This is a genomic window from Pyxidicoccus sp. M15 (assembly GCF_056858435.1).
This window is the reverse complement of record NZ_CM166495.1, coordinates 7,965,063-8,300,000: the sequence shown is the minus strand read 5'-3', so window position 1 is coordinate 8,300,000 and position 334,938 is coordinate 7,965,063. Positions and strand designations below refer to the sequence as shown.

240 protein-coding genes, 3 tRNA genes, 2 rRNA genes and 2 pseudogenes (2 of these 247 running past the window's edge) are annotated in these 334,938 nt (G+C 70.5%); 139 read left to right on the top strand and 108 right to left on the bottom strand.

Annotated features, from left to right (window positions below):
• The 5 genes from ACX9TP_RS30555 to ACX9TP_RS30535 form a co-directional block, all read left to right on the top strand.
• A 23S ribosomal RNA gene (locus ACX9TP_RS30555) occupies positions 1–2,802 on the top strand (it extends 162 nt beyond the left edge of the window).
• Positions 2,803–2,968: 166 nt separating this feature from the next.
• Positions 2,969–3,085, top strand: a 5S ribosomal RNA gene (rrf, locus tag ACX9TP_RS30550).
• A gap of 943 nt (positions 3,086–4,028) precedes the next feature.
• The gene (locus tag ACX9TP_RS30545; RefSeq protein WP_482974162.1) at positions 4,029–6,878 is read left to right on the top strand and encodes a protein kinase domain-containing protein; all 2,850 of its coding nucleotides are present in this window, start codon (positions 4,029–4,031) and stop codon (positions 6,876–6,878) included.
• Positions 6,879–6,977: 99 nt separating this feature from the next.
• Positions 6,978–8,348, top strand: coding sequence for a KamA family radical SAM protein (locus ACX9TP_RS30540; RefSeq protein WP_482974161.1), 1,371 nt, complete (start codon positions 6,978–6,980; stop codon positions 8,346–8,348).
• Complete coding sequence (locus ACX9TP_RS30535; protein WP_482974160.1) at positions 8,348–9,592, top strand: KamA family radical SAM protein; 1,245 nt, start codon at positions 8,348–8,350, stop codon at positions 9,590–9,592. The genes ACX9TP_RS30540 and ACX9TP_RS30535 overlap by 1 nt, the downstream gene beginning before the upstream one ends.
• Positions 9,593–9,658: 66 nt before the next feature.
• Here the strand turns inward: ACX9TP_RS30535 and ACX9TP_RS30530 are convergent, their stop codons facing one another.
• The 3 genes from ACX9TP_RS30530 to ACX9TP_RS30520 all read right to left on the bottom strand — a co-directional run bounded on the left by ACX9TP_RS30530 (position 9,659) and on the right by ACX9TP_RS30520 (position 11,354).
• A complete protein-coding gene (locus tag ACX9TP_RS30530; protein ID WP_482974159.1) occupies positions 9,659–10,291 on the bottom strand; it encodes a hypothetical protein in 633 nt (210 codons plus the stop codon).
• Positions 10,292–10,402: 111 nt separating this feature from the next.
• Positions 10,403–10,735, bottom strand: coding sequence for a hypothetical protein (locus tag ACX9TP_RS30525; protein ID WP_482974158.1), 333 nt, complete (start codon positions 10,733–10,735; stop codon positions 10,403–10,405).
• Between the two features lie 67 nt (positions 10,736–10,802).
• Positions 10,803–11,354 (bottom strand): hypothetical protein, encoded by a 552-nt coding sequence (locus ACX9TP_RS30520; protein WP_482974157.1) that lies wholly within the window; start codon positions 11,352–11,354, stop codon positions 10,803–10,805.
• Positions 11,355–11,426: 72 nt separating this feature from the next.
• Here ACX9TP_RS30520 and ACX9TP_RS30515 point away from each other — a divergent pair, with 72 nt between their 5' ends.
• The 6 genes from ACX9TP_RS30515 (at position 11,427) to secF (ending at position 18,343) form a co-directional block, all read left to right on the top strand.
• The gene (locus tag ACX9TP_RS30515) at positions 11,427–12,536 is read left to right on the top strand and encodes a SpoIID/LytB domain-containing protein (protein WP_482974156.1); all 1,110 of its coding nucleotides are present in this window, start codon (positions 11,427–11,429) and stop codon (positions 12,534–12,536) included.
• A 60-nt stretch (positions 12,537–12,596) separates the two neighbouring features.
• On the top strand, positions 12,597–13,682 hold the full coding sequence (queA, locus tag ACX9TP_RS30510) for a tRNA preQ1(34) S-adenosylmethionine ribosyltransferase-isomerase QueA (protein WP_482974155.1): 1,086 nt from the start codon (positions 12,597–12,599) through the stop codon (positions 13,680–13,682).
• Positions 13,683–13,687: 5 nt separating this feature from the next.
• Entirely contained in the window at positions 13,688–14,881 is a 1,194-nt protein-coding gene (gene tgt, locus ACX9TP_RS30505) for a tRNA guanosine(34) transglycosylase Tgt (RefSeq protein WP_482974154.1), read from the top strand.
• Positions 14,882–15,023: 142 nt separating this feature from the next.
• Positions 15,024–15,377 carry a preprotein translocase subunit YajC gene (yajC, locus tag ACX9TP_RS30500; protein ID WP_482974153.1) on the top strand — a complete coding sequence of 118 codons (354 nt, stop codon included), beginning with the start codon at positions 15,024–15,026 and terminating at the stop codon, positions 15,375–15,377.
• Positions 15,377–17,149: a protein translocase subunit SecD gene (gene secD, locus ACX9TP_RS30495; RefSeq protein WP_482974152.1), complete on the top strand. Its 1,773-nt coding sequence runs from the start codon at positions 15,377–15,379 to the stop codon at positions 17,147–17,149. Before yajC ends, secD begins: the two co-directional genes overlap by 1 nt.
• A 27-nt stretch (positions 17,150–17,176) precedes the next feature.
• A complete protein-coding gene (gene secF / locus ACX9TP_RS30490; protein WP_482974151.1) occupies positions 17,177–18,343 on the top strand; it encodes a protein translocase subunit SecF in 1,167 nt (388 codons plus the stop codon).
• A gap of 78 nt (positions 18,344–18,421) precedes the next feature.
• On the opposite strand, the gene ACX9TP_RS30485 is transcribed toward secF, so the two are convergent.
• Positions 18,422–19,015 (bottom strand): outer membrane beta-barrel protein, encoded by a 594-nt coding sequence (locus ACX9TP_RS30485; RefSeq protein ID WP_482974150.1) that lies wholly within the window; start codon positions 19,013–19,015, stop codon positions 18,422–18,424.
• Positions 19,016–19,241: 226 nt separating this feature from the next.
• Between ACX9TP_RS30485 and recJ the strand changes: the two genes are divergently transcribed.
• On the top strand, positions 19,242–20,954 hold the full coding sequence (gene recJ, locus ACX9TP_RS30480; protein ID WP_482974149.1) for a single-stranded-DNA-specific exonuclease RecJ: 1,713 nt from the start codon (positions 19,242–19,244) through the stop codon (positions 20,952–20,954).
• A 43-nt stretch (positions 20,955–20,997) separates the two neighbouring features.
• Here recJ and ACX9TP_RS30475 read toward each other — a convergent pair whose 3' ends face one another.
• From ACX9TP_RS30475 to ACX9TP_RS30460, 4 genes are all read right to left on the bottom strand, one after another.
• On the bottom strand, positions 20,998–21,225 hold the full coding sequence (locus tag ACX9TP_RS30475) for a YHS domain-containing protein (RefSeq protein ID WP_482974148.1): 228 nt from the start codon (positions 21,223–21,225) through the stop codon (positions 20,998–21,000).
• Between the two features lie 182 nt (positions 21,226–21,407).
• Positions 21,408–22,169 carry a hypothetical protein gene (locus ACX9TP_RS30470; protein WP_482974147.1) on the bottom strand — a complete coding sequence of 254 codons (762 nt, stop codon included), beginning with the start codon at positions 22,167–22,169 and terminating at the stop codon, positions 21,408–21,410.
• A gap of 14 nt (positions 22,170–22,183) precedes the next feature.
• Entirely contained in the window at positions 22,184–23,470 is a 1,287-nt protein-coding gene (locus tag ACX9TP_RS30465) for a hypothetical protein (protein WP_482974146.1), read from the bottom strand.
• Between the two features lie 23 nt (positions 23,471–23,493).
• Positions 23,494–24,633 (bottom strand): hypothetical protein, encoded by a 1,140-nt coding sequence (locus tag ACX9TP_RS30460; protein WP_482974145.1) that lies wholly within the window; start codon positions 24,631–24,633, stop codon positions 23,494–23,496.
• A 190-nt stretch (positions 24,634–24,823) separates the two neighbouring features.
• On the opposite strand from ACX9TP_RS30460, the gene aspS reads away from it, so the two are divergent.
• The gene (gene aspS, locus ACX9TP_RS30455; protein ID WP_482974144.1) at positions 24,824–26,641 is read left to right on the top strand and encodes an aspartate--tRNA ligase; all 1,818 of its coding nucleotides are present in this window, start codon (positions 24,824–24,826) and stop codon (positions 26,639–26,641) included.
• A 52-nt stretch (positions 26,642–26,693) separates the two neighbouring features.
• Here aspS and ACX9TP_RS30450 read toward each other — a convergent pair whose 3' ends face one another.
• Positions 26,694–28,097: an aminotransferase-like domain-containing protein gene (locus ACX9TP_RS30450; RefSeq protein ID WP_482974143.1), complete on the bottom strand. Its 1,404-nt coding sequence runs from the start codon at positions 28,095–28,097 to the stop codon at positions 26,694–26,696.
• A 131-nt stretch (positions 28,098–28,228) separates the two neighbouring features.
• Between ACX9TP_RS30450 and ACX9TP_RS30445 the strand changes: the two genes are divergently transcribed.
• The gene (locus tag ACX9TP_RS30445) at positions 28,229–29,116 is read left to right on the top strand and encodes a PhzF family phenazine biosynthesis protein (protein ID WP_482974142.1); all 888 of its coding nucleotides are present in this window, start codon (positions 28,229–28,231) and stop codon (positions 29,114–29,116) included.
• A gap of 113 nt (positions 29,117–29,229) precedes the next feature.
• Here ACX9TP_RS30445 and ACX9TP_RS30440 read toward each other — a convergent pair whose 3' ends face one another.
• On the bottom strand, positions 29,230–30,057 hold the full coding sequence (locus tag ACX9TP_RS30440; RefSeq protein WP_482974141.1) for a PAS domain-containing protein: 828 nt from the start codon (positions 30,055–30,057) through the stop codon (positions 29,230–29,232).
• A gap of 100 nt (positions 30,058–30,157) precedes the next feature.
• On the opposite strand from ACX9TP_RS30440, the gene ACX9TP_RS30435 reads away from it, so the two are divergent.
• Positions 30,158–32,392: a M9 family metallopeptidase gene (locus tag ACX9TP_RS30435; RefSeq protein ID WP_482974140.1), complete on the top strand. Its 2,235-nt coding sequence runs from the start codon at positions 30,158–30,160 to the stop codon at positions 32,390–32,392.
• Positions 32,393–32,442: 50 nt separating this feature from the next.
• Here the strand turns inward: ACX9TP_RS30435 and ACX9TP_RS30430 are convergent, their stop codons facing one another.
• The 6 genes from ACX9TP_RS30430 to ACX9TP_RS30405 are packed head-to-tail and all read right to left on the bottom strand — an operon-like array spanning position 32,443 to position 38,495.
• Positions 32,443–34,011, bottom strand: a complete 1,569-nt coding sequence (locus ACX9TP_RS30430; RefSeq protein WP_482974139.1) for an aldehyde dehydrogenase (NADP(+)) — start codon at positions 34,009–34,011, stop codon at positions 32,443–32,445.
• A gap of 23 nt (positions 34,012–34,034) precedes the next feature.
• Entirely contained in the window at positions 34,035–34,925 is an 891-nt protein-coding gene (locus tag ACX9TP_RS30425) for a dihydrodipicolinate synthase family protein (protein ID WP_482974138.1), read from the bottom strand.
• Positions 34,922–36,199, bottom strand: coding sequence for an FAD-dependent oxidoreductase (locus tag ACX9TP_RS30420; protein WP_482974137.1), 1,278 nt, complete (start codon positions 36,197–36,199; stop codon positions 34,922–34,924). The genes ACX9TP_RS30425 and ACX9TP_RS30420 overlap by 4 nt, the downstream gene beginning before the upstream one ends.
• The gene (locus ACX9TP_RS30415) at positions 36,192–36,452 is read right to left on the bottom strand and encodes a (2Fe-2S)-binding protein (RefSeq protein WP_482974136.1); all 261 of its coding nucleotides are present in this window, start codon (positions 36,450–36,452) and stop codon (positions 36,192–36,194) included. The genes ACX9TP_RS30420 and ACX9TP_RS30415 overlap by 8 nt, the downstream gene beginning before the upstream one ends.
• Complete coding sequence (locus ACX9TP_RS30410; RefSeq protein WP_482974135.1) at positions 36,445–37,563, bottom strand: NAD(P)/FAD-dependent oxidoreductase; 1,119 nt, start codon at positions 37,561–37,563, stop codon at positions 36,445–36,447. Before ACX9TP_RS30410 ends, ACX9TP_RS30415 begins: the two co-directional genes overlap by 8 nt.
• The gene (locus ACX9TP_RS30405) at positions 37,560–38,495 is read right to left on the bottom strand and encodes a 4-hydroxyproline epimerase (protein WP_482974134.1); all 936 of its coding nucleotides are present in this window, start codon (positions 38,493–38,495) and stop codon (positions 37,560–37,562) included. Before ACX9TP_RS30405 ends, ACX9TP_RS30410 begins: the two co-directional genes overlap by 4 nt.
• Positions 38,496–39,158: 663 nt before the next feature.
• Between ACX9TP_RS30405 and ACX9TP_RS30400 the strand changes: the two genes are divergently transcribed.
• On the top strand, positions 39,159–40,409 hold the full coding sequence (locus ACX9TP_RS30400) for a carboxypeptidase-like regulatory domain-containing protein (RefSeq protein ID WP_482974133.1): 1,251 nt from the start codon (positions 39,159–39,161) through the stop codon (positions 40,407–40,409).
• Between the two features lie 152 nt (positions 40,410–40,561).
• Here ACX9TP_RS30400 and ACX9TP_RS30395 read toward each other — a convergent pair whose 3' ends face one another.
• The 7 genes and pseudogenes from ACX9TP_RS30395 to ACX9TP_RS30365 all read right to left on the bottom strand — a co-directional run bounded on the left by ACX9TP_RS30395 (position 40,562) and on the right by ACX9TP_RS30365 (position 47,460).
• Positions 40,562–41,551, bottom strand: a complete 990-nt coding sequence (locus tag ACX9TP_RS30395) for an aldo/keto reductase (protein WP_482982244.1) — start codon at positions 41,549–41,551, stop codon at positions 40,562–40,564.
• Positions 41,552–41,716: 165 nt separating this feature from the next.
• Positions 41,717–41,932, bottom strand: a pseudogene (locus ACX9TP_RS30390) (zinc-binding dehydrogenase); the annotation flags it as partial.
• Between the two features lie 296 nt (positions 41,933–42,228).
• Positions 42,229–43,284, bottom strand: coding sequence for an alpha/beta hydrolase (locus ACX9TP_RS30385; protein WP_482974132.1), 1,056 nt, complete (start codon positions 43,282–43,284; stop codon positions 42,229–42,231).
• Between the two features lie 67 nt (positions 43,285–43,351).
• Positions 43,352–44,437: an alpha/beta hydrolase gene (locus tag ACX9TP_RS30380; protein ID WP_482974131.1), complete on the bottom strand. Its 1,086-nt coding sequence runs from the start codon at positions 44,435–44,437 to the stop codon at positions 43,352–43,354.
• A gap of 48 nt (positions 44,438–44,485) precedes the next feature.
• Positions 44,486–45,361 (bottom strand): (R)-mandelonitrile lyase, encoded by an 876-nt coding sequence (locus ACX9TP_RS30375; RefSeq protein ID WP_482974130.1) that lies wholly within the window; start codon positions 45,359–45,361, stop codon positions 44,486–44,488.
• Positions 45,362–45,389: 28 nt separating this feature from the next.
• Entirely contained in the window at positions 45,390–46,559 is a 1,170-nt protein-coding gene (locus ACX9TP_RS30370) for an aldo/keto reductase (RefSeq protein ID WP_482974129.1), read from the bottom strand.
• A gap of 10 nt (positions 46,560–46,569) precedes the next feature.
• Positions 46,570–47,460: an aldo/keto reductase gene (locus ACX9TP_RS30365; RefSeq protein WP_482974128.1), complete on the bottom strand. Its 891-nt coding sequence runs from the start codon at positions 47,458–47,460 to the stop codon at positions 46,570–46,572.
• 234 nt (positions 47,461–47,694) lie between these two features.
• Between ACX9TP_RS30365 and ACX9TP_RS30360 the strand changes: the two genes are divergently transcribed.
• The gene (locus ACX9TP_RS30360; protein ID WP_482974127.1) at positions 47,695–48,600 is read left to right on the top strand and encodes a LysR family transcriptional regulator; all 906 of its coding nucleotides are present in this window, start codon (positions 47,695–47,697) and stop codon (positions 48,598–48,600) included.
• Between the two features lie 9 nt (positions 48,601–48,609).
• Here the strand turns inward: ACX9TP_RS30360 and ACX9TP_RS30355 are convergent, their stop codons facing one another.
• Genes ACX9TP_RS30355 through ACX9TP_RS30345 form a run of 3 tightly spaced genes read right to left on the bottom strand, consistent with a single transcriptional unit; the run spans position 48,610 to position 50,604 of the window.
• Positions 48,610–49,227, bottom strand: coding sequence for a hypothetical protein (locus ACX9TP_RS30355; protein WP_482974126.1), 618 nt, complete (start codon positions 49,225–49,227; stop codon positions 48,610–48,612).
• A 31-nt stretch (positions 49,228–49,258) separates the two neighbouring features.
• The gene (locus tag ACX9TP_RS30350; RefSeq protein ID WP_482974125.1) at positions 49,259–49,972 is read right to left on the bottom strand and encodes a hypothetical protein; all 714 of its coding nucleotides are present in this window, start codon (positions 49,970–49,972) and stop codon (positions 49,259–49,261) included.
• Positions 49,969–50,604, bottom strand: coding sequence for a Fic family protein (locus tag ACX9TP_RS30345; RefSeq protein WP_482974124.1), 636 nt, complete (start codon positions 50,602–50,604; stop codon positions 49,969–49,971). Before ACX9TP_RS30345 ends, ACX9TP_RS30350 begins: the two co-directional genes overlap by 4 nt.
• A gap of 218 nt (positions 50,605–50,822) precedes the next feature.
• Here ACX9TP_RS30345 and ACX9TP_RS30340 point away from each other — a divergent pair, with 218 nt between their 5' ends.
• The 8 genes from ACX9TP_RS30340 to ACX9TP_RS30305 all read left to right on the top strand — a co-directional run bounded on the left by ACX9TP_RS30340 (position 50,823) and on the right by ACX9TP_RS30305 (position 56,444).
• Positions 50,823–51,746: a diacylglycerol/lipid kinase family protein gene (locus ACX9TP_RS30340; protein ID WP_482974123.1), complete on the top strand. Its 924-nt coding sequence runs from the start codon at positions 50,823–50,825 to the stop codon at positions 51,744–51,746.
• Positions 51,747–51,876: 130 nt separating this feature from the next.
• Positions 51,877–53,034: a sensor histidine kinase gene (locus ACX9TP_RS30335; protein WP_482974122.1), complete on the top strand. Its 1,158-nt coding sequence runs from the start codon at positions 51,877–51,879 to the stop codon at positions 53,032–53,034.
• Between the two features lie 64 nt (positions 53,035–53,098).
• Positions 53,099–53,740 (top strand): response regulator, encoded by a 642-nt coding sequence (locus ACX9TP_RS30330; protein WP_482974121.1) that lies wholly within the window; start codon positions 53,099–53,101, stop codon positions 53,738–53,740.
• 85 nt (positions 53,741–53,825) lie between these two features.
• A complete protein-coding gene (locus ACX9TP_RS30325; protein ID WP_482974120.1) occupies positions 53,826–54,881 on the top strand; it encodes a DUF72 domain-containing protein in 1,056 nt (351 codons plus the stop codon).
• 44 nt (positions 54,882–54,925) lie between these two features.
• Positions 54,926–55,237, top strand: a complete 312-nt coding sequence (locus tag ACX9TP_RS30320) for a hypothetical protein (RefSeq protein ID WP_482974119.1) — start codon at positions 54,926–54,928, stop codon at positions 55,235–55,237.
• Entirely contained in the window at positions 55,158–55,523 is a 366-nt protein-coding gene (locus ACX9TP_RS30315; RefSeq protein ID WP_482974118.1) for a Smr/MutS family protein, read from the top strand. The genes ACX9TP_RS30320 and ACX9TP_RS30315 overlap by 80 nt, the downstream gene beginning before the upstream one ends.
• 35 nt (positions 55,524–55,558) lie before the next feature.
• Positions 55,559–55,954: a hypothetical protein gene (locus tag ACX9TP_RS30310; RefSeq protein ID WP_482974117.1), complete on the top strand. Its 396-nt coding sequence runs from the start codon at positions 55,559–55,561 to the stop codon at positions 55,952–55,954.
• Positions 55,941–56,444 (top strand): hypothetical protein, encoded by a 504-nt coding sequence (locus ACX9TP_RS30305; protein ID WP_482974116.1) that lies wholly within the window; start codon positions 55,941–55,943, stop codon positions 56,442–56,444. Before ACX9TP_RS30310 ends, ACX9TP_RS30305 begins: the two co-directional genes overlap by 14 nt.
• Positions 56,445–56,495: 51 nt before the next feature.
• Here ACX9TP_RS30305 and ACX9TP_RS30300 read toward each other — a convergent pair whose 3' ends face one another.
• The 8 genes from ACX9TP_RS30300 to ACX9TP_RS30265 all read right to left on the bottom strand — a co-directional run bounded on the left by ACX9TP_RS30300 (position 56,496) and on the right by ACX9TP_RS30265 (position 67,675).
• Positions 56,496–58,499, bottom strand: a complete 2,004-nt coding sequence (locus tag ACX9TP_RS30300; protein ID WP_482974115.1) for a hypothetical protein — start codon at positions 58,497–58,499, stop codon at positions 56,496–56,498.
• Between the two features lie 3 nt (positions 58,500–58,502).
• Positions 58,503–60,125 carry a hypothetical protein gene (locus ACX9TP_RS30295; RefSeq protein ID WP_482974114.1) on the bottom strand — a complete coding sequence of 541 codons (1,623 nt, stop codon included), beginning with the start codon at positions 60,123–60,125 and terminating at the stop codon, positions 58,503–58,505.
• Positions 60,126–60,155: 30 nt separating this feature from the next.
• Complete coding sequence (locus tag ACX9TP_RS30290; RefSeq protein WP_482974113.1) at positions 60,156–60,716, bottom strand: DUF4123 domain-containing protein; 561 nt, start codon at positions 60,714–60,716, stop codon at positions 60,156–60,158.
• A complete protein-coding gene (locus ACX9TP_RS30285; protein ID WP_482974112.1) occupies positions 60,713–61,186 on the bottom strand; it encodes a hypothetical protein in 474 nt (157 codons plus the stop codon). The genes ACX9TP_RS30290 and ACX9TP_RS30285 overlap by 4 nt, the downstream gene beginning before the upstream one ends.
• Positions 61,187–61,420: 234 nt before the next feature.
• Entirely contained in the window at positions 61,421–64,189 is a 2,769-nt protein-coding gene (locus tag ACX9TP_RS30280; RefSeq protein WP_482974111.1) for an SNF2-related protein, read from the bottom strand.
• A gap of 201 nt (positions 64,190–64,390) precedes the next feature.
• A complete protein-coding gene (locus tag ACX9TP_RS30275; RefSeq protein WP_482974110.1) occupies positions 64,391–65,737 on the bottom strand; it encodes a DUF58 domain-containing protein in 1,347 nt (448 codons plus the stop codon).
• Positions 65,734–66,669 carry an AAA family ATPase gene (locus tag ACX9TP_RS30270; RefSeq protein ID WP_482974109.1) on the bottom strand — a complete coding sequence of 312 codons (936 nt, stop codon included), beginning with the start codon at positions 66,667–66,669 and terminating at the stop codon, positions 65,734–65,736. The genes ACX9TP_RS30275 and ACX9TP_RS30270 overlap by 4 nt, the downstream gene beginning before the upstream one ends.
• Positions 66,670–66,736: 67 nt before the next feature.
• A complete protein-coding gene (locus ACX9TP_RS30265) occupies positions 66,737–67,675 on the bottom strand; it encodes a hypothetical protein (RefSeq protein ID WP_482974108.1) in 939 nt (312 codons plus the stop codon).
• A 56-nt stretch (positions 67,676–67,731) separates the two neighbouring features.
• On the opposite strand from ACX9TP_RS30265, the gene ACX9TP_RS30260 reads away from it, so the two are divergent.
• Entirely contained in the window at positions 67,732–69,951 is a 2,220-nt protein-coding gene (locus ACX9TP_RS30260) for a peptidylprolyl isomerase (protein WP_482974107.1), read from the top strand.
• A gap of 10 nt (positions 69,952–69,961) precedes the next feature.
• Here the strand turns inward: ACX9TP_RS30260 and ACX9TP_RS30255 are convergent, their stop codons facing one another.
• On the bottom strand, positions 69,962–71,074 hold the full coding sequence (locus tag ACX9TP_RS30255) for an HD domain-containing phosphohydrolase (protein ID WP_482974106.1): 1,113 nt from the start codon (positions 71,072–71,074) through the stop codon (positions 69,962–69,964).
• A 238-nt stretch (positions 71,075–71,312) separates the two neighbouring features.
• On the opposite strand from ACX9TP_RS30255, the gene ACX9TP_RS30250 reads away from it, so the two are divergent.
• From ACX9TP_RS30250 to ACX9TP_RS30235, 4 genes are all read left to right on the top strand, one after another.
• Positions 71,313–72,314 carry an NAD(P)H-dependent amine dehydrogenase family protein gene (locus ACX9TP_RS30250; protein WP_482974105.1) on the top strand — a complete coding sequence of 334 codons (1,002 nt, stop codon included), beginning with the start codon at positions 71,313–71,315 and terminating at the stop codon, positions 72,312–72,314.
• Between the two features lie 15 nt (positions 72,315–72,329).
• Positions 72,330–72,779, top strand: a complete 450-nt coding sequence (locus tag ACX9TP_RS30245; protein WP_163998343.1) for a MaoC family dehydratase N-terminal domain-containing protein — start codon at positions 72,330–72,332, stop codon at positions 72,777–72,779.
• Positions 72,779–73,444: a MaoC family dehydratase gene (locus ACX9TP_RS30240; protein ID WP_482974104.1), complete on the top strand. Its 666-nt coding sequence runs from the start codon at positions 72,779–72,781 to the stop codon at positions 73,442–73,444. The genes ACX9TP_RS30245 and ACX9TP_RS30240 overlap by 1 nt, the downstream gene beginning before the upstream one ends.
• A 168-nt stretch (positions 73,445–73,612) precedes the next feature.
• Positions 73,613–75,457 (top strand): acyl-CoA dehydrogenase, encoded by a 1,845-nt coding sequence (locus ACX9TP_RS30235; protein WP_482974103.1) that lies wholly within the window; start codon positions 73,613–73,615, stop codon positions 75,455–75,457.
• A 104-nt stretch (positions 75,458–75,561) separates the two neighbouring features.
• Here the strand turns inward: ACX9TP_RS30235 and ACX9TP_RS30230 are convergent, their stop codons facing one another.
• Complete coding sequence (locus tag ACX9TP_RS30230) at positions 75,562–76,011, bottom strand: ExbD/TolR family protein (protein ID WP_482974102.1); 450 nt, start codon at positions 76,009–76,011, stop codon at positions 75,562–75,564.
• An 18-nt stretch (positions 76,012–76,029) separates the two neighbouring features.
• The gene (locus ACX9TP_RS30225) at positions 76,030–76,758 is read right to left on the bottom strand and encodes a MotA/TolQ/ExbB proton channel family protein (RefSeq protein WP_482974101.1); all 729 of its coding nucleotides are present in this window, start codon (positions 76,756–76,758) and stop codon (positions 76,030–76,032) included.
• Positions 76,759–76,801: 43 nt separating this feature from the next.
• Here ACX9TP_RS30225 and ACX9TP_RS30220 point away from each other — a divergent pair, with 43 nt between their 5' ends.
• The 28 genes from ACX9TP_RS30220 (at position 76,802) to ACX9TP_RS30085 (ending at position 104,544) form a co-directional block, all read left to right on the top strand.
• Complete coding sequence (locus ACX9TP_RS30220; protein WP_482974100.1) at positions 76,802–77,650, top strand: DUF4292 domain-containing protein; 849 nt, start codon at positions 76,802–76,804, stop codon at positions 77,648–77,650.
• Positions 77,651–77,711: 61 nt separating this feature from the next.
• Positions 77,712–78,488, top strand: coding sequence for a cyclic di-GMP-binding domain-containing protein, MshE-related (locus ACX9TP_RS30215; protein ID WP_482974099.1), 777 nt, complete (start codon positions 77,712–77,714; stop codon positions 78,486–78,488).
• Between the two features lie 9 nt (positions 78,489–78,497).
• Positions 78,498–79,505 (top strand): GspE/PulE/PilB domain-containing protein, encoded by a 1,008-nt coding sequence (locus ACX9TP_RS30210; protein ID WP_482974098.1) that lies wholly within the window; start codon positions 78,498–78,500, stop codon positions 79,503–79,505.
• Positions 79,502–80,530 (top strand): ABC transporter ATP-binding protein, encoded by a 1,029-nt coding sequence (locus ACX9TP_RS30205; protein WP_482974097.1) that lies wholly within the window; start codon positions 79,502–79,504, stop codon positions 80,528–80,530. Before ACX9TP_RS30210 ends, ACX9TP_RS30205 begins: the two co-directional genes overlap by 4 nt.
• Complete coding sequence (locus ACX9TP_RS30200; RefSeq protein WP_482974096.1) at positions 80,527–81,579, top strand: ABC transporter ATP-binding protein; 1,053 nt, start codon at positions 80,527–80,529, stop codon at positions 81,577–81,579. The genes ACX9TP_RS30205 and ACX9TP_RS30200 overlap by 4 nt, the downstream gene beginning before the upstream one ends.
• Positions 81,548–81,955, top strand: a complete 408-nt coding sequence (locus ACX9TP_RS30195) for a DUF2085 domain-containing protein (RefSeq protein WP_482974095.1) — start codon at positions 81,548–81,550, stop codon at positions 81,953–81,955. Before ACX9TP_RS30200 ends, ACX9TP_RS30195 begins: the two co-directional genes overlap by 32 nt.
• Before the next feature lie 114 nt (positions 81,956–82,069).
• Complete coding sequence (locus ACX9TP_RS30190) at positions 82,070–82,669, top strand: RNA polymerase sigma factor (protein WP_482982243.1); 600 nt, start codon at positions 82,070–82,072, stop codon at positions 82,667–82,669.
• Entirely contained in the window at positions 82,666–84,075 is a 1,410-nt protein-coding gene (locus tag ACX9TP_RS30185; RefSeq protein WP_482974094.1) for an anti-sigma factor family protein, read from the top strand. The genes ACX9TP_RS30190 and ACX9TP_RS30185 overlap by 4 nt, the downstream gene beginning before the upstream one ends.
• 103 nt (positions 84,076–84,178) lie before the next feature.
• Positions 84,179–85,171 (top strand): TadE/TadG family type IV pilus assembly protein, encoded by a 993-nt coding sequence (locus ACX9TP_RS30180; RefSeq protein ID WP_482974093.1) that lies wholly within the window; start codon positions 84,179–84,181, stop codon positions 85,169–85,171.
• A 14-nt stretch (positions 85,172–85,185) separates the two neighbouring features.
• Positions 85,186–87,282: a Tad domain-containing protein gene (locus tag ACX9TP_RS30175; RefSeq protein ID WP_482974092.1), complete on the top strand. Its 2,097-nt coding sequence runs from the start codon at positions 85,186–85,188 to the stop codon at positions 87,280–87,282.
• Between the two features lie 15 nt (positions 87,283–87,297).
• A complete protein-coding gene (locus tag ACX9TP_RS30170; RefSeq protein WP_482974091.1) occupies positions 87,298–88,464 on the top strand; it encodes a TadE family protein in 1,167 nt (388 codons plus the stop codon).
• Positions 88,457–89,236: a hypothetical protein gene (locus tag ACX9TP_RS30165; protein ID WP_482974090.1), complete on the top strand. Its 780-nt coding sequence runs from the start codon at positions 88,457–88,459 to the stop codon at positions 89,234–89,236. The genes ACX9TP_RS30170 and ACX9TP_RS30165 overlap by 8 nt, the downstream gene beginning before the upstream one ends.
• Entirely contained in the window at positions 89,233–90,051 is an 819-nt protein-coding gene (locus ACX9TP_RS30160) for a hypothetical protein (protein ID WP_482974089.1), read from the top strand. Before ACX9TP_RS30165 ends, ACX9TP_RS30160 begins: the two co-directional genes overlap by 4 nt.
• Positions 90,048–90,278, top strand: coding sequence for a hypothetical protein (locus tag ACX9TP_RS30155; protein WP_482974088.1), 231 nt, complete (start codon positions 90,048–90,050; stop codon positions 90,276–90,278). The genes ACX9TP_RS30160 and ACX9TP_RS30155 overlap by 4 nt, the downstream gene beginning before the upstream one ends.
• A complete protein-coding gene (locus ACX9TP_RS30150) occupies positions 90,275–91,018 on the top strand; it encodes a hypothetical protein (protein WP_482974087.1) in 744 nt (247 codons plus the stop codon). Before ACX9TP_RS30155 ends, ACX9TP_RS30150 begins: the two co-directional genes overlap by 4 nt.
• Positions 91,019–91,133: 115 nt before the next feature.
• Entirely contained in the window at positions 91,134–91,832 is a 699-nt protein-coding gene (locus ACX9TP_RS30145; protein WP_482974086.1) for a hypothetical protein, read from the top strand.
• A gap of 36 nt (positions 91,833–91,868) precedes the next feature.
• Positions 91,869–92,576, top strand: a complete 708-nt coding sequence (locus ACX9TP_RS30140) for a hypothetical protein (protein ID WP_482974085.1) — start codon at positions 91,869–91,871, stop codon at positions 92,574–92,576.
• A 188-nt stretch (positions 92,577–92,764) separates the two neighbouring features.
• The gene (gene cpaB / locus ACX9TP_RS30135; RefSeq protein ID WP_163998321.1) at positions 92,765–93,580 is read left to right on the top strand and encodes a Flp pilus assembly protein CpaB; all 816 of its coding nucleotides are present in this window, start codon (positions 92,765–92,767) and stop codon (positions 93,578–93,580) included.
• 36 nt (positions 93,581–93,616) lie between these two features.
• Positions 93,617–94,462: a type II secretion system F family protein gene (locus ACX9TP_RS30130; RefSeq protein WP_482974084.1), complete on the top strand. Its 846-nt coding sequence runs from the start codon at positions 93,617–93,619 to the stop codon at positions 94,460–94,462.
• Positions 94,463–94,529: 67 nt separating this feature from the next.
• Positions 94,530–95,357 carry a type II secretion system F family protein gene (locus tag ACX9TP_RS30125; protein ID WP_482982242.1) on the top strand — a complete coding sequence of 276 codons (828 nt, stop codon included), beginning with the start codon at positions 94,530–94,532 and terminating at the stop codon, positions 95,355–95,357.
• A complete protein-coding gene (locus ACX9TP_RS30120; RefSeq protein WP_482974083.1) occupies positions 95,344–96,825 on the top strand; it encodes an FHA domain-containing protein in 1,482 nt (493 codons plus the stop codon). The genes ACX9TP_RS30125 and ACX9TP_RS30120 overlap by 14 nt, the downstream gene beginning before the upstream one ends.
• 37 nt (positions 96,826–96,862) lie before the next feature.
• The gene (locus ACX9TP_RS30115) at positions 96,863–98,632 is read left to right on the top strand and encodes an FHA domain-containing protein (protein WP_482974082.1); all 1,770 of its coding nucleotides are present in this window, start codon (positions 96,863–96,865) and stop codon (positions 98,630–98,632) included.
• A complete protein-coding gene (gene xseA, locus ACX9TP_RS30110) occupies positions 98,629–100,356 on the top strand; it encodes an exodeoxyribonuclease VII large subunit (RefSeq protein ID WP_482974081.1) in 1,728 nt (575 codons plus the stop codon). Before ACX9TP_RS30115 ends, xseA begins: the two co-directional genes overlap by 4 nt.
• A 48-nt stretch (positions 100,357–100,404) precedes the next feature.
• Entirely contained in the window at positions 100,405–100,743 is a 339-nt protein-coding gene (gene xseB / locus ACX9TP_RS30105; protein WP_482974080.1) for an exodeoxyribonuclease VII small subunit, read from the top strand.
• A gap of 24 nt (positions 100,744–100,767) precedes the next feature.
• Positions 100,768–101,148: a response regulator gene (locus tag ACX9TP_RS30100; protein WP_482974079.1), complete on the top strand. Its 381-nt coding sequence runs from the start codon at positions 100,768–100,770 to the stop codon at positions 101,146–101,148.
• 14 nt (positions 101,149–101,162) lie between these two features.
• The gene (locus ACX9TP_RS30095; protein ID WP_482974078.1) at positions 101,163–102,056 is read left to right on the top strand and encodes a polyprenyl synthetase family protein; all 894 of its coding nucleotides are present in this window, start codon (positions 101,163–101,165) and stop codon (positions 102,054–102,056) included.
• Entirely contained in the window at positions 102,056–103,807 is a 1,752-nt protein-coding gene (locus ACX9TP_RS30090; RefSeq protein ID WP_482974077.1) for a 1-deoxy-D-xylulose-5-phosphate synthase, read from the top strand. The genes ACX9TP_RS30095 and ACX9TP_RS30090 overlap by 1 nt, the downstream gene beginning before the upstream one ends.
• Positions 103,804–104,544 carry a TlyA family RNA methyltransferase gene (locus ACX9TP_RS30085; protein WP_482974076.1) on the top strand — a complete coding sequence of 247 codons (741 nt, stop codon included), beginning with the start codon at positions 103,804–103,806 and terminating at the stop codon, positions 104,542–104,544. The genes ACX9TP_RS30090 and ACX9TP_RS30085 overlap by 4 nt, the downstream gene beginning before the upstream one ends.
• A 16-nt stretch (positions 104,545–104,560) precedes the next feature.
• Here ACX9TP_RS30085 and ACX9TP_RS30080 read toward each other — a convergent pair whose 3' ends face one another.
• Positions 104,561–106,168 (bottom strand): hypothetical protein, encoded by a 1,608-nt coding sequence (locus ACX9TP_RS30080; protein ID WP_482974075.1) that lies wholly within the window; start codon positions 106,166–106,168, stop codon positions 104,561–104,563.
• A 476-nt stretch (positions 106,169–106,644) separates the two neighbouring features.
• On the opposite strand from ACX9TP_RS30080, the gene ACX9TP_RS30075 reads away from it, so the two are divergent.
• The 6 genes from ACX9TP_RS30075 to bacP are packed head-to-tail and all read left to right on the top strand — an operon-like array spanning position 106,645 to position 113,406.
• Positions 106,645–109,152, top strand: a complete 2,508-nt coding sequence (locus tag ACX9TP_RS30075; RefSeq protein WP_482982241.1) for an ATP-binding protein — start codon at positions 106,645–106,647, stop codon at positions 109,150–109,152.
• 46 nt (positions 109,153–109,198) lie between these two features.
• The gene (locus ACX9TP_RS30070) at positions 109,199–111,073 is read left to right on the top strand and encodes a tetratricopeptide repeat protein (protein WP_482974074.1); all 1,875 of its coding nucleotides are present in this window, start codon (positions 109,199–109,201) and stop codon (positions 111,071–111,073) included.
• 12 nt (positions 111,074–111,085) lie between these two features.
• A complete protein-coding gene (locus tag ACX9TP_RS30065) occupies positions 111,086–111,925 on the top strand; it encodes a lysophospholipase (protein WP_482974073.1) in 840 nt (279 codons plus the stop codon).
• A 55-nt stretch (positions 111,926–111,980) separates the two neighbouring features.
• On the top strand, positions 111,981–112,322 hold the full coding sequence (bacN, locus tag ACX9TP_RS30060) for a bactofilin BacN (protein ID WP_163998308.1): 342 nt from the start codon (positions 111,981–111,983) through the stop codon (positions 112,320–112,322).
• Positions 112,323–112,377: 55 nt separating this feature from the next.
• A complete protein-coding gene (locus ACX9TP_RS30055; RefSeq protein ID WP_002636698.1) occupies positions 112,378–112,701 on the top strand; it encodes a bactofilin family protein in 324 nt (107 codons plus the stop codon).
• Positions 112,702–112,704: 3 nt separating this feature from the next.
• Positions 112,705–113,406 carry a bactofilin BacP gene (gene bacP, locus ACX9TP_RS30050; RefSeq protein WP_482974072.1) on the top strand — a complete coding sequence of 234 codons (702 nt, stop codon included), beginning with the start codon at positions 112,705–112,707 and terminating at the stop codon, positions 113,404–113,406.
• Here the strand turns inward: bacP and ACX9TP_RS30045 are convergent.
• Positions 113,369–113,926, bottom strand: coding sequence for a hypothetical protein (locus ACX9TP_RS30045; RefSeq protein ID WP_482974071.1), 558 nt, complete (start codon positions 113,924–113,926; stop codon positions 113,369–113,371). The genes bacP and ACX9TP_RS30045 overlap by 38 nt on opposite strands.
• A 12-nt stretch (positions 113,927–113,938) precedes the next feature.
• On the opposite strand from ACX9TP_RS30045, the gene ACX9TP_RS30040 reads away from it, so the two are divergent.
• From ACX9TP_RS30040 to ACX9TP_RS30030, 3 genes are read left to right on the top strand one after another with little or no spacing between them, the layout of a single operon-like run.
• The gene (locus ACX9TP_RS30040) at positions 113,939–114,625 is read left to right on the top strand and encodes a ParB/RepB/Spo0J family partition protein (RefSeq protein WP_482974070.1); all 687 of its coding nucleotides are present in this window, start codon (positions 113,939–113,941) and stop codon (positions 114,623–114,625) included.
• A gap of 3 nt (positions 114,626–114,628) precedes the next feature.
• On the top strand, positions 114,629–115,195 hold the full coding sequence (pyrE, locus tag ACX9TP_RS30035) for an orotate phosphoribosyltransferase (protein ID WP_482974069.1): 567 nt from the start codon (positions 114,629–114,631) through the stop codon (positions 115,193–115,195).
• Complete coding sequence (locus ACX9TP_RS30030) at positions 115,192–115,821, top strand: hypothetical protein (protein ID WP_482974068.1); 630 nt, start codon at positions 115,192–115,194, stop codon at positions 115,819–115,821. The genes pyrE and ACX9TP_RS30030 overlap by 4 nt, the downstream gene beginning before the upstream one ends.
• Before the next feature lie 21 nt (positions 115,822–115,842).
• Here the strand turns inward: ACX9TP_RS30030 and ACX9TP_RS30025 are convergent, their stop codons facing one another.
• Genes ACX9TP_RS30025 through nadB form a run of 3 tightly spaced genes read right to left on the bottom strand, consistent with a single transcriptional unit; the run spans position 115,843 to position 118,795 of the window.
• Positions 115,843–116,436 (bottom strand): LOG family protein, encoded by a 594-nt coding sequence (locus ACX9TP_RS30025; RefSeq protein ID WP_482974067.1) that lies wholly within the window; start codon positions 116,434–116,436, stop codon positions 115,843–115,845.
• A gap of 1 nt (position 116,437) precedes the next feature.
• Complete coding sequence (locus tag ACX9TP_RS30020; RefSeq protein WP_482974066.1) at positions 116,438–117,199, bottom strand: rhomboid family intramembrane serine protease; 762 nt, start codon at positions 117,197–117,199, stop codon at positions 116,438–116,440.
• A 6-nt stretch (positions 117,200–117,205) separates the two neighbouring features.
• Positions 117,206–118,795 carry an L-aspartate oxidase gene (nadB, locus tag ACX9TP_RS30015; protein WP_482974065.1) on the bottom strand — a complete coding sequence of 530 codons (1,590 nt, stop codon included), beginning with the start codon at positions 118,793–118,795 and terminating at the stop codon, positions 117,206–117,208.
• A gap of 89 nt (positions 118,796–118,884) precedes the next feature.
• On the opposite strand from nadB, the gene ACX9TP_RS30010 reads away from it, so the two are divergent.
• From ACX9TP_RS30010 to ACX9TP_RS29960, 11 genes are all read left to right on the top strand, one after another.
• Positions 118,885–119,574, top strand: coding sequence for a transglycosylase SLT domain-containing protein (locus tag ACX9TP_RS30010; RefSeq protein ID WP_482974064.1), 690 nt, complete (start codon positions 118,885–118,887; stop codon positions 119,572–119,574).
• Positions 119,531–121,363: a tetratricopeptide repeat protein gene (locus ACX9TP_RS30005; RefSeq protein ID WP_482974063.1), complete on the top strand. Its 1,833-nt coding sequence runs from the start codon at positions 119,531–119,533 to the stop codon at positions 121,361–121,363. Before ACX9TP_RS30010 ends, ACX9TP_RS30005 begins: the two co-directional genes overlap by 44 nt.
• A 12-nt stretch (positions 121,364–121,375) precedes the next feature.
• Positions 121,376–122,065, top strand: a complete 690-nt coding sequence (gene pgsA / locus ACX9TP_RS30000) for a CDP-diacylglycerol--glycerol-3-phosphate 3-phosphatidyltransferase (protein ID WP_482974062.1) — start codon at positions 121,376–121,378, stop codon at positions 122,063–122,065.
• Positions 122,066–122,152: 87 nt separating this feature from the next.
• Positions 122,153–122,227, top strand: a tRNA-Gly gene (locus ACX9TP_RS29995).
• 15 nt (positions 122,228–122,242) lie between these two features.
• A tRNA-Gly gene (locus ACX9TP_RS29990) sits at positions 122,243–122,317 on the top strand.
• Between the two features lie 191 nt (positions 122,318–122,508).
• On the top strand, positions 122,509–123,288 hold the full coding sequence (locus ACX9TP_RS29985; protein ID WP_482974061.1) for an ABC transporter permease: 780 nt from the start codon (positions 122,509–122,511) through the stop codon (positions 123,286–123,288).
• On the top strand, positions 123,285–124,604 hold the full coding sequence (locus ACX9TP_RS29980; protein WP_482974060.1) for an ABC transporter ATP-binding protein: 1,320 nt from the start codon (positions 123,285–123,287) through the stop codon (positions 124,602–124,604). Before ACX9TP_RS29985 ends, ACX9TP_RS29980 begins: the two co-directional genes overlap by 4 nt.
• Positions 124,601–125,440, top strand: a complete 840-nt coding sequence (locus tag ACX9TP_RS29975) for a glycosyltransferase family 2 protein (protein WP_482974059.1) — start codon at positions 124,601–124,603, stop codon at positions 125,438–125,440. The genes ACX9TP_RS29980 and ACX9TP_RS29975 overlap by 4 nt, the downstream gene beginning before the upstream one ends.
• On the top strand, positions 125,437–127,017 hold the full coding sequence (locus tag ACX9TP_RS29970) for a glycosyltransferase family A protein (RefSeq protein WP_482974058.1): 1,581 nt from the start codon (positions 125,437–125,439) through the stop codon (positions 127,015–127,017). The genes ACX9TP_RS29975 and ACX9TP_RS29970 overlap by 4 nt, the downstream gene beginning before the upstream one ends.
• Complete coding sequence (locus tag ACX9TP_RS29965; protein WP_482974057.1) at positions 127,005–129,257, top strand: glycosyltransferase; 2,253 nt, start codon at positions 127,005–127,007, stop codon at positions 129,255–129,257. The genes ACX9TP_RS29970 and ACX9TP_RS29965 overlap by 13 nt, the downstream gene beginning before the upstream one ends.
• 114 nt (positions 129,258–129,371) lie before the next feature.
• Complete coding sequence (locus ACX9TP_RS29960) at positions 129,372–130,862, top strand: class I SAM-dependent methyltransferase (protein WP_482974056.1); 1,491 nt, start codon at positions 129,372–129,374, stop codon at positions 130,860–130,862.
• 70 nt (positions 130,863–130,932) lie between these two features.
• Here the strand turns inward: ACX9TP_RS29960 and ACX9TP_RS29955 are convergent, their stop codons facing one another.
• The gene (locus ACX9TP_RS29955; RefSeq protein WP_482974055.1) at positions 130,933–132,807 is read right to left on the bottom strand and encodes a glycosyltransferase; all 1,875 of its coding nucleotides are present in this window, start codon (positions 132,805–132,807) and stop codon (positions 130,933–130,935) included.
• A 333-nt stretch (positions 132,808–133,140) separates the two neighbouring features.
• Here ACX9TP_RS29955 and ACX9TP_RS29950 point away from each other — a divergent pair, with 333 nt between their 5' ends.
• The gene (locus ACX9TP_RS29950) at positions 133,141–133,617 is read left to right on the top strand and encodes a hypothetical protein (protein WP_482974054.1); all 477 of its coding nucleotides are present in this window, start codon (positions 133,141–133,143) and stop codon (positions 133,615–133,617) included.
• Positions 133,607–135,691, top strand: a complete 2,085-nt coding sequence (locus ACX9TP_RS29945) for a glycosyltransferase (protein ID WP_482974053.1) — start codon at positions 133,607–133,609, stop codon at positions 135,689–135,691. The genes ACX9TP_RS29950 and ACX9TP_RS29945 overlap by 11 nt, the downstream gene beginning before the upstream one ends.
• 327 nt (positions 135,692–136,018) lie before the next feature.
• Here ACX9TP_RS29945 and ACX9TP_RS29940 read toward each other — a convergent pair whose 3' ends face one another.
• From ACX9TP_RS29940 to ACX9TP_RS29920, 5 genes are all read right to left on the bottom strand, one after another.
• The gene (locus ACX9TP_RS29940) at positions 136,019–138,241 is read right to left on the bottom strand and encodes a DUF7657 domain-containing protein (RefSeq protein WP_482974052.1); all 2,223 of its coding nucleotides are present in this window, start codon (positions 138,239–138,241) and stop codon (positions 136,019–136,021) included.
• A gap of 5 nt (positions 138,242–138,246) precedes the next feature.
• The gene (locus tag ACX9TP_RS29935; RefSeq protein WP_482974051.1) at positions 138,247–138,639 is read right to left on the bottom strand and encodes a DUF2304 domain-containing protein; all 393 of its coding nucleotides are present in this window, start codon (positions 138,637–138,639) and stop codon (positions 138,247–138,249) included.
• Between the two features lie 5 nt (positions 138,640–138,644).
• On the bottom strand, positions 138,645–139,343 hold the full coding sequence (locus ACX9TP_RS29930; protein ID WP_482974050.1) for a glycosyltransferase family 2 protein: 699 nt from the start codon (positions 139,341–139,343) through the stop codon (positions 138,645–138,647).
• A gap of 117 nt (positions 139,344–139,460) precedes the next feature.
• A complete protein-coding gene (locus tag ACX9TP_RS29925) occupies positions 139,461–140,000 on the bottom strand; it encodes a hypothetical protein (RefSeq protein ID WP_482974049.1) in 540 nt (179 codons plus the stop codon).
• Positions 139,990–141,630, bottom strand: a complete 1,641-nt coding sequence (locus ACX9TP_RS29920) for a glycosyltransferase family 4 protein (protein WP_482974048.1) — start codon at positions 141,628–141,630, stop codon at positions 139,990–139,992. The genes ACX9TP_RS29925 and ACX9TP_RS29920 overlap by 11 nt, the downstream gene beginning before the upstream one ends.
• 159 nt (positions 141,631–141,789) lie before the next feature.
• On the opposite strand from ACX9TP_RS29920, the gene rfbB reads away from it, so the two are divergent.
• From rfbB to rfbC, 4 genes are all read left to right on the top strand, one after another.
• The gene (gene rfbB / locus ACX9TP_RS29915) at positions 141,790–142,818 is read left to right on the top strand and encodes a dTDP-glucose 4,6-dehydratase (RefSeq protein ID WP_482974047.1); all 1,029 of its coding nucleotides are present in this window, start codon (positions 141,790–141,792) and stop codon (positions 142,816–142,818) included.
• Positions 142,819–142,825: 7 nt separating this feature from the next.
• Positions 142,826–143,725, top strand: a complete 900-nt coding sequence (locus tag ACX9TP_RS29910; RefSeq protein ID WP_482974046.1) for an SDR family oxidoreductase — start codon at positions 142,826–142,828, stop codon at positions 143,723–143,725.
• Between the two features lie 100 nt (positions 143,726–143,825).
• Positions 143,826–144,707 (top strand): glucose-1-phosphate thymidylyltransferase RfbA, encoded by an 882-nt coding sequence (gene rfbA / locus ACX9TP_RS29905; RefSeq protein ID WP_482974045.1) that lies wholly within the window; start codon positions 143,826–143,828, stop codon positions 144,705–144,707.
• Positions 144,704–145,255: a dTDP-4-dehydrorhamnose 3,5-epimerase gene (gene rfbC / locus ACX9TP_RS29900; RefSeq protein WP_482974044.1), complete on the top strand. Its 552-nt coding sequence runs from the start codon at positions 144,704–144,706 to the stop codon at positions 145,253–145,255. Before rfbA ends, rfbC begins: the two co-directional genes overlap by 4 nt.
• 102 nt (positions 145,256–145,357) lie before the next feature.
• Here the strand turns inward: rfbC and ACX9TP_RS29895 are convergent, their stop codons facing one another.
• From ACX9TP_RS29895 to ACX9TP_RS29880, 4 genes are read right to left on the bottom strand one after another with little or no spacing between them, the layout of a single operon-like run.
• Complete coding sequence (locus ACX9TP_RS29895) at positions 145,358–145,948, bottom strand: DUF4291 domain-containing protein (RefSeq protein WP_482974043.1); 591 nt, start codon at positions 145,946–145,948, stop codon at positions 145,358–145,360.
• An 18-nt stretch (positions 145,949–145,966) separates the two neighbouring features.
• Positions 145,967–147,748 carry a protein kinase domain-containing protein gene (locus ACX9TP_RS29890; RefSeq protein WP_482974042.1) on the bottom strand — a complete coding sequence of 594 codons (1,782 nt, stop codon included), beginning with the start codon at positions 147,746–147,748 and terminating at the stop codon, positions 145,967–145,969.
• A 4-nt stretch (positions 147,749–147,752) separates the two neighbouring features.
• Positions 147,753–148,745, bottom strand: a complete 993-nt coding sequence (locus tag ACX9TP_RS29885) for a tetratricopeptide repeat protein (RefSeq protein ID WP_482974041.1) — start codon at positions 148,743–148,745, stop codon at positions 147,753–147,755.
• Positions 148,735–150,333, bottom strand: a complete 1,599-nt coding sequence (locus ACX9TP_RS29880) for a PEGA domain-containing protein (protein ID WP_482974040.1) — start codon at positions 150,331–150,333, stop codon at positions 148,735–148,737. The genes ACX9TP_RS29885 and ACX9TP_RS29880 overlap by 11 nt, the downstream gene beginning before the upstream one ends.
• Before the next feature lie 216 nt (positions 150,334–150,549).
• Between ACX9TP_RS29880 and ACX9TP_RS29875 the strand changes: the two genes are divergently transcribed.
• From ACX9TP_RS29875 to ACX9TP_RS29865, 3 genes are all read left to right on the top strand, one after another.
• Complete coding sequence (locus ACX9TP_RS29875; RefSeq protein WP_482974039.1) at positions 150,550–151,614, top strand: YihY/virulence factor BrkB family protein; 1,065 nt, start codon at positions 150,550–150,552, stop codon at positions 151,612–151,614.
• A 543-nt stretch (positions 151,615–152,157) separates the two neighbouring features.
• Positions 152,158–156,759: a chitobiase/beta-hexosaminidase C-terminal domain-containing protein gene (locus ACX9TP_RS29870; protein ID WP_482974038.1), complete on the top strand. Its 4,602-nt coding sequence runs from the start codon at positions 152,158–152,160 to the stop codon at positions 156,757–156,759.
• Positions 156,760–157,016: 257 nt separating this feature from the next.
• Entirely contained in the window at positions 157,017–160,562 is a 3,546-nt protein-coding gene (locus ACX9TP_RS29865; protein ID WP_482974037.1) for a chitobiase/beta-hexosaminidase C-terminal domain-containing protein, read from the top strand.
• 108 nt (positions 160,563–160,670) lie between these two features.
• Here ACX9TP_RS29865 and ACX9TP_RS29860 read toward each other — a convergent pair whose 3' ends face one another.
• Positions 160,671–162,269, bottom strand: a complete 1,599-nt coding sequence (locus ACX9TP_RS29860; protein WP_482974036.1) for an ABC-F family ATP-binding cassette domain-containing protein — start codon at positions 162,267–162,269, stop codon at positions 160,671–160,673.
• A 281-nt stretch (positions 162,270–162,550) separates the two neighbouring features.
• On the opposite strand from ACX9TP_RS29860, the gene tgt (ACX9TP_RS29855) reads away from it, so the two are divergent.
• From tgt (ACX9TP_RS29855) to ACX9TP_RS29835, 5 genes are all read left to right on the top strand, one after another.
• A complete protein-coding gene (gene tgt / locus ACX9TP_RS29855) occupies positions 162,551–163,720 on the top strand; it encodes a tRNA guanosine(34) transglycosylase Tgt (protein WP_482974035.1) in 1,170 nt (389 codons plus the stop codon).
• 8 nt (positions 163,721–163,728) lie between these two features.
• Positions 163,729–164,571 (top strand): tRNA (5-methylaminomethyl-2-thiouridine)(34)-methyltransferase MnmD, encoded by an 843-nt coding sequence (locus ACX9TP_RS29850; RefSeq protein ID WP_482982240.1) that lies wholly within the window; start codon positions 163,729–163,731, stop codon positions 164,569–164,571.
• A 64-nt stretch (positions 164,572–164,635) separates the two neighbouring features.
• Positions 164,636–164,953, top strand: a complete 318-nt coding sequence (locus tag ACX9TP_RS29845; RefSeq protein WP_482974034.1) for a hypothetical protein — start codon at positions 164,636–164,638, stop codon at positions 164,951–164,953.
• 103 nt (positions 164,954–165,056) lie between these two features.
• Complete coding sequence (locus ACX9TP_RS29840) at positions 165,057–165,905, top strand: alpha/beta fold hydrolase (protein WP_482974033.1); 849 nt, start codon at positions 165,057–165,059, stop codon at positions 165,903–165,905.
• A gap of 411 nt (positions 165,906–166,316) precedes the next feature.
• Positions 166,317–170,480, top strand: coding sequence for a chemotaxis protein CheB (locus ACX9TP_RS29835; RefSeq protein WP_482974032.1), 4,164 nt, complete (start codon positions 166,317–166,319; stop codon positions 170,478–170,480).
• Positions 170,481–170,532: 52 nt separating this feature from the next.
• Here the strand turns inward: ACX9TP_RS29835 and ACX9TP_RS29830 are convergent, their stop codons facing one another.
• The gene (locus ACX9TP_RS29830) at positions 170,533–171,147 is read right to left on the bottom strand and encodes a DUF2378 family protein (RefSeq protein ID WP_482974031.1); all 615 of its coding nucleotides are present in this window, start codon (positions 171,145–171,147) and stop codon (positions 170,533–170,535) included.
• Positions 171,148–171,227: 80 nt separating this feature from the next.
• Complete coding sequence (locus ACX9TP_RS29825; protein ID WP_482974030.1) at positions 171,228–172,253, bottom strand: LysR family transcriptional regulator; 1,026 nt, start codon at positions 172,251–172,253, stop codon at positions 171,228–171,230.
• Positions 172,254–172,335: 82 nt separating this feature from the next.
• Between ACX9TP_RS29825 and ACX9TP_RS29820 the strand changes: the two genes are divergently transcribed.
• Positions 172,336–173,235, top strand: coding sequence for an NAD(P)H-binding protein (locus tag ACX9TP_RS29820; protein ID WP_482974029.1), 900 nt, complete (start codon positions 172,336–172,338; stop codon positions 173,233–173,235).
• Positions 173,236–173,358: 123 nt separating this feature from the next.
• A complete protein-coding gene (locus ACX9TP_RS29815; RefSeq protein WP_482974028.1) occupies positions 173,359–174,078 on the top strand; it encodes a siderophore-interacting protein in 720 nt (239 codons plus the stop codon).
• Between the two features lie 190 nt (positions 174,079–174,268).
• On the opposite strand, the gene ACX9TP_RS29810 is transcribed toward ACX9TP_RS29815, so the two are convergent.
• Entirely contained in the window at positions 174,269–175,306 is a 1,038-nt protein-coding gene (locus ACX9TP_RS29810) for a hypothetical protein (protein ID WP_482974027.1), read from the bottom strand.
• Positions 175,307–175,542: 236 nt separating this feature from the next.
• Here ACX9TP_RS29810 and ACX9TP_RS29805 point away from each other — a divergent pair, with 236 nt between their 5' ends.
• The 4 genes and pseudogenes from ACX9TP_RS29805 to ACX9TP_RS29790 all read left to right on the top strand — a co-directional run bounded on the left by ACX9TP_RS29805 (position 175,543) and on the right by ACX9TP_RS29790 (position 182,861).
• Complete coding sequence (locus tag ACX9TP_RS29805) at positions 175,543–176,208, top strand: serine aminopeptidase domain-containing protein (RefSeq protein ID WP_482974026.1); 666 nt, start codon at positions 175,543–175,545, stop codon at positions 176,206–176,208.
• Positions 176,209–176,428: 220 nt separating this feature from the next.
• Positions 176,429–176,533, top strand: a pseudogene (locus ACX9TP_RS29800) (hypothetical protein); the annotation flags it as partial.
• 688 nt (positions 176,534–177,221) lie between these two features.
• Positions 177,222–179,951 (top strand): bifunctional acetate--CoA ligase family protein/GNAT family N-acetyltransferase, encoded by a 2,730-nt coding sequence (locus ACX9TP_RS29795; RefSeq protein ID WP_482974025.1) that lies wholly within the window; start codon positions 177,222–177,224, stop codon positions 179,949–179,951.
• Positions 179,952–180,311: 360 nt separating this feature from the next.
• Entirely contained in the window at positions 180,312–182,861 is a 2,550-nt protein-coding gene (locus tag ACX9TP_RS29790; protein ID WP_482974024.1) for a DEAD/DEAH box helicase, read from the top strand.
• Positions 182,862–182,865: 4 nt separating this feature from the next.
• On the opposite strand, the gene ACX9TP_RS29785 is transcribed toward ACX9TP_RS29790, so the two are convergent.
• Positions 182,866–183,372 carry a hypothetical protein gene (locus tag ACX9TP_RS29785; protein ID WP_482974023.1) on the bottom strand — a complete coding sequence of 169 codons (507 nt, stop codon included), beginning with the start codon at positions 183,370–183,372 and terminating at the stop codon, positions 182,866–182,868.
• A 166-nt stretch (positions 183,373–183,538) separates the two neighbouring features.
• Between ACX9TP_RS29785 and ACX9TP_RS29780 the strand changes: the two genes are divergently transcribed.
• From ACX9TP_RS29780 to ACX9TP_RS29770, 3 genes are all read left to right on the top strand, one after another.
• On the top strand, positions 183,539–183,817 hold the full coding sequence (locus tag ACX9TP_RS29780; RefSeq protein ID WP_482974022.1) for a hypothetical protein: 279 nt from the start codon (positions 183,539–183,541) through the stop codon (positions 183,815–183,817).
• An 82-nt stretch (positions 183,818–183,899) separates the two neighbouring features.
• On the top strand, positions 183,900–186,569 hold the full coding sequence (locus tag ACX9TP_RS29775) for a phosphoenolpyruvate carboxylase (RefSeq protein WP_482974021.1): 2,670 nt from the start codon (positions 183,900–183,902) through the stop codon (positions 186,567–186,569).
• Positions 186,570–186,586: 17 nt separating this feature from the next.
• Complete coding sequence (locus ACX9TP_RS29770) at positions 186,587–187,303, top strand: hypothetical protein (RefSeq protein ID WP_482974020.1); 717 nt, start codon at positions 186,587–186,589, stop codon at positions 187,301–187,303.
• A 9-nt stretch (positions 187,304–187,312) separates the two neighbouring features.
• Here ACX9TP_RS29770 and ACX9TP_RS29765 read toward each other — a convergent pair whose 3' ends face one another.
• From ACX9TP_RS29765 to ACX9TP_RS29755, 3 genes are all read right to left on the bottom strand, one after another.
• On the bottom strand, positions 187,313–188,464 hold the full coding sequence (locus ACX9TP_RS29765; protein WP_482974019.1) for an SGNH/GDSL hydrolase family protein: 1,152 nt from the start codon (positions 188,462–188,464) through the stop codon (positions 187,313–187,315).
• A gap of 285 nt (positions 188,465–188,749) precedes the next feature.
• Positions 188,750–191,053 carry a hypothetical protein gene (locus tag ACX9TP_RS29760; protein ID WP_482974018.1) on the bottom strand — a complete coding sequence of 768 codons (2,304 nt, stop codon included), beginning with the start codon at positions 191,051–191,053 and terminating at the stop codon, positions 188,750–188,752.
• 221 nt (positions 191,054–191,274) lie between these two features.
• Entirely contained in the window at positions 191,275–192,156 is an 882-nt protein-coding gene (locus ACX9TP_RS29755; RefSeq protein WP_482974017.1) for a hypothetical protein, read from the bottom strand.
• A gap of 241 nt (positions 192,157–192,397) precedes the next feature.
• Here ACX9TP_RS29755 and ACX9TP_RS29750 point away from each other — a divergent pair, with 241 nt between their 5' ends.
• Complete coding sequence (locus ACX9TP_RS29750) at positions 192,398–192,724, top strand: TIGR02266 family protein (protein ID WP_482974016.1); 327 nt, start codon at positions 192,398–192,400, stop codon at positions 192,722–192,724.
• 60 nt (positions 192,725–192,784) lie between these two features.
• Here ACX9TP_RS29750 and ACX9TP_RS29745 read toward each other — a convergent pair whose 3' ends face one another.
• From ACX9TP_RS29745 to ACX9TP_RS29730, 4 genes are all read right to left on the bottom strand, one after another.
• Positions 192,785–193,186 (bottom strand): GNAT family N-acetyltransferase, encoded by a 402-nt coding sequence (locus ACX9TP_RS29745; protein WP_482974015.1) that lies wholly within the window; start codon positions 193,184–193,186, stop codon positions 192,785–192,787.
• 189 nt (positions 193,187–193,375) lie between these two features.
• On the bottom strand, positions 193,376–194,431 hold the full coding sequence (locus ACX9TP_RS29740; protein ID WP_482974014.1) for an alpha-ketoacid dehydrogenase subunit beta: 1,056 nt from the start codon (positions 194,429–194,431) through the stop codon (positions 193,376–193,378).
• Between the two features lie 3 nt (positions 194,432–194,434).
• Entirely contained in the window at positions 194,435–195,442 is a 1,008-nt protein-coding gene (locus tag ACX9TP_RS29735; protein WP_482974013.1) for a thiamine pyrophosphate-dependent dehydrogenase E1 component subunit alpha, read from the bottom strand.
• A gap of 144 nt (positions 195,443–195,586) precedes the next feature.
• Positions 195,587–196,720, bottom strand: a complete 1,134-nt coding sequence (locus tag ACX9TP_RS29730) for a M50 family metallopeptidase (protein ID WP_482974012.1) — start codon at positions 196,718–196,720, stop codon at positions 195,587–195,589.
• Positions 196,721–196,962: 242 nt separating this feature from the next.
• Here ACX9TP_RS29730 and ACX9TP_RS29725 point away from each other — a divergent pair, with 242 nt between their 5' ends.
• The 13 genes from ACX9TP_RS29725 (at position 196,963) to ACX9TP_RS29665 (ending at position 218,389) form a co-directional block, all read left to right on the top strand.
• On the top strand, positions 196,963–198,750 hold the full coding sequence (locus tag ACX9TP_RS29725; protein WP_482974011.1) for a PP2C family protein-serine/threonine phosphatase: 1,788 nt from the start codon (positions 196,963–196,965) through the stop codon (positions 198,748–198,750).
• 22 nt (positions 198,751–198,772) lie between these two features.
• Positions 198,773–201,292, top strand: a complete 2,520-nt coding sequence (locus tag ACX9TP_RS29720; RefSeq protein ID WP_482974010.1) for a tetratricopeptide repeat protein — start codon at positions 198,773–198,775, stop codon at positions 201,290–201,292.
• On the top strand, positions 201,289–202,209 hold the full coding sequence (locus ACX9TP_RS29715; RefSeq protein ID WP_482974009.1) for a PhnD/SsuA/transferrin family substrate-binding protein: 921 nt from the start codon (positions 201,289–201,291) through the stop codon (positions 202,207–202,209). The genes ACX9TP_RS29720 and ACX9TP_RS29715 overlap by 4 nt, the downstream gene beginning before the upstream one ends.
• Before the next feature lie 226 nt (positions 202,210–202,435).
• Positions 202,436–205,027 (top strand): TonB-dependent receptor plug domain-containing protein, encoded by a 2,592-nt coding sequence (locus tag ACX9TP_RS29710; protein ID WP_482974008.1) that lies wholly within the window; start codon positions 202,436–202,438, stop codon positions 205,025–205,027.
• A 3-nt stretch (positions 205,028–205,030) separates the two neighbouring features.
• Positions 205,031–205,879: a hypothetical protein gene (locus ACX9TP_RS29705; RefSeq protein WP_482974007.1), complete on the top strand. Its 849-nt coding sequence runs from the start codon at positions 205,031–205,033 to the stop codon at positions 205,877–205,879.
• A gap of 11 nt (positions 205,880–205,890) precedes the next feature.
• Positions 205,891–209,103 carry a serine/threonine-protein kinase gene (locus ACX9TP_RS29700; RefSeq protein ID WP_482974006.1) on the top strand — a complete coding sequence of 1,071 codons (3,213 nt, stop codon included), beginning with the start codon at positions 205,891–205,893 and terminating at the stop codon, positions 209,101–209,103.
• A gap of 76 nt (positions 209,104–209,179) precedes the next feature.
• Positions 209,180–211,510 carry a lantibiotic dehydratase family protein gene (locus ACX9TP_RS29695; protein ID WP_482974005.1) on the top strand — a complete coding sequence of 777 codons (2,331 nt, stop codon included), beginning with the start codon at positions 209,180–209,182 and terminating at the stop codon, positions 211,508–211,510.
• A gap of 208 nt (positions 211,511–211,718) precedes the next feature.
• Positions 211,719–213,395: a serine/threonine-protein kinase gene (locus ACX9TP_RS29690; RefSeq protein WP_482974004.1), complete on the top strand. Its 1,677-nt coding sequence runs from the start codon at positions 211,719–211,721 to the stop codon at positions 213,393–213,395.
• Entirely contained in the window at positions 213,392–215,689 is a 2,298-nt protein-coding gene (locus tag ACX9TP_RS29685; protein ID WP_482974003.1) for a lantibiotic dehydratase, read from the top strand. The genes ACX9TP_RS29690 and ACX9TP_RS29685 overlap by 4 nt, the downstream gene beginning before the upstream one ends.
• A gap of 134 nt (positions 215,690–215,823) precedes the next feature.
• On the top strand, positions 215,824–216,282 hold the full coding sequence (locus ACX9TP_RS29680) for a hypothetical protein (protein WP_482974002.1): 459 nt from the start codon (positions 215,824–215,826) through the stop codon (positions 216,280–216,282).
• 195 nt (positions 216,283–216,477) lie between these two features.
• On the top strand, positions 216,478–216,885 hold the full coding sequence (locus tag ACX9TP_RS29675; protein ID WP_482974001.1) for a hypothetical protein: 408 nt from the start codon (positions 216,478–216,480) through the stop codon (positions 216,883–216,885).
• Positions 216,886–216,888: 3 nt separating this feature from the next.
• Positions 216,889–217,290: a hypothetical protein gene (locus tag ACX9TP_RS29670; protein ID WP_482974000.1), complete on the top strand. Its 402-nt coding sequence runs from the start codon at positions 216,889–216,891 to the stop codon at positions 217,288–217,290.
• Between the two features lie 22 nt (positions 217,291–217,312).
• Entirely contained in the window at positions 217,313–218,389 is a 1,077-nt protein-coding gene (locus ACX9TP_RS29665) for an NAD(P)/FAD-dependent oxidoreductase (protein WP_482973999.1), read from the top strand.
• A gap of 103 nt (positions 218,390–218,492) precedes the next feature.
• On the opposite strand, the gene ACX9TP_RS29660 is transcribed toward ACX9TP_RS29665, so the two are convergent.
• The 3 genes from ACX9TP_RS29660 to ACX9TP_RS29650 all read right to left on the bottom strand — a co-directional run bounded on the left by ACX9TP_RS29660 (position 218,493) and on the right by ACX9TP_RS29650 (position 223,849).
• Entirely contained in the window at positions 218,493–220,316 is a 1,824-nt protein-coding gene (locus ACX9TP_RS29660) for a tetratricopeptide repeat protein (protein WP_482973998.1), read from the bottom strand.
• 189 nt (positions 220,317–220,505) lie between these two features.
• Complete coding sequence (locus ACX9TP_RS29655) at positions 220,506–221,270, bottom strand: glycosyltransferase family 32 protein (RefSeq protein ID WP_482973997.1); 765 nt, start codon at positions 221,268–221,270, stop codon at positions 220,506–220,508.
• An 8-nt stretch (positions 221,271–221,278) separates the two neighbouring features.
• Positions 221,279–223,849, bottom strand: coding sequence for a glycosyltransferase (locus ACX9TP_RS29650; RefSeq protein ID WP_482973996.1), 2,571 nt, complete (start codon positions 223,847–223,849; stop codon positions 221,279–221,281).
• Between the two features lie 139 nt (positions 223,850–223,988).
• On the opposite strand from ACX9TP_RS29650, the gene ACX9TP_RS29645 reads away from it, so the two are divergent.
• On the top strand, positions 223,989–224,984 hold the full coding sequence (locus tag ACX9TP_RS29645; RefSeq protein WP_482973995.1) for a hypothetical protein: 996 nt from the start codon (positions 223,989–223,991) through the stop codon (positions 224,982–224,984).
• 11 nt (positions 224,985–224,995) lie between these two features.
• On the opposite strand, the gene ACX9TP_RS29640 is transcribed toward ACX9TP_RS29645, so the two are convergent.
• The 21 genes from ACX9TP_RS29640 to ACX9TP_RS29540 form a co-directional block, all read right to left on the bottom strand.
• Complete coding sequence (locus ACX9TP_RS29640) at positions 224,996–228,094, bottom strand: phage tail protein (protein WP_482973994.1); 3,099 nt, start codon at positions 228,092–228,094, stop codon at positions 224,996–224,998.
• A gap of 12 nt (positions 228,095–228,106) precedes the next feature.
• Complete coding sequence (locus ACX9TP_RS29635) at positions 228,107–230,173, bottom strand: ATP-binding protein (RefSeq protein ID WP_482973993.1); 2,067 nt, start codon at positions 230,171–230,173, stop codon at positions 228,107–228,109.
• Between the two features lie 14 nt (positions 230,174–230,187).
• Positions 230,188–232,377, bottom strand: coding sequence for a hypothetical protein (locus ACX9TP_RS29630; RefSeq protein ID WP_482973992.1), 2,190 nt, complete (start codon positions 232,375–232,377; stop codon positions 230,188–230,190).
• The gene (locus tag ACX9TP_RS29625) at positions 232,370–234,871 is read right to left on the bottom strand and encodes a vWA domain-containing protein (protein ID WP_482973991.1); all 2,502 of its coding nucleotides are present in this window, start codon (positions 234,869–234,871) and stop codon (positions 232,370–232,372) included. The genes ACX9TP_RS29630 and ACX9TP_RS29625 overlap by 8 nt, the downstream gene beginning before the upstream one ends.
• Before the next feature lie 9 nt (positions 234,872–234,880).
• Positions 234,881–235,855: an IPT/TIG domain-containing protein gene (locus ACX9TP_RS29620; protein ID WP_482973990.1), complete on the bottom strand. Its 975-nt coding sequence runs from the start codon at positions 235,853–235,855 to the stop codon at positions 234,881–234,883.
• Positions 235,856–235,901: 46 nt separating this feature from the next.
• Positions 235,902–237,197: a hypothetical protein gene (locus ACX9TP_RS29615; RefSeq protein ID WP_482973989.1), complete on the bottom strand. Its 1,296-nt coding sequence runs from the start codon at positions 237,195–237,197 to the stop codon at positions 235,902–235,904.
• Positions 237,198–237,203: 6 nt separating this feature from the next.
• Positions 237,204–238,886 carry a hypothetical protein gene (locus tag ACX9TP_RS29610; protein ID WP_482973988.1) on the bottom strand — a complete coding sequence of 561 codons (1,683 nt, stop codon included), beginning with the start codon at positions 238,884–238,886 and terminating at the stop codon, positions 237,204–237,206.
• Positions 238,883–241,654 (bottom strand): phage tail protein, encoded by a 2,772-nt coding sequence (locus ACX9TP_RS29605; RefSeq protein WP_482973987.1) that lies wholly within the window; start codon positions 241,652–241,654, stop codon positions 238,883–238,885. The genes ACX9TP_RS29610 and ACX9TP_RS29605 overlap by 4 nt, the downstream gene beginning before the upstream one ends.
• Positions 241,655–243,967 (bottom strand): baseplate J/gp47 family protein, encoded by a 2,313-nt coding sequence (locus ACX9TP_RS29600; protein ID WP_482973986.1) that lies wholly within the window; start codon positions 243,965–243,967, stop codon positions 241,655–241,657.
• 7 nt (positions 243,968–243,974) lie between these two features.
• On the bottom strand, positions 243,975–244,301 hold the full coding sequence (locus tag ACX9TP_RS29595; protein WP_482973985.1) for a GPW/gp25 family protein: 327 nt from the start codon (positions 244,299–244,301) through the stop codon (positions 243,975–243,977).
• Positions 244,302–244,371: 70 nt separating this feature from the next.
• A complete protein-coding gene (locus ACX9TP_RS29590; RefSeq protein ID WP_482973984.1) occupies positions 244,372–245,928 on the bottom strand; it encodes a hypothetical protein in 1,557 nt (518 codons plus the stop codon).
• Positions 245,928–246,647 carry a phage baseplate assembly protein V gene (locus ACX9TP_RS29585; RefSeq protein WP_482973983.1) on the bottom strand — a complete coding sequence of 240 codons (720 nt, stop codon included), beginning with the start codon at positions 246,645–246,647 and terminating at the stop codon, positions 245,928–245,930. Before ACX9TP_RS29585 ends, ACX9TP_RS29590 begins: the two co-directional genes overlap by 1 nt.
• On the bottom strand, positions 246,644–247,729 hold the full coding sequence (locus tag ACX9TP_RS29580) for a phage late control D family protein (RefSeq protein ID WP_482973982.1): 1,086 nt from the start codon (positions 247,727–247,729) through the stop codon (positions 246,644–246,646). The genes ACX9TP_RS29585 and ACX9TP_RS29580 overlap by 4 nt, the downstream gene beginning before the upstream one ends.
• 13 nt (positions 247,730–247,742) lie before the next feature.
• Positions 247,743–247,916 (bottom strand): hypothetical protein, encoded by a 174-nt coding sequence (locus ACX9TP_RS29575; protein WP_482973981.1) that lies wholly within the window; start codon positions 247,914–247,916, stop codon positions 247,743–247,745.
• Between the two features lie 13 nt (positions 247,917–247,929).
• A complete protein-coding gene (locus ACX9TP_RS29570; protein ID WP_482973980.1) occupies positions 247,930–248,682 on the bottom strand; it encodes a CIS tube protein in 753 nt (250 codons plus the stop codon).
• 3 nt (positions 248,683–248,685) lie between these two features.
• A complete protein-coding gene (locus ACX9TP_RS29565; RefSeq protein WP_482973979.1) occupies positions 248,686–249,174 on the bottom strand; it encodes a phage tail protein in 489 nt (162 codons plus the stop codon).
• Between the two features lie 3 nt (positions 249,175–249,177).
• On the bottom strand, positions 249,178–251,970 hold the full coding sequence (locus ACX9TP_RS29560) for a hypothetical protein (protein ID WP_482973978.1): 2,793 nt from the start codon (positions 251,968–251,970) through the stop codon (positions 249,178–249,180).
• Between the two features lies 1 nt (position 251,971).
• Entirely contained in the window at positions 251,972–252,424 is a 453-nt protein-coding gene (locus tag ACX9TP_RS29555) for a phage tail protein (RefSeq protein WP_482973977.1), read from the bottom strand.
• An 18-nt stretch (positions 252,425–252,442) separates the two neighbouring features.
• On the bottom strand, positions 252,443–254,416 hold the full coding sequence (locus ACX9TP_RS29550) for a phage tail sheath family protein (RefSeq protein ID WP_482973976.1): 1,974 nt from the start codon (positions 254,414–254,416) through the stop codon (positions 252,443–252,445).
• A gap of 9 nt (positions 254,417–254,425) precedes the next feature.
• A complete protein-coding gene (locus ACX9TP_RS29545) occupies positions 254,426–255,334 on the bottom strand; it encodes a hypothetical protein (protein ID WP_482973975.1) in 909 nt (302 codons plus the stop codon).
• Positions 255,331–255,924, bottom strand: a complete 594-nt coding sequence (locus ACX9TP_RS29540; RefSeq protein WP_267861579.1) for a Pvc16 family protein — start codon at positions 255,922–255,924, stop codon at positions 255,331–255,333. Before ACX9TP_RS29540 ends, ACX9TP_RS29545 begins: the two co-directional genes overlap by 4 nt.
• Positions 255,925–256,427: 503 nt before the next feature.
• On the opposite strand from ACX9TP_RS29540, the gene ACX9TP_RS29535 reads away from it, so the two are divergent.
• From ACX9TP_RS29535 to ACX9TP_RS29525, 3 genes are all read left to right on the top strand, one after another.
• Positions 256,428–272,882, top strand: a complete 16,455-nt coding sequence (locus ACX9TP_RS29535; protein WP_482973974.1) for a CARDB domain-containing protein — start codon at positions 256,428–256,430, stop codon at positions 272,880–272,882.
• 10 nt (positions 272,883–272,892) lie between these two features.
• Positions 272,893–284,520, top strand: a complete 11,628-nt coding sequence (locus ACX9TP_RS29530) for an RHS repeat-associated core domain-containing protein (protein ID WP_482973973.1) — start codon at positions 272,893–272,895, stop codon at positions 284,518–284,520.
• Positions 284,521–285,654: 1,134 nt separating this feature from the next.
• Positions 285,655–291,372 (top strand): AAA family ATPase, encoded by a 5,718-nt coding sequence (locus ACX9TP_RS29525; RefSeq protein ID WP_482973972.1) that lies wholly within the window; start codon positions 285,655–285,657, stop codon positions 291,370–291,372.
• A 15-nt stretch (positions 291,373–291,387) separates the two neighbouring features.
• Here ACX9TP_RS29525 and ACX9TP_RS29520 read toward each other — a convergent pair whose 3' ends face one another.
• The gene (locus tag ACX9TP_RS29520; RefSeq protein WP_482973971.1) at positions 291,388–292,359 is read right to left on the bottom strand and encodes a sigma 54-interacting transcriptional regulator; all 972 of its coding nucleotides are present in this window, start codon (positions 292,357–292,359) and stop codon (positions 291,388–291,390) included.
• Between the two features lie 197 nt (positions 292,360–292,556).
• Positions 292,557–292,766, bottom strand: a complete 210-nt coding sequence (locus ACX9TP_RS29515) for a hypothetical protein (RefSeq protein ID WP_482973970.1) — start codon at positions 292,764–292,766, stop codon at positions 292,557–292,559.
• Between the two features lie 254 nt (positions 292,767–293,020).
• Here ACX9TP_RS29515 and ACX9TP_RS29510 point away from each other — a divergent pair, with 254 nt between their 5' ends.
• The 3 genes from ACX9TP_RS29510 (at position 293,021) to ACX9TP_RS29500 (ending at position 298,328) form a co-directional block, all read left to right on the top strand.
• A complete protein-coding gene (locus ACX9TP_RS29510) occupies positions 293,021–293,572 on the top strand; it encodes an SLOG cluster 4 domain-containing protein (RefSeq protein ID WP_482982239.1) in 552 nt (183 codons plus the stop codon).
• Between the two features lie 90 nt (positions 293,573–293,662).
• Positions 293,663–294,064, top strand: a complete 402-nt coding sequence (locus tag ACX9TP_RS29505; protein WP_482973969.1) for a hypothetical protein — start codon at positions 293,663–293,665, stop codon at positions 294,062–294,064.
• A 10-nt stretch (positions 294,065–294,074) separates the two neighbouring features.
• On the top strand, positions 294,075–298,328 hold the full coding sequence (locus ACX9TP_RS29500; protein WP_482973968.1) for an AAA family ATPase: 4,254 nt from the start codon (positions 294,075–294,077) through the stop codon (positions 298,326–298,328).
• Positions 298,329–298,334: 6 nt separating this feature from the next.
• On the opposite strand, the gene ACX9TP_RS29495 is transcribed toward ACX9TP_RS29500, so the two are convergent.
• Complete coding sequence (locus ACX9TP_RS29495) at positions 298,335–299,750, bottom strand: B12-binding domain-containing radical SAM protein (protein WP_482973967.1); 1,416 nt, start codon at positions 299,748–299,750, stop codon at positions 298,335–298,337.
• Positions 299,751–299,901: 151 nt separating this feature from the next.
• Between ACX9TP_RS29495 and ACX9TP_RS29490 the strand changes: the two genes are divergently transcribed.
• The 7 genes from ACX9TP_RS29490 (at position 299,902) to ACX9TP_RS29460 (ending at position 307,174) form a co-directional block, all read left to right on the top strand.
• Complete coding sequence (locus ACX9TP_RS29490; RefSeq protein WP_482973966.1) at positions 299,902–300,423, top strand: GNAT family N-acetyltransferase; 522 nt, start codon at positions 299,902–299,904, stop codon at positions 300,421–300,423.
• Between the two features lie 194 nt (positions 300,424–300,617).
• On the top strand, positions 300,618–302,354 hold the full coding sequence (locus ACX9TP_RS29485) for a sigma 54-interacting transcriptional regulator (protein WP_482973965.1): 1,737 nt from the start codon (positions 300,618–300,620) through the stop codon (positions 302,352–302,354).
• A gap of 401 nt (positions 302,355–302,755) precedes the next feature.
• Positions 302,756–303,781: a hypothetical protein gene (locus tag ACX9TP_RS29480; protein ID WP_482973964.1), complete on the top strand. Its 1,026-nt coding sequence runs from the start codon at positions 302,756–302,758 to the stop codon at positions 303,779–303,781.
• 106 nt (positions 303,782–303,887) lie between these two features.
• Positions 303,888–304,256 (top strand): hypothetical protein, encoded by a 369-nt coding sequence (locus ACX9TP_RS29475; protein ID WP_482973963.1) that lies wholly within the window; start codon positions 303,888–303,890, stop codon positions 304,254–304,256.
• Positions 304,253–305,683, top strand: a complete 1,431-nt coding sequence (locus ACX9TP_RS29470) for a hypothetical protein (protein ID WP_482973962.1) — start codon at positions 304,253–304,255, stop codon at positions 305,681–305,683. Before ACX9TP_RS29475 ends, ACX9TP_RS29470 begins: the two co-directional genes overlap by 4 nt.
• A gap of 61 nt (positions 305,684–305,744) precedes the next feature.
• Positions 305,745–306,413 carry a TetR/AcrR family transcriptional regulator gene (locus ACX9TP_RS29465; RefSeq protein ID WP_482973961.1) on the top strand — a complete coding sequence of 223 codons (669 nt, stop codon included), beginning with the start codon at positions 305,745–305,747 and terminating at the stop codon, positions 306,411–306,413.
• Complete coding sequence (locus tag ACX9TP_RS29460) at positions 306,410–307,174, top strand: SDR family NAD(P)-dependent oxidoreductase (RefSeq protein WP_482973960.1); 765 nt, start codon at positions 306,410–306,412, stop codon at positions 307,172–307,174. Before ACX9TP_RS29465 ends, ACX9TP_RS29460 begins: the two co-directional genes overlap by 4 nt.
• 10 nt (positions 307,175–307,184) lie before the next feature.
• Here ACX9TP_RS29460 and ACX9TP_RS29455 read toward each other — a convergent pair whose 3' ends face one another.
• Positions 307,185–308,009, bottom strand: coding sequence for an ATP-grasp domain-containing protein (locus ACX9TP_RS29455; protein ID WP_482973959.1), 825 nt, complete (start codon positions 308,007–308,009; stop codon positions 307,185–307,187).
• A gap of 414 nt (positions 308,010–308,423) precedes the next feature.
• On the opposite strand from ACX9TP_RS29455, the gene ACX9TP_RS29450 reads away from it, so the two are divergent.
• Both ACX9TP_RS29450 and ACX9TP_RS29445 read left to right on the top strand, forming a co-directional pair.
• Positions 308,424–311,486: an ATP-binding protein gene (locus tag ACX9TP_RS29450; protein WP_482973958.1), complete on the top strand. Its 3,063-nt coding sequence runs from the start codon at positions 308,424–308,426 to the stop codon at positions 311,484–311,486.
• 152 nt (positions 311,487–311,638) lie between these two features.
• Positions 311,639–312,178, top strand: a complete 540-nt coding sequence (locus ACX9TP_RS29445; RefSeq protein ID WP_482973957.1) for a YceI family protein — start codon at positions 311,639–311,641, stop codon at positions 312,176–312,178.
• 19 nt (positions 312,179–312,197) lie between these two features.
• Here the strand turns inward: ACX9TP_RS29445 and ACX9TP_RS29440 are convergent, their stop codons facing one another.
• Positions 312,198–313,193: an endonuclease/exonuclease/phosphatase family protein gene (locus ACX9TP_RS29440; RefSeq protein WP_482973956.1), complete on the bottom strand. Its 996-nt coding sequence runs from the start codon at positions 313,191–313,193 to the stop codon at positions 312,198–312,200.
• 246 nt (positions 313,194–313,439) lie between these two features.
• On the opposite strand from ACX9TP_RS29440, the gene ACX9TP_RS29435 reads away from it, so the two are divergent.
• Together ACX9TP_RS29435 and ACX9TP_RS29430 are read left to right on the top strand one after the other, a co-directional pair.
• The gene (locus ACX9TP_RS29435) at positions 313,440–313,592 is read left to right on the top strand and encodes a hypothetical protein (protein ID WP_482973955.1); all 153 of its coding nucleotides are present in this window, start codon (positions 313,440–313,442) and stop codon (positions 313,590–313,592) included.
• A gap of 174 nt (positions 313,593–313,766) precedes the next feature.
• Positions 313,767–315,416 carry a cyclic peptide export ABC transporter gene (locus ACX9TP_RS29430; RefSeq protein WP_482973954.1) on the top strand — a complete coding sequence of 550 codons (1,650 nt, stop codon included), beginning with the start codon at positions 313,767–313,769 and terminating at the stop codon, positions 315,414–315,416.
• Here ACX9TP_RS29430 and ACX9TP_RS29425 read toward each other — a convergent pair.
• The 8 genes from ACX9TP_RS29425 to ACX9TP_RS29390 all read right to left on the bottom strand — a co-directional run bounded on the left by ACX9TP_RS29425 (position 315,394) and on the right by ACX9TP_RS29390 (position 322,410).
• The gene (locus ACX9TP_RS29425; RefSeq protein WP_482973953.1) at positions 315,394–315,777 is read right to left on the bottom strand and encodes a VOC family protein; all 384 of its coding nucleotides are present in this window, start codon (positions 315,775–315,777) and stop codon (positions 315,394–315,396) included. The genes ACX9TP_RS29430 and ACX9TP_RS29425 overlap by 23 nt on opposite strands.
• A 106-nt stretch (positions 315,778–315,883) precedes the next feature.
• Positions 315,884–317,923: an ATP-binding protein gene (locus ACX9TP_RS29420; RefSeq protein ID WP_482982238.1), complete on the bottom strand. Its 2,040-nt coding sequence runs from the start codon at positions 317,921–317,923 to the stop codon at positions 315,884–315,886.
• 187 nt (positions 317,924–318,110) lie between these two features.
• Positions 318,111–319,295: a hypothetical protein gene (locus ACX9TP_RS29415; RefSeq protein WP_482973952.1), complete on the bottom strand. Its 1,185-nt coding sequence runs from the start codon at positions 319,293–319,295 to the stop codon at positions 318,111–318,113.
• A 2-nt stretch (positions 319,296–319,297) separates the two neighbouring features.
• Positions 319,298–319,813 (bottom strand): ImmA/IrrE family metallo-endopeptidase, encoded by a 516-nt coding sequence (locus ACX9TP_RS29410; protein ID WP_482973951.1) that lies wholly within the window; start codon positions 319,811–319,813, stop codon positions 319,298–319,300.
• A 209-nt stretch (positions 319,814–320,022) separates the two neighbouring features.
• Positions 320,023–320,400, bottom strand: coding sequence for a hypothetical protein (locus ACX9TP_RS29405; protein WP_482973950.1), 378 nt, complete (start codon positions 320,398–320,400; stop codon positions 320,023–320,025).
• Positions 320,387–320,992, bottom strand: coding sequence for an RNA polymerase sigma factor (locus tag ACX9TP_RS29400; RefSeq protein WP_482973949.1), 606 nt, complete (start codon positions 320,990–320,992; stop codon positions 320,387–320,389). Before ACX9TP_RS29400 ends, ACX9TP_RS29405 begins: the two co-directional genes overlap by 14 nt.
• A gap of 273 nt (positions 320,993–321,265) precedes the next feature.
• Positions 321,266–321,574, bottom strand: coding sequence for a hypothetical protein (locus ACX9TP_RS29395; protein ID WP_482973948.1), 309 nt, complete (start codon positions 321,572–321,574; stop codon positions 321,266–321,268).
• 485 nt (positions 321,575–322,059) lie between these two features.
• Positions 322,060–322,410 (bottom strand): hypothetical protein, encoded by a 351-nt coding sequence (locus ACX9TP_RS29390; protein WP_482973947.1) that lies wholly within the window; start codon positions 322,408–322,410, stop codon positions 322,060–322,062.
• 47 nt (positions 322,411–322,457) lie between these two features.
• On the opposite strand from ACX9TP_RS29390, the gene ACX9TP_RS29385 reads away from it, so the two are divergent.
• Together ACX9TP_RS29385 and ACX9TP_RS29380 are read left to right on the top strand one after the other, a co-directional pair.
• The gene (locus ACX9TP_RS29385; RefSeq protein WP_482973946.1) at positions 322,458–322,811 is read left to right on the top strand and encodes a VOC family protein; all 354 of its coding nucleotides are present in this window, start codon (positions 322,458–322,460) and stop codon (positions 322,809–322,811) included.
• Positions 322,812–322,879: 68 nt separating this feature from the next.
• Positions 322,880–323,293: an MAPEG family protein gene (locus tag ACX9TP_RS29380; RefSeq protein WP_482973945.1), complete on the top strand. Its 414-nt coding sequence runs from the start codon at positions 322,880–322,882 to the stop codon at positions 323,291–323,293.
• A gap of 70 nt (positions 323,294–323,363) precedes the next feature.
• Here the strand turns inward: ACX9TP_RS29380 and ACX9TP_RS29375 are convergent, their stop codons facing one another.
• From ACX9TP_RS29375 to ACX9TP_RS29360, 4 genes are all read right to left on the bottom strand, one after another.
• Positions 323,364–323,984: an imm11 family protein gene (locus tag ACX9TP_RS29375; protein ID WP_482973944.1), complete on the bottom strand. Its 621-nt coding sequence runs from the start codon at positions 323,982–323,984 to the stop codon at positions 323,364–323,366.
• Between the two features lie 15 nt (positions 323,985–323,999).
• Complete coding sequence (locus ACX9TP_RS29370; protein ID WP_482973943.1) at positions 324,000–325,376, bottom strand: AHH domain-containing protein; 1,377 nt, start codon at positions 325,374–325,376, stop codon at positions 324,000–324,002.
• A 202-nt stretch (positions 325,377–325,578) separates the two neighbouring features.
• Positions 325,579–325,986 carry a hypothetical protein gene (locus ACX9TP_RS29365; protein WP_482973942.1) on the bottom strand — a complete coding sequence of 136 codons (408 nt, stop codon included), beginning with the start codon at positions 325,984–325,986 and terminating at the stop codon, positions 325,579–325,581.
• Positions 325,987–326,211: 225 nt separating this feature from the next.
• Positions 326,212–326,598, bottom strand: a complete 387-nt coding sequence (locus ACX9TP_RS29360) for a hypothetical protein (RefSeq protein WP_482973941.1) — start codon at positions 326,596–326,598, stop codon at positions 326,212–326,214.
• A 431-nt stretch (positions 326,599–327,029) separates the two neighbouring features.
• Between ACX9TP_RS29360 and ACX9TP_RS29355 the strand changes: the two genes are divergently transcribed.
• The 3 genes from ACX9TP_RS29355 (at position 327,030) to ACX9TP_RS29345 (ending at position 332,113) form a co-directional block, all read left to right on the top strand.
• On the top strand, positions 327,030–330,920 hold the full coding sequence (locus tag ACX9TP_RS29355; RefSeq protein ID WP_482973940.1) for a CHAT domain-containing protein: 3,891 nt from the start codon (positions 327,030–327,032) through the stop codon (positions 330,918–330,920).
• Complete coding sequence (locus ACX9TP_RS29350; RefSeq protein WP_482973939.1) at positions 330,917–331,669, top strand: hypothetical protein; 753 nt, start codon at positions 330,917–330,919, stop codon at positions 331,667–331,669. Before ACX9TP_RS29355 ends, ACX9TP_RS29350 begins: the two co-directional genes overlap by 4 nt.
• Before the next feature lie 162 nt (positions 331,670–331,831).
• On the top strand, positions 331,832–332,113 hold the full coding sequence (locus tag ACX9TP_RS29345) for a hypothetical protein (protein WP_482973938.1): 282 nt from the start codon (positions 331,832–331,834) through the stop codon (positions 332,111–332,113).
• A gap of 249 nt (positions 332,114–332,362) precedes the next feature.
• Here ACX9TP_RS29345 and ACX9TP_RS29340 read toward each other — a convergent pair.
• Together ACX9TP_RS29340 and ACX9TP_RS29335 are read right to left on the bottom strand one after the other, a co-directional pair.
• Positions 332,363–332,461: transfer RNA gene (locus tag ACX9TP_RS29340), tRNA-Sec, on the bottom strand.
• Between the two features lie 50 nt (positions 332,462–332,511).
• Positions 332,512–333,150, bottom strand: coding sequence for a TetR/AcrR family transcriptional regulator (locus tag ACX9TP_RS29335; protein ID WP_482973937.1), 639 nt, complete (start codon positions 333,148–333,150; stop codon positions 332,512–332,514).
• A 106-nt stretch (positions 333,151–333,256) separates the two neighbouring features.
• Between ACX9TP_RS29335 and ACX9TP_RS29330 the strand changes: the two genes are divergently transcribed.
• Positions 333,257–334,249 (top strand): NAD-dependent epimerase/dehydratase family protein, encoded by a 993-nt coding sequence (locus ACX9TP_RS29330; RefSeq protein WP_482973936.1) that lies wholly within the window; start codon positions 333,257–333,259, stop codon positions 334,247–334,249.
• Here the strand turns inward: ACX9TP_RS29330 and ACX9TP_RS29325 are convergent.
• On the bottom strand, positions 334,203–334,938 hold the 3' portion of the coding sequence (locus tag ACX9TP_RS29325; protein ID WP_482973935.1) for a metallopeptidase family protein. 338 nt of this gene lie beyond the right edge of the window; only the last 736 of its 1,074 coding nucleotides appear in the window; its start codon lies off the right edge, out of view; it ends in the stop codon at positions 334,203–334,205. The two genes, ACX9TP_RS29330 and ACX9TP_RS29325, sit on opposite strands and share 47 nt — an antisense overlap.

Sequence of the window (334,938 nt, the reverse complement as noted above, 5' to 3'; positions counted from 1 at the left end):
AATAAATAGGTTGGATGGAGCTAACCAGGGGAAGTGAAACATCTCAGTACCCTGAGGAAGAGAAAACAACGAGTGATTCCCAAAGTAGCGGCGAGCGAAATGGGAGAAGCCCAAACCGTTGCCACGCAAGTGGCTGCGGGGTAGTGGGTCCACGGTAGGACTTTGACTTGCTAGCGGAAGCCTCTGGAAAGGGGCACCAAAGAGCGTGATAGTCGCGTACGCGAAAGCGAGTTGGAGCTGAGTGGGGTACCCAAGTAAGACGGGACACGTGCAATCCTGTCTGAATCCGCCGGGACCATCCGGTAAGGCTAAATACTCCTTGGCGACCGATAGTGAACTAGTACCGCGAGGGAAAGGTGAAAAGAACCCCGGTAAGGGGAGTCCAAAGAACCTGAAACCGCATGTCTACAAGCAGTCCGAGCACTACGGCGCAAGCCAGTGCGAGGGCGTACCTTTTGCATCATGATTCGGCGACTTAATATACGTAGCGAGGCTAAGCCGTTAGGTGGAGCCGGAGCGAAAGCGAGTCCTAAAAGGGCGATTCAGTTGCGTGTATTATAACCCGAAGCGGGGTGATCTACACATGGCCAGGTTGAAGTGCGGGTAACACCGCATGGAGGACCGAACTCATGAAAGTTGAAAATTTCTGGGATGAGCTGTGTGTAGGGGTGAAAGGCCAATCAAACTCCGTGATAGCTGGTTCTCCCCGAAAGATATTTAGGTATCGGCTCGGGCAATTCAATGCCGGAGGTAGAGCACTGGAACGGCTAGGGGTCTCACCAGATTACCAAACCGTACCAAACTCCGAATGCCGGCAATTGTTATCCCGGGACGCAGTCAGTGGGTGATAACGTCCATTGGCAAGAGGGGAATAACCCAGACCGACAGCTAAGGCCCCCAAATCTAGTCTAAGTGAACACTAGAAAGGATGTGGCAGGTCATTGACAACCAGGAGGTTGGCTTAGAAGCAGCCATCCTTTAAAGAAAGCGTAATAGCTCACTGGTCAAGACAGGCCGCGCCGAAAATGTAACGGGGCTCAAGACTAGTGCCGAAGCTTCGGGTCATGCGCAAAACGCATGGCGGTAGGGGAGCGTCCCAGTTGCAGCGAAGGTCGACTGTAAAGGCGGCTGGAGCGACTGGGAGTGCTGATGCCGAAATGAGTAGCGATAAAGGGGGTGAGAAACCCCCTCGCCGTAAACCCAAGGTTTCCTGGGTCAAGTTAATCTTCCCAGGGTTAGCCGGAACCTAAGCCGAGGCCGAAAGGCGTAGGTGATGGAAAGCAGGTTAATATTCCTGCGCCATCTTGTGAGCGTTGAACTAAGGGAGGACGGAGAAAGCTAGGCGAGCTGACCGGTGGTTGTGTCAGTCTAAAGGCGTAGGGGTGTCGCGTACGATTAAAGGCGCGGCAGCTATCCCCGAGACCCCATGGCGCCCCGTAAGGGGTAAGTCGCTGATGCTCTGCTTCCAAGAAAAGTCCCGTAGGGAGCTCATAGGGTGTCCGTACCGCAAACCGACACAGGTGGGTGAGGAGAAAATCCTAAGGCGCTTGAGAGAACTCTCCTCCAAGGAACTAGGCAAATTTCCACCGTAACTTCGGAAGAAGGTGGGCCTCTGGTAGGTGTAGGCGTACAGCCGAAGCCGAGAGAGGTTGCAGAGAAATGGCGGTAGCGACTGTTTACCAAAAACACAGGACTCTGCGAAGGCGACAAGCCGACGTATAGGGTCTGACTCCTGCCCGGTGCTGGAAGGTTAAGGGGATTCGTCAGCCGCAAGGTGAAGCGATGATCCGAAGCCCCAGTAAACGGCGGCCGTAACTATAACGGTCCTAAGGTAGCGAAATTCCTTGTCGGGTAAGTTCCGACCTGCACGAATGGAGTAACGACTTCCGCGCTGTCTCGGAGAGGGACTCAGCGAAATTGAAATAGCTGTGCCGATGCAGTTTACCCGCAGCAAGACGGAAAGACCCCGTGAACCTTTACTATAACTTGACAGTGACACTAGGGATTGACTGTGTAGGATAGGTGGGAGCCTTTGAAGCCGGGCCGCTAGGTTCGGTGGAGGCAACGGTGAAATACCACCCTGTTGATTTCTGGTGTCTAACCATGTCCCGTCATCCGGGATTGGGACACTGTCTGGTGGGTAGTTTGACTGGGGCGGTCGCCTCCCAAAAAGTAACGGAGGCGCGCGATGGTTCCCTCAGCCCGATTGGAAACCGGGCGGCGAGTGCAATGGCATAAGGGAGCTTGACTGCGAGAGAGACATCTCGAGCAGGTGCGAAAGCAGGTCATAGTGATCCGGTGGTCCTGAATGGAAGGGCCATCGCTCAACGGATAAAAGGTACTCCGGGGATAACAGGCTTATCTCCCCCAAGAGTTCACATCGACGGGGAGGTTTGGCACCTCGATGTCGGCTCATCGCATCCTGGGGCTGGAGCAGGTCCCAAGGGTTTGGCTGTTCGCCAATTAAAGCGGTACGCGAGCTGGGTTCAAAACGTCGTGAGACAGTTTGGTCCCTATCTGCTGTGGGCGTAGGATACTTGAGAGGCTCTGACCTTAGTACGAGAGGACCGGGTTGGAGGCACCGCTGGTGTACCAGTTATCTCGCCAGAGGTATCGCTGGGTAGCCATGTGCCGATTGGATAACCGCTGAAAGCATCTAAGCGGGAAACCGACCTCAAGACCAGGTATCCCGGGCGCAAGCCCCTGAAGACCCGTCGAAGACTACGACGTTGATAGGCCGGGTGTGTAAGCGTGGTAACACGTTGAGCTAACCGGTACTAATGGGTCGAGCGGCTTACTTTCCCCGTTCTCTTCCATGCCTCCTTTTGGGGCGTAAGGGACTCGGGGCCAAGGCCGAGGCTCGAGTGCGAAAGCACTCGCCCGGAAGACGCTTCTATAAATAGGCACGGCGAGACTTTCTTCTCGCAGAGAATTGAAACTTACCCTTTGTATGCACTGTCGCTTGTTTTCCGGTGGCTATGTCGGAGGGGTCCCACCCGTTCCCATCCCGAACACGGAAGTTAAGCCCTCCAGAGCCGATGGTACTTCGCGGGAAACCGCGCGGGAGAGTAGGTCGCTGCCGGATTCTTTTTGAGAACCCCCGTCGCCCTCGTGGCAACGGGGGTTTTCTTTTTTGTGCGTCTGCCTTTGCGGCCCTCTGCTGGCCGGGCCCGCGGACCTGGCGCGAAGCCCCGTCACCTCGGACAAGGCCTACGGGACGCGCAGCACCACCATGCTCACCGCGCTCCGGCCTCCCGGATGAGCCTGCAAACTGGCGGTGGGCCTGAACCAGGTCCGCAGCTGGCCCGCGTGCACCCACGGCCGACCTTCCGTCAGTTCCCCGGCCACCAGGCCTGACGCGGTCAGGCGCTGAAGTTCCCGCGGCCGACCTTCCGTCAGCTCCTGCCGGCAGGTCTCACTCGGCCGGGCGCTGCAACTCCCGCGGACGCCCATCCATCAGCTCCGGCCACCAGGCATGACTCGGCCGGGCGCTGCAACTCCCGCGGACGCCCATCCATCAGCTCCGGCCGCCAGGCCTGACTCGGCCGGGCGCTGTAGTTCCCGCGGCCGACCTTCCGTCAGCTCCGGCCGCGAGGCCTTACTCGGCCAGGCGCTGCAGTTCCTACGGCTGGCTGGTGCGCAGCTGGCAGGTGCTCTTCTCCGGCCCTTCGCCAGCCCGGCAGGAGTGGGGCGCTCAGTCGGTTGCCGGCGGCATGGGCCTCCGCATGGGCGCCGGGCGGCGTACCCTTCGGCTCTGGCTGCCCCTCGTGCTGAGCGTGTGGGTCGGGGGCGGTCCTTGGGGCTCCACGCATGCCCGGAAGACGTGCTGCTCCGCGTTGAGACCGCGTCACCTTCCTGGCGGTTTCCGGAAGGCTCCAGAAGGGTTCAACCTCGCGGATTTCTTGGGCTTTCAGAGGTGGGTGCGAGTTTGACTCGCCGTCAGGGCTGGGACTAGAGTCCAGTCTTCCGCCCGGTCTGCGCACCGCCTGCCGCGGTGCACACCCCCCGGCGCCGGGCAGCTCCACGAGATGAAGAAGCCGACCATTTTTGGGAAGTACCTGCTCCTCGAGCGCATCAACGTCGGCGGCATGGCGGAGGTGTTCATCGCGAAGGCCTTCGGGGTCGAGGGCTTCGAGCGCATCCTGGCCATCAAGAAGATCCTCCCCACGATGGCCGAGGACGAAGAGTTCATCACGATGTTCATCGACGAGGCGCGGATCAGCGTTCAGCTGAACCACGCCAACGTCGTGCACATCCACGAGCTCGGGAAGCACGACGACACCTACTTCATCGCCATGGAGTACGTCGCCGGGCGCGACGTGCGGACCATCCTGGAGCGCTACCGGCGGCGCAAGGAGATCATGCCCACCGCGCAGGCGGTGTTCATCACCTCCAAGCTCTGTGACGGCCTGGACTACGCCCACCGGAAGAAGGACGCGCGCGGGCAGGACCTGCACATCATCCACCGCGACGTGTCCCCGCAGAACGTCCTCATCTCCTACGAGGGCGAGGTCAAGGTCATCGACTTCGGTATCGCCAAGGCGGCGAACCGCTCGCAGAAGACGCAGGCCGGCATCCTCAAGGGCAAGTTCGGGTACATGAGCCCGGAGCAGGTCCGGGGCATGCCCATCGACCGGCGCAGCGACATCTTCGCGGTGGGCGTGCTGCTCTACGAGATGCTCACCGGCGAGAAGCTCTTCGTCGGCGAGTCCGACTTCTCCACCCTGGAGAAGGTGCGCAACGCCGACGTCCCGCTGCCCCGCGAGTTCAATCCGAACATCCCCCCGGGGCTGGAGAAGGTCGTCCTCAAGGCGCTCACGCGCGAGCCGGAGGAGCGCTACCAGTGGGCGTCCGACCTGGCCGAGGACCTGATGCGGTTCCTCCTGGCCGGCGACGCCATCTACTCGTCGAAACACCTGTCCTCCTACATGAAGGAGGCCTTCGCCGAGGACATGCTCCGTGAGTCGGAGAAGATGGAGCGCTACGCCGGCATCGAGCGCCCGGACCAGATTGACTACTCCGGCGTCACCGTCCCTCCGCCCGCGGCCCCGCGCGGGGCCTCCCAGGCCTCGAAGCGGGCACCTCCGCCGGCCGCCGTGGCCAGCACGCCCGCCGGGCGCGCACCCACCGCGCCCGCCCAGCCCGCGCCGGGGTACATCCCGCCTCCCTCCGAGGAGGAGCTCGCGGAGATGGACGGCGGAGGGGCCGACAAGACGCAGATTGTCGACTCGACGCAGACCTTCCGGGCTCCGGAGACCCGCATCGCCGACAGCAGCGTGGTGGTGGACGACAGCATCACCGGCCGCTCGGAGAACCCCATCCCGCAGGGAAGTGGCACTGCCGCCGCGTACAACTACGCCCGTGAGCCCGAGCCCGCGCCTCGCAAGGGCAAGAGCGGACCCAAGGCCCAGGTCGTCATCAGCAACGAGGAGGGCGAGGCCTACGCGGGTGCCACCATGATTGGCCCCGCGCCGACCGCGCCTCCGTCGCGCTCGCGTCCCGCGCAGGTTCAGGAGGAGGAGCTCACCGGAGACATCCCCGTCCCGGCGGTGAAGGGCCGGAATGGCCGCGCCCAGCCGCGCGCGCCCGAGCCCCAGGAGGAGCCGGCGGGCTACGACGACGGTCAGGACTACAACGGCGCCGGGCAGGACGACTACGGCGACGAAGGGCCCCCGACGTACGACGAGTCGCAGGAGGCGCTGCCGGAAGAGGAAGTCACCGGCTCGCTGCCGGTGGCGCCCGTGGCCCAGAAGGGCGCGAAGGGCGCGAAGGCCGCGCCGCCCGCCAAGGTCAAGCCCAAGACTCCCGCCAAGAGCAAGGGCAAGGCCGTGGTGGGGAAGCAGTTGCCCAAGCCGGTCCTCTTCGCCGCTGCGGCGGGAATCGTGCTCGTGCTGGTCGTCATCGCCGCGGTGGCGCTGCGTCCGCCCGCGACGGGCGAGGTCACCTTCATGGTGTCTCCGTCCGCCGGCGCGCACATCGAGGTGAACGACAAGGAGCTCCCGCTCAACACCCTGCTGTCCCTGCCTCCCGGCCAGTATCGCGTGGTCGCCACCGCTCCCGGGCATCAGCGCCAGGAGAAGATGGTGAGCGTCGTCGCCGGCAAGCAGACGGGAGTCTCCCTCGCGCTCGCCCCCGAGGAGGAGCCGCCCCCCGCGGCGGCTCCGCCGTCCAAGCCCCCCTCCAATCCCGAGGTGGCCGCAGGCGGCACCCCCGACAAGCCGACGACGGCTCCGGAGAACACTCCACCCGCCGGGACGGAACCGCCCCCCGCGGCGAACGCCGGCACGGACGCGCCGGTGGCCCAGAAGCCCCCGGTCGAGGAGCCCCCCGCGCCCCGGAAGGTCGCTGCCGTGTTCGAGGGACTGGACGGCGCGGAAATCTCCATGGAGGGCCGGCGCCTGGGGAAGACGCCGCAGGTCCGGGCGGCGGACCTCGAGGTCGGGAAGACGTACCGCTTCACCGCGAAGCGCGCGGGCTACGAGCCGTACGCGGGAGAGTTCACCGCGGATGGCAGCAAGGACGAGATGCGGGTCTCCTTCCAGCTCGTCAAGGCGCCGGAGCCCGAGCCGGTGAGTGAGCCGGTCGTCCGGGACCCGCCGCCGCGCAAGCCGCCGCCGGCGGTCGTCACCAAGCCGCCCAAGCCGGCGACGAAGGCGGTGGGCAAGTTCGCGTGCAGCACCAAGCCCGCGGGCGCCGACATCCTCGTGGACGGCAAGAAGACGGGCCGCCAGACGCCCGTGCCGCTCAGTGCTCCTTTGATGCTACCCGTCGGAAACCGGAAGGTCTCCTTCAAGCTCAACGGCAAGACGACCAAGCCCGTGGTGGTCAACGTCACCGAGGATGGGGTCGCCAAGCTGCTCAACGTGCCTATCGAGTGAGGGGGCGGGCATCCGACACCCCCTTCGATTGTTGGATGAAGTGGGGCTCCGGCGCGGTATGACGCCCCGCCCGCAACGCGGCACGCAGAGGTGATGTGCATGCAATCGACGCCTATTCGTGGCAAGCCAGAGTCTGGCCCCGCCCAACAGCCTTTCACGTATCCGCTCCGCAAGGAGTTCGTTGAACCCGATTGGCGTCGCATCCCCGGGTACAAGGACATCTCCGCGGCGGAGTGGGAGAGCGCTGTCTGGCAGCGCAAGCACACCGTCAAGAACCTCAAGGAGCTGCGGGCCACCCTCGGCGCGCTCCTGCCCGAGGACCTGGCGGCGAGCATCGAGCGGGACCAGAAGGAGCGGGCGACCATGTCGCTGCTCATCCCCCCGCAGATGCTCAACACGATGAACCTGGACGACCTGTGGAGCGACCCGGTGCGGCGTTACATGCTGCCCGCGTTCGCGGACCGGCTCACGGAGTGGCCCAACCACCCCAAGGCCAGCCGCGACAGCCTCCACGAGGCGGACATGTGGGTCGTGGAGGGCCTCACGCACCGCTACCCCACCAAGGTGCTGGCGGAGATGCTGCCCACCTGCCCGCAGTACTGCGGCCACTGCACGCGCATGGACCTCGTCGGCAACGACGTGCCCCAGGTGCAGAAGCACAAGTTCGGCATCGGCCAGAAGGAGCGGTACGAGCAGATGCTCGACTACCTGCGCCGCACGCCGACGGTGCGCGACGTGGTGGTCTCCGGTGGTGATATCGCCAACCTGCCGATTCAAGCGCTGGAGCCGTTCGTCAGCGCGCTGATGGACATCCCCAACATCCGGGACATCCGTCTGGCCAGCAAGGGGCTGATGGCCATTCCCCAGCACTTCCTCCAGGACCAGGTGCTGGCGGGACTGGACCGCCTGGCGAAGAAGGCGGTGGAGCGGGGCGTGGACCTGGCGCTGCACACCCACGTCAACAACGCCGCGCAGTTGACGCCGCTGGTGGGCAAGGCCGTGCGCAAGCTGCTCGATATGGGCTTCCGCGACGTGCGCAACCAGGGCGTGCTGCTGCGCGGGGTGAATGACAGCGCGCAGGCCCTGCTGGACCTGTGCTTCACGCTGCTCGACCACGCGAAGATCCTGCCGTACTACTTCTACATGTGCGACATGATCCCCAACAGCGAGCACTGGCGGGTGTCGGTGGGGCAGGCGCAGAAGCTCCAGCACGACATCATGGGCTACATGCCGGGCTTCGCCACGCCGCGCATCGTCTGTGACGTGCCCTTCGTCGGCAAGCGCTGGGTGCACCAGATTGCCGAGTATGACCGCGAGCGCGGCATCTCCTACTGGACGAAGAACTACCGGACCGGCATCGAGGCGAATGACGCCGACGCGCTCAACCGGAAGTACGAGTACTTCGACCCCATCGACACGCTGCCGGAAGCCGGCCAGCAGTGGTGGCGGGAGCAGCAGAAGGCCGCGTGATGAACTCCTCGGCGCTTCCGGCGGCTCAGGTGCCGGAGCCTGGCACCTCGCCGCGCCCCTCGCTCAGTGCCGAGGGGCGCCAGCGCCTGTTCCCCGCCGCCACCGACGCGGAGTGGGCGGACTGGCGCTGGCACCAGCGGCACTCGGTGCGAGGCCTGGAGCAGCTCGAGCGGTACGTGCCGCTGACGCCCGACGAGCGCGCCGGCGTGCAGGAGACGTCCGCGCTGTTCCGCATCGGCATCAGCCCGTATTACCTGTCGCTCATCGACCCGGAGCATCCGTTCTGCCCGGTGCGCATGCAGTCCATCCCCGTGAGGGCCGAGGCGCGCATCCGTCCGGGCGAGCTGGCGGATCCGCTCGGTGAGGACAAGACGCGCCCCGAGGAGTGCATCGTCCACAAGTACCCGGACCGCGTGCTCTTCCTCGCGCTCGACACGTGTTCCGTCTACTGCCGGCACTGCACGCGGCGGCGAATCACGCAGGGCGGGGTGGCGGAGCTCTCCAAGGAGCAGCTGCGCCGGGGCATCGACTACGTCCGCCGCCATCCGGAAGTGCGCGACGTGCTCATCTCCGGGGGAGACCCGTTCCTGCTGAGCGAGGCGCGGCTGGAGGAGTTGCTCGCGCCGCTGAGCGAGATTCCCCACGTGGAGATGATTCGCATCGGCACGCGCGTGCCCGTGGTGCTGCCCATGCGCGTCACCGACGCCCTGGCGAGCACCCTGCGCCGCTACGCGCCCGTCTTCGTCGTCACCCACTTCAACCACCCGAAGGAAGTGACGCCCGAGGCGCGCGAGGCGTGCGAGCGGCTGGTCGACCACGGCGTCCCGGTGGAGAACCAGGCCGTGCTGATGCGGCGGATCAACTCCGACGCGCGCATCATCAAGGAACTGTCCCACGTGCTGCTGCGCAGCCGCGTGCGGCCCTACTACCTGCACCAGATGGACGTGGCCGAGGGCTGCGAGCACCTGCGCACGCCCATCGCCAAGGGGCTGGAAATCCTGCAGCAGCTTCGCGGGCACACCACCGGCCTCGCCGTGCCCCACCTCGCGGTGGACCTGCCCGGCGGCGGCGGCAAGGTGACGCTCCAGCCGGACTACGTCGTGGAGCGCGGCGAGCACGAGACGGTGTTCCGCAACTACAAGGGCGAGCGCTACGCCTATCCCGAGCCGGAAGAGACCGACTGCGCCTGTCCCTATGATGACGTGTGGCAGGCCCGCTCGCGGGCGTACGGCGTTCGCAAGTAGGGGCGTGGGGCGGCTCTCCAGGAGCCGCTCCTTCGGGCGTTAGCGCGGCTCCTGCCGCGGCGGGCTTCAGGAGTCGTCGCCCGAGCTGCGCCGCCGCTTCACGGCCTTCTTCTTCACCCCGGACGAGCCGGAGCGCGCGCTGGCCCGCTTCGCGGCGGGCTTCTCCTCCTGCGCACCGCCAAACTCCACCGGTACGGACTCGGCTTCGGCGGCGCCCGGGATGCCGAAGTCGACGACGGGCTCGGCGCCCTCGGCGGCTTCCAGCTCCACCGGGTCCTCTTCGCTGAAGCCCAGCTGCACGCCGACGTCCTCGGCTGGCTTCTCCCCGGCGGGGGCGGTCTGCTTCGCGGCCTGGGCCTGCTCCTCCAGCCGCTTCTCCTCGGCCTTGGCGCGTGCGTTGCCCTCGGGGCCCATCCGCGCCTCGTAGCGCGCGAAGTCCTTCGCCGACACGCCGTGCTTCTCCATCACCGAGGCCGAGGCGGCCTGCTGCTTGTCGATGGCCTGCGCGCGCTCCTCGTTGCTCATCTCGGAGGGCTTGCGGTTGCCGAACTCCTCGTTGACCCGGGTCTGCGCCTGCGCCTCGTCGCGGCGGATCTCCGCCACCTTCTCCGGCGTCAGCTCGGCGCCTTCCTGGGCGCTGGCGAGCCCCGGCAGGACGAGCCACGAAGCGAGCAGGAACAGGGCAGGGCGGGTGGACATGGCGGGGAGCCTCGGTCGAGACCGTGGGTACGTCCTGCATCTAAGCACGGTGGCCCCGGGGGCGCACCGGTGGTGCATGCTCGTGTCCGTCACGAACAAGCGGGCCGCGGCTCATCCTCCGCAGCGTGAGCAGCCATCCTTCGCGCTGGAGCACTGCTCCCGGCCCTGGGCGCACCGCGGCGGCAGGTCATCCCGGTCCGGATGCCGGTCCACCAGCGAGCACAACTCCTCCGCCACCCCGCAGGTCCTCGTGGCCGCGTCGCACGTGTCCGCGCAGGACAGGTCGTCCTGCTGGGCACGCGCGTTCAGCTCCTCCAGCCGCGCCGAGGCCGAGTCGATGGCCGCGTCGTCATCTCCGGCGACCCGGGGGTCCACGTTCTTCGCGCAGCCCGTCAGTGCGAGGCCGGCCAGGAGCAGCAGCAGGGCAGGGAAGGGAGCACGCATTCCCACCCCATACGCGCCCTGGCGCCGGTCCGTCCAGCCCGGCCCGGCGCGATTCCGGGCCCGCGTCTCAGCGCGGAGCCGGCGCGGCGGGAATCGGAGGGCGCGGGCGGCGCGGTGGCTCGTCCGGCCGTGACAGGTACAGGTAGGCCGTCAACGCCAGCAGCGCCGCGACCGCGAGCCGCCGGAGCCACTCCTCCCGACGCCGGTGCGGCGAGGCCGCGTCCTGCCTCGCCGCGGCGTCCATCCCCGCGGCCACTTCCGGCCCCACCCCCCGCAGGCGCCGGCAGACCTCCGCCACGGGCACCAGCGCGGCGGGGAGCCGGGCGTCCTCCCGTGCCAGCGCCTCCGTGAGCATCCTCGCCCAGGCGGCCTCCTCGTCCCCTCCGGCCGGCTCGCGCACCGACAGCCCCGCGCGGCGCGCCAGCGTTCCTCCCGCCCGCAGCAGGAGCACGGAGAGGGCCTCGGAGGAGATGCCGTAGAACGTCGCACACGCCTCCGGCGAGCGCCCCTCCACCAGCCGCCGCATGAGCAGGGCCGAGGGGCGGGGCTCCATCGCTCGCAGGGCCGCGATGAGGGCGGGAGGGGACAGGCGGGAGGCGTCGGGCTCGGGAGACGTCACGGGCGCGCCATCCTCCACCATCCGCCGGGCGTTTTCTTGAGGCTCGTACCCACCCCTCTACACTCCCCGTCCATGTTGCGACCTGTTGCACTCGTCCTGCTGCTGCTCGCCCCACTGCACGCGCTCGCCGTGGAGACCCTGCGCATCGCCATCGAGGATGCGGACGGCGAGGTGCGCGTGAGTGGCCGGGGGCTCGCCTTCGGCCCCGACACCGAGGACGCCACCTTCGCCGCCATCCCCTCCGGCCAGGCCACCATCCGCCGCCGGGGCGCGAGGCTGGAGCTCAATGGCGCGCCGGTGGTGGGTGACTCCGTGCGCTTCCGCGCCGGTGCCGGCGCTCCCGACGACGCCGGCGTCCCCGGCGACGAGCCGCTCAAGGCCGGCGGCGCCCAGGTGCGCGGCGACGTCGTCGTGCGCGCCCACCGCGATGGGCTCCAGCTCATCAACGTCATCCCCCTGGAGGACTACCTCGCCGCGGTGCTCGGCAGCGAGATGCCCGTGTCCTTCCCGCCGGAGGCCCTCAAGGCCCAGGCCGTGGCCGCGCGCACCTACGCCCTCCAGAAGAAGCTGGAGGCGTACAGCAACGCCTTCCACCTGGGCAGCAGCGTGCTCCACCAGGTGTACGGCGGCGTCAACCGCGAGGACCCGCGCACCCGCGCCGCCGTGGAGGCCACGCGCGGCCAGGTGCTCACCCACGAGCTGGCCCCCATCGAGGCCTACTTCCACGCCTCCTGCGGCGGCCGCACCGAGTCCGGCCAGGACGCCCTCCAGCGGGACTTGCCCTACCTCCAGCCCGTCGAGTGCCCCTGCGGCAAGCTGCCCGCCAGCCGATGGAAGGCCTCCATCTCCGACGCGGAGGTGAAGTCGGCGCTCCGTCACCCCGCCCAGGGGCTGCGCGTGTCCGGGCGCACGCCCACCCGCCGGGTGACGAGCGTCACACTCGGGGATGGTGCCTCGATGGGCGGGGTGGAGCTCCGTCGCCGGCTCGGCTACACGCGCCTCAAGAGTCTGGACTTCGAGGTGGAGCGCACCGGCCACGGTTATGTGTTCTCCGGACGCGGCTATGGCCACGGGGCCGGCCTCTGCCAGTGGGGCGCGAAGGCGCTCGCGGACAAGGGCTGGGGCTACCGGGAGATTCTCTCCCACTACTACCCCGGGGCCGAGCTGCAGCAGCTCTACTGAGGCCCCCGGCGTCGGCGCGCTTTCCGCGGCGGCGCGGGGGCTGCTACAAGCGCCAGCCCCGTGTCGTCACGCCTCTCCGACTACGACTTCGAGCTTCCCGAATCCCAAATCGCCCAGGCGCCCCTGGCCGAGCGGGATGCCTCGCGCCTGCTGACCGTGAGCCGCGCCTCCGGCGCCCGGGCACACCGCCGCTTCACCGACCTGCCGGAGCTGCTGCGCGAGGGCGACCTGCTCGTCCTCAACGACGCCCGCGTCATCCCCGCGCGCCTGCTGGGCCAGAAGGCCGGCACCGGCGGCCGCGTGGAGCTGCTCGTGGTGCGCCCCGCCGCCGCCACCCTCACTTCGGCCGCGCTCGGCGGCGCCCCCGAGTCGCTCGAGTGGATCTGCCTGGGCCAGGCCTCCAAGGGGCTCAAGCCCTCCCAGCGGCTGAGCTTCGCGGGCGGCCTGGAGGCGGAGGTGCTGGGCGCGCTCGGAGGCGGGGAGTACCGCGTGCGCTTCCACGCGCCCCCGGGCGCCTCGCTGGCGTCGCTGCTGGATGCGGCCGGGCGCCTGCCGCTGCCGCCCTACATCACCCGGGAGCCCGACGCCGCGGACGCCGAGCGCTACCAGACGGTGTACGCGCGCGCCTCCGGCGCCGTGGCCGCGCCCACCGCGGGCCTGCACTTCACCCAGGGCCTCTTCGCCACCCTGGAGGCGAAGGGCGTGCGGCGCGCGTTGGTGACGCTGGACGTGGGGCCGGGCACCTTCCTGCCGGTGCGCGAGGAGGAGCTCGACAGGCACCACATGCACCCGGAGCGCTTCACCGTGCCCGAGGCCACCGCGCGCGAAGTCAACGCGGCCCATGCGGAGGGCCGGCGCGTGGTGGCGGTGGGCACCACGGTGGTGCGCACGCTGGAGTCCGCCACGGACCCCGAGACGGGCCTGCTGCGCGAGGGCCCCGGCGAGACGACGCTCTTCATCCGCCCCGGCTTCCGCTTCCGCCAGGTGGACGCGCTGCTCACCAACTTCCACCTCCCGCGCTCCACGCTGGTGGTGCTGGTGAGCGCCCTGCTGGGCCGCGAGCGCACCCTGGAGACCTACGCGGAGGCGGTGCGCGAGGGCTACCGGTTCTTCAGTTACGGCGACGCCATGCTGGTGTCGGAGTGAGCACCATGGACGAGCAGCAGGCAGCACAGCGCGGCGAGAAGGGCGACACGCGGGTGGCACCGGGCATGGTGCGCTTCGAGCTGCTCCACGAGGACACCGGCACGAAGGCGCGCCGCGGCCGGCTGCACACGCCGCACGGCCCCGTGGAGACGCCCATCTTCATGCCCGTGGGCACCGTGGGCAGCGTCAAGGGCGTGGGGCCGGATGACCTGCTCACGCTCGACGCGCAGATCATCCTCGGCAACACCTACCACCTGATGCTCCGTCCCGGAGAGGCGCTGGTGGGGGAGCTGGGCGGCCTGCACCGCTTCGTCTCCTGGAACCGGCCCATGCTCACCGACAGCGGCGGCTTCCAGGTCTTCAGCCTGTCGGAGAAGCGCAAAATCACGGAGGAGGGCGCCGCCTTCCAGTCGCACCTGGACGGCGCGCGGCACTTCCTCACGCCCGAGCGCTCCATCGACATCCAGGAGACGCTGGGGGCCGACGTCATCATGGCCTTCGACGAGTGCCCGCCCTCCACCGAGGACCGCGCCTACCTGGAGAAGTCCCTGGCGCGCACCACCCGCTGGCTGCACCGGTGCGTGAAGGCGTGGAGCCGCGAGCGCTCCTCCCTCTTCGGCATCGTCCAGGGCGGGCTCCACGAGGACCTGCGCAAGCGCCACGCCGAGGAGGTGTGCGCGGTGGACCTGCCCGGCTACGCGCTGGGCGGCTACTCCGTGGGCGAGGCCCCCGAGGCCATGCACGCGGGCGTGGCGTACTCGGCGCCGCTGTTGCCCCGCGACAAGCCCCGCTACCTCATGGGCGTGGGCACCCCCGTGGACCTGGTCACCTGCGTGGAGCACGGGGTGGACATGTTCGACTGTGTGCTCCCCACCCGTTGCGCACGCAACGGCCTGCTCTTCACCTCGGAGGGCAAGCTCGTCATCCGCAATGCGTCATACGCGAAGGACCCCAGGCCGGTGGACCCTGCGTGTGCCTGCTACACCTGCCGCAATTTCAGCAGGGCCTACCTCCGCCACCTCTTCGCCGCCGGGGAAATCCTGGCCATGCGGCTCAACACCATCCACAACCTCCACTACTTCCTGGGTTTGATGGCGGACGTGCGGCGGGCCATCGCGGAAGACAGGTTCGCCCCCTTCGCCCGCGAATTCCGCGAGCGTGCCCGGGCCCAGGAAACCGAGCGGACCCGTGGCCGCTGAGCGGGCGGAGGGATTGCCGGGGTTCCCGCGTTCACTTGCTCACATGGGGCCCCCTTGCTAAGAGGGCCCCCTTTCGGATGGGTTCCTCGGGCAGTGTGGGGGGGCGCCCATCCCGAGCCTTCCTCAACCGACGAGGCAGTCTGTGGCTGAGAGCTTTCTGATTCTGGCGCAGGCCGGGGCCGGCGGTAACCCGTTCGGCACCATGGCCTTCCTGGTCGCGCTGGTGGCGATCATGTACTTCATCATGATCCGCCCCCAGCAGAAGCAGCTGAAGGAGCATCGTGCGCTGCTGGGCGCGCTGAAGAAGGGGGATGAGGTCGTCACCTCGGGCGGAATGCTCGGGAAGATCCACCTCGTCGATGAGCGGACCGTGACGCTGGAAGTGGCCAGCGGCGTGCGCATCCGCGTGCTCAAGACGTCCATCAGCGCCAAGGGCGCTGTGGCGGAAGGCGCGCCGGTGGTGGCGGCCGAAGAGAAGAAGAAGGAGGAGAAGTAATGAACCGCGGCTGGTGGTGGAAATTCGGACTCATTGTCGCGGTGACGCTGGGGACCCTCTGGTTCCTCATCCCGACCTATTACTCGCTCGTCGTCATGCCGCGCGATCAGCGCAACAACCTGGCCCTGCTCGAGGAGCGGATGCCGGCGTGGGCGCCTCCCGCGAAGTACCGCCTCAACCTGGGGCTGGACCTGCAGGGCGGCATCCACATGGTGATGCGCGTCGACACCAAGACGGCGCTGCAGAAGCGCACCGAGCGCCGCGGCCAGCAGATTGCCGCCTACGTCAATGACAAGAAGATTGGCGAGGTGACGGCGGATACGGACCCGGAGAAGCTCCAGCTCACCCTGACGGCCAAGGACCCGGCGACGATGGACGCCATCGAGAAGGAGGTCCTGGCCACCTTCACGGACTTCAAGCGCGTCAGCCGCGACGGCGCGACGCTGGTGCTGGAGCCGGACGAGGGCCAGACGAACTTCTTCCGCGAGGACGCGGTCAACCAGGCGATGCTCGTCATCCGCCGCCGCATCGACAAGTGGGGCGTGGCCGAGGTCGACGTGCGCAAGCTGGGCACGGACTCCATCCAGATCTCCCTGCCGGGCCGCAGCAACCCGGAGCAGGCCAAGGAGCTGGTGGGCACCACCGCGCAGCTCGAGTTCCGGATGGTGGACGACACCAACCCGCAGTTCTTCGCGCAGATGTTCCAGACGACGCCCCCGCCGGAGGGCAGCAACATCACCCTGACGCAGGAGGGCGGCTTCCCGCAGCTCGAGTCCCCCTCGCGCGAGGCGCTGCTGACCTACACCAAGGACAAGACGCCGGACAACCGCCAGGTGCTCACCGAGTGCATGCCCAACCCGGTGAAGAAGAACGAGTGCGCTTCGTACCGCAGCTACCTGGTGGAGCAGAACGTGCCGCTGACGGGCGAGAGCCTGGCCGGCGCGGACGCGTCGCTCAACCAGCTCAACGAGCCCGAGGTGAACCTGGCGTTCGACCCGGCGGGCGCGCGTGAGTTCGAGAAGCTGACCGAGGCGGGCGTGGGCCGGCGCATGGCCATCGTCCTGGACGACAACGTCCACACGGCGCCCAACATCAACGAGAAGATTGGGGGCGGCCGGGCCCGCATCACCATGGGCCGCATGGGCGCGCGCTCCTTCGAGGAGTGGCTGGGCGAGGCGCAGACGCTGGCGCTGGTGCTGAAGGCGGGCGCGCTGCCGGCGCCGGTGACGGTCGGCGAAATCCGTCAGGTCGGCGCCAGCCTGGGTGACGAGCTCATCCGCAAGGGCGGCCTGGCGGCGCTGCTGGGCATGAGCCTGGTGCTGCTGTTCATGGGCATCTACTACAAGCGAGCGGGCGTCATCGCGAACATCGCGCTCGTGCTCAACGGCCTGCTCATCCTGGCGGGGCTGGCGTTCTTCAACGCCACGCTGACGCTGCCGGGCATCGCCGGCTTCGTGCTGACGCTGGGCGTGGCGGTGGATGCGAACGTGCTCATCAACGAGCGCATCCGCGAGGAGCTGGGCCACGGCAAGAGCGCCCGGGCCGCGGTGGACCAGGGTTATGACCGCGCGTTCTGGACCATCTTCGACGCGCACGTGACGGCGCTCATCGCCGCGTTCATCCTGTTCTTCACGGGCACCGGTCCGGTGCGGGGCTTCGCCACCACGCTCATCATCGGCCTGCTGGCTTCGCTGTTCACGTCCATCGTGGTGACGCGCACCATCATGACCTACTTCATCCACGGTCGTAACGCGCAGACGGTGTCGGTCTAACCGGCCGCCGCACGGGAACGAACTGCCATGCAGATTCTCAAGAACAAGACGAACATCGACTTCATCGGCAAGCGCAAGCCGGCCGTGTTCCTGTCCACCGTCATCAACCTGCTGATCATCATCGGCATCGCCGCGTTCGGGTTCAACCTGGGCGTGGACTTCGCCGGCGGCACGGTGGTGGAGCTGAAGTACGACCATCCCATCAGCGCGGAGGAGGTCCGCAAGCGCGCCCAGCAGGGCGGCCTCGAGGACGTCAGCGTGCAGAACATCGGCAGCGCGGACGAGAACTCGTTCCTGCTGCGCATGGGCGGCGTCACGCAGCTCAACGAGAAGAACGCGGCCAACGCCCAGACGGCAATCGAGGGCCTGGGCAGCGTGCGCAACGTCTACGCGGACCTGGCCAACGGCATCATCAACTTCCGCTCGTCCACCGCGCTGACCCCGGACGCCATCAAGAAGGCGGTCGAGGGCAGCGGCACCGGCGTGCAGGAGGTCCGCGAGCTGGGTGAGTCCCAGGGCGGCGGCTTCGACTACCAGGTGGTGGCCAGCGGCATGGCCGACAAGGTGACCCAGGCGCTGAGCCAGGGCCTGGAGAAGCCGGACTTCGAGCAACGCCGCGTGGACTACGTGGGCCCGCAGGTGGGCAAGCAGCTGCGCAACCGCGGCATCATGGCGCTGGTGTACTCCATGGTCGCCATCCTCATCTACGTGGCGTTCCGCTTCGACTTCAAGTTCGGTCCGGGCGCGCTGCTGGCCATGGTGCACGACGTCATCATGGTGGCGGGCTACTACCTGGTGAGCCGGCGCGAGTTCAACCTGACGTCGATTGCGGCGCTGCTGACCGTCGTCGGCTACTCGGTGAACGACACCATCGTCATCTACGACCGCATCCGCGAGGACATGGCCAAGTTCCAGGGCAAGCCCTTCGCCGAGGTCATCAACATCGCCATCAACGACACGGTGGGCCGCACCATCCTCACGTCCCTCACCACGGCGCTGTCGCTGGTGGGTCTGCTCATCTTCGGCGTGGGGGAAATCTTCGACTTCGCCATGGCGATGCTCGTCGGCATCTTCGTGGGCGTGTACTCGACCATCTACATCGCCAGCCCGCTGACCATCTGGCTGGACGAGCGCGCCGCAGCGAAGGTCGCCCGGCAGGGTGGCGGCATCGACGGCCACCCGAAGACGGCCTGAGCTTCCACCCGCCATTGGGGTGACACGACGAGGGCCCTCCTCCCGCTGTGGGAGGCAGGGCCCTCGGTGTTTCGCGCGCTAGAAGCGGGCGCCCAGCGTGAAGGAGGCGTCCAGCAGGCCGCCGCTTTCGTCTTCCAGGGGCTGCGCGGCGAAGTCCTCGCTCAGGAGGACGCGGTACGTGGCGCGCACGCCCGCGGTGAGGCCGCCGCTGTTGAACTCGACGCCGGCCGCCAGGGGCACCTCCTGCATCGTGTCCGACTCGTAGAGGTCCGCGCCCGTGCCCCGCACGTCCACGTAGGACATGCCCACGCCCGCGCCCACGAAGGGGCGGATGGACGTGAGGAAGGGCGGGGACACCTTGAGGAGCGCGCTGCCACCCTGGCGCACGAGGGACGGCTCCTCCAGGAGGCGGAGGTCGCTGACGCCGTTCTGCGAGCCCTCGTAGCCCAGTTCGAAGCCGAGGAACGTGGTGGGCTGCACGTTGAGGGTCAGGCCCCACGCGGGGCCGGTGCTCGTCAGCTCACCCAGGTCTCCGGTGAAGTCGCCCACGCCGCCGCGCAGGAACACGTTGACGTCTCCGAGCTTGCCTTCCTTGCGCTCCTGGGCCGCGGCCGTGCCCGCGCTCGCGAGGGCCAGGGCCACCGCACCCGCGATGATGCCTCTTGGAAGCATTCCGTCCTCCTGTCAGGTGTGTGCGGTTCAAGCTGTGCACCGCTCGCCCGGTGCGAAGGGGAGGGGCAGGCAGGAGGGCAGGCGCATGCCTGCACACGCGTTCAGGAAGGGAAAGGTCGTGCCCAAGGTTGACCTTTCCTCGTCAGACGTCTGAGGTACTGTCTGCCTGTCAAGAATTCGTCCCGGTATCCGCCCCGTTGGGGAGGACCGAGGAGGAGCGCAACGCGTGCGGTGGTTGCTTCCAGACGTGGTCGAGGAGGAGGTGGCGTCCCTGGCGGGGGAGCTGTCGCTGCACCCGCTCGCGGCGAAGGTGCTGCTGCACCGTGGCTACCGCACCCCGGAGTCCGCTGCCGCGTTCCTGTCCGACAAGCTGGCGGACCTGCCGGACCCGTTCCGGATGAAGGGCATGCCCGCCGCGGTGGAGCGCCTCACCCGGGCCCTGCGCACGCGGGAGAAGGTGACGCTGTACGGGGACTACGACGTGGATGGGGTGTGCTCCACCTCGCTGCTCTACCTGTTCCTCAAGGAGCTGGGCGCCCCACCGGCCACGTACATCCCCCACCGCCTGGACGAGGGCTACGGCCTCAACCTGGCCGCGGTGGAGCGCATCGCCGCGGACGGCACGCGGGTGCTGGTGACGCTCGACTGCGGCATCACCTCCGTGGCGGAAATCACCCGCGCGAAGGAGCTGGGCCTGGACGTGGTGGTGGTGGACCACCACACGGTGCCGCCCACGCTGCCCCCGGCGGTGGCGGTGCTCAACCCCCACCAGCCCGGCTGTGAGTACCCCACCAAGGCGCTGTGCGCCGCGGGCGTGGCCTTCAACTTCTGCATGGGCCTGCGCAAGCGGCTGCGCGACGACGGCTTCTTCGCCACCCGCAAGGAGCCCAACCTCCGCTCCATGATGGACCTGGTCGCCATGGCCACCGTGGCGGACGTGGTGCCCCTGACGGGCGCCAACCGCATCCTCGTGTCCCACGGCCTCCAGGAGCTGGGCGCCGGCCGCCGCCCGGGCGTGCGCGCCCTCAAGGAAGTGGCGGGCATGGACCCCGACGCCTCCGTCACCGCCGGCCAGGTGGGCTTCCGGCTCGGGCCCCGCATCAACGCCGCGGGCCGGCTGCATGACGCGTCGCTGGGCCTGCAGCTGCTCACCTCGGAGTCGCCGGAGACGGCGCGCTCGCTGGCGGCGGTGCTGGACCGCGCCAACGCGGAGCGCCAGGGAATCGAAAGCCACATCCTCACGCAGGCGCTGGCGCAGGCGGAGTCGCTCAAGCACGCGCGCGGCTTCGTGCTCTACGACGAGGGCTGGCACCCGGGCGTCATCGGCATCGTCGCGTCGCGCGTGGTGGAGCGCTACTACCGGCCCACCGTCATGGTGGGCGTGAAGGACGGGGTGGGGAAGGGCTCGGCGCGCAGCATCGAGGCCTTCCACCTCTACGACGCGCTCAGCGGCTGCTCGGAGCTGATGACGCGCTTCGGCGGCCACAAGCACGCCGCCGGGCTCACCATCGACGCGGACCGGCTGCCGGCCTTCCGGGAGGCCTTCGAGAAGATTGCCTTCCAGCGCCTCACGCCGGAGGACCTCATCCCCCGGTGCAAGGTGGACGCGGTGGTGCACGCGCACGAGCTGGACGCGCACGCCGTGGAGTCGCTCCAGCGCCTGGGGCCCTTCGGCCAGGGCAACCCGGAGCCGGTGCTGGTGCTGCGCCGGCAGGTGGCCCGCCCGCGCGTGCTGCAGCCCAAGTCGGGCATGGGCAGCGGCCACCTCAAGCTCGCCCTCGCGGACGCGCCGGAGCTGGACGCCATCGGCTTCAACATGGCGGACCGCGTGACGCTGGTGGAGGGGCCCGTGGACCTGGCCTTCCAGGCCGGCTTCGACACGTTCCGCGGTCAGCGCAAGCTGTCGCTGCGCCTCAAGGACGTCCGCAGGGCGGCGTGAGTGGGACGCTTCCGGGGCCGCCGTTCCGGGCGGCCTGAAAGGCTCAGGCCAGCCCCCAGCGCACCCGGCCCGGCGTCATCAGCGCGCCGACGCGGGCCAGCTCGTTGAGCCGGAAGCGCTCCGCCTGACGCTCGAAGGCGTGACGGCACCGCTCCGAGCAGAAGAAGTACCGGCGCTTCTTGTACTCCGACGTCGGCCGGCCCTCCGGTGTGTCCAGCTCCTTGCCACACACCGGATCCCAGTGCTGCCCCTGCCCCTGAACGCTTTTCATCACTCGCCTCCCCGCCCCAGGGAGCTCGCGCTCCCACCCGTGAGGATGGATAAGCACGACGCGTGCCGTTGCCCATCTCCTTGGAACGCCAAGAAGGCCGGGCCGGCGGAGGGCCGGGAGGGTGAATAATTTTCCGCAGCCGCTCCCGGCCTCCAGGCAGGGAGCGGCCGGCGGAGTGTTCTTCAGAAGGCGGTGCCGAGGCTGCCGCCGAGGAAGAAGTCGTTCATGTAGCCCCGGCGGAAGGCCATGGCCTCCAGACGGAAGGCGAGGCGCAGGTTGCTGGTGGACGAAATCTTCGGGCGGCCGCGGAAGCCCACGCCGCCCTGGAGCACGGGCTTGATTCCGTTCACCTTCGTCTCCTCCGCGTCCACGGTGATGGAGGTGGCCTGGTAGGCCACGCCGCCGCCGGCCTGGGCGAAGAAGCCGAAGTCCGACTTGCCCAGCTTCAGCTCGTAGGCCGGGGCGACGGTGAAGTAGTGGACGCGGGTGTCACCGGTGATGAACGACGTGCCGTCGCTGATGCTGCCGTACGTCCAGCGGAGGTCCGCCCAGAGGGCCTCGCGCAGGTCCTCGTTGTCGAGGATGCGGCCGTACTCCCAGGTGGCGCGCACGCCGAGCCCCAGGCGCGTCTCGGCGAACTCGCCGCGGGAGCTGTCCAGCAGCAGGGCGCCGGCGAGCAGCTCCACCGCCACGCCCATGTTGGGGTCGTCCAGGCCGGAGAGGGCCTTGAAGTCCCCGTCCTCGCCCTCCTGCTCGGCGACGCGGCGGAAGTCGTCCGTCTCGTCGACATTCTGTTTCTTGCGGCGCTCGTAGTCGTCGTCCGCGTCGTTGGAGCGGGCGGGCTCCTCGTCGGGGTAGGCGTACGGGTCGTCGTCGTCCTGCGCGAGCGCGGGCGTGGAAAGTGCGAGGCCACCCAGGAGGCAGCGTACGAGCCAGGTCTTCACGGAGTGGGTCCTCATCATTCGGGGGGAAGCGGAGGGCAGGTGGTGCCGGGGGCGGAGCTGGCCGGGCACAGGTTGGGGTTGCCGGTGCCCACGAGCAGCTCCCGGGGAATCTGGAGGTGGTCCATCAGCTCGTTGCAGACGGCCTCCTTCAGCTTCAGGTCGGTGACGTGGGTGATGATGGCGCCGGCGGCCACGGCCAGGGTGAACTTGCCCTGGTCGTTGATGTGCGTCTGCGCCAGCTGCCGCAGGCCGGGCGTGCTCAGGTTGGTATCGTCGTAGGCGGCGACAATCGCGCGCAGCAGCACCTCGCGCTGTCCCTGGCCCTCGCCCGCCTGGTAGAGCGCGCTCGCGAGCAGGGTGCCCACCAGGTACTCGTTGCCGCTGAACTCGCCCAGCCCGTCGTTGCGCAGCTTCGCGCGCAGCCCCTCCGTCATGCAGCGGTCCGAGCGGGACAAATCCCTGTCGCGCGCAATCTGGTCATACGGGGCGTCGTGGAAGGACGTGGAGAAGAACTTCGCGTCACACCCCTTGGTGGAGCGGCAGGTGGTGCCGTACGCGTGGTAGTCGGCCAGGCCCTCGTCGAAGGACTTGAGGATGTTGGCGCCCGGGCTGGGGTTGGCGGAGGACCAGAGCGACAGCGCCTGGGGGAAGGGCTGGCCGCCGTAGACCTTCAGGTTGAAGACGCGGTGCGAGTACTCGTGCGCGATGATGCCGGCGTTGATGGCGAGCGGGGCGCGCTGGAGCTGGTCGAACGGCAGCACCAGGAACGCCTCCATCACCGAGAAGTAGAGCGCGTTGTCGAGCAGCGGGTCCTTGTCGGTGTCGGCGAGGATGAACTCGGGGAAGTAGTAGGTGGTGACGGGCTTCTTGAAGTCCGCCGCGGGGATGTTGCCCACCGTCTGGAAGTAGTCGAAGGCGCGCTCGAGGTTGTAGTACGCCGTCACCATGTTCCAGGTGTGGAAGTCCGCCGGCCACAGGACGCCGCCCTGGTTGATGTAGCTGGCGGTGACGTCGTGGCCCTCCTCCTTGAGCAGGGCGTTGACGAACGCCTCCGGCGTGGTGGCGGACTGGAGGTCCTCGTCGCTGGAGTCGAAGACGATGCGGGCGCCGCCACGGAAGTCGGCGACCGTGCCATTGAGGCTGACGATGTCGGTGACCGTCTTGAGCTCGACGTCCTGGGGGACGTACTCGCCGTTGGTGTTGAGCACCAGGGCGCTGACCTTGACGGGGGCGCTCGATTCGGGCGCACAGCCGACGGCCAGTCCCAGCGTGGCGGTGGCGGCAATGACTGTTCGGAGCATGACGCCGTTTTACCCCGGACCGCTCAGAACGTGTATTCCCCCCCGACAGTGAAGAGCCCGGAGCGGACCCGGGAGGGCTCCCCGGGGGCGTCTCCCCCTTGCGAGCCCTCCACGGCCTCCAGGCGGTCCTGCTGCAATGCCACCGAGGCCCACACCCGCGCCACCTCCCCCAGGCGCACCGTCCAGCGGGTGGCCAGCACGTGGGACAGGCCCTCGCCGGACACGTACCGCGTGAGGGCGTAGGACAGCTGCCCCCGGACGGCCCGGCCGGGGCGCCAGGTGACGGAGGGCTTGAAGTCGAAGCGCGAGGGGGCCGTGGGGATGCCCGTGGTGGCGTTGAGGTCCGACACGCGCTGCGCCACCCCGGAGCCCAGGTCGCGGTTGATGCGCGTGCGCAGGCCCAGCAGGGCGCGGCGGGCCTCGAGGGCGTTCTCGAAGCGGCGGGTGAGGTCCGCCGTCTCCTCGTCGGTGAACTGGCCGGCGGTGAGCGGGTCCTCGCTGTAGAGGGTGAGGCCGGCGCGCAGGCCCACCTCCCAGCGCGCCCCCAGCAGCAGCCGGCCGCCCACGGAGGGCCGGGCCACCCAGAGCAGGTCCTCGCGGGCGTAGCGCAGGGTGCCGTTGCGGGTGGGGACGACGATTTCGCGGCTCAGCGGGTAGCGGGTGAGGGACAGGCCCGCGTCCAGGCCGTACTCCACGTCGGAGAAACCCGCCGAGTCGTACGCCGCGGACAACAGCAGCGCCTGGCTGGAGTAGCCGGTGCGCGCGTCCACGGAGGGCAGGTTGAGCCTCGGCCGCTCGGGGGACAGCGCGGTGAGCGTGCTCTTGGGCAGGCCCACGCTCGCCGTGGCGGCCACCAGCCAGTGCCCGGCCAGCACGTGGTCCACGCCCACGGAGAGCTGGTGCGTGGCCGAGGTGCCGGACTCGGGCCGGGCGGCGGTGTAGCCCAGCGTGAGGAAGGTGGTCTCCTCGTGCAGCGCCACGTCGCCCAGCAGACTCCAGGCGCGGTAGTCGCGGCCGGCGCTGACCTCGAGGGAGGCGGTGACGTCCCGTCCTTCCGCGCTCGCGGGCCGCGCCACCAGCACGGAGGCGACGAGCGCGAGCAGGACGAGGCTCCGCCCGGGCCGGCGCGGCGCGTGGGGCTCGGCGGTGGATTCCCCCTGCATGGCAGCAGCAACACGCGGAGGCTCCCGAAGTTGCGGGCCGGCCGGGCGGGCACCGGGAGCGTCAGGAATCGCTCCTGAATCCGACCGTTTGAGAGGAGTCAGGTGTGCGCGGATTCCTTGACGCATCGTTTCCACGCTCCGTATGGTGCCGCGCTTTCCCTCACTACGAAACCAGCAGGCGGTCCTGTCCATGGCGGTCCCGTTCATCTCCGAGGTCAAGCGTACCCACAACTGCGGCCAGCTCACGGCCGCCAACGTCGGCGAGGAGGTCGTCCTCTTCGGCTGGGTGCACAACCGCCGGGACCACGGCGGCGCGGTCTTCATCGACCTGCGAGACCGGGAGGGGCTCACCCAGGTGGTGTTCGAGCCTGACTCCGCCGAGGCCCACGCGCTGGCCGGCAGCCTCCGCCTGGAGTTCTGCATCGGCGTGCGCGGCAAGGTGGTGTCGCGCGGCAAGAACGTGAATCCGAAGATGAAGACGGGTGAAATCGAGGTCAAGGCGACCGACCTCACCATCTTCAACCGCTCGGAGCCCACGCCGTTCCCCATCGAGGACAGCATCGACACCTCGGAGGAGAAGCGGCTGGCGCACCGCTACCTGGACCTGCGCCGCGCGCCCCTGCAGAAGTCGCTGATGACGCGCTCGAAGATGAACGCGCTCACGCGCTCGTTCATGCACCAGAACGGCTTCCTGGAGCTGGAGACGCCGTTCATGGGCAAGTACACGCCCGGCGGTGCGCGCAACTTCCTCGTCCCCAGCCGAATGAATCCGGGCAAGTTCTACGCGCTCGCGGAGAGCCCGCAGCTCTACAAGCAGCTGTTCATGGTGGCCGGCTTCGACCGGTACTTCCAGATCGTCAAGTGCTTCCGCGACGAGGACCTGCGCGTCGACCGGCAGCCGGAGTTCACGCAAATCGACGTGGAGATGAGCTTCGTCACGCAGGACGACATCTTCACCATCATCGAAGGGCTGCTGAAGAAGCTGTGGGGCGAGGTGCTGGGCATCGACATCCCCACGCCCTTCCTGCGCATGGACTTCTACGAGTCCATGGCGAAGTACGGCAACGACAAGCCGGACCTGCGCTTCGGGCTGGAGCACACGGTGCTCACGGACCTGATTCGCGAGCACGGTGAGGCCGGCGGCGTGCCGATGATGTTCGAGGCGGTGCAGAACAAGGGCATCGTCAAGGCGATGGTCATCCCCGTGGCGAAGGCGATGAGCCGCGCGGAGAGCGACAAGCTGGAGGAGTTCGCGAAGCAGGCGGGCGCCAAGGGCCTGGCGCGCGCGAAGGTGGGCGAGGGCGGTGAGTGGACCCAGTCGCCGCTGTCGAAGACGATTTCCCCCGCGCTGCGGACGGCCATCAACCAGGCCGTGGGCGCGAAGACGGGCGACCTCATCCTGTTCCAGTTCGGGAAGGAGGCGCTGGTGCACACGGTGATGGCGAACCTGCGTGTGCACGTGGCGAAGAAGCTCGGGCTGATTCCGGAGTACGGCAGCGGCGGCCAGTGGAACTTCCTGTGGGTGGTGAACCCGCCCCTGTTCGAGTTCGACGAGGAGACGAACACCTGGGCGGCGGCGCACCACGCCTTCACGCGGCCGCACGACGCGGACGTGGACTTCCTGCTCACGGACCCGGGCCGGGTGAAGTGCCACCGCTACGACGTGGTGCTCAACGGCTTCGAGATTGGCGGTGGCTCCATCCGCCTCCATGACCCGAAGGTGCAGGCGCAGGTGTTCAAGGCGCTGGGCATCAGCGACGAGGAGGCCCAGACGAAGTTCGGCTTCCTGCTGGACGCGCTGAAGTACGGCGCGCCCCCGCACGGTGGCATCGCCCTGGGCATGGACCGGCTCGCCTTCCTGCTGACCAACGCCGAGTCCCTGCGCGACGTGATTCCGTTCCCCAAGACGAAGACGGGCACGGACCAGATGACGGGCGCCCCCGGCGAGGTGGACGACCGGCAGCTGAAGGAGCTGCACGTGCGGCCCGTGCCGCCGCCGCAGAAGTAGCAGTCCCGTGGGAGCCGGGCGCGCGTGCGCCCGGCTTCGACGAAGGGTGCCTTCAGACGATGGACGCGAGCGGCTCCGGCCCGCCCTCCATCGTCTCGCGCAGCCTGCGCAGACCCTTCTCCAGCGAGGCGCGGGTGCGCGGTGCTCCCAGGCACACGCGCACCGCGGCTGGCGCGGTGGCCGGGCCCACGTTGAAGACCTCCGCGGGCGTGACGGACACGCCCCGCCGCCGGGCCTGCGCGGTGAAGGACTCCGCGCGCCAGCTGGCGGGAAGCTTCAGCCAGAGGTGGTAGGTGGGCGCTCGCGGCGCTTTCGGCAGCAGGTCCCCGAGCACCTCGCGCGCCAGTTCCATTCGCTCCTGGGTTTCGCGGCGGCGGCGCACCACCAGCTCGTCGGCGGTGCCGTCGTGGACCCAGCGGGCCGCGACTTCCGCCATCAGCGGCGGCGTCATCCTCACGGCCAGGGCCGCTTCCTCCGCGAGCCGCTCCGTGCCCGCTCCGGAAGGTGCCGCGAGGTAGCCGATGCGCAGCCCTGGCGCGAGCAGCTTGGACACGCCGCCGATGAACCAGCCGGACTCCGGCACCAGCGTGCATAGCGGGGGAGGGCGCTTGTCGAGCAGCAGCCCGTAGGCGTCGTCCTCCACCACCGTGAGTCCGTGCTTGCGCACCACCGCGGCGATGCGGCGGCGGCGCTCTTCGGACATCACCGTCCCCGTGGGGTTCTGGAGGTTGGGCACGCAGAAGAGGACCTTCGCGCCGGTGCGGCACGCGGCCTCCAGCGCGTCCGGCTTGAGGCCCTGCTCGTCCAGGGCCACGCCGTGGAGCCGCAGGTGCAGCCGGCTCGCGAGCACCTTCAATCCCGGGTAGGTGAGCGCCTCCGCGAGCACCGTGTCCCCCGGCTGCGTGAGGGCCGTGAGCGCCACCTCCATGGCGTGCTGCCCTCCCGAGCACACCACCACCTGCTCCGGTGACACCTCCAGGCCGAAGCGGGACAGCCACGCCGCGCCGGCCTCGCGATGCGCGAGCAGTCCCGCGTGGGGCTGGTAGTCGAGCAGCTCGGACATGCGCGGGGAGCGCTGCAGGGTGTCCAGCGTCTTGCGCAGCGCCGTGCCCGCCGGGTCTCCCGGAGGCGTGGCCGGCCAGTTGAGGCCCAGCTCAACCAGCGCGTCGTCTCCCGTGTCCGGCGCTGGGGCGGGGAGGTGGCGGGGCGCGTCCCTGTGGCGCACGAAGGTGCCCCGGCCCACCTCACCGCCGATGAGGCCCCGGCGCTCGGCCTCCGCGTAGGCGCGGGTCACCGTACCCACCGTGACGCCGACCTTCTCCGCCAGCTCGCGGTGCGTGGGCAGGCGCGTGCCCGGAGCGAGCCGTCCCTCGTCGATGTCCGCGGCCAGCGCATCCGCGATGACCCGGTACAGCGGGCCGTCCCGGCCCCGGAGCTGCGGCGTCCAGCTTGTCATGGTGACAATTCATACGGTTGACGGACGGCTGCGCGCAATGCATCCATTGTGTCGATTCTTCGCAGGAATTGTATCGGTACAATTCGCGCGCGGCGGAGCTCCGTCCGCCGCGCCAGGGAGAGGTGCACGCCATGCAGTTGACCATCGTCGATGCCTTTACGAAGACGCCGGGGGAGGGCAACCGCGCCGGCGTGGTGCTGGACGCCGCCGCACTGGACGCGGAGGCCATGCAGCACATCGCGGCCGTGGTGGGCGCGTCCGAGACGGCGTTCCTGGTCGCGCCGCCGGTGGAGGGTGTCGTCCGCCTGCGCTACTTCGCGCCCGCGAAGGAGATTCCCTTCTGCGGCCATGCCACCGTCGCCACGTTACATCTGCTAGCCGAGCGCGGACTGCTGAAGTCCCCAGGCACGTACCGGCTGGAGTGCGCGGCGGGCCCCCTGGACATCGAGCTGGAGTCCCTGGAAACGGGTGGGGCACGAGCATGGATTGTCACGCCGATGCCTCCCTGGGCGGAGGGGCCGCTGCCACTGGAGACGGTGATGCGGCTGCTGGGCGGAACGGTGGAGATGGTGGACCGCTCGTTGCCGGTGCTGCGCACGGGGTACCGGTTGGTGGTTCCGATGCGGCGCCGTGAGGACGTATGGAACCTGTCGCCACAGTCCAGGGCGCTGGCGGAGGTGCTGCGACCGCAGGGCCTGAACGGGGTGTACGTGTTCACCCGCGAGACGAAGGACGCCAGCAGCGTGGCGCACTCGCGCTACTTCCCACCGGTGATTGGCGTGGCGGAGGATCCGGTGACGGGTGCAGCGGCCGGGCCGCTCGGGATGTACCTGGCGACGCAGGGGGTGCTGACGCTGCCGGCCGGGGGCGGCACGGTGCGAGCGCGCATCGAGCAAGGGGATGCCATGGGCAAGCCGGGGCGCATCGAGGTGGAGGTGACGGGGCGGGCGGGAGCGCCCGAGCGGGCACGCATCGGCGGCGTGGCGGTGACGGTCTTCGAGGGCACGCTGCGGGCTTGAAGCGGGCAGGCCCCGGGGAAGCGAGCGCCGGATGGATTGTTCCGGGCGCATGAGGCGCGGCAGTCGTTCGGGCTCCAGGGCGCGTGGGTGACCCACGGGCTGGAGCCCGGCCGCTACTCCTTCGAGGACTTCGACCGGCTCTCCGCGTGGGATTGACGCGCGCCCTGGGGTCCTCCGGGGATGGCCATGAGCTGCCGGTACTGGCGGGGGCTCAGGCCCGTCACCTGCTTGAACTGTCGTGACAGCGCGCTCTGGTCGCAGAAGCCCACCGCCAGGGCGATGGCGGCGATGGACTGCTCCGAGTCCACCAGCCGCTCCGCCGCCGCGTCGATGCGCGTCTTCATGATGAACTGCCCGGCGGAGAGCTGGAAGATGCGCCGCATCCTCCGCTCGAACTGCGCGGCGGACATCCCGGACCGCCGCGCCAGCGCGTCGATGCGCAGTCGCTCCCCGTAGTGCGCCTGGATGTGGTCGATGGTCGCCGCGAAGCGCTCGTCCACGCGCCCCGCGCGCCCGGGCTCGTGCACATCCCTGGACAGGCAGGCGAGTCCCATCACCGCCCCCGAGGCGTCGAACAGGGGCACCTTGCTCGTCAGGCACCAGCCCGGCTTCCGGTTGTTGAAGAGCGTCAGGTCCAGGTTGTCCACCAGGGCGCGCCCCGTCCGGAACACCCGCTGGTCCTGCCGCACGTAGCGGTCCGCCATGTGACGGGGGAACAGGTCATGCGCCGTGCGGCCCACTGCCGCCGCCTTGCTGTCCAGGCCGCAGCGCTCCGCGCAGGCCTCGCTGATGCACACGTACCGCCCCCGCGTGTCCTTCACCGAGAAGACGATGTCCGGCACCCGGTCGAACAACGCCTCCGCGAAGAGCGGATTCGCCACCTGCCCCATGAAGTCCGCCCGCCAGTGCTCCAGCTCCGCGCGTGCCTTGGTGGTTTCCATACGCCCTCGCAAGGGAAAGACACAAGAATCACAGTCTTGGTCGCGACTACCTTGATTACCGCGTGAAACCCCACGCGTTCCAGTCGAGGAGCACGAAGCCATGAGTCGTCCAATCACGGATGGGTATCGCTGTCACATCGCCCTCGCAGTCTGTCTCACCCTGTTCGGAGCCGGCGCGTCCGCCCGCCCCGGCGGCCCCGCCCCCGCCGAGGTACTGAAGACACATGGAATCGACCACCCCCACCAGCGCATCCGTACCGACGAGCGCCCGCCGGACGTCTCCCCGGAGCGGCTGCGGGAGTCCCTGGTGCCGCGTGCCCCCGCACGGGCGCAGCTCGCCGCCTGTGACACGGCGGCTTTTGCCTCCGCCAGCGGCAGCGCACTCGTCACCCTGGTGAAGGGCTCCACGCAGGCCTGTGTCAACACGCTGTTCAGTGTCACGGGCACCCTGGCGGCCCAGGTGTTCGTCGAGAGCAAGATGGTCACCATCGCCAACGCGCTCACCACGAACGCGCAGACCTACACGGGAAGCAACACCGGCGGAACACTTCAGCTCATCCTCTTCCTCCGCGCCGGCTATTACGTGCAGTACTACAGCCCGGACGTCGTGGGCAGCTACGGCACGGCCCTGAAGAATGCCATCCGCCCGGCCCTGGCCGCCTTCGTGGCCAACAGCCACTTCACCGACGTCAATGACAACCACGGCAGCGTGCTGCGCGAGTTCGTCACCCTCATCGACAGCGCGGGCGAGAATGCCCTCCACCTGGGCACCTTCCGGGGGCTGCTCGACCGGTTCAACGACACGGCGCTGTCCTATTGGTACATGCGCAGCGCCACCAACAACGTGTTCGTCGGCCTGTTTCGCGGCCACTACAACGCGGACTTCGTGGCGGCGGTAAACCAGGACACGTCCATCGTCGACACGCTGAGCAGCTTCGTGAGCCGGAACGAGCACCTGCTGGGCACCGACAACCAGTTCCTCACCGTCAACGCCGCCCGCGAGCTGTCCCGCTTCCTGCAATACACGGGCGCGCTGCTGGACAAGACCCGGCCCCGGGTGAAGGCACTCATCGCCGGGCACTCCATGACGGGGCCGGGCGCGGGCGTCTGGGTGGGCACTGCGGAGATGGCGGACTACTACGACGGCGCCAACTGCGCGTACTACGGCATCTGCGACTTCCGGCGCGCGTTGGAGCAGGCCGTGCTCACGGTGTCCTACTCCTGCAGCGCCACCCTGCGCATGCGCGCCCAGGACATGACGGCCTCGCAGCTGAGCCAGAGCTGCGGCCAGCTCGCGACGCAGGAGACGTACTTCCACGACACGCTGAAGACGAACCGCGTGCCGGTGGCCGGCGACGGCAACACGGCCCTGGAGATGGTCATCTTCGACAGCAGCATGGACTACCAGACCTATGCCGGGGCCCTGTTCGGCATCGACACCAACAACGGGGGCATGTACCTGGAGGGAGACCCCGCCGCCCCGGGCAACCAGGCCCGGTTCATCGCGTACGAGGCGGAGTGGCTGCGGCCCGCCTTTGAAATCTGGAACCTGCGACACGAGTACGTCCACTACCTGGACGGCCGCTTCGACCTGAAGGGCGACTTCGGCGCCAGCATCAGCCAGCCCACCATCTGGTGGATTGAAGGCCTGGCCGAGTACGTCTCCAAGAAGAACGACAACGCCGACGCCGTGGCGCTCGGCGCGAGCAAGAGCTTCCAGCTCAGCCAGGTCTTCCGCAACGACTACAACAGCGGCACGGAGCGCGTGTACTCCTGGGGCTACCTGGCCGTGCGCTTCATGTTCGAGCGCCACGCGGACCAGGTGGGCGTCATGCTCGGCCACTTCCGCTCGGGCAACTACACCGCCTATCGCCAATACCTGGATGGAATGGGCAGCTCGCGCGACGTGGAGTTCCACCAGTGGATTGACTGCGTGGCCACCGCGACCGACCCGACCACCTGTGTCAATCCCGGTCCTGGCCCTGGCCCAAGCACGCCGCCCTGCACGGACCCCGACGTCCGCATCCTGGGCAACGGCTGCTACCGGGACAACCTGTCCTCCACCTACGAGCTGTACTTCTACCTCTGGGTGCCCTCCGGTGCGCGCAACCTGCGCGTCCAGATGAGCGGGGGCACGGGCAACGCGGACCTGTACACCCGCGCCAACCAGTGGCCGACCCTGACGGTGTACGACGCCCGGCCCTATCTGTCCGGCAACGACGAGACGGCGGTCATCTCCAGCCCGGCGACCGGCACCTGGCACTACCTGATGGTCAAGGCCCGCGCCCCCTACGCGGGCGTGAGGCTGGAGGCCCGCTTCGACACGGGGCCCTGACCCTGGGCAGGAGCGGGGCATCCCGGGAGCCACCGCGCCACCCGGGATGCTCATGCCCGCTTCAGCACGCCATCCACCGTGCGCCAGAGCTCGAGCGGGTTCGCCTCGCGCAGCTCCGCGGGCAGCAGCACCTCGGGGACGTCCTGGAAGCACACCGGCCGGACGAAGCGACGCAGGGCCCCGGTGCCCACGGCCGTGAAGCGGCCATCCGCGCTCGCGGGGTAGGGGCCGCCGTGCACCATGGAGGGACAGACCTCCACCCCCGTGGGGACGCCGTTCACCAGCACGCGGCCCACCCGGTCCGCGAGGACCGGGAGCAGCTCCGACGCCAGCGCGTGGTCTCCCGCCTCCACCATCAACGTCGCGGTGAGCTGGCCCTCCAGGCGCGAGGCCACGCGCGCCAGCTCCCGGGGCTCCCGGGCGCGGGTCAGCACCGCGCAGCTCCCGAACACCTCGTCCGTCAACGCCGCGTCCGTCAGCACCGCGCCCGCGCTCACCTCGAACAGCGCGGGCGCACCCCGGGCCTCGCTGCAATCGCCACGGAGCCACGTGCGGGTGTCCGCGCGCGCGGCGAGCCGGCCCACGCCTTCGCGGAAGCGCTCGGCGATGGCGGGCGTCAGCATGGGCACCGCGGAGACGGCGCCCAGCCGCTCCACGAGGCGGGCCCGGAAGGCCTCGTAGCCCGCGCCGTCGGCGGCTACGAGCAGCCCGGGGGAGGTGCAGAACTGGCCCGCCCCCTGGAGGATGGAAGCGGCCAGCCCGTCCGCCAGCGCCTCGGGCCGCGCGGCCAGGGCCTCGGGCAGGAGGAAGACCGGGTTGATGGAGCCCATCTCCGCGAAGACGGGGATGGGGACGGGCCGCGCGGCGGCCAGGTCCATCAGCGCCCGGCCCCCGGCGCGCGAGCCGGTGAAGCCCACGGCGCGGATGGCCGGGTGTTGCACCAGGGCCCGGCCCACCTGCGTGCCGGCGTCGAACAGGAGCGAGAACACGCCCTCCGGCAGGCCGCACGCGGCCACCGCGGCGCGCACCGCCTCGCCCGCGCGCTCGGACGTGGCCGGGTGGGCGGGGTGGGCCTTGGCGATGACGGGACAGCCCGCCGCCAGCGCGGACGCGGTGTCGCCGCCCGCGACGGAGAAGGCGAGCGGGAAGTTGCTCGCGCCGAACACCGCCACCGGCCCCACCGCGCGCAGCATGGAGCGCAGGTCCGGCCGGGGCAGGGGGCGCCGCTCGGGCAGCGCATGGTCGATGCGCGCGTCCACCCAGCTCCCCTCCTCGAGGAGGCGGGCGAACTGACGGAACTGTCCGGCGGCGCGGCCCAGCTCGCCCTGGATGCGCGCGGGGGGCAGGCCCGTCTCCCGGGGCGTGACGGCCAGGAAGTCGGCTTCGGCCGCCAGGAGCGACTCGGCGATGTGCTCCAGGAAGACGGCGCGCTGGCGCGAGGAGAGGGCCGCGAAGACGGGCGCGGCTTCTTGCGCGAGCTGGCAGGCCCGCTCCACGTCGTGCGGGTGCGCCGGGTAATAGCGGGGCTCCAGGGCCACACCGGCCGCCGGATCCCACCCGGTGAAGGGCGCACCACCGCCGGGCTCACCGCGCCCGGCGCCAATCAAGGACAATCCCATCCATTCCATGCGCGGGTCCTCGCTCAAAGGGTCGGCCGGTTCGCCAGCGCCTCTCGCAGCACGCGCAGGCACTCCTCGCGCTCGGCGCCGACCAGCTCCAGCCGGGGTGCGCGGACGCGCTCGTGGCCCCAGCCCACTTCCTGCTGCACCAGCTTGATGAGCTGGACGAACTTCGTCACGGTGTCCAACCGCAGCAGCGGCAGGAACCAGCGGTACAGCGCGAAGGCGGCGTCCTTCTTGCCGGCCAGGGCCAGCTCGAACAGGCGCACCGATTCCTCCGGGAAGGCATTCACCAGCCCCGCCACCCAGAAGCGCGCGCCCGCCTCCACGCCCTCCACCAGGCAGTCATCCACGCCCACGCCCAGGGTGAGCCTGTCTCCCAGCAGAGCGCGGATGCCGGTGACGCGCCGGGCATCCGTGGAGGACTCCTTCACCGCGGAGGCGTTGTCGAACTCGGCGGCCAGCTCGGCCAGGTGCGCCGGGGTGAAGTCCGTCCGGTAGGCCACGGGGTTGTTGTAGAGCAGGCACGGCAGCTTCGTGGCGCGGAGGACGGCGGCCACGTGGGCCTTCATCTCGCGCCAGTCGCTGGAATAGACATACGGCGGCAGCACCATCAATCCCGCGCAGCCCGCGTCCTCGGCGGCCTTCGCCAGCCGCACGGCCTCCGCGGTGGAGAGGGCGGCGATGCCCGGCACGACGGGGGCCTTCACCGCCTCCGTGCAGGTGCGCATCAGCGCGACCTTCTCCTCGAAGCTCAGCGTCGCGCCCTCGCCCAGCGAGCCGCAGGGGATGATGCCGGTACAGCCCCGCGACACGAGCCAATTCACGTGCGCGCGCACCGCGCCATGGTCGACGGACAGGTCCGCGTTGAAGGGGGTGGTGATGGCGGGAAGGACACCATTCCAGGGGCTCATGACGCTCTCTTCGGGGTGGGTGGGTTTTCAGGAGGAAGGCGGAGGCTGCCGATGCGCGCGGGCAGGCAGGGCGGGCGCACGCCCTCGGCGTCCCAGCCGAAGAGGGCCTCCGCCGCGGCGCCGCAGGTGCGGCCCTGGCAGGCGCCCATGCCCAGCCGCGCGTACAGCCGGGCCTCGCGCAAATCCCGGCAGCCCTCCAGCGCGGAGAGCGGCACGTCCTCGCAGCGGCACAGCAGCGTCTGCGGCGTGGCGAGCCGGCGCAGTTCGGGGCGTGGGGCATCGTGCCGGGCCAGCGCCTCGGCGAAGACGCGCACGCGCCCCCAGGCACTCACCAGCGCGTCCGGGACGGGTTGCTCGGAAGCGGCGAGGCCGGCCATCTCTCCGGTGACGAGGGCCTGGTCCACCCCGCCGATGCCGAGCACCTCGCCCACGGCGTGCACGCGAGGCACACGTGTCTCCAGCCGGTCGTCCACGACGACCGCGCCCCGCGACACCTCGCAGCCCAGCAGCCGCGCCAACTCCAGGTTGGGCACGAGCCCCCAGGCCGCGCCCAGGTAGTCACACGCGAGCGTTTCCTCGCGGCCGCCCACGGACATCCGGACGCTCTCGAGCCGGCGCTCGCCGCGCGCCTCCAGGACCCAGGACTCCGTCGCGGTGCGCACGCCGGCGAGCCCCGCAGACAGCACGGCGCCCTGGAGCAGCTTGTCCGGGTAGCGCCAGAGCTGGAGGGCGAAGCCCCAGTGACGCGCGGCGGGGGCCTGCTCGGCGACGAGGAGGACCTCGCCTCCGTGGGCGTGAATCGTCGCGGCGGCGGCGAGCAGCAGGGGGCCGGTGCCGGCCAGCACCACGCGGCGGCCGCGGATGGGAAGGCCGTCCTTGACGAGGACTTGCATCCCGCTGACGCCCAGCACTCCCGGCAACGTCCAGCCGGGGAAGGGCAGGAAGCGCTCCCGCGCGCCCGTGGCGAGCACCAGCCGGTCGTAGCGCACCGCGAGCGAGGACGGGCCCTCCTCGACGAGGAGCAGTCCCGGCTCGGGCGCGGCGACGACGCGAGCCCCGGGGCGGAAGCGCGCGCCGGAGGCCGCGAAGCGCGACAGCCAGCGGCGGGCGAGCCGGTTCGTGCCCTTGCGTGCCTCGCCGCGCCAGACCTGCCCACCGGGCTCCGGCTGCGCGTCCAGGACGAGCACGTCCAGGCCCGCCTCGGCGGCGCGGCACGCGGCGGCGAGCCCGCCCGGACCCGCGCCGATGACGACGAGGTCGCACACCTCACGCATCGGTGACCACCTCCAGGTCCTCGCGGCAGGGCGTGAGGCACGTCAGCACCCCGGGCACGCCGTCCACGGTGGCGCGGCACTCGTAGCAGACGCCCATGCCGCACAGCGGCCCGCGCGGGCGGCCTCCCAGGTCGCTCCGGCTGACGAAGTCTCCGGCCAGGGCGAGCGCCGCCGCTACCGAGGTGCCCGCGGGCACGGTGAAGGCGCGGCCGTTGATGCGCAAGGTGAGGGCCTTCACCACGGGCTCAGGCATGGAGCACCTCGAAGCGCGAGGGCGCATAGGGCCGGGCATCGATGGCGCTGGCGCGTCCGAGCAGCTGGTCCGCCACCAGCCGCGCGCTGCCCGTGGCGGTGGTGATGCCGAGCCCCTCGTGGCCGCAGGCGAGCCACAGCCAGGGCTTCCGAGGGTGGGGACCGAGCAGCGGCAGGCCATCCGGAGTGGCGGGGCGCAGACCCGTCCAGACGCGCAGGGCGCGCAGCGCATCGAGCCCCGGAAGGAAGTCGGCGGCGCGCTTCAGCATGCGCTCCAGGATGGCGGGCTCGACCTGGCCGCTCCCCACGCCCGGCTGGCGCGAGGAGCCCAGCAGGAGCTGTCCGGTGACTCGCGGCTGGGCGTTGAAGGCGACCGACGCGCCGTCCGAGCCGTGCGCGCTCTTGAGGTAGCCCAGCTCCACGAGCTGGTGACGCACCACCGGCGCACCGCGCTGGGTGATGAGCAGGTGTCCCTTGCGAGGGGAGACGGGCAGGTCCGGGCAGAGCCGGGGGCTGGCCACGCCCGCGGCGAGCACGACGTGGCCCGCGGCCACGACTTCGCCATTCTCCAGCACCACGCCGTCCGGGCGCAGCTCGGCCACGGGACAGCCGGGCATCAGCCGGGCTCCGCGCTGCTGGGCACGGCGCGCGAAGTGGAGCGCGGCGAGCGGCGGGTACACCACCGCATCGTCCGGGACCCGCAGCGCGCCGACGAGGTTGGGGGTGAGCGAGGGCTCCGCCTCCCGGAGCGCGGCGGCGTCCAGCACCTCGGCGCGCACGCCCGCGCCACGGTAGCTCGAGACCTTCGCGGTGATGGCGGCCTGCTCCTCCTCGTCCGCCGCGAGCCAGAGTGTTCCGCACGCGTCGTACTCGACGGCCATCGGCAGGTCGTCCCGCAGCTCGCGCCAGAGCGCCACGGACCAGGCCGTGAGCGCGAGCTCCGCCGCGTTGTCGTCCATGGCCACCAGGTGGCCCATGCCGCAGGCGGTGGTCCCCGCGCCAATGGAGCGGGCCTCCACCAGCGCCACGGACATTCCCTCCGCGCACAGCACGTCCGCGAGCGCCGCGCCGACGATGCCACCGCCGACGATGACGCAGTCGACGGCGCTCATCCGATGCCCCAGGCAAAGGGGTCCGAGTCGTCGACGAGCAGCGTGGCCTCCGCGTTCACCGACGCCGTGCCGGTGATGGTGGGCAGGATGTGGTCTCCGTCGCGCACGTAGCGCGCCTCGAAGCGGCTGCCGATGATGCTTTCCTGCACCCACGTCGCGCCTTCGGCGAGCGCGCCTTCCGCGGCGAGACAGGCCAGCTTGGCGCTCGTTCCGGTGCCGCACGGTGAGCGGTCATAGGCGAGCCCCGGACACAGGACGAAGTTGCGCGCATCCACGCCGGGCGTGGGCGAGGGCGCATACAGCTCCACGTGGTCTATCTCCGCGCCGCCGGTGCCCGTGACGCCCTGGACCGCCAGCGCGTGCTTGATGGCGGACGTGTACGTGGTGAGCGCGGGGATGTGCCGCGGCTCCAGGGGCAGGTGGTGCGCCCGGGAGAGGAAGAACCAGTTGCCACCCCAGGCGATGTCTCCGCGCACCTCGCCGTGGCCGGGGACGGAGAGGGCCACGTCATGGGCCAGCCGGTGACTGGGCACGTTGGCGATGCTCACGCGGCCATCCGGGTGCAGCGTGGCCCGGACCACGCCCACGGGAGTCTCCAGCGCGTGGACTCCGGGCTTGATGCGGCCCAGGTGCTCCAGCGTCTTCACCACGCCGATGGTGCCGTGGCCGCACATGCCCAGGTAGCCGACGTTGTTGAAGAAGATGACGCCCGCGACGCAGGAGGGGAGGGTGGGAGGGCACAGCAGCGCGCCCACCATGACGTCCGAGCCGCGAGGCTCGCAGACGATGGCCTTGCGAAAGGCGTCGAACCGCTCCCGGAAGCGCTCGCGCAGGGTCGCCATGTCGCCCGCTCCCAGCTCCGGCCCCCCGTCGGTGACGACGCGCGTGGGCTCTCCACCGGTATGGCTGTCGATGACAAGAATGCGCCGCATGCGGACCCTCTCTCCAAGCTTCTCGAAGGCTACCCTAGGTACCCTGGGGAGCGGTTTCTTGAGGGTTTCGCGCACGGCGGCGAGGGAATCGCGCAAATGCGTCGCGGCCCGGCAGTCATCGCGGGGACTTCAGGAGCTCAATGGCTCGTGGAGGCACACGGGCATGCGACCGACAGCGTCGGGCCACGGCACGTTCAGCTCACGCCGGGTCCTGCGCCACCTTGTCATGGAGGACCCCCTCCGCCGCAGGGTGGGCATGTGGCGCGCGATGCACGGGGGATGAACTGGAGATCCAGCAGGAGCAGCAGAATCCGTCCCGGGAGCAGCTTCGCGTGGCGGAGTCCACGTGGCAGTCCTGCGCACAAGACAGCCCTCGAGTAGCACTGCGCGCCACAGATTCACGCGAGCCGTAACCCGAGGCGCTACACGCCAGCCGGCACTTCGGGCGCGGCACGTGCGCTCCACAGAGAGAGAGCCGCATCGCGCTGTCGTGGCGCGATGGGTGCATCGCGCGCGGCCGGGTTCGCGGGGGCGTCAGCCCGACCTTGAGGCGCCCAGCGGAGCCAGCCGTGCCGTTCCAATGGCGGTGAGTCTTTGCCGCCGGAACTTCGCTCGTTTCGTCCACGTGGAGTCATCCCCCTCTCCTCGACCTGGAGGTATGTGATGTCGCTGTCCAAGCTTGCAGCAAGGAAGTGGTTGTTGATGTGCGGTGTGCTGGGTGGTTCCGTGGTGCTCGGGAGCGCCTGTGGCGCGCCCGACGCCGAGGTCGCACCGCAAGCGCAGGAGTCGAGCGCGCTCATTGCCTGTAATCACGTCCAGGGTGCCACCACCATCTGTGGCACGGTCACCAACGCGTCGGGCGCGGCCATCGCCGGAGCGCAGGTGAACCTCCAGGGCGTCCAGACGACCACCGCCTCGGACGGCTCGTTCTCCGTTTCATCTGCGTCGCTGACTCCGGGCGGGCCGCTGACCATCTCCGCGGTGGGCTATATGCCGCACGTCGGCGCCGTCACGAAGGACGTCCTCGGTGCCCGCTTCACGTTGCAGACCCTGCACCGGCAGACCTTCTCGGGCGGCAGCGTCCTCGTCACGGACCCCCGCAGCGGCGCGGGCATCCGGGTGGACCTGGAGAGGCTGGCGAGCACCAACGGGAAGGCCATCGTCCGGCCCCTCACGGTGGGCGTGCGCTACATCGACACGCGCCTGCTGGCCATGCCCGGGTCCGACGGTGCGATCAACCTGTCCGGCCAGCCTGTCTTCCTGGAGACGCGCGGCGCCATCTACGCCGAGGTCCGTGACGCGGCGGGGAGCCTGCTCAAGCTCGCCGCCGGGACGACCGCCCAGGCGTTCATCCCCATCGCCGGGAACATGAGCGCGAACTCTCCGGCGAGCATCGCCCTGTGGTCCATGCCGGTGGGCAGCAATCAGTGGCGCCAGCAGCCGGGCGCGGCCTCGAAGACGACCAATCCGAGCCGGTGCTCCATCACCCAGGCCCCCTCGTGCAGCGCGGACCAGTGTGACTCGGGCGCCACGACCCGCTACACGGGCAACACCAACGAGATTGGCTTCATCAACGCGGACATCGAGAAGGTCAACCCCGCCTGCCTCCGGATTGACCTGAACGCCGCCGCGCTGCCGCCCGGCACCCCGCTGCCCGTCTGCCTGGACCTGGAGATTGCCATTCCGGGTGGCGGAAACCAGACGCGCACCGTGTGCGTGGGTGATGGCACGGACATCATGTACAACCTGCCCCCCAACGCCAACATCACCGTGCGCCAGGCGACGGGCTACGGCTGCCCGCCGCCGCCGAGCACCAGCCTGACGGTCAACACGGGCGCTCCGTGGGGCGGCACCGGCGTGCCCACCAGCCCCACGCAGTGCAACGGCGTGCTGTCGCTGCCGCCTCTGCCGTAAGCCTGACCCGTGGGCGGCGCATCCTGGCGCCGCCCATGGGCGGGTCTTGGCGAACATGGGATGCCGGAGCACGGCCGAGCTCGAGCACCGGCGGGGGCGTCACGAAGCGCTTCCGGAATTGGCACTTCGGCACGATGCCACTGCTGGCCAGCTCAGAGTCCGGTCGTCTTCTCCAGGTGCTCGGGATAGCGAGCCCCCTGCACGGTGATCTTCGAGGCGGCGTCATTGATTTCACGGAGGTCGTCAGGCGTCAGCTCGACGGTGGCGGCGCCGATGTTCTCCTCCAGGCGGCTCAACTTCGTGGTCCCCGGGATGGGGACGATCCACGGCTTCTGGGCCAGGAGCCAGGCCAGCGCAATCTGGGCCGGGGTCGCCTTCTTCCGGGCCGCGACCGTGCCAAGCAGCTCGACGAGGGACTGATTCGCCTTGAGTGCCTCGGGCGTGAAGCGGGGAAGGAGGTTGCGGAAGTCCGTCTTGTCGAAGTGGGTCTGCTCGTTCATCTTGCCCGTCAGGAAGCCCTTGCCCAATGGGCTGAAGGGGACGAACCCGATGCCGAGTTCTTCGAGTGTCGGCAACACTTCCGCTTCAGGGCCTCGGGTCCATAGCGAGTATTCGCTCTGGACCGCGGTGACCGGCTGAACCGCGTGCGCGCGACGGATGGTCTTTGCACCCGGCTCGGAAAGGCCGAAGTGCTTGACCTTGCCTTCCCGAATCAGGTCCTTCACCGCGCCCGCGACGTCTTCGATTGGCACGGCCGGATCGACACGGTGCTGGTAGAACAGGTCGATGGTCTCGATCTCGAGCCGCTTGAGTGAGGCCTCGGCGACCTGCTTGATGTGCTCGGGCCGACTATCCAGGCCCGCCTGCTTGCCGTTGGAATCGAGCTTGAACCCGAACTTGGTGGCGATGACCACCTGCTTGCGGAAGGGGGCGAGCGCTTCGCCCACGAGCTCTTCGTTCGTGAATGGGCCGTAGACCTCGGCGGTGTCAAAAAAGGTGACGCCCCGTTCGACGGCCGCCCGTATCAAGGCGATACCCTGCTGTTTGTCCACGGCCGGGCCGTAGCCAAAGCTCAATCCCATGCAGCCGAGCCCGAGGGCGGAGACTTCCAGATTGCTCTTTCCAAGCCTGCGCTTCTGCATTGCTTCTTCTCCTTTGTGTTGCTTCCCGGCTGTCCGAGGTATTGAGCGTCGCTGACCTTCTCCATCCATTCGACGGCCTTGCCGTCGACAGTCTCCTGGATGGCGATCCGAGCCCAACAGCCGCCTGCCGCCGAGGATGAGCGAGAACGGGTGGAGCGGCGTGGCAGCCCCAGGGGCTCCAACGATGGCCATGGTGCCGTGCGGGCGCAGCAGCCCGAGGTATGCGTTGTAGTCGTGCGGCGCGGAAACGGTGTCGATGATGAGGTCGAGCTTGCCCGCCAGTTGCAGGAAGGCCGACCCGTCCTTCGTCATCACGAAGTCGGTGGCGCCGAGCCGGCGGGCGTCGGCCTCCTTCCCTCCGGACGTGCTGAGGACCGTCACCCTGGCCCCATCGACACCGCCAGCTTCACCGCCATGTGGCCCAGCCCGCCAAGGCCGACCACGCCCACGTGGTCGCCGGGCTTGCAACCCACCTGGCGTAGCGGCGAGCAGGTGGTGATTCCGGCGCAGAGGAGCGGGGCTGCGGCCGCCAGGTCGAGACCCGCGCAGAGGGACCTCGCCTCACGCGATGCGCTCCATGCCAGCGGAAAGGCGGCGTCGTGAAGTGAGTAGTGCGCCGCCGCCACCACGGTGGCTGCGATGACGGGGCCAAGGGGCGGCAACAGCTGGGCATGGGTTCAGAGCGTCTTGGCGAAGAACGACGTGAGCTTGTCCATCGCGGCGTTCACATACCTGGGAACCCAGTAGGTCTCGATGTGCGTTGCCCCGTCGATCCTATACAGCTCCTTGTCCTTCGTGCCGGTCGCCTTGGCGAACGCATCCTCGCTCATGTACAGGCTGTCGGCCTTGCTGCCGGCGATCATCAACAGGGGCTGGTTGATGAGCTCGATCTGGTTCGTGGCGTCAAAGCGCATCAGGTCGAGCAAGCTGCTCCTGGTGTACCTGAAGGTCGAGCGGGGGTGGGCGTGCGACCTCCAGTAGTACTCGTAGCCCTGTCGATACAGGTCGAAGGGCTGTGCGGCGATCTGCTCATCGGTCAGCTCGGCATCACCGGCATAGAGAACCTTCCCGTCGGCCGCCTCCTGGGCGCGAGCAGCGGAAGCCTGCTGCAGACGCTCCTGAATCGTCTCCAGCTGCGAGTCCGCATAGCCATTGCGACGCGCCCGGCCGGAGTTGAACATGCTTACCGTTGCAATCGCCTTGAAGCGCTTGTCGGTTTGCGCGGCCGCCAGGGAGTAGCCGCCGCCGCCGCAGATGCCGAGCAGGCCCAGACGCGTGGCATCAACACCCGGGTACCGGGTGATGAAGTCCGCCATGCCGTGAATGTCCTCGATACGGTGCGCGGGCTTATCCACGTTGCGCGGCTGCCCGCCGCTCGCGCCCTGGTACGCGGCATCTGCCGCGATGGTGATGTAGCCTTGCTCCGCCAGCCTCTGAGCGTACAGGCCCGCGACCTGCTCCTTCACCCCGCCGTTGGGGTGAGCCACGACGACCGCGGGATACTTCTTCTTCGGGTCGTACTGCGCCGGGGTGTAGACGTTGGCGGAAATCCTCAAGCCGTTGAGCTTGTAGGTGACCGGACGGATGTGGACCTTGCCCGGCTCATTCCTGGTGATGGCACCTTCGTAGACCAGGGTGAACGGGTTCTTCCTGGAGTCGGCCGCCCCGGCCCCGCCAGCCAGGAGTCCGGTCATCGCCGCCAGAAGAGCGGCCTTCAAAGGGGTGTGTCGCATCTGCAAGCTCCTCTCGCTGGACTGCCTCAGCAACCTCTCTCTCGGGCCGGCCTCCTCTCTCACCGGCTCAGTCCAGGTCCTTGTCGGCGAGGAACTTCGAGAGGAGGTCGGCAATCTGCACGTTGTTGGTGTCGGAGAACGGGAAGTGGGTGTTCCCCCGGATGCCGAGCTCGGGCAGGTGGACGAGGGTGACACTGCCGCCGTGCCGGTTCACCGCGTCGCGCCACAGGCGCGCCATCGCGAGCCGCACGCGCCAGTTGTCCTGGCCGGGGATGGGCGACGGCTCATCCGGGATGTTGTCCCCGAAGTAGAGGACGATGGGAATCCGGGTCAGCGCGAGGAAGCGCTCCATCGGGACGCCCGTGGCCTCGAGCGGGCCGGTGAGGCTGAGCATGGGCGCTGGCACCTCGCCCTCCGGGAAGACGAAGCCGCTGCCCGGCTCGTACGAGACGACCGCCCGCACCTTCGGGTTGCGCATCGCAACAAGCCAGCCGGGGCCACCACCCTGCGAGTGCGTGACGAGGACGCCGGGGCCGATGCGGTCGAAGAGCGCGGAAACGGCGCGCGCGTTCACCTCCGCATCGAAGGGCCCGGTGTTGGGCGTCATCGCGCGAAAGTACTGCTCGAGCGCCGCCGGCCCTCGCGGGAACTGCACACCGGGGAAGTAGTCCGGCCATACGCCGATGCGGAACATGCCGAACCAGGTCTGGTCGTCCGGCGTGGCCGGGCCTGTCGTCGGCACGGTGCTACGACCCGCCTTGCCGCGCCGTGGCTGGTCCACCAGGTAGACCGGAAAGCGGCGACGCAGGAAGAGCGTCTGGAAGCCCTCGCGGCCGTCCGCCGTCGTTTCCCACGTCTTCGAGGACTGACCGGCGCCGTGCCAGAACACGAGCGGCAGCGGGCGGGCATCGGCCGGCACCTGGTAGAAGACGTACGCGTGGTCTCCGTGCAGCGTCGCGCCCTCGGCCGAGGGCCGACGCGGGTCGAAGGTCCCCGGGGTCGTCACGACGGTGCCGCCCACGGCGAAGCTTCCTTGCTCCTTCAGGGTGAGCCCTGACGACGACGCCGACGCGCCGGCCGAAGGGGTCGAGGCGCACGATGTCGCGAGCGCGCTCAGGGCGAGGACGAGGGGGATGCGCTTCTTGAGGTTCATGGCTTCAGCCCTTCTTGGGTCGTGTGGCGGCAAGCGAGCGGCGCAGCGTCACTTCTTGCCGTCGAAGACTTCCTTCGCGACGCCGAGTGCCGTCACCGCGCTCGGCCAGCCCGCGTAGAAGGCCAGGTGGGTGATGGTCTCGATGAGCTCCTCGCGCTTGACGCCGTTCGTGCGCGCGAGGGCGAAATGGCTCCGGAGCTGGTCCGGGCGGTTCATCGCGATGAGGGCGCTGACCGTCACCAGACTGCGGTCCCGCTTGGAGAGCCCCGGCCGCTCCCAGATATCGCCGAAGAGCACGCCGTCCGTGAGCTCCACCATCTTCGGAGAGATGTCGCCGAACAGCTGCTGCGCCCGGGAGGGCTGGCTGGCGGCGCCGGCCTGGGCCGGGGTGGCGGCGGCCGTGGCCGGCGCGCCGTACTCGGCATCGGTCACCTTCTCCATCCAGTCGACGGACTTGCCCTCGAAGTGCTCCGACACGGCGACGTGGGTCATCCGGCTGTCGGGCGCGGCGCCGTGCCAGTGCTTCTGCCCGGGAGGAATCCAGACGACATCCCCCTGGCGAATCTCTTCGACAGGGTCGCCCCAGCGCTGCACCCGGCCCACGCCCTCGGTCACGTAGAGGATCTGGCCCAGCGGGTGGGTGTGCCAGGCGGACCGGGCCCCCGGCTCGAAGGTGACGGCAGCGCCCGAGGCGCGCGCCGGGGCCTTCGCCTGGAAGAGCGGGTCCACGCGCACGGACCCGGTGAAGTTCTCGGCGGGCCCCTCGCGCGAGGGCTGCGAGCCGGCACGGGCAATCTGGAGCGACTGTGCACCGTCGCCCGGAGGCGCCTGCACAACCGGGGCAGCACTCGCCTTGTCCGTGTGGGCGCAGGCCGCGGTCAGGAGGAGCGGGAGAAGCGCTGCGGTGAAGGTCGGTCGATTCATGGGTCGTCCTCGGGATGGGCCATGGGTGCTACCTTCTCGGGGGCGCCTCGACGCCCGAGAAGACCTGCACCTGCGCCGGGAGCCGGGCGCCGCGGACGTCCACGGCCGAGACGTCACGGTTCAGCTCGCCGAGCTCCGCCGGCGTGAAGCGCACGTCCGCCGCGCCGATGTTGTCGAGCATGTGCGCCATCTGCGTCGTCCCGGGGATGGGGACAATCCAGGGCTTCTGCGCCATGAGCCAGGCCAGGGCGACCTGGGCGGGCGTGGCGCGCTTGCGCTCGGCCCAGCGCTTCACCCCGTCGACGAGGGCCAGGTTGTGCGGCAGGTTCTCCGGAGAGAAGCGGGACTCGACGCCGCGAATGTCCCCAGGCGCGAAGCGCGTGTTCGCGTCGATGGCCCCCGTGAGGAACCCCACGCCCAGTGGGCTCCACGGCACGAAGCCGATGCCCAGCTCCTCGCAGAGCGGGAGCACCTCCGCCTCGGGGCCGCGCCACAGCATCGAGTACTCGTTCTGCACGGCGCTCACCGGTAGCGCGGCGTGCGCGCGCCGAAGCGTGCCTGGCCCCATCTCTGACAGGCCCCAGTGCAGGACCTTCCCCTGGGCCATCAGCTCCTGGATTGCCCCGGCGACGTCCTCGATGGGGACAGACGGGTCGACCCGGTGCTGGTAGAGCAGGTCGATGCGGTCGGTGCGCAGGCGCCTGAGCATGCCCTCCACCACCCACTTGACGTGCTCGGGGCGGCTGTTGAGGCCAGGGCGCCGCGCGCCCGTCTCCGGGTCGATGTTCCAGCCGAACTTGGTGGCGATGACGACCTTGTCCCTGAATGGTGCGACGCCCTCGCCCAGGATGCGCTCGACCTCGTGCGGACCGTAGGCCTCGGCCGCGTCGAAGAAGGTGACGCCCCGCTCGAAGGCCGTCCGGATGATGTTGTGCATCTCGGGCCGGTGCGGGACTGTCGTCTGGTACGTGCGGCTCATGTTCTGCACGCCCAGGCCGACGCTGGAGACCTCCAGCTTGCCGAGCCGGCGCCGGCCGAGCTCCGAGGGCGCAGCGGGCCTGCGCGACGTTGCCGCCGCCGCCCCAGAGGCTTCGGAGGCCGCGCAACCCAGCAGGGGAGCCGCCCCCAACGCGCCTGCCGACAGCAGGAAGGAGCGGCGGCCCATCTTGTTCTTACGGTCCTGTGCGTTCGGGTCCATGACTCGGTCCTCAGGCCTCGGGGATGGCACTGCCGTAGGTGGCAAGGGTGATGCTGTCCGGGTCCGGGCCCCCGCGGGCGCCGGTCTCGAGCGCGTCGATGGCGGCCAGCTGCTCGCGCGTGAGCGTGAAGCCGAAGACGTCGAAGTTCTCGGCGATGCGGGCGGGCTTGACGGACTTGGGAATCGCCGAGCGGCCCTGCTGCAGGTGCCAGCGCAGCATCACCTGGGCGGCCGACTTGCCGTGCTCGCGCCCGATGGCGAGCAGCGTCGGGTCGTTGAAGGAGATCCGCTCCTTGCCCCCGAAGTAGGCGGTGATGCCCCCGATGGGTGACCACGCCTGGGTGAGAATCCCGTGCTTCGCGTGCAGGCGCTGAAGCTCCGCCTGTTGGAAGTAGGGGTGCACCTCAATCTGGTTCACGGCGGGCACGACCTTCGCCACGCCCAGCAGGCGCTCGAGGTGCCCGGGCATGAAGTTGCTCACACCGATGGCACGCACCTGGCCGTCTGCGAGCAGTGTCTCGAGCGCGCGGTACGCGTCGAGGGTGCGCTGGAAATCCGACGACAGCGGCTGGTGCAGGAGGAGCAGGTCGAGCCGTTCGACGCCGAGCTTGCGGGCGCTCTTGTCGAAGGCGTGCAGGGTGGCGTCGTAGCCGTAGTCGCTGATCCAGACCTTGGTCTCGATGAAGACGTCGTCGCGGGCGAGGCCGGAGCGGCGGAGGCCCGCGCCCACCTCGCGCTCGTTGCCGTACGCGGCGGCGGTGTCGATGAGGCGGTAGCCAGTCTGGATGGCCGCCTCGACGGCCGCCGCAGTCTCGGCCGGCGGGCTCTGGAAGACGCCCAGGCCGAGGGCCGGTATCTGCACGCCGTTGTTGAGGGTAGGGGAGGGGATCTTGGTGCTCATGGTCCAGCCTTCTCAGCGCGTCCGTGCGCGCGGTGCTTGGCGGGCGCCACTCCGTGGGCCCCAGCCGACGCAAAGAGAAGTAGCGCTGCCCAGTGCGCGCCACTAGACGGCCAATAGGCGAAGGGCCTTGAAGCTGCGATTTAAAATGGCCCCTGCTAAGACTGCGGGATGGCGGCGCCTGAGGCGCCATGCTCCGGTGAAGCATTCGTTCGTGCGCTTGGGAGGACGCTCTCGGTGAAGACCCACCTCCTGCCGCACCTGCAGACGTTCCTCGTCGTGGCCCGACGGCAGAGCTTCAGCGCCGCAGCGCGCGAGCTGGGCATCTCGCCGGCAGCGGTGAGCCAGTCCGTGCGGCACCTAGAGGAGCAGCTGCGGGTGGTGCTCTTCACCCGCACCACCCGCAGCATGGCGCTCACGGAGGCAGGGCGCCGGCTCCTGGAGGGCGCAGGGCCGGGCCTCGGTCAGGCGCTCGCCTCCCTGCAAGAGGTCTCAGCCCGACCGGGTGAGGCAGTGGGGCGGCTGAAGCTGTCGGTGCCGGAGGTCGCCGTGCCCTTCGTCATCACACCGGTGCTGCCGGCCTTCCGCGCACGCCACCCGCGGGTGGAGGTGGAGGTCGTCGCCGAGAACCGCTTCGTGGACATCGTCGCCGAGGGCTACGACGCAGGGGTGCGCCTGCACGAGGCCATCGAGCGCGACATGGTGCAGGTGCGCCTCACCGCCCCCTTCCGATTCGTCGTGGTGGCGGCCCCCTCATATCTCGAGAAGCACGGCACGCCCCTGAAGCCCGAGGACCTGCTGCGCCACGAGTGCTTCACCATCCGCATTCCCTCGAGCGGGGCGCTTTATGCCTGGGAGCTGGAGCGCGGGAAGAGGAACTGGCGGGTGCCGGTGCGCGGCAGCATCCTCACCAACCACCGCGAGCTGACGCACGCCCTGGTGGAGCAGGGCCTGGGGCTGGCGTATGCCGTCGAGCCGGCCGTGAAGGAGCAGCTGCGCACCGGGCGGCTCGTGCGTGTGCTCGAGGAGTACGCGCCCACCGTGCCCGGCTTCTTCCTCTACTACCCCAGTCGCGCACAGCGTTCCGGGCCGCTCCGACTCTTCGTCGAGACGGCCAGGGAGCTGATAACTCTGAAGGGGTGACCCCCACTTTCACCGAGTCCGCGTAACGCTCGGGCTCTGGGAGGACGTCGCCTTCCAGGTGGGTCTCTCGCGGGAGAACCCGGGGATCAGCCTCTTGACGACGTCCTCCGAGCGCAGGTTCTTCATCCGCTGCTCGAAGAGCTTCCCGTCTCTCTCCCACTGGTCGGTGACCTGGAGCACGAGCCCCTTGGGGTCGGAATTGCAGGAGCGACGAACTTGCACCTCGCCGAGGTAGATGGCCTTTCCCGCCTCGACCTCGAAGGGCGCGTATACCTCGTAGGGAAACGGAGAGAGTTGTTCGATTCTGTGGAGCCCGGCAGGGACCTCCTTGATGGAGAGGTACCCGGACGGGTCCTGGAAGTCTTTTTCGCGGAACGGGTCGCTCACGGGAATCGTCCCCATTCGAACGCGCGTGTATGAGTCGTCCACGTATTGAAGGGCCACCACCGTGTGGTCGTACTGCGATCCGCAATCACTGATGAACCGGGTGGAGACGACGATCAGCCCGTTCTGGAGGCGATCCGAGAAGTGAAAGTCACTTCCAACGTTGCTGACGTTGTAGCTGCTGGGTCCACCACAGGCCGTGCAAATCCATACAGTCATTGCCAGGAGCAGTTTGGGGTTCATGTCCTTCTCTCCATGCTGAGCCGTGTGGCTGTCACTGCCTGCCAGGATAGCGCGCGTTGAACCCGGTCTTCACCGCCGCGAGCGCCACCGCGTCTCCGGCGGCCCGGGCTTCGTCCGAAGTAGGACCCACCCAGGACTCGAACTTCCCCAATGTCTGTCTCATCGCCTTGCGCACCTCATGGTTGGTGGGCACGCCTCGCGCCTGGAGCAGCCAGTTCACCGCATCGTACGAATAGCTGTACCAGGCGTCTTCGGTGGCGGTGGCCTCCACGGTGATTTCAATGACCCGAACCACCGCGTCCGAGAGCCCCATCTGCCGGATGCCCGCGTCCTCGTCATCGAGCAGCTCCGCTCCGCGATACGCGGCGTCGAGCGCGGTCAGCCAGCCATGGCCGCGCTCCAGCGCCTTCATGATGAGCTGGACGTTGTGCTCCACGCCCAGGTCTGGGAGGGGTCTGTGATTGAAGAAGCTGTGGCACCAGCAGAAGCCGCCGATGATCTCATTCCCGAGATTCACCCCCGTCTCGTGGTACCAGGGGCCCAGGTTGGCATCGAGGATGGCCTCGACGCCGTCCCTCAATTCCTCGCGCAGCGACTCCTCCAGCTTGCGCACGCCCCGCGGGATTCGCGGGGTCAGGTACTCGCGCAGCAGGGCGGCGATGCGCTCCGGGTGGTAGCTGTCGAGGCTGCGCTGGATGACCTCCCAGCCGGCCTCCTCCCGCTGCTGCCGCTGCTTGCGTCTCATGAGGCCTCCTCGCACCGCGCGCTTCCGGAGATGCTCCGCGCCACGAGCCGGACGAACCGCCCATAACGTTCCGCATCCCCGGGCGGCTTGGGCAACAGCACCCACGGGGCCAGCGGCGGCGTGGGAAGCCCTGCCCGGCGCAGGCAGAACTCGAACCCCAACCTCGCCGCCCTCGCATTCCCGTCCGGGAACGGGTGGAAGAAGGCCAGGTCCAGGTACAACCGCACTGCCTGTGCCACCGGGTGACAGCCGTCCTTCGCGTCCGCCTCCACCTTCCGGATGAACATCTCCTCCAGGTCCGGGGCGTACAGGTAGCGGTGCGCGCCACCGTGCGCGAAGGCCTCTCCCGTCCGAAAGCCCACGGGCTTCCCGAGTACCTCCGCCTGCACCTCCATCAGCCGTGCCCAGGTGAGGGCCGCCCGTGCGTCGGCCAGGGCGCGCACCCGGGCCAGGGCGGACAGGAAGCGGGCCTCTCGCGCGGTGTCCCCATCATGGGCCGGCGTGTCATGCCCGGTGAGGTACTCCTCCTGAGCCCGTGTCTCCTCGAAGGGGCGGGCGCTGGCGGCCTCCAGGTCGGAGCGCAGGTGCGGGCAGGCCCAGTCCACGGCGAGGGTGGCCTTCAGGTGGGGCACGAGCTTCTCGCGGGGCTCCAGGGTAGCCAGGGCGGAGTCCTCCTGGTGCGTACGTTCGTTCTCGGCCCGGTGCGTAGTTTCGTTCCCGGTGCGTACTTTCGTTCGCAGCATGTCATGGCCAGGGGTGGGGGTGGACCCGGCGCGTCATGGACTGGCCATGGAGTGGAGTGCTGACGCGCAACCGCGTAAAGAGGGGCCCAAGGGAGGGGCAGGTGCCGATGAAGACGTTCCTCGTGGTCAATCCGCGCAGCGCCAATGGGCAGACGGGTAAGCGCTGGGCCGAGATTGGCGCGCAGGTGGGCAAGGCGCTCGGTGACTTCGGCCACGGCTTCACGCAGGGCGGCATGGACGCGGCGCGCATCGCCCGCCAGGCCATCGAAGACGGCTACGAGTGCATCGTCGCCGTGGGCGGTGACGGCACGCTCAACGAAGTCACCAACGGCTTCTTCCGCGACGGCAAGGCCATCAACCCCAACGCGGCGCTCGGCCTCATCCCCCGCGGCACCGGCGGCGACTTCCGGCGCACCTTCGGGTGGGAGCTGGACCTGGACTCGTCCCTCTCCCGGCTGCGCTCCGAGAAGACGGAGCCCTTCGACGTGGGCCGGCTCGACTTCATCAACAACGAGGGCCAGCCGGAGACGCGCTACTTCGCCAACATCGCCTCGTTCGGCGTGAGCGCGGTGGTGGCTCGCGAGGTGAACAGCGGCAGCAAGGCCCTGGGCGGCAACTTCAGCTTCGTGTGGGGCACGCTCAAGGGCCTGGTGAAGTACTCGGAGAAGAAGGTCCGCCTGTCCGCCGACGGTGGCCCCGAGGAGACGCTCGACATCACCGCCGTCGCCGTGGCCAATGGCCGCTACTTCGGCAGCGGCATGTTCGTGGCGCCCGAGGCCGTCACCCATGACGGCCTCTTCGACGTCACCATCTGGTCCGGCTACGGCCTGAGCGACTTCGTCCTCAAGTCGAAGGGCGTCTACAACGGCAGCCACGTGACGTGGAAGGGCACGCGCCGGCTGCGCTGCCGCACCCTGCGCGCCGAGCCCATGGAGGGCGAGGACGTGTACCTCGACGTGGACGGCGAGACGCCGGGGCGCCTGCCGTGCACGATGAGCATCGTCCCCGGCGCCATCCGCCTCAAGGTGTAGCCGACGTGCTGCGAGTCCGCGGCGTACGGTTCGGAGCGCCGGGAGGGCCCACCTCTGGCGGAGGTCACACCCGCCGCATGTGACTTCCGGCACATGGCCTGTCCGCCCGGGCCCTCGTAAGTTCTCTTCCATGCACACGGTGTCTGGCGTGGCGAAGACGGCCACCACCCATCGCCTGCTGTTCGTCGCCGGGATGCTGACCTGGGCGGTGGTCGGCTTCCCGAAGCTCGTGGAGCTCGTGCGCGCGCCCGCGCGGTGGGCGGAGCCGGCTTCGCTCGTGTGGACGGCGGCGTTCCTCACGTTCGGCGTGGCCTTCTGGGTCCACGCGCGACAGGAAGGACGGGGCCGGGTGTCGCTGCTCGCCGTGAAGGCGGTGGCGGCGCTGGTGGCGATTGCCACGGGGGACAGCGGCCTGGACGGGGCGCTGTTCGCCATCACCTCCGGGCAGACGCCCGAGGTGCTCTCCCAGCGCCGGGCGCTGGCGTGGGTGGCCATGCAGGTGGTGGGCATGTTCATCGTGTTCGCCGTCATCCACCCGGTGGAGCGGGCGCTGGTGCAGACGCTCATCTACGCGGGCTTCCAGGGCTTCACGCTCGGCACGGCGATGGTGATGGTGCGCGAGGCCGAGGCCCGTCGCGAGCTGGCCCGGGTGAACCTGGAGCTGCAGGCCACGCAGGTGCTGCTCGCCGCCCGCGAGCGCGAGGGCGAGCGGCTGCGCATCGCCCGCGAGCTGCACGACTCGGTGGGCCACCACCTCACCGCGCTCTCCCTCAACCTGGAGGCCGCGGCGCATACCGCGCGGGACACGCCCTCCGCCGAGCACCTGCGCCGCGCCCGGGAGGCCGCCCGCACGCTGCTGTCCGAGGTGCGCGGCACGGTGACGGCGATGCGCGACGCGCCCGTGCCGCTGCTGCCCTCGCTGCGCGCGCTCGCGGAGGGCGCCCCGGGGCTCGCCGTCCACCTGGACGTGCCCGAGTCACTCAGCCTGGAGTCCTCCGAGGCGACGCACTCGCTGTTCCGCTGCGTGCAGGAGGTCCTCACGAACACGCTGCGCCATGCCCAGGCGCGCAACCTGTGGATTGCGATTGTCCCCACGGAGGACGGAGGGGTGCGCGTGCACGCGCGGGACGACGGGCGGGGCACGGAGGCCGTCAGGCCCGGCGCGGGACTCACCGGCATGAGCGAGCGCTTCACCCGGCTGGGCGGCCGCGTGGAGTGGCGCGCGGCGGCGGGGCGGGGCCTGGAGCTGGAGGCGTGGCTGCCTGCCGCGCATGGGGCGGGGACATGAGCGGCGGCCGGGAGGTGCGAGGTGCCGCGGCGGGTGGAAGCGTCGCGGCGCATGGGGGCCTGTCGTGATTCGCCTCGTCCTCGCGGATGACCACGCCCTGGTGCGTCAGGGCCTTCGCGGCCTGCTGGACCTCACCCCGGACCTGCGCGTAGTGGGCGAGGCCGGCGACGGCGAAGAGGCGCTGCGCAAGGTCGCCGAGCTGAATCCGGACGTGGTGCTGATGGACGTGCGCATGCCGCGCATGACGGGCCTGGAGGCCCTCCGCGAGTTGCGCCGCACCGACGCGTCCCGGCGCGTGGTGCTGCTCACCACCTTCGACGAGGACGCCGCCATCATCGAAGCCCTCCGCGCGGGCGTGCAGGGCTTCCTCCTCAAGGATGTCTCGCTGGAGGAGCTCGCGGACGCCATCCGCCGCGTGGCCTCGGGCGAGACGCTGCTGCCGCCCGGTGTCGCGGAGCGCGTGGCCCGCGGCGTGGCCGAGTTGCCCCGCGACTTCCCCCACGCGGACTTGCCGGAAGGGCTCACCCGCCGCGAGGTGGAGGTGCTGCGCCTCATCGCCCGGGGACTGAGCAACCGCGAGATTGCCCAGGCGCTCGGGACGGCGGAGGGGACTGTGAAGAACCAGACCTCCAGCATCCTCTCCAAGCTGGGCGTGAGGGACCGCACCCGGGCCGTCCTCCGGGCCATGGAGCTCGGCTGCCTGTAGGGCGGACATACCACTTGGCAAGTGAGCAGGAAGCGGGGCAACCTCCTGCATCAGGTGACGTCCGGCGTTAGCAGAGAGAGCAGCCATGCCCCAGCCCCGAGGACCCTCCCAGCTCGACCTCTTCACCGGTGCCCCCGTGCAGGCCCCCGCCCGCGGCCGCAAGGCGACCCAGCCGGTAGGGCCCGCCCCGGCGGCGGAGTCGCTGGCCTCGCTGGGCCAGCAGCTGCCCCCGGGCACCTTCCTCGGCACGTCCTCGTGGACCTTCCCCGGGTGGTCCGGAATCCTCTGGGACCACGAGGCCAGCGCCTCGCAGCTCGCGCGCGAGGGCCTGGCCGCGTACGCGAAGCACCCGGTGCTGCGCACGGTGGGCATCGACCGGACCTTCTACGCCCCCATCCCCGCCAGCGCCTTCGCCGAGTACGCCGAGCAGGTGCCGGACGGCTTCCGCTTCCTCGTGAAGGCACACGACGTCTGCACCATGGCCCGCTTCCCCACCCACGAGCGCTACGGCGCGCACCGGGGCCAGGCCAACGACAGGTTCCTCCACGCCGCCTACGCCGCCGAGGCCGTGGTGGCCCCCTTCGTCGAGGGACTCGGCGACAAGGCCGGGCCGCTCGTCTTCCAGTTCCCCCCGCAGGACCCGCAGACGCTCGGGGGCCCCGCGCGCTTCGTGGAGCGGCTTCATGCCTTCTTCGCGGCGCTGCCGAAGGGCCCGCTGTATGCCGTGGAGGTGCGCAACGAGGAGCTCCTCACCGAGGGCTTCGCGCAGGCGCTGTCGGACGTGGGCGTCAGCCCCGTGCTCGCGGTGTGGCGCGACATGCCGCCGGTGGCGCAGCAGGCGAAGCGCACCCGCGCCTTCGAGGCTCGCGCGCTGGTGGTGCGGTGGATGCTCCCGCCGAACCTGGGCTACGAGGAGGCCCGCGCGCGCTACGCCCCCTTCGACAAGCTGGTGGACGAGGACGTGCCCACCCGCGACGTGCTCGCCCGGGTGTGCCTGGCGGCGGAGCGGCGCGGGAAGCCCGCCTTCGTTACCATCAACAACAAGGCAGAGGGCAGCGCCCCCCTGTCCGCCATCCGGCTCGCGGAACGGATTGTCGTGCGCAAGACGGAAGAGGGCAGGCCGCAGGACGGTTCCACCTGAACGCCACTTGCCCCTGAGCACGAGTCTTGCTTACGTGAGATGACATGAAGTCCATGGCCGTAGCCGCGATGATGGTTCAGTTGATGGCCGCCGGAGGCGCGGGCTCGCAAGGCGAGCAGGCGACCGAGCGCCGCGACGCTGCCGCGGATGATGTAGGCAAGCATCTCTCCGCGCTGAAGGGGGAGGTGTCCTCCCTCTCCGAGCAGTTCCGCGTCGCCCGTGAGCGCCGCCGGCTGGAGGCGGAGAAGAAGAAGCGCGAGAACGAGGAGTGGCACATTGGCCCCCAGGCGCCTGCCGCCCCAGCGAGCGAGCGAGCCCCCGCTTCCACCCGAGGGGCCGGAGCCTCCGCCCGCTGAGGACGAGGCAGTAGAAATTCCAATCGACGGGACGCTGGACCTGCACCTCTTCCACCCGCGCGAGGTGAAGGAGCTGGTCGTCGAGTACCTCTGGGCATGCCGCCAGAAGGGACTGCTCGACGTGCGCATCATCCACGGCAAGGGCACCGGGGCGCTGCGCCGCACCGTGCACGCGCTGCTTCCGAAGCTGCCGGAGGTGGAGTCGTTCCGCTCCGCCGGTGAGGGCGATGGAGGTTGGGGCGCGACGTGGGTGCGGCTCAAGCCGGCGGAAACGCCGGGCACGTAGCGCCCGCGCCCTGTCGGTTTCCCGGCACGGGTGTCATGCTTCCCGGCACCATGCGCTGGGTCATCCGCTCCGAGCAGCAGCGCGCCCTGGGAGGGCTCGCCGCAGACCGCTTCGTCGAGGACGCGGCCACACGGCTGCGCCGGCACTGGCCCGTCACGTGCGAGGCCCTGGGAGACGCGGCGCTCGAGGCGCGCATCCGCCACGGCCTGGCCCTGGCGGCCCGACATGACATCCACGCGAAGGCCGCCGTGCTGCGCTACCTCAACGCGATGTTCGCGCTGGGCGACGACTTCGCATCCGACGCGCGCTACCCGTGGGCCGCGGAGCTCCTCGGTCACCCGCGGCTCGACGAGCACGAGCGGATGGAGCGCGTCTCGGCCGAGGTGGCCGCCACGCTGCGCGCAGGGGAGGTGAATCATGGACCCGTTTGAGGGGTGGGACCTGGAGAAGGGCAGCCCGCAGACGCCGAAGCCGCTCCCGATGCCGGAGCCGCCGGCCCCGACGGATGACGCCGTGGAGAGCTTCGAGGCGCTGGACGCCGAGGCCTCGGAGCTGTCGCCCGAGCCCCGCGTGGACTCGCCGGTGTCGACGTGCCCGCTGACGTGGCTGGAGGTCACCGTCTTCGACGAGGACGGAGACCCCGTCACCGGCGCGTCCTTCGAGGCCACGCTGCCGGATGGCTCGACGCACAAGGGCACCCTGGACGGTCAGGGCCGGGCGCGCATCGAGGGGACGGACGTGGAGGCCCAGGACGTGGACGTCCAGGTCTCCCCGCGCCGGGCGGAGGACGGGAGCGCCGCGGGGTACTCGCTGCGCATCCTCCCTCGCGCGTCCCCGTCGCCGCGGAAGACCGAGGATGCCGAGCCCTCGTCGGAGGAGCCGCTGCTGCGTGCCGAATGGGAGCCGCCGGAGCGCGGATGACAGGGCCCGGAGTCTTCCGGGCGGGTGGGCGGTGACGCGCTCGCGCGCCGCTCAAATCGTGACGTGGACCTCCACGGGCAGATGGTCGCTCACGCCCGTGGTCTTCCAGTAGGCGCCGTGGCAGGTCTGGAAGTGGGCCTGGGCCAGCCCCGCGCCGCCGCCCGCCACCACGGCGCCGCCCACCGCGGCGGCGTGGCGCCGGTCCGCCTTCTCCGCGATGACGTCCTTCAGCCGCGCGTGGTGCACGGTGGTGAAGCCCGCCGTGAGGACGTGGTCGTACGCGTGCGAGGTGTGCAAGGCGTAGGTGGCATTGACGCCCGGCTTCTTGAGGCTGGTGCGCGTGGTGATGTGGCTGGCGAAGCCGCCGCCGAAGCCCGTCAACACCGCGCGGTCATTGGCGTGGCCCGGTCCGTTGTTGGAGCACAGGGCGAGCTGGCCGCCCGTCATGGTGCAGCAGTTGAAGTCGCCGATGACGAGCGCGGGCTCGGTGAGGGCTCGCAGCGCGGTGATTTCGCGGATGGTGGCCATCCGCGTCGTCCCCCGCTGCGCATCGAGGTTGTTGGCGGACCCCTTGCCCGACCGCGCGGCCAGCCGCGTCGTCTGGTAGTTGGGCGCGGGCGAGTGCGCCGCGAGCAGCAGGAAGGTGTTGTTGGGGCCCATCGCCGTCAAATCCCGGAAGCGCGCCAGGTAGGGCCGGCGCTGGTAGGCCTGGGGAAAGTAGATCTGCGCGCCGGTCCCCGTCTGGAAGGTGCACTGGCCCACGTAGGCGCTGCCTGGGTGGACGGCGAGGTGCCCGGGCGCACCCGCGGCCACCACGTCCACCGCGGCGCCACCCTGCACGCGCTTGCGCACCCGGTTGCCGTTGGTGTCCACCCACCAGAGGGTGCTGCGGGCCGGGTCCAGGGTGAGGTCCACCGGCACGTCCCCCTGGACGACGGAGGCCGCGTTGTTGCCGTCCATGTCCGACTGCCAGATGTCGTTCGTGGCCGCGTCGACGAAGTACATCGTCTTGCGCGCCATGTGCAGCGTCAATTGCCGCGGCTGCACGCCGCCCTGGTTGAAGCGGTTGCGGACGCCGTTGCCCTGGAGGTCCGACGAATGGATGGTGTTGGTGCCGGTGTCCACCCAGTAGAGCTGCGCGCGGGCGAAGTCGATGGCGAGGCAGTCGGGGCGGTTGAGCCCCACGGGCGGGAAGTTCGAGTTGCCGTTGCCATCCAGGTCGCACCATTGCAGCCGGTGGGCGCCCGCGGCGTTGGACCAGTAGAGGACGTTGAACTCCATGTCCAACGCCAGGTCCACGGGCACCCGCGCCGTGCCCATGGGCAGGGTGGGTGAAATCACCGTGTGGTTGGCGCCGGAGTAGTCCACGCGGCGAATCTGGTTGGAGTTCGTGTCCACCCAGTAGACGCGCTGGTTGACGGTGTCCAGGCGCAGGCGCGAGGCGTAGACGTTGTTCACCGCACCGCCCATGGCGGCCGCGCCACCGCCCACCAGGTTCGAGCTCCACAGCCGGTGCGTGGCGGTGTTCACCCAGAAAATCTTGTTGGCGGCCACGTCCAGGGTGATGGCCGTCGCGTTGGCGCCCGTGCCCTGCGCCGTCACGTTGTTGCCGGCCAGCCCCGCGCGGCGCAGCGTGGTGCCGGTGCCGTCGTACCAGTACGCTCGCCCGTCATCCGCGGTGGCGGAGTTCCAGGGCTGGGTGAGCGACGTGCTCGTGCGGGGGCCCTCGAAGGCGACGGTGGCCGAGTTGTAGAAGATGGCGAGCGTCTCCGCCTTCGCGCCGCTGCACAGCGCCAGGGGCGGCGCCACGCGCCAGCCCGCGTGGCGGTGCTGGAGCTTGGACAGGAGCTTGAAGATGCCCAGCACGCCGTCGCCCGCGGCCAGGTCTCCCGGGTTGAGGCTCTGGACGCAGCCGGGCTCGATGACCACGAGGATGTCGTAGTTGGGGCCGCCCACGGGGTTGACGACCTTGAGGATGCGATTGACGGCCGCGGTCCTCCGCACGAGCTTCGCGCGGAAGTTGTACAGGTTCCAGGAGAGGATGCGGACGGACATGGCTCACCTCATCAAGTTCCAGTGGGCTTCCACGAGCGTGTCGTCTTCCAGCACGGCGGTGGACCGCAGCACCAGCCGGTCCGTCTGCCAGCAGTAGTAGAGGTGCACCTCGTCGTACGCCTCCAGGGGGATGTGCGCGCTCTCGGCGAGCAACCGCAGCCGCTCGCCGGCGGCCTCGGCCACGAGCACCATGGGACTCATGGGCGCCAGCGTGGGAAGGTCCTCGGGCTCGTGCCCCTCGGCGGTCTCCTGCATCGCCTGGTCGAGGGCGATGTCCTGACCGGCGAGGCTGGCGAGGACGATGCGGTCCGTCGGGCGCATCAGCGCATTGAACGTCAGGCCACAGAACGTCAGCGCGGCCTGGATGTGGAACTGGCCCTCTCCCAGCTGATGGCTCCACTCCCACTCGAACTGGACTTCGCGGAACGACAGGACGCCGTCGCGGAAGCTGAAGTCGGGGGCCTGGAAGAGGGCGTGGGCGTCCGTCCGCCGCCCGTCGAGCAGGTCCACGCCCAGGCCCGCCTCCACCAGTCGGGTCCTTCCCTCCGCCGCGTCGAGCAGCGGCTTCAGGCGTCCGACGTCGGTGCGCCAGTCGCTGCCCCCCATGAGCGGGTCCAGCCCGGCCAGCGGCAGCTCCATGGGGGTGCCAAGCTGGCTCTCCCAGCAGAGCACGCCCTCGTCCTCGGGCAGCTCCGTACACACCGGCAGCAGGTGGTCTCCCACCTTCAGCAGGCCGCGCAGCTGCGCGACATAGTCCATGCCACCTTCGTCGCGCGGCTCGCTGTACACGTGCAGGGCGACGTTCTCCACCCGCGAATCCGCCAGCGCGAGCACGAAGGGATAGGACTCGAGCCGGACCTCGGGGAGCTCGTCCTGGCGCGGGAGGAAGCGGCCAATCAGCGTCACGTCGAACAGGGTGGACACGCCGGCCCACAGGTGGGGCCCGAAGCGCACGTCGATGGCGAAGTTGGTGCCGGCGCGGTAGCCCGCGTCCCCCCGAAGTGTGTACTCGTCGTGCGAGCAGAGCACGTAGCGGGGGTTGGAGAAGCGCAGGTCGGTGTTCTCCTCCCAGGCCACCGACTGGAGCTGCGTGCGCAGGACGTCCAGGGGCAGATGGAGGGTGACGTGGTAGCGCACCTCGCCGCCCTTCAACAGGAAGCGCGCATCCACCTGCCAGCCGCGCGTGCGCTCCTTGCCATCGAGGGAGAAGGACTTCAGCGGGTCATGCAGTGACGTGCGGGCCTGGCTGATGCCCTTGCGGCTCTTGGAGATGAGCCTGACCTGGAGCTCGAGCGGCGGGAGGGCGAGCCTGTCTTCCAACGGGAGGCGGTGCATCCTGCGCAGGCGCACGCTCGTGCGCTCCTTCGTCTTCAGCCGCAGCAGGTGATGCTTCTCCTTGGGCCGTATGACGACGGACCGCTTGAAGAGGTCCTGCTTCCGCAGCTCCGTTTCCTGCGGCACGTAGAGTGAGGGCTCGACGAGCTCGAGCGCGCCCAGGTTCAGCAACCCGAGCAGGTCGTCATGGGCGTGGCCCATGTGGCTGCCGAGCGGGACCTGCTTCTCCTGCACCTCGCTCTGCACCGACTCCAGCAGGGCACGGAGCACACGCCGGTTGTACTTCGTCATGGGCGTCCTCCTCGGCGCGACGGCGGGCGTTCAGCTCAAGGGCAGGGGCCGCTCTTCCAGGCCCTCCGGCCCCACCGCGTACTCCACCAGGGCGCCGCCGTCGGGGCTCTCGATGAGGTAGCGCTCCACGGGGCCGAAGAGCGTGCTCAGCTCCCGGTGGGTGCACGTGGGCAGGTACGCGCGGAGCACGCGCGGGTCGTAGTAGCGGAAGTAGAGGCGGCGGCCCTGCTCGTCCTCCACCTGGAGGAACTTGCGGAAGTGGCGGCGCAAATCACCCAGGCTCGCGGGCGTGGCGACGAAGATGCCCCACGACTGGCCCCACGCCTTCGTGAGCAGCTCGCGGGTGGACGCCGCGTCGCGGCGCAGGAGGACCAGGTACGGCGCCACCGCCAGCAGCTCCCGTGGCACCGGCCCCTCGTAGAGGCACACGCAGCCGCGCGCCCACTGCATCAGCGTGCGGGTGACGGCGGGGGAGCGGGCGCCGTCGAGGACGGCGTAGACCTCGCAGGGCGGCTCTCCGAATTCGGGAGGGCGCCAGAGCAGGTCCAGGACGCGGTCCACGTCCAGCGTGGTGGCGGGGGCCGCCGTCACGCCGCCTTCCTCTGGGCCGCCGCGGCCTTGGCGCACTCCTCGCAAAAGGGCACGCCGTCCTTCGCGGCCTGCACGAGCGCGTGGACCTGCGCCGCCGTGTCGACGGGGGCGGGCGCGGGCGCGGAGGCCGGCGCCTCCGCCATGGGCGGCTCCGGCTCCACCTCCGCGGCGGGCTCCGGGAAGGACAGGGGCGCATGGCGCGTGCGCTCGTAGGAGAGCACCACCAGCTCTCCCACGCGGAGGGCGCGCTCCAGCCGCCGGCGCAGCCGCTGCGCTTCCGCCGCGTGTCCCAGCCGCGAGAGTCCCAGCGGCTCCATGCCGCCGAGGGCCTCGAGCAGCGTCCAGGCGCTGCCGGGGGCATTGGCCAGCCACCACTCCAGGTGCCACAGGGCCACCGTCTCCGGGACCCGCGAGGCGTCGTCTTCAGCGTCGACGTCGGTGCCTCGGACGAGGAGGTACTCCGCACTCAAACCACGCAGGAGCCAGGATTTCCGAGGAGCATGTCGAGCAGAGGCGAGCGTGGGGGGCATACGTCATGGGGTAATAGCAACCCCCGAGCCAGGAGCCCATACCCTGGTAAGTCCCGAGAAACATGCCCGCACGGCCACCTTCCCGGGCCCCGGGGGCGCCGGGTGCGTTCCAGGAGGACGCAGGGCCCGTCCCGGGAGGACGCGGCGCCCGTTCCACCCGGGTTTCCGCGGCCCTCAGGAGAGCCAGAAGTAGGCGGAGGCGATGAGGGAGCGCTTCTCCGACACCTTCGCCTTCTGCGCCAGGTCCGCGAGCTGCCGGTCCTTGGCGGCGTAGCGCTTCTCCTCCTCGTTGCGCAGGGAGGACAGCTTGCGCCGGTACTCGCGCTCCATCCGGTCCGAGTGGGCCCGGGCCTTCGCCTTGTCCGCCACGTCCTCGGCGCTCGTCACGGCCTTGCGCGCGTCGAACCAGGTCTGCCGCGCGGCCTCCACGGCCTCGCGCGACTCCATGAGGCAGTCCTCGACGTACCGGTCCGCGCGCTCCTTGGCCTTGTCCAGCTCCAGGGCGTTGCGGCGCTCCGCGGCCCGGACGATTTCCTCCTTGGCCGCCACCAGCGACTGCTCCTGCATGAGCTGCACGGACACCGGGGCGGGCTGGCGCCGCTTCTCCTCCTTCGCCGCCAGCTTCACGAAGTGCGCGCCGTCCTGCAGCGGCAGGGCCCGGAAGCCGCCGTCCCGCTCGCGCACGAGCACCAGGTGGACCAGCTTCTCCTCCGGCTTGATGCCCGTCGTCTCGAACTTGTAGGCGAACCACCAGCCCTCGCAGCCGGCGAGCCGGGCCAGCCGCGACGGCAGCCCGGACGCGTCCAGCTGCAGGTAGGCCACCGCGTCCTGGGTGCGCTCCTTCACCGCGTACGCGGCCTTGGCAATCTCCAGCCGCCCCGAGGTGCGGCTGCCCAGCACGGAGCTGGTGAGCGCGCGCGCCTCCTGCTGCCGCTTGGCGAGGGCTTCCTTCGTCTGGTCCTGCTGCCCGCGCAGCCGCCGCCGCACGTCGCCGTCGAAGCGCTCCAGCACCACCGAGCGCATCTCCGTCATGCGCTTGCTGATGCGGCCCTCCATCTCCTCGCGCAGCTTGTCGAAGGCGACGTTGATCTCCTCCGGCTTCCGGCAGGACTGGTAGATGTCGAGGATGCGCCGCTCGAAGTCGACGCCGCTCTCCAGCGCGCCGAGGATTTCGTCCGACGCTCCGAAGACGCCGTCGAAGAGGTTGAGCTTCTTCTCCAGGAGCTCGAACAGGCGCGCGTCCGCCGCGTTCATCCGGTTGAGGAAGTTGATGACCAGCACGTCCCGCTGCTGGCCGTACCGGTGGCACCGGCCGATGCGCTGCTCCACGCGCTGCGGGTTCCAGGGCAGGTCGTAGTTGACGACCAGGTTGCAGAACTGGAGGTTGAGTCCCTCCGCGCCGGCCTCGGTGCAGATGAGGATCTGCGACTTGTTGCGGAACTCGTCCACCAGCGCGCGGCGCTCCTCCGGCGTGCTGGCCAGGTCACCCGCCAGGAGCGAAATCTTGCCCTTGTAGCCGCTCTCCCCGAGGAGGTTGAAGAGGTACTGCTGCGTGCGCCGGGACTCGGTGAAGATGAGCGCCTTCTCCGGCCAGCCGTGCGCGCGCATCACCCCGAAGGTGCGGTCCAGGCCGCGCACGAGCGCTGCGCCCTTGGCGTTGACCTTGATGGAGTCCGCCAGGTCCGCATACTGCCGCAGCTCCCAGACCTCCTGCTCCAGGACGCGCACGTTGGGCGCCTTGGCCGGGTCGTCGGACCACTCCTCGCCCTCCTCGACGAACTGCCTGGCCTCCTCGGGCTCGAACATGGCCAGCGCCTGCTGGCCCAGCTTCGCCGCCTGGAGGCGCTTCTCGAGGTTCTCCGACAGCCGGCGCAGGGTGGGCGCAATCGCGTACGTCGAGGACGCCAGCAGCTTGCGGTAGCAGAGCGTCAGGAGCGTCTTCTTGCCGGGTTCAATCGCCGCGGCCTCCGAGCGCTGGAGGTACTCGCTGACCTTCTCGTAGAGGTCATGCTCCTCGGGGGAGGGAGTGAAGTCCTCCACGATGGAGCGGCGGTTGGTGTAGCGGACGTACTCGCGCACCTGCCGGCGCAGGGTGCGCTGCACCACGGGGGCCAGCCGTTCCTTGAGCTCGGCGACGGCAGCCTCGGACATGCCGCCGCCCTCGTCCACGCGGTAGCGGCTGCGGAAGGCGTGCTCGGGGCCGAGGATCTGCTCGTCCAGCAGGGACATCAGGCCGAACAGCTCCATGATGTCGTTCTGCAGCGGGGTGGCGGTGAGCAGCAGCTTGGGACGCCCGGCCAGCGCGGCCTTGAGCGCCTGGCCCATCTTGTTGTTGGGGCGGTGGGCGTTGCGCAGGCGGTGGGCCTCGTCGATGACGACCACGTCCCACGGAATCTCCGCCGCCAGGGCACCCTTGTTGGCCGCGAAGGGGTGCGAGCAGATGACGGGGAAGGGCTGGTCGAAGCAGTTTCCGGTGGCCCGCACGGTGCGGCCGTCCACCAGCACGCTGTCCAGGTCGAACTTCTCCCGCAGCTCGCTGTTCCACTGCGCGCGCAGCGTGGCCGGCGAGAGGATGAGGATGCGGTTCTTCCCCTCCGCCATCAGCTGGGCGATGACGAGGCCTGCTTCAATCGTCTTCCCCAGCCCCACCTCGTCGCCCAGCATGCAGCCGCCGCGCGACAGGGAGTCGAGCGCGAACATGGCGCCCTCGACCTGGTGCGGGTTGAGGTCCACCTTCGCTTCCGCGAGCGCGCCGGCCAGCCGCTGCTGCGTGTCTCCGCTCTTCGCCAGCAGCTCCTCGGCCAGCAGCCGCTCGTGGAACGGGGTCAACGTCCGTGTGGGCTCGGACTCCACCCGTGACGCCATCGCCGCCGCCGCCGCTGCCGCGTCGACCTCCACCTCCACCCTCAAGCCCCTCGCGCCCTCCGCCAAGACCGTCTCCATCCGTGATGTTCGAGGTCGCCCGCCAAAGAGGCGGGCGAGAGAGACGCGCCATTTTGTTGACGGAGACGTGTCTGTAAAGGGGGTCGTCTCCGGAGCCTAGAATTCGGCCTCGGCGCGATTGGCATGCTTCTGCGCGAGCGACGCGTGCGCGCGGCTCATGCGCGCTTCATGCAATCTTTCTGCTGGACTTGACGGAAGGACTCAGAGCAGCCCACGCGACTTCACGTCCAGGTACGCGTTGAGCGCGGCCGCGCCGAAGCCGCGCGCGGGGGCCCGCACCACGAGCGCACCGGCGTCGCGCAGGGTGGTGGCGGTGCGCCGGTACTCGGCCTCCAGCCGCGCCGCGGCCTGCCGCGCGTAGGCGTCCCGCGCATCCCGGGGCACACCCGTCGCCGCGGCCTCCACATCCTCGTCCAGCAGCGAGGCGACGACGGGCAGGTGCCGGGGGCGCAGCGCGAGGGTGCGGGTGAGGAGGCTGGCGGAGGCGTCCGGGTCCACCAGGTCCGTGAAGAGCACCACCAGCGCGCGGCGCGTCTGCCGGGCGAAGGCGAAGTCGAAGGCGCGGCCGTAGTCGCTCTCCTCCAGCGCGGCCTCGGTGCGGTAGAGCGACTCGGTGATGAGGCGCAGGTGCTCGCGGCCCTTCCTCGGCGGGAGGAAGGCGCGCACGTCGCTGGCGAAGGCGAGCACCCCCACCACGTCCCCGGCGTCCAGGCCCACGCGCGCCAGGCGCAGCGCCGCGTCCACCGCGTGGTCCAGCTTGCGGCGCCCCTGCACCTGGCCCGCCATGTGGCGCCCGCAGTCCAGCAGCAGCAGCACCGGCTGGTGCTTCTCCGGCTGCCACGTGCGCACCAGCGTGTCGCCGTGCCGCGCGGACGCCTTCCAGTCGATGTGGCGGTAGTCGTCCCCGGGGCGGTACTCGCGCAGCGACTCGAACTCGCGGCCCTCCGCGGCGCGGCGCCGCTGGGTGCGCGCGGAAGGGGACTCCGAGGCCCGCGCCAGCGCCAGCGCCTCGCGCGAGAGCGCCGTCAGGTCCGGGTACACCTTCACGCTCTGCGCGGCCGGCACGCGGACCTGCCGCGCGCACAGCCCCAGCGGCCCCAGCAGGCGCAGGTGGACGTCCCCGAAGCGCGCGTCGCCTCGCGCCGGCGGGGTGATGAAGTAGGTGAGCCGGGGCGGCGTGCCCGGAGGCGGCGCGCCGCCGGGCAGGGTGAGGGCCTGCCGGTGGCCGGTGCTGGCCACGTCCTCCGGGGGCTCGTCGCGCGCCTCCAGGCGCAGGGGGTGGGCGCCGCCGTCGGTGCGCTCGAATTCGAGATGCACGGGGTTGCGCGTGCCGGAGGAGAGGATGGGCTCCACCTGGCGCCGCACCGTCACGGCGTCCGCGCGGGGGGCGCGCAGGAAGTCCACGGCGCACAGCGCGAGCACCGCCACGTCGACCGCCAGCGCCAGCCAGCCGAAGGCCGGGCCCGCCACCGCGAGCGCGGCCGGGACGAGCCCCGCCGCCAGTAGCGCCACGGCGAGGCCCGTGGGGACGGGGCGGCCGGCGCTCACCGGGGCACTCGCACCCGCTCGAGCGTCTGCCGGAGGACGTCGTCCACGGTGACGCCCTCCACCTCGGCCTCGGCCTTGAGGAGGAGGCGGTGGTTGAGGACGCTGAAGGCCACGCCCTTCACGTCATCCGGGGTGACGAAGTCCGTGCCCGAAAGCGCCGCGCGCGCCTTGGCCGCGGCCAGCAGCGCCTGCGCCGAGCGGGGGCTGGCCCCCAGGCGCACCCGCGGGTGGGCGCGCGTGTCGCGCACCACGTTCACGACGTACTGGATGATGGAGTCGTCACACGACACGCGGGCGGCGCGCGCCTGCAATTCCAGCAGGGTGGGGGCGTCCAGCACGCGCTCCGTGGAGGTCGGCCGGCCCTCGCGCTGGTGGAAGGCGCGCAGCATGGTGACTTCCGAGTCCCCGTCCGGGTAGCCCACGCGCACGCGCATGAGGAAGCGGTCCAGTTGCGCCTCGGGCAGCGGGTAGGTGCCCTCCAGCTCCAGCGGGTTCTGCGTGGCCACCACGAAGAAGTGCGGCGGCAGCGCGTGCGAGACGCCGTCGATGGTGACCTGCCGCTCCTCCATGGCCTCCAGCAGCGCGGCCTGCGTCTTGGGCGGGGTGCGGTTGATTTCGTCCGCGACGACGACTTCCGTGAAGATGGGGCCCTTCACCAGGCGGAAGGCGTTGTCCTGCGGCTGGAAGACGTTGGTGCCGAGGATGTCCGCCGGCATCAGGTCCGGAGTGAACTGGACGCGGGTGAAGTGCAGCCCCAGCGCGCCGGCCATGCTGCGCGCGGTGAGCGTCTTGGCCACGCCGGGCACGCCCTCCAGCAGCACGTGTCCGCGCGCGAGGAAGGCCGTCACCAGGTCGGCCAGCACGCGCTGCTGCCCGAAGACGGCCGCGCCGAGCGCGGAGGTGAGGCGGGTGAGGGGAGTGGCGTCGGACATGGTGGCGGAAGACGCTAGCCCGCTGCCGCGGGGCGCGGCAGCGGTTTCGTGAAGGGCCGTGCGCGCCTCAGGCGGACTTGCTCTTCAAGCCCAGCAGCGTGCCGCCCAGCGCCGCGAGCGAGCCCAGCGCCGCGACGAAGACGCCGAAGCTGGGCGACGAGTTCATCATCTCCGCGTTCCCGATGGGCGTGGGCACGCGCGTGGTGTCGGCCGACACCTTGATGAAGATGATGCACCAGACGAGGCACAGGAAGCAGAACAGCAGCTGGGCCATCCACGGCACCACCGGGCCCAGCTTCCCGAACGCGTTCTTCACGCGCATGCCGACGACGGTCATCGTGAGGATGGACAGCACGAAGGCGCCGACGCCCATGCTCATGAGCCCCAGCACGTCGCCGTCCGCCGCCGTCTCCTTCCACGGAAGGAAGCACGAGAACATCACCGCCGCCGCGCTCCAGAAGGCAATCTTGTCCCCGCCCGCGAGCAGGCCGAACAGCTCCTTCGCGTCGCGGATGAGCTCCTCGGGGTCCGCGACGGGGCTGCCGCCGCCCCCGCCTCTGGGAGAGCGGTCCCACGGGTCCGGCCCCGCGTCGACGGGCGCCTCCACCGGCGGAGGCGGCGCGCGGCGGGGAGCGGTCGCGGCGCGGGCGGGCCGGGCGCCGGTACGCGGAGGCGCGGCCCGGGCGATTTCGTCCATGCTGCGGATGTTGGTGGACTCCGAGTCCTGCGGCGGCGCCGCGGCGCGGCTCCCCGTCCTGACCTTGGGACGCGCGGACGCGGCGGGCTTCGCCGGCCGAGGGTCCTGCGCGGCGCCGGTGGCCTCGTCGTCGTTGTCGTCGGCGGGGGGCTCGGCGGACAGGAAGGAGCCGTCGATGATGTAGTCGCAGACGGAACAGATGGAGGTGTTGGCGGCTACCTTCGAGCCGCAGCCAGGGCAGTTCAGGACCAGCGCTCCCGAGGAGAGAAACGAGGATGCATCTTCGGAGCCCCGGCCCGCGCATGTCAAACCCGCAGCGTCCTAACCCCTGGATTTTCGCGGGGAATTGACCTAGGCCCCAGCGCATGAGCCGCCTGCGCACCTCCCGTGCATTGACTGCCTCCCTCGCCGTCCTCGCGCTGTCCTCCGGCTGTGTCCGCTCCGTGCCCTCACAGGAGGGGGAGCCGGTGGACGCTGCGACGCTGGCCCGCATCCAGGACTGGGAGGACCGCCGCTCGCTGGGGGATGGGGCGCTCCTGCAGCAGGCCACGGGCGCGCAGGACGCACGGGTGCGCGCGAGGGCACAGCGGGCGCTGGCCCGCATCCAGGACCCGGCCACGCTGGACACGGTGGTGGCGGGGCTGAAGGACGCGGAGCCCGGCGTGCGCGACGAGGCCGCCTTCGCCGCCGGGGAGCTGGCCCTGGCGTGGGAGCCGCTGACGGAGGCGGAGCGCACGCGGCTGGCGGATGCGCTGCTGGAGGCGGAGGGCGCGGAGCGCGAGGCGCGGGTGCGCACGACGCTGCTGGACGCGCTGGGCCGCACGGGCACGCCGGCGGCGGTGGCGCGGCTGGTGGAGCGGCTCCAGGGCGGGGACGTGGAGGTGGCGGGGCGGGCCGCGCTGTCGCTGGGCGTGGCCGCGCGGCGGGGTGGGGCGGCGGTGGTGGCGGCCGTGCCGCTGGTGCCCGTGGTGGCGCTGCTGGCCGGGGAGCGGCCGGTGGAGGCGCGCTACGGAGGCGCCTATCTGCTGATGACGGCGAAGCGGGTGGAGGCGCTGCCCGCGCTGCGTGGCTGCCTCGGGGATGCGGACGCGGACGTGCGCGGCCTGTGCGCGAAGGCCTTCGGCGACCTGGGCGGGCCGGAGGATGCGCTGGTGCTGGGGCGGTTGCTGGAGGACGCGGTGCCGCGCGTGGCGGCGGAGGCGGCGCGCTCGCTGGCGAAGCTGGCCGCGAAGTGCAGTGGCCCGTGCACGGCGGTAGATGCGCTGGAGGCGCTGGCGCCCCGGGCGAAGCGCGTGGCGCGGGGCCTGGAGGCGCCGGAGGTGACGAACGCCGAGGGCATGGCGCAGGGCTCCGCCGAGCCGAATGGTGGCGCGTCGCGCGGCACGGCCACCGATGGCGCGGACGCGAAGGTGGAGACCCTGGCCCGCTCCTCGGAGGGACACGCGATTCTGGCGCTCGCGCAGCAGGGGCTGCCCGACTTCGCCGCGCCCCTCCTCGTCTCACTGCGCCTCGCGCTGGCGGACGCGGAGCGGGGCGCGGCCTCGGACCTGGCGCGCACGGACCTCGGGTGGCTGGACTGCCGGCTGGCGGCGGCCCTGGACCGGCAGCGCGGCGTGCCCGGGGACTCGCCGGCCTGCGGCTTCGGCCGCGTGCAGGACGAGCGGCGGCTGGCCCTGGGCATCCGCGAGGCGGCGCAGGCACAGGTGAAGGACCCGGCGAGCTTCGCGGTGGGCTACCTGCGCCACCGGGACGCACGCGTGCGCCTCGCGGCGCTGGAGGCCCTGGGCGCCCGCCCCGTGCTCCGGACGGCCACGGCGGTGCGCCCCCTCGTCGAGGGCGATGACCTGGTGGTGGCCGGCGCGGCCGCGGCCACGCTCGGGAAGATTGACGCCAAGGGCTTCGTGGCCGTGGTGGAGCGCCTCGCCGACCGCGTGCCGAAGGAGCCGGGAGACCTGGCCGAGCCGGTGGCCGGCGCGCTCGTCGCCCTCCAGGGCCCTGCCGCGGAGCCGCGCTTCCGCGAGTGGCTGAAGCACCCCCACGCCAACGTGCGCCGCGTGGCCGCCGAGGCCCTCACCCAGCTCACGGGCCAGCCCGTGCGCTCCGAGCGCGTGGAGCTGCCCGCCGACACCTTCCGTCCCGAGCCCGCGCCCGCGCGGGCCGGCCTCGTCTTCCGCACCGCCAAGGGCGACATCACCGTGCGGCTGGACGCGGAGGAGGCGCCGCTCACCTCCGGCAACCTGTACGCGCTGGCGCGCAAGGGCTACTTCAACGGCACCACCTTCCACCGCATCGTCCCGGACTTCGTCGCGCAGGGTGGAGATCCGCGCGGGGACGGGGAGGGCGGCCCCGGCTACTCCATCCGCTGCGAGATGACGCGCCGGCCCTACCTCCGCGGCACCGTGGGCATGGCGCTCGCGGGCAAGGACACGGGCGGCAGCCAGTTCTTCTTCACCCACGCGCCGCAGCCCCACCTGGATGGCCGCTACACGGCCTTCGGCGAGGTGGTGTCCGGAATGGACGTGGTGGACGCGCTCCTCGAGGGGGACATCATCCGCGAGGTGCGCGCGGTGCAGCTGTCTCAGTAGGGCCCGGCGCTCAGGCGCCGCTGGCCCTGGCCATCGACGGAGGGCCGAGCGGGTGGCCATGCCACCGCTGGACCTCCGACTCCTCCATCGCCTCCACCTCCTGGCGGATGCGCTGCCACTCCGTCTCCGGGATGCGCAGGAAGGCCTCCGCCAGCGCCGGGTCGAACTGGGTGCCCGCGCAGCGGCGGATTTCATCCCGCGCCACGCTCATGGGCCGCCCCTTGCGGTAGGGCCGGTCCGACGTAATCGCGTCCACCGTGTCCGCGATGCAGAAGATGCGCGCCCCGAGGACGATGTCCTCGCCCGCCAGGTTCTGCGGGTAGCCCTTGCCGTCCCAGCGCTCCTGGTGCTGCAGCACGATGAGCGCCGCCTCGTGCAGGTAGGGCATCTTCGCCAGCATCCGGTAGCCGAACTCCGGGTGCTTGCGCATCTCCACCCATTCATCCGGCGTCAGCGGGCCGGGCTTGAGCAGGATGGAGTCGCGCACGCCAATCTTGCCGATGTCGTGCAGCAGCGCGCCCTGCTCCACCACGTCCAGCGCGGCCCCCGTCATCCCCACTTCCTGGGCCAGCCGCCGCGAGTAGAGCGACACCCGGCGCGAGTGCCACTGCGTCTCCGTGTCGCGGTAGTCCAGCGCGCTGATGAGCCCGTCCAAAAGGCCCGCCGTGCGCTCCACCACCCGGCGCTCCAGGTCCCGGTTGATGGCCACCAATTCCGCGTTCTTCTCCGCCACCTCGCGCGTCAGCCGCTCGTTGGCGTCCACCAGGCGGTAGTGCTCGAAGGCCTGCCGCACGCTGCTCGTCAGCTCGCTCAGGGACCAGGGCTTGCCCAGCAGGCGGAACACCTCGCCGCGGTTGACGGCCTCGGACGCGGTGCGGAAGTCCGCCGCCGCCGTCAGCATCAGCCGCACCGCCTTCGGGTTGCGCTCGCGCAGCGCCCCCAGCAGCTCGATGCCGTTGAGGTACGGCATCATGAAGTCCGTCAGCACGACGTGGAAGCCCACCTCGCGCGCCGCCAGCGCCGGGTCGCTGTGCGTGATGACCTCGTAACCTTCCGTCTGCAGAATCCGGGAGAGCGCGGCGAGGATGAGCACGTCGTCATCCACCACGAGGATTCGGTCCATGTCTGCGGATTCTCCAGGGAGGCGAGCTTGCTTCCCCTTATACACGCGTCACTCGCCGGCAAAACAGGGGCCCTCCGGCGCTTGTGTGCTCGCAAGCCCCGGAAATCCTTGGAAGTTCTCTCAGTCCGGAAGAGTCGCACATCCAAGTGACGCTTGCCTGCCCGCCAAGGTGTGTTTTATGGTGCCCACGCAGTCCGTGTGGTGTCGCTAACCCCTTGGAATCCTGGAGCAATCTCCGATGGCTAGAGCCCCCGAAGGGCCAGTGCCGGTGGTGGTGATGGGGCTGGGGTTCATCGGTCAGGAGATTGCCAGGGCCGCGATGTCGTCTCCCGAGGTGGAGCTCATCGGCGCCGTGGACACGCAGCCGTCGCTGGTGGGACGCGCCCTGGGAGACGTGCTGGGAGGGCCCGCGCCGCGCGTGAAGGTGGTGGACTCGCTGGAGAAGGCGGTGGCGAAGCGCAAGGGCGCGGTGCTGCTGCACGCCACCGGCTCGAGGCTGCCGCAGGTGATGGAGCAGATTCTGGCGGCGGTGAAGCTGGGGCTGCCGGTGGCCAGCACCTGCGAGGAGCTGGCCTTCCCGTACCTCAAGTACCCGGAGCTGGCGGACAAGCTGGACCAGGCCGCGCAGAAGGCGGGCGTGGCGGTGGTGGGCACCGGCGTCAATCCCGGCTTCGTGCTGGACAGGCTGGTGGCCGTCGCCGGCCAGGTGTGCGGGCCGGTGCGCCGCGCCACCGTGACGCGCGTGGTGGACGCACGCCTGCGGCGCGAGGCCCTGCAGCGCAAGGTGGGCGCGGGCCTGACGGAGGACGAGTTCTTCGAGCTGGTGGACAGCGAGCAGCTGGGCCACGTCGGCCTGGTGGAGTCCGCGGCGCTGGCGGGCCTGGGACTCGGGCTGGATTGCGACGACTACGAAGAAGAAGTAGCCCCCGTGTTCGCCGAGGAGGACATCACCGGCGGCGCATTTCCCGTGAAGAAGGGGCGGGTGGCGGGCATGTTCCAGTCCGTGGTGGGTTTGGAAGAGGGGCAGGAGCGGGTCCGGCTGGAGCTGACCATCGCAGTGGGGGCGGATGACCCCAAGGACCGCATCGAAATCGACGCGGACCCGAAGCTGGTGCTGGAAATCCCGGGGGGAGTGGCGGGCGACCGGGCCACCGCGAACGCGCTGGTGAATGCCGCGCCACGCTTGACGGCCGCCGAGGCGGGGCTCCTCACGGTGCTCGAGCTTCCGGCCGGACGTTAGAATCAGGAGAGGGAAATGCTGGACAAGAACGCGATCGGCCGCGCCTCGCCGCCGACGCTCAACGAGGTCGAGAAGGGCGCCATCCGCCGCTTCGCGGAGGCAATCGGCGACTACAACCCCATCTACTACGACGAGGAGTACGCGCGGGCGTCCGGCTATCCCACCATCATCGCTCCCCCCACGTTCCCCGCGTCCTTCCACTCCGCGGCGGACCTGCGGGAGTTGCTGGGCGTGGGCATCAAGAGCCTGCTGCACGCCGAGCAGGGCTTCGACTACGAGCGGCCCATCTTCGCGGGTGACCGCATCTACGTCTCCACCCGCGTGTCGGATGTGTTCGAGCGCCCCGGCATCTCCGGGCGCATGGACATCGCCGTCATCGAGGACGAGGGCCGTGACGAGGAGGGCAATCTCGTGTTCCGCGCCCGCCGGACGCTGGTGGTCCGCGCCACCAAGGAGACCCCGTGATGCCCGCGCGCAAGCTGTACTTCGAGTCCATCCGCGTCGGTGACGAGCTGCCGGCCCTGGCCAAGGCGCCCGTCGACCGCGTGCAGCTGTCCCGCTACGCCGGCGCCTCCGGTGACTACAACCCCGTCCACGTGGACGAGGTCTACGCCAAGAGCGTGGGCATGCCGAGCGTCTACGCTCCCGGCATGCTCGTCATGGGCATGCTCGGCCAGCTCATCAGCGACTGGGCCCGCGGCGGCCAGATGCGGCGCTACAACGTGCGCTTCATCAAGATGGTGTGGCCGGGCGACACCGTCGTCTGCAAGGGCCGCGTCAGCGACAGGCACGGCACCGGCGGCCGCTACTTCGTCGAAATCGACCTCTGGGCGGAGAACCAGCGCGGCGAGCTGGTGATGAAGGGCACCTCGCAGATCCAGCTCTTCTTCTCCCTCGAGGACGAGAACCGGCAGCGCTCCGGCCAGGCGCCCATCGTCGTGGAAGTCCCCCGGGAGAGCCTGAGCACCGCCGCCCCGGCCGCCACCGCCGCCAGCGGCGAGGGGGCACCCGAGGAGGGCGAGGAGGGGGACGAGCGCCGCACCGGCGCCTCCTCCAAGAAGACCGCTCCCCGCGAGAAGCCCGCCGCCAAGACGGCGTCGCTTCCCGTCGCCAAGAAGGCGAAGAAGTAGGCACTTCCCCCCGCGCTTGACGGGCGGTTCTGACCGCCCCTCAACGCGCGGTGTCATTCAGGGTTGACTCAAAAATCAGTCGCCGCCACACTTCCTGCGTCTTACCTGGGCCACTGACCCCTTTGCCCTCCTGGAGGGCAGGCAGTGAGCCGTCACGCAGGAGTGGCCATGTCCGCCGGCATCAACACCTACAAGACCGACCTCAGAGAAATCTTCTTCACGCTGTTCGAGCAGTTCGGCTTCGGCCAGGTGTCCGGGCAGGCCCCGTACGAGGCCTGGGGCCCGGACGAGGCCAAGGCGGTGCTCACGGAGACGTACCGCTTCGCGCGCGAGGTGCTCGGGCCCCTCAACTCGGTGGGTGACCGCGAGGGCTGCCGGGTGGAGAACGGCTCCGTCTTCACCCCCACCGGCTTCAAGGACGCGTGGAAGAAGCTCTATGAGCAGGGCTTCAAGACGGTGGCCGTGCACCCCGAGCACGGCGGCCAGGGCGCGCCGATGATGCTCCAGGTGACGGTGGAGGAGCTGCTGTCGGGCGCCAACACGGCCTTCAACATGTACCCGGGCCTGGCGTTCGGCGCGGCTGAAGTCATCGCCGAGTGCGGCACGCCCGCCCAGCAGAAGATGTTCGTGGAGCGGATGCTCAACGGCACGTGGGGCGGCACCATGTGCCTCACCGAGCCGCACGCCGGCTCCGACGTGGGCGCGGCCAAGTCCACCGCCCGCCGCAACGGCGACGGCACCTACAACATCCGCGGGACGAAGATCTTCATCTCCGGCGGCGACCACGACATGGCGGACAACATCATCCACCTCGTGCTCGCGCGCATCGACGGCGCGTCGCCGGGCACCAAGGGCCTGTCGCTGTTCATCGTCCCCAAGCTGCGCATCAACGCGGACGGCAGCGCCGGCCAGGCCAACGACGTGGGCGTGGGCTCCATCGAGCACAAGATGGGCATCAACGGCTCGGCCACCTGTGTCCTCAACTTCGGTGAGAACGACGCGTGTGTGGGCGAGCTCGTGGGCACCGTCGAGCACGTCGGCATGAGCCAGATGTTCAAGATGATGAACGGCGCGCGCATCGCCGTGGGCATCCAGGGCCTCGGGCTGGCGTCGGCCGCGTACTACAACGCGCTCGACTACGCGAAGGACCGCAAGCAGGGCTCGCACTTCACCAAGTGGAAGGACCCCACCGCGCCGCGCGCCGCCATCATCGAGCACCCGGACGTGCGCCGCATGCTGCTGGACATCAAGGCGCACGTGGAGGGCATCCGCTCGCTCATCATCAAGCTGGCCATGCACCTGGACAAGGCGCGCCAGCTGTCCGGCAAGGACGACGACGCGGCCACCTACCACAAGGGCCAGGTGGAGCTGCTCACCCCGCTGGTGAAGGCCTACGGCTCCGACCAGGCCTTCCGCCTGTGCGCCCAGGCCATCCAGGTCTACGGCGGCGCCGGCTACATCCAGGACTACCCGGTGGAGCAGTACACGCGCGACTCGAAGATCTTCTCCATCTACGAGGGCACCAACCACATCCAGGCCATGGACCTGGTGGGCCGCAAGCTGGGGCAGGCCGGCGGCACGCACTTCCAGCAGTTCATGGGTGACGTGGGCGCCTTCATCGAGGCCCACCGCGAGCACGCCGTGTACGGCGAGGCCGTGAAGACGCTGGCGTCCGCGCAGGAGGCCGTCATGGCCAGCGCGATGACGGTGTTCGGCTGGTCCCAGGACGGCGCGAAGTTCCCGCTGATTCCGCTCTCCGCCAACCGCTTCCTGCAGATGATGTCCGAGCTGGCGGTGGGCTGGCTCTTGCTGGACGCCGCCCTCATCGCCGACAAGGCCCAGGCCTCCGTGTCCGCGGACCACCCGGACCGCGCCTTCTACGAGGGCAAGAAGTTCAGCGCCCTCTACTACGCGCGCAACGTGCTGCCCGGCGTGGAGCAGGCCGCGCGGATGATTGCCACCGAGGACACCTCGCCCATGGACATCTCGGACGCCGCCTTCGGCTCCGTCTGAGCCACCGCCCCTTCCAAGGGGCGCCTGGAACACCTGAGGCCACCCGGGCGCTTCGCCTGGGTGGCCTCTGTGTTTTCCCGCCGGGCTCCGGGGCCGCGAAGCGGTCAGTCGCCCTCGCGGACTCCGATGGCGAGCTGGCCGAGGCCGGCCTTCTTGGCGAGCTCCATCACCTGCACCACGGTGCCGTGGGGGACGCCCTCGTCCGCCTGGACGATGACGACGGTGTCCGGGTCCTTGAGCTTCGCGTCGTCGAACGTCTTGCGCAGCTCCTCCTCGGAGACGACGTTGCCGGCGAGCACGAAGCGCCCGTCGGCGAGCACCGCCACCGACAGGTCCGTGCTGCGCGCGGTGACGTCCGCCGCGCCGCCCTTGGGCAGGTTCACCTTGAGGCCGGCCTTGGCGCCGCCGCCGGGCCCCTGCTGGACGATGACGGAGCTGGTCACCATGAAGATGATGAGCAGCACCAGGAAGATGTCGGTGAGGGGGGTGATGTTGATTTCCGCGAAGACGCCCTCGTCGCCTTCACTGTCACCCGGAGTTCTGCCCATGGCCATGGTGGAGGTCCTCCGGAATCAAGCCGGCTTCGGGTCGGGGCGTGGGACGGCGGGCGGCTGGGACTCGCGGGTGGGGGCCGGCTCGGGGGGCAGGGGGGCCCCCGAGGCGCGCTCCTTGAGCAGCTCCACGAACTCGTCACCCAGAAGGCGCAGCTCCACCAGCACGCGCGACAGGCGGGCCTGGAAGTAGTTGTAGAAGAGCATGGCCTGCACCGCGACGAGGATGCCCACGGCGGTGGCGACGAGCGCCTCGGAGATGCCCGTCATCACGGCCGCGCTGCCGCCGGTACCGCCGGCCTCCACGTCCAGGCCCAGGTCCTTGAAGGAGCGCATGATGCCCGCCACGGTGCCGAACAGGCCGACGAAGGGGGTAATCGAGCCGATGGTGGCCAGCATCCACAGGTTGCGGCGCAGCTTCAGGCCCACCTGGGCCCGCTCGCGCTCCACGGCGGCCTCCACGCCGGCGCCCCCGTTGGTGCGGGAGCGCTCCAGGCGGTCGAAGCCGGCCAGGAAGATGTCGGCGGCCACCGAGTCGGAGCGCTCGGCGGCGGTGCGGGCCGCGGCCACGTCGCCGCGCAGCAGGTGCTTGTTCACCGTCTCGCCCAGGGTGCGGGAGCGCTCGCTCACCCCCCACAGCGCGATGAGCCGCTCCACGGCGACGACCAGCGCGACGACGGAGGCCAGCAGCAGCAGGGCGAGGGTGACGCCGCCCAGCCGAAGGTAATGAAGGATGTCGTTCAGGCTCATTGGTGGGTGACCGGGCAGGGCGGCATGGCCCAGACTAGGAGATATGAACCGCGCAGCCGCCGCAATCTTCCTGGCAGTCCTCTGTTCCGCGTGCCCCAAGCGAATCGAGTTCGGTCCCGAGGGCGAGCTCACCGACGCGAAGGTCGTCTACCAGCGCGTCCGCGAGAATCAGGACAACATCCTGTCCCTGGAGGGCGACTCCAAGCTGCGCGTCGAGTCGCCCCAGGGCAGCGGCACCCTGAGCATGTTCGTCTCCGTCACCCGGCCGGCCCTGCTGCACCTGGAGACGTTCGACTTCTTCAACCGCCCGCTCGCCTCCCTGGTGTCGGACGGGAAGGGCTTCGGCCTGTACCAGACGGACACGAACACGTACTTCCAGGGCCCCGCGAGCCCGGAGAACGTGTCGCGCTTCCTGCCCGTGGTGCTGCCCAACCAGGAGCTGGTGGCCATCATGCTCGGCCAGGTGCCCCTCATCCCCCCGGAGCGGATGACGCTGGAGCTGGACCGCAAGAAAGGTGTCTACGTGTTGACGCTCCACAGCGGGCCCGCCACCCAGGTGCTCCACGTGCACACGAAGTACCTGCGCGTCATGAAGAGCCAGGTGCGGGGCATCCCCGGGTATGACCTGGGCTTCGACGACTTCCAGGAGAAGGGCTCCCTCATCTTCCCCGGCAAGGTGGAGCTGGTGGCCGAGCAGGCGAAGACGCAGCTGCAGCTGCGCTACCAGCAGATCTCCCTCAACGGGCGGCCGGACCTCACGCTCTACGAGCTGCTCCCCCCGGAGGGGGCCAAGGTGGTGGAGGTGGACGAGCGGGGCCGGGAGCTGCCGGCCGGGGCGCCCTCCCAGCCCCCCGTCTCGTCCGAGCCCGCACCGGCGGTGCCGGGTTCCTGACCGGGCAGGCGCGGAAGAAGGGGCGCTGACCGCCGAGTCGATCTAGAGTGCTTCCCACGACATGGCACAGATCAAGCTCGGAGAACTGCTGATCAAGGCGAATGTGCTCCAGGAGAGCCAGCTCAAGGCCGCGCTCGCCGAACAGGCGAAGTGGGGCGGAAAGCTGGGCGAAATCCTGGTCAGGATGAGCCTCGTCTCCGAGGACATCCTGGTGCGCGCGCTGTCCAAGCAGCTCGGCATGCCGGCGGTGAACCTGGACGCGGTGCAGATGGTGCCGCCGCACGTCAAGGCGAAGATTTCCTCGCAGACGGCGCGCGACTTCTCCGTGCTCCCCCTGCAGCTGCGCGACGACGGCAAGACGCTGGTGGTGGCGATGTCCGACCCGCTCAACGTGCGGATGCTGGACGAGCTGCGCGCCGTCACCAAGTGCCGCATCGTCCCCAACGTGGCGGGTCGCAGCTCCATCGCCCGGGCCTTCTCGCGCATCTACGAGGAGAACGCGGAGCTGGAGGACGCGGACACCAACTTCAAGGTGGTGGACGCCCAGGGCCGCACGGTGGTGAAGAACCTCAAGGACCTGGACCCGGCAGCGGCCGCCGTGGCCGCCGCTCCCGCGGCCCGTCCCCCGCCTCCGCCTCCGCCCGCGCCCGCCGCCACGCGCCCGAGCACGGAGACGCCCACGGTGCGCCCGGCCGCCAGCGGCAGCCCCGCGGAGCTGCTGCGCAGCGTGGAGGACGTGCAGCGCAAGGAGGTCGCCGCCCTCAAGGCGATGGTGGAGTTGCTCATCGAGAAGGGTGTCTTCTCGCGCGAGGAGTACCTCGCCAAGGTCAAGCGGTAGCCCCGGCCCATGCGCAAGAAGATTGGTGAGCTGCTCATCGAGGCGGGTGTGGTGACGGAGGAGCAGGTCCGGGTGGCGCTCGGCCGTCGGGGTGCCCCGGGGCATCAGCGGCTGGGCGAGGTGCTCGTGTCCCAGGGGCTGTGCACGCCCACGGACATCGCGCGCGCCCTGGCGGCCCAGACGGGCCTGCCCTTCATCGAATTGCCGGAGGACATCCCCCAGGCCGTCACCGGGCTGGTGTCCGTGGACTTCCAGGCCGAGCACCGCGTGCTGCCCTTCCGCGTGGAGGTGGAGGGGCGCAGCGAGCGCATCCACATCGCCGTGGAGGACCCGGGGGACCTGACGCTGGTGGACGAGCTGCGCTTCCAGCTCCGCAAGCAGGTGCGCGTCTTCGTCGTCTCCTCGGACGACCTGGACACCGCGCTGGCCCGCGCCCGCGGCGAGCCGCTGGACATCGTGGAGGCCGAGCCGCTGGATGAGGAGCCGGGCACTCCGCCGCCTCCGCCCGTGGGCTCAGGGGCGTCCCTGGAGTGGGACTTCCCGGAGGCCCCGAAGCCCGCGCCCCCGCCCGCGCCGAAGCCGGCCGCCGCCCCCGCGCGGCCCACGCTGCGCGGCTCGCCGCCGCCTCCGCCGCCCGTGGCGACTCCGCCGCCCCCGCCGGGCGCGGACGTGCTGGATGACCTGCTGGGCGTGGAGCCCGCCGCCGCGGCGAAGCCTCCTCCGCCGCCTCCTGCTGATGGCGTCGGGCCCGGTGGCAAGCCCCGCGTGCCGGTGGTGCTGTTCGGTGGCGCGGCGCAGGGCGCCAAGCCCTCCGTGGCCCTCACGCCGACGCCGCAGTTCTCCGACGAGGACCTGGCGGTGCTCGACGACATCGAGCGCATCTCGCGTGGGGAGGAGGCCTCGCTGGACACGGAGAAGGTGAAGCCCGCCCGCATGGTGGCGAGCCTCATCCGCCTGCTCATCCGCAAGGGCCTCATCCAGGAAGGGGAGTTCCTGGAGGAGCTGGCGCGGAAGTGACGGCCGCCGTCCAGCGCCCCGACGCGGAGCGGCCCCTCCTGGACGTGCGCGGCCTCACCGCCGAGCTGTCGTTGGAAGGGGGCCCGGTGCGCGCGGTGGACGGCGTGTCCTTCTCCGTGCCCCCGGGCGGAACGCTCGGGGTGGTGGGGGAGAGCGGCTGCGGCAAGAGCCTCACCGCCCTGTCCGTGCTGGGACTGGCGCCCAACCCGCCGGTGCGCGTGGTGGCGGGCGAGGTCCTCTTCCAGGGCCGTGACCTACTCAAGCTGCCCGAGGCCGAATTGCGCCGCGTGCGCGGCCACCACGCGGCCATGGTCTTCCAGGAGCCGATGACGTCGCTCAACCCCGTCTTCACCGTGGGGGAGCAGATTGCCGAGGGCGTGCGGCTGCACCTGGGGGCCTCGCGCGCGAAGGCGCGTGAGCGGGCGGTGGAGATGCTGCGGCAGGTGGGCATCCCCGCGCCGGCCGAGCGCGTGGACGCGTACCCGCACCAGCTCTCCGGGGGCATGCGGCAGCGGGTGATGCTTGCCATGGCGCTGGCGTGTGACCCCGCGCTGCTCATCGCCGACGAGCCCACCACCGCACTGGACGTCACCATCCAGGCGCAGATCCTGGACCTGCTCAAGCGGCTTCAGGCCGAGCGCGGCATGGCGGTGATGTTGATTACGCACGACCTGGGCGTGGTGGCGGAGAGCTGCGACACCGTCGTGGTGATGTACGCGGGCCGCGTGGTGGAGCGCGCCCCGGTGCGCGAGCTGTTCTCCCGGCCGGCGCACCCGTACACCGCGGGCCTGTTGCGCTCCATTCCCTCGCTCCAGGTGGCGACGGGGGAGGGGGGCGCCGCCTCGCAGCGGAGGTTGAGGGCCATTCCCGGCATGGTGCCGTCGCTGCGGAAGCTGCCCTCCGGCTGCGCGTTCCGGGACAGGTGCGAGCGTGCGCTCGACGTCTGCGCGCGCGTGGTGCCGCCGCTGGAGCCCCAGCGCGACGGGCAGCTCGCCGCCTGCCACAACCCGGTGCCCGCGCCATGAGCTCCGGACCGCTGCTCCAGGTGCGTGACCTGAAGGTCCACTTCCCCGTGCGCGGGGGCCTCCTGGGACGTGTGCGCGGCGCGGTGAAGGCCGTGGACGGCGTGGGCTTCGACGTGGTGCGTGGGGAGACGCTCGGGCTGGTGGGGGAGAGCGGCTGCGGCAAGAGCACGCTGGGACGCGCGCTGCTGCGGCTGGTGGAGCCCACCGCCGGCTCCATCCGCTTCGACGGGCAGGAGCTGACGGGCCAGTCCCAGCGGCGCCTTCGCCCGCTGCGCCGGCGCATGCAGCTCGTCTTCCAGGACCCGTACGCCTCGCTCAACCCGCGGATGACGGTGCGGGAGATTCTCGGCGAGCCCTTCGCCATCCACGGCCTCGCGCGCGAGCGCGGCGAGCGGGAGCGAGAGGTGTCCGCCCTGGTGGACGCCATGGGCCTGCCCCGCGAGGCGCTGGAGCGCTACCCCCACGAGTTCTCCGGCGGGCAGCGCCAGCGCATCGGCATTGCACGCGCCATCGCATTGCGTCCGGACTTGGTCGTGGCCGACGAGCCCATCAGCGCGCTGGACGTGTCCATCCAGGCGCAGATCGTCAACCTCCTGGTGGACCTGCAGCGCGAGCGCGGCCTCACCTACGTCTTCATCGCGCACGACCTGAAAATCGTCGAGTACGTCTCCACCCGCGTGGCCGTCATGTACCTGGGCCGCATCGTGGAGTTGGCGCCCGCCGCGGAGCTGTACCGCCGCCCGCGCCACCCGTACACGCAGGCGCTGCTGTCCGCCGTGCCGGTGCCGGACCCGGGCCGCGCGCGCACCCGCCTGCTCGTGCCGGGCGAGCCGCCGTCGCCGCTCGACCCGCCCTCCGGCTGCGCCTTCCACCCGCGCTGCCCCCACGTCATGGAGCGCTGCCGGCGCGAGTCGCCGCCGCTGTATCCGCTCGGCGGGGGACACACGGCCGCTTGTTTTCTCGCGGAGGGCGAGTCCCGCGAAGTCACTCCCGCCCCCGCCTCCGGAGGTGATGCCGGTGTTCTGGCTCAGCCACCATCACCCGGATGAGTACAACCGGACCTACGTGCTGGGCGGCGTGCGCGTCTGCGCGCGCTGCCTGGGCACGTACCCGGTGCTGCTGGTGACGCTCGTGGGCCTCTTCGCCCTGCGCGCGCCGCGCGAGTGGCGCTGGGACGTGCCCGTGGTGCTGGCCCTCACAGTGCCCGCGCTGGCGGACTGGGCGGTGGGGCGCTTCCGCCCGGCGTCCGGCTCCAACGCGGTGCGTACGCTCACCGGGGTGCTGCTGGGGCTGGCGCTCGGACGCTCGCTCCAGGTGCACGTCCAGCGGCCCCTGCCGGCGGTATTGCTGGCCCAGGCCGCCCTCGTGACAGCGGTGGCGCTCCCTGTCATTCTCGCCACTTACCGGAGGCCACGCCCGGAGTAGACCTTCGCGGCCCGTCGCCCGTTAAGAGGGCACGGGTTGAGGAGGGGTCGGGGTGTCGGGTGCTCCAGGAGAGATGGGGGAGTGTTGGGACCGGAGACCTCAGACGAGCGGCTGATGCTCGCCTTCCAGGCGGGGGACGCGCGCGCGTTCGAGGCGCTGGTGCGCAAGCACCGGACGCCGGTGTTCAACTTCGTCCTTCGATTCGTCGGGCACCGGGCACGGGCGGAGGACGTGCTGCAGGAGACGTGGCTGAAGGTGGTACGGAGCGCCGGCGAGTACACGCCCAAGGCGAAGTTCACGACCTGGCTCTACACGATTGCGAGGAACCTCTGCGTGGACAGCGCGCGCAAAGAGAGCTACCGCCAGGCGTCGTCCCTGGAATCCCCCGCCGCGGGTGCGGATGGGGAAGAGGGACGGCCGCTGGGCGAGGGGCTGCCGGACACGGGGGCCAGCCCCGAGCGCGGCGCGTACAACGCCCGCCTGCGGCCCCTGCTGGAGCGCGCCCTGGCGGCCCTCCCGGAGGAGCAGCGAGAAGTGTTCATCCTGCGTGAGTACAGCGGCATTCCCTTCAAGGACATCGCCGAGGTGACGGGCGTGTCCGAGAACACCGTGAAGAGCCGGATGCGCTACGCGCTCGACGGGTTGCGACGACGCCTGGCGGACATGGGCGTGGACGGCGACCTCGCCGAGGACGGAAGGACGGTGACGGGATGAATCCGCAGAATGCCCACGCGCACGAGGACCGGCTCCTCGACTTCGCCTACGGCGAGCTGCCCACCCCCGAGGCCCGGGCCATGGAGGCGCACCTGTCGGGCTGCGCCCGCTGCACCCAGGCCCTGGACGACATCCGCGGCGTGCGCGCCACCATGTCCCAGCTCTCCACGGAGCCCGCGCCGGACGCCGGGCTCGAGTCGCTCATGGCCTACGCGCAGCAGGCCGCGCGCCGCGCCGCCGCCGGCCCCGCGCCCAAGCCCTCGCGCTGGCGCCGCTGGCTGCTGCCGGTGTTGGGCGTGGCCTCGGTGAGCACCTTCGGCATCTTCATCCTTGAGGCGAACCAGAACGCCCCCCAGACCCTCTCCCCGGCCCAGGTGGCGGCGAAAGCCGACATGGCGAAGGCGAAGGACGCCGCGCCCGCGCGCGGTATGGCCGGGCCCGTTGCCCAGAGTGCGGAGGCCCCCGCGCCAGCGCCTCCGCCCCTCGGGCAGGCCGCGCCCTCCGCGGACGCGCTCCTGGACGAGGGCGCCGCGAAGGAAGTGGCGCGCGCGGACGACTGGCGCAACGCGGGCAGTGGCGGCGGGCTCGACGCCCGCATCGTCCGCGAGGAGGAGATGAAGTCGAAGCGTGAGTACGGCAAGGGCGCCTCGGAGCGCGCGCGGGCCTCGACGAACCGGTCGCCGCTGGCGAAGAGTGCCCCCTCGAAGTCCCCGAAGTTCGCCCTCGCCGAGAAGGACGCCCCCGACGAGGAGGCCCTGCCCGCGCCGAAGCAGGACTCGTTGAAGCTGGGCGGTGCGTCCCCGGCCCCGGCCGAGGTCCAGGCCGCCGACGAGGACGACGACGCGTACGACACCTTCGCGGGCGCCAAGCAGGCCCCCCAGGACGTGGGCTCCGCGTACGCGCCCTCGGCGCCGCCCGCGCCCACGACGGCGGCCCCCGTGGCCCCGTCCGCGGGCCGCGCGGACGTGGCCACCGGCGCCCTCGCGCAGACGGAGGCCCTGGCCGAGCGCCGTGCTCCCGCTCCGTCCCAGGCGCCCTCGAAGAAGGCCCGGCGAAGCGAGCCCGAGAGCCCCGCCGCCGGCATGCCGGCCACTCGCGCCCAGGCGGAGCCGGGGCCGTCCGTGGCGGAGCTCTCGAGGCAGGCCCGGGAGGCGTACCTCGCCGGCGACCGCGCCCTGGAGTCGGGGCTGCTGCGCTCGGCGCTGGACGCCGGGGCCTCCGGCACGGAGCGCCTCGGGCTCCTCAGCCGCCTCTGCGACGCGGAGCTCGCCCTGGGCCGTCAGGCCGCCGGCACCGCCGCCTGCAAGCGCGTCATCGCCGAGGCGCCGGGCTCCAGCGCCGCCCAGGCCGCTCGCCGCAAGCTGGCCCGCGAGGCCGTCCCGGAATCCGCTGATCCCCAGAAATGAGGACCTGCGGTTTCTGAGCAAATAGAAAATGGACGGAAACGTGGGTGTAGGTCTGTCCATTTGACCGATGCGAGTCCGGCGCGCCTCACCGGATAATGGAAGCATGGGACAGGAAGCACAGGATGGTGGGCGGGCGCGGGGGGCGTCTCGCGCGCAGTCGGGTCAGGCCGCCGTGGAAGCGGCGATGATCATGCCGCTGACCGTCTTCATGACGCTGGGAATCATCCAGCTCACGATGATGCAGCACGCGAAGCTGATGACCGAGTACGCCGCGTACCAGGCGGCGCGGGCCGGCATCGTGTGGAACGGCAACAACGAGCGCATGCACGACGCGGCCATCGTCGCGCTCTTGCCGACGATGGGCGCCACGAACGACATCGCGAAGCTGGGGACGACGCTCGCGTTGCACCAGCTCTACGACACCGGCATGAGCGCGTTGAACTTCGGCGGTGGCGTGGTGCCGCGCACGGTCAACGGCTCCAACCTGCTGGGCATGGTGCGGGTGGACACCATCAACCCGGCGTACTTCACGCCCATCAACACCATCTGGAAGCTGCGCAGCGGCGTCAACTGGCAGGAGCTGGACTTCGACGGGGCGGACAGCTTCCCCGAGGTCCCCACGCTGGAGAACCACATCCGCAAGTTCTTCAACCTGCCGGAGCCGGACGAGTCGGAGCTCGTCTTCCGCAAGTCCACGCGGCTCACCATCCGCCTGCGCTACTGGTACCAGCTGCGCGTGCCCTTCGCGAACTGGATCATCTTCACCTCGTGGTTCGCCTCCAACGCGGGCCTGGCGCTGCACGGCGCCATCGACCGGGCCACCGTCACGCCGGGCGCCAACATCATGGCCGACGGCAACCTCAACGGCCTGGCCGCCGCGTCCGTGAAGGGCATCCGGCACGAGAAGGGCTATGACTCCGTGTATCCGCTGGAGATGGCGGTGCTCTGGGGCCTGGCCACTGGCAGCATCCCCCTGGTCTCCAACTTCGCGGGCCGGCGCTACTTCATCCCGCTGACGGCCACGTACACCATGCGCATGCAGTCCAACTTCCACCGGAAGTGGATCATGCACCTCAACCCCGACTGGGGCCTGTAAGAGGACCGCCGACCATGTTCACCCGGACCCTCCGACAGAGCTTCCGCCGCCAGGAAGGCCAGGCGCTGGTGCTGGCCGCGCTGATGGTGCTCGTCATGTCCATCGCCGTGTTGACCACCGTCAACATCGGCCACACCGTCCACGAGCGCATCCGCCTGCAGAACACCGCGGACTCCGCCGCCTACTCCATGGCCGCCATGGAGGCGCGCGCGTTCAACTTCTACGCGTACGCCAACCGCACGCAGGTCTCGCACTACGTCTCCGCGATGCTGTGGCAGTCGCTGCTGTCACTCATCTACTTCGCCGAGGCGTTCCTCGCGGACACCTACGGGTTCATGAAGACGCTGAACCCGTGCGCGGGAGACGATGACGGCTTCTTCTGGAAGATAGCCTGTCCCCTCTTGAAGTTGATTCCGGTGGTGGGGCAGGTGCTCAAGGTCATCGACACCGCGATGGAGGCCTGGAAGACGGTCGTCAGGATCTTCCACCAGCTGCTGGTCACCACCAATCCGGACAAGCTCATCGGCAAGCTCGTCATCCCCACGCACTGGGTGCTCAACAGCGTGATGTTCTTCGCGTCCCAGGCGGTGATGATGTCCACGTCCACGCACGTCCTGCAGACCACGGACACGGTCATCGCGGACAACGACAAGAACATCAACTCGCTCGTCAGCCAGGGCCTCACCGGCGTGCTCAGCCAGTGTCTCTTCGACCAGGCGCACTTCGCCGAGGCGGGAGGCCGTCCCCTGGGCACTCCCGCCAACCCGTTCAAGGCCATTGACCCGGAGGCGACGGCCCATACGTCGAAGGAGGCTCGCGCCAAGCGCTCCATGGGCGGCATCTCCAACGCGACCCGCTACGCGTGTGACACGTCGGGCGGGCTGGGCGTGGGCGGGGTGAACCTGCTCCAGTGCCAGCAGAAGTTCATCACCTCGCGCCGGCTGGGAGACCTCATCCCGCTGCCGAGCTGGCTGGGCATCATCGGCGAGTGGCTCAACAACGAGGTCGACATCCCCGGGGTGATCAGCTTCGGCAAGCTGGGGCAGACCCGCATGCTGACGCACATCAGCCAGTACCGGGACAAGCTCGTCCAGACGCGCAAGACGCGCAACTACATCCGCGACTGGAATGACGGCATCGCCCCGACGCTCGGGATGATGGCCCAGGGCGACAACCTCGGCTCGGACGACCTGTACTGGCTCAAGTTCGGCCCCGCGGGCTTCCCCGGCCTGACGAACCCGATGGCCTGCAAGACGGACGAGAAGGACGTCGGCCGCTGCTGGGGAGATCCACGCAGGGGGCTGGAGGACTCGAGCCGGAAGCTGCTGCCCTACCAGTGGATGTCCAAGACGAGCATCTGGGCGCTGAACGACAAGGCGGGCTCGTACCGCGACGGCGGCGTGCACTGGCGGGTCCACCCCGAGCGGCTGCCCACGGGCGACAGCGGGTGGCGCAACCGCCAGCGTCCCAAGGGCTCCGAGGGCGAGGTGGGCGTCACCAAGAACGAGGTCTGCGTCCTCCCGCTGGGCATCTGTCCGCCCCTCCTGCCCGGAAAGATGGACGTCTACACGGCCAACGTGCACCCCGCGGAGGACGGCAACCACCCGTGGAAGGGCGTCGTCCCGTTCATGCACTTCGAGCCCGGCCAGTTCGAGGGCGTGTGCGGCCGCACCGCCAGCAACGAGGCGGCGCCGCGCTACAAGTTCGACTTCAACCAGCCGTCCACCTGGGTCGCGCTCAACAAGTCCCCGGACGAAATCACCAACCGGGACCTGAAGGACAAGGAGGCGGGCACCAACGCGCCCGCGCTGCTGAACGCGGACGGGAAGATCCGCTTCAACTTCACGGCGGACACGGAGGCGCTGGAGCTGGAGAACAACCGGAAGAAGTTCCTCAGCTTCTCCGAGGGGCTCAACGTCATCACCCGCGGCCAGAGCTACTACCACCGGCCCGGCAACTGGACGGAGCAGCCCAACTTCTTCAACCCGTACTGGCGCCCGCGCCTGGCGTCCGTGTACCAGGGCCGCCACAACCTGCCCCTGGTCGGCAGCCTGACGGACGCCCTGCCAGGCCCGCTGCGCGGCATTGCGCCCAAGATCATCACCCACTAAGCCGGGACACCGCTGATGAGACCGCCAAGACAGCGCAGGGCCCCGCGCCGCGGCGCCGCCACCGTCGAGTTCGCGCTCGCCGTGCCGGTGCTGGTGATGATCCTCATGTTCAGCATGTACCTCACCGAGCTGGTGCGGGCGAAGCTGAAGCTGCTGGAGCTGGCGCGCTACGCCACCTGGGAGATGACGAGCTACGCGCTGTCCGACTTCGGCAGCGAGAACCACGACGGCGCCTTCGAGGACGCGAGGACGGAGGCCCTGGAAGAGGCGCAGGAGCGCTTCAAGGACATGGACTCGGTGGAGACCAACGCTCCGCCCGGCTCCTTCATCGCGCGCTACACCAACGTCCAGTCGGAGCTCGTCAACAAGGAAGTGCCCTTCATCGAGGCGGGCCTGGTGCTGGGCAACAGCGGCGACGGCATGGCCAGCGACGTGATTGGCGCGGTGGGCGGCGGCGCCAACGCGCTCCTGGGCGCCTGGAAGTTCAACACCAAGGGCTGGGTGGAGTCCCGGGTGTCGATGCAGTTCGACAACGTCATCCTCCCGCAGCGCTACCTGGAGCAGAGCACGGGGGACTTCTTCAAGACGAACACCTTCGGAGGCAGGAACCTGGGCAGCCTGCGGCTCAGCGCCCACCACTCCATGTACGCCAACGGGTGGAACATGCCGGACGGCGGCGATGCCGTCATCAACGACCGGCGCGCCGGTGGCCACAACGAGGGCAGTGATCCGCATGGCCTCTACGCGCAGGTCAACCGGATGACCTTCCTGGGCGTCAAGAAGGCCATCGAGGACTCGCCGGTGGGGGGCGTGCTGGACTTCTTCAAGTCCTTCTCGCCCGCCTTCCTCGGCACCTTCGTCATCTCCAAGAACTACGGGTTGGAGGGAGGGGACGCGTCCCAGTGCGCGGGCGTCAACAGCTACCCCGTGGCCGCGGCGCATGGCCTGCAGGACCAGATGACGAACGACCTCGAGCTGCTGGACCATGACCGCCCGCAGTGCTTCGACACGGCCCCGTTCCGGGACAACACCTATGAGGACTCGCAGTACAAGAAGATCTTCGAGGCCCGGGGCGAGCACTTCATGGGCTGCAAGAATCCGCAGGCCGAGGACCCTTCCGCGCCCACCAGCGCCGACGCGACGAAGGGCGACAAGAACGAGGACATCGTCAACTGTGAATAGGTCGCTGGCACCCTTGTGCGCGCTGCTGCTGGCGGTGGGGGCCCTGGCCGCCCACGCCCAGCAGGAGCTGCCCGTCTACCCGGGCACGGTGCACACGCGCATCGGCAATGACCTGGTCATCGCCGGTGAGTACTACCGCATGGCGTACTTCACCACGAAGGACCCGCTGGAGAAGGTGGCGGACTACTTCACGCGCCACTGGCGCTCGCGGGGCTACCCCACCGCGGTGGACGGGGACCTGGAGGAAGAGGCCGTGGTGTCCGCTCTGTACACGCGCGAGGGGCTGCAGCGCGGCGTCGTCCTGCGCCGGCACCTGGGCAAGACGGTGGGCTTCACCGTGCTGAGGGACCTCTGGGTGAGCGCGCCCCGCAAGCCGGCCCCCGGCCTGGTGAGGCTGGAGGGGATGCTCTTCACCCAGGACCTGGCCACACGGGATGCGCCCGGCGGCTCCCAGAACCGCTCGTCGCTCGTGCAGGGCAGCCTGGAGGACGTGCGCAAGCGCGTCACCCAGGAGCTCGAGAAGCAGGGCTACCAGCCGGTGCGCCAGGGCGCGATGAAGCTCGGAGGGGAGACGCAGCTCACCCTGGAGCATGCCCGCAAGGGCGAGCAGGTGCTGACGACGCTCCGCCCCGTGGAGGACGGGCTCACCGCCATGGTACAGATGTGGGTGGGCTCGGACCGTCCCGACGCGATGCCCAACGATGTCGCCGTGCGCGAGAGCCGCCAGGCGCATGAGCGCAGCCAGCGCGCCGCGAAGGAGGGCACGAAGTGAAGGCCGTGGTGACCTGCCTCGCGCTGGCCGTGCTGCTCGCCGCCGTGCCCGTCCGGGCCGCGGCGCCCGGGCCCGCGCCCGCGATGAAGGCCCTGATGGACCACATGTCCCGGGGCGCGCGGGCGTCGCGCGTGGGCGACTGGGTCACCTACCGGATGGATGGCGGCGGCGCGCGCGTGCACTTCTGGCGCATGGCCGTCGTGGGCATGGAGAAGGACCGGTACGCACGGGACGCGGTGTGGATGGAGGTGGAGTTCGGCACGCACCCCGCGATGCGCGCGCCGCTGGGGCAGATGAAGATGCTGGTCGCCCTGGGCGAGTCGGACGGCTCGGGCCGCCACCCCATCACCCGCCTCATCGCCTCCGCGGGCTACGGCAAGCCGCAGGAGTACTCCCAGGAGGCGCTGGAGGACGCGCTGAAGAAGAAGGAGCCGGCCCCGGACGACGCCGCGCGGGCGAAGGGCGCTCCGCAGCCGGCGCTCCCCACCGCGTACCGTCCGGTCGTCCGCTCCGGCAAGGAGGCACGCCTGATGACCCACGCGGGCACCGTCACCGCCGTCCCGGTGGAAGTCGTGCTGCGCTCCACCGTCATCAAGCGCATGTGGATGAGCCGGGAGATTCCCGTCATCAACCTGGCGAAGATCGAGATTCCCGGCATCGGACAGAGCATGGAGGTGGCGGAGTATGGTGTGGATGCGAAGTCCCGCATCCGCATGCCGCAGCCGAACGAGCCGCAAATCCATCTCGAGTACGCCGACCAGAAGTTCGCCAACCTCCCCTGGTTGCAGGAGGAGGAGGAGGAGGAGAGCCCATGAGCTCCACGACGAAGACGCCGCGCCCCCACCGCCGTGCGCGGCGCGGTCAGGCGATGTTGGAGTACTCCCTGCTCAACTGGGTCCTCGTGGTGGCGCTCGTCGTCGGCGCGTCCGTGAAGGTCCGGTGGACCGATGACAGGCAGTCCAACGTCATCGACCTCTTCCTGGAGGCCTACCAGGTCTATTACGACTCGTACTACTTCGTGCTCAACCTGCCGTTCCCATGACGGCGGCGGTCCGGAGCGGGGAAGGGGGCTCGTCCCCCTGGGGCCTGCGGGTGGTGCACGCGGGCGTCTTCCTGGCCCTGGCGGCGGTGCCGCTGGGCGCGTCCCGTTCCGAGTGGCTGCACCTCGTGGAGGCGGTGTCGCGCCCCTTCCACGTGGGCGACCCGCCGCGGGGGCTCCTGCTGCTGGGCTCGGTGGTGGCGGCCGTGGGCCTGGTGCGCCTGCTCGCGGGGCTGGCGAGAGGCCGCTCCGCCCCGCTGTGGGCCTCCCTGGCGGTGCTCGCGGGCGTCGGCGGGACGCTCGCCTCCGGCCGGCAGCCCGTGGACTCGCGCTCGGAGACGCGCGCCAACCTGGCCTTCCTCACCTCCGCGCGGCGCGTCCACCTGGAGATGGTGGGCCAGCTCCAGTCGCGGGCCGAGGTGCCCGTCGAGACGGCCCCGTGGCAGGCCCTCCTCGAGCAGGCCTTCCGCGCCGACGCCCGCGTCCGGGACAGGACCTTCCGCGGCGTGCCGGCGAGGGTGCTGCGGGTGGCGGCGCCGGACGCGGCGGCCGAGCGGCTCGTCCCGGGAGATGTCTGGCTCTTCGTCTCCCGGGACGGCGTCACCTTCTCCCTGCGCGTCGTCGGCCTGGAGCACGGCGTGCCCGCGCTCCTGCGGGACGAGGCCGGCGGGCCCCTGGTCCTCACCGGCCTCTTCAACCCCGACCTGCCTGCCGCGGAGCCCCCCGGTCCATTGCTTCCTTGACGCGTCCCCACTTGCGGGGTTGCCTGGGTAGGCAGGCTCGGCGAGGCTCCGGGTAGACGTTGACCCGGCGGCACCTCCAGACGGGGGCCGCCGGCAGTTCGAGGGAGAGGCGCACATGGCACAGGCGCGGTGGACGTGGCTGCTGGTGGCGGCCGTGGTGGGGCTCGGGGCATGCAAGGACGAGCCGGGCGGGACGGGGACGGACGACGACGATGACGTGGAGGCGGGCGCGCAGCCCGGCTTCGGCAAGGACCGGCGCCAGCCCAAGGGCACGCCGCTGCCGCTGCCCGCGGGCGTGCAGGTGGCCGGAACCATCGTCGGCGCGGACGACGACGGCAACTGCCCGCAGCCGCGGACGCAGGCCGTGGGCAGCGGCCTCTCCGTGCGCGGCTGCCTCCAGCTCACCAACACCAGCGGCGGCCCGGTCCAGGTGACCTTCCCGCCGGGGCTCGTCATCGTCTCCGCCTCGGAGAGCTACCAGAACGGCCTGCTGATAGAGCGCGTCGTCGTGACGGTGCCCCCCACCTCGGGAGGCCCCGGAGGGGTCGACGGCGGCACCACCGCGACGACGGTGAACGTGCCCCTGCACTTCTACTGCATCAACAAGGCGAGCCTGCCCTCGGACCCGTCCGCCCGCTTCGAGCTGGGCCCCGTCACCGACCACCCGCAGATGCAGGAGCTCTACACGCTGATGCAGGGCAAGGACGTCTACGACGACGGCACCAAGGTGGAGATCGTCCAGGAGGCCATCTACAGCATCACCGAGGGCTCGGGACTGACGGCGGCAGACCGCGAGGCCCTGCGGGATTTGTAGTCCCCCCACGTGTCCCGGACGGACAAGGAGCGCGCAATGGCGCATGCGGCCTGGAAGTGGATGGTTGTCGCGGCGGCGGTGGGGGCGGGCGTGCTGGCGTGCAGCGGGGATGACGACGACGACGGGACGGACACCCCCGACGCGGGGACGGGGCAGAACGAGGTCCGCCCCGGCCTGGGGGACGACCCGGGAGAGCCGCTGGGCACCCCGTTCACCCTGCCTCAGGGCGTGACGGTCAGCGGCACGGTGTACGGGGCGAACGACATCACCGACGACTGCGGCAACGGGGCCCCGGGCAACGGCTCGGGGGACTTCGTGAAGGTCTGCGTGCCGCTGCGCAACGCCACGGGCGGCTCGGTCCAGGTGACCTTCCCGCCGGGGCTCGTCATCATCTCCGCCTCGGAGAGCTACCAGCACGGCCTGCTGGTGGAGCGCGTCGTCGTGACGGTGCCGCCCACGTCCGGGGGCCCCGGAGGGCTCGACGGCGGCGTGGACTCCGAGGCGCACGTGGTGCCCCTCTTCACCTACTGCCTCAACGAGTCCCTGCTCCCCAACGACACGGGCACGCCCTACCGGCTGGGGCCCGTCACCAGCGACTCGGCCCTGAAGGAGCTGCTGGGGCTGGTGGACGGCAAGCGAATCTCGGGCGAGGAGGAGGTTGACGTGGTGCAGCACGCCATCTACAGCATCACCGAGGGCAAGGGCCTGACGTCGGGAGACCGCGCCGACCTCGCCGACCTGTAGCGCCCTGGTTTTTGTTCCGGAATGGCGCGGGATGCCGGGCTATCGCGAGAGGTGGTTTTGACACCCGGTGTATCGCACGGCTAACATCCCGCGCCATCCGCGCTTGTTGCGCCTGATTGTACTCGCACACCCCCTCTGGACTTCTTCGCCGCCGAACGGCACCCCCCCGTTTTGGAGGTTCCTGAACCATGCTGAAGGGCAAGACTCCTCTTGTCGTCGCGCTCGTGCTGGGCCTGCTGGCCGGCGTCATCGCCTACTCCGCCATCAAGAAGAAGGAGGCGGACGTCCGCCGCGGCTGGAACCTGGTGCCCGTCGTCGTGGCGGCGCAGGACATCCCGGAAGGCACGGTCATCACCTTCGAGATGATCTCCCAGCGCTCGGTGCCGGAGCAGTTCGTCACCTCGTCGGTGGTGCGTCCGGACTCCGCTTCCTACGTCGTGAACCAGAAGGTGCTCGTGGCGCTGCAGTCGGGTGATCCGCTGCTGTGGAGCCAGTTCGAGACCACGAAGGCGGCCGAGCGTCTGTCCACGAAGGTGCAGCGCAAGGCCCGCGCCATCACCATCGAGGCGAAGAACACCACGTCCGTGGGCGGGTGGATCCGCCCCAACGACAAGGTGGACGTCATCGGCACCTTCCGGGATCCGCAGACGGACGAGAGCGTGGCGGTGACGCTGCTCCAGAACGTCATCGTGGTGGCCACGGGAAAGATCACCGGCACCACGAACGTGAACCTGATTCCGGAGAACCAGCGCGAGTACAGCAACATCTCGCTGATGGTGCTGCCGGAGGAGGCGGAAATCCTGGTGCTGGCGACGGAGCTGGGCGCGCTGACGCTCACCCTGCGCAACGAGGACGACGTGGACCTCATCGAGGAGCGTGGCCGCGCGACCATCAGCACGCTGCTGTCCGGCGAGCGCACCCGCGTGCTGGAGCAGAAGCGCCGGGAGATCATCCAGATCATCAAGGGCGGCGCGGAGAAGGCCGCGGGCGCGGCAGCGCCGTAACGGCGCTCCACGCGGGTCCTCCAGGGAACCACGCCCATGCTCGCCGGAATCGTCCTCCTCCTCGTCACCGGGTCTGTCTTCTTCTTCAGCCTGGTGATCTTCAGCGTCCTGTCGAAGGCGTATGAGCAGTACCAGGAGCGCTACGTCGCCAAGTCGATGAACGACTTGAGCGACATGTTCCTCTTCATCGATGCGCGCCAGATGTTGATCCTCAACATCGCGAGCATGTGCTTGCTGGGGATCCTCTCGTACATCATCTTCAACCCCATCCTCGCGGTGATTGCCACGGTGTTCGGCTTCTTCGTGCCGATGATCCTGGTGAAGCACTACCGCAAGCGGCGCATCAAGAAGTTCAACGTCCAGCTGGTGGACGCGCTGCAGGCCATGGCCAACGCCTTCAAGGCGGGCCTCACCTTCCCGCAGGCCATCGAGCACGTGGCGCGCGAGGCGATGCCGCCCCTGTCGCAGGAGTTCGGCCTGTTCGTGAAGGAAGTGAAGCTGGGCGTGCCCCTGGAAGAGGCGCTCATCAACATGGGGCGCCGGGTGGGCAGCGACGACCTGGAGCTGGTGGTGGTGTCCACGAACATCGCCCGGCAGCTCGGCGGCAACATGGCGGAGATGTTCGAGACCATCTCCACGGTGATCCGCGAGCGCTTCCGCCTGGAAGGCAAGATCGACGCGCTCACCTCGCAGGGCAAGCTGCAGGGGTGGATTGTCGCGGCCATGCCCGGAGTGCTGGGCATGGTGCTCAACTACATGCGGCCCGACCTGATGGAGCCCATGATGAACCACCTGTTCGGGTGGATCCTGGTGGTCATCATCGCCATCATGGAAATCATGGGCATCCTCATCATCCGCCGTATCGTCAACATCGATATCTGAGGGGTGCACCGTGGATGTCCTGACGCAAGTGCTGGTCGGCAGCTCGGCGCTGCTCTTCGCGGGGGCCATGGGGTTCCTCGGCCTGGGCCTGTACCAGACGCTCTTCGAGCGCTTCCTCTCCGAGGTGCGCGACGAGTCGGCCGGCGGCGTGAAGGGCGCGGGGGGCGTGGCCATCCGCCGCCTGGGTTCCATGAACCGCCGCATCATGTGGCCGAGCTACGAGGCCAAGGCGCGCCGCAACCTCATCAAGGCCGGTGAGCCGCAGGGCTACAAGCCCGAGGACATCATGGCGCTGCAGGAGGTGAGCGCCGTGGTGGGCCTGCTGATGGGCCTGTTCATCCTCAACGGCCTGGGCCAGAACCTGGGCTGGTCGCTCGTCTTCGCGCTCTTCGGCATGTACTACCCGCTGATGTGGCTGAACGACCAGGTGAAGAAGCGCCACCTGCAGATCAGCCGCGCGCTGCCCTACAACCTGGACCTGCTGACGCTGTCGGTGGAAGCGGGCCTGGACTTCACCGCGGCGCTGGCGAAGGTGGTGGAGAAGGGCAAGGTGGGCCCGCTGCGCGAGGAGCTGCAGCTGGTGCTCAAGCAGCTGAAGATGGGCAAGACGCGTGAAGAGGCGATGAAGAGCATGATCGTCCGCGTGGACCTGCCGTCGCTGACGACGTTCGTCACCGCGCTCATCCAGGCGGACAAGATGGGCACCAGCCTGGGCAAGGTGCTGCGCATCCAGTCCACGCAGATGCGCATCGACCGCACCCAGCGCGCCGAGAAGCTGGCCGGCGAGGCCCCGGTGAAGATGCTCTTCCCGCTCATCGCCTGCATCTTCCCGACGGTGTTCATGGTGCTGTTCGGGCCCATCGTGTTCCAGTTCTTCTTCGGTGAGCTGGCCTGAGGGTAGTGCCCTGCCTATCCGTCTGACCATCACCAAGGGGCTCCAGGAGGGACGGGAGCTCGTCTTCGAGCAGGCCGAGGTGAAGATCGGCCGCACCTCGGAGAACGACCTGGTGCTGCATGACCACGGCGTCTCCCGTCGGCACGCGCGCATCATCGAGCGCGCGGGGCTGTACTTCGCCGCGGACGTGGGCAGCTCCAACGGCACCTCCCTCAACGGCACGCTGCTGCCGGGTGAGCAGCAGCTGAGGGACGGCGACCGCATCACCGTGGGGCCCGTGGAGTTCACCTTCGTCTGGGTCCCCCCCGACGGGGACGAGGACGCCACCCGCCCCATCCGCCGCACCGCCGCGCTGGGCGGCCCGCTGGACGGCGCGGCCGAGGTGCTGCCCACCGCGAAGCTTCCCGCCATCTCCCCGGTGCGGCCCGCGGACCCACCGCCGCCAGCGGCGGCCCTGGAGAAGGCGGACGCCCGCGCCGTGCCCGCGCGCCCGGCGCCCGCCGCCGCTGCCGCCGAGGCGATGACGGCCGCCGAGCGCGCCCGCCGCCGCCGGGAGCTGGCCGGCAGCGGTGGCGGACAGCTGACGCTGTGGTGGGGCGAGCTGAAGCTCGGGGCCCGGCTGGCGGTGGGCCTGGCCATGGCGCTGGTGCTGGTGGGCGGCCTGGGGGCGCTGGGCTGGGTGTTCTGGCCCCAGGGCGGAAACGCCGGCAGGGGAGGCCCGGAGCCGGTGTCGCTGGGCGTGGTCGCGGTGCCGGACTCGTTCGGCCTGGGCGAGGGCGTGCAGTGGGAGCGCCCGGACCAGAAGTCCTTCGACTTCCAGTTCGTCACGCCCACGCGGGCGGTGGCGGTGCTGCACTACCAGGCCAGCGGCATCTCCAAGGAGGAGGTGGCGCTGGTGCTCAACGGGGCCAACCTCGGGTGGGTGCCGCCGGACACGGCCAGCGCCATGGAGCGGGAGCTGGAGTTCATCCTCCCCATCATCTCGCTGAAGCGAAACGACCTGAACACCCTCGTCTTCGACAACGTGCGCAACCCGCCCGGCAACGAGTCGTGGCGGGTGTGGAACCTGCGCCTGGAAATCATCCCCGTGCCGGAGCTGTCCCGCGAGGAGCTGGTGACGAAGGCGCGCCAGTACGCGGTGGCCGGGGCCCGCTTCTACGAGACGCGGGCCATCGGCTCGGAGAACCTCTTCAAGGCGTGGCAGCAGTACCGCTTCGCGTGGCTCACCCTGGAGGCCCTGGACGAGAAGCCGGACCTGTACCAGGACGTGCGCTTCCAGCTTGGTCAGGTGTCAGCCGAGCTCGACCACAAGTGCAGCCAGCTGATGCTCGATTTCCAACGCAGCGTACAGTTCCGGAACGCGAAGAAGGCCCGGGCGGCCCTGCAGGAGGTCAGCAGGCGCTTCCCTACAACCGAGCATCGCTGCCACAATCGGGCGCTGGAGTTGGCATACGAGCACGAGCTGTAACCCCCGTGCCCCCCTCGTAGGAAGTCGGTGAATTCCCATGTCGAACGGTTCCCCTCCGGCGCGTCGCAGGCCCACTTCCGGAACGCCTTCCGGCGGGTCGCCCTCGGGAGGCACCGGGTCCCGCCCGGCCATGCGCAGGTCGTCCACCGGCGCGGCCCCGAGCCGGCCCGCTCCCGCGTCCGCCGGCTCCCGGCTGGTGTGCGTCGCGGGCCCCAAGGCGGGTGAGGAGTTCTCGCTGGAGGACGGCGAGTACGTCATCGGCCGCGCCACCGACAACCCCATCTGCATCCCCGACACGTCCGTGTCCCGCAAGCACGTCATGGTGCGCAAGCTGGGCACGGGCTGGGCGGTGAGCGATTTGGGCTCCGGCAACGGAACGATGGTCAACGGCGACGTCATCGGCGACGAGACGCCCCTGGCCAACGGCGACGTCATCACCCTGGGCGACACGGAGCTGCGCTTCGAGGACGTGGCCAACTCCACGATGAACATCTCCGCGCCCCCCAGCGGCTCCCGGCCCCGGCCCTCCACCGCCGGCTCGGGGGGCAGGCCCGGAGTGCCGCCCCGCCCGCCGCCGCGCACCGAGGGCGGGCGCGTGCGCAGCTCTCGCGCCACGGCCGCCACGCCGCCCAGTCCCGAGGAGCTGAAGAAGAAGATGCGCATCAAGCTGGCCGCGGCCGGCGTGGTGGTGGTGCTGTTCGCCGGCCTGGGGCTGGTGCGGATGAACGTCAACCGCCAGCAGGCCGCGGAGCTGGCGAAGGCCATGGAGAGCAAGGCCCGCCGCGACGCGCTCGGCGCGCTGTTCCAGGACGCGAAGAACCTGGTGCGCGAGGGCAAGTGGATTGAGGCGCAGGCGAAGCTGGAGGAGCTCCAGGCGCAGGCGCCGGACTACCCGGGCGTGACGGACTACCTCGGGCACGCGGAGCGGGAGATTCCCATCCAGCGCAGCCTGGAGGAGGCGCGGGCGGCGCTCGCGAAGAACGAGCTGGGCAAGGCCTCGGCCGCGCTGGCGAAGACGGGCCGGACGCAGTTCCTCGACGAGCCGGTGCGCCTGCTGAAGCGGGACCTGACGGCCGCCGCCAGCAAGCGCACGGTGGCGGCGCGCGCGGCGCTGGACAGCAGCCAGTACGACGAGGCCAAGGCCATCACCGACGACGTGCTGGTGGCGGTGCCCGACTACCGCGACGCGAAGCTCATCAACGAGGCGGCGGCGCAGTCCATCGCGCAGCGCGACGCGCCGAGGCCCGTCATCCAGGGCCCCGCGCCCAAGCCGTGGGAGCCGGCCGTGGACCGCTTCCGCGACGGTGACACGTCCGGCGCGGTGGCCATCCTCAACGCGTGCATGGCCCGCACGCCCCAGTGCAAGAAGCTGCTCGGGCAGATCAACGAGTTCAGCAACCTCTACAAGAAGCTGGAGGACCTGGACGCCAAGAACCTGACGAAGCTGCTGGCGCTCGACAAGGACATCACCGACGGGCGGCCCAGCAAGATGGCGCGCAACGCGGGCACGCGCGCGGCCACCATCTTCTACAAGGGCGCCACCGCGGCGAAGGCGGCGGCCCAGTGGGGCCGCGCCATGGAGTACGCGCGCCGCGCGCTGCAGGCCGACCCGGGCCATGCCGGCGCCACCAACATCATCAGCGAGATGAAGACCAAGGCGAAGGACCTCTACCTCTCCGCCTACTCCATCAAGGACGCCTCCCCCGAGGAAGCGCTGCCCAAGTTCAAGGACGTGGTGGCCATGACTCCGCCCGACGACGAGTACCACCAGAAGGCGAAGACCTGGGTCGAGAAGCTCTCGCGATGAAGAAGTCCAGGGGCGGCCCGCCGCCGACAGTCTCGCCTCCCGGCCAGGGGGATTTGTTCGGCGCGTCCGCCACGCCTCCGGGCCCGGCCGAGGAGGCCCGGTCCCAGGCGCGCGTGGTGGCCATGCCCCGCAGGCCGCCGCCCCCGCCGGTGGACGCGGACGGCACGGCGCTGCTGGGACCGCTGGAGGGTGCGCCTCCGCCGCCGCCGAAGCCCGAGCGCTCGGTGCTGTCGGTGGGCGAGCTGACGCGGCAATTGAAGCAGACGCTGGAGTCGCGCTTCGCGCGCGTCATCGTGCGCGGCGAGGTGACGGGCTTTCGCGGGCCCAACGCGCGCGGGCACTGGTATTTCTCGCTGAAGGACTCGTCCGCCGCCATCGACACGAAGGTGTGGGCGTCGCTGGCGGGCCGGCTGCGCTTCATGCTCCGCGACGGCATGGAGGTGGTGGCGGAGGGCAGCGTCGACCTCTACGAGCCGCAGGGGCGCTACAGCCTCATCGTCCAGCGGATGGAGCCGGTGGGGGAGGGCGCGCTGGCGCTCGCCTTCGAGCAGCTCAAGGAGCGACTGGCGGCGGAGGGGCTCATCGGCGACCGGCGCGTGCGCGCGCCGCGCCCGCTGCCGTTTCTACCCCGGCGCATCGGCATCGTCACCAGCCGCACCGGCGCGGCGCTCCAGGACTTCCTGCGCGTGCTGCACTCGCGCAACCCGCGGCAGAGCGTGCTGCTGGCGGACGCGCGCGTGCAGGGCGAGGGCTCCGCGGTGGAGGTGGCCCGGGCCATCGAGCGGCTGTCGCGCACGGACGTGGACGTCATCGTGGTGACGCGCGGCGGAGGCTCCGTGGAGGACCTCTGGACGTTCAACGAGGAGCTGGTGGCGCGCGCCATCTTCGCCTCGCCGGTGCCGGTGGTGTCGGCCATCGGCCACGAAATCGACTTCACCATCTCCGACTTCGTGGCGGACCTGCGGGCGCCCACGCCCAGCGCGGCGGCGGAGCGGCTGGCGCCGGTGCTGGCGGACCTGGAGCTGACGCTGGCCACCCAGGCCGGGCGGCTGCGGCGCGCCATGGAGCGGCGGGTGCTGGAGCTGCGCGAGGAGCTGGGCCAGTACTCGGCGCAGCTGGAAGACCCGCGGCGGGCCATCAACCACCAGCGGCTGCACCTGTCCGAGCAGGTAGAGGCGATGATGCGCGTCATGCGGCCCGCGGTGCGCGAGCACCGTGAAGGGCTGCGCGCGCTGTCCGAGCGCCTGCAGCGGGCCCGGCCCCAGGCGCGGGTGGGCGAGCAGCGGGCGAATCTCCTGAAGCTGGCGATGCGGCTGTCGGAGGCGGCGCGCTCGGGGGTGGCGTCCCGGCAGGCGGCGCTGGCGGCGGCGCACCTGGGGCTGGAGCGGGCCTCACCGGCGGCGCGGGTGGCGAAGGAGCGTGCCCGGCTGGCCGCGCACCGGGCGCGGTTGCTGGCGCTCCAGCAGGGGGCCCTGGCGGATGCGCAGAGGCGTTTCCAGCGTCTGGAGGGACGGTTGGACGCGCTCAGTCCGTTGAAGGTCATGTCGCGCGGGTACTCGGTCGTGTTCCGCCAGCGCGACGGCGCGGTGGTGCGCACCAGCACCGACGTGCAGGTGGGAGAGCGGCTGGGCATCAAACTCGCGGTGAACGGGGCGAAGACGCTGGGCGGGTGTGAGGAAGTCGAAGCCACCGTCACCGGCGTGAAAGGGCCGGTGGACTGCTAACGGGCCACCCTCTAGAGTCCCGCGCCCCACACGGGGAGGTGGAAGGCTGTGGCGAAGTCCAAGGCGGACAAGGTGGCGGCGGAGGCCGAGGTTCCCGAGCAGTACGGGGACGTGGTGACGCGACTCGAGGAGACGGTGGGCCGGCTGGAGAGCGGCAACCTGTCCCTGGAGGACTCGCTCAAGGCCTTCGAAGAGGGCATCAAGCTCGTGCGCCGCGGCGAGAAGCTGCTCACCGAGGCGGAGCAGCGAATCGAGCAGCTGTTGCTGGACGAGGACGGCAAGGACGTGGTGGCGCCCCTGTCGGTGGCGGCGCGTCCGCCCCCGGCCACCCGGGCGCCTGCTGCGCCTGCTCCCCGGCCTCCCCCGGAGGATGACGTCCCGTTCTAGGCGGTGCGGGCGCCCACTTCCGGCATGCCGAAGCCGAAGATCACCATCGTCGATGATGACCGCGACACGCGGGAGCTCTTGGCGGCGGCCCTGGAGGACGAGGGCTTCGACGTCACCATGGCGGCCAACGGCCTGCGGCTCATCGCCTCGCTCCAGCTGCACCGGCCGCACGCCATCCTCCTGGACGTGAACATGTCCTGGATTGACGGCTTCGAGCTGTGCCGGGCGGTGAAGAAGAACGAGCACTTCCGGGAAATCCCCGTCATCTTCATCAGTGGACGCGGGGACCCCGAGGACAAGCGGCACGGCATGGAGGTCGGCGCCGCGGACTACTTCGTCAAGCCGCTGGACATGGACAAGCTCGTCAAGCGCATCCACGAGCTCGTGGCCACGCAGGCCCCCTAGAGGAGCACGGACTCTTGGCATCTTTCGACTTGGACTCCTTCCTGGGCGCCCAGCAGGCGCGGGTGGAGGCACTGCTGCGCGAGCGCGCGGACCTTCTCGTGTCGTCCGGCACTCCGCCGAAGCTGGCGGAGGCCATGCGCTACTCGCTGCTGGCCGGGGGCAAGCGCCTGCGCCCGGTGCTGTGCCTGGCCTTCGCGGACGCGGTGGCGCGTGCGAGCAACGCCTCCGCCGTGTCGGGCGACGCGGCGTGTGCGCTGGAGTACGTGCACACGTACTCGCTGGTGCATGACGACCTGCCGGCCATGGACGACGACGACTACCGCCGGGGCCGGCTCACCAACCACAAGGTGTACGGCGAGGCGATGGCGATACTGGCGGGTGACGCGCTCCTGACGGAGGCCTTCACGCTGGTGGCCTCGGGGCCGGAGCCGGTGCGCGCCGCGCTCTGCCGCGAGCTGGCGGTGGCGGCGGGCGCGGCGGGCATGGTGGGCGGGCAGGTGCTGGACATCGCCGAGGACCGGCCGGCCGCGCTGGACTACCTCGTCCGGCTGCACCGCCTGAAGACGGGCGCCCTCATCCGCGCCGCGTGCCGCATGGGCGTGCTGGCCGGCGGAGGGGACGCGGACGCGCTGGCCCGCGCGGACAGCTACGGCGACGCGGTGGGACTGGCCTTCCAGATTGCCGACGACGTGCTGGACGTGACGGCCACGCCGGAGCAGCTGGGCAAGCCGGCGGGCGCGGACGCGGCGGCGGGGCGCTTCACCTTCCCGGCGGTGGTGGGGCTGGAGGCGTCGAAGCGCATGGCGGAGGAGAAGGTGGCGCAGGCGATGGCGGCGGTGCGGCCCCTCGAAGGGGCGGACGGGCCGCTGGCGGCGCTGGCGCGCTACTCCGTGGAGCGGAAGTCCTGATGGCGGGGGTGCTGGCACGCATCGGTTCGCCCTCGGACGTGCGGGCGCTTCCGGAGGCGGAGCTGCCGGCGCTGTGCGAGGAGCTGCGCGAGGACATCATCTCCCTCTGTGGCCGCGTGGGCGGCCACCTGGGCGCGTCCCTGGGGGCGGTGGAGCTCATCGTCGCGTTGCACCGCGTGTTCCACTCGCCGACGGACGCGCTCCTCTTCGACGTGGGCCACCAGGCGTACGCGCACAAGCTGCTCACCGGGCGGCGCGAGCGCATGCACACGCTGCGGCAGGCCGGGGGGCTCGCGCCGTTCCCGGACCCGCGCGAGAGTCCCCACGACGCGCTGCTGGCCGGCCACTCGTGCACGGCGGTGTCCGCGGCCCTGGGGATGCTGGAGGGGCGCCGGGTGCTGGGCAGGCGCGGGCACGTGGTGGCGGTGCTGGGCGACGGCGGGCTCACCGGCGGGCTCACCTTCGAGGGGCTCAACAACGCGGGGGGCAGCCACCTGCCGCTGGTGGTGGTGCTCAACGACAACCAGATGTCCATCAGCGCCAACGTGGGCGCCATTCCGGCGCTGCTGCGCACCCGCGGCGCGCGCGCCTTCTTCGAGGGGCTGGGCTTCACCTACGTGGGGCCGGTGGACGGGCATGACCTGGGGGCGCTGGTGCACGCGCTGCGCGAGGCGAAGGTGTCCTCGCGGCCCGTCGTGGTGCATGCGCTGACGCTCAAGGGGAAGGGCTTCCCGCCGGCGGAGGCGGACGCGCAGACGCGCGGGCACGCCATGGGCCCGTACGAGTGGCGCGACGGCAAGCTGGTGCGCTCGCGCAAGGGACAGCGGACCTTCAGCGAGGCCTTCGCCTCCGTGCTGGAGGACGCCATGGCGAGTGACTCGCGCGTGGTGGCGGTGACGCCGGCGATGCTGGAGGGCTCGGCGCTCAACGAGCTGAAGGCACGCTTCCCGGACCGCGTGCACGACGTGGGCATCGCCGAGCAGCACGCCGTCACCTTCAGCGCGGGGCTGGCCGCCGCGGGCGCGCGCCCGGTGTGCGCCATCTACTCCACGTTCCTCCAGCGCGCGTACGACCAGGTCATCCACGACGTCGTCCTGCCGGGCCTGCCCGTCGTCTTCGCGGTGGACCGCGCGGGGCTGGTGGGCGCGGACGGCGCCACGCACCAGGGCACCTACGACGTGGCGTCGCTGCGCCCGCTGCCCGGCCTGCGGCTGTGGGCGCCCCTGGTGGGCGAGGACCTGGCGCCCATGCTGGCCACCGCGCTGGCGGCGCCGCACCCGTCCGTCCTGCGCTTCCCGCGGGGCACGCTGCCGCCGCTGCCGCCGGACGTGTCCCCCGGCAAGGCACCGCTGGCGGGAGCGCGGTGGCTGCGCCGCGCCGAGCGGCCCCGGCTGACGCTGGTGACGCTGGGCCCGCTGGGAATCGCGGCGCTGGAGGCCGCGCGGAGCGAGCCGGGCTGGAGCGTGCTGGACGCGCGCTGCGCCTTCCCGCTGGACGAGGCCGCGCTGCTGGAGGCCGCCGCGTGCGGCCACGTGGTGGTGGTGGAGGAGGGCACCACGCGCGGCGGGCTGGGCGGCGCGGTGCTGGAGCTCTACGCGGCGCGCGGCGCCACGCCGAGGGTGCGCCTGGTGGGCCTGCCGGACGCCTTCGTCCCGCACGGCGACGCACGGGTGCAGCGCGCGGAGCTGGGCCTGGACGCGGCGGGCCTGCTGAAGGCGGGCCGCGAGCTGCTGGAAGGAGGCGGGCGGTGAAGCCTCGCAAGGAGCGGCTGGACGTGCTGGTGGTGGAGCGCGGGCTGGCGGAGTCGCGCACCAAGGCGCAGGCGCTCATCCTGGCCGGGCAGGTGGTGGTGGATGACCAGCGCGTGGACAAGCCCGGCTCGCTGGTGCCGCAGGAGGCGGAGCTGCGCCTCAAGGGCGAGGTGCTGCCGTACGTGTCTCGCGGCGGGCTGAAGCTGAAGGCGGCCATGGACCGCTTCGGGCTCGACGTGAGCGGCCGGGTGTGCGCGGACATCGGCGCCAGCACCGGCGGCTTCACCGACTGCCTGCTCCAGCACGGCGCCACGCGGGTGCACGCCATCGACGTGGGCTATGGCCAGCTCCACGAGAAGCTGCGCAAGGACCCGCGCGTGCGCTCGCGAGAGCGCGTCAACGCGCGCTACCTCACCGACGAGGACCTGCCGGAGAAGGTGGGCGCCATCGTCATCGACGTGAGCTTCATCTCGCTCACCCAGGTGCTGCCCTCGGTGCTCACCTTCCTGGAGCCGGGCGGCCTGCTGGTGGCGCTGGTGAAGCCCCAGTTCGAGGTGGGCCCGGAGCGGGTGGGCAAGGGCGGCGTGGTGCGTGACGCCGCCGCCCGCCAGGACGCCATCGACACGGTGACGGCCTTCGTGCGCGAGCAGGGCCTCACCGTGCGCGGGGTGATGGACTCGCCGGTGCCCGGGCCCGCCGGCAACGTGGAGGCACTCCTCGTCGCCGACAGGGCCTGAGCGCGGGCCCGGCCGCCTACGGACGCAGGCGGCGGTACTCGCCCGTGCTCAACATCAGGACGAGGTCGGCGCCGTCGCGCATCCACACGCGGCCGTCGGAGTCCACCCCGGCGCCCAGGCTGCCCACCACCTGGTAGCGGAAGAGCTCCCGCGCCTCGCCGCCGGGGGACTGGTCCACGCCGACGATTTCCGCGGGCAGCGTGCCCAGGTTGCCCGTCTTCTGGGGCGCGTTGAGGAAGAAGAGCTCCGAGCCCCGGCCCTTCAGGATGTTCTGCACGTGCAGCGCCCCGTTGGCATCCAGGGAGCGGCTCTCCTTGGTGCGGATGGCGCCGCCGTTGGCGTCGAGGAACCAGACGCGCTGGTTGCTCATCGCCAGGACGCGCGAGGACTCCGGATGGACGTACAGCCTCGCGAGCGGCGCGGGCAGGACCGGGCCCAGCCAGCGGTTGTTGGCCCCCTCGCACTCCTGCGTGGTGCCCGACGGGTTCGCGACGCAGGCGGTGACCTGCGACTGGTTGTTCGCCAACTGGTCGCCCAGGTACAGGATGGTGCCGTCCGCGTTGAAGGCGCCCAGGGGAACGCCTTCATCCACCGGGATGACGCGCAGCTTGTACGAGCGCTCCGCGAGAATCTCGCCCCCTGTGTCAGGCGCGGCGTTGGCATTCAGCTCGCGCACGAAGACGCCCGTCACCAGGGCGCTGGTGTCCGGCACCGGCCCCATGGCGGCAATCTTCACGACGCCCCCCTCGAGGGCCAGCGGCGGGGCGAGCATCTCCCCCAGGGCCTTGAAGAACCACTTCACCGTGGCGACGGTCTGCTCGTTGCCGCCGGGCATGTGCGACACGCGCCGCACCTCGTCGATGCTGTTGACGATGAGGGCATCGCCATCCGGCAGCACCGACAACATGACGGGCCTGAGCTCGGTCGGCGTCCTCGCGGTGATGGTCAGGCTGGAGTCGAAGGCCATGGCGCCCGCCCCCGGCGTCCACAACCAGCGCTTGCCGCTGTTGCCATTGGGCGCGGTGATGACCGTCTCGGCGGTGCAGGCGACGGGCATGTTCTTCTGCGCCGTCACCTTGCCCGTGGCATCCACCTTGTAGAGGATGGAGATGCCCGCGCCGTCGACGCCGCAGCCGATGAAGCTGGCGAGGGAGGTGCTTCCGTCGACGATGAAGGCGTCGGTGACGACCTGCTCGCCGTTGGCCGGGGCCGTCACCACGCGGGTGACGGGAAGGAAGGTGGCCGGCTGGGGCTGGGACTTGTTCTTCCGGCCGTCCTTGCACGTCGCCTCGGCGTTCAGCGACAGGTAGGCGGCCATGCCCGCCGTCGGGAACGGGACGTCCGCGGGCAGCAGCTCCAGAGGGACGTCTCCCGTGGTGTAGGAGAACGACTTGAGGAGCGTGTCCCGGTCGTACACGTTCAGGCTCGTCACGGCGTCGCAGCCGGACACGTTGACGATGAACTTGAAGCTGGTCCCCGCGACCACGGTCCTGGGCACCGTGAGGGCGACCTGGGGCGGATCCGGGGTGGAGGGGGGCTTGGGGTCGCCACAGGCGGCGGCCAGGCTGGCGGCGACGGCGAGGGCGGCGCGCCGCGCGTGCCGCGTCAGGGGTGGATGGGGCATGGCGGAGCACTCTACCGCGTACCCACCGTCCGGGCATCACCGGGGCGGGCGGGAAGGGGCCTGACCCGGGTGGCGGGGGCCCGGGGCGGGCGTTAGGAGGGGTAAACGCCAGGAGATTGCAATTGCAGCCGTGCTGGCGCCTGATCGACGGCGGGCGGGGCGGCCGGCCGGGCATCGCCCCAAAGGAGGCGCGAAGCACTCCTGTACTGACGCGGACCGTGATAGCCAGCCGGGGTGCATGAGGGAGGGCCATTGGCGGGGACGGGGGCGCGAGCCGCACGGACGGTGCGGCCGGGTCGCGCAGCTTCTCTCACATGCCCACCCTCTCACCGATGTCCGCCGCTCTGGCTCCAGGGCGTGTTCGGCGGCATGATCCGGATCCGAACCATGTACCCTTCCGCACGCAGTGATTTGACGCAGCCTCCCCACCCGTCCTTTCCGGACCGGCGGGTCCGAGGTTCACCGTGAGAGTCGAGATGCAGCCGGATCAGCGGGGACGCGTGCTGGTGGTGGCCGCCAAGGAGGCGGGTGACGCGCTCTTGGAGCGGCTCACGGCGAGCGGCTACCAGTGCGCGTCGGCGGAGAAGGAGAGCGGCCTGGCCCAGGTGGCCGAGGCCCTCCAACCCGAGGTGGTGCTGCTGGCGGTGACGGCGAAGCGGGCGGCGGAGATGCTGGACTCGCTGCGCAAGCTGGAGCGGCTGCAGCGGCTGCCGGTGCTGGTGGACCTGGGGCGCACACGCTCCGCGGAGGCCTTCAAGCGTCTGGCAGTGGACGATTGGATTCGCAGCGCGGACGAGGTGGTGCCCAGGCTGGAGGCGGCGCTGCGCGCGGGCCGGCTGCGCGACAGGGAAGAGCGCATCCGGATGCGGATGGGGATGCTGCTGGAAATCACCCAGGCGGCCACCAGCTCGCTGGAGCTGGAGGAAATCCTCCGCATCGCCGTGGACAAGGTGGGCCGCGTCACCGGGACGGACCGCTGCTCGGTGGTGCTGGTGGAGGGCAGCCATGCCCGCACCGCCCGCGTGGTGGCCACGCAGGAGGACCCGAGCCTCGTCGAGCTGGACATCGAGGTGGCCCGCTACCCGGAGCTGCGCCGCGCGCTGGAGACGCGGCAGCCGGTGCTGATTGAGGAGGCCCAGAGAGACCCGCTGATGGCGGAGGTGCGCACCTCCCTCGTCCCGCTGGGCGTGAAGTCCATCCTGGTGCAGCCGCTCATCTGCCAGGACGACCTGCTGGGCGCGCTGTTCCTGCGCGTGTCGCGGGTGGACGCGTCCTTCGGCCGGGACGAGCAGGAGTTCGCCCAGGCGGTGGCGGGCGTGCTCGCCAACTCCATCCGCAACGCGCGCCTGCACACCGCGGTGAAGAAGAAGCGCGAGGACCTGGAGCTGGCGTACGTGCAGCGCTACCAGGAGCTGAACGACGCCAACCGTCGCCTCAAGGAGCTCAACCGCCTCAAGGACGAAATCATCGCCGTCTGCAGCCATGACCTGCGCGCGCCGCTCCAGGTGCTCCTGGGGCACGGCCGGCTGCTCCAGGAGGGCCCGCTGGAGCCCCAGCAGCGGCAGTCCTCCGAGGCGATGATCCGCCAGGGCAAGAAGATCCTCGGGCTCGTCGAGTCGCTGCTGGAGAAGGGCAAGGGCGAGGCGGCGCGGCTGTCCATCGAGCCGCGCGTGCTGGACGTGGCGCAGCTGTGCCGGGACGCGGTCAACGAGCTGGAAATCCTCGCGGCCGACCGCGGCGTGTCCTTGCGCGCCGAGTGCCCCGACAGCCTGATGCTCATCGGCGACGAGGTGAAGCTGCACGAGGTGCTGCAGAACCTCATCACCAACGCCATCCACCATGCCGCGCAGGACGGCGAGGTGGTGGTGAGCACGCAGCGGCTGGCGCGGCCGGACGGCGACGCGGCCAAGGTGTGCGTGCAGGACGACGGCGTGGGCATTCCCCCGGACGAGCTGCACCTGGTCTTCGACCGCTACCGTCACGGCGGCAAGGGCACGGGCCTGGGCCTCGCCATCTGCAAGGAGTTCGTCGAGCTGCACGGCGGCGAAATCTGGGCGGAGAGCCCGAAGGACAAGGGCTGCATCTTCGTCTTCACACTGCCCCTGGCACAGGAGGCCCCGCGCAACCCGAGGCCGCAGCAGCCCGCCGCGACGTCTCCGCAGGAGCAGCCGCGCGTGCTGGTGGTGGAGGACGAGCCGGAAATCGCCGCGGTGCTGTCGGAGGTGCTGCGCTCGAAGTACCGGGTGGAGGTGGCGCGCGACGGCGCGGAGGGCCTGGCCAAGGCGCGCGCGCAGCGGCCGGACCTGGTGGTGATGGACGTGTTCCTGCCCAAGCTGGACGGGCTGGACGCGGCCATGGCGCTCAAGTCCTCGTCGGACACGGCGAACATCCCCGTCATCCTCCTGTCCGCCCACCAGGGCGTGGCGGAGAAGGTCCGCTCGCTCAACCTGGGCGCGGTGGACTACATGAGCAAGCCGTTCAACGCGGTGGAGCTCCTCAACCGCACCGAGCGCGCCCTCAAGCTGCGCCAGGGCGAGCGCGAGCAGCAGGAGAAGGAGCGCTCCAGCCACCTGCAGCGGCGCACCGGCAGCGACCCGGCCACGGGCCTGCATGACCGGCGCGGCCTCTTGCTGCGGCTGGAGCAGGAGGTGGCGCGCAGCCGTCGCTTCCACCGCTCGCTCAGCCTCGCGGTGCTGCGGCCGGACCGGCCCGTGGAGACGCTCCCCGCCAGCATCGCGGACATCATGCGCAAGCGGGTGCGCCACCCGGATGCCATCTCCCACCTGGGCGGGGGCGTCTTCGCCGTCATCCTCCCCGAGTGCCAGGCCGAGCCCGCGCGCAACGTCATCAGCCGCATGCTGCCGGACGTGGAGAAGGCCACCGACACCGAGTACCGCTCGGCGGTGGCCGACGTGAGCCAGGACAGCGACCCGGTGGAGAAGCTGCTGGAGAAGCTGGGCGCGCCGCCGCCGGAAGAGACCTGACGGCCGGCCTGCACGCCGGGCGGGGCCGCGCTAGACTTCCTCTCGCGTGAGCCCCTCCCGCCTCCTCGTCTCCGTCCTGCTGGGCGCCTTCGTGGCGCGGGGGGCCCTCGCGGCCCCTCCGCCCAGGCGCCCGCGCGTGGACCGCGAGGCCATGCGCGAGGCCATGGACGCGGCGGCCTCGGACGACGAGTCCTTCTCGTCCTCCGCCAGCTACGCCAACTACCTCCAGGCGCGGCTGCTGCACCATGCCGGGGACCACCGGGGCGCGGTGGACGCGCTGCGCCTGGCCCTGGCCACGGAGGACGGGCACCCGCTGCTGCTCACCCGGCTGGCCGAGGAGTACGCGCGGCTGGGGGACCTGGACAAGGCCGAGCGCGAATTGCGCCGGGCGGTGGAGCGCGCCCCGGCGTACTACCCGGCCCACGTGCTGCTGGGGCGCGTGCTGCTGGAGTCCGGCCGCTTCACCCGGGCGCGGATGCACCTGCGGCGCGCGGTGGCCCTCAAGCCGCGCGAGCCCGAGGCCTACCTGGTGCTGGCCCAGCTGAACCTGGAGGCCGGCGCGCCCGACGAGGCGGTGAAGGTGGTGGAGGCGCTCGCGGTGGCGCTGCCCGGCGAGGCCTCCGGCTACCGGCGCCTGGGGCTGGCCCTGGCCGAGCGCGGCGACGCCCTGCGCGCCGAGCGCCTGCTGGGCGAGGCCAGCAAGCGAGACCCGGGCGACGTGGAGGTGCTGGCCGCGCTGGCGAAGCTGTACGAGGAGTCCGGCCGTCCCACCGAGGCCGAGGACGCGCTCTCTCGCGCGCTGCAAAGAGACCCGGACAGCCAGGAGGTGCTGCTGGCCGCGGGCCGCGCCGCGCTCAAGGCCGGCTCCGTGGTGCGGGCCCGGGCGTACTTCGACCGGCTGCTGTCGCTGTCCACCGAGCCGGAGACGGTGGTGCGGGTGGCCTTCAGCTTCCTCGCCGCGCGCGAGCCGGCCGCCGCCGCGGAGGTGCTGGACGCGGCCCGGAAGGCGGGCGCGGACGAGCCCCGGCTGGCCTACTACGCGGGCCTGGTGCAGGAGCGGATGCGCCGCTTCCAGGAGGCGGCGGACGCGTTCGCCTCGGTGCCCGCCACCTCCGAGGTCTTCGCCGACGCCCGCCTGCGCCGCGCCCGCTGCCTGTCGCTGGCCGGCGCGCACCCGCGCGCCCTGGCGCTGCTCAAGGCCGCCCTCCAGGACGCGCCGGAGGACGTGGAGGTGCGCACGCAGTACGCCCGCGCGCTGGAGCGGGGTGGGGCGCCCGCGAAGGCGGAGGCCGTGCTGAAGGAGGGGCTGTCCGCCGCGCCCTCGCCCACGCTGTACGACGCGCTGGCCGCCACGCTCCAGCGGCAGGGCCGGGGGGCGGAGGCGCTGTCCCTGCTCCGCGCCGCGGTGGCGAAGAGCCCCCGGGACGAGGAGCTGCTCTACGTGCTGGGCGCGGCCCACGAGCGGCAGGGGGACGTGGACGGCGCGCTGGCGCGGATGCGGGCGGTACTGGAGGTGGCCCCGGACCACGCCGCGGCGCTGAACTTCCTGGGCTACCTGCTGGCCCAGTCCGGAAGGAACCTGGACGAGGCCGAGCGGCGGGTGCTCCGCGCGCTGGAGCTGCACCCGGACACCGGGGCCTTCCTGGACTCGCTGGGGTGGGTGTACTTCCAGCGTGGCGAGTACCAGCGCGCGGTGGAGGCGCTGGAGCGGGCCTCCCTGATTTCCCCGGACGAGCCCGTCATCCTCGAGCACCTGGGGGACGCCTACCAGCGGGCCTCCCGGAGCGAGGAGGCCGTCGGCGCCTGGCGCCGCGCCCTGGACGTGCTGACGCTGGACCCCGAGTCGGCGGAGCCCCCCGGACAGCGCGCGGTGCTGGAGCGCAAGCTCAAGGCGCTACCCACGCGTTCGTCGGGCCGCTAAGTTGATGCGCCTATGGCGCGTCACGACGAGGGCTTCTTCAACGGCAGGGATGGCACCCGGCTCTTCTGGAAGTCCAGCCTCCCGGACGGTGAGCCGCGCGCCCACGTGGCGGTGGTCCACGGCTACGGAGACCACTTCGGCCGCTACGGGTATGTCGCGGACGCGCTGCTCGCGGACGGCTTCGCGGTGCACGGCTTCGACTACCGGGGCCACGGCCGCGCGGACGGGCGCCGGGGCTACTGCGAGGCCTGGCCGCACTTCGTGGACGACCTGGAGACCTTCTGGCAGCGGGTGCGCAAGGACGCGGGCGGCAAGAAGACCTTCATGCTCGCCCACAGCCACGGCGGGCTGATGGCCGTGAAGTGGCTGGGCGAGCACAAGGTGGAGGGGCTGTCCGGAGTGGTGCTGTCGGCCCCCTACCTCAAGCTGGCGATTACGCCCCCGGCCCTGAAGCTCCTGGCCGCGCGCGCGGTGGGCCGGCTGGTGCCGTGGCTGCCCCTGAAGACGGAGCTGACGGTGGAGTCCCTGAGCAGGGACCTGGAGGTGCAGCGCGCCACCCGCGCGGACCCGCTCTACCTCACCGTCGTCACGCCCCGCTGGTTCCTGGAGTCCACCCGGGCCCAGGCCGAGGCAATGCTCCTGGCGCCGAAGATTCAAGCTCCGCTGTTCGTCCTGTGCGGCGCGGAGGACGGCGTGGCCGCTCCGGCGGCGGCGCGAGTCTTCTTCGAAGCGGCGGGGGCGGCGGACAAGAAGTTCAAGGAGTACCCCGGAATGCGCCATGAACCGCTCAACGAGGTGGGGCGGGCCGAGGTGTTCCGGGATATCTCCGGCTGGATCTCCGCGCATCTCTGACATAATCAGGGCGCCCGGCTCCTACGGAGGAGCTGGCGCTGGGTGAGGTCACCGCATGGCAACGGGTGAGACGGGCATCATCGGCAAGGGCATTGTCATCAAGGGCAACCTCACGGGAGGTGGGGACCTCGTCATCGAGGGCCGGGTGGAAGGGCAGATTGCCCTGAAGAACCACCTCACCATCGAGAGCACCGGGAAGGTGCAGGCGGACATCCGGGCCGAGGAGTTGACCATCAACGGCGAGGCGAGCGGCAACATCGACGCCTCGACCCGCGTGGCCATCAACGCTTCGGCCAAGGTGGCTGGCGACATCAAGGCGCCGCGCGTCGTCATCGAAGATGGGGCCGTGTTCAACGGCTCCATCGAGATGGACGTGAAGCTGCCGGACGACATCTGAGACTCACGCCGCGCACCGCACGGCACACACCTTTCGAGAGGGGCGGACAACACTCATGGCGAATACGGTCATTGGCTCGAGCATCGTCATCGACGGGGAAATCTCCGGAGACGAGGACCTGGTCATCCAGGGCACCGTGAAGGGGAAGATCTCCCTCAAGGAAAGCCTCTACGTGGAGGGCAGCGGCGTCGTCGAGGCGGACATCGAGACGCAGAACGTGGAGATTGCCGGCCGGGTGACGGGCAACATCGTCGCCAGCGACAAGGTCGAGCTGAAGACGGACTGCCGCGTGGTGGGCGACATCAAGGCCCCGCGCATCCTCATCGCCGACGGCGCCTCCTTCAAGGGCAACGTCGACATGGACATGAAGGAGCGCTGATTCGTGGCCACCGCGAAGGAGCTCTCGAGCAGCAACAACGTCAACAACACCGTGGTGGGGCCTTCCATCCTCATCAGCGGCCGGTTGACGGGCGACGAGGACCTCACCGTCCGCGGACGGGTCGAGGGTGAGCTGACGCTCAGCCGGACGCTCATCGTTGAGCCCTCCGGCGTGGTGAAGGCGAACGTGGCGGTGAAGAACGCCATCGTCAGCGGCGTGGTGGTGGGCAACATCAACGCCACGGAGAGCGTGGAGCTCACCCGCGAGGGCCGCATGGTGGGCGACATCCACGCCCCGCGCGTCATCATCGTGGACGGCGCCAGCTTCCGCGGCCGCGTGGACATGGGCGACGTGGAGCCGGGCCGGCTGCCGGCGGAGCGCCCCACGGTGGCGCGTCCGACGACGACGGCGCGTCCCACCGCGGCCCCGGCGCGTCCGGCACTGCCGACCGCGCGTCCGACGCCTCCTCCGCCGCCCGCGCGCACGGCGCCGGCTCCGGCCGCCACGCGCCCGAGCGCGGCTCCGGCGGCGCCGGCGACCCGTCCGGGGGCCAAGCCGATGCCTCCGCCTCCGCCGCCCACGCGCGTGGAGGCCCGTCCGGCGCCCGCGCCGGCTGAGCAGGCAGCCAGTGCCGAGCCGCCGACGCCGCCCGTGTTGGGGGCTGGTGCTAAGAAGAAGGTCGTGGTGAAGAAGAAGGCCCGCTAGAGCGCATCACCCGCGCCACCGACTCCGGTGGCGCGGGGGTGGGCAGACCAGGGGTGCCGCCATGGACGCCGAGCACAGGGTTGACGGACAGGAAGGGATGCCGGGGACGGAGGCCGTCGAGGGCCAGTCGCGCTCGGGGGAGGGCGGACACGCGGAAGGTGCGCCCGGAGAGCACCGCGCCGAGGGCGAACAGCACGGCGAGCACCGCCACGGGGCGCCCCAGGACGGTGGCCCCCGTGAGGGTGAGCACCGGGCCGAAGGCGGGCCGCACGGTGAGCACCGGGCCGAGGGTGGCCCGGCGGGTGAGCCGCCCCACGACGAGCACCGGACGGAGGGGAGCCCGGCGGGTGAGCCGCCCCACGGTGAGCATCGGGCCGAGGGTGGTGGTGAGCCGCACGGAGGAGAGCCCTCCGCCGGCGAGCCGCACGCCGAGGGAGGAGAGACCTCCCAGGAGACTTCGCGCGAGGCCGCGCCGGGCGAGGAGCCCGGGGCCGAGGCGCAGGGTGGTTCCGAGCAGCATGAGGAGTCCCAGGTGGCGACGGAGGACGAGTCCGAGCAGGAGACCGACGAGGGTGGGCTGCCGGAAGGGCTGTCCGCGCCGGAGGAGCGCCTGGCGGGGCGGGTGACGCTGGTGCTGATGCCCCTGGAGAAGCTCCAGGAAGACGACACGTTCCGTCTGCGTCCGGAGGGCGACGTGTCCGGGCTGGCCACGGACATCGCGCGGCTGGGACAGCTGTTCCCGGTGGACGTGCGTCCGTCCGGCGAGGACGGCTACCAGCTGGTCTGCGGCTTCCGTCGCGTGGCCGCGCTGCGCTTCCTCAAGCGGGACGCGGTGCAGGCGCGCGTGCACATGCGCCTGACGGACGAGGACGCGCTCCTCATGTCCCTGGCGGAGGCCATCCACGCCACGCCCGTGGAGCCGGAAGTGCTGGAGGCCAAGCGCGAGCAGCTGGAGGCGCAGGGCCGGCTGAGCGCGGCGGTGCGCGACATGCTGGAGAAGGCGCTCGCCACCGAGGACACGCTGGCGCCCGAGGGCGTGGAAGAGGAAATCGACGCCGACGAGCTGGCGTCGGACGTCTCCCAGCGGCTCGGCGCCATCAACCAGGACCTGTCGCTGCTGGCGGACGTGTTCGCCGCGCTGGACGACTCGCGCAAGGCGGAGCTCCTGATGCAGCTGAGGTACTCGTCGCAGCTGGTGGCTTACCTGGAGGGGTTGTAGACCATGGCGGAACCGCTCGCGCGAGACCGTGCCCGGCTGCTGGAGCTGCTCACGGAGCGCTCCTTCGAGCGGCGGCGCGTGGTGCTCTCGTCCGGCAAGGAGTCGGACTTCTACATCGACTGCAAGCGCACGGCGCTGCTCGCCGAGGGGCACTTCCTCATCGGCCGGCTGCTGCTGGAGGCCATCCGCCGCGACGCGCCCCAGGCGCTGGGCGTGGGCGGGCTGACGCTGGGCGCGGACCCGCTGGCGTCGGCGGTGAGCCTCACCGGCTACCTGTCCGGCCACCCGCTCCCCGCCTTCATCGTCCGCAAGGAGCCCAAGGGCCACGGCACCGGCCAGTGGATTGAGGGCCTCAGCGGCATGCCCGCGGGCGCGGCGGTGGCCATCGTCGAGGACGTCGTCACCACGGGCGCCTCCACGCTGAAGGCCATTGAACGGGCCCAGGCGGAAGGTCTCAAGGTCCTGGGCGCCTTCGCGCTGGTGGACCGGCTGGAGGGTGGACGCGAGGCCGTGGAAGCCGCCGGCCACCGGCTGTTCACCCTGTTCACCCGCAAGGACTTCATCCCGTGAGGAAGCCGTTCTCGTTCGTGGCGCTGCTGGCCCTGCTGGCCGGCTGTGTCACCACTCCGCCCACCGTCGGGCCGGCGCCGCCGGCGCTCGAGGACGAGCGGGCCGAGGAGGCCTACCAGACGCTCCTGGCGAAGTACTCGGGCCGGCACGAAATCTACAACGGCTTCGAGACACGCGTCTTCGTGGGCGCCACCCTGCAGACGTTGGCCTTCCGCGAGGCGCGGGTGCGCCGCCGGGCGGCCTTCCAGGTGCTGCCGGCCAACAAGGTGGAGCAGCTGCTCGCGGAGGAGCGCGCCCAGGCCGAGCAGGTCCACGAGTTCTTCCTCGGCGTGCACCTCAATGACTACCGCTACGGCGGCTTCGACCTGAAGACCTCCATCTGGCGCATGGCGCTGGTGACGCCCGCGGGCGAGGTGACGCCCACGCGCATCATCCGCGAGGGCCGGGTCGACCTCGACACGCGCGCCTACTACCCGTACACGGACGTCTTCTGGGTGGGCTGGAAGCTGCAGTTCCCCACCACGCTGTCCAACGGCCAGCCCGTCATCCCCCCGGGGACGCAGCAGGTGACGCTGCGCATGGCTTCCGCGCTCGGGAAGGCGGAGCTGACGGTGTCCGCGCAGTAGCGGCCGGGGCCCCGCGGGGCCTCACGTCTGGGTGTTGCGCCGCAGCCACTTCTCCACGGGCGGCAGGGTGGGGCCGGCGAGCAGTCGGTCCACCACCACCTCGGGCAGGGCGCTCACCGCGAAGGGCAGGGCCTGCGCTTCCGGGACGAAGCCCTCCTGCGCCATGTGCCGGGCCATGGCCACCAGCGGCTGGAAGTAGCCGCGCGTGTCCAGGAGCCCCATGGGCTTGCGGTGCAGGCCGAGCTGCGCCCAGGTGACGATTTCGAAGAGCTCGTCCAGCGTGCCGAAGCCGCCGGGCAGGGCGACGAAGGCGTCCGAGCGCTCCGCCATCAGCGCCTTGCGCTCGTGCATGGAGCCCACCATGTGCAGCTCCGTGAGGCCCGGGTGGGCAAGCTCCTTCGGGCCCATGAAGCCGGGCAGCACGCCCACCACCCGGCCACCGGCGGACAGCGCGCCGTCGGCCACCGCGCCCATGAGGCCCACGCTGGCCCCGCCATAGACGAGCGTCAGGCCGCGCCGGGCCAGCTCGGCGCCCATCCGCGCGGCGGACTCGACGTACTCGGGCCGCGTGCCGGGACGCGAGCCGCAGAACACACAGACGCTCTTCACTTCCATGTCACAGGCCCCCGCGCCGCTCGGGGTGGGCGGCGATGAAGGCCACCACGAGGCTGAGGAAGAGGAGGATGGGCAGGGCGCGCGCGTACACCCGGCGCCCCATCCGCAGGGCCAGCCCGCACGGCAGCCCGAAGAGGAAGCCGCCCAGGTGCCCCGCCCAGCTCACGAAGGGCAGCAGGCTCAAGACGGCCACCTGCGCCAGCCAGATGAACAGCTCCCGCCGACCCTGCTGCGTGGAGATGGGGAGCATGGCGCCCGCCCACCCCAGAATCATCCCCGACGCGCCCACCGTGGGGACGTCGAAGTCGAAGAGGAGCGAGAAGGTGGACGCGCCCAGCGCCCCGACGAGCGACAGCCCCAGGAAGCGCAGGCTGCCGATGCTGCGCTCCAGCGTGAAGCCGAGCGTCACCACCACGGACATGTTGAAGACGAGGTGCAGGAGCCCACCGTGCTCCAGCACCGCGCCCAGCAGCCGCCAGTACTGGCCGGCCTGGACGGCGGGCCCGTACAGCCCCAGCGGGGGCAGCCGCCCCACCCGCACCCCGTCCACGACGATGTACTGGGACAGCGGGAGGAACTGCTCCGCCCCGAAGAGCGCCACCGCGCCCACGAGGAGCGCCTGGCTCACCCACGGCCGGGGCAGGGGCCCGGTGGGCGGAGGAGGCGCGCCCGCGGGCCCGCCCTCGGGAGGCGGAGCGCCGTCCCCGCCGCCAGGGCCAGGGGGGAGCGAGTCGAGCATGCTGCCGCGCTGGGGGGACGCCATGCCGGCTCACAGCCCCCTGGTCAGCACGGTGTCGCGCAGCCAGTGGTGGTCGTCGGTGTGTGGGTAGTCGAGCGTGAAGTGCAGGCCGCGGCTCTCCTTGCGGCGGCTGGCGCAGTCGACGATGAGGTAGGCCACCTCGGCGATGTTGCGCAGCTCGATGACGTCGCGAGTCACCTTGAAGTGCCAGTAGTAGTCGCGAATCTCCTCGCGCAGCAAATCCAGCCGGCGCCGCGCGCGCATCAGCCGCTTGTCCGTGCGGACGATGCCCACGTAGTTCCACATCAGCCGGCGAATCTCGTCCCAGTTGTGGGTGACGACGACGCTCTCGTCCGACTCCACCGCGCTGCCCGCGTCCCAGGCCGGCGGGTCCTCGGTGCGGCCGGGCAGGCCGGCCAGCTCCTCGAAGGCCACCTTCACCGCGCGGTGGCCGAACACCAGCCCCTCCAGCAGCGAGTTGGACGCGAGCCGGTTGGCGCCGTGCAGGCCGGTGCACGCCACCTCGCCAATGGCGTAGAGCCCCGGCACGGTGGTGCGCCCGTCCAGGTCCGTCACCACGCCGCCGCACTGGTAGTGGGCCGCGGGCACCACGGGGATGGGCTGCACGGCCATGTCGATGTTGAAGGCCTTGCAGGTGGCGTAGATGTTGGGGAAGCGCTCGGTGAGAAAGGCGCGGCCCAGGTGCGTCATGTCCAGGTAGACGCACTCGTCACCGGTGCGCTTCATCTCCGCGTCGATGGCGCGCGCCACCACGTCGCGCGGGGCGAGCGCGCCCATGGCGTGGTAGCGCTCCATGAAGGTGGCGCCGCCCTTGAGGCGCAGCTTGCCGCCCTCGCCGCGCAGCGCCTCGCTGATGAGGAAGCTCTTGGCCTCCGGGTGGTACAGGCAGGTGGGGTGGAACTGGTAGAACTCCATGTTCGCCACCCGCGCGCCCGCGCGGTACGCCATGGCCACGCCGTCGCCCGTGGCCACGTCCGGATTGGACGTGTAGAGGTACACCTTGCCCGCGCCGCCGGTGGCCAGCACCGTCACCTTCGCCAGGAAGCGCTCGATGTTGCCGTTCTCCAGCAGCGCGTACGCGCCCAGGCACCGGTGGGCGCTGGGGTTGGGCATGCGCCGGTCCAGGATGAGGTCGATGGCGGCCGTGTGCGGGAAGAAGGCGATGTTGGGCGCCTCGTCACACGCGGCCAGCAGCGCGCGCTGCACCTCGCGGCCGGTGATGTCCCCCGAGTGGATGATGCGGCGGGCGGAGTGGCCGCCCTCGCGCGTGAGGTCGAACTCGCCGGAGAGGTGCTTGTTGAAGTCCGCGCCCAGCTGCACCAGCTCGCGCACGCGCTCCGGGCCTTCCTTCACCGTGACTTCCACCGCGTCCCGGTGGCACAGGCCCGCGCCGGCCACGAGGGTGTCCTCGATGTGGGCGTCGAAGCTGTCGGTGGGCGCCAGCACGCTGGCGATGCCCCCCTGGGCGTAGGCGGTGTTGCTCTCGCCGCGCTCCCGCTTCGTGACGACGGCCACCGTGCCATGCCGGGCCGCCTGGAGGGCGAACGAGAGGCCCGCCACGCCGCTCCCGAGGACGAGAAAGTCGAACCGATGGGGCATGGCGGACAGCCTTAACGACTGTAAGTGCTGGAAACAAGGCGTTTTCTTGAGGACTTTCCTGCGCTTGTCTAAGGTTGAGGGCTGCCGATATGCGTGCCCTCCTTGCGCTCCTCGCAACCGCCCTGCTGGCCCTGCCGCTGACGGCGGGGGCGTCCGAGTCCATCTACCGCTACGTCGAGAAGGACGGGACCATCGTCTATACGAATGTCCCGCCCTCCGGCGCCAAGAAGGCCAAGCAGCTCAAGGGCTCCTTCACGCCCGCGCCGACGAAGAGCGCGCCCGTGGTGGGGCGCAGGAAGACGCCGCCGGAGCTGGACCCGCACATCGCGGCGGCGGCGCAGCGCTACCGCATCCCCACGGCGCTGGTGCGCGCCATCATGCACACCGAGAGCAACTTCAACCCGAACGCGCTGAGCCACAAGGGCGCCAGCGGGCTGATGCAGCTGATGCCGGCCACCGCGTCGGACATGTACGTGAAGGACATCTTCAACGAGCGCGACAACATCGAGGGCGGGGTGCGCTACCTGCGCGTGCTCGCCAACCAGTTCGATGGCGACATGGTGAAGATGATTGCCGCGTACAACGCCGGCCCCGAGGCGGTGAAGCGCTACGGCGGCAAGGTGCCCCCCTACGAGGAAACGCAGGGGTACGTGCGCAAGGTGCTCCAGCTCTACTTCCACTACAAGGAGCGCGAGCGGACCGCCGAGAGCGGCCCCCGCGAGCCCACATCCCAGAATGACGACGCGCGCGAAGGGGCGGGGGGAGACGAGCCCCGCTGACGACGAGTTCCTCCAACAGCTCTACCGCGGTGGCGAGCTGCTGGCCGCCGGGAAGGTCATCGAAGCCAAGGAGTTCCTGGAGCGCGCCCACCAGCTCCAGCCCCGCCAGGAGAAGGCGCAGAACCTGCTGGGCCTCTGCTACTTCAAGCTCGGCATGTTCGACCGGGCGGCGGAGCTGTACGAGATGCTGGTGCGCGACAACCCGGTGGACCCGACACTGCGGGTCAACCTGGGCCTCGTGTACCTGAAGACGAGCGCGCTCCAGCGCGCCGCGCGCGAGTTCGAGACGGCCACCGACCTGGCCCCCGAGCACCAGAAGGCCCAGAACTACCTGGGCCTGACGCTCGCGCAGATGGGCGAGTACGGCCGCGCGCGCGAGCACTTCCTCCTGGCGGGCAGCGACGCCATGGCGGAGAAGATGAGCCGCGCGATTGCCGGCGAGGGCTTCTCCCGGCCCGCCCCCACGCCGCCCGCGAAGGCCCGCGGCATCGCGGAGCTGGAGGGCGGCGAGCCGGTGGCCGCGCCGGCCCCCGCCGAGCCTCCCCGCGCGCCGGGCCGCTCCGGCGGGCTGACGGAAGGGGACTGGGGCGCGCAGTTCGGCCTCGACGCGGGGGCGAAGCCGGCCTCCAGCGCCGCGGCGCTGGCCGCCGCGGCAAGGCAGGAGCCGGAAGAGGAAGAGGAGGAGATTCGCCTCGCCGAGGACGAAGGACCCAGCGCCCTGTCGTCGTCCGGTGGGGAGGAGCTGCCGGTCCTCACCGCCACGCCCGAGGACGCGGAGGAGCTGGCCATGGAGGCGCAGCACGAGCCTCCCGCCGCGCAGCCGTCGCCGGACTCGGAGTTCGAGGAGACCTCCGCCGCGCTCGCCGCCAGCGTGCCGCTCACCCCGGTGCCGCTGACGAAGCTGCAGCTCGCGCGCGTCGTGGCCTCGGGGCCCGCGGGCATGGTGCCCAGGGCGGCGGGCACGGGCCCGGCCGCTCCGTCGGGCCCTGACGCGGTGGCTTCGGGGCGGACCCGTACGGCTCCGGCCGCATCGGCTCCGGCCGCCGCCGCCCCCGGCTCCGACACCGCCACGGCTCCAGAAGCCGACGCCGTCCCGGCCGAGGCCCCGTTCACCCCGGGCGGCGCCGGGGCGCTCACGGGCGCCACCGTGCCGCCGCTGGCCGAGCTGGCGCCCGCCGTGGCGCTGGTGGGCGCGGACGCGGCGCACCCGTTCATGCTGGGGGAGGGGAGCTTCTCGGTGGCGGTGGACGGGGAGCTGCTCACGCGGCTGGACGGGCTGGTGGCCTTCAGCGGCCCGCTCGCATTCCAGCCGGAGATGAAGCGCTTCCGGGGCCGCGCCACGGACAAGTCCTTCGGCGAGGGCCCGGCGCGGATGGTGCGCGCCCGGGGCAGGGGCGTGCTCTACGTGGAGCCCTCCGAGAAGCGCACCTTCCTCGCGGTGGACCTGGGCGACGACTCCGCCTACTTCCGCGACGAGTGCATCTTCGCCTTCGAGGAGCCGGTGATGTTCGAGAACGGACGCGTGCCGTCGGACATCGCCCCGGACCTGGACCTGGTGCACCTGCGCGGGCAGGGCCGGGTGCTCTTGAGCCTGCCGGGGCCGCTGCGCTCGGTGCCGGTGGGGCTGGAGGGCGCGGTGACGGTGCCGCTGACGCACCTGGTGGGCTGGCACGGCAACCTCACGCCCCGCGTCGTGCCCCTGCTCAAGTCCCCCACGGGAGAGGTGCTCCGGACCGCGGTGGAGCTGGGCGGTGAAGGTTTTGCCCTCATCGCCCTCGGTGTCCGCTAGAAGGTGCGTGCCATGGCCTCGGACCGAGCGACCCGGAAGAAGCTGAAGCGAGAGGAGCGGGCGCGCCGCCGCGCGTTGCGACAGCCCAGCGTGCTGGTGCAGGAGTTCTGGAACCTCCCCAACATGCTCACGCTGGGGCGCATCCTCCTCATCCCGCTCTTCGTCTGGCTCACCTACGACGCGGACCCCCTCAACTCGCTGTGGGCGGGGCTCGTCTTCGCCGTGGCCTCCATCACCGACGTGATTGACGGCTACCTGGCGCGCAAGTGGAACCTCATCACCGTCGTCGGCAAGTTCATGGACCCGCTCGCCGACAAGCTCATCGCCATGGCCGCCCTGGTGATGATGGTGCGGCTGGGCCGCATCGCCGCGTGGGTCGTCATCGTCCTGCTGGCGCGCGAGCTCATCGTCAGCGGCCTGCGCACCATCGCCGCCAGCGAGGGCATGGTCATCGCCGCCGGCCAGGAGGGGAAGTGGAAGACGTCCCTCCAGCTCGTGGGCATCATTTCACTCTGCGTTCATTACGTTCACCCGCTGCAGGTCGGCGCCACCGCCGTGCCCGTGGACTACAACCTCGTGGGCAAGGTGCTCGTCTACCTCTCGGGTGCCTTCTCGGTGTGGAGCGCCGTCGTCTACTTCCGTGCGTTCCTCGCCATGCTCGCGAAGCGTGGAGGCGAGCCCACGGGTGCGAAAAGTGTTTGACGGGGCAGACCCGGCTTTGTATACCCCCCTTCGCTTTGGGCCTGCCGCACCCACCGGCCAGAAGTCAGCAGGAAGCAAGTTCAAAAAGCGGGAATAGCTCAGCGGTAGAGCATCGCCTTGCCAAGGCGAGGGTCGAGGGTTCAAATCCCTTTTCCCGCTCCAATTGAACTTCCTGATGCGGGAATAGCTCAGCGGTAGAGCATCGCCTTGCCAAGGCGAGGGTCGAGGGTTCAAATCCCTTTTCCCGCTCCAAACGAAAAGGCCCTCTGGGAAACCAGGGGGCCTTTTTGTTTTTGGCCCCCGGCACTCCACGCAGGGCGGGCCGAGCGTGCAGCGTGCTTGCGCCTGCAACGGTGCCAGCGTGCGGCCAGGCCAGCGGTGGGCCGCGCTACCGGCCCGTATCCTCGCTTCATGCGGCCGGCTTGCTGTATGGATACGCCCGCATGCTTCGCAACCTGCGTGAGCTCTACCAGTATCGGGGGCTCCTGCTCAGCCTGACTCAGCGGGAGCTGAAGGCCCGGTACCGCAACTCGGTGCTCGGCTTCCTGTGGACGTTCCTCAACCCGACGCTGCAGATGGGGGTCTACTCACTCCTCTTCTCCGTCTACATGCGGCAGAACATCGAGAGCTACACGTACTTCGTCTTCGTCGGGCTCCTGCCGTGGCTCTGGTTCTCCACGTCGCTGGGCGGCGGCGCCAGCGCCATCAGTGACCGGCGGGATCTGCTCACCAAGGTGCGCTTCCCGGCGCAGGTACTGCCGGCCACGGTGGTGGCCACCAACCTGGTCAACTACGTGCTGTCCCTGCCGCTGATGGTCGTCCTGGGGCTCATCCAGGGGCACTACCCCAGCTGGCACGTCGTCGCCTTCCCACTGGTGATGCTGACGCAGCTGTGCGTGACGATGGCGCTCGTCTACCTCGTCTCCGCGCTCAACGTGACGTTCCGCGACCTGCAGCAGATCATCGCGAACCTCCTGACGATGTGGTTCTTCGTCACGCCGGTGTTCTACCGGGTGGACAGCCTGCCCGACTCGGTCCAGCACCTGCTGGTGGTGCTCAACCCCATGGCCGTCATGGTGACGTCGTACCAGGCCATCTTCTACGAGCACCGGTTTCCCGACCCCGGGCCACTGGCGGCGTGGATGACCATCTCCCTGGCGCTGCTCTGGGTCGCCTCTGGCATCTTCGAGCGGAGGCGCGAGGAGTTCGCGGAGTTCGTATGAGCAGCGACATCGCGTCGAAGGACGCCATCGTCATCCGCAATGTGGTGAAGCGCTTCAAGAAGAGCACCATCCGGCGCGAGTACACCACGCTGAAGTCCGAGCTGATCCGCCTGTTGCGGGGCAAGCGCGAGGTGGACAGCAAGTCCATGATCGAAGCGCTGCGCGGCGTGGACCTGGTGGTGCCTCGGGGCAAGACGGTGGGCATCATCGGTAGGAATGGCTCGGGCAAGAGCACGCTGCTCAAGCTCATCACCGGCATCTACGCGCCGACCACGGGCACCATCGACATCCACGGGCGCATCAGCGCGCTCCTGGACCTGGGCGCGGGGTTCCACCCGGACTTCTCCGGCCGGGAGAACATCTTCATCAACGGCATCATCCTGGGGATGACGCGCGCGGAGCTGCGCGAGCGGATGGATGAAATCATCGCCTTCAGCGAGCTGGGCGACTTCATCGACGAGCCGGTGCGTACGTACTCCAGCGGCATGTACATGCGGCTGGCCTTCTCCGTGGCCACGCACGTGGACCCGGACATCCTCATCATCGACGAGATTCTCGCCGTGGGCGACGAGCACTTCGGCAAGAAGAGCCTCGCGAAGATGACGGAGTTCAAGCGGGCCGGGAAGACCATCGTCATCGTCACGCACGACCTGGGCACGCTGGAGCGCTGGTGTGACCTGGGCGCGTGGATTGACGCCGGGCGCATCCGCGAGTTCGGCCCGCCCGCGGACGTCATCCGTCACTACCGGCAGGCGCTCGAGCTGGCGGAGAGCCAGGGCCTGGCGATGCACTCACCCGCGCTGTCTCCGGGCGGCGGGGCGCTGCCCGGACTGGAGCCCGCGAAGGGCGCCGAGTCCTCCAGGGCCACGCTGAAGGCGGTGCGGCTGACGGACACCGCGGGCGCGCCCGTCGAGCAGGTGGACACCGAGAGCGGCGTCGTGCTCGAGATGGACTACGAGACCTCCGAGTGCGTGGAGGACGCGGTCTTCTCCGTGGAGCTCCAGCAGTCGGATGGAGCGCTGGTGTACGCGACCAGCACCGAGGTGGAGAAGGTCCAGCTGCCCTCACCGCTGCCGCTGACGGGCTCGCTGCGCTTCGTGGTGGAGCGGCTGGGGTTGCTGTCGGGCGACTACTTCTTCAACGTCGTCGTGCGCTCGGGCGACGGGCAGGTGCATGACACGCGGCGGGAGGTCTGCCGCTTCAGCGTGCGCACCTCCCTCGAGGACGGCGGCCGCATCCGCCCGGCCCACCACTGGTGGGTGAGCCCCGACGCGGCTCCTGCCTCCGAGGCGCCTCCGAGGCGCGTGGGTTTGTGAGCCGCGGACGACAGGAGGGCAGCACCGTGCTCCAGGTGGGTGTCGTCCTGTACGAGAATGACCGGCGGGAGCTCGAGCGGCTGTGTGCCTCGCTCGCGCTCAATCGCGAGACGGCGGACTTCCAGGTCGTGTGGCGGGACAACTCGCCCACGGACGCGCTGCGCGCCGTGGTGGAAGGCCTGTGGCCCGGTGCGGACTACCGCTTCTCCGGCGCCAACCTGGGCTTCGGCGCCGCACACAACCGGGGAATGGCGGAGGCCTTCGCCGCGCCGGCCACCCGCGCGTACGTGTGTGTGAATCCGGACGGGGTGCTGCATCCGCGCTGCCTGACGGAGCTGCTCGCGCAGGTGGACGCCGTCGGTGCGCGCGCGGGGCTGGTGGAGGCGCGGCTCTTCCCGGACGAGCACCCGAAGCCCTATGCGCCGCGCACGCATGAGACGCCGTGGTGCTCGGGCTGTGTGCTGCTCGTGACGCGCGGGCTGTACGCGGCGGTGGGCGGCTTCGACGAGAACTTCTTCATGTACTGCGAGGACGTGGACCTGTCCTGGCGCGCCCGGGCCGCGGGCTTCGGCGTGCACGTGGCACCGCGCGCGCTCGTGCACCACTACACCGTGGACCGCGCCATCACCCCGCGCCGCGAGCGCATGGTGCGCCGGAGCGCCGCGTACCTGGGCCACAAGTACGGCAACGCCGCCTTCACGCGGGAGCGGCTGCGTGAGTACCGCGAGCTTGGAGGCGAGCCGTTCGAGCTGCCCCAGGTGCCGCGTCCCTCCGCGGCCCTGCGCAACGCGTCCGACTTCGAGCACCTGCTCCAGTTCGCGGAGGCCCGGTGGTGAGGCGCCCCGAGGACACCGTGGGCGAACGGGAGGCGCTGGCGTCGCGCCTGCGTGCGTTCGTGCTCGCTCGCGTCACGGCGGCGGGTGGCTGCCGCGTGGCGCTGGTGGGCTCGGATGCGTCGCTTGCGCGCGCGCTGGGCGAGGCGGGCTGCGAGGTGGTGGAGGGCACGGACGCGCTCCTTGCACGCACGCTGGGGGAGAGGGGCGGCGAGGTGGTGAAGGGCTCGGAGACGCCCCTTGCACGCGCGCCGGGGAAGGGCGGCGGCGACGTGGCGAAGGGCGCGGGGGCGGGCCCGACGCACGTCGTTCTGGTGGATGAGCCCGCGGCCTCCTCGCTGGAGGCTGTCCTCGGAGCGTGGGCCACAGCGGCTCCCGGTGCGGAGCTGCTCTTCGGGTTCCGCAATGCAGGGGCGGGGGCCGCGCTGCTGGCAACCCTCCTGGAAGGCGCGCCCGCGCGGCTGGGGCCCGCGGAGGCCATCGTGCGCGGCCGGTTCGCCGCGTGTGGCCTGCGCGTGCTGGCGCGGGAAGCGCACCCGGCCCCGAAGGGACGCGGCCCGCTTCCCGCCGAAGCGGAGCGCTCGCTGCGGGATGTGTTCGCGCAACTGCGCCCGGATGCCGAGGACGACGTCGTGCTGTACGCCCTTGCGCCCGAGGCGAACGCGGACGTGACCTCGGGTACGGCGTCCGCCTCAGGCGTGCCGGCCCAGGCATCGACGGTCCTCGTGCCGGACCTGCTCAGCGTCATCGTCTGGGCCGGCCCGGAGCACCGGAGCTCCCTGGACGAAGCGGTGTTCTCGCTCGCGTGTCAGGACCACCGCCCGCTGGAAGTGCTCGTGGTGGAGTCCTCCGGGGTCGCGTCACCTTCAGACCCCGGCTCGGCGGAGAAGTGCCTGGAGACCTACCGCCGCATCGAGGACTTCTCCTCCCATGTGGTGCGCGGTGGGCCGGGCGGGGGACTCGACGCGGCATTGCGCGTCGCACGGGGCCAGTACCTGGCCTTCCTCGATGCGTCGGGGCTCGTCTACCCGCGCCACTTCGTCAACCTCATCGCCGCGCTGAAGTCAGGTGACGCCGCGTGGGCGGTGTCGCGCGCGTACCGGGACGTGCTTCGCACGAGCGACGGGGAGGCCTACGTCGAGACGAAGGTTCCCTTTCCGCTCGGCGACATCCTGGAGCTGGAGCACCTGCGCCGGCACCCGTGGTTGATGAATGCCGCGGTCATCGACCGGACGCGGCTGGCGGGCATTCCCCTCCACCTCGCGGACCCGGGGACGGAGAGTCCCTCGGCGCTCCTCCTGCGGCTGGCGTCCATCTTCGAGCCCCAGTTCATCAACGGCCTTCCCACCTGCGAGCAGCGGGGCCCCGAGCCCACCGCGCCCGGGCCCGCGCTGGCCGAGGTGCGCGTGCTGCGGCCTTTCGGGGCATGGGAGGCCACGGTGGGCCGGGCCCGGGACGCGGGCCAGTCCGCGAAGGACCTGCGGCATCGTGTGCTCGACACCCTCAACTCGCGGCTGAAGCAGTGGGTGCCCGGTCTCCATGGAAACGTTCGCGCCTGGGTGTCGAAGTGGAGCCGCTGAAGACGCGGCCCCTCGAGCCCGCGTGGTGTGAAGTCCCACGCCGGCTCGCGGACACGCGCGGCCTGGAGATTCCCGACTCGCACCGCCCGGGGTGGAAGGGGCTTGCCGTCACCCGCGCGAAGCGACTCGTGCTCCGTGGGGTGGAGCCGCTGCAGCGCGCACTGCTGGAAGCGCAATGCCAGCTCAACGCCCGGCTGGTGGACGGACTCGCGCACCTGCCCCGGCGCTTCGAGGAGCCCGGGCCACGCGCCGTGCTGGAGTCCCTGCTCCAGGCCGTGGCCGGGCAGTCGGACCTGCCGCCCGGCGTGCCGGGTGGCAGGTGGTTCGAGCGGCAGCGGGCCTGGAACCGGCTCGCGGTCGCCGCGCTGGCGGAGGCCGCCGAGGTGTGGCCCCTGTGGACCCCCTCGCTGGTCCGGCGGTGTGCCGAGCTCGCCACTCGCGCGGAGGTGTCCGAAGGTGACGCGAGGGGCAGGGCGGAGCGGTGGTTGAGACCGTCGTGGCGCGAGTTGTGGCGCCGTCAGGTGGCCTTCCACCATGCCTTCGCGGAGGCGCTCCGGTGGGCGGTGGGGATTGCCCGGCCCCTCATGCACTTTCCAGCGCCGGACGTGTACGAGGCCTGGCGGCGCGTGAGTGAGCCCGTGGAGGTGCGTGCCGCCGCCGAAGCGCTCACGCAGCTGACGGAGCGCCCGCTCATCAGCCTGGTGGTGCCGGCGTGGCGCACGCCCGAGCCGCTGCTGCGCGCGTGCATCGACTCCGTGCTCGCGCAGGTGTACCCCGACTGGGAGCTGTGCATCGTGGATGACGGCTCGCCCGACGAGGGTGTGGCCCGGGTGGTGGGTGAATACGCGCGCCGCGACGCGCGCATCCGCTTCGAGCGGCTGCCTCGCAACGGAGGCATTGCCCGCGCGACGAACGCCGCCATCGCTCAGTGCCGTGGCGCGCTCATCGCCTTCCTCGACCACGACGACGCGCTGGCCCCGCATGCACTCGCCGAGGTGGCCCTCCAGGCCCAGGCCCGGCCGGACGCGGAGGTCTTCTACTCGGACGAGGACAAGATGGACGGAGAGGGCCGCCGGTACGCGCCCTCCCTGAAGCCGGCGCTGTCTCCGGACCTGCTGCGCGCGCTCAACTACGTGTGCCACTTCGTGGCCGTGCGTGCGCCGCTCCTGCGCGAAGTGGGGGGCCTGCGCGAGGGCTTCGACGGCGCGCAGGACCACGAGCTGCTCCTGCGTCTCTGCGAGCGCACGTCCCGCTTCGTCCACATCCCCCGCGTGCTGTACCACTGGCGCTCGCACCCGGGCTCCACGTCGATGGAATCGGGGGCGAAGCCCGCCGCGAGCGAAGCGGGCCGCCGCGCCGTGGTGGAGCACCTCGCGCGACTGGGCACCTCCGCGGAGGTCTCCGTCACGCTCCCGGGCGTCTACCGCGTGCGCTACCCGCTGACCGGGCAGCCGAGCGTGTCCATCATCCTGCACGGCTCCGCTCCGGAGGCATCCGAGGACCTCGCCGAGCGCGCGCTCCTCGCGTCGCTGAAGGACTCGACGCTGGACGTGGAGGTGCTCGCTCCCCTGGACGCTTCCTCCAGCCAGGGCGCGCAGCTGGGCTCCGCCGCCCACGATGCGCGGGGGACGCTGCTGCTCTTCCTGGAGCGGGGCCAGGTGCCGGCGGAGCCGGAATGGCTCGAGGAGCTGGCCTCCCAGGCGCTGCGGCCGGAACTGGGCGCCGTGAGCGGACTGCTGCTGGGCCCGGACGGGACGGTGGATTCGGCCGGACTCGCATTGGGCGGAGCGGCGGGGGTCGCGCCAGCCCTGTCTGGCATTCCGGACCCATCCCTCACGGCCTTCGGCGGCTCACGGTGGCCACACAATCGCTCTGCTGTCTCCGCCACGTGCCTGATGATGCGGAGGGAGCTGTTCGAAAGGCTGGGAGGATTCGACGAAAGCCTTTCCGACGGAGCCGCCGCCGTGGACCTGTGCCTGCGGCTGGTCTCCGAGGGATTCCGAATCCTCGTCACCCCCCACGCCCGCTTCGTTCGCCTCTCCCACGAAGCCCCTGGCGGGCTGGCCCCGGAGGCCCTGTTCGAATTGCAGGCGCGGCTTGGCCAGACGCTCGGGGGATTGGATCCATACACCCACCCCGGCCTCGTCCCGGCCGGCCTGGACAAGTCATTGCAGGGGGGCCTGGCGAGCGTCGCGGAGTCCGACCCACCCCCCTGGGCGCCGGGCCGGCATGTGAGCTAGAGAGAGGCGCATACGCGTTCTCGTGAGGTCGGCATGCAGGCAGACGGCAATTGGGATGTGCTCTTGAGGGAGGCTCGTCGCCGGGCCGAGTCACTGGGGCGGATGTTCCCGCGTGTGGACCGCGCGGTCAGGCCCGCGGTGCGCCTCGCCAGCCGTGCGCTGTCTGCTGCCGCCGCCATGTCCCCGCCGACGGGGAGCAACACCGTGAACGAGGACTCGGCGCGCGTGGCTCCCTTTCCCGCGGACTGGCCCCGCGTCCCGTGGTCGAAGTGCTGCATCGACCACATCAACGCGGTGGCGGTGAATGTCCCGTCCCAGCGCGCGCAGGTCTCCGCGCATCCGGACGGTCTGCTCGGCCTTCAGGGCTGGGCGTTCGACCCGGACGCCGAGGTGCAGGACGGCGAGCTGAAGATCCTCGTGGATGGGGTGCCGTACCGCGCCTATCTCGGCGACGAGCGCCAGGACCTGGTGCGCGTGTTCAATGCCCCCTCCGCGGGCTATTGCGGCTTTCGCGCCGACGTCCCGGTGAGCGGCCTTGGCGCGGGCGAGCACCACATCGCCTTCGAGTGGGTCACCCCCGGGCGCCAGCAGGTGCTGCGCTGCGAGGGCTCGTTCGAGCTGACCCTGGACCCGAAGGGCGCCACCCGCGACGAGGAGCACTACAACCTCTGGGGCCGCACCATCGTCGTGAAGCGCAGCGCGCTGGCCGGAGGCTCCAGCGGCGCCGACCGCCTGAGCCAGCAGTCGCTGCGAGACACCTTCCGTGAGCTCAACTCGCTCTACCTGCTGATGTCGAAGAGCCCGTACCTGCACTCGTCGCCGCGCCACGTGGCCGACGACGGGGCGTATGCGCTCATCTACAAGGCCTTCCTCGCGTCCAACATCCGCGTGGAGGAGTACTCGTGCGACGCGGCGGGCTTCGATGCGTACCTCGCGCACGCCCGGCCGCTGTACGACGCCAAGAACTACGTGGCGCACTATGGCGGGGAGCGGGGCTACTACCTGGAGAAGGCCTTCGAGCACTATCTCTCCTGGGAATACCTGCGGTGGAAGGAGACGGACCGGGTGATGGACCTGGCCTGTTGGATCTCCCCGGCCGCCGAGGTGCTGTCCTCCTGGCGCCGCGCGGACTTCTACGCGCACGACATCACGCTGCAGACCAACCTCGAGAAGCGCACGGTGTCGGGTTATGCCAACGCCATCGAGGCGCCGAACGACTACTTCGACGCGGTGATGGCCCACTGCTCCATCGACAACTTCGAGGGCCGTGCGGACATCGACGTGTTCCACGAGATGGCCCGCATCCTCAAGCCCGGAGGCCGCGCGCTCTTCGTCCCCCTGCACATGGCGGCGCGCGCGGAGAACCTCATCGCGCTGGGCTCGCCGGACATCGAGCTGGATGAGGGCGCGCACCTGGTCATGGGCCCTCCGGGCGGGATGCGCTTCGCCCGGCACTACAGCGTGCAGTCCCTCCAGGACCGCATCCTGCGCAACGTGCCGGAGCTCGACTTCCACGTGGTGCACGTGCGCAACCCGCCCCGTGAGGCGTACCCGCCCACGACCACCGCGCGCTTCATGCTGGTGGCCACGAAGCGGGCGCGCTGAGCAGCAGACGTGTCACGGCGCCTCGAAGGGCGGCCCCTGAAGAGGGAGGCCGCCCCCGAGCGCCCGGGCCTCAGGCCGCGACGGACGGGGCCACGGGGGTGAGCAGGGCGAGGGTGACCAGCTCGAACTCACCCGGCCGGTCCATGGGGTCGAACCGCAGCGCCGAGGGCTGCTTGGGCGGCCAGCGCCCGCGGGTCTGCTCCCCGAGGTCCACCGCGTAGTAGCGCAGCTTCCCATCCGCGAGGACGTCGAAGCACAGGCTGTTCTCCTCGGTGATGGGCTCCCAGAAGAGCTGCGCGCGCACCTTGCCGGCGTGGCTGCTCTGGGCCCTCAAGCCCACGACGAGCTGCCGCGCCCCGGTCATCAGCTCGGGCGAGGGATGGAGCACGAACCAGGGGTCTCCCTGGAGCGCCAGGAAGCGTCCGGGCTGCTCCTTGCCGTCCTCCGTCACGGGCACCAGGTCTCCACACGCGGGATTGCGCTCCGCGGGGCGGGAGGGCCCGACGAGCACTTCGCCCGAGAAGGAGCTGCCCGGGTGCCCCGCCTCCAGCGACGCCAGCGCGTCGAGGCGTGCGTCGCCCGGCAACACCTCCTCCGCCTCCACCGGCCAGGAGCGCTTCGCCTGCACCCAGGCGGGCTCCAGGTTGCCCAGCTCCATCGTGCTGGCGAACCGCAGGCTCTGGCGCGCCACCCGGCGCACGTGCCCGAGCCGCTTCCTCAACGTGGGCCACGGCGCTTCCAGCGGACGCGGAGCCGCGGCCGGCCGTGAGGAACGCCCGGCACGCTCCAGCAGCCGCCAGGCGAGCACGTCCTTCCAGGCCAGGGGCGAGTACTCCTCCAGCGCCAGCCGCCGGGCCGCCCGGCCCATCCGGAGCGCCTCCAGGGGCGAGGTCATCCGCAGCAGGGCCTCCACCCACTCCGCGTGGCTCCGGGCCACCTGTCCGGTGACGCCCGGGACGATGGCCTGCGCGTACTCCGCCATGGGACTGGCGATGGCGGGCACGCCGAAGACGCCGGCCTCGAAGACCTTGAGCGCGCTCTTGGCATGCGTGAAGTCGTTGAGCGTCTCGAGGGGCGCCACCTGGACGCGGCACCGGGCCAGGAGCCAGGGATAGACGAGGTGGTGCTGGTACGAGACGCGGTCGATGCGCGAGGCGAAGGGCCGCAGCGACTCCGGCACGTCCAGGTGCCCGCACAGCAGCAGCCGCAGCTCCCGACGCCGCGCCAGCACGTCCGCGAGCGCGTCCGAGATGGACGCGAGGTCCCCGTCGTGCGTCTTCGAGCCGCTCATGTAGCCCACGTACGGCGTGTGCTGGAGCAGCGGCCGCAGCGGGTAGATGGCGCGCGCCAGGTGCAGGAAGTCGTGTGACAGCAGGTTCGGGTGCACGAGCCCCGGCACGCCCAGCTTCGTGGCATGCCGGGCAATCATGGGCGTGGTGCCGATGCAGAAGTCGGTGGCCCGCAGCGTCCGGTGGAGCGCGGCCATGTGCCTCCGGAAGAACGTCTGCTCGGGGCGCGGGGCCTCCGTGAGGAAGGGCAGCAGGGGCGCCAGGCCCTCGTCGAAGATGAGGTCGTCGATGTCGAACCCCACCGTGGCCCCCGCCTCGCGGGCCCGCTGCACGACCTGTCCCACGCGCTCGTTCCACTCCAGCCGGAAGAGGATGACCAGCGAGTAGCGGGGCAGCTCGTCGAGCAGGTCCGCGGCGTCCACGTGGGCGATGTTGGCGACCACGCCCGAGGCGCGGAGCTGCTCGCAGGCATGCACACAGCGGTAGCGGAACGGGGCATCGTCCCGGGACGTCACATAGAGCACCCGCAACCTGCCGCGTTCACCCGCCGGGAGGGGACCTGCCAACACCGCCCGTTTCCGGGCCTGCTGCACGTCGCGCAGCAGGGAGTCGACCTCGAGGTCGGACCTCCGCGCGCTGTCATCCTGCTTCACCATATCCTCCTCGAATTCCTTCATCCGGCCCCGCCCATGCTTCGTATGTGTCCGCGCTTCCCTGCTTTCCAAGCAGGCGGATCACGGGAGCTCCGACGCACGAAGCCCTTGATTCCTTTACCAAAAAATATGGTGGACCGCGCCAAGGCAGCGCTTTGACACAGGTGGTCGGCGGCTTGACTTGCACCCGCGAACTCTCTATTCCAGCCCTCGCCAGCCCTGGTCGCGGACGAACGGGAACGGGAAGGAAGTTCGTGAGAGGGGGCCACGCTCCGTCCTCTCCCACCAAGGCATCCGCTCAATGCTGCCAAGGCGCAGGAGCGGGGGAGTACTCGCGTGACGAAGCAACTGAGAGGCACGTCAGAGCAGGTTGGCACGGACACGACCGAAGGACTGGCAACACAGGCCGACCTTCCTAGCTCGCTGACAGCCGTCGAAGGCGCAGGTCGTCGCGGCAAGCCGGTGGTGAAGCTGGCGTCCCAGCTCCAGTCCGCCGCGGCGGCGGATGACTCCCGCGAGGCTTCGTGCGAGCGCTGCCGCGAGCTGGATCAGCAGGTGCGTGACTTGCGCGAGCTGCGCGACCGCACGCTGGAGGAGCTGGCCCGGGCCCGTGAGCAGCTGAACGCGCTGCGCCTGCGCGGCGAGTCCTACGTGCCGCCCGCCGAGCCGCCTCCTCCCGGGCCTCCGCCCCTGCGTTACGTCATCGCCGACCGTATCAACGCCCAGCTCAAGCGCTACCTGGGGCCCGTGCACGTGAACACCCGGCGGGTGCTCGATTTCGCGGCGAAGCGCGGGGGACGGCGTGAAGGCTGACGTCGTGAAGGTGCGACGGGCAGACGTCGTCATCCCCATCTATGCAGACGTCGAAGTCACCCGCGCCTGCATCGACTCGGTGCTTCGTCACTCCGGTGACTCGCTGCGGTCGCTGATCCTCGTCAATGATTGTTCTCCCGAGCCGGAGATGTACCCGATGCTCCGGGCGCTGCGCGCTTCGGATCCGCGGGTGGTGCTGCTGGAGAACGACGTCAACCTGGGCTTCGTGGGGACGTCCAACCGGGGCCTCGCGATTCGCGGGGGAGACGTGGTGTTGCTCAACAGCGACACGCGCGTCACCGAGGGCTGGCTGAAGGAATTGCTCGATGTGGCGTACCTGAACGACCGCATCTGCGCCGTGGTGCCCCTCTCCAACAACGCCACCATCTGCTCGGTGCCGGCCTTCTGCATGGAGACGAAGGCGCAGGAGCTGGAGGGCAAGCCGCTGGAGCTGGAGGACTTCTCTCCGCGCTACACCGAGGTGCCCACCGGCGTGGGCTTCAGCCTGCTGCTGAAGCACGTGGCGCTCAACATGCTGGGCGGCCTGGATCCGGCGTATGGCCGTGGCTACAACGAGGAGAACGACTGGTGCCTGCGCGCGCAGCGCCTCGGCCTCCAGGTCGTGCGTGCCAACCGCGCCTTCGTCTACCACCTGGGCTCGATTTCCTTCGGTGAGGAGCGCAACGAGCTGGATCGGCTGAACGCGCGGCGCCTGAATGCCCGCTACCCGCACTATCCGGAGCACGTCGGCAGCTTCGTGCGGACCACCGACGCCCACGTCGCCGCGCACTACGTGCGCAGGCGCCTGGGGGAAGTGTCCGTCTGCCTCGACGGTCGCCACATCGTGGGCCTGCGGGAGAACGGGACGGGCGTCCACGCGGTGGAGCTCGCCAAGGCGCTGGTGAAGCACACCGACGTGAAGATGTCCGTCTGGGTGCGCAGCCCGGAGCAGCGCGCGTTCTTCGAACGGCAGGGCGTGCGCGCCGTCGATGCGCTGGACACGCCGCCGCCCCAGGTATTGCACCGGTCGGCGCAGGTGCTGCGTCCCGAGGAGCTGCGCAGCCTGCTGGATGCGCCCAGCCACTCCGTCATCTCGTACCAGGACCTCATCGCCTACCGGGCGCCGACCACCCATCCGAACTACGGGCTGTTCCGCCGCTACCGCGCGCTGTCCTTCGCATCGCTGCACGCCGCGCAGGCCGTCATCGCCATCTCCGAGCACAACCGCCAGGAGATCATCTCCGAGTTCCAGCTCCCGCCCGAGCGCGTCCACACCGTCCACCTCGGCGTGGACGTGGAGTCCTTCGCGGACCGCGACGAGGCGGCCAACCAGAAGGTGCTGGAGAAACACTCCCTGGTGGGGCCCTTCCTGCTGAGCGCGGGGAGTGACTTCGCGCACAAGAACCTGCGGCTGCTGGTGGAGGGCTACCAGCTGTTCCGCGCGGGCTGGAAGCACCGCACGCCGGTGCCCAAGCTGATCTTCATCGGGCCGCGCACCAAGGGGCGCGGGGCGCTGTATGACGACGGCCAGCTGCCCGAGGGCGTCCGGTATCTGGGCACGGTGGAGCCGGACGAGGTCCGCGCGCTGTTCCAGGAGTCGTCCGCCTATCTGTTCCCCACGGCCTACGAGGGCTTCGGCCTGCCGGTGCTGGAGGCCATGGCGGCGGGCACGCCGGTGGTGTGCTCCAGCCTGACGTCGGTTCCCGAAGTCGCCGGGGACGCCGCGCTCTACCTGGAGTCGTTCTCTCCGGAGGAGATCGCCGCGCACATGCTGACCGTCACCACGGACATGGCCCTGCGCCAGCGCCTGGTGGCCGCGGGACGCAACCAGGTGAAGCGCTTCACCTGGAAGGAGACCGCCCTGCGCACGGAGGCGGTCTACCAGTCCGTCATCGACAGCCCTCCCGCGGTGACGCTGCACCAGAAGCGCGCGCTGGCGGTCCTCTTCGAGCAGTGGGCCGCAGCCGAGGAGCGGGCCCACATCGCCGAGCACCACCTCCGCCACGCGACCGCGCCGGCGCCCGCCACCCCGGGAATCCTGAGCAACCTCCGGAGCCGGTTCGGCCGGCGCTGAAGTCGGGGCAGGGCTTCTGCGCCGAGGCATCCCGGAGCGGGATGCCTCAGCACGCTCCGGAGCCGGTTCGGCAGGTGCTGAAGCCGGGCCGGTGCCCCCGGAGCCGGCAGGGCCATGCGCCCGCCGGAGCCGGTTCGGCCGGCGCTGAAGTCGCGCTGGTGCACCTGGAGTCGGCATGTCCATGCGCCCGCCGGAGCCGGTTCGGCAGGTGCTGAAGTCGCGCCAGTGCACCCGGGGCCGGCACGGCCATGCGCCCGCCGGCGCCGGTTCGGCCGGCGCTGAAGTCGCGCCGGTGCTCCGTGCGTCAGCCCCTCGCTGGGGCTCGCGCTATTGCGGCTGGGGGGTGGCGTGCTCCGCCGGAGGCGGGGCTGACGCGCAGGGCAGCACGTTGTCGGGAGTCTTCAGGCGGGTGGCCACGCCGCGCGCGGCATCCTCGGCGACCACGCACAGGGCCAGGTCGCGCTTCGCCGCCTCCACCTCTTCGGGCGAGAGCTTCAGCTTCGCGGTGAAGCCACTGTCCCGGTAGCGCGCATCCTTCATCGCCGCGGCGACGTCCACGCGGATGACGCCGTCGAGGTCGGTGGACACCACGCGGTGGTTGAGGAGCACGCGCAGCCCCTGCTTGTCGTTGATGCCCACCCACGGCGCCCAGCCCTGGAGAATCAGCGTGTCGCCCTCGAGTCGCGCCGAGTCCACGTGGCCGCTGACCTCCGTGGGCAGGGCCGCGGTGTCGGTGGGCGCCTGAATCCAGCGCTGCTCCGTCTGCGCCGCCACGGCCTGCTGGAAGGCGCGCACCGGTACGACGACCGCATCGTTGCCCTCCACGCGGGGCGTGGCCTCGTCCGTGAGGCGGATATGGGCGTAGCGGTTGAAGGTGGAGTTGATCTGCTCCGCCGGGAGCTCCGGGAGCAGTCGCTGGAATCGCTCCAGCTGGGGCGACGGCAGCACGTGTGTCACCGAGCGGTAACCCCAGCCATTGAGGGTGGCTCCGAAGTAGCCGGGCTCCACCAGCACGCCCCCCGGCGAGGCGGCGGCCAGGGCGTCCAGCCGCTGGCTGACGGGCGTCACGGGGCGGTTGAAGATGGGCCACGCCTTCTGCAGCGGGTTGAACGCGCCGAAGGAGATGGCCGCCACGGCCACGGACGTGCCGAGCAGCGAGGGGTGCACCCGGGACGCGTCGAGGTACCCCAGCCGGTGCGCGGCGAACACGCCCGCGACGGGCACCAGCACCACCACGTCCCGCCACGACGTCACGAACCCCAGGCCGTGCGGCACCTGCTTGGTGAAGTACCACCCGCCGACGATGAGCCCGCCGAAGAGCAGCACCCGCACGAGGCTCAGCACGACGCCGACGTTTTCGGCGAGCAGGAAGACGAGCAGCAGCAGGAACAGGCCGGCGACGAAGGCCATGCGCGACGGCGGCACGTAGTGCCACAGCAGGGGCATGCCCATCCACGGGGGCAGCGGAAGGTGCTGCCAGGCCGCCATGAGCAGCGCCGCGGGTACCAGCACGCGCAGGGGCTTGAGCCGGCCGCTGCGCCACGCCTCGCTCAGCAGGTCGTACCGGAGGAAGCACAGCACCATGAGCAGGTAGACGCTGCCCACCACCGCCAGCTCGCAGATGTTGGCGCCGGGCCCGGTGACGAGCGACTCGTGGTGGTTCAGCTCCGCCAGGGGGAGGAACTGGGCCAGGGTGCGCTCCCACCCGAAATCCCCGCCGCCCATGACGCGCTTGCCCGGATAGAAGGTCTGCAGCGTCGCCTGGAGCCAGCCCCGCAGGTAGTAGACCGCCGTCAGGCAGGCCAGCACCCCGGCAACGCCGAAGGCCAGCAGCGAGGTTGGCTTGCGCAGGAGCGCCGGCGCGTACGCCAGCAGCAGCGCGACGGTGAGGAAGGCCAGGGGGATGAAGATGGGCGGATAGAAGAACGACAGCAGCCAACAGGCGGCCACCCAGTAGAAGGCCAGCGACCGCTGCCACAGCGGGGCGCCGCTCATGAGCAGCAACACCAGCCACGGGTAGTACGCCAGGGGCGGGCCCAGCGTCGTCCACCAGTACTGCGTGAAGGCGGTGAAGAAGAGCGACGCCGACAGCAGCCCCGCATACAGCCAGCGCAGCTGCAGCCGCCGGAAGAGCAGGGCCCAGCCCACCAGGAAGAGGGCGGTGATGCTGAAGTGGTGGAAGGAGAACGCGTACGCCGGGTTGACCACGAGGAACAGCCACATCGTCGGCTTGAAGGCGAGCCCCCAGTCCTTGATGGGCATCGCGTAGACGGTGCGCAAATCCTCTTCGTAGTACGAGCCGGTGTTGTACCGCCCGAGCCCGGCATTCACCGTGGCCTGCGTGAGCGGGGTGATGACGCCCCACTCGTCCCCGCGGATGCGGCGGGGCTTGCCGAACATGACGCCGTCATCCGGCGCTTCGAAGGCGCGCAACGTCAGCGCGTACGACGAGGGCGACAGGGTGTTGCCGACGTAGAAGGACGCGCTGATGACCAGCAGCAGGCCCCAGCACCACGCGGCGCGGGGGATGCGTCGGAAAGCAGTTGTCATGACACTCACTGGGGCCGGGCGGGCGAGTCGTGGCCCGGGGCAGGCGTGGGGGCTCCCGCCTGGGGCGCGGCGGGCGTCGCGGACAGCAGCGCCACCTCCTGCGCGAGTCGCTTGAGCTGCTGGCGCTGGTCCGCCACCTGGAGGCTCAGCCGGTACACCAGCCACAGCAGCGCCGTGCACGCCATGAAGAACAGCGCGGAGGGCGCGTAGTAGATGCCCATCGCCTCGGCAAGCGCGTCGATGCCGTTGCGCCAGAGCGACAGCACGGCGATGAACACCGCGACGAGCAGCCAGGCGAACGTGTGCCGCTCACTGGTGCGCCGCCGCCGGGCGGACAGCAGCACGGTGAGCGCGAAGGCGGCCGCGAAGGCCAGGCCGATGAGACTGGAGCGAATCATGAAAATCAGACCGGGCGCGCCCGCTCCATGAGCAGGGCGAAGGAGACCTTCGCCATGTAGAAGGCGGACTTCCAGGCGGTGAGCGAGCTGGTGCCGGTGAGGCGCGGCCGCATGCGCACGGGCATCTCGGTAATCTTGAAGCCCTGCCGGGCCGCCATCAGCACGCTCTCCGGTTCCGGATAGTCGTGCGGGTGGGTGCGCGCGAAGAAGCGGATGGCCTGCGGGCCGAAGCCGCGGAAGCCAGAGGTCGGGTCGGTGATGCGCTGCTTGCACAGCGACGACAGCAGCCACGCCAGGAAGCGGTTGCCGAAGCGGCGCAGCAGGGTGGAGCGGAAGCTGGTGATGCCCGCGAAGCGGCTGCCGATGGCGAGCTCCGCGCCCGCGTCCAGCGCCTCCAGCAGCGAGGCCACGGAGGCCGGGTCATGCTGGCCGTCGCCGTCCATCCGGACGACGCGCCCGTAGCCGAAGCGCGCCGCGTAGAGCAGCCCGCTGGCCTCGCCCGCGGCGACGCCCAGGTTGAAGGGATGGGAGAGCACCTGCGCACCCGCGGAGCGGGCCTGCACCGCCGTCTTGTCCGCGGAGCCGTCGTCGACGACGAGCACGTCCATCGCGGGCAGAGCCTTGCGCAGCTCCGCCACCGTGGAAGCGATGCACTCCTCTTCGTTATAGGCGAGCAGCACAATCAGGCCGCGCGGGGTGTCCATGCCTCCCCCTTTGTGGGTCGGCGTCCTTCTACCCGTTTCCGGCGTTGGGGAAAAGGCAACATCCGGCTGGCCGCCTGGAGGGTAGGGCGGCCTTCCTGGTGCGGGCTCCCGGCACCTCTAGCCGCGCTTGTTGCCGCGACCGGTGGGCCGGGCCCGAGGGGCCGGCTTCGCGGGCCCTCCGGCGGCCGGCTTCGCGGGCCCTTCCGTGCGGGCCGGTTCCGAGGGCGCCTGGGAGAGCTTCGCCAGGCGTTCCTCCACTTCCTGCCGCCAGCGGGCCTGGGTGTGTGCCTGCACGCGCTGGTGCTCATGGATGAGTGCGAGTGCGTCCAGGATGGCCTCGTTGAACTCCACCTGCCGGCGCAGCGCCTCGTTGATGAAGGGCTGGAAGGCGAGCCGGAAGGCGCGCTTGGCCATCACCAGTACGGGCCCCACCACCGGCCGGTGCGACGAGGGCGCGTCCGCGTAGCGCGTGTCCCGCTTGAGGCGCGCCGTCTGGAGGATGGCGGGCCACTCCACGCCGGGGGTGGGCGCCTGCACGGTGTCGAGCTTCTCGCGCAGCGCCTCGACGTCCTCCGGGGCCGGTGTAGGCAGCTTGCGCAGGGCATCCGCCACCGCCTCGGCGGTGGGGCGGGTGGTGATGAGGTCCTCAGCGCGCATGGGTTGCTCCTCCTGACTCCAGGGCCCGGGCCAGCTCGCCGGCCAGTGGCGTCACGTCCGCCTCCGCTCCCAGCTCCCGCAGGCGGGGTCCCAGCAACTGCCGCACCGCCGCGTCCGGCGCGCGGCCGGCCTCCCACACGCCCCAGGCCCGGCCCTGGACGTGTGGCATCGCCCCCTGCGCCACCGGCTCGGCGGCGCCCGCGAAGAGCACCGGCCCGCGCGTGCGGCGCACCCCCATCTCCAGCGAGGAGGAGGGCGGGGCACCGGAATCACCGTCGGAAGACGGCTCGTCCGCGGTGAAGCGCCACAGCGTCGTGCCGCCGAGCCGCTCCTCGCGCGGCGCCGCCTGCACCGGCAGGACGTCGCGCCGCACCGTCCACAGGCTCGCGCCGGGCAGCCGCTCGGCCACGGCGCGCGCCAGCCGGGACATGGGCGCGTCCGGGGCGGCGTCGAAGCCGGGGCACACCACGGTGGCGGTGTCGGTGTCGCCCGGGGTGGCGGACGCGCGGGGCGGCGCGCGGCCCTCCAGGAAGGGCGTGAGGGCCTCGCGCACCCGCGTGGCGACGGTCTCCTGGTCCAGGTCCGCCAGCCGCTCGCGCTGCGCGGCGACGACCTGGGCGCGGAGGGCCTTGTCGCGCTCGAGCACCGCGAGCAGCCCGGCCACCTCGACGGGGTCATCCCTCCGCGTGCCGAGGCCGGCGCCGCCCATCGTCTCCGGCACCGCCGCGGCGCCGTATGCCACCACCGGCACGCCCCGGTACATGGCCTCCAGCAGGGGCACGCCGAAGCCCTCGTGTCGGCTCATGGAGAGGTACGCCGTCGCCGAGGCGAAGCAGGCGGACAGCTGCGCCGCGCCCACCCGCCCGAGGAAGAGGACGCGCTCGGCGCCCAGCAGCTCGCGCAGCGCCATCACCGTGGCGCCGTACGTCGTATCGCGGTTGAGGTAGCCCGCCACCAGCAGCCGGCTGCGCGGCTGGTACAGCCGCTGGTAGGCCGCGAAGACCTTCAGCACGTCCTCCACGCGCTTGCTGGGCACGGCGCGGCCCACGAAGAGGATGTTGGCGCAGCCGTCGTCCAGCTCGGCGCGCAGCGACGGGTCCGGCGGCACGTCGAAGCCGCGCCAGTCCACCGCGAAGGGCAGCACCGCCACGCCCGGGAAGCCCGCCGCGGACAGCTCCTCCGCGCTGAAGTGCGAGTACGCCCAGGCGTGTTCCACGAGGGGCCGCAGGGCCAGCAATTCGTCACGCGCCGCGGCGCACGCGGCCGCCACCTTGCGGTCCAGCCCCGCGAAGAGCCTCGCCGGAGTGACGTTGTGGTACACGAGCGCCTTGCGCCCGGGCGCTCGGGCCACCAGCGGGACGAGCCGTGATTCGAAGCTGTGGTGGACGAGCAGCGCGCTGTCCGCATCCGCCTCGTGGGGATAGTCGTCCGCCGGGCGCACGTCGTCCCGGCACTCGTCGTCCCACTGCGGCGCGTAGATTTCGGAGGCGTAGCCCCACCCGCGCAGCAGCGAGCGCAGGTAGCGCACCTGGTTACCCACGGCGTCGCCCCACGCCAGTCGGGACACGAGCTGGTGGACCGCTCGGGCGGGCGATGCCGTGGCCCCTCGCTTGCTCTTCCGGAAGTTCACGCTGCCGGTAGCCTCTAGACCCGGGCGGACCGGCACACAAGCGGGAGTGTCGTCAGACGACTGTTGCCTTACCTTGACGCCCCCTCCCAGGCTCCGATACGGAGGGCCCTTCTTCCAGATTCCGTCAAGGAATCTGTTCTCGCAGTGGTGAGTACGTCAATGAATGTCCTGGTGACAGGTGGCTGCGGCTTCATCGGTTCCAACCTCGTGAAGTACCTGCGCCGCGAGCGACCGGACTGGAAGATCGTCAACCTCGACAAGCTCACGTACGCGGGCAACCTCGAGAACCTCTCCGACCTGGAGGGTGACCCGAAGCACGTCTTCGTGCGCGGCGACATCGGCAACCGCGAGCTCGTCGAGCACCTGATGGTGCAGCACTCCATCGACGCGGTGATGCACCTGGCCGCGGAGAGCCACGTGGACCGCTCCATCCTCGGGCCCGAGGTCTTCGTCACCACCAACGTGCTGGGCACCCAGCAGCTGCTGGAGGCCTCCCGCGCCCGCGGCATCAAGCGCTTCCTGATGGTCTCCACCGACGAGGTGTACGGCTCGCTCGGCCCCACGGGCGCCTTCACGGAAGCCTCGCCGCTGCAGCCCTCCAGCCCGTACTCGGCCTCCAAGACGAGCTCCGACCTGGTGGCGCTGGCCTACCACCACACCTTCAAGCTGGACGTGGTGGTGACGCGCTGCTCGAACAACTACGGGCGCTACCAGTTCCCGGAGAAGCTCATCCCCCTGATGGTGGTCAATGCGCTGCACGACAAGCCGCTGCCCGTCTACGGCGACGGCGGCAACGTGCGCGACTGGCTCCACGTGGAGGACCACTGCCAGGGCCTGCTGCTCGCGCTGGAGAAGGGCAAGGCCGGCGAGGTCTACAACATCGGCGGTGGCGCGGAGCGCCGGAACATCGAAATCGTGAAGGGCATCCTCGGCCTGCTGGGCAAGCCGGAGTCGCTCATCAAGTACGTGGCGGACCGGCCGGGGCATGACCGGCGCTACGCCATCGACCCGGCGAAGATTCGCGCGGAGCTGGGCTGGAAGGCCGCCCACACCTTCGAGCAGGGCCTGGCGGAGACGGTGAAGTGGTACGTCGAGCACCCCTCGTGGTGGGAGCGGGTGATGAGCGGCGCCTACCGCCAGTACTTCGACACCCAGTACAAGACGCGCCTGCACGGCCGGGCGGCGTAGGTCGACCATGCGCTTCCTCGTCACCGGTTCGAATGGGCTCGTCGGCAGCCGCGTCTGCGCGCTGCTGGAGCGGCAGGGCCACGAGGTGGTGGGCCTGGGCCGCGGCCCGCGCCGCACCGGCGGGACGTACCGCTACGTGGAGGTGGACCTGACGCGCGAGCCGGACGTCGCCGCCGCGCTGGCGTCCGCCGCCCCCGAGGTGGTCATCCACCCCGCCTCCATGACGGAGGTGGACGCGTGCGAGAAGGACCCCGAGGCCGCCTTCGCCGCCAACGTCACCGCCGCCGCGGCGGTGGCGAAAGGCGCGCGCAGGGCCGGGGCGCACCTGGTGCACGTGTCCACCGACTACGTCTTCGACGGCGACGCGGGCCCGTATGACGAGGAGGCGCTGCCCAACCCGCGCGGCGTCTACGCCCTCACCAAGCACATGGGCGAGCAGGCCGCGCGCACCTTCGTCCCCGGCTGCGCCATTGCCCGCACGGCGGTGGTGTACGGCTTTCCCGCGGCGGGGCGGCCCAACTTCGGCATGTGGCTGGTGGGCTCGCTGGAGAAGGGCCAGCCGGTGAAGCTCTTCGAGGACCAGATTGTGTCCCCCAGCTTCGCGGACAGCGTGGCCGCCATGCTGGTGGAATTGGGCGAGCGCAAGCTGGGCGGCGTGTGGAACACCTGCGGCGGCACCGTCATCGACCGCGTGGGCTTCGGCCGGGCGCTGTGCGAGGTGTTCGGCTTCGACGCGAAGCTCATCACCCCCACGCGCATGGCCGACCTCAAGCTGGCCAGCCCCCGGCCGCTGCGCAGCGGCCTGAAGACGGACAAGGTCCGAGCGCAGCTGGCCGCGAAGCCGCTGGAGCTGGCCGAGTCCCTGACGCGCTTCCACGCGGCCTGGAAGGCCGGGCAGGGCGGCTGACAACTTCCGCGCGGCCCACCCGGGCCGCGCATCCCCCCGCGCGACCGGCAGGGCCCACGGGGCCGGGAGCCCGTCGGAGCGCGGGACATGAGGTGCACGTATGAAGGGAATCGTCCTCGCCGGTGGCTCGGGCACGCGCCTGTACCCGCTGACGCGCGTGGTCAGCAAGCAGCTGCTGCCCGTCTATGACAAGCCGATGATCTACTACCCGGTGACGACGCTGATGCTGGCGGGCATCCGGGAGCTGCTCATCATCTCCACGCCCCAGGACCTGCCGCGCTTCCGCGAGCTGCTGGGCACGGGCGAGCAGTGGGGTGTGCGCTTCCAGTACGCCGAGCAGCCCCGGCCGGAAGGGCTGGCGCAGGCGTTCGTCATCGGCCGCGAGTTCGTGGGCCAGGACGCGGTGTCGCTCATCCTCGGCGACAACATCTTCTACGGCCACGGCATGCGCGAGCTGGCCCAGCGGGCCGCCCGCCGCGAGCAGGGCGCCACCGTCTTCGGCTACTACGTGAAGGACCCGGAGCGCTACGGCGTGGTGGAGCTGGACGCCAACAACCGCGCCATCTCCATCGAGGAGAAGCCGGCGAAGCCCAAGTCCCACTACGCCGTCACCGGGCTGTACTTCTACGACAACCAGGTGGTGGACATCGCCGCCAACCTCAAGCCCGGCCGGCGCGGTGAGTACGAAATCACCGACGTGAACGCGGAGTACCTGCGCCGCGGGCAGCTCAACGTGGAGCTGATGGGCCGCGGCTACGCGTGGCTGGACACCGGCACGCACGAGTCGCTGATGCAGGCGTCCAACTACATCGAGATCATCGAGCGCCGTCAGGGCCTCAAGGTGGCCTGCCCGGAGGAGATTGCCTTCCGCATGGGCTACATCGACGAGAAGCAGCTGGCGACGCTCGCGGAGCCGATGCGCAAGAACGAGTACGGCCAGTACCTGCTGGACCTCATCGAGCACCGCGGGGCCGTGTCATGAAGGTGATTCCCACCGAGCTGCCGGGCGTCCTCATCGTGGAGCCCAAGGTGTTCGGCGACGACCGCGGCTTCTTCATGGAGACGTTCCACGAGAAACGCTACGCGGACGCGGGCATCCCCGGGCCCTTCGTGCAGGACAACTACTCGCGCTCGGCGAAGGGCATCCTGCGGGGGCTGCACTTCCAGGAGCCGAACGCGCAGGGCAAGCTGGTGCAGGTGCTGGCCGGCGCCGTGTACGACGTGGCGGTGGACGTGCGGCGCGGCTCGCCCACGTTCGGCAAGTGGGTGGCGGTGGAGCTGTCCACGGACAACCGGCGCCAGTTGTGGATTCCGCCCGGCTTCGCCCACGGCTTCTGCGTGCTGAGCGAGTCCGCCGACTTCCACTACAAGTGCACCACGCTGTACTCGCCGGACACGGAGCGCGGCGTGCTGTGGAATGACCCCGACCTGGGCATTCCGTGGCCCGTGTCCTCGCCGCTGCTGTCCGGCAAGGACGCGAAGGCCCCGCGGCTCAAGGACGCCCCGGTGCTGCCGGTGTACGCGGGCTGAAGCGGGCGGGGCTGGCCCCGGTGGCCGGGCATGCGCTCACGTCATGCCTGCCCGGTCCTGGAAGACAGTAGCAGTGGCGCCAGGGCCCTCGAAAGCCGCGCGCTACATCCCCAGCCGGTGCGTGAGGTCCGCGGGCAGGGGATACACCCGCTCCGGCGGGCACAGGCGTGCGGCCTGCTCCGCGCGCCCCTCATCCAGCAGGCGGCGGATCTTCTGCACGCGTGGCGTGAGGTCTTCGATGGAGACGGTCCACGCCTCCACGTAGCGGGAAATCACCGTGCGCCCGAGGCCCACCTGGATGCTGTCGTGCGGAAGGCCGGCGCCGCGCAGCGAGCGCTCCGGGTCCCACTGCACGTGGACGGGCGCGGAGTCGAAGGCCCGGCGCCAGGCTTCGGGGGTGCCGTGGACCCGGGGCTCGAAGGCGGTGAGGACGGCGAGGCTCAGGGCTTCGTGCCAGCCCTCGCGGCGGATGCGCACCGCGAGCGTCCGCTCCTGCCCGCTCTTGCGGCCCCAGTTGGAGCGGTGCATCAGCCAGAGGAAGCTGGGCTTTATCCACGTCATCCGGCCCATTGAGAAGGGCGGGCCGAACTTCTGCTGCTTCACGGCCACGTCCGCGATGGCGTCCGGATAGGCCTGGTACATCACGATGGATGCGCGGTCGTGGTCGGCTCGAATCTCTCGGGGGCCGGGCATGGACGCGCGTCGTCGGGCCTAGTCGGTGGTTTCGGGCGGGAGGTCGCGCGTGCAGCGGCTGATGCCGTGATGGGCCTCGGAGATTCTAGGGTAGGCATCGACCAGCGTTTGGTAGGTCTTGATTGCCTGCGCACAGTCGCCCCTTTTCTCCTGGGTGCGCGCGCGGGCCAGGAGGTTCGCGGCGGTTTCGATCGTTTTTTCGAGCGACACGAGCCTTGGCTCAGCGCCCATCATCTTGTTGTTACGCGCTACCTTCAGCAGGTTGATCGCCTCAGTCAGATTGCCGTCGAGGAACGCTTTTTCAACACTGTTCGCATGTTGCGATGCGACCATCCTATTCATCAGCGCCTCCGCATCCAGGGCGGGCGCTGCAGGCTGGGCTGGGGGCGTGGGTGCTAGCTCCGGAGGCTTCGGCGCCTCCGCTCGAGGAGCAGGAGGCACACCCGGCGGCTCTACGGGCACCACCTGCACATCCCCACCGCCCGAGCCACGGATGGCCACCACGCCTACGCCGCCCGCCACCAGCACCGCGGCCACGCCCAGGCCCATCACCAGGCCCGTGCGTGAGCGCTTCGGCGCCGCATAGGGCGACGTCGTGTGCGCCGTCTTGTCGAACCCGTCCGACACGGCGACACCCGCGCGCGGGGCCTGCGTCAGCGCGGGCTGCGTCAGCTGAATCGGCGCCACGCGGCCGGTGTCGTACCGGCCCTTGTCCACCGGAGGCGTGACGGCGGCCCCACGCACCAGCGTGGCCTCGGAGCCGTCGCCGAAGAGGAGGGTGTTCGACTTCTCCTCCGTGTTGGCGGAGCCCTTCACCGCCGGGTTGACGCCGCTGATGGGCGAGCGCCCCGTGAGCGTGGGCAGCGCGTTGCTCAAATCGGAGGCGAACGCCTCCATGGTGGCGTAGCGCTCCACGCGCTTCTTCGCCGTCGCCTTCTGGATGACCGCGTCGATGGCCGGCAGCTGCAGGTCCGCCACCACGTCCGCCAGGTGCGGCATGGGCTGGTGCACCTGCTTCTGCATGATTTCCGCGATGCTCGTCCCGTCGAAGGGCTGCTGACCGGTGAGCAACTCGAAGAGCACCACGCCCACCGCGTAGATGTCCGCGCGCGCGTCCACGTCCTGGCCCATGGCCTGCTCGGGCGACATGTACCGGGGCGTGCCGGCCACCGCGCCCTGCATGGTGAGGCGCGGGGCGCCGTCGCTGATGCGGGCGATGCCGAAGTCCAGCACCTTCACGTGCCAGCCCCGCATGCCCTGCCGGACCATCACGTTCTCCGGCTTCAGGTCGCGGTGCACCACCTGCCGCGCGTGCGCGTAGGCCAGCACGTCCGCCACCTGGAGGATGATGTCCGCGGCCTCGTGCACCGGGAGCCGGCCCACGTTGGAGAGCAGGCGCTTGAGGTCATCGCCCTCCACGTACTCCATGCAGATGTAGAGCGTGCCCTCCTCGTCCTGCCCGAAGTCGTGCAGGTTCACCGCGTTGGGATGCGCGACGCGCGCGTAGCTCTTCGCCTCGTTGAGGAAGCGCCTCGCCACGTCCGGGTCCATCGACAGCCCGGTGTTGAGGAACTTCATCGCGACCTGCTGACCGATGCCCACCTGCTCCGCCAGGTACACCGAGCCCATGCCGCCCTGACCCAGCCGGCGGAGGATGCGGTACTTGCTGGCGATGGTGCGGCCCAGCATCTTGTCCACCTGGGGCGCCAGCTTCAGCAGCTCGGTGCCGCCACACGAGGGACACGCGCCGCCCCAGGTCTCGTACTGCGCCTCGCACCGCTGGCAGATGAACAGGGCCATGACGTCAGCGCGCCGCCGTGGGGTAGCGCTGGAAGAGGATGCGCTCCAGCTCGCGCGCTCCATCCCTGGGCGACTTCTTCCGGGCCACCTCCGCGCGCAGCACGTCCGTGCGCGCGTCGTCCGGCAGGTCCGCCTCCATCACCGCCAGCGCGCCATTCAGGTCTCCCGCGCGCTGCAGCGAGGCCGCGCGCCAGACGCGGTACTCGGTGCGGGCCGGGGCCGCCGCGGCCGCCTGCGCGAACAGGGGCTGCGCCTTGGCGAAGTCCCCCTCCTGGAACACCGCCAGGCCCTCCAGGAAGGGCGCCTGCGACGCCGCGTTGGGGGCCGCCTCGCCCGTGTCCGCCGCCAGCTCGAACAGCTTGCGCGACTCGCGCAGCTGCTCGGGCGGGAGCGTCTCGCCGGCCAGGGCGCGGCGGTGCAATTCCTCGGTGGCGTTGCGGCTGGCGGCGCTCAGCTTCGCGCCCATCTCCCCCAGGTCCGTGCCCAGGTAGCCCTCCGACACCAGCGTGTTCAGCATCTCCGCCGCCGAGTCCGGGCCCGCGAGCTTCCCGTCCTCCAGCGCGGCGAAGAAGCCCGCCTTGAGCTCCACGTGGCGCGCCGTCAGGTCCGCGGGCGCCGCGCCCTTCTGCTTCTTGCGCGCGGCCTTGAGCTGGCGCTCGCACAGCTCCAGCTCACGCTGCGCCTTGGCGCGGTCCTGGATGTCTGGAGCGCTGCGCACGTAGGCGCGGTACGCCGTGCACGCGCCGGGAATCTCCTTCGCGCCCAGGCGCGAGCGGGCCAGGCCCAGGTACGCCGGCAGCAGCTTGGGGTTGGCGCGCGTGGCCTTGAGGAACAGGCCGGACGCGTCCGCGTAGCGCTTCTTGTTGTAGAGCCGGGTGCCCTCGGCCACGAGCGCCTCGGCGTTGCCCACCGACGGGCCCACCAGCGGCTCGGCCGCGGCCAGCCCGCTCACCAGCAGCGCGCACATCACCACCCAGCGACGCGGTTCAGAACGCATAGCCCACCCCTCCGCGCAGGTTGCTCGTCCCCGCGATGTTCTTCAGCAGCGAGATGCCACGCTGGTACGCCACGGAGGCATAGAGCCCCTCGTAGACGAAGACGCGCGCGGTGGCCTGCGCGGAGCCGTGAAGGTCCACCGCGAAGAGCCCGTCCTCGAAGGGAGCGCTCTCCGGGCGGTTCTTCTCCTTCAGGAGCAGCCCGCGCACCTCCACGCCCGCCTGGATGGCGAAGGAGACGGGGCCCAGCACGTAGCGCAGCTGCGGCTGCAGCGCGCGCAGCGACATCATCTGCACCTGCGTGTCCAGCGCGTTGTCGTTGCCCCGCACCCGGTCCACCCACTCACCGGACGCGCCGTCGGGGATGCTGACGCCCATCGTCCAGGTGTCCGCGGTGCGGTAGTACGTGGCGCCCACCAGCATGACGCCGAAGTACTGGCCGTAGCGGCCGTACTCCACGCCCAGGCCCATCATCTTCCGCGAGCCCGGCGCGCGGACGTCGTTGGTGTGGAAGTCCCCCAGGCCCGGGTTCGCGCCCACCGGGTTCGTCGCCACGGCGGCCCCGGTCAGGCTCAGCATCTCGTACGAGCCCTCCAGGTAGCTCTGCCGCGCCATGGTGGCGGCCTGGCGGCGGCGCATGGCCAGCTTGAAGGCCTGCATGGAGGTGGGCTTCAGCTCGCGCTCCAGCGTGTACGTCGCGCCGGGGGCAATCTCCGCCTTCACCTCCTGCGGCTCGTAGCCGTCCAGCACCAGCGACAGGGTGCGCGAGCCGGGCTGGATGCCCTGGTCCACCGCGTCCGTCCCCACCTGCTTGCCGTCCACCAGGATGCGCGTGCCCTCCGGCAGCACCTTCACCACCAGCCGCGCGGGCACCTTCTCCAGCACCGCGCTCAGCTTCACCGGCTCGCGCGAGGCCACCACCCGCGTCTCCTCCTTCGGCAGGTGCGAGGCCAGCTCGAAGCGGAAGGTGTGCTCACCCGGCAGCACCTCCGTGGCGTAGGGCGTGGTGCCCACCTTCACGCCGTCCACGAAGACGGTGGCGCCCGCGGGCTCCGTCACCGCCTCCACCGTCGCGTTGAGGGTGAGGAACTTCACCAGTACGCCGGCCAGCGCCTTCTCGAAGGCGGGGTTGGCCGTCTCCGCCTGCGCGCGCGCGCCGCTGTCCGGCCGCACGCTGACGGCGCGGAAGCGGTAGCCCGCGTCGTCCTGGCCCGCCTGCACCAGCACCACCCGCTCCAGCCCCAGCGAGGCGAGGTACGCCTCCAGCGGCTCGCGGCAGCGCGTGGCGCCCGTCACGCAGCCCACGTCGCCTTCGCGACCCTGGAGGTAGCCCTCCAGCGCCTCGCGGCCGACGACCTGCTGCGCCTTCAAGTCTTGAGGCAGCAGCGCGCCGATGCCGTCCTCGGTGCGCTTCACCAGCGCGTCCTGCCCGGGGTACATCGGCTGGACGAGCCACAGCGTTTTCGTGGGGGCCCCCGCCTGGGTGCCAGGCGGCATTCCGGGGGCGGCGCTGGCGGTCAGTGCCAGGCTGACGGTCAGCAGACAGGTGACGAACATGAAGTCCTCGGGGATGGACCACCCGCACTCCATGCGGGCCGCCCGACACACGGTGTACGCCAATGAACGCTGCCCTGCCTAGGGGGGGCGGGGGGGCGTCCTGGGTGTTTTACGTGAATCAGCGGTTTTCCACGGATTCGAGCTCGCCTGCACTACGGGCGCCCAGGCGGCAGCTCGGCGTGGGGAGGCGCCGCCGGGTACGGGGAATGCGCATCGTTCCCCAGGTCACAACACCTCGGAGGAGGCGGAATGGTACTCCCTGGCAAGGGAATGGGCTGGATGGAGTTCTTCAAGGCCCTGAAGACGGAATGGACTCGCGACGACGTGGGGGATGTCGCGGGGGCGCTGACGTTCAAGGCCATCCTGGCGCTCTTCCCGTTCCTGCTGTTCCTGGTGTCGCTGGCGGGCATCATCATCGACCCCGCGCAGGCCCAGACGCTCATCCAGGAGCTGGCGAAGGTGGCGCCGCAGGAAGTGGTGAAGATCCTCGGCGACCGCATCAACTCGCTGGCGGAGAGCAACCCGGTGGGTCTGCTGACGGTGGGCGGCGTGGGCGCCGTCTGGGCGGCGTCCGGCGGCATCGTCGGACTGATGGATGCGCTGAACACCGTGTACGGGGTGAAGGAGTCGCGGCCCTTCTGGAAGCTGCGCGGCATTGCCCTGGGGGTGACGCTCGGGGGCGCGGTGGTGGCCATCGCCGCGGCGATGGCCATCCTCGTCACGCCAGTCATCGCGGACAAGCTGGGGCCCGTGGGCAGCGTGCTCACCTGGCTGCGCCTGCCGGTGGCCGGCGTGGTGGTGATGCTGCTGTGGGCGGTGCTGTACTACGTGCTGCCGGACGTGAAGCAGAAGTTCCGGTTCATCACCCCGGGCTCCGTGGTGGGCGTGCTCATCTGGGTGCTGGCCTCGTGGGGCTTCTCCAAGTACGTGGCCAACTTCGGCAAGTACGACGTGAACTACGGCGCCATCGGCGGTGTCATCGTCATGCTGCTGTGGATGTGGATTTCGGCGCAGGTCATCCTGCTGGGCGCGGAAATCAACGCCATCCTCGAGCACCGCTCCCCGGACGGGAAGGCGCCCGGTGACAAGGTCCCCGAGCAGGGCAAGGCGGTGACGGCCACCAAGTCGGAGCTGGAGGATGGCGGAGCGCAGCTCCCCGGCGCGCGCGAGTTCCGCCCCGCGGTGGACCCGCGCACCGGCCAGTCCACGTCGCCCCCGCCGAAGCTGAGGCAGACGCCACTGGCGGCCGCCGCACGCTGGGCCGCGGGACTCGGCCTGGGCATCTTCCTCGTGCGCCGCAACACCGCCCGGTAGCGGCCGCGAGCGCCACCCACTGAAGGGCCCCGGGGCCCCGGTCTCCTCGCGAGAGGGGCCGGGGCCTCGTCGCGTCCAGCGCACCTGTCAGGGCAGGGAAGCACCGGGTAGGGACAGACCCTGGAGGAGTCGCGGAGACCTGGGCGGGCGACTTCGCTCGGAGTGCACTCGCTTGCGGATGCCCCGCACCCGGTGCCACCGTGCGCCGCTTGTCAGACGGGCACCATTCAATCCGTTGCCCGGCCCCCCCGCGACATGCCTTCCCGACACGCAATCCCTGGCAGGGGATGGGTGCCGTGCATCCTGGAGACACGATGTCCCTGAAGACCTTCTGGCCGCTGCGCTGCGCCGTGGCGCTGCTCGTCGCGCAGCTGGTGAGCGCCTGTGGCGGCGGCGGCAACCCGAATCCCAACCCGACGCCGGAGCAGGACACGACGGCGCCCACGTCACGCGCGACGCCGGCCGGTGGCAGCTTCACCCGCCTGGTGGCCGTGGCGCTGACCTGCGACGACGGCGCCGGCAGCGGCTGCGCGGCCACGTACTATGGACGGCTCCAACCCCGGCACCAGCTCCACGCAGTACCGCGAGCCCTTCACGCTGTCCGCGACCACGACGCTGCGCTTCTTCTCCATGGACAAGGCGGGCAACACCGAGGCCGCGAAGAGCGAGCAGTACACCTTCACCACCACGTCCGAGGACACGCAGGCGCCCACCACCACGGCCACCCCGGCGGGCGGCTCGTACAACAGCCCGCGCAGCGTGGCGCTGGTCTGCGCTGACGGCACGGGCACGGGCTGCGCGGCCACGTACTACACGGTGGACGGGAGCCTGCCCACGGAGGCCTCGTCGCGCTACGCGGCGCCGGTGGCCATCTCCGCCAGCACGACGCTGCGCTTCTTCTCCGTGGACAAGGCGGGCAACAGCGAGGGCACGCGCACGGAGCGCTACGTGCTCGACACGGACGCGCCGGGGGTGTCCGCCTCGCCGCGCACCGGCACCTATGGCAGCGCCGTCGACGTCGTGCTGGCGTGCGACGACGGCAATGGCTCCGGCTGCGCGTCCATCCACTACACGCTGGACGGCTCCATCCCCTCGGAGGGCTCGCCCGCGTATACCGCGCCCCTCCACCTGACGGCCTCCACGCGGGTGCGCTTCCTCGCAGTGGACCGGGCGGGCAACGCGTCCAGCGTGGGCTCGGAGCTGTACACGCTCGACACCACGGGCCCCGTCTCCACCGCGACGCCCCGGGGGGGCACCTTCCGCACCGCCTTCACCGTGGCCCTGGCCTGCGACGACGGCACCGGCAGCGGCTGCGCGGCCACGTACTACACCACCACCGGCGCCGCGCCGACGCGCGCGTCCGAGCGCTTCACGGGCCCCATCGCCATCACCGGCAACACCACGCTGCGCTTCTTCTCCGTGGACGTCGCGGGCAATGACGGGCCGGTGGTGACGGAGTCGTACGTGGTGGACCAGGCCGCGCCCGTCACCCGGGCCAACCCGTCGGGCCGCTCGTATGGCGGCGAGCAGTTCGTGGCGCTGGAGTGCGAGGACACCGCCGGCAGCGGCTGCGCGGCCACGTACTACACGCTGGACGGCTCCGCCCCCACCTCCGAGTCCCCGCTGTACGTGATGCCGGTGCGCGTCTCCTCCAGCCTCACGCTGCGCTTCTTCTCCGTGGACAAGGCGGGCAACACCGAGGCCCCGAAGACGGAGCCGTACCTCATCGACCGGGTGCCGCCCACGGCGTCCGCGAGCCTGGCCTCCGGCACGTACAACAGCGCGAAGCAGGTGACGCTCTCCTGCGATGATGGCACCGGCAGCGGCTGCGCCGCCATCCACTTCACCCTGGACGGCTCGCAGCCGACGACGGGCTCGGCCGTGTACACGGCGCCGCTGCAGCTCTCCTCCAACGCCACGCTGCGCTTCTTCGCGGTGGACGCGGTGGGCAACCGCGGCGACGAGCAGTCGCGCACGTACACCATCGACACCACCGCGCCGCTCACCACGGCCACCCCGTCCGGCGGCATCTTCGGAACGGACACGCAGGTGACGCTCGCCTGTGCCGACGAGCAGGGCGGCTCCGGCTGCGCGGTGACGCGCTACTCGCTGGACGGCACGGCGCCCAATGACACGTCCCCGCGCTACGACGGGCCGCTCACCGTGACGTCCTCCGTCACGCTGCGCTTCTTCTCCGTGGACGCCGCGGGCAACCGCGAGCCCGTGCGGGTGGTGACCTTCACCCTCGACAAGGTGGCCCCCACCACCACCGTGAGCCTCCACGGCGGCAACTTCGCCAGCGCGCAGTCGGTGTCGCTGTCCTGCCAGGACACGGGGGGCAGCACCGGCCCGTGCGTGACGTACTACACGCTGGACGGCACCCTGCCCACGACGTCCTCGCAGCGGTACACGGCGGCCTTCCGCTTCGAGTCCACCACCACGCTGCGCTTCTTCTCCGTGGACTCGCTGGGCAACGCGGAGCCGGTGAAGGCGGAGACGTACGTCATCGACACCGCGCCGCCCACCACCACGGCCTCGCCTCCGGGCGGTGCCTACCGCGACGGGCGCGGCGTGACGCTCACGTGCAATGACGCGGGCGGCGTGGGCTGCTCCGGCGCCATCCGCTACAGCACCGACCCGGCCGCGCCGGCGAGCAGCTTCCTGACCTACAGCGGGCCCATCAGCATCGGCGCCAGCGCCACGCTGCGCTTCTACTCGCAGGACGGCGTGGGCAACACCGAGCCCGTGAAGTCGGAGTCGTACGTCATCGACCCGCTGGCGCCCACCGTCTCCGCCAGCCCGCGCGGCGGGGCGTACTTCACGCCGCAGACGGTGACGCTGACGTGCGCCGACACGGGCGGCAGCGGGTGCGCCGCCATCCACTACACGACGAACGGCGGCCTCCCCGACACGACTTCTCCCCGCTACACGGGCCCGCTGCTGCTCTCCAGCAACACGTCCCTGCGCTTCTTCGCCCTGGACGCGGCGGGCAACAGCAGCGGCGTGGTGGTGGAGACGTACACCTTCTCCTCGGACACCACGGCGCCGCAGACCACGGCCAGCCCGCCGGGCGGCGTCTTCGCCAGCGCCATCGACGTGACGCTGGGCTGCTCGGACACGGGCGGCATCGGCTGCGCGGGGACGTTCTACACGCTGGATGGCAGCGAGCCCTCCACCAGCAGCCCCCGCTACAGCGCGCCCCTCCACCTCACCGCCAGCGCGCAGGTGCGCTTCCTCTCGGTGGACGCGGTGGGCAACATCGAGTTGCCCCGGCGCGAGCTCTACACCATCGACACCCGGCCTCCCGAGACGCAGGCCCAGCCCGGCGGCGGGAGCTTCTCGGGCCCCGTCGTGGTGCAATTGTCCTGCACGGACGCGGACTCGTCCTGCTCGGAAACGCGCTACACGCTGGACGGCTCCGAGCCCGACGGTGCCTCGCCGCTGTTCACGTCTGCCTTCACCCTCAACCGGACCACCACGGTGCGGTTCTCCTCGAGGGACGCGGCGGGCAACCGGGAGGCCACGAAGTCGGAGACGTATGACATCGAGGTCACCCCCGGCACGGCCTCGGCGCAGATTGCCGAGGTGCGCGCCGCGGCGAACGGCCCGGTGAACCTGACCATCGACGGCGCCATCATCACCTACGTCAAGCCTCGCATCGGCAGCGCCATCAGCGACCCGGCGGGCTTCTTCCTCCAGGCCGAGCGCAACGGGCCGGCCCTCTTCGTGGAGGTGGAGCCGAGCACGCTCTTCCCCATCCCCGAGGGCGGCGAGCGCGTGAGCGTCACCGTGTCCGAGCGCCGCACCATGAACGGGCAGGCGCGGGCGAGGATCTCCCACTACAGCGTGCTGAGCTTCAGCAACCCGCTGGACGGGCTCGTGCAGGACGTCAGCAACCTGGACCTGCCCACCCACCTGGACGCCTACGAGTCCGAGTACATCTCCATCTCCGGCACCCTCGGCTCCACCGGGTTCGTGCCGGGCGGCACCGGCCACGTGCAGGCGCCCCTGGTGACGGCCGGCGTGCCCGAGGGCTCCGCCAGCGCCCCCAACCTGTGGCTGCGCGTGGTGGAGACGCTGAAGGACGAGCTCGACCTGGCGGGGCAGTGCGCCGTGACAGTCGTCTCGCCCCTGTGGCGCTTCACGACGGTGACCACGAGCTCCACCCAGCCCTCGCTGTGGTCGGCGTCGCAGCTCACCTCCGTGGTGTGCCCGGCGCCGCGCGTGACGAGCGCGCAGACGGGCGACACGGGGAGCGTCGTCGTCCGCTTCGACCGGCGCATCGACCCGGCGTCCATCCTCTCCAACGGCAGCCAGTTCTCCATCCCCGGCCTGACGGTGACGGGCGCCAGCGTGAGCAACCGCAACGTCTGGCTGAACACCACGAACCAGACGCCCCGGCAGACGTACACGGTGACGGTGGCGACCACGGTGAAGGACACGCAGGGCCGGCAGCTGGACTCGACGGCGACCACGGCCAGCTTCACGGGCTTCGTGCAGCCTGCCTGGCTGCGCATCTCGGAGATTGCGCCCAACGTCTTCCAGGGCCGTGACCTGGTGGAGCTCTACGTCGTCGTGGGTGGCAGCGTGGCCGGCGCCACGCTGGTGGATGGCAACACCAACAGCACGCTGGCCACGCTTCCCGATGTGCTGGTGGCCACGGGTGACATCATCGTCGTGCACCTCAACCCGGACCGCACGAACGGCACGGACGGCCCGACTTCCGAGACGCTCAGCAAGAGCGAGCACCCTCAGTTCAACCACGCCAGCAACTACGATTCGGCCTGGGACTTCCTGGGCGGAAACAACGGCGTCAGCAATGTCAATCGCACCTTGCGCATCCGGGACAGCCTCGGCGTCACGCAGGATGCGATTGCCGTGGCCAGCCCCTTCACCAACGCCTCGGGCTTCCCGGCGCAGCTCCAGGCGCTCCAGGCCGAGGGGCTGTGGTTGCCCGTCGACTGCGGCGGCCTGCTCTGCACGTACTCCACCGTGCCCAGCGCCGTGGACGTCTCCGTGGACTGGTCCAGCGCGTTCATCACCTCCGGGAAGTCGCCCACCGTGAGCCGCGTCTTCTCCGGGGACTCCAACATCGGGAGCGAATGGTCCGTGGTGACGGCAACGCTCGGCTTTCCGAACCCGTAACGCTCCGCGCGCGGGCTGCTGAAAAAGCGAGTCGCCGCCTCGCGCCGGGAAGGCTTCCCGGTCCGGTCGGCGATTCGTGCTTCGACGCCCGGAGCGTGCCCGCCGGCTGGCGCTTGCGGTCTCCCCGGGCCCGGTGCAACCCTTCTCACTGTCAGCCGGGCAGGGTTTCATCCATGGCCTGGCTCGTCCCTCCGGACGTGACTTCCTGAAACGCACCCCCTCGAAGTGGGCCGGGGGTTCATCATCCTGGAGACACGATGTCCCTGAAGACTTCCCGGCCGCTGCGCTGCGCGGTGGCGCTGCTCGTCGCGCAGCTCGCAATCGCCTGTGGTGGCGGTGGTAGCAATCCGAATCCCAACCCGACGCCGGAGCAGGACACGACGGCGCCGACCACGCGCGCCACTCCGGCGGGCGGAAGCCTCAGCAGCCGCGTGACGGTGGCGCTGGCCTGTGACGACGGCGCCGGCAGCGGCTGCGCGGCCACGTACTACACGCTGGACGGCTCCGCGCCCGGCACCGGCTCCACGCAGTACCGCGAGCCCATCACGCTCTCCGCCACCACGACGCTGCGCTTCTTCTCCGTGGACAAGGTGGGCAACACCGAGGCCGCGAAGACGGAGCAGTACACCGTCACCAGCTCCACGGACACGCAGGCGCCCACCACCACGGCCACTCCGGCGGGCGGCTTCTACAACAGCGCCCGAGGCGTGGCGCTGGCCTGCGACGACGGTGCGGGCACGGGCTGCGCGGCCACGTACTACACGGTGGACGGGAGCCTGCCCACGGAGGCCTCGTCGCGCTACACGGCGCCACTGGCCATCGCGGCCAGCACGACGCTGCGCTTCTTCTCGGTGGACACGGCGGGCAACGTGGAGGGCGCACGCACCGAGCGCTACGTGGTGGACGCGGAGGTCCCCACGGTGTCCGCCTCGCCGCGCGGTGGCGCTTCCAGCCCCCCTCGCGTGGTGACGCTGACGTGTGACGACGGGAGTGGCTCCGGCTGCGCCGCCATCCACTACACCCTGGACGGCTCCATCCCCACGGAGGACTCCCCCGTCTACACCGCGCCGCTCACGCTGGAGACCACCACCCGGCTGCGCTTCGTGGCGCTGGACCGGGCGGGCAACGCGTCGGAGGCGGGGTCGGAGCTGTACACGCTCGACACCACGGGGCCCGTTTCCACCGCGACGCCCCGGGGCGGCACCTTCCGCACGGCTGTCTCCGTGTCCCTGGCCTGCGATGACGGCACGGGCAGTGGCTGCGCCGCCACGTACTTCACCACCACCGGCGCCGCGCCGACGCGCGCGTCCGCGCGCTTCAGCGGGCCCATCGCCATCTCGGGCAACACGACGCTGCGCTTCTTCTCCGTGGACGTGGCGGGCAACGACGGGCCGGAGGTGACGGAGACGTACCTCATCGACACCGTGGCCCCCACCGTCGCCGTCAGCCCGCGGGGCGGGGCGTACTTCACGCCGCAGACGGTGACGCTGTCCTGCAGCGACGCGGGCAGCGGCTGCGCCATCCACTACACGGTGGATGGCGCCACGCCCGACAGCAGCTCCCCTCGTTACACGCAGGCGCTGACGCTCTCCACGCAGACCACGCTCTCCTTCCTCGCGGTGGACGGCGCGGGCAACACCAGCCCGGTGGGAGTGGAGACGTACAGCTTCACGTCGGACACCACGGCGCCGGTGACCACCATCAGCCCCGAGGGCGGCGTGTACCCCAGCGCGCGGACGGTGACGCTGACGTGCGTGGACAACAGCGCCGGCAGCGGCTGCGCCGGGACGTTCTACACGCTCGACGGCTCCGAGCCGTCGACGGCCAGCGCGCGCTACTCCGCGCCCTTCACCGTCTCCACCTCCGCCCAGGTGCGCTTCCGCTCCGTGGACGCCCTGGGCAACCTGGAGGCCCCGAAGGCGGCGCAATACACCATCGACACCACGGCTCCGGTGACCCAGGCGTCGCCGGCCGGCGGCTCATTCCAGGGCCCCGTCACGGTGTCGCTGACGTGCTCGGACGCGGGCGCGGGCTGCCGGGAGACGCGCTACACCGTGGACGGCACGGCGCCCACCGGCACCTCCACCCTGTACACCGCGCCGCTCACGTTCCTCGAGAGCACCACCCTGCGGTTCTTCTCCGTGGACGGGACGGGCAACGCGGAGGCGGCGCGGCAGGAGGTCTACACGCTGCCCACCTCCACCAGCACCGCCTCGGCGCAGATTGCCGCCGTGCGCGCCGCGGTGGACGGGGCGCTGAGCCAGCCCATCGACGGGGCCGTCATCACCTTCGTCAAGCCGGGCATCGGCAACCCCGCCAATGACCCGGCGGGCTTCTTCCTCCAGGCGGAGCGGGCCGGTCCGGCGCTCTTCGTGGAGGTGGACCCGGCGGGCCTCACCCCCACGCCCCAGGTCGGCATGCGCGTGAATGTCACCGTCAGCTTCAAGCGCCTGGCGAACAACATGGTGCGGGTGAACATCTCCAGCTTCAGCCTGGTGAGCCAGGGCATCCCGATGTCCACGCTCAGCCAGGAGGTGAGCGAGGTGGACCTGCACCGGTTCGCGGGCCAGTTCGAGGCCGAGCTCATCTCCCTCACCGGCACGGTGAACACCGCCTTCAGTCTGGCGGGCAGCGGCCATGTGCAGGCCCTGCTGGTGACGGCGGGCGTGCCCGAGGGCTCCACGAGCGCACCCTCCTTCCGGCTGCGCATGGTGGAGAGCGTGCAGGACCAGCTCGAGGTGACGCAGGGCTGCACGGTGGGAATCCTCTCGCCGCTGTGGGTCTTCGCGACGACCACCCAGCCCTCCGTGTGGGTGCCCGAGCAGGTCACCTCGCTGTCGTGCCCGGGCCCCCGGGTGGCGAGCGCGGTGGCCCGTGGCGAAGGGACGGTCGCCATCCACTTCGACCGGCGGCTCGACGTGGCCAGCGTCCAGGCCGACGGCCAGCAGTTCTCCATCCCCGGCCTGGTGATTACGAGCGCCACCGTCATCAGCTCCCGCGAGGTGTGGCTCGGCACCAGCGCCCAGACGCCCCGCCAGCCCTATACGGTGACGGTGGCCTCCACGGTGCGCGACACCACGGGTGCGGGCGTGGTGACGGCGGGGAACTCCTTCAGCTTCAAGGGCTACCAGACACCGGCGCTCTTGCGCATCACCGAGATTGCGCCCGCCGTCGGCCCCAACAACGTCAACTTCGGCCGGGACCTGGTGGAGCTCCACGTCGTGCAGGGCGGCAACACGAGCGGCATGAGGCTGGAGGAGGCCACGCTCGCCAACCCCCTGCTGGCCACGCTGCCGGATGTCGACGTCGCCACCGGAGACCTCATCGTCATCCACCTGAACCCGGACCGGGAGACGCCGGGCGTGGATGCCCCGGGCTCGGAGCTCACCAGCAAGTCCTTCTGGTCCCAGGCGCAGTACAGCTCCAACTACGACACGGCCTGGGACTTCCACGGCGGCTCCAACGGCGTCACCGGCAGCAACCGGGTGTTCCGCATCCGCGATGCCTTCGGCAACACCCAGGACGCGGTGCCCGTGTACCTGCCACTGCCCAACCCGCCGAGCTTCTTCCCGCCCCAGCTCCAGGCCATCCAGGCCGAGGGCCTGTGGCTGCCGTCCGACTGCACCGGGCTGCCCTGCTCGTACAGCAGCTTCCCCACTGCCCAGAACGTCTCCGTCAACTGGAGCGCCGCCTTCCCCAGCGGTGAAAGGGCGACCACCCTGGGCCGGGTGCGCGCCGGGGACTCCAACGTGAAGGAGGACTGGGAAGTGGGGGCGGGCACCCTCGGCTTCCTCAACCCGTAGGCCCGCGGGCTCGCAAGGCCTGGAAACGCGAATCGCCGCCTCGTGCCGGGAGTGCTTCCCCGGTGACGGGCGGCGATTCGTGCTTCAGCGCCGGGGCGCTGCTTTCGGCTAGCGGCGCTGCGTCGCGGCGGCGGCGTGCTTCTCCACGAACTCCGAGTAGGGGCCGTTGAAGTCCAGCACCTCCTGGCCCTGCTGGAGCGACCAGATGCGCGTGGCCACCTCGGAGATGAGCTCCTGGTCGTGCGTGACGACGATGACCGTGCCCTCGAACTTCTGGAGCCCTTCGGCGAGCGCGGCGATGGACTCGAGGTCCAGGTGGTTGGTGGGCTCGTCGAGCACCAGCACGTTGTCCTGCATGATCATCAGCTTGGACAGGAGCAGGCGCACCGTCTCGCCACCGGAGAGGGTGTCCGTGTTCTTCATCCGCTCCTCACCGGAGAAGAGCATCCGGCCCAGCACGCCGGAGATCTCCTCGTTGGTGAGCTTGTCGTGCAAGTCACGCAGCCAGCCGAAGCAGGTGGTGCCCTTGCGGACGACGCCGTGGTGGTCCTGCGGCAGGTAGCCCACCGAGGCCTGGTGGCCCCAGCCAATCTTCCCGCCGTCCGGCTCGAGCTGCCCGGCAATCATCCTCACCAGCGTGGACTTGCCCACGCCGTTGCGGCCGATGACGCAGATCTTCTCGCCCTTGCACACCAGGGCGTTGAACGGCTTGATGACCTTCTGGCCGTCGAAGGACTTGTGGATGCCTTCAATCATCAGCGTCTGCCTGCCGCTGACGACCTTCTGGTCGAAGCGGATGAACGGGCGCGCGATGTTGGAGCGCTTGAGGTCGTCCGACTTCAGCTTCTCTATCTGCTTGATGCGGCTCTGCACCTGCGAGGCACGGGTGCCGGCGCTGAAGCGGGCGACGAAGTCCTGGAGCTGGGCAATCTTCTTCTTCTTCTCCGCCGTCTCCGACTCCACGCGCGTCCGCAGCTGCGCCTTCTGGCGCACCATGTCGTCGTAGCCACCCGTGTACTGGATGATGGCCTCGTAATCGATGTCCGCGATGTGCGTGCAGATGGAGTTGAGGAAGTGCCGGTCGTGGCTGATGGTGATGAGCACGCCCTCGAACGCGTGGAGGAAGGTCTCCAGCCAGCGGATGGAGTCGATGTCGAGGTTGTTCGTGGGCTCGTCGAGCAGCAGCCCGTCCGGCTTGCCGAACAGCGCCTGCGCGAGCAGCACGCGCAGCTTGAGGCCGCCGGTGAGCTGGCGCATCGGGCCCTCGTGGAAGGCCTCCTCGATGCCGAGGCCGGCGAGCAGCGTGGCCGCGTCACTCTCCGCGGAGTAGCCGTCCTCCTCGGCGATGACGCCCTCCAGCTCGCCCAGCCGGTTGCCGTCCTCCTCGGTGATGTCCGACTTGGCCAGCAGCGCGTTCTTCTCCGTCATGGCCGCCCACAGGGCCTTGTTGCCCATGACGACCACGTCGAGGACCCGGTCCTCCTCGTAGCGGAAGTGGTCCTGGCGGAGGATGCCGAGCTTGCGCGGGCGGATGATGTCGCCCATGTCCGCTTCCTCGTCCCCGGCGAGGATCTTCATGAACGTGGACTTCCCGGCCCCGTTGGGCCCGGTCAGGCCGTAGCGGCGGCCCGGCGAGAAGGTGACGTTGACCTCCTCGAACAGCTTCTTGGGCCCGTAGGCCTTGGAGACGTTGATGACGTTGAACATGGCGGCGGCGTTGTAGCGGAAATGGCGCGGTGGGCCAAAGAAGCAAGGTGATTCAAGTCCCGGCCCGTTCGCGGTGACCCAATGTAACCGTCGGGAGGGGCCGGAAAATGCCGCCGTCCGGGCAGGCGGGGTGCCGGGGTTCTCCCACACGGGCCGCCCCCTGGCCGGCTGCCCTGGGGGCGGGGAGGGGGCCACTCGGGGGCCAGGGCCCGGGGGTGGGGGAGCGGGCCGGGCAGATGGATGCGGTGCCGGCCGGGTGTGGCGGGTATAAGGGCCGTTCAATGGCCGTCCGCTTCGAGCTCGTCACCACCGACCCCACCGGCGCCCGCGCGGGCATCCTGCACACCCGCCGGGGTTCCTTCCTCACTCCGATGTTCATGCCGGTGGCCACCCATGCCGCCTTCCGGCACCTGGGCAGCGAGGAGGTGAAGGAGACGGGGGCCAGCATCCTGCTGGCGAACACCTACCACCTGATGCTCCGGCCGGGCCCGGAGGTGTTCAAGCGCTTCGGGGGCATCCACCCCTTCATGCAATGGGACGGCGGCATCCTCACCGACTCGGGTGGGTTTCAGATCTTCTCCCTGCCGGAGGACCGGCTGATTACGGAGAAGGGCGCCCACTTCCGCAGCTTCCATGACAACAGCCGGCAGCTGCTCAGCCCCGAGTCGAGCATCGCCATGCAGCAGGCGATCAACTCGGACATCATGATGGTGCTGGACGTGTGCATCGACTCGCGCACGGACGAGGCGGGCACGCGCGAGGCCATGGAGCGCACCCACCGCTGGGCGGTGCGCAGCCTCCAGGCGAAGACGAAGCACGACACGGGGCAGGCGCTGTTCGGCATCGTCCAGGGCGGCGTGTACCCGAACCTGCGCGACGAGAGCGCGGACTTCCTCACGAAGCTGCCCTTCGACGGCTTCGCCATCGGCGGGCTGGCGGTGGGCGAGACGAAGGCGGAGCGCGAGACGATGACGGCGCGCGCCACCGCGTCGCTGCCCGCGGACAAGCCGCGCTACCTCATGGGCGTGGGGACTCCCACGGACTTGATTGAAGCGGTGCTGCGCGGTGTGGACATGTTCGACTGCATCATCCCCACCAAGATGGCGCAGCAGGGCTATGCGTACACGTTCCAGGGGCTGGTGCGGATTACGCGCACCGCGTACCGGCTGGACGACGCGCCGCTGGATGCCGAGTGCGACTGCTACGTGTGCAAGCGCTACACGCGCGGGTACCTGCAGCACCTGATGCGCGGCAAGCACCACCTGGGCTCGCGGATGCTGTCGGTGCACAACGTGCGGCACTACCAGAAGCTCATGGGCCGCATCCGCGCGGGCATCCTCGCGGGCACCTATGACCAGGTGGCGCGGGAGCTGAAGGCCGCCGTCGCCACGCCCAAGGATTTGAAGGAAGAGGCCGGGGCGCGCGAGGTGACGCTGAAGGAGGTCGGGTGAGCGGCGAGCTGGCACCGGCCAATCCGCGCGACGGGGACTTCGAGGTCGTCACGCTGCGCAACGGGGCGCGCGCCGTGCGGCACCTGGGCCATGGCGAGGTGATGCACCCCTCGGTGGGCCCGTGGCAGGAGGCGCTGCGGCTCTACGTGGAGCAGGCGCGACTGGCCGAGCGCCTGCGCCAGCCGGGCCCGCCGCTGGTCATCCACGACGTGGGCCTGGGGGCCGCCACCAACGCGGTGGCCGCGCTCACCTGCGCGCGCTCGCTGGGCGCCGAGCAGCGGCGCACGCTGGAGGTGGTGAGCTTCGAGGTGGACCTGGCGCCGCTGCGGCTGGCGCTGGCGGACGCGGCGGGCTTCCCCTTCCTCCAGCCCTTCCGCGAGGCGGCCGAGGCGCTGATGCGCGACGGCGTGTGGGAAGGGGAGGGCGTGCGCTGGCGGCTGCTGCTGGGGGACGCGGTGCCGCACCTGGACGGGGCGCTGCCGGTGGCGGACCTCGTGTACTTCGACCCGTTCTCCCCGGCGTCCAACCCGGACATGTGGACCGAGGGCGTGCTGGCGCGGGTGCGCAGGCATTGCCGCGAGGAGGGCGAGGGGACGCTGCTGTTGACGTACAGCGCGGCCACGCCGACGCGGGTGACGTTGCTGCTGGCCGGCTTCTACGTGGGGGCCGGCGTGTCCACCGGCACCAAGGGCGAGACAACGGTGGGCGCCACCCGGCGTGAGTCCCTGGAGTTGCCATTGGGCGAGCGGTGGCTGGAGCGGTGGAAGCGCTCGTCGTCGCGGGCACCCCACGGCGCGGCGCTCACGCCCGAAGTCGAGACGCGCGTGCTGTCACATCCGCAGTGGCGGTGAGTGTGGTTTTGCCGGCGGTCCGGGGGGCTGCATTCCAGACAGCCCATGCGGTAAATAGCCGCCCATGCATTCCTATCTCCGTACCCTCGTCCTGGTCCCCGTCCTCGCGGCTGCTTCCGGCTGCGTGACTGTCAGCAAGCAGCAGTACGCGAACCTCTCCGCGGGAGCCATTGGCTGCCCTGCTGAAGAGCTGAAGATCTCCGGCGAGAAGGACTCGTTTGGCATTGGCGACCAGGTGACGCCCTGGACCGCTGAGTGCCGTGGGCACCGCTTCATCTGCAGCGCCGCGGGACAGACGGTGAGCTGCAAGGAGGAGCTGAAGGCGGCCGAGGCGCCGGCGGCGGCGCCGGCCGAGGCGCAGGCCACGGACGCGGTGAAGTAGCACGGCGCCTCGCTGTGCGGCTTTCACCCCCGGGTGTCCGGGCGGGGCGCTCCCCGCACACCTGCTGAAGACACCCGGGGCCGTCCGGAGTATGCGGCAGGGGATGCGCGACGCTCTGGAACTGGATGAGTGGGGCGGCACCGGCCCGGTGCTGCACCTGGCCCACGCCAACGGCTTCCCTCCGGGCAGCTACCGCAAGCTCATCGAGTCGCTGAAGACGCGCTACCGCGTCTTCACGTTGCGCAGCCGCTGTCTCGTTCCGGGCGAGGACCCGCTGACGCTGGGGAGCTGGACGGACCTGGCGGACGAACTGGCCCACACGCTGCGGGCGCGCGGCCTGGAGAACGTGGTGGGCGTGGGGCACAGCGTGGGCGGGGTGGCCACGCTGCTCGCCTCCGTGAAGTCACCGGGCCTGTTCCGGGCCGTGGTGGCGCTGGACCCCGTGCTCGTCACCGGCAAGCGCCTGTGGATGCTCCGCGCGGCGGCGCTGCTGGGCCTGCGCGGGCGGATTCCCCTGGCCAGTGGCGCGCGACGCCGCCGTGAGGCGTGGGGCTCTCGCGAGGAGGTGGCCGCCAGCTACGGGAAGAAGTCCCTCTTCCAGCGCTTCGACCCCGAGTCCTTCCAGGACTACCTCGCCCACGGCCTCGTCGAGGCCCCCGGAGGCGGCGTCCGGCTGACCATCCCCGCGGCGTGGGAGGCGCGCATCTTCGAGACGATTCCCGTCGACGTGTGGTCCTCGCTGCGCAAGGTGACGGTGCCCACGCTGGTGATGCGCGGCGGTGACACGGACACGCTCACCCCGGAGGCCCTGGAGCGCGTGCGGCGCACCGTGCCCGGAGTCCGCACCGAGGAGCTCCCGGGCACCACGCACCTGTTCCCCCTGGAGCAGCCGGAGGCGTGCGGGCGGCGCATCCTCGCGTTCCTCGACGGGCACCTCGGACCCGCGCGCTAGGTGCCTCCCGCGGTGGTGGCGAGGACGGGCGGCATCGCAGCGCCTCCTCCGCCCACCAGGGCCTCCCTGTGCTCGCTTGCCTGACAGCGGGAAGGCGTGGCCCCCGCCGGGCGTAGGCACAAGAGGACACCTATTTTTACCTTTGTCCGGTCTCCATTGACTCCCCTCGTCATGGCGCCCATACCGTTGAGACCTTCAGTCTCTGAAAAACCTGATTACGTCAGGGAGTCGCCTGGGACGTAGGAGTCGCGTTGGCGAGACGCTCCGCACAGAACAGGGGTTGCTGTTGTGAAGAAGCCGTCGAGCAAGGCCGGGCCTGCGAAGGCCCGGCGTCCCATTGCCCCCGCGAGAGCAACGCCCAGGCGCCCCACCGTCCAGTCTCCCAAGCGCACGTCCAGGGCGTCCTTCCCCGTGGTGGGAATCGGTGCGTCCGCGGGAGGGCTCGAGGCGTTCACCCAGCTGCTCGCGGAGCTCCCTCCCGACACCGGGATGGCCTTCGTCCTCATCCAGCACCTGTCCCCCTCGCACACCAGCTTCCTGAGCGAAGCCCTGTCCACGGCGACCCAGATGCCGGTCCTCCAGGTCTCGGATGGGATGCGCGTGGAGCCCAACCGCGTCTACGTCATCCCGCCAGGCGCGGACATGGAGCTTTCGGATGACGTACTCAGCCTGCGGGCGCGAGTGGACGCGCCGGGCAAGCCGCATCTGCCCGTCGACCTCTTCCTTCGCGCGCTCGCCGCCGCTCGTGGAAGCCACGCCATCGGCGTGATTCTCTCGGGGACCGCCTCGGATGGCACCGAAGGGCTCAGGGCCATCAAGGAGGCGAGCGGCATCGCGCTGGCGCAGGACCCGCAGTCGGCGAAGTTCGAAGGCATGCCCCAGAGCGCGGTCCAGGCCGGGGTCGTGGACTCCTGCCTGCCGCTGCCGCTGCTCGCCCAGGAGCTCGTGCGGCTGAGCCGCCACGCCTATACCACCGAGCGTATGTCGGACCGGCCCCGGCACGCCCAGGGTGACGAGGCGCTCGAGCGGCTCTTCTCCCGGGTGCGCAGCGTCGTCGGCATCGACTTCAGGGAGTACAAGTCGGCCACCGTCCAGAGGCGGCTCGCCCGCCGGATGGCGCTGCGTCGCGTGGACAACCTGCCGGACTACGTGAAGCTCATCGAGGGGGCCCCGGAGGAGGCTCGGGCCCTCTACGAGGACATCCTCATCCACGTCACCTCCTTCTTCCGGGAACCCGAGGCCTTCGAGGCGCTGAAGAAGTACGTGTTCCCCGTGCTCCTCGAGCACAAGCCCGCGGGAGCCCCCCTCCGGCTGTGGGTGGCGGGGTGCTCCACCGGCGAGGAGGTGTACTCGCTGGCCATCTGCCTGCTGGAGTTCCTGGGAGAGCGCCAGGGCCAATACCCCATCCAGATCTTCGGCTCGGATGTCAGCGCGCAGGCCGTCGACAAGGCCCGCGCCGGGCTCTACCCGGACAGCGCCCTGGGCGACCTGAACAAGGAGCGGAAGGCGCGCTATTTCATGCAGGTGGATGGTGGCTATCGCATCGCCAAGGCCGTGCGCGAGCTGTGCGTCTTCGTCCGGCATGACCTCGCCCGGGACCCGCCCTTCTCCAGGCTGGACCTGGTGACCTGCCGGAACGTCCTCATCTACTTCACCCCCGCGCTCCAGAAGCGGGTGCTGGCCACCTTCCACTATTGCCTGAACACCCCGGGCTTCCTCCTGCTCGGGCATACGGAGAGCATCTCGGGGTCCAACCAGCTCTTCTCGTCCGTGAGCAAGGCCCACAAGCTCCTGGCGCGGGCGGCGGGGCGCAGCAAGCTCCGGTTCTCGCGAGGCCCCGAGCTCCTGCCGGACGAGAAGCAGGCGCCTGGCCGCGCCGCCCTGGCGCCCGTCACGTCCCCTCCCGACTCGGCGAGACGGGTGGATCGCCTCCTCTTGAGCCGGTACGCGCCGCCGGGAGTCGTCCTCAACGACAAGCTGGAAATCGTCCAGTTTCGTGGCCACACCGGCCCCTACCTCGAGCCCGCGCCGGGAGAGCCCCAGTTCAACGTCCTCAAGATGGCGCGTGAAGGGCTGCTCTCCCCGCTGCGCGTGGCGCTCGCCCAGGCGAGGAAGAAGCTCGCCCCCGTCCGGGTGGAGGGCGTGCAGGTCGCCCAGAATGGCCCCCCGCTGCTGTGTGACATCGTCGTCATTCCCGCACCCGCCACGGGGCCGCCCGCGGGGCAGGAGTTCCTCTATGTCGTGCTGTTCGAAGAGGTGGCCCTGCCCGGGAAGGGGGGGCGCAGGTCCGCCCGGAAGGGGACCGTCTCCGCGGCGAAGCAGAAGGGGGGCCGCACCGCTCCCGCGCTGAAGCTCGAACTGGCCGCCACGAAGGACTACCTCCAGTCCCTGCTCGAGGAGCATGGCCGCACCAACGACGCGCTCGCCTCCGCCAACCAGGAGCTCGTCTCGGGCAACGAAGAGCTCCAGAGCCTCAACGAGGAGCTGGAGACGGCCAAGGAGGAGCTCCAGTCCACCAACGAGGAGCTGACCACGGTCAACGACGAGCTCCACAGCCGCAACCATGAGCTGCACCTGGTCAACGGAGACCTCGTCAACCTCATCAACGTCGTCGACATCCCGGTCCTCATCCTGGACCTCGAACGGCGCATCCGGCGCTTCACGCCGAAGACACGCAGCATCATGAACATCCTCCCGTCCGATGTGGGGCGGCCCATCAGCGACATCACGCTGAACATCAGCGTGCCGGACCTGGACGCGCAGATTGCCGAGGTCATCGAGACGGCCGTGATGCGGGAGTCCGAGGTCCAGGACAGGGCCGGCCGCTGGCACCGGATGCAGATCCGCCCCTACAGGACGACCGAGGACACCATCGACGGCGCCATGGTGTCGCTCATCGACATCGACGCGCTCAAGCACCACCTCCGCCAGGTGGAGTGGGCGCGTGACTACGCCGCGGGCATCGTGGAGGCCGTGCAGGTGCCGCTCCTGGTCCTCGACGAGGACCTGCGCGTGCTGTCGGCGAACGGGGCCTTCTACCAGGCCTTCGGGAGCTCGCCGGCGGACGTCGAGCGCAAGCGCCTCTTCGAGCTGAACGGGGGCGCGTGGGACGTGCCGGCGCTGCGGACCTCGCTGGGGGAGATGCTCGCCAAGAACACGCTCCTGCGGGGCCTGGAGGTCGAGCACGCCTTCCCCCGCCTGGGGAGCCGGAAGATGTCGCTCTCCGCGCGCCCCGTCCACTCGCGCACCGGAGTCCCCATGCTCCTGCTCGCCATCGAGGACATCACCGAGCGCGCGGAGCTGCTCGCCCGGGCGCAGCGGGCCCAGGAGGATGCCGAGAAGGCCAACCGCGCCAAGGACCAGTTCCTGGCCACCCTGTCCCACGAGCTGCGCACGCCGCTCTCCACCATGCTGATGCAGGCGCAGCTGCTGCGCCGCGGCGACATGGACAACGCCAGGCTCCGGCGCGCGGGCGAGGCCATCGAGCGGGGCACGAAGCTGCAGGTGCAGCTCATCGATGACCTGCTGGATGTCTCGAGCATCGTCACCGGCAAGCTCCGGGTGCGGTTCCAGACGCTCCACCTGCCCGCGGTGGTCCAGGCCGCGCTCGAGAGCGTGGCCGCGCAGGCCGAGCGGAAGTCCATCCAGCTCGACGTCTCCCTGGATGAGTCGCTCGGGCCCATCTCGGGAGACCCGATGCGGCTGCAGCAGGTCGTGTGGAACCTGCTCAGCAATGCCATCAAGTTCTCCGCGGACGGTCAGCGGGTGACAGTCACCCTCGAGCCGGTGAATGGACACGCCCGGCTGCGGGTGAGCGACAGCGGGGCCGGAATCGAGACCGAGGCCCTGCAGCGCATCTTCGACCGGTTCATGCAGGAGGACAGCTCGACCACGCGGGTGTTCGGTGGGCTCGGCCTGGGGCTGGCCATCGTGCGCCACCTGGTGGAGCTCCACGGGGGGACGGTGCAGGCGGAGAGCCAGGGCAAGGGCCGGGGAGCCACCTTCACCGTCCTCCTGCCGCTCCTGCCCGTCCGCCAGGAACCGACCGGCGCGGCGCTCATCGCCAGGCCGGAGCACGCCCGGGCCGGCTCCCCGTCCCTGAACGCGGGTGCCGCCTCACTGCTACGAGGCCTGCGAATCCTCGTGGTGGATGACGACCTGGGGACACGCGAGGCCGCGACCGAGCTGCTGAGACAGGCCGGCGCGGAGGTGCTGACGGCGGAGTCCGCGGCGGCGGCGCTGGCGCTCATCGAGGACTTCCAGCCCGACGTCCTCCTGAGCGACATCGCCATGCCCGGCGAGGACGGCTACTCCCTCATCCGCAAGGTGAGGGCCCTCGGCTCCGAGCGGGGGGGAGACGTCACGGCGATAGCCCTCACGGCACGGGTCAGCGACGCGGACCAACGGGAGGCGCTCAACGCCGGGTTCCAGCGGCACCTGGCCAAGCCCATCGACATCGACCGCCTCGTGGAGACCGTGGCGGAGATGTGGGCAGGCGCGGCACCCCCGGAATCCGGGCCCGGGGGCGTCCCTCCGTACATCCTGGACGAGGGACAGTCGCTCCCGGGCCTGTAGCCCACGTCCGGCTCCCGGGCGCGCCAGCACCGGGAGCCCGTGGGGGGGCCGCCTACGCCCGGGGCCGCGACGCGCCGCCGTCACCGGTGGCGCTGAGGGCGGCCTCGACGGGCACTTCCGACCAGCGGATGTGGAACGTGGCCGACGTGCCGTCGAACTCCTCGGGCACCGCCACCACGCGCCACCCGCCGCACAACTCCACCGCCCGGGTCAGCAGCCCCGAGGCGAAGGTGGGCAGGTCCGCCAGCACGTCGTTCATCCGGAATTCCATGGACGTGGGGCTTCGCTCGACGATGTCCACGTCGCTGAAGTTGTTGCCCGCCCGGAAGCCCATGGCCGCGCGCAGGAGCATGCGCCGGGGGCCCGCCAGCCGGACGACGCCCAGCAGGGCCCGGCCGAAGAACGTCCCGAAGTAGGCGTCCATGAAGCGCTCGCCCAGCGAGTAGTACGCCGCCTCGGCGGGGACGCCTCCATAGACGTGACCCGCGGCGATGCGGAGGAACTCCTTCCACTGCTCCAAGGTGTAGGTCCGCTCCAGCTTCTGCTCCAGGTCCAGCCCCGCCCGACGCAGGTGCTCTCGGCACGCCGGCGTCAGACGGTTCTCCAGAGCGCGCACGAAGAGCGCTTCGACCGTTTGAGTGAAAACCAGCTTCTCGGAAGAAGTCATAGAAGACCACCCTACAACGCCAGGGCCGTGGGATGCTCGCCCACCATTGAATCTGCGTTCAGTGTCTCTGTCCGGGAGTGTCAGGAAGGTTGCGTCCTGCGCACCCGCCGTGAAGACCTGGAGGGTAGGTCGCCAGTGACTCCGGCGGCGCGTGCGACTGCGCTTCGCAGCCAGCGGTGGGCCGGGTCAGAGTCGAACCGCTCGTGCCAGATTTGAAGGACGTCGAAGTGCCTGAGCGCGAGGGGCGGGGGGAGGACCCGGAGGGGCCAGGCCCCGTTGCCGGTGAAGGTCTCCACCAGCCGACGCGGTGCGGTAAGCACATGGTCCGAGTGGACCACCGCCAGGGGCGCGGTGAGGAAGTAGGGCAGGCGCAGGGCGATGCGCCGTGAGCGCCCCATCGCCGCCAGCGCGGTGTCTACTGCGCCGGCCCCCTCGCCCCGGGGGCTGATGAGGACGTGGGGCAGGCGCAGGTACGTCTCCAGATCCAACCCCTTCCGGACGGCGGGGTGGCCCTCGCGCACCACGCAGACGAAGTCCTCCGTGTAGAGCTTCTGCTGCCGCAGGGAGAGGGAAGAGTCGGGGAAGGCGGCCACGCACAGGTCCACGTCGCCGCTCTCCATGAGGGAGGTGACCTGGTCGGGGATGAGGTGGCGGACGACGAGGTCCACGTGCGGGGCCTCGGTGCTGAGCACCACGAGCAGCTCCGGAAGCAGCGTGGCGGCGAAGTAGTCCCCCGTGGCCAGGATGAAGCGGCGCCGGGCGGTGGCGGGCTCGAAGACGGGCTCGTTGCGCAGGGCGCGCTGCAACTCCAGCAGCCCGCGGTGCAGCGGCGCGGCGAGCTGCTCCGCGCGCGGCGTGCGCACCATGCCGCCCCGTCCGCGGATGAGCAGCGCATCTCCCAGCAGCTCGCGCAGCTGCCGCAGCGAGTGGCTCATGGCGGACTGGGTGACGCCCACCCGCGCCGCGGCCCGGGTGACGTTGGCCTCCGTCAGCAGCGCGTCCAGCGCCACCATGAGGTTGAGGTTGATGCCGGACAGGTCCATGGCGGCCGACGTGGGCGCGGGCGGCACGGAGGCGGGGGGACGGCGGACATGAGGGGTGCTCATGTGCCCATGAGTAACATGCAGTGGCCTCATGGCGGGAGCGCGAGCAATTTACGCCCATCTCGACGTTCCCCGGAGACACCCCATGAGCATCGTCATCAACACCCCCAATGGAAACATCGGCCGTCCCCTGGCGCTGAGCCTGCTGGCCGCGGGCCGCTCGCTCACAGTCATCAGCCGGAGCGCGGACAAGGTGGCGGACCTGGTGAAGCGCGGCGCGAAGCTGGTGGCGGGCTCCACCGACGACGCGGCGGTGCTGGACCGCGCGCTGGCGGGCGCGGAGGCGCTGTTCTGGCTGACGCCTCCGGCCATCCGTCCGGACTTCGTGTCCTGGGCGGGGGAGACGGCGCGCACCGCCGCGCAGGCGGTGAAGAAGCACGGCGTGAAGCGCGTGGTGGTGCTGTCCAGCGTGGGCGCGCAGAACGGCCCCGGTACCGGCCCGGTGGGCGCGCTGCTGGCCGTGGAGGAGGCGTTCAAGGCCGTCTGCCCGGACGTCACCATCCTCCGGCCGGGCTTCTTCATGGAGAACTTCCTGCGCGACGTGGCGACGCTGGCGAAGACGGGCTCGCTGTTCATGCCCATGCCCCGCGCCAAGGCCGTGCCCATGGTGGCGGTGGCGGACATCGCCGTGAAGTCGGCCGAGGTGCTGCTCGACGCCGGCTGGAAGGGGCACCGCTACGTGGGCATCCAGGGCCCGGCGCACGTTTCCTACGCGGAGCTGGAGCCCATCCTCTCGGAGGCGCTCGGCCGTCCCGTGCGCTACGTGCAGGTGGCGCTGGACGACGCGCGCAAGGGCATGGCCGGCGCGGGCATGCCGACGTGGATGGTGGACATGTACGCGGAGATGTACGGCGCCATCATCGACGGCCGCATGGACGCCGCCGAGCCGCGCTCCCCGCAGACCACCACGCCCACCACCCTGGCGAAGTGGGCGCGCGAGGTGCTCAAGCCCGCGGTGGACCAGGCGGCCACGGCCGCGGCCTGAGCCCCCACCGGCGGACTTCACGCTTCTTCATGCTTCCGTCACACGGGTTCATTCTCGCGCCGGTGCGCCGGTGTGAGGATGGCCCGCGTGAATGGGGGCGGCGAGCCCCCGGGAGTGACTCGGATGGCGTCAGGGAAGGCGATTCTCGGAGGCATGCTGGGGCGGTTCCTGTTCCGCGACGCGACGGTGGAGCAGGTGCGGGATGTCTCCCCGCGCTTCCGCTGGCTGGAGCTGGCGGGGGCGGGGCTGCGCGATGTGCCCTGGAGCGCGGGCGACAAGGTGCAGGTGTTCTTCCCGCGCGTGGGGATGCGGACGTACACGCCCCTGGCGTGGGACGCGGTGCGCGGGACGACACAGTTGCTCGTGTATCTGCACGGCGACAGCCCCGGCGCGCAGTGGGGCCGCAACGTGCGGGTGGGGGACCGCTGTCAGTTCATGGGGCCGCGGGGCTCGCTGCCGCTCACGGCGCTCCAGGGGCCCGTGGTGCTCTTCGGCGACGAGACGTCCTTCGCCGTGGCCCATGCGCTGCGCAACCTGCGGGCCGGCGTGGGCGGCGTCGAGCAGGTCTTCGAGGTCTCCTCCCGCGAGGAGTCCGCGGCGGTGCTGCGGGAGCTCCACCTGTCGGGGAGCGCCGTGATTGAGCGCACGCCCGATGAGGCGCACCTGCCCGCGGTGGCGGAGCGCCTTCGCACGGTGCTGGAGCAGCGGCCGGGCGCGAGCCTCGTCATGACGGGCCGGGCGCAGGCCATCCAGGCGCTGCGCTCGCGGCTGCGGGCGGACGGAGTGGGCGCGGCGCAGAAGGTGAAGGCGTACTGGTCCGAGGGGAAGCGCGGGCTCGACTGAAGCGGTCTTCCCACGGCTGAGGGGAAGCGCGGGCTCGACTGAAGCGGTCTTCCCACGGAGGAGGGGAAGCGCGGGCTTGGCTGAAGCGGCCTTCCCACCGCTGAGGGGATGCGCGGGCTCGACTGAAGCAGCCTTCCCACGGCTGAGGGGAAGCGCGGGCTCGACTGAAGCGGCCTTACCACGGGCCGTTTCAGCGCACCGGGTGCGTCGTCCAGGTCCTGCCGTCCACGCTCGACGCGAGGACGTGGCTCCCAGCCAGCCAGAGGCGGCCGCCGCCGGTGGAAAGCCTGCCCACGGTGGGAATCCGGCCGACGGAGTCCACGAGGGGAATGGTGCAACGCTCGAAGCCGGACGCGTCCAGGCGGTAGACCCGCTCCGGGTCCGCAACGTAGAAACTGTCACCCCACCGCTCGGCGGAATGGATGGGGTCGACCCGTGCGATGACGCGGCAGTTCGCTCCGTTCCCGGTGATGACGTCGCCTCGTGTCGTGCCCGCGACGACGTCGCCCAAGGGGAAGCAGCGGACGTACGTCACTTCGCCGCTCAGGTAGGGATGTACCTCCTGCCAGCGGCCCTGCGCGTGTCTCCAGAGTCCCGTGCCTCCGGCATAGAGGATTCTCGTCCCGTCTTCACCAGGACAGCTGTCCAGCGCGAGCACCCGCCCCGGGGTCTGTCCCAGCGAGTGCGTCCACGTCATGCCCCCGTCACCGCGCACGAGCACGCCCACCTCGGACGGAGCATCGGACGCGTACGACAGACTCCCGGCGAGCACGATGTCGGCTCCGCTGAAGCACGCGCGCGTCTCGACGAGCCCCGGCGGCAGTCCCTTGTACTCGAGGACTTCCCAGCGGCCTCCGTCGCGCTCGCGAAGGGCGGCGTGGAAGGCCGAGCCGCCGTATGAGAGCAGCGCGCCCAGGCTGTGGGCGCCCTGGAGGCACAGCGCTTCGATGGTTCCAGCGCCCGGCAGTTCCTCCAACGTCCAGGTGCCCTCCGTACACACCGCGACGTGCTGGAACCCGTCGACCTCGAAGCGGACGTCGTCGGGGTCGAAGTCGGAGTCGATGAGACTCTGGAACGCTTCCGGGTCGTAGGGCTCGTTCCACTCCTTGACGGGGCCCGGCCCGCCGCCGTGGTCATTGTCGGGATGCGGGTGGCTGACGACCAGCGCGAGGTTGCGCTCGTCGGTGATGCAGCCACTGTGCACGACACCGCGGAATGCATTCTTCAAGTCGTGGGTCCCCATCGTCATTGGACGCTGCTGAAGGCCAGGCCGTTCGTCGCGTGAGCGTATCTCCATGGGGGCGGCGCGGGCTTGACGGATGTAGGGGGACAACCGGCGCAGCCATGAGGCACTCTCGCTCGATGCGAGTCCCTCTTGCATTTGTGCTGGTCGTGCTCGAGCTGGCTGCCGGCTGCGCTCCCGCCGGCCGAGCCGTCACGGCCCAGGTCGCGACACCGCCCGACGTGGCCCTCCGAACCGAGCAACTCGCGCTGTTCGACCCGGCCCGGAGCCGCTCCGTTCCCCTGGCCCTGTATTACCGGGACGCCGTGGGGCCGCGCCCCAGGCTCGCGCTGCTCTGTCACGGCCACGGAGCCCAGCACACCGACTACTCCTTCATCGCCCGCAACCTGGTGGCGCATGGCTACTTCGTGGCCAGCATCCAGTACGAGCTACCCGGCGACCCGCCCCTGGCCACGAGCGGCAACCTTCGTGAGGCCCGCCGACCGAACTGGGAGCAGGGCGTGCAAGACCTGCTCTTCGTGCGTCAGGCGCTACAGCGGATGCACCCGGAGCTGGATGTGGAGCACCTGCTGCTGGTGGGCCATAGCAACGGTGGCGACATCGCCATGCTGTTTGCGCACGAGCATGCGGCGCGGGTCGAAAAGGTCATCTCGCTCGACAACCGGCGCATGCCCCTACCGAGGACGCGGGTGCCACGGGTCCTCTCCCTCCGCTCCAGCGACCAGGTGGCGGACGAGGGCGTGCTTCCTGACGTGGAGGAGCAACGCGCGCTGGGCATGAAGGTCATCCCACTGGCCGGCACCCGCCACGACGACATGTGGGACGGAGCGACCGAGGCACAGAAGCGGGAGATCAACGGAATCATCTCCGACTTCCTGGTGGACTGATTCAAGTCGCGGGTGGGCTCTGCCATGTCGGGGATGCGCCGTCGCAGGGGCCGGGGCACGCGCCCTCCGCGTCCCGCTCAGCGACCCGCGGGCCTACCTTCAAGGAAGGGCGCTCCATCCCCAACCGTCCATGTCAGCCCCCTCCGGTAGAAGGGAATGGTGGAAGGAACATTCCTTCCACGGGACGGCCGCCCCGGAAGGGGGGCAGGAGGGGTAGGGGATGGGGTTCGCGGAGCATTACCTATCGGGGATGATGCAGAGCTCGGCGGAGGTGCTGGGCCGGCATGGCTACGAGCACGTGAAGGCCGAGGAGCTGGCCCGGTCCGTGGGGATGTCGGTGGGCAGTTTGTACCGGCGCTACGGCAGCAAGCAGCACTTCGCCCGGACGGTGCGGACCTTCCACGAGGACTCCTTCTGCCGGGAGGTGGACTGGGCCTTCTTCTGCAAGCATGGGGCGGACGGAGTCACCTTCCGCGAGGCCTTCTTCACCTTCTGGAGTGCGCTGACTCACTGGGCGCTGGGACTGCCCGACCCCTTCGCCTTCACCTTCCTTCATCGGCACCCGGACGTCGCCGGGCAGCCGGCGCCCGGCAGTACGGCGCGAGCGCTGGTGCGTGAAGTACTCCTGAAGGGAGAGCAGGACGGGGCGCTGGTTCCCGGCTGTGCCAGGGTGGGCGAAGCCCTGGTGTGGGGCACGCTGGCCGAGTGGGTGCGCGCGCTGACGGACAGGCGCGAGGAGGTATTCCAGAAGGACCTCCTCGAATCGGCGGAGGCCCTCTGGCGCGCGCTGGCGAAGGCGGACGACTCCGGCGGCTCCCGCGGGGGAGGCACTCCTCCGGGTGCCGCTCGGCCCGAGCCACGGACGGCAGTGAGCGACTCCAGTGGGCCCGCGGAGGGCGCCATTCCTCCTGGCGTTTCCCTCCGGGTCCCGGAGGAGGCCACTGACGGCTGTCACACGGACGGCACGACGAAGCCATTGCGCGCGCGCGGGCGGCGCTTCAAAGACGGTGTCCATGGACCCGCGCCCTCCGAAGACGGACCCGTCCCACAACGTGCTCCACCAGCAACACACGCGGCTGCCGCTGGACGTCATCTTCTCTCCGCGCAGCGTGGCGGTGGTGGGGGCCAGCGAGCGCCCGGGGAGCGTGGGGCGCACCGTCCTCTGGAACCTCATCAGCAATCCGTTCGGCGGCACCGTCTATCCCATCAACCCGCAGCGGCCCAACGTGCTGGGCATCAAGGCGTGGCCGTCCCTGCGCGCGCTGCCCGAGCCGGTGGACCTGGCCGTCATCGTCACGCCCGCGGCGGTGGTGCCCGGCATCATCCGCGAGTGCGCGGAGCTGGGCGTCCGTGGCGCCATCATCATCTCCGCGGGCTTCAAGGAAACGGGCCCGGAGGGCGCGCGGCTGGAGCGCGAAATCCTCGAGGTGGCGCAGGCTGCGCGCATCCGCATCATCGGTCCCAACTGCCTGGGCGTGATGCGGCCGACGAGCGGCTTCAACGCGACGTTCGCCGGAGCCATGGCCCGCCCGGGCAACGTGGCCTTCATCAGTCAGAGCGGCGCGCTGCTCACCGCCATCCTCGACTGGAGCCTGCGCGAGGCGGTGGGGTTCAGCGCCTTCGTCTCGGTGGGCTCCATGCTGGACGTGGGCTGGGGCGACCTCATCGACTACCTGGCGGACGACCCGATGACGCGCTCCATCCTCCTCTACATGGAGTCCATCGGTGACGCGCGCGCATTCCTGTCCGCCGCGCGCGAGGTGGCGCTCACCAAGCCCATCATCGTCATCAAGGCCGGACGCACCGCGCAGGCCGCGCAGGCCGCCGCGTCGCATACGGGCACGCTGACGGGCAGCGACGAGGTGCTCAGCGCCGCCTTCCGCCGCACCGGCGTGCTGCGCGTGGACTCGATTGCGGACCTCTTCTACATGGCGGAGACGCTGGCCCGGCAGCCGCGTCCGGCGGGGCGCCGCCTCACCATCCTCACCAACGCGGGCGGCCCCGGGGTGCTCGCCACCGACGCGCTCGTGGCTGGAGGCGGAGAGGTGGCGGCGCTGACGGAGGACACACGCAAGGCGCTCGACGGGTTCCTGCCGCCGCAGTGGAGCCATGGCAACCCGGTGGACATCCTGGGCGACGCGGACCCGGAGCGCTATGCGAAGGCGCTGGAGGTGGCGGGGAAGGACCCGAACAGCGACGGCCTGCTGGTCATCCTCACGCCGCAGGACATGACCGAGCCCACGCAGACGGCGGACCGGCTCAAGCCCTACGCGAAGCTGCACGGCAAGCCGGTGCTGGCGAGCTGGATGGGAGGCTCGGAGGTGGCGGCGGGGGAGCGCATCCTCAACGACGCGGGCATCCCCACCTTCGGCTATCCGGACACGGCGGCGCGCATCTTCAATTACATGTGGCGCTACACGTACAACCTGGCCGGCCTGTACGAGACGCCCACCCTGGCGGAGGAGCACGCCGCCGCTCGCGACGAGGCGCGCCGGCAGCTCGACGAGGCCCGCGCGGCGGGGCGCTCGCTGCTGACGGAGTACGAGTCGAAGAAGCTGCTGGCCGCCTACGGCATCCCCACGGTGGAGACGCGACTGGCCCGCACGGAGGACGCGGCGGTGACGGAGGCCGCGGCCCTGGGCTACCCGGTGGTGGTGAAGCTGCACTCGCGCACGGTGGCGCACAAGACGGACGTGGGCGGCGTGCGGCTGAACCTGCCGGACGCGGACGCGGTGCGCGCGGCGTTCCGGGGCATCCGCGAGCGGCTGGCGGAGCTGGGGCAGGCGGAGGCGTTCGAGGGCGTGACGGTGCAGCCGATGGTGAAGCTGGACGGGTACGAGCTCATCATCGGCAGCGGGCTGGATGCGCAGTTCGGCCCGGTGCTGCTGTTCGGCGCGGGCGGCATCCTGGTGGAGGTGTTCAAGGACCGGGCGCTGGGGCTGCCGCCGCTCAACACGACGCTGGCGCGACGGATGATGGAACAGACGCGCATCTACCAGGCGCTGCACGGCGTGCGCGGGCGGCCACCGGTGGACCTGGCGGCGCTGGAGCGGTTGCTGGTGCGCTTCAGCCGGTTGGTGGCGGAGCAGCGCTTCGTGAAGGAAATCGACATCAACCCGCTGCTGGCCTCGCCGGAGCGGCTGCTCGCGCTGGATGCGCGCGTGGTGCTGCACCCGCCGACGGTGGCGGAGGCGGACCTGCCGGGGCTGGCGATTGAGCCGTACCCGCAGCAGTACGTGGCGCCATACCGGATGACGAGCGGCGAGGAGGTGCTGCTGCGGCCCATCCGCCCGGAGGACGAGCCGCGGATGGCGGAGTTCCACCGGACGCTGTCCGAGCACACGGTGTTCCTGCGCTACGCGGGACTGCTGCACATCAACACGCGGGTGGCGCACGAGCGGCTGGCGCGCATCTGCTTCAACGACTACGCGCGGGAGCTGGCGCTGGTTGCGGAGCGGAAGGACGGGTCGCTGCTCGGCGTGGGGCGGCTGACGCGGCTGCGGGGGCCGCAGGACGCGGAGTTCGCCATCCTCATCAGCGACCAGGCGCAGAAGCAGGGGCTGGGCACGGAGTTGCTGCGCCGGCTGGTGGAGGTGGGGCGGGACTGGGGGATGCAGCGAATCGTCGCGGACATCCTCGCGGGGAACCGGGCCATGCAGACCATCAGCCGGAAGCTGGGCTTCACCATCCTCCCGCATGAAGAGCTGGCGCCGGACATGGTGAAGGCGGTGAAGGTGCTCTGAAGCAGGAGGACGCTGCTCATCGCGAAGGACACCCTGAATCAAGTAGTCGGCCGCGAGGCCACCTGCCGAGGGAGCGGGGGCCGTGAAAGGAAGGCCGGGAAGGGTGAGGGAAAGGGAAGCACCCATCCCGGCCAGGGGACACTTCAGCGGCCCCGGCACGAGGCGACAAGGACTTCCGTGTCGGGGTTGAGACAAGACTGGGTCTCCCTTCCGGGCGCGCCCATTGGACGCGAGTGCAACGGCAACGAGGCCATGGGTGGCCCCCTGCCGGGCAGGACACCGTTCTCCTTCACGCACCGTGCGCCAACAGGCGATTTTTCACGGTGGGGGACGCGCCTGCCGCCTAGAGTCCCGAGGGTGATGGCTACCTCAGAGACTCAAGCGCCGCTCGCCGCCCTGCTGCCCAAGCCGGGAGAGCCACCCCTGGACGCGGACGAAATCCTCAACCGCTTCGTCGGCTACGTGGCGACGAACGGGCTGAGCCTCTACCCGGCCCAGGAAGAGGCCATCCTCGAGCTGCTGGGGGGCAAGCACCTGTTCCTCAAGACGCCCACCGGCTCCGGCAAGTCGCTGGTCGCCACGGCGCTCCACTTCAAGGCCATGGCCGAGGGCAAGGTCTCCTTCTACACCTGCCCCATCAAGGCCCTGGTCAACGAGAAGTTCTTCGCCCTCTGCGATGCCTTCGGCGCTGAGAATGTGGGCATGCTCACCGGCGACGCGAGCATCAACCGCAACGCGAAGATTCTCTGCTGCACCGCCGAAATCCTCGCCAACCTCGCCCTGCGCGACGCGGGCGCCCGCGTGGACTACGTCGTCATGGACGAGTTCCACTACTACTCCGACAAGGAGCGCGGCGTGGCGTGGCAGTTGCCCCTCATCGCCCTGCCGGACACCACGTTCCTCCTCATGTCCGCCACGCTGGGCCCCACCCACGTCATCGAGGAGAGCATCCAGAAGCTCACCGGCCGCGAGGTGGCCACCGTGCGCAGCGACCAGCGCCCCGTGCCGCTGGACTTCGACTACCGCGAGTCCGCCCTCCACGAGACGATCGAGGACCTCATCGCGCGCGGCAAGTACCCCATCTACCTGGTCAACTTCACCCAGCGCGCCGCCGCCGAGCAGGCGCAGAACCTCATGAGCGTGGACTTCTCCACCAAGGAGGAGAAGGAGGCCATCCGCCAGGCGCTGATGGACGCCCCCTTCGACACGCCCTACGGCAAGGAGTTCCAGCGCTTCCTGCGCCACGGCATCGGCATGCACCACGCCGGCCTGCTGCCCAAGTACCGGCTGCTGGTGGAGAAGCTGGCCCAGGGCGGCCACCTCAAGGTCATCAGCGGCACGGACACGCTGGGCGTGGGCGTCAACATCCCCATCCGCACCGTGCTCTTCACGCAGTTGTTCAAGTTCAACGGCGAGAAGCTGGCCACGCTGAGCGTGCGCGACTTCAAGCAGATTGCCGGCCGCGCGGGCCGCAAGGGCTTCGACACCCAGGGCAGCGTGGTGGCGCAGGCCCCCGAGTACGTCGTCGAGAACGTCAAGCAGGCCGCGAAGGAAGCCGCCGGCAAGAAGAAGGCCCCCAAGGCCAAGCCCCCGCAGAAGAACTTCGTCCAGTACGACCGCAACACCTTCGAGCGGCTCCAGAGCGGCATGCCCGAGCCGCTGGAGTCGCGCTTCTCCGTGTCGCACGGGATGATTCTCAACCTCCTGCAGAGCGACCACGAGACGGAAGGCCGGGGCGGCTACCGGCGGCTGGTGCAGCTCATCCAGCGCTGCCACGACTCGGACTACCTGAAGCGCCGGCACCTGAAGGAGGCCGCCCGCGACTTCCGCACGCTGCGCGCCGCGGGCATCGTCGAGGTGGAGCGCGGGCAGGGCGGCTCCGGCGCCCGGGTGAAGGTGGCGGGCGAGCTGCAGCACGACTTCAGCCTCAACCACACCCTGTCGCTCTACCTGCTGGAGACGCTGGAGCTGCTGGACCCCACCACGGACACGTACGCGCTGGACGTGGTGTCGCTGGTGGAGTCCATCCTGGAGAACCCGGACGTGGTGCTCTACGCGCAGCTCAACCAGCTCAAGGGCGAGAAGGTCAACGAGCTGAAGGCGCAGGGCGTGGAGTACGACGACCGGATGGAGGAGCTGGACAAGCTGGAGTGGCCCAAGCCCAACCGCGAGTTCATCTACGGCACCTTCAACAAGTTCGCGGCGAAGCACCCGTGGGTGGGCGAGGAGAACATCCGCCCCAAGTCGGTGGTGCGGGACATGTTCGAGCGCTTCATGTCCTTCCACGACTACGTGCGCGAGTACGGCCTGCAGCGCAGCGAGGGCGTGCTGCTGCGCTACGTGAATGACGTCTACAAGACGCTGGTGCAGACGGTGCCCGAGCGCTTCCGCAACGAGGAGGTGGAGGACTTCGCCGACCACCTGCGCGCCACGCTGCGGCAGGTGGACTCCAGCCTCCTGGACGAGTGGGAGCGGATGAAGAACCCGGAGGCCGCCATCGCCGCGAAGCCGGTGGTGGAGCTCAAGCCGAAGGAGCTCACCGACGACCCGAAGGCCTTCGCCGCCCGCGTGCGCGAGGAGCTGCACCGGCTGCTCCGGGCCCTGGGGCAGAAGCGCTACCTGGACGCGCTGGCCATGCTGGACAACCCGCTGGGCGAGTGGACCGCGCCCAAGCTGGAGCAGGCCATGGCGCCGTACTTCGAGGAGCACAAGATGGTGGTGCTCACGCCCCAGGCCCGCAAGCCGGCCAACAGCTTCATCAAGGAATCCGGCACGCGGCTGTGGGAGGCCCAGCAGCGCATCATGGACCCCGAGGGACATGGGGACTGGATGCTCGACTGCGAGATTGACCTGAGAGATCGCCGTATCGACGACGGCCCCATCCTCATGCTGCGCCGCATCGGCACGTAGCCGCTCAGGTCTCCGAGTCCGGGGCGCCGGGCGCAGCCACGGTCAGCCCCGCGGCGGGGGCGGTGTCCGGCACGGCCGGCGCCGCGTCCGCCACGTCCAGCTTCCCCATGGCATCGGGCGACAGGACGAGCTGCCAGTCGTGGGTGGCGAGGACGACGCGGTCCGTTTCACAGCGGACCTCCATCTCCGCGTCCTCGACCGTCCACTCGCCAATCCAGACCGTCGTCTTGCGGATGCACTCCTCGTCGCCGCACTCCTCCGTGTCCGCCACCCAGACGCGGCCGCCGGGGACGGCGGGGCAGGAGAGGGGCTCGGCGTAGCGGAGCAGCGGCGCGTCGGTGGCCTCGGGGTCCTCCATGAAGAACTGGGACTCGTCCACGGCGCCCACTCCGCCGGCCATCTCGTCGGGAGCGGCCTCCGTGTAGGGGGCCTCCTCCGTCTCGGCCAGGGCCACCGGCGCGGCCAGCCAGCCACACAGCAGCGTCACCTTCCAAACCCTCGTCGTCCACATGCCTCGTGCTCCCCGCCGCGGGATGTGTCCCGTGGCTCTCGGGAGGGGTGTTGTGCAAGGCGTGGACCGGGCCTCCGTGTGGCCGTGGAGACACGGTGTCAGGGGCGCCGTGTGGTGCCACGTCCGCTGCGATATGGACGCGCCAGACAGCCGGGAATCACTGTGGGTGGGGGACATCTCCGACGTCCGCTGGGAGGTGTGGCTCACGGGCATCCATGCGGGCCCCCTGGCGGACCCCGCCACCGGTGAGCTCCTCGAGGGAACCCATCAGGTGAGATGGGACCTGGAGGTCATCAGCTCGGACGGGGAGCGCCTGAAGCTGTGGTGGGAGCCGTCCCGTCGGATTCTCGGAGGAGACCCGCTGCGCGGCTGGGGCGGCAACGTGATTGGGGTGCTGAAGCGCCACCTGCTCCGGGTGGGCCGGCAGCGCGGCTGTCTCGGCTGAGCCACGCCCTTCGTCGGCTGCCGGGCGATTGTCCGTGAATTCCCGGGCCGAAGACGCGGTGCGGCGTTACGTTTTCGGCCGTATGGCCCGACTGCGTGCGTTGGATCCGCCCCTCCGTCGTGATGTCCGCCTGCTCGGCAGGCTGCTCGGCGAGGTGCTCGTCGAACAGGAGGGCCAGGCGCTCTTCGACTTGGAGGAAGAGGTGCGGCGCCTGGCCATTCAGCGCCGGCGCGGCCCCGTGGCGGGTCGGAGGGCGGCGGCAGCGGAGCTGGCGCAGGTGCTGCAACGCCTGCCGCTGGAGCGCGCCGAGCCCGTGCTGCGCGCCTTCTCCGTCTACTTCCAGCTCGTCAACCTCGCGGAGCAGCACCACCGCATCCGCCGCTCTCGCGCCCACGCGAGCGCGGCGGATTCGCGGCCCCAGCGCGGCTCGCTGGAGGCCACGCTGCTGTCGCTCAAGGCGTCCGGCGTGCCCGCGGAGCGCGCCCGCGAGGCCATCCGCGGCATGCGTGTGACGCTCACGCTCACCGCGCACCCCACCCAGGCCGTGCGCCGCACGCTGCTGGAGAAGCTCTACCGCATGGCCGGCCTCCTGGAGGAGCGCGACAGGTGCGAGCTGACGCCGCGCGAGTCCGCCGACAACCTGGAGTCCCTGCGCGAGGAAATCACCAGCCTGTGGCAGACGGATGAGCTGCGCCGCGAGCGGCCCACCGTGGGCGACGAGGTGAAGAACATCCTCTGGTACGTGGAGGAGGTCCTCGCCGAGCAGCTCTCCGTCGTCCCCGAGCTGATGGACTGGGCCTTCGAGCGCGCCTACGGCGAGCCGCTCGGCCCCGCGGGCACGCCCGTGCGCGTGCACTCGTGGGTGGGCGGGGACATGGACGGCAACCCGCTGGTGACGCCGGAGGTGTTCGCCGACACGCTGCGCGCCCACCGTGCCCGTGGCCTGCGCCTTCTTCTGAGAGACCTGGAGTCGCTGGGCGGCCGGCTGTCGCAGTCCTCCCGGCACGCGAAGCCGTCCGCGGAGCTGGAGGCCTCCCTGGCGCGCGACGCGGCGGCCCTGCCCGAGGCGGCGCGCCGCCAGGGCCCGCGCACCACCGGCGAGCCCTGGCGCCGCAAGCTGCGCTTCATGGAGGAGCGCCTCCAGCTCGCGCTGCGCCACGTGACGGCGCAGCGGGCCGGAGAGGCCACGGTCATGCCCGAGGGGGCCTACCGCACCCCCGGGGCGCTGCTGGAGGACCTGGACCTGCTGGCACGCTCGCTCGCGGAGGCGAAGGGCGACCACGCGGGACTGCGGCAGGTGCACCGGATGCACGAGCGGGTGTGCGCGCTGGGCCTGTCCCTGGCGGAGCTGGAGGCCCGCGTGCCGGCCGAGGACGCGGTGAGCGCGGCGGCCTCGCTGGACGGAGGCCCAGCTCCCTCGGAGGGCGGCGCGCGACTGCTCGCGGTGCTGGCGCGCCTGCGCGAGGCCCAGGCCGAGTCGGGTGAGCCCGCCTGCCGCACCCTCATCCTCAGCATGGCCAGCACGGCGGACGACGTGCTCGCGGCCTTCCGCTGCGTGAAGCACGCGGGGCTCTGGGACGCGCAGCGCGGCTGCGCCACGGTGGACGTGGTGCCCCTGTTCGAGCAGCTCGGCGCGCTGGACGCGGGGCCGGACGTGCTGCGCGCCCTCTTCGCCCACGCCGAGTACCGCGGGCACCTGGACGCGCGAGGCGTGCAGGAGGTCATGGTGGGCTACAGCGACTCCGGCAAGGAGGTGGGGCTCTTGGCGGCGAGCGCGGCGCTCCAGCGCGCGCAGGTGGCCCTCACGGAGACGGCGCGCGCGGCCGGGGTGCCGCTGCGCCTGTTCCACGGGCGCGGTGAGTCGGTGGCGCGAGGCGGAGGCCCGGCGCAGGAGGCCATCCTCGCGCTGCCCCCGGGCGCGGTGGCGGGCGGCTACAAGGCGACGGAGCAGGGCGAGGCGCTGGACCACAAGTACGCGCGGCCGGAGCTGGCGCGGCGCACGCTGGAGCTCATCCTGGGCGGCGTGCTGCTGCACACGCTGGACGCGCAGCCGCGCCCGTCGCCGGAGGACGAGGGCACCTTCCGCGCCGTGTTCGACACGCTGGCGGAGACGGGGCGGCGCGAGTACCGCGCGCTCGTCTGGGAGGACCCGGCCTTCCTGGAGCTCTTCACGGCGGCCACGCCGGTGGAGGAGATTGCGTCGCTGCCCATCGGCTCGCGCCCGAGCAAGCGCAAGGCGGGGGGCCTGGAGACGCTGCGCGCGATTCCGTGGGTCTTCGCCTGGACGCAGAACCGCGCGATTCTTCCCGGCTGGTACGGGGTGGGCTCGGCGCTGGAGGCGTACGCGAAGGAGGAGGGCGGGGCGGCGATGCTCAAGCGCATGTACCGCGAGTGGCCCTTCTTCCGCGCCGTCATCGACAACGTCACCATGGTGCTGGCCAAGTCGGACATGGCGATTGCCGGGCGCTACGCGAAGCTGGCGCCCGCGTCCACGAAGCCGCTGTGGCGGCGCATCCAGCACGAGCACCGGCGCACGCGCAGGCAGGTGAAGCGGCTGACGGGAGAGCTGAAGCTCTTGGACAACAACCCGCCGCTCCAGCGGAGCATCTCCCTGCGCAACCCCTACGTGGACCCCATGTCCTTCCTCCAGGTGGAGCTGCTCAAGCGCAAGCGCCAGGGCGAGGCCGAGTGCGACAGGCCGCTTTTGCTCACGCTCAACGGCATCGCCGCCGGCATGAGGAACACGGGGTAGGAAGAGAGGACGACGGGATGCCGAAGGACACGTTCAGCGTGGTGGAAGTCAACCGCAAGCACGGCTTCGCGCGGCTGCGCCCGGAGAAGGGCGAGGGGCTCCTGAATGCGCCGCTCTACCCGGACGAGGACTCCGCGGCGCCCAAGATGCAGCTGCGCGAGGGCGACCGCGTGTCCGGCATCCGGCGAGGCCAGTCCGTGGCCGCGGTGGAGTGGGTGACGCGCGCCGAGCCGCCCTACGAGCTGGTGGAGCGGATGGGCGAGCTGCTCGCGAAGCTGGAGCGCTGGGAGGTGCGCATTCCCTCCACCGCCTTCGACCTGGCCGAGCACCACTGGCGCGAGAGCAGGGAAGACCCGCTGCACCTGGAGCTGCTCGCGCAGCTGCCCACCTTCTTCGACCTGGAGCTCGTGCACCCGTACGAGGATGCCTCGCTGCTCGAAAGGCTGGAGGCGGCGATGCAGCCGTACCTCCCAGGCTTCCAGGTGCAGCCGCTCCAGGGGCGCGCCGCCTTCCGCCTCCAGCCCGGCGACCTCGAGGTGGAGGCGGGGGAGGGCGGCCGCGACGCCCCCGGCACCACCTTCGCGCCCCTGTTGATGCGGGTGAATGCGCTGCTGGAGGACGCGGGCGCCCCGGTGCGCTGGGTGCCCACGGAGCAGGACTGGCTGCTCGCGCCTCCGGGGCTCGCCGAGCTGCTGGTGCTGCACGGCGTGATTGGCCCGCGTCCAGCGGCGTGAGGGCGGGGGCTACAGCGCGCCCTGCTGGCGCAGGACGCGCGCCACCTCGGAGGCCATGACCTTGTGGCCCGCGGCGTTGGGGTGGATGCCGTCGGCGACGAGCCCCTCGAGGAAGAGGTGCACGTTGTCCGGACGGCACGTCACCGCCTCCAGGTCGATGAGGTCCGTGCCGGTGGCGCCCTTGCGCAGCCAGTCGTTGAAGGCCACGCGCTGCACCTTCACCACCGAGTAGGCGCTGTGGTTCGACTTCTCCTTGGGCAGCAGCGTGCTCACCCACACCCGGCAGAAGGGCTGGAGCCGCTCCACCATCCGCAGCATCCGGCCCTGGGCCTGGTCCAGGGCGCCGTTGCCGCCCAGGTCATTGGTGCCCAGCAGCAGGATGCAGTCGGTGATGCCCTCCAGGGCGAGCACCTCTTCGTCCAGCAGCTCCAGCGCGTCATAGAAGCCCTGGCCGCTCACGCCCGAGTTCACCACCGGCACGCCCAGCTCCGCCTCCACCAGCGCGGGCCACGCGTTGCGGGTGTCGTTCTTCGTGTCCATGTAGCCCTCGGTGATGCTGTCACCGATGGCCACGAAGGCCCGGCCCGTGGGGCCCTCCACGTCCACCGTCGCCACGCCCACGGAGCGCTCGAAGGGCTGACCTCCGAGGGCTCCGGGCGTCGTGGCGTAGGCCCCGGGCCGCGCGAAGCTGCCCGGGAAGGAGTCGATGGCGCTCACGCCCAGCGCGCCCCGCACCTCGAAGCTGATGGCCAGGTCGTCGCGGAACGCCACCGGGAAGTCCACCGCGTCGGACGTCACCCGCGTGCGCGCGGCCGCGGTGAAGCCCGCCTTGCCGCCGAAGGTGAGCGACACCGGCGTGGACGCCAGCGAGCCGTCGGGGCCCGCCTTCGCCACGGTGGCCCGCTGCAGCGTGAGGCTCCCGTCGCCGGAGCGGAACGTCACGCGGATGCGGCCGCCCTCGCGGCCCACGGGCACGCGCAGGCGGAACGTCATCACCCCGCCCACGCTCTCGGACCAGCGCAGCGCCTGGTGGAAGCCGGGCTGAAAGGAGAGGGCCGGCGCGGGCGGCGGCGCCGGAGGCGGCGTCTCGCTCACGCGGCGTTCATCGTTCAACACCAGCGCCGGGGCCACCTCCAGCGGCTCCTGCGGTACGGATTCCACCGCCGAGGGCGTACTGACGTCTCCCGGGACGGTCTCCCCTGAGAGCTGCCCGCCGGTGCTGTCCGCACACGCCAGCAGCGCACTCCCCGCGCATATCAAGACCCCGAGCCACGCCCGCCACACTCGCATCCCCGCTCCCTCCCGGCGCTTGAGAATGCGCACACACCGGCGCCGTGACGAGCGGGTTGACCTGGGCGCGACACCTACCGGCGATGCCTGCCCACTCGCTTGCCTGGCGGGGGAAGGACGCGCGGCGTTCACCGGACGACAGCGCGAGGGGGTTGCTCAGAGGTTGAAGCCCACGTTTCCGACGGAGATGCTCGGCCCGAAGATGAAGGACCACTTGCTGGAGGGGACGACGGTGTCCGTGTTCGGGTCTCCGCTCGTCCGCCGCTTGATGTCGCCGCGGAACTCGCGCGCCACCCACGCCTGGGCGCCGACGGCCGCCCCCGGGCCGATGGGCACGCGCAGGCCCACGCCTCCGACGACGGCCAGCGTGGGAGGGAACTGGATGTCGCCCGACTGGGGGATGAGCCCCAGCCCCATCAGCCCCATCTCGATTCCCAGCAGCCGCTCCTGGCCCTCGTTGTTCAAGAGCGCCAGGCGGGACACCACGCCGAAGTTGAGGGTGAGCTGGCCGCTGGGCTCGGTGGCGCGGTAGAGGCCCGCGGGGATGGTCGCCGTCGTGTAGAGGCGGAAGAGGCCGCCGCGGACGATGGCCGTCCACTGCGCGGAGGGCAGCCCGGTGCGGTCCGACGTGCTCAGCGCGTAGCGGGACTCGTCCGCCACGTGGGCCACCTGGACGAGGATGCGGTCATACTGCCCCAGGTTGCCCGGCACGGAGATGATGCGCTCGTCTCCGCCCGGGCGCAGGAACATGCGCTGCTCGACGTGGCTCTCCGCTCGCGCGGAGCCGTCCGGCCGGGTGACGTCGATGCGGAGGACGACTTCCTGGTTGCCCTCCGCGGGCTTCAGCCGCTCGCGGTGGATGATGACGCGGCAGGTGTTGCGCATGTCGTAGGACACGCGGTGGGGCCGGCTCGGCTCCAGGGGCTGGTCCTTCCCGTTCGCGTCCGCGCAGACGAAGGCGAAGAGGTTCTCCAGGCGGGCGGGCACGCTGGCCTCGCGCACCAGCCGCTGGACGCGCTCGCTGGCGAGGGCCAGGTTCGCGGTGGCGAGCTCCCCCGGAAGCGTCGGCACCTGGTAGCCGAAGCGCAGCGCCACGAAGCCGCCCGCCGTCGTCTCGCCCTGGACGCGCGTGGCGCCGTCGCCCGCGGTGACGGCGTAGGCGCCCGACAGCGGCTGCAGCGCGAAGCGTCCCTGCTCCGTCGCCGCCACCACGTGCACCTGGGCGGGGCGGTTGGTGGGGACGAAGTCGATGGGGCCGTGGCCGGGCAACTCCAGGGTGGCGCGCGGAGCGGGAAGGGGCACCGTCTTCACCGTCTCCGACGCGACCACCGTGCCGTCCTGCCGGGACGTCAGCGCGGTGATGACGGCCTGCTGGTCCGACGTGCCGCCCGTGCGCAGCAGCACGTACGTGCCGTCCGCCGCCTTCACCACGCGCTCCACGCGGGCGCGCTGGTTGTTCACCGTCCACACCAGTGTGCGCGGGTCATGCGCGCAGGACGTGTCGAGCCGTGCCACCAGGGCCGAGTCCTCCGCGTCCCGCAGCACCGTGCCCTCCACGGCCGCGAGCGGGCAGGCCAGGACGGGCAGCGTCGCGGACAGCACCTGCTCGAGCGCCTCGCCGCGGGCGACGAACACCCGGGGGGACAGGCGCAGGCGCAGCGTGACGGTGGCGTCCACGCCGGGCACGTTGCGGACGGAGATGGCGCCTTCGCCCACATCGCAGCGCACCAGCCCGCAGTCGACGGTGGCAATCGCCTCGGAGTGGCTGACGCCCACGGAGCCGGGGCCCTTCGACACGTCGAGGCCGCTGGCGAGCACGAGCGGCTGGGTGAGGATGACGCGGCCGGGACGCAGCCGCATGGACTCGGGGTCCACCACGCGCCCCTGGGCGTCGTAGGTCGTCACCTCCGGCCCGCGCCGCCCATGGGGTGGAACCCAGTACAGCGCCGCGTCCGTGGGCAGGCCCTGCGCCACCGGCACCACGCAGTCGGCGGGGCCCCGTCCCGTGGACGGGGTGAGGCAGACGTCCCGTCCCTCGAGGGGCGTGCCCCGCGCGTCGCCGCGGGGCGTCCCGCTCCAGGCGACGGCCACGTTGAGCAGCCCCGTGCCCCGCAGCTCGAGGCGTCCGTCATCCGGGTAGAAGGTGATGGCCGAGGCGTCGATGCGGGGATGGGGGCCGGTGGCAATCACCGTGACGGTGGCCTGGCTCGTGGCGCACTGGCCCACGCTCTCGGCGACCTTCAGCGACTGCGTCCGCTCCTCGTCCTCCACCTTCGCGGGAGGTTGGACCGAGCGTCCATCCGACTCCAGGGACCAGCCTCCGCGCAGCGGGCCGCACACGACGCCCTTCTCCACGACGGCCACCGGCCGGCCTCCTTCGGGCACCTGGATGACGGGGGCGGCGGCGGACAGCCCCGCGGCCAGCAGCGACGCGAGGAGGAGGGCTCGAGCGGGAGGCATGCACCCGTTCAAAAAGCGGAGGCGCCTCCGACGGTCAAGCGACATGTGCCCCGAGCCACGCGGCCCTCCCCGGGAATCCGGGGAGGTCGGTGCGGCTCAGGCGTCGAGCCCGGCGCCAGCGAGCCCGAGCCCTCCCGCGACAGGGGAGGGCGGTGCCATTCACGACAGGTGCCCGGCCCCCAGGAGCGCGGGCCCTCCCAGTGCTTCGCGGGCCTCGGAGCTCAGGGCGCGCAGGCCCCCACGCCGGGGTTGCCATCCAGCTCGCGGCACGTCCCGGTGGCGCACGCGGGCGCCCCGCCGGGGCGGCACAGCGGACGGCAGGAAAGGCCGCTGCCCGCATTCACGCAGGTGCTCCCGGGGGCACACTGGTTGCTGAAGCTGCACGACTCGCCCTCGCGTCGCGTGCCACTGCCCGCGCACACCGGGCCGGACGTGGACGGGTAGCAGCCGAGCGGCGACGTGCAGTCCTGCCCGAAGGGGTCGCACTTCGCCGACGGCGGCCCGCACACCAGCGGCAGCTCCGTCGTGCCCTCCAGCCGCAGCACCGTGTTGCACTCACCGGACGCCCCGCACTGCGGCGTGGCGTGGCACAGCCGCCGGCAGGAGAAGACGGTGCCGCCGTCCTCCAGCCGCGCGTCCTTGCAGAACAGGCCCTGCTCGCACGTGTCGTACGTCGGCCCTCCGTCCGTGGGCGCGAGCGTGCAGGGCGCGCCTTCCGCCGTCGCGCCCGGCTCCACGCACCGGCGCCGCGTGGCCTCGCCCTCGGTGACGTACGTGCACCGCTGCCCCTGCGCGCAGTCCTGGGCCACGACGTCGCACTCGGCCGCGAAGCAGCGGCTCCCCGTGCCTCCGTCCACCAGGTCCGCGAAGTGGCAGCTCTCTCCCGTGCCGCAGCCCTCCTGCCGCGCCACGTTGCACGCGAACTCCGACGCCGTCCCTCCGCCGTCCACGCCCGCGTCGGTGCTCCCTCCGCCGTCCGGGTCCAGATGTACCCCGGAGTCCTCCGCGGGAGTGGGCCCGGGGCCCTTGTTGTCGTCACTACACCCCACCGCCCAGAGCGCCAGGGCCAGGGTTCCAGTCAACATCACGAGGTGCGCACGCATCCCAAGCTCCCGAATCGAAGTACACAGGGACTTAGCCGACAGAATCCGATACAGGGGCCCCCCTTGAATCGGGCCTGGAAAGCAGCGGACACTTGGCGCAAGCCCGACTCCCCGGGGGTGGCCCGGCGCGTCACCCTCGAGGGATTGGGCGGGCAGTCAGGGGTGTCGCCAGTCGCGTCGAACTTGGGGGTCGCGGGTGCGCATGACAAGCAAGGTGGCGGATGACATGGCAGGCGGGGACATGAGCGCATTCGCGAACCGGCGCTCGGACGAGCGCGTCGCCGCGAGGTTCGAGGTCCGCTTCGAGCAGGTGCAGGACGCCGCGCGCGCGCTGCGGGCCTATTCGCTCAACATCTCCGCCGGGGGCCTGTGCCTGCGCACGCGCAAGGCCTACGACGTGGGCGCGCAGGTGCGCCTGTCCATGGTGATTGAGGGCGAGGAGTTCCACCTCACCGGCATCATCGCCTGGGTGCGCGACGAGGCGGAGGCCATCGGCGTGCGCTTCACGGACATGTCCGACGAGGACCATGCCCGGCTCCAGCGCGTGGTGGACAGCTTCAAGCGGTAGCGCGGAACGAAGCCCCCGCGAGGCGGGGCCGGCGCTCCTGGCGCTCGGGCCCCCTTCGCGTCAGCGGCCGCCTTCGGTATCCACGTGGCGGAACACGCCCGAGTCGATTTCCGAGAAGCCACAGGCGGCGTAGAAGCTGCGCGTCTCGGGCGTGCTGGCCATGGGCGAGACGAGCTGGAGCTGCCGGACGCTGAGCACTTTGCAGCGCTCCAGAATCTGCTTGATGAGCCCCCGGCCCACGCCGCGCCGGCGCCACGTCTCCGTCACCACCAGCTCGTCCACGGTGGCCACGCGGCCGCGCAGGCGCAGCTGCGGCCGGTGCGAGAAGGAAATCATCCCCACGGGCCGGTCCTGCGGGTCTCCCGCGACGAAGATTTCAATCTCCGGATGGCTGACGACCCAGTGGACCGTCTGCTGGTCCGTTCCTTGGGGATAGCCCAGCTCTCGCAGGAGCAAGGCCATGGCCTCGGCGTCGCCACGGCGGGCTCGGCGGATGCGGAAGGCGGGCGCTTCTGCGCCAGCGGCGGGGCTGACGGTACGGACGATTGGTTGGGACAAGGCAGTTGGCAGTCTAACGAAAGGGCCGCCGTACCTTCAAAGAGGAACGGCGGCCCGGGTGCCCATGGGGCGGGGTGACTGTGGGTGTGGCGCTTACGGCTGCTCGGCGGCGAGCGAGCGGATGGCGGCGGTGATGTCGCCCTGCTGGGGGACGGACGCCATCTCCAGGCTGTCCGCCAGGCCGATGCCGGGCAGGAACTTGCCGGCGAGCAGCCGCGGCGGCGCCAGCAGCGAGTAGAACAGCTCCTCCACGGTGCGGCGCACCAGGTGCTCGCCGAAGTTCGTCACTTCGGTGTCCTCGTTGACGAAGAGCACGCGGCCCGTCTTCTGGACGGACTCCTTGATGAGCTCCCAGTCGTAGGGCCACAGCGAGCGCAGGTCGATGACCTCGGCGCTGATGCCCTCGTCCGCGAGCGCCGCGGCGGCCTTGGCGCACAGGGGCAGGGTGCGGCCGTAGCTGACCACCGTCACCTGCGAGCCCTCGCGCACCTTCTTGCCCTTGCCGAAGGGCACGGCGTAGGCCTCCAGCGAGGGCCACTGCGGCTTCCACTGGGTGCGGTCTCCCAGCGGCGCGTCAATCATCTTGGACAGCTGGCGGTCATCGTCCGGCTCGCCGGGGATGCGCTCCTCGCCCTTCACGCGCAACAGCGCCTTGGGCTCCAGGAACATGACCGGGTTCTGCTCCTTGCACGCGGTGATGAGCAGCCCGTACGCGTCCAGCGGCGTGGAGGGCATGACCACCTTCCAGCCGGGGATGTGGGTCATCGTCGCGTCGAAGGAATGCGAGTGGTAGATGGACCCGCGGATGCCGCTGCCCACCGGCGTGCGCACCACCATGGGCATGTTCCAGTCGCCGTTGGTGGACCAGCAGGTGTTGCCCGCCAGCTTGAGCAGGTCGATGGTGTTGTAGACGTAGTCGCAGAACTGGATTTCCGCGACGGGCCGGCCACCGCCCATGGCGATGCCCATGGCCACGCCGATGATGCCGCGCTCGTCGAGGGGGGAGTTCCACGTCGTCTTCAGGCCCTGGGTGCAGGTGAAGACACCGCCCAGCGGCGCGCCCACGTCCTCGCCGAAGATGTCGGTGACGCCGAGGTTCTCCTCGGCGTAGTGGAGGGCCATCCGGATGGCCTGTGCCATGTTGGCCATGGGTTACTTGTCCTCCGCGTAGATGTGCTTCCAGATGGATTCGGGGTCCGGCTGGGGCTCGTCGCGCACCTGGCGGGCGGCGGCGGCCAGCTCCTCGGTGTAGCGGTTGCGCAGGTCGTCCATCTGCTGGCGGGTCATGAAACCCTCCTGCTCCAGCCGCGCCTCGAACTGCTTGAGGCAGTCCACCTCGTCGCCCACGTAGTTGGCGCCGGAGGCGGAGGAGTGCCCGTACAGGCGCGACACCATGGCCTCGATGAAGTACGGCTTGCGCTCCTTGCGCACGTACTCCATGGCCTCCTTCAGCTCGTTGTAGGCCTCGACGGGGTCATTGCCGTTGATGGTCTTCGCCTGGATGCCGAAGGCCTTGGCGCGGTCGCTGATGCGCGCCTCGCCGTGCTGGCCGTCACCCGAGGTGGAGATGCCCCACTTGTTGTTGGTGACGATGATGAGGATGGGCAGCGGGTTGGCGGGGCGGCTGCTCCACACCAGGCAGGACGCGAAATCACCCTCGGCCGTGCCGGCGTCGCCGCCGGTGACGATGGTGATGCCGTCACCGCCGTGGCGCTTCTGCACCATGGCCGTACCCGGAGCGACGGCGTACTGCACCTCGATGGGCGAGGACACCGGCGCCACGTTGTACTTCTTGAGCGAGAAGTGGCCCGCGAAGTTGCGGCCGCCGGAGTAGGGGTCCGTGGCGGTGTTCTTCATCTGCCGCAGCGCGCCGATGGGCTCCTCGCCGAGCGCGAGGATGGTGCCCGACTGGCGGTAGTGCGCGTGCAGGTAGTCGTACGCGGGGCCCTGGCCCTTCTTCATCAGCATGCCCAGGGGGACGTTGAACGCCTCCTCGCCGGGGCCGCCAATCCAGAAGTACCCATGGCCCTGCTTGTACATCTGGATGAGGCGCTCCTCGAGGGCGCGCGTTTTGACCATCAGGTCGTGGATGCGAAGCAGCAGCTCCTTGTCGAGCTGGAGCGGCGCGGACGCTTCTTTGATGAGACGGGGACGGGACACGCGCGGCCTTCCTCTGGCTGGAGGGGACGCCCCTATAACCCGGATGCGCCCCCTCCGCTCAAGGCTGCTGATAGGCCTCCTGTCGACCCGTCAGGCGAAAGACGCCTTGTGATGCGACGCGGCAATCAGTGCCGCTCATTCCAGTTAGAAATTGTGCCGGCGAAGCTCGCCCGCACGCCGCACGAGCGTGCCCTGGCCCGCGGCGCCCGCGCGCTCGGAGATGAGGGCCAGCGTGTCGTCCGACAGGTGCGCGGCGCGGGGGCCGGCCAGCAGCGCCTCCAGCTCCGTGAAGCGCTTGGTGTCCAGCAGGGCCACGACGAGCGCGTGGCCGGTGCGGGGTGAGGGGGCCGCGGAGAAGGCGGTCTGGAGCGGGCGCACCGCCATCGCGGGCAGGCCGCTCTCCAGGAGCAGCTCCCCCACCAGCGCCGGGTCATGCGGCCCCTCGGGCTCCTCCGCCTCCGGCGCTGGCAGGGACGCGGGCGCGCGGCGGGGCGCGGGCTGCTCACCTGGCGGCGTGGCCCGTGGGGTGCTCCGCAGCTCCTTCATCAGGTTCTCCACGGAGACGGCGCCGGCCTCCGCCTCGCGCCGCGCGGCTTTGCGGCGGCGGGGCAGGGTGGCGCTGCGCTCGAAGCGGACCTCCGTCGGTATCCGGAGGAACTGCTCGACGTTCATCACCCCGAACATCAGCGCCAGCAGTCCCATCCACGGCTGGCGCCACCAGACCGCCAGCGCAATCACGCCCACCGCCGTGGCGATGCCGATGCCGAGCAGCGTCCGCTCGTACCGGTAGCCGCTCCGGGCCCGCACCGCCGACGCGAGCAGGTGGCCCCCGTCCAGGGGCTGCAGGGGCAGCAGGTTGAACAGGCCCCAGCCGACGTTGACCCACAGCAGGTCATGCACCACCTCGCCCGCGAGCCCACCCTGCTGTCCCAGCGGCGTGAAGCGCGACAGCGCCCAGACGAGCCCTCCGAGCACGAAGCCCATGCCGGGCCCCGCGAAGCTCACCCACGCGGACTGACGGTGCGTGAGCTGCTCCGTGTCATGGCCCGTGGTGGTGCCGCCCATGCCGTGCAGCTCGATGGAGGCGGGGCTGCCGTAGCGGCGGTAGGCCAGCGCGTGCCCCAATTCATGGAGCAGCACGGAGACGAAGACGACAGCCATCCACAGCGCCAGCCTCGCGGGCGAGTCGAGCAGGTCCCAGCCCGACGCGAAGGCGATGACCAGGAAGAGCAGGTGGACGCGGACCGGGACGCCGGCCACGTGGAAGTGGGGCCGCATGGGTCGTCCATGTTAACCGGTGCCCCCTGGGGACGCCCGGTGGGGGAGCGGGCCGCCCTCCATACCGTGCGTGAAGGGACGTCGAGGGGCCCGTGCCGGCCTCCCCGCAACGTCACATCGCCAGCCAGGCGGCCCTGCCACCCGGGTGGGGGCCGGGGTCTCGCGAAGTAGGAGAAGTGCGATAGAGTCGCCTCTCCCCCCGCTCCCTCGTCGCGCACTGGCGAGACCCTCTGGGTGTGCACTTGTCCAGCACGAACACGCGTCTGAAGCCCCCGTCCGACGACGACGCCCCGGACTCCGCACCGCCGCCGGCCGAGCGGACGGGCACCCGGGAAGTCACCGGCACCGGTACCCGCGAGTCCACCGCCACGCGGCTGACGGGCCCCGTGGCACACGTGGAGGCCACCAGCACCCTCATCGCCCCGCTGGAGGCGGGCGAGCTGCCCAACGTCGCCGCCATCAAGGGGCTCCGGCTGGACCAGGTCCTCCTGCTCACCACCGGCGTGCTGGTGGTGCTCATCGTCGGCCTGCTGGCGGCGCTGTCCGTCGCCTCCACGCAGTCCCAGTTCGAGGAGACGGCGCTGCGCTCCAAGGAGCGCATCCAGGAGCAGGCCCGCGAGCTGGGCCAGACGGTGGGGCAGACCATCGCCCTCACGTCGACCACCAACCTGCGCGACAACAACTACGCCTTCCTGGAGGAGGTGGCGGGCTCCATCACCCAGACCAACCCCAACATCCTCCGCGTCCAGATATTCGACCCGGACGGCGTGCGGATGGCGGACAGCGAGAAGGGCACGGAGAAGGAGGAGGCCGCGGCCGCCGCCGGAGCCAACAGCGGGCGCACCGCGGAGCGGCGGCTGGTCAGCGCCTTCTACCGGGGGCAGCCCATCTCCGAAATCCAGGAGCCCATCGACTACGGCTCCAGCAGCGGCAAGGGGCTGGTCGTCATCAGCTACTCGCTGGGCGGGCTGCAGAAGCAGCTGGAGGAGCTGGAGAAGGACAAGCGCGCCACGGTGCGCGCCAACACGCTGCGCATGCTCGGCCTGGGGCTGGGCTTCGTCGTCCTCGCGGGCGTGCTCGTCGCGTACCAGAGCCGGCGGATTACGCGGCCGCTGGGCATGCTCACCGGCAAGGTGATGCAGCTGGCCGCCGGAGACCTGGGTGCCCGCGCCGGCACCGCCCGGGGCGCGGGCCGCGAGGTGGTGACGCTGGGCGTGGTGTTCAACCACATGGCCGAGCGCATCAAGGTCCTCCTCGACGACGTGCGCGCCAAGGCGCAGCTGGAGCGCGACGTGTCGCTCGCGCGCACCGTGCAGGAGACGCTCCTGCCCGGCCGCGACGCCGTGCAGGTGGGCCCGGTGCGCATCGCCGGCCTCGTCGTCACCGCGGACGCGTGCGGCGGTGACTGGTGGTTCCGCGCGGGCCTCGACGAGCGGCGGGTGGTCATCGGCATCGGCGACGTGACGGGCCACGGCCTGTCCACCTCGCTGGTGGCCACCAGCGCCACCAGCGGCTTCGCCTCCGCGATGACGCTGCGCGAGCCCTCGCAGATCAACGCGCAGATGCTGATTACCGCCCTCAACGTGACGCTGGCCAACGTGGGGCGCGGCGAGCACCAGATGTCCAGCGCCCTGGCCGTCATCGACGTGTCCAACGGCTACATCGACTACGCGGCCGGCGCGCACCCCAGCCCCCTGGTGTTCAACCGCCACAGCGGGCAGGTGGCGTCGCTGCCGGCGCGCGGGCCGCTGCTGGGCGCGTCCGTCACCTCGCAGTTCACCTCGCGGCAGGCGCAGCTGCGCCCCGGCGACATCGTGGTCTGGTACACGGACGGCCTCACCGAGGCGCGCGACGCCACGGGCAGGCTCTACGGCAACCAGCGCCTCGCCGCCGCCGTGCAGGCCAACGCCCACCTGTCCGCGGAGCAGCTGCGTGACGCGCTGCTCGCGGACGCCCGCGCCTACAGCGCCGGCCAGCCGCAGCGCGACGACATCACCGTCGTCGTGGCCGAGTACAGCCCCGTCGCCTGATTGCCCCAGGAAGACCATCCGCATGCGCCGCACACCCCGTACCCCACCGCCGCGCCGACTCGCCTCGGCGCTCGCGCTGCTGGCCACCCTGGCCGGCCCTCCCGCGCTCGCGCAGTACCGCCCTCCGCCCATGTCCGAGTCGCAGCGGCTGGTGAAGGAGGGCGAGACGGCCCAGGTGGCCGCCAGCGCCGCCAGCGCCTCCGGTGACAAGAAGGAGGCCGAGGAGAAGTACCGCAAGGCCCTGGCCCTCTACGAGCAGGCGCTCGCCGCGGAGCCGGGCTCCGTCGCCGCCGCCGCGGGCGTGGGCGCCACCGCCAACGGCCTCCAGGACTGGCAGCGCACGGTGGACCGGGTGCAGCCCGTCATCGCGGCCCACCCGGGCGAGCTGTCCCTGGCGTACCCGCTGGGCGTGGCCCTCTACAAGCTGCGCCGCTTCCAGGAGGCGGTGCCGCTGATGGAGCAGGCGGCGGCCTCGGACGCGGCGGACTACCTCATCGTCCACTACTACCTCGCCAGCTACTACCTCTACGCCCAGAAGGGCGACGCGGCGGTGACGCGCCTGCAGCGCTACCTCGCGCTGCGCCCCGCGAAGCTGGCCGCCAACGACTTCCAGATTCACGAGCTGCTGGGCCGCGCGCACGTGCTGCGCCGGGACGTGGCCTCGGCGCGCGCGTCCTTCCAGCAGGCGCAGGCGGGGCGGCCGGAGTCGCCCTCCGTGCAGCTGGGCCTCGCCAGCGTGCTGGAGCTGGAGGGCCGGGTGCCCGAGGCGCGCACGCTGCTGGAGGGCGTCACCACGCGCTTCCCGCAGGCCGCCGAGCCCAGGGAGAAGCTGGCGCGGATGTACCTGTCCGCGGGCGAGGTGCCGCGCGCGGAAGGCCAGGCGCTGGCGCTGGTGAAGCTGGGCGCCACGCCCGCCGCGCACCTCCTGCTGGGTGACGTGCGGCTGGCGCAGAAGAACGCGGCCGCCGCGGAGGCGGAGTACCGCAAGGTGCTCCAGCTCCAGCCGGGCCTCGTGGTGGGGCAGATGGCGGTGGGCAAGGCGCTCCAGGCGCAGGGCCGGCACGAGGAGGCCATCCAGTTCCTGGAGGCCGCGGTGCGCGCGGGTGGCAACAGCCTGGAGCTGTGGGCCAACCTCGGCTCCGTCAACCGGCGCGCGGGCCGCTTCCAGCGCGCGGTGGAGGTCCACCGGCGCGTGCAGGAGATGGCGCCCCGGATGGCCCTGGGCTGGGTGTTGCTCGGCGCGGACCACTTCGCCACCGGCCAGTGGGACCAGGCCATCGAGGACTACGCCAACGCGCTGCAGGTGGAGCCGGACCACGCCGGCGCGAAGCAGTGGCTGGCGCGCGCGCTGGCCCACCGCGCCCGCGACAGGGCCGGGGCGGGGCGCATGGAGGACTCCGTGAGAGACCTCCGCCGCGCCTACGACTTGGACCGCAGCGCGCCCATGGCCCGCCGGCTGGGCGCCGCGCTGCTGGAGACGCGCGCCTTCCCGGAGGCCCGCAAGGTGATGGAGCAGGGCGCCACGCTGCCCGGCGCCACCTGGCGCGAGGCGCTGCTGCTGGGCTACGCGCGGCTGGCCTCGGGTGACGCGCAGGCGGCGCTGGAGGCCTTCACCCGCGCGGGCAAGCAGACGGAGGAGCCGGACGCGCAGGCCGAGGCCTCCGTGGGCGCCGCCCTGGCCGAGGTGGAACTGGGGCAGGTGGACGCGGCCGTGCAGCGGCTCTCCGAGGTGGGCCCCTCCAAGGTCGCCGAGGGCGTGGCCGAGGCCAACCTGCCGCGCGTGCTGGTGCGCCGCGCGCTGGCCCGCCTGGAGTCCGGCGACGCCGACGCCGCGGAGAAGGACCTGGAGGCGGTGGAGCGGCTGGGCGTGGGCAAGCGCTCGGACCTCGCGAAGCTGGCCCTCTTCGCCCGGGGGCTGACGCGAGCGGAGGCCGGCCGTCACGCGGAGGCGAGCGCCGCCCTCAAGAAGGCCCTCACCCCCGCGCAGAAGTGGGCCTGGCCCAACACGCGCGCCCTGGCGGACGCCTTCATCCTCTACAAGAAGGGGCAGGTGGCGGCGGCCCGCAAGCAGCTCGCCGCCGCCTCGAAGAAGCCCATGCCCGGACAGCCCCGGTGGCTGTCCGCGATGACGGGCGCCCTCCATCGCCGCGAGGCCGCGCTGGCGTACGCCTCCGGCAACATGAAGCTGGCGGAGAAGGCCCTCAAGGCCGCGCTCGCCCTGGACGCGGAGGACGCGCAGGTGCAGCACAACCTGGCTTGCGTGGACTGGCGCAAGGGGAAGACGGCGGACGCGCTGGCCACCTGGCGCCGGCTGGAGCCCGCCGTGCCCGTGGCCGCCCTCAACCTCGGCATCGACGCGCAGGAGCGCCGCCGCGAGCCCGCCGAGGCCGTGGACGCCTGGCGCCGCTACCTCGCCGTCGGCTCCGGCCCGCGCCTGGCCCAGGTGCGGGAGTGGAAGGAGCGCCTGCAGAGCTTGAATGGCCTCGCCGAGCCCGCGGGCTCCGCCACGCCGGCCGCCGCCACGGCGGAGGAGACTCCATGATGAAGGCACACCGCTTCCTCGTGGCCGGCCTCGTGCTGGCCTGCACCCTGGCCGCCGCCCCCGCGCTCGCGGCCGCGAAGAAGGCCACCGTCGGCGTCTTCCTCGCCACCACCCTCACGGACGGCCAGGAGCGCTTCCAGTACGCGGAGGCCCTGGCCGCGAAGCTGGGCGAGTCGTTGGACCGCCCCGTGGCCGCCAAGAGCTTCGGCCGCTACGAGGACTTCTCCCGCGCCGTGTCCGACGGCCTGGTGGACTTCGCGGTGGTGGACGCCTGGGCCGCCGTGCAGCTCGGCTCGCGCGCCACGCCGGTGGCCTGGGCCTCGCGCTCCGGCGACACGCAGCAGCGCTGGGCCATCGTCTCCACCCAGAAGGGCGCCGTGAAGGACCTCGCCGGCAAGCGTCTGGCGCTGGTGAAGGGCGCCGGCCCCGCCGACCCCAAGTTCGTCACCCACGTGGTGCTCGGCGGCGACCTGGATGCGCAGCGTCACTTCAAGGTGACGCCGGTGCCCAACGTGGAGTCCGCCCTGAAGATGCTGGAGGCCAAGGGCGCGGAGGCCGCGCTCGTCCCCCTGGCGCACGTCCCCAAGGACAAGGACGTGCGCGTCCTCTTCCGCAGCGGCCGCGTGCCGGGCGCGGTGCTCGTGGACCTGCGCGGCAACGCGGAGGCCCTCGCCGGAGCCCTCGGGGCCGTGGGCGCCGTGGCCCCCTTCGACACCTTCGCCCGCGTCCAGGGCCGTGACTTCGAGGACTTCCGCCGACTCGTCACCCAGGGCCCGCCCCGCCGCCAGCCCGTCCTGGCGGAAGCAGGCGAGCTCCACGTGGACGCCGAGGTGCTGGTCCGCTCCGAGGAGTTGGGCCCCGCGCTGCCCTCCTTCGTCGGGGACCTCGCCGTCTCCGCCGAACAGCCCGATGACTGAGAGCGCAACCGGGCAGGGCGGCTCCCCGAAATCTTCTTGAGTTTCAGGGAATGAGAGCCGTTGACTTGGCCCGGCAGTGGCTCTGGGGTAGTTTCCCAGTCGACGGCGCAAGTGAGCAGGGGGGTAGTGGTCCGCGAGGACGACGAGGACCCTGCCGCGGGGCCGCCAACCGGGACGTACGTACAGGACCGTGGGTGTTTCCCCCTCACTCACGGATGTGAGAACGATGCACTCGACTGTGTACGGTGAGGCGCGGCAAGGCGCGGTGAAGGCTCTTCCCAGGCGCCGCGGACTTCGCGCCCTGTGGCTGTCCGTCATGGTGTGCGCGCTGGCCGCCGCCGGCCTCGGGAGCACCGAGGCCCGGGCCCAGGACGCCGCGGCCGAGCCGGCGCCCAAGGTGAAGAAGAAGAAGCGCACGACTCCGAAGGCCGCCACGCCTCCGCGCGTCACCCGGACGAAGCCCAAGTCCCGCAAGGCCACCAGGCCCGTCACCCCGCCCGCCGACGAGGAGATTCCGGTGCTGGGCAGCGGCGGGCCGGGCACGGATGATCCGCTCACCGAGCCCGTGGCGGCCGAGCCGCCCACGCCCCTGAGCCCGACTCCGCAGGCGTCCGAGCCGCTGCCGGTGGCCTCGCCGGGCTCGCCGACCGCGGGGAAGCCGGATGCCCCCGTGGGCGCCACGGCGGCGCCCGCCAGCGGCACGCCTCCCGCGCCCTCTCCGGTGGCCGCCCCGGCCCCGTCGTATGCGCAGCCCTCCGACAACGTGCCCATCAGCGCGCCCTTCGCCGAGCCCACCATGGACCGGCCGCTGCCGCCCCCGTCCGGGCTGGCCGGGCTGCCCGGGGGAGATCCGCTGGCCGGGGGTGATCCGCTGGAGGAGTCCGTCAACCGCGTGCTGAGCGAGGCCGTCGTCACCACGGCGTCCAAGCGCAACCAGCGCATCGCGGACGTGCCCCTCACGGTGTCCTGGATTCCGGCCGAGGAGCTGGAGGGCACCGGCCAGTTCTCGCTGTGCGAGGCGATTCAGTACTTCCCCGGCATGGAGTGCCGCCGGGGCTCCATGCGCAAGGCGGCGGTGAGCGCGCGCGGCCTGGGCTCCAACTACCTGTCCAACCGCCTGCTGCTCCTGAAGGACGGCCGGCCGCTGACGGACCCGTGGACGGGCCAGTTCTACGCGGACGAGACGACGCCGCTGACCAACCTCAAGCAGGTGGAGGTCATCCGGGGCCCGGGCTCCTCGCTGTACGGCTCCAACGCCTTCAGCGGCGTCATCAACATCATCGAGCGCCAGCCCGGGGACCTCATCGAGAAGGGCAAGAACGTGGGCGCGGAGGCGCGCGTGCTGGCGGGCCAGGACCAGACGTGGCGCCTGCACGGCACGGTGGCCGGGCGCGGCGGCCCGGTGGAGGCGCTGCTCGGCTACTACGGGTTCGGCTCGGACGGGCCGCAGCTCTTCAACGACCCGAGCGTGGGCCGCGTGGACACCAACGAGGACTCGCTGGTGCACCAGGTGAGCGGCAAGGTGCGCGTGGGCCCGCTGGCGCTGGACGCGGACTTCACGGACGCGGAGATTGGCCGCCCGGGCGGCACGCACATCTCCACCGTGGGCAACTGCGGCCGCTGCCACTACACGCCCAACGACAAGGAGGAGGTGCAGAACCTCAACGCCTCCGCCCAGGTGGACCAGCAGGTGACGGAGAACCTGCGCGTCTTCGGCCAGGCGTACGGCCTCTTCAAGCGGCGCGACGTGCAGATGGAGAACGCCTTCGGCGGCGACCCCGTGCGCGCGCTGGGCAAGCGCCGCCGGCTGGGCGGAGAGGCGCGCGCGCTGCTGTCGGCGGGCGACCTGAACGTCACCTTCGGCGGCGACGTGAAGATGGACACCGTCAACGTGCCCAACGTCCTGCCCGAGCTGACGCTGGACGACACGAAGCAGACCATCCTCGGCGGCTTCGTGGACGCGGAGTACCGCCTCTTCAACCGGCTGGTGTTCGGCGCGGGCGCCCGCTACGACCGCTACCAGATTCCCGAGCGCATCTGGACCCGGCGCACCGACCAGATTTCTCCGCGCGCCAGCGTGGTGTTCCACGCCGTGCCGGAGCTGCTCACGCTGCGCACCAACTACGGCCGCGCCTTCCGTGCGCCCACGCTGGCGGAGCTCGCCATCAACCAGCAGATGTACGCGTCCACGCTCATCGGCAACGCGAACCTGGCCGCCGAGACGCTGGACACCTTCGAGGCCTCGGTGGACTTCTGGCCCTTCGACCGGCGGGTGCGCCTGACGGGCACGGGCTTCTACAACCTGGCCAAGAACTTCATCAACCAGGAGGTCGTGTTCGGCTCCGTGTCCCAGTTCAAGAACCTGGGCGACGCGCGCGTGGCGGGCTTCGAGCTGGAGGCGGCCGCGCAGATTCCGTCCATCAACTCGTCCTTCGACGTGGCCTACCAGTTCCTGGACGCCAAGGCGGTACCGTACGACGACGGGCCGGAGGCGCCGCTGGACTACGCGCCCAGCCACCGCATCTACGCGCGCGGGCGCACCAACATCGGCAAGGTGGCCTTCGCGGAGCTGTACGCCCTCTTCGTGGGCCAGCGCTTCGACCCGGGCTTCCTCGTGGACGAGGCGACGGGCCTGGCCACCACCCGCGTGCAGCTGCCCAGCTACCTCACCGCCGGCGCGCGCGTGGGCTTCAACGTCTACGACGGCATCTCCGTGTCCTTCCTCGGCTCCAACCTCTTCAATGCGCAGTACGAGGAGTCGCACGGCTTCCCGGCACCTCCCCAGTCCTTCTTCAGTGAAGTCAAGGTTCGCTACTAGGCTTTGAGTACCGCATCCCACCTGGAGGCCGGCGGCCTCCTGCTGATCGCCGACGAGTCGCTTTCTCCCGCGCAACTGGAGCAGGCGGCTCCCGCCCTCGCACAGGGGGGCGTGGCCCTCCACCCGGGGCCGTTGCCCGCCGCCGGCCCGCGCCGGCTGGTGCTCTTCGACGGACGGCTCGCCCCGTCCCATGCGGAGCTGCTGCGCCGCGAGCCACCCGCGCTGCTGCTGGCCACGAGCGGCGAGGACGGCCGTCCCTCGGCGTGGGACGTGCGCCTGCTGGGCGCGCTCCTGCGCGGCGGGCCGCTGCTGCCCCAGGGCGCGGCGGTGACGCGGCACCGGCTGCAGCGCGTGGTGGACATCAACACCGTGGCGGACGCGGCGTCGGCGGCGGTGGGGCAGGCCAAGGGCTCCCGTACGGCGGCGGGCCTGGTGGCGGACGTGGTGCACGAGCTGGCCGTCAACGCGCTGCTGGATGCTCCGGTGGATGCCAGGGGCCAGCAGCGCTACGCGCACCGGCGCACCGAGGTGACGGAAGTCGCCGCGGAGGACGCCTGCGAGCTGTCGCACGCGGTGGAGGACGGCCGCATGTGGCTGGAGGTGGTGGACCGCTTCGGTGGGCTGCGTCCGGGGCCGTTCGCACGGGCGCTGGAGGGTTGGGGAGGACGCGTCCGGGTGGACGCCTCTGGCGGGGGCGCGGGCCTGGGGCTGCGGCGCATCCTGGAGCACTGCGCCACGGTGGCGGTCCGGGTGTCCGTGGGGCGTGAGTCACGCGTCCTGTGCGTGGTGGACCTGGGAGAGGCGCGTCGCCGCGCCACCCAGCCGAAGTCTCTGCTGTTTTGTCTGCAATGAGGTCAGGGCCGGTGGATAGCCAGGGTTCCAACGCCATCATCAGCCGGCTCCGCGTGGGTACGATTACCCACGTCCGGGTCTCCGGCGTCATCGACGAAACCTTTCCGCTGACGGCCAGCAGCCCGGATCTCAACGGGCTGTTGGTGGTCGACCTGGGCCGGGTGGAGCGCATCAGCTCCTTCGGCGTGCGCCGGTGGATTGAATTCGCCGCCAAGCTGCCGCCCGGAGCGCTGGGGCTGTACGTCGTCCACGCGCCCCCCGTCATGGTGGACCAGCTCAACATGGTGGAGGGCTTCGCGGGCGTCGCGCGGGTGCTCTCCCTGCTGGCGCCCTACACCTGCCGCACGTGCAACGACGACCGGCTGCGGGTGGTGAACCTGCAGGACGAGGCGAAGACGCTCGAGGAGGAGCGCGCGCCCGAGCACACCTGCCCGGTGTGCTCCAACCCGCTGGAGTTCGCGGACCAGCCCGGCGAGTTCTTCGACTTCGCGCGCCGCCAGCAGTTCGGCACGGTGGACCCGGTGGTGATGCGCTACCTGCGGGCGAGCATGCCCGCGGAGCAGCCGGAGCTGGCGCAGCACCTGAAAATCGTCCAGGACGACATCACGTACATCACCCTGGCGAGCGTGCTGAAGGGCGACCTCAACGTGCGCCGGCTGGCGTCCGGCCTGGAGGGCCGCGTCGCCTTCGACTTCAGCCACGTCAGCAAGGTGGAGCCGGAGGCGCTGCCGAAGCTGGAGCAGGTGCTGGAGACGGCGGCCCAGGGCGCGCAGGTGGTGCTGTGCCGGCTGCCGCCGCCGGCGCTGGCCGTGCTGGCGCGCTCGCAGCGGCAGCCTCCCGCGCGCATCGCCTCGCTGTGGCTGCCGTGCGAGTGCCGCCACTGCGGGCAGGTGAGCCACCAGCGCATCCTCGCCGCGGACTACCTGGCGCAGCTGCGCGCGCAGCAGTCCAACGTGGAGAGCGCGTGCCCCATCTGCGGCGGCATCGCCAGGGTGCCGCACATGCCGCAGCTCCAGGGGCTGCTGGCGCGCGTGCCGCTCACGGACCGGCCGCTGGAGGACATGGAGGCGCTGGAGCCGCGCGCCCTCAGTCAGTACCTCTTCGGCTCCACGAACGTGGACCCGCAGGCGAAGACGGGCAACTCCACCGACATCTCCAACTCGCTGGGCAGCACCAAGCTGAACATCATCCGGCGGCTGGGGCAGGGCGGCATGGCGGAGGTCTTCCTCGCCAAGCAGGTGGGCGTGAAGGGCTTCGAGAAGTTCGTGGTGATGAAGAAGATTCTCCCGCAGTTCGCGGAGAACCCCGAGTTCGTCGACATGCTCTTCGCGGAGGCGCGCGCCAACGCGCGGCTGACGCACCCGAACGTGGTGCAGACGTTCGACGTGGGCGTGTCCGACGGCGTGGCGTACATCCTGATGGAGTACGTGCGCGGGCCGGACCTCAAGAAGCTGGTCAACGAGCTGCGGCGCAAGGGGCTGGCGCTCCCCATGGAGCACGCGCTGCGAATCGTGGCGGAGGTGGCCGCGGGCCTGCACTACGCGCACGCGTACGTGGACCCGGCGGGCACGCCGCACCCGGTGGTGCACCGCGACGTCAGCCCGCACAACGTCCTCATCTCGCTGGACGGCGCCGTCAAGCTGAGCGACTTCGGCATCGCCAAGGTGGCGGGCGAGGAGCACACGCAGGCGGGCGTGCTGAAGGGGAAGATTTCGTACATCTCCCCGGAGGCCGCGTCCGGGCGCTCGCTGGACGCGCGCAACGACGTGTTCGCGCTGGGCGTGGTGCTCTTCGAAATCCTCACGGGCCAGCTGCCGTTCAAGAGGGACCACGACGCGGCCACGCTCAACGCCATCGTCCGCGAGCCCGCGCCGGTGCCGTCGCAGCTCAAGCCGAACATCCCGCAGGACGTCTCCGACCTCATCCTCCGCGCGCTGGTGAAGGACCCGGCGCGGCGCACGCCGTCGGCCGCGGCGATGCGCGAGGAAATCGAGGCGGTGATGGCGCACCACCGCCTCAACTCGTCGCCGGCGGCGGTGGCGCAGTTCTTCAAGGACACGCTGGGAGACCGGCTGACGGAGTTCGCGCCGTCGACCACCTCCGGCACCGGCAGCCACCCGCGGCCCATGCCCTCCGGCACGGGCAGCGGCAACGTGAATACGGGGGACATGGTCGCCCCGACGGACGGTCGCGCGGCGAACCGGGGGAGCGGCTCGCACCCGGCGGGCACCGGCAGCGGCAGTGGGCCCCGGCCCACGGGCAGCGGCCCCCGGCCCGCGACTCCGCCTCCTGTCGCCGCGCCTCCCGCGCGTCCCACGGGGAGCGTGCCGCGCGTGGCGGCGCCGCCGCCTCCGCCTCCGCCCGTGACGCCTCCGCAGCCTCCGCTGCCCGAGCTCCCCGAGCTGGACATGGAGGAGCGCACGGAGGTCGTCCCCCTGGCGAAGGGCCAGCCTCCGCCGGGCATGGACGCGCTGGCGGCCCGCGCGGCCTCGCCGGTGCGGCCGTCGCAGCCGCAGCCCGCCATGGCGCACCCTCCGCGTCCCTCCGCGTCCGTGCAGGCCGTGGCGCCCGGGCCGCATGCGACCCAGACGCGGCAGCCCGCGCATCCGACCGGACAACACGCCCGGCCTCCCGCCGCCGCGCACGCGGCTCCGGCCCGGCCGGCACCGCACGCCGCGGCCCCGGCTCCGCGTCCTCCTCCGGAAGCCGCGGCACCCGAGGCGCCGAAGGGCGCATCCTGGAAGTGGATGGCGCTGGGCGTGGGCGGGCTGCTGGTGGTGGGCGCGGTGGCGCTGGTGATGATGCGCGGCTCGGGCTCCGGGTTCATCAACGTGGAGGAGGGCGAGCACGTCTACGTGGGCGGCCTTCGCCTGGAGCAGGACTCGGCACCGCTTCCGGCGGAGGGGCCGCTGCTCGTCTCCACGGCGGTGGGCGGGAAGCTGCGCCGCTTCGGGACGACGCTGCAGCGCGAGGGCATCGACGTGCGCACGCTGGCGGACGTCCAGCAGCAGCCCGGGACGAAGGGCCTGCTGAGCGTGACGGGCGCCTCCCAGGGCTGCCAGGTCCAGGTGGGCGGGTCGATGCTTCCGGGCGTGACGCCGCTGGTGAAGTCTCCCATTGAAGCGGGCCGCGAGTTGGAAGTGCTGGTGAGCTGCCCGGGTGGCGTGAGCAAGCTGTGGGTGATGGCCGTGCCGGGGCAGGAAATCGAGGTGAAGGCGCGGTAGCAGCACCAGGCAGCGGCGCGTCACACCTCCGGGCGCCGCACGCGCCCCCTGCTCCACGACGAAGGGTGCGTAACGCATGAAGGGTTGGAGCCTCTTCCCCCACCTCGTGGTGCGCACCACGGGCTTCCCCTTCGACTGGCTGGAGCGCCTGGGGTGCCCGGAGTCCGCCGCGGGAGCCCGGCGCCTGTCCGCGGAGCTTCGGGCGCTGGACGCCCTGCGCGCCCAGGGCCCCCGCGTGAAGCGCCCCCCGCGCGCGGTGCTGGCGGCGCTGAAGGCCGGGCGGCCCGTGGACACCGAGGGGCTGGAGTCGCCGGAGGTCTTCACCGCGTGGAACGCGCGCGCCCGGGCGGCCCGGGAGGCGGAGGACGCCTTCACCGCGGCGCTGGAGCGCGAGAGCGCGAGCGTGGAGGCGGCCATGGCCGCGCTGCGCCGCGAGCCGCGCTTCCTGGAGGCGGTGGCCAGCTCCAGTCCGCCGGTGGCGGGAGATTTGCTGAAAGGCCGTGACGATGCGCGGCTGCGGCGGCAGGTGGCCAGCTACCTTCAGCGGCTGTGCGCGAAGAACGAGACGATGGGCTTCTTCGGCCCCATCAACTACGGCCGGGCGGCCGCGGAGGCCCCCACGGGGGTGACGCTGCGCTGGTCCGGGCCGGAGGTGCTGGTGGGGCGCAACACCTTCGCGGCCTCGTGGCTGGTGCAGGGGCTGGTGCGTGCCATCGCCTTCGACCCGGAGGTTGCCTCCTGGCTGGTGCTGCGCCGCAAGGCCTTCGCGGAGGTGCCCGCGCGCAAGACGGCGCCCACGCCGGAGAGCGCGGAGGAACTGCTGCCCCGGCTGGTGGAGCTGGCGGACGGCACGCGCACGCTGGCGGGGCTGGCCTCGTCGCTGGGCGTGGCGCCGGGGCTGGCGCGCGAGGCGGCGCGGCTCGGCTGTGACAAGGGCCTGCTCACGCACCAGCTCGAGGTGCCCGCCGCCGTGCACCACCCGGTGGACGACCTGGCCGAGCGCGTGGCGGGCCTGCCCTGTCCGGCGGCGCGGCGTCACGTGGAGGGGCTGAGCGCGCTCGTGGAGCTGATGGGCCGGTACGGCGCGGCGGACGCGGCGGGGAAGATGGCCCTGCAGGCGTCCTTCGCGGAGCGGGCCCGGGCGACGTGGGGCGTGGCGCCGCCGTCCGAGCGGGGCCCGGCGTCCGAGTCGCACAACTTCTACCAGGACCGGCTGCCGCTCCGGGAGGAGTGCGGCGGGGACCTGCGCGTGGAGGTGGGTGGCGAGCGCGCCAGCGAGCTGGCGACGCGGCTGGAGCCCGCCCTGGCGTGGATGGGTGAGGCGGCCCGGCGCACGCGAGAGGCGGCTCGCGCGGCGGTGGCGGGACTGGTGGGCGCGCGCACGGTGCCCTTCTGGAAGGTCGTGGCCGCGTACGCGGACCGGCCCGTGCCTTCGGACACGTCGGTGGCGGACCTGCTCGCGGGCGCCATCTCCGACGCGTCCGTGCGGCACGTGGAGCTGGGAGGCGTGGCGGCGCCGTCGACGCCGGAGGATGCGCGGGCGCTGCCGCTCGTCACCTCGGTGGACCTGCTCGTCGGCGCACGGGACGTGGAGGCGTGGGGCCGGGGCGAGTACGAGCTGGTGATGGGCGACATCCACGACACCGCGCTGGTGTGGGGCTGGGCGCTCCAGTTCCACGAGGCCCGGGGGAAGGTGGAGAGCGGCATGGTGCGGGCGCTGGGCGCACTGCGCCGGCCGATGCCGCTCCTGACGGTGCTGGCGTCGCGACGCACCGGGCTGTTGCCCTCGGAGTTCCCTGGCCCGGTGGTGGAGCTGGGCGGGGTGAGCGCTCGGGCCTCGGCGTGGCGGATGCCGCTGGATGACCTGTTCGTGGAGAGCGACGGGAAGAGCGCGCGGCTGGTGTCGAAGCGGCTGGGCTCCGAGGTGTGCCTCTACAACGGAGAGCTGGAGAGCCTGGTGCATACCGCCTTCGCGCTGCCGCGCATCCGCCCGCTGCGGGTGTCGCTGGGGGCGCATACGCCCCGGCTGACGCTCGGCGGGGTGGTGGTGCAGCGCGAGCAGTGGCGGCTGGGCGCGGAGGAGCGGGAGGCCCTGCTCGCGGGCAGGGATGACCGCGCGCGGCTGCGGGCGGCGGTGGACGTGTGGGAGGCGCGGGGGATGCCCGACTGCGTCTTCGCGAAGTTCAAGGACGAGCGAAAGCCCGTGCTGGTGGACGTGCGCAGCCCGCCGCTGCTGCGCGTCTTCCTCAACCTGCTGGAGCAGAAGGAGGAGGTCCTCCTGTCGGAGATGCGGCCCGCGCCGGACCAGCTCTGGCTGCGAGGCCCCGGAGGCCGCCACACCGTGGAGCTGCGCTGCACGCTGCTGTGGGGCGCGCCGCCGCCGTCCGACGTGGAGGGTGGGGAGTGAGGAGGCGCGTGTCATCGTGCCCGGGCCCGACGCCCATGCCGGACGCGGGCGTGCAGGTCGTGGAGCGAGCGGGGTTGGGGACCTCACAGCCCCGCCTGCCGCAGGGGGCGGGTGTCAGCCGCTCGGGTCGCCTCGGCGGATGCGCGCGAGTGATGTCGCCGCTCGCCGCCCGTCCTGCCTTCCGCGAAGTCGCACCGGAGGTACGGAGATGAAGCTGCTGGTCCTGCCTCCACACCGCGACGTGACGCTCGCTCCGGATGCTCTCGCCGGGTGGCACGTCCTGGACGTGGCCCGGGACTTCTGTCGCCGCATCGTCTCCGACGCGGCGATGGCGGAGGCCCTCGAGGCGCGTGTGACAGCGCCCGCGGCGCCACAGTCCATGCGGGAGCTGCTCCTGCTGCGCGCGGCTCAGGCGCTGTCGGCTCGCGAGGACCGCCAGGGCCACACCCGGCTCCGGGCCCTGGGCGCGGTGCTCACGGCCCTCTCGGGGCCTCCCAGCGGCGTGCGCCTGCGGCTCGATGACCTGGAGCTGGAAGAGGGCACCACCGAGCGGAGCGTGGACGTGCTGCGCACCGTGGGACAGCCTGCCCCCTACGCGGAGGACCTGGCCCGGGCCGCCGCGAGCTTCACGCAGGCGGAGCGCGTGCGCCTCTGGCTGGAGCGGGACCAGCAACTGCCGGCGGCGGCATGGCTCGCGCGGGCCTGTCCGCCGGAGGTGCCGCTCGAGGTCGCGGGCCCCTTCGCGGCGGCGCACCGCAAGGTGCTGGCGCGGATGCCCATGTTCCAGCGCGCGGAGTTCGTCGACGAAGCCGCGCCCCTGCGCTGGCGCGTGGCTCCGTGGCCCGATGAGCCGGGCCCGGAGTCGCTCGTCTGGATTCCCGAGTCACTCGACCTGCTGGTGTGCACGGTCGCCCCTCCGCGCAACGACTCCGATGCGCTGCTCTTCGACGCACCCGAGCCCAGGGACTTGAGGACACTGACGACGAAGCAGGTGCTCGGCGCCTGCACGCCGGACGAGGTGAAGGGCTTCACCGGCGGCGCTCCCTGGGGTGGCCATGTGCTGGCGGCCTCGCTCCTGCACGCGGAAGCCCTCATCGAGAGCGGCTGCCGCGTGGCGGTGGTGGGGTTCTGCGCCGTGCGCGAAGGCTTCGTGGTGGACCCGTTTGGCGCCCGGATGGACGTGACGGCCATGGTGCGCGGCGCACGGCGTCTGCGGGAAGCGGGCGTGCGGGTCGTCGCGGAGTGGTGGGTGGGGGCGCCGGGCGTGGACGAGGCGGCGCTGGAGGAGACGCTCACCGCGCTCGAGACAGAGCCGCTGTTCGACCACGTGGCCGGAGCGCGTCCCTTCCATTGGCCCCTGGAACATCGGGCCATCGACCGTCCGTTCCAGCGTCTCTCCATGGAGCCGCAGCGCTCTCCGCCGGACCGGGACCTCGCCCGGAGCCAGCCCTTCGAGGCTCCGAACACGATTCCGACTTCACGGCTCCCGGAGGTGCTCGCGGCCCTGAGCACCCGGCTGATGCAGCGAGCCCCCCTGAATCCGGGCCGTGTCGCGGCCGCATGCCTCCGAGGGCCCACGGCTCCGTCGCCCGTGAGAGGCGAGCCCGCGGACACCTCCGAGCGCGCGTCCATCCGCCTGGACGACGACTGCGCGCTGGTCCAGCTGCCGGCGTCTCTTGATGGTGCGCCGAAGCCGACGTGGTACGCGGCGAACCTGCGCACGGGCACGGTGCTCGCGATGGATGCGCGCCTCGCGCCGAAGCTCGCGGGCCTGGACCACCCGCGGCCCGCGGCCGAGGCACTGGGCGCCGTCCCCGAGGCACAGCGGCGCAAGCTGGTGGACACGCTGGTGGGCAAGACAGTCCTGACGAGGGTGCACGAATGAGCGAGACCTGGACGCTGGGCGAGGTCTTCGTGCTGCGGCACGCGGGCTTCCCGTTCGACTGGCTGGAGTCGCTCGGGCTGTCGGGGGAGCTGCTGGCGCAGACCTCCCAACTCCTCGCGGACGAGGACGCGCTGCTCGCGGCGGCCCGGGCCGACGGCGGCGACGCGGACGCTCGGGCCCTGCAGGAGTCGCTGGCCCAGGGCCGCGAGCCCGCGCTCAAGCCCCGCCATGGCCCCGCGCTCAGGGAAGCGCTGGCCCGCTACCTCGAGAGCCGCCAGTCGCTCCAGTCCCGCTACGCCGGGGAGCGCACGGGCCTGCGCCGGCAACTGCGAGAGCGCGCGGCGGACCCGGCCATCCAGGAGGCCGTGTTCCTCTCCAGCCCGGCCATGTTCGACAACGTCTGGTCGCGCTACCTGAAGGGCGGCGAGCGGCCGGACACCTCCGACGCGCGCCGGGTGGAGCGGCAGGTCTACACGTACCTGCAGCGCTTCTGCGCCAAGAACGAGACGACGAGCTTCTTCGGTCCCATCTCCTACGGCGAGCGCACCCACGACGACGGCTACGATGTGCGCACGGTGCCCAGCGGCAACACGCGCCGCCGCACGTTCTTCTCCTTCTGGGCGGTGACGGAGCTGGCGCGCGCCGTGGGTCGCGAGCGCACGCTGCGCCCCCACCTGCCCCTGCGCCTCAACCCGCTCTTCACCGTGACGCCCGGCCGCGCCGCGTGCGCCCCGCTGAAGCTGGACGTGCCCCTGTCCCCCCAGGCGGAGCAGCTGCTGGCCGTGCTGCGCGAGCACCCCACGCCGGTGCAGGCGGCCCGGGTGCTCGGCGTCGCGACGGACGACGTGGAGCGGCAGGCCCTGCCGCTGGTGAAGTCCGCGCTGCTGCTGTGGGGCCTGCCCTTCCGGCCCAACGACTTCGGCACCTTCGAGAGCCTGCGGGACTCCGTGGCCGCGCTGCCCGAGTCCGACGCCCGCGCCCGCTGGCTGGAGCGGCTGGACACGCTCGCGCGCATGCGCGCCGACTTCGAGACGGCGGACCTCACCCGTCGCCGTGAGCTGCTGCCTCGCCTGGAGGCCGCCTTCACCGAGGCCACCACCAAACCCGCCCGGCGCGGCGAGGGCCAGGTGTACGCGGACCGGCTCATCCTCTACGAGGAGGCCAGCTCTCCGTTCCGCCTGCGCTTCGGTGCGCGCTTCACCGAGGAGCTGGAGGCGGCGCTCACGGGCGCGCTGGAGCTGTCGGCCGCGTACGGCGAGAAGGTGCAGCGCGGCTTCAAGGAGCAGGTGCGCGACGCGCTCGGCCCGGACGAGACGCCGGTGGACCTCCTCGAGTACGCGGTGCGGCTGCGCCCCGACAACGTGTCGGGGAGCCGCTTCTCGCCGGTGCCCCCGGTGCTGCTGGAGGAGGACGGCGCCCGCACGCGCGCGCTTCCCACGGACTTCCTCGGCACCTCCACGCCGGGCGGACGCTACGCGCTGCCGGACGTGTGTCTCGCGGCGAAGCCGGACGGCGGCGGCTTCGAAATCATGCTGGCGCGCGTCCACCACCACCTGCTGCTGTGGAGCTGGCTGAGCGCCTTCCAGCCGGAGCGCGAGCGGTATGCCTCGGTGGCCTCGCGCTGGCTGGACGCGGACCCGGCCGCGCGCGGGCTGGTGGGGCTCTCCATCCGCCGCCGCAACAAGGGCTTCTACGTCTTCCCGGGGCGGCGGCTGGTGTACTCGGTGTCGGACGTGCTGGACGTGGAGGACGGCGCGCTGACGCCGGCCGACGTGAAGGTGCTCCCCACGCCCCAGGGACCGGTGCTGGTGGACGGGAAGGGCGAGCGGCTGAGCCTGTACCTGCCGCTGGACGACTTCTCCTCGTACCCGCCCTTCGCGGCGCTCGCGCATCCCCAGGTGCTGCATGCGCCGCTGCGCACCAGGGGCAGCCACCTGCCGCGGCTGAGCGTGGGCGGCGCCGTGTATCAGCGCGAGCGGTGGGACCTGGCCGCGGAGCGGCTGGCGAAGCCCGCGGGCTTCGAGATGTTCCTCGCCGTGCAGCGCGAGCGCCGGGCGGGCGGGTGGCCCCGCTTCGTCTTCATGCGCAGCTCGAAGGAGCGCAAGCCGTACCTCATCGACACCGCGAGCCCCTTCGCCCTGGACCTGCTCTCGCACCTGGCCCGCGAGGCGGAGCGGCTGTCCGTGGAGGAGATGTACCCCGCGCCCGAGCAGCTCTGGCTGAAGGACGCGCGCGGCCGCTACACCTGCGAGCTGCGCATGCAGTTCACCCGGTGGACCGGCGGGCAGGCGTGACGAAGCCGCAAAACGCGGCTGGCGCCCTTTGACATCCGGGGTGTATCAGCGGCCAGAATGCCCCCATGCCCGGGCCTGGCGGGGCTTTCCGCCCCTGCTGGGATGACGGGCCCTTTTTTCTGGAGAGAGAGCCCATGGCTGGAGAGAACCAGGTCGTCCCCCCGCCGAAGAAGCTGAAGAAGCCGGTGGCGGAGCTGCGCGCCGAGCTGCTCGCTGACAAGGACGTCAAGGAGCAGGCCCGCCTGATGCAGATCGACGTGGCCGAGTACGTGGAGAAGATCCTCGACTACGCCCAGAACCCCGAGAAGCCGCCCCAGCTCATCATCACCCCGGACGAGGAGCTGAAGGCCCAGGACCCCAGCGTGCCCACCGTCGAGGAGCTCCAGACGCACCTGGAGAAGATCATCAACGGCGAGGTGATGATCAGCCGCGCGCAGCAGCTGGACGGCTTCAACGACAAGGACGCGGACGCCCGCTACAAGACGGCGCTCGCCTCCGACGCCGCCCAGAAGGGGGCGCCCGAGGCTCGCAAGGGCGCGTCGCCCACGTCCCTCCAGGCTGATCCGAAGAAACCCTCCACGCCGAAGAGCTGAGCCGTCCACCGGGGACGGGCATTTTCCCCCGGATTTCACGCTCCGTTGAATGCCAAACCCCTGGATTCTCAGGGGTTTCCATCGGACGGACAGTTTTTTCGGGTAACACGGAAACAATCAGGCCGGGTCCCCGACAATCTCCTCAACAGGAACACTTGATGGCCGCACCGCGGCCACTACCAAAAGGACTCGACCATGGGTGGAATTGGCAAGGCTCTCGGCAAGGTGATGGACGTCGTCAAGCCGTTCGTGTCGATGGTCAACCCGCTCCTGGGCGCGGCGATGGGCTTCGCCAGCGGCCTGATGCAGGGCAAGAACCCCCTGCAGTCGCTCATCGGCGCGGCCACCGACCTCATCCCCGGCGGCATGGGCGGCGTCATGGGCAACGTTCTCGGCAAGTTTGGCGGGAAGGCGCTCATGGACGGCATGGGCGGCAACAGCCTGCTGAGCGGCGCGCTGAACCTGGCGACCGGCAAGAGCAAGGTCACCGACATCGTGGGCGACTTCCTCAAGAGCAGCACCACGAAGGCCTTCACGGACCAGGGCATGCACAACACCCGCGAGCTCACCGCTCAGCGCATGGCCTCGATGCTGTTCCAGTAATCGATGACCCCCATCCCCTACGTTCCGGAGCTGCACTTCGAGCAGATCAAGGGCTGGCTGCAGCTCTGGAACGAGTCGATGACACACGACGCCCTGCCGCAGACCGGGTTCATCATCCCGGGCCGTGCGGCGGGGTTTCTGTATCGTACGGACAGCTCGGTGGCGCTCATCGAGAACCTCGTCGCCGCGCCGGGAATGTCGCGCGAGGAGCGCTCCACGTACGTCGACGCCATCGTCGACGCCATCTGCAAGGAGGCGGCGAGGCTCGGCTTCAAGATCCTCCTCGGCTACACGCAGCTGGATGCGGTGGTGAAGCGCGCCGAGCGCTTCGGCTTCGCGCACATCGGCAGCAACTTCCACCTGGTGGCCCTGCCGCTCAACGCGGCCAAGGAAACCGGGACTTGATGTGCGGCCCCGCGCAGACCTCGTGATTCTCGGAGCTGGCGTCGTCGGCCTTTCGGCCGCGCGCCGGCTCGTTTCGCTTGGAGCCTCCGTCACCGTGCTGGACGCCGTGGACCCCGGAGGCCGGGGCTCGCGCGCCGCCGCCGGTGTCGCCATCCCCTCGGTGCGGCTGTTCGACGACCTGGAGCTGCTCGCCTTCGCGCGCGCGGGCCGGGCCGCCCTGGCCGCGGACCTCGCGTCGCTTCCCGACGGGGCCCAGCTGCGACGCGGGCAGGGCATCCTTCGCGTCGTCCCGGACGCGAAGACGCGGGACTCGCTCGCGGAGAAGGCCGCGAAGGACGCGGAGGGGCCGGGCCTCTGGGTGGACGCGGCGAGGCTCGTGGAGCTGGAGCCCGCGCTGGAGGGCACGCCCCTGTTCGGCGCCTTCGAGAGCACCCTCGGCCACATGGTGGACACGGACGGCTACGTCAACGCGCTCCGGGACGCCGCCATCCGCGAGGGCGTGCGCGTGCGGACGGGCACTGCCGCGCGCTCCATCACCGAGACGTCCGACGGCGTCGAGGTCCACCTGGAGGGCGAGACGCTGCGCGCGGACCACCTCCTCGTCAGCGCGGGCCCGTGGTCCGCCGTCGTGGAGGGACTGCCCGCCCTGCCGCTGAAGCCCGTGCGTGGGCAGATGCTGGTGGTGCACCAGCCGGGGCTCCAGCTCACGCGGGTGGTCTCCGGCCCGTCGTACCTGGCCCCCTGGCGCGCGGGGGAAATCGTCGTCGGCGCCACGGAGGAGGACGCGGGCTTCGTGGAGCAGGTGACGCCCGCGGGCCTGCTGCACCTGAGCGCCACGGTGGCGAAGCTGGCGCCGCGCCTGAGGGACGCCCGCTTCGTGCGCGCCTGGGCGGGGCTGCGCGCGGTGACGCCGGACGGCCGTCCGTACATCGGCCGCTACCCCGGCACCCGGCACACGTACGTCGCCACCGGGCTGGGAGGGCAGGGCATCCTCACCGGCGCCTTCACCGGGGCCTGCGTCGCGGAGCTCCTGGTGCACGGCCACTGTGACGCAGTGGCTCCATTCGACCCGGCTCGCGCCACGGCCGCGAAGCCCTGACGCCAGGGCCGCCGGCCGGTACCGCTGCCTCGCCCTGAACGGGCGGAGGAGCTTCGTCCGTGCGAGGCAGCATGACCTCACGGCGTCATGCTGAACCTGCCACTCAGTACAGCTGCACCGCGTCGAACGGGCGGTTGAGCTTCGTCCTCGCGCGGGGCAGCGCGGCCTGCACCGCCTTCGCGTCCCCGCTCGTGAGCGCCTCCACGAGCGCCGCCGTCTGCTTCGGCCAGGTGGTGCTCGCCTGGGCGCAGCGCAGGGCCTCGGTCCAGTCGGTGTGGCCGCCGGCCACCGCGAGGCCCGCGAGGCTCTCCGCCACCTTCTGCGGGTCTCCCACGGCGCGGGCGTGCTCCTCCGCGCGGGCGAACCACTCCACGGCGGCGGCGGGCTGCTGCTCGTCCAGGAACAGCCGCCCCAGCTCCGCGGCGATGACCTGCCGGTGGAAGGAGTCCCCCAGCTCGTCCGCGTTGGCGTACGCCTCGGTGAAGTGAGCCACGGCGGCGTCGCGCTCGCCCGCGCCCAGCTCCAGCCCGGCCAGCCGGTAGCGGTGGTGCTTGGCGAAGTTGGCGCCCCAGCGCTCGCTGATCTTCTCGAAGCGCCGCCACGTGGCGATGGCATCCCCGAACTGCCGCGCCGTCTCCTGCAGGTAGCTGGCGTTGGAGATGAGGTTGATTTTCAGGTGCGTGGCGCTGGCGTCGTGCAAATCGCCCACGCAGCGCATGGCGAGCTTCTCCTCCACCACCGCCTTGTCCAGCTTGCGCTCCTGGAACCAGGTGAGCGCGCACACGTTGCGCAGCCAGCCCTCCTGCAGCGCGCGGTCCGGCGCCGTGCTCCGCTCCAGCGCGGCCAGTCCCGCCTCCACCTCGGCGCGCGCGTTCGGCAATTGCCCGAAGCGCTTGGTGAGCGTGAGCGCGCGGAACATGTGCAGCCGCGACACCAGCTCCGGCGGAATGCGGCACGCCAGCCCGCGGCCGAAGGCCTCCATGGCGGCGTCGTGCGAGCCGGTGAACACGTGCACCACGCCCAGGCAGCGGCAGAGCAGCGCGCGCAATTCCTCCACGTCGCCCAGGCTGCTCCGGTCAATCTCGATGGCCGGCGTGGTGAAGCCCGTGTCCAGCGAGTCCCACGCGTCGGCGACGCGGGCCGCCAGCGTCGCGTCCGGGGCGTCGTCCAGCAGCGCCAGCCCCTGCTCCGCGGCCAGCATCGCGCCTTCGTAGTTGGTGGTGAAGAAGCACGCGCGGATGGCGAGGATGGCCGCGGCCACGCGGACCTCACGCGCCTGCGCGCCGTCCACCGCGAGCTGCAGGTAGCGCCCCTCCAGGTCCACCGCGGGCTCCGGCACGCGCGAGGACACCAGTCCCGGCCCGGAGGCGCGTGGAGCACGCATGCGGTCACACAGCGCATCCAGGTAGGCCTGGCGGCGGGCCTCGAAGTCCACCGCGCCGTGCGGCCGGCGCACGTTCCACCCGGTGAGCAGCAGCGTCCCGTCCAGTCCCTCCAGGCGGCTCCACTCGGCGGCGCGCATCACCGCGCGCAGGCTGACCAGGTCGCACTCGCCCGCGCCGTGCAGCACCAGCGGGCGGCCGCTCGCGCGGAGCGTCTCGACGATGGCCTTCGCCGCCACGTTGAGCACCCAGAACATCTGCTCGGACTCGCGGTGGAGCCGGCGCTCGGAGGGCGTCAGCGCCAGGTCGCTCAAGTCGGGCACGCCGAGGATGGAGCCGGGGAAGAGGCGGTTCCACTCCGACGGGTGGGCCCGTGCGAGCGCGCCGACGACTTCCGGCGCCGCTTCCTCACAGGCGCGCAACACCTTCCGCAGCCCACCGAAGGCGACAGGCAGCGCCACGCCCGCGTCGACCTCCAGCGCCCGCGAGGGAAGAACGGAGGGGACTCCGCCCGCCACCGAAACGGCCAGCGCGCGCGTCCTCATGGGCAAGGCCCTACTTCAGCGGCGGGGTGGACAGCGGGAGCATGCGGTGCGGGCACGACGAGGGGGCAGCTCACGGTCGGCTCCTCGGAGGGGAGCTCCATCCTCACATCGTCCGAGAAACCGAGCAATCCACCCCATAACAGAAATCCCACCCCCCTGTACGGGGGCGTCCAGCGGTTGACGGCCGGCTCACGCGGGCTGCTTCGACGCCTCGGGCACGCCCTTGCTGTAGTGGAGGATGAGCCGGGGAATCCACCCGTCGAGGTTGCGGGCTCGACGCAGTGCGGTGAGGTCCATCTCCCGGTACGGAACGCCCCGAGCGCCGCGGGCGTAGTAGTGGATGACCCAGGCATTGTCGACGAGCCACTCCACCTGGTTCTCGGAGAGCTTGAGCTCGCCCTCGAAGCCCGTGTCCGACGGCCAGTTGAGGAGGCCGGTGAACAGCTGGTCCACGCGGAAGCGGCGCGAGTCGAGGACGCGGTTGGCGATGTTCTGGTCCGTCCAGTGGTCCCACTGCGCGTCGGGGATGGCCTTCATGGCGGTGAGCCAGGCCTCGGCGAACGGGTCTCCCGGCGGGCTGGCACAGACGCCGGCGCAGCGGCGGTGCGCGTCCCAGCACTCCTCGCCGATGGTGAAGCGCTCCACCGCGGGCAGCGTGCGCAGGGTGAGCGTGTCGAAGGAGTCCAGGTACCAGCCGCCATGCTGGTGCAGCGCGAAGGCGCGCATGCGGCGCGCGGCCACGTCCATCCGCGTCGTCTGCAGCGCGCTGAAGTACTGCGTCAGGTCCTCGAAGTGGACCTTGGGCAGCAGCGGCTGGTAGCGGGGGATGCTCTCCGGGTTGCAGTAGACGCGGACGACGGCGCTCTTGTTGTGGGCAATGGCCGAGCGCACGGCGGCGACCAGGCTGGGACGGATGATGTGGTCGTGGAAGATGAAGGTGAGGGCGGGAGTCATGGCGGGCCTCAGGGTGCTCCCGCGGCGAGCGGGCGCGGTTCAGCGGGGAGGGCGGCGTTGCGGAGGGCGTCGAAGGCGTCACCCATGAGCGCGCGGATGGCGTCGGTGGGGTGGGCGTGCCAGTAGCGGTGGTGGACGCGCTTGGGGTCGACGTTGGCGTCGTGCACGCAGGCGACGAAGAAGGACGGGTCGTCCAGCACGAGGAGCTTCCGGGACGGGTCGCTCCAGAGGAAGCGTGCGTCCTCGCCGACGTTGATGTCGGGGAACGGATTGCGGCGCCAGGAGTCCCGTGTGTAGCAGAGCGTGTTGCCGGACACCCAGGGGCGCTGGCCGACGGGGTACACGTACTGCCAGGAGCGACCCGTCGTGGGCTGGTGATAGTAGACGCGGGTGAGCCCGCAGGCGCTCGCGCTCGCGCGGAGCAGGGACGACACCTGGTAGGTGAGGCGCGTGGGCGCGGACCAGTCGTCGTCGTCCCAGTGGACGATGACGTCGCCGCGCGCCGCCTGACACGCGAGGTTGCGCTTGGCGCCCAGCGAGTGGCGACGGTCCAGTCGCACGTAGCGGATGCGCGGGTCCTCGGGCAGCAGGTCGCCGACGGGCTCGGTGCCGTCGTCCACGACGATGAGCTCCCGGTGCTCCCAGTCCTGCGCGAGGAACCAGCGCACGGCGAGCGGCACGAAGCGGCGCCGGTTGAGCGTGGGCATGATGCAGGAGACCTGCGTGCCCTCCTTCCCCGGAGGCGGGGTGACGCGAGCGCGGGCGGGAAGGGCGGGCGCAGGGGCCGAAGGCGCGCTGACGCTCACGCTGGCCACGCTGTCGCCCGGTGGGGGAGGCGTCGGTGGCTCCGCGACAGGCGGTGCGGAGACTTCGTTCGCGGCGGCCACGCTCTTGACTGACGGAGGCTCCTCGACGAGCGGTGCGGAGACTTCGTTCGCGGCGACCACGCCGTCACCCGATGGTGCCGTCACCGTTTCCACGCCAGGGCGGGCGGCCACCGCATCCGTCGTGGCCCCTCCGTCGAGCGTGGGAGGAGGCGCGGCCCCCGCATCCGCCCGCGCCACCGTGGCCAGCTTCTCCAGCACGACGAGCGAGCCCGCCATGTGCACGCGCCGGAACCTGCCGCCGCGCAGCAACTCCTGCACGAAGCGCTTCACGCCCGGAAAGTAGTCCGCGCAGTCGTGGAAGGCGGCGAGCCCACCGGTGACGAGCCACGGCTCCAGGTGTCGGAAGTCGGCGGAGACGCTCGCGTAGTCATGCAGCCCGTCCACGAGCAGGAAGCCGATGGGCGCGCTCCACGGCACGGAGGGCGCGCTCCCGAAGTGGACGCGGACGCGCGACGCGAGCCCGGCCTGCTGCAGCGTCCGCAGAAGCTTGTCGCGCGTCGGGCCCGCGTGCTGGAACCCTCCGTCGAGCGAGCCCACCACGCCGTCGCCCGGGTCGATGGCGTGGATGGGCGCGGGCGAGCCCAGCACCTCGGCCACGCGGCCCAGGACGACGGTGGCCTTCCCGCAGAAGCTGCCCACCTCCACCACCGCGTAGGGCTCCGGCTGCGACGACAGCGCGCGGGACGACGCGGCGATGAGCAGGTCCGCCTCTTCGTCGGACAGCCAGCCCTCCACCTTGCGCATCTCCGCGAGGATGGGCCAGGTGAGCAGCAGCTTCGGCGCGTCGTCGTCACCATTCGCGGCCATGTCGGCCAGCGAGACCTCCACCGCCTGCGCCTCCACGGGGTCCACGCTCCGCGCCGCCCGAGCCGTGCCCTCGTAGTCCAGGTACCGCGAGCGCACGTGTGCGCGCAGCGGGTCGTCGAAGCGGCGGGGAATGGGGTGTGCCCAGAAGCCGGCCGGGTGGGCAATGGTCGCGTCGAGCTGCGCGGGCGTGTACCGCACGCGGTAGCGCACGAGCTCGTAGTTGCACGGGCTGGTGAGGAGCTTGTGGCCCATGAGCGCGACGAGGGTGGGGAAGAGCACCTCCTCCGTGGCCCAGATGCGCGAGCGCCGGAGGATGTCGTGCAGCTGCGAGTCCCCGTCCCACAGCCTCACCAAATCTCTCGCGGCGTCCGCGGTGAAGACGGTGGAGGGCCAGAAGGTCCAGTGGACGAACTGGGCCTCGCCTTGCGGGAACCTGCGCAGGAAGGGCCGCCACAGGTCCAGCTCGCGGCGGGCGTTGACGGCGGGGGCGGCGCGGTTGCTCGGGCTGCGGGGCGTCTGCACATTGCCCAGCAGGCCCGCGCCGGGGTTGGCCTTGAGGAAGTCACCGAGGAACGCGGAGTAGCCCGGCCGCAGCCCGAGCTGGTCCGAGTCGACGATGGTCATCGCGTCGAACGGCTCGTTCGCCAGCGCGTAGCGGAAGCAGTCGAGCGCGAAGTCATGCAGCCAGCCCCACTTCATCGGCTTCGGGGAGGGGTGCACGACGGCGTTGTACTTCTCGAACGGGAAGCCCGTGAGCAGGTCCGCGTCGCGGCCGCCGTTGTAGAGCAGGATGCGCGAGTCCGGGTCCAGGTGGTGCAGGTTGCGCACCAGGTCGATGACGCACTCCCGGCTCTCGTGGACGAGGCAGGCGAAGGTGTTACGCACGGCAATCCCTCCGGAGGTCGGGGCGCGGTGGCGCCGGGGTGAATGACTTGCGGTGCCCGGTGGCTGCTGTCACCCTCGTCGGGTGCGGAGGTCGGGGGGACCGTCCCGCTCCGCGTGAGCCCCACCCAGGAGACGTCGCATGCAGGATTTTGCTTCGGAGCCGCACTTTCCCTGGGAGCGCTTCGCGGGTGAGCTGGCGAAGGAAGGACTCGCGCCACCGGACGTGGAGGCCATCGTCCAGCATGCGCGTGAGACAGCCTTTCCGCACCTCGAGCCCGGGCAGACCTCTCCCCCCTCGCTGCTCTCCGTCGCTCATGAGCAACGGGATCGGCTCGGCCGGGAGACCTACAATCGACTCATCCATGACCTGATCCAATGGCTGGCCCGAGGCCCGGTCCCCGGTCCCTCGCGCGGCGTCTGGGAAACGCTGTTCCAGCGTGGCTGCCCGCTCGACCATCTCTGGGCCCTGCTCCAGGACTGCTGCAAGGACCCGGAGGCGGACGTCCAGGACTGGGAGGCAGTCCCGGAGAGCGCCGCACTGGCAAAGGCCTCGGAATACGTGTCGCTCTGCTTCCCCCGTTCCTCGGGTCCATGGCCGGGGTACGGATGCACGACGGTCTTCGAGACGGTTCGTGAACGACTGGCCGTCTTCATCAAGTATCGCCACCAGAGCCCGGGAGACGTGGCCGGCGACCTGCTCATCCTGAGGGGCACGCTCTCGTCGGCGGTGCTGAAGCGGCTCGATACGGAGGCGCCCCTGCCTTCCGACCTGGCGCGGGCGCTGGCTGGTGCCAACCCCCGCTCGGCGACGCCTTTCCTCGACTCGGGGTTGCCCGCCCAGGTCGACCTTCTCGAAGTCCGCAAGTGGGTCGACCACCTGGGGGCGCTTCTCCATCGCGGCGACGTCTCCCGGGATGTCCCCGGCGACCGCTTCGTCCTGAGGGACGAGCAACCCCGTCAGGACGCCTGCGGGCTCCCGGAGCGTGCACTCCCACCGCCTCCGGACGAGGCGCTGTCTCGCGAGGTCGTTCGTCGGGCCGCCGAGCACGATGACGAGCTCACCCCTGATGCACTGTGGGAGCAGAAGCTGTTCATGGACCCGCTGCGCTGGTTGCGGTCGGTCCTGGCTCGCTAGCGTCGCGGGGCTCATTTCCCACCCCCGGCGCGCTTCTCCATCGCGAGCGCTTCGTCGAACTGCATGACGTGGAAGCCCTCGCTGCGCAGCATCTCGAGCGCCTCGATGGACTTCTCGAACTCCTTGTTGCCTTTGCCCGCGTAGAGCACCTTGTAATACAGGACCCACTTATCGACGGTCTTGTACTTGTTCTTCAGCCCGATGAGCTTGGGGGTGCACTTGCTCTTGCAGGGGCTCTGATTGACGAAGACCTCGATCGTGCGCGGCGGGTTCGTGGGATGGGCGGCGGTGTAGCTCGCCAACATCGGCCCGAACATGATCTCCAGCTTCTCCTCCGCGTGCGCCTTGCCGCCGCCCTCGTTGTAGATGGCATTGCCCACCTTCATGCCGTTGACCTGCAGGATGGCCACGACGAAGCCCGTGTCCTTCTTCACCAGGGCGTTGACCAGGCCAACAATCTCCATGGCGCTGGCGGACGCCATGATTGCGAACTTGCCGCCGCTCTGCGGCTGGACCTTCAGCAGCTTGAGTCCCTCGGGCCCATAGGTCCGCGCGATGCCATCCAGCACCGCGGAGAACTCGGCCTTGTTGTTCAGGTCCTTCTGGCCGGACTTGAGGGCCTGCCGCACCTTGGCCTTCACCGCACGGCTCTTCTCGTCGTCCGCCTTCTCGTCCTTCTTCCCCTTCCCGCCGCCCCCGCCAAACAGCTTCTTCACCCACGCCCAGGCCTTCTTCAGCCAGCCGAGCACGGCGGCGCGGACCTTGGTCTGCACCTTGGTGATGAACTCGCGAATCTTCTTGGAGAGGCCGCCCAGGCCGATGAGCCGCGCCAGGAACGCGATGACGATGGGAATCAGGTTCGCCAGCGCGTTTTCAATCCACTTCGCCGCGCCGCCGATGGCACCCGTGGCGATGGCGTGCACCGAGTTCACCACCGCCTCGATGAGCGCGACGATGCGCGAGGCGTTCTCGATGACCCACATCACCACGTTGTAGATGGCGATGATGGCCTGGACGATGGCGCCGGCCGGGTTGAACATCGACAGGATCTTCGTGACGGCCTGCTTGACGATGGTCTCGATGAGCCAGTTCTGGATGGCGTCGATGACCATCTCCTTCAGGTTGGAGAGATCCTCCTTCAGCTTGTCCCAGAGCGCCTGGGGGCCGCCCTTGATGGTGACGGTGATGTACTCGACGAGCTTCTCGAGGAGCGCCACGTTGCGCTCGCCCATCAGCTTCACGGCCTCGCTGCGCATCCACGCGTAGGTCAGCCCGAGCACGTCGAGGACGAGCTTGAGGATGGACCAGACGTTGAGGTCGCTCGGCACCTGGATGCCGGCCTCGGCCAGCGAGCCGAACAGCCACGTCATGAAGCCCTTCTTCAGGTGCGTCCAGATGTTGCCGACGAACTGGGTGAAGCCCAGTTTGATGGCCGCGAGCAGGTTGCCCAGGAAGCCGATGGGGTCCGACAGGATGAGCTTGATGGTCTCCAGCCCCTTGCGGAGCACGGCCATCAGCTTGTCCTTGAACTCGGTGAGGATCTTGATGACCTCGCCGATGGCGTCCGCCAGCTTCTTCAGCGCGCCGGCGTTCTCCTCCTCCAGCTTCTTGAGCGCCGCGTCCGCCTTGTCGTGCGCCTCCTTGTATTTCTGCGCCAGCTTCTGGGCGAGGTCGTTCTTCTTCGAGTCGATGCCGCTGCGCAGCTCCTCGAAGCGGTCGTTCATCGCCTGCTGCGCTTCGCGCCCCACCGCCTGCAAATCCTTCGGCAGGCTCTCCACGTAGGACTTGATGGCGGTCTGTCCCTTGTCCACCTCCGCCTTCGCATCCGCCAGCCGCGTGTCCACCATGGTGGAGATGCGCACCGCCAGCGCGTCCATCTTCGCGGCGAAGCGCGTGCGCGCCTGTCCCAGGATGACCTTGATGCCTTCGGGCACGGGGCGGAACAGGTCCGCGAGCCAGCGCGCCTTGCCGCGCAGGCCGCTGTAGCGGTCGTCCTTGAACTTGTCGATTTCGCGGTTGGCGTACGACTTCATGTCCGCCAGGGCCGCCTCGGCGCCCAGGTCGAACAGCCGCATCACATCCGACTCGAGCGTGGACAGCTTCAGGTCCACCCGCTGCTTCGTCGTCTGGTACAGCTTCTCGATGTGGTCGCTGACCTCCTTGCGGCGCGCCTCGTCGCGCTGCTTGGCCAGCAACTGCCGAGTCTTGACCTTGGTGTTGCCGGAGACCTTCACGCCGCCCATCTGCGTCACGCCGGCCTTCGCGTCGCTGGACGCCTTGGCCTTCGCCTGCCCCAGCGTGGCCGTCTCGCTGGACACGTACTTCCCGGGCGCCGCGGTGGCGACCTTCTCCACGTTCGACTTCTGCGACAGCACGGCGGAGAAGCGCGAGTCGTTCGCCTTCTTGAGCCGCTCCGGCGTCAGCTCGGCCTCCTTCATCTGCTGGTCGGCGTCCTGCTTGGGCTTGCCCAGCGCCTGCACCTGCGCGGCGGGCTTCGGCGCGGGCATGGCCTCCGCGCCGTTGACGGGCGGAACCGCGACGGCGGGCTCCTCGGGCATGGGCGCTGAAGCGCGGGCGGGGACGGCGCCGGTGTCCGGGGGCGCGGCGGAGGCCTGCTCGGTGGGGCCCGCCGCCGTGTCCTTCTGCTCCTTCACGCCTCCGGAGACGGCGTCCTTCACCTGGGCCGTCTCGTTGCCCTCCATGAACTTGTCGGCGTCATCCAGCGTCTTCGGCATCACCTTTTCGATTTCCGCGCGCAGCAACGCGAGGAAACCGTTGGGCTCTGCCTTGGGCGCCTCCGCCGACTTCATGGCGTCCACCTGGTTGGCCTTCGCGCCGGCGGTCCGCTCGGTGGGCGGGGACACGGCGGCGGCCTGGGCCTCGGAGGCCTTCTGCGCGGCGGGCGGGTGCTGCTTCGTCTTCCGCGCGCTCTTCTCCAGCTGCTCCTTCACCTTGCGGAAGCGCGGGTCCTTCTCCGCGTCGCCGCCCACCTTCACCGCCGCGCCGCCCGGGGCCGCGGCCGTGGTGGCGCCGCCCTTGGGACGCGCGGGGGCCCCACCGCGCGCGGGAGCGCGGGAAGGACCTCGTGCGGCGGCTCGGGCGGGAGGCATGGGTGGTGGCTCTCAGCCCCGCAGGGAGGTGGCGCCGGGCCGGCGCAGGGGACAGACATCGCCGGCCTTGCGGTACTCGCGCAGGACGCCGGCCTCCAGGTGTGCCGAGCCGAGCGGCCCGCCGTCCTCCATCGCCAGCAGCGAGGCGTGCAGCACCGCGTTGCGAATCTGCCCGCCGCTGAGCTGGCAGCGCGCGGCCACCTCACGCAGCAGGCCCGCGTCCACCCCATGCGCGGCGGGCAGGTGGAGCTGCCACAGCGTCCAGCGCTCGGACGGGTCCGGGGCGCGGAAGTCCACCACCACGTCCATGCGCCGCTGGAAGGCGGTGTCGATGGCGTCCGCCGCGTTGGTGGTGACGATGAGGAGTCCCTCGTAGGACTCGATGCGCTGCAGGAGGTAGTTCGTCTCCAGGTTCGCGTACCGGTCCGTGGACGAGCCCACGCCGGTGCGCTTCGCGAACAGCGCGTCGCCCTCGTCGAAGAGCAGCACCACGTCCAGCTCCTCCGCGAGGGCGAAGATGCGGGCGAGGTTCTTCTCCGTCTCGCCGATGTACTTGTTCACCACCGAGGACAGCTCCACCCGGTACACGTCCAGCCCCAGCGCCGCGGCGACGAGGCGCGCGGCCAGCGTCTTCCCGGTGCCGCTGGGGCCCTGGAAGAGGGCGCGCACTCCGGGGGTGAGCTGCTTCGCCAGCGAGCCGCCCACGGCCTCGCCCATGCGCTCGCGGCCGCGGCAGCGCGTCTCCAGCAGGCGCAGCTCGCGCATCGTCTCGCTGGCTACGGAGAGCTGGCCCCAGTCGCCCTGCGTGGTGAGTCGCACGGCCAGCGTGTCCAGGGCCTGCCGGTTGAGCGCGCGCGTGGCCTCGCGCACGTCGTCGGGCTTCACCTCCGCGCGTCCGGCGAGCGCGGCGTGGGCCTGCGCCAGCCGCGCCGCGCGGCGAACGTGGCCCCGGGTGAGGCGGAAGGAGGTGCTCAGCTCGTCCACGCAGGCGCAGGGCCGTCCCGCCAGGCCCCGCTTCCAGTGCAGGGCCCGCTCCTCCGGGCCGGGCATGTCCACCGCGAGGGTGAGGGCGCGGTCCACGCCGCCGCCGGTGACGCCGCCCAGCCGCCCGAGCACCACGCCCAGCGGCCCGTCCAGGCCGGTGAGCTCCGGCACCTCGGCAGCCTCACCGGGGGCCGGCTCCAGCACCGCCACTGGAAGCGCGTGGAGCAGCGTGGCCAGCGGGCCCACCATGCGCCACCGCGGGTCGTCCCCCTTGTGCGGCCCCTCCACCTCCAGCATGCCCCGGCCCAGGGCACGGGCCACCGAGCGCAGCAGCGTGCGCCGCCCGTTGTGGCGGGGGCCCCTGACGACCAGCGCGCGGACTTCCGTCGAGCCCAGCAGTGAGGGCAGCCGGGTGAGCGCCTCGCGCAGCGGCTCCGGGACGATGAGCGGCTCGTCGCGCTCCAGCGTCGCGTGCGCGTGGTGCTTCATCCACGGCGCGGGCCGCTCGGGAGCCTCGCCGCGCAGCGCATCCCAGACGGCGCCGGGGACGTGGAGCGCCCACTCGGAGCGAGGGGCCTCGCGGTCCGTCACCTCGACGAGGCCCAGGTCCATCAGCCGGCGCAGGTGCGCGCGCACCTCGCCCCGGTCGTCCTCGCCCCGCCAGGCCGCGTTGAGCAGGCCCAGGGTAGGGCGGTGCAGCGTGGGCGTGCCCTGGAGCGCCGCGAAGAAGGTGCCGAAGCGCGCGTCCTCCTCCACCATGCCCACCGCGAGCAGCAGCGTCAGCGCCTCATGCTCCAGGCCGGCCGCCTGGCGCAGCGCGCGCAGGGGCAGGTGGCAGGACACGTCGGACTCCCAGGCGGCCAGCGCACCGGGCCAGTGGCCGGGGCCGTCCTCGCTCTCGAGCGCTTCGATGCCCAGCCCGGTGAGCTCCTCGCGGTACGACTCCAGGAAGGGAAAGCGCGCCAGCAGGGCGCGCTCGCCTCCGAAGGTGCGCGCGCCGTGGACCAGCACCCGCGTGGCCGCGGCGAAGAAGTACAGCTTGAAGTGCTCGACGGGCTCGGAGCCGGGCGCGGAGGCGTTCGGGGTGTCGGACATGGCGCGGCTCGGGCTCACTCGAAGTGGAAGGTGAGGTGGCGTCCGGCGGACGGGAGCCACCCGATGTCGCGGTCCAGCCCCGCGATGCGCACGGCCAGCGGGAGCTGGGCCAGTGCAAGGACCACGTCGACATGACTCTCTGTGACGTGGAGCCGGGCATCCTGTGAAAACAGCGTTCCCTCCAGCTCGAGTGCGTCGTCCGAAGTCAGGCCCAGCGCGCGGACCAGCCGGGCGCGGCAGTAGGGCACCAGCCACGCGAGCCACCGCTCCAGTGGCGAGGCCTCTTCGCCACCCGGGGGTGGCACCTCTCCGTGGGCCAGCGTGAAGCGCGGCCTGGAGGCGTGGCTGGCCGCTTCGCCCGGGGGCGTCACCGCTTCGTGGGCCAACGCGGAGCGTGAGTCGCCGGTTGCCGCTCCACCCGGCACGTGCTCTCGCGTGGAGGTCGCGGCGATGCCGCGGCTCCGTGGGGCAGGTGCACGCCGGAGGTAGGGCTCCAGCTCCCGCTGGACCTGCGCCTGCGCGTCGTCGTCCACGCGGGGAACATCCAGCACGACGAAGCCCGCCGGGTGCAGCACCCGCAGCCGGCCTCCCTCGGCCGACCACGTCCACACCTGTGTCTCCTCGGTGCGGAACGCGTGCAGCCACTCCTCGGGCACGCGCCAGGCCTCGGGCGGCTCGAAGCCCTGACCGGGCGCATCCCCCGCCTTGCGACCGGCGAGCAGGGCCAGCACCTTCCACACGGGGTCACCGGGGCGCGGGTCCACGAGCAGCTTGCGCCCCAGCAGCGTGACGAAGTCCCAGACGGACAACGGCAGGTGCGGGTGCGCGGGCCGCGAGAAGTCCCCGTACAGCTCCAGGAAGAGGGCCAGGTTGACGAGGTAGAACAGGCCTCCCAGCTCGGTGGAGATGGGCAGGCCCCACGCACGTCCGGGAGGCGGCTCGAAGACCCGGGGCGGTGAGGAATCCACGGGCGGAGGCGCGGGAGGCGCGGCGGCCACCGGCGTTCCATCCGCCACCGCGGGCCCTGCCGGCGCGTGGCCCTCATCACGCACCAGGGCCGATGCCTCGGTCGACGCGGGGGCAGGGGACGAAGTCTCCACCCCGACCACCGGGACGTCACCGCTGGCCGACTCCAGGGGTGCCCCCGTCGGGCCCCGAGCCACCTCGTCGGCACCCACACGAATCTCCCCATCCAGCGCGCCCACGAGTCCTGAGGAATCCTCCGTGACGACCATCGGCGCAGCCCAGGAGACTTCCAGGTCCAGGTCCCCCCCCTGGACCTCCAGGGTTGATGGGGCCGAGGCAGGACGCGGTCGCACGTCCGCCACGTCCGCCGGCCGCGTCGCACCGCTCCGCCACGCCACCACCGCCGGAGCGAACGAGGGCCGCCGCGTTTCCTCGGGAGCTCGGCGCAGCATCAGCGCCACGCCCAGCAGCGCCTCCCGGGCCGCATCGAGCCCCAGCGTGCGTACCTCCGGAACCCACGGCGTCCACGGGGCCTCGACGGCCACGGCGCCGCTCGCCCCGTCCGCCTGCACGTCCCGCACCGCACCGGAGGCCTCCGCCTCTCGCGCGGGCACCTCTTCCTCCACCGCCCGCACCCGCGCCAGCTCCGTGAGCCCGTGGACCCGGGCCACCTGCGCCAGCACCGTCCGTGCCTCGTCCTGGGAGAACAGCGCCAGCACGGGCCTCGCCTCGCGCCGGCGCACGGCGGTCTCCAGCGCGGCGGGCACGTACTCGGGTTGGCGCAGCCACTCGGCCACCAGCGTGCGCGCCAGGTCCACGTTGGGGAACAGCCCTCGCCACCACCAGTGCGCCAGCGCGCTGCCCCGGCTGACGTCACTGGCCAGGCATGCCAGCAGCTCCGAGGGGTCCGCGAACAGCACGGCCTCCGCGCCGGGCGGCACCGCCCCCAGCGCGGGCCGTGCCGCCCTCGCCACCTGGGCCTCCAACAACGAGACCACCGCCGCATCCCACGCCGCCGGAGGGCGCAGCGCGTGGTGCCGCACCGGCAGCACCCCCGGCTTCGGGTCCATCAGCCGGCGGATGCAGACGGTGGCCGAGGGCGGCAGCCCTCCAGGCGCGAGGTGGGCGCCGCTCAGCAGGGACTCCAGCCGCAGCCGCGCGGAGAGCGGCTCCAGGTCCGCTCCGCGCAGCCGCAGCTTCCCGATGACCGTCCGTCCCACCCGCGCCCCCTCACTCATCGTTCCGGCGGTTCCTCCGGCGCGACACGAGCCCCAGCACACCCAGCAGCATCAGCCCCATCGTCCCGGCCGAGGACGTGCGCCTGCAGCCGCACGGACCGGGGTTCGGCCCCGGCCCCGGACCCGGCTCCGTCCCTCCATCGGCACCGGGCTTCGGCGGAGGCTTCGCCGTCACCGGCTTCGGCTCGCCCACGGTGCCCTCGGCGATGGGCGTGCCCGCGACGAAGACGTGGATGGGCGTGTTCTTGTCCACGCCGGTCAGCTGCACCTGGTAGTCGCCCCTCACGTCCGGTGTGCCGATGCTCTTCACCGTGCCCTTGCCGTCCATCCGCACGATGATCTGGTCGTCGTAGCCCGGCCCCAGGACGTTGCCCAGGCCGTCCACCGGGGTGAAGCGCAGCACGAAGTCGCCCGCTCCCGTTTGCTCGCTCTTCACCTCGGACAGGTTGCCGTCCGGCACCACGTCGATGGTGGTCTCCACCGTCTCCGTGCGGCGGATGGGCTCACCGTCCGGGCTCTTCATCTCCAGCTCGACGTAGAAGCGGTAGAGGCCCGGCGTCTTCGTGTCGGTGTACTTGAGCGCGTAGCGCCCGTCGCCCTGGTCCTTCAGGTTCAGGACAGTGCCGTCCAGCTTCTGCCCCATCCGCGCGCGGTAGTCCGGGTCCTTCAGCAGGCCGTCCACCTTGAGCTGGTAGCCGGGGAGCGGCTCCTTCGTCCCCGGCTGCTCCACGCCGGGCATCTTTGCGTTGTGCAGGAGCGTACCGAGCGCCGCCACCGGCCGCTCCACCCGCACCCGCAGCTCCCCGCCGTTCATGTCCTTCACCGGCTCGCCGTCCCAGGTCACGTCCGCCAGCAGGTCCAGCGGTGTGCCCGCCGCGTGCTTCACGCCTGGAATGCTGAAGCGGAAGTCGAGGTGCTTCTCCTCGGCCACCACGCGGAAGCGGTAGGGCATGGCGACGTCCGTGCCCCTGCGCACCGCCTCCAGCTTCCACTTGCCCGGCTTGCCGCTCTTCGGCAGGTCCACGCGCTGCACCGTGTGCGCGATGCCATTGGCGCGGAACGTCGGCGTCACCACCACCCCGTCCGGATTGGTGATGCGCAGCTCCAACGAGTTGCGGCCCGACGCGCCCAGCCAGCCCAGCGTCACCAGCGCGAACTCGACGGTGCCGTCCAGGAAGACCTCCTCGGAGACCGACGCCTGGCCCGCGGCCAGCGTCCCCGACGACTTCAGCAGCGCGGACAGCGTGTTGCCCTTGAGGGCCGCCACCAGCTGGTCCGCGAAGGCATCCGGCAGGCCGCCGTCCACCGACAGCACGTGCGCGCCCGACGTCTCGGCGGAGATGCGCTGCATGGTCTCCACCCAGGGCGACGTCACGGTGCCCACGGACACCGCGAGCACCGGCGTGCACTCGCCGGCCATGAACTTCTCTCCCGAGGGGCTCCCGATGACGAGCATCCCCGAGGACACGCCGCCGTCCGCGTCGATGACCACCTGCGGGTTGACGTTCTGCATGCCGTCCGTCATCAGCACCACGGTGGTGTTGCTCAGCTGGCGCGGGCTCCGCTCCGAGTACGCCTCCAGCAGGCCCTGGCCCATGGCGGTGACGCCCAGCGGCTGGCGGCCGGGCAAATCGTTCTTGAAGATGCTCCAGTTGGTGGAGCCACCATCCGTGGTCGCCACGCCGCGCTCGCGGAGGAACGGCTCGTTGAAGGCGGGAGACTCGGGGGCCGTGTTGGAGAAGTAGATGAGCCCCAGCCGGTCATTCGTGAGCCCCATCCCCGCCTGGGTCGCCGCCGCGGCGCTCTCCGCGGACCAGGTGTTGATGAACTCGTCCACCGCCGCCTTCATCGCGTCGATGCGCCGCACCGTCGAGCCGCCACCGACCGACAGGTCCATGCTGCCGGACTGGTCCAGCACCATGATGACGTCGAGCGGGAGCCGCCCCATGTCCAGGGCCGGCGCGGGGAAGGGCTGGGTGAACACCACGCCCGGCACGCGCCGCGAGGCGCACGAGCAGTAGGAGATGGTCCCCACGCCACCCGGGTCGTCGATGTACGTGGCCGCCAGACCGACCACACCGTAGCGCGCCACCACGGGCAGCCCGTTGAGCGTGATGTCGTAGTTCTTCGCGCCGGCGGTGGCGGACTTGTCGCAGAAGGTGCCGCCGGGCTGCAGCTGGCTCTTGGTCTCCATCAGGAGCAGGGCGGAGTTCCCGTCCCGCTTCACGAACAAGACGTTGTCACCGCCGACGTCGACCTCGACGGGAGCGGCGAGCTCGCTCAGCGGCACCTGGACGGTGTTGACCGTGATGCTCACCCCCGCGCCGGGGTTGATGACGCTGTTGAACTCGAAGTACCCCCGCACCTCGGCGATGGGAGGCCTGGTTCCGGTGGCGGGCAGCACGAAGCGCTCGGCCCGGACCGCCGCCGGGGCCAGCAGGGTGAGGACGGCGAGCGCGGCGGAAGCGACGGCTCGTTTCAGCACGTGGGACATGGATTCTCCTCAGAGGATCAGGGGAGGCCTGACCGTGATGACGGACTGCGCGTTCTCATCGGACTTCGGGCCACTGGGGCCGTTGATCTGCACGCGAACGACGAACTGCTTGTCCACGCTCCCGGTGCCGGAGAGGGTCCCGGGAATCGTGACCGTGAGCGACGTGTCCGAGGCCTGGGTGGGCGCCGCGCCGCCGGCGGGCTCGTCCGTGAAGAACACCCGGACAGGGGTCGTCGGCGAGTTGAACCCCGTCCCGGTGATGACGATCTGCCCACCCACGCGCGGGTTGGTGGGGCTGATGCTGGTGATGACCGGCTTCACGATGCCCGTGGAGGGGCCGACCCGGAGCGTCGTGCTCTCCACCTGCTTGCCGGTGGACTGGTTCACCACCGTCACCGTGACGTTGACCGGCGTCGCGCCCGGGATGGTCGGCACGTTGGGGATGCCGGTGGGCACGATGACGTAGAGCGAGAAGGTGGTGCTCCGGATGGACGCCGTCCCCGCGACCACGCCATTGAAGCGGACGATGTTGTTGCCGGGCTGGCTCGCGAAGTTCTTCCCGAGAATCTGCACCTCGTCGCCCATGGGCACCGAGCCAGGGAGGAACCCGGTGATTTCCGGCCCGTTCGTCGGCGTGGTCGACGACGGCTCTCCCGCGATGAGCAGGCTCACCAGCGAGTTGGCCACCACCCGCGCCCCCGCCGGCGGCACCTGTCCAATCACCCGGCGGAACTGGTTGTCCGGGTGCGTGGGGTTCACCGCCAGCCCGTTGGCGTCCAGCAGCACCGGACCGAGCCCGAGCGGGGGTGTGCCGCTGGTGAGGGCGGTCCTCGCGCTGCCCAGCGTCTCCCCGTACAGGTTGGGCACGGTGACGGGGCCGCCCAGCTTCAGCTCCAGCTCCTTGAGCAGCTTGATGATTGCGTTGATGAGCCTGGCGGTAATCAGGTCGCCCGGCTGGACTTCAGTCAGTTGTTCGTCGGCCATCGCATCCTCCTCGCGGCCTTGCAGGGTGGGAAACCGAAGGGTGAGTTCACCGCAGTGCGTAGTTGCCGAAGCTCCAGTGCGAAGCGTCGAAGCGCGGCTCGCTCACGTCGGGCATGTGGCCGCTGGCGAAGATGAGGTACTCCTGCGTGGAGCCCCCCGAGAGCAGTGCCTGCTGGTTCTCGCGGACCTTGAAGAGCCAGACGAACGGGTCGGTGCTGGACGGTGTCGTCGGCAGGAAGGTGACGGGCGGGAAGGCGAAGGCCAGTCGCAGGAGCGCCTGGATGCGCGCGCCCTCCACGTGGGTCACCACCTCGCGAATCGTCACCCCGTCGAAGAACACGTCCTGCTTGAAGCCGGGGAAGGCCGTGTTGCCCAGCGGCACCACGCCCGCGGGGGGCAGGAACTCGAAGTGCTCCCGCGCCTTCAGCGCCTGGGGGCTGACGGCGCGCAGCGAGTCGAGCTGGTCCTGGAACTGGAGGAACATGGCCTCGCCCTCGGCGGCGCGGCGGTCCCCCACGCCCAGCGCCCAGCGCGCGGGCTGCGCCGAGCGGGTGGGGCGGCGGCGCGCGGACCACACGTCCACGAAGCGGATGCCCTCGCCGTCGCGCCAGTGGATGACGGCCAGCGGCACGTCGCAGTCGGTGAGGAACTGCGGGCGCAGCTTGTCGATGGCGCCGTACCCCGTCGCGGGCACGGAGAAGGGGTAGTCGCGGAAGGGCACCGCCTGCGTGTCCATCGTCCCGAAGCAGTGGTGGGCCACGCGGTTGCGCAGCCGCTGCCGCTTCGCCGTCGTGTTCTGCAGGTCTGCGTCCGGGACGTCCAGGCGCAGCAGGCGGAAGCGCACGCCCTCCACCAGCCGCTTCGCCTCGCAGCCGTTGGTGGGCTGGCCGCCCAGGCCGCTCGTCTCCGCGCGGCCCTCGCGCCCGTCCGCCTCGGAGATGACGAGCAGGTACACGCCCGTGCCGGACACGTACACGCTGCCCGGCGGCGAGCACGCGCCGAAGCCGGCCTGCGCTCCCGCGGCAGTGGCCTCATTGGAGGCGCCGCGCAGCAGCGACACCTCCACCGGCTGCTTCAATTCCAGCGCGCGGCCCTCGCGGTTGAGGGCCAGGCCGCGCTTCACGGTGACGACGGGCTCCGTCGCCGAGCTGCCGCCGATGATGGCCTCCACCTCCAGGCCGTGCACCACGCCCTCGCCCAGCGCGGCGCCGAACTGCTTGAGCGCCTCCTTCCGGGCCTGCTGCTCCCGCGTCAGGTCCTCGGCCGACAAGAGCCGGCCATTGAAGAAGTTCGTCGAGCGGATGCCGTCGTCGAGGAATGCCGTATCCAGGTCGATGCGCATGGCGCGTCACCTCTTCCGGAAGGTGTTACGGAAGTACTGGCTGACTTCGATGACCACCTCGAGGTTCTTGAGGACGTCGGGGCTCGGGTGCTCCTGGGACTGCGTGTCCCAGAAATGGAGCATGAACTCGCCGGAGCCCTCCTCGACGAAGCCGCCGTAGGTGACGGTTCCCAGGTGCGGGAACTCGCCGTGGTGCACGAGCATCGCCTTGACGATGTAGACGTACTCCTCCGGCTTGAAGACGCAGTCGTTGAAGGTGAACAGGGCCGTCCCGAAATCGGGGACGTCCGTGCACCGCAGGCCGTTGTAGGTGTCGCCGCGGTCATCCCCGTTGAGGGGGACGATGCCGGCCGCGACGATGAAGTACTCCGGCAGCTCTGGGGGCCGTCGCACCACGTCCACCGCACCGCCTTCTCCCGGCGGACCCTCGGGACCCTGCGGCCCGACGGGGCCCTGCGGCCCGACGGGACCCTGCGGCCCGACGGGGCCCTGGGGACCGGTCGCGCCGGTGGCCCCCGTGGCGCCCATCTGTCCCGTGGCGCCCGCCGGCCCCGTGGCCCCTATCGGGCCTGTCGCACCCGGCGGCCCCTGGGGACCCGCCGGCCCGGCCGGGCCCGCGGGCCCCGCCGGCCCCGCAGAGCCCGAGCCCCCACCGAGCCCTCCACCCAGCAGCCACTCCTGGAGCATGCGCAGGTGGAGCAGGTAGGGCCGTTCCTCCTCGAGGATGCGGATGGCGTCCGAGGAGCCATCCACCTGCCAGTCGCCGGCCACGCCGGACTTCACCAGCGGGACCTCCACCTCGGCCAGCATCACGCAGTTGCCGTCGCCGGAGGCCTCGGGGGTGACGGGCGCGGAGCAGCCCTGCGCCTCGCCCAGCCAGTTGGGCCGCCACAGCGCGCGCAGCTCCGTCACCCACAGCCGCATGGCGGCGCGCAGGTACTGCTCCAAATACTCCTGGTAGATGATGAGCGGAGCGGGCGGCGAGCCGTCCATCATCACGTCCAGCGGGCTGTTCGGCGGCGACGGCGGAGACAGCGGCGAGGAGGGCAGGGCGCTCGTCAGCGCCGCGTCGCGGATGGCCTTGAGGAAGTCCTCCAGGGACACGGAGGTGGACGGGTCGCTTCCCGCCTGGATGTGCTCACGCAGCCAGCGCACGAAGTCGCGGACGGCGTCCTCCTCCGGCTGGGAGGGGCGCGCCAGGCGCAGCTCCAGGCCGAAGTCGTCCGTGACGCGCGAGGGCGCCATGGAGTCGTCCTCGCTGCGGCACGGCTCGCCGGGGACGGGCACCATGTCCGTGAGGCACTCTCGGTAGCAGAGCACCACCCACAGCCGCAGCAGCTTCGTCACGGACACGTGGGTGTCCACGCCGTCCTTGTTGGCCTTCAGCCAGTCATTGATGGACGCGCACTGCGCGGGCGTCACGCGCACCAGGTGCCCGCGCGGGGTGAGCGCCACCCCGGGCGACACGCGCACCTCCGGGCCGCGCGCGCCCAGGCCGGACGTCACGGCCAGGCCCCAGGCGGTGCCGTAGCCGAGTAAGTCCCTGGCCAGCCACCTGTCCCTCTCGGAGAGGTAGGCGAACTCCTGGTTGAAGTCGTCCACGCCCAGCACCATGCCCAGCACGTAGTTCACGTGCTTCGTGGGGTCGGCGGCCGCGCGCGGTACTGACGTGGAAGTGAAGGTGCTCATTGGATGTCGCTCCCGTGGGACTCACGGCGCCCGAGCGCGTCCCGCCCCAGGATTTGCCGGTCCTTGGCGTCCTGTGGGGGTCTCGGTGCCAGATGGCTTTCCGCCAGGTACTCGCGGCCGAGCTGCATGGCGGGCATCAGCTCGGGGGCACGGCTGCCCAGGTCAATCAGGGTGTCCACGCCCAGGCGGGCTTCGCCGACGCGGAACATGGCCCAGTAGAACTTCACGTCGAACACGGTGTGGGCCGGCTTCTCCACCGCCACCACACGCATCGCCTGCTCCAGCCGCGTGCGCTGCTCCTGCGCGGCGCTTCCCCGCGGCACCGGCAGCACCACCGTGAAGCGGTGCGCCGCGGCGCGCACCGGCAGCACCACCGTCTCGAAGTGGTACCAGTCCGACTGCGCCGGGCCGTCCACCGGCAGCACCGTGGGCAGCGCGGCCTGGGTGAAGTTCGTCAGCGTCGTCACGTGCGCGGCATTGAGCGCGGTGATGTTCCGGTAGCGCCGCGCCAGGAAGTCGCGCCACACCGGCGCGTCCGCGGACGTGGCCGCCGGGATGAAGCCCAGCGCCTCCTGCGTGAAGGAACGCCAGACGGCGGAAACCGTCGCTCCCGCCGGCGCGGTGAGGGGGAAGTTCTCCGTCAGCGCCGTCACGCCCGCCGCCGCCAGCGCCGCCCGGTAGCGCTCCACCAGCTGCGCGCGCCCCTGCGACGGCTCCCAGCGGCTGGACGTGGCGGTGGCCACGGTGTGGATGCCCTCCGTCTGCGGCGGCTCCGGCGCGACGAGGAACGGGGTGCGCGCGGAGCGGAAGCGCTCGACGATGCGGAAGCGCGAGCGGGTGGGGTCCTCCTCCTCGGTGAAGATGGAGTCGTCCGGGCACTCGTCCAGCGCCACGCGCAGCGCCATGCGCAGCCCGCGCGGCGTGCCCCGCCACTGGAAGAAGTCCAGCGTGTGGCGCAGGAACAGCCGCCGCCGGGGCTCGTCCCACGCCGGGTCCATGGCCACGCCGAACCAGGAGGACAGCCAGTCCAGCGCCTCGGGGGGAGCGCTGCGCGCGTCGAAGAGCACCTGCGCCGCGGCGATGCGGTCCTCGATGGAGGTGAACAGCCCCTCCACGTTGGCGAGGAACCTGTCGAGGAAGCTCCCGGACTCGGCGTCCTGCCGGTAGAGGCCGGGCAGGTACTGCGCCAGGTACGAGAAGCGCGGGTACCAGGCGCGCAGCGCGTGGATGCGCGGCGTGGTGGCGCCGCCGCCCACGAGCGTGAGCTCCACCTGCGCGTAGCGCCCCTTCGCCCGCTGGAAGAGCACCTCGAAGGTGCCGCGATGCGGGCCCTCGGTCTCGGCGACGAAGGGCTGCTCGGAGCCGCCGCCGCGCTTGTACGGCGTGGGCTCCTCCATGAAGGGCGTGGCCTCCAGGTCCGCGTGCTCGTTGGCCGCGCGGGTGCGGATGACGATGCGGGCGCCGGGAGGAATGGATGCATCCAGCATCACCCGGTGCCACGCGCAGTCCGGCGCGCGGCCGTCCAGCACCGGCGTGCGCAGCGTGGCCTCGCGCACGTAGCGGGGACGGCGCTGGGGCACCAGGGGCACGAAGGTGTCGGCGAAGTCGTAGAACGCGCCGCCGCCCGCGCCGATGAGCGCCTTGCCGCCGAACAGCCGCAGGGGCAGGTACTCCGGCTGGGGCACCGCGGAGAGCGTGCCGTCCCCGGCCACGTGCAAATCGAAGGCGAAGACCTGGTTGCCGTCGCGGCCCACCACGAGCACGCGGTGGGGCGTGGTCTGCGTGCCGGGCACCAGGGCCATGTCGTGCGCCACCAGCGCGTAGCTGAACGCGGGGCCGGAGCCCTGGAGGATGCCGTCCACCTCCAGCGGCAGCGGCTCGCCCTCGGGCTGGCCGTCGCGGTACACGCCGAGGAAGCTCCTGGCCTCGCCCCGGTCCAGCACCAGCACGCGGCCGTCCGGGAGCACCTCCACGGAGATGGGGTCCTGGGCGGACAGCGGCAGGGACGCGGCCAGCGTCACCGGCTCCGGGAAGGTGACGGCGGGCACGCGGCGCTGCGGGCCGCCGCTCGCGGGCTGGAAGGCCTCCACCCTCTCGGCGGACAGCACGGAGTCCCCGTCCAGGCGCACCACGCGCAGCTCCGCGTCCAGGCGCCACAGGCGGCGGTTCTCCCGGTCCAGCACCACCGCGCCGCCGTCCGGCGTGGCCGCGATGTCCCACGGCGCGAAGGGGATGCCCGCGGGCCACACGTGCTTCACCGGCGGGCCGCCGGAGTGCAGGTCGAACACCAGCAGCCCGGGCGACGGCGCCAGCGTGCCCACCACGAGGTAGTGGTGCCCGGTGATGCCCAGCCCTCCGAGCGGCTCTGGCGCCGGCGTGGCTGGCGGCACCGCCGGGCCGAAGCCACCGAAGCGCGGGGCGGGCACCTCGGAAGGCGGCAGCGGCCAGAAGGTGCTGGTGGCGCGCGAGCCGCTGGACATCACCTTCACGGTGAGGCCGTCGCCGCCAATCCAGTAGAAGCTGCCGTAGCGGTCCCTCGCGGCGCCGCGCCGGTCCTCCAGCTTCGGGGGCACGTCGCGCGGCGCGGCGATGAAGCGGAACAACTCCGCGCGCAGGGACACCTCGGCGCGGATGGCGTCCCAGGCCACGTCCGCGCCGGTGCCGGACGCGTCCGCCCACGCCTCGGACAGGGGCCGCCCCTGGGAGGAGCAGCGGCCCCAGTCGTCGCGGCCGAGCAGCAGATGGAAGCGTGTCCCGTTGGCGTCCATCTACCGGCACTCCTCCGGGACGACGGGCACGGACACGAAGGGCCGCTGCGCCCCGGTGGCCACGGTGCCGGTGCCACGCAGCTCGTCCAGGGACGGCGGGTCCCCCACGGCCACGGAGATGCCGGCGAGCCGGGGCAATTGCAGCCCCGTCAGCGGCACCTGGTCCTGCGCGGCACCGGTGGCCAGCCCCAGCCGCACGCCGCGCACCAGCGCCACGCCAGCCACGCGGCTGGCGACGGCGGCCAGTTCCAGCGACACCACGGCCTTGCGCAGCGGCCAGCCGCGCTGGAGCACCGTCGCCTGCGGCGCGCCGGCCAGCGACACCGTGGGCTCCAGCAGGTCCACGCCCTCGGGCGGCAGCGGCGAGAGGAAGGCGGTGAGCGCGGCCTTCACCGCCTCGCGCACCGTGGCCTGCGACACGCCGGCCACCACCTCCAGGCCCACCGTCACCCAGACGGGCTTGTACACGGCGCGGCGCACGAAGATTTCCGTCGTCACCAGCCGCCGGGGCGCCAGCCAGCAGGCGATGGCGTCCAGGAAGGCGTCCTGGCCTTGCGTCTCCGCCGGGTCCGGCTCGAAGCGCGGAATGGCCATCACCGTCACCGCGCCCGGTGCGTCGCCGGGCTCGTTGGGCGACAGCGCGGGGTGGAAGGCGGGCAGCACCTCCACGCGGCCCACGGCCACGCCGGGGGTGCGCAGGGTGAGGGCCTCGAAGTCCTGCGTCGTCACCAGCCGGTCTCGGTGCTGGAGGAAGCGGGTGATGTGGCGCTCGCCCTCCGTCACGCCCTCCGCGTCCGCGCCGCCCCACGTGGGCAGCGGGTTCTCCACCTGGAGCCCCGGAGGCAGCGCCGGGCCGCTCGTCACCGTGCCCGGGCCCACGTTGCCGGCGCGGCCCACGCCGTGGTCGTAGTCCACGCGCAGGGTGGCGCCGGGAGGCGGCCGTGCGCCGTGCGCGCCGTCGCCGAAGCGCAGCTCGCCGGCCTCGGCGTCCAGGCGGAACACCTTCACCCGCGTGTTGGTGGACGCGGGCGTGCCCGGCGGCAGGCGCGGGTCCGCCACCGCCACCTCGGGCCCCGCGCTCATCAGGTCGTCAATCTCCTCCCACGGCTCGGACTTGCCGTCGGTGGTGACGACGGTCAGCTTCACGGTGCCCGGCAGCACCGGCGCGCGCGCCAGCTTCGCCACCTGGTCCGGCTCGCCGGTGCCCTCGGGCAGGAGCTCCCCCGTCACGCGCTCGCGCTGCGTCACTGGCGCCGCGTTGATGCCCGCCCACAACAGCTTCGTGGTGACGGGCGCGGACGAGGTGATGCGCACCCACGTAATCACGCGCGCATCCAGCTCCTCGTCATCCAGCGCGGGAGGGAAGTCGCGGGTGCCCGCCTCCAGCGGGTCCAGGTTCGTCCACAGCTCCAGCTCGGCCACCGTGGAGGGCAGGGGCACGTCCACCACCACCGGCTCCGCGGGGACTTCGGCCGTGGCCAGCGTGCGCCAGCTCGCGTTGCGGTCGGCGGCGGTCTCCGGCAGCTTGCCCTCGGGCGGCAGCCGCGGGAGCTGGAACTGCAGCACCGCCGAGCCCTCCGGCCGGGCCTGCCCGTTGGGCACCAGGTCGCGCCCGCCCGTGTCGCCGGCAGGGGCAATGCCCACCGTCAGCACCTTGCCCTTCAGCTCCTCTCGAGCGCGCTTGAGCGCGTCCGGCAGCTTCCGGTCCGCGGGCCGCAGGAGCAGCGCCACCCACAGCGCGCGGTCCAGCGCCTGGGTGTTGAGGTCCAGCGGCTCGGTGCCGCGCGGGGAGAAGGGCGTCGTCTCGTAGAACTGGAGCTGGTCGGGCGCCGCGGGCGGCGGCTGGGTGGCGGTGAAGGAGGCGTAGAGCTCCTGGTAGTACTCCTTCACGCGCGCCTCGGGCGCCACGCTCCGCTTGTAGAAGAAGGCGGCCTCCACGGGCAGCACGTCCAGCCCGCGCTCGGTGCGGAAGGGCACGTTGCCGGCGCGCACCTCCACGCCGTCCGTCAGCGTGAGGGCCTGCGGCGGGCCGCCGCGCGCGTTGCTGAAGGCCACCATGCCCTTCGCGGATGACGCCGGCTGCAGCGGCACGCCGAGGAGCTGGAGGAACTTGAGCCGGTTGCGCTCCGGAATCTGGTTGGCGCGGTAGAGGAGGCTCTCCGTCAGGAAGGCGAAGAGCTCCAGCAGCGTGACGCCCGGGTCGGCCTTGTTGAAGTTGGTCCACTCGGGGTTGTGGACGGGGATGCGCGACAGCGCCTCGTCCAGCAGCTGCTGGTACTTCCGGTCGTCGATGGTGGGCAGGGTGAGTGGCAAGGTGGTGTTACCCCGCGAGCGTGATGTTCAGGCTGAGCCGCTCGCGCGCCCCGGTGGCGACGAGCTTGTAGGTAATGGTGGCGGTGGCGGCCCGGGCGTCCTGCGGGTCCGCGTCCACGCTCACCGACTCCACGGAGATTCGCGGCTCCCACTCGGCCAGCGAGCGGGAGATCTGCTCGGCAATCTGGTGCCGCGTCGTGACGGTGTTCGGCTCGAAGAGGTAGCGCGACAGCCCCGCGCCGAACTCCGGCAGGAGGATGCGCTCGCGCGGCTCCGTGGCCAGGATGACCTGGATGGCCTCGCGCACGTTGCGCTCGCCTTCGGACCACTGCATGCGCCCGTCCGGGCCCACGCGCGGGGGGAAGCTGATGCCTCGGCCTATGAGCTTTCCGGCGTCCATGGACTCACCCCACCCTGGGCTTCGGGAGGCAGATCTTCAGGAAGGGCATCCACCAGAAGATGATGTTGAGCAGCGCGAGGAAGATCATCAGGACGATGAACGCGCAGAGCGTGATGATGGGAATGGAGAACATGCACAGCTCTCCCAGGTCGAAGCTCAACCCGTCGTCGAGCTCGCCCTTCATCGTCTTCTCCAGGCCGGCCACGCGGGACATCTGCTTGCGCAGGCCCTTGGACAGCGTGAAGCCGACGTTCTTCTTGAACCTGCGCAGCCCGCGGATGCTGGTGTCCACGGGCAGCTCGATGCGCACCGGCCGCGCGGGCGCGTCCGGGTCGAAGAAGGGCGCCAGCGTGAAGGCCCGCGACGGTGCGCTCACCAGCGGCGGGCACAGCGCGCCGCACGCGGGCTTCAGGTACACGCAGCGCATGACGTAGCGGGTGACGCCCGGCGTCTCCAGCTTGGACACCGGCTCCGGCTGCGAGGGCAGGGTGTACGTGCCCACCGCCGCCGCTGTCGTCACCGCGCCGCGCAGCGTCTCCGGCAGCACGCCGCCCCGGCGCAGGTTGAAGTCCAGCGTGTTGGTGCGCCCGTTGAGCACGGCCTCGCGCTGCTGCCATGCGCTGCGCAGCGCCTTCTGCCACGTGTCCGTCGTGCCGCTCTCCAGCACGCTCCCGGTGAGCAAGTCGTACAGGCCCTGGGTGGCGTCCGTCGGCCGGGGCCCGGGCGTCTGCTTGTTGAGCACCGTCCACAGGGCGGGGAGCCGCTCCTCCAGCAGGGTGGCGAAGTCCACCAGCAGGAAGCGCGTGGTCTCCTTCTGCACCTCCGTCGCCTCGGTGGTGGTCTTCGTCCAGGCGCGGAGCTGCTCGTACGGGACGATGACCTGCCCCTCGGCCTCGTCCGAAATCATCTCCTTCGGATTCAGTCCGGTGCTCGGGTCGTCGTCCTCGAAGGCGCTGGCGGACTCGAAGGTGTCGCGGCTGGACGTGGGCACCAGCCCCACCAGCATCCGCCGGCGCTTGCCGTCCGCGGTGAAGTTCACCGGGAACAGGGGCAGCAACTCCTCGCCCTTCGCGAGCGCGCCCGTCTTCGTCGCATCCAGCTCCTTCCAGATGCGGCGCTTGTTGGCCGGAGTCTCGGGGGCCTCGGGCACCCACGCGGCCTCCTTGCCGTTGCCCAATTCCTTGCGCAGCACGAAGGCGGCCTTCTCGCCCTTGGGCAGGTCCACCACGTGGTCCGGCATGCCGGGCAGGCGGCACACGAGGCTGGAGGCCACCAGGTAGAAGCGCCCGTGCGCCGGCTGGTACAGCTTGGGCGTGCGCGTCGAGTCCACCGGGCCCTCGCCGGGGAAGCGCTCACCGAAGCTCTCGAACTTCGTCACCAGCAAATCGGTCAGGTCCGGCCGGGGCGCCTGCTGGAGCCGCTCGGCCAACTCCTCCATGAAGCGGTCCGAGTCGAACTGGAGGATGCCCGGCGCCTGGATGCGCGCGAGCTTGTCCGTGCCCGCCCACAGCGGCGAGGCCGACACCCACTGCACGGCGTGGGGGAGCGTGGTGGTCATCATCACCATACGTTCCCCGCGCCCGGCGTATAGGAGGCACTGACGACGCTGTTGGTGATGACGGTGTCCGCCTGCACCACGCCGCTGAACTTGGACATGCCCGCGTTGACGGTGAGCATGCCGGCGGAAATCTCCGCGGTGCTGGCGTTGATGGTGACCTTCGCGGACGCCGTCACGGTGATGCCGCTGGACTCCAGCTTCACCGAGTTGCCGTTGCTGTCCACCACCTCGATGGAGCCGGGCCCGTCCTTGAGCGTCACCTTCTGGCCGCCGGGCGTCTCCAGGCTGAGCGTCTCCTGGCCGTCCGTGTCGTCGAGCGTAATCACCACGCCGTTGCGCGAGCGCAGCACCTTCTTCGCGTTCTTCCCCGCGCCGTCCATGCTCTCCGGCGGCGCGTCCTTGCCGTTCCACAGCGCGCCCACGACGTAGGGCCGGCGCGGGTCTCCGGCCTCGAAGCCCACCAGCACCTCGTCCTCCACGTCGGGGACGAACCACGAGCCGCGGTTGTTGCCGCCCATCAGCGTCGCCAGCCGGGCCCACGCCTCGTAGCGCCCGCCGCCCGCCGCGTCCGCCGCCCACGGCAGCGCCACCTTCACCCGGCCCTGGTTGTCCGGGTCCTTGATGTCGGTGACGCGCGCCGGGTACAGCCCGTAGAAGCGGCCGCCCAGGCCGCCGGGCACGCGCTCGTCCGCCACCATCTCCCACGCCGAGCCGTCCATCATGACGCCCTCCCCAGGCCCGCCCGCTCCGCGACGAACTCCGTGCGCAGGCCGCGCTCGGCGTCGAACAGGTGCTTCACCTCCGCCAGGTGGTACTTGCCGCTGAACATCGGCCCCAGCCCGGTCAGCTCCACACGGGCGCCCACGCGCAGCCGCGCGTCCGTCTGCGCCGTGCCCCGGCCCACCACGAAGCGCCGCGCCATCTGCCGGAACAGCCCTTCGGCTCGCGCCTGGGCCTCCTGCTTGTTCACCGGCGCCGCGTGGACCACGGCCTCCTTGCGCTCGGCCAGCTTGGAGGACAGCAGGCTCGCGCCGCTCTCGTCGTTGCCCAGCTCCGCGCCCAGCACGGACGGGCCCGCCTCGTGCGCCACCGCGTCCTTGTCCTGCACGCTCCAGCCGCTCACCGTCACGGCGGAGCGCTGGTTGGCCAGGTCCGCGAGCACGGTGAAGGCCAGCAGCTCATTGCCGCGCCCCAGCTTCGGCGCCTCGCCGCTGGAGCGCGCGCCGCGCTTCTTCGCCTTCAGCGTCCGCCCCTCCACCCACAGCTCCACGTCCACCGCGCGGCAGCGCTCGCGCAGGAAGGCCAGGTCGCTCTGGTTGAGCTGCGCCAGCACCTTGTGCTTCGGCCCCTGGACGTCCACCTCCGGCGTCAGCCCGTGCTTGCTGGCAATCTGCTTCAGCACGTCCGCGTCGCTGACGTCCGCGTACGTGGCCGTCCGCCGCGTCATCCGCAAGTCCTGGAGCCGGTCCTCCGCCAGCACCGTCAGCGTGGGCGGCGAGGCCTCCGGGAAGCCTGCTTCCAACCCGGTGATGCGGCCCTCGAAGAGGATGTCCGAGGTGCCCAGCCGCACCTCGAAGGGCTTGCCGAAGTCCAGCTCCGCGCGGTCGAAGTAGAGGAAGCCCGTGTCCCCGTCCTTGGGGCCCCAGTTTCCGAAGGTGGCCTCGCACCGGTACAGCCCGTGGGCCGTCTCCGCGATGCACAGCTCCAGCAGGGCCAGTCCGAGCGAGGCCTTCTCCTCTCCGCCCACACGCAGGGTGGGGCGGGAGGACTTCAGCTTGCTGTCGGTGCTGTTTCCGTCGGCCATGGGGATTTCCAGCTCAGTGCGCGCGCACGCGCTCCATCCGCTCCTGGTGACGCTTCAGGCCCCGCTCCAGGTCGTGGTTCTTCTGCACCTCGGAGCCGGTGGACGACTCGCCGCCCTTCGCACCGCCCGACGACGCGGACGGTGGCGGCTCGCTGACGACTTCCATCTCGTTGATGACCACGGCCATGTGCCTGCCCCCGCTACCGCTTCACACCGACGTTGAGCCCCGCCTGCAGGTCCACGAGCTGGCCGGGCGCCAGCATTCGCGGGTTCTCGATTCCGTTCGCCGAGGCGATGGACTGCCAGCTGCCTCCCTTGCCCTGGCCCGCCGCCATGCCCTGCATCGTCGAGCCCGACGGCGCGGACGTCATCGGCGCGGTGCCCGCGGGCTTGCCGCTGGGCGTCGTCTTCGCGCCCGCGGGCTTCTTGTCCGGGTCCTCGAAGCGCAGCGTCCCGATTTTCTGCTGCGTCAGCGTGAAGGAGACGCTGGCGCGCAGCGGCACGCCGTCCTCGGAGAACAGCTCCAGGGACTCCTCCATCCCCTCCATGATTCCGTCGAACCGGAAGCTGCCCCACTGGAAGCGCACCGCGGGCGGGATGTACTCCGTCTCCGACTTCTTCTTCGGGGTGATGAAGAACGTCACCTTCTCCGTGAGCTTGCGGACGTCGTCCACGCCCTCGGGCTCGCCCGGGCCTTCCGGCTGTCCCGTCACGTCGAACCAGAGCTGCACGGCCAGCTTGGTGGAGCCGGTGCCCACGAACTGCTGCGCCGCCGTGCCGCGCTGGTCACCACCGCCCTGCGGCTGCTGCACCTGGTTGGCGTACGTGACTTTCAGCGTCTCCGGATTGAACTGCACCTCCACCGACGTCTCCTTCTCGTCGATGGGGTCCTTGAACTTGTCGTCGAGCTGGAGAAGCTTCGCCTTCGCCAGCTTCGGAGCGTCGTTGGCCATGGGCTAGGCGCCTCCCTCGGACACGGCCTTGCGGGTGAGCGACTCGTAGGCAATCTGGAGCTCTTCAATCGCCACCATGCCGTCCTTGGCGTTGAGCGGCGGCGCCTTGAGCTTCACGGGCAGGCAGCGGGTGAGGACGAAGCGCGCGCGCTCCTTCTGCTGGGGGCCGGGGGCGAACACCACCACCTCCGCGCTGGCGCGCAGCCGGGGCCGCGTGCGCATCGCCTCGAACCACCTCCACAGCTCGTCGTTGGCCGTCATGCCGCGCTTGAGCGTGAGCTGGCCGTAGCTGAACGCGCCGGTGAGCCGGATTTGACGGCCGTTGTTGCCACCCTCGCGGATGGTCTTCACGTCCATGGTCAGCTCCAGGCCGTCGCACTCGGAGAAGGCCGCGCTGCAGGCCTTGGGGCTGACGCCGGGGATGTCGATTTCCACCGCGAAGGCGAACGCGGTGAACGGGGCGATGACCGTCTCGTCCGTGGGGGTGGCCATGCGCTAGCGCGCCTCCGTGACGGTGCCGCGCTCGCCGCTCTGCACGAGTCGCACGTTGAGGAAGGTGAGCGGCTGCGACGGCGCCACCTTCAGGTCCACGAAGAAGCGCCCCTGCTCCGCCTGGGTGGGGGTGTTGAGCGCGTCGCCCGTCACCACCTGGAAGGCGCTCTCGGGCGTCTTCCCCGCGAAGGCGCCGCGCGTGAAGAGGCTGCCCAGCAGCGTCTCGAAGCCGCGCTGCACGCGGCGGCGGAAGCTGGCGTCGTTGGGCTCGAAGACGTAGGTGGCGCCCAGCTGCAGCGCCGCCCGGCGCAGGAGCGACAGCAGGCGCCGCACGTGGATGGGGCGCAGGTCCGGGTCCGTGGCCAGCGTGTCCGCGGACAGCGTAAGGAAGGCCCGGGGCTCCTGGCGCACCACGTTCACCTGCGCCTCCTGGAGGTCCAGCCACCGCTCGCGGCTCAGGGCCGGGTTCAACGCCACCACGCCCTCCCACCGCTCGTTGGCGGGGGCCACCCACGCCCCGCGCTCCACCGCCCGCCGTGCCAGCACGCCGCACGCGGTGCCGTCCGGAGTCATGCGCCGGGGCGCGCCCGGCCGGCCCTCCTCGGAGACGAAGGTCCACGGGTGATAGAGCGCGCCGTAGGACAGGGTGTTCTGCTCGGCGAAGCCGATGGGCGGCACGCCGTCCTCCTCCGCGCCCAGCGGGGACTGGAGCGTGGCCGCGTGGCCCATGGCCTCCTCTTCCCGGTAGTGCTCGGGCAGGGACAGCACGGCCAGCAGGTCCCCGCGTGCGCACGCCATCCGCATCAGCGCGCGCTGCACGGCCAACAGCGGCCCCACGTCGTACTGGGACACCGGCACCAGCTGCCACTTCGACTGGGGCGCCACGGTGACGGCCACGCCCGGCGCCCAGGGGCCGGTGACGCCGCCGCGCTCCGCGCGCACCCGGTAGTAGCGCGTACCGGACGTGCGCCCGTACAGCGTGCGCGTGGTCAGCGGCCCCCGGTACAGCTCCGCGGCGTCGCTGAAGTCGGGGAGGGTGGCCTCCTCCAGCACGTAGACGACGTCCGCGCCGGGCACCTGGGCCCAGTCCAGGGTGAAGGCCTGTCCTGCGTCCGGCTCGTCCGGCTGTGCCACCAGCGGCTCGGGCGGAGGCGGCGGCTGGAAGGCGCAGTCCAGGAACGAGCCCCACGCCGGCTCCGGCAGCGGCTCACCCGGCTCGGGCGGAGGCGCGTCCGGGCGGCCGGCGAGCACCCACGGCCGGTGCCCCGCGTCCGGCACGCAGACGAGCGAGGCGTCCAGCCGGTCCAGCACCGCGTGGATGCCCTTGAGCGTCCGGGGCTGGCTGCTCTGGTAGCGCAGGAAGTCCGCCTGCGCGAGCAGCGCCTCCGTGCCTAGCGTCTTCACGTCCGCGTCCAGGAAGAGGTCCGCGCCGAACGTCGCCAGCCCGTCGCGCTCCAGCGAGTCCCCGGCCGGGGGCGTGCAGCCCACGTAGGCGGTGGGCTGGTCCGTCAGGCCCAGGGGCAGGGAGAAGGCCTCGCCCATGGGGCCGGGGCCCGCCAGCGGGAAGCGCTCGGTGGGCACGCCCTGGCGCCAGTCCTGCGGCAGTCGCTCCTCGGGGAGGCGCGAGGGCAGCGTGTCGGCGTCCTCGTGCCGGGCGCGCTCCGCGTCGCCAGGCAGCGCGGCCCAGTGGCGCGGGTGCGCGGGGCAGAAGCCGAGCCGCTCCAGCTGCGCGGGCTGCTCCTCGCCCCGCCGCGTCCACAGGCTGAGCGTCAGCCGCTCGCACCAGGCGGGCGCGGAGCTCACGTCCACCGGCACGGACGTCACCACCCGCGTCGCCACGCCGGACACCTGCACCCCGCCGCCCGCCACCTGGCCCAGCTGCACGGTGTCCACCGGCATCCAGTGCTCACCGGTGGCGCCGTCCACGATTCGCAGCAGCGTGCCCGGCGGCGGCGCCGCTTCCGGGGCCAGGTCCAACGTCAGCGTGAGCACGCGCGGAGACACCGTGGGCCCCGGGTCCTCCAGCGCGGAGACGTCCAGCGACACCTCGTCGCCCTCGCCGCGCAGCCACGACACGAAGGGCGTGGTGTCCACGGGCACCACGTCCGTCTGCTGCCACACCGCGCGAGGCGCGCGCACCCGCGCCGTCACCCGCCGGGACACCGGGCCGGACCACGTCAGCGCCGACTCCTGCGCCACGGGCTCCACCGACTCCACCGGTGCCAGCAGCGTGCAGCCGGTGCCGTCGAAGCTCACCCGCAGCAAGTCACCCACGGCCACGCCGCCGGGCGCCGTCACCAGCAGCTCGGCCCCCGCGCCCGCCACGCTGTCCCAGTCCAGCAGCTCCACCGGCTCGCGGTGGAGGGACGCCGCCACCGTCGCCGCGTCGGACCAGCTCCCCTCGGAGCGGGCGCGGGCGAGCGCCGGCGTCATCGCGCCGCCCTCCGAGCACCGCAGCAGTCCCGGCACGGGGAAGGTGTTGGTGCGCGCCTGGGGCCCGGCCACGCGCACCACCCAGCAGCGCCGGCCGCCGTTGCGGAAGAAGGCCCGCACCGCGGACTCGAGCTGCGCGTACACGGGCTCGCCCCGCTCGGTGTCCCAGGCCAGCAGGGGCGCCGCGCCAAACACCGCCGTGAAGTCCGCCACGTCCTCCACCGCCACCGGCGCGTGCAGCGGGCCGGAGGCCGCGAAGCCGACGAAGGCGGCCACGTCCATCCGAGGCAGTGCGTCCGCCGCGGGCGGAGCCTGTATCTCGAAGCGGAGGCCGGGAAGGCGTCTGGCGGCGGGGCGGCTCACGTCACTCCATCTCCAGCCGCTCGTAGGCGATGGTCAGCTCTTCAATCGCCACGTCCGTGCCCTTCGCGTTGAAGGGGCCGGACACGTGCTTGATGATGCGGGCGCGCAAGAGCTTCCACGTCTGCACCACCGCGGTGTGGTCCTCGTTCTGGAGCTGGATGGTGACGGTGCGCAGCGCGTTGGAGTCGCCGTTGCGCAACTGGTCCAGCCACCTGTAGAGGCTGAGCGAGCCAATCACCCCGCGCTTCATGGTGACGTCCGTGGCCTTGTTCAGGCCCGTAATCTTGCGGACGCTGTTCTCCTTCTCGTTGCCGTTGCGGTACTCCGCGACGGTGACCTCCATGCCCACGTTGGAGATTTCCTGGAAGCCCGCGTCCGGCCCATCGGTGGTGCCGGTGCCCAGGTCGACCAGGAAGTTGAACTGCACATAGGGGCGATCACGAAAGACGGCCATGGTTGGTCTCCAGGAGGGTTACTTCCGGTCGCCGGTCCACTGGCCGATGCGGAAGATGACGAACTCGGCCGGGCGGATGGGCGCCACGCCGATGAGGCAGACCAGACGGCCGTTATCCAGGTCGTTCTGGCTCATGGTGCTGCGGTCGCACTTCACGAAGTACGCCTTGTCCGGCTTGTCTCCGAGCAGCGCACCCGACTGCCACTCGTTGAGCATGAAGTCCTCAATCGTCCGCCGGACGTTCGCCCACAGCTGCTCGCCGTTCGGCTCGAACACCGCCCACTGGGTGCCCTTGTCGATGGAGCGCTCCAGGTAGGCGAAGTAGCGGCGCAGGTTGACGTACTTCCACTCGGGGTCCGACGACGTGGTGCGCGCGCCCCACAGCCGGTTGCCGCGGCCCTCGAAGAAGCGGAAGGCGTTGATGCCCTCGGGGTTGAGCACCTCTTGCTGCGCCTTGCTCAGGTTGGACTCGAAGCCCAGCGCCAGGTTCACCACCTCGTTGGCGGGGGCCTTGTAGACGGCGCGGTTGACGTCGTTGCGCGCGTAGATGCCGGCCACGAAGCCGCTGGGCGGCAGGAAGATGGGCTGGCGCGTGACGGGGTCCAGCACCTTCACCCACGGGTAGTAGAGCGCCGCGTGGCTGGAGTCGATTTTGGCGCGCAGCGCGCGCACCTGCGACAGCGTCTGACCGTTGCCGCTGTCCAGCACCGCGATGCGGTACTTCATCCGCTGCGCGTGGGAGATGAGCAGGTTGATGATGCTGGCGGAGTCGTTCGCGTAGCCGTTCTCGTACCCGTAGGTGGAGCCCGGCGCGGCGACGATGGAGATGTCCTCCAGGTCCTCGAACTGCACCAGGCCCGTCTTGCGGGTGGTGTTGACGATCTGCTGGCCCTTGTAGTCGTCCGAGGTGGGCCGCTCGCCGTCACTGCCGCCCTTGAGCAGCACCTCCAGCGAGCGCTGCGACTCGGGCGAGTCCGTGTTCTCCAGCGCCTCGTCCAGCGGCGGGCTCATGGCCGGGCTGTTGAGGCTGGCGTCCAGGAAGGCCTGCGCCACGCCCAGGCCGTCGGTGATTTCCTGCACGGAGATGATGACGGGGACGTCTCGGTTCTTCGCCGTGTCCGCCGCGTCGTAGCCGAAGCGCGCGGACACCGAGTCCTCCGCTCCGGCGCGCGAGTGCTTCGGGTCCAACGCCAGCCCGTCCCACGTCTGCGCGGAGGCCGGGTCGTCGGTGGGAATCACCGTCACCGCCGCGGTGACGACGCGGATGTCGTAGCCGTCGCTCTCGGTGATGGTGTTGAGGAAGATGGAGGTGGACGGGCCCTGGGTGAACTTCCAGTCCTGCGCGTCCTCGTCCCACTCGGCCAGGTACAGCGAGCCGGTGCCCGTGGGCGCGACGATGGGCGAGCGGATGTCGCGAATCATCACCACGTCGCGCTCCAGCAGCGCGCCCACGCGCGGGGTGCCGGCATCGAAGGAGAGGACGTTCTGTCCCACCCGCAGCGTGAAGCGCACGCGCAGGTTGCCGGCCGAGCCCGGGTAGCGCGCCGTCAGCGCCAGCGTCTTCTGCAGGTCCGTGGCGGTGAGGTTGAGGAGGGTGCGGGCGTGGCCGTCCCTGTACTCGCTGGCCACCGAGGTGCCGTTGCCCAGGTCGATGCTGGGGTCGATGCCCGTGTAGGCCGAGCCGCCGCTGCCATCCGGCTTGCGGTACACGCGGCTCACGTAGAGGCGCTTGCCGCCTTCCTCGAAGAAGGCGCGCACGGCGTGCCAGGTGTAGTTGTGGAGCGCGCCGGCCGTCTTGAAGGCCAGCTGACGGCGGTTGCCGTAGATGCGCTCGAACTCCACCACGCTGGTGATGAGCTCCGGCTCCAGGTCCACCGGGCCGTACCGTGTCGGTCCGATGAAGCCCGTGGTGGTGGTGCTCACGCCCTCGATGGACTTGGCGCGGAAGCTGGTCTCTTCGATGAATACGCCAGGGGCAAGATATTCGGGCATCGGTCTTTCCTAGGGAGTTGGACCCGTGGGGGTGATCCACAGTCGAGAGCCCGGTGCGTCCTGGGTCCGCAGGACGAGCTCCTGGCCGTAGCGCAGCGTTGGCTCGAGCAGCTCCAGCGGGCTGCCCGTGTCGGCCCACACCCCCACCGGGGGCTGGGACAGCGTGAGGCACACGTCCGGCAGCTCGGGCACGGGCGTGTGGCGGGCGTAGTGGACGCGCACCTGCAGCGCCCACGACTGCTCCAGCAGGGGCGGGCCCGCGGGAAGGCTGGACGCGTCCATCGCCGAGCCCGGCGCGAAGTCCACGGGCTCCGGGTACTGGAAGAAGAGGGCGAGCCGGCCGCCTTCGTCCGCCACGCCACGCACGGTGGCGCCTCCGGTGATGGTGGCCTCCACGTAGGCCCACGCCGCGGGGATGCGCGCCTGGATGTCCCACAGCTCGGCGCGCAGCACGGCCAGCGGCACGGCGGCCCGGCGCGCGGGCGCGGAGAACAGCGGCACGGAGGGGCCGTCCCCCGGGGACAGCGGCGACAGCGGGGACAGCGGCGAGGTGATGCAGTCCGGCGCGAAGAGGCCGCGGTGGGGCAACTCCGCGCGGAAGGCGCAGGGGAGGAAGCGCCCCAGCGTGTCCTGGACCTCGACGATGTAAGGCTTTCGGGCGGGGAGGGCGGCCCACCAGGCGTCGGTGCCCGCGTCGCCGTCGCCGTACTCCAGATGCCTCAGGCCGGGCAGGTCCATGAGGACGTGGACGCCGGAGCGGTTGACGACGGAGGGCTTGCGCGCGGCGGGCAGGCCTTCAGGGAAGGCGGAGACTTGAAGTCCGTCACCGACGAGGGCGCCGGTGGCCTCGTCGTGGAAGCGCACGCCCAGCGGGGCGATGCGCGACAGCCGCTCCATGACATGGATGGGCGGCCTCATCGCTCGGTCAACCTCCCCGGCGCGAGGACGCGCGTCTGCACGGGGCCGGCCTCTTCGTCGGCGATGGCGGATTCGATTCCCACCATGCGCGCGATGTACGTGGCGGAGACCTGGATGTTGGGCTCGCCCGGCTTCCAGATGTTGAGCATGTCCTGGATGGACAGCGGGTCGTAGACGAGCGTCACCGTCTCCTCGGGGAGGAAGGTGTCCGTCTCGGGCGTGCCGTAGTGGTTGAGGAAGCTGGCGGTGAGGGTGGGCGTGTCCTCGAGCTGGCGCATGGCCCAGCCCAGCAGCCGGTGCTGCTTCACGGCCGTCTTCGCCCACGGCGTGAGGAGGTAATAGAGGTCCAGCGGCAGGGGCCTGCGGGTGCGGCGGCCCTGCGAGTCCACGCGGCCGGGGAGGTTGCGGCGCACGGTGCTGGGCATGACCCGGTAGAGGAAGAGGGAGACGCCCTCGTCCATGGGGGCCTTGAAGTCGGAGGCCTGGTAGAGGCGGAACTTCGCGCCCTCGAACTCCGGCTTGGGGCAGGACTGCTCCAGCAGGGCAAGCACCCCCTGGCCCACCGCCGAAATCGCCGCGTACGTCGCCAACCGACACTCCCCCGAGCCAGGCCGAGCCCTTGTCCACGCACACCCCCTTGGTGCGGCGGAACCGTCGGAGCGCGGACAGCAACGCGCGTGCCCGCGCTCGGGGGGATGCGGATCGGAGTGATCCCGCACACTTGAAGGGAGCGGCCGGGAGCGCGGAGCGGGGGAAGCGAGAGGGAAACATCCACCCCCACGACCAACCCCGGGAGATCACTACGTAAGGAGGGTGGACGAAAACCTCCACCCGCCCGCGTACCGGGCCCGCCGCGTCCCCCTCACTGGCTTCGCCTCACGTCCTGGGTATCCAAGTTTTCCTGCGCAGTCCGGGCCCGTGGAAGGCAACGGAGCTGTCGTGTCTGCCTTTGTAGGAAATTGCCGTCCGCAACGTTTGACGCGCTGCCGACAAGACGTGTAGAGGCTCCACCCCATCGTTCTGTTGGGTGACTGACATTCATTGGTGCACGGACCCGCTCGGTGCGTGGTGCGTGGTCGGCGGGAGAAAGCGGATGCGTCGGACCTGGGCTGATGTAGGTCTGTCCCTGACGGGATTGCTGGGGCTTTTGCTCGCGGTGGGGGTGGCCCTGCCCACGAGTGCCTTGGGCGCCGAACACGTCACCGTCCTCCAGCATGACGGCACGCCCTACGGAACGGACCCCGCGGCACGGACCCGCGTGGCGAAGAAGTTCTACGAGACGCACGGTGATGCATATGACTTCCTGGTGGTCCTGCCCACGTTCAACGTGGACCTGGGCCAGGAAGCGGCCGCGGGGCTCCACCACCTCGTTCGCAACACCATCCAGGGAATTGGCTTTCCGGCCAATGACCTGGGCGTGCAGTACGGCAGTGCCGCGCGGCTGAAGGGCTTCGTGGACGTTCGCGCCCTGAGCCCGGACACGCAGGGCACCACCGTGGAGTCGGCCGCGGCCATCGTGGCCCATGAGGTCGCCCATCAGTGGAGCGGACGGGTTGCCTATCTCGACCCGGTGACGAAGGCGCGAAAGACAGACCTGGTGGGCCGCGATGGCGCCCACTGGAGCTTCTTCCTCGACTCGGACGCCTCTGTTCTCTATGGCAGTGATTGGACGCAGTTCGCGGCGGGCACCTTCTCCTCGGCGCACTCGCGGCTTCGCTATTCGAGCCTGGACCTGTACCTCATGGGCCTGCTGGGCCCGGACGAGGTGGGCCCGCTGACCCTGCTCACTCCCGGGCCCCAGGTGCCGTACCAGGCGGTGGACCTCCCCCCGGCGGACGGCACCCGCATCGACGCCACCGCGCGGACCCTCTCCATCGCGGACGTGGTGGCGGCCGAGGGCGCGCGCGTGCCGGCCATGGCGCAATCCCAGAAGTCCTTCCGCGCGGCGTTCATCATCCTGACGCCGCCGGGGCAGGAGGCGACGCCGGCACAGGTGGCCTTCGTGGATGCCCTGCGCCGCTCGCTCGGCAACAGCTTCTTCTTCCTCACCCGGGGGCGCGGCCTGCTCGAGACGGAGCTGGTGGAGCTGCCCCCGTCGCCGGGTGCCGAGGAGCCCGACCTCGCGCAAGGGCTCGCCTACCTGCTGGCACGGCAGACGCCGGAGGGCTTCTGGGCGGACGGCGGGGGAACGCGCTGGCGGGAGACGCAGGTGGCGCTGGAGGCGCTGGCGGTCAGCGGCCTCGCGCCGGACGTGACAGCCGCGTCCGGGCGGGGTGGGGACTTCCTCGCGGCGACCGCGGGCGTGGGCGTGGATGAGGCCTCGCGCCGGGTGCTCGGGCTCGTGGCGGCCCGGCAGTCCCCGCAGTCCATCCAGGGGGCGCTGTCCACTCTCGAGGGGCAGCTCAGCGCGTGGACGAACGGAGGCGTGGGGCTGTCGCGGGGCTACACGCCCACCCTCATCGACACCGTGCTGGCGGCCCGCGCCCTGGACGCCGCGGGCGCGACGGGCGCCCGGCTGCAGGCGCTGACGGACTTCCTGCTGGCTCGGCAGTCCGCGGACGGAAGCTGGCCGCTGCTGCCGGGCGGGCCCGGGTATGTCGAGTCGACGGCCCTTGTCATGAACCTGCTGGCGCGGCTTCCGAGGACGCCGGCCTCCTACGCCGCAGCCGGGAAGGCCTGGTCCTTCCTGGTGAGCCGCCGCCACGCGGGCCATCTCTATGGTGACGAGCGCCCCTCCGCGGCCGCCACGGCCCAGGCGCTCCTGGCCCTGAGGGCCTGGTCGTATCTGTCTTCGGCGGAGCAGGCCGCGACGGCCGGCGCGCTCCTGGCGCAGCAGCGGGATGACGGCAGCTGGGAGTCCTCCGTCCATGCCACGGCCTGGGCCATCCAGGCGGTGCGGCTGGCGCTGACGCCCAACCTGTCGCTGGCCCCCCTGGACGTCGCGCTCTCCGTGTCGACGGTGGTGGAGGGCGAGGGCGTCCTCGCGACGGTGTCCGTGCACAACTTCGGAGGCGGCAGGGCGGAGGGCGTGCAGGTGCGCGCCTTCGACGCGAATGGCACGCCGCTGGGGGCGGCCCAGACAGTCTCGGGCATCGACGCGGGGGCCACGGCCACCGTGGTGCTCTCCCTCGACACCACGGGGCACGCGGGGACCACCCAGGTCTTCGTCGTGGTCGACGCGCCCCAGGTCGTCGATGAGACCCGGGAGGATGACAACCGGGTGGCGGTGCCGCTGACGGTCGAGCCGCCGCCGGCCCTGCCGGACCTGACGGTGGCCGCGGGCAGCCTCACCACGACGCCGGGGAGCATCGGCCACCTGCCGGCCACGCTGACGGCGAGTGCCACCCTGGCCAACCTGGGCCTGACGGACGCGGGCCTGGTGCAGGTGTCCCTGCGCGTCCAGGGCGTCCCCGTGGCGACGACGACGGTGTCCCTGGCCGGGCGCACCTCAATCCCTGTCACGCTGACTGGCAATGTCACCAGCGCTCCAGCCGCGGTGTCCGTCTCGCTGGTCGTGGACCCGGGCAACCTGGTCGCGGAGGCGAACGAGGGGAACAACACGGGCGCGGTGCAGGTGCCTGTCACGCCCGCCATCGACGTGGGCGTGGCCAACCTGACTGTCACTCCCTCCCAGACGCAGCAGGGGCAGGACGTGACGGTGTCCTTCCGCGTGGTGAATGCCGGCACGGTGGACGCGGCCGGGACGACGGCGCACATCACCATCGAATCCTCCGGCGGCGCGACGCTCGCCACGCTGCCGTCTCAGTCCTTCACCGTCCCGGCGGGAGGCTCCGTGCAGCGCGACGTGCCGTGGCGCGCCAACGTCGCGGGCAGCCTCGTCGCGAAGGTGTCTGCCTTCTCGGGACAGCCTGTTCCGGCGGACGGCAACTCGGCGGACAACACCGCGACCGCGGGCTTCACCGTCGAGCCGTCCACGCTGGCCAACCTCGACATCCCGGCGGGGGGGCTCGCCCTGTCGCCGCAGCGGCCGCTACAGGGCGCGCAGGCCACTGCCTCCGTGGTGGTGCGCAATGGTGGTGCCTCGGCCGCGGGGCCCTTCTTCGTGGACTTCCACCTGGTGACCGCGGGAGGCACCGACGTGGTGTTCGCCCACCGGGAGGTGACGTCGGTGGCCGCGGGGGGAAGCACCACGGTGTCCGCGCCTTTCACCGTGGAAGGCGCGACCCAGACGAGCGTCCGGGTGGAACTGGACACGGAACAGCAGGTCCAGGAAATCGACGAGACGGACAACCTCGCGGTGGTGTCCTTCCAGCCGGTGTCCCTGGCGGACCTGGTGGTGGCCAGCGCGGACCTCCAGCCGGAGCCGGCCTTCCCTCGCGCGGGCATGGACGTGCCGGTGACGGTGTCCGTGCTCAACAGCGGTGGGCAGGATGCGCTGGGCGCGGTGGTGGAGCTGTACCTGGGGGAGCCGGGGAGCGGCATGCTCCTCGGCAGCCAGACCCTGACGCTGGTGCCGGCGGGGGAGCGCGCGGAGGCCCTCATCCCGTGGAGCACCGCGGGGCTCACCGGGGAGCAGCGCCTGGTCGCGGTGGTCAACGCGTCGCACGCCGTCACCGAGAGCCGGTACGACAACAACCGCGCGGAGCGGAAGGTCCGGGTGCAGGACTCTGCGCTTGCCCTCTCCCAGCCCTTCTTCTCCCCCAATGGGGACGGGGTGAAGGACGCCACCGAGGTGAGCTACCGGCTGGCGTCGGCCTCCGCGGTGGACGTGGAGGTCCGGAACGCTGCGGGGACGCTCATCCGGACGCTGACGGCCGAGTCCACGACGTCGGGCAGTGTCACCTGGGACGGGCGGGACGCGCAGGGGCGCCTGGCGGGGGACGGGGCGTACCAACTGGCGGTCCATGCGAGCACGTCCGGAGCAAAGACAGACATCGGGACGTTGGTGGCCGTCGTCGACAACAACCGCTCCCGCATGGAAGAGGCACCCGGGCCGCAGTGGTTGCTCGAGGAGTCGCTGGAGCCGCCGGCCAGCTCGGGGGTGACGCGGCGGGGGCGTCTGGCGTTGGCGTCCGATGATTCAGGGGCGTATTTCGTCGGCCAGCGCCAGTCTGGCTCGGTCCAGATGTGCAGCATCTATTTCCAGCCCATCGAGGGTGGGAATCCGAAGCGCCTGCAGCCCGAGTGGGATTGCGACATCCGGCGCATCTACGACGTCTCCTTGTCTCCAGATGGGAAGACGCTCGTCTTCCCCATCTATATGCGTTACACCCACTGCGGCTTTTCAATCCAGAGCTGCGGTCACCTTGGCCTGTATGACCTTGTCACGCAGGAGGTGCGGACCCTTGCCCATACCGAGCTCAAGAGGGATGTGTCGGATCTCTACCCAGCCTTCAGCCCTGACAGCCAACAGGTGCTCTTCAGCTCTTGGGTCAGTGCCAGCAATGCCTACGGCATCACCCTGGAGGTCGTCGACAGGAGCGGTGCCAACCGGAGGACCCTGAAGGGGCCGGGGGTGTTCAACCGTGACGAAAACCTGCGGGAAGGTGCATTCTCACCCGACGGGCAGATGGTTTCGTTCTACCTGAATGACAACTTCTTCTATCCCTACACCTATCGCAGACAGGGAGTCTTCACCGTGGGGATTGAAGGCGGGACACCCCAACAGGTGGGGCCGCTCAACTTTCCCTTCTATTATGAGGTAGACATAGCGACGTACGGCAGGCGGCACCTCTGGTCGCCGGGCTCCGAGATCATCTCCGGCTCGGGTGATGAGCTCTTCGCCATCACCCCGCTGACAGGGGCCCGGCGAACTGTCTTCAAGCTTCCGCTTGAAGACTGGGACCGGCGCATCTTCACCCGGCAGATCTATTCCCTGTCCCTGGATGCGCTCCAGCAGTCGCTCTACTTCACCTACAGCCAGGGCTCGAACGCGGGGCTCCCCTGGGAGATCTGGTCGGTGCCGCTGGAGGGCGGCGAGGGACACCCGTTCTACACCGCGCCCATCGGGGCAGGGGTGGAGCGCATGCAGATTTCCCCCCGAGGTGGCTTCCTCGAAGTGCAGCTGAATCCCGGCGGCCTCCGCGCGGTCTCCTCGCTGGAGAACCTGGGGCTGCGCCTGATGGCCACGCGCAAGGCGGGTGCGCCCTTCCTCACCCTGCACGGGACGGCGACGGACAAGAACTTCGAGTCCTATGCCATCTCCGTCCGCTCGCTGCCCTCGGGGACGCCGACCGTCATCGCCCGCGGCGACCGGCCGGTGGTGAACGGGACGCTGGCGGAGTGGGCTCCCTCCGCACCGGGCATGTACGAGGTCACCCTCACGGCGAAGGACAAGGCGGGCAACGTGCGCTTCCGCCGGACGATGGCGTCGTGGAGCAGCACGCCGTCGCTGGCGAACCTCTGGCGCGAGCCCGAGTTCCTCTCGCCCAACGGCGACGGGGTGCAGGACGTTTCGGAGCTGCGCTACACCAACACCTTGCCGCTGACGACGCAGTTCGAGTTCGTCTCCACGGCAGGCACCGTCGTTCGCCACGTCTCGGTGACCCACCCGCAGGCGGGTGATCAGACCTTCACCTGGGATGGCAGGGACGACCAGGGTGTGCCAGTCCCTGACGGCGTCTACACGGCCCGGACGGAAGGTGCCTCGCTGCGCTTCGTCGTGGATGCCACCCCGCCCGCGCTGACGCTGAAGTTCTCGAAGACGCTTCCTCCCGACCAGGACCCGTCGGTGGATGCCCTGTTCAGCCGTTCCTTCACGTCGGCCATGGTCCATCCGGAGGGCTTCCCGGTGTCGGTGCCCGCCGTCTATGTAGACACGAGCTGGCGGGCCCAGGACGCCAACCTGGTCGGGTGGGCGCTGGAGCAGCGGGCGCCGTCGAGCGTGAACGACTACGCCACGGTGATGGAAGGCGAGGCCGTGCAGGCGGAGGCGAAGGTGCTGGCGCACCCCCTGCGGTTGCACTCGCTGCTCGGACGGGCGCTGCGGCTGAGGGCCTGGGACAGGGCCGGCAACGCGCAGGCGACCTCCCCGCTGGCCGCCCCCGAGCGCATGTTCGTCACGGCCCTGGGCGAGGCCTCGCGGGTGGGCCCCGAGCATGGCTACCTCATGCTCGACGGCCGTCAGGTGCCGCGCATCGACAACCTGACCTCGCTCGTGGATGCCTTCGGAAATCCGCGCGTCTTCGCCTTCGAACCCCAGCACTACGCCTTCGCCCTCGATCACTCGTCGGACGCGCCGCTCGTCAGCTTCGCGGTCCAGTACACGCGACGGGGGACGGGGCAGACCGTCCTCGACACGCAGAACGTCAACGCGATGGGAGAGGCCGTGGTGCTCTGGGACGCTCGCGCCATTCCCCCCGGGGCCTACGACGTGGAGGTCGTCGCCACCGCCGCGGACGGGCAGGAGTTCCGCGCGAAGGTGTCGTTCGAGGCGCGGCTCTCGGAGCTGACGCTGTGCACGGCTCCGTCGGGAAGTGGCGAGTCCTCCAAGATGGTGCTCAAGGTGTTGCCGAGCGCCGCCTTCGCCCTCGAGCCGGGGGCCGCGGTGGACTTCATCGCCCCCTCGGCCCAGCAGCCGGAGCGGACCTACCCGCTCGAGGCGGCGACGCTCCAGGTGCAGCCGGATGGGACGGCGACGCTGGAGGCCAGCCTCGATACCTCCAGCCTCACGGGCTGCAACTACCGCGCGACCTTCCGGGGCCGCACCATCCTGGGGCAGAAGCTGGATACGGGCGTGGACGTCAACCTCTGCGGGGCCTTCCTCACGGGCTCCACGGTGACGGGCGCCGGGGCGACGCTGAGACTCGCCGAGACCTTCCGCAGGCCCGTCTCCTCCATGGAGGTCTTCGTCAAGGGCGGCGGCGCGGCGACGTGGAGCCGCGTGGGCACCCTGGGCGCCTTCAATGGGACGGCCCCTGCCCTGAACGCGACGGCGGATGCCTCGTGGGCCTGCAGCGAGCAGAAGGTGCGGGTGGTGACGCGCTTCGCCGACGGCAGCCCGCCCGTGGACTCGCAAGCGTACGCGGCCAGCACCTGCGCGGCGTCCGCCGGATTCAAGATGCCCTGCACCCGGGTGAAGGTGGAGTCCGTGGCGCGCGTGGAAGGCCGGGCGCCCGCCTGTACGCCGCAGGAGGCCACCTTCTCCGTGGCCATCAGCGCGACGGCGGAAGCCGGGGCCCAGGTGAGAGAGCTGGCCGCCTGGGTGCGGCCTCATGCCTCCTCCTCGGTGACGCCGGTGATGCTGGAGCCCTTCACCCCGGGAACCCGCGTCGAGACGAATGGCACCTTCTCGTCCGCGGGCCTTCCCGCCGGCCGCTACCTCGTGTCCGCTCAGGCCACGGACAGCCTGGGCATGACCGCGACGGACATGCTGGATGCCGTCACGGCGGCGGTGGACCGCCAGGCCCCCACCACCCTCATCCAGGTCCCGGCCTCGCAGGGGGTGGTGTGCCCGGTGAGCACCCGGGACGCCCAGGGACGCGTGCGCACGTCCCTCGAGGTGCGAGGCACCGTCTCGGACAACCTCCTCGAGGGCTACGCGGTCCTCCTGGGGGAGGCGGGCCAGCCCCTGGAGCAGCAGACGAGCACGTTCTACGCCACCGCGCAGGCGCGCACGGTAACGGGCCTGCTCGCGCAGGTGGATGCCAGCCGCCTGACCTCGGGCGACTACGAGATGCGGCTCAGCGCCTGGGATGCGAGCGGTGGGAGCTACTGCTCGCCCATCACCACCTTCCGCTACATGGCGGGCGTGGACATCTCCCACTTCTCGGCGGCGGCGGACCTCGTCGCGCCGGACCAGGGCGGCACCACGCTGCACGCCTCGCTGTCGGAAGATGCGACGGCGACGCTCACGCTGGCGCCGCTGTCTGGCAATGTCGAGGGCCCTTCCCTGGGAATGCTCTACCAGGGCTCCCTCGTGGCGGGTGCCAACACCATCACCTGGGACGGGCTGGGCCCGGCGGGCAGCGCCCTGGCGGATGGGGATTACGTGCTCCGCCTGACGGCGAAGAACGTGTGTGACACGGAGGTCAGCCGGACCACGCGGGTGCGGGTGGACGCCCAGGCGCCAGTGGCGCGCATCGACTCGCCGTCTGGCGGCACTGTCCAGGGCACCGTGACGGTGCGCGGCGAGGCCCGCGACACCAACTTCCTCGACTACCAGCTCTCGGTGGGGGAGGGGACGCAGCCTGTCAGCTTCACGCAGGTGCAGGCCGCGTCCGCCCCGGTCACGGGCGTGCTGGGCACGGTGGACACCGCGCGGCTGTCACCGGGGCCGCACACCCTGAGGCTGGTGGTGCGGGACACGGCGGGACACACCGCCACGGCCCTGCTGACGGTGGACGTGGCGGCCCGGGGCGTGCTGGGCGGGTTCTCGCTCGCGCGAAGCCTGCTGTCGCCGAACGGAGATGGCATCCACGACGCCACGGAGGCGCGCTTCCGCCTGCTGACCGCGGGCTCGGTGCGCGTGGAGTTGATGGATGCCGGGGGACAGGTGGTGGGCGTCCCCCTTGCCTCCACGTCGCTGGGCGTGGGTGAGCACACCGCGCCGCTGGACGTGGGGCTCCTGCAGCCGCTCGTGGACGCCACGTACCGCGTGCGCGTGGTGTCCACCGCCGGGACGACGACGGAAGAGGCCGAGGCCTCCCTCACGCTCGACAGGGAGTTGCCGGAGGTGGCCGTCAGCGCGCCGCTGTCAGGGGCCTTCGTCCGCGCGAACGGGGACGTCGTGGGCCGCATCGGCGACGACCATCTGGAGACGTGGACGCTGCGGCATACGACTCCCGCCGGCACCACAAGCGTCCTCGCGTCCGGGGCGGCTCCGGTGGACGGGAAGCTCGCCTCGCTCGGGGCCATGGAGGAGGGCGCGCACACGGTGACGGTCATCGCCACGGACGGGGCGGGCAACGCCCGCGAGCAGGTCATCCCGTTCTCGGTGGACACGACGTCGCCCAGGGTCGCCTTCGCCGCGCCGCTGGACGGAGCGGCCCTTACCGGCCTCAAGGGCCTGGTGCCTGTCACCGCCACGCTGGAGGAGCCGCACCCGCGGCGCATCACCCTGGAGCTGCTGCGCGGAGAGGGCGCGGCGCCGGAGCTGCTGGCCTCCTGGCCGGAGCTTCCTGGCGACGGCATCGTCCTGCGCTGGGACGCGGCCCAGGAAGACGATGGGGACGTCACCCTCCGGCTGAGCGCGGAGGACCGGGCGGGCAACACCTCCGAGAGCCGCATCGCCCTCACCCTCGACAGCACGCCCCCCGAGGCCCACATCGCCTCGCCGCGGGACGGTGTGCTGCCGGTGGCGGGCACGGTGACGGGCACGGCCACGGATGACCGTTTCGCGGAGTACCGCCTGGAGCTGTCCGATGGCCCGCCCCAGACGGCCGCCCGGTTCGTGACGCTGATGAAGGGGACGTCGCAAGTGGTCGCGGGCACCCTGGCCACCCTCGCGTCGACCCCTGTGGATGGCGACTACACGCTGCGACTGACGGCGAAGGACCAGGCCGGCAACGAGCAGGTGGACGTGGCGGGCTTCTTCGTGGACGCCGCGCCGCCCTCCGCGCCCACCGGCCTCGTGGCCCAGCTGCGCCGGCCTGATGGCGTCACGCTGACGTGGACGGCCAGCGGCGACGCGGACGTGGTGGGCTACCGGGTGCTGCGGGCGCTCGGCGCAGGGCCTCTGGCGCCCATGGGCACGGGCCTTGTGACAGGCACGACGTTCCTGGATGACGGTCTGGCGGCCTCCGTGTACCGCTACGCGGTGGTGGCGGTGGACAGGGCGCAGCTGCAGAGCCCTCCCTCTCCGGAAGCCACGGTGGACCTGGAGCCGCCCGAGGTCTCCCTCGACTCGCCCGTGAGCGGGGCGGTGGTCTCCGGTCAGGTGCAGGTGAAGGGCAAGGCGTTCGGCCGGGAGGACTTCCGCGAGTACCGCCTCTCCGTGGGTGCGGGGGCGCTTCCCTCCTCATTCTCCCTGCTGTCGCGCGGCACGGCTCCCACGCAGGGCGATGTGCTGGGCACATGGGACACGAGCACGGCGCCGCAGGGCTCGCAGCAGACGCTGCGGCTGGAGGCGGAGGACGCCTCTGGCAACGTGGCCGAGACCCGCGTGGTGGTGCAGGTGGACAACACACCGCCAGCCGCGCCGGTGCTGGTCTCCGCGACAGCCAGCGGCTCCACGGTGGACGTGCGCTGGTCGGCCAATTCCGATACGGACCTGGCGGGCTACCTGCTGCTGGCCGATGGCGCTCCGGCCAACGCGCCCGCCGGTGCCTCGCCGGGCAACTTCCTGGACTACCTGCTCCCCGCCGGGACGACGCAGTACCTCGACACGGGCCTGCCGGATGGGACCCTGGCGTACCAGCTCTATGCTGTGGATGGGGCCGGCAACCTGAGCGCTCCCTCCCAGGTGAAGACCGCCATCGTGGAGACGCGGGCGCCGAAGGCGGTGCTCGTCACGCCCCTCCAGTTCGCCCGCCTGACGGGGCCGGTGACGCTGTCCGCCGACGCCCCGGACCAGGATGTGGCCCAGGTCCAGTTCGAGGCACGCGCCATCGGGCAGGGGGGCTTCCTGCCCCTCGGGCCCGCGGCGACGAGCGCGCCGTACGCCTCGGCGCTGGACCCCGCGCAGTTCGCCTCGCCGGTGCTGGAACTGCGCGCCGTGGCCACCGACACCCGCGGGAACGTGGACACGGCGCCGGACACCCGCATCGTCTCCGTGGCGCCCGACCTGGTGCCGCCCGCGGTCACCACGCTCGTGAATGGAAGCGCGGTGGCGCTCTCCTGGGCGGACAGCAATCCGCAGGCGCACCTGCTGGGCTTCGACGTGCGGCGCGGAGGCACCTCGGTGCTGCCCGCGCCGCAGCGCCCCGCTGCCGTGGCCTCGGCCAGCAGCAGCGCCAATGGCAACACGCCGGACCAGGGGTACGACGATGACAGCAACACCGTCTGGGAGTCTGGCCCGGGGCTGCCCCAGACCTGGGAGATGGCGTTCAACACGCCAGTCCCCCTGGAGTCGCTCCACGCCGATGTGCAGTACAACTCCACGGTGCAGGTGTCCGTGAAGGTGCAGGGGACATGGATCCCCGTGCGCAAGCTGGTCCAGACTTCCTGGGGCACTTCGGTCACCCTGCCCCGGGTGTGGGGCGTCGAGGGCGTGCGCCTTCAGTTCCTCGAGGGCTCCACCAGTGGAGTGTGGCTGAGGGACGTGTCGCTGACCCTCGCGCGGATGACGACCTCCACCTCACTGTCCGAGGTCGACCTCCCCGAGGGCTTCCACGACTACCAGGTGGTGGCGATGGGGACCTGGGGGCAGCGGGCGGAAGCCACGGCCCAGGCCCGCGTGTACCGTCCGGACTTGTATTGGCCGGACGAGTCGCTGGTCGGGACTCCGACCCTGCGGCTGGCCGGCTCCGGCGTGCCCGCGGGCGCCACTGTCGAGCTCCTGCGCGTGGGGACTCTCGTCGCCCAGGCCCAGGCGGACGCCGATGGAGCGTTCGAGGCGGAAGTGCCGCTGGTCCTCGGGGACAACGAAGTCTCCGCCGTGGCGCTGGACGCCGCGGGCAACAGGAGCATGGCGTCGTATCCGGTGACAATCACCCGGGTGGCGCCGCCCTCCGCCGTCGTGACGCTGCTGCCGGCCGAGGTGTCGGGCCTGGACGTGGCCCTGGCCTTCACCGTCTCCGGTGACACCGCGGACGTCGCGCGGTTCGAGGTGTGGCGGGCCTCGGGTTCCTCCGCCGCCGTGAAGGTGGGAAGCGTGGCGCAGGCCGCGCGGGCGTACACCGACCCGGGAGTTCGCAACGGCACGTACACGTACACCGTGGTGGCGGTGAACCAGGGCGGCTTCCAGGGGACGCCCTCCAACGCGGTGATTGCCACGGTGGACGTGCCGGCGCTGGCGCCGCCCGAGGGGCTCGTGGTGTCCGCGCCCCCGTCCGGAGGGACGCTGGTGTTGACGTGGACGCACTCCGCGGGAGGCGCGGCGGGCTTCCTCGTGGAACGCGCTCCGGCGGAGCAGGGGCCGTTCACGTCCGTCACGGTGACGGGGGCCACCCCCGGCACGACCTTCACGGACCGGCGCCTGGTGGATGGCACGCGGTACTACTACCGGGTGCTCGCGGTGGATGGGGCGGGCAACGCCAGCCCACCGTCCGCCGTGGCCTCGGGCGTCCCGGGCGACACGCAGGCGCCCGCGGCGCCACGGCTGACCTATCCCACGGTGCCGGGCACCCCCATCGTCCTCTCCGACTTCGTCACGGAGGTGGCGGGCACCACGGAGCCGCTGGCTCGCGTGGACCTGTACCGCAATGGGCGCTGGGTGGACAGCACGCGGTCCGGGCCCCTCGCGGTCCAGTCCGAGCGTGTGTATCTGAAGCTGCCGCGCCGGGCCGTCCCGTCCATCTCTCCCGACGGCCGGAAGGTGGCCTACGTCTACCAGGGCGCCACCTCGGCGCGAGGCCTGGCCGTGGAGGACCTGGCGACGCAGACGGTGGTGCAGGCGGAGCTCGCGGGCGTGAGCTTCCAGGGCACGCCCATCTTCTCACCGGATGGCACGCGGCTGGCCGCCGAAGGCACCTCCTCGGGGAAGACCCACGTCTACCTCATGGACGTCGCCAGCGGTGCCATTCAGCCGCTGCTTGCGGCACCCACGGGGCAGGAGCTCGCGCCCTCCTGGGCACCTGACGCGTCCCGGGTGGCGGTGCAGTACCGCGACACCGCCGGCATCGACACCCTCCGGGTGGTGGAAGTGGCCACGGGCGTGGAGCAGACACTGCCCCAGGATTCGGGCATGAATGCCCGGGCACCGATGTGGCTCAAGGATGGACGGCACCTCGTCGCCATCCTCGTGGACGGCGGCGGGCTGTACCGTCTGCGTCGCTTCGACACGCAGGGCGACACCCACGTCGACCTCTTCACCTCCTTGGAGATTCGACTGCCGCTGGCCCTCGCGCCCTCTGGCAACGAGATGGCCCTCGTCTCCCGCGTTGGTTCCGGCAGCTCCCAGACGGCGCTGTACCTCGTGCACATGTGGGGTGGGAGCACGTCGGGGCGGCAGTTGCCCGGTGCGTCCTACCCGGAGTCGCCGGTGTACACCTCCGACGGCGACTTCATCCTCTACACGCAGAGTGGCTATGCATACCGCTACGAGGTCTCCAAAGGCATCAGGGAGAGCCTGGGCTACCTGGGGGAGCGCCTGCTGAGCGGGGCGAGTGGCCGGCTGCTCTCGTACGCCAGCGCCACCGGTTCCTGGGTGTCGACCGTGGAGCTGGCGGGGAGCTTCACCTTCTCCGGAGTCGAGCTCGCGCCGGGCGACAACTTCTTCACCGCCGTGGCCGAGGACGCCTCGGGAGGCAAGAGCGACTCCTCGCTCCCCATCGAAGTGCGGTTCGAGCCGACTTCCGTGGCGGACCTCTCCGTGTCCGCCATCCTCCAGCCCGGCCTGCCCATGGCGACAGACGCCACCCACGCGGTCATCACCGTGTCCAATACCGGCACGGCGGCGGCGAGCGCTCCCCAGGTGGCGGTGACGGTGGTGACGGAGAACGGCGCTCTGCGGCCGGCCCCTGTCGTCCGGCTGGGGCAGGCCTTGGCCCCCGGGGCTTCGGCCTTGCTCCTCGTCCCCATCGACGTGAGCGGCCTGTCGGGGCCCCAGCAACTGAGCGTCGTGGTGGACCCGGCGCATGAGGTGGTGGAGCTCGAGCGCGCAAACAACGAGCTGCTCAAGTCCTTCACCGTCGCGGCGAGCACGCAGCCGCTTGTGTCGGTGGCACTCGACGCGTCCTCAGTGCCAGTGAATGGCCAGCGCACCGCGACGGTAACGGTGGCCAACCCTGGCGCTCCGCTCTTCGGCGAGGTGCACGTGGACCTGGTGGGGGCGGACGGTAGCGTCGTCCTCCCCCTGGGCTCCGCCGAGTTCCTCACGCCGCTTCCCAGTGGTGAGGAGCGAAGCTTCACCCGTACGGTCTCCGTGGGGACGCTGCTGGCGGGCACCTACGAGGTCCGCGCCACGTTGTGGCGGGATGGGGCGGCGGGGGTGATGGGCCAGGCGCCCCTCTCCGTCCTGCCCGAGCGCACCGCCACCATTGCCGTGAGCACGTCGCGCGCGCGCTATCTCCTGGGCGAGCTGGCCGAGGTGAGCACGGTGGTGACGAGCACCTCGCGCAACAGCTTCCTGGAAGGCGCCGAGAGCGTCGTGACGCTGCGGAATGCGGGGGGCGTCGTCGTCGCCTCGCGGAGCATGCCGCTGCCCATGCTGCTGGCGGGACGGCGCGAGACGCAGCTCACCGCGTTCGAAACGGCTGCGCTCATACCGGGCCAGTACCAGGTGACGGGCGAGGTGAAGCTGGGCACCCAGGTGTTGGCCGAAGCGCAGGCCCTGTTCTCCGTGGAGGGACGGCCGGTGCTCTCAGGCCTCGTGTCCCTCTCCGGGACGACGGGCACGCCGCCCGTCGTCCGGGCGGGACAGCCGATGACGGCCGAGGTCCTGCTGGAGAACCGCGGCACGGCGCCGGAACCCGAAGCCGTGGTGAGCCTGGTGCTCACGCGTCCCGACGGCACGCACGTCACCGCGGCCACCTGGCCTCTCTCCGCGCTCGCGCAGGGGACGCCGTGGACGCGGCAGCACGCCTTCTCCACCGAGGGCTGGCCGGCGGGCAGCCATGGTCTGACGCTGCTGGTGGAGCGTCCGGCCGGAGCGCCTGAAGTCCTGGCCCGCCTCAACTTCCAGGTGACGGACGGGCGGGCTCCGCGGCTGGCGCTCGTCAACCTCACCGAGGGCATGTTCGTCCGGGACGTGGTGAGTGCCCGGGTGCGTGCCTTCGACGACGCCTCGGGCGTGGCCGCGCTCCGGGTGGACGTGGACGGAGCGGCGACGGTCGCCGCGGCCCCCGTATCCGGCAACGCGCTGGACGGCGTCTGGGGCGCCAGCGTGGCGCTCACGACGGAGGGGCCCCACACCCTGGTGTTCAGCGCGGCGGACCTCGCGGGCAACGACGGTCGCGTCCTGGCCTCGCTCGACAACCCGGTGAGTGTCACGGTCATCCGGGACACGCAGCCGCCCGTGCTGACGGTGACCGGGGTGCCTGGCGAGGTGCCGGTGCACGGGCCGGTGGTGCCGGTGTTCTCGGCGCAGGACCTGCACCTCTCCACGGTGACGGCCACGCTGAATGGCCAGCCCTTCGCCTCGGGGACCTCCGTGACGACGGACGGCGTCTACGAGCTGCACGTGGTGGCCACCGACAAGGCGGGCAACACGGACCCGGTGGTGAAGCGCTTCACCGTCGACACCCTGTCGCCGCGCATCGTGCTCGGCGGCGTGGCGGACGGGGCCTTCGTCAATCAGGACGTGACGCCCACGGTGGCCGTGACGGACCTTCACCTGGAAACCGCCGCGCCCACGGTGACGCTGAACGGGCAGCCCTTCACCTCCGGCACCATCGTCTCCGCCGAGGCGGACTACACGCTGCTCGCGCGGGCCCGGGACGTCGCCGGTCACGAGACAGAAGCGAGCCTCACCTTCACCCTCGACAAGACGCCGCCTGACATCCAGGTGACGGGCGTGTCCAACGGGGCGGCGGGTGGCTCGTTCACCATCCACTTCGCGGCCACGGACCTCCACCTGGCGGCCGACACCCTCCAGGCCACCCTGGACGGCGCGGCCTTCTCCAGCGGGGCCACCGTGGACGAGGAAGGCTCGCATGAGCTGCGCGTGAGCGTCTCCGACAAGGCAGGGAACACGCGCGTCGAGGTGGTGTCCTTCACCATCGTCACCGGCGACCCGCTGATGCCGCCCTTCCGTTACGCGGTGTGCTCCATCCAGGACACCCTGGTGTACGGCACCGCGCAGGTGGTGGGCCCCTCACCGGGCGACAAGGCCTCCATCGCGGCGGGTTCGCTCGCGTACGTCGGCAATTTCGCCGTCGTATCGGGAGACATCGTCAGCTCCGACACCACCGCCGTGGTGGAGAACGCCACGCTGGCGGGCTCGATGTACTACGGCATCATCTACGGCATTGGCGACTACGCCACCGTGCTGGGAAGCGCCCATCAGGTCACCCCCGTTCCCACCCCGTGCGACTGCGGCTACGACGTCTACGCGAACCTGGCACTGGCGAGCGCTACGAATGACAACACACGTCTGGCCTCGCTGCCCGGCAGCGGCACCTGGTGGGTGGGCGGCGCGCTCGAGCTGAACGGTCACCACGTCGTGCTGCCCTCGGGCCGCTACCACGTGGAAAGCCTCCACCTCACCGGCGGCGCGACGCTTTCGGCCGAGTCCGGTGCGCGCGTGCTGCTCTTCGTGGACAGGGACGTGGTGGTGGAAGACGGCTCCACGCTCGGCGCGAGCCCCAGCGCGGCCCACCCCATGGTGGTCGTGTCGGGTGCCCACAAGTTCGAGGGAGAGATTGCGCGGCTGGAGAACGCCGCGGACGCCTCCCTCATGATGTACGTGCCGGAGGCGGACCTGAAGCTGTCTGGCGGCACGACGATTTACGGCGCTCTGTTCGCCAAGTCGGTGGAGCTCGGGGGCACGCAGCGGGTGGTGTTGAAGCCCGGCCCCCAGGTCTCTCCGCCTCCTCTCTACTGCGAGTAGCCACGACACCATGCTCGATTCATCTCTGAGAACCCCGGGGGTCCTCGTACTGGTCGCCGCGCTGGCGGCGCTGCCGGTGGCTGCGCGGGAGACCCGCGCCGACGGGCTGGATGCGGTGCGCGCGCGGGCCCGTTCCCTCACCGCGTCGCTCCCGGCCCAGGAGCGCGGGGCGGGCGAGATGCCGGTGCTGATCTCCAGCCCTCCGGCTCCGGTCTCCTTCGACTGGGCGGGCTTGAAGGCCCGCACCGAGGAGGTCGAAAGACGCCAGCGGCTGCACGAGGAGCGGACCCGTCCCCAGGCACTGGGCACCGAGCTGGCCCGCGAGCTGGACGGGGCCGTGTCCCGCGTGGGGGCGCCGCTCGGCTTCTGGGCGCGCGTGTTCCGCTACCCCTCCCAGCCCACCGGCGCCGAGGCAGCGCAGCGCCAGGACGCGGCCTCCGCCCTGCTGCGGGTGGAGCGCCTCCTCGAGGAGAACCACCAGGGCGCCGTGCGGCGGCTGGACGCGGTGGAGCAGGCCCTGCCTCCGGGCCAGGGCGCGCTCGTGGAGCGGGTGCGAGAGCGGGACGCCGAGCTCACCGTGCGCGTGCAGTCCACGCTCCAGGTGCTGCGCGAGGTCCGGGAGTCGCTGTCCGAGCCGCGCGACTCCGTCTGGACGCGTTACGTCGCCTACGTCCGGCAGCGCCTGTACGCGGACGAGTCCACGCGGCTGGCGAAGCTGCGCGAGGCGCTGGCCGGGTGGGGCGCCTCGCGGCCCGTGCCCGTGCTGAGCTCGGAGCTCACGTACGTGCAGGGCTCCCTCGCTCCGGCCGAGCTGTCGTCGGACGAGGTGGTTCCCGCGTTCCTCGCCGGGGCCGTGGTGCTGCCCGCGCTGGAGGACACCGCCCAGGGGCAGGAGGTGGAGCTGTCCGCCGAGGTGAAGGCCCGCGCCCAGGAGCTGGGGACCGCGAAGGCCGCCTACGACTTCGTCAAGAACGAACTCGACCTGGACTGGTACCAGGGTGCGCTGAAGGGGTCCACGGAGACGCTGCGGCAGAAGCGCGGCAACGACGCGGACCTGTCCACGCTGCTCATCGCCCTGCTGCGTGCGCAGGGCACTCCCGCCCGCTACGTGCGTGGCACCGTGAAGCTTCCGCTGCCCAGGCTGGCGGACCTGATGGGCCTGCTCACCGGCGCGGAGGTGGATGCGCTGTACGGCCCCACGGGGGCCAGCTTCCAGCTTCCGGAGGCTGTCGAGCAGCGCGTCCTCCAGGGGCTGTCCGCGGCGGGCATTCCCTTCGAGCCGGTGACGGGGGGCGGGCGGGTGGTGGCAGTGAAGCTCGCCCACGTGTGGGTGGAGGCGTGGCTCGCCTACGGTGACTATCGCGGCGCCGGCGGGAATATGGGCGCGCGGCAGTGGGTGGCGCTGGACGCGGCGATTCCGGGCACCGCGAAGTACGCGGCCACGCCTCCCGCCGTGGATGTCCTGGATGCGATGGGCGTCGGCCCGGAGGGCTTCACCGACGGCTACCTCGCCCAGAACGGGCCTCTCTCTCCGCTGGCCTTCTACCGGGCCCGGGTCGAGGACTTCCTCGCCGCGCAGCAGCCGGGGACTTCGTACGAGCAGGTCCTGCGCACCGTGCAGCGGCGCACGGAGACGCTGCCCTTCCTCCCGGGCACGCTGCCCTACGAGGTGGTGTCGGTGCAGGCGGAGTCCGCCTTCCTGCCGGACTCCGCCCGACAGCGCGTGCGGGTGACGGCCTCGGACGGGGCGGGCCTCTTCCTGGACGTGACGCTGCCTCTGCACCAGGTGACGGGCCACCGCACCATCCTGACCTACGTCCCGGCCACGGCCGCGGACGAGCAGGTGGTGCAGCTGCACGGCGGCCTGTACCAGTCCCCCGCCTCCGTGGTGCGCGTGCTGCCGCAGCTGCGCGTGGACGGCAAGGAGAAGGCCCTGGGCTCCCGGCCCGTGGGGCTGGGCATGGAGCACACGTGGGCGCTGGAGCTGCTGCTGCCGGACGGCTCGAAGCGGCGGCTGGAGAACCGCATCATCGCCGGCAACCTGGTGGCCGTGGGCGTAGGCAGCCCGGGCAATGCGTACTCCCCCGTGCTGCTGGACGTGGATGACGCGCGGGACGGAGACGCACCCCGCTTCCTCTACGAGCGCGCCGCGGCCTACGTGAATGCGTGGACGGCGGGGGAGCGCGAGCTGGCGAGGCTGCTCCAGGTGGTGCCCCTCCACCCGACGGCCAGCGTGGTGCTGGTGCAGAACCAGCTCGAGGTGGAGCAGACGCTGGGCGTGCCGCAGCGGCTCATCTGGAAGGGCCTGGAAGTGGACGCGGACCTGCGCACCATGACGCCGCTGGAGCTGGTGCCAGGACGGGGCAAGGCGCTCTTCCGGATGGCTGGCTACGAGGGCAGCTACCAGGAAGCACGCGTGCTGACGCAGGGCACCCAGGAGGACGCCGTGTCCGCGGCGACGGTGCTCCAGCGGGCGCGTGCGGAAGGCCTCGACGTCCTGTCCATCAATCCCGGCAATGCCCAGGCGCAGCTGCTCCGCCTCTCCGCCACGCCCGAGGTGCGTCGTGACGTGGAGGACCTGGTGGCGCGCGGCTGGGAGGTCCTCATCCCGGAAGTGTCCCTCCAGCTCAGGGACTGGGAGGGCACGGGCTACATCGCCCGGAACCCGCAGACGGAGGAGGGTGGCTACTTCCTCTCCGGCCGTCTGTCGGGTGGGCAGACGATTGTCTCCCCCAGCGCATGGGTGGACGACGCGCTGGTGGAGCAGCTCGAGGGGCCGGACGCGCCCAGGTCCACGGACGACGCCTCCCGCATCGCCTACCTCGTCAAGGTCGCGGCCACGGACTTCCAGGAGGTGGAGGTGGGCACGGCCGGCGCGACGCCGCTGGCGGTGTACGTCACCACCGCGGAAGGCGTCCCCGTCAGCGACGCGCCGGTCACCTTCCGGCCGCACATGCAATACAGCAAGGCAGTCCCTCGCTTTGCCACGATGGGGGCTCCAGGTACGCCGCAAGCCACCGTGACGGTGAACACGGACAGGACGGGGCGCGCTCGCGTGCTCGTCATCCCGGACACGGACATCCGCAAGTGGTCCGTCGAGAAGCAGGTGGCGCCGAACGGCACGAATCCCCATCCCGCGCGTCAGCTCCTGGGCCTCAACGAGGTGATGGCCCAGACGACGAATGGCGAGGTCACCCTCGTCCTCGCCAGCCCCTTCACCGTCCTCGGCCGCCCCGGCCCCCTGGCGCGCATCGAGCTGGACGGCGACACGCGCATCGAGACGACCGTCAGCGGCATCGAGACGGGCCACTCCTTCAGGGCCACGGCCAAAGACACCCACGGCAACCCGCTGGCCAACGTGGCCGTCACGTGGTCCGGCGCGCCCGGCACCGGGCGTTTCTTCAACCCGACCCAGGTGCCGCCCGGGCAGGTCCAGACGCTGGGCTCGCCTCACGTCACCCCCACGCTGACGCACTGGTCGCCCACACTCGGTCAGGTGATGACGGGCTATGTCCCGGGCCCCACCGCGGGCGACTACACGGTGACGGCCTCCGCGCTGTCGCCCGGCGGCCCGGTGAGCGCCAGCTATTCCGTCGAGGCCTTGCTGCCCGCGGCCTCCAAGAACCACATGCGCTACGTGCTCAGCCTGGAGACGCTGGGCACCCGCTTCAACGGCATCTTCGGAGGTGACTTCCCGGAGCCCCTGGTGGCCCAGGTGCTGCGCACGTCGGAGGACGACCTCTCCTGGCACCCGGTGAAGGGGGACGAGCCGGACCTCGCCAAGGTGCAGCTGCGCATCCGCGTGGCCTCGGACACGGCCATCCTCTCCGACCAGGTGGAAACGCCCATGACGTTGGGCGGAGCCGGCGGCTTCGACGACGACGAGCACGTGGTGTTCTGGCCGAAGTACCTGGTGCGCAACGGGCGGCAATTCGTCCACGTGAGCGCCTCGGTGGTGGAGCGGACCGGGGACGGGGACGTGCCCGCCACCCTGACCCCCGGCAGCGTCCTCTACTGGTTCGGCTCCAGGGAATCCGCCGTCAGCGCCACCGTGGAGGATGCCGGGGGGGAGTCGGTGGCCAGCCCCTGCAACGGAGCCTCCGTGGACGATGGCGTCGCGCGCGTCACGGTTTCGAATCCCGCGGGCTACCCCGTCTATGTGCGCTTCATCGAGAAGCCCGCGGTGGCAGGAGAGTCGCTCCTCGTGGACGGGCTTCTGGGAGGCTACCCGCGGCTCCCCAGCGATGCGTCCCTCATCGAGCTGCTCCCGGACTCCGTTCACCTCCTCGAGCTGCCGCTGAAGCCGGGCACGCACGGCGGCGAGCTCCAGGTGGAGGTGCACACCATCCGATACAGCCTCTCCAACGCCGTCACGGACGTCGTCAGTCGCGGCACCGTCCGTATCGCGCCTGCGGGAAGCCGGCTGCTGGCCAGCGGCGGTGAGCTGGGGGCGAAGGTCATCCTCCCCGTGCGCAACTTCGAGTCGGCGGCGACGCCCGAGAATGCGGAGCTGGTGGCGGCGTCCGCCACGGAGCGGCCCATCCTCGTGCCGGCGCAGCTGGAGTTCTGCGCGGGAGACGAGGGCGACGTGTCCGTCACGTCCGGCAACACCCTCCTCGCGCGCGGGCGGCTGGTGCGCAACGCGGGCGGACAGCTGGAAGTGCAGCCCCTGGACGGCAACGTCCCGCCGCCGGCGCTGGTTTCGGGCAGCGGTGTGCTGCGCCTCCAGGTGCCGCCGGGAGACCCGGCGGGCCAGGAAGTTCGCATCGACTTCATTCCGAAGGCCGCGCCAACCGAAACGCAGACGCAGCGCCTCACATTGAAGACGTCGGTGGATGACGCGGGCGCGCTTCCGGTGGGGCACACCTTCGTCAAGGACGTCAGCGTGGTGGACGGCCACCTCGTCAAGCAGGCGGAGGACCTGCGCGTGCAGGGGCGTGGCCCCGCGCTGGTCTTCGCGCGCAGCTACAGCAACCAGGGCTTCGAGACGGGCCCGCTGGGACGCGGGTGGACGCACGCCTACCGGAGCTTCGTGGTGCCGGATGGCCGCGGCGGTGAGTTCCGCTACATGGTGGTGGGCGGCGAGGGCGGCGGCCAGGTCTTCACCTGCGCTGGAGCGGGGCAGTGCACCGGACAGCGTGGCTTCCACGGCACCTTCCGTCGCGAGACGGTGCAGGTGGGGAACCTCTCCCAGGAGCAGCTCGTCTTCCGCGCACCGGCCGGCATCGAGTACCGCTACGGCCAGGCGGACTCGTCCGTCAGCCCGCCGCGGCACCGGCTGCTGTCGGTGACGGACGCCTCCGGCAACCGCGCGACGCTGGAGTACGGCGGAGCGGACGTCGACGGCGAGGTGGTGCGCATCTACGCGGCGGGAGCCCGGCGCTTCCTCCAGTTCGGCTACACGCGCCCGCCGGGAGCGCCCCGGGCGCTGCTGGCCAACGTGGAGCTGATGCAGAACTCGAATGCTCCCGCGCGCCTGCCCGAGGATGAAGCGGGCACCTCGCTGGGCGTGTGCGTGGCGTACGGCTACGACGTGCGCGCCAACCTGTCGAGCGTGCGGCGCCTGGATGGCGGCTGCTCGGAGGCGGCGGCGCCCGTCCTGCGCGAAGAGAAGTTCGAGTACGTGGACAGCTTCGACGAGCGGCTGCGGAGCAACCTCGCCGCGTACACGGACGCGAACGGCAACACCACGCGGTACGTCTACTACACCCAGCAGGACACGCTGCCCGGTGAGGCGGACTATCTGCGCTTCGGCGACAAGCGCGAGCGGGTGAAGCGCGTGGAGGAGCCGGAAGGGGCCACGACGGAGTTCGTGTATGTGCTGAAGCCCAACACGCTGCCCATCTTCGGCCAGCCCGTGCGTACGTACGAGACGCGGGTGAGGGGGCCGCGGCCCGGCGTGCCGGAGACGGTGTACCGGATGAACCCGTACGGCGCGTCGGTGCAGGTGGAGCGCCCGCTGAGTGGGAGTCTGGTGGCCCGCACCCGCACCGTCTGGGACGCGGCGCACATGCGCAAGGTGAGCGAGGAGGACGGGCGTGGCCGGGTGACGCGCTACCGCTACGACGCCTTCGGCAACATGGTGGAGCGCAGGACGGAGACGCCGGTGCTCGCGGCCTCGGGCGAGGACCCGGTGGCGACGGAGCCGGTGCGGGATGCCCAGGGGCAGCCCGTGCCCGCGGTGGTGGAGCGCTGGGCATACGACGCGTCGTTCAGCGCGCCCACGTGCCACATCGACGCGGAAGGCCGGGTGACGCGAATCACCCTGGACTCGGCCGGGATGGACCCGAGGACGGCGACGCCCACGGGGACGGGCTTGCCGCTGGAGACGCGGGTCCTGGCCACCACCGTGGCCGGCTCCGCGCTGCTCGGCGAGTCGGACTGCCTCACGCTGGCCGGGACGGTGTCGAATTCCACGTATGACCTCGTGACGAGCCAGCGGTACTGCCAGGTGCAGGGCGGGAGCTGCCCGTCGGGCGCGGTCAAGGGTGACGTGTCGGCCGTCATCGATGGGAACGGCACCACCATTGCCATCCTCACGTACGACGGGAACGGCCACGCGACGCGGAAGCGGACGCCCACGTCCGAGGGACGCTTCGTCGAGACGACGTCCCTGTTCGACACGCGCAGCCGCTTGGAGGACGAGTCGGACACGTTGGGGCACAAGACGCACCGGGACTTCGACGGGCTGGACCGGGTGGAGCGCAGCGAGCGTCGCAACGCGAAGGGCCCGTGGCTGACGGAGGGCTACGAGTACTACGCGGGCGGGCAGGTGAAGGTGCAGACGAACGGCCTGGGCCTGACGCGTCAGGTGGTGCTGGATGGCCTCAACCGGGTGAAGACGGTGACGGAGTCGGGAGGCAACCTCGCCGGGGCCCTGACGACGGGCTATTTCTACGACGAGGCCGGCAACCGGACGGCGGTGGTGGACCGGCGCGGCGTGACGACCCATACGGCGTATGACTTCGCCGACCGGCCGACGACGGTGACGGCGACGGTGGAGGCAGGGGACGCCGCGCGCTTCCTGGCGCAGGGCGGTGACTCCACCCAGGTAGGGCGCGCGGGTGTGGTGGCGCGCTATGGCTACGACACCGCGGGCAACCGTGTCTGGGAGGAGGACAAGCACGGCTTCAGGACGGAGTCCCGGCTGGACTCGCTCTACCGCGTCGTGGGCGTGAAGACGCCCGAGGTGCCCGCCGAGTCCTTCGCGACGTCCACCCCGCGCCGGTACGAGCTGACGCGCCGGTATGACCGCGTGGGCAACCTCCTCTCGGAGACGGACGGCAACGGCCACACGACGACGTATACGTATGACTTCGCCAACCGGCGCACCTCCACCGTGGATGCGGTGGCCCGGCAGGAGCGGCGCGAGTACGACGGCAACGGCAACGTCACGCTGGTGGAAGGCCGGCAGGGCATCGTGGTGCACCTGTCGCGCGTCACCACGTACGACGGGCTGAACCGTCCGCTGACGGTGACGGAGACGGTGGCGAGGCGCGAGGGTGTCAGCCCGGAGGAGTGGGCGTATACGCAGACGAGCCACTACGACGACACGCAGCACCGGGTGCACACGCGCGACAGGCGCGGCTTCGTGACCACCCTGGCCCTCGACGACCTGGACCGCGTCATTACCCAGGTGGTGGACGATGGAACCACCACGCTGACGCGAAGCCCTGACGACGCGCGGGCGGGGCCGGCCCTCGGCCTCACTACGTCCTTCGAGTACGACGCGAACGGCAACCGCAGTGCAATGGTGGACGCGCTGGGGCGGCGCACGGAGGAGTCCTTCGACGGTCTCAACCGGCGCACCCTGCGCACGCTGCCCATGGGGGTGACGGAGAGCTTCACGTACGACGGTGAGGGACACGTCACCTCGCAGGTGGATGGGCGGGGAATCCGGCGCAAGACGTTCTTCGACATGCTGGGACGTCCGACGCGCGACGTACTGGTGGAGAGCCTCTCCGCGGGTGGGCTGGACCTGACGCGGAGTGCACGCGCCTACGTGGACGTGCCCGAGGCGGGGCTGGTGCGGGTGGAGGAGACGGACGCGCGGAGCCATGTCACGCGGCGGTACCTGGATGCGCTGGGCCGCGAGGTGCGGACGGTGGACGCACTGGGCCATGCGAGGGAGGCCCGCTTCGACCACGTCAACAAGCGGGCGGACAAGGACCGGAAGGGCTACGTCACGACGTACGAGTACGACGCGGCCAACCGGCTGCGCTTCCAGCGGGACTTCGACCTGGAGTCCCCGTCCGCCGCCTACACGCAGAGCCACGCGTATGACGACGTGGCGATGACGGAGACGCTGCAGGACCGGCGCGGGCTCGCGACGGTGGTGCGGTCCCTGGATGGGCTGGGCCGGGTGGAACACACCGTCCGGAGCGACGGGGTGGACACCCAGACGGGCGAGACGCGGTACGACGCCGCCGGCCACGCCACGCGGGTGACGGATGCCAACGGGCACGTCATCGAGTCCGTGTACGACGGAGCCGGCCGGCTCCTCGAAACGACGCAGGGCCTCGGGACGGCGGAGGCCGCGCGCACCGCCTCGAAGTACGACGCGGTGGGCAACGTGCTGGAGGTGAAGGGCGCCCGGGTAACGGGCGTGGCGTACGACGTGCGTCACACGTACGACGACCTGAACCGCGCGGTGCGCAGCGAGGACGCGCTGGGCCACGTCACCACGCGTGCCTTCGACGCGAGCGGCAACAAGGAGTGTGAGAAGCGGGCGCTGGGAGGCGCGACGCTGGCGCACGGTGCGGCGGGCGGGTTGGACGTGGCCGCGGTGAAGACCCACGCGTGTACGGGCGACTTCGTCACGAAGTACGCGTACGACGAAGAGGGGAAGCTGCTGTCGGTGACGGACGCGCTGGAGGGCGTCTACTCGTTTATCTACGACGCCCAGCGCAACCTGGTGGCGAAGCAGGACGCCAACAGCCACCTGACGACGTACGCGTATGACGACCTCAATCGGAGGACGGACGAGTACCAGCACCTGGACGCGCACGCGCGGCTGACGCCTCAGCAGCGGGGCAGCGTGCCGGGCGCCGAGGGTGCGAACACGCTGCACTGGCACGTGGGCTACGACGACGAGGGCAACGTGTCCTCGCGTCAGGACGCGGAAGGCCAGCTGACGCTGGAGGCGCACGGTGTGCTCAACCGGCTGGGGGCGCGGACGTACCTGAGCCACAAGCAGCCGCGCGAGCTGCCCTCGGTGGATGCGGAGGAGTACGAGTACGACGGCAACGGCAGCCTGACGTCGGTGGTGCAGACGAAGCAGGCCTCGTCGGGCACGGTGGTGGAGACCACGGTGCGCACCTTCGACGGGTTGGACCGGCTGAAGGAGGAGCTGCGCTACGACGGCAAGCGGGTCGGGTACGGCTACGACGCGAAGGGCAACCGTCAGCGGGTAGAGGACGCGGACGCGGTGGCCACCGTGTACACCCACGACGCGCTGGACCGGGTGCGCACCGCCGCGATGGGCACGGCCGTCACCACGTACGCGTACTGGCCGGACGGGCTGTTGAAGGAAACGACCTACCCGAACGGAGTCGAGGAGCAGCGCTGCTACGACGTGGCGGGGCAGCTCGTGGACGTCGTCACGGCGAAGGGGAGCATCTCCGACACCTGCGGCACTTCTGCCACGGTGGTGAGCCGGTATGGCTACGGGTACGACGTCAATGGCAATCGGGTGTCCCAGACGGAGCAGCGCACCAACCCCGCCACGCAGGCGCTGAGCGCGGCCGAGTCGACGACGTACGGGTATGACGCGTTGGACCGGTTGGTGGGGGTGAAGTACCCCGACGGCCAGGCGACGCTGTACCGGCTGGACGCGGTGGGCAACCGCCTGGGCGAGAGGAAGGCACCGGCCTCGGCGGTGGCGGCCATCACGGCCGCGGCCTTCTTGGCGCTGGCACCCGCGGACCTGCTGGCGGATGTCACGACTGTCTTTGACCGGGCGGACCGGGCGTTGTCGCAGACGGACGCGAAGGATGCGTCGCGCAATGTGACGTTGGTCTGGGACCACAATGGCAACGTCGTCACCCGGCAGAAGCAGGGGGTGACGCGGCAGCTGTCATGGGACATCCGCAACACGCTGACGGCTGCGTACGACGACGGGCAGGAAGTCGGGCGGTACGACTACGACGCCAATCTGCAGCGGACGAAGCGGCGCACGGCCACGGAGAACGTGGAGTACGTGCTGGACGACGACTTCGTGCTGCAGGAAGCGGATGGCAGCCAGACGAACCACCCGACGAGGCGGCGCTATCACTACGGCAAGGGCCCGCTAGCCGTCAGCGAGGTGGCCTCAACCACCACGACAAACTTCCTCGGCACGGACGCCCTGGGAAGTGTGACGGACGCCCTGTCCACCAGCGGTAGCGTGATTGCCGCGCGCCAGTACGACGCCTGGGGCAACCACCGCAATGGAACGGCACCATCCGCAGGTGACTTCAAGCTGGGATTCACGGGGCACCAGTTCGACACTGAAACGGGGCTCACCTACGCCCGTGCCCGGTACTACGACTCGGAGCTGGGTGTCTTCATCAGCCGCGACAGCTTCGAAGGCCGGTTCGACGATGCGCCGAGCCTTCACCGGTACACGTATGCGCGTCTCAATCCCCTGCGCTACGTCGACCTGGACGGGCACGACCCGGAGTTGACGGACTTCGGGAAGCAGATCCAAGGACAGCTCTACAGCGCTCAGCTCTCACAATACAGCGACGAGCAGCTCGCGGGTGTCCTGCATGCGACTGCATACCAATACAGAGGTGAGTCGGCTGCGGACAAGCTGCAGGCGCTGATGCAGGATCGGGAGCTGCTGGAGAAGACCGTCTGCGATTATACGGCCTGCAACACCAGCGAAGCCGGGTGGCGGTTCAAGCAGGCCCGGCAGGCGCTAGGCTCCAGCTGGGACACAACAGGTGATTACCTGTCCGACCTGCCAATCGTCCGCAAGATCAAGGCAGTCGGGCATCAGGGGCAAGAGGTCATCGAATCCGCCAAGGAGAGCATTGGCGAGACGGTCAAGTTCACCGTTAGGGATGCCATTGCCTCCAAGCAGCCCTCCCGCATCGGAGACAAGTTCTCAAATGCAATCGGTGAGGTTGCCGAAGATGGGGCACGGCTCACCCTGAGTGCCGCTGAGGAGTACGTCAAAGGCAAGACTCTGGAATCGGTTCTGGCCGTTACCGGTGCGGCTCTCGTCAAGCTGAGCGCAAAGGGGCCAGAGGGCACGGCGATAGTTCGCATGTACAAGAACCATGACGGAACGCCTCACTTCTCGGTGGAAGTACAGCCGTCGCTTGGCATGCGCATCGAGACACACCAGACGCGGTCTGCGTCGTGGCAGTCCACCTGGGTCAACGAGGTGGATGACGCCAAGCGAAAGGTCCTGGGACGTGCCGAAACACGAGAGATTCGTCTCTCGGATGCCTTCGCTGCGCAGCATAAACAGCTGGAACAACTCGGAGCCGGTGACATGGGGCCGTGGAAAGCTACGGGAGCAGATGCAAATGCCTGCACAACCGCAGTGTGTTCCGTCCTTGGTGCTGGAGGCGTGAATGTGCCTGGCCCATCTGGGGCACAACGGTATATGTACAATCTTTTCGGCATCCCCCTGAAAGGAGCGCCATGATGGTCGAGTGCGAACGCCACGGATTCAGCTTTGGGAGCCGTTGCTGTGACCATGTTGCATTGGCCGTTGATGGATGTCTGCCACTAGTCACCAGGGTCTTTGTGGACGGGATGACCGATCCCCATCATCTTTGTCCAGCCTGCGCCGAGCCGGTCGAGGCGTGGCTTTCTGGGTATCGACGGGGCGCTCAATCAACGCCTGAGCCGGACTACTCTATGACTGGCAGATGTCTTGAGTGTGTGCGCGAATGGTACAGTGCCACTGGCTTGGGTGACCTCAGTGTCGCAGTGCAAAGAGCACGCGAAGACCGTCTGAGAATTGAGCAGGAGCGCGGTGCTTGATACGCAAGTGTTCAAGAAGCCCGCCTCGTCCGGCTCCGCGAGCCGAGGCCCCGCCTCCTGCTTGCTTGGCGGCGTCGGGTACCGCACCCGCGGTTCCTCGCGCAGCGACACCCGGGCGCCCAGCGCCTCGAAGCGCGCGGCCGTCACGCGGGCCTGCTCCCGGTCCAGGTTCCGGCCGAGCTCGAGCGGCAGCCTGCCGAAGCGCCGCTCCACTTCCTCGAGACTCACGTCAGACAAGCGACGCACGAGCTGGATGACCCAGGCCGGGCGCGGGCCCGCGGACTCCAGCGTGATGACGGTGACCGTTTCGGGGAGGTCCTGGGTGAGCTCGAACGCGCCCAGTCACACGGCACGGTTGACCCAGAAGAACCGCTGGCAGGCCGCGCAACGCGAGACGGGGGGCGCCAACCGGAGCATGGGGGTATGGCGAAAGCCATCCGTCCACACGATGGAGCCAAGGTTGTTGCTGGTGCGCAGCGAATGGCACCGGTGGGGGGCTCCACACCGGGGGCAGGCCAGGATCTGGTCGGGACCGTACTGCATGGCGCGGGCAACCCCAGGGATGCGTGAGCCGGGGAGGCTCGAAGCTCGGGAGCAGACCTACCAGCCTCACCCGGCGAGTGCGCCTCCGGGCGCCTGAGCAGCTGTTCTCCACCGTGCCCTGGCCACCTGGCGAGCGCCCACTCCCACCTCGACTGAACCCCTACGCCACGAGCGCCCGCCACGCCTCCCCGGGTCCCCGCGCGCGTCCCCGGTGCCCAGATTCCCAAGGGGTTCCGCCCTCGGGGGAGAGATGCTGGAGCTTCCGGGCTACCAGGAAGTCCAATCGGTCTACAGCGGGCCCCGCTACGAGGTCTTCCGCGTGCGGACGGACAGCGGTGCGTCCCATGTCGTGAAGACCGTCCGCCCCGGTCCCCTCGCGGACAGCAGCGCCGACATGCTTCGCCATGAGCACGCGATGCTCCTGGAGTTGCGCGACGTCCCGGGTGTCTCGCGGCCCCTCGGGCTCGTGGACCTGGCGGGGCTTCCGGCGCTCGTCCTGGAAGACGAGGGGCCGTACTCCCTCCAGGAATGGCTGCGCCGGGGCCCGCCGCGCGTGGAGACCTTCCTGGAGTTGGCCATCGGCCTCGCGGACGTGCTGGGTGCGCTGCACCGCAAGCACGTCATCCACCGCGACCTCAACCCCGCCAACCTCGTCGTGGCACCGGGCGCTCGGCGCCTCGTCCTCATCGACTTCGACCTGTCCACGCGCATCCCCGGCCTCATCCAGGAGATGGGCATCCCCGGAGGGCTCGAGGGGACGCTCCAGTACATCGCCCCCGAGCAGACGGGACGGATGAACCGCCTGGTGGACCACCGCGCGGACCTGTACGCGCTGGGCGCGACGTTCTACGAGATGCTCACCGGAGAGGCGCCCTTCCTGTCGTCGGACCCCGGGGAGCTCGTCCACGCGCTCCTCGCGAAGCCGCCCGTGCCTCCCGCCGAAAAGGCCCCCCAGCTCCCAGCAGTCCTCTCGGAGCTGGTGCTGAAGCTGCTCGCGAAGGGGCCCGAGGAGCGCTACCAGAGCGCCCGGGCGCTGGCGGCGGACCTCCGCGAGGCCGAGAAGAGATGGCACGAGTCGGGCGCCATCGCCCCCTTCGAGCTGGGGCGACACGACGTGGCGCGGGAGCTGGTGATTTCCGACACGCTCTACGGGCGGGAGCGCGAGCTGGCGGCAATGGATGCCGCGCTGGCCCGCGTCCGCACGGGAGCAGGCGCGTGGGTGATGGTGGGGGGCCCCGCGGGGAGCGGCAAGTCCTCGCTCGCGCGGGCCGTGCGCGGACGGGTGGAGGGGGGCGGGAGGTTCCTCTACGGAGGCTGCACGCCGCTCCGGGGGCACGTGCCGTATGCGCCCTGGGTGGAGGCCCTGCGGGGCCTCGTCGCCGGGCTCCAGGAGGAAGCGCCAGAGTCCGTGGCCGCATTGCGCAGCCGTGTCCAGCAAGCACTGGGCACGCGGGGGCGTGTCCTCACCGCGCTGCTCCCCGGGCTGGAGGCGCTCATCGGCGAGCAGCCCCCCGTGGTCGCGCTCGGGCCGAAGGAGGCGGAGAGCCGCTTCCACCTCGTCTTCCAGTCCTTCCTCCATGCCCTCGCCACGCCGGAGCGCCCGCTCGTGTTGTGGCTGGATGACCTCCAGTGGGCGGACGCGGCCTCGCTCGCGCTGCTCGAGCGCGTCGTGCTGGACCCGGAGCTGCACCACCTGCTGCTGCTGGGCGCGTATCGCCCCGAGGAGGTGGGCCCCCCCCATCCCCTCGCGCGCGTGCTGGACTCCCTCCGCGGAGCGGGGGTGAGCATCCAGTCGCTGGAGCTGGGGCCGCTGGACCTGTCCGCGCTGGAGTCGCTCTGCGGCGACACGCTCCGCTGCGGACCGGAGCGCGCGAGCCCCCTGGCGAGGCGCGTGCTGGAGAAGACCGCGGGCAACCCCTTCTTCGTCCACTCCTTCCTGAGGCACCTGCACCGCACCGGGCTGCTGACCTTCGACGTGGAGCGGGGCACTTGGGAGTGGGACCTGGGCCGCATCGAGCAGGCGGATGTCACGGAGAACGTGCTGGAGCTGATGCTGGCCTCCATCCGGCACCTCCCGGAGCGCACCCAGCGCCTGCTGAAGGCGGCGGCCTGCATGCGGGGCCCGGTGGACCTGTGGCTGCTCGCCGCGGTGGTGGGCACGCCCGTCGAGGACACGGCGGCGGACCTCTGGAGCGCCATCCGCGAGGGACTCCTCGTCCCGGTGGGAGAGGTCTCCCGCTTCCACTCCTCGCGTGAAGACGCCTCGGGCCCGCGGGCGGCCCGGCATGCCGCCTACCGCTTCGTGCATGGCCGGGTGCAGCAGGCCGCGTACTCGCTGCTGGCGGAGGACGAGCGTCGGCGGCTGCACCGGGACCTCGGGTTGCAGCTCTGGGCGGAGGCCTCCGAGCTCGAGGTGGAGCAGCGGCTGTTCGAGGTGGTGGACCACCTCAACCAGGGCGTGGAGCGCAGGGACGCCGAGGCGGAGCGGCACTGGCTCGCCGGCCTCAACCTCCGCGCGGGCCGCAAGTTCCGGGACGCATCGGCCTTCGACTCGGCGCTCACGTACTTCCTGCAGGCGCTGGAGTTGCTGACGCCGGAGGCCTGGCACTCTCAACGCGAGCGGATGTTCCGGCTGCACCGGGACGCGGCGGAGTGCGCGCAGCTCACGGGGGACGCCGCCCTGGCCGACTCCCTCCTCGAAACGGCGATGTCCCACGCGGCGACGCCCGTGGAGAAGGCGGACCTCTTCGGACTGAGGATGAGCGCGTGCACGCTGCGGCGCGCGCACGCGGAGGCCCTGCACTGGGGGAGGGAGGGCCTGCGGCTGCTCGGCCAGGAGTTGCCGGAAGGCGACGCCACGGAGGCGTTCCGGGCCGAGTTCGCGAAGGTGGAGGAGTACCGGCGGGGCCGCTCGGACGGAGAGCTGCTCGTCGCGCCGCCCATGACGGACCCGGTGCTGCTGGCCCGCATGCAGTTGCTGATGCACGCGGGCGTGGCGGCGTGGTTCTCCAACCCCGCGCTGTTCTCCTTCATCTACACGCGCATGCTCAACCTCTCGCTGGAGCACGGCAACTCGGTGTACTCGGCCTATGCCTACGTGTGCTTCGGCATCATCTTCGGAGAGGTGCGGGGCGACTTCGCGTCGGGCCACCCGTTCAGCCGGTTGGGGGTGGAGCTGAGCCGGCGCGCGGCGAATCCCCGTGAGGAGTGCCGGGTCCTCTCCGCGTTTCTCTTCTACATGCACCACTGGCGAGAGCCGCTGCGCTCGGCCCTGTCGCTGTTGCGCCGGGGCATCGACGCCGGGCTGGTGAGCGGGGAGCCGCAGTTCGTGGCCTACCTCCTGGCGAGCACGGCCTTCACGCGGCTGCGCATGGGCACGGAGCTGGGCCGCGTGCGGGCGGAGGTGGAGTCCGGCCTCGCCTTCGACCGGAAGAGCGGGCAGCACGCCATGGCCGACGTGCACCTCGCGGTGCGCCAGGCGGTGCGGTGCCTGCAGGGAAGGACGCGCGAGCGCGCGAGCTTCGACGACGACGGCTTCGACGCGCGGGCCTTCGAGGACTCCGCGAGGAGGGACCCCACCATCCTCTGTCAGTACGAGGTCCTCCGCCTCCAGACGTCGTACCTGCTGGGCGACCTGGCGGGGGCGCGGGAGTGGGCGCGGAAGGCGGAGGCGCACCTGCCCTTCGTGCGCTGGCTCTTCACCGTCACCGAGCACGCCTTCTACACGGCGCTGACACTGGCGGCGAGCGAGGAGGACGCCCCCGCCGGGGAGCGCGAGGCGCTCGCGGAGCGGCTGGAGCACCACCACCGGCGGCTCGGCGCGTGGGCGGAGTCCAACCCGGGCAACTTCCGCCATCGCTACCTCCTGGTGTCCGCGGAGCTGGCGCGGGTGAAGCTGCGCCACAACGAGGCGATGACGCTCTATGACGAGGCCATCGACCTGGCGCGCGAGGAAGGCTTCCCCCAGGACGAGGCGCTCGCCAACGCGCAGGCGGGCCGGCTCTACCACTCGCTCGGCCGCCGCAGGGTGGCCACGCTCTACCTGCGAGCCGCGCGGGAGGGCTTCGCCCGCTGGGGCGCGAAGGAAGTGGTGGCCATGCTCCAGGAGGAGTTCCCGGACGTCCAGGCTCCGGAGGCGGGCTCCTGGGAGCGGCCGGTGACGCCGACGGGCGAGGAGCCTCGCGGTGCGGCGTTGGACTTGCTGAGCATCCTGAAGGCGGCGCAGACGCTGTCGGGAGAGATGGCGCTGGAGCGGCTCCTGGAGAAGCTGATGGCGGTGTGTCTGGAGGCGGCGAGTGCGCAGCGGGGCGCGCTGGTGCTGGACTCCCAGGGGGCGCTCGTGCTGCACGCGGTGGGGTCGGTGTCGGAGCCGGTGGACCTGGTGCGCCAGCCGCTCGCGGAGGCGCGGCAGGTGCCGGGCTCGCTCATCGGCCACGCGTACCGCACGGGGGACCTGGTCGTCCTCGGCGACGCCGCCCACCAGGGTCGCTTCGTGTCGGACGCCTACGTGGTGCGCGAGCGGGTGAAGTCGGCGCTGGCGGTGCCCATCCGCCGGCACGCGAGGACGGTGGGGGTGCTGTACCTGGAGAACAACCTGGCCACGCAGGCCTTCAGGCCGGACCGCGTGCAGGTGCTCCAGTTGCTGTCCTCGCAGATGGCCATCTCCCTGGAGAACAGCCTGCTCTTCGAGGAGCGCAAGCGCGCGGAGGAGTCGGTCCGCTTCCTGGCGGAGTGCAGCATGGTGCTCGCCGAATCGCTGGACTTCGAGGCGACGCTGATGCGCGTGGCCCGCCTGGCGGCGCCCGTCCTGGGAGATGGCTGCAACATCGATGTGGTGGACGAGGACGGCGGCCTGCGCCGCGTCGTCACCACGCACGCGGACGCGTCGCTGGAGCCGGTCGCCCGGGAGCTGCAGCGGGACTACCCGCCCGACTGGAGCTCACCCCATCCGGCCACGTGGGTGATGAAGACGAAGCAGCCGCTGCTGCTGCCGGACCTGTCCGACAACATCCTGGCGTCGCTGTGCCGGGACGCGCGGCACGCCGGGCTCGTCCGCTCCCTCCGGGCCCGGACGTTGATGGCGGTGCCGCTCATCGCCCGGGGACGGACGCTGGGGGCCATCACCTTCATCTGCACCAGTCCGGAGCGGCGCTACAACGCCTCGGACCTGGCGTTGGCGCAGGACCTGGCGCGCCGGGCCGCCATCTCTCTGGACAACGCGCGGCTGTACCGCGAGTCCCAGCAGGCCATCCACCTGCGCGACGAGTTCCTCTCCATCGCCGCGCATGAGCTCTACACGCCCATCACCGCGCTCCAGCTCTCCGTGCAGGGACTGGCGCGCGGCGGTGCGGCGGCCTCACCGCAGACGGTGCTGCGCACCGCGAGGGCCACGCAGGCGCAGACGCGCCGGCTGGCCCACCTCGTGGACGAGCTGCTGGACGTGTCGCGCATCCAGACGGGCCGGCTCCATCTGCACCTGGAGCCGGTGGACCTCGCCGCCGTCGTGCGGGACGTGGGGGAGGGGATGAAAGACGCCTTCACGCGGGCCGAGAGCCCCTTGAGCCTCCACCTGGACGCCGCGGGCGCGGGAAGGTGGGACCGCGTCCGGCTGGAGCAGGTGGTGACGAACCTCCTGTCCAACGCGCTCAAGTTCGGCGCCGGTCGGCCCATCGAGGTGCGGCTGGGGGAAGAGGACGGCCGCGTCCGGCTGGAGGTGGTGGACCAGGGCATCGGCATTCCTCCGGCGCGGCTGCCCTTCATCTTCGGGCGCTTCGAGCGGGCCGTCTCGTCGCGGGAGTACGGAGGCCTGGGCCTGGGCCTCTTCATCGTGCGCGAGATTGTCTCCGCGCTGGGCGGCCGGGTGTCGGTGGAGAGCACGCAGGGCCAGGGCTCCCGCTTCATCGTGGAGCTGCCCAGGACGGGGCCTCCCGACGCGCGCGGGGCACCGGAGCCGCCGGCCCACGCCTGAAGCCCCGGGCGCTGGCTACCGCGAGCGCGCCTTCAGCCCATGCCGCCGCATCAGCTCGAAGAACGCGCGCCGGTGCTTCCCGCTGGCCCGCGCCGCCGCGGCGATGTTGCCCTCGTGCTCCGTGAGGGACTCCTCCACCCACGCCCGCTCGAAGGCCTCCACCACCCGCCGCTTCGCCGCCTGGAAGGACTCGCGCGACTGCCGCTGCGCCTCCAGCCGCGCGGCCGACGGCATCACCTCCGACAGCAGTGGCAGGTGCTCCACCTCCACCCGCTTCCCTGGCCGGGTGCACAGCAGGAAGCGCGCGCAGTTCTCCACCTCGCGCACGTTGCCCGGCCACGAATACGTGAGCAGCCGCTCCAGCGCCTCCGCCGTGAAGGACACGGGCGCCTGGCCATACTCCGCCGCGTAGTGCTCCAGGAAGTGCTCCAGCAGGGGAGGGATGTCCTCCGGCCGCTCCCGCAGCGGGGGCACTTCGATGGGCAGCACCCGCAGCCGGAAGAACAAGTCGAACCGGAAGTTCCCCGCCTGGGTCTCCGTGAGCAGGTCCGCGTTGGTGGCGGCGACGATGCGCACGTTCGAGCGGTGCAGCTTCGAGTCGCCCAGCGGCCGGTACTCCTTCTGCTGGATGAGCCGCAAGAGCTTCACCTGGTTCGCCAGCGGCAGCGCGTCCACCTCGTCCAGGAACAGCGTCCCGCCCTCCGCCTCCGCCACCAGCCCCCGGTTGCGCGAGCGCGCCCCGGTGAAGGCCCCGCCCACGTGTCCGAAGAGCTCGTTCTCGAAGAGGTCCGCGGGCAGCGCGCCGCAGTTGACGGGGATGAAGGGATGGGGCGCGCGCGGGCTCTGCTCGTGGATGAGCCGCGCGTACAGCTCCTTGCCGACGCCGCTCGGCCCCTGGATGAGGACTTCCGCGTCATTTGCCGCCGCCGCGGCGACCAGCGCCAGCAGACGGTCATGGACCGGACTGCGTCCCAGGATGGTGATCATGTGCGAGCCCCCCCGCGACACCCGAACGCTAGCGACCTTCCTGGCACCTTCAAGAAAACAGCATGTCTCGAAATGTCGGAGAGAGTCGCGGCGTTCATCGTCCTACCCGTGAGATGGGGACCCGCCTGGGGACCCGGCCGAGCACACGGATTGAACGGGCTTCGAGGATTTTCTTCCCTCACGGGTGCCAGCGGCACTCAGTCGTGGGTACCGATGTGCTCGTCGCCGTGGGCGTCACAGACCCAGTGGAAGGCGCAGGAGCACGCCACGGCGCGGGCGCGAGTACAGCAGCGGCCACCAAAGTGCTCTGGCAGCGGAATGGCGTCATCGTCCGGCGGAGGCTCGGGCAGCAGCAGCGGCTCCACGAAGTCCTCGATGCGCTCACTGCCCCCAAGCTCGTCGAACATGGCCGACCTCCAGGCTCATGAGGGCCAAGGTAGAGAGGGGGTCTGACAGGGAGGGCCGCGGCGGCGTCGGACGGGGCCGCTCCGCCTGCCGTCATGCAAGCGTCAAAGTGGCCACTGTCCGGGGGTGGATCCTTCCATCGGTGAACGCCTGACGGGCCGACTGTGGAGAAGTGAACCTGTTGCGGCGGGTGCACGTGGGCTGCATGGAAGAAGCTGGGGTCCGGGTCGGTCAAAGCGGCGGAGGTGTGGAGGCCATGCGCAGGGAACGGCGGATCATCGGCGTCTTCGGATCAGGCAAGGAGGACCACGAGGAACGGGTCGTCCCGCTCGTCCGGTGGATCGCCGAGGCGGGGTTCGACCTGCTCACCGGAGCAGGCAGCGGGGTCATGCGCGTGGCGGCGGATGCCTTCGTCCAGGTGCAGGGCCGGCGGGGCATCTCCATTGGCATCGTCCCGGGCACGGTGGACGGGGGCGAGTACCGGCCCCGCTCTGGCTACCCCAACCCCGGCGTGGAGCTGGCCATCTACACCCACCTGCCGCTCAGCGGCGAGCAGGGCACGGAGCCGCTCAGCCGCAACCACATCAACGTCCTCACCCCCCACGCCCTGGTGGCGCTGCCGGGCGGGGCGGGCACCGCCGCGGAGGCCGCCCTGGCCCTGCGCTACGGCAAGCCCGTCATCCTCTACGGCCCCCCGGAGGCCTTCCGCCGCTTCCACTCGGAGCTGGAGCGCACGGACTCCCTGGAGAGGGTAGCCGAGTTCATCCGGGACGCCGTCCGGGAACCGGGACGCCTGCCTGCCCACTAGCGGTTACAAACCGTCTAGAATGGTACACAGGGGGGAGATGGGTGGAATCGCTCAAGAAACGGGCGGCCACACCGTCTCTCGTGCGCCCACATGATCAGTGCCCAACATCCACTCGCCAGCTGGTTCCTCTTGGTCTCGGTGGCCTTCTTCCTGCTGGTCTACGCGCTGCCGCTGCTGTTGATACCGCTGACGTGGGCGCGCTGGTTCGGGTGGAAGCCGCAGGAGGGGAACACCGACCTGACGGTGTATTTCGCGCGCTGCCTGGGCGCGGTGGCGCTGGCCATCATCTGCACGGTGGTGCGCTACATCCCGGACCCGGCGAGCCAGCCGGCGCTGTTCGACCTCATCGGGCTGGTGTGCGTGGGCATGGTGGTGGTGCACGTCTGGGGCTTCCTGAGGAAGGCCCAGCCGCTGTCGGAGACGGTGGAGATCTTCTTCTACGCGGTGGTGGGTGTGGTGGCGGCGTATATCCGCTTCGGGACGCTGCCCTGAAGGAACGCCCATGCTGCCAGCGGACACCGACCCCATCCTCACCTCGCTGGCGCCGTACATCCCCGGCGCCGTGCTCCGCAAGCTGGAGCACACGGATGCGCACGCGCTCCCGGCGGTGGAGCCGGTGCGCGGCGCCATCCTCCTGCTGGACATCGCCGGCTTCACGCCCATCGTCGTCAGCCTGAGCGGCGCGGGGCCGCGCGGCATCGACGCGCTCCAGCGCCTGCTGACGAGCTACTACACGGAGATGATCGACGTCGTGAAGGACCACGGCGGAGACATCTACCAGTTCGCCGGAGACTCCATCCTCGCCTGCTTCGAGCCCGCGCCGGGCGAGGCCGACGCGGGCGTGGTGCAGCGTGCGGCCCGGTGCGCGCTGGGCGTGCAGCGGCGGCTGATGCGCTTCGCGCAGCTGGAGCTGCTGGGCCAGCGCTTTACCGTGTCCTCGCGCATCGGCATCGGCTTCGGCGAGTCGCACCGCATCGTGCTGGGCTCCACGGGGATGTGGATGCACCCGGCGCTCATCGGCCAGCCGCTGGAGCAGGCGGTGAAGGCGGAGAAGCGCGCCACGGTGGGCGAGGTGCTGCTCAGCCCCGAGGCCTGGGCGCTCCTGCCGGAGTCCGCGCGCAAGGGCGAGTCGCGCGACGGGGCCTGGCGCCTGGAGCCGTCCGCGCCGCTGCAGGCCTCGCCGCCGCCGTCCTTCACGCTGACGGGCAACGACGACCTGGTGGGGCGGTGCGCGCTGCTGTTGCACCCGGTGCTCTTCACCAAAATCACCACGGCGCACCAGGAGTTCAGCGGCGACTTCCGCGACGTCACCTGCTTCTTCCTGCGCTTCACCAGCACCAGCAAGCCCGGGCAGGCGGAGGACTTCACCCGCGAGCTGAACGCCTTCTACGAGTACGTCCAGCGCGAGAGCGCGCACCACGGCGGCGTGCTCCTGATGACGGACTTCACGGACAAGGGCAACGTCCTCTACGTCATCTTCGGCGCGCCCACCGCGCTGCAGAGCAAGGAGGTGCTGGCGAGCCGGCTGGCCTGCAAGCTCCTCCGCGAGCGGGACAACTTCCCCTTCGTGCAGGAGCTGCAGATCGGCATCGCCACGGGGCACGCGTACTTCGGCGACATGGGCTCTCCGTGGCGCAAGGGCTACTCGGCGCTGGGCGAGGTGGTGAACATGGCCGCCCGCCTGATGACGCACGGGCGGGGCACGGGCATCCACGTCGACGCGAACACGGAGCGCAAGCTCCAGCAGAACGGCTTCGCCACCGACTTCGTGGAGAACGCGAAGCTCAAGGGCGTGGCGCGCGAAGTCCCGGTGTACCGGCTCCAGGCGGAGGTGCGCCGCAGCCTGTTCATCAAGGGCAAGGGCGACATCGTCGGCCGGCGCACCGAGCTGGACGCGCTGCGCACCGCGGTGGGCGAGTCCATCGACGGCACGGGCCGCATCTGCGTGGTGTCCGGCGAGGCGGGCATCGGCAAGTCGCGGCTGGGCGCGAAGGTGGTGGAGGAGGCCGAGGAGCGCGGCGCGCGGAGCCTCTACGGCATCTGCTACTCGTACGAGATGTTCACCCCCTTCTTCCCGTGGAAGGAGGTGCTGGTCCAGGTCTTCGGGCTGCACGACGCGGACGACCTGGACACGCAGCTGGGGCAGCTGCGCCAGGGCTTCGAGGGGCTGGAGGACACGGGGCCGGAGTGGATACCGGTGCTCGCGGGCATCCTCGGCATGCCGGTGGAGGAGACGCCCGTCACGCGCGAGCTGGACGCGCGTCGGAAGAACCAGAAGGTCTTCCAAATCATCCTCCAGCTCCTGGAGAAGCTGGCGCGGCAGACGCCGGTGCTGCTGTTCTTCGAGGACCTGCACTGGGCGGACAACATCTCCGTCGACCTCATCGAGTACGTGGCGGCGCGGGTGGCCTCGCTGCGCGTGACGCTGCTGGTGACGATGCGGCCGGGCGAGCACCTGAAGAACCTCAAGGGGCTGCCCGGGCTGCACCGGCTGGACCTGTCCAACCTGGACGACGAGGACACGCGGGCGCTGTTGCGGCTGCACCTGCGCATGGAGCCGCCGGACACGGCGCTGGAGGACATGCTGCTGGCGAAGGTGCAGGGCAACCCGTTCTTCACCGAGTCCATCGTCCAGGGGATGGTGGAAGGCGGCTTCCTGGGGCCGGTGTCGCCGGGCTCGGAGCGGATGGAGCGCAAGCGGAGCCTCCAGGCGCTGGAGCTGCCGGACAGCATCCAGGACGTGGTGCTGGCGCGCATCGACCTGCTCAGCGAGACGGAGAAGCTGGTGGTGAAGGTGGCCTCGGTGGTGGGGCGCATCTTCACGCTGGAGGCGGTGGCGGAGCTGGCGCCGGGCTCGGTGCCCAGGCGGCGCATCCGCGAGGCCATCGACACGCTGACGAAGCTGGGGCTCATCCTGCTGGAGGTGGAGGAGCCCTTCACCTGCATCTTCAAGCACATCGTCATCCGCGACGTGGCGTACAACACGCTGCTGGTGTCCGCGCGCGAGGACTTGCACCGGAGGATGGCGCGCTTCATCGAGGCGCGCGCGGGGGACAACCCCGTGAAGTCCGCGGGCATCCTGGCCTACCACTCGCTCGCCGGGAACGACGAGGTGAAGGGGCTGGAGTACACGCTGATGGCGGCGCGCAGCGCGCGCGAGCAGTACGCCAACGACGACGCCATCCACCACTACAACCGCGCGATGGAGATTCTCGGCGGCACGCTGGCGTTGGACCCGGACGAGGTCCTGCTCAAGACGCGCAAGGTGATGCAGGAGCTGGCGGAGACGCTGTTGCAGGCGGGCAACTACGCGGGCGCCATCCACATGTTCGAGCAGTGCCTGGCGGACGAGGAGCTGGAGTCTCGCCGGGCGGAAATCCACCTGGGCCTGGGGCGGGCGCACCAGGAGAAGGGCGAGTCGAAGCGGGCCATCCAGGAGCTGGAGACGGCGCTGGTGCTGATGGGCCGCACCATGCCGCGCAACCTGGCGGCGCTCGGGGTGCGCACGGTGCTCGCGCTGGGGCTGCACCTGCTCTACGGCGTGTTCCCCTGGCTGGTGCGCCCGCTCGGCTCCAGGCTGCCGCTGTACCTGAAGCAGCTGTCGACGCTCATCTCGCTCATCAAGATCTACTACTTCGCGGACATCGGGAAGCTGACGTGGGCGACGATGGTGGCCGCGACGATGGCCGAGCGCTCGCGCAGCGAGTACGGGCTGAGCCTGGCGAGCAGCTACTACGGCTCGCTGCTGTTCGGCTCGGGGCTCCTCGGGCGCTCGGGAGTGTGGTGCCGCCGGGCGCTGGAGCACGCGAAGCGCTCGCGGGACTCGGCGGCGGAGGGCATCGCCCTGAGCCGGCTGGCGACGCTGAACATCTTCACCAACGAGCAGTCGCGGGCCACGCAGTACGGCGAGGAGGCGGTGGCGCTGCTGCGGCAGGTCGGTGACATGTGGGAGGTGCAGACGGGGCTGATGATGCTGGCGACGAGCCAGTTCCTCGCCGCGCGCTTCGAGGGCGCGGAGCGCACCTACCGGGAGATGGGGCGGGTGGGCGTGGAGCTGAACGCGCTGATGCACCAGGGCTGGGCGCACGCGTGGGTGCCCATGTGCCGCTACCTGCGAGGGGACGGGGACGTGGGAGAGCTGTGCGCGGAGCTGGAGGAGGGGCTGCGCATCAGCATCGAGGTGCAGGATCTGGCCAACCAGTGCGCGAGCCTGAACCACCTGGTGAACGTGGCGGTGCGTGAGCACCAGGTGGAGGAGGCGGCGCTGATGGCGGTGCGCGCGGACGAGGCGCTCTGGCGCTACCACGTGCTGGTGCCCTTCCTCCAGATTGGCCTGGTGGACGCGGCGGAAGGGGCGCTCTTCGCGCTGGAGCAGGGCGCCGTCTCGGTGCCGAAGGAGCAGCTCTGGGCGATTGTGCGCCGCTGTGCCTTCAAGGCGCGGGCGCTGGGGAAGCTCTACCCGTACCTGCGGGGCCCGGCGATGCGGGTGACGGCGCGGGCGAAGGCGCTGAAGCGGGGCGCGAAGGCGGCGGAGCCGCTGTTCGAGCGCGCGCTGAAGGTGCTGGAGGCCACGCCCAACCGCTGGGAGACGGGCGTGGCCTACCTGGACGCGGCGGTGGCGCTGCCGCACCGGCGCGGGGCGCTGCTGTCCCGCGCGAGGGAGGTGTTCACCTCCATCGACGCGAAGGCGGAGCTGCGGCGCGTGGACCGGCTGGAGGCGGAGGCCGCCGTCGTCGCGCCGGCGATGGCGTCGTAGCGGCCCTCAGGTCAGCCGCTGCGGCTGCAACCCCAGCGTCTGCATCTGTCCCACGTCCCACGCCTCCAGCGCATCCTGTCCGGCGATGTAGCGCCGGGCCTTGTTCTTCACCGGGTTGCGGATGCTCAGGATTTCCGGCCCGGAGAAGAGAATCGTCTGCTTGTACCGAGGCATGTCGCTCATGGTGAGCTTGGACCAGTAGTGCTTCGCGATGTTGGGCAGGCTGCCCAACTCCAGACACAGCCGGTTGAAGTGCTCCACCACCTCGGACGGGTGCAGATTCTTGGGCTGGTGGCACAGGGTGTAGCCGTCGTAGTCGCGGCTGACGGTGCCGGGCAGCAGCCTGCCTTCCGCCTGCAGCTCGCGGAAGAACGGCGTCTCCGGATACGGACAGACGATGCCCAGGAACGTGACGGAGAAGTACTTCAGGTCCGCGAGGTAGGTGGGCAGCTTCTGCAGGTACTCGTTGGTGTCCCCGTCCGAGCCGACGATGAGCCCGAAGGACAGGAGGATGCCGGCGGAGAACACGCGGCGGATGACGGCGTCCACCTCGCTCAGCTTGTTCTGGCCCTTGTTCATGGCCTTGATGGAGTCGGGGTTGAGCGACTCCAGGCCGGTGTACACGTAGCGGCATCCGGCCTTCGCCATCAGCTTCACCAGCGCCTCGTCCTTGAGGACGTTGAAGGTGAGGGCGCAGCCCCAGGTCTTCTTCAGCGGGATGAGCGCCTCGCACAGCTCGCGCAGGTATTTGGGGGAGCCGCCCAGGTTGTTGTCGAGGAAGACGAACGCATCCCCCATGAGCCCCAGGTAGTTGGGGTTCCACTGCATGCGCGTCTGGATTTCGTCGATGACGTGGGCGACGGGGCGGTAGCGGTAGCGCTCGTTGCCGGTGAGGACGCAGAAGTTGCAGGTGAAGGGGCAGCCGCGCGACGCCTCGATGCCGGGCAGGCGCAGCTTGTTGTGGGTGAAGTCGATGAGCTCGTAGCGGTAGGGCTGGATGGCGGTGGGGCCGAGCGAGGGGCGGTTGTAGAGCGGCTGGAGCTGGCCCTTCTCGAAGTCCTCGATGAGGGCGGGGACGTTGGCCTCGGGCTCGCCGGTGATGACGGCGTCGAAGTGGGCCTTCGCGTCGTCGGGGAAGTAGCTGGCGTGCCGGCCGCCGCCCACGGTCTTCATCCCCCGCTGACGGAACAGGGTGGAGAGCACCTTCGTGTGCTCGTAGTACGAGTGCAGGTACGAGAAGAAGACGAGGTCCCAGTGGCGGTCCAGGGGGATGTCGGCCTCCTTCTCGTTGAAGATCTCCACCTCCGCATGCGCGGGACACAGCCCGGCGATGAGCTCCGGCACCGAGGACTGCATGATGGAGGGTTCCTTGATGCGCAGCCGGGTGGGGTGCGTATACGTGGCGATGACGGCGATCCGCATGCGGGTCGTGGCTCCGGGATGGCACGGCGCGGCAGCAGCGCGGACGAGGAGTACACGACGCGGCACCGTTCCCCCTCCGGCCTGACCGTGACGCAGAATCACCCGCATGCAGCGACTTGGCAAAATGACAACCGCGTGGGATGCGAGGAGCATGCCCTCCGAGAAATTGACCCAACCCACCACGTACCGGGTCCGCGTCGCCACCGAGGCCGACGCGCCAGTGCTCCTGGCACTGCTGAAGGAGTTCGCCGCGTACGAGGAGAGCGCGCAGTTCATGCTCGCCACGGAGCCCCGGCTGCGGGAGGCGCTGGGGGCCACGCCACCGCTGCTCCGGGCGGCGCTGGTGGAAGGGCCGGAGGGCGCGGTGGGCTTCGCGACGTACACGGTGGACTTCATGACCTGGGCGAACTCGAGGGTCCTCCGGCTGGATGACCTGTACGTGCGCGAGAGCGTGCGCGGGGCGGGATTGGGACGGGCGTTGATGCGTCACCTGGCGGAGGTCGGCACCGCGGAAGGGCTGCCCGTGCGCTGGGAGATGCGGCCGGAGAACGCGTCCGCGCGTGCCTTCTACGGGCGCATCGGCGCCATCTCTCGGGAGAAGACCGTGTTCCGCTGGATGCCGGACGCGATGCGGCGGTTCCTCGCGGAGACGGGGGCGGACGCGAGTCCATGAGCGCATGATGGAAACCGTGGCCCGTGGGCTGTGTGGAGGCGCGTCGGCCTGATGCTCGGTCGGCATCCTGCCGGACTCCCGGGTGCGTTAATGTGGCGCGGTCCGAAGAGGGTTCCGCCAGGAGCGGCTGCGCTCGGACATGGGCTGGCCCGGTGGGTATCGGTGGGGCACGACGGGGAACGTCGGAGGCTGCTTTGGCGCGCATCGTGTTGCAGGCCCCGGAGCTGGGGGCGGAGTCCGTCGAACTGGCTGAAGGTGAGGCGCTCCTGGTCGGCAGGCAGCCGGAGCCGGGGGACGCTTCATGGGAGGTGCCCCCGGAGCTGGCGCAGCCACCGCGCGGCGTGGCCATCGCCTCGCCGAGTGTCTCGGCAAACCACGCGCTGGTCTGGGTGGCGGGGGACGCGGTGTGTGTACGGGACGTGGGCAGCCGCAACGGCAGCTGGCTGTTCCTGCCGAGGCGCCAGACGGTGCGAGTCCCGGCCGGGCAGCCCGTCATCCTGCAGCTCGCGTCGCCCGAGCAGCGGGAGCGGGGCGGCGACGGGCCCGCGGACGCGTCCTGGTCCGGGAGCGAGGACTTCGGCACGGGGCTCGTGAGGGCGGTGCAGGACTGGCTGGCGCGGGTGGGCATTCCCGCCACGGTGTCCCTGCACGGCGGCAAGGGCGCGGAGGCACTCCCGGACGAGCCCGGCCGCATTCCGGTGGCGGGAGGCCGCGAGCTGCGAATCACCCTCCAGGAGACGATGGACACGCGCTGGGCGCGGGTGCTCCAGCAGCTGTGGAAGTACGTCAGCCGGCAGAACCTGCTCTTCGAGGCGGAGCGGCAGACGCGAGAGGAGGGGCTCATCCTCGCCTCGCGCGCCATCCGGGACGCGCACCGCGAGGTGGTGGAGGCAGCGGCGCGGAGCATCCGCGTCCTGCTGCTGGGGCCCTCGGGCTCGGGCAAGGAGGGGCTGGCGAGGACGTATCACCGCCGCTCGGGCCGGGGAGGCCCCTTCGTGGCGCTGAACTGCTCGATGTTCGGCAAGGACCTCTTGCGCTCGGAGCTGTTCGGCGCGGAGGAGGGCGCATTCACGGGGGCCACGCAGAAAATCATCGGCGCGGTGGAGCGGGCGCACGGCGGGACGCTGTTCCTGGACGAGGTGGCGGACATGCCGCCGGAGGTGCAGCCGATGCTGCTGCGCTTCCTGGACAGCGGCGAGTACGAGCGGATGGGTGGCTACGGCAAGCCAAAGCGGGCGGACGTGCAGATTGTCTGCGCGACGAACAAGGACTTGAGGGCCGCGACGCTGGAGGGGAAGTTCCGGGCGGACCTCTGGTACCGGCTGTCCATCCAGGTCATCGATGTGCCGCCGCTGAAGGACCGGTGGGAGGACATCGCGGCGTATCTGCGCACGCGCACGCTGGGGGAGGGCGTGTCGGCATATGACGCGCTCTCGCCGGACGCGCTCGAGCTGCTGCGCGCGCACCGCTGGGAGGGCAACTTCCGGGAGCTGGCGAACTTCGTCCAGCGCCTGCCGAGGGAGGTGGCCAGGGGCGGAGTCGACGTGAAGGCGTGCCGGCGCGCGCTGGAGCAGGGGGCGTTGCTGCCGGTGGCGCCCCTGCCAAGGGAAGTCACACCGCCGCCGGGGGAGGCCCTCTCGCCGGAGGATGACTGGGAGGCGCTGGCGACGCAGGTGATGACGACGGCCGTGCGGGCGTTCATCGAGGACCACCAGCACGCGCCGCGCACGTGGGATGACCAGAAGGAGCTGAACGAGAAGTTCCTCAAGCCCCTGCTGTTGTTCCACATGAGCGGAGCGGCGCAGTTCCCGGCGCCGCGCACGGCGGAGGAGGTCGTGTCCCTGGCGCATCGGGTGGCCCCCCGTGTGTCCGCGGACCGTGGGACGGCGGTGAAACAGCTCACGCGGTACTTCGAGCGCTTCGGAGGCTGAGCAGGGCTGTAACGTCGATTCGGCAGGCCCGGCCGCTTCGGGGTGCTCTCCCCTGATGACCGGACCTGCCGAAGACGCCCCCCTTGGCGTGCACAGCGGAGAGCAAGACGCACGCCAAAGGGCGGGTGTCGTGAATCCGTGGGGTTCGGCTACGGCCTCTGTCTGAAAGGGTGTGAGCGCGATCGCACGCGCTGGAGCCTTTTCGCATGAGCCCTGAACGAGACCCGGCGTGACTCCCACCGCGTCGCCGCTGCGAGCGCGATCGCGAGATTGCGATCACGTCCCTGCCCTGAAGTACGAAATGGCCTGTGTAAGCCCCCGAAATGACTGGAGCGCGTTCTGGTACGCGCGCTGCTTAGGGAGGGCTTCGGCGCGATTGAGGCGCGCCAGGAGCCCTGTCCATGCGTCCCGATTCTTCCGTTGTTCCTGTGTGCCTGTTCGTGATGCTCGCGGCGCTTCCCGCAACTGCGCAACCCAGTGGAGGAAGCGGCGGTGTGAATGCTCAGCCTTCGATAGCGGATGGCGCGTCTGTCCCTGCCATGTTCCGGCCGAAGGTCCGAAAGGTGCGGGTCGAGGGGGCTGACGAACCCGTCGCGGGGCTCGGAGACACTCTGGTCATCACGTTGGACCCGGGGGACGTGGAGCGGCTCTGGCGCTCGAAGGAGAAGGTTCGGTTGTACCTGAATGCGCGACCCATTTCGGCCCTGCCAGTGCATGCCGAGCCGCTCGCGGACCAGCTTCGGTTCGTGCTGGAGCGGAACGAAACCAACCGGGGGGAGTGGGACGGTCTGCTCGGGGCTTGGACAGACAAGGACATCCGGGTGGCGGTAGGGCAGGAGGATGGACCGGGACTGAGTGAGGCCTCGATTCGCACCAACCTGTTCCCTGTGGTTCGCACAGTGGTTGTGTTCAGTCTCGGCCTCCTGCTGGTGCTTGCAATGCTTGTTCTTGGGCTGAAGTCGAATCTGCTTCGCGACCCGGACCCCGCCGGTGCGGGAGCGGCGCCGGCTCAGCGGCCGTACAGCCTGGGCCGGACGCAGATGGCCTGGTGGACGGTGATGACCGTGTTGGCACTCCTGGCGCTCTGGTGGATTACGGGGAACCTTGAACCGGTCTCCAGTTCGATGCTGGCGCTCATGGGGATTGGCGCCGGGACGTTCCTGGGCGCGGCCCTCATCGACAGTGGTCAGGCCTCGATGCCCGGCACCGCATTCACGGGCAGCAACGGGTTCTTCCGGGACCTCCTCTCGGAGGATGGCCAGCACATAAGCCTGCACCGCTTCCAGATGGCGATCTGGACGGTGGTGGTCACCGTGGCGTTCTGGACCATGGTGGTGAAGAACCTGGCGATGCCGACGCTCGACCCGACGCTGCTCGGGTTGCTCGGCATCAGCAACGGGACCTACTTGGGGTTCAAACTCCGGTAGCCGCGATTCAATCCCTATCGCCCATATCTATCGAAGCCTTGTGTTGTCTCGGATCCTGGGTGGGTTCTGAATCGAGCCTGTCCGGGCCACTCGTGAGGAGAACTAGATGAAGGTCCATATCAAAGCCGGTGATGTGCAGGTCGAAGCCCGGATTCTGGGAGCCGTCTCCACGGAGGCGCTCCATCACATCTCGCTCGTGCTCACCTGGGACGGGAACCGCCCGGCGACGCTCGTCGAGGTTCGCGACAACAGCAGGCGTTTGCCAATCGTCCCCACGACAGGAACTGGGCGTCTGGAGATCTCCTACGATACTCCCATTCCCGGCGCGCATTACATCGAGTGCAAGCTCGAGTTTCCGGGGAGGACGCTCAAGGACCTCAAGGCTACGGGCAGCATTGACGGCGGTCCGTCGAAGACCTTGGACGAGGAGAAGGAGCGGCCCGACCTGTGGCGCGCAGAGGGCACGCTGTCATGAGGATCCTGGGTCTGCTCATTTTCACGCTGCCCATGTTTTCGTGGGCGCAAGCTCAACCGACCGAATCCTTCAGTCCGGCATTCTTCAAGGTGCTTCACGATAATGAAATCGAGGAGAGGCGGTCTGAACGCCAGAGGGAGTTTCCTGGTCGTCAGGAGAGGCTGGATGAGACCAGATTCACCAATGTGACGGTCCGTGCACCAGCCCAGTCTGTGGTGGGCGGACTGACTGCGATTGAGAAGGCCGCAGTAGCCATCAAGACGGACATTGAGGATGCCGAGGCTGGCTTGCAGATTGCTCCGTTCATCGACTCAGGTGGAGTATTTTCGGGGGCCAGTCTGTCCTTGGCTGTACTTGAGGAAAATGTGACTCAGGTGGGATTGGGATGGGCCACCGTCATCTCCGAGAATGAGCCGCAAGTTCTCGCAGAGTTGCAGGGTAGCGATAAACAGCCTCTGAGCTGCAAGTGGGACATGACGGCCTTGTCTCGGGGGCTCTGGGACGTACGCAACGCATTCGCAGAGGCCTGTGACATCGTGGGAGCACTGCCGCCGCTTCCGCTCGATGAGGCTCGACAGCAGGAATTCGCTGAGAAGTTGCACAGGGCACGCGCGGCCTGCACAGGGGAGGGCGCATACCGCATCCTGGCGGAACCCACTTTTTCCTGGGGCAAGGCCCAGCTTGTTGCGTTCTTCGATTACTATAAAGACCTGTCGAAAGATGCGGCGCCAGCGCTCCAAGCGCAGGCCAATGAGTTCCTGGGTCGAGGCAAGAAGTCTACCGAAATTATAGACGCGTTCGAGTTCGGACCGTTCGAAACGTGTCCTGGCCCAGAGGAAATCAAGCGGGCAGTGGAGCAGTGGCGCCGCGAAGAGTTTTCCTTGAAGTTGGGGGCTGGTGTCCAATCTCAATTCTTCCCTTATATAAGCGGATTTGATCCCGAGTGCGAGGGTAAGCAGGACGTACCCGAGTGCGAGAAGGACACGCTGTCGCTCAAACGGATTCAACCGGAGGCCGAGGTCGCGGCGAACCTCTGGGGTGTCAACCTGACACTTGGACTGGGCCTGGCATTCGAGCGTGAGAAGCGAGGCGAAGACCTGGCCCCCTCCCTGGCTATGAGCCTGGGTACTGTCGGGGAGGCCACTTCATCAAAGAGCAAGGACTCCCTGCGGATCATTCTAGGTCTGGAGGCGTCCGCCCGAGTCTCGCTCGACAAGCCGGCGGTTCAAAAGAGCCTGGTTTCCGAAGCGCAAATCACGCCTTATATAGATGTCAAGGTCACGGACGAACTGTCGTTCCGATTGGGCGTGCCTTTGAAGGCCGAGCTGGCGACGCGAGAAGCGGATGGGGCGAATCAGATTCCCGAGTTGCGGTCCCTCCAGTGGTCGGTGCCCGCCTTCATCGCCACGGTGCTGAAGTTGGATTGAAGTCGAGCCAGAAAAAACTTCTCGCCAATGCGACCGGCCGGTCATATGACCGACCGGTCACATGCCCACGAGCACCTTCTTCAACCTCCCCGACGAGCGCAGGGACCGCCTCGTGAACGAGGCCATCGTCGAGTTCTCCGACCGGAGCTACGCCGAGGCCTCGCTCTCGCAGATTGCGCGCCGCGCGAGCATCCCCAAGGGCAGCGTCTACCAGTACTTCGAGGACAAGCTCGACCTGTACCGCTGGCTCCTCACCGACGAGGCCCCGCGCCGCAAGCGCGAGTTCATCGGCGCCACACCGCCGGAGGGAGACTTCTGGGCCCGCCTCGAAACGTTCATCGAGCGGGGCATGGCCTTCCTCGTCGAGCACCCGCGCCTCGCCCGGCTCTCCGCCGCCGCGGCCACGCCGACGGCGGTGGCGGAGGTACGCGGCCTCTACAAGGCCATCTGCGAGGCCGGCATCGTGGAGCTCCGCGGCGTGCTGGAGGAGGGGGCCCGCGACGGCGCCCTCCAGGCCGCGGACCTCGACATCGCCACCCGCTTCGTCGCCACCGTCATCGGCCCCGGCCTGACGGACGTGGTCCTCCAGGAGCTCGGCGCCGAGCTCCATGAGGTCCTCGCCTCGGACGCCCTGCGCAAGCGGCTCAACCTCAAGCGCCGGCGGGCCCTCGCCCATCAGGCGGTCCACTTCATCCGCAACGGGCTGGGCCCGGAAAGGAAATCACGATGATTCGCCAGGACTTCACCGGACGTGTCGCACTCGTCATCGGAGGCACGTCGGGCATCGGCCTCGCCTCGGCGCGAGCCTTCGCCCGGGCGGGCGCCAGCATCGCGCTCGCTGCCCGGGGCGAGGAGAAGGGACGCGAAGCCCGCGCGGCCCTGGAAGCCGAGGGCGCACGCGTCATCTACCTCCCCACCGACGTGCGCGACGGGGCCTCCGTGGCGCGGGCCGTGGAAGGCACCGTGAAGCACTTCGGCCGGCTCGACTTCGCGGTCAACAGCGCGGGCCACGGCGGTGACATGGCACCACTGGAGAGCACGGACCAGGACGTCTGGGACGACGTCATGGCCAGCAACGCCCGAGGCGTCTGGCTGGCCATGCGCCACGAAATCCCGGCCATGCTCGCCACCGGCGGGGGCGCCATCGTCAACATCAGCTCCATCTACGGCCTCGCCGGACGGGCCGCGCACCACGCCTACGTCGCCTCGAAGCACGCGGTGGTCGGCATGACGAAGTCCGTGGCGCTCGAGTACGCGACGCGTGGCATCCGCGTGAATGCCCTCTGCGCCGGAGCCACCCGGACTGCCAGCATGCGCCAGGCGGAGACGTACGTGCCCGACCTCGTCCGGGCGCTCGTCGACGAGCACCCAATGGGGCGGATGGCCACCGAAGAGGAGGTGGCCAGCGCCGTGCTCTGGCTGTGCTCGGACGGCGCGGGCTTCGTCACCGGCGTGCCGCTGCCCGTCGACGGCGGCTTCCTCGCCGCGTAGCCGGCCCGGCTCAGTGGCGCATCCGCTCGCGAAGGCACTCCGCCAGCTCCTCCCGGAGTGCCTCCGGGAAGCCGGACAGCCCCGGGGTGTCGTTGCACTCGAGCAGGACGAAGTCGCCCCCCTGGGTCTCCAGGAAGTCGAGCGCCACGATGTCCGCGCCCAGGTGCTCCCGGGCGCGCCGCGTGTGCACCACCAATTGCTCTGGCGGGTCGATGACCTGGTGCCTGCGCGTCTGCACGTTGGCCTTCCAGCCCGCGCCCGCACGCGACATGGCCCAGAAGCGGTCCCGAATCGCCAGGCAGCGCACGTCGCGCCGGTAGTCGATGTACGGCTCGACGACGGCATAGTCATTGGCGGCGAAGAGCAGGTCGGCGACCTCGAACCAATCGTCCTCGGTGCGGACCCGCGCCTTGCCGTAGCCGCCGTGGTGGTTGCCCACCTTGACGACGAAGGGCGCGGGGCGTGCGATGCGGCGGACCATGTCGTCGCCCAGCGCCACGTCGAAGTGGATGACGGGCAGCCCTGCTTCGCGCAGCTCGGCGAGCATGGACAGGCGGTCCTGGCAGCGGGCCAGCGTCGACGCCGGGTTGACACAGGGCACGCCACTGAGGCGCAGCATGTCCAGCACCGTCCGGTGGCGAGGGTCCGGACGAATCGCTCCCACGCGCCAGAAGACGCCGTCAATCCGCGTGCCCGCCTCGCGGCTGATGCACCACAGCTCGCCGTCACGCAGCACCCAGGACGCGTCCTGCAGCCGCAGCGGGACGACCTCACAGTCCGGAAAGTAGCTCTGCCAGTACTGTTCGCCGTTGATGACCGCGATGGTGGGGCGCATATGAAGAGGCAGCTTGAGGCAAGGGAGCGCCCGGAGCCACGACGGCCCCGGGATTGAGGCCAGTGAGCGACGAAGTCAGCCCGCGATTCCCGAGCCGGTGTCCGAAGGTGGAGCCCTGCCTCCGATTCGCCAGGAATTCAGGGCTTCCCGCGCGGTGTGGGGCAGAGGACGGGGGCGGACGCCTGGCGTCCTGCCTGCCATGCCGGTGGTTCCGGGTGGACATCCCCGGGGCGTCAGGCACATGACACCTGTTCATTCCGCGCCACGGAGTACGCGGCCTGCCGCCTCGTTGGAGGGCGGCTCTGGCCTGGAGTGGTTACCGATATGCCCTCAGGTGGGTGAGCGCGTGGATGCCTGGTCCTCTCCGGGCCAGGGCGTCGGGGTCAGCGCAGTCACACGAGGAGACCAAGGACGATGGCCGAGCAACCCAGGCGCGACAATCCCCAGCCCGAGGACGGAGCAACCCGTCCCGCCCGGCAGGAGTGGCTGGATGCCCTGGGGGGCCCCAGCGAGCTGCGCGAGCTCATCCGCGTGCGGGACTGGGCGTCGACGCCGGTGGGGCCGCCGGAGACGTGGCCGCACAGCCTCAAGGTGCTCGTCAAGACGATGCTGGCCTCGCGCTTCCCCATGATTCTCACGTGGGGCCCCCAGCTCACCCAGTTCTACAACGACGGCTACTCGCGGCTCATCGGCGACAAGCACCCGGCGGCGCTCGGCATCGACATCCGCGTCACGCTGGCGGAGTCCTGGCACATCCTGGGCCCCGTCATCCGGCAGGTGATGGAGACGGGCGTCGCCAGCTGGCTGCCGGCGCTGCTGCTCCTGCTGGAGCGCTCGGGCTACCGCGAGGAGTCCTACTTCGACGTGTCGCATGCCCCCGCGGAGGATGACTCGGGCGCGGTGGTGGGCATGCTCGCGGTGTGCACGGAAGTCACGCAGCAGGTCATCGCGGAGCGGCGCCTGCGGCTGCTCAGGGACCTCGCCGCGCGGACGGGGGACATTCGCGGCCTCGAGCAGACGTGCGCGGACGTGGCGACGGCCATCGCCGGACACCCGCTGGAGGTTCCCTTCGCGCTGCTCTACCTGCGCTCGGCGGACGGCTCGCGGCTCCACCTCCACGGCGCCTTCGGGCTTCCGGAGGGCGGCGACGCCAGTCCCGCCACCGTGGACCTCGCGCAAGGTGATGCACCCTGGCCGCTCGCCCGGGCCGCCGCGGGCGAGACGGTGCGCGTGGACGACGTGGAGCGCCGCGTCGCCCTCACCGGCGGCCCGTGGGGGGACACGGTGCGCTCGGCGCTGGTGCTGCCGCTGGCCTCGGAAGGGCAGGGCGCGCCGCTGGGCGTCCTCGTGGCCGGGGCGAGCCCCAACCGCGCGCTCGACGAGGACCAACGCGCGTACTTCGAGCTGGTGGCGGGGCAGGTCTCCGTGGCGCTGCGCAACGCGCGGGCCTACGAGGAGGAGCGCAAGCGCGCCGAGGCGCTGGCGGAGCTGGACCGGGTGAAGACGGCGTTCTTCAGCAATGTCTCGCACGAGTTCCGCACGCCGCTCACGCTGATGCTGGGCCCCGTGGAGGAGTTGCTCGCGTCGCGGCGCCTGGGCGAGTCGGAGCGCCGGGAGCTGGAGCTGGTGCACCGCAATGCCCTGCGGCTGCTCCGGCTGGTCAACACGCTGCTGGACTTCTCGCGCCTGGAGGCGGGCCGCCTGGAGGCGAGCTTCGAGCCCGTGGACCTGGCGACACTCACCGCGGACCTGTCCAGCGGCTTCCGCTCGGCCGTGGAGCGCGCGGGGCTGGTGCTGACGGTGGACTGCCCGCCCCTGGCCAGCCCCGTCCACGTGGACCGGGAGCTCTGGGAGAAGGTCGTCCTCAACCTGCTGTCCAACGCGCTGAAGTTCACCTTCGAGGGAGGCATCGCCGTGCGCCTGCGCGAGGCGGACGGGCAGGTGCTGCTGACGGTGGAGGACACGGGCACCGGGATTCCCGCCGCGGACCTGCCGCGCCTGTTCGACCGCTTCTTCCGCGTGAAGGGCGCGCGCAGCCGCTCCCACGAGGGCAGCGGCATTGGCCTGTCCCTGGTGCGCGAGCTGGCCCGGCTGCACGGCGGCGACGTGCGCGTGGACAGTCGCGAGGGCCAGGGCACCACCTTCACGGTGGCGCTGCCGCTGGGGAGCGCCCACCTTCCCGCCGAGCGCGTCCATGGCGCGCGCTCCCAGGCGTCGACGGCCATTGGCGCGGGGGCCTTCGTGGAGGAGTCCCTGCGCTGGCTGCCGGACCGCGGCGAGGGCGCGGCCGCGCGCGCGGAGCCACGCACCGAGGGCACGGCCGGCGAAGGGCGGCGCGGGCGCGTCCTGGCGGTGGACGACAACGCGGACATGCGGGTGTACCTCTCGCGCGTGCTCGGCACGGTGTTCGACGTCGTCACCGCGGAGGACGGCGAGGCGGCGCTGGAGGCCATTGCCCGGCAGGGGCCGTTCGACCTGGTGCTGACGGACGTGATGATGCCCCGGCTGGGCGGCTTCGGCCTGCTCAAGGCGCTGCGCGAGGAGCCGCGCACGCGCTCGCTCCCGGTCATCATGCTGTCCGCGCGTGCCGGCGAGGAGGCGAGCGTGGAGGGGCTGGAGGCGGGCGCGGACGACTACCTCGTCAAGCCCTTCTCCGCGCGCGAGCTGGTGGCGCGCACGCGCTCGGCGCTGGAGCTGGCGCGGATGCGCGGCGAGGTCACCCGCCGCGAGGTGACGGAGTCCCACCTGCGCGAGGCCGTCCGGGCGCGCGATGACTTCCTCTCGGTGGCCAGCCACGAGCTGAAGACGCCGCTCACCGCCTTCCGGCTGCAGCTGGAGCTCATCGAGCGCAACCTGAGCCCGGAGGCGCGCACGCACGTGGGGGACCGCATCCTCTCCGCGGGGCGGCAGGTGAGCCGGCTGTCCGCGCTGGTGGAGAACCTGCTGGACGTGTCGCAAATCACGTCGGGGCGGCTGTCGCTCACCCTGGACGACGGAGACTTGAGCGCGCTGGTGGCGGACGCGGTGGCGCGGCTGCGCGACGAGGTGGACGCCGCGGGCTCCTCGCTCACGCTGCGCCTGGAGGCACCGCTGACGGGTCGCTTCGACCGGCTGCGCATGGACCAGGTCGTGACGAACCTCCTGCAGAACGCCATCAAGTACGGCGCGGGCACCCCCATCGAGGTGCGCGTGGAGCGCGACGGCCCGCTGGCGCGCATCACCGTGAAGGACGATGGCATCGGCATCGCCGCGGAGGACGCGGAGCGCATCTTCGGACGCTTCGAGCGGGCGGTGTCCGCGCGCAAGTACGGCGGCTTCGGCCTGGGACTGTGGATTGCCCGGCAGGTGGTGGTGGCGCACGGAGGCACCGTCCGGGTGGTGAGCGAGCCGGGTCGGGGCGCCACCTTCACCGTGGAGCTTCCACTGCTCTCGGACCGCCTGCCGCGCGCCCCCGCGGAGGCGTGCGACGTCTCGTGAGCCCGGATATCCGTGAAGGCCGGCGTCACGCTGTGTGAAGCGTCATCGGAACGTCAATCTCCAGCGCGCTATCAAGTGGCGGGGTGCTGGATTCTTCCTAGGATGAGGCCACCCGCAACGGCCTCATCGCCCTCTTCTTCGAGCCTTCGTCCATGCCCGCCGTGATGAACTGGAACATCGACCCCGCGCACTCGTCACTCCTGTTCGTCGCCCGCCACATGGTGGTGGCGCGCGTGCATGGCCGCTTCGAGCGCATCACCGGCACGCTGAGGGTGGACCCCGAGCAGCCGATGCAGGGGGAGGTGGAGGTGAGCGCGGACACGGCCAGCATCTACACGGGCTCCGCGGACCGGGACACGCACCTGCGCTCGGCGGACTTCCTGGACGCGGAGAACGCGCCGAAGCTCACCTTCCGGAGCACGAAGGTGGAGCCCACCGGCGGCTCCGGCTTCCGGCTGCTGGGGGAGCTGTCCATCCGCAACGTGAGCCACCCCGTGGTGTTCGAGGCGCGCCACACCGCCACGTCCAAGGACCCCTGGGGCAACACGCGGCTCATCTACACCGCGCGCGCCACCATCAACCGCGCGGACTACGGCATCCGCTGGAACAAGACGCTCGACAACGGTGGCTGGCTCGTGGGCGAGAAGGTGGACATCGAGCTGGACATCCAGGCCGTGTCCGCCCCGGCCTGAGCGCCGCGGCCTCCGCGCTTCAGGGTGCCGTCAGGAAGTCCGCGTACACCGCGGCATGGTCCGAGCCCCCATAGCCGCCCCGCGCCTCGCGCGCGGCCTTGAACGAGCCGGGCACGTACGCGCCCCCGCCGCGGGCGAGGTACAGGTGGTCGATGGCCTGGTAGTCTCCGAAGTACGCGTACGTCCACGTCTCGCTGTCCGGGCGGTCGCTGGAGACGCGGAGCAACTCCCCGTCACCCTCCAGCGCTTCGAGCGGCGGCGAGCCGGGCACGTCGTTGAGGTCGCCGCCGAGCACCACGAGGGCGTCGGGGAACGCGCGCACCGTGTCGACGACGATGGCGTGGGCCGCCGTCGCCTCGGCGAGCCGGCGCGCGGGGTCATCGCTCACCTTCGAGCGGAAGTGCGCGGCGAAGACAATCGTCCGCCCGCCCGGAGTGTCCAGGTGCACCTCCAGCAGCTCGCGCGAGAAGCGCGTCATGCCGGCGCCGTTCGGAAGGGGGATTTCCCGCTCCCGGTGTCCGCGCGTCAGCAGGATGGGCCAGGCGGAGAGGACGGCCACGTCCACGGAGGCGGGGGTGTGAATCTCTCCCAGCACCGCATGGCCGAACTCGGGGAGCCGCGTCTTGAGCGCGTCCAGCGAGGCCTGCGTTTCCACCTCGCCCAGCAGCACCACGTCCGCGCCGAGCCGGGTGATGCCCAGGGCGAGCCGGTCGGCCTGGGAGGCGAACGCGTCGGGCGAGGGGAGGGCCTCGTAGTCGCCGGCGTTGCACGCGCCGGAGTCGCACACCGTGTCGAAGAGGCGGTGCACGTTGAAGGCGGCGATGCGCAGGGGGTCCTCGGAGACTCCGGGCGTTTCGCAGTCCGAGGTGGGGCAGATGTCTTCCGTATGCGGCGGCTCCCGTCCCTGGCAGCCCGTCAGGGAGAGGACGAGCCCCAGCAGCGTGGCCGCGCGGTGGAGGGAGGCGCGAGGGAGGCGGCCCGGCGCGAGGGGCTCGCCAGCAAGGAGGAGGGACATGGGGGCGGGAAGCCTAGCACCGCGGCCGAGGGGCGCCGGGTACCGTCATGCCCCGCGCTTCGCGGAGTCGTTAGGTTCAATGGAGGGCGTCCTCCCAGGAGCGCGTTGCGCTCGGGGAAGCGTTGCGGCATGACGGAGGGCGGCCGCCCGGAGGTTGCCTGCAAGGTGGGCGTCCAGGCGTCGGGTGGATGAGCGGGCTTTTCGCGAGCCACGACGCGGGTCATCGCCACAGGGGAGTGTGTGGACATGCTGGTGGAAATCCTCATCGGTGCGGCGGTGATGACCCTCGTCACGGTGCTCTTCACGGGGCCGGGCATGTGGAGCTCCTCGTGGGGCTTCAAGAAGCGGGAGGGGCAGCACGCTCCGCCGCCGGGCTCATCCGACGACGCGAAGCCCTGATGAAGCAGCCAGCCGGGCCTGGGTGACCTGTCGGCCCGGAGCCCCTGCCTCGGGAGCAGGAAGGGAAGTCGGGGATTCCGACCAGGGCTTGAGGGGTGGTGTGGTCGCTCGCTATGGTGGCCCCCCCTCGCTGCTCACCTGGACCTGGCTCCGGGTCCTCTCGGTGCTTCTGGAATGAAGGTCATCTCCCTGCTGATGCGGGCCTCGCGTGGGCTCTTCCTGCTCGCGGTGGTGCTCGGCATCACCTCTGGCGCAAGCAGTGCGCGCCTCATCGCGCTCATCAACCAGGTGCTCACCGGGGAGGGTCCGGTGGAGCGGAGCATGGTGCTCACCTTCGTGGGGGTGGGGCTCCTGGCGATGCTGTCCCGGACCGCCACGCAGATGCTGCTCGTCCGGCTGAACAGCGGCACGCTGTACCAGCTGCGCATGCGGCTCAGCCGCCGCATCCTCTCCGCCCCGCTGCGCAACCTGGAAGTGGTGGGCAACCCCAAGTTGCTGTCCGCGCTCCAGGAGGACGCCATCACGGTCAGCCAGGGCCTGGTGCAGCTGCCCGCCCTGGTCATCGACTCGGCGACCATCATCGGCTGCCTCGTCTACCTGGCGTGGCTGTCCGGGTTCGTCTTCATGGGGATGGTGCTGGTGCTGGTGCTCGGCCTCGCCATGTACACGATGCTCCAGCGCCGCGCGCGCGCGCTGATGTTCCGCGCGAGGCAGAAGGTGAACACGCTCTTCGCGCACTTCGCCGCCCTCACGGGCGGCATCAAGGAGCTGAAGCTCCACCGCCGCCGCCGCGTGGCCTTCCTGGATGATGCGCTGGACCCCACCGCGACGGATATTCGCGCGCTGTTCGTCCGCAGCGCGGACTTCGGGGCGTACGGCCAGGCCTGGGGCTTCCTGCTGCTGTTCTCGCTCATCGGCCTGCTGCTGTTCGCCTACCCCTCCTTTGCCGGGGTCGACCATCGCACGCTCGTCGGCTACACGCTGGTGGTGCTGTACCTCCAGCAGCCGCTGGACAGCGTGATGAACCTCGTTCACTCGCTGCTGCGCGTGGGCGTGGCGGCGGGGAACATCGAGCAGCTGGGGCTGTCCATCACCCAGCAGGGAGCGGAGGAGGCCATCGCCGAGGTGGAGGAGCCGCGCACCTTCCAGCGCCTGGAGCTGGTGGGCGTCACGCACGCCTACCACCGCGAGAACGAGGACACGCGCTTCACGCTGGGCCCCATCTCCATGTCGCTGGTGCCGGGCGAGTGCGTCTTCCTGGTGGGCGGCAACGGCAGCGGGAAGACGACGCTGGCCAAGCTGCTCACCGGCCTGTACCGCCCGGAGTCCGGCGAAATCCGCATGGACGGGCAGGTCATCACCACCGACGCGGAGCGCAACCGGTATCGGCAGCACTTCACGACGGTGTTCTCGGACTTCCACCTCTTCAATCAGTTCCTCGGGCTCGGCTCGCCGGAGCTGCTCGCGAGGGCGGGGGCGCTGCTGCGCCGGCTGAACCTGGACCGCAAGGTGAAGATTGAGAACGGCCTGCTCTCCACCACGGAGCTGTCCCAGGGGCAGCGCAAGCGCCTGGCGCTGCTGACGGCCTACCTGGAGGACCGGCCCATCTACGTCTTCGACGAGTGGGCGGCGGACCAGGACCCGACGTTCAAGGACGTATTCTACCGGGAGCTGCTGCCCGAGCTGAAGGCGGCGGGCAAGGCGCTGGTGGTCATCTCGCACGACGACCGGTACTTCTCGCTGGCGGACCGGGTGGTCCGCCTGGAGTCCGGCCTCGTGCTGGACGCGACTGACACCGCGCTCAGGTCTGGAACAGCTGGATGAGGTTGCCGCAGGTGTCCTCGAACAGGACGATGGTGACGGGGCCGGCCTGGGTGGGCTTGCCCCGGAACACCACGCCCCGCTGAGTCAGCTTCTCGTACTCCTTGTGGATGTCCGAGGACTGGAAGGCCGTCGCGGGGATGCCGTCGTCGAAGAGGGCCTTCTGGTACACCTTCGCCGCGGGGTGGGCGTTGGGCTCGAGGACGAGCTGGAAGTCCGCCGAGCCCTCGGGGGAGACCACGGTCAGCCACCGGAACTCCCCGATGGGGATGTCCACGTGTTTCACGAAGCCGAGGACCTCCGTGTAGAACTTCTCGGCCTTGGCCTGGTCATCCACCAGCACACTGCTCAGCGCGACCTTCATCCTCACCTCGTGGGGACTGCGTGGGGGAGATGCTCAACCACTTGGTTGAGGATAGGGCCGGGGCGCATGATGGTCAACCCTTCGGTTGACCATGCGCGTCGCGCCGCTACTCCACGAGGAGGCGCTTCACGGGGGCGGGGTCCACCGCCACCATCAGCGGGCGGGTGAAGTTGCTGAAGGAGACCAGTGCCTGTCCCGGCGCGAGCCGCGACACCCGGTTCCAGAGCCCCTCGTCGATGTTTCCCACGGTGCGCTGCATCCGGGAGATGACGGTGCTGTCGGTGATTTTGTGGATGATGAAGTTGTTGAGCAGGCCGAGCACCTCGTTGGGAAGGTGCTGCGGCAACTGCGTCACGAAGACGAGCCCGAGCCACCGCTTGCGACCGCGCTTGGCGATGCGGGCCACCTGCTCGAAGAGCACCGGCATCTGGGAGATGCGGTTGGCGGAGAGGAACTCGTGCGCCTCCTCGATGATGATGAGGACGGGGGTGACGGCCTGCTCGTTGTCGTTCGCCTTCTGGTAGTGCGCCTCCTGCGTCTCCTGGAGCCCGCGGAGGATGTCGGCGATGACCAGGTTGTTGAGCTGGGGTGAATCCGTGTCCGACAGGTCGATGACGGAGACGCGCCCTGGCGTGAGCATGGAGCCGTAGGCCACGCCGGGCACCCGGCCCACGTCGAAGATGTTGAGGCGGCGCAGCCGGTGGAGCTTGCTGGCCAGGGCCTTCCAGCTCACCTCCAGCCGGCTGCTCTGCTGCATCACCCGCCCCATCACCATGCCGGGCTTGTTCCGGAACTCGCTGTAGAACACAGGGCCTCTCGCAGGCACTTCAGGCACCTGCGGCTCGTCGGGGTCCAGCCCGTCGAGGATGGAGGCCTGCTTGCTCTTTGAACGCGAGCGGCTCTTGGTCTCCTCCTTGCCTTCATCACTGAGGCTGTAGATGTAGGCATTCACGACGTCCAGCACGTGCTGGATGGTCATCCCGGGGTAGCCGGTGGTGAGCTCGTCCACGTCGAGCGCCTGCTGCCGCTCCTCGTCCGTCTTCGGGAAGATGCCGAAGTCTTCCAGCAGCAGCTTGGTGACGTCGTACGCCTTGAGGAACCGCTCCTGCTGCGCGTCCGATATGTCCAGGATTTCGGCCAGTGCGTAGGGCGAGAGGCTGGAGAAGTTCAGCGCGAAGGGGTGCAGGTTCCGGTGGCGCGGGCTGCGGCTGGCGCGGCCGGTGAGGTGGTGGATGTGCAAGTCCCGCACGCCCTGCGCCTTCTGACCGCGGCGCTTGAGCGCCTCGAGCATGGCGGCGTGGTCCGTGGGCTGGTCCACGTGCGTGTACTCACCCTCCACGTCGAAGACGATGGTGGCGATGCCCGCCGCCTGGGCGCGGTGGATGAGGGTGGCGACGGTGGTGGACTTGCCGCCGCCCGTCGTCCCGATGATGCCGGTGTGGCGGGGGAGGATGGACTTGTCCCGGGCATGGAGGCGCGCCTCCATGTTCTCGTAGCCCACCACGACGCCGAGGCAGAGGTCTCCGCCCACGCCGAGCACGCGCTCGCTCTCCTGTTCATCCAGGACGAAGACGGGGCTCTGCGGCTGCGGCCGGAAGCGGGGCGGCTTCAGCGTGCCGTCGACCTCCTCGCCGAGCAATTCCACCTCCGCGCGGCCGTGGTAGTCGAACGTGTACGAGAGCTTCTTGCCCTGCGTCACCACGCCAATGGCCATGGTGGAATTGGCCGGGACGGCGTTGGGCTCCGCGAAGGGGCCGCGCACGACGACGCCGAGGTACGCGCGGCCGTCCTCGCGCGACTTCACCCGCACCAGCGTCTGCGACGCGAGCAGGTGCAGGTCATCCCGCGTCATCAGGATGGTGATGAGGTTGTCGTGGCTGGACGGGGTGTCGAAGTGCGTGAAGCCCACGGCCTTGTCCAGCTCGGGGTCGAGCTGGCGCGCCGCCTTCGCCTCGCTCCGCAGCGCGTCGATTGCGGCCTGCGCCTCGGGCGGGTTGGGGCGGACGACGTCCTCGCGGGTGCCGCGCGCCACCACGGGCGGTACCGTCTTGGCGCCGTTGGACTGGGGCGCACCGGCGGGCCGGTGGCCATTGCCCGCGGGAGGCGTGCCCGGCCCCGGAGGCGTCACGGGCCGGTTGCCCGCCATGGGGCCCGGGCGCTCAGTGGGGGCCTGCGGCGACCCTGGAGGCCGGGGCACGCCGTTGATGGGGCGCTGCGCGTCCCCGCGCGAGCCATTCACCACGTGGAGCGGAGGCGTCCTGCTGCCGTTCAACCCCTCCGTCCCTGGCGGCCTCGGTCCCTTGCCATCATCGACCATCGTGCACCTCCCCCGGTTAGCGGCGCAGCCCGCGCTCGCTGAAGTACTGGAAGTTCGCGCCCGCGTGGGCGTAGGCGTCCTGGACGAGGCCCTGGAAGCCGTCCTCGCCAAAGGCGGCGCGGCAGGACATCTCCGCGACGTCGAGGAGCATGGGGAAGCCCCGCTCCTGCCGCAGCACGCTGTCGGCCATGGCCACCCGGACCGCCTCGTGGACGAGCTCCCGGTGCGCATAGAACATGCGGGGAGGGGAGTGGTCCGACACGCGGAACAGCCCCTTCACCACGGAGGGGCAGGACTGCCTCACGAAGTGCCGCGCCAGGCTCTTGCTCCTGTCTCCGTACTGCCAGCCGTCGACGAGGCTCTTCCCATCGTTCTCCAGCGTCTCCAGCAGGACGAACTCGCCCGGGTCGAGCGCGAAGCCCATGGTGAGGAAGCCCCGGTCCTGGAGCGTGTTGGAGACGAAGACGAACTTCTTGTGCTCGTGGATGAGCCGCTCGAGCAGGCGAAGTGACTTCTGCAGGAGGCTCATGTAGCCGGAGCCGGTGAGCAGCTCGTGGGCGCAGGGGTTGTTCAGTCCGATGCGCCACTCGGCCGAGGACTTGTCCAGCAGCGCGGCCCGCTCCGCGTAGGCGCGGATGCCGCGGCGGGCCAGCCGGGACTGCGCGTCATGCCGGTCCCTGAAGCGGTTCTGCCGCATGGCGATGTAGTCCATCGCCTCCTGCAGGCCATCCCCGCTTCGCTGGGCCACCTCCTTGCGGTAGAGGCGCTGCGAGAAGGCGCCGGACGTGCCGCCATAGCCGACGATGGCCACCCCAATCTGGGAGATGCCGATGGGGATGCTGTCGTGAGACACGGACGAGCTGGCCACGGCGTCGACGCGGCCCTGGAAGAGCAACCGCTCGTGCATGAGGCTCAGCTCCTCGGGCGTGACATGGTAGACGCCGGCCTCGGGGAAGGTGTTGCTGCGCCCGGGGAGCCGCGGAAACAGCTCGGTGCGGACGAGGCCTCGCAGCCGGTCCTCCTTCGTCACCGCGTTGGCAATCTCCCGGCGGAAGCGCGCCATCACCTGGTCCAGGTCGAGCCCCGTGGACCACTGGTTGAGGTCGAGCGTGACGGCCAGCTGCTCGCCGAAGGCCGCTTCGAACTCCTCGTCTCCGAACAGCTCCTCTTCGACTTCTTCTGGCGGAACCCCTCCCGACATGGTCACCCTCCGTCCAAGCCAAAGAAGCTCTGGCTGGAGAAACGAGGCTTGCGCAGGCGGCGGCGCAGCGTGGAGACATAGGCCCTGGCCACCCGGGTGGGCAGGCCGAAGCGGAAACGCACGCGCTCGACGGCCTCCGTCTCGGAGGCGTCGGCCAGCAGGGGGCGAACCAGCGCCGCCGGAGCCAGCACCTCCAGCGCGAGCTGGTCCGCGCGCCGCTCCGCCGCGGCCACCTCTGCATTGGGGTAGCAGCCGGATTCGCCGCGGCGGATGAGGTTCGGGCGTGACGTCAGGGGCATCCGCTCGAACAGGGCCGTCAGCTCTTCCTCGGGCGTCGGCTCCCGCTCGCCGTCGAAGACCTCGAGGATGGCTTCGCCAAACACCTTCACGGCCCGCTGGAGCGGCATCAGGTGGTCGAGCACGAAGTGCGACGCTTCATGGGCCAGGGTGAAGCGCTGCTCGGCCTCGTCGTCCTGGCTGTTGAAGAAGAGCACGCCATCGCCCGCGTGCCACACCATGCAGCCATGCACTTCATCGGGGAGGTCCTCCGGACGGTGAGGCCAATCCCGCTGTCGCAGCCACTGACTCATGCTGTCGGGATTCGGTTGCGGCATCGGCACCACGGTGATGGGGAACCGCAATTGGATTTCCAGGGCCAGTCTCCTGGGGGACCTGGGTGGGGTCCCCGTGCCGAACACCGCCACGGCTCTTTCCAGCCAGCGTGCCGTCATGAGCCCGTCTCTTCGTCCTTGGCGCGGTCCCTCGCCGCCACCTGGATCACGGGCCGTGTGTCCTCCGGCACATCGGGTATCCGGTGGACCGGGGAATCCATCACCTGGACCCGCCGAAGCACCTGGACCAGGGGCAGCATCTCCACCTGGAAGCGCGTGGCGATGGCGGTTGCATGCTCCTCGAAGTGCGGGTCCTCGGGACGGCGGCACAATGACATCCAGTGGAGCGTGTCCTGTGTGCAGCCCAGCTCCGCCGCGAGCGCCTCCTCGGAGCGGCTTTCGAGCTGGCGGTATCGCTCGAAGACGTGTCCCATCATTCCGGGCTCGGACTGACTCCGCCGGGCCGCCCGTGCCAGCCATTCAGGAGTCGTCATCGGTCCACTCCTTGCCGAGTCGCGCCAGGGTTTTCAGGAGGCGGTCCCGGTGCTTCTTCACCGCGTCCTGGCGCTCCGCCTCCATCATCGGGGGCAGCCCCATGGCCTCGCTCGCGACACGGGTGGACCCCTCTCCCTCGAGGTAGAGCCCGAGCAGGGCCTGGTCCCTCACCGGGAGCGGGTTCTTTTCGAGTCGCTCCATGATCTCGCGAGCCTCCGCGGATGTCTCCATGACCTCTTTCGGAGACCTCGCCCCGACTTCGACAGCGACCCCGAATTTCTGCTCCCGTCGCTCCCGGGCCTCGCGGGAGCGGCGATGGTCCGTCAGCTTCTTCCTGGCGGCCTCGGTGAGGTAGCTGCGCAGGCGCCCCTTGCTGGGAATGAACCGCTTCGGGTCCTGCACATACTTGAGGATGACGTCGATGACGGCGTCGTAGGCCTCGTCACGCTCGAGCCCCGTCATCCTGTTGCCCCCCAACATCGAGAAGATGGGGTCCACGAAGGCTCTGGCGACCTCCTCGGAGGCGAGCCTGTCACCGTTCAAGAGGCGCTCGTGCAGCGCCTCTTCCTCCGACTGTGATGGAAAGTTCATCCCCTCACCTCGTCGGGACTCTCCGGCTCGCATCGGATTGGTTTCATGTCACCTGCTCCTTCGCTACCAACCCACGGAGTTCGACGCAGGGCCCCGCTCATGATCATGCAAGAGGTTGATCTTGGTAGTCCAGCCTGTCCCTACCTCTAGAGGGGTATGTCAATTCAGCCTCACTCCGGGTCGGAGGAGATCCCCTCTGTCTGGAATGGCCGGCTGGCTCACCTCCCGGGAGGCTCAACTCCTGTCGACAAGGGCACAGTGTTGCCAGCGGTGTCAGGAGTCTTCCTCGTCTCGAGCGCCGTCCCTGGCGGCCATCCGCACGCCACGGTTTCCCGTGAAATCACGCTGTGCCGACAACGAGTCCAGGACCTCCACGCGCCGAAGCATCTGCACGAGGACCCCGAGCTCTACCGAGAAACGCTCGGCAATGGCGGAGGCCTGCTCCGCGAAGGCGGCTTCCTCCGGGCGGAGGCACAACGACAGCCATTGGAGCGCTTCCAGGGTGCAGCCGAGCGCATCGGCAAGTGCCTCTTCGGAGCACCCCTCGAGCTGGCGGTAACGCGCGATGACATGCCCCATCATCCGGGGCTCTCCACGGCTGTGTCGCACCGCTCTTCCGAGCCAGACGGGAGTCGACATCGGAATCCTCCTTTGTGCGCATTTTCATGGATTGCCCATGGCCTCTTTCGGAGACGTCGGGCGGACTTCGACAGACGCTCCGCTTCCCCTTCAGCGAGAACCCGCGCCCCCCCGGCGACGTGAGGACGCCCGGGGGGTAGGGGGAGACCTACCTCCCGAGAGGTAGAGACAGCCCGGCACTCGGGGACCATCCTCGCGTTCGAACAGTTGCACCGGATGCGAAGGACGCGCCGCGCGGTTCATCGCCCCGGTCCAGCTCGAGGGAGGGCGCCGTCACGGGCCCGAGCCCCTGGGTGGCGAAGCGCCGGTACAGACGAGGGGTGCAACTGCTGGGCGCCGCGAGCGGGTCTGGAACTTCGAAGGGGCCAGACCCGCTCGTGGCCGCTCGGGTGGGAGGGGGGAGCGGGCGAAAGCCTTCGCGGACCCCGTCAGCCCTTGAAGACCACCTTCATCCCGCTCAGGAGCAATAGGAACACCGTCACTCCCAGCAGCCCGAGCAGGCCGAAGAAGAGCGAGGCGAGTGCCCATACGACGGCGGGTCCGAGGTCCAGCACTCCCTGCCTGCGCGCCTTGACGATGTAGATGAGGCCCCGAAAGCCCGCGACCATCTGGAGGGTCGCGATGAATGCGAGGGGAGGGAAGGTCCCTGCATCGCCAAGGTCGGCGGCCACGGCAATGAAGACCCACACCCAGCCGAGCACGAACATGCCCATGGCGACACCGCCAGAGACCAGGGCCTTGCGCACGAGTGAGTCCGAGTTGGTGGCGAGAGCAGTCATGATTCCCGATGATAACGCGGCAGGTGTGGCCCTATGTTCATGGCGCCATGACCCTCACCGCGCTCAAGCCATTCATCCCTTCCGGAAAGGACTTCGCCGCGGCCCGGAGCTTCTTCCTGGAGCTGGGCTTCACGGTGAACTGGGAGGGGCAGGGGCTCGCGGAGCTCCAGCTCGGTGCGGTGGTCTTCCTCCTCCAGGACTTCCACAACCCGGTCGTGCAGGAGAACCTGATGATGTTCGTCCGGGTGGATGACCTGGATGCGTGGTGGAAGCACCTCCAGGAGTGCGGCGTGCTGGAGCGCTACCCGGGCGTCCGCGCCAGGGCGCCGACCGTGTATCCGTGGGGCCTGCGCGAGGTGCACCTGATCGACCCGGCCGGGGTGTGCTGGCACTTCGCCTAGAAAACCGTGGGCCGCCCACCTCCAGGCGGATACGGTCCCCGGACTCTCGCTGCTGGAGGCACACCCCCTTGACCAACACCTTGCTCGGGACGACGTTGCTCGCGGTCCCCGTGACGGCGCTCTACGGTGCGCTCAGCGCGTTCCTCACGGTGGCGCTGTCCGTCAACGTCAGCCGCGTGCGCGGCAAGCACAACGTGTGGCGCGGTGATGGAGGACACGCCGACCTGATTGCAGCCATCCGCGCCCATGGAAACAACGTGGAGAACGTTCCCCTGGCGCTCATCCTGCTGCTCGCAGCCGAGCTGTGCGGCGGGAACTCGGTGGCGCTCCACGTGTTCGGAGGCGCGCTGCTCGTGGCCCGGCTGGCGCACGCATTCGGGCTCATCAAGACAAGCCGCGTCCAGGTCGTGGGCGCGCTTTCGACCATGGCTGTGCTGCTGGGGCTCTCCGGGTACCTGCTCTGGCTGCGTCCCTGGGGCTGAGCACCGGCCGCAGGGAAGGGGGCGGTAGGGCACGGAAATAGGACTCACCAGGGACGCCTCTCCGCGCTCCTCACCGGCTGGATACAACAGGGGGCGGGGGGGCATTGGATGTACTGGGGCCGGTCACGTCCGTGAACTTCACGCCGGTGATGCCCGCGCGCTCCAGTGCCTCCTTGATCTCCTCGGACACAATCAAGGCCACGGTCCAGCCCCAGGTGCGGAACACCTTGGCGCCTTCCCCTTTCGCCGGGTCGATGCGCATCCCGGACACCGAGGAGTACGTGCCCACCTTCTCGGGCATCCCGTCCTCCGGGGTCCAGTAACGCACCTCCTCGCACGCAGCATCGTCGATGCACTTCACCAGCCGGGTGGCGTTGAGGATGAAGTGCTGAGCGGGCTGGGAGTCGATCTCCACCGGGATGAGCTGCACGTCGTCGGGCGCCACCTCGGTGAAGAGGGAGGCCACCCGGGCGTGGGCGACGGGGATGCTGAATGCCGCGTGGGAATAGTCGAGCGGCTTGCCGGAGATCTTGATGGGGATCTTAATGCGCTCGTTCGACTGAGCCCGTTGCCCGATCCTGAACTGCCACGGGTCATCGAGCTTCCGGCCCTCATGATCAAGAGGATGCCCCAACTCCCACCGGCCGGAGAGGTACACATCATCGGTCAACTTGAAGAACCGCTTCGGCATGAGGTCATTCTTCCGTCATTCGGTTCGGGTCACCAGCCGATTGAGCCTAGTCCCCTGTTTCGAGATCTCGCGCGCCAACACACCGAGGATCTTCGTCAGCGCCTCCCGGCAACGCTCGATGCTCTTGCAGCTTGACGTTGCTTCGTCCAGCCGCTCGTAGACCTCCTCATGGTACTCCCTCGGGTGTGGCCCCTTGTGGCCCGGGACGCGGACCTGGTTCGCCGCATCGTCGAGCGACATGCCCGCCCGGTCGAAGATCTCCTGGTACCTTGGCGTCCAGGGCCCTCCGTTGTTGGTGGACGTGCTGAACTTGTCGGAGGCGATGTGGTGCCAGGGGCCTTCCACGCCCACTGGTGCCGTGCTGCCGGCACTCGTCCCGCGTGCCGCCATGGCCAGCGCACCAGGAGCGAGTGTGATGGTGACAGCCCCCTCGGCGGGGACAGCCACCGAGCTCACTTCCGCGATCGCCGTGAATCGGAACCCGCCCTGGACCTCGGCCAGCCGCACCGCCTGTGCTGAGCCCGGAAGCCCTGGTGCTTTGACCGCCAGCCCTGCGGTGCTCCCAATGGCGGCGGTCGCGAGCATGACAAAGACACGCGCCGCGTTCTCGCCCATGACCTTTCCGTACTTTTCGCCAGCCGTGCGTACCTCATCGAAGGTCGTGGCGACCGCTACCTTCTCGGCAAGCTGTTGCCACCCTGCGATCAGGTTCCAAACGGTGTCCACCCCCAAGTAGGCGATGAGGCACACCGTCAGGGTGGCGGCCACGCCCTTACTCACAGGCTCGGGCAGCAACCATAGGCCGAGGTACACGGCCATGGCCGTGATGATGGTGTTCCGCACTGCCGCCGGATCCATCATTTTTCCCAGCGCATCCAGGGTCTCGTCCATGACCGAGCCCATGGCAAACTGGAGGGCAAGGGTGCGCTTGGCTTCGTCGCCAATAGTGGGGCCGTCTTCCAGCAGATGCAGGCAGTCTCGGGTGCGCTGAGTTTGCTCGCACCAACGGCCGTAGGCGCGCGTGAGTTCTGAATCCGCCTCCGGCCTCCATGCCTCACTCGGTGGGAGGTGATCGCTGTACGAGTCCTGTCCCGAGCCAACAGACACGAGACCGATGCGCCCTCGTGCGCCTGCGTACGCATCATTCGCAGGGAACCAGAACAGCCGCCGAGCGTCCGATCGAGGCTGCGCGGACCCTGGCACGTCCCGGCCCAACTTCGCCACGGCCTCCTCGAAGTCGTCTTCGTCCAGGTCCACCGGTCTCGCGTCACCGGAGCGTGGGGTGAAGGTGAGGGGCTTGCCCCGACCCGTGTCCAGACGCACCGCTCTTGTCGCGCTACCGCACCCGGCCAGCATCACGAGCAGTAGGGGAATCGACCATCGTGGCAGCATGCGGAGCCCTCCTGTCGCGGGCCCCCTTTCGCCGGGAGTCCATCGTCGACACGAGGTCGTGTAATACCAGGTAAAGCTGACAGGTGCTCCGGGCTGAATCGGCGCTGAGTCGAGTGCGTGGGCTGGCGGCGTGCCTACGGGAACTGCACGCCCCGTTCGGATCTCAGCTCGCGGGCGGCTGACGCCTCAAGCAGCTTACCGGTCACTCCTGTTTGAACCGGCATTTGAAGCACCACGCTTGAGGCTCGATCTCGGAGTCTTCTGGCCGCATTCTGCGCCATCCGAAGAGGGTGTCGATGTCCCCAACCTTGTTGCAGTGGGGGCACTTCGTAGTTGGGCCATGGCGCGCGCGAGCGCGGCGCAGCTCGTCTTCGGTGAACGTTCCTTCGTGGGTCTTGGGCTTCTGAGCTGGCTTCGAGAGCGAGATCCCGCGCCACGTATCCGTGGCGAGCCTAGTTACCTCTCCCTGTTCAGCAAGATCACGCAGCGCAACTCGAAAGTCCTTCACCGATCGGTTCGACCCAACGCGCGCGCGGATCTGGTCTGTGGTCAACGCCTCGTCTGTGGTGCTCAGGATCTGGAGAATCACATCAGTCGCGCCGTCTTCCATGCGCAGCTCCGCACTTCCTACAGCTTAGAACGGCCTACAGCCTAGATCGGCCTTGCGGCGGTTGCCAAAGGGGCCGGACGGCCGAAAATACCGTGTCTCCAAGGACGCCTCCGGAACTCCGAGAAGAGCTGGTTCTTGAGGGGATGACACCGCCGCCCAGGCTGTGGATCCTGGCTACCGCGGAGCCTCATGCAGGGCGTACCCGAACAGCCGGTGGGCGGGCGTCTACTTGGTGGGCTCCTCGAACCGAACGGGAGCCACAATCCCCGGCCAAGTGAGGACCAGTCGCGCTGCCCAACGACCGTCCACATGCTCCACGAAGTTCTGATCGTCCGTCATTTGCCGACGCAGGTATGGACCAAGATCCTTGCTGCGCGTTTTCGCCCCCTTCGCACGGATGCGTCGCTCAAGCTCGTGCAGGTCCAGGGGTTCCTGAGCCTTCATCAGGACGCGGTACGCGTGCTGCTTGATCGTCAACCGGTGCGGGTTGGATTTTAGGTCACGCGCGATCAGCAACTCGGCATCTCCTCTCTCCTTCTTCTTGCTCTCCAGCTCCGAGAAGAACTCGGAGATATGTGGCAGCACCTGATCTGCCCCCGTTCTTCGGGCCACGAGTTACGAGAGTCCTGCTGGCTTAAGGTGAAGACGCGCCTGCTGGCTATCGGCGCACGAACCCACGCTCCCCTCATCTAGGCCATGCGCGAGGCGCTCTAGACCGTGCGGCCGCAAGATGCATACGCCTGGTTCGCCTACTCCGGCTACCCGCCGCAACCGCCGTGATCACCGTGGTACGCTGGCCGCGCGGCATTCTTCCCTTCACCTCTGCCTTGTAACGCCGGGACGGCCCGTGCCTGCGTGCCCCGTGTCGCCACCGCACTCAAGAATGGAGACGCCGGATCATCCATGTGACATCCGGCTACTGCTGGCTGCCTGCGAAGCAATGAACGGCTGTTGCGCACTCCCGAGGGGGCGCTATTGCGAAGCGTCCGTGCGTCGATATCCGTACCAGAGGAAGGTGATTCTGAACCTCCATCAGGTGCGGCATGCGCTACCAGATTCCACATGTGGATGAATTCTTGGGAAGCTCTACGATCTACGAAGAGTGCAAGGGGGACTTCAAGGCGGCTGCACGACGCCTCGAAGGAGCGCTGAAACAACAAGAGAAGGATGACTCGCCTCAGGTGCTGGCCGGCCTGCTGCTGTCGCAGGGGCTGGTCCTTCTTCTCCAAGGGCAATGCCACCGGGCCATCAGCACTCTTGATTCAGCAGCGAAGCTTGCGCAGGGCTCCTTGGCTCAGGGGTTCTTGGCCAGCACCTATCTGAACGCCGCGAGGGAGCGCCAGTTCCATCTGCTCCCGGATGGCAGATTCCCAAGGAGCTGGGAAGTGGAGGCCCGTTGGGATGCTCCCGCCGGACGCGAAGAGTCGAGGCACTTCACCAACCTCTACTTGCTTGACCCCGCGTTGCAACGGCACGCGCGCCAGATCGACTTGATGGTGTCGCTTCCCTCCACCCGTGCGCACGTGTCCTCGGCGCCTTTTCAGGAGGCCGCTGTACGTAGCCGTCTGCTGCAAGCGGAGACCTCGGAGCTATGCAGCTTCATTGCTGACGCGTCGATGAACGAGGCACTGGGGGAGAGGCCTGCTTATGAGCTACTGGACCTGGCGGATCATCAGCAGCGGGCAGGGAATGAGGCCCAGGCACGCAAGACCTGGCAGGACGCCTGCTCTGCCTATGAGGCCATGGACGACGCCGCGGGTCGAGGTCTCTGCCATCTGACCCGCGGAGACTGGGGGGCAGCGCGCTGCAGCACGCCTGCTGTTTGGAACTACGTCATCAAGGAATCCCTGCTGGGAGTGGAGCCTACCGAGGTCCCCCTTGAGCTGGAGTTCGATCAACACCCTGTGGGCCCCGATGTCCAGCAAGACTACGGCCGGGCCGAGGAGTTGTTCTCGCATGCCGGTGCCAGGCGAGGACTGGCTGCGGTCTCGCTTCGCAGAGGATACCTAGCGGCACGCGAGGCTCGTTATGAAGACGCTTTGAAGCACGCCTCCGACGCGCTGGCGCTCTATGACGAATCCGGGGATGTCTTGGGCTCCTGGCTGGCCCAGACCCATTGTCTCTTGAGCCGCGTGGGCCTGGGGCTCGAACTCGAGCCGGGTGACAAGCTGAAGGCCCGGCAGATCGGTCTCTGGGGGCGGGATGAGGGGAGCTTCAGCTTTGCGCTGGGGCTAGGATTTCTCCTGAGCCGCGCGGGCAAGGGCTGGCTCATGAGGAAAGGCGACGTGGAGCGCTCCTTGCGCTGCCACTGCTTGGCCGAGACCCTCTTCATCAATCTGGGAGCAAACCTCTGCGCTGCCCAGAGCATCGAGGAACAGGCGTCCGGTTGCCGCACCGTGGGCGATCAACTGGCTCGCCGCGAGCACCTGCAGCGGGCGTTGGAGTTGATACGGCAACCCGCGGAGCCGCAGGTCGGCCGTTCTGCTCCGCAGGCCATGACCACGTTCAAAGCATCTTCCATCTGTGAGGAACTGTTCCTCCTCTGCGCGGAACAACTGGATCCCGATGGCATGGAGCGAGCCCTGGAGGCCTCCCAAGAGGATCTTCCCGCTGAGCCAGAGAATTTCCTGTTGGCGGCCCTGATGCGCTCGCAGGAACCCTCGGAGCAGGAGGACACGGGGCTGGGACGTGACCAGTTCTTGAATTCGACACTGCTGGGGACGCAGCAGATGCGACTCCAGGAACTGCGAGACGAGGCACCAGTCCGGATCCCCCTCGTCCGTGCCCAACAACAGCGGGAGGCCGGGAATGAGCAGGAGGCCCGCTCCTTGCTCGAAGAGGCGTACCGGTCCGCACTACTCCTGCCGCCCGGCAAGTCCGCGTTGTTTCAAAGCGTGGCGTTGCAGCGTCTTGGCCGCTTCGATGAGGCTGCAGACAAGGTACGGCAATACTTCGACCAGGAAGCAGTTCGCCGGGAGCATTTCAACCGGAGGGGTGAAATCCTGCGCCAACACTTCGAATGGGAATCGCGCATGACGGGCATCCCTGGCGGAGGGCAGTCCTTCGACAGGCTTCTCGACATGCAGGCCAGAATGCGCAGACCGGCCGAACTCAGAGAAGCCCTCATCATGTGGACCAACAGCAAGGCCTACCGTGAGGCGAGTGAAATCCTGGTGGAACTGGAGCGCGAGGCGGGGCCTGATTGGTGGCGCGGCCACGGTGAGCCCTGGGACTGGCTCCGGTGCCGTGGCGAGATCCAGGAGGCGCTCGCCGGTCCCGAGCAGGCGCTTTCCACATATGACCAAGCCCTTCAGGAAATGGAGGGATACCGTGGGCAGCTCAGCCGCGAGGAACTGAAGACGTCTCTGGCCTCGATGCGGGGAGCTCAGCGCATCTCCTTCCAGTCGGCCCAGACCGCGGTACGTGCGCTCCGAGAGCGGCTCGCCGGGGTCGACGCCCAGCTGCTTGCCGCGAGAGCCTTCCATTTCGCGGAACGTGGAAGGGCCCGAGCCCTCCTCGACCTCATGGCCGGAACCATCGCGCTTGGCCAAGCCCCCCACATGACGGATCCAGCCCGGGAATGGTACCGGCGGAGCACCCAGGTGCGGGCGCTCCGCGTGCTGAGGGAGCGGACGACCCGCGTTCTCGACGACAGCTCGGATGCCAGGCCCGACGTGTTCCAGGCGCTCCAGGAGCAGCTCACCGCCGCCCAGGAGGCGCTCAACGTAGCGGAAGAGCGGCTGCGGAGGGAGGACCCTCGCTTCCACCGCACGCTCAACCCTCAGGCCCAACTGCTCGCGCTGGAGGATGTCCAATCCGCGCTGCCCGAAGGCACAGCCTTGCTCCAGTACACCTCGTTCAACGATGAGCTGGTGGCCTGGGCCATCACTCGTCATGGCATGGAGCAGACCCACTTGGTTTCGTCCGGTGGAACGCGGCTGGGCGGGATGGTGCGGGAGTACGTCGGTACGTGCGCCTCGCCCAGGTCGGAGGATGTCTTTCTGGGGCGCCGGTTGAGCCGTCTGCTCCTGGAGCCGTTCGCCAGAACCCTGAAGGATTGCGACCAACTGGTGGTGGTCCCCCCGGGCGATGCCTATTCACTGCCTTTCCATGCCCTTCCCTGGCAAGGCGCGCCTCTCATCGCCTCGCACAGCGTCTCCTATCTGCCCAGCGCCAGTGCCCTCCAGTTCCTCAGGGTTTCCCTGGAGCCGAACCAGGGAAGGCTCCTATCGGTCGGCGTACCCCAGGGGGTGATGTACCAGCCACCCATTGGAGGCGCCCGGAGTTATGGCGCACTGGAATTCGCTGCGGCCGAAGCTCGCCATGTGGCCGGACTGTTTCCCAACGGCGAGTCGCTCGTCCAGGAAGCGGCCACTGTCGCGAACGTGCGAGCGCATCTACAGCGAGGGCCTTCCATGCTTCACTTCGCTACCCACGGAGACCTTCTACAGGAGTCGCCGCTCTTGTCCGCGCTCCTGATGGCGGATGGTGAGCCGCTGACGGTGGCCGATCTTCTGGGCCTCTCGATTCCGGCGGAGTTGGTCACACTCAGTGGCTGCGACACCGGCCGTGGCGAGGCAACCCGTGGGAACGAGTTCCTGGGGCTCAGTTGGGGGCTGCTGGGGGCTGGAGCCAGCGCCGCCGTGGTCAGCCTGTGGGCTGTCACCGATGCGAGCACCTGCCTGCTGATGAGCGAGTTCTATCGCCACCTGCGGAAGGAGCGTGCTCCGGCCCGGGCACTGCAAGCAGCGCAGAACGAGTTGCGGACCCTTACGGCCGGGCAGGTGCGTGAGCGCTTCGAGGTCATAGCCGAGCTGCCTCCGGAGATGCGGCCCCAAGGCATGACCTTCCAGTACCCCTTCTACTGGGCTCCCTTCATCCTGGTGGGAGGATTCAAGTCACAGGGAACAGTCGACGCGGGAGAGACATCATGAGCCAGAGCTTCGCTGGGCAGTACCTGTCCAGCCTCCGGAAGGAATACAAGCTTTTCGCCACCTGGCTGCCTGGCGACAGCTTGTCTCCGGGAGACATTGGGGTGCTGGAGAAGAACATCTTCCGTCAGCAGAGCACCCTGCGGGCCCAGGGCATTTCGTTCGACGTGCAAGTGGAACCGGATGGCGATGACATGGACTTCTCGTCAGGGGACGATGTGAGGTTCATCCCAGAGCTAGGAGGCCAGACGCCGTCAGGAGGGTTGCCCGGCCGGGCACAGGCCCGCCTTCGATTGGAGCTGGGGAGCCAGGGCGCATTCCTCATCGAGGCCAGGGATTGCCGCGGCTGGTTCATCAAGGATCTCACCCGGCTGGAATCACAGCTCCTTACCGCGGTGGACCAGGGCAAGTGGCAGATGGACTGGGTCGTGGTCAGCAGGGTGTACCGTGCCGCGCGCGGCACGGTGCTCATCAGCAATTCGAGGCAGGCAGAGGTCGAGTTCCTGCTTGAAGGCACGGTGACCGACTGGCATCAGGAGCTGGCCGGCGTCCGGGCGGGGTTGCAGGTCGTCAGCCAGCGCGGCGACATCCTCCGGATCATCGCCAAGGATGGACTGACTCCCTTGTTCGAGCTGTACCGGCTGAAGCGGCGCTGGCTGGACAACGACACTCGGTTCCGCCGGGTTCGCGGGCCGGACTTACCGGCTGAGACCGCGCTGGAGCTTGCAAGAGTAGAGCCTGATGAAGAGTAGATGGAGGTGCATGTTCTTGCCTTCATGTCACATCTGCGAGAGTGGCTCTCCAACTTGCTGAGGGGACCTGAACGAATGGTCCCGAAGTCCTTGCACGCGATGCCGGAAGCAGGCCGGCGCGTTGAAGATGTGCAACGGACTCTTTCAGCCAGGAGGTACATCATGTCACTGATAGGAAGCGGATTCATTGGGACTGGAGAGGCGGAGTACTTCGACGTCATGCTCCAGAGCGGAATTCCAGTGGGCATCTACGTCGAGCCGACCAATCCGCGGGCCGACTTCGACCTCTACGTCTACGACGAGAACGGCAATCTGGTGGAGAAGGACAATTCGACGACGAGCAATGCGCTCTGCACGGTGACGCCGCGCTGGACCGGACCGTTCAGGATCAAGGTCACTTCACACCAGGGCCTGAGTTCATACCGGATTGTCGTGACGAGCTGAGACGTCCTGCATCACCACTGTGAAACAGGGTGATGCTGCGCTCCAAGGGCACCAGCCCATAATGGCTTGCGGCTGGACGGCGAGGGCTGTGCGCGCATCCTCTCGACGTCCTCCCTCCAGCCAAAGGCTCCGTGCGGTATAGAAAACACAGCATGCACGCAGAGACAGCTCTCGGCCGGTGCTTATATTTGAGGTTGAAGCGGCGACACAGGACAGCGATCAACTCTCCCCGCTGTGCGCTGTATAGAATGGCGGTAGGGCACGGGAATCGAACTCGCCAGGGACGCCTCTCAGCGCCCCTCACCGGTTTTGAAGACCGGGCCGGCCACCAGGTCCGGAGGCCCTACCACCGTCGATTACTGCCGCACGCCCCGGGCTCCGTCAACCAACGCCGCCGCTCACCGCGTCTTCTTCGCGGCCTTCCCCGGCTTCAGCCCCGGCAACCCATGCACCAGGGTGCCCACCAGCAGCTGCGCCAGCTCACCCGCCGGTGAGCCCTTGAACCCCGTGCACGTGAGCCGCAGGCTCACAATCCCGTGGAGCCCGCCCCACAGCACCTCGGCCAGCTTCGAGGGCTCCGCTTCCTCCGCAATCCGTCCCGCGGCCTTCAGGTCCTCGAACACGCGGACCAGCACCGCGAAGGACTTCGGCCCCGCGCCATCCGCGTCGCTGAACAGCTCCGTCGAAAGCTTCGGGTCCTCCATGAAGATGAGTCGATAGCTCTCCGGCTGCTCCAGGCCGAACTTCACGTACGCGTCGGCCATCTTCGCCAGTCGCTCCAGCGGCTCTTCCACCTTTGACGGCGGCTCCAGCGCGGCCAGCAGGTCCTGGAAGCCCCGGACACACAGCTCGCGCGCAATCGCGTCCCGGTTCTCGAAGTGCAGGTACAGCGTCGCCGGGGCGTACTCCACCGCGTCCGCCAGCTTGCGCATCGAGAGGGCCGCGAAGCCCTCGCGCATCACCATGTCCCGCGCCACCCGGACGATCTGCTCGCGCAGCTCCGCCTTCTGCCGCTCCTTCCGCTCAGCAATCCCCATGTTCGCAAGGGTAGGTCTTGACGACCCGAACGGCCAGCAGTAAATGAACACCGTTCACAGAACGGTGTTCATGAATCAACCGCCGTTCGGAGCAGGGGAGCAAGTCATGGACAAGGTGGCGTTGTTCGGCGCCTCAGGCGTCGTCGGGCAGAGCGTGGCGCAGTCCCTCAAGGCGCAGGGGCGGGCCTACCGGGTGGTGGGGCGCTCGAAGGCCGGGCTCGAGCGCGAGTTCGGCGCGGACCCGCTGGCGGAGGTCGCCACCTGGAATCCCGAGGACATGGACTCCATCCGGGCCGCGGCCCGGGGCATCCACACGCTCATCTACATGGTGGGGGTGAACTACTGGCAGTTCCACCTCCACCCGCAGCTCATGCGCCGCACGCTCGACGCCGCCATCGCCGAGGGCGTACAGCAGGTGCTCCTCATTGGCACCGTGTACCCGTACGGACGCCCCCGCACCACGCCCGTCACCGAGGACCACCCCCGCGAGCCGCACACCTTCAAGGGCCGCATGCGCAAGGAGCAGGAGGACCTCCTCCTCGCCGAGCACGCCGCCGGCCGCATCCGCGGCACCATCCTCCGCCTCCCCGACTTCTACGGCCCAGGCGTGGACAAGAGCTTCCTCCACCGTGCCTTCCTCGCCGCGACGCAGGGCACCCGCGCCCAGCTCATCGGCCCCATCGACGCCCCGCACGAGTTCGTCTACGTGCCCGACGTGGGCCCCGTCGTCACCGCGCTCATGGACGAGCCCCGCGCGTACGGCCGCTGGTGGAACCTCGCGGGCGCGGGCGTCACCACCCAGCGCGAGCTCGTGAACGACATCTTCGCCCAGGCCGGCCGGCCGCCGAAGCTCATGGCGTCAGGGAAGGGGATGCTCCGGCTGATGGGCCTCTTCAGCCCGTTCATGAAGGAGATGGTGGAGATGCACTACCTGCTCACCGAGCCCGTCCTCATGGACGACTCGGCGCTGCGGGGGCTTTTGGGCACCGTGCACAAGACGCCCTACAGCGAGGGCATCCGCCAGACGCTCGCGGCCACTCGCGCCGCGTCCGTCAGTCCAGCCCCCGCTGCCACAGGTCGTCCTCATCCAGTCCCATGAGGTGACCGACCTCGTGCATCACCGTGATTCCAATCTGCTCGATGAGCTCCTCGCGCGTCCTCGCGAAGCGCTCCAGGTTCTTCTGGTACAGCACGATGGACGCGGGGAAGTGGTCGTACGCGTTCGTCACGCTGCGCTCGCCCACCGGCGTGCCCCGGAACACCCCGAGGATGCTCGGGGATAGCGGCGGGTCCTGACCCAGCAGGTCCTCGTCCGAGGGCAGGTCCTCCACGGCAATCGTCACGTTGTCCAGGTACTGCTTCGCGTGGTGGGGCAGGGCCTTCACCGCGTCCTCCACCGCGCGGTCGAACTCCTCCTCCGCCAGCTGCACGGGGGGAGGGAACTCCTCGGGCACCAGCGCCTCCGCCTTCCCGAAGCGCTTCTTCGCCTCCTTCTCGTCCCCGCGCCGCTCCGCCATCAGCCCCAGGTAGTGGTGCGCCCACGCCTCGTCCGGCATGTCCTTCAGCACCTTCTCGAAGGCGGCCCGGGCCTCCTCGAAGCGGCACAGCTCGAACAGGGCGATGCCCCGCTCCAGCTGCGCGTCCACCGAGCGCGGCAGGTGCCGCAGCGCCTCGTCCAGGCTCGCCAGCGCCGTGGCGCACTCGCCCATCTGGTTCAGGCCCATGCCCTCCAGGAGGAGGAATTCGTAGAGCATCTCCACGTCATCGGCCTTCTGGGCCAGGCGCCGG

Excerpts from the sequence above, each read along its gene's own strand:
- ACX9TP_RS30545 (WP_482974162.1), top strand. The coding sequence starts at position 4,029 with ATGAAGAAGCCGACCATTTTTGGGAAGTACCTGCTCCTCGAGCGCATC.
- ACX9TP_RS30540 (WP_482974161.1), top strand. The coding sequence starts at position 6,978 with ATGCAATCGACGCCTATTCGTGGCAAGCCAGAGTCTGGCCCCGCCCAA.
- ACX9TP_RS30535 (WP_482974160.1), top strand. The coding sequence starts at position 8,348 with ATGAACTCCTCGGCGCTTCCGGCGGCTCAGGTGCCGGAGCCTGGCACC.
- ACX9TP_RS30530 (WP_482974159.1), bottom strand. The coding sequence starts at position 10,291 with ATGTCCACCCGCCCTGCCCTGTTCCTGCTCGCTTCGTGGCTCGTCCTG.
- ACX9TP_RS30525 (WP_482974158.1), bottom strand. The coding sequence starts at position 10,735 with ATGCGTGCTCCCTTCCCTGCCCTGCTGCTGCTCCTGGCCGGCCTCGCA.
- ACX9TP_RS30515 (WP_482974156.1), top strand. The coding sequence starts at position 11,427 with ATGTTGCGACCTGTTGCACTCGTCCTGCTGCTGCTCGCCCCACTGCAC.
- tgt (WP_482974154.1), top strand. The coding sequence starts at position 13,688 with ATGGACGAGCAGCAGGCAGCACAGCGCGGCGAGAAGGGCGACACGCGG.
- secD (WP_482974152.1), top strand. The coding sequence starts at position 15,377 with ATGAACCGCGGCTGGTGGTGGAAATTCGGACTCATTGTCGCGGTGACG.
- secF (WP_482974151.1), top strand. The coding sequence starts at position 17,177 with ATGCAGATTCTCAAGAACAAGACGAACATCGACTTCATCGGCAAGCGC.
- ACX9TP_RS30485 (WP_482974150.1), bottom strand. The coding sequence starts at position 19,015 with ATGCTTCCAAGAGGCATCATCGCGGGTGCGGTGGCCCTGGCCCTCGCG.
- ACX9TP_RS30475 (WP_482974148.1), bottom strand. The coding sequence starts at position 21,225 with ATGAAAAGCGTTCAGGGGCAGGGGCAGCACTGGGATCCGGTGTGTGGC.
- ACX9TP_RS30465 (WP_482974146.1), bottom strand. The coding sequence starts at position 23,470 with ATGCTCCGAACAGTCATTGCCGCCACCGCCACGCTGGGACTGGCCGTC.
- ACX9TP_RS30460 (WP_482974145.1), bottom strand. The coding sequence starts at position 24,633 with ATGCAGGGGGAATCCACCGCCGAGCCCCACGCGCCGCGCCGGCCCGGG.
- aspS (WP_482974144.1), top strand. The coding sequence starts at position 24,824 with ATGGCGGTCCCGTTCATCTCCGAGGTCAAGCGTACCCACAACTGCGGC.
- ACX9TP_RS30450 (WP_482974143.1), bottom strand. The coding sequence starts at position 28,097 with ATGACAAGCTGGACGCCGCAGCTCCGGGGCCGGGACGGCCCGCTGTAC.
- ACX9TP_RS30445 (WP_482974142.1), top strand. The coding sequence starts at position 28,229 with ATGCAGTTGACCATCGTCGATGCCTTTACGAAGACGCCGGGGGAGGGC.
- ACX9TP_RS30440 (WP_482974141.1), bottom strand. The coding sequence starts at position 30,057 with ATGGAAACCACCAAGGCACGCGCGGAGCTGGAGCACTGGCGGGCGGAC.
- ACX9TP_RS30435 (WP_482974140.1), top strand. The coding sequence starts at position 30,158 with ATGAGTCGTCCAATCACGGATGGGTATCGCTGTCACATCGCCCTCGCA.
- ACX9TP_RS30430 (WP_482974139.1), bottom strand. The coding sequence starts at position 34,011 with ATGGGATTGTCCTTGATTGGCGCCGGGCGCGGTGAGCCCGGCGGTGGT.
- ACX9TP_RS30425 (WP_482974138.1), bottom strand. The coding sequence starts at position 34,925 with ATGAGCCCCTGGAATGGTGTCCTTCCCGCCATCACCACCCCCTTCAAC.
- ACX9TP_RS30420 (WP_482974137.1), bottom strand. The coding sequence starts at position 36,199 with ATGCGTGAGGTGTGCGACCTCGTCGTCATCGGCGCGGGTCCGGGCGGG.
- ACX9TP_RS30415 (WP_482974136.1), bottom strand. The coding sequence starts at position 36,452 with ATGCCTGAGCCCGTGGTGAAGGCCCTCACCTTGCGCATCAACGGCCGC.
- ACX9TP_RS30410 (WP_482974135.1), bottom strand. The coding sequence starts at position 37,563 with ATGAGCGCCGTCGACTGCGTCATCGTCGGCGGTGGCATCGTCGGCGCG.
- ACX9TP_RS30405 (WP_482974134.1), bottom strand. The coding sequence starts at position 38,495 with ATGCGGCGCATTCTTGTCATCGACAGCCATACCGGTGGAGAGCCCACG.
- ACX9TP_RS30400 (WP_482974133.1), top strand. The coding sequence starts at position 39,159 with ATGTCGCTGTCCAAGCTTGCAGCAAGGAAGTGGTTGTTGATGTGCGGT.
- ACX9TP_RS30395 (WP_482982244.1), bottom strand. The coding sequence starts at position 41,551 with ATGCAGAAGCGCAGGCTTGGAAAGAGCAATCTGGAAGTCTCCGCCCTC.
- ACX9TP_RS30385 (WP_482974132.1), bottom strand. The coding sequence starts at position 43,284 with ATGCGACACACCCCTTTGAAGGCCGCTCTTCTGGCGGCGATGACCGGA.
- ACX9TP_RS30380 (WP_482974131.1), bottom strand. The coding sequence starts at position 44,437 with ATGAACCTCAAGAAGCGCATCCCCCTCGTCCTCGCCCTGAGCGCGCTC.
- ACX9TP_RS30375 (WP_482974130.1), bottom strand. The coding sequence starts at position 45,361 with ATGAATCGACCGACCTTCACCGCAGCGCTTCTCCCGCTCCTCCTGACC.
- ACX9TP_RS30370 (WP_482974129.1), bottom strand. The coding sequence starts at position 46,559 with ATGGACCCGAACGCACAGGACCGTAAGAACAAGATGGGCCGCCGCTCC.
- ACX9TP_RS30365 (WP_482974128.1), bottom strand. The coding sequence starts at position 47,460 with ATGAGCACCAAGATCCCCTCCCCTACCCTCAACAACGGCGTGCAGATA.
- ACX9TP_RS30355 (WP_482974126.1), bottom strand. The coding sequence starts at position 49,227 with ATGAACCCCAAACTGCTCCTGGCAATGACTGTATGGATTTGCACGGCC.
- ACX9TP_RS30350 (WP_482974125.1), bottom strand. The coding sequence starts at position 49,972 with ATGAGACGCAAGCAGCGGCAGCAGCGGGAGGAGGCCGGCTGGGAGGTC.
- ACX9TP_RS30340 (WP_482974123.1), top strand. The coding sequence starts at position 50,823 with ATGAAGACGTTCCTCGTGGTCAATCCGCGCAGCGCCAATGGGCAGACG.
- ACX9TP_RS30335 (WP_482974122.1), top strand. The coding sequence starts at position 51,877 with ATGCACACGGTGTCTGGCGTGGCGAAGACGGCCACCACCCATCGCCTG.
- ACX9TP_RS30325 (WP_482974120.1), top strand. The coding sequence starts at position 53,826 with ATGCCCCAGCCCCGAGGACCCTCCCAGCTCGACCTCTTCACCGGTGCC.
- ACX9TP_RS30320 (WP_482974119.1), top strand. The coding sequence starts at position 54,926 with ATGAAGTCCATGGCCGTAGCCGCGATGATGGTTCAGTTGATGGCCGCC.
- ACX9TP_RS30310 (WP_482974117.1), top strand. The coding sequence starts at position 55,559 with ATGCTTCCCGGCACCATGCGCTGGGTCATCCGCTCCGAGCAGCAGCGC.
- ACX9TP_RS30305 (WP_482974116.1), top strand. The coding sequence starts at position 55,941 with ATGGACCCGTTTGAGGGGTGGGACCTGGAGAAGGGCAGCCCGCAGACG.
- ACX9TP_RS30300 (WP_482974115.1), bottom strand. The coding sequence starts at position 58,499 with ATGTCCGTCCGCATCCTCTCCTGGAACCTGTACAACTTCCGCGCGAAG.
- ACX9TP_RS30295 (WP_482974114.1), bottom strand. The coding sequence starts at position 60,125 with ATGACGAAGTACAACCGGCGTGTGCTCCGTGCCCTGCTGGAGTCGGTG.
- ACX9TP_RS30280 (WP_482974111.1), bottom strand. The coding sequence starts at position 64,189 with ATGGAGACGGTCTTGGCGGAGGGCGCGAGGGGCTTGAGGGTGGAGGTG.
- ACX9TP_RS30270 (WP_482974109.1), bottom strand. The coding sequence starts at position 66,669 with ATGTCCGACGCCACTCCCCTCACCCGCCTCACCTCCGCGCTCGGCGCG.
- ACX9TP_RS30260 (WP_482974107.1), top strand. The coding sequence starts at position 67,732 with ATGAGCCGCCTGCGCACCTCCCGTGCATTGACTGCCTCCCTCGCCGTC.
- ACX9TP_RS30255 (WP_482974106.1), bottom strand. The coding sequence starts at position 71,074 with ATGGACCGAATCCTCGTGGTGGATGACGACGTGCTCATCCTCGCCGCG.
- ACX9TP_RS30250 (WP_482974105.1), top strand. The coding sequence starts at position 71,313 with ATGGCTAGAGCCCCCGAAGGGCCAGTGCCGGTGGTGGTGATGGGGCTG.
- ACX9TP_RS30245 (WP_163998343.1), top strand. The coding sequence starts at position 72,330 with ATGCTGGACAAGAACGCGATCGGCCGCGCCTCGCCGCCGACGCTCAAC.
- ACX9TP_RS30240 (WP_482974104.1), top strand. The coding sequence starts at position 72,779 with ATGCCCGCGCGCAAGCTGTACTTCGAGTCCATCCGCGTCGGTGACGAG.
- ACX9TP_RS30235 (WP_482974103.1), top strand. The coding sequence starts at position 73,613 with ATGTCCGCCGGCATCAACACCTACAAGACCGACCTCAGAGAAATCTTC.
- ACX9TP_RS30230 (WP_482974102.1), bottom strand. The coding sequence starts at position 76,011 with ATGGCCATGGGCAGAACTCCGGGTGACAGTGAAGGCGACGAGGGCGTC.
- ACX9TP_RS30225 (WP_482974101.1), bottom strand. The coding sequence starts at position 76,758 with ATGAGCCTGAACGACATCCTTCATTACCTTCGGCTGGGCGGCGTCACC.
- ACX9TP_RS30220 (WP_482974100.1), top strand. The coding sequence starts at position 76,802 with ATGAACCGCGCAGCCGCCGCAATCTTCCTGGCAGTCCTCTGTTCCGCG.
- ACX9TP_RS30215 (WP_482974099.1), top strand. The coding sequence starts at position 77,712 with ATGGCACAGATCAAGCTCGGAGAACTGCTGATCAAGGCGAATGTGCTC.
- ACX9TP_RS30210 (WP_482974098.1), top strand. The coding sequence starts at position 78,498 with ATGCGCAAGAAGATTGGTGAGCTGCTCATCGAGGCGGGTGTGGTGACG.
- ACX9TP_RS30200 (WP_482974096.1), top strand. The coding sequence starts at position 80,527 with ATGAGCTCCGGACCGCTGCTCCAGGTGCGTGACCTGAAGGTCCACTTC.
- ACX9TP_RS30190 (WP_482982243.1), top strand. The coding sequence starts at position 82,070 with ATGCTCGCCTTCCAGGCGGGGGACGCGCGCGCGTTCGAGGCGCTGGTG.
- ACX9TP_RS30185 (WP_482974094.1), top strand. The coding sequence starts at position 82,666 with ATGAATCCGCAGAATGCCCACGCGCACGAGGACCGGCTCCTCGACTTC.
- ACX9TP_RS30180 (WP_482974093.1), top strand. The coding sequence starts at position 84,179 with ATGGGACAGGAAGCACAGGATGGTGGGCGGGCGCGGGGGGCGTCTCGC.
- ACX9TP_RS30175 (WP_482974092.1), top strand. The coding sequence starts at position 85,186 with ATGTTCACCCGGACCCTCCGACAGAGCTTCCGCCGCCAGGAAGGCCAG.
- ACX9TP_RS30170 (WP_482974091.1), top strand. The coding sequence starts at position 87,298 with ATGAGACCGCCAAGACAGCGCAGGGCCCCGCGCCGCGGCGCCGCCACC.
- ACX9TP_RS30155 (WP_482974088.1), top strand. The coding sequence starts at position 90,048 with ATGAGCTCCACGACGAAGACGCCGCGCCCCCACCGCCGTGCGCGGCGC.
- ACX9TP_RS30150 (WP_482974087.1), top strand. The coding sequence starts at position 90,275 with ATGACGGCGGCGGTCCGGAGCGGGGAAGGGGGCTCGTCCCCCTGGGGC.
- ACX9TP_RS30145 (WP_482974086.1), top strand. The coding sequence starts at position 91,134 with ATGGCACAGGCGCGGTGGACGTGGCTGCTGGTGGCGGCCGTGGTGGGG.
- ACX9TP_RS30140 (WP_482974085.1), top strand. The coding sequence starts at position 91,869 with ATGGCGCATGCGGCCTGGAAGTGGATGGTTGTCGCGGCGGCGGTGGGG.
- cpaB (WP_163998321.1), top strand. The coding sequence starts at position 92,765 with ATGCTGAAGGGCAAGACTCCTCTTGTCGTCGCGCTCGTGCTGGGCCTG.
- ACX9TP_RS30130 (WP_482974084.1), top strand. The coding sequence starts at position 93,617 with ATGCTCGCCGGAATCGTCCTCCTCCTCGTCACCGGGTCTGTCTTCTTC.
- ACX9TP_RS30125 (WP_482982242.1), top strand. The coding sequence starts at position 94,530 with ATGGGGTTCCTCGGCCTGGGCCTGTACCAGACGCTCTTCGAGCGCTTC.
- ACX9TP_RS30115 (WP_482974082.1), top strand. The coding sequence starts at position 96,863 with ATGTCGAACGGTTCCCCTCCGGCGCGTCGCAGGCCCACTTCCGGAACG.
- xseA (WP_482974081.1), top strand. The coding sequence starts at position 98,629 with ATGAAGAAGTCCAGGGGCGGCCCGCCGCCGACAGTCTCGCCTCCCGGC.
- ACX9TP_RS30100 (WP_482974079.1), top strand. The coding sequence starts at position 100,768 with ATGCCGAAGCCGAAGATCACCATCGTCGATGATGACCGCGACACGCGG.
- ACX9TP_RS30090 (WP_482974077.1), top strand. The coding sequence starts at position 102,056 with ATGGCGGGGGTGCTGGCACGCATCGGTTCGCCCTCGGACGTGCGGGCG.
- ACX9TP_RS30080 (WP_482974075.1), bottom strand. The coding sequence starts at position 106,168 with ATGCCCCATCCACCCCTGACGCGGCACGCGCGGCGCGCCGCCCTCGCC.
- ACX9TP_RS30075 (WP_482982241.1), top strand. The coding sequence starts at position 106,645 with ATGCAGCCGGATCAGCGGGGACGCGTGCTGGTGGTGGCCGCCAAGGAG.
- ACX9TP_RS30065 (WP_482974073.1), top strand. The coding sequence starts at position 111,086 with ATGGCGCGTCACGACGAGGGCTTCTTCAACGGCAGGGATGGCACCCGG.
- bacN (WP_163998308.1), top strand. The coding sequence starts at position 111,981 with ATGGCAACGGGTGAGACGGGCATCATCGGCAAGGGCATTGTCATCAAG.
- ACX9TP_RS30055 (WP_002636698.1), top strand. The coding sequence starts at position 112,378 with ATGGCGAATACGGTCATTGGCTCGAGCATCGTCATCGACGGGGAAATC.
- ACX9TP_RS30045 (WP_482974071.1), bottom strand. The coding sequence starts at position 113,926 with ATGCTGCTCGGAACCACCCTGCGCCTCGGCCCCGGGCTCCTCGCCCGG.
- pyrE (WP_482974069.1), top strand. The coding sequence starts at position 114,629 with ATGGCGGAACCGCTCGCGCGAGACCGTGCCCGGCTGCTGGAGCTGCTC.
- ACX9TP_RS30025 (WP_482974067.1), bottom strand. The coding sequence starts at position 116,436 with ATGGAAGTGAAGAGCGTCTGTGTGTTCTGCGGCTCGCGTCCCGGCACG.
- ACX9TP_RS30020 (WP_482974066.1), bottom strand. The coding sequence starts at position 117,199 with ATGGCGTCCCCCCAGCGCGGCAGCATGCTCGACTCGCTCCCCCCTGGC.
- nadB (WP_482974065.1), bottom strand. The coding sequence starts at position 118,795 with ATGCCCCATCGGTTCGACTTTCTCGTCCTCGGGAGCGGCGTGGCGGGC.
- ACX9TP_RS30010 (WP_482974064.1), top strand. The coding sequence starts at position 118,885 with ATGCGTGCCCTCCTTGCGCTCCTCGCAACCGCCCTGCTGGCCCTGCCG.
- ACX9TP_RS30005 (WP_482974063.1), top strand. The coding sequence starts at position 119,531 with ATGACGACGCGCGCGAAGGGGCGGGGGGAGACGAGCCCCGCTGACGAC.
- pgsA (WP_482974062.1), top strand. The coding sequence starts at position 121,376 with ATGGCCTCGGACCGAGCGACCCGGAAGAAGCTGAAGCGAGAGGAGCGG.
- ACX9TP_RS29985 (WP_482974061.1), top strand. The coding sequence starts at position 122,509 with ATGCTTCGCAACCTGCGTGAGCTCTACCAGTATCGGGGGCTCCTGCTC.
- ACX9TP_RS29980 (WP_482974060.1), top strand. The coding sequence starts at position 123,285 with ATGAGCAGCGACATCGCGTCGAAGGACGCCATCGTCATCCGCAATGTG.
- ACX9TP_RS29955 (WP_482974055.1), bottom strand. The coding sequence starts at position 132,807 with ATGGTGAAGCAGGATGACAGCGCGCGGAGGTCCGACCTCGAGGTCGAC.
- ACX9TP_RS29940 (WP_482974052.1), bottom strand. The coding sequence starts at position 138,241 with ATGACAACTGCTTTCCGACGCATCCCCCGCGCCGCGTGGTGCTGGGGC.
- ACX9TP_RS29935 (WP_482974051.1), bottom strand. The coding sequence starts at position 138,639 with ATGATTCGCTCCAGTCTCATCGGCCTGGCCTTCGCGGCCGCCTTCGCG.
- ACX9TP_RS29930 (WP_482974050.1), bottom strand. The coding sequence starts at position 139,343 with ATGGACACCCCGCGCGGCCTGATTGTGCTGCTCGCCTATAACGAAGAG.
- ACX9TP_RS29925 (WP_482974049.1), bottom strand. The coding sequence starts at position 140,000 with ATGCGCGCTGAGGACCTCATCACCACCCGCCCCACCGCCGAGGCGGTG.
- rfbB (WP_482974047.1), top strand. The coding sequence starts at position 141,790 with ATGAATGTCCTGGTGACAGGTGGCTGCGGCTTCATCGGTTCCAACCTC.
- ACX9TP_RS29910 (WP_482974046.1), top strand. The coding sequence starts at position 142,826 with ATGCGCTTCCTCGTCACCGGTTCGAATGGGCTCGTCGGCAGCCGCGTC.
- rfbA (WP_482974045.1), top strand. The coding sequence starts at position 143,826 with ATGAAGGGAATCGTCCTCGCCGGTGGCTCGGGCACGCGCCTGTACCCG.
- rfbC (WP_482974044.1), top strand. The coding sequence starts at position 144,704 with ATGAAGGTGATTCCCACCGAGCTGCCGGGCGTCCTCATCGTGGAGCCC.
- ACX9TP_RS29895 (WP_482974043.1), bottom strand. The coding sequence starts at position 145,948 with ATGCCCGGCCCCCGAGAGATTCGAGCCGACCACGACCGCGCATCCATC.
- ACX9TP_RS29890 (WP_482974042.1), bottom strand. The coding sequence starts at position 147,748 with ATGGCCCTGTTCATCTGCCAGCGGTGCGAGGCGCAGTACGAGACCTGG.
- ACX9TP_RS29885 (WP_482974041.1), bottom strand. The coding sequence starts at position 148,745 with ATGCGTTCTGAACCGCGTCGCTGGGTGGTGATGTGCGCGCTGCTGGTG.
- ACX9TP_RS29880 (WP_482974040.1), bottom strand. The coding sequence starts at position 150,333 with ATGGAGTGCGGGTGGTCCATCCCCGAGGACTTCATGTTCGTCACCTGT.
- ACX9TP_RS29875 (WP_482974039.1), top strand. The coding sequence starts at position 150,550 with ATGGTACTCCCTGGCAAGGGAATGGGCTGGATGGAGTTCTTCAAGGCC.
- ACX9TP_RS29870 (WP_482974038.1), top strand. The coding sequence starts at position 152,158 with ATGGACGGCTCCAACCCCGGCACCAGCTCCACGCAGTACCGCGAGCCC.
- ACX9TP_RS29865 (WP_482974037.1), top strand. The coding sequence starts at position 157,017 with ATGTCCCTGAAGACTTCCCGGCCGCTGCGCTGCGCGGTGGCGCTGCTC.
- ACX9TP_RS29860 (WP_482974036.1), bottom strand. The coding sequence starts at position 162,269 with ATGTTCAACGTCATCAACGTCTCCAAGGCCTACGGGCCCAAGAAGCTG.
- tgt (WP_482974035.1), top strand. The coding sequence starts at position 162,551 with ATGGCCGTCCGCTTCGAGCTCGTCACCACCGACCCCACCGGCGCCCGC.
- ACX9TP_RS29845 (WP_482974034.1), top strand. The coding sequence starts at position 164,636 with ATGCATTCCTATCTCCGTACCCTCGTCCTGGTCCCCGTCCTCGCGGCT.
- ACX9TP_RS29840 (WP_482974033.1), top strand. The coding sequence starts at position 165,057 with ATGCGCGACGCTCTGGAACTGGATGAGTGGGGCGGCACCGGCCCGGTG.
- ACX9TP_RS29830 (WP_482974031.1), bottom strand. The coding sequence starts at position 171,147 with ATGACTTCTTCCGAGAAGCTGGTTTTCACTCAAACGGTCGAAGCGCTC.
- ACX9TP_RS29825 (WP_482974030.1), bottom strand. The coding sequence starts at position 172,253 with ATGAGCACCCCTCATGTCCGCCGTCCCCCCGCCTCCGTGCCGCCCGCG.
- ACX9TP_RS29820 (WP_482974029.1), top strand. The coding sequence starts at position 172,336 with ATGAGCATCGTCATCAACACCCCCAATGGAAACATCGGCCGTCCCCTG.
- ACX9TP_RS29815 (WP_482974028.1), top strand. The coding sequence starts at position 173,359 with ATGGCGTCAGGGAAGGCGATTCTCGGAGGCATGCTGGGGCGGTTCCTG.
- ACX9TP_RS29795 (WP_482974025.1), top strand. The coding sequence starts at position 177,222 with ATGGACCCGCGCCCTCCGAAGACGGACCCGTCCCACAACGTGCTCCAC.
- ACX9TP_RS29790 (WP_482974024.1), top strand. The coding sequence starts at position 180,312 with ATGGCTACCTCAGAGACTCAAGCGCCGCTCGCCGCCCTGCTGCCCAAG.
- ACX9TP_RS29785 (WP_482974023.1), bottom strand. The coding sequence starts at position 183,372 with ATGTGGACGACGAGGGTTTGGAAGGTGACGCTGCTGTGTGGCTGGCTG.
- ACX9TP_RS29775 (WP_482974021.1), top strand. The coding sequence starts at position 183,900 with ATGGCCCGACTGCGTGCGTTGGATCCGCCCCTCCGTCGTGATGTCCGC.
- ACX9TP_RS29770 (WP_482974020.1), top strand. The coding sequence starts at position 186,587 with ATGCCGAAGGACACGTTCAGCGTGGTGGAAGTCAACCGCAAGCACGGC.
- ACX9TP_RS29760 (WP_482974018.1), bottom strand. The coding sequence starts at position 191,053 with ATGCCTCCCGCTCGAGCCCTCCTCCTCGCGTCGCTGCTGGCCGCGGGG.
- ACX9TP_RS29755 (WP_482974017.1), bottom strand. The coding sequence starts at position 192,156 with ATGCGTGCGCACCTCGTGATGTTGACTGGAACCCTGGCCCTGGCGCTC.
- ACX9TP_RS29750 (WP_482974016.1), top strand. The coding sequence starts at position 192,398 with ATGAGCGCATTCGCGAACCGGCGCTCGGACGAGCGCGTCGCCGCGAGG.
- ACX9TP_RS29745 (WP_482974015.1), bottom strand. The coding sequence starts at position 193,186 with ATGGCCTTGCTCCTGCGAGAGCTGGGCTATCCCCAAGGAACGGACCAG.
- ACX9TP_RS29740 (WP_482974014.1), bottom strand. The coding sequence starts at position 194,431 with ATGGCCAACATGGCACAGGCCATCCGGATGGCCCTCCACTACGCCGAG.
- ACX9TP_RS29730 (WP_482974012.1), bottom strand. The coding sequence starts at position 196,720 with ATGCGGCCCCACTTCCACGTGGCCGGCGTCCCGGTCCGCGTCCACCTG.
- ACX9TP_RS29720 (WP_482974010.1), top strand. The coding sequence starts at position 198,773 with ATGCGCCGCACACCCCGTACCCCACCGCCGCGCCGACTCGCCTCGGCG.
- ACX9TP_RS29715 (WP_482974009.1), top strand. The coding sequence starts at position 201,289 with ATGATGAAGGCACACCGCTTCCTCGTGGCCGGCCTCGTGCTGGCCTGC.
- ACX9TP_RS29710 (WP_482974008.1), top strand. The coding sequence starts at position 202,436 with ATGCACTCGACTGTGTACGGTGAGGCGCGGCAAGGCGCGGTGAAGGCT.
- ACX9TP_RS29695 (WP_482974005.1), top strand. The coding sequence starts at position 209,180 with ATGAAGGGTTGGAGCCTCTTCCCCCACCTCGTGGTGCGCACCACGGGC.
- ACX9TP_RS29690 (WP_482974004.1), top strand. The coding sequence starts at position 211,719 with ATGAAGCTGCTGGTCCTGCCTCCACACCGCGACGTGACGCTCGCTCCG.
- ACX9TP_RS29685 (WP_482974003.1), top strand. The coding sequence starts at position 213,392 with ATGAGCGAGACCTGGACGCTGGGCGAGGTCTTCGTGCTGCGGCACGCG.
- ACX9TP_RS29680 (WP_482974002.1), top strand. The coding sequence starts at position 215,824 with ATGGCTGGAGAGAACCAGGTCGTCCCCCCGCCGAAGAAGCTGAAGAAG.
- ACX9TP_RS29675 (WP_482974001.1), top strand. The coding sequence starts at position 216,478 with ATGGGTGGAATTGGCAAGGCTCTCGGCAAGGTGATGGACGTCGTCAAG.
- ACX9TP_RS29670 (WP_482974000.1), top strand. The coding sequence starts at position 216,889 with ATGACCCCCATCCCCTACGTTCCGGAGCTGCACTTCGAGCAGATCAAG.
- ACX9TP_RS29660 (WP_482973998.1), bottom strand. The coding sequence starts at position 220,316 with ATGAGGACGCGCGCGCTGGCCGTTTCGGTGGCGGGCGGAGTCCCCTCC.
- ACX9TP_RS29655 (WP_482973997.1), bottom strand. The coding sequence starts at position 221,270 with ATGACTCCCGCCCTCACCTTCATCTTCCACGACCACATCATCCGTCCC.
- ACX9TP_RS29645 (WP_482973995.1), top strand. The coding sequence starts at position 223,989 with ATGCAGGATTTTGCTTCGGAGCCGCACTTTCCCTGGGAGCGCTTCGCG.
- ACX9TP_RS29640 (WP_482973994.1), bottom strand. The coding sequence starts at position 228,094 with ATGCCTCCCGCCCGAGCCGCCGCACGAGGTCCTTCCCGCGCTCCCGCG.
- ACX9TP_RS29635 (WP_482973993.1), bottom strand. The coding sequence starts at position 230,173 with ATGTCCGACACCCCGAACGCCTCCGCGCCCGGCTCCGAGCCCGTCGAG.
- ACX9TP_RS29630 (WP_482973992.1), bottom strand. The coding sequence starts at position 232,377 with ATGAGTGAGGGGGCGCGGGTGGGACGGACGGTCATCGGGAAGCTGCGG.
- ACX9TP_RS29625 (WP_482973991.1), bottom strand. The coding sequence starts at position 234,871 with ATGTCCCACGTGCTGAAACGAGCCGTCGCTTCCGCCGCGCTCGCCGTC.
- ACX9TP_RS29620 (WP_482973990.1), bottom strand. The coding sequence starts at position 235,855 with ATGGCCGACGAACAACTGACTGAAGTCCAGCCGGGCGACCTGATTACC.
- ACX9TP_RS29615 (WP_482973989.1), bottom strand. The coding sequence starts at position 237,197 with ATGCGCATCGACCTGGATACGGCATTCCTCGACGACGGCATCCGCTCG.
- ACX9TP_RS29610 (WP_482973988.1), bottom strand. The coding sequence starts at position 238,886 with ATGAGCACCTTCACTTCCACGTCAGTACCGCGCGCGGCCGCCGACCCC.
- ACX9TP_RS29605 (WP_482973987.1), bottom strand. The coding sequence starts at position 241,654 with ATGGACGCCAACGGGACACGCTTCCATCTGCTGCTCGGCCGCGACGAC.
- ACX9TP_RS29595 (WP_482973985.1), bottom strand. The coding sequence starts at position 244,301 with ATGCAGTGGTCCGAAGGCGAGCGCAACGTGCGCGAGGCCATCCAGGTC.
- ACX9TP_RS29590 (WP_482973984.1), bottom strand. The coding sequence starts at position 245,928 with ATGATGACCACCACGCTCCCCCACGCCGTGCAGTGGGTGTCGGCCTCG.
- ACX9TP_RS29585 (WP_482973983.1), bottom strand. The coding sequence starts at position 246,647 with ATGATGGACGGCTCGGCGTGGGAGATGGTGGCGGACGAGCGCGTGCCC.
- ACX9TP_RS29580 (WP_482973982.1), bottom strand. The coding sequence starts at position 247,729 with ATGGCCGACGGAAACAGCACCGACAGCAAGCTGAAGTCCTCCCGCCCC.
- ACX9TP_RS29575 (WP_482973981.1), bottom strand. The coding sequence starts at position 247,916 with ATGGCCGTGGTCATCAACGAGATGGAAGTCGTCAGCGAGCCGCCACCG.
- ACX9TP_RS29570 (WP_482973980.1), bottom strand. The coding sequence starts at position 248,682 with ATGGCCAACGACGCTCCGAAGCTGGCGAAGGCGAAGCTTCTCCAGCTC.
- ACX9TP_RS29565 (WP_482973979.1), bottom strand. The coding sequence starts at position 249,174 with ATGGCCACCCCCACGGACGAGACGGTCATCGCCCCGTTCACCGCGTTC.
- ACX9TP_RS29555 (WP_482973977.1), bottom strand. The coding sequence starts at position 252,424 with ATGGCCGTCTTTCGTGATCGCCCCTATGTGCAGTTCAACTTCCTGGTC.
- ACX9TP_RS29550 (WP_482973976.1), bottom strand. The coding sequence starts at position 254,416 with ATGCCCGAATATCTTGCCCCTGGCGTATTCATCGAAGAGACCAGCTTC.
- ACX9TP_RS29545 (WP_482973975.1), bottom strand. The coding sequence starts at position 255,334 with ATGAGGCCGCCCATCCATGTCATGGAGCGGCTGTCGCGCATCGCCCCG.
- ACX9TP_RS29535 (WP_482973974.1), top strand. The coding sequence starts at position 256,428 with ATGCGTCGGACCTGGGCTGATGTAGGTCTGTCCCTGACGGGATTGCTG.
- ACX9TP_RS29530 (WP_482973973.1), top strand. The coding sequence starts at position 272,893 with ATGCTCGATTCATCTCTGAGAACCCCGGGGGTCCTCGTACTGGTCGCC.
- ACX9TP_RS29525 (WP_482973972.1), top strand. The coding sequence starts at position 285,655 with ATGCTGGAGCTTCCGGGCTACCAGGAAGTCCAATCGGTCTACAGCGGG.
- ACX9TP_RS29520 (WP_482973971.1), bottom strand. The coding sequence starts at position 292,359 with ATGATCACCATCCTGGGACGCAGTCCGGTCCATGACCGTCTGCTGGCG.
- ACX9TP_RS29515 (WP_482973970.1), bottom strand. The coding sequence starts at position 292,766 with ATGTTCGACGAGCTTGGGGGCAGTGAGCGCATCGAGGACTTCGTGGAG.
- ACX9TP_RS29510 (WP_482982239.1), top strand. The coding sequence starts at position 293,021 with ATGCGCAGGGAACGGCGGATCATCGGCGTCTTCGGATCAGGCAAGGAG.
- ACX9TP_RS29505 (WP_482973969.1), top strand. The coding sequence starts at position 293,663 with ATGATCAGTGCCCAACATCCACTCGCCAGCTGGTTCCTCTTGGTCTCG.
- ACX9TP_RS29500 (WP_482973968.1), top strand. The coding sequence starts at position 294,075 with ATGCTGCCAGCGGACACCGACCCCATCCTCACCTCGCTGGCGCCGTAC.
- ACX9TP_RS29495 (WP_482973967.1), bottom strand. The coding sequence starts at position 299,750 with ATGCGGATCGCCGTCATCGCCACGTATACGCACCCCACCCGGCTGCGC.
- ACX9TP_RS29490 (WP_482973966.1), top strand. The coding sequence starts at position 299,902 with ATGCCCTCCGAGAAATTGACCCAACCCACCACGTACCGGGTCCGCGTC.
- ACX9TP_RS29480 (WP_482973964.1), top strand. The coding sequence starts at position 302,756 with ATGCGTCCCGATTCTTCCGTTGTTCCTGTGTGCCTGTTCGTGATGCTC.
- ACX9TP_RS29475 (WP_482973963.1), top strand. The coding sequence starts at position 303,888 with ATGAAGGTCCATATCAAAGCCGGTGATGTGCAGGTCGAAGCCCGGATT.
- ACX9TP_RS29470 (WP_482973962.1), top strand. The coding sequence starts at position 304,253 with ATGAGGATCCTGGGTCTGCTCATTTTCACGCTGCCCATGTTTTCGTGG.
- ACX9TP_RS29465 (WP_482973961.1), top strand. The coding sequence starts at position 305,745 with ATGCCCACGAGCACCTTCTTCAACCTCCCCGACGAGCGCAGGGACCGC.
- ACX9TP_RS29460 (WP_482973960.1), top strand. The coding sequence starts at position 306,410 with ATGATTCGCCAGGACTTCACCGGACGTGTCGCACTCGTCATCGGAGGC.
- ACX9TP_RS29455 (WP_482973959.1), bottom strand. The coding sequence starts at position 308,009 with ATGCGCCCCACCATCGCGGTCATCAACGGCGAACAGTACTGGCAGAGC.
- ACX9TP_RS29450 (WP_482973958.1), top strand. The coding sequence starts at position 308,424 with ATGGCCGAGCAACCCAGGCGCGACAATCCCCAGCCCGAGGACGGAGCA.
- ACX9TP_RS29445 (WP_482973957.1), top strand. The coding sequence starts at position 311,639 with ATGCCCGCCGTGATGAACTGGAACATCGACCCCGCGCACTCGTCACTC.
- ACX9TP_RS29440 (WP_482973956.1), bottom strand. The coding sequence starts at position 313,193 with ATGTCCCTCCTCCTTGCTGGCGAGCCCCTCGCGCCGGGCCGCCTCCCT.
- ACX9TP_RS29435 (WP_482973955.1), top strand. The coding sequence starts at position 313,440 with ATGCTGGTGGAAATCCTCATCGGTGCGGCGGTGATGACCCTCGTCACG.
- ACX9TP_RS29430 (WP_482973954.1), top strand. The coding sequence starts at position 313,767 with ATGAAGGTCATCTCCCTGCTGATGCGGGCCTCGCGTGGGCTCTTCCTG.
- ACX9TP_RS29425 (WP_482973953.1), bottom strand. The coding sequence starts at position 315,777 with ATGAAGGTCGCGCTGAGCAGTGTGCTGGTGGATGACCAGGCCAAGGCC.
- ACX9TP_RS29420 (WP_482982238.1), bottom strand. The coding sequence starts at position 317,923 with ATGGCGGGCAACCGGCCCGTGACGCCTCCGGGGCCGGGCACGCCTCCC.
- ACX9TP_RS29415 (WP_482973952.1), bottom strand. The coding sequence starts at position 319,295 with ATGTCGGGAGGGGTTCCGCCAGAAGAAGTCGAAGAGGAGCTGTTCGGA.
- ACX9TP_RS29410 (WP_482973951.1), bottom strand. The coding sequence starts at position 319,813 with ATGGTGTGGCACGCGGGCGATGGCGTGCTCTTCTTCAACAGCCAGGAC.
- ACX9TP_RS29405 (WP_482973950.1), bottom strand. The coding sequence starts at position 320,400 with ATGACGACTCCTGAATGGCTGGCACGGGCGGCCCGGCGGAGTCAGTCC.
- ACX9TP_RS29400 (WP_482973949.1), bottom strand. The coding sequence starts at position 320,992 with ATGAACTTTCCATCACAGTCGGAGGAAGAGGCGCTGCACGAGCGCCTC.
- ACX9TP_RS29395 (WP_482973948.1), bottom strand. The coding sequence starts at position 321,574 with ATGATGGGGCATGTCATCGCGCGTTACCGCCAGCTCGAGGGGTGCTCC.
- ACX9TP_RS29390 (WP_482973947.1), bottom strand. The coding sequence starts at position 322,410 with ATGACTGCTCTCGCCACCAACTCGGACTCACTCGTGCGCAAGGCCCTG.
- ACX9TP_RS29385 (WP_482973946.1), top strand. The coding sequence starts at position 322,458 with ATGACCCTCACCGCGCTCAAGCCATTCATCCCTTCCGGAAAGGACTTC.
- ACX9TP_RS29375 (WP_482973944.1), bottom strand. The coding sequence starts at position 323,984 with ATGCCGAAGCGGTTCTTCAAGTTGACCGATGATGTGTACCTCTCCGGC.
- ACX9TP_RS29370 (WP_482973943.1), bottom strand. The coding sequence starts at position 325,376 with ATGCTGCCACGATGGTCGATTCCCCTACTGCTCGTGATGCTGGCCGGG.
- ACX9TP_RS29365 (WP_482973942.1), bottom strand. The coding sequence starts at position 325,986 with ATGGAAGACGGCGCGACTGATGTGATTCTCCAGATCCTGAGCACCACA.
- ACX9TP_RS29355 (WP_482973940.1), top strand. The coding sequence starts at position 327,030 with ATGCGCTACCAGATTCCACATGTGGATGAATTCTTGGGAAGCTCTACG.
- ACX9TP_RS29350 (WP_482973939.1), top strand. The coding sequence starts at position 330,917 with ATGAGCCAGAGCTTCGCTGGGCAGTACCTGTCCAGCCTCCGGAAGGAA.
- ACX9TP_RS29345 (WP_482973938.1), top strand. The coding sequence starts at position 331,832 with ATGTCACTGATAGGAAGCGGATTCATTGGGACTGGAGAGGCGGAGTAC.
- ACX9TP_RS29335 (WP_482973937.1), bottom strand. The coding sequence starts at position 333,150 with ATGGGGATTGCTGAGCGGAAGGAGCGGCAGAAGGCGGAGCTGCGCGAG.
- ACX9TP_RS29330 (WP_482973936.1), top strand. The coding sequence starts at position 333,257 with ATGGACAAGGTGGCGTTGTTCGGCGCCTCAGGCGTCGTCGGGCAGAGC.